Annotated in this window: 352 protein-coding genes, 6 tRNA genes and 3 pseudogenes (1 of these 361 only partly in view); 170 read left to right on the top strand and 191 right to left on the bottom strand. The window is 72.7% G+C overall.

What is annotated here, in order from left to right; all coding sequences use genetic code 11:
* The 5 genes from WME89_RS24150 to WME89_RS24130 all read right to left on the bottom strand — a co-directional run.
* Nucleotides 1–1,275: the 5' portion of a hypothetical protein gene (locus WME89_RS24150; RefSeq protein ID WP_438011443.1), read on the bottom strand. Its footprint begins 207 nt before the window's first position; 1,275 of the gene's 1,482 nt are visible here — the first part of the coding sequence; the start codon lies at nucleotides 1,273–1,275; its stop codon lies beyond the left edge, outside the window.
* Between the two features lie 61 nt (nucleotides 1,276–1,336).
* Nucleotides 1,337–1,552 carry a hypothetical protein gene (locus WME89_RS24145; RefSeq protein ID WP_436618804.1) on the bottom strand — a complete coding sequence of 72 codons (216 nt, stop codon included), beginning with the start codon at nucleotides 1,550–1,552 and terminating at the stop codon, nucleotides 1,337–1,339.
* Nucleotides 1,553–1,602: 50 nt separating this feature from the next.
* Nucleotides 1,603–2,691 (bottom strand): hypothetical protein, encoded by a 1,089-nt coding sequence (locus WME89_RS24140; protein ID WP_438011442.1) that lies wholly within the window; start codon nucleotides 2,689–2,691, stop codon nucleotides 1,603–1,605.
* Nucleotides 2,692–2,750: 59 nt separating this feature from the next.
* Nucleotides 2,751–3,767: a tetratricopeptide repeat protein gene (locus WME89_RS24135; RefSeq protein ID WP_438011441.1), complete on the bottom strand. Its 1,017-nt coding sequence runs from the start codon at nucleotides 3,765–3,767 to the stop codon at nucleotides 2,751–2,753.
* 235 nt (nucleotides 3,768–4,002) lie between these two features.
* Nucleotides 4,003–4,470 (bottom strand): hypothetical protein, encoded by a 468-nt coding sequence (locus WME89_RS24130; RefSeq protein ID WP_438011440.1) that lies wholly within the window; start codon nucleotides 4,468–4,470, stop codon nucleotides 4,003–4,005.
* A 190-nt stretch (nucleotides 4,471–4,660) separates the two neighbouring features.
* On the opposite strand from WME89_RS24130, the gene WME89_RS24125 reads away from it, so the two are divergent.
* Entirely contained in the window at nucleotides 4,661–4,993 is a 333-nt protein-coding gene (locus WME89_RS24125; RefSeq protein WP_437663882.1) for a hypothetical protein, read from the top strand.
* A 97-nt stretch (nucleotides 4,994–5,090) separates the two neighbouring features.
* Here WME89_RS24125 and moeB read toward each other — a convergent pair whose 3' ends face one another.
* Together moeB and WME89_RS24115 are read right to left on the bottom strand one after the other, a co-directional pair.
* On the bottom strand, nucleotides 5,091–6,254 hold the full coding sequence (moeB, locus tag WME89_RS24120; protein ID WP_438011439.1) for a molybdopterin-synthase adenylyltransferase MoeB: 1,164 nt from the start codon (nucleotides 6,252–6,254) through the stop codon (nucleotides 5,091–5,093).
* A gap of 87 nt (nucleotides 6,255–6,341) precedes the next feature.
* The gene (locus WME89_RS24115; RefSeq protein WP_438011438.1) at nucleotides 6,342–7,898 is read right to left on the bottom strand and encodes a hypothetical protein; all 1,557 of its coding nucleotides are present in this window, start codon (nucleotides 7,896–7,898) and stop codon (nucleotides 6,342–6,344) included.
* A 99-nt stretch (nucleotides 7,899–7,997) separates the two neighbouring features.
* On the opposite strand from WME89_RS24115, the gene WME89_RS24110 reads away from it, so the two are divergent.
* Nucleotides 7,998–8,711, top strand: a complete 714-nt coding sequence (locus WME89_RS24110) for a cob(I)yrinic acid a,c-diamide adenosyltransferase (RefSeq protein ID WP_438011437.1) — start codon at nucleotides 7,998–8,000, stop codon at nucleotides 8,709–8,711.
* A gap of 47 nt (nucleotides 8,712–8,758) precedes the next feature.
* Here WME89_RS24110 and WME89_RS24105 read toward each other — a convergent pair.
* From WME89_RS24105 to WME89_RS24090, 4 genes and pseudogenes are all read right to left on the bottom strand, one after another.
* Nucleotides 8,759–9,391: pseudogene (locus WME89_RS24105) on the bottom strand (phosphatase PAP2 family protein); the annotation flags it as partial.
* Between the two features lie 221 nt (nucleotides 9,392–9,612).
* Nucleotides 9,613–10,416 carry a CDP-alcohol phosphatidyltransferase family protein gene (locus tag WME89_RS24100; protein WP_438011436.1) on the bottom strand — a complete coding sequence of 268 codons (804 nt, stop codon included), beginning with the start codon at nucleotides 10,414–10,416 and terminating at the stop codon, nucleotides 9,613–9,615.
* Between the two features lie 325 nt (nucleotides 10,417–10,741).
* Nucleotides 10,742–11,866 carry a hypothetical protein gene (locus WME89_RS24095; protein WP_438011435.1) on the bottom strand — a complete coding sequence of 375 codons (1,125 nt, stop codon included), beginning with the start codon at nucleotides 11,864–11,866 and terminating at the stop codon, nucleotides 10,742–10,744.
* Nucleotides 11,867–12,220: 354 nt separating this feature from the next.
* Nucleotides 12,221–12,703: a MarR family winged helix-turn-helix transcriptional regulator gene (locus tag WME89_RS24090; protein ID WP_438011434.1), complete on the bottom strand. Its 483-nt coding sequence runs from the start codon at nucleotides 12,701–12,703 to the stop codon at nucleotides 12,221–12,223.
* A gap of 302 nt (nucleotides 12,704–13,005) precedes the next feature.
* Here WME89_RS24090 and WME89_RS24085 point away from each other — a divergent pair, with 302 nt between their 5' ends.
* Nucleotides 13,006–15,783 (top strand): transglycosylase SLT domain-containing protein, encoded by a 2,778-nt coding sequence (locus tag WME89_RS24085; RefSeq protein WP_438011433.1) that lies wholly within the window; start codon nucleotides 13,006–13,008, stop codon nucleotides 15,781–15,783.
* 285 nt (nucleotides 15,784–16,068) lie between these two features.
* On the top strand, nucleotides 16,069–17,328 hold the full coding sequence (locus WME89_RS24080) for a hypothetical protein (RefSeq protein WP_438011432.1): 1,260 nt from the start codon (nucleotides 16,069–16,071) through the stop codon (nucleotides 17,326–17,328).
* A gap of 187 nt (nucleotides 17,329–17,515) precedes the next feature.
* On the opposite strand, the gene WME89_RS24075 is transcribed toward WME89_RS24080, so the two are convergent.
* Nucleotides 17,516–21,940 (bottom strand): protein kinase domain-containing protein, encoded by a 4,425-nt coding sequence (locus WME89_RS24075; RefSeq protein ID WP_438011431.1) that lies wholly within the window; start codon nucleotides 21,938–21,940, stop codon nucleotides 17,516–17,518.
* Between the two features lie 293 nt (nucleotides 21,941–22,233).
* Here WME89_RS24075 and WME89_RS24070 point away from each other — a divergent pair, with 293 nt between their 5' ends.
* Nucleotides 22,234–22,653, top strand: a complete 420-nt coding sequence (locus WME89_RS24070; RefSeq protein WP_436618790.1) for a response regulator — start codon at nucleotides 22,234–22,236, stop codon at nucleotides 22,651–22,653.
* Between the two features lie 110 nt (nucleotides 22,654–22,763).
* Complete coding sequence (locus WME89_RS24065) at nucleotides 22,764–23,531, top strand: carbon-nitrogen hydrolase family protein (RefSeq protein ID WP_438011430.1); 768 nt, start codon at nucleotides 22,764–22,766, stop codon at nucleotides 23,529–23,531.
* Nucleotides 23,532–23,628: 97 nt separating this feature from the next.
* On the opposite strand, the gene WME89_RS24060 is transcribed toward WME89_RS24065, so the two are convergent.
* The gene (locus tag WME89_RS24060; RefSeq protein WP_438011429.1) at nucleotides 23,629–24,570 is read right to left on the bottom strand and encodes a pyridoxal-phosphate dependent enzyme; all 942 of its coding nucleotides are present in this window, start codon (nucleotides 24,568–24,570) and stop codon (nucleotides 23,629–23,631) included.
* Nucleotides 24,571–24,644: 74 nt separating this feature from the next.
* A complete protein-coding gene (hemW, locus tag WME89_RS24055; protein ID WP_438011428.1) occupies nucleotides 24,645–25,880 on the bottom strand; it encodes a radical SAM family heme chaperone HemW in 1,236 nt (411 codons plus the stop codon).
* A gap of 178 nt (nucleotides 25,881–26,058) precedes the next feature.
* Here hemW and WME89_RS24050 point away from each other — a divergent pair, with 178 nt between their 5' ends.
* Nucleotides 26,059–28,233: a RelA/SpoT family protein gene (locus WME89_RS24050; RefSeq protein WP_438011427.1), complete on the top strand. Its 2,175-nt coding sequence runs from the start codon at nucleotides 26,059–26,061 to the stop codon at nucleotides 28,231–28,233.
* Nucleotides 28,234–28,242: 9 nt separating this feature from the next.
* On the opposite strand, the gene WME89_RS24045 is transcribed toward WME89_RS24050, so the two are convergent.
* Nucleotides 28,243–28,833, bottom strand: coding sequence for a YkgJ family cysteine cluster protein (locus WME89_RS24045; protein ID WP_438011426.1), 591 nt, complete (start codon nucleotides 28,831–28,833; stop codon nucleotides 28,243–28,245).
* 265 nt (nucleotides 28,834–29,098) lie between these two features.
* Here WME89_RS24045 and amrB point away from each other — a divergent pair, with 265 nt between their 5' ends.
* Nucleotides 29,099–30,364: an AmmeMemoRadiSam system protein B gene (gene amrB, locus WME89_RS24040; RefSeq protein ID WP_438011425.1), complete on the top strand. Its 1,266-nt coding sequence runs from the start codon at nucleotides 29,099–29,101 to the stop codon at nucleotides 30,362–30,364.
* Between the two features lie 103 nt (nucleotides 30,365–30,467).
* On the opposite strand, the gene WME89_RS24035 is transcribed toward amrB, so the two are convergent.
* Nucleotides 30,468–31,697 carry an FHA domain-containing protein gene (locus tag WME89_RS24035; RefSeq protein ID WP_438011424.1) on the bottom strand — a complete coding sequence of 410 codons (1,230 nt, stop codon included), beginning with the start codon at nucleotides 31,695–31,697 and terminating at the stop codon, nucleotides 30,468–30,470.
* 488 nt (nucleotides 31,698–32,185) lie between these two features.
* On the opposite strand from WME89_RS24035, the gene WME89_RS24030 reads away from it, so the two are divergent.
* Together WME89_RS24030 and WME89_RS24025 are read left to right on the top strand one after the other, a co-directional pair.
* Nucleotides 32,186–32,257: transfer RNA gene (locus WME89_RS24030), tRNA-Gly, on the top strand.
* A gap of 173 nt (nucleotides 32,258–32,430) precedes the next feature.
* Entirely contained in the window at nucleotides 32,431–33,594 is a 1,164-nt protein-coding gene (locus WME89_RS24025) for an AAA family ATPase (RefSeq protein WP_061614937.1), read from the top strand.
* Here WME89_RS24025 and WME89_RS24020 read toward each other — a convergent pair.
* From WME89_RS24020 to WME89_RS24010, 3 genes are all read right to left on the bottom strand, one after another.
* Nucleotides 33,506–34,837, bottom strand: a complete 1,332-nt coding sequence (locus WME89_RS24020; RefSeq protein WP_438011423.1) for a pseudouridine synthase — start codon at nucleotides 34,835–34,837, stop codon at nucleotides 33,506–33,508. The genes WME89_RS24025 and WME89_RS24020 overlap by 89 nt on opposite strands.
* A gap of 222 nt (nucleotides 34,838–35,059) precedes the next feature.
* On the bottom strand, nucleotides 35,060–35,836 hold the full coding sequence (locus tag WME89_RS24015) for a hypothetical protein (protein WP_438011422.1): 777 nt from the start codon (nucleotides 35,834–35,836) through the stop codon (nucleotides 35,060–35,062).
* Nucleotide 35,837: 1 nt separating this feature from the next.
* Nucleotides 35,838–36,728 carry a hypothetical protein gene (locus WME89_RS24010; RefSeq protein ID WP_438011421.1) on the bottom strand — a complete coding sequence of 297 codons (891 nt, stop codon included), beginning with the start codon at nucleotides 36,726–36,728 and terminating at the stop codon, nucleotides 35,838–35,840.
* Nucleotides 36,729–37,111: 383 nt separating this feature from the next.
* Here WME89_RS24010 and WME89_RS24005 point away from each other — a divergent pair, with 383 nt between their 5' ends.
* The 11 genes from WME89_RS24005 to WME89_RS23955 all read left to right on the top strand — a co-directional run bounded on the left by WME89_RS24005 (nucleotide 37,112) and on the right by WME89_RS23955 (nucleotide 50,462).
* Nucleotides 37,112–37,321, top strand: a complete 210-nt coding sequence (locus WME89_RS24005; protein ID WP_437663918.1) for a ribbon-helix-helix domain-containing protein — start codon at nucleotides 37,112–37,114, stop codon at nucleotides 37,319–37,321.
* A gap of 295 nt (nucleotides 37,322–37,616) precedes the next feature.
* Nucleotides 37,617–39,419: a translation elongation factor 4 gene (gene lepA / locus WME89_RS24000; RefSeq protein ID WP_437663920.1), complete on the top strand. Its 1,803-nt coding sequence runs from the start codon at nucleotides 37,617–37,619 to the stop codon at nucleotides 39,417–39,419.
* Between the two features lie 92 nt (nucleotides 39,420–39,511).
* The gene (locus WME89_RS23995) at nucleotides 39,512–40,159 is read left to right on the top strand and encodes a hypothetical protein (protein ID WP_437627561.1); all 648 of its coding nucleotides are present in this window, start codon (nucleotides 39,512–39,514) and stop codon (nucleotides 40,157–40,159) included.
* 23 nt (nucleotides 40,160–40,182) lie between these two features.
* On the top strand, nucleotides 40,183–41,628 hold the full coding sequence (locus tag WME89_RS23990; protein ID WP_438011420.1) for a M16 family metallopeptidase: 1,446 nt from the start codon (nucleotides 40,183–40,185) through the stop codon (nucleotides 41,626–41,628).
* Nucleotides 41,625–42,989, top strand: coding sequence for a M16 family metallopeptidase (locus WME89_RS23985; protein WP_438011419.1), 1,365 nt, complete (start codon nucleotides 41,625–41,627; stop codon nucleotides 42,987–42,989). Before WME89_RS23990 ends, WME89_RS23985 begins: the two co-directional genes overlap by 4 nt.
* A 341-nt stretch (nucleotides 42,990–43,330) precedes the next feature.
* Nucleotides 43,331–44,317, top strand: a complete 987-nt coding sequence (locus WME89_RS23980) for a collagen-like protein (RefSeq protein ID WP_438011418.1) — start codon at nucleotides 43,331–43,333, stop codon at nucleotides 44,315–44,317.
* Nucleotides 44,318–44,384: 67 nt separating this feature from the next.
* Nucleotides 44,385–44,921, top strand: coding sequence for a hypothetical protein (locus tag WME89_RS23975; protein WP_438011417.1), 537 nt, complete (start codon nucleotides 44,385–44,387; stop codon nucleotides 44,919–44,921).
* Nucleotides 44,922–44,992: 71 nt separating this feature from the next.
* Complete coding sequence (locus WME89_RS23970; protein ID WP_438011416.1) at nucleotides 44,993–46,375, top strand: tetratricopeptide repeat protein; 1,383 nt, start codon at nucleotides 44,993–44,995, stop codon at nucleotides 46,373–46,375.
* Between the two features lie 257 nt (nucleotides 46,376–46,632).
* Nucleotides 46,633–48,234, top strand: a complete 1,602-nt coding sequence (locus tag WME89_RS23965) for a serine/threonine-protein kinase (RefSeq protein WP_438011415.1) — start codon at nucleotides 46,633–46,635, stop codon at nucleotides 48,232–48,234.
* A gap of 36 nt (nucleotides 48,235–48,270) precedes the next feature.
* On the top strand, nucleotides 48,271–49,254 hold the full coding sequence (locus WME89_RS23960; protein WP_438011414.1) for a hypothetical protein: 984 nt from the start codon (nucleotides 48,271–48,273) through the stop codon (nucleotides 49,252–49,254).
* A gap of 26 nt (nucleotides 49,255–49,280) precedes the next feature.
* On the top strand, nucleotides 49,281–50,462 hold the full coding sequence (locus WME89_RS23955) for a lipoprotein receptor (protein WP_438011413.1): 1,182 nt from the start codon (nucleotides 49,281–49,283) through the stop codon (nucleotides 50,460–50,462).
* Nucleotides 50,463–50,508: 46 nt separating this feature from the next.
* On the opposite strand, the gene asnB is transcribed toward WME89_RS23955, so the two are convergent.
* The 7 genes from asnB to WME89_RS23920 form a co-directional block, all read right to left on the bottom strand.
* Entirely contained in the window at nucleotides 50,509–52,524 is a 2,016-nt protein-coding gene (gene asnB / locus WME89_RS23950; RefSeq protein WP_438011412.1) for an asparagine synthase (glutamine-hydrolyzing), read from the bottom strand.
* Nucleotide 52,525: 1 nt separating this feature from the next.
* Nucleotides 52,526–54,115, bottom strand: a complete 1,590-nt coding sequence (locus WME89_RS23945; protein ID WP_438011411.1) for a class I adenylate-forming enzyme family protein — start codon at nucleotides 54,113–54,115, stop codon at nucleotides 52,526–52,528.
* Nucleotides 54,116–54,134: 19 nt separating this feature from the next.
* Nucleotides 54,135–54,395: an acyl carrier protein gene (locus WME89_RS23940; RefSeq protein WP_020736522.1), complete on the bottom strand. Its 261-nt coding sequence runs from the start codon at nucleotides 54,393–54,395 to the stop codon at nucleotides 54,135–54,137.
* A gap of 446 nt (nucleotides 54,396–54,841) precedes the next feature.
* Entirely contained in the window at nucleotides 54,842–55,816 is a 975-nt protein-coding gene (nadE, locus tag WME89_RS23935) for an NAD(+) synthase (RefSeq protein ID WP_437627550.1), read from the bottom strand.
* Nucleotides 55,817–56,083: 267 nt separating this feature from the next.
* Nucleotides 56,084–57,049 (bottom strand): aspartate carbamoyltransferase catalytic subunit, encoded by a 966-nt coding sequence (locus WME89_RS23930; RefSeq protein ID WP_437517153.1) that lies wholly within the window; start codon nucleotides 57,047–57,049, stop codon nucleotides 56,084–56,086.
* 8 nt (nucleotides 57,050–57,057) lie between these two features.
* A complete protein-coding gene (gene pyrR, locus WME89_RS23925) occupies nucleotides 57,058–57,621 on the bottom strand; it encodes a bifunctional pyr operon transcriptional regulator/uracil phosphoribosyltransferase PyrR (RefSeq protein ID WP_437627548.1) in 564 nt (187 codons plus the stop codon).
* Between the two features lie 168 nt (nucleotides 57,622–57,789).
* Nucleotides 57,790–59,124 (bottom strand): hypothetical protein, encoded by a 1,335-nt coding sequence (locus WME89_RS23920; RefSeq protein ID WP_438011410.1) that lies wholly within the window; start codon nucleotides 59,122–59,124, stop codon nucleotides 57,790–57,792.
* 243 nt (nucleotides 59,125–59,367) lie between these two features.
* On the opposite strand from WME89_RS23920, the gene WME89_RS23915 reads away from it, so the two are divergent.
* The 9 genes from WME89_RS23915 to ribD all read left to right on the top strand — a co-directional run bounded on the left by WME89_RS23915 (nucleotide 59,368) and on the right by ribD (nucleotide 66,700).
* Nucleotides 59,368–60,129 (top strand): YceD family protein, encoded by a 762-nt coding sequence (locus WME89_RS23915; RefSeq protein WP_438011409.1) that lies wholly within the window; start codon nucleotides 59,368–59,370, stop codon nucleotides 60,127–60,129.
* Nucleotides 60,130–60,133: 4 nt separating this feature from the next.
* Nucleotides 60,134–60,328 (top strand): 50S ribosomal protein L32, encoded by a 195-nt coding sequence (gene rpmF / locus WME89_RS23910; protein ID WP_020736516.1) that lies wholly within the window; start codon nucleotides 60,134–60,136, stop codon nucleotides 60,326–60,328.
* A 94-nt stretch (nucleotides 60,329–60,422) separates the two neighbouring features.
* Nucleotides 60,423–61,418: a beta-ketoacyl-ACP synthase III gene (locus WME89_RS23905; RefSeq protein ID WP_438011408.1), complete on the top strand. Its 996-nt coding sequence runs from the start codon at nucleotides 60,423–60,425 to the stop codon at nucleotides 61,416–61,418.
* Between the two features lie 163 nt (nucleotides 61,419–61,581).
* Complete coding sequence (fabD, locus tag WME89_RS23900; RefSeq protein WP_438011407.1) at nucleotides 61,582–62,523, top strand: ACP S-malonyltransferase; 942 nt, start codon at nucleotides 61,582–61,584, stop codon at nucleotides 62,521–62,523.
* Between the two features lie 6 nt (nucleotides 62,524–62,529).
* Complete coding sequence (locus WME89_RS23895; RefSeq protein WP_437311641.1) at nucleotides 62,530–63,276, top strand: 3-oxoacyl-ACP reductase family protein; 747 nt, start codon at nucleotides 62,530–62,532, stop codon at nucleotides 63,274–63,276.
* 152 nt (nucleotides 63,277–63,428) lie between these two features.
* Entirely contained in the window at nucleotides 63,429–63,677 is a 249-nt protein-coding gene (gene acpP, locus WME89_RS23890) for an acyl carrier protein (RefSeq protein ID WP_437311640.1), read from the top strand.
* A gap of 127 nt (nucleotides 63,678–63,804) precedes the next feature.
* Nucleotides 63,805–65,052 carry a beta-ketoacyl-ACP synthase II gene (fabF, locus tag WME89_RS23885; RefSeq protein WP_438011406.1) on the top strand — a complete coding sequence of 416 codons (1,248 nt, stop codon included), beginning with the start codon at nucleotides 63,805–63,807 and terminating at the stop codon, nucleotides 65,050–65,052.
* Between the two features lie 24 nt (nucleotides 65,053–65,076).
* A complete protein-coding gene (gene nrdR / locus WME89_RS23880) occupies nucleotides 65,077–65,538 on the top strand; it encodes a transcriptional regulator NrdR (protein ID WP_438011405.1) in 462 nt (153 codons plus the stop codon).
* Nucleotides 65,539–65,554: 16 nt separating this feature from the next.
* Nucleotides 65,555–66,700, top strand: coding sequence for a bifunctional diaminohydroxyphosphoribosylaminopyrimidine deaminase/5-amino-6-(5-phosphoribosylamino)uracil reductase RibD (gene ribD / locus WME89_RS23875; protein ID WP_438011404.1), 1,146 nt, complete (start codon nucleotides 65,555–65,557; stop codon nucleotides 66,698–66,700).
* A gap of 55 nt (nucleotides 66,701–66,755) precedes the next feature.
* Here the strand turns inward: ribD and def are convergent, their stop codons facing one another.
* Together def and WME89_RS23865 are read right to left on the bottom strand one after the other, a co-directional pair.
* A complete protein-coding gene (gene def / locus WME89_RS23870) occupies nucleotides 66,756–67,268 on the bottom strand; it encodes a peptide deformylase (protein ID WP_437517130.1) in 513 nt (170 codons plus the stop codon).
* Between the two features lie 51 nt (nucleotides 67,269–67,319).
* Complete coding sequence (locus WME89_RS23865; protein ID WP_438011403.1) at nucleotides 67,320–69,398, bottom strand: ATPase, T2SS/T4P/T4SS family; 2,079 nt, start codon at nucleotides 69,396–69,398, stop codon at nucleotides 67,320–67,322.
* Between the two features lie 990 nt (nucleotides 69,399–70,388).
* Here WME89_RS23865 and WME89_RS23860 point away from each other — a divergent pair.
* Entirely contained in the window at nucleotides 70,389–70,595 is a 207-nt protein-coding gene (locus tag WME89_RS23860) for a cold-shock protein (RefSeq protein WP_436618753.1), read from the top strand.
* Between the two features lie 252 nt (nucleotides 70,596–70,847).
* Here WME89_RS23860 and WME89_RS23855 read toward each other — a convergent pair whose 3' ends face one another.
* Nucleotides 70,848–71,780: a metallophosphoesterase family protein gene (locus WME89_RS23855; protein WP_438011402.1), complete on the bottom strand. Its 933-nt coding sequence runs from the start codon at nucleotides 71,778–71,780 to the stop codon at nucleotides 70,848–70,850.
* A gap of 69 nt (nucleotides 71,781–71,849) precedes the next feature.
* A complete protein-coding gene (locus tag WME89_RS23850) occupies nucleotides 71,850–72,812 on the bottom strand; it encodes a formylglycine-generating enzyme family protein (protein ID WP_438011401.1) in 963 nt (320 codons plus the stop codon).
* A gap of 241 nt (nucleotides 72,813–73,053) precedes the next feature.
* On the opposite strand from WME89_RS23850, the gene WME89_RS23845 reads away from it, so the two are divergent.
* The 3 genes from WME89_RS23845 to fxsT all read left to right on the top strand — a co-directional run bounded on the left by WME89_RS23845 (nucleotide 73,054) and on the right by fxsT (nucleotide 78,667).
* Nucleotides 73,054–74,547 (top strand): SIR2 family protein, encoded by a 1,494-nt coding sequence (locus tag WME89_RS23845; protein ID WP_438011400.1) that lies wholly within the window; start codon nucleotides 73,054–73,056, stop codon nucleotides 74,545–74,547.
* Nucleotides 74,548–74,573: 26 nt separating this feature from the next.
* A complete protein-coding gene (locus tag WME89_RS23840; RefSeq protein WP_438011399.1) occupies nucleotides 74,574–75,650 on the top strand; it encodes an ATP/GTP-binding protein in 1,077 nt (358 codons plus the stop codon).
* 146 nt (nucleotides 75,651–75,796) lie between these two features.
* Entirely contained in the window at nucleotides 75,797–78,667 is a 2,871-nt protein-coding gene (gene fxsT, locus WME89_RS23835) for an FxSxx-COOH system tetratricopeptide repeat protein (protein ID WP_438011398.1), read from the top strand.
* A gap of 196 nt (nucleotides 78,668–78,863) precedes the next feature.
* On the opposite strand, the gene WME89_RS23830 is transcribed toward fxsT, so the two are convergent.
* The 4 genes from WME89_RS23830 to WME89_RS23815 all read right to left on the bottom strand — a co-directional run bounded on the left by WME89_RS23830 (nucleotide 78,864) and on the right by WME89_RS23815 (nucleotide 83,835).
* Nucleotides 78,864–80,201: a pyruvate dehydrogenase complex dihydrolipoamide acetyltransferase gene (locus WME89_RS23830; protein WP_438011397.1), complete on the bottom strand. Its 1,338-nt coding sequence runs from the start codon at nucleotides 80,199–80,201 to the stop codon at nucleotides 78,864–78,866.
* A 39-nt stretch (nucleotides 80,202–80,240) separates the two neighbouring features.
* A complete protein-coding gene (locus WME89_RS23825; protein ID WP_438011396.1) occupies nucleotides 80,241–81,224 on the bottom strand; it encodes a pyruvate dehydrogenase complex E1 component subunit beta in 984 nt (327 codons plus the stop codon).
* Nucleotides 81,221–82,198: a pyruvate dehydrogenase (acetyl-transferring) E1 component subunit alpha gene (gene pdhA, locus WME89_RS23820; RefSeq protein ID WP_437663968.1), complete on the bottom strand. Its 978-nt coding sequence runs from the start codon at nucleotides 82,196–82,198 to the stop codon at nucleotides 81,221–81,223. The genes WME89_RS23825 and pdhA overlap by 4 nt, the downstream gene beginning before the upstream one ends.
* A 197-nt stretch (nucleotides 82,199–82,395) precedes the next feature.
* On the bottom strand, nucleotides 82,396–83,835 hold the full coding sequence (locus WME89_RS23815) for a protein kinase domain-containing protein (RefSeq protein WP_438011395.1): 1,440 nt from the start codon (nucleotides 83,833–83,835) through the stop codon (nucleotides 82,396–82,398).
* 174 nt (nucleotides 83,836–84,009) lie between these two features.
* Here WME89_RS23815 and WME89_RS23810 point away from each other — a divergent pair, with 174 nt between their 5' ends.
* Nucleotides 84,010–85,065 (top strand): hypothetical protein, encoded by a 1,056-nt coding sequence (locus WME89_RS23810; protein WP_438011394.1) that lies wholly within the window; start codon nucleotides 84,010–84,012, stop codon nucleotides 85,063–85,065.
* Nucleotides 85,066–85,194: 129 nt separating this feature from the next.
* Here WME89_RS23810 and WME89_RS23805 read toward each other — a convergent pair whose 3' ends face one another.
* Complete coding sequence (locus WME89_RS23805; protein ID WP_438011393.1) at nucleotides 85,195–85,779, bottom strand: hypothetical protein; 585 nt, start codon at nucleotides 85,777–85,779, stop codon at nucleotides 85,195–85,197.
* A gap of 133 nt (nucleotides 85,780–85,912) precedes the next feature.
* On the opposite strand from WME89_RS23805, the gene WME89_RS23800 reads away from it, so the two are divergent.
* Together WME89_RS23800 and WME89_RS23795 are read left to right on the top strand one after the other, a co-directional pair.
* Nucleotides 85,913–87,028: a M48 family metalloprotease gene (locus WME89_RS23800; protein WP_438011392.1), complete on the top strand. Its 1,116-nt coding sequence runs from the start codon at nucleotides 85,913–85,915 to the stop codon at nucleotides 87,026–87,028.
* Between the two features lie 116 nt (nucleotides 87,029–87,144).
* Nucleotides 87,145–87,474, top strand: a complete 330-nt coding sequence (locus tag WME89_RS23795; protein ID WP_438011391.1) for an FKBP-type peptidyl-prolyl cis-trans isomerase — start codon at nucleotides 87,145–87,147, stop codon at nucleotides 87,472–87,474.
* A gap of 107 nt (nucleotides 87,475–87,581) precedes the next feature.
* On the opposite strand, the gene WME89_RS23790 is transcribed toward WME89_RS23795, so the two are convergent.
* Both WME89_RS23790 and WME89_RS23785 read right to left on the bottom strand, forming a co-directional pair.
* Entirely contained in the window at nucleotides 87,582–88,799 is a 1,218-nt protein-coding gene (locus WME89_RS23790; RefSeq protein ID WP_438011390.1) for a Stp1/IreP family PP2C-type Ser/Thr phosphatase, read from the bottom strand.
* Between the two features lie 101 nt (nucleotides 88,800–88,900).
* The gene (locus WME89_RS23785; protein WP_438011389.1) at nucleotides 88,901–89,719 is read right to left on the bottom strand and encodes a hypothetical protein; all 819 of its coding nucleotides are present in this window, start codon (nucleotides 89,717–89,719) and stop codon (nucleotides 88,901–88,903) included.
* Between the two features lie 128 nt (nucleotides 89,720–89,847).
* Here WME89_RS23785 and WME89_RS23780 point away from each other — a divergent pair, with 128 nt between their 5' ends.
* The gene (locus WME89_RS23780; protein WP_438011388.1) at nucleotides 89,848–91,251 is read left to right on the top strand and encodes a sigma 54-interacting transcriptional regulator; all 1,404 of its coding nucleotides are present in this window, start codon (nucleotides 89,848–89,850) and stop codon (nucleotides 91,249–91,251) included.
* Nucleotides 91,252–91,594: 343 nt separating this feature from the next.
* Entirely contained in the window at nucleotides 91,595–92,185 is a 591-nt protein-coding gene (locus WME89_RS23775) for a Uma2 family endonuclease (protein WP_438011387.1), read from the top strand.
* Nucleotides 92,186–92,289: 104 nt separating this feature from the next.
* Here WME89_RS23775 and WME89_RS23770 read toward each other — a convergent pair whose 3' ends face one another.
* The 3 genes from WME89_RS23770 to WME89_RS23760 all read right to left on the bottom strand — a co-directional run bounded on the left by WME89_RS23770 (nucleotide 92,290) and on the right by WME89_RS23760 (nucleotide 95,642).
* Nucleotides 92,290–93,666 (bottom strand): hypothetical protein, encoded by a 1,377-nt coding sequence (locus WME89_RS23770; RefSeq protein ID WP_438011386.1) that lies wholly within the window; start codon nucleotides 93,664–93,666, stop codon nucleotides 92,290–92,292.
* Nucleotides 93,667–93,756: 90 nt separating this feature from the next.
* Nucleotides 93,757–95,100, bottom strand: a complete 1,344-nt coding sequence (locus WME89_RS23765) for a hypothetical protein (RefSeq protein WP_438011385.1) — start codon at nucleotides 95,098–95,100, stop codon at nucleotides 93,757–93,759.
* 125 nt (nucleotides 95,101–95,225) lie between these two features.
* A complete protein-coding gene (locus WME89_RS23760; RefSeq protein WP_438011384.1) occupies nucleotides 95,226–95,642 on the bottom strand; it encodes a YbjN domain-containing protein in 417 nt (138 codons plus the stop codon).
* 219 nt (nucleotides 95,643–95,861) lie between these two features.
* Between WME89_RS23760 and WME89_RS23755 the strand changes: the two genes are divergently transcribed.
* A complete protein-coding gene (locus WME89_RS23755; protein ID WP_438011383.1) occupies nucleotides 95,862–97,676 on the top strand; it encodes an N-acetylmuramoyl-L-alanine amidase in 1,815 nt (604 codons plus the stop codon).
* 51 nt (nucleotides 97,677–97,727) lie between these two features.
* On the opposite strand, the gene WME89_RS23750 is transcribed toward WME89_RS23755, so the two are convergent.
* Entirely contained in the window at nucleotides 97,728–98,147 is a 420-nt protein-coding gene (locus WME89_RS23750; RefSeq protein WP_438011382.1) for a response regulator, read from the bottom strand.
* Nucleotides 98,148–98,330: 183 nt separating this feature from the next.
* The gene (locus WME89_RS23745) at nucleotides 98,331–99,311 is read right to left on the bottom strand and encodes an NUDIX hydrolase (RefSeq protein WP_438011381.1); all 981 of its coding nucleotides are present in this window, start codon (nucleotides 99,309–99,311) and stop codon (nucleotides 98,331–98,333) included.
* 424 nt (nucleotides 99,312–99,735) lie between these two features.
* On the opposite strand from WME89_RS23745, the gene WME89_RS23740 reads away from it, so the two are divergent.
* Complete coding sequence (locus tag WME89_RS23740; RefSeq protein ID WP_437627512.1) at nucleotides 99,736–100,098, top strand: TraR/DksA family transcriptional regulator; 363 nt, start codon at nucleotides 99,736–99,738, stop codon at nucleotides 100,096–100,098.
* A gap of 123 nt (nucleotides 100,099–100,221) precedes the next feature.
* Here the strand turns inward: WME89_RS23740 and uvrA are convergent, their stop codons facing one another.
* Complete coding sequence (gene uvrA, locus WME89_RS23735) at nucleotides 100,222–103,185, bottom strand: excinuclease ABC subunit UvrA (protein WP_438011380.1); 2,964 nt, start codon at nucleotides 103,183–103,185, stop codon at nucleotides 100,222–100,224.
* A 232-nt stretch (nucleotides 103,186–103,417) separates the two neighbouring features.
* On the opposite strand from uvrA, the gene WME89_RS23730 reads away from it, so the two are divergent.
* The 10 genes from WME89_RS23730 (at nucleotide 103,418) to WME89_RS23685 (ending at nucleotide 113,465) form a co-directional block, all read left to right on the top strand.
* The gene (locus WME89_RS23730; RefSeq protein WP_438011379.1) at nucleotides 103,418–104,470 is read left to right on the top strand and encodes a formylglycine-generating enzyme family protein; all 1,053 of its coding nucleotides are present in this window, start codon (nucleotides 103,418–103,420) and stop codon (nucleotides 104,468–104,470) included.
* Between the two features lies 1 nt (nucleotide 104,471).
* Entirely contained in the window at nucleotides 104,472–105,461 is a 990-nt protein-coding gene (locus WME89_RS23725) for a formylglycine-generating enzyme family protein (protein ID WP_438011378.1), read from the top strand.
* A gap of 267 nt (nucleotides 105,462–105,728) precedes the next feature.
* Nucleotides 105,729–105,802, top strand: a tRNA-Ile gene (locus tag WME89_RS23720).
* 35 nt (nucleotides 105,803–105,837) lie between these two features.
* On the top strand, nucleotides 105,838–106,593 hold the full coding sequence (locus WME89_RS23715; protein ID WP_438011377.1) for a zinc ribbon domain-containing protein: 756 nt from the start codon (nucleotides 105,838–105,840) through the stop codon (nucleotides 106,591–106,593).
* A gap of 13 nt (nucleotides 106,594–106,606) precedes the next feature.
* Nucleotides 106,607–107,878 (top strand): serine/threonine-protein kinase, encoded by a 1,272-nt coding sequence (locus WME89_RS23710; protein WP_438011376.1) that lies wholly within the window; start codon nucleotides 106,607–106,609, stop codon nucleotides 107,876–107,878.
* Between the two features lie 230 nt (nucleotides 107,879–108,108).
* Nucleotides 108,109–108,582 (top strand): hypothetical protein, encoded by a 474-nt coding sequence (locus WME89_RS23705; RefSeq protein ID WP_437627506.1) that lies wholly within the window; start codon nucleotides 108,109–108,111, stop codon nucleotides 108,580–108,582.
* A 24-nt stretch (nucleotides 108,583–108,606) separates the two neighbouring features.
* Nucleotides 108,607–111,018: a PrkA family serine protein kinase gene (locus tag WME89_RS23700; RefSeq protein ID WP_438011375.1), complete on the top strand. Its 2,412-nt coding sequence runs from the start codon at nucleotides 108,607–108,609 to the stop codon at nucleotides 111,016–111,018.
* A gap of 8 nt (nucleotides 111,019–111,026) precedes the next feature.
* Nucleotides 111,027–111,836, top strand: a complete 810-nt coding sequence (locus WME89_RS23695; protein WP_437664018.1) for a TatD family hydrolase — start codon at nucleotides 111,027–111,029, stop codon at nucleotides 111,834–111,836.
* Nucleotides 111,837–111,903: 67 nt separating this feature from the next.
* Complete coding sequence (locus WME89_RS23690; protein WP_438011374.1) at nucleotides 111,904–113,295, top strand: energy transducer TonB; 1,392 nt, start codon at nucleotides 111,904–111,906, stop codon at nucleotides 113,293–113,295.
* Nucleotides 113,296–113,388: 93 nt separating this feature from the next.
* Nucleotides 113,389–113,465, top strand: a tRNA-Met gene (locus WME89_RS23685).
* A gap of 59 nt (nucleotides 113,466–113,524) precedes the next feature.
* On the opposite strand, the gene WME89_RS23680 is transcribed toward WME89_RS23685, so the two are convergent.
* Nucleotides 113,525–115,087: a L,D-transpeptidase gene (locus WME89_RS23680; RefSeq protein ID WP_438011373.1), complete on the bottom strand. Its 1,563-nt coding sequence runs from the start codon at nucleotides 115,085–115,087 to the stop codon at nucleotides 113,525–113,527.
* Between the two features lie 263 nt (nucleotides 115,088–115,350).
* Between WME89_RS23680 and WME89_RS23675 the strand changes: the two genes are divergently transcribed.
* The gene (locus tag WME89_RS23675) at nucleotides 115,351–115,965 is read left to right on the top strand and encodes a protein-tyrosine phosphatase family protein (protein ID WP_438011372.1); all 615 of its coding nucleotides are present in this window, start codon (nucleotides 115,351–115,353) and stop codon (nucleotides 115,963–115,965) included.
* Here the strand turns inward: WME89_RS23675 and murJ are convergent.
* Together murJ and WME89_RS23665 are read right to left on the bottom strand one after the other, a co-directional pair.
* On the bottom strand, nucleotides 115,934–117,589 hold the full coding sequence (gene murJ, locus WME89_RS23670; protein WP_438011371.1) for a murein biosynthesis integral membrane protein MurJ: 1,656 nt from the start codon (nucleotides 117,587–117,589) through the stop codon (nucleotides 115,934–115,936). The two genes, WME89_RS23675 and murJ, sit on opposite strands and share 32 nt — an antisense overlap.
* A 66-nt stretch (nucleotides 117,590–117,655) precedes the next feature.
* Nucleotides 117,656–119,140, bottom strand: a complete 1,485-nt coding sequence (locus WME89_RS23665) for an alkaline phosphatase family protein (protein ID WP_438011370.1) — start codon at nucleotides 119,138–119,140, stop codon at nucleotides 117,656–117,658.
* 326 nt (nucleotides 119,141–119,466) lie between these two features.
* Here WME89_RS23665 and WME89_RS23660 point away from each other — a divergent pair, with 326 nt between their 5' ends.
* Nucleotides 119,467–120,402: a hypothetical protein gene (locus tag WME89_RS23660; RefSeq protein ID WP_438011369.1), complete on the top strand. Its 936-nt coding sequence runs from the start codon at nucleotides 119,467–119,469 to the stop codon at nucleotides 120,400–120,402.
* Between the two features lie 323 nt (nucleotides 120,403–120,725).
* A complete protein-coding gene (locus WME89_RS23655) occupies nucleotides 120,726–122,423 on the top strand; it encodes a sigma 54-interacting transcriptional regulator (RefSeq protein ID WP_438011368.1) in 1,698 nt (565 codons plus the stop codon).
* Between the two features lie 102 nt (nucleotides 122,424–122,525).
* Here WME89_RS23655 and WME89_RS23650 read toward each other — a convergent pair whose 3' ends face one another.
* Nucleotides 122,526–124,040 carry a phytoene desaturase family protein gene (locus WME89_RS23650; RefSeq protein ID WP_438011367.1) on the bottom strand — a complete coding sequence of 505 codons (1,515 nt, stop codon included), beginning with the start codon at nucleotides 124,038–124,040 and terminating at the stop codon, nucleotides 122,526–122,528.
* Nucleotides 124,041–124,055: 15 nt separating this feature from the next.
* The gene (locus WME89_RS23645) at nucleotides 124,056–124,952 is read right to left on the bottom strand and encodes an isoaspartyl peptidase/L-asparaginase (protein WP_437627495.1); all 897 of its coding nucleotides are present in this window, start codon (nucleotides 124,950–124,952) and stop codon (nucleotides 124,056–124,058) included.
* A 262-nt stretch (nucleotides 124,953–125,214) separates the two neighbouring features.
* Between WME89_RS23645 and proS the strand changes: the two genes are divergently transcribed.
* Nucleotides 125,215–126,771: a proline--tRNA ligase gene (gene proS, locus WME89_RS23640; RefSeq protein WP_437664038.1), complete on the top strand. Its 1,557-nt coding sequence runs from the start codon at nucleotides 125,215–125,217 to the stop codon at nucleotides 126,769–126,771.
* Between the two features lie 15 nt (nucleotides 126,772–126,786).
* Here the strand turns inward: proS and WME89_RS23635 are convergent, their stop codons facing one another.
* The 10 genes from WME89_RS23635 to WME89_RS23590 all read right to left on the bottom strand — a co-directional run bounded on the left by WME89_RS23635 (nucleotide 126,787) and on the right by WME89_RS23590 (nucleotide 135,968).
* Complete coding sequence (locus tag WME89_RS23635; protein WP_438011366.1) at nucleotides 126,787–127,854, bottom strand: hypothetical protein; 1,068 nt, start codon at nucleotides 127,852–127,854, stop codon at nucleotides 126,787–126,789.
* Nucleotides 127,821–129,476, bottom strand: a complete 1,656-nt coding sequence (locus tag WME89_RS23630; protein ID WP_438011365.1) for a serine/threonine protein kinase — start codon at nucleotides 129,474–129,476, stop codon at nucleotides 127,821–127,823. The genes WME89_RS23635 and WME89_RS23630 overlap by 34 nt, the downstream gene beginning before the upstream one ends.
* Before the next feature lie 140 nt (nucleotides 129,477–129,616).
* Nucleotides 129,617–130,282 carry a hypothetical protein gene (locus WME89_RS23625; protein WP_438011364.1) on the bottom strand — a complete coding sequence of 222 codons (666 nt, stop codon included), beginning with the start codon at nucleotides 130,280–130,282 and terminating at the stop codon, nucleotides 129,617–129,619.
* Nucleotides 130,283–130,361: 79 nt separating this feature from the next.
* On the bottom strand, nucleotides 130,362–131,288 hold the full coding sequence (locus WME89_RS23620) for a PfkB family carbohydrate kinase (protein WP_437627490.1): 927 nt from the start codon (nucleotides 131,286–131,288) through the stop codon (nucleotides 130,362–130,364).
* Nucleotides 131,289–131,429: 141 nt separating this feature from the next.
* Nucleotides 131,430–132,317 carry an S-methyl-5'-thioadenosine phosphorylase gene (mtnP, locus tag WME89_RS23615; RefSeq protein ID WP_438011363.1) on the bottom strand — a complete coding sequence of 296 codons (888 nt, stop codon included), beginning with the start codon at nucleotides 132,315–132,317 and terminating at the stop codon, nucleotides 131,430–131,432.
* Entirely contained in the window at nucleotides 132,314–132,952 is a 639-nt protein-coding gene (gene gmk / locus WME89_RS23610) for a guanylate kinase (RefSeq protein WP_436618700.1), read from the bottom strand. Before gmk ends, mtnP begins: the two co-directional genes overlap by 4 nt.
* A gap of 9 nt (nucleotides 132,953–132,961) precedes the next feature.
* On the bottom strand, nucleotides 132,962–133,831 hold the full coding sequence (locus WME89_RS23605; RefSeq protein ID WP_438011362.1) for a YicC/YloC family endoribonuclease: 870 nt from the start codon (nucleotides 133,829–133,831) through the stop codon (nucleotides 132,962–132,964).
* A 26-nt stretch (nucleotides 133,832–133,857) separates the two neighbouring features.
* Complete coding sequence (locus WME89_RS23600; protein WP_438011361.1) at nucleotides 133,858–134,904, bottom strand: SDR family oxidoreductase; 1,047 nt, start codon at nucleotides 134,902–134,904, stop codon at nucleotides 133,858–133,860.
* A gap of 22 nt (nucleotides 134,905–134,926) precedes the next feature.
* Nucleotides 134,927–135,244 carry a hypothetical protein gene (locus tag WME89_RS23595; RefSeq protein WP_436618698.1) on the bottom strand — a complete coding sequence of 106 codons (318 nt, stop codon included), beginning with the start codon at nucleotides 135,242–135,244 and terminating at the stop codon, nucleotides 134,927–134,929.
* Nucleotides 135,245–135,455: 211 nt separating this feature from the next.
* Nucleotides 135,456–135,968 (bottom strand): DUF507 family protein, encoded by a 513-nt coding sequence (locus WME89_RS23590; protein ID WP_438011360.1) that lies wholly within the window; start codon nucleotides 135,966–135,968, stop codon nucleotides 135,456–135,458.
* Between the two features lie 64 nt (nucleotides 135,969–136,032).
* Here WME89_RS23590 and WME89_RS23585 point away from each other — a divergent pair, with 64 nt between their 5' ends.
* Nucleotides 136,033–136,941: a Crp/Fnr family transcriptional regulator gene (locus WME89_RS23585; protein WP_438011359.1), complete on the top strand. Its 909-nt coding sequence runs from the start codon at nucleotides 136,033–136,035 to the stop codon at nucleotides 136,939–136,941.
* 225 nt (nucleotides 136,942–137,166) lie between these two features.
* Here WME89_RS23585 and WME89_RS23580 read toward each other — a convergent pair whose 3' ends face one another.
* The 6 genes from WME89_RS23580 to WME89_RS23555 form a co-directional block, all read right to left on the bottom strand.
* A complete protein-coding gene (locus WME89_RS23580) occupies nucleotides 137,167–138,258 on the bottom strand; it encodes a TIGR04552 family protein (RefSeq protein ID WP_437516986.1) in 1,092 nt (363 codons plus the stop codon).
* A 93-nt stretch (nucleotides 138,259–138,351) separates the two neighbouring features.
* Nucleotides 138,352–138,531, bottom strand: coding sequence for a hypothetical protein (locus WME89_RS23575; protein WP_436618694.1), 180 nt, complete (start codon nucleotides 138,529–138,531; stop codon nucleotides 138,352–138,354).
* Between the two features lie 462 nt (nucleotides 138,532–138,993).
* Complete coding sequence (locus WME89_RS23570; protein ID WP_438011358.1) at nucleotides 138,994–139,446, bottom strand: hypothetical protein; 453 nt, start codon at nucleotides 139,444–139,446, stop codon at nucleotides 138,994–138,996.
* 6 nt (nucleotides 139,447–139,452) lie between these two features.
* Complete coding sequence (locus tag WME89_RS23565) at nucleotides 139,453–139,896, bottom strand: c-type cytochrome (RefSeq protein ID WP_438011357.1); 444 nt, start codon at nucleotides 139,894–139,896, stop codon at nucleotides 139,453–139,455.
* A gap of 195 nt (nucleotides 139,897–140,091) precedes the next feature.
* Complete coding sequence (locus tag WME89_RS23560) at nucleotides 140,092–140,715, bottom strand: OmpA family protein (RefSeq protein WP_437627481.1); 624 nt, start codon at nucleotides 140,713–140,715, stop codon at nucleotides 140,092–140,094.
* A gap of 471 nt (nucleotides 140,716–141,186) precedes the next feature.
* Entirely contained in the window at nucleotides 141,187–142,272 is a 1,086-nt protein-coding gene (locus WME89_RS23555) for a hypothetical protein (RefSeq protein WP_438011356.1), read from the bottom strand.
* 233 nt (nucleotides 142,273–142,505) lie between these two features.
* On the opposite strand from WME89_RS23555, the gene dnaE reads away from it, so the two are divergent.
* Entirely contained in the window at nucleotides 142,506–146,144 is a 3,639-nt protein-coding gene (dnaE, locus tag WME89_RS23550; RefSeq protein ID WP_438011355.1) for a DNA polymerase III subunit alpha, read from the top strand.
* On the opposite strand, the gene WME89_RS23545 is transcribed toward dnaE, so the two are convergent.
* Entirely contained in the window at nucleotides 146,137–147,153 is a 1,017-nt protein-coding gene (locus tag WME89_RS23545; protein ID WP_438011354.1) for an AAA family ATPase, read from the bottom strand. The two genes, dnaE and WME89_RS23545, sit on opposite strands and share 8 nt — an antisense overlap.
* 107 nt (nucleotides 147,154–147,260) lie before the next feature.
* Between WME89_RS23545 and WME89_RS23540 the strand changes: the two genes are divergently transcribed.
* A complete protein-coding gene (locus WME89_RS23540) occupies nucleotides 147,261–148,634 on the top strand; it encodes a DUF4388 domain-containing protein (protein WP_438011353.1) in 1,374 nt (457 codons plus the stop codon).
* Between the two features lie 7 nt (nucleotides 148,635–148,641).
* Here WME89_RS23540 and WME89_RS23535 read toward each other — a convergent pair whose 3' ends face one another.
* From WME89_RS23535 to WME89_RS23520, 4 genes are all read right to left on the bottom strand, one after another.
* Complete coding sequence (locus WME89_RS23535) at nucleotides 148,642–149,253, bottom strand: D-glycero-alpha-D-manno-heptose-1,7-bisphosphate 7-phosphatase (protein WP_438011352.1); 612 nt, start codon at nucleotides 149,251–149,253, stop codon at nucleotides 148,642–148,644.
* A 7-nt stretch (nucleotides 149,254–149,260) separates the two neighbouring features.
* Nucleotides 149,261–149,881: a D-sedoheptulose-7-phosphate isomerase gene (locus WME89_RS23530; protein WP_438011351.1), complete on the bottom strand. Its 621-nt coding sequence runs from the start codon at nucleotides 149,879–149,881 to the stop codon at nucleotides 149,261–149,263.
* A 61-nt stretch (nucleotides 149,882–149,942) separates the two neighbouring features.
* A complete protein-coding gene (locus tag WME89_RS23525; RefSeq protein ID WP_438011350.1) occupies nucleotides 149,943–150,938 on the bottom strand; it encodes a GHMP family kinase ATP-binding protein in 996 nt (331 codons plus the stop codon).
* Nucleotides 150,935–151,675, bottom strand: coding sequence for a nucleotidyltransferase family protein (locus WME89_RS23520; protein ID WP_438011349.1), 741 nt, complete (start codon nucleotides 151,673–151,675; stop codon nucleotides 150,935–150,937). Before WME89_RS23520 ends, WME89_RS23525 begins: the two co-directional genes overlap by 4 nt.
* Before the next feature lie 119 nt (nucleotides 151,676–151,794).
* Here WME89_RS23520 and WME89_RS23515 point away from each other — a divergent pair, with 119 nt between their 5' ends.
* The 6 genes from WME89_RS23515 to WME89_RS23490 all read left to right on the top strand — a co-directional run bounded on the left by WME89_RS23515 (nucleotide 151,795) and on the right by WME89_RS23490 (nucleotide 156,886).
* A complete protein-coding gene (locus WME89_RS23515; protein WP_437516961.1) occupies nucleotides 151,795–152,067 on the top strand; it encodes a hypothetical protein in 273 nt (90 codons plus the stop codon).
* A gap of 336 nt (nucleotides 152,068–152,403) precedes the next feature.
* Complete coding sequence (locus WME89_RS23510) at nucleotides 152,404–153,033, top strand: hypothetical protein (protein ID WP_438011348.1); 630 nt, start codon at nucleotides 152,404–152,406, stop codon at nucleotides 153,031–153,033.
* Nucleotides 153,034–153,452: 419 nt separating this feature from the next.
* Nucleotides 153,453–154,082 (top strand): ATP-binding protein, encoded by a 630-nt coding sequence (locus WME89_RS23505; RefSeq protein WP_438011347.1) that lies wholly within the window; start codon nucleotides 153,453–153,455, stop codon nucleotides 154,080–154,082.
* An 8-nt stretch (nucleotides 154,083–154,090) separates the two neighbouring features.
* Nucleotides 154,091–154,645 carry a SpoIIE family protein phosphatase gene (locus WME89_RS23500; RefSeq protein ID WP_438011346.1) on the top strand — a complete coding sequence of 185 codons (555 nt, stop codon included), beginning with the start codon at nucleotides 154,091–154,093 and terminating at the stop codon, nucleotides 154,643–154,645.
* Nucleotides 154,646–154,652: 7 nt separating this feature from the next.
* Complete coding sequence (locus WME89_RS23495; protein ID WP_438011345.1) at nucleotides 154,653–155,216, top strand: STAS domain-containing protein; 564 nt, start codon at nucleotides 154,653–154,655, stop codon at nucleotides 155,214–155,216.
* A gap of 164 nt (nucleotides 155,217–155,380) precedes the next feature.
* Nucleotides 155,381–156,886: an HAD-IG family 5'-nucleotidase gene (locus WME89_RS23490; protein ID WP_438011344.1), complete on the top strand. Its 1,506-nt coding sequence runs from the start codon at nucleotides 155,381–155,383 to the stop codon at nucleotides 156,884–156,886.
* A 24-nt stretch (nucleotides 156,887–156,910) separates the two neighbouring features.
* Here the strand turns inward: WME89_RS23490 and dusB are convergent, their stop codons facing one another.
* Nucleotides 156,911–157,897, bottom strand: coding sequence for a tRNA dihydrouridine synthase DusB (gene dusB, locus WME89_RS23485; RefSeq protein ID WP_437627466.1), 987 nt, complete (start codon nucleotides 157,895–157,897; stop codon nucleotides 156,911–156,913).
* A 542-nt stretch (nucleotides 157,898–158,439) separates the two neighbouring features.
* Here dusB and WME89_RS23480 point away from each other — a divergent pair.
* Both WME89_RS23480 and WME89_RS23475 read left to right on the top strand, forming a co-directional pair.
* Nucleotides 158,440–160,038, top strand: a complete 1,599-nt coding sequence (locus tag WME89_RS23480; protein ID WP_438011343.1) for a serine/threonine-protein kinase — start codon at nucleotides 158,440–158,442, stop codon at nucleotides 160,036–160,038.
* Nucleotides 160,039–160,335: 297 nt separating this feature from the next.
* A complete protein-coding gene (locus WME89_RS23475; RefSeq protein ID WP_438011342.1) occupies nucleotides 160,336–161,712 on the top strand; it encodes an MFS transporter in 1,377 nt (458 codons plus the stop codon).
* Nucleotides 161,713–161,954: 242 nt separating this feature from the next.
* Here the strand turns inward: WME89_RS23475 and WME89_RS23470 are convergent, their stop codons facing one another.
* The 9 genes from WME89_RS23470 to WME89_RS23430 all read right to left on the bottom strand — a co-directional run bounded on the left by WME89_RS23470 (nucleotide 161,955) and on the right by WME89_RS23430 (nucleotide 172,338).
* Complete coding sequence (locus tag WME89_RS23470) at nucleotides 161,955–162,467, bottom strand: hypothetical protein (RefSeq protein ID WP_438011341.1); 513 nt, start codon at nucleotides 162,465–162,467, stop codon at nucleotides 161,955–161,957.
* An 896-nt stretch (nucleotides 162,468–163,363) separates the two neighbouring features.
* A complete protein-coding gene (locus WME89_RS23465; RefSeq protein WP_437664079.1) occupies nucleotides 163,364–163,651 on the bottom strand; it encodes an antibiotic biosynthesis monooxygenase family protein in 288 nt (95 codons plus the stop codon).
* A gap of 180 nt (nucleotides 163,652–163,831) precedes the next feature.
* On the bottom strand, nucleotides 163,832–164,896 hold the full coding sequence (gene leuB / locus WME89_RS23460; RefSeq protein WP_436618671.1) for a 3-isopropylmalate dehydrogenase: 1,065 nt from the start codon (nucleotides 164,894–164,896) through the stop codon (nucleotides 163,832–163,834).
* Nucleotides 164,893–166,539 carry a citramalate synthase gene (gene cimA, locus WME89_RS23455; protein WP_438011340.1) on the bottom strand — a complete coding sequence of 549 codons (1,647 nt, stop codon included), beginning with the start codon at nucleotides 166,537–166,539 and terminating at the stop codon, nucleotides 164,893–164,895. The genes leuB and cimA overlap by 4 nt, the downstream gene beginning before the upstream one ends.
* A gap of 84 nt (nucleotides 166,540–166,623) precedes the next feature.
* The gene (locus WME89_RS23450) at nucleotides 166,624–168,318 is read right to left on the bottom strand and encodes a 2-isopropylmalate synthase (RefSeq protein ID WP_438011339.1); all 1,695 of its coding nucleotides are present in this window, start codon (nucleotides 168,316–168,318) and stop codon (nucleotides 166,624–166,626) included.
* Between the two features lie 34 nt (nucleotides 168,319–168,352).
* The gene (ilvC, locus tag WME89_RS23445; protein WP_438011338.1) at nucleotides 168,353–169,366 is read right to left on the bottom strand and encodes a ketol-acid reductoisomerase; all 1,014 of its coding nucleotides are present in this window, start codon (nucleotides 169,364–169,366) and stop codon (nucleotides 168,353–168,355) included.
* 54 nt (nucleotides 169,367–169,420) lie between these two features.
* A complete protein-coding gene (ilvN, locus tag WME89_RS23440; RefSeq protein WP_438011337.1) occupies nucleotides 169,421–169,972 on the bottom strand; it encodes an acetolactate synthase small subunit in 552 nt (183 codons plus the stop codon).
* Nucleotides 169,973–170,109: 137 nt separating this feature from the next.
* A complete protein-coding gene (gene ilvB, locus WME89_RS23435; protein ID WP_438011336.1) occupies nucleotides 170,110–171,819 on the bottom strand; it encodes a biosynthetic-type acetolactate synthase large subunit in 1,710 nt (569 codons plus the stop codon).
* Between the two features lie 99 nt (nucleotides 171,820–171,918).
* Nucleotides 171,919–172,338: a hypothetical protein gene (locus WME89_RS23430; RefSeq protein WP_438011335.1), complete on the bottom strand. Its 420-nt coding sequence runs from the start codon at nucleotides 172,336–172,338 to the stop codon at nucleotides 171,919–171,921.
* 805 nt (nucleotides 172,339–173,143) lie between these two features.
* Here WME89_RS23430 and WME89_RS23425 point away from each other — a divergent pair.
* The 3 genes from WME89_RS23425 (at nucleotide 173,144) to WME89_RS23415 (ending at nucleotide 177,042) form a co-directional block, all read left to right on the top strand.
* Nucleotides 173,144–174,154 carry a hypothetical protein gene (locus tag WME89_RS23425; RefSeq protein ID WP_438011334.1) on the top strand — a complete coding sequence of 337 codons (1,011 nt, stop codon included), beginning with the start codon at nucleotides 173,144–173,146 and terminating at the stop codon, nucleotides 174,152–174,154.
* 181 nt (nucleotides 174,155–174,335) lie between these two features.
* On the top strand, nucleotides 174,336–175,796 hold the full coding sequence (locus WME89_RS23420) for an amidase (RefSeq protein WP_438011333.1): 1,461 nt from the start codon (nucleotides 174,336–174,338) through the stop codon (nucleotides 175,794–175,796).
* 37 nt (nucleotides 175,797–175,833) lie between these two features.
* Nucleotides 175,834–177,042 (top strand): saccharopine dehydrogenase family protein, encoded by a 1,209-nt coding sequence (locus tag WME89_RS23415; protein WP_438011332.1) that lies wholly within the window; start codon nucleotides 175,834–175,836, stop codon nucleotides 177,040–177,042.
* Between the two features lie 206 nt (nucleotides 177,043–177,248).
* Here WME89_RS23415 and WME89_RS23410 read toward each other — a convergent pair whose 3' ends face one another.
* Nucleotides 177,249–177,821 (bottom strand): hypothetical protein, encoded by a 573-nt coding sequence (locus WME89_RS23410; protein WP_438011331.1) that lies wholly within the window; start codon nucleotides 177,819–177,821, stop codon nucleotides 177,249–177,251.
* 377 nt (nucleotides 177,822–178,198) lie between these two features.
* Here WME89_RS23410 and WME89_RS23405 point away from each other — a divergent pair, with 377 nt between their 5' ends.
* From WME89_RS23405 to WME89_RS23395, 3 genes are all read left to right on the top strand, one after another.
* Nucleotides 178,199–181,006, top strand: a complete 2,808-nt coding sequence (locus WME89_RS23405; protein WP_438011959.1) for a serine/threonine-protein kinase — start codon at nucleotides 178,199–178,201, stop codon at nucleotides 181,004–181,006.
* Nucleotides 181,007–181,020: 14 nt separating this feature from the next.
* Complete coding sequence (locus tag WME89_RS23400) at nucleotides 181,021–182,052, top strand: PEGA domain-containing protein (RefSeq protein ID WP_438011330.1); 1,032 nt, start codon at nucleotides 181,021–181,023, stop codon at nucleotides 182,050–182,052.
* A gap of 163 nt (nucleotides 182,053–182,215) precedes the next feature.
* Entirely contained in the window at nucleotides 182,216–182,851 is a 636-nt protein-coding gene (locus WME89_RS23395) for a gamma-glutamylcyclotransferase (protein ID WP_438011329.1), read from the top strand.
* 111 nt (nucleotides 182,852–182,962) lie between these two features.
* Here WME89_RS23395 and gyrA read toward each other — a convergent pair whose 3' ends face one another.
* The 3 genes from gyrA to WME89_RS23380 all read right to left on the bottom strand — a co-directional run bounded on the left by gyrA (nucleotide 182,963) and on the right by WME89_RS23380 (nucleotide 188,451).
* Nucleotides 182,963–185,647, bottom strand: a complete 2,685-nt coding sequence (gene gyrA / locus WME89_RS23390) for a DNA gyrase subunit A (protein WP_438011328.1) — start codon at nucleotides 185,645–185,647, stop codon at nucleotides 182,963–182,965.
* A 420-nt stretch (nucleotides 185,648–186,067) separates the two neighbouring features.
* On the bottom strand, nucleotides 186,068–187,192 hold the full coding sequence (locus WME89_RS23385; RefSeq protein ID WP_438011327.1) for a hypothetical protein: 1,125 nt from the start codon (nucleotides 187,190–187,192) through the stop codon (nucleotides 186,068–186,070).
* Between the two features lie 551 nt (nucleotides 187,193–187,743).
* Entirely contained in the window at nucleotides 187,744–188,451 is a 708-nt protein-coding gene (locus tag WME89_RS23380) for a hypothetical protein (protein WP_438011326.1), read from the bottom strand.
* A gap of 322 nt (nucleotides 188,452–188,773) precedes the next feature.
* Between WME89_RS23380 and WME89_RS23375 the strand changes: the two genes are divergently transcribed.
* The 3 genes from WME89_RS23375 to WME89_RS23365 all read left to right on the top strand — a co-directional run bounded on the left by WME89_RS23375 (nucleotide 188,774) and on the right by WME89_RS23365 (nucleotide 192,004).
* Entirely contained in the window at nucleotides 188,774–190,375 is a 1,602-nt protein-coding gene (locus WME89_RS23375; RefSeq protein ID WP_438011325.1) for a protein kinase domain-containing protein, read from the top strand.
* Between the two features lie 103 nt (nucleotides 190,376–190,478).
* Nucleotides 190,479–191,405 carry a sugar phosphate nucleotidyltransferase gene (locus tag WME89_RS23370; RefSeq protein WP_438011324.1) on the top strand — a complete coding sequence of 309 codons (927 nt, stop codon included), beginning with the start codon at nucleotides 190,479–190,481 and terminating at the stop codon, nucleotides 191,403–191,405.
* Between the two features lie 185 nt (nucleotides 191,406–191,590).
* Nucleotides 191,591–192,004: a hypothetical protein gene (locus WME89_RS23365; RefSeq protein ID WP_438011323.1), complete on the top strand. Its 414-nt coding sequence runs from the start codon at nucleotides 191,591–191,593 to the stop codon at nucleotides 192,002–192,004.
* Between the two features lie 127 nt (nucleotides 192,005–192,131).
* On the opposite strand, the gene WME89_RS23360 is transcribed toward WME89_RS23365, so the two are convergent.
* A complete protein-coding gene (locus WME89_RS23360) occupies nucleotides 192,132–193,697 on the bottom strand; it encodes a phytoene desaturase family protein (protein WP_438011322.1) in 1,566 nt (521 codons plus the stop codon).
* Between the two features lie 238 nt (nucleotides 193,698–193,935).
* On the bottom strand, nucleotides 193,936–195,027 hold the full coding sequence (locus WME89_RS23355; protein WP_438011321.1) for a DUF72 domain-containing protein: 1,092 nt from the start codon (nucleotides 195,025–195,027) through the stop codon (nucleotides 193,936–193,938).
* 774 nt (nucleotides 195,028–195,801) lie between these two features.
* On the opposite strand from WME89_RS23355, the gene WME89_RS23350 reads away from it, so the two are divergent.
* From WME89_RS23350 to WME89_RS23340, 3 genes are all read left to right on the top strand, one after another.
* Nucleotides 195,802–198,876, top strand: a complete 3,075-nt coding sequence (locus tag WME89_RS23350) for a hypothetical protein (RefSeq protein WP_438011320.1) — start codon at nucleotides 195,802–195,804, stop codon at nucleotides 198,874–198,876.
* A gap of 185 nt (nucleotides 198,877–199,061) precedes the next feature.
* Complete coding sequence (locus WME89_RS23345; RefSeq protein WP_438011319.1) at nucleotides 199,062–200,363, top strand: hypothetical protein; 1,302 nt, start codon at nucleotides 199,062–199,064, stop codon at nucleotides 200,361–200,363.
* 11 nt (nucleotides 200,364–200,374) lie between these two features.
* Nucleotides 200,375–201,019 carry an ABC transporter ATP-binding protein gene (locus tag WME89_RS23340; protein WP_438011318.1) on the top strand — a complete coding sequence of 215 codons (645 nt, stop codon included), beginning with the start codon at nucleotides 200,375–200,377 and terminating at the stop codon, nucleotides 201,017–201,019.
* 91 nt (nucleotides 201,020–201,110) lie between these two features.
* Here the strand turns inward: WME89_RS23340 and WME89_RS23335 are convergent, their stop codons facing one another.
* The 4 genes from WME89_RS23335 to folD form a co-directional block, all read right to left on the bottom strand.
* The gene (locus WME89_RS23335) at nucleotides 201,111–201,530 is read right to left on the bottom strand and encodes a hypothetical protein (RefSeq protein WP_438011317.1); all 420 of its coding nucleotides are present in this window, start codon (nucleotides 201,528–201,530) and stop codon (nucleotides 201,111–201,113) included.
* A gap of 333 nt (nucleotides 201,531–201,863) precedes the next feature.
* Nucleotides 201,864–202,616 carry a class I SAM-dependent methyltransferase gene (locus tag WME89_RS23330; protein ID WP_438011316.1) on the bottom strand — a complete coding sequence of 251 codons (753 nt, stop codon included), beginning with the start codon at nucleotides 202,614–202,616 and terminating at the stop codon, nucleotides 201,864–201,866.
* Complete coding sequence (locus tag WME89_RS23325; RefSeq protein WP_438011315.1) at nucleotides 202,613–203,911, bottom strand: alpha/beta hydrolase; 1,299 nt, start codon at nucleotides 203,909–203,911, stop codon at nucleotides 202,613–202,615. Before WME89_RS23325 ends, WME89_RS23330 begins: the two co-directional genes overlap by 4 nt.
* Nucleotides 203,912–203,913: 2 nt before the next feature.
* Entirely contained in the window at nucleotides 203,914–204,777 is an 864-nt protein-coding gene (gene folD / locus WME89_RS23320) for a bifunctional methylenetetrahydrofolate dehydrogenase/methenyltetrahydrofolate cyclohydrolase FolD (protein ID WP_438011314.1), read from the bottom strand.
* 206 nt (nucleotides 204,778–204,983) lie between these two features.
* Here folD and WME89_RS23315 point away from each other — a divergent pair, with 206 nt between their 5' ends.
* A complete protein-coding gene (locus WME89_RS23315) occupies nucleotides 204,984–206,360 on the top strand; it encodes a nicotinate phosphoribosyltransferase (RefSeq protein WP_438011313.1) in 1,377 nt (458 codons plus the stop codon).
* An 80-nt stretch (nucleotides 206,361–206,440) separates the two neighbouring features.
* Nucleotides 206,441–207,124 carry a cysteine hydrolase family protein gene (locus WME89_RS23310; RefSeq protein ID WP_438011312.1) on the top strand — a complete coding sequence of 228 codons (684 nt, stop codon included), beginning with the start codon at nucleotides 206,441–206,443 and terminating at the stop codon, nucleotides 207,122–207,124.
* An 80-nt stretch (nucleotides 207,125–207,204) separates the two neighbouring features.
* Here WME89_RS23310 and WME89_RS23305 read toward each other — a convergent pair whose 3' ends face one another.
* A complete protein-coding gene (locus tag WME89_RS23305) occupies nucleotides 207,205–209,199 on the bottom strand; it encodes a putative bifunctional diguanylate cyclase/phosphodiesterase (protein ID WP_438011311.1) in 1,995 nt (664 codons plus the stop codon).
* Nucleotides 209,200–209,518: 319 nt separating this feature from the next.
* Here WME89_RS23305 and coaE point away from each other — a divergent pair, with 319 nt between their 5' ends.
* From coaE to WME89_RS23290, 3 genes are all read left to right on the top strand, one after another.
* Nucleotides 209,519–210,154: a dephospho-CoA kinase gene (gene coaE, locus WME89_RS23300; RefSeq protein WP_438011310.1), complete on the top strand. Its 636-nt coding sequence runs from the start codon at nucleotides 209,519–209,521 to the stop codon at nucleotides 210,152–210,154.
* 42 nt (nucleotides 210,155–210,196) lie between these two features.
* Nucleotides 210,197–211,762, top strand: a complete 1,566-nt coding sequence (locus WME89_RS23295) for a ribonuclease H-like domain-containing protein (protein ID WP_438011309.1) — start codon at nucleotides 210,197–210,199, stop codon at nucleotides 211,760–211,762.
* 268 nt (nucleotides 211,763–212,030) lie between these two features.
* Entirely contained in the window at nucleotides 212,031–212,681 is a 651-nt protein-coding gene (locus tag WME89_RS23290; RefSeq protein ID WP_438011308.1) for a DUF72 domain-containing protein, read from the top strand.
* Nucleotides 212,682–212,805: 124 nt separating this feature from the next.
* Here WME89_RS23290 and lnt read toward each other — a convergent pair whose 3' ends face one another.
* Complete coding sequence (gene lnt, locus WME89_RS23285) at nucleotides 212,806–214,536, bottom strand: apolipoprotein N-acyltransferase (protein ID WP_438011307.1); 1,731 nt, start codon at nucleotides 214,534–214,536, stop codon at nucleotides 212,806–212,808.
* 548 nt (nucleotides 214,537–215,084) lie between these two features.
* Between lnt and WME89_RS23280 the strand changes: the two genes are divergently transcribed.
* Nucleotides 215,085–216,356 carry a hybrid sensor histidine kinase/response regulator gene (locus WME89_RS23280; RefSeq protein WP_438011306.1) on the top strand — a complete coding sequence of 424 codons (1,272 nt, stop codon included), beginning with the start codon at nucleotides 215,085–215,087 and terminating at the stop codon, nucleotides 216,354–216,356.
* Nucleotides 216,356–217,603 carry a cysteine desulfurase family protein gene (locus WME89_RS23275; RefSeq protein WP_438011305.1) on the top strand — a complete coding sequence of 416 codons (1,248 nt, stop codon included), beginning with the start codon at nucleotides 216,356–216,358 and terminating at the stop codon, nucleotides 217,601–217,603. The genes WME89_RS23280 and WME89_RS23275 overlap by 1 nt, the downstream gene beginning before the upstream one ends.
* Before the next feature lie 471 nt (nucleotides 217,604–218,074).
* On the opposite strand, the gene WME89_RS23270 is transcribed toward WME89_RS23275, so the two are convergent.
* The 3 genes from WME89_RS23270 to WME89_RS23260 are packed head-to-tail and all read right to left on the bottom strand — an operon-like array spanning nucleotide 218,075 to nucleotide 220,387.
* Nucleotides 218,075–218,821, bottom strand: a complete 747-nt coding sequence (locus tag WME89_RS23270) for a TrmH family RNA methyltransferase (RefSeq protein ID WP_438011304.1) — start codon at nucleotides 218,819–218,821, stop codon at nucleotides 218,075–218,077.
* A 1-nt stretch (nucleotide 218,822) separates the two neighbouring features.
* Nucleotides 218,823–219,602, bottom strand: coding sequence for an orotidine-5'-phosphate decarboxylase (pyrF, locus tag WME89_RS23265; protein WP_438011303.1), 780 nt, complete (start codon nucleotides 219,600–219,602; stop codon nucleotides 218,823–218,825).
* 20 nt (nucleotides 219,603–219,622) lie between these two features.
* A complete protein-coding gene (locus WME89_RS23260) occupies nucleotides 219,623–220,387 on the bottom strand; it encodes a hypothetical protein (RefSeq protein WP_437627422.1) in 765 nt (254 codons plus the stop codon).
* Nucleotides 220,388–220,872: 485 nt separating this feature from the next.
* On the opposite strand from WME89_RS23260, the gene WME89_RS23255 reads away from it, so the two are divergent.
* A complete protein-coding gene (locus WME89_RS23255) occupies nucleotides 220,873–221,088 on the top strand; it encodes a biotin/lipoyl-binding carrier protein (protein WP_438011302.1) in 216 nt (71 codons plus the stop codon).
* 70 nt (nucleotides 221,089–221,158) lie between these two features.
* On the opposite strand, the gene WME89_RS23250 is transcribed toward WME89_RS23255, so the two are convergent.
* Nucleotides 221,159–222,181, bottom strand: coding sequence for an MlaD family protein (locus WME89_RS23250; RefSeq protein WP_438011301.1), 1,023 nt, complete (start codon nucleotides 222,179–222,181; stop codon nucleotides 221,159–221,161).
* Nucleotides 222,182–222,328: 147 nt separating this feature from the next.
* On the opposite strand from WME89_RS23250, the gene WME89_RS23245 reads away from it, so the two are divergent.
* Complete coding sequence (locus WME89_RS23245; RefSeq protein ID WP_438011300.1) at nucleotides 222,329–223,069, top strand: ABC transporter ATP-binding protein; 741 nt, start codon at nucleotides 222,329–222,331, stop codon at nucleotides 223,067–223,069.
* A gap of 162 nt (nucleotides 223,070–223,231) precedes the next feature.
* Here WME89_RS23245 and WME89_RS23240 read toward each other — a convergent pair whose 3' ends face one another.
* Both WME89_RS23240 and WME89_RS23235 read right to left on the bottom strand, forming a co-directional pair.
* Nucleotides 223,232–224,089 (bottom strand): MlaE family ABC transporter permease, encoded by an 858-nt coding sequence (locus WME89_RS23240; RefSeq protein ID WP_438011299.1) that lies wholly within the window; start codon nucleotides 224,087–224,089, stop codon nucleotides 223,232–223,234.
* 21 nt (nucleotides 224,090–224,110) lie between these two features.
* Nucleotides 224,111–224,986: an MlaE family ABC transporter permease gene (locus WME89_RS23235; protein WP_437664153.1), complete on the bottom strand. Its 876-nt coding sequence runs from the start codon at nucleotides 224,984–224,986 to the stop codon at nucleotides 224,111–224,113.
* Between the two features lie 289 nt (nucleotides 224,987–225,275).
* Here WME89_RS23235 and WME89_RS23230 point away from each other — a divergent pair, with 289 nt between their 5' ends.
* Nucleotides 225,276–226,214 (top strand): DMT family transporter, encoded by a 939-nt coding sequence (locus tag WME89_RS23230; protein ID WP_438011298.1) that lies wholly within the window; start codon nucleotides 225,276–225,278, stop codon nucleotides 226,212–226,214.
* Nucleotides 226,215–226,248: 34 nt separating this feature from the next.
* Here WME89_RS23230 and WME89_RS23225 read toward each other — a convergent pair whose 3' ends face one another.
* The 4 genes from WME89_RS23225 to WME89_RS23210 form a co-directional block, all read right to left on the bottom strand.
* Nucleotides 226,249–227,973, bottom strand: coding sequence for a cation:proton antiporter (locus WME89_RS23225; RefSeq protein ID WP_438011297.1), 1,725 nt, complete (start codon nucleotides 227,971–227,973; stop codon nucleotides 226,249–226,251).
* A gap of 63 nt (nucleotides 227,974–228,036) precedes the next feature.
* The gene (locus WME89_RS23220) at nucleotides 228,037–228,711 is read right to left on the bottom strand and encodes a glutathione S-transferase N-terminal domain-containing protein (RefSeq protein WP_438011296.1); all 675 of its coding nucleotides are present in this window, start codon (nucleotides 228,709–228,711) and stop codon (nucleotides 228,037–228,039) included.
* Nucleotides 228,712–228,760: 49 nt separating this feature from the next.
* Nucleotides 228,761–229,723: an NAD-dependent epimerase/dehydratase family protein gene (locus WME89_RS23215; protein ID WP_437627413.1), complete on the bottom strand. Its 963-nt coding sequence runs from the start codon at nucleotides 229,721–229,723 to the stop codon at nucleotides 228,761–228,763.
* A complete protein-coding gene (locus tag WME89_RS23210; protein ID WP_438011295.1) occupies nucleotides 229,720–230,352 on the bottom strand; it encodes a class I SAM-dependent methyltransferase in 633 nt (210 codons plus the stop codon). The genes WME89_RS23215 and WME89_RS23210 overlap by 4 nt, the downstream gene beginning before the upstream one ends.
* A 629-nt stretch (nucleotides 230,353–230,981) precedes the next feature.
* Here WME89_RS23210 and WME89_RS23205 point away from each other — a divergent pair.
* A complete protein-coding gene (locus WME89_RS23205; RefSeq protein WP_438011294.1) occupies nucleotides 230,982–233,516 on the top strand; it encodes a S8 family serine peptidase in 2,535 nt (844 codons plus the stop codon).
* 280 nt (nucleotides 233,517–233,796) lie between these two features.
* On the opposite strand, the gene WME89_RS23200 is transcribed toward WME89_RS23205, so the two are convergent.
* From WME89_RS23200 to WME89_RS23150, 11 genes are all read right to left on the bottom strand, one after another.
* On the bottom strand, nucleotides 233,797–234,504 hold the full coding sequence (locus WME89_RS23200) for a hypothetical protein (RefSeq protein ID WP_438011293.1): 708 nt from the start codon (nucleotides 234,502–234,504) through the stop codon (nucleotides 233,797–233,799).
* A 307-nt stretch (nucleotides 234,505–234,811) separates the two neighbouring features.
* The gene (locus WME89_RS23195; protein ID WP_438011292.1) at nucleotides 234,812–236,185 is read right to left on the bottom strand and encodes a 3-deoxy-7-phosphoheptulonate synthase class II; all 1,374 of its coding nucleotides are present in this window, start codon (nucleotides 236,183–236,185) and stop codon (nucleotides 234,812–234,814) included.
* Nucleotides 236,186–236,257: 72 nt separating this feature from the next.
* On the bottom strand, nucleotides 236,258–237,241 hold the full coding sequence (locus WME89_RS23190) for a hypothetical protein (protein WP_438011291.1): 984 nt from the start codon (nucleotides 237,239–237,241) through the stop codon (nucleotides 236,258–236,260).
* 67 nt (nucleotides 237,242–237,308) lie between these two features.
* Nucleotides 237,309–238,937 (bottom strand): serine/threonine-protein kinase, encoded by a 1,629-nt coding sequence (locus tag WME89_RS23185; protein WP_438011290.1) that lies wholly within the window; start codon nucleotides 238,935–238,937, stop codon nucleotides 237,309–237,311.
* A gap of 373 nt (nucleotides 238,938–239,310) precedes the next feature.
* Nucleotides 239,311–239,481 carry a hypothetical protein gene (locus WME89_RS23180; protein WP_437593914.1) on the bottom strand — a complete coding sequence of 57 codons (171 nt, stop codon included), beginning with the start codon at nucleotides 239,479–239,481 and terminating at the stop codon, nucleotides 239,311–239,313.
* 264 nt (nucleotides 239,482–239,745) lie between these two features.
* A complete protein-coding gene (locus WME89_RS23175; RefSeq protein ID WP_438011289.1) occupies nucleotides 239,746–240,573 on the bottom strand; it encodes an RNA polymerase sigma factor in 828 nt (275 codons plus the stop codon).
* A complete protein-coding gene (locus WME89_RS23170; protein ID WP_438011288.1) occupies nucleotides 240,570–240,992 on the bottom strand; it encodes a hypothetical protein in 423 nt (140 codons plus the stop codon). Before WME89_RS23170 ends, WME89_RS23175 begins: the two co-directional genes overlap by 4 nt.
* 201 nt (nucleotides 240,993–241,193) lie before the next feature.
* Nucleotides 241,194–241,511, bottom strand: coding sequence for a PEGA domain-containing protein (locus WME89_RS23165; protein ID WP_437627402.1), 318 nt, complete (start codon nucleotides 241,509–241,511; stop codon nucleotides 241,194–241,196).
* Nucleotides 241,512–241,513: 2 nt separating this feature from the next.
* Complete coding sequence (gene guaA, locus WME89_RS23160) at nucleotides 241,514–243,088, bottom strand: glutamine-hydrolyzing GMP synthase (protein ID WP_438011287.1); 1,575 nt, start codon at nucleotides 243,086–243,088, stop codon at nucleotides 241,514–241,516.
* 82 nt (nucleotides 243,089–243,170) lie between these two features.
* A complete protein-coding gene (locus tag WME89_RS23155; RefSeq protein WP_438011286.1) occupies nucleotides 243,171–243,488 on the bottom strand; it encodes a hypothetical protein in 318 nt (105 codons plus the stop codon).
* Nucleotides 243,485–243,850 carry a hypothetical protein gene (locus tag WME89_RS23150; RefSeq protein WP_438011285.1) on the bottom strand — a complete coding sequence of 122 codons (366 nt, stop codon included), beginning with the start codon at nucleotides 243,848–243,850 and terminating at the stop codon, nucleotides 243,485–243,487. Before WME89_RS23150 ends, WME89_RS23155 begins: the two co-directional genes overlap by 4 nt.
* Before the next feature lie 112 nt (nucleotides 243,851–243,962).
* On the opposite strand from WME89_RS23150, the pseudogene WME89_RS23145 reads away from it, so the two are divergent.
* The 3 genes and pseudogenes from WME89_RS23145 to WME89_RS23135 all read left to right on the top strand — a co-directional run.
* Nucleotides 243,963–244,121: pseudogene (locus WME89_RS23145) on the top strand (glutamate-5-semialdehyde dehydrogenase); the annotation flags it as partial.
* A gap of 59 nt (nucleotides 244,122–244,180) precedes the next feature.
* Entirely contained in the window at nucleotides 244,181–245,071 is an 891-nt protein-coding gene (rsfS, locus tag WME89_RS23140) for a ribosome silencing factor (protein WP_438011284.1), read from the top strand.
* Nucleotides 245,072–245,078: 7 nt separating this feature from the next.
* Entirely contained in the window at nucleotides 245,079–245,516 is a 438-nt protein-coding gene (locus WME89_RS23135) for a 23S rRNA (pseudouridine(1915)-N(3))-methyltransferase RlmH (RefSeq protein WP_437516816.1), read from the top strand.
* Between the two features lie 18 nt (nucleotides 245,517–245,534).
* On the opposite strand, the gene WME89_RS23130 is transcribed toward WME89_RS23135, so the two are convergent.
* A complete protein-coding gene (locus WME89_RS23130; RefSeq protein ID WP_438011283.1) occupies nucleotides 245,535–246,488 on the bottom strand; it encodes an SDR family oxidoreductase in 954 nt (317 codons plus the stop codon).
* A gap of 213 nt (nucleotides 246,489–246,701) precedes the next feature.
* Between WME89_RS23130 and WME89_RS23125 the strand changes: the two genes are divergently transcribed.
* Entirely contained in the window at nucleotides 246,702–247,790 is a 1,089-nt protein-coding gene (locus WME89_RS23125; protein ID WP_438011282.1) for a helix-turn-helix transcriptional regulator, read from the top strand.
* A gap of 38 nt (nucleotides 247,791–247,828) precedes the next feature.
* Nucleotides 247,829–248,056 (top strand): hypothetical protein, encoded by a 228-nt coding sequence (locus WME89_RS23120; RefSeq protein ID WP_438011281.1) that lies wholly within the window; start codon nucleotides 247,829–247,831, stop codon nucleotides 248,054–248,056.
* A gap of 802 nt (nucleotides 248,057–248,858) precedes the next feature.
* Here WME89_RS23120 and WME89_RS23115 read toward each other — a convergent pair.
* Both WME89_RS23115 and WME89_RS23110 read right to left on the bottom strand, forming a co-directional pair.
* On the bottom strand, nucleotides 248,859–250,256 hold the full coding sequence (locus tag WME89_RS23115; protein ID WP_438011280.1) for a hypothetical protein: 1,398 nt from the start codon (nucleotides 250,254–250,256) through the stop codon (nucleotides 248,859–248,861).
* 157 nt (nucleotides 250,257–250,413) lie between these two features.
* Nucleotides 250,414–252,414, bottom strand: coding sequence for a potassium transporter Kup (locus tag WME89_RS23110; protein WP_438011279.1), 2,001 nt, complete (start codon nucleotides 252,412–252,414; stop codon nucleotides 250,414–250,416).
* 123 nt (nucleotides 252,415–252,537) lie between these two features.
* Between WME89_RS23110 and WME89_RS23105 the strand changes: the two genes are divergently transcribed.
* Both WME89_RS23105 and WME89_RS23100 read left to right on the top strand, forming a co-directional pair.
* Entirely contained in the window at nucleotides 252,538–253,353 is an 816-nt protein-coding gene (locus tag WME89_RS23105) for a hypothetical protein (RefSeq protein ID WP_438011278.1), read from the top strand.
* A 210-nt stretch (nucleotides 253,354–253,563) separates the two neighbouring features.
* Nucleotides 253,564–254,409 (top strand): SPOR domain-containing protein, encoded by an 846-nt coding sequence (locus tag WME89_RS23100; protein ID WP_438011277.1) that lies wholly within the window; start codon nucleotides 253,564–253,566, stop codon nucleotides 254,407–254,409.
* A gap of 29 nt (nucleotides 254,410–254,438) precedes the next feature.
* Here WME89_RS23100 and nikR read toward each other — a convergent pair whose 3' ends face one another.
* Together nikR and WME89_RS23090 are read right to left on the bottom strand one after the other, a co-directional pair.
* Nucleotides 254,439–254,882, bottom strand: a complete 444-nt coding sequence (nikR, locus tag WME89_RS23095) for a nickel-responsive transcriptional regulator NikR (protein ID WP_437664198.1) — start codon at nucleotides 254,880–254,882, stop codon at nucleotides 254,439–254,441.
* A 174-nt stretch (nucleotides 254,883–255,056) separates the two neighbouring features.
* The gene (locus tag WME89_RS23090; RefSeq protein WP_438011276.1) at nucleotides 255,057–256,175 is read right to left on the bottom strand and encodes a hypothetical protein; all 1,119 of its coding nucleotides are present in this window, start codon (nucleotides 256,173–256,175) and stop codon (nucleotides 255,057–255,059) included.
* Between the two features lie 366 nt (nucleotides 256,176–256,541).
* Here WME89_RS23090 and WME89_RS23085 point away from each other — a divergent pair, with 366 nt between their 5' ends.
* From WME89_RS23085 to WME89_RS23075, 3 genes are all read left to right on the top strand, one after another.
* Complete coding sequence (locus WME89_RS23085) at nucleotides 256,542–257,789, top strand: SPFH domain-containing protein (RefSeq protein ID WP_438011275.1); 1,248 nt, start codon at nucleotides 256,542–256,544, stop codon at nucleotides 257,787–257,789.
* A gap of 142 nt (nucleotides 257,790–257,931) precedes the next feature.
* Nucleotides 257,932–259,722 carry a serine/threonine-protein kinase gene (locus tag WME89_RS23080; protein ID WP_438011274.1) on the top strand — a complete coding sequence of 597 codons (1,791 nt, stop codon included), beginning with the start codon at nucleotides 257,932–257,934 and terminating at the stop codon, nucleotides 259,720–259,722.
* Nucleotides 259,723–259,903: 181 nt separating this feature from the next.
* Nucleotides 259,904–262,870, top strand: coding sequence for a response regulator (locus WME89_RS23075; RefSeq protein ID WP_438011273.1), 2,967 nt, complete (start codon nucleotides 259,904–259,906; stop codon nucleotides 262,868–262,870).
* Nucleotides 262,871–262,894: 24 nt separating this feature from the next.
* On the opposite strand, the gene WME89_RS23070 is transcribed toward WME89_RS23075, so the two are convergent.
* The 3 genes from WME89_RS23070 to WME89_RS23060 all read right to left on the bottom strand — a co-directional run bounded on the left by WME89_RS23070 (nucleotide 262,895) and on the right by WME89_RS23060 (nucleotide 267,530).
* Nucleotides 262,895–264,028, bottom strand: a complete 1,134-nt coding sequence (locus WME89_RS23070) for an ABC transporter permease (RefSeq protein WP_438011272.1) — start codon at nucleotides 264,026–264,028, stop codon at nucleotides 262,895–262,897.
* A complete protein-coding gene (locus WME89_RS23065) occupies nucleotides 264,025–266,673 on the bottom strand; it encodes an ABC transporter substrate-binding protein (RefSeq protein WP_438011271.1) in 2,649 nt (882 codons plus the stop codon). Before WME89_RS23065 ends, WME89_RS23070 begins: the two co-directional genes overlap by 4 nt.
* 65 nt (nucleotides 266,674–266,738) lie before the next feature.
* The gene (locus WME89_RS23060) at nucleotides 266,739–267,530 is read right to left on the bottom strand and encodes an alpha/beta fold hydrolase (protein WP_437516786.1); all 792 of its coding nucleotides are present in this window, start codon (nucleotides 267,528–267,530) and stop codon (nucleotides 266,739–266,741) included.
* 476 nt (nucleotides 267,531–268,006) lie between these two features.
* Between WME89_RS23060 and WME89_RS23055 the strand changes: the two genes are divergently transcribed.
* Nucleotides 268,007–268,504, top strand: coding sequence for a MerR family transcriptional regulator (locus WME89_RS23055; RefSeq protein ID WP_437627381.1), 498 nt, complete (start codon nucleotides 268,007–268,009; stop codon nucleotides 268,502–268,504).
* Nucleotides 268,505–268,743: 239 nt separating this feature from the next.
* On the top strand, nucleotides 268,744–269,520 hold the full coding sequence (locus tag WME89_RS23050) for a sigma factor-like helix-turn-helix DNA-binding protein (protein WP_438011270.1): 777 nt from the start codon (nucleotides 268,744–268,746) through the stop codon (nucleotides 269,518–269,520).
* On the opposite strand, the gene WME89_RS23045 is transcribed toward WME89_RS23050, so the two are convergent.
* The 3 genes from WME89_RS23045 to WME89_RS23035 form a co-directional block, all read right to left on the bottom strand.
* A complete protein-coding gene (locus WME89_RS23045) occupies nucleotides 269,521–272,004 on the bottom strand; it encodes a hypothetical protein (protein ID WP_438011269.1) in 2,484 nt (827 codons plus the stop codon).
* Nucleotides 271,992–272,870 carry a hypothetical protein gene (locus tag WME89_RS23040; protein ID WP_438011268.1) on the bottom strand — a complete coding sequence of 293 codons (879 nt, stop codon included), beginning with the start codon at nucleotides 272,868–272,870 and terminating at the stop codon, nucleotides 271,992–271,994. Before WME89_RS23040 ends, WME89_RS23045 begins: the two co-directional genes overlap by 13 nt.
* A gap of 64 nt (nucleotides 272,871–272,934) precedes the next feature.
* The gene (locus WME89_RS23035) at nucleotides 272,935–273,576 is read right to left on the bottom strand and encodes an RNA polymerase sigma factor (RefSeq protein ID WP_437627375.1); all 642 of its coding nucleotides are present in this window, start codon (nucleotides 273,574–273,576) and stop codon (nucleotides 272,935–272,937) included.
* A gap of 345 nt (nucleotides 273,577–273,921) precedes the next feature.
* On the opposite strand from WME89_RS23035, the gene WME89_RS23030 reads away from it, so the two are divergent.
* On the top strand, nucleotides 273,922–274,467 hold the full coding sequence (locus tag WME89_RS23030; RefSeq protein ID WP_438011267.1) for a hypothetical protein: 546 nt from the start codon (nucleotides 273,922–273,924) through the stop codon (nucleotides 274,465–274,467).
* Complete coding sequence (locus WME89_RS23025) at nucleotides 274,464–275,030, top strand: septal ring lytic transglycosylase RlpA family protein (RefSeq protein WP_438011266.1); 567 nt, start codon at nucleotides 274,464–274,466, stop codon at nucleotides 275,028–275,030. Before WME89_RS23030 ends, WME89_RS23025 begins: the two co-directional genes overlap by 4 nt.
* 39 nt (nucleotides 275,031–275,069) lie before the next feature.
* Here the strand turns inward: WME89_RS23025 and WME89_RS23020 are convergent, their stop codons facing one another.
* Nucleotides 275,070–275,996 carry an FHA domain-containing protein gene (locus WME89_RS23020; RefSeq protein ID WP_438011265.1) on the bottom strand — a complete coding sequence of 309 codons (927 nt, stop codon included), beginning with the start codon at nucleotides 275,994–275,996 and terminating at the stop codon, nucleotides 275,070–275,072.
* A gap of 132 nt (nucleotides 275,997–276,128) precedes the next feature.
* On the opposite strand from WME89_RS23020, the gene WME89_RS23015 reads away from it, so the two are divergent.
* Complete coding sequence (locus WME89_RS23015) at nucleotides 276,129–277,481, top strand: hypothetical protein (RefSeq protein ID WP_438011264.1); 1,353 nt, start codon at nucleotides 276,129–276,131, stop codon at nucleotides 277,479–277,481.
* 9 nt (nucleotides 277,482–277,490) lie between these two features.
* Here the strand turns inward: WME89_RS23015 and WME89_RS23010 are convergent, their stop codons facing one another.
* Both WME89_RS23010 and WME89_RS23005 read right to left on the bottom strand, forming a co-directional pair.
* Nucleotides 277,491–280,049, bottom strand: a complete 2,559-nt coding sequence (locus tag WME89_RS23010; protein ID WP_438011263.1) for a protein kinase domain-containing protein — start codon at nucleotides 280,047–280,049, stop codon at nucleotides 277,491–277,493.
* 191 nt (nucleotides 280,050–280,240) lie between these two features.
* Complete coding sequence (locus tag WME89_RS23005; RefSeq protein WP_438011262.1) at nucleotides 280,241–282,670, bottom strand: PQQ-binding-like beta-propeller repeat protein; 2,430 nt, start codon at nucleotides 282,668–282,670, stop codon at nucleotides 280,241–280,243.
* A gap of 296 nt (nucleotides 282,671–282,966) precedes the next feature.
* On the opposite strand from WME89_RS23005, the gene WME89_RS23000 reads away from it, so the two are divergent.
* The 3 genes from WME89_RS23000 (at nucleotide 282,967) to WME89_RS22990 (ending at nucleotide 285,683) form a co-directional block, all read left to right on the top strand.
* Complete coding sequence (locus WME89_RS23000; protein ID WP_437627368.1) at nucleotides 282,967–283,593, top strand: CDP-alcohol phosphatidyltransferase family protein; 627 nt, start codon at nucleotides 282,967–282,969, stop codon at nucleotides 283,591–283,593.
* A 67-nt stretch (nucleotides 283,594–283,660) separates the two neighbouring features.
* The gene (locus tag WME89_RS22995) at nucleotides 283,661–284,251 is read left to right on the top strand and encodes a Uma2 family endonuclease (RefSeq protein WP_438011261.1); all 591 of its coding nucleotides are present in this window, start codon (nucleotides 283,661–283,663) and stop codon (nucleotides 284,249–284,251) included.
* Nucleotides 284,252–284,717: 466 nt separating this feature from the next.
* Nucleotides 284,718–285,683: an outer membrane protein assembly factor BamB family protein gene (locus WME89_RS22990; protein ID WP_438011260.1), complete on the top strand. Its 966-nt coding sequence runs from the start codon at nucleotides 284,718–284,720 to the stop codon at nucleotides 285,681–285,683.
* A 22-nt stretch (nucleotides 285,684–285,705) separates the two neighbouring features.
* Here WME89_RS22990 and WME89_RS22985 read toward each other — a convergent pair whose 3' ends face one another.
* Nucleotides 285,706–286,449: a hypothetical protein gene (locus tag WME89_RS22985; protein ID WP_438011259.1), complete on the bottom strand. Its 744-nt coding sequence runs from the start codon at nucleotides 286,447–286,449 to the stop codon at nucleotides 285,706–285,708.
* Nucleotides 286,450–286,832: 383 nt separating this feature from the next.
* On the opposite strand from WME89_RS22985, the gene WME89_RS22980 reads away from it, so the two are divergent.
* The 3 genes from WME89_RS22980 to WME89_RS22970 all read left to right on the top strand — a co-directional run bounded on the left by WME89_RS22980 (nucleotide 286,833) and on the right by WME89_RS22970 (nucleotide 293,587).
* Entirely contained in the window at nucleotides 286,833–288,314 is a 1,482-nt protein-coding gene (locus WME89_RS22980; protein WP_438011258.1) for a hypothetical protein, read from the top strand.
* A gap of 178 nt (nucleotides 288,315–288,492) precedes the next feature.
* The gene (locus WME89_RS22975; protein ID WP_438011257.1) at nucleotides 288,493–292,398 is read left to right on the top strand and encodes a serine/threonine-protein kinase; all 3,906 of its coding nucleotides are present in this window, start codon (nucleotides 288,493–288,495) and stop codon (nucleotides 292,396–292,398) included.
* A gap of 166 nt (nucleotides 292,399–292,564) precedes the next feature.
* Nucleotides 292,565–293,587 carry a hypothetical protein gene (locus WME89_RS22970; protein ID WP_438011256.1) on the top strand — a complete coding sequence of 341 codons (1,023 nt, stop codon included), beginning with the start codon at nucleotides 292,565–292,567 and terminating at the stop codon, nucleotides 293,585–293,587.
* A gap of 97 nt (nucleotides 293,588–293,684) precedes the next feature.
* Here the strand turns inward: WME89_RS22970 and WME89_RS22965 are convergent, their stop codons facing one another.
* Both WME89_RS22965 and WME89_RS22960 read right to left on the bottom strand, forming a co-directional pair.
* Nucleotides 293,685–297,563 (bottom strand): beta-propeller domain-containing protein, encoded by a 3,879-nt coding sequence (locus WME89_RS22965; protein WP_438011255.1) that lies wholly within the window; start codon nucleotides 297,561–297,563, stop codon nucleotides 293,685–293,687.
* A gap of 9 nt (nucleotides 297,564–297,572) precedes the next feature.
* Entirely contained in the window at nucleotides 297,573–298,406 is an 834-nt protein-coding gene (locus WME89_RS22960; RefSeq protein ID WP_438011254.1) for a hypothetical protein, read from the bottom strand.
* Here WME89_RS22960 and WME89_RS22955 point away from each other — a divergent pair.
* A complete protein-coding gene (locus tag WME89_RS22955; protein ID WP_438011253.1) occupies nucleotides 298,387–300,153 on the top strand; it encodes a hypothetical protein in 1,767 nt (588 codons plus the stop codon). The two genes, WME89_RS22960 and WME89_RS22955, sit on opposite strands and share 20 nt — an antisense overlap.
* A 25-nt stretch (nucleotides 300,154–300,178) precedes the next feature.
* On the opposite strand, the gene WME89_RS22950 is transcribed toward WME89_RS22955, so the two are convergent.
* Nucleotides 300,179–300,643, bottom strand: coding sequence for a DoxX family protein (locus WME89_RS22950; RefSeq protein ID WP_438011252.1), 465 nt, complete (start codon nucleotides 300,641–300,643; stop codon nucleotides 300,179–300,181).
* Between the two features lie 24 nt (nucleotides 300,644–300,667).
* A complete protein-coding gene (locus WME89_RS22945; RefSeq protein ID WP_438011251.1) occupies nucleotides 300,668–301,465 on the bottom strand; it encodes a helix-turn-helix domain-containing protein in 798 nt (265 codons plus the stop codon).
* A 323-nt stretch (nucleotides 301,466–301,788) separates the two neighbouring features.
* On the opposite strand from WME89_RS22945, the gene WME89_RS22940 reads away from it, so the two are divergent.
* Nucleotides 301,789–302,415, top strand: coding sequence for a recombinase family protein (locus WME89_RS22940; RefSeq protein WP_438011250.1), 627 nt, complete (start codon nucleotides 301,789–301,791; stop codon nucleotides 302,413–302,415).
* A gap of 50 nt (nucleotides 302,416–302,465) precedes the next feature.
* Here WME89_RS22940 and WME89_RS22935 read toward each other — a convergent pair whose 3' ends face one another.
* On the bottom strand, nucleotides 302,466–303,053 hold the full coding sequence (locus WME89_RS22935; RefSeq protein ID WP_438011249.1) for a Uma2 family endonuclease: 588 nt from the start codon (nucleotides 303,051–303,053) through the stop codon (nucleotides 302,466–302,468).
* 170 nt (nucleotides 303,054–303,223) lie between these two features.
* Entirely contained in the window at nucleotides 303,224–308,398 is a 5,175-nt protein-coding gene (locus WME89_RS22930; RefSeq protein WP_438011248.1) for a pentapeptide repeat-containing protein, read from the bottom strand.
* Between the two features lie 106 nt (nucleotides 308,399–308,504).
* Between WME89_RS22930 and WME89_RS22925 the strand changes: the two genes are divergently transcribed.
* The gene (locus WME89_RS22925) at nucleotides 308,505–311,192 is read left to right on the top strand and encodes a dynamin family protein (protein ID WP_438011247.1); all 2,688 of its coding nucleotides are present in this window, start codon (nucleotides 308,505–308,507) and stop codon (nucleotides 311,190–311,192) included.
* Between the two features lie 125 nt (nucleotides 311,193–311,317).
* Here the strand turns inward: WME89_RS22925 and WME89_RS22920 are convergent, their stop codons facing one another.
* From WME89_RS22920 to WME89_RS22910, 3 genes are all read right to left on the bottom strand, one after another.
* Complete coding sequence (locus WME89_RS22920) at nucleotides 311,318–312,856, bottom strand: protein kinase domain-containing protein (RefSeq protein ID WP_438011246.1); 1,539 nt, start codon at nucleotides 312,854–312,856, stop codon at nucleotides 311,318–311,320.
* Between the two features lie 58 nt (nucleotides 312,857–312,914).
* Nucleotides 312,915–314,504, bottom strand: coding sequence for a 3,4-dehydroadipyl-CoA semialdehyde dehydrogenase (locus WME89_RS22915; RefSeq protein WP_438011245.1), 1,590 nt, complete (start codon nucleotides 314,502–314,504; stop codon nucleotides 312,915–312,917).
* A gap of 145 nt (nucleotides 314,505–314,649) precedes the next feature.
* Nucleotides 314,650–316,128 carry a TolC family protein gene (locus tag WME89_RS22910; RefSeq protein WP_438011244.1) on the bottom strand — a complete coding sequence of 493 codons (1,479 nt, stop codon included), beginning with the start codon at nucleotides 316,126–316,128 and terminating at the stop codon, nucleotides 314,650–314,652.
* Between the two features lie 279 nt (nucleotides 316,129–316,407).
* On the opposite strand from WME89_RS22910, the gene WME89_RS22905 reads away from it, so the two are divergent.
* On the top strand, nucleotides 316,408–317,346 hold the full coding sequence (locus WME89_RS22905; protein ID WP_438011243.1) for a hypothetical protein: 939 nt from the start codon (nucleotides 316,408–316,410) through the stop codon (nucleotides 317,344–317,346).
* 15 nt (nucleotides 317,347–317,361) lie between these two features.
* On the opposite strand, the gene WME89_RS22900 is transcribed toward WME89_RS22905, so the two are convergent.
* Entirely contained in the window at nucleotides 317,362–318,846 is a 1,485-nt protein-coding gene (locus tag WME89_RS22900; protein WP_438011242.1) for a hypothetical protein, read from the bottom strand.
* A 197-nt stretch (nucleotides 318,847–319,043) separates the two neighbouring features.
* Here WME89_RS22900 and WME89_RS22895 point away from each other — a divergent pair, with 197 nt between their 5' ends.
* The 8 genes from WME89_RS22895 (at nucleotide 319,044) to WME89_RS22860 (ending at nucleotide 327,254) form a co-directional block, all read left to right on the top strand.
* The gene (locus tag WME89_RS22895) at nucleotides 319,044–319,583 is read left to right on the top strand and encodes a hypothetical protein (RefSeq protein ID WP_437627348.1); all 540 of its coding nucleotides are present in this window, start codon (nucleotides 319,044–319,046) and stop codon (nucleotides 319,581–319,583) included.
* Nucleotides 319,584–319,622: 39 nt separating this feature from the next.
* A complete protein-coding gene (locus WME89_RS22890) occupies nucleotides 319,623–322,130 on the top strand; it encodes a DEAD/DEAH box helicase (protein WP_438011241.1) in 2,508 nt (835 codons plus the stop codon).
* A 254-nt stretch (nucleotides 322,131–322,384) separates the two neighbouring features.
* Nucleotides 322,385–323,074 (top strand): hypothetical protein, encoded by a 690-nt coding sequence (locus tag WME89_RS22885; protein WP_437627346.1) that lies wholly within the window; start codon nucleotides 322,385–322,387, stop codon nucleotides 323,072–323,074.
* 585 nt (nucleotides 323,075–323,659) lie between these two features.
* Entirely contained in the window at nucleotides 323,660–325,012 is a 1,353-nt protein-coding gene (locus WME89_RS22880; protein WP_438011240.1) for an STAS domain-containing protein, read from the top strand.
* A 23-nt stretch (nucleotides 325,013–325,035) separates the two neighbouring features.
* Nucleotides 325,036–325,431 carry an STAS domain-containing protein gene (locus WME89_RS22875; RefSeq protein ID WP_436618553.1) on the top strand — a complete coding sequence of 132 codons (396 nt, stop codon included), beginning with the start codon at nucleotides 325,036–325,038 and terminating at the stop codon, nucleotides 325,429–325,431.
* Complete coding sequence (locus WME89_RS22870) at nucleotides 325,412–326,197, top strand: anti-sigma regulatory factor (RefSeq protein WP_436618552.1); 786 nt, start codon at nucleotides 325,412–325,414, stop codon at nucleotides 326,195–326,197. Before WME89_RS22875 ends, WME89_RS22870 begins: the two co-directional genes overlap by 20 nt.
* Entirely contained in the window at nucleotides 326,194–326,778 is a 585-nt protein-coding gene (locus WME89_RS22865) for a SpoIIE family protein phosphatase (RefSeq protein ID WP_436618551.1), read from the top strand. The genes WME89_RS22870 and WME89_RS22865 overlap by 4 nt, the downstream gene beginning before the upstream one ends.
* Complete coding sequence (locus WME89_RS22860; protein WP_438011239.1) at nucleotides 326,775–327,254, top strand: ATP-binding protein; 480 nt, start codon at nucleotides 326,775–326,777, stop codon at nucleotides 327,252–327,254. Before WME89_RS22865 ends, WME89_RS22860 begins: the two co-directional genes overlap by 4 nt.
* Nucleotides 327,255–327,635: 381 nt before the next feature.
* Here WME89_RS22860 and WME89_RS22855 read toward each other — a convergent pair whose 3' ends face one another.
* Both WME89_RS22855 and WME89_RS22850 read right to left on the bottom strand, forming a co-directional pair.
* Nucleotides 327,636–328,661 carry a tetratricopeptide repeat protein gene (locus tag WME89_RS22855; protein ID WP_437627342.1) on the bottom strand — a complete coding sequence of 342 codons (1,026 nt, stop codon included), beginning with the start codon at nucleotides 328,659–328,661 and terminating at the stop codon, nucleotides 327,636–327,638.
* A gap of 212 nt (nucleotides 328,662–328,873) precedes the next feature.
* A complete protein-coding gene (locus tag WME89_RS22850; protein ID WP_438011238.1) occupies nucleotides 328,874–330,802 on the bottom strand; it encodes a L,D-transpeptidase family protein in 1,929 nt (642 codons plus the stop codon).
* 279 nt (nucleotides 330,803–331,081) lie between these two features.
* On the opposite strand from WME89_RS22850, the gene WME89_RS22845 reads away from it, so the two are divergent.
* From WME89_RS22845 to WME89_RS22835, 3 genes are all read left to right on the top strand, one after another.
* Nucleotides 331,082–332,440, top strand: coding sequence for a hypothetical protein (locus WME89_RS22845; protein ID WP_438011237.1), 1,359 nt, complete (start codon nucleotides 331,082–331,084; stop codon nucleotides 332,438–332,440).
* 137 nt (nucleotides 332,441–332,577) lie between these two features.
* Entirely contained in the window at nucleotides 332,578–333,858 is a 1,281-nt protein-coding gene (locus WME89_RS22840; protein WP_438011236.1) for a hypothetical protein, read from the top strand.
* 53 nt (nucleotides 333,859–333,911) lie between these two features.
* Nucleotides 333,912–334,160: a hypothetical protein gene (locus tag WME89_RS22835; protein WP_438011235.1), complete on the top strand. Its 249-nt coding sequence runs from the start codon at nucleotides 333,912–333,914 to the stop codon at nucleotides 334,158–334,160.
* A gap of 17 nt (nucleotides 334,161–334,177) precedes the next feature.
* On the opposite strand, the gene WME89_RS22830 is transcribed toward WME89_RS22835, so the two are convergent.
* The 5 genes from WME89_RS22830 to WME89_RS22810 form a co-directional block, all read right to left on the bottom strand.
* A complete protein-coding gene (locus WME89_RS22830) occupies nucleotides 334,178–335,908 on the bottom strand; it encodes a hypothetical protein (RefSeq protein WP_438011234.1) in 1,731 nt (576 codons plus the stop codon).
* Nucleotides 335,909–336,118: 210 nt separating this feature from the next.
* Entirely contained in the window at nucleotides 336,119–340,228 is a 4,110-nt protein-coding gene (locus WME89_RS22825) for a hypothetical protein (protein ID WP_438011233.1), read from the bottom strand.
* 197 nt (nucleotides 340,229–340,425) lie between these two features.
* Nucleotides 340,426–341,427 (bottom strand): hypothetical protein, encoded by a 1,002-nt coding sequence (locus tag WME89_RS22820; RefSeq protein WP_438011232.1) that lies wholly within the window; start codon nucleotides 341,425–341,427, stop codon nucleotides 340,426–340,428.
* A gap of 185 nt (nucleotides 341,428–341,612) precedes the next feature.
* Nucleotides 341,613–343,100: a methyltransferase domain-containing protein gene (locus WME89_RS22815; RefSeq protein WP_438011231.1), complete on the bottom strand. Its 1,488-nt coding sequence runs from the start codon at nucleotides 343,098–343,100 to the stop codon at nucleotides 341,613–341,615.
* An 81-nt stretch (nucleotides 343,101–343,181) separates the two neighbouring features.
* Nucleotides 343,182–343,832 (bottom strand): transaldolase family protein, encoded by a 651-nt coding sequence (locus WME89_RS22810; RefSeq protein ID WP_437627333.1) that lies wholly within the window; start codon nucleotides 343,830–343,832, stop codon nucleotides 343,182–343,184.
* A gap of 250 nt (nucleotides 343,833–344,082) precedes the next feature.
* Here WME89_RS22810 and WME89_RS22805 point away from each other — a divergent pair, with 250 nt between their 5' ends.
* A complete protein-coding gene (locus WME89_RS22805) occupies nucleotides 344,083–345,627 on the top strand; it encodes an ATP-binding protein (RefSeq protein WP_438011230.1) in 1,545 nt (514 codons plus the stop codon).
* A gap of 84 nt (nucleotides 345,628–345,711) precedes the next feature.
* On the opposite strand, the gene WME89_RS22800 is transcribed toward WME89_RS22805, so the two are convergent.
* Complete coding sequence (locus tag WME89_RS22800; protein ID WP_438011229.1) at nucleotides 345,712–347,232, bottom strand: sigma-54-dependent transcriptional regulator; 1,521 nt, start codon at nucleotides 347,230–347,232, stop codon at nucleotides 345,712–345,714.
* 121 nt (nucleotides 347,233–347,353) lie between these two features.
* Between WME89_RS22800 and WME89_RS22795 the strand changes: the two genes are divergently transcribed.
* The 6 genes from WME89_RS22795 (at nucleotide 347,354) to WME89_RS22770 (ending at nucleotide 355,221) form a co-directional block, all read left to right on the top strand.
* On the top strand, nucleotides 347,354–348,214 hold the full coding sequence (locus WME89_RS22795; RefSeq protein WP_438011228.1) for an outer membrane protein assembly factor BamD: 861 nt from the start codon (nucleotides 347,354–347,356) through the stop codon (nucleotides 348,212–348,214).
* The gene (locus WME89_RS22790; RefSeq protein ID WP_438011227.1) at nucleotides 348,211–348,525 is read left to right on the top strand and encodes a hypothetical protein; all 315 of its coding nucleotides are present in this window, start codon (nucleotides 348,211–348,213) and stop codon (nucleotides 348,523–348,525) included. Before WME89_RS22795 ends, WME89_RS22790 begins: the two co-directional genes overlap by 4 nt.
* A gap of 110 nt (nucleotides 348,526–348,635) precedes the next feature.
* The gene (gene greA, locus WME89_RS22785) at nucleotides 348,636–349,115 is read left to right on the top strand and encodes a transcription elongation factor GreA (protein WP_437627328.1); all 480 of its coding nucleotides are present in this window, start codon (nucleotides 348,636–348,638) and stop codon (nucleotides 349,113–349,115) included.
* 110 nt (nucleotides 349,116–349,225) lie between these two features.
* Entirely contained in the window at nucleotides 349,226–352,639 is a 3,414-nt protein-coding gene (locus WME89_RS22780) for a sulfatase-like hydrolase/transferase (protein ID WP_438011226.1), read from the top strand.
* Nucleotides 352,640–352,802: 163 nt separating this feature from the next.
* Nucleotides 352,803–353,963 carry a tetratricopeptide repeat protein gene (locus tag WME89_RS22775; protein WP_438011225.1) on the top strand — a complete coding sequence of 387 codons (1,161 nt, stop codon included), beginning with the start codon at nucleotides 352,803–352,805 and terminating at the stop codon, nucleotides 353,961–353,963.
* A complete protein-coding gene (locus tag WME89_RS22770) occupies nucleotides 353,950–355,221 on the top strand; it encodes an outer membrane protein assembly factor BamB family protein (RefSeq protein ID WP_437664293.1) in 1,272 nt (423 codons plus the stop codon). The genes WME89_RS22775 and WME89_RS22770 overlap by 14 nt, the downstream gene beginning before the upstream one ends.
* A gap of 1,085 nt (nucleotides 355,222–356,306) precedes the next feature.
* Here WME89_RS22770 and WME89_RS22765 read toward each other — a convergent pair.
* On the bottom strand, nucleotides 356,307–356,903 hold the full coding sequence (locus WME89_RS22765) for a GNAT family N-acetyltransferase (protein ID WP_438011224.1): 597 nt from the start codon (nucleotides 356,901–356,903) through the stop codon (nucleotides 356,307–356,309).
* A 70-nt stretch (nucleotides 356,904–356,973) separates the two neighbouring features.
* Nucleotides 356,974–358,662: a hypothetical protein gene (locus WME89_RS22760; protein WP_438011223.1), complete on the bottom strand. Its 1,689-nt coding sequence runs from the start codon at nucleotides 358,660–358,662 to the stop codon at nucleotides 356,974–356,976.
* Between the two features lie 725 nt (nucleotides 358,663–359,387).
* Here WME89_RS22760 and WME89_RS22755 point away from each other — a divergent pair.
* Nucleotides 359,388–360,815: a serine/threonine protein kinase gene (locus tag WME89_RS22755; RefSeq protein WP_438011222.1), complete on the top strand. Its 1,428-nt coding sequence runs from the start codon at nucleotides 359,388–359,390 to the stop codon at nucleotides 360,813–360,815.
* A gap of 103 nt (nucleotides 360,816–360,918) precedes the next feature.
* On the opposite strand, the gene WME89_RS22750 is transcribed toward WME89_RS22755, so the two are convergent.
* From WME89_RS22750 to WME89_RS22740, 3 genes are all read right to left on the bottom strand, one after another.
* Complete coding sequence (locus tag WME89_RS22750) at nucleotides 360,919–361,713, bottom strand: hypothetical protein (protein WP_438011221.1); 795 nt, start codon at nucleotides 361,711–361,713, stop codon at nucleotides 360,919–360,921.
* Nucleotides 361,714–361,901: 188 nt separating this feature from the next.
* Complete coding sequence (locus tag WME89_RS22745) at nucleotides 361,902–363,029, bottom strand: carboxylate-amine ligase (RefSeq protein ID WP_437627320.1); 1,128 nt, start codon at nucleotides 363,027–363,029, stop codon at nucleotides 361,902–361,904.
* Nucleotides 363,026–364,009, bottom strand: coding sequence for an ATP-grasp domain-containing protein (locus tag WME89_RS22740; protein ID WP_438011220.1), 984 nt, complete (start codon nucleotides 364,007–364,009; stop codon nucleotides 363,026–363,028). The genes WME89_RS22745 and WME89_RS22740 overlap by 4 nt, the downstream gene beginning before the upstream one ends.
* A 349-nt stretch (nucleotides 364,010–364,358) precedes the next feature.
* On the opposite strand from WME89_RS22740, the gene WME89_RS22735 reads away from it, so the two are divergent.
* The 4 genes from WME89_RS22735 (at nucleotide 364,359) to WME89_RS22720 (ending at nucleotide 365,611) form a co-directional block, all read left to right on the top strand.
* Nucleotides 364,359–364,430, top strand: a tRNA-Val gene (locus WME89_RS22735).
* A gap of 42 nt (nucleotides 364,431–364,472) precedes the next feature.
* Nucleotides 364,473–364,549, top strand: a tRNA-Asp gene (locus WME89_RS22730).
* Nucleotides 364,550–364,638: 89 nt separating this feature from the next.
* A tRNA-Asp gene (locus WME89_RS22725) sits at nucleotides 364,639–364,715 on the top strand.
* 107 nt (nucleotides 364,716–364,822) lie between these two features.
* Entirely contained in the window at nucleotides 364,823–365,611 is a 789-nt protein-coding gene (locus WME89_RS22720) for a Uma2 family endonuclease (protein WP_438011219.1), read from the top strand.
* Nucleotides 365,612–365,627: 16 nt separating this feature from the next.
* On the opposite strand, the gene WME89_RS22715 is transcribed toward WME89_RS22720, so the two are convergent.
* Nucleotides 365,628–370,043 (bottom strand): PAS domain S-box protein, encoded by a 4,416-nt coding sequence (locus tag WME89_RS22715; RefSeq protein WP_438011218.1) that lies wholly within the window; start codon nucleotides 370,041–370,043, stop codon nucleotides 365,628–365,630.
* 256 nt (nucleotides 370,044–370,299) lie between these two features.
* On the opposite strand from WME89_RS22715, the gene WME89_RS22710 reads away from it, so the two are divergent.
* A complete protein-coding gene (locus tag WME89_RS22710; RefSeq protein WP_438011217.1) occupies nucleotides 370,300–371,001 on the top strand; it encodes a PA14 domain-containing protein in 702 nt (233 codons plus the stop codon).
* Between the two features lie 18 nt (nucleotides 371,002–371,019).
* On the opposite strand, the gene WME89_RS22705 is transcribed toward WME89_RS22710, so the two are convergent.
* From WME89_RS22705 to WME89_RS22685, 5 genes are all read right to left on the bottom strand, one after another.
* Entirely contained in the window at nucleotides 371,020–372,558 is a 1,539-nt protein-coding gene (locus tag WME89_RS22705; RefSeq protein WP_438011216.1) for a hypothetical protein, read from the bottom strand.
* 256 nt (nucleotides 372,559–372,814) lie between these two features.
* Nucleotides 372,815–373,423: a hypothetical protein gene (locus tag WME89_RS22700; RefSeq protein ID WP_438011215.1), complete on the bottom strand. Its 609-nt coding sequence runs from the start codon at nucleotides 373,421–373,423 to the stop codon at nucleotides 372,815–372,817.
* Nucleotides 373,420–374,178, bottom strand: a complete 759-nt coding sequence (locus tag WME89_RS22695) for an RNA polymerase sigma factor (protein WP_438011214.1) — start codon at nucleotides 374,176–374,178, stop codon at nucleotides 373,420–373,422. Before WME89_RS22695 ends, WME89_RS22700 begins: the two co-directional genes overlap by 4 nt.
* A 227-nt stretch (nucleotides 374,179–374,405) precedes the next feature.
* Complete coding sequence (locus tag WME89_RS22690; RefSeq protein WP_438011213.1) at nucleotides 374,406–375,770, bottom strand: TIGR03013 family XrtA/PEP-CTERM system glycosyltransferase; 1,365 nt, start codon at nucleotides 375,768–375,770, stop codon at nucleotides 374,406–374,408.
* A 362-nt stretch (nucleotides 375,771–376,132) separates the two neighbouring features.
* On the bottom strand, nucleotides 376,133–377,599 hold the full coding sequence (locus WME89_RS22685; RefSeq protein WP_438011212.1) for a hypothetical protein: 1,467 nt from the start codon (nucleotides 377,597–377,599) through the stop codon (nucleotides 376,133–376,135).
* Nucleotides 377,600–377,910: 311 nt separating this feature from the next.
* On the opposite strand from WME89_RS22685, the gene WME89_RS22680 reads away from it, so the two are divergent.
* Entirely contained in the window at nucleotides 377,911–379,194 is a 1,284-nt protein-coding gene (locus WME89_RS22680; protein ID WP_438011211.1) for a glycosyltransferase family 4 protein, read from the top strand.
* Nucleotides 379,195–379,570: 376 nt separating this feature from the next.
* Complete coding sequence (locus tag WME89_RS22675) at nucleotides 379,571–379,930, top strand: VOC family protein (RefSeq protein ID WP_438011210.1); 360 nt, start codon at nucleotides 379,571–379,573, stop codon at nucleotides 379,928–379,930.
* A gap of 184 nt (nucleotides 379,931–380,114) precedes the next feature.
* On the opposite strand, the gene WME89_RS22670 is transcribed toward WME89_RS22675, so the two are convergent.
* The gene (locus WME89_RS22670) at nucleotides 380,115–380,723 is read right to left on the bottom strand and encodes a hypothetical protein (RefSeq protein ID WP_438011209.1); all 609 of its coding nucleotides are present in this window, start codon (nucleotides 380,721–380,723) and stop codon (nucleotides 380,115–380,117) included.
* 459 nt (nucleotides 380,724–381,182) lie between these two features.
* Here WME89_RS22670 and WME89_RS22665 point away from each other — a divergent pair, with 459 nt between their 5' ends.
* Nucleotides 381,183–383,717 (top strand): hypothetical protein, encoded by a 2,535-nt coding sequence (locus tag WME89_RS22665; RefSeq protein ID WP_438011208.1) that lies wholly within the window; start codon nucleotides 381,183–381,185, stop codon nucleotides 383,715–383,717.
* Nucleotides 383,718–383,820: 103 nt separating this feature from the next.
* On the opposite strand, the gene WME89_RS22660 is transcribed toward WME89_RS22665, so the two are convergent.
* Complete coding sequence (locus tag WME89_RS22660) at nucleotides 383,821–384,129, bottom strand: YciI family protein (RefSeq protein WP_438011207.1); 309 nt, start codon at nucleotides 384,127–384,129, stop codon at nucleotides 383,821–383,823.
* Nucleotides 384,130–384,445: 316 nt separating this feature from the next.
* Between WME89_RS22660 and WME89_RS22655 the strand changes: the two genes are divergently transcribed.
* Nucleotides 384,446–385,363 carry a hypothetical protein gene (locus tag WME89_RS22655; protein ID WP_438011206.1) on the top strand — a complete coding sequence of 306 codons (918 nt, stop codon included), beginning with the start codon at nucleotides 384,446–384,448 and terminating at the stop codon, nucleotides 385,361–385,363.
* Nucleotides 385,364–385,446: 83 nt separating this feature from the next.
* On the opposite strand, the gene gloA is transcribed toward WME89_RS22655, so the two are convergent.
* Together gloA and greB are read right to left on the bottom strand one after the other, a co-directional pair.
* Complete coding sequence (gene gloA, locus WME89_RS22650) at nucleotides 385,447–385,842, bottom strand: lactoylglutathione lyase (protein ID WP_438011205.1); 396 nt, start codon at nucleotides 385,840–385,842, stop codon at nucleotides 385,447–385,449.
* A 42-nt stretch (nucleotides 385,843–385,884) separates the two neighbouring features.
* Complete coding sequence (gene greB, locus WME89_RS22645; RefSeq protein WP_438011204.1) at nucleotides 385,885–386,358, bottom strand: transcription elongation factor GreB; 474 nt, start codon at nucleotides 386,356–386,358, stop codon at nucleotides 385,885–385,887.
* Between the two features lie 259 nt (nucleotides 386,359–386,617).
* On the opposite strand from greB, the gene WME89_RS22640 reads away from it, so the two are divergent.
* Entirely contained in the window at nucleotides 386,618–388,477 is a 1,860-nt protein-coding gene (locus tag WME89_RS22640; RefSeq protein WP_438011203.1) for an acyl-CoA dehydrogenase, read from the top strand.
* Between the two features lie 81 nt (nucleotides 388,478–388,558).
* Here WME89_RS22640 and WME89_RS22635 read toward each other — a convergent pair whose 3' ends face one another.
* Entirely contained in the window at nucleotides 388,559–389,059 is a 501-nt protein-coding gene (locus tag WME89_RS22635) for a hypothetical protein (protein WP_438011202.1), read from the bottom strand.
* A 299-nt stretch (nucleotides 389,060–389,358) separates the two neighbouring features.
* On the opposite strand from WME89_RS22635, the gene WME89_RS22630 reads away from it, so the two are divergent.
* On the top strand, nucleotides 389,359–390,870 hold the full coding sequence (locus WME89_RS22630) for a PGRS family protein (protein ID WP_438011201.1): 1,512 nt from the start codon (nucleotides 389,359–389,361) through the stop codon (nucleotides 390,868–390,870).
* 44 nt (nucleotides 390,871–390,914) lie between these two features.
* On the opposite strand, the gene WME89_RS22625 is transcribed toward WME89_RS22630, so the two are convergent.
* Entirely contained in the window at nucleotides 390,915–391,703 is a 789-nt protein-coding gene (locus WME89_RS22625) for a hypothetical protein (RefSeq protein WP_438011200.1), read from the bottom strand.
* Nucleotides 391,704–391,917: 214 nt separating this feature from the next.
* Here WME89_RS22625 and WME89_RS22620 point away from each other — a divergent pair, with 214 nt between their 5' ends.
* The gene (locus WME89_RS22620) at nucleotides 391,918–393,120 is read left to right on the top strand and encodes a di-heme oxidoredictase family protein (protein WP_438011199.1); all 1,203 of its coding nucleotides are present in this window, start codon (nucleotides 391,918–391,920) and stop codon (nucleotides 393,118–393,120) included.
* A 98-nt stretch (nucleotides 393,121–393,218) separates the two neighbouring features.
* The gene (locus WME89_RS22615; RefSeq protein ID WP_438011198.1) at nucleotides 393,219–394,280 is read left to right on the top strand and encodes an imelysin family protein; all 1,062 of its coding nucleotides are present in this window, start codon (nucleotides 393,219–393,221) and stop codon (nucleotides 394,278–394,280) included.
* A 250-nt stretch (nucleotides 394,281–394,530) separates the two neighbouring features.
* Here the strand turns inward: WME89_RS22615 and WME89_RS22610 are convergent, their stop codons facing one another.
* The 5 genes from WME89_RS22610 to WME89_RS22590 all read right to left on the bottom strand — a co-directional run bounded on the left by WME89_RS22610 (nucleotide 394,531) and on the right by WME89_RS22590 (nucleotide 402,245).
* Nucleotides 394,531–395,304: a PP2C family protein-serine/threonine phosphatase gene (locus tag WME89_RS22610; RefSeq protein WP_438011197.1), complete on the bottom strand. Its 774-nt coding sequence runs from the start codon at nucleotides 395,302–395,304 to the stop codon at nucleotides 394,531–394,533.
* 137 nt (nucleotides 395,305–395,441) lie between these two features.
* Nucleotides 395,442–396,890, bottom strand: coding sequence for a hypothetical protein (locus tag WME89_RS22605; RefSeq protein WP_438011196.1), 1,449 nt, complete (start codon nucleotides 396,888–396,890; stop codon nucleotides 395,442–395,444).
* 625 nt (nucleotides 396,891–397,515) lie between these two features.
* Nucleotides 397,516–398,118: a hypothetical protein gene (locus tag WME89_RS22600; RefSeq protein WP_438011195.1), complete on the bottom strand. Its 603-nt coding sequence runs from the start codon at nucleotides 398,116–398,118 to the stop codon at nucleotides 397,516–397,518.
* Between the two features lie 1,356 nt (nucleotides 398,119–399,474).
* Nucleotides 399,475–400,101 carry a hypothetical protein gene (locus tag WME89_RS22595; protein ID WP_438011194.1) on the bottom strand — a complete coding sequence of 209 codons (627 nt, stop codon included), beginning with the start codon at nucleotides 400,099–400,101 and terminating at the stop codon, nucleotides 399,475–399,477.
* Between the two features lie 1,310 nt (nucleotides 400,102–401,411).
* On the bottom strand, nucleotides 401,412–402,245 hold the full coding sequence (locus WME89_RS22590; RefSeq protein ID WP_438011193.1) for a hypothetical protein: 834 nt from the start codon (nucleotides 402,243–402,245) through the stop codon (nucleotides 401,412–401,414).
* Between the two features lie 738 nt (nucleotides 402,246–402,983).
* On the opposite strand from WME89_RS22590, the gene WME89_RS22585 reads away from it, so the two are divergent.
* Complete coding sequence (locus tag WME89_RS22585; protein ID WP_438011192.1) at nucleotides 402,984–403,973, top strand: aldo/keto reductase; 990 nt, start codon at nucleotides 402,984–402,986, stop codon at nucleotides 403,971–403,973.
* A 69-nt stretch (nucleotides 403,974–404,042) separates the two neighbouring features.
* On the opposite strand, the gene WME89_RS22580 is transcribed toward WME89_RS22585, so the two are convergent.
* A complete protein-coding gene (locus tag WME89_RS22580; protein WP_438011191.1) occupies nucleotides 404,043–405,143 on the bottom strand; it encodes an SUMF1/EgtB/PvdO family nonheme iron enzyme in 1,101 nt (366 codons plus the stop codon).
* A 252-nt stretch (nucleotides 405,144–405,395) separates the two neighbouring features.
* Here WME89_RS22580 and WME89_RS22575 point away from each other — a divergent pair, with 252 nt between their 5' ends.
* Nucleotides 405,396–406,994 (top strand): metallophosphoesterase family protein, encoded by a 1,599-nt coding sequence (locus WME89_RS22575; RefSeq protein ID WP_438011190.1) that lies wholly within the window; start codon nucleotides 405,396–405,398, stop codon nucleotides 406,992–406,994.
* Here the strand turns inward: WME89_RS22575 and WME89_RS22570 are convergent, their stop codons facing one another.
* Nucleotides 406,995–408,287 (bottom strand): amidohydrolase/deacetylase family metallohydrolase, encoded by a 1,293-nt coding sequence (locus WME89_RS22570; protein WP_438011189.1) that lies wholly within the window; start codon nucleotides 408,285–408,287, stop codon nucleotides 406,995–406,997.
* A 485-nt stretch (nucleotides 408,288–408,772) separates the two neighbouring features.
* Between WME89_RS22570 and WME89_RS22565 the strand changes: the two genes are divergently transcribed.
* The 6 genes and pseudogenes from WME89_RS22565 (at nucleotide 408,773) to WME89_RS22540 (ending at nucleotide 415,035) form a co-directional block, all read left to right on the top strand.
* Complete coding sequence (locus tag WME89_RS22565) at nucleotides 408,773–410,005, top strand: vWA domain-containing protein (RefSeq protein WP_438011188.1); 1,233 nt, start codon at nucleotides 408,773–408,775, stop codon at nucleotides 410,003–410,005.
* Nucleotides 410,006–410,101: 96 nt separating this feature from the next.
* The gene (locus tag WME89_RS22560; protein WP_438011187.1) at nucleotides 410,102–411,391 is read left to right on the top strand and encodes a BMP family lipoprotein; all 1,290 of its coding nucleotides are present in this window, start codon (nucleotides 410,102–410,104) and stop codon (nucleotides 411,389–411,391) included.
* 88 nt (nucleotides 411,392–411,479) lie between these two features.
* A pseudogene (locus tag WME89_RS22555) lies at nucleotides 411,480–411,911 on the top strand (ATP-binding cassette domain-containing protein); the annotation flags it as partial.
* A gap of 174 nt (nucleotides 411,912–412,085) precedes the next feature.
* The gene (locus WME89_RS22550) at nucleotides 412,086–412,943 is read left to right on the top strand and encodes an ATP-binding cassette domain-containing protein (RefSeq protein ID WP_438011958.1); all 858 of its coding nucleotides are present in this window, start codon (nucleotides 412,086–412,088) and stop codon (nucleotides 412,941–412,943) included.
* Entirely contained in the window at nucleotides 412,940–414,016 is a 1,077-nt protein-coding gene (locus tag WME89_RS22545) for an ABC transporter permease (protein WP_438011186.1), read from the top strand. Before WME89_RS22550 ends, WME89_RS22545 begins: the two co-directional genes overlap by 4 nt.
* Nucleotides 414,016–415,035, top strand: coding sequence for an ABC transporter permease (locus tag WME89_RS22540; RefSeq protein ID WP_438011185.1), 1,020 nt, complete (start codon nucleotides 414,016–414,018; stop codon nucleotides 415,033–415,035). The genes WME89_RS22545 and WME89_RS22540 overlap by 1 nt, the downstream gene beginning before the upstream one ends.
* On the opposite strand, the gene WME89_RS22535 is transcribed toward WME89_RS22540, so the two are convergent.
* The 4 genes from WME89_RS22535 to WME89_RS22520 all read right to left on the bottom strand — a co-directional run bounded on the left by WME89_RS22535 (nucleotide 415,020) and on the right by WME89_RS22520 (nucleotide 418,665).
* Nucleotides 415,020–416,417 (bottom strand): DNRLRE domain-containing protein, encoded by a 1,398-nt coding sequence (locus WME89_RS22535; RefSeq protein ID WP_438011184.1) that lies wholly within the window; start codon nucleotides 416,415–416,417, stop codon nucleotides 415,020–415,022. The two genes, WME89_RS22540 and WME89_RS22535, sit on opposite strands and share 16 nt — an antisense overlap.
* A 251-nt stretch (nucleotides 416,418–416,668) precedes the next feature.
* Nucleotides 416,669–417,511 carry a hypothetical protein gene (locus WME89_RS22530; protein ID WP_438011183.1) on the bottom strand — a complete coding sequence of 281 codons (843 nt, stop codon included), beginning with the start codon at nucleotides 417,509–417,511 and terminating at the stop codon, nucleotides 416,669–416,671.
* Nucleotides 417,512–417,845: 334 nt separating this feature from the next.
* Nucleotides 417,846–418,013 (bottom strand): hypothetical protein, encoded by a 168-nt coding sequence (locus WME89_RS22525; RefSeq protein ID WP_438011182.1) that lies wholly within the window; start codon nucleotides 418,011–418,013, stop codon nucleotides 417,846–417,848.
* A 430-nt stretch (nucleotides 418,014–418,443) separates the two neighbouring features.
* Nucleotides 418,444–418,665, bottom strand: a complete 222-nt coding sequence (locus tag WME89_RS22520) for a hypothetical protein (RefSeq protein WP_061614183.1) — start codon at nucleotides 418,663–418,665, stop codon at nucleotides 418,444–418,446.
* A 401-nt stretch (nucleotides 418,666–419,066) separates the two neighbouring features.
* Between WME89_RS22520 and WME89_RS22515 the strand changes: the two genes are divergently transcribed.
* Together WME89_RS22515 and gnd are read left to right on the top strand one after the other, a co-directional pair.
* Nucleotides 419,067–420,098, top strand: coding sequence for an STAS domain-containing protein (locus tag WME89_RS22515; protein WP_438011181.1), 1,032 nt, complete (start codon nucleotides 419,067–419,069; stop codon nucleotides 420,096–420,098).
* A gap of 77 nt (nucleotides 420,099–420,175) precedes the next feature.
* The gene (gnd, locus tag WME89_RS22510; RefSeq protein ID WP_437627279.1) at nucleotides 420,176–421,159 is read left to right on the top strand and encodes a phosphogluconate dehydrogenase (NAD(+)-dependent, decarboxylating); all 984 of its coding nucleotides are present in this window, start codon (nucleotides 420,176–420,178) and stop codon (nucleotides 421,157–421,159) included.
* 137 nt (nucleotides 421,160–421,296) lie between these two features.
* Here the strand turns inward: gnd and WME89_RS22505 are convergent, their stop codons facing one another.
* Nucleotides 421,297–423,195 (bottom strand): inositol monophosphatase family protein, encoded by a 1,899-nt coding sequence (locus tag WME89_RS22505; protein ID WP_438011180.1) that lies wholly within the window; start codon nucleotides 423,193–423,195, stop codon nucleotides 421,297–421,299.
* A 38-nt stretch (nucleotides 423,196–423,233) separates the two neighbouring features.
* Complete coding sequence (locus WME89_RS22500) at nucleotides 423,234–423,551, bottom strand: LysR family transcriptional regulator (RefSeq protein WP_437664376.1); 318 nt, start codon at nucleotides 423,549–423,551, stop codon at nucleotides 423,234–423,236.
* 104 nt (nucleotides 423,552–423,655) lie between these two features.
* Here WME89_RS22500 and map point away from each other — a divergent pair, with 104 nt between their 5' ends.
* Nucleotides 423,656–424,405: a type I methionyl aminopeptidase gene (map, locus tag WME89_RS22495; RefSeq protein WP_438011179.1), complete on the top strand. Its 750-nt coding sequence runs from the start codon at nucleotides 423,656–423,658 to the stop codon at nucleotides 424,403–424,405.
* A 59-nt stretch (nucleotides 424,406–424,464) separates the two neighbouring features.
* Here the strand turns inward: map and WME89_RS22490 are convergent, their stop codons facing one another.
* Entirely contained in the window at nucleotides 424,465–424,956 is a 492-nt protein-coding gene (locus WME89_RS22490; RefSeq protein ID WP_438011178.1) for a hotdog fold domain-containing protein, read from the bottom strand.
* Nucleotides 424,957–425,076: 120 nt separating this feature from the next.
* Complete coding sequence (locus tag WME89_RS22485) at nucleotides 425,077–426,687, bottom strand: protein kinase domain-containing protein (RefSeq protein ID WP_438011177.1); 1,611 nt, start codon at nucleotides 426,685–426,687, stop codon at nucleotides 425,077–425,079.
* A gap of 192 nt (nucleotides 426,688–426,879) precedes the next feature.
* On the opposite strand from WME89_RS22485, the gene WME89_RS22480 reads away from it, so the two are divergent.
* Nucleotides 426,880–428,139, top strand: a complete 1,260-nt coding sequence (locus WME89_RS22480) for a dicarboxylate/amino acid:cation symporter (RefSeq protein ID WP_437664381.1) — start codon at nucleotides 426,880–426,882, stop codon at nucleotides 428,137–428,139.
* Nucleotides 428,140–428,272: 133 nt separating this feature from the next.
* Nucleotides 428,273–428,629: a nuclear transport factor 2 family protein gene (locus WME89_RS22475; protein WP_438011176.1), complete on the top strand. Its 357-nt coding sequence runs from the start codon at nucleotides 428,273–428,275 to the stop codon at nucleotides 428,627–428,629.
* Here WME89_RS22475 and WME89_RS22470 read toward each other — a convergent pair.
* The 7 genes from WME89_RS22470 to WME89_RS22440 all read right to left on the bottom strand — a co-directional run bounded on the left by WME89_RS22470 (nucleotide 428,620) and on the right by WME89_RS22440 (nucleotide 434,918).
* Nucleotides 428,620–428,742 (bottom strand): hypothetical protein, encoded by a 123-nt coding sequence (locus tag WME89_RS22470; RefSeq protein WP_438011175.1) that lies wholly within the window; start codon nucleotides 428,740–428,742, stop codon nucleotides 428,620–428,622. The two genes, WME89_RS22475 and WME89_RS22470, sit on opposite strands and share 10 nt — an antisense overlap.
* Nucleotides 428,743–428,861: 119 nt before the next feature.
* Entirely contained in the window at nucleotides 428,862–429,257 is a 396-nt protein-coding gene (locus tag WME89_RS22465; protein WP_438011174.1) for a hypothetical protein, read from the bottom strand.
* Nucleotides 429,258–429,766: 509 nt separating this feature from the next.
* Nucleotides 429,767–430,081, bottom strand: coding sequence for a hypothetical protein (locus tag WME89_RS22460; RefSeq protein ID WP_438011173.1), 315 nt, complete (start codon nucleotides 430,079–430,081; stop codon nucleotides 429,767–429,769).
* A gap of 224 nt (nucleotides 430,082–430,305) precedes the next feature.
* Nucleotides 430,306–430,833, bottom strand: a complete 528-nt coding sequence (locus WME89_RS22455) for an SPW repeat domain-containing protein (RefSeq protein WP_438011172.1) — start codon at nucleotides 430,831–430,833, stop codon at nucleotides 430,306–430,308.
* Nucleotides 430,834–431,135: 302 nt separating this feature from the next.
* A complete protein-coding gene (locus tag WME89_RS22450) occupies nucleotides 431,136–432,242 on the bottom strand; it encodes an alpha/beta fold hydrolase (RefSeq protein WP_438011171.1) in 1,107 nt (368 codons plus the stop codon).
* Between the two features lie 56 nt (nucleotides 432,243–432,298).
* A complete protein-coding gene (locus tag WME89_RS22445) occupies nucleotides 432,299–433,363 on the bottom strand; it encodes a M23 family metallopeptidase (RefSeq protein WP_438011170.1) in 1,065 nt (354 codons plus the stop codon).
* A gap of 172 nt (nucleotides 433,364–433,535) precedes the next feature.
* Complete coding sequence (locus WME89_RS22440; protein ID WP_438011169.1) at nucleotides 433,536–434,918, bottom strand: DEAD/DEAH box helicase; 1,383 nt, start codon at nucleotides 434,916–434,918, stop codon at nucleotides 433,536–433,538.
* Between the two features lie 465 nt (nucleotides 434,919–435,383).
* Here WME89_RS22440 and WME89_RS22435 point away from each other — a divergent pair, with 465 nt between their 5' ends.
* Complete coding sequence (locus WME89_RS22435) at nucleotides 435,384–436,589, top strand: hypothetical protein (protein WP_438011168.1); 1,206 nt, start codon at nucleotides 435,384–435,386, stop codon at nucleotides 436,587–436,589.
* 484 nt (nucleotides 436,590–437,073) lie between these two features.
* Nucleotides 437,074–440,517, top strand: a complete 3,444-nt coding sequence (locus tag WME89_RS22430) for a UvrD-helicase domain-containing protein (RefSeq protein WP_438011167.1) — start codon at nucleotides 437,074–437,076, stop codon at nucleotides 440,515–440,517.
* A 121-nt stretch (nucleotides 440,518–440,638) separates the two neighbouring features.
* Here the strand turns inward: WME89_RS22430 and WME89_RS22425 are convergent, their stop codons facing one another.
* Together WME89_RS22425 and WME89_RS22420 are read right to left on the bottom strand one after the other, a co-directional pair.
* Nucleotides 440,639–442,012 (bottom strand): hybrid sensor histidine kinase/response regulator, encoded by a 1,374-nt coding sequence (locus WME89_RS22425; protein ID WP_438011166.1) that lies wholly within the window; start codon nucleotides 442,010–442,012, stop codon nucleotides 440,639–440,641.
* Nucleotides 442,013–442,451: 439 nt separating this feature from the next.
* On the bottom strand, nucleotides 442,452–444,437 hold the full coding sequence (locus WME89_RS22420) for an SEL1-like repeat protein (RefSeq protein ID WP_438011165.1): 1,986 nt from the start codon (nucleotides 444,435–444,437) through the stop codon (nucleotides 442,452–442,454).
* Nucleotides 444,438–444,561: 124 nt separating this feature from the next.
* Between WME89_RS22420 and mgtE the strand changes: the two genes are divergently transcribed.
* Together mgtE and WME89_RS22410 are read left to right on the top strand one after the other, a co-directional pair.
* On the top strand, nucleotides 444,562–445,995 hold the full coding sequence (gene mgtE, locus WME89_RS22415) for a magnesium transporter (protein ID WP_438011164.1): 1,434 nt from the start codon (nucleotides 444,562–444,564) through the stop codon (nucleotides 445,993–445,995).
* 39 nt (nucleotides 445,996–446,034) lie between these two features.
* Nucleotides 446,035–446,325 (top strand): SelT/SelW/SelH family protein, encoded by a 291-nt coding sequence (locus WME89_RS22410; protein WP_438011163.1) that lies wholly within the window; start codon nucleotides 446,035–446,037, stop codon nucleotides 446,323–446,325.
* A gap of 184 nt (nucleotides 446,326–446,509) precedes the next feature.
* Here the strand turns inward: WME89_RS22410 and WME89_RS22405 are convergent, their stop codons facing one another.
* Nucleotides 446,510–447,499, bottom strand: coding sequence for a serine O-acetyltransferase (locus WME89_RS22405; RefSeq protein ID WP_438011162.1), 990 nt, complete (start codon nucleotides 447,497–447,499; stop codon nucleotides 446,510–446,512).
* Between the two features lie 7 nt (nucleotides 447,500–447,506).
* Nucleotides 447,507–448,499 carry a cysteine synthase A gene (gene cysK / locus WME89_RS22400; RefSeq protein ID WP_437627252.1) on the bottom strand — a complete coding sequence of 331 codons (993 nt, stop codon included), beginning with the start codon at nucleotides 448,497–448,499 and terminating at the stop codon, nucleotides 447,507–447,509.
* Between the two features lie 825 nt (nucleotides 448,500–449,324).
* Here cysK and WME89_RS22395 point away from each other — a divergent pair.
* The 6 genes from WME89_RS22395 (at nucleotide 449,325) to WME89_RS22370 (ending at nucleotide 455,880) form a co-directional block, all read left to right on the top strand.
* Nucleotides 449,325–450,626, top strand: coding sequence for a hypothetical protein (locus tag WME89_RS22395; RefSeq protein ID WP_438011161.1), 1,302 nt, complete (start codon nucleotides 449,325–449,327; stop codon nucleotides 450,624–450,626).
* 109 nt (nucleotides 450,627–450,735) lie between these two features.
* Nucleotides 450,736–451,056, top strand: a complete 321-nt coding sequence (locus WME89_RS22390; RefSeq protein ID WP_438011160.1) for a hypothetical protein — start codon at nucleotides 450,736–450,738, stop codon at nucleotides 451,054–451,056.
* Nucleotides 451,057–451,566: 510 nt separating this feature from the next.
* Nucleotides 451,567–453,699, top strand: coding sequence for a DNA ligase D (gene ligD, locus WME89_RS22385; protein WP_438011159.1), 2,133 nt, complete (start codon nucleotides 451,567–451,569; stop codon nucleotides 453,697–453,699).
* 185 nt (nucleotides 453,700–453,884) lie between these two features.
* Nucleotides 453,885–454,517: a hypothetical protein gene (locus WME89_RS22380; RefSeq protein ID WP_438011158.1), complete on the top strand. Its 633-nt coding sequence runs from the start codon at nucleotides 453,885–453,887 to the stop codon at nucleotides 454,515–454,517.
* 152 nt (nucleotides 454,518–454,669) lie between these two features.
* Nucleotides 454,670–455,269 carry an RES family NAD+ phosphorylase gene (locus tag WME89_RS22375; protein ID WP_438011157.1) on the top strand — a complete coding sequence of 200 codons (600 nt, stop codon included), beginning with the start codon at nucleotides 454,670–454,672 and terminating at the stop codon, nucleotides 455,267–455,269.
* Between the two features lie 185 nt (nucleotides 455,270–455,454).
* Nucleotides 455,455–455,880, top strand: coding sequence for a hypothetical protein (locus WME89_RS22370; protein WP_438011156.1), 426 nt, complete (start codon nucleotides 455,455–455,457; stop codon nucleotides 455,878–455,880).
* Between the two features lie 57 nt (nucleotides 455,881–455,937).
* On the opposite strand, the gene WME89_RS22365 is transcribed toward WME89_RS22370, so the two are convergent.
* The 3 genes from WME89_RS22365 to WME89_RS22355 all read right to left on the bottom strand — a co-directional run bounded on the left by WME89_RS22365 (nucleotide 455,938) and on the right by WME89_RS22355 (nucleotide 459,929).
* Nucleotides 455,938–457,035 carry a hypothetical protein gene (locus WME89_RS22365; RefSeq protein ID WP_438011155.1) on the bottom strand — a complete coding sequence of 366 codons (1,098 nt, stop codon included), beginning with the start codon at nucleotides 457,033–457,035 and terminating at the stop codon, nucleotides 455,938–455,940.
* Nucleotides 457,036–457,138: 103 nt separating this feature from the next.
* Nucleotides 457,139–457,747 carry a DUF4360 domain-containing protein gene (locus WME89_RS22360; RefSeq protein WP_438011154.1) on the bottom strand — a complete coding sequence of 203 codons (609 nt, stop codon included), beginning with the start codon at nucleotides 457,745–457,747 and terminating at the stop codon, nucleotides 457,139–457,141.
* Nucleotides 457,748–458,084: 337 nt separating this feature from the next.
* Nucleotides 458,085–459,929 (bottom strand): M14 family zinc carboxypeptidase, encoded by a 1,845-nt coding sequence (locus tag WME89_RS22355; protein WP_438011153.1) that lies wholly within the window; start codon nucleotides 459,927–459,929, stop codon nucleotides 458,085–458,087.
* A gap of 77 nt (nucleotides 459,930–460,006) precedes the next feature.
* Here WME89_RS22355 and WME89_RS22350 point away from each other — a divergent pair, with 77 nt between their 5' ends.
* Entirely contained in the window at nucleotides 460,007–461,026 is a 1,020-nt protein-coding gene (locus WME89_RS22350; RefSeq protein WP_438011152.1) for an extensin family protein, read from the top strand.
* Nucleotides 461,027–461,373: the final 347 nt, after the last annotated feature.

Genomic DNA, 461,373 nt, shown 5'->3' with positions numbered 1-461,373 from the left:
CGCCGCCCTGGGCTTGCTCGCCGCCGGCCGCTCCGCCGCCAGCTCGGCTGGCCTGCGCGACTTCGCCGGCGCGGCGGGCTTCCTGGCGGGCGCATCGTCCTCGCCCTCGTCGAGGTCGCCCTCCTCCTCGTCGAGGTCGTCGTCCTCGTCCTCGTCGAGATCGTCCTCGTCCTCGTCGAGGTCGTCGCCCTCGTCCTCGTCGAGATCGTCCTCGTCCTCGTCGAGGTCGTCGTCCTCATCCTCGTCGAGGCCGTCGTCCTCGTCCTCGTCGAGATCGTCCTCGTCGCCCGCCGCCACCGGCTCCGGAGGGGACTCGCGGCGTCGCGACGCCGGGGCGTCGGTGCGCAGCGGCGCGGCGGCCGGCTTGATCGCCGCGCCGAGCTCGTCCAGCGGCTCGCCGAGCAGCGCGGCGATCTCGCGCGTGAACTCCGTCATGTGGCTGTCGACCTCGAGCGCATCCTGCTCGGACAGCGGGGTGAGCTTCAGCCGGAGGACGCGGTCGCCCACGAGCTCCCACGACGCGGCGCAGCCGCCCTCGCGCAGCATCCTCGACGCGAGCGCGTCGATCCGCTGGCGCAGGCCGGCGCGCGCTCCGGCCTCGATCCGGCGCTGCAGCTCGAAGCGGCGCTCCATCATCGGGAGCGTCACCACCTTCGCCTCGACCAGGTCGGAGAGCTCGTCGGCCACGGCCTCCTCGAGCTCGAGCCGCGCGTCGGGGTCGCTGCCCTCGACCGAGAACGTCGCCTCGCGGAGCTCAGCGTCGTAGGCCGTCAGCTTGCCGCCGGCGGCCTCGGCCGCGCGCGCCAGCACCTCGTGCAGCACCTGCGCCGGCGCGCGCTTGCCGACCGTCGAGGCGACGTACCCGAGCATGTCCAGCCGCACCTGCACCGGGCCGTCGTCCTCGAGGGCGAGCTCGGGGCGCGGCCCGAGCAGCGCGTCGCGCATCACCCGGAAGACGTCGCGCTGGATGACGTTGTCCTCCGTGAAGATGTCCTCGACGTGCTCGGACTCCATCAGCGTGCTCGTGAGGCTCGCGACGAGCTCCTCGACCTGATCGTCGAGCTCGTCGCTGCCGAACGTGCTCGTCACCTCTCCGTCGACGATGGCCCACGGCTCCAGCCGGGGGGCGATGGCCGTGATGACCGCGGCCATCCGGTCCTCGAGCTCGCGCGCCAGCGCGGTCGCGCCGCCCCTGGCCACGAGGATGTGCCCGTGCGCCTTCAGCGCATCAACGATGCTCGTGGAAAGTCGGCGGGAGAGATTGCGCTCGTTCACGAGGCGCGCAGCTTACACGGTTTGCGCGGGCTGGCGATACGAGACCGCGGGTCAGACGTGCTCAGGGGTCGTTCTCGATCACCTTGATCAGGACGCCGCCGATCCGCTCCGGGATCGCTGCGCGCGCCGCGTCGGCCCCTCCAGACCGGACGCTGACGCGCACGATGAACCCGACCCCGTCCTCTCGCTCGACCCCGATGCCGACACACCACGGCTCGCCGCTGATCTTGGCCTTGAGCTCGTCCTTGGCCCGCCGGGCCGATCCCACGTCGCTCATCTCGTTCACCTCTCTCCTGGGTTCTCGCGCGCGGCCAGAGCCTCGCGCGCTCACTCGCTGTACCCGACCGCCAACACCTGCCACGTCGCGGGCGCGTCGGCGACATCGACGATGCTCGCCTCGAACGACCCGCTCGCCAGCGGCGCGAGATCCCCGGCGCCCACGCGGATCTGGCTCACGCCGACGATCTTCGCGTCGGCGCCGTAGAGCGAGACGATCGCGAGCACCGACCGCGCCGTGAAGGTCGACTCGTTCGTGATCCTGCCCGACACCTGGTACGGGCTCTGCCCGCGCGTCGGCGTGAACTTCGTGTCCGCGATGCTGAGCTTGGCGAGCTTGCCCCGGAAGGAAGGGGCCGCGGTGGCGACCTCGGCCCTGAACGCGGCCAGCGCCGCGGGCCTCTGCGTCGTGAACAAGCACGGGACCTTCTCGCCTGGCGGCAAAAAGCGCACCTGGGTTGCGCAGTCGCCGCTCTCGAGGGCGACGTCGCGACCGTCATAGAGCGTCACCCGCGCGCTCGGGGCGCCGATCGGGAGCGCCCCGACGTTGTGGATCTCGCCGATGAAATGGTGGAGCTTCCCGGCGCGCGACGGGAAGGACCGCAGGTCGCGGATCTCCGCGCGGAGCACGCCCTGGTCAGCGGATGCGTCGGGCGCGTCGACGGGGCCGTCGAGCACCGGCACCGGGGGGCGCGACGTCGGCCGCGTGGCGAGCTCGCGGGCCGCGACGCCCGTGGAGACGTAGATGGCCACCGCGCCCGCGAGGATGCACAGCAGGAACACCGCGCCGCAGCCGATCCCGAGGAAGAGCGCGACGTTCGACCGCTTCGGCGGCGGCCTGACCGGCGCGCCGCCGAAGTACCCCGTGGCTGCCCCGAACGGCGGCGGAGGCTGGCCGTAACCGGGAGGGCCGTGGCCGCCGGGAGGGCCGTGACCGCCGGGAGGGCCGTGGCCGCCGGGAGGGCCGTGACCGCCGGGAGGGCCGTAGCCGCCGGGCGGGCCGTAGCCGCCGGGAGGGCCGTAGCCGCCGGGAGGGCCGTAGCCGCCGGGAGGGCCGTAGCCGCCGGGCGGGGGGCCGCCCGGAGGATGGCCTCCAGGGGGGTGGTTCGCCGCGCCGAGCGGTGCGCCCTGCTGGTCCATGACGGCCGCAGTATGCAGGAAAAGAGGCCCGCCCGATCAACCCCGCGGCGCCCCGCGGCTCACAGGTGCTTGCGCGCGATCTCGGCCCACGTGCCCGTCGGCTCGAGCTCGAGGTACCGGCGCCAGCAAGGGCGCGCCTGCGTTGGATCGCCGATCTGCTCGTACGCCATCGCCAGGTTGTAATAGGCGTCCGCGAAGCGCGGATCGCTCGCGATGGCGCCGCGGAAGTAGCGGATGGCCTCGGCCGCTTGGCCGCGCTCGAGCATCACGTAGCCGAGGTTGTACTGCGCCTCCGGCTGGGCCGCGTCGAGCTCGAGCGCCTTCATGTAGAGCGCCTCGGCCTGCTCCTCGGCGTTGCGCCGGAAGCAGATGTTGCCGAGGTTCGTGTAGGCGATCGCCAGCCACGGGTCGATCTCGAGCGCGCGCCGGTAGAGCGCCTCGGCCTCGTCCATGGTCGCCGGGTCCTCGTCGAGCTGGCTGGCCTGCATGTAGACCTCGTAGGCGGTGCGCGCGCGCTCCCTGCCCACCTTCGGGCGGAGCACGCGGACGACGTCGTCGCGCAGGTCCTTCACCTCGAAGTCGAGCACCATCTGCCCGGTGAGCGGCTCGAACGCGCCCAGGGCGCTCCGGACCACGACGGCCTTGCCGTCGAAGGCGACGCGGAGCTCGGCGAGGGGGCGCGTCACCTTGGGGAGCGCGGCGCGGATGTTGTCGATCGCCCGCGCTACCTCGCGCAGGCGCACCTTGCGGGCGATGAGGTCGCGCGCGGCGCGCAGGGCGATCAGATCCGAGAAGGTGTACGCGCGCCGCCCGCGCCGGCGGCCGCTCGGCGCCGCGATGCCGGCGCGATCGAGCGAGCGCAGCCGCCCGGGCGAGATGCCGAGCAGCCGCGCGACCTCGGTGCCGGTGAACATGTCCGTGACCGGCTCGCGCGCCCCCGGCGCGGGGAGCGGCGCGTCGGGCGCGCCGGCCCGCGGCGAGGGCGGGGGCTCCGACACCCGCCCTCCACCAGGGCCGAACACGACGTGGATCACCTTGTCGGAATCGCCGGAGGCGGAACGGTCCTTCTTGCTCATCGCAGCGTCGCCAGCTCCGCGTGAAGGATCGGCGGAGGCAGAGCGCGTCGTGTGGAGCGTACCTCGCCTCGAGCCGCATGGCTCCCGTTCTCCACGTGGGCACGCGCGTCAAGAGGGCAGGGCGCTCGATCGGCGCGACCGCGATCTCGCCTTTGCCTCGCGGGGAACGCGGGCGCAAAAAATCGCGGAGGTTGCGCGCCGGCGAGCGGTCTTCGGGGGGAATTTCGCATGGCGATCACGCGCGCGTCGGGCGCGCCGTCTTCGTCGTCGTCGTGGTCAGCAGCACGCGCGCCGTGACGTCCACGGTCAGCGCGAACGAGGTCGTCGCCGCGCGCGGCGCGAGCCCGCAGCGGATCTCGGCGTGCATCGGCCCGAGCGGGCCCCCCGCGCGCGCGGTGGCCTCGCGCTGGGCGACGCGGAGCGCTCGCAGCCTGAGGTGGGGGTCGAGCGCGAGCGCCCGGTCGAGCGCCTGATCGAGCGGCGCGTCCGGCGGCAGCGCCACGTGCAGGCTGGTCGACCCGTAGTACACGAGCCCGCCCTCCTCGCTGCGCGTGCTGCCCTCGCTCAGCACGTCGGCATGATCGAACAGCGCGTGGAGGCGCCCCGTCGAGCAGGTCACGAGCTCGACGCGCCGTCGCTGGAAGAGCGGCGGGCTCTGGACCTTGGCCAGACCGGGACCGGGTAGACGCTCGCTGCGCTGCATTGCGATCGCGATCGTGGCATCGCAGCGCGACGCGTTCCCAGAAGCGCGCGGAGATTCGCACAAAGTTGCGGCGACACCCGCTTCTGTGCCGGACGCAGGCGCCGCGCGGCAGCGACGAATTTGGCCCCGCGCGGCGCGCCTTGCCACGATGCGCGTCGCGCGGAAGGGCGCGAAGGAGCGACGAGCGAGCATGAGCTACACGGGGTCGGAGCGCCGCAGGCACCGGGTCTTCATCACCCGCAACACCGAGTATCACGTCCGCGACGAGATCTGCGTCGCCGTCCGCGATCGGGCCGCGAGGAAGTTCAGGCCGGCCCACCTGGCGCTGCACCTGAAGCTGCAGGGCGCGGTCCGGATCAACCCGAACGGCGTCGTGATCCCGGAGCCGCAGCACGCGCGCGTCGGCTCCCCCATCTACTTCACCCAGGTGGACCCCGACGGGCTGGAGCGGCAGATCGTGACGAGCCGCGTGGAGCGCATCGACCGGCCCGAGAAGAGCACCGTGCTCGAGTACCCCGCGTGACGTCGCGGGGCGCGCCCCTCCGCGCCGCGCGGGACGCGGCGCGGGTCGCGAGCGCGGCGCCGCACGGGAAGCGGCGCCGGCCGCGCGCGACGCTCGATCAGCCGATCGAGCAGAAGCCTTCGTAGTCGATGTAGCTCGTGATGGTCGGCGACTCGCCGCAAGCCGGGCAGTTCTTGTCGCGGCGCAGCTTGAGCTCGCCGAACTTCATGCGCAGCGAGTCGTAGGTGAGGAGCCGGCCGATGAGCGGCGTCCCCTTGTCGAGGATCAGCTTCACCGCCTCGGTCGCCTGGACGATGCCGACGATGCCGGGGAGGATCCCGAGCACGCCTGCCTCCTGGCAGCTCGGCGCGAGGTGCGCGGGCGGCGGCTCGGGGTAGAGGCACCGGTAGCAGGGCCCGACGCCCGGCACGAACGTCGTCACCTGGCCCTCGAAGCGGAAGATCGAGCCGTGGATGACCGGCTTCTTCTTGAAGACCGAGGCGTCGTTCACGAGGTAGCGCGTCGGGAAGTTGTCGCACCCGTCGATGACGATGTCGAACTGGTCGAAGATGCGGTCGACGTTGCCGCTGTCGAGCCGCTCCTGGAACTTCACGACCTTCACGTCGGGGTTCAGGTCGCGGATGGCCACCTCGGCGCTGTCGACCTTGGGCATGCCCACGCGCGAGGTCGCGTGGAGGATCTGCCGCTGGAGGTTCGAGGTGTCGACGACGTCGGCGTCGACGAGGCCGAGCGTCCCCACGCCGGCGGCGGCCAGGTACAGGGCCGCCGGGCTGCCGAGGCCGCCGGCGCCGAGCAGGAGGACCCTGGAGGCGAGCAGCCTGGCCTGGCCGGCCTCGCCGACCTCCGGCAGGAGCAGGTGACGGGAGTACCGGTCGCGCTGCGCGTCGGTGAGGTTGGGGGGCAGCTCGACCGGGAAGCTCATGTCCTTCCAGCGGGAGAAGCCAGGGTTCACGCTCTCCACGTTGGTGTAGCCGAGCTCCTGGAGCGTCTTCGCGGCGAGCGCCGAGCGCGTGCCGCCGGCGCAATAGGCGACGATGTGCGCGGACTTGTCGGGGAGCTTCTGCTCGACTTGCATCTCCAGAAAGCCCCTGGGGATCGAGATGGCGCCCGGGATGAAGCCGGCGCGGTACTCCTCCTTCTCGCGCACATCCAGGAGCAGCATCGGGACCTTGTCGTCGAGGCGGCGCTTGAGCTCGGCGATCGAGAGCTCGCGGATGGATTTGCGGACGTCGGAGATGAGGTCGCTATAGGTCGTAGGCATCGTGGCTCCTCAAGAGACTGGGAGACTTAGGTGCGCGGCGCTACGTGTCAACGACGGACGACCGTCGCGGGTCGCTGGCGGGCGCCGCTAGCGGCTCCCGGGCAGCAGATCGGGCCTTGACCGGAGGGAGGCGAGCGGCTCCTCCTTCTGCGCGCCCCCCTCGCACTGGATGCGCGCCACCCGGCCGGCGGGCGGCACGTCGACGATCGTCGCCGGCTCGTTCTCCGACTTGCAGAGGGCGAGCACCCGGGTGCCCGGGGCGAGGCGCCCGCTGCGGAGCTGCTTGCGCGACACCTTGACCTCCGCGTCGTCGGCGAGCCGCTGGACGATGATGTCGGCGCCCCGGACGTCGCTCACCACGCCGAGCTCCAGCGTGGGCTGCTTCTCCCGGAGCGGGCCCCACACGCGCTCGCCCTTCAGCTGGTCGTTCGGCGGCAGCCAGTCGGCGGTCGGCTCGGGCGCGAGGCGCGGGAGCGGCGCCCACCCGATCGCGAGGTCGAGGGCCGTGGCGAGCACGGCCGAGCCGGGGTCGACCGCGGTCACCAGGGCGCGCTGCTTGGCCTGGCCGATGATCCAGACGGGCGTCGAGGGCGCGAGGCTCTGCTTCGCCTCGCCCTCGATGTCCGCGGCGGGCGCGAGCGCGACGGCGCCGTGGGACCAGCGCTTCTCCGGCTTCTTCATGGGCTTCATCTGGACCCGCATCGCCTCGACCCACGCGGCGAGGGCGGCGCGCTTCCGGGCGAGCGCCTCGGGCAGCGCGCTGCTGCCCGGCAGCTCTTCGGCGCCGGGCGCGAGCGCCTCCCAGCGCAGGAGCGCGATGGTCGCGTCGAGCTCCTTCAGCGCGGCCGCCGCGCCCTGCGTGCCGACCGCCTTGCCGGCGGCGTCGGTGAGCCTCGGTGTCGCGGCGGCGCGGACGCGCCCGAGCAGCGCGCGCCCCTGGTCCTCGGAGGCGTCGCCGCGCTTGACGGCGGCGTCGAGCTTCTCGACCGCGCTCGCCCAGCGCCCGGCCGCGACGTCGGGCTCGACCTGCGCGTAGAGGGCCTCGGCGACCGTGGCGTCGAGCTCCGCGGCGAGCCGCTCCGAGGCCGCGTCGCCGAGGGCGTTCCGCGTCGGCGCCGCCGCGAGGAAGGCGCGCGCCTCCGCGAATTTGCCGGCGGTGGTCGCCGCGTCGACCTTCCCGCTCGCGCACGCGACGGCCTCCGACGCCACGAGCCGCCGGGCCTCCTGGGTGAACGCCTCGCTCTTCAGCTGGTCGATCCGCGCCGACAGCTTGCCGAACGCGGCATCGCATTCCCGCTGCTCGAGCAGCTCGGCGGCCTCGCTGGCCCACAGCCTCGCCTCGCGCCGGTCGAGCTTCTCGCGCAGCTCGCCGATCTCGTAGCGGTGCGAGTCGACGCCCAGGCCGCTCGCCCTGTCGAGCAGCGCGCGGGCCTCGGCGTACCGCTTGTCCGACAGCGCGCGGCTGGCCTCGTCGATGCGCCTCCGGCTCTCGCCGATGCGCGCCATCTCCGCCGTGACGGCCGGCCGCGGCTCGGGCCGCGCGGCGGGCTCGGCGGCGCAGCCGGCCGCGACAGGGAGCGCGGCGAGGGCGAGGGTGAGCCAGACAGGACGACGGAGCAGCGGCGCCGGGGAACGCGAAAGCATAGGGACAGGACTGTTCCACCGCAGCCGGAGGATCGCCAATCCGGCCTTGTCACGGGCGTTCCTTGACCCTGATGTCCTCACGCTTTACGTGGGATCCCTGTGAGCGACGACGATACGCGCGGGACGGGTGCCCTCGGGGCAAAGGCCGAGGATCAGAGCGGCGGGCGCGTGTTCAGCGCGCCGAAGATCACGATCAGCCGCGTCTACACGCGGCAGGGGGACGGAGGGAAGACCCGGCTCGTCGGCGGGCAGCTCGTGTCGAAGGACGACGCGCGGCTCGAGACGTACGGCACGGTCGACGAGCTCAACGCGCTGGTCGGGGCCGCGCGGCAGACGCTGATCGAGCTCCTGCCGGGGGCGCCCGCCGGGAGCGCCGAGCGGCTGAGCGACCTCGGGCGCACGCTGCTCCGCGTGCAGCACGAGCTCTTCAACCTCGGGTCGATCCTCGCGACGCTCCCGGAGGACGTCCACCCGAAGCAGCCCCGCGTGACGCAGGCGGAGATCGAGCTGCTCGAGGCCGAGATGGACCGCTGCCAGGCCGATCTGGCGCCGCTGCGCTCGTTCGTGCTCCCCGGCGGCTCGCGGCTCAACACGGATCTCCACGTGGCGCGGACGGTCTGCCGCCGGGCCGAGCGCTGCTGTGTGCGCCTCGCGCAGGCGGGCCACGCCGATCCGCTGGCGGTCGGCTACCTGAACCGCCTGAGCGACGCGCTCTTCGTCTGGAGCCGCTGGGCGGCCGCGCTCCTCGGGACGCCGGAGATCCTCTGGGAGCCCGACGCCTCGGCGAGCGGCGCAAAGACGCCGCCCGCCTGATCCGGGCCGCCCTCGCCGGGGAGGGTCCGGAGGACGAGCGCCCACGCGACAGCGACGTAGGCGTAGCCGAGCAGCGCGTCGATCAGCCAGTGGTGGTGGAGGTAGATCGCCGCGAACAGCATGAGCGCGGCGTAGGCGAGCTGGACGGCGACGGACGGCGCGCGCGCCTTGTGGAGCGTCGCGAGCAGCCCGTAGAGCGGGTACGTCACGTGGAGCGACGGCAGCGCGCCATAGACGGTGGCGCCGCGGCTGTACAGGTCGCGGAAGTAGGTGATCCCGAGCATCGCGTCGACGCGCAGCAGCGCGGCGGGGGAGCTCTGGGCGGCCGGATCGATCGCGCACCCGTGGGCCTGCACGTACCAGGGGGGCGCGGCGGGCAGCAGGCGGTAGGTGATGAAGCCGAGCAGGTGCGTCGTGAACGCGAGCCAGGCGAACCGGCGCGCCGCGGTCGCGTCGCTCCGGTAGAGGTGGAGCCAGTGCGCCACCATCACGAGCACGTAGCCGCCGTAAGGGATGGCGCAGAGGAGGTCGAGCGCGGGGCGCTGCAGCCGCGCGAGCAGCTCGCCCGGCGTGAGCCGCCGCCCGCCGATCTCCACGCCGAAGAGCGCGAGCTCGGCCGCGCGCAGCTCGCAGCCGAGGACGTGGCCCGGCGCGGCGAGCCCGCCGCCGAGCTGCCTCATGGCGTCGTACACGAGGAACAGGAGCAGGAAGGGCAGGGCGTTCAGGAAGAAGCGCCGCGAGCGCTGGCTCGCGTAGACGCTCGCCGCGACGAGGGCGGCCACCGCGGCGTGGTCCCAGCGCGCGGCGCCGCGCCTCTCGAGGAGCGCGAGGTAGGCGAGCCACGGCAGCGCGGGCAGCCACCACAGGCGGCCCCACAGGGCGCGCGCGTGCCGGAGCAGCATCACAGCGGCGCGCTCGTGGCCTTGCCGCTGCCGAGGAGGCGCCGGCGCTCTCCCTCGTCCGGGCCGCGCGCCGTCGCCCGCGTCCCGAGCAGATCCGCCGCGTCGGCCGCGGCGAGGGCGGCGCGCGTCCGCTGCACGAGGCGCAGGCCCGCGGCGAGCCCGACGCCCGCGACGAGGGCGAGGCACGCGAGCGTGATCGGGAAGGGGAGCGCGCCCGTGAGCCGCGCTGTCGGCACGGCCGGGCCGAAGACGAGCGCCGCGACGACGTAGGCGAGCCGCTCGTGGCGGCGCATCAGCCCGTTCGGCAGCGAGATCCGGTAGACGTCGGCCTTGGCGCGCGCGTAGCTCACGAGCGACGAGGCGGCCATGGCGGCCAGCGGGATCGCGAGCGCGGCGGCGTGCCCGCGGTAGAAGACGGCGAGGCCGATGAGCGGCGCGGCGTCGGACAGGCGATCGAGGCACGAGTCGAGCACCGCGCCGGCGCGCGACGCCCTGCCGCCCTCGCGCGCCACCATTCCGTCGAGCGCGTCGAGGATCGCGCTGGCCACGAGCAGCGCGGCGCCAGCCCGGAAGCGGCCGGTCGCGAGGAGCGGGGCGCACGCGAGCGACAGCGCGAGCGAGAGGTAGGTGAGGGCGTCCGGCGAGACGCCGAGGCGCACGAGCGCGCGGGCAGGGGCGTGGAACGACCAGTAGAAGGCCTCGACGACCGAGCCGGGTAGCAGCGCGCTCCCCGGGGAGTCGCCGAGCCGCGGCATCGTCGGCCGGCCGTGGCGCGCGACGCGCAGGGCGTAGGCGCCGAGCACGGCTGTGCAGATTAGGATCGCAAGGGCGCAGGGGAGAGCGGCCACGGCGAGGGAGATTGCAGGGTTCGAGCCGCGACCGCGGCGAGGGGCAGGCAGCACCGCCGCGGGCGGCCAGGCTGCGCCGGTGCGCGGTCGCGCGCGTGCAGAGAGAGGGAGCAGAGGGCGAGGCTGCGCGCGTGCAGAGGGCGAGGCTGCGCGCGTGCAGAGGGCGGGGCTGCGCGCGTGCAGAGGGCGAGGCTGCGCGCGTGGAGGGGCGCGATCGCGCGTGTGTACGTGGCGCCACCTAGCGCGGGCGCCCGGGGCGAGCGCGCACGTGCGGCGCTGGCTAACGGCAGCTGACGCGCGAGAGGCGGATGCCCCGATCCTTCTCCGCGTAGGCGATCCCGAGCTCCTGCCCTGTCCAGGCCAGCGACGGGTACCGCGCGGGCGCGTCGCCGCTCACCTCGAGCTCGACGCCCGTCGGCGTGAGATCCCGGCGCAGCAGCGTCACGAAGACGGCCGGGTACCGCTCGCGGAACTGGTAGTACGCGACGGCCAGGCTGCTGCCGGTCCACGCGAGCGCCGGCCAGTTCGCGCTGCCTTCGCCCCGCGAGACCTCCGCCTCGCGGGACACCTCGTTCTGCGCGGAGATCCGGAGCGCGAGGATCCGCTCCGCGCCGCCACGGGTGTCTTCCCAGGCGACGAAGGCGTCGCCCCCGCCGAGCGCGACGCGCGTCAGCTTCGCGGCGACGCCCTGGTGAGCGATCGGCTCGAGAGGCGCGCTCCCCTGGCTCGTCCTGGCGAAGCGGATCGTGTCGCCCTGGGCCCAGGCCAGCGCGGTCGCGTCGCCGTCGGTCGCCACCGACGGGAACTGCGCAGCGTCCAGCGGCGTCGAGCTGCCCAACGCGCCGCGGTCGAGCGACCCGAGCAGCGACCCGCCGGCGTCCATCCACGCGAGGAGCACCCTGTCCCGGCTCGCCGCGGCGATGGGCCACGACTCGGCCGCGCCGCTCTTGACCAGATCGAAGGCGTCGCCCGCGGCGACCCCCGTCAGCGTGGCGCGGCGGCCGCGCACGACGCTCCCCGCGCCGTCTTCATCCTGCCAGAGGACGAGCAGGCCCTCCCCGTCGCGGTAGACGCTCGGGTGGCTGGAGACCCCCGGACCCCCCTCGATCACCTCGTCCCGGAGCTCGTTGCCGTCCGCGTCGAGCACGGCGAGGTGGATGTCGCCCTCGTCGGCCCCGCGCTCCTGCCAGGCGACGGCGAAGCCCGCCCCGGTCCAGGCGATCGAGGGCGTGGCCCCGTCGCCGCTGCTCACTTCCAGCCCCTGCGCCGTCAGCGTGCAGGCGGCGGCCTGGCTCCCGCTCTCTCCGCCGCCGGTGGTGGCTCCGCCGCCACCCCCGCCAGAGCCGCAGCCCCACGTGGCGGCGATGATCGCCGCGCCGATCGCGCCAGGAATCGAGTGCTTCATGGTTCCCCCGTTGCGTTGTGTTGAGAGTCCCTCGGCGCGGCGCGCGCCGGGCGGCGGCCGCGCCGAGGGCGTCGTCTGCGGGTCCGGCGCGGCGGCTCCTCCTCCGTCTCCGGGACGGTGGGAAACGGCTGCCGTGCGGGGCGACCGCTGCTCCTCCGTTCGATGTCCGGGGGGCCGGCCGGTCGCGGCAGGGCCGCGCGTTTCGCGCAGATGGCGCGGCGCTCAGGGCGCGAAGCCTCGCTCGCTCAGCGCCGGGCGGCGCCGGCGCCTCGCGCGCCTGCCGCGCCATCCGGGCGCCGACCTACCTGCGTTGCCCTGACTGAAACGCGCGCGCCGCGCGCCGATCCGACGCGGTTACTCGTCGTCTTCCTGCGGCCGCAGCGCCTCGGCGACGGCCGCGAGCACGTCCTGCGCCGCCTCGAGCTTGCGCCGGGGCACCGCCTTCAGGGCCTGTCGCACGGCCGCCTCCACCGTCCCGGTGCGGAGGCTGTCGAGCTCTCGCCCGCGCGCGGTGAGGCCCAGGAGCGCGCGGCGACCGTCGTTCGGATCGACCCGGCGCTCGATGATGCCGCGCTCCTGCAGCCGCTTGAGCACGCCCGTCAGGGTGCTCGGGTGCAGTTGCATGATCTCGGCCAGCTGCCCGGCGGAGATCCCGGGGTAGCGGCCGACGATGCGGATGACGAGCCGCTGCGGACCCGTCACGCCCATCTTCGCCTCCATGCGCTTCGAGGTCGACTGGAGGCCGTGATCGACGGCCCACAGGAGCTTCATGAAGTCGAGCACCTCGCCCAGCCGCGAGCTCTTCTCGGAAGGTGGGGAGGCATGAGACGAGCGCATCGTCGACGCTTGCTAGCTCGCCCGGGCGCAGGCGGCTAGTGCTTGGCCGCACGAGGCAAGGCGAGCGCCAGGTCGGCGAGGCAGACGCGTCACGCGGAGCGCAGCCACGGGCAGACGGGACAGGGCGGGGGAGGAGGGGGCAGGCGGGGAGGGGAAGCCCCGCCGGAGAGGGAGAGGAGCCGCGCGGCGGCGGCAGGACAGACGCGGAGGCGGCGCGCGGCGTCGAGCAGCGCACATGACGGCCGCTGTCTCCGCGCTTTGCCGTAGCGCTGGCGGACCGTTTCGGAGCAAGATCGGCGCTGATGAGCTGGGCACGGCGAGCCGCTCTGTGGACCGGGCTCGGCGCGCTGATCTGTGGCACCGGCGCGGTCGTCGGCCAGGCGCCGTCGGTGCGCGCGTCCTTCTCGGCGGCGTACCGCGCCTTCCGCGATCCCGGCCTGCTCGAGCGCGCGCCGGTGGACTCTCCCGTGGCCGACGCGTGCCTTCCGCCCGTCGGCGACGCGCCGCCCGCGCTCACGGCGCTGGTCGTGCGCGAGTTCCAGCCCGCGACGGACGAGGATCTCGAGGACCCCGAAGGGGCGACGCTCGCCACGCTGGCGATGCCGGACCTCGACGTCCCCCTCACGCGGCGCACGATGCGGTTCGTCCGCTTCTTCGCGCAGTCGGACGAGGGCCGGGCCGTGTTCCAGCGGCGCTTCCGGCGCGCCGGCGCGTACCGCGAGATCGTCGAGCGTTCGCTCCGCGAGGCGGGCCTGCCGGAGGATCTCCTCTGGGTCGCGGCGGTGGAGAGCGGCTTCGATCCGCGGGCGGTCTCGCCGGCTGGCGCGGCCGGGCTCTGGCAGTTCATGCCGAGGACGGGCGAGGCCTACGGCCTGGAGCAATCCGAGTGGATCGACGGGCGCATGAGCCTCGCGCGCGCCACGGACGCAGCGACGGCGCACCTGCGCGACCTCTACGAGCGCTTCGGCCGGTGGGATCTCGCGCTCGCGGCGTACAACCTCGGCCACGAGGGCGTCCTCCGGGCGCTGTCGAAGGTCGCGGCGACGCGCGATCTCGAGGCCCGCGGGCCGATCGGGCTCGCCGAGCTCGCGCAGGCCGGCGTCGTCCCCCGGGAGACGGCGGACTACGTGCCGCAGATCGTGGCGTTCGCCATCGTCGCGGCGAACCGCGCCCGCTTCGGGCTGGATCTGCCCGACGTCGCGCCGCTCCCGCCGCTCGATCTCGGCGAGGTGGCGGTGCCGCCGGGGACGCGGCTCCGCACCATCGCGCGCGCGGCGGGCATCTCGACGGCGGTGCTGCGCGAGCACAACCCCGAGCTCCTGCGCGACCGCGTCCCGCCGGGCCGCGTCGACCACCTGGTCTCGCTGCCCGCCGATCGCGTCGCGCGCGCCATGGCCCTCTTCCCCGCCTACCTCGAGCACGAGGAGCTCGACGAGGGCGAGGCCGACGCGCCGTCCAGCGCCAGCGCGGCCGCCGCGCTGGGCGCCGCGCCGTCGCCGGGCGGCGCGCTGGCGCTGGACGGCGCGTCGCTGCCGCCCCGCCCCGTGTCGCTCGGCCGGAACCGGCTCCCGCTCTTCACCCCGCCCGGCCAGGCGCCTGCGCCGATGCCGCTCCTCGGCAACCCGGAGGCGCTGGAGGCGAAGCTCCCGATCGTGATGATCGGCGGCGGCGTCGGCTGGCGCCCAGCGTTCGAGGACGATCCGCTCGGCATCCGGAGCGGCCGCCTCGTCGCGGCGTCGCCGTTCGACGGCGCCGACCTCGCCGCGCGCCGCGCCCTCAAGGGGCGAGAGGCGGAGATCGAGAAGCAGATCAGCCTCCTCGCGGGGCTCGGCCGGGAGCAGGTGCAGCGCTTCCGCCTCCCGAACGGCATCTCGGTCGACCTGAGGGAGGATCCCGCGGCGCCGCTCGTCTCGATCAGCGCGGCCGTCGCGGTCCCGGCGCCGTCCGCGGGCGAGGGGTGGGCGGCCGGGCCCGCGCTGGCCAGCGAGGCGCGCGTCGCGATCACGGTCCCTCCGCGCGAGCTCGAGGTCGGGATCGACCTCGTCGCGGCGCGGCTCCGGATGCTGCTCGGCGAGGCGAGCTCGGCGCGCGTGGCCGAGCTCCGGAGGCAAGCCAGCGAGGCCTCGCGGCGCGCGCTCGAGCGGACGCCCTACGGCCCGTCGTGGCTCGCGCTCGGGGAGGCGCTGTTCCCCGCCGGGCACCCGCTCGAGGGCACGCTGATCGGGGCGCGCGGTGACGCGAGCGCGGCGAGCGAGCTCCTGCTCACCGAGTCGCTCCGGCGCGAGCGCGGCGCGGCCCAGGCGACGATCGCGCTCTCGGGCGACGTGTCCCGCGCGGCGGTCGAGCCGGCGCTCGCGCGCGCGCTCCAGCGCGTCGCGGCGGAGCCCGAGCGGCCAGTCGGGCCGCACCCCCGCGAGGAGCGGCTCGTCGTCGAGGACGCGGTGCCGGCGCCGCGCCTGCTCTACGGCTGGCTCGCGCCGCCGGAGGGCGGCGCGGACGAGGCGTCGCTCCGGGTGGCGATGGAGATCCTCACCGGCGTGCGCGTCGCGCGGCTCGCGAAGGCCCTCGCGACCGAGGGGCAGCTCGCGACCGAGGTGACGGGGCGGCTGTCGCTCGGCGCGCACGCGAGCGTGGCGGCGGTGGAGCTCACGCCTGCCCCGTCGCGCAGCGCCGCCGAGCTGGAGCAGCGCCTCGACGCCGAGCTCGCGTCGCTGGCGGCGTCCGGACCGACCTGGAAGGAGCTGTCCCTCGCGAAGGCCCTGCTCAGGCTCGACCTCGAGAAGGAGCTCGCGCGGCGCTCCGCCGTCGCCCCGCCGCCCGCGTCCGCCCGGCCGATCACGGATCTGCGGCTGCGCGCCGCGCTCGATCCGGGCAGCGTGCCGCGGCTGCTGCGCGCGCTGGAGGAGGTCGATCTGGCCGACGTGCGCGCCGTCGTCGCGCGGACCTTCCGCCGCGAGCACCGGGTGATCGTCACGACCTGGCCGCGCGGCGCGGCGGCAGGGAGCGGCCTCGTGACCGCTGCCCCCGCCTCGCCCGTGCCATCCGCGCCTTCCGCGTTCCCCGCGCCGTCAGCGCCCTGACCCCGGCGCGGCGCTGGGCGCCGCTCCGCCCTTGCCGAAATCAAGGGGAACCGCGCGTTCAGGAGACTCACAAGCACGCTACATGCCATTCCGGCTTTCTTGCCATGGACTTATGGACAGGTATGGACAGCTGGTATCAGTTGGAGATAGCAAGGGAGAATGACGACCCCTGCAAAGCCGCTGATGTCTGCGGCACCAGCGAGCGAACACGCCGCACATTTCCAGGACACCGCCTATCGGACCTCCCGCTCGTTGCCGTCGGAGGGCGCGAAGCCGGCGACTCCCATGACGCGAAGCGGCGTCGTGGACCGCTCGGCGCGGGCCACCTCGAGGGCGACTCCCGCCGAGGTGCTCTTCGAGACATCCGAGCTGCCTTCGCTGCTCGACCAGGTGCACGCGGTCATCGCGCTGCAGGATCAGCCGGTGCTGCGCAACCTGCTCATCACGCAGTGCTACCACGATCTCTCTGCGGAGCTCGTGCGGCTGCTCGGCGGGCGCAACGCCCACTGGTGCACCTTCGCCACGTGGGCGTCCAAGACTGCAGGGCGTTTCATCCGCAACGAGGAGGTGCCGGCCGTGCTCCGGCGCGTGATCCTCGCGGACGAGGAAGAGCGGGAGAGCTTCCCGCCGCGCGTCAGCGGCGTGAGGCTGCGCGGCCAGGGCGAGCCCGAGCGGGAGAGCGCGCCGCGCATCAGCGCGCTCGACGCGCTCGCGCCGTGGTGGGGCCACGGGCTCGGGCTCATGGACATTCCGGAGCGGATCCTGGGCGAGCTGAGCGCGGACATCGCCCTCGGCAACCTCAAGGTGTTCGCGGAGCTCGGGCCGCTGTTCGCCCGCATGATCCAGCTATACCGGGACTGCCCGCGGCCGGGCGAGGCGCAGCTCGCGGCCCTGATCGAGGGCCTGCAGCCGGGGCCGTCGCCGGAGGGCGGGCAGGGGCTGCTCCGCAGCGCCATGGCCCAGTACCACGAGGCGATGCTCACGGAGGATCGCGACAAGAAGGCCGAGCTGATCCTCCTCGCCAACGCGCGCGTCGGGCTCCACGAGCAGGTGCGGCTCCAGCCGTACATCGCGCGATCGCTCAACGCGCCCCTCCGCTGCATGCTCGACACGGTCGGCTCGCCCGGGCGGCGCCTGCCCGAGGCGCTGCGATCGATGATCCAGGACAAGATCGAGAAGGTGCATGCCCTCTGGCGGCTCGTGGCGACGAAGGAGATGATGACCATGCGCCTCCCGGACGAGCTCCTCGAGCTCGGCCACGATCTGCCGGCGCCCCCCGGGTCGCCGCTCCACTGCGCGGAGCTCGCGAACATCGAGGACCGCGAGCTCTACGAGCTGCTGCGCGAGTACGACGCGCACGACCACACGACGTCCGGGTGCGGCGCCGAGGACTGGGCGTCGCTGCGCGAGCGCATGAGCTACATCCTCGAGCTGTTCCGCTCGCGGCAGTGCTGCCCGCGGCTCCTCGAGCGGCCCTTCAACCGCGCTCAGCACGTCGAGATCGTGGCCTGGCGCGTGCCGGCGCCGCTCCACGGCGATCTCTAGCCCCGCGCGCCGGAGACCCTGCGCGTCCCTGGTCGCCGCCGCGCGTCGCTCACGCGCGTTGCCCCTTCTCTTCCAGCGCGCCGCTCACGCGCGTTGCCCCTTCTCTTCCAGCGCGCCGCTCACGCGCGTTGCCCCTTCTCTTCCAGCGCGCCGCGAGCCGCCCCGCTTCCAGCGCGTCGCGCGCCCCCTACGCGCCCGCTCCGCGGCGCTCCGAGAGCTGCGCCACGAGGCCGAGCGCGCCCTGCCGCTCGGCGATCTCGCGCCCCTTCCGGAACGCCGCCTCGGCCTGCGCGCGCGCCTCCGCGGCGGTCGGCGCGCCGCGCGCGAGGGCGAGCTCGCCTTCGAGCCGGTAGAGCTCGGGCTCGAAGTAGCGCTCGTCGCTCCGGTCGACGAAGGCCAGCGTGTCGGCGAGCAGCGCGCTCGCCTCGTCGACGTTGCCCGCGCCGAGCTCCGCCTCGATGAGCGCTGAACGCCAGTAGGTCAGCGACACGCGGCTGCCGATGCTCATCAGCATGGTGAGGCCCCCGCGGATGCGCGCGGCGCCCTCCGCGTAGCGCGCGCGCGCCGCCTCGCCGGCCGGCCCCTGTGCGGCGCGCGCCGCCGCCGCCCAGCCGAGGTCGATCTGGCTGAGCGCCGCCCAGTGCGGCATCCCCACCTCCTCGGAGAGCTTGCTGAGCACGAGCGCGTGCGCCTCCGCGCCCGCGACGTCGCCGAGCAGGCAGCACAGCACCGCCGTGAAGTGCTCGACGAAGCCGCGGCTCACGGGCTGGTTCAGCTCCTCGCAGAGGGCGATCGCCTCGTCCACCGAGGCCTTGGCGCGCTCCGGCTCGCCGAGGTGGAACGCGATCCAGGCGAGGTGGGACAGCGAGAACGCCGCGGCGTCGTGGCCGAACAGGAAGGCGAGCGGCAGGTGGTGCGCGGGGTCGTAGATCGAGAGCACCTTGTTGAAGTGCTCGCGCGCCTCGCCGAGGCGCCCTCGCAGGAAGCGCGTGGCGCCGAGCGCCTGGTGAGCGCCCAGCGCGATGCCGGCGTCGCCCGTGCTCTCGGCGAGCGCGAGCAGCTGCTCGCCGTGCTGCTCCGCCAGCGCATAGTCGCCGCGGACGTGGAAGAAGATCCAGAGCCCCCACAGCGCGGGGAAGAGCTGCGGCGAGGAGCCCGCCTCGCGGCAGAGCGCGTGCGCGCGCGCGTACGTCGCCTCGACCTCCGGGGCGGCGTAGCCGCGCGTGATCATCAGCGGGACGCCGAGCGTCGTCTGCAGCGTGATCTCGTCGCGCGCCCGCTCCTTCGTGTCCGGGAGCTGCTTGAGGAGCTCGAGCCCGCGGCGGAGCTGGCTGATCGCCTCGGCGTGCGCGGAGGAGATGAGCGACGCCTCCCCCGCGCGCTGCCAGGCGGCGATGGCCGGGCCGACCAGCGCGGCCTCGGTGTAGTGGCGCGCGAGCAGCTCGGGCGGGGTCTCGGGGAAGCGCTCGGCGAGGACGGCGGCGATGCGCGCGTGGTAGACCTGCCGCGTGCTGCGGAGCAGCGACTGGTAGGCGGCGTCCTGCACCAGCGCGTGCTTGAACGTGTACGTCGCGCGCGGGGGGCGCCCCCGCTGGAAGAGCAGCTCGGCGTCGACGAGCTGCGCGAGCGCCTCGCGCAGCGACGCGGGGCTCGACGCCATGAGGAGCGGCTCGCCGAGCGCGCCGCCGGCGCAGAGCTCGAGCGCCTCGTAGCCGAACGAGCGGCCGAAGACGGCGCCGAGCTGCGCGACCTCCTTGGCCGGGCCGAGGCGGTCGAGGCGCGACGTCAGCGAGTGCTGGAGCGTGGTCGGGATCTCGAGCGCGCCCACCCACGCGGGCGAGGCGCTCGGCGAGCCGGCCGGCTCCCCTGCGGCCACTTTGGCGGCGGCCGATTCGAGGACCATGCGCGTGAGCTCCTCGGCGAACAGCGGGACGCCGTCGCTGCGCTCGGCGAGCGTCCGGATCACCTCCTTCGGCAGCGGGGCCTGCACGGCCGGGGCGCCGCTCGTCGCGTAGGCGCCGGCCAGCTGCTGGACGAGCGCCTCCATGCGCTCGGCGCTGAGCGGGGCGAGGTAGATCTGCGTGAAGTGCGAGCGCACCGGCCACGGCGGCGCGAACGTGGGGCGGCCGGTCAGGAGCAGCAGCAGCGGCGACGGACGCCCCTCGTCGATGAGCCGGCCGAGCAGCTCCAGGGTCGACGGGTCGGCCCAGTGCAGGTCCTCGGCCGTGAGCACGAGCGGCTGCCGATCGGCGAGCCCGAGGAAGAGCTGGAGGAGCGAGGCGATGGTCTCCTGCCGCTGGCGCTGCGGGCTGAGCGCCGGCGCCGCATGGCGCCCCTCGATCGGGATCGACAGCAGCGCGGCGAGCAGCGGCACGGCGAGCGGCCCCGCCTCCGCCTCGGCGAGCAGCTGCTCCAGCCGATCGAGCCGATCTTCGACGTTCTCCAGCGCCGCGCCGCGCTCGATCGGCGCCGCCATGCCGCTCAGCGTGCTCGCGCGCTCGCGATCGCCCGCGAGCAGCGCGTTGAGCAGCTCGATCACCGGATAGAAGGCGCTGTTCTGGAGCTGCGGCGAGCAGCGCGCCTCGAGCCAGCGGTGCGGCGTCCCGGCCAGCCGGCCGCGGAACGCGCGCACGCTCCGCGACTTCCCGATGCCGGCCTCGCCCGTCATCAGCACGACCTGCCCGGCGCCGCCCGCGGCCAGCGCCCACCGGGCCGAGAGCTGGTCGAGCTCGCTCTCCCGTCCGATCAGCGGGGTGAGCCCCTGCTGCATCCGCGCGTCGAGCCGGTCCCGCGCGGTCGTGCGCCCCTGCACCGCGAAGACCTCGATCGGCTGGCGCGCGCCCTTCGGGCTGATCTCGCCGAGCGTGTCCACGTAGTAATAGCCATCGATGAGCTTCTGCGTGGCGCGGCTGACGAGCACCGTGCCCGGCTCGGCGTGCGCCTTCAGCTGCGTCGCGGCGTTCAACGTCGGTCCGGCGAGCGAGGGCACGGCGTCGCTGTCCGCGACGACGACGATCCCGGTGTGCACGCCGACCTGCACGGACAGCGGCAAGGACGTGATCTCCCGCGCGTTCATGCGAGACATGTGCTCGACCAGATCGAGCGCCGCCTGCACGGCGCGGAGCGCGTCGTCCTCCCGCGCCACGGGGTGGCCGAAGTAGGCGACCGTCTCCTCGCCGGGGGAGCGGAGGAACACCCCCTCCTGCTCCCCGATCACCTGGGCGCACGCGGCCTGGTACATCTGGACGAGCTCGTGGAACGCCTCGCCGTCGACCGTGTCCGCGATGCGCTCGGCGCTGGCGAGCCCGCAGACCAGCACGGTGAGCTGGCGGCGCTCGCCGCGGCCAGTGGCGGCCAGCTGGCGCGACCCCGGCGGGGTGCTCGGGCGGGACGTGAGCTTCGTGGCCACCGGCGTCTGCTGCCCGTCGGCAGGACCGGGGTGGATGGACACGTTGCGCATCGGCCTCGCCGGCGGCTCGGCCTGCGCGATGTTGCGGCCCGCCATCGCGAGCGTCGGCGCCGCGCCGAGCCGCGCGTCCTGCTGCTGCTGCTCGATCGATCTCGGCTCCGGGGGCTGCGGCGGACCGAACTCCTCGGACGGCACGAGCACGGTCTCCTGGTTCACCTCGGCCTGCTGCGCCGGCCGCGTCACGATGGCCCGCTGCTCCAGCCAGTTGCCGCGCTCCTTCGCGGCGGCGGCGCTGTCCGAGTCGCGGGGCAAGGGCCACGGGATCGCGGTCACGTCGCACGCCTCCAGCAGCTCGTAGGCATCGCGGGCGGACCGGAAGCGGTGCGCCGGCGACTTGGCGGTCGCCTGCGCCAGCAGCGCGCCGAGGGGGTGGCCGCGGAGGGCGCGGGGGATGGGCACCGGCTCGGGGCTCAGCTGGCGGAAGATGACCTCGGCGACCGTCGCCTCGTGCATGACGGGCGCGCCCATCAGGCACTCGAGGAAGGTGAGCCCCCATGCGTAGATGTCCGCCGCTGTGGTCGGCGTGGACTGCACGAGCTGCTCCGGGGCCATGTAGGCCGGGGTCCCGTTGAACTCCCCGGTGGGCGTGAGCGCGCGGTAGTCGGACGCGCGCGCGTCGCCGATGAGCGCGGCGATGCCGAAGTCGAGCACCTTGGCGTGCGTCCGCTTGCCGGACGCGGCGACCATGATGTTGTGCGGCTTGAGATCGCGGTGGATGACGCCGCGCTCGTGGGCGAAGCCGATGGCGTCGAGCACATGCAGCATCAGCCGCTTCGCCTCGTTCGGCTCGATCCCCCGCGTGCGCTGGCAGCGCGCGGTCAGCGTCTCGCCGTCGACGTACTCCAGAGCCAGGTAGAGCTCGCCATCGGGCAGGCGCCCGGCGTCGAGCAGCCGCACGATGTGCGGGTGGCTCAGCTGGGCGATGACCTGCATCTCCCGCTCGAAGCGCGCCTCTTGCGAGCCGCTCTCGCGGGAGCGCCGCAGCGCCTCGGGCCGCAGCAGCTTCAGCGCCACGCGCTGCGTGGTCACGATCTGGCGCGCCTCGTAGACGACGCCATGACCGCCGCTGCCGAGGTGGCCGAGCACCTGATACCGGCCGTCCACGAGCGCGCCGACCTCGAGCAATCCATCGCGAGCGGACATCTCCTTGATCTCTTACCGCCGAACGCCGCCGGAGTGGTCCGCGAACTCCGCGGCCGGCCCAGGTTGATCGCTCGCGGCGACCGAGGGCTTGTCAGGAGCGACAGCGGCGCCAGCGGACCCCGACCGGCTCACGAGGCGCCCACCTCCGCTCTGCCGCGGCGTGGCGTGGTCCGCGCTTGCTGCGCTGGCTTCCGGCTCAGGCGACCGGGATTACTTCGGCTGGAGCGCGTGGTACGCGAGGAAGAGGTCTGATACCCTCGCGCTCGATGGGCAATGCCCCGCATTCCGGCAGCATGCCGCCACCTTCGAGTGGTCGGGGCCAAGGGACGCTCCTCTACGCCGTCGACGACGAGGAGAGCAACCTGGACCTCATGGAGCGGGCGCTCCGCTCCGGCTACCAGGTCCGCACCTTCGGCGATCCGCGCCGCGCGCTGGCGGCGGCGGTGAAGGAGCCGCCCGCCGTGGTCGTCGCGGACTACCGGATGCCTCACTTCAGCGGGCTCGCGCTGCTGCGCGAGCTGCGCCGGCAGGGGTTGAGCTACGTGCCGGTGCTCGTCTGCGCGCCGACGGACGTGGAGCAGATCCAGAAGATCTCCCGGGAGAGCGCGACCTTCCGGATCATCACGAAGCCCTGGATCGCCTCGGATCTGCGCCGCCAGGTCGACCTGGCGGTGAGCCTGCACCAGCTGCAGGCGGCCCGGAACCTCCGCTGAGCCGGGGGCGCTCGGCGGCCTCGCGGCGCGCTGTCCGCGGGGCGACGCGCCGGATCGCCGTCGAGCAGAGCGGGCTCATGGTTGCGGCGCGGATGCGCTAAGCAGTCCTGGTGATCGCCCGCTCCCTCGACGTTGTCGCGCTCGAGCTGCCGCAGCGCTTCGGCGACCCGCGTGGCTCGCTCGCCGAGATCGATCGCCTCCTCGGCTCGCCCGCGGTGCAGGGCGCCGCGCTCGCGCTGCTGCCCGAGCTCATCGTCACGGGCTATGTCTCGCCGCGGGGCGACAGCGACCTGCGCCGCTTCGCGGAGCCCCTCGATGGAGAGTCGGCCCAGCGGCTCGCCGAGCTCGCGCGCGCGCACGGGCTCGCCCTGGCAGGCCCGCTCGTCGAGGAGGACCAGGGCCGCTTCTACAACAGCCTGCTCGTCTTCGACCGCGAAGGGCGGCGCGTCGGCCATTACCGCAAGCGTCATCCGTGGTTCCCGGAGCGCTGGGCGGCGCCGGGCGATCTCGGGACCCCGGTCCTCGGTCTGCTCGGCGTCAAGGTGACCGCCGCGATCTGCTTCGACGTCCACTTCGTCTCCGCGGACGCGGGCGGAGCGCTCGACGAGGCCGACCTGCTGCTCTTTCCGACGGCCTGGGTCGATCCGCCCGGAGAGGGCGACGCGCGCGCCGACCTGCTGCCAGCGCTGGCCCGGCGCCACCGCGTCGCGATCGTGAACGCGAACTGGGGGCCGTCCAGCCCCGCGCTCCACGGCCAGGGTGGCTCGCGCATCCTCGACGCGCGCGGGCGCACGGTCGCGGCGGCGTCGGCGGGCCCGGGCCCGCGCGTGGTGCGCGCCGCCTTGCACCTCGAGAAGGACCAGCCGCGCGGCGCCTGAGGGAGCTCGTGCGCGGAGTGGAAGGTGCATGCGCGCCCGCGCGCATCGATCGCGCGCGCTCAGGGAAGGGGAGCGCGCTCAGGGAGGGGGAGCGCGCTCACGCGAAGGGGAGCGCGCTCAGGTCGACGTTTCCGCCGCTCAGGATGACGCCGATCCGCGCTCCCTGGACCTTGCGCAGGAGGACCGCCGCCACGGACACTGCCGCGCTCGGCTCGATGAGGATCTTCATCCGCTCCCAGACGAGGCGCATCGCCTCGACGGTGTTCTCCTCGCTCACGGTGACGATCTCGACCCCGCGCTCGCGCAGGACGGCGAAGGTGAGCTCGCACAGCGAGGCGCGGAGGCCGTCCGCGATCGTCTGCGGGTCGTTCGACGGGAGGATCTTGCCCTCGCGCAGCGATCGCGCGGCGTCGTCCGCCGCCTCGGGCTCGACGCCGACCGTCCGCGCGCGCGACAGCGCGCTGGTCGCGATGGCGGTGCCGGAGATCAGCCCGCCGCCGCTCACGGGCGCGACGACGGCGTCGAGGTCCTCCACCTGGCTGGCGAGCTCCAGCGCGGCCGTGCCCTGGCCGGCGATGACGTGCGCGTTGTCGTACGGATGGACGAGGATCGCGCCCGTCTCGGCGAGCACGCCGGCGATCGTCTCCTCGCGTGAGCGGAGCGTGGGGGCGCAGGTCACGACGCGGCCGCCATAGCCCTCCACGGCGGCGCGCTTCACGGCGGGCGCGTTCGAGGGCATGACGATGTGCGCGGGGATGCCGCGGATGCGGGCGGCGAGCGCGAGCGCGGCGGCGTGGTTGCCCGACGAGTGGGTCGCGACGCCGCGCCGCGCCTCCTCGTCCGGGAGGGCCAGGACCGCGTTGCACGCCCCGCGGAACTTGAACGCCCCGCCTCGCTGCAGGTTCTCGCACTTGAAGAAGACGCGCGCCCCCGCCATGCCGTCGATCGTCCGGCTGGTCAGGACGGGGGTCACGTGGGCGTGGGGCGCGATGCGCGCGGCGGCGCGGCGGATGTCCTCGATGCTGGGCAGAGCGCTCATGGCAAGCGCATCGGAGCGCGGTCTGCGCCCGACGTCCACTGCGAGCGCGCCGCGGGCCAGGGCGCGACGGCGCCTCAGAAGAGTTCGGCCGCGATGCCGTCGGCGAAGATCCAGGAGGCCCGCGGGACGCTGAGCCGCCCGCCGTCCATCGCCAGGCGGCCGGCGCGCTCGAGCCGCTCCGCGGCCCTCCGCCGCGCGGGGCTCCACGCGGGCACCCCGAGCGCCGCCGCGGCGGCCTCGAGATCGAACCCCTCGCGCAGCCTGAGCCCGAGCATGATGCGCTCGGACAGCCGTGTCTCCGGGGCGAGCCGCTCCTCGCTCTCCACGGGGATCGCCGAGCCGCCCTCGGCCATGGCGGCCATGTACCGCTCCGGGCTCGCGATGTTCCGGTACCGGACCGCGAACGCCTCGCCGCCGTCCTCCGCGCCGGCCGACCTGAGCCCCCAGCGCGGATCCGGGCGCGACACGGTCCCGAAGGCGGCGCAGCCGAGCCCGACGTAATCGACGCCTTGCCAGTAGCCGAGGTTATGGCGCGCCTCGTGGCCTGGCCTCGCGTAGTTCGAGACCTCGTAATGGGCGAGCCCCTCGGCCTCGAGCGCCTCGTCGATCGCGAAGAACGTGTCCGCCACCCCGTCGTCCGCGGCGAGCGGCAGGCGCCCGCGCCGCGCGAGCTCTCCGAACGACGTCCCGGGCTCCACGGTGAGGCTGTACGCGGAGATATGGCTGACGCCGGTCGCTGCCACCGCCCGCGCCTCGGCGGCGGCGTGCTCGGGGCGCTGCTCCCGCGCCTCATCGGCTGTCCCCACCGCGACCCCATAGATGAGATCGCCGCTCACGCGCGGCATCCCGGACCGGAGGGCCGCCGCGAGGGCGCCGAGCCCGCCGTCTGGGTCGTGCAGGCGGCCGAGGAACCGGAGGCGCTCGGCGTCGAGCCCCTGCACGCCGACGCTCAGCCGGTTGACGCCGATCGCTTGAAAGGCGCGGGCGCGCTGCTCATCGAGCGAGGTGGGGTTGCACTCGACGGTCACCTCGAGGTCCGGCGACAGCCGGCCGGCGGCCGAGGTGATCGCCGCGAGCACCCTGCCCAGCTCCTCCGGCTCCCACAGGGACGGCGTCCCGCCCCCGAAGAACACGCTCCGGAGCTCGCGCTCGCCCAGCGCATCCGCTCGCCTCCGGAGCTCGGCCAGCACGGCGTCGGCATAACCGCGGTGATCGATCGCTTCCCGCGCTTTCGCGAACGAAACGAAGTCGCAGTAGGGACACTTCTTGAGGCACCACGGGAAGTGGACGTAGACGGTGATCGGCTCCATGGAATTCTTGAAAACGGACAAAACCAGGCACAAAATCAGGCAAAAACCACGCACGAAAACGGAGACGGCGGAGCGCGCGCCCGGCGCCGGGCACGCGCATGGTGACACAATTGCGGGGTCTAGATCGCGGTGTTAGCGTGCAAAAGGGAGGGGGCGCATTGCGCCCGCCGAACTCTTCATGCTGACGTTGACGGAGCTTGTCGATCGCGTTCGGACCTACCAGCCGGCTGCAGACGTCGATCTCATCGCCCGGGCTTACGCCTATAGCTCTGACGCTCACCGGGGGCAGACCCGCAAGAGCGGCGACCCGTACTTCTCCCACCCGGCGAGCGTCGCCGCGATCATCACCGAGCTCAAGCTGGACACGGCGAGCGTCTGCGCCGGTCTCCTGCACGACGTCGTGGAGGACACCCTCGCGACGACCACCGACATCGAGAACAGCTTCGGCCAGGAGGTGGCGTTCCTCGTCGACGGCGTGACGAAGCTCTCGAAGATCAACTTCGCTTCCAAGGAAGATCGGCAGGCCGAGAACTTCCGCAAGATGCTGGTGGCGATGGCGCGCGACATCCGCGTGCTCCTCGTGAAGCTGTGCGACCGCCTCGACAACATGCGGACGCTCGAGTTCATGAAGCCCGATTCGCAGGACCGGATCGCGCGGGAGACGATGGAGATCTACGCCCCGCTCGCGAACCGCCTCGGCATCGCGCGCTTCAAGAGCGAGCTCGAGGACCTGTCGTTCCGGTACATCGAGCCGGAGGCGTGGTCGGATCTCTCGCAGAAGGTCAAGACGACCGCGAAGGAGCGGGACAGGTACATCCACGACGTCTCGAAGGTGCTCGCGGCCAAGCTCGCCGAGCAGGGCTTCGCGGTCGACGTCACCGGCCGCGCGAAGCACCTCTACTCGATCTGGCGCAAGATGCAGGCGCAGCAGTGCGACTTCGATCAGGTCTACGACGTCATCGCGTTCCGCGTGCTCGTCGAGTCGGTCGCGGACTGCTACGCGACGCTCGGCGTCATCCACTCGCAGTGGACCCCGGTCCCGGGCCGCTTCAAGGACTACGTCGCGCTGCCCAAGCCCAACATGTACCAGTCGCTGCACACGACGGTCATCGGGCCCGGGCGCGAGCGGATCGAGATCCAGATCCGCACCAACGAGATGCACCGCGTGGCGGAGCAGGGCATCGCAGCGCACTGGAAGTACAAGGAGAGGAACTCCGGCGGCATCGACCCGAAGGACGCGGCGCGGTTCGGCTGGCTCCGCCAGCTGATGGAGTTCCAGAAGGAGCTCAAGGACCCGGCCGAGTTCCTGGAGAGCGTCAAGGTCGACCTGTTCCAGGACGAGGTGTACGTCTTCACGCCAAAGGGCGACGTGCGCGTCTTCCCCCGCGGCTCGACGCCGATCGACTTCGCGTACGCGATCCACACGAAGGTCGGCGAGCACTGCTCGGGGGCGCGGGTCAACGGGGCCATCGTTCCGCTCCGCTCGAAGCTCCGGAACGGCGACGTTGTCGAGGTGATGACCAACCCGAGCCAAAACCCCTCGAAGGACTGGCTCGATTACGTCACCACCAGCCGCGCGCGCGCGAAGATCCGCAATTACCTGCGCACGGAGCAGCGGGAGAAGTCGCTCAAGCTCGGCCGTGAGCTCCTCGAGAAGGAGATGCACCAGCGGAGCATGAGCCTGAGCCGCCTCACCAAGAACGAGGCCGAGCTGCGCAAGGTCATGGAGCGCTTCGGCGTGACCTCGGCCGACGAGCTGTTCATCGCGGTCGGCTACGGCAAGGTGAGCGTCCGCGCGGTGTGCGAGTTCCTCGCGCCCACCCCGAAGGAGAACGAGAAGGGCACGCCGACGCCGCCGCCCGAGTCGATCAAGGAAGGGCGCATCGAGTCGCTCGTCCGCAAGGTCACAGGGCGCGACAGCCACGGCATCCGGCTGAACGGCATCGACGATGTCCTCGTTCGCTACACGAAGTGCTGTAACCCGCTCCCCGGCGACGAGATCGTCGGCTTCATCACGCGCGGCCGCGGCATCACGGTCCACCGCCGCAACTGCGCCAAGGCGTTCGACACGGATCCCGAGCGCCGCGTGGAGATCTCGTGGGACTCGCGCGCGAAGATCAACCGCCCGGTGCAGATCAAGGTGATGACCGCGAACCGTCCGGGCATCCTCGCGACGGTGGGGCATACGTTCCACGAGCAGGGCATCAACATCAGCGAGGCGACCTGTCGGGCGGGCGACGACGGCCGGGCGATGAACACGTTCACCTTCCTCTGCTCGGACCTCGCGCAGCTGAAGAGCGTCATCCGGCACCTCCAGCGGATCCCTGGCGTCATGGCCGTCGAGCGGACCTGAGCCGGGCGCTCAGCGCCCGCGGCGAGCGCGCGCCCTGGACGGCGCACCGGCGACGCCGGGGCTGGCGTCCGCCAGGGCGCGGGTGAGCGGACGGCCGAGGTCGCCGCCCGGCTCGTGGCGCGCCGCGACCTCCTGCACCTTGCGGACGAGCCGCGTCACGTCGTGGTGGCGCACCGGGGAGCCGGCGGAGGCGCGGTCGCAGAAGAACGTGCGGCACCCGAGCGGCCTCGCGGCGTAGATCGCGCAGCGGCCGGCGTCGGTGAGCATCGGGCACCGCCGCTCCGAGGCCTGCGGCAACGCGCGCCGCCGGCTCGAGTCGCCGGCGGACGCCGCCGGCTCGGGCGCCCCGGTCCCGCCGGCTCGCACGATGCCCTCGAGCGCGCGGGGACCCCCCCGGGACGCGACCGCGCGCCGGATGGCAGCGAGCTCGATGGAGGTGACGTATGGCTCGCGGCCCGTGATGCCGAACCGACAGCATTCGGTCGAGGCCTGGCAGGTCCAGCCGTGAAAAGCGTCTTCCGCCTCGCGGTAAACGGCCGAGAGCTCGGCGAGCAGCTCGGCTTCGCGGACGGGTGGTTGAGGGGTAGCGGTTCGGCGCATTCGTCGAGAGTCTCTCGTGCTGATTGCACGAGCTGCGGCCGGCACGAGGCGGCGGCAGCGAAGGGGTGTGGTCCGGGGCGAGCAGCCTAGTGCCGCGCGCCTCCGCCGCGAAGCGGCGAGGAGGATCTTGTCAGGAGCTCTGACGCGCGGCACAAGCCCCGTCCGTTCTGGAGCGAGCTGCCCCTGCGACCGCGGAGTACGTCGGCGCCGCCGTGAACCCGCGCAGCGCTGGGCGGCGAGCGCGCACGCGCTATCCTCGCGATGGATGTCGGTTTTGCGCCCGAAGCTCCGAGCTCTAGACGTCGTCGTCATCCAGGATGAGCGCCACGGCCGCGCGCTGATGCTGCGCGACACCGAGGGCATCGCGCCGTCCGCCATCATCGTGCCGGCCGCGAGCTCCGCGGTGCTGGCGCGCTTCGACGGGAGGCGCTCCGTCGACGAGATCGCGCGAGACGCCTCCCGCGCGACAGGCCAGCACGTGGACGCCGCCCACGTGACGCAGCTGGCAGACGAGCTGGAACGCGCGTGGATGCTCGACAGCCCGCGGTTCCACGCGCGCCGGCGGACCGTGGTGCAGTCGTTCGACGCGGCGCCGATCCGGATGGCTGCCCACGCGGGCGGCGCGTACCACGGCGATCGATCGAGGCTCGCGGACTTCATCGAGCGCCAGTGCCTCCAGGCCGCGCGGCCGCAGGGCGGAGAGGCGCGCGCCGCGTCGCAAGGCGCGCCGAAGCGCATGGTCGGCCTCTGCGCGCCGCACATGGACCTCTGGCGCGCCGCCGTCGGCTACGGGTACGCCTACGCCGCGCTGGAGCAGGCGCTGGCCGCCCCGGGGCTGGAGAAGGTCGACACGTTCGTTCTGCTCGGGACGTCGCACGCCGCGATGCGCCGCCCGTACGCCGTCTGCGAGAAGACGTTCGCCACGCCGCTCGGCCCGCTCGATCCGGACCGCGAGATGATCGCGGAGCTCGCGGCGGCGAGCCGGTTCGACGTGCGCGAGGATCAGTACCTGCACAAGAACGAGCACTCGATCGAGTTCCAGGCCGTGTTCGTGCGGCACCTGCTCGGCGACCGCGCGGCGTCGATCGTGCCCATCCTCTGCGGTCTGTCGGAGTGCCAGGCGCGGCGCCGCGACCCGGCGCAGGACGACGGCGCCGAGTCGTTCCTGAAGGCGCTCGGCTACGCCCTGGCGAAGCGCCGCGATCGCGTCCTCGTGATCGCAGGAGCGGATCTCGCCCACGTCGGCCCGCGCTTCGGCGACCCTGCGCCGCTCGATCAGCGCCAGCGGAGGGCGCTGCGCGACCGCGATCTCGCCTCGATCGAGCGGGCGACGTCGATCGACCCGTCGGGCTTCTTCGCCGACGTCGCGCAGGACCTCGGCACGCGCCGCGTCTGCGGTCTCGGCCCCATCTACACGCTGCTCCGCGCGCTCCCGCCGTCGTCGCGGGGAGAGCTGCTGAACTACGAGCAGTGCGTCGACCCCGAGGAGGGGTCGATCGTCAGCCACACGTCTCTCGGATTTTACGGCTGAAGATCCGCGCCCGGCGCGTGCTCCCGCCTCGCGGGGAGGCGCGTCGAGAGCCCCTCGACGCTGGCGCGCCGCGAGGCTCCCGGGAGCATGGCGTGGGGTCGGCTCAGCCGCGCGGGACCCTGCGGCGCGCGATGTCGAGGCCGAGCCGGTCGGCCTCCCGGTAGATCGCCTGCCGCGACATGCCGAGGGCGCGCGCCGCCGAGGCGACGGAGCCGTTGGCCCGGGCGAGGGCATCCTCGAGGCGGGCGCGCGCGAGCGACGGATCCGTCGCCGGCGGGAGGTTCGGCTTCACGCGCTGCCCGCGCGAGAGCGAACCCGCGATCGGCGTCACGGAGAGCGGCCCCTCCGGCGAGGCCTGGGCCGCGGTCACGATGGCCGACTCGAGCTGCGGAACGCCGCCCGGCCAGCCGGAGCGGACGAGCGCCTCGAGGAGCTGCGGGGTGAAGCGATCGAGGCCGATCGCGTTGCGCTCCGCGATGTCGCGCACGATGAGCGGCACGTCCTCCCGCCGCAGCTCGAGCGTCGGGATCGTGACCCGCTTGCCGGAGAAGAGCGACGCGAACCACGGCGCCACGCGGCCGTCCCCTGCGGCGCGATCGAGCGGCTGCCCGGTCGTGGCGATGATGCTCACGCCGTTCGAGCGGCCGACCGAGTGCGCGATCTCCAGCTGCTGCGGGCGCGGGAGGCGATCGGCGTCGAGCACGAGCCACGTCGTCGGCCGCGCGCCGGGCGGGATGGCCGGCTTTGTCTCGGCGCCGCCGTCGACGATCAGCGTCTCGCCCAGCCCCTCGCGCACCGCGGCGGCGAGGCGAGCCAGCGTGCGCTTGCCGACCCCAGGCGCGCCCTCGATGCACACGCTGGAGCCCGACTGCACGAGCTTCATCACCGGGTCGATCCAGTCCTTGCGCTGCTTCGAGCCGAACACGAGCGACCCGAGCCGCGAGGGCGCGCCGTCGTAGAGCGCGAGGTGACGCTCGACGAAGACCGCGAGCTGCTGGCCGAGGCGGACCACGTCGCCGTGCATCACGCCGATGCGCCGGGCGCGGACGCCGTTCACCCACGTGCCGTCGTGGGTATCCATGTCCTCGATGTAACATCCGTCCGAGCGGACGCTGATCTTGGCGTGCTCCGGCGCGATCCCGTGCCCCTCGATGCGCCCGTCGCGCGCGGCGCTGCCGATCACGGCGCCGTCCATGAGGCTCACGATCCGCGGCGGAGCGTCGAGCCCGATCAGAACGAGCCCCCAGCCGCCATCATCGTCCTGTCGCTTGGCGTGGACTCCGGACCGGTACTCCTTCTGAAGAACCGGCGCCGCCGTTTCTACAACGTCCACTCGCAAAGCAGTCTGTTCGTTCATGCTCCCCCCAAGTCCAAAAGACCTGCCTGGTCGACCCAGGCCAACCAAGAGCGCGCCGGGCGGCGGGCACCCTTATGATGTAAGAGCCCGCCCCCCGGTGCCGCTGTCACGAACGCGAAGGCTTTTGTGAGCCGCACCGAGAGCGGTGCTGCTTGGCGAGCCCCCTCGCTCGCAATGGCCACACAATACTCGACCAGAGCGGCCGTGCAACCTGCCGGCGACGGAAGATTCAAGGTTTTGTTTCTGAGTGCTTGACTCTGGTCACGCCGATTGGTACTCATCCGCCACGCATCGACGGAGCCGCCCTCCGGTGATGACCTGGCGCGAATCAGGAATTCTCTGACAAGCGCCTTGAGAAGGAGTTTCCCGATTGATTTCTGGTTCGAGGCAGGTTCGAGATGTCTTCGAAACAGCCTCGATACAGCTTCGAGATAGCTGCTTCCTGGTTTGAGTGGCTGACGTCTGCGGGAGTAACTCAGTGGTAGAGTGCAACCTTGCCAAGGTTGACGTCGCGGGTTCAAATCCCGTCTCCCGCTCCGCAACATAGGCTCTGCAACAGCGAGCAAACCTCTGAGGCCGGTGTGACCCACCGGCCTCTGGTGTTTTGTTCCACCGCCTGGTGCGCGGCCGCGGGACCGCTGAAGAACGCACGGGGCGCTGCGGCGATCGATGCGCCGGGCGGCGGGCCTGTGATACGAGGATTCGCCTCATGTCGGCTCCGCTCCACGAGCGCCTGCGCCTGCTTGCCCACAGCCTCGAGCGGCAGTTCCTGGGCAAGGACGAGATCATCCGCCTGCTCATGATCGCGGTCGTCGCGGGCGAGCACTGCGTGCTCCTCGGCCCGCCCGGGACCGCGAAGAGCGCGCTCATCCGCACGCTCGCCGAGCTGATGCAGGCCCAGTACTTCGAGTACCTGCTCACGCGCTTCACCGAGCCGAACGAGATCTTCGGTCCCGTCGACATCGGCGCCTTCCGCGAGGGTGTCTACCGCCGGAACACCGCGGGGATGCTCCCCGAGGCGGAGATCGTCTTCCTCGACGAGGTCTTCAAGTCGAACAGCGCCATCCTGAACGCGCTGCTCACGCTGCTGAACGAGCGCAAGTTCTCGAGCGGCGGCCAGGTGATCCGCTGCCCGCTCATCAGCGTCTTCGCGGCGTCGAACGAGGTGCCGGGCGACGAGACGCTGACGGCGATCTTCGATCGCTTCCTGCTGCGGGTGCAGTCCGACAACCTCGACGCTTATCACTTCAGCGAGCTGCTCCAGCGCGGCATCCAGCAGGAGATCCGGCACATGGCCGGCGAGCCGCTCCGCCCGCTCGTGGCGGCCCGCGAGCTCGCGGAGCTCGGCCGGGGGTTCGGCGCGCGGATGAACTTCGGCGACGCGTTCCTGTCGGCCTACAAGGGGCTGGTGTTCCAGATCCGCGCCGAGGGGATCTCGCTCTCGGATCGCCGGGTCGTGAAGATGCTCAAGCTCTTCGCCGCGAGCGCGTACCTCGACGGACGGCAGGTGACGGACGCGAGCGACTTCTTCGTGCTCAAGCACATCTGGAACAACCAGGATCAGGCCGCGATCCTCGAGGGCATCGTGCAGCCGGTGCTCGAGGCGTTCTTCCGCGAGCACCCGGATCGCCGCCGCGTCGGCGCGCTCGGCGTCGGCGTGGAGGCGCTCGCCGCGGAGATCGATCGCATCCGACAGATCCTCACGGGCGGCGCCGCGCTCGGCGACGTCCAGCTGTTCAGTCAGCTCAAGGCGCTCGGCGAGATCAAGCAGGCGCTCGCCGGCATCAACGACGCCCGGGCCCGCGAGCTCGAGGCCCGCGTGTCTCAGCTGCTCGAGGCGTCGTTTCGGAGCGGGCGTTTCGCGCAGATCTAGCCGGGCCGTGGCCGGGCGCGTTCGTCGGGGCGATGTTGGCCCTGGAGCGCGACCTCGGCTGGGCCGGGCCGTGGCCGGGCGCGTTCGTCGGGGCGATGTTGGCCCTGGAGCGCGACCTCGGCTGGGCCGGGCCGGGGCGGGGCGCGTCGGTCGGGGCGATGTTGGCCCTGGAGCGCGACCTCGGCTGGGCCGGGCCGTGGCCGGGCGCGTCGGTCGGGGCGACGTTGGCCCTGGAGCGCGACCTCGGCTGGGCCGGGCCGGGGCGGGGCGCGTTCGCCGGGGCCACGTCGGCCCTGGAGCGCGACCTCGGCTGGGCCGGGCCGGCGCCAGGTGCGTCCGGGCCCTCGACGTCGGTCCTGGTGCGAGCCCTCGACGGCGCGGGCGCCCGGTTGCGCGCGGACGGACCGGCCGCCTCTGGCGCGGGCCGATGTGACGCCTTCGCGCTCGACCGGACGGTTCCGGCGGCGCGGCGATGATCGACCGGTCCAGACGACGCGCCCATCATCGCGCCGCGGATCCGCTTGGGAACGCCGAACGCCTCGCGGATGTGGAGGAGCTCGTCCACCGTCAGCGCGCGCCACTCCCCGGGCCGGAGCCCCTCCGAGGTGACGCCGGCGAACGTCGTCCGGGCCAGGCGCATGACGGGCCAGCCGCTCGCCTCGCCCATGCGCCGGATCTGCTGGTTGCGGCCCTCGCGGAGGGTCACCTCGAGCCACGTCTTGTCCCCCTCGCGGCGGAGCACCCGCGCTTCCGCGGGCAGGGTGACGCCGTCCTCGAGGCGGATCCCCTCGCGCCACGGCGCGAGGTCGTCGTCGCTCATGACGCCCTGCACCTTCAGCACGTACGTCTTCGGCACGCCTCCGCGCGGGTGGAGCAGCGCGTTGGCGAAGTCGCCGTCGTTCGTCATGAGGAGGATTCCGCTCGTCGCGAAATCGAGCCGACCCACGGGGTAGAGCCGCGCGCCCGTGCCTCGTACGTAGTCGGCGACCGTCGGGCGGCCCTCGGGATCGCGCAAGGTCGAGACGACGTTCCGCGGCTTGTGCAGGGCCAGGTAGACCGGGACCTCGGAGACAAGGCGCTTGCCGTCCACCTCGATCCGGTCCTTCTGCCGGTCGGCCTTCAAGCCGAGCTCGGTGACGACCTGGCCGTTCACGCGCACCCGCCCGGCCAGGATGAGCTCCTCGGAGGCCCGGCGTGAAGCGACCCCGGCGCGCGCGATGATCTTCTGGAGACGTTCTTCCATTGTGTTTTCAGGACCTGCGCGGACGCTGCGCTGCCGGTCGACGGCTCTGATAAGCACGCCCCTCGCGCGGCGTCGACCGACCTGGACAGCGCGCTCCTCGGGGCCGAGGCCGACCTCGACGCCGGCGCGCCGGCCGGCCCCTGGCGAGCGCCCGCCCCGGCAGGAGCACCAGCGCGCGCGACGCCGCGAGACCGGGCGGGCGCGACGGGCCCGGAGCCGGCGTTATTTCTTGCTGCCGGGCGGCTGCGCGCCCCCGCCGCCGTCCGCGGCCTCATTCGCCCTGTCCGCGGCGCTCTGGTCCTCCGCGGCCTTCTTCGCGGCCGCTGCAGCGGCCTCCTCTTCCTTCTTGCGCTCGTCGTCCTCGACGCGGCGGCGCACCTCGCTGTCGTGATCCCACCGGTCGACCCGCTCGTCGGCGTCGATGTCCACGCCCATCCGCTCGAGCCGGCCCATGCGGTAGATCTCCCAGACGTCCGGCTTGCCGTCGCGGTTCGTGTCCCGCTTGATGCGGGCGAGCTTGCCGCCGCTGTAGTACTTCCACTCGTCGGGGTTGCCGTCGCGATCGGAGTCGATCCGCACCTCCGCGAGCCTTCCGCTGGCGAAGGTGAGCCAGGTGTCGATCCGGCCGTCGTAGTTCGCGTCCGACTCCTCGTGCAGGCTCTCGCCCTTGTCGTTGTACCGGCGGACGACGTCCTTCACGCCGTCGAAGTTCGTGTCGATCTCGCGGCAGACGAGCGCCTTGTGGCGATCCTCGCCCGTGCCCACGATCTGCCAGACGCGTCGCACGTTGGGCTGGATGGCCCCCGGCCCCGCGGTCTCGCTCGCCTCGCGATCGCCTCTGCCCTTCCATTCGCACATCGAGCGATCGTCGATGCTGCCGTCGGGGTTGCGAGCCGCCTCGACCTTCGGCGCCTTCGTGCCTTCGAACCCTGGATCCGAGCCGCAGGCGGCGACGAGCAGGCCGAGCGCGGCCAGCGCGATGAGCGCTTCTCTCCTCATGTCATGGTCCCTTCCTGGCGGCCGGCTGGCTCGCGGGGGTCGCGGGCGCGGAGCCCGCCGGCGCGGCGTTCGCGGGCGCGGCGCTCGTCGCCGGGGCCGCGCCGGCGGGGGCCGAGGCGGACGCGGCGTTCGCGGGCGCGGCGCTCGCCGCCGGGGCCCCGCCGGTTGCGGCGCCCTGCGGCGCGCCGTCCGCAGGCTGCCCGGCGGCGCTCGCGCTGCCCGCGGGAGGCGCCGCGCTGCCCGGCGGAGGCGCGATCGGCCTGGGCGCGCCGTACGACTCGGCGCAGAGATCCACCACGCTGCCGGGATCGGGCTTGCCGTCGGCGTTCTGATCGGTGGTCACGACCGCGCATTTCGCGTCGTTCGGGTTGTTGAACTGCCACCACTGGTCGACGATCTGATCGCCGTCGGAGTCGCGCTCGCGGCGGACGAGGCGCGCCCCCTCGTAGTAGTCCCAGGTGTCGAGCTTGTCGTCGAAGTTGGTCTCGCGCTCCTTCAGCACGACGGCGCCGCGCTCGAGGTGAGCGATCTCGTCGGCGCGCCCGTCGCGATCGAAGTCCGACTCGCGGCGGCGCTCAGCCCCCTTGGCGTCGTAGTAGATGAAGGCGTCGATCGCGCCGTCCAGGTTCAGATCGACGACCCGGCAGACCTCCCGGCCGTCCTTCTTCACGTGGATGATGTCGGGCATCCGGTCGCCGTTCACATCGACCTTCTGCGCAGCGGCGGAGTCCTTCTCGCAGGGCTCGTGGACGATCGCCGTGTCCCGCTCGCCGGTCGCGCTCTTCGCGCCGGTCGGCGCCGGCGTCGATGAGGCGCAGGAGGCCACGAAGACGGTCATCAAGGCCACGAGCGAGCACCTGGGCGACGGCCAGGTGAGCGGGAATCGCGTCATCAAGAGATTCCTCCGGCGGGCCCTGGACTTTCGGGACGGAAGCTCGTCGCGCCGGGCGAGCCGTCCCGACGCGGACCAGCTTCGGGCGCAGTCTAGACCGCGGTTCATCCGCACATCAAGAAGCCCAGGGGAGGCGGCGCTCTCGACAGGCTTCCCACGCGCGGCACCCGACCCCATGCAACGAGCGAGGGAGCGAGGCAGCCGGGGGGAGGCGTGGAGGGGGCGGGGGGAGGCGTGGAGGCGGAAGGCGTGGAGGGGGAAGGCGTGGAGAGGCGTGGAGACCGACAGCGCCATTCCGATTGACAACACACGTACCGGCATCTAGGGTAACGTCTTGTCAGTCGTACCTTTCGAGACTGGCGGGTTACCCTCCCGGGCGTGACATGTCGCGGAAGAAAGTCTCGACGACCATCTACATCACGCCCGAGCAGGCCGAGCGGCTGAAGATGCTGCACGAACGCACCAAGGTCCCGATCGCCGTCTACATCCGCGAGGGGATAGACCTGGTCCTCAAGCACTACGAGCACGTGCTGCCGGGGCAGATGTCGCTGGAGAGCACACCGGCCCCGCCGCCGCCGACCCCGAAGAAGTGACCCGGTGCCGGCGGCCGCGACGGCGGGCCGCGAGCTCCCGGGGAGAGCGCGAGCGCCAGGGGGCCGGAGCGCCTGGACGCCGTGCGCTGTCCGGGCGAATAGCTTCGCGGCGCGGGTCGCGCTAGGAGCAAGCGCGCCGCGGTCCACCACGTCCCCGCGGCGCTCGCAGAGCCGCGCGCTGCGGTTCGTTCCCCAGAGGGGGCGCGGACGTGTGGTCCGCTCCTTCGCAATCTCGGTCGAGGCCGCGCGCTGCGGCCGTTAACGGTGGTCAGGGCGCCGCGCCCCGAAGCTCGCTATGCCTGTTGATTCCAAGCTCATCCGCAACTTCTCGATCATCGCCCACATCGACCACGGCAAGTCCACGCTCGCCGACCGCATCCTCGACGTGACCGGGGCGCTCACCGCCCGCGAGCAGAAGGAGCAGTTCCTCGACAAGATGGACATCGAGCGCGAGCGGGGGATCACGATCAAGGCCCAGACCGTGCGGCTCGACTACACCGCGAAGGACGGGCAGACATACCGGCTGCACCTCATCGATACGCCCGGGCACGTCGACTTCAACTACGAGGTCTCGCGCAGCCTCCAGGCGTGCGAGGGCGCGCTGCTCGTGGTCGACGCGACCCAGGGCGTGGAGGCGCAGACCCTCGCGAACGTCTTCCTCGCGCTCGACAACAACCTCGCGATCGTCCCGGTCCTCAACAAGATCGACCTCCCCTCGGCCGACGTCGACCGGACGACGCGCGAGATCGAGGACGTCATCGGCCTGGACTGCTCCGGCGCCATCCCGGCCAGCGCCAAGACCGGGATCGGCATCGCGGAGATCCTCGAGGCGGTGGTCTCGCGCGTCCCGGCGCCGAAGGGCGATCTGAACGCGGCGCCCCGCGCGCTCATCTTCGACAGCTGGTACGACAGCTACCGCGGCGCGGTCGTGATGGTGCGCGTCGTCGACGGCGTCCTCAGGAAGGGGCAGAAGGTCCGCTTCATGGCGACCGGCCGCGACTACGAGCTCACGGAGATGGGCGTGTTCACGCCCCACGCGACCGCCATCACCGAGCTCGGGCCAGGGGAGGTCGGCTTCCTCGTCGGCAACATCAAGAGCGTTGTCGACACGAAGATCGGCGACACGGTGACGGACGCCGTCCACCCAGCGACGACGCCGCTGCCCGGCTTCAAGGAGGTCAAGCCGATGGTCTTCGCCGGGATCTTCCCGACGGACTCGGCCCAGTACGAGGACCTCCGCGACGCCCTGTCGAAGCTCCACATGAACGACGCCGCGTTCGTCTTCGAGCCCGACACGTCCGAGGCGCTCGGGTTCGGCTTCCGGTGCGGCTTCCTCGGCTTGCTCCACATGGAGATCATCCAGGAGCGGCTCGAGCGCGAGTACAACCTCGACCTCATCACGACGGCGCCGAGCGTCGTTTACCACTGCTTCCTGAACGACGGCTCGATGAAGTCGATCGAGAACCCGGCGAAGCTCCCGCCGCCGAACCTCATCGATCGCATCGAGGAGCCGATCTTCCGGATGACCGTCCACGTGCCGTCGACGTACGTCGGCGCGGTCCTCGCCCTGTGCCAGGAGCGGCGCGGGGAGCAGAAGTCGATCCAGTACGCCTCGTCCGACCGCGTGATCATCACCTACGACATGCCCCTCAGCGAGGTGCTCTTCGACTTCCACGACAAGCTGAAGAGCGTGTCGCGCGGCTACGCGTCGATGGACTACGAGCTCGTCGGGTACCGCGCCGACGAGCTCATCAAGCTGGACATGATGGTGAACGGCGACCCGCTCGACGCCCTGAGCGTCATCGTGCACCGGGACAAGGCGTACGCCCGGGGCCGGGACCTCGCCGTGAAGCTCAAGGACATCGTGCCGCGTCAGCAGTACGAGGTCGCCATCCAGGCGGCGATCGGGTCGAAGATCATCGCGCGGACGACCGTGAAGGCGATGCGCAAGGACGTGACCGCCAAGTGCTACGGCGGCGACATCAGCCGCAAGCGCAAGCTCCTCGAGAAGCAGAAAGAGGGCAAGAAGCGGATGAAGATGGTCGGCAGCGTCGAGATCCCGCAGGAGGCGTTCCTCGCCATCCTGAAGATCGACTGAGGCGCGGCGGCGCTGTTTGCCGCGCGCCGCCCCTCGCGCCGGGCGGGCACGCGAGCGTGGCGGCGCGCGTCCGCCGCCCGTATAAGCCGGCCATGGAGCCCGCCCCCGTCCGCCCGCGCGTCCGCCGCGCGGCGCCCCCTGTCCTCGCCCTTGCCCTCGGCCTCGCCGTCCTCGCCTGCGACGACGCGCGCGCCCCGGCGCCGGGAGCGTCCCCCTCGGCTCCCGCGCCGCCGGCCGCGGAGAGCGCCGCGCCGGCGCCGAGCGCCGCGCCGGCCCCCGCGGCCCCGTCGGCCGCCAGGCGGGAGATGCCGCCGCGGCCCGTCCCGATCGGGTCGAGCGGGCCGATCCAGCCGAGCGCCCCGCCGGAGCAGCAGATGATGGCGATCCAGTACACGCTCGCCATGGTGTCGCCGCAGCCGACCGACCCGCTGGTCGACAAGGCCTACCTCGACGCCATCGTGCCGAAGCTCGCCGTGGCGGTGCGCACCGCGGACAAGGGCAAGACCCCGCCCAACCCCGCGAAGGCGACCAAGGGGAACCGCAAGATCGAGGTCGACATGGGCAAGGGCTGCAACGAGCGCACCCCGTCGAACCTGCTCGCGCAGCGGGCAGGCTCTTCGCTCCGGGAGGCGTACGACGCGGGCGTCCTCGTCGTCTCCTGCCACGACGACCTGTGGGAGTGCCACCAGTCGACGCGGGATCCGTCCGACGTCCTGTGCCACGCAGCGCCGCGGCGCTGAGCGTGGTATGGGCTGCGTCTGCCATGCAGGAGACGCTTGCCTACTCGCTCCCCGGCGCCACCAACGCGCTCCCTCGAACCGACCCGCTCGCCGAGATGCTCGTCGAGCTGAACAGCGGACGCCCGCCGCTCGCCAGGCTGCGCCACGACGCCACCATCGCGTTCGGCCCCGCCATGCGCGTCGAGCGCTTCGTCCTCGGCAACGGGCTCAAGGTGCTCGTGCTCGTCGACGGCTCGGCCCCCGTGGTCTGCCTGCAGACCTGGTTCGGCGTCGGATCGCGCCACGAGCGCATTGGCAAGACCGGCATCGCCCACCTCTTCGAGCACCTCATGTTCGGCGAGACGGAGAGCGTCGCCCACGGCGCGTTCGACAGGATGCTCGAGGAGGCCGGCGCCGAGACGAACGCGGCGACGTTCCTCGACTGGACCTACTACCACACGAACCTCCCGAAGGACGCGCTCGAGCTGACCCTCCGCCTCGAGGCGGAGCGCATGGCGCGGCTCGTCCTCCGCGACCCTCAGGTGTCGAGCGAGAAGGAGGTCGTCGCCAACGAGCGGCGGCAGCGGGTCGACGACGACGTCGACGGGTCGGTGAGCGAGCTGCTCTACAAGGAGGCGTTCCGCAAGCACGCCTACGGGTGGCCGACCATCGGCTGGATGGAGGACATCAAGGGCTTCACGACCGAGGACTGCGTCGAGTTCTACCGGACGTACTACGCCCCCAACAACGCGGCGCTCGTCCTCGTGGGCGACGTCGCGCTCGATCAGGCGCTGCGGGGGGTGCAGGACCATTACGGCGCCCAGGAGCCGTCGAAGATCCCGGTCGAGGACGTGTCCCCCGAGCCGCCGCAGACGGAGGAGCGCCGCGCCGAGGTGGCGAAGCCGACTGCCACGCACAAGGTCGCGATCGGCTATCGCTCGCCGGCGCTCGGGGACTTCGACCACGCGCCGCTGGTGCTGCTGAACGAGATCCTCTTCGGCGGACGGTCGTCGCGCGTGCACCGCGCGCTCGTGCAGGAGCAGGAGATCGCGAGCGAGGTCCGCGGCTGGGTCGGCTCGTTCCGCGACCCCGCGCTCTACGACGTCTACCTCTCGGCCCGCGGCGAGCACAACGGCCAGGCGCTCCTCGACGCGCTCGAGCCGCTCCTGGAGGCGGTGCGTCGCGCTCCTGTCACCGAGGCGGAGCTCGACCGCGCGAAGGCGCGCATCGAGCTCTCCGTCCTGCAGGGGCTCGAGACGGTCGCCGGCAAGGCCGAGCAGATCGGCTTCTACGAGACGGTGCTCGGCGACCCCGCGGCCCTGTTCGAGCGGCTCGCCGCGTACCGGCGGGTGACCGTGGGGGACCTGCTGCGCGCGGCGCGGCGGTACCTCGTGAGCTCGGCGCGGACCGTGATCCACGTGACCCCGGACGGGTCGAGCGCCGAGGACGACGCGGAAGAGACAGACGCGGAGAGCGAGGAGGCATCGTGAGCCAGAGCGTGAAGAGCGGCCTCGCCTGGGGCGCCGAGGGGCAGGGCAGGGGGGCGCCGGGCGGGCGCGTGGCGCCGCGGGAGGGCGCGGTGCTCGTGGAGACGAGCCACGCGCTCCCCATCGTCAGCATCATCGTCGCGTTCCGCTCCGGCTCGGCGTACGACCCGGTCGCGCGCGAAGGGCTCGCCCGGATCACGGCGCGCATGCTCCGCCGCGGCGCCGAGGGCTACAGCGCGAACGAGATCGAGGAGACGATCGACGCGCTCGGCGGGGAGTTCGGCGCCGACGTGGCGACGAGCGCGACGATGGTGCACTTCGAGGTGATCAAGCGATCGCTCGACCGGTTCATCGAGCTCGGGGCCACGCTGCTCGCGCGCCCGACGTTCTCGCCGTCCGAGCTCGCGCGGCTCCTGCGCGAGGCCGAGGCCGAGCTCATCGAGGCGCGCGACAGCGATCGGTCGCTCTGCAGCCGCGCCTTCCGGCGGACGCTGTTCGCCGGGCACCCCTACGGCCGCCGCATCGCGGGCACCATCCCGACGCTGCGGGAGATCACGCGCGACGACGTCGCGGCCTTCTACGCGCGGCACTACACCCGGCGCAACGCGATCGTGGCCATCTCGGGCGACATCGAGGCCGCCGAGGCGCACGCGATCGCGGAGCGGCTCCTGGCCGGCTTGCCCGAGGGCGAGCCGGTCCCCGATCCGGTGCCTGATCCCGAGGCCCGGCGGGGGCGGTGCCTCGTGTTCGTCGACAAGCCCGAGCGGACACAGACGCAGATGGTCATCGGCGGGCTCGGCACCGACGCCCACGACCCCGATCACATGGCGCTCGTCGTCGCGAACACCGCCTTCGGCGGCACCTTCTCGTCGCGGCTGATGCAGGAGGTGCGCGCCAAGCGCGGCTGGTCCTACGGCGCCTCGTCGCGGGCGGGCTTCGACAGGCACCGCGACGCCTTCACTATGTGGACCGCGCCCGCGGCGTCGGACGCCGCCGCCTGCCTCTCCCTGCAGCTCGGGCTGCTGGAGGCGCTGCGGCGCGACGGGATCACGGAGGACGAGCTCACGTTCGTGAAGCGCTACCTCGTCCGCTCCCACGCGTTCGAGATCGACACCGCGCGGAAGCGCGTGCACCAGCGGCTCGAGGAGATCCTGTACGACCTGCCCGAGGGCTACCACGACGGCTACCTGCAGCGGGTCGAGGCGGTGACGCTCGACGAGGCGAACGCCGCCGTGCGCCGCCGGATCTCGGAGGACGATCTCGTGATCGGCGTCGTCGGGACGCACGAGGAGATCGGCGAGGTGGTCGCCGCGGCCGTCCCGAAGCTCGCCGAGGTGAAGGTCGAGCCGTACGACCTCGAGTAACCCGGGCGCGGCGCTGGAGGGCCAAGGGCGCGCGCGCGGGGCGAGAGCGTCCACGACGCCGGAAGCGAGCCCGTCGTGGACGCTCTCGCCCCGCGGACGAGCGACCCCGGGGCTGTCCGCGAGGCCGAGCCGCCTGCCCGCGCCGCGGGGCAGCGCCGCGATCGCAACGCCCTTCGGGGGCTGGCATCGAAGGCGCTGCTTCTTCGCGAGATCGAGGCAGGGCACGCGCTGCGCCTCTGGACCTCCGGCGCCATCGGCCGCGATCGCTCCGCAGGCGACGTACGGCCTCGCCCCGGCGCTCCCCGGCGCTGGCTCGCGAGGGCGAACCACGGGAGCTTGCGATGAAGGCACGAATTCTCCACGCGCCGGTCCTTGCGGCGGTGACCGCGCTCGCCGGTCCCGCTGCTGCAGCGGTCCCCCTCACGATCACCCATCAGGGGCGCCTGTTCAACGCGGCAGGTCAGCCCATCGACGACACGCTCGACGTGGTGTTCGCGCTCTACGACGCGCTCGACGCGCCCGTGCCCATCTGGAGCGAGGTCCACACGATCACATTCGACGACGGCTATTTCTCGGTCGATCTCGGCGAGCTCGCGCCCGTCGACAAGCCCGTCCGCGACGGCACGGCGCGCTACCTGGGGATCACCGTGGGGAACGACCCCGAGATGAGCCCGCGCGCCAGGGTGGCGAGCGTCCCGTATGCGCTCCAGGCCAGCAATGTCGCCGGTGACATCACGCCGAACTCCGTGTCCATCGCCGGACGTCTCGTCATCGACAGCAGCGGGCTGTGGGTCGGCGAGCCGGTCGGGCTGCAGGGCGCGCCGGGGCCGTCCGGCCCGCCGGGGCCGTCCGGCCCGATCGGTCCCGCCGGGCCGCCCGGCGCAGCGGGGCCGCCCGGTGCGCAGGGGACCGCCGGTCCACCAGGACCGCCCGGCGTCGTCTCGAGCACCTCCGTCTCCGGCGCCGGCGCCGATCCGCGGCCATCGCTGCAGTTCCTCGCGGCGCCCGCCACAGTGAGCGTGACCGCGCTCGGGCAGCGCGTCGTCGTCGTGTCCAACAAGGTGCTCGGCGCCGAGGAGTCCCCTGCGGACGGGCTCTTTCTCTGGATCTGCTCCCAGCAGATCGCGCCGCTCGGGGACATCAGCAGCGCCGGGACTGGCATCTACGCGCTGCGGGTCCCGGCGAACACAAGCATCGTCATGGGGCTGAACGCCGTGCTCTCGCTGCCCCCGGGCCAGTACAACGTCGGTCTCTGCGGAAAGTCGGAGAGCCGCTACTGGACCAACAACGACTATTCCTACACGTCCGCGGTCGTCACCATGGAGTAAGGTCGGGCTGGGCGGACATGCGCGCGCGTTGTTGAAGATGCGCGGCGCCTGCCACAGCGATGCCACCATGCAGAAGGAGCTGATGACCCCGGCGGCGATCCTGCTCGGCAGCCTCATCATCGCCGCGGGTCTCTACTTCGGTCTCCAGCAGCCGGTGCCCTCCGCGCCCCCTCCGGCCAGCGCGGAGGCCCGGGCTGCGTCGGCGCGGGCGCCGGCAGCACCGGCGGAGGCGCCGGCATCGGCAGGGACGCCGTCGCAGCCGATACCTCGCCCCGCGGCGGCAGCGCCGTCGTCCGCCCTGCCGAGCGAGCTCTACGAACGCGTCGCGGCGGACGCCGCCAGCGCGCTCGAGGCGCGGCGGCCGCTCTTCGTGAAGCAGTGCTGGGAACCCTCGCTCAAGAAGAACCCAACGCCCGCGCGCGCCAGGTACCTCTTCAACATGACCTTCGACGAGTCCGGGAAGGAGATCGCCCGCGGTATCAGCGAGGTGCGAGGGATGGACCGCCCCGACGCCGCGCACTGCCTCCGGATGATCCCGCTCGGGATCGGCGTGCCGCCGCCCGGAGCGCGCGTCGCCGTCGAGGTCGAGCTGACCCTGCCGTGAGCGCGCCCTCGCCGCAGCTGCGTTCTGACGCCACCGTTTGTCCGCGATGGGCGCTGGGCTAAGGTCACCCCGTGCCTTGGCTTGCTGAGCTCGCCCTGCACCTGATCCGCGCGCTGCACCTCGTCGTCCTCACGGTCGCGCCGACGTGGCTCTCGCCCGAGCCGCTGCCGCCGCGCGCGCTCGCCCTCTGGGGCTCGCTCTCGGCGGCCGCGCTCGCCGCGGCGCTCGGCCTCTCCGCGTGGTTCGCGGCGCGGCTGGAGACGCGCCTCGCCAGGAACGGGGCGGCGCTGCTGTGGGTCGCGATCGCCACGGCGCTCGCGGCCACGCTCTACTACCGCGGGCCCCGCGCGCCGCTCGCGCAGGGCGTCTTCGTCGTCGCGGTGCCGCTGTGGGCGGCGCTCGCGACGCTCGCCGCGGCCGCCGCGGAGCACTGGCTCGGCTCGAGCTTCAAGCACCGGCGGATGGGGGCCGCGATCCTCATGATCGGCCTCGGCTCCGTCCAGGTGCTCGGGGCGTCGTCCCTGCTCGGCTCGCGCGAGCCGATGTGGTGGGCGGCGCTGCGCCGCGACGGAGCGCACCTGCGCGCGGTCGACGAGCTCACGACGCCGCTCCTGGCGCAGCGCAAGCTGGACGAGCTCGACGGCGTCGCCGCGCGCTGCCTGAAGATGCACCCGCTCGCCCCCGAGCCCGCCGGTTCCGCCGCGCCCGCCACGTGCGCGTGCCTGGCGCTGCGCGCCGAGGCGAGGCTCCACGCCCGCAACGCCGGCGCTGCGCTCCGCGACGCGGAGGCAGCGCTCGAGCGATGCCCGGAGCAGAAGGGCGCGCGCGCCGTCCTGGCCGAGGCGCTCGCCGTCGCCGGCCGCACCGAGCGCGCGGAGGCGGAGGCGCGGGCCGCGCTGGAGCAGGGCGGCGAGCCGTCGCGGCTCCTCTACGCGCTCGCGCTCGCGCACCAGCGCGCGGGTCGCCTGGCGGAGGCCAGGGCCGAGGCAGAGCGCGCGATCGAGGCCGGCGCCGGCCGGAAGGCGCAGCTCCTCGCGGGGGCGCTCGCGATCCTGGCCGGGGATCTCGACGGGGCGCAGGCGCGCCTCACGCCGCTCGCCCAGCAGGACCCCTCCGACGCCGAGGTGCTCTACAACCTCGCGCTCATCGCCGACAAACGCGGCGACTACAACGGCGCGCGCCAGGGCTACCTCGCCGCCCTGAAGGCCGACCCGAGGAACGCGGAGGCGCGCTACAACCTGGCGCTCCTGACGTTCCGCGCCGGCATCGTCGAAGAGTCGCGCCACCACGCGCGCAAGTTCCTCGAGACCTTCCCGGACGATCCGCGCGGCAGCCAGCTCGCGCGCACGACGGGCACGCCGCTCGGCGCCGCGAGCAACGGCGGCTCGCCCCCGGCCCGGTCCGGCGCGCGGCGGCCTGCGCAGGAGCCCGGCGCGAGCTCGGGCGCTCGCTAGGTCCGCGCGTCAGCGAGCCCCGCCAGGGATTCGTGATGCGCGAAACCATCGGCGCGCGAGCCGCGCGCGGGCAGCCATCGGCGCGCGTCTCGCGCGCCGGCAGGCCGGCGCGCGTCTCGCGCGCCGGCAGGCCGACGCGCGTCTCGCGCGCCGGCAGGCCGACGCGCGTCTCGCGCGCGGGCAGCCCTACGCGCTGATGACGCTGATGACGCCGACGAACTGCGTCAGCCGGCCGTTCACTTTTGCCAGGCGCGAACGTGACCCTGGACGGCGACCTGTGGTATTCCGGAGGTCTGGGAGGCTGCGTGACACCCGCTGCGGGGACCACCGTTGCCGATCGCTTTCGCCTGGTGCGTCCGCTGAGGCAAGGCGGGATGGGTTCGGTGTGGCTCGCCCAGCACATCGGCCTCGACATCCCGTGCGCGATCAAGTTCATGCACGCGCAGGGCGTCTCGAAGGAGGTGCGGCACCGCTTCGAGCGAGAGGCGAAGGTCGCGGCGCAGATCCGTAGCCCGCACGTCGTGCAGATCCTCGACCACGGTGTGTGGAAGGGTACGCCTTACATCGCGATGGAGTACCTCGAGGGGGAGGACCTCGACCATCGCATCCAGCGCGTCGGGCGGCTCGACCCGCACGACACGATGGCGATCACCGCGCAGGTGGCGCGCGCCCTCACGAAGGCGCACGCGGCGGGCCTGGTCCACCGCGACCTCAAGCCGGCCAACATCTTCCTCGTCCGGGACGACGACCGGGAGATCGCCAAGGTCCTCGACTTCGGCATCGCCAAGGACAGCACGCCGAAGGTCACCTCCAACACGAAGACCGGCTCGCTGCTCGGGACGCCCGCGTACATGAGCCCTGAGCAGGCGCAGGGGACCAAGAGCATCGATCACCGCTCGGACCTCTGGTCGCTCGCCGTCGTCGTGTTCGAGTGCCTGACCGGCAAGCTCCCGTTCGACAGCCAGGCCTTCGGCGATCTGCTCCTCAAGATCATGGTCAAGCCGCTGCCCGTGCCGTCGCAGCTCGCCCCGGTGCCGCCCGGCTTCGACGGCTGGTGGGCCCGCGCCGCGTCGCGCGAGCCGGAGGCCCGCTTCCAGAGCGCGAAGGAGTTCTGCGACGCGCTCGCGCTCGCCCTCGACATCGCGAGCGACAGCATCGAGCCGAGGACGAGCCTCACCGGCATGTTCCGCGCGCCCGGCGACCGCGTCTCCGTGGAGCTCGGGTTCACCCCGCGGTCGCAGGAGGGCGCGACGCTCCTCGACACGGGGCCGGACAGCGCGGTGCCGTCGCTCGGCGACGCGGCCACGCTGGTCGCTTCGTCGGACGCCGGGGGCGAGCGGCTCTCGCCGAGCCCCGGCCGCACGGTGGCCTCGCCCGGCGACGCGGCGGGCGCGTCGGCGCTGTCGGGCGCGTTGGGTCGACAGATGCGATCGCATACTGCCAGCGCCCTCGTCTCGGTCGTGTCTCCTCCGACCAGGCGACCCTTCGTCGGGCGCGCGGTTGCTGCGGCGGCTGCCGCGGCCGTCCTCGTCGCCGCCGGGGTCTTCCTCCTGCGCGGCACCGGGTCTGGCGTCCCGGCTCAGCCGCTCGCGCAGCCGGAGGCCACGGCGTCGGCGTCCGACGCGCCGCGGGCGCCCGAGCCCGTTGTGTCGGCCGCCGCGCCGGCGAGCGAGCCCGCGCCGTCGGCTTCCGCGGGGCCCTCGGCCGCGCCGGCGTCGTCGCCAGCGGCCTCGGCCGTGACGGCCCCGGGCGGCCCTCGCGCGCCGTCGGCGCAGCCCGCGCATCAGGTGAGGCCGCGTTCCACCGCGCCATCGGGTACCGTGCGCCGCAAGCCGAAGCCGACCGACTTCGGCATCTGACGTTCACCCGCAGCACCTCGCTCGGATCTCGCTCGTATGGCTCGTCGACTCGGAATCGCTTCCTTGCTGCTCGCGCTGACGTGCGCGCCCGCCGCCCTCGCCCAGGTCTCCGACGCCGATCGCGCCACCGCGCGCTCGCTCGCCGTGGAGGGGCAAGAGGCCCTCGACCGGAAGGATTTCTCCGCCGCGCTCGACCGGTTCGGGCGCGCCGACGCCATCATCCACGCGCCGACGCTGCTGCTCGGCGTCGCCCGCGCCCAGGTGGGCATGGGCCGGTGGATCGCGGCCCAGGAGTCCTACAACCGCATCCTCCGCGAGGGGGCGCCGGAGCGCTCGCCAGAGCCGTTCTTCGAGGCGATCGCGGCCGCTCAGCGGGAGCTCGACGCGCTCGCGCCGCGGATCCCGCAGGTGCTGATCTCGGTGCGCGGGACGGACATCGCCGACGTCACGATCGACGGCGAGCCCGTGCCGCGCGCCGCGCTCGGCGTCAGGCGCCCGGTCGATCCGGGCGAGCACACCTTCCGCGCGTCGGCCGCGGGGTTCGCTCCGGTCGAGGTGAAGCTCACCCTCGCGGAGCGCGCCAGCGAGACCGTCGCGCTGGTGCTCAAGCCGATCGCGCCGCCGCCCTCGAGCGCGTCGCCTGCGCCGCCAGCGCCGGCGCCCGACAGGAGCCCTGTCGCTCCGAGCGGCAGCAGCCGCACGGTGCTGGGGATCGCCGCGCTGGGGCTCGGAGGCGTCGGCCTCGCGGCCGGCGCCGTGGGCGGGGTGCTCGCGATGGGCAAGCACAGCGACCTCTCGGAGCGCTGCCCGGGCGGCCGGTGCGACGCCTCGCTGCAGGGCGACGTCGACCGCTACCACGCGATGGGCACCCTCTCGACGATCGGGTTCGTTGTCGGCGCGGTGGGCGTCGGCGCGGGGGCGTTCCTCATCCTCACCGCGCCGAGGTCACCGCAGCGCGCCGGGATCTCGATCACGCCCGTGATCGGGCTCGGCTCCGCGGGAGCAAAGGGGAGTTTCTGATGCGCCAGGCGTTCGGAGTCGTCTTGATGCTGAGCGTTGCCCTGACCAGCGCTGCATGCACCACCGTGCTCGGGGACTTCACGGTGGGCGAGGCCGGCGCGGGCTCGTCGGGCGGGGCCTCCGGGTGCCAGCCCGGCACGGCCGACTGCGACGGCGACGGGATGGGCTGCGAGGTGGACCTGACCAGCGACGCACAGCACTGCGGCGCGTGCGGCGCGGTGTGCGTGGACGGCGGTACCTGCGACGCGAGGGTCTGCAGCGGGCCCACCGAGATTGCGCGGGGGTATCCGATGCCGCCGCGGTCGCCGAACGCGCAGTTCCTCGCCATCTACGAGGACGAGGTCTACTGGACGGCCGGCGAGGGCGAGGGCGGCAGCGTGCAGAAGGTGTCGATCCTCGGCGGGCCGGTCACGCCGCTCGCCGTCGAGCAGAACGCGCCGTACGGGATCGCCGTCAACAAGTACGGCGTCTTCTGGGCCAACCTCAACGACACGAACATCATGCGGGTGGATCGCGACGGCGCAGCGCCGCCGAGGTTGGTCTTCGACGCGGACAACGACCCCCTTGGCGTGGCGGCGGACGAGAAAGATGTGTTCTGGGCGCAGCGCGCCGGCGGCATCGGCATTTCAGGTGACGGGAGCTCCATTGGCCGGATCACGATGCCCGACGGTCGGCCGGACGACGAGTTCCACGAGGACAACGGCGCGTCGCCGCACCTCATCGCGCTCGACGAGCAGTTCGTGTACTGGGTCGATCGGAGCGAACGCGGCACGGTGAACAAGACGTCGCGGGACACCGGCGGCTCGGACCGGCTGGCGGACGATCAACGCTTTCCGTACGCGATCGCCGTCGACCGGGACTTCGTCTACTGGACCAACAGCCCGCGCACGGCAGCGAGCAACGAGCAGGCCGCCGTGATGAGGGCGTCGAAGACCGGCCCGCGGAACCCGATGCGCCTGTGGACGCCCGCCGAGGACGATGAGGTGAGGAACCCGTCCCCCGACTGCATCGCCGTGGACGACAACGACACCTACGTCTACTGGACCGATCAGGGGTCGAGCCGCGTCCTGCGCAAGCGCAAGGACGGCACCGAGCGGCAAGAGGTGCTCTACGAAGGCGGGACGCCGCGCGGGATCGCGCTGCACGGCGAGTACGTGTACTGGGTCGACGAGAAGAACGACGGCGCGGTGCGCAAGCTGCGCCGCTGACCGGCGGCGCCCCCGGCGCTCCCGCGCAGCGTGGTCGAGCGCGCGCTCAGCCCGCGGCGGCGTCGCGCAGCCGATCGACGTCGACGCCGAGCCGGCCCGAGGCGTCGTCGGCGGCCGAGACGACCCGCGCCCCCTGGATGATGTCGCGCGCGATGAGCTGCGTGGAGAGGATCGCGCAGAACGCCATGTCGTCGGTGTTGCTCATCGATTTGCCGCCGGTCCTGCGGCACTTCGCGATGAGCCCCGCGACGGGCTGCGCCTGCCAGATGCCCGCGTCCTTGATGGCGTCCGGCGACAGGCAAGCCTCCACGTAGTCCGGCGTCCCGCTCCCGAAGAACGGCTGCACCACGGGGGCGCGGTACGGCTGCTTCTTGCGCTCGAGCACCCCCGGCGGCAGGAGATCGCCCATCGCGCGCTTCAGCACGTGCTTCTCGTCGAGGGTGCGCAGCTTGAGCGCGTCTGGCAGCGCGTCCGCCACGTCCATCACGTTGGGATCGAGGAACGGGAAGCGGCCCTCGACCGAGTTCGCCATCATCATGCGCTCGCCCTGCGAGGAGAGCAGGTAGCCGGAGAGCAGCGTCGTGATCTCCAGGTACTGCGCGCGCGCGAGCGGCGTCCAGCGCATGAAGTCGCCGGGCAGCTGCTCCCTCAGGCGATCGGCGGCCGCTGTCTCGCCGACGCCCTCGCGCATCGCGGGGTCGAGCATCAGCTTGATGCGGCTGGTCGCGTCCCACCGCGGGCGGTGGGAGTAGAACGGATCGTCGGTGTTCGCGAGGTTCCGCCCGAAGAAGGCCTTCGCCATCTCGACCTGCGCGACAGGCGACCGCTGAAGGTAGGGGTAGAGCCGGAGGAGGAGCTGGGGCCGGAGCTTGCTTTCCGGGTGGCGGGCCCAGAAGCGGCGGACCCGGTCCTCGCGGAAGATGTCGTAGCCGGCGAAGAACTCGTCGGCGCCCTCGCCGGTCAGCACCACGCGGTAGCCGCTCTGCCGCACGAGGCGCGCCAGGATGAAGAGCGGCGCCGGGGCGGTGCGCAGGAGCGGGGCCTCGGCGTGATAGACGACATCCGGGAAGACGCCGGCGATGTCGGCGTCGGCGCACTGGATCGAGGCGTGGGACGTGCCGAGGTGCGCGACGGCGGCGCGCTGGTACTGCGCCTCATCGAACTCGCGGTCGGCGAACTCGACCGAGAACGTGCGCAGCGGGACGTCGCGGTTCGAGGCGATCAGCGCCGCGACGATCGTGGAGTCGAGCCCGCCGCTCAGGTAGCTGCCGACGGGGACGTCGGCGCGCAGGCGGATCGTCGAGCCGCCGCGGACCGCCTCGCGCACGCTGGAGACGAGCGGCGCCTCGTCGCCGGCCGGCGCGCGCTCGACCGGGAACTCGGGGCGGAAGCGCACCGAGACGCGCGGCGCCACGTCGCGATCGAGGTCGAGCGTCGCCACCGCGCCCGGCGGGATCTGCTGGATGGCCTCGTACGGCGTCAGCGGGGCGACCGGCGCCCAGAAGGTCAGGGCCTCGTCGAGGCCGTCGCGGGAGATCGCGCGCGGGATCGTCGGGTCCTGGAAGAGCGACTTCACCTCGCTGGCGAACCGGAGGACGCCGCGGTGGACCGTCCAGAAGAGCGGGTTGATGCCGACGCGGTCGCGCGAGAAGAACGCGCGCCTCCGCTTGACGTCCCAGAGGACGAACGCCCACTGGCCGTTCAGCCGGTCGACCATGGCCTCGCCGTACTCGGCGTAGGCGTGGATCAGCGCCTCGGTGTCGCTCTTCGTCCGGAAGTGGTGGCCCTTCGCCGTGAGCTCCTCGCGGAGCTCGATGTAGTTGAAGATCTCGCCGTTGAAGCAGACCCAGAGCGTCTCCTCGGCGTTGGCCATCGGCTGCCAGCCGCCGTCGAGGTCGATGATCGACAGGCGGGCATGGGCGAGCGCGACGTGGCGATCGCGGTAGATGCCGAAGCCGTCAGGGCCCCGGTGGCGCAGCGCCCGCGCCATCCGGAGGGCGAGCTCGCGATCGGGGTTCGGCGCGTCGGTGCGTAGGTTGATCAGGCCGGCGATACCGCACATATCAGATGAGCTCGCTCTTCTTGACTTTGCCGCTCGCCGTCTTGGGGAGCGCATCCATGAACTCGACGAACTTGGGCACGGCGACCTCGTCGAGCTCGGACCGCACCTTCTTGCGGACGTCGTCGGCGGTCACCGCGGCGTCGGGGGCCTTCACGATGGCGGCCTTCACCGCGACGCCGAGCACCTGATCCGGCACGCCGACGACCGCCGCCTCGACGACGCCGGGCACCTTGCAGATCACGGACTCGACCTCGAGGGGGCTCACCTTCTCGCCGCGGGTCTTGATGATGTCGTCCTTGCGCGCGACGAAGTAGAGGTACCGATCCTCATCCATCTTGAAGAGGTCCCCGGTGTGGAGCACCACCTCGCCGGGGAGGGGCCCGGGCCGGAGCGCGCGCGCGGTGGCGTCGGGGTTCTTCCAGTAGCCGCGCATCACGTTCGGCCCGCGCACGACGAGCTCGCCCACCTCGCCCGGCTCGGCCCGCGTGCCGTCCTCTCGCTCGATCCAGAGCTCCTCGTTCGGCATCGCGATGCCCACGGAGGACGGCCGCTCGAACGCCAGGGAGGGCGGCAGGTAGCAGACGCGCGTGCACTCGGTCTGGCCGTACATCGCGAAGAAGGCGACGTTGGGCAGGAGCTCGCGCAGGCGCAGGAGCTGCGGCGCCGGGAGCCCGTAGGCGGCGTTCGTCATGTACCGGAGGGCCGAGAGATCGGCCTTCGCGAAGTTCTTGAGCGAGAGCATCGAGGCGAAGATCGTCGGCACGCCGGCGAAGCCGGTGGCGCGCTCGTCGGCCAGCTTCTGGACGATGGGCCAGGGCATGGAGAAGCCCTTCTCGAGCACGACGGTCCCGCCGAACGTGTGCGTCACGAGCAGCTGGAAGAGCCCGTAGGTGTGCGACAGGGGCAGCACGCAGAGGATCACGTCGTCCGCCGTGTGCTCGAGGTACGCGCCGATCGCCGCGGTGCTGTTGCGGAGGTTCTGGTGGGTCAGCATGACCCCCTTCGACTCGCCCGTGCTGCCGCTCGTCCAGCAGAGCGTCGCCAGATCCAGCTCGATCGCGCGGCGCTCGGGGGCCTCTCCGGGCGCGCTGGCCAGCGACTCGTGGAAGTCGCGCCCGTCGGGCGGGGCGCCCGTCGCGGCCGGGGGCGCGGCGCCGCTCAGGAACGTCGCCGCCGGCCTCGCGCCGGGCGGGAGCTCGGCCACGGCGGCGAGGCCGTCGCGCATGCCGCGCGCCGCCACGAGCACGCGGGGCTCGGCGAGCTCCATGACCTGGCCGAGGCGCCGCGCTCGCATCGCGGTGCCGAGCAGCGACGGCACGCCGTCGGCCCGGAGCGTGCCGTAGTAGGCGACGACCGCGTCGACGCCGTTGTCGAGCGCGATCATCACGCGGTCGCCGCGGTGCACGCCCGCCTCGCGGAAGAGCGCGGCGCAGCGGTCGGCGAGCGCGTCGAGCTCGCGGTACGTGAGCCGCCGCCCTTCCGAGACCAGCGCGACGTGGTCGGGGCGCGAAGCGGCGAACGATCGCAGCCCCGAGTCGATGAGGAAGCGATCCGAGCGCGGATCGCGACGAGCGGTGTGCTGCGTGCTCATGCGCCCCCCGGTGTCCGGGCTAGTTGCTGCTCTTCTTGCCGTTGACGTAGGTCACGAGCCGGGCGATCGAGCCGAAATTCTCCGGCACCATCTCCTCGTCGGCGACCTGGATGCCAAGGTCCTGCTCGAGGAACTGGACGATCTCGAGGACGGCCGTCGAATCCAGGATTCCCTGATCGAGCAAAGGGACCTCGGCCCCGAGATCGGCGGTGGCGCCCCTGTATCCGAACGAGGTGACCAGGAAGTTGCGAATCGTCGATTCGATGCTGGAAGTGCTCATGGAGTTAATTCCTACGTCTATCACCCCCCAGGCTTTCCTGTCGAGGGTGCTCGGCGGAGCGATCTGCGCTGTTGTTCTGCGGCGTTCTGCGGCGTTCCGCGGCGTTCCGCGCGCGGAACGCCGCAGAGCGCCGTCCGTCGTGTCGCTCGCGCCGCTCGCGTCACGCACGACGCGCGGGCGGCGCGCCGTGGAGGGGAAGTCCGCGACTCGCGATCTTCCCCTCCGCGCGGTCTTCACCGCTCGGCGCGAGCTCCTTCCGAGTCCGTCGTGGTCGTGATGCGCTCTCGCGGAAGCGCTTCCTTCCCATCGCGTCATCATCGCCGCTTCGCCGATGGCGCGAGGACGTAAAGGAAGCTGCGCTGTTTCCGCTCGGTTTCGCACGGGGAGAGGCAGCGTCGACGGCTGTCGCTACCGCTGCCGTCGACGGCGGCTCCCCGCGCGGCGCCTCAGGCGTGGCCCTGGTCGCGGACGAGCAGCGGCTGGGCGTGGAGGTACTGCGCCACCCGGCGCTTTGCCTCGATGTCCTTGAACACGCGCTCGACCTGCGCCGGCGTGATGCCGACGGCGGACGCCGCCTCCGCGGCCGGGACCTTGTTGTTGTAGGCGTAGAGGCAGAGGTCCATCTTGTCGTAGGGGAGCGCGAAGTAGAACTCGTCCTGCCCCTGCGGCAGCGAGAACGTGTCGGTCGTCGGCGCGCGCCCGCGGATGTCGGCGGGGACGCCGATGTACTCGGCGAGCGCGTAGACCTGGCTCTTGTACAGGTGCGCGATCGGCTTGAAGTCCGCGGCGCCGTCGCCCTGCTTCACGAAGAAGCCCTGATCGTACTCGAGCAGGTTCGGCGTGCCGGCGACGGCGTAGTTGAGCCTGTCCGCGTGGTAGTACTCCATCATCTTGCGGATGCGCTGCTTGAAGTTCGTCGCGGCGACGAGCTGCAGGTAGGCGTTCAGGGGCATCCGCTTCACGCGCGGCTCCTCGCCGGGCGGCTGCGCGGTCAGCTGCGAGACGTTGAGCCTGTCGCTCTCGAGGATCGAGGGCAGCGTGATCTTGAACTTCCAGCTCTCGTTGTAGTCCGGGTAGACCATCCGGATCGCCTCGTCCTGCCGCTCGTAGCAGCGGAGGCCGGTCAACGCGGGCTTGATGTTCTCGATGACCGCCTCGATGCCGAGCCCCTCGGCGAGCAGCTTGCCGAGCCGGAGCGCGTCGTCCGAGGTGTCGCGCTCGGGCATGAACAGGCCGAGCACCTTGTCCTTGCCGAGCGCGCGGACGCACAGCGTCGAGACAACGGAGCTGTCGATCCCGCCCGAGATCCCGACCACGGCCCCGCGCCGCCGCAGCGCGCCGAACACCTGATCCCGGATGGCCTGCTCGATCTCTTGCGCTACTGCCGGGGCATCGATCCTGAGGACGTCTCGCGAAAACATGGTTGGCATCCACCCTTTCAAGAAGATGGACCAGCCTATTAAAACCGAGCGCGTCAGGGAACCCCGTTCGCTGCGAGCCGTCGCGGACCGGGCGCGACGTCTGGCGATGTGCGGCGTGAAGCCCCGAGGAAACAAGCTGTTACGCGGAAGCTGCGCCTCGCTTGGTCAGCGGCGGAGGCAGCGGCGGAGGCCCGCGCGGGCCGTCCTCCACCCCGCGCGAGTGGGTCGTCTAGCCTAGCCGCGCGCGGCGGCGCCAGCGCGGCCGCGTCAGGGCGCGGGGCGCGGCTCGCCGGTGGCGGAGAACTCGTTGGCCTCCGCGGCGAGCACCCAGAGCACGGCCATCCGGACCGCGACGCCGGCCTCGACCTGGTCGAGGATCACGCTCTGCTTGCCGTCCGCGATGCGCGGATCGATCTCCACCCCGCGGTTCATCGGCCCCGGGTGCATCACGATCGCGTCCGGCTTGGCGAGCGCGAGCCGGGCCGGGTTGAGCCCGAAGGTGCGGCTGTACTCGCGCGTGCTGGGGAGGAAGCTGCCGCTCAGCCGCTCGCGCTGGACCCGCAGCATCATCACCACGTCGGCCCCCTCGAGGGCGGGCTCGATCCGGTCGTAGAGGGTCGCGCCGAGCGACTCGCCCGCGACCGGCAGGAGCGTGCGCGGGCCGGCGAAGCGCACCCGCGCGCCCATCGTCGTGAGCAGGTGCGCGTTCGACCGCGCCACGCGGCTGTGGACGATGTCGCCGCAGATCGCGACCTCCAGCCCCTCCAGCCGGCCCTTGGCGCGCCGGATCGTGAACGCGTCGAGCAGCGCCTGCGTCGGGTGCTCGTGCGTGCCGTCCCCCGCGTTGACCACCGCGGCGCGCGTGCGCGCGGCGACGTGGTGCGGCGCGCCCGACGCGCTGTGCCGGATCACGAGGACGTCCGGCTGCATCGCCTGGAGGTTCTGCACCGTGTCGAGGAGCGACTCCCCCTTCACGGCGCTCGACGTGGAGACGCTGATGTTGATGACGTCGGCGCTGAGCCGCTTGCCGGCGAGCTCGAACGACGTCCGCGTGCGCGTCGAGGGCTCGTAGAACAGGTTCACGACCGTCTTGCCGCGGAGCGTGGGCACCTTGCGCACGCTCCGCCGCGAGACGTCGAAGAGCGACTCGGCCGCGTCCAGGAGCGCCACGATCTCGGGTCGAGAGAGCCCCTCGATGCCGAGCAGGTGTCGGTGCGGGTAGATCCTCCTCATGCGCTGCCTTACGTCCCTTCCGGGGGAGAGGGTGGCTCCGAGATCTTCGCGCCGGCGGGGGTGACGAGAGCCCAGAGCTCTCCCGCGCGCTCCACGACGTCGACGCGCTGCCCAGGGGCGAGCTCGACCGCGCGGACGACGTAATCAGGGTGGATCGGCAGCTCCCTGCCGCCGCGATCGACCAGCGCGACAAGCTCGATCCGCTGCGGTCGCCCGTAATCGAGCACCGCGTCGAACGCCGCGCGGATGGTGCGGCCGGTGTATATCACGTCGTCGATCAGCACGATGCGCCGACCGTCGACGGGGAACGAGATGTGGCTGGGGCCGATGCGCGGGTTCGGCAGGGCGGTCGCGGCGTCGTCGCGGTACAGCGTGATGTCGACGGCGCCGACCGGCGGCGCGTGCCCCTCGATCTCGAGGAGCAGCGCCGCGAGCCGCCGGGCCAGCGGCTCGCCGCCCCGCCGGATCCCGATGAGCGCCAGATCGTCCACGCCGCGGCCGCGCTCGGCGATCTGGAGAGCGACGCGCCGCAGGCCGCGCCCGATGGCGGCCGGGTCGAGCAGAGCTTCCATGGCGCGGCGAGGGCTAGCACGGCGGGCGCCCTGCGCCCAAGGGCCGCGTGCGTCGCCCGCCGGATCACCCGTCTGCCGGCGGGAGAGCGCCGCGCTTCCGCTCGCCGCGCGCCGCGGCGGAGGGAGCGCGGCCGGCGCCGCGGCGGCCGCGCGGCGGCGCCGGCGCGCTCAGTCGGGCTGGTGGAGGACGCGCTGGGTGCGCTCGAGGAAATAGAACCGCTCGAGGCCCGCGCGCTGGAACGTGAGCGCGCCGAAGCCGTTCACGGCGATCGCGGCCGCGCCGAGGGCGTAGAACGGCACGCCGAAGCGGCGGCTCCCGACGGCGATCATGGCGAAGAGGAACGGGGCGAAGTCGTTGGAGAAGCGGTAGCCGAACTGGATCCAGCCGCTGTTCTGGTAGAAGAGGCTCGGCAGCGCGACAGCGGCCGCCGTGGCGGCGAGCGCCCAGAACACGGGCGGCGTGCGGCGGGGCCACAGCGCCCACGCGTAGATCGGCGTCGTCACCCAGAGCGCGAGCCCGTGGGCGTTGATCTGGAAAGGCGCGCCCTGCACGTGGGTGTACGGCAAGCTCGTGAGCACCACCGCGAGGTTGCGCGGCAGGTAGTGGTACGAGAAGAGCCCCCACTTCTCGATCCGCGCGCGCCAGGCGATGTGGAGGTAGCGGTGCCCGAACTCGGCCGCGTCGCCGAACCGCGCGTGGTTGTGCCAGAGGAGCGCCGACAGCACGAGCGCGGCAGGCGCGGCGAACAGCGCGAGCCGGCGCAGCAGGGAGCGCGCGTCCGGGCGGCCCGCGCGGAGCGCCTCGTAGAGGAACAGCGGCGCGGCGAAGCCGAGCGGCGTGCGCGTCGCGAAGCCGAGGCCGAGGGCCAGGCCCGCCGCGATCGGGTGGGCGGCGTCGAGCGCGCAGTAGAGATAGATGCACGCGAGCGCGACGCCGACGACGTGCGCGGCGAACCACACCGTCCCTTGCACCGCGCTGAACCAGTAGACGCTCCCGAGCGCGAAGAGCAGCGCGAGCGCGACGTTCTCGGCCTCCGTGCGGCGGCTGCGCCGCGATGCCGAGAGCTTCTCCAGGGCGAGGAAGAGGACGGCCGGGCCGACGCCGGCGAACGCGAGGAAGAACTGCCCATCGCGCACGCGCTCGGCGCTGCCGGCGAGCTTCACGAGCGGCGCGATGAGGACCGCGGGGAAGGGGGGGAAGCTGACGTAGTAGCGATCGCCGAGCACGGCGAAGTCGTTGCCGCCGGCGTACGCAGGCGGCGGCCCGCCGAGATCGAGGCGGCCGTGGAGCCACGCCTCGGCGAGCAGCGCGTAGTGGTTGTAGGGCGTGTGGGCGGAGAAGATCTCGCGGGAGGAGCTGAGCGCGTAGACGAGCGTCACGAGCGCGTAGAGGGCGAGCGCGATCCTCGCGCGCCGGCTCGCTCGCGGTGCTTCTCCCGACGACTCCTGCCGCCGTTCGGCGGCGCCCGCGGCCGGGGCCCCGGGCGTGGCGCTGCGGTCCATGCACCGGCGACGCTACCACGCAGCCCCGAGCCGACGTCGCCCCGGAGCGCGGCGACCCGGCCCCGAGGCCCAGCCGCTCCGGCCGCGAGCGGCCGAGCAGCGGAGTCCGCCGTCCCCAGCGCCGCGCGCCAGCGACGACCAATGACGCGCGCCGAGGAGAAAAGCGGTCGCCGCCGTCGTCGCTCGGTCTTGCGAGCCAACGCACCCCGCGCTAAACGGTCCGCTTTCACTGGCCCGGAACCCATGTCCCAGTTTGCCGTCTCTGCCAATGACATCGACATCTCCGGCATCTCGCTGGACGTGTCGGTCCCGACCGACTGGCTGAACGCAGAGCTCGCTGACGCCGACGTCACCGGGCGCGCGCCAGGCCATCTCTCCGCCCGCCTCTCGCGGACGGGGAACGAGATCGTCGTGCGCGGCCGCGTCAAGGCGCCTGTCGCCACGCCGTGCGCGCGGTGCCTCTCGCCCGCGCCGCTGGACGTCGACGCCGAGCTCTCGCTCTTCCTGCGCCCGGCCCCCAAGGCCGAGACCCACGGCCCGGGGCACCGGCACCGGCGCGACGACGGGGGGCGAAACGGGGCGGTGAAGGACGGGGGGCGCAACGGGGCGGTGAAGACAGAGCCCAAGGTCAAGGAGGCCGAGTACGAGTTCACGGCCGAGGAGGCCGACGTCGACACGTACGACGGCGAGACGGTGGTGCTCGATCCCTTCATCCGGGAGGCCATTCTCCTCGAGATGCCGAACTTCCCCTTGTGCTCGGAAGCTTGCCCGGGTATCGGTCCTGCCGCGTCCCGAGAGGACCGCGAAGGCGGCTCCTCGACCCTCGTCAGCGGGGCGGTGGAGGAGGACGAGGCCGCTCCCGGCCTCGACCCGCGGCTCGCGCCGCTCAGCGCGCTCCGAGAGAAGCTCGGACAGAAGCCCAGCGCCTCTGACAAGCGCGAGCAACCTGCCTCAGCCTCCCCGGCCAACGCCGGGACATCGAAGAAGAAGACCAAGAAGGAGTAGCTCCGTGGCCGTCCCCAAGAGGAAAACCACCCCCAGCAAGCGCGACATGCGGCGCGCCAACCACGACAAGGTGACCCCCGTCCAGCTCGTCTCCTGCGAGAACTGCGGGGAAGCCCGGCTCCCGCACCGCGCCTGTGGCGCCTGCGGGCACTACAACGGGCGCAAGGCGAAGGCGACCAAGGCGACCGCGGCCACATGACCGGGACGGGTGCGCGGACGCCGACGCGGGCGAACGCTGCGCCCGCGCACCCGGGCGCGACGCCCGCGCGCGCTGTCGCGCGAGGGCCCGTCGCATGATCACCGCGCGGCCGCGGAGCCGCATCCTCGGGACGGGCAGCTACGCACCCGCCCGCGTCCTGCACAACACCGATCTCGAGAAGATCGTCGACACCTCCGACAGCTGGATCAGCGAGCGGACGGGGATCCGCCGCCGTCATGTCGCCGCCGAGGGGGAGCTCACGAGCGACATGGCGTCCGCCGCCGGCCGCTCGGCGCTCGAGGCCGCGGGGCTCTCCGCGGCTGACCTCGACATGATCATCGTCGGGACGATCAGCGGCGACACCCCGATGCCCGCGTGCGCGGTGCACGTGCAGCGGAAGCTCGGCGCCGAGGAGATCCCCTCGTTCGACATCTCGGCGGCCTGCGCCGGCTTCGTCTACGGGCTCACGATCGCCGATCAGTTCATCTCCAACGGCGTCGCCCGGCACGTCCTCGTGATCGGCGTCGAGCTGCTCTCCCGCATCCTGAACTGGAAGGATCGCACGACGTGCGTCCTGTTCGGCGACGGCGCGGGCGCGGTCGTGCTCGGGCCTGCGTCCGGCGACGGCAGGGGCATCATCTCGACGCGGATCTTCAGCGACGGCGGGCTCGCGAACTCGCTTGTCATCCCGGGCGGCGGCACGGCCGAGCCGCTCACCGCCGAGGGCCTCGAGCAGAACCGCAACAAGGTCCACATGGTGGGGCAGGACATCTTCAAGGTCGCCGTGAAGAACCTCTCCAGCGCCTCGCTGATCGCGCTCGACACGGCGGGCATGACGGCCGCCGATCTCGACTGGGTCGTCGCTCACCAGGCGAACCTGCGGATCATCAGCCAGGTCGCCGGGCGGCTCAACCTCCCCCTGGAGAGGTTCGTGCTCAACATCGAGGAGTACGGCAACACCTCGAGCGCCTCCATCCCCATCGCCCTCGACGAGGCGGTCCGCGACGGGCGCATCAAGCCGGGTCACAACGTCCTGTTCTGCGCGCTCGGCGCCGGCATCTCCTGGGGCGCGTCCGTCGTCCGGATGTGAGCGGGCCATGCGGTCGCGTCGGCGTTGGGTCGAGATCTGCGCGTCGCGGCGGCTGAGCTCGCCGGGCGCTCCAGCAGGGGCGAGGCTCGGCGGCGCGCCCGCCTCGTGACGTAGCTCGAGGACGGACGGCGTCCGCTTCCTCCGCTTGGAAGTGAGGGCAAACGTGAAAATCGCTTGGCTGTTTCCAGGGCAAGGGGCGCAAGAGGTGGGGATGGGCAAGTCCCTCGCGGAGGTCTCGCCGGCGGCGCGCGGCGCGTTCGCGCGAGCGGACGCCGCGCTCGGCGAGCCGATCTCCCGGCTCTGCTTCGAGGGGCCGATCGAGGAGCTGACGCGCACGAGCAACACCCAGCCGGCCCTCGTCGCCACGAGCTGTGCCGTGGCCGCGGCGCTCATCGAGCAGCTGCCCAACCTCGAGCCGCCGCTCTACGCGGCCGGCCACTCGCTCGGCGAGTACAGCGCGCTCGTCGCTGCCGGGGCGCTCGAGATCGAAGAGGCGGTGAAGCTCTGCCGGATCCGCGGCGCCGCGATGCAGGAGGCCGTGCCGGCGGGCGAGGGGGCCATGGCGGCGATCGTCGCGCTCGATCAGGACGTGGTGCTCGCGATCTGCGCGGAGGCGGCGCAGGGCGAGGTGGTCGCGCCGGCGAACTTCAATGGTCCGGGGCAGACCGTGATCGCCGGCCACAGCCGCGCGGTCGCGCGGGCGGGCGAGCTCGCCGTCGCCCGCGGGGGCAAGGCCATCCCCCTCAAGGTGAGCGCTCCCTTCCACTGCGCGCTGATGCGGCCGGCGGCCGAGCGCCTGCGCCCCGAGCTCGAGCGCACACAGCTGAGGCCGCTCGCCTTCCCGGTGATCGCGAACGTCGACGCCGCGCCGAACTCCGATCCGGAGCGGGCGCGCTCGCTCCTCCTGCGGCAGGTCGACGGGACCGTCCAGTGGATGCGCACGATCGAGCGCATGGCGGAGGACGGCGTCACGCACGCCCTGGAGATCGGGCCTGGCAAGGTGCTCGCCGGGCTGGTCAAGCGGATCACGAAGCAGATCAAGGTGCTCAGCGTGAGCGACATGGCGGGGATAGAGCGCGTGAGCGCGTTCCTTTCGGAGGCATAGGCATCGATGTTCGACCTTACGGGCAAAGTCGCGATCGTCACGGGCGGATCGCGAGGGATCGGGCGGGCTGCGTCGGAGGCCCTGGCGGCGCAGGGCGCGCACGTCGTCGTCAACTACGTGCGCGGAGAGGCCGAGGCGCGCTCGCTCGTCGAGGCGATCACCGCGCGCGGCGGCAAGGCCGAGGCGCTCGGCTTCGACGTCGCCGACATGCAGGCGACCGAGGGCGCCATCGCCGACGTCGCCAAGCGGCTCGGTCGGCTCGACATCCTGGTCGCGAACGCGGGGATCGCGATCGACGGCCTGCTCCTGCGGATCAAGGAGGAGGACCTCGATCGCCTCTTCGCCGTGAACGTGAAGGGCTCGCTCGCGTGCGCCCGGGCGGCGACCAAGGTCATGATGCGCGCGCGCACGGGCCGTATCGTCTTCCTCTCCAGCGTCGTGGGGGAGATGGGCAACGTGGGCCAGGCGGCGTACGCCGCGACGAAGGCGGCCCTGCTCGGCGTGACGAAGACGCTCGCCCGCGAGTACGCGGGGCGGGGCATCACCGTCAACGCCGTGGCGCCCGGCTTCATCGACACCGACATGACCACGACGATCAGCGCTGAGATGAAAGAGGGGCTGACCAAGATGGTCCCGCTCGGGCGTACGGGACGACCGGAGGAGGTCGCTTCGGCGATCGCATTCCTATGCTCCGACGAGGCGGGCTACGTGACGGGCCAGACGCTGCGCGTCAACGGCGGCATGTACGTCTGAGCGCGCTGGCCCGCGCACCCCGGCATCCGGGCGTCGGCGGCAAACGTGACGCCAAACGCGGCGCTCACGAAAAAAGCGGCCGCTGGTAATTCGATGATGCAACGCTGATGGCGATGGGCTACTAGGGGGTCCGTTTTCCCGGGAGGAATACCATGGCTGAAGGTCGCGACATCACGGCCGAAGTAAAGCGAATCATCAAGGAGCAGCTCGACGTCGACGAGAAGGACATCAAGCCTGAAGCGACGTTCATCGACGATCTGGGCGCCGATTCGCTGGGCCTGGTGGAGCTTGTCCTCGCGTTCGAGGAGGCGTTCGAGATCGACATTCCGGACGAGGACACGGAGAAGATCCGGTCTGTCCAGGATGCGATCAGCTACATCGAAGGACATACCAAGAAGTAGCGTCCCTACCGCCCTACCGGACGCGGCGTCACCATGGAGGTGTGATGGCGCGTGGGCCAGCGAAGGGCCTGCTCTTCGTTGAAACACGTGTTGTCACCTCTGTGGTGGCGCTAGGGCAAAAAGAGCCATGGAACGCGTTGTCATTACCGGCATCGGGCTCGTCACGCCCAACGGCATCGGGACGCAGGCCACCTGGCAATCTTTGCTGGATGGCCAGTCCGGTATCGGACCGATTACCCTCTTCGACGCGAGCACCTTTCCCACCCGCTTCGCCGGCGAGGTGAAGGGCTTCGCGGCGGAGGACTACATCGCCAAGAAGAGGGTGAAGGAGATGGGCCGCTTCGCCCATCTGTCTGTCGCCGCTTCGCAGATGTGCATCAAGGACGCGGGGATCGAGCTCACCGAGGAGGACCGCGATCAGTGCGGCACGTTCATCGGCGTCGGCCTCGGCGGCCTCGAGTTCCTGTACCAGCACTCGATCACGCTGGCCGAGAAGGGCCCCCACAAGGTCAGCCCCTACTTCATCCCGACGGTCATCGCCAACCTCGCCGCGGGGCAGGTGGCGCTGTCGCTCGACCTGCGGGGCCCGAGCTACTGCAACACGAGCGCATGCTCGTCGAGCGCGCACTCGCTCGGCGAGGCGTTCGAGTGGATCCGCCGTGGACGCTCGCAGATCATGCTCACGGGCGGCGCGGAGGCGACGATCACCGGCCTCGGCATCGGCGGGTTCTGCGCGATGTTCGCGCTCTCGCGGCGCAACGAGGAGCCGCAGCGGGCGAGCCGCCCCTGGGACAAGGGGCGAGACGGCTTCGTCTGCTCCGAGGGCGCCGGGTCGCTGCTGCTCGAGTCGCTCTCCCACGCGAGGAAGCGCGGCGCGAAGATCTACGCCGAGGTCGTGGGGTACGGCGCCTCGTGCGACGCGTACCACATCACGAAGCCGGCGCCTGAGGGCGCCGGGGCGCAGCGCGCGATGAAGATGGCGCTCGATGACGCGAGGCTCGCGCCGGATGCGATCGACTACATCAACGCGCACGGCACCTCGACGCCGCAGGGCGACATCGAGGAGACCCGCGCGATCCTCAAGATCTTCGGCGACCACGCGGCGTCGAAGCGCCTCTGGGTGAGCTCCACCAAGTCGGCGATGGGCCACCTGCTCGGGGGCGCTGGCGGCGTCGAGGCGGCGATCTGCGCCCTCGCGCTGCGCGACGGCGCGGTGCCGCCGACGCTCAACCTGGACGATCCCGATCCCGAGTGCACGACCCTCGACTACGTGCCGTTCACCTCGCGCAAGCGCCCCTTGAAGCACGTGATGTCGAACTCCTTCGGCTTCGGCGGGACGAACGTGTCGCTCGTGCTCTCCCAGTTCGAGGGCTGATCGCGCGCCGCGCCGGATGGCTCGATGAAGTGCCCATTTTGCGGTCACCTTGAAGACCGGGTCATCGACTCCCGCGCTGGCGGCGCAGGCGAGGTGATCCGGCGCCGGCGCGAGTGCGCCTCGTGCGAGCGGAGGTTCACGACCTACGAGCGCGTCGAGGACATCCTGCCGACCGTCGTCAAGAAGGACGGCCGGCGCGAGCCTTTCGATCGCCAGAAGCTCGTGCGGGGGCTCCGGATCGCCTGCAACAAGCGGCCCGTGTCCATCGACCAGATCGAGGGTATCGCCGACGCGATCGAGCGGGAGGCGCAGGAGTCCGAGCGGCGGGAGATCTTGTCGACCGAGCTCGGCGAGCGGGTGATGAACCACCTGCGCAGCCTCGATGAGGTCGCCTATGTCCGGTTCGCCAGCGTCTATCGCTCCTTTCGGGATATCGACCAGTTCATGGCCGAGCTTGGCAAGCTTGTGAAGGCCAAGGCGCCCTAGTAGATCCGGCACTTCGATGTCCGCGAAGCTCCCTAACCCCGATCCCGAGTTCGACGCCGCGATGATGCGCCTCGCCATCGAGGAGGCGCACAAGGCGATGCCGTCGCCGAACCCCCCGGTCGGCGCGGTGGTCGTGAACACCGCGGGCGAGGTCGTCGCCGTCGCGCACCACGCGCGCGCGGGCGAGGAGCACGCCGAGGGGCTGGCGCTCGCGATGGCAGGGGACGTGGCGCGCGGCGGGACGCTCTACGTGACGCTCGAGCCCTGCAACCACGAGGGGCGCACGCCGCCCTGCGTGGACGCGGTGCTGAGCGCCGGCATCAAGCGGGTCGTCATCGGCGCGCCCGATCCGAACCCGTCCGTGGTCGGCGGCGGGGCGCAGCGCCTCAGCGACGCCGGGCTCGCCGTCGAGATCGGCGTCGCCGGCGCCGACGCGCGCGCGCTGATCGGGCCCTGGACCAAGTTCGTCACGACGGGCATCCCCCACATCGCGCTCAAGCTCGCCCTGTCGCTCGACGGCCGCATCGCGACCCGCACGGGTGCATCGAAGTGGGTCACCGGCCCGGAGGCGCGCGCGAAGGTGCAGGAGCTGCGCTCGCGGCACGACGCGGTGGCGATCGGCATCGGCACCGCGCTCGCCGACGATCCCCGGCTCACGCTGCGCGAGCCCGGGCTCACGCCGGGGGGGCGGACGCCCATCCGGCTCGTCTTCGACACGCGGCTCCGGCTGCCGCTCCACACGCGCCTGGCGCAGACAGCGCGGGAGGTGCCGACCTGGGTGCTCACGGGCGCCGACGCGCCCGAGGCGGCAGAGCAGGTGCTCGTCGACGCCGGCTGCGTCGTCCTGCGCGCGCCGACCTCCGCGGAGGGGCGGGTCGACGTGACCGCCGCGATGCGCCTCTGCGCCTCCCAGGGGATCGTTTCCATCCTCGTCGAGGGCGGCGCCGAGCTCGCCGGCAGCCTGCTCGCGTCGCGGCTGCCCGACGAGCTGCACGCCTTCGTCGCCCCCATCCTGCTCGGCCCCCGCGGCCGACCGGGCGCGGTCGACTGGGCCGGCCCGGACACGCCGGGCGACGCGCCCCGGATCGTCGATCCGCGCTGGGAGCTCTGCGGCCGCGACGCGTACGTCAGCGGCTCGCTCGCCTTCCCGGCGCGCAGCTGACCGGTCTGCCCACGCGGACCGCGACCCGCGCGGAGCGGGCCGGGACCTGCGTGGCTCAGCCCGCCGCCTCGGCGCCGCGCTTCTGCATCTTCCGCTGGACGATGCGCTTCTTCAGCGTGCCCATCCGGTCGATCATCAGCACGCCGTCGAGGTGATCGAGCTCGTGCTGGATGGCCACGGCGAGCAGGCCGTCGGCCGCGATCTCGAACGTCGCGCCGTCTCGCCCGCGGGCGCGGACGTTGACGTGCCCGGCGCGCTTGATGTCCTCGCTGATGCCGGGGAACGACAGGCACCCTTCGGGGCCGGTCTGCTGCCCCTCTTGCCGCACGATCTCCGGGTTGATGAACACGAGGAGGTTGCTCGGCTCGTTGTCGGCGGCGATGTCAACGAGGAAGATGCGGTGTGGCTCCCCGATCTGCGTGGCCGCCAGGCCGACGCCGGGCGCGGCGTACATGGTCTCGGCCATGTCGTCGATAAGCTTCACGATCTCGGGCGTGATGTCCCCGACCGGCTGCGCCTTCTGCCGCAGGCGCGGATCGGGATAGTGGAGGATGGTGCGGATGGCCATGGCTGCTCAACAGCATAACCTCCGTTCCAGGCCGGCGCCCGTCAAGATGTGCTAGCGGTTGCGCCGGAACGAGGTCGAGGTGTCGACGGTGACCCCGCGGGACTGAAGATCTTCCACGATGTCCGGCACCAGCCCGGAGGCGTGGAAGGTCCCCTCGAGCGCGCCGCCCGCGGCTGTCCGCTCGACCACGAACGTGAAGACGTCGCGAATGGCGATCTGCCCGTTCTCGACGGCGAGCTCCGCGATGCGGAGCACCCGGTGGCGGCCGTCGCGGAGCAGCGCGATCTCGATCGCCAGGTCGAACGATGACGCCAGCCACTCGCGCGCGGTCTCCGGCGTGATGCCCGGGCGGGTCGCGGCGATGTCGGCGGGGAGCCGCGTCACGGCCTGCCGCAGCGTCGGCGCCCGCGCGGCCGCGAGCACGCCGTCCATGCCGCCGCCGATGGCGTCCACCACCTCGGCCGCGACGTGGCCAGCGAACGAGCTCACCACGAGCCGCTCCGGCCGGATGCGGGCGGCCGACTGCACCGCCCGCGTCCGCTCGGCCGTCGTGCTGCCGAGCGCGATGGACAGGGCGTTGGGCTGATCGAGGACCAGCTCGTCCTCGTCCTGGAGCACGACGAACCGGTCGTCGGGCTGCGCCGCGGCCGCGAGCGCCCCGAGCAGCCAGCTCGTCCCCGCGTCGCGCGTCCCCGTGACGAGGAGGTTGCCGCGCCCGAGCACGCACTGGGTGAGAAGGCCGGCCATCGCGCGCGAGATCGTCCCGTTGCGCACCAGGTCTTCCAGCGTGACGTCGGGGCGCTGCGGCTTGCGGATCACCAGCGTGGAGGTCGCGGCCGGCGGCAGCACGGCGAAGAGCCGCCGGCCCCTCGGCAGGAGCCGCTCGACGAAGCTCGCGCCCTCCTCGAGCGGCTGCCCGGCCATCCTGCACAGCCGGCGGATCACCCGGTCTACCGCCCGCTCGCTGCTGAACCCGACCTCCGCGATGACGCGACGGCGCCCGTGCATCGCGATCACGTGGTCGTGGCGGAACACCTGGATCTCGCTCACCTCGGTGTCGTCGAGCAGGCGATCGAGCGGACCCAGCGTGAAGAGCTCCCGCTGCGCGTCGGCGACGAGCGCCTCGGCGTCCACCTCGGGGGGAAGCTCGCCCGCTGCCCGCGTCGCCTCCGCGCTCTCGGCGAGGGCGTGCTCGATCCGCTGGGCGAGCGCGGCGTCCGGCGGCGCGCCGCTGTCGAGCGGCGTGAGGTCGACCTTGTCGGCGAGCCGCTCCAGGACGCGCCCGAGCGCCCTGCGGTGCGCCACGGCCTGCGCCGAGTCGCCCTGTCCGCGGTCGACCCGATCCGAGACGGGCGGGATCGCTCGCCGGCTGGGGATCGGGACCACGCTCGGGTGGACCCCCGGCAGCGGGGTCGCGGTCGGCGACGGGCGCACCATCTGCGTGGTCGGGTTGCCCGGGGGAGCGCCGCGACCATCGCGCGGCGGCGGCGCGTTGGGCGTCGCCGGCGGCGAGACCGGCAGCGGTGGGACGAGCGCGCCGCTCGCCCCCGGCGCGACGGGCGGGCGAGGCGAGGGGATGCGCGGCGGACCGGGGACCAGCGCGCCCGCGTCGACGGACTCGTCCGGATCGTTCTCGAGCGGGAAGTGGCTGATCACGCCCTGGCTGGTGCGCGACGGCTCGCCCTTCTCGTTGATCAGCGGCAGCGGCGCTGACCGGTGCAGCCCCTTCTCGGCGGACGGCGGGGCCCGATCGGGCAGGTGCGCCGGGTCGCCGCCGGTGGGCATGTCCTCCGCCGCGCGCACCGGGGGAGCGGTGCTGTCCGGGGGCGCTGTCCCGGCCGCGGCCGTCTCGATCCGCAGCACGAAGTCGCCGATGTAGATCTTGTCGCCCTCGCGGACGATCGTCGCCTGCGCGATCTTCCGGCCGTTGACGTACGTGCCGTTCGTGCTCTTGAGATCGGTGACGATGAAGCGCCCATCGCGGAAGAGCAGCCGTGCGTGCCGCTTCGAGACGTTGCCCTTCGGCAGCATCAGGTCGTTGCCCTGCACGCGACCGACGTTGATCTCTGTCCGGTCGAAGGTTTCGCGGCGCTCCGCGCCCCCTTTCTCGCTGATGATCACCGAGAACATCTCGTCGCCTCGCGGGGCCAGGGCGGAGGTGAGACCCGATGCCCTCGCCACGCCATACGAGCAAGCTCGAACAGACATGTCAACGAGATGCCTTCGTTTCTGCTGCCGGGCGGCGAGCGGGCCGAGCCAACGCCTGCGCCGGCCGCGCTCAGGAGGCGCGGCGCACGACGAGCGCGCCGCGTCGATCCCGGAGATCGAGCCGCCGAGCTGTGACGCTGGCGGCACCTCGGCGCACGTCGGCGCGCGTTCGCGGGTCGTGCGTCGCCGGGCCAGCCGGGCGCCTCCCGCAGGGGCACGGCGTCCCGGACTGGCCGCCCGCTCTGCTGCAGCCTGCTGCAGCGCTCGACGCAGGCGGTCGCCGAGCTCCCGGAGCGCACCGCGCCGATCGACGCTCCGACGCGCCGCGCGCGGCGCGTGATGAGCAGCGCGCGAGTCATGCGCGCTGTCGTGGTGGCCGCGACGGCGTCGCCGCCCGAGGCGCGGGGCCCGCAGCGTGAGGTGACGAGACCACCATGGAGAGCGCGGCGTCAGGCGCGGACCGACGCACAGGGCTCTTCGATAAGAGCGCAAATCTTGACGTCTGCGCGAATTGTGCTTCGCGGCGCGCCCTTCAACGATGGTCCTCGCGTGCTCGCCGTCAGGAGCTTCTGTACGGCGGCGCCAGTCGCGTCGGGAGCTGCTCCAAGGCGGGACTGCCGGTGAGGCGGGTACTGCCTCGAGCAAGCTCCGATCGAACCATCATCGCTTGACCTTGGCGCGTCGGGCCGTTTACGTTGGCGCCCGCTCGGACCGGGGAGAATCGTCGAAGTTACCGCGCACGCACATCAACCAGCGGCTGAGCAGCCGCCCGGCGCAAGTCGGATTTGTCCACGAGGGGGGTTTGCTGGAAGCAGCGAAGCCCGCATCGGAATGAGGGACCGCAGCGGCGGTCTCCTCCCGAATCCCAGCCTGCGCGCCTCGGGTATCGACGAGCTCTGAAGTGGAGGAAATATGGCAGTTGGCAAGGTAAAGTGGTTCAACGATGAGAAGGGTTGGGGCTTCATCAAGCAGGAGACTGGCCCTGACGTCTTCGTGCACTATTCGCAAATCAGCGGGGAGGGTCGCCGCCGTCTGTTCGAGGACGAGACCGTTGAATTTGAGATCAAAGAAGGTCCCAAAGGTCTCCAGGCGGTCAACGTGATGCGCGCCACCGCCTGATTCTCCTCCTGACCAGCGCCCCACCGGACTGCCCGCGCAGCGCTCCCGCTGCGCTCGATCCACCTCACTTCCGAGCTCGATCTCACCGCGTGCCCGCGAGGCGGGTCCTGCGTGTGACGGATTGTCTGCGCGCCGCTCCGGTGGGGCGCTCGGCGCTCCGCCGTGCGTCCCTCTTCCGGGAGGGCGCTCCGCAGAGGCCGAGCGTCCCTCTTCCGGTAGAGCGCTCGGCAGAGGCCCGACGCCCGGGCCGGCTCACCGCTCGGGGACCGGCACCTCGCGAAACGCCTCTTGACCCGGGACGAAGCGGTGGGAGGTGATGCCCTTGATCGCCCCCGCGTCGTCGATCTCGTAGACGTTGAACCCGGCCATCCGCTCGTCGCTGTCGTGAAGGAGCGAGGCGCTGGCGGCGCCCACGGCGTCGATGTGACCGCGCTCGGTGTGCAGCTTCCGGTGGATGCGCCGGTGCAGATGCCCGTGCAGCAGCAGGCCGCGGCTGACCTGCCGGAGCAGCCGCCCCTCCGCGGCCGCGTCCCCGAGGCCCTCCAGCAAGGTCTTCGCCCGGCTCGCCGGGTTGTGGAAGGGGTGGTGCTGGAGCACGACCGGCGTCCGCCGCTGCACCTCCGGGTGCGCGAGCACACGCTCCAGCGCGCGCAGCTGCGCCGGGCCGATCCGCCCCGAGGCCACCAGCGGCGGACGCGGCCACGCGGTCGAGAGGCCGATGAACGCCACCGGCCCGCGCAGGTGCACGAAGGGGAAGGCCGAGCTCCCGGCGCCGCCTCGGTCGCTCTTCTCCGGCGCTTCGAGGGGGAGGTCGGAGCGCAGGTAGGCCGCGAAGTACTGAGAGAACCGCTGCGAGCGGTGCGCGCCCTTGGTGTACGCGTCGTGGTTCCCCGGGACGACGCTCACCCGGTCGGGAGGAAGCCCGAGGTCGCGCTGCAAGAAGTTGCGGACGAGGACGAACTCCCGCTCGAGCGCGAGGTTCGAGACATCGCCGGTGATCACGACGTGGTCCACGCCGAGCCGCCGGATCTCCTTCGCCGCCGCGTGCACCGCGTACGGCTTGTGGATGGCGCGGCGCCGGAAGCGGAGGTTGATGTAGCCCGTGAGCCGCTTGTTCAGCAGCCGGAACGGGATGGCCCCCTCGAGGGACAGGAGGTGCAAGTCAGAGAGGTGCGCGATCCTCACGGGCGCCAGTATGGGCTCTTCCCGCGCCGCGGCCAACCGCCGCGCGGGCTCGACGCCCCGCGGCTCCGCTCAGCCGTCGCGCGCGCAGCGGAAGCCGCGCCACGCGCGGCGGCTCGTCGGAAGGTCGTGCCCCCGCGCCGCGCCGCGCAGCCAGGGCCGACCCTGGATGTAGCTCCCGCCGCGCAGCACGCGCTCCTCGCCCATGTCGGGACCCCGCGGGTTCATCGCGCTGCCGCCTGGATACTCGGGATGGTAGTAATCAGCGACCCACTCCTCGACGTTGCCGGAGAGGTCGTCGATGCCATCGGGGGTCCGCCCGGCGACGAGCGAGCCCACGGGCGCGAGCTCGAGGAAGCCGTCGCCGCCGTCGAGCTCGTCGAACGACAGCCGCCCGTGGTTCGCATGGAAGGGGTTGTAGACATGACCCCACGGGTAACGACGCCCGGCGAGGCCGCGCGCCGCCCGCTCCCACTCGGCCTCGGTTGGAAGGCGAACGCCGGCCCAGGCGCAGTAGCGCTGCGCGTCGCTCCACGAGACGAGCACCACCGGGTAGTCCGGCCGGTCGAAGCGCTGCCCGCCGGAGGCGTACGGCGGCTCTGCGCAGAGTCCGGCCGAGACGCACCGGCGGTAGCTGGCCACGGTCACCTCGGTGCGGTCGATCCAGAAATCCGACAGGTACACCTCGTGCGGCACGAGCTCGTTCGCGAAGCTCGCCTCGGTCTCGTCGACGCACAGCTCACCGGCCGGCTCGAGCTTGCAGAGCGTCACCGCGTGCGCGATCTCCACCTCGCTCGAGCCCATCGTGAAGCTGCCCGCGCGCACGAGGACAGCGGAGGGGCCGGGCGCGCGCAGCGAGACGACGCTCGCCGGCGAGCGCCCGCGCTGGCCACCGGCGCCCGCCGGGAGCGCGGCCTCCGCGGCCCCCGGCAGGCGAGGGGCGCGCCGCGAGCGCGGAGGGGCAGCCACGCCGACCATGGAGACCGCGAAAAGCGAGGTCAGCGTGGCCAGCGTGAGGAGAGCCGCCGGACGCATGTCGGAGGCGTAGCATGCTCCAGGCTTGCGGAGTGTTTCTGCCTCTTCCGACCTCGACCGAGGCGGCGAAGGCCAGTCGTCTGGGACGTCGTGAGCGCGGGCTGCCGTCGAGCGCTGGGCCTGGCGTCGCGTCGCGCGCCGCGCGACGCCCTCCAATCGCCGCGTGACGGCGCGCGACGCGCCGCAAAAGTGCGCCGGGCGCCGAGGAGCGATAGACTCGAGGGGCTCGATGTCAACCCTTATGGATAACGCGAACACGATGAGCGCGGAGGTCGACGCCGCGGTGATCGAAGAGCTGCATGAGGCGCTCGAGAGCGGAGAGCTCGTCCTCTTCGTGGGGGGAGGCATCTCGGCCGCGGTCGGGCTGCCGACGTGGCGCCAGCTCGTCGACCTGCTCGTCGAGAGGGTGCGCGAGCAGGTCGGCGACGAGGTCGTGGTCGCCGAGGTCGCGTCGCTCGCGCGATCGCAGCGCTACAGCGAGGCGCTCGCCGCGGCGGAGCTCGCGCTCGGCGCGGCGGAGTTCAACGCGTTCGTCGAGGGTGCGCTCGACGACGAGGGGCTGGATCCGCCGCGGATCGCGATCGCGATCGCGGCGCTGCGGGACAAGCTGCGCGCGGTGCTCACCACGAACCTCAACCACCTGCTCGAGCGCGCCTTCGCCTTCGAGTGGGAGACGATGTCGCGCGTCACCGACGAGGTCGCGTGGCGCCGTCGGTTCATCCTCAAGCTGCACGGCACGCTGAAGGAGCCGGCCAGCTGGGTGTTCGCGCGCGAGCGCTTCCTCGCGTCGATCGCGGCCCCCGACGTCCGCAGGTCGCTCACGGCCGTGCTCTCGAAGTGCCCCGTGCTCCTCATCGGCTTCGGGCGCGCCGACAGCAACTTCGACGAGATGCTGTCGGACATCCACGCGCTGTCGGGCAGCTCGCCGCCGCCCCGCTTCTTGCTCGTCCCGAGCGCGAGCCTGACGCCGTACCGGCGCACGATGCTCGTGGGCATGGGCTTCCGCCTCATCCCCTACGACACGCCCGACGGCAGCCACGACAGGGCGCTCGCGATCCTCGAGCGCATGAGCGCGCCCCGCACGCGCGCGACGGCGTCGCGCGCGTCGCGCTCGATCGTGCCGCCCCCGATCCCCGACCTGGAGCTCCCGCCCTCGTCGTCGCCGCTCGGCTTCCCGTCGTACGATCTCCCGTCCGACCTGGCCGCCTACGACGACACGGTCACGATGCCCGGGGCGATCGAGGCGCCGCGGCGCGAGCGGGCCTCCGAGCCGCCGGCGAGCCCGATCGAGGTGTTCTTCTCGTACTCCGAGAGCAACCGCGAGCTGCGCGACAAGCTCGAGACGCACCTCGCCATCCTCAAGCACAAGGGCGTGATCCGCGGCTGGCACGACGGCGAGATCGGCGCGGGCGAGGAGCGCGACAGGGCGATCGCCGAGCACCTCGAGGCGGCGAAGATCATCCTCCTGCTCATCAGCGCGGACTTCCTGGCGTCGGACTTCTGTTACGACGTCGAGGTGCGGAAGGCGATCGAGCGCCACGAGCGGCGGGAGGCGCGCGTCATCCCGGTCATCCTCGACGCCTGCGACTGGGAGGGCGCGCCCTTCGGCAGGCTGACGAGCCTGCCGAAGGGCGGTCGACCCGTGACGAGCTGGGTCAACCAGAGCGAGGCCTTCACCGACATCGCCAAGGGCATCCGAGAGCAGGTCGAGCAGCTCAGCCAAAACCCCTCCTAGGCTCACCGACCGCCGGCGCCCAGCCGGTGAGCCACTCAGAGGTGCCGCCGCCCCCCGGGATCTGGAGCGTCCCGGCGTGGACGGGCCGGAATCTGGCCGCGCGCGACGCGCTGCTCGCCGAGAGCGGCGCCACGCTCGCGAAGCGCGGGATGGCGCCGCTCTGCGGGCTCGGCGGCACCGGCAAGACCAAGCTGGCGATCGAGTACGCGTACCGCAACGCCAGCGCCTACGACATCGTCTTCATGATCGACGGCCAGAGCCCCGCGACGATGGACGCCGCCTTCGTCGCGCTCGCCGCCGAGATGCGGCTGCCCGACCACGAGCAGCTCGACGCGTCGCGCGCTGTCGCGGCGGTGCGCAACAGGCTCGGGCGCCGCGGGCGCTGGCTCCTCCTCTTCGACGGGGTGCGCGATCCCGTCGAGGTCGAGCCATACGTCCCGAGCGTCTCGCACGGCGGTCACATCCTCGCGACGTCACAGAACCCCATCTGGCGCGGGCTCACCACGGTGAACGTGCGAGGCATCGAGCGTGCCGAGTCGGTGAACTTCCTGCTCCGGCGCACGGGGGAGACCGACGCGGAGGCGGCCGACGCGCTCGCGGAAGAGCTCGGCGATCTGCCGCTCGCCCTGGCGCAGGCCGGCGCGTACATCGAGGAGACGGGGCGCCCGCTCGCGGAGTACCTCGCGCTGTTCCGCCAGCGGCCGGCCGCGCTGCTGGAGCGTCCGGTCAGCTTCCCGGTCACCGTCGCGACAGCGTGGGAGAGCGCGCTCGCCGCGGTGTTCAGCCACCAGGCTGCCGCGGAGCTCCTCAGCCTGTGCTCGTTCCTGCCGATGGACGCGATCCCGCGGCGGGCGCTCAGCGAGTACGATCCGCTCGCGCTCGACGACGCGATCGCGATGCTGCGGCTGCACTCGCTGATCGAGGTGCGACCGCACGCGCTCAGCGTCCACCGCCTCGTGAAGATCGTCGTCCGCAACCAGCTGCGGCGGGACGACCGGCGTCAGTGGATGGAAGCGGCGCGCCGCATCGTCCAGGCTTCCGGCAGGTTCTTCCCCGGCACGGAAGAGGAACGCGAAGGTAGGACGGAGCCGGATTCGCCGTAAGGCACACCCCCTGAAGAAGATGGAGGTCCGACCCACATGTATCCGCCGAGAGCGTCACATACCGTCTCTTCCTGGGTCTTTCCCGACCGCGTATTCTCGTTGCGCTTCAGGTCCGTCGTGAGACCTTAAGGCCCGCGAGAGGAACTATGGTTGCCTTGGCGACGAGCCCCGCCGACGTGTTCTTCTCCTACTCCCCCAGGGACGAGGACCTGCGGCCCAAGCTCGAGACGCACCTCGACGCGCTCAAGCGGCAAGGGGTCATCCGGACGTACCAGAGCTTCGCGCTCGGCGGAGCGAAGGAGCGGCGGGAGGTGATCGCGGCGAGGCTGCGCGAAGCCCGCGTCGTGCTGCTGCTCGTGAGCGCGGATTTCCTCAACACCGAGGCGTGGCTCTCTCCCGAGATCCGCGAGGCGATCGCCCGGCACGACGCGGGCGAGTGCCGGGTCATCCCCGTCATCCTGCGCCCCTGCGCCTGGGAGAAGACGCCGCTCGGCAAGCTGGAGCCGCTGCCGAACCGCGCGCGGCCCGTGACGAGCTACCCCAACCAGAGCGAGGCGTTCACCGAGATCGCGAAGGGGATCCGGAGCGCCGTCCGCGAGACGGAGCCGCCCACGCAGAGGCCGGTCGTCCGGCGGCCGTCGAGCTCGCCCGACGCGGAGCCGCACATCAAGAAGCTGCCGCCGCGCAACCCGAGCTTCACCGGGCGCGACCAGCTGCTGAACGAGCTGCGGAGCGCGCTCACCACCGGGGGGCCCGCGGCGCTCACGCAGGCGATCAGCGGCCTCGGCGGGATCGGCAAGACGCAGGTCGCCGCGGAGTACGCGCACCGGTACGCGAACCAGTACAACGTCGTCTGGTGGGTCCGCGCCGAGGAGCCGGCGACGACGGCCGAGGACTTCGCCCGCCTCGCCGCGGCGCTCGACCTGCCTGAGCAGAACGAGGCCGACCAGCGGATCGCGATCGAGGCGGTCCGCTCGTGGCTGAGCCGCAACGACAGGTGGCTCCTCATCTTCGACAACGTCAACGACCCGAGGGACGTCGCCTCGTACCTCCCGCACCCGCGCACCGGGCACATCCTGATCACGTCGCGCAACCCGAGCTTCCGCGGCATCGCCACGCCGCTCACCGTGCCGGCGCTGGATCGCGCCGACTCGGTGAAGTTCCTGCTCGGCCGGACCGGGCAGAGCGACGAGCGGGCCGCGGAGAAGCTCGCCGAGACGCTCGGCGACCTGCCGCTCGCGCTGGTGCAGGCGGCGGCGACCATCAAGGAGACGAGGTCGTCGATCGCGACCTACCACGCTGTCTTCGGCGACCATCAGCGCGAGCTGCTGCTCCGCGGCGTCCCGATGGATTACCCGACGCCTGTCGCCACGACGTGGGGCCTCGCGTTCCAGGAGGCGCAGCGCTTCTCGCCCGTCGCCGTCGATCTCCTGAGCCTGTGCGCGTTCCTCGCGCCCGACGACATCCCGCGCGAGGGCCTCGCCGACGCCGCGCCGCACCTGCCGCCGGCGCTCGCGGAGGCGCTGAGCGATCCGCTGATGTTCGACGAGGCGGTCGCCGCGCTGCGCCGCTACTCGTTCATCGACGTGCACGAGGGCGCGCTCTCGGTGCACCGGCTCGTCCAGGCGGTCGTCCGCGATCGCCTCCCGCCCGAGGACCGGCGGATGTGGGCCGAGGCCGCGGTTCGCCTCGTCGACCACGCGTTCCCGGAGAGCAGCGAGGACGTGGAGACGTGGCCCTTCTGCGCCCGCTGGCTGCCGCACGCGCTCGCCGCGGCGAGCCAGGCCGAGGCCCACGACGTCGCGAAGGAGGTGCGCGGGCGGCTCCTCGCCCGGTTCGCGGTCTACCTGCAGGGACGGGCCGCGTTCGCGGAGGCGAAAGGGTACCTGGAGCGGGCCCTCGCGCTGCACGAGGCGGTGTTCGGCCCCGACGACCCGAAGGTCGCGGCCGTGCTGCGCAGCGTGGGCAGCGTCCTGCACGACCTCGGCGATCTCGGCGGCGCGCGGGCGCACCTGGAGCGCGCGCTCGCGATCGACATCGCGAGCTTCGGCCCCGACCACCCGGAAGTGGCCCGCGACGTGAACGACCTCGGCAGCGTCCTCATGGATCAGGGCGACCTGCCGGGCGCGCGCAAGCACCTGGAGCGCGCGCTCGCGATCGACGAGGCGACGTACGGCCCCGACGACCCGAGCGTCGCGATACGGCTCAACAACCTGGGCGTGCTCTTCCGCGATCTTGGCGACTTTGCGGGCGCGCGCGTGCATCTGGAGCGCGCGCTCGCGATCGACATCCGCGCTTACGGGCCGGAGCACCCGACGGTCGCGATCGGGCGCACGAACCTCGGCCGGCTGCTCCACGACCTCGGCGATCTGAAGGGCGCGCGCGAGCAGTTCGAGGAGGCGCTCAAGATCGATGAGCACAGCTACGGCCTCTACCATCCGCGCTTCGCGCAGGCGTTGAACAACCGCGGGCGCGTGCTGCGCGATCTCGGCGACCTCGCCGGGGCGCGCGCCGACTTCGAGCGCGCGCTCGCGATCGTCGAGGACACCTACGGCCCGGATCACCCGGACGTCGCGCGGGACATCAACAACCTCGGCAGCGTGCTGCGCGATCTCGGCGACCTCGAGGGGGCGCGGGCGAACTTCGCGCGCGTGCTGAAGATCGCCGAGGCGACCTACGGCCCGGATCACCCGGCGGTGGCGATCGGCTGCAACAACCTCGGCAGCGTGCTTCAGGCGCTCGGGGAGCTGCCCGGGGCGCGCGAGCAGCTGGAGCGGGCGCTCGGCATCGCGCAGGCGACCTACGGGCCGGATCACCCGGTCGTGGCGAGCATCGTGAACAACCTCGGCCGCGTGCTGCAGGCGCTGGGCGATTTATCGGGCGCCTGGCAGCAGATCGAGCGCGCCGTCGCCATCGCCACGAAGGCGCTCGGGCCGACGCACCCGTCCGTGCAGATCTTCTCGCGGAACCTGGCGCGCCTCGGAGACGCGCTCGGGAGCAGCGCCGAAGCGACGTGAGCCCCCGCGGGGCGAGCGCACGCCGCTGACGGCGTCGCGACGCGCATCGCCGGCGGCGCCGCGACGCGCATGGCTGACGGCGCAGCGGCGCGCATCGTCGGCGGCGCAGCGGCGGGCCGTCGCGCGAAGCAGAGGGCGCCAGGGGAGGGGCCCCGGCGTCCTCTGCGTCTCGGATGTCCTGGCGTGGGGCGGAGCGCTAGCCGATCAGGATCTGCGTCGGGTGCTCGAGGAGCTGGCGCAGCACCTTGAGGAAGGTCGCGCCGACCGCGCCGTCGACGACGCGGTGGTCGCAGGAGAGCGTCATGCTCAGGCGCCGGCCCGGCACGATCTGCTCGCCGCGCACGACGGGCTCCCGGCGGACCTGGCCCACGGCGAGGATCGCGCCCTCGGGGGGGTTGATGACGGCGCCGAAGTTGTCGATGCCGTACATGCCGAGGTTCGAGATCGAGAACGTCCCGTTCGCCATCTCCTCGGGCCGCAGCTTCTTCGCCTTGGCGCGCCCCGCGAGCTCGCGCACCTCGGCGGCGATGTCGAGCACCTGCTTGCGATCGACGTTGCGCACGACCGGCGTGACGAGGCCCTCGGGGACGGCGACCGCCACCGAGATGTCGACGCGCCGGTGAACGAGGATCGCGTCCGCGGTGAACTGCGCGTTGCATTCAGGCACGCGCACGAGCGCGATGGCGCACGCCTTGACCAGGAGGTCGTTGAAGCTGACCTTGGCCGCCTTCTCGCCCTCGCCGGCGGTCGCCGCGAGATCCGCGTTGATCTGCTCGCGCAGCGCGTTCAGCGGATCGGCGTCGACGTCGATCGAGAGATAGAAGTGCGGGACCGTCTGCTTGGACTCGGTGAGGCGCCGCGCGATCGCCTTGCGCATCATGCTGAGCGGTCGCACCTCCGGCGCGGCGAGCTCGCCCGGCGCGGTCGCCGCGGGCGCGGCCGCCGCGGCCGGCGCCGGCTGCAGCCCATCGAGGTCGCGCGCGACGATGCGCCCGCCGGGCCCCGTGCCAGCGACGCCGCTGAGGTCGAGCCCGCGCTCGCGGCCGAGCTTGCGCACGTAGGGCGACGCCTTCACGCGGCCCCCGGAGGACGGCTGCGGCGCAGCCGGCTGCGTGGGCGGCGAGACAGCGTCGCCGCGCGCCGCGGGCGGCGCGGTCGTCGCGGGGACGTCGCCGCTCGGCGCGGCGCCGCCTGCAGGCTGCGCCGGGCGATCCCCCTTGGGCTGAGGCTCCGCTGCGCTCTGCTTCTGCGCCGCAGCGCCGCCGCTCCCCCCGGCGAGGGCGCTTATGTCCTCGCCCGGGGCGCCGATGATCGCGACAGGCTGGCCGAGCTGAACCACGCTGCCCGCAGGCACGAGGATCTTGAGCAATGTCCCTCGATCGAAGGACTTGTACTCCATGGTCGCCTTGTCGGTCTCGACCTCTGCGAGCAGATCGTCGATGTCGATCGCGTCGCCTTCCTTCTTGTGCCAGGCACTGATCTGCCCCTCCTCCATGGTTGGGGACAGCTTCGGCAGTTCCAGAACCTTCGCCATGGGTCTATCAACCTTGATCGGGGATGTGCGTCCGCTCAGTCAGCTTTTGTAGAGAACGCGGTGAACGTTTTCGATGATCCGCGCGGCCTGCGGGATCACGTACTGCTCCAGCCGAGCGTTGTAAGGCATCGGAACGTCGAGCGTCGTCGCGCGTAGCACGGGCGCGTCCAGGTCGTCGAACGCGAGCCGCTGGATGCGATCGGCGATCTCCGCGCCGACGCCGCCGTACGGCCAGCCTTCGTGCGCCACGACCGCGCGGTGGGTCTTCGTCACGCTCCGCACGATCGTCTCCTCGTCGAGCGGGCGCAGCGATCGCAGATCCACGACCTCCGCGCTGATCCCCTCCTTCTCGAGCTCGGTGGCCGCCTCGAGCGCCACGTGCACCATCCGGCTCCACGCGATGATCGAGACGTCCGTCCCCTCGCGCACGACGGAGGCGACCCCGAGCGGCACGAGGAAGTCGGGGTCGTCGGGCACCTCGCCCTTCACGCCGTAGAGCGTCTCGCTCTCCATGAAGAGCACCGGGTTGTCGTCCCGGATCGCCGACTTCAGGAGCCCCTTCGCGTCCGCCGGCATCGCGGGCGCGAGCACCTTGAGGCCAGGGACGTGCGCGTAGAAGTGCTCCATCGAGTGCGAGTGCTGCGAGCCGACCTGCCGCGCCGAGCCGTTGGGCGCCCGCAGCACGAGCGGGATGGTGAGCTGCCCGCCCGACATCTGCCGGAGCTTCGCCGCGTTGTTGAGGATCTGGTCGAACGCGACGGCGGAGAAGTTCCACGTCATGTACTCGACGATCGGCCGGAGCCCGACCATCGCGGCGCCGATCGAGATGCCGGTGAACCCGCTCTCGGTGATCGGCGCGTCGATCACGCGCTTCGGTCCGAACTTGTCGAGCATGCCCTCGGTCACCTTGTAGGCGCCCTGGTAGTGCCCGACCTCCTCGCCGACGAGATACACGCTCTCGTCGCGCTGCATCTCCTCGATCATGGCGGCGCGAACCGCCTCTCGGTATCTAAGGACGGTCATCGCGCAAAAGGTCCTGCATAGGTTGTGGGCTCGAGCACCTCGGGCCCGGGTTCGGGGCTCTCCTCGGCGAAGCGGACCGCGTCGGCGATCTCCTCTTCCACCTCTTTCTCGATCGTCTCGAGGGCCGCCTTGTGCCCCTTCTCCTCGAGCTCGATGCGCGAGCGCAGGAGCACGTCTTTCTTCTTCCGCTCCTCGAGCTCCTCCTTCGTCCGGTACTTGCCGGGATCGCTCATGGAGTGGCCGCGGAAGCGGTACGTCCTGATCTCGACCAGCGTCGGCTCCGAGTGCGTGCGCGCCCGCGCGATGGCCTCGCCGAGGCGATCGCGCACCTGGAGGACGTGCTCGGAGTTGAAGCGGTCGCGCTCCATCCCGTAGGCGAGCGCCTTCAGCGAGACGTCCTCGACCGAGAGCGTCCGGGAGAGCGGCGTCCCCATCGCGTACTCGTTGTTCTCGCAGACGAACACGATCGGCAGCTTCCAGAGCGCCGCGAGCGACATCCCTTCGTGGAAGTCGCCGATGCTCACCGCGCCCTCGCCGAAGAACACCATCGAGACGCGGTCCTCGCCGCGGTACTTCGACGCGAACGCGGTCCCGACGGCGATCGGGATGTGGCCGCCGACGATGCCGTAGCCGCCGAGCATGTTGTGCTCTTTGTCGAAGAAGTGCATCGAGCCGCCGAGCCCCTTCGAGCACCCGGTGACCTTGCCGTAGAGCTCTGCCATCGCGGCGCGCGAGCTCATGCCGCGAGCGAGCGCGAGGCCGTGATCGCGGTAGGTCGTCATCACGTAGTCGTCGGGGCGGAGCGCCGCGGACGCGCCGACGGCGATGGGCTCCTGACCGATGTAGAGATGAAGGAACCCACCGATCTTGCTCTGCGCGTAAGCGCGGGCCGCTTCTTCCTCGAAGCGGCGTATCTGGAACATCTTTCGGTAGAGCGACAGATGGAGATCGTCGCCGTTGGTCTGGGTAGTCATCGCGGAGATCTCAGGGGGCAAGACAGCAATTCAGACAGTCGCCAGCGCGGCGATCGGCGTGATGGGTGTGCGCCGCCGGGCCCGCGAGGGTCCCGGCGAGGCGATTGACATCGGCCGTTCCGGACAGCGACGCCGCTTACCCGGGGTCCTTTAGGGGAGTTTTTCCGCCGTGACAACGCATCTGCGCTCTCTGCCGTTCAACGCGCGGCAGCATCGGCCGCGCCGGCGTCCGGTGCGCCCGGCTCGTTGGTCTCCGGCGCGCCGATGTCGGTGGCCTCCGGCGCCCCCGCGTCCTCCTCGTGCTCGTCGTCCTCGGGGATGCCGACCGACGCGGGCCGGCTCGGGGCGCTGCCCGTCGGGCTCGCGCTCGGCTCCGCGCTGCCCGTCGCGCGCGGCGCGGGCGCGGCGGTGTCCCCCGGCTCGTGCTTCGGCCGCGCAGGCCGCGCCGACGGGGCGACGCGCGGCCGCGGCGGCTCGGCCTCGGCCGCGGCAGCGGCCGAGGACGACGCGGCCGGCGCCGTCTCCGCGGGGGGCGCCTCGACCGGCGCGTCCGTCGAGCGCATCGCCGTACGGACGAGCAGCATCGCCGTCGCCACGACCACGGCCGCGCCGAGCACGATCTGCCCCGTCTTGCGCTCGCGGGGAGGGAAGTCGTCGTCGAGCGGATCGGGGCGCAGCGCGCCCGGCTCCGTGGCCAGCGCCGCGGTCGCGGCGGCGGAGGACTCGAGCACGCGCCTCGGCATCTGGCTGGAGGCGGCCCACTCGAGGCTGTCGGCGAACGCGGCGCCGAACGCCTCGCAGCTCGGGAACCTCTCCTCGGGCCGCTTCGACAGGCCGCGCGCGAGCACCTGGTCGAGCGACGGCGGCACGCCGAGCTCGCGCGCGACCGGCGGCGGCACGTCGCTCGCGATCTTCGACGCGACGGAGACCGCGTCGTCGCCCGGGAACGCGCGCTGGCCGGAGATCGCCTCGTACATGACGGCGGCGAGCGAGAACTGATCGCTCTCGGGCGAGAACTTCCCCGCGCGGAACGTCTCCGGCGCGCTGTACGCGGGCGTCCCCATGAGCCCTCCCTGGTGCGTCAGCGTCGAGTCCGGGATGCGGGCGATGCCGAAGTCGGCGATCTTGCCGCCCTTCGCGGACAGGATGATGTTCTCCGGCTTGATGTCGCGGTGGACGATGCCTGCCCGGTGCGCGATCGTGAGCGCCTCGCCGAGCTCGCGCGCGAGGCGCGCCGCCTGCGCGGCCGAGAGCGGGCGCTCGAGGAGGTGTTGCTTCAGCGTCGGCCCCTCGACGTACTCGAAGACGAGGTAGAGCCCGAAGTCCGGGTCCTCGCCGACGTCGTGGAGCGTGACGAGGTTCGGGTGCGTCACGCGGGCGGCGGCGCGCGCCTCGTGGCGCATCCTCACGATGAGCTGCTCGCGGACGTCGCGCGGGATGCGGAGGTCGTCGCGCAGGTGCTTCAGCGCGACGTCGCGATCGAGGACCGGATCGTGCGCGAGCAGCACGCGCCCCATCGCCCCCTCGCCGAGCAGGCGCTGCACGTGGTAGCGGCCGAGGGCGGCGGGCAGCACGGCGCAGTCGCTCGGCTGTGCGAGCGCGCCGCGGCCGCCATCGGGGGACGAGGATCCAGGCACGTCGCGTCGTTTCTATCCGTCCGGCGGCCCCGGCGGAAGGCCTGGCCGGCGTCCGGCTTCCGGTTATTCTCTGCCGCAGCGCGCTCCGGGTTGATGCGCGGCACCCGGGCTCTGCGGAGGCCGGGTCCGCGACCCGGGCGGCGCGCGAATCCAGAGAGGTCGCAGCGAGCACAGATGAGCACCGAGAGCGCGTCAAAGCCGGCCCAGGTCGCCGGACCTACCAGGAAGCGAGGCAAGGCCAAGTACATCGTCCTCCTCGGCCTCGTGGTCTCCATCGTTCTCGCCCAGCAGACGGGGCTCCTCGGCTTTGGCCTGGCGCACCTCCGCGCCGCCACGTTCCCGAAAGACGAGTCGCTGCTCGAGTATGTCCACGGCAGCGCGCCCGGCGTCGTGATCATCGACCCCCACCAGCTCGACCTGAAGGCGCTCGGCCCGGAGGGCAGCTCGGTGCGGCAGCACATCGAGCGCACCCGCGACGACATCAAGAAGGCGACGGGCATCGACCTCGGCTTCGACGTCGACAAGCTGATCCTCTCCCCGTCGATCGTCGTCGCGCGCGGGCGCTTCGACGAGCAGAAGCTCGCCGAGCGGCTCGCGGAGCACAGCTACGTCCAGGCGGAGCACAAGGGCGTGAAGTACCTGGTCCGCGCCGGCGAGGATGCGATCGCCGTGCGCGGCGGGTCGATCCTCCTGTACGGCGCCGAGCCCGAGCTCCGGGCGAGCATCGACGCCGAGGAGGCCGGGACGTCGCTGGCGAGCCGGGAGGAGGCCACGTCGCGCCTCGCGCACATCGGCTGGGATCGCCCCGTCCTCGGCGTCGTCCTGCTCTCCGAGAGCAAGCCGAGCCTCCGCGCGATCCTCACCGGCTCCACCGGCCCGCGCGCGGTCACCGTCGGCATCTCGACGAAGGGCGGGCTCTCGGCGACCGTCGCGATCGACGCCGCGTCGGCCGACGCGGCGGAGGAGATCCGGAAGCTGCTCGAGGAGAAGCGCGCGAACCTCGATGCGCTCAAGTCGCTCGCCGGTCCGGAGGCCGGCGCAGGGCTCGCCGAGATCGCGAAGCGCGCGGCGCTCACCGTCGACGCGGGGGCGGGCCGGCTCATGGTGCAGGTGGACGTGCGCCCGGAAGAGCTCGACGTGCTGGCGAAGGCCGGCGCGAAGGCGGCCGGCTCGCTCGGGGATGTGTACAAGAACGTGCGGCTGCTCCAGCTCCTCACGCCGGGCCCCTGACGTCGTCGTCTCCGCGCGCGGCGCGCCTGGCTAGCTTCGCGCTCCAGAAATCCCGTCAGGGTTTCCTGAAGCGCGAAACCAGGGCGGCCGCGAAGCGGACGCCGGGGTCCGGGGCGGAGCCCGAGAGAACTAAGGCGCCGCGCAGCGCGGGCACTGCGCCTCGACCCTGTCGGTCGCGCTCTTCACCCGGGTGCGCGCCGCGTCGCACCGCTGGTCCGCGTCGCCGGCGAGCCCGCAGAGGTGCTGCGTCGCGCGGCTCATCGAGGCGAGCGCGCGGCACGCGGTCTCGCACGGCGCCGCGGACACCTGCTCGGCCTCGGCCTTCTTACTCGGGCGCTCGCCGCCGGCCGTCGTGGCTCGCGGCGCGCTATCCGCTGCCGCCGGAGGTGCCGGCGCCGGGGGTGGCGCGACCGGCGATGGCGCCGCCGGCGACCTGTCCCCGGGCTGCGCCGACTGCGCCACGCTTCGGTCCTCGCTTCCACCCGCTGGCGCGCCGAGGACCCGGTCGAGCTCGCCTTCCGCGCGTTCCAGCTCCGCGAGCGCGTCCTCTGCCGTCCGGGGGGAGCCCTCCTCCGGGGCCGACATGACGGTCGCACCGGCGGGCTCCGGCGCCGCGGGCGCGTGCGCGACCGCGGCGCCGCCGCAGCCCGAGAGCGCGACGGCGGCGATCCACAGGGGGGCGGCTGCGGCAGACCAAGCTCGGTGTCGGTTCATCGGTCCTCCTGCGCCTGACGCCCGGCGCCCGGCTTTCGGCTCATCGCCGCGTCGCGCCGCGCGCCGCGCGCTGAGGGCCTGCTCGTGGCGGGGCGCAGGTTGACTCCCGCTCCGTGCGCTATGCTCCGCGGCGATGAATCTGCTTCGACCGATCGGCGCACTCGTTCTGGCTCTCGGACTGATCGCAGGCTGTCAGCGGAGCAGCTCGCGCCGGCCTCCGTCACAGCCGTCGTACGGCCAGGGCTACCCGCCGTACGGCGCGCCTCCGCAGGGCTACCCGCAGCAGCAGCCCGGCTACCCGCAGCAGCAGCCCGGCTACCCGCAGCAGCCCGGTTACCCGCAGCAGCCCGGCTACCCGCAGCAGCCAGGGCCCGCGCCGGCGCCCACCTTCTCCGTGCCGACGGTGCCTGGGCTGCCGGTGCTGGGCGATCCCATCAACGACATCAACATCGGCTGGCTCCAGTCCGAGGCCGGCGTCGTGATGGGCGCGCTGATCGGCGCGCTGGCGTCGTCCGCGCAGCAGAAGGTGAGGGGCATCCCGTTCATCGCCGATCCGACGGTGGGCGAGGTGAACGCGTTCGCCGGCTGCGACGATCAGCGGATGCCGTTCATGGCGATCACGGACGGGCTGCTCGAGATCCAGGCGCAGATCGCGCAGTTCAAGGCGACCGACGAGATCTTCGGGACGAAGAAGCTCGACGAGTTCCTGCGGATGCTCGCGCAGAGGCAGCGGCCCGGGCAGCCGATCCTCCGCCCGCCGGCGGGCTTCATCGATCCGGTGCAGCACACGGACGCGCGCAAGGTCGCGCGGCAGCGCCAGCTCTACGACGAGCAGCTCGCGTTCGTGCTCGGCCACGAGCTCGGCCACCATCACCTCGGGCACACAGGCTGCGCGAACGGGCAGGGCGGGAGCCGCGGCGTCACGCCCGCCGACCTCGGGCGGATGCTGTCGCGCGCGCTCCCCGTCTTCAACCAGCCGAACGAGATCGCGGCGGACGTGGCCGGCGTGAACAACCTGCTCAGCGCCGGCGCGCGGCAGCAGGGCTACCGGTGGACCGAGGGGGGCGCGATGCTCACGCTCGGCTTCTTCGCGTCGCTCGATCAGCTCACGCCCGCCGCGATCCTGTTCGCCTTCGAGCAGACGCACCCGCACCCGCTGCTGCGCCAGCCCGTCGTTCAGCAGACCGCGAACACATGGCGGCTGACCGGGGGCGCGACAGCGTTTCCGTTCCCTGGCTTCGGCGGCTGAACCGCGGGTTTTTGCGCCGACGCGCCTTCGCGAGCGCCCGGCCGGAGGGCCCGCGCGCTGCTTCGGCTTGACGCGACCGCGCAGCGCTCCTCCCATCGCGCCGAAAGGAATCCACCATGACAGCACAGCTCGGGATCGAGGACGTCAAGGAAGGCACGGGCGCCGAGGCGAAGCCTGGCCACACAGTGACCGTGCACTACGTCGGCACGTTGACCAACGGCAACAAGTTCGACAGCTCGCGCGACCGCAACCAGGGCTTCTCGTTCCAGCTGGGCGCGGGGCAGGTGATCAAGGGGTGGGATCAGGGGGTCGCCGGCATGAAGATCGGCGGCGTCCGCAAGCTGACCATCCCGCCGGAGCTCGGCTACGGCGCGCGCGGGTTCCCGCCCGTGATCCCGCCGAACTCGACCCTCCTCTTCGAGGTCGAGCTGCTCTCGGTCAAGTGATGCGCTGCGTCGCCCCCGCGCCGAAGGCGCCCGCTCGCCGCGCGTGACGGCGCGGGCGCTGCCGGCGGGGGCGGCGCTCGCGTCGTCACGCGCGCCCGCGCCGCGGCTCACGGCTTGATGGGGGCGCCACACTCCACGCAGAAGCGGTTGCCGATGAACAGCTCGTGCTTGCAGTGCGCGCACCGCGCGACCCGCACCTCGGTCGGGCGCTTCGCGGGCTTCGCCGGCGGAGCCTCCTTCACCGGGGCCCTCGGTGCGGCCGCGACAGCGACGTAGCGGCCCGAGCCGGTGGCTGCGCGAGAGCGCCGGTCCGAGACCGGCACGGCGGCCATGCGCGCCGCCCTGCCGGAGGCGCCCTGGGCCTGGCTGCGCAGGCCGCTGTCCGCGATGGAGTGGACCTGCTGCGCCGCGATGCGCTCATCGTCCGACGACACGGCCGCCTCGAGATCGACCTCCTCGACGAGCGACTGCGTCTCCTCGACCGCCGCCGCCGGCGGCATCGTCGCGCCGAACTCGTCGATGCGATGGGGCCGGGTGTCCTCGAGCTCCGCGCTGTCGGGCTGCCGCTCGTCGAGCGCTTCGGGCTGGATGCCGACGATCAGCGCCGAGATGTTGTCGGTCCCGCCTGCCTCGTTCGCCATCGCGATGAGGAGCTCGCAGGCCTCGTGCGGCTCCTGGGTGATCTCGAACACATCGAGGATCTGCTGCTCCGACACCATCCCGCTGAGCCCATCGGAGCAGAGCAGGAAAACGTCGCCGGGCAGGATGCGCTCCGAGCGGATGTCGACCTTCACCGCGTCCTTCATGCCGAGCGCGCGCGTGATGATGTTCTTCGGGAGCCTCGCGATCTCGTCCTGGCTCAGGTCGGGCTTGAGGGCGAGCGCGTCGTTGATGAGCGAGTGATCCTTGGTGAGCTGCTCGATCTCGCCCTGCCGGATCCGGTAGCAGCGGCTATCGCCGACGTGCCCGACGTGGATCTGCTCCGTTTCGGAGCAGACGTAGGCGGCGACCACCGTCGAGCCCATGCCCTGGTGCTGGGTATAAGTGTTCGAGATGACGAACACATCGTGGTTCGCCTTGCGGATGGCGGCGACGATGCGTCGTGCTCCCGGGTCGAGCTCCTGTTCGTCGGCCGGGACGGGGCCGGGCAGGATGCCGGCCCGGGTCGCCTCGAAGAAGTTGTCGAGCGACCGGGTCGCGAGCGCGCTGGCGACGTTGCCCGCGTTGTGCCCGCCCATGCCGTCGGCCACGACGAACAGGCCGAGCTCGGACTTCACGAGGACGTTGTCCTCGTTGTGCTTTCGCTGGCGTCCAACGTCGGTCACGGCAGCCGCGACGGGTCGGGTGCGGCTGCTCGTCCTGAACTCGCCCATTCGCGGCTGATTATACCTGCCCAGCCCTCCGGACCGCCCAGATTCCGGCTGCTTTACCGGCGGGGTTTTTCCCGGGGGCCCTCGGCCTGGAGGGCGATCCTCCGAGACGTACCGGCCGAGGCGGACGGCGTACGTGTCCCCCGGGGCATCGGATCGAGCGCGAGACGCAGGCCGAACTGGAAGAATCCGTAGGCCGCGGCCCTGGAGCCCTCGCCCGGGCGCGAGAGGTAGGTGCCGGCGTCGAGCTCGGCGAACACCCCGAGGCCAAAGGTCGATACCGGGTAGAAATCGGCACCCAGGGCGATGCGGGCGACATCGAGCCCGTGGAACACATCGTCGGGGGCTGTCTGGCCAGTTGCCGAGTCCTCCGACCACGTGAGGACGGCCCTCCGGTATCCCACGCCGTAGCTGATCCAGGGATCGACAGCGAGGCCCTGGGCGAGGTGGTAGACGAACCCGAGGCCCAGGTCGAGGCTCTGGCCGGAGCAGCCCCTGCAGCCTCCCGCGGCGGAGAGCAGGGCGTAGGAGCCGCTTGCTTCCAGGACGGTCACGCGGCTCAGGCCGACGCCGATGTTGCCGCCGAACGCGAGCCCGCCCGACACCCTGTCGCTGACCGGTTGATCGACGGCCAGGCTGCCGAACGGCTGGCTGTAGCCGGCCCGCGCCTGGAGCAGGAGGTGCCCGGCCCTTTCGTCGGGCGCGGCGGGGCGCTTGGTGCCGGCTTCCGGCCCGAGCTCCTCTTCTTCTTCGTCGGCAGCGGTCGCCGTGTCTCGACCTGCCGGCTGGGCCAGAGCCTGGCTGGCCGAGAGCACCCAGCCTGCTGCCGCCACGCCGAGCGCCGGCGCGGTCCACCTTGTTGAGCGCGATCTCACGGACGGCCTCTAGAACAGCGCGGTCCCGAGCGCAAAGGGGGCGACGGGTTCAGGGGGCAGGAATGTGTCGGCCGGGCGGCGCGAGCGACGCAACTGCGCCCCGCGTGGGGACGACAGAGATCCTGGATATGGAAAACGCACCGTTCTACTGCGAAGAGGACCTCTCCCCGGGACCGGCCACGTCTGCTCACTGCGCATCCGCGCTACCCCCGAGGGAGCTCGCCGGCGCGGGCATGGATCGGGCGGGCCCTGCTGCTCACGGCGGCCTGCCGATCCGGGACATCACGCACGAGCTGGCGGACGATCGCGAAGAGCTCACCACGGTGTGGCTCCGCTGCGAGGGCACCGGCGGCGGCGCTCCAGCGCACATCGCCGTCGCGCCGGGCGCCGAGCTCACCCTGGGCAGCGGGCCGGCGGCGGGCGTGAGGATCGACGATACCGCGGTGAGCGCCCGCCACTGCCGCGTCGCGCACCGCGGCACCGCGATCGAGGTGACCGATCTCGACTCGCGCAACGGCGTCCGCGTCGGCGGCGTGCGGGTACGGCAGGCGAGGCTCGTCCCTGGCGGCTGCTTCGAGATCGGCCGCACCGCGCTGTGGGTCGAGGCGGCGCGGAAGGTGCCGTCGATCGAGGAGGCGCCGCCGCTGCCGTCGCTCATCGGCCGCTCGCCGCCGATGCGGCAGCTCGCCGCGGCGGTGCGGCGGGTGGCGCCGCTCCAGCTGCCCGTGCTCCTGCGCGGCGAGTCGGGCACGGGCAAGGATCTGGTCGCGCGGGCGATCCACGCGGAGAGCACCCGGGCCGGCCGGCCGTTCGTGGTCCTGAACGCCGCCACGATCTTGCGCGAGCTCGCCGAGTCCGAGCTGTTCGGGCACCGGCGGGGCGCGTTCACCGGCGCGCACCGGGATCGGCGGGGCGCGTTCGTCGAGGCGCACGAGGGCACGCTCTTCCTCGACGAGATCGCGTCGCTCTCGCTGGAGGTCCAGGCGAAGCTGCTGCGCGTCGTGGAGGAGGGGGTGGTGCGCCCGCTCGGGTCGGAGGGGCCGAACACGGTGAACGTGCGGCTCATCGTCGCGACCTGCGAGCCGCTGGAGACCCTCGTCCTCGAGCGCCGCTTCCGCGCGGATCTCTATGAGCGCCTCGCGGTGTGCCGCATCCAGCTGCCCGCGCTGCGCGATCGGCCCGACGACATCCCGCTCCTGGCCGAGCACCTGCTGGCGAGCTCGGAGCTCGGTCCGCGCCAGCTGTCCCCCGGGGCGCTCGTCGCGCTGAGGGCGCACCGATGGCAGGGCAACGTGCGGGAGCTGCGGAATGTGCTCATCCAGGCCGCGCTCCGCTCGAATGGCCGTGTGCTCCCGGAGCACGTCGCGGCCGTCCTCGCCGATCGCGAGCCGCCGCCCCGCCGGAAGGTCACGCCTGCCGAGGCGCTGCGCGCGTTCGAGGAGGTGGGCGGCAACGTCAGCGCGGCGGCGCGGCTCGCGGATATCCCGCGCACGACGATGCGGGATCTGCTGCGCGCCGCGAAGGAGAGGTGAGGGCGGCGCTCTGGGGTGGGGCGCTTTCCTGGGAGCACGCGCCGAGGGGGTGGGCGTGGGGTCGGCGGGGCCCCATGCCGCGATCGACCACGGGCACCTTCACGCCACTGCGCGGGCCGCGGCGCGCCCTGGTGGACTGTTCGAACTGTTTTTTTGACATCATCACGCGGTATGCCGCTCAACCCAGCGGTGCATCTTCTGCCGCGTCCAGGACCAGCTGAACGGGTGCGCGCAGAGGTTGCCTGCGTCGTCACGCGCCGAGGAGCGGCCTGGCCCCGGCGCGCCGCTCCGGCCTGCTCCTCACCGCCTTGTCTCGCCTCGCTTTCCCGGGCAGGCTTGGCACATGGGCCAGCTCGCCGAGAAGCAGCGCCGCGCCACGTACGCCGACCTCGAAGCCGTCCCGCCGAACAAGGTGGCGGAGCTCGTCCGCGGTACTTTGCACGTGTTCCCCCGGCCGGCACCGAAGCACGCTTGGGCGTCGTCCAGGCTAGGCGTCAAGCTGGGCGGGCCCTTCGACCTAGGCGACGGCGGACCCGGTGGCTGGCACATCCTGGACGAGCCCGAGCTCCACTTCCCCGATCCGAGCGCGCCCGGCGAGATCGACGCGCTCGTGCCCGACCTCGCGGGCTGGCGCGTCGAGCGCATGCCGGAGCTGCCCGACACGGCCTACTTCGAGCTCGCCCCGGACTGGATCTGCGAGGTGCTGAGCCCTTCGACGGAGGACGTCGACCGCGACGAGAAGATGCCGATCTATGCGCGCGAGGGCGTGCGGTGCGCGTGGCTGGTCGACCCGATCGCGCGCACGCTCGAGGTCTTCTCGCTCGCGTCCGGGCGCGCCTGGACCCCGGTCGCGACCCACCGCGACGCCGCGCGCGTCCGCGTCGAGCCCTTCGATGCCATCGAGCTCGACCCCTCGGTGCTCTGGGCGAAGTAGCAGGCCGCCGCGCTGGCGAGGGCAGCGGCGACGATCTGTGCCTCGCGGCCTCCTGTCGAGGCGAAGGTGGTCCGGATCCCTCGCCGTATGCCTGGTGGGCGGGACTAGAAGGTGCCCGCGACGCTGAGGGACGCCTGGCCTGGCGCCACGAGGGGCGCGATCCGGGTGACGCGCGGACCCGCCGCGGCGGCGGGCCGTTCGTTGGGGTACCAATCGATCATGGCGTACGTCGCCGTGCCGACGACCCCGACGCCGAGGAGGACCCAGCCTGTGATCGCCCAGGGGAGCGCGCCGTCATAGCTGTCGAGCTCCTCCCGGAGGCTCCCGCACGCATTCTCGAAGCCGCGGAGGTCTCCCGAGGGATCTTCGCGCCGGCCGCAGGGCTGAGCCCTGCGGTTGGCGGGGATCGTGCTCTCGTTCTTCGCGACGAACGCCTTGATCTCGGTCCCGATGTCGTCGGCGTTGCCGCTGGCGTTGGCGGTGATGGCCGTGCCGACGATCCCCATGACCAGGCCGACCCCCGCGACGCCGGTCCCCACCCAGGCGAGCGGCTTGCGCGCGTACCAGTGGAAGAACGGCTCACGGCCGCTGGCGGTCTGGTCCGGGCTCATCGAGCCCATCGTGTTGCTCGTCGAGAGGGTGAATCCGCCGGAGCTCGTCGGGGCCGCGGGCGCCGTCGCGCCGGGTGTCGTCGTACCGGGCGCCGTCGCGCCGGGTGTCGTCGTACCGGGCGCCGTCGTGCCGGGCGCCGGTTGCGTGGTGCCCGCCGGGGGCTGCGCCGGCAACGGCGTCGTCGCTGCGGGCGAGGTCGACGTCGGCGCAGCCGGCGTGGCCGGCCCGGGCGTCGGCGCGCCGGCGACCGGCGTGGGGGGAGCCCCGGTTGTTCCCAGGGTGAGCGTCGCCGGCGTGGCCACGCCGATCTTCGCGTCCACCTGGGTGGTCGCCGACCTGTCCTGGTACGTCGCGAACAGGGTGTGCTTGCCCGGGGTCACGAACACCGGATCGGGCAGGGGCGCCTTGCCGACGAGGACGCCGTCCACGCTGATGTCCGCGCCGTTCGCGTCGGCGACGACGGCGATGAAGCCCGTCCTCCGCTTCACGTCGGCGATCGCCTTCTCCGCGGCGGCGCGCTGCTCCGGGGTCGCGCTGGTGTGCTCGCGCAGGAACTGCTGGAAGTGCTTGCCGGCGTCCTCCAGGTGATTGGAGCGAAGCTCGCTCTGTCCCAGGTTGAGCAGCACGGCCGGGTGTCGCTTGAGCGTGTAGACCTGGAGGAACGCGGTCCGCGCGTCCTCGAAACGACCGGCGTCGTACGCCTTGACGCCGTCCTCGTAACGCTGCCGCGCGACCTCGGTGATGGGATCGGACCCCTGCGCGAAGCTCAGCGGCTCGCCGAGAGGAAACGAGGTGAGCCCGGCCTCGGTGAGCACAGCAGGAGCGATGAGGGAGAGCAGGAGGACGGGGGCGCAGGCGCGTATTTTCATGGCTCCTCAGGTCGGGCTTCGCCTCGTCGGCGTCCGCGGAAGGTGACGGCTGCAGCAGGCCTCGCTGCCGAGGCAGGAAACCGGGCCGCTTCAGAACGGCGCATCGCGGATGATGCCGCCGCCCTTGTTGCCCCCGGTCGAGCTTGTTCCGGGCTGCGTCGGCGCCGGAGGCGCAGGCTTCTTTGCGGAGGGCGCCGCCTTCGGCTCGGGCGGCGGCGCCGCGGGGGTCGCCTTGGCGGGCGAGGACGCCGCGGCGGCCGGAGGCGGCGTCGCCGCGGGAGCTGACGAGCTCGCTGGCGCGGAGGCGCTCGGCGGCGGCGCCGTCGTGGCGCCGCCTTCCGTGACCGAGGCGGCGGGCGAGGCGCTGGCGGTCGCTGGCGAGGTGGCGACGGGGGTCGCAGCGGGCACGGTGGGCGGCGCCTCTGCCGCTGGCGAGGCCGACGTGGGCGCGGGCTCGGGGCCGGCGTCGTCGCGGCCCGGGGCGAGCAAGGCGCGGCCGACGAAGAACAGGAAGGCCGCGCCCACGATCGCGATGCCGAGCCGCAGCGCCGTCTTGTTCGGGCTGGACACGGGGATCTCGATCGGATCGTGGTCGTCCGTGCGCGCGGCGGTCGCTGCCGCGGCGTCGGCCTTCCCCGGCGCCGGGTGCGCAGCGCGAGAGCGCGTGCGCGCAGCGCGCGCCGATCGCGGTTCATCGTCGGCAAGCGGCGAGGCCGCAGGCGCCGGTCGCGCCTGCGGCTCGGCCGCGCGCGCGCTGGTCGGCGCGTCGGGCTCGGCCGCGCGCGCGCTGGCCGGCGCGTCCGGCTCGGTCGCGTGCGCGCTGGGCATGGCGTCCAGGTCACCCATTCCCACGCGCGTTTTCCCGGCGGGCGCGGGATACTCGCCCCTCTTCCCCGGGCCGCCCTCGGGCGCGCTCGCGCCGGCAGCCCCGCCGGCCGCCTGGGTGTCCGTGGGCGGCAGAGCTGACGCCTGGCTGGGCTGCTCACCGCCGGCCGCTGCACCCGTGTGGCGGGGCGCGGCCTCGGCAGCAGGAGCTCCCTTCGGCTCGTCTCCGACGGCAATCGTCGGCACACCGTCGATCACGGTGTCCGATACGCCGGACGCACCGGCCGGCGGCGCCTGGAGCACGCCTGCAGCAGGCGCCCCCGGCGCTGCGCCGGTCGCCGCCGGCGCAGCAGCGAAGGAGGCGACCGCGGGCTCGCGCCTCGCGTCGGACACGCCAACGATGGGCACCCCCTGGATCTTCGCCTGCTCCGCCGCAGGGGCGCCGGTCTCCGGTCCGGGGGCGCTGCCGCGCGCTTCACCCCGGGGGTTCGACAGCTCGTCGAACCCCTCCCAGGATGGCCGGATCGACGCCGCGATCCGGTCCGCTTCCTCGGCAGAGAGGGAGCGCTCTTCAGGTTCCGCGGTCGTTGGTCGCTCCCCCGCAGTCATCGCGGGGAGGAACTTATCACCCGCGTCTACCGCACCGCAATCTCGCGACCGATCCGCGCGCTACGAGCGCGCCGCGCGACGGCGGGGAGCGCGCCCCGGGGCGCTCCGAGGTGGCCTCGAGCAGCTCAGCCGCCGCCGACCTCCCGCAGCAACGCATCGTCCCAGGTATCGGCGACCTGGCTCACCGTCGTGATGATATCCTCGAACTCTTCGTACTCGAGCGCGCTGAGCCGCCGGAGGCAGCGTACCACCACCTCGTTGCGGGACCTGTCGATCGCGAAGGCCGCGTCGGAGGTGGCGATGAAGCTGAGCTCCAGGAGCCGCCGGTAGAACGCCTCGCGCCCGCTCAGGGGGACGGCCATGATGGGCGAGAAGACCATCATGACGCCTTGCGCTTCCAGCACGTTGACGCCGATCGTCGCGCTCCCGTGCTGGAGCTGCGCGTACCCCGTCTCATCGAGCGTGTTCGTGCCCGCTCCGCCCGCCGAGCCGCCCCCGCCTCGAGAGCTCGCGGCGTACCGGGCGAGATACGCGTTGACCATGCTCGTCGCGTCGGCAAACCTCTCCCCCGACGCACGGTCCGCGTACAGGGGTGTTGTGGATGAAGTGGGCGTGAGGTCGGGCACGTGAAACCTCCGGGACGTATCGCCGTTCTCTCGTCGCGCAGGGCTTACAGGGCCGACCCGGCGAGGCGACGGCACACAAGCCCAGCGCAGCTCCATCGTAACGCCCCGGCGTTCGCGGCGATCACGCTTTTTGCGGTGGCAGCGCACGCGCTCGGGTGCAGCGCCGAGGGCGGGGCACCGGCCGCGCCCGCCGCCCTCTCCGACGAGCAGCGCGCTGCCGCGCTGCTCGATCCGGGCGCGCGGCTCCCGCCCCGCGCCGAGACGGTCGCCCTCGCCGATGCCGTCGCCATCGCGTCGTCGCGGGCCGGTGTGCCGGCGCAGGCGGCCTCGCTCGCGGAGCTCGCCGGCGATCTGCGCGTGCGGCTCTTCCGCCTCGATCGAGCGGTCACCGACGCGCGCGAGGCGATGGAGCTCTACGCCGCGTCCGCGACCGCCTTCCGCGCCACGGCCGAGCCGGCGCACGTCGAGCGCGCGTGCCAGGCCGAGCGCCGCCGCGCGCTGCTCGCCGGCGAGCTCGCCCACGACGCCGCCGCCGCGTACCGCGAGCTCTACCTGGTCTCGCGGCGCTACGCGGCCCTCGCGCCGCCCGCGCCGTCGGGCGGCGCGCCGCCGTCTCGCTCGCCGTGCCTCGGCGCGATCGCGGTCGCGCTGGCGCAGGCGGCCGCGTACCGGCCCAGCGGGGAAGCGCTGCGCGCCCTGGAGCAGGAGGGACACCGCGTCGAGGGCGTCGCGCTCGCCCTCGCGCCGGGGCCCGCGCCCGCCTCCTCCGCCGCGCCCGTGAGCGCCGCGAGCGAGGCGCCGGTGCAGGTGACGACCGCCGACGCCGGCGGCGACCTCGTCGTCGCCCCGCGGGCTGTCGTGCCCTCCGGACCGGTGAAGATCACCGGGATCGAGCGGCACGGCTCGGACAAGGGGGCGCGCGTCGTGGTCGAGCTCTCCGCGCCGACGACGTTCGACGTCGGCACGCTCCCCGCGGACGAGAACGCCGGCAAGGACGCCCGCGTCTTCGTCGACATCTCGGGCGCGACGTCGCGCGGCGTCGCGCGGGAGATCGAGGTCGGCGGCGTCCTGCGGCGGGTGCGCGTCGGCGTGCAGCCGAAGGGCACGCGCGTCGTCCTCGATCTCGCGGCCAACCTGTACCGCCGGGTCTTCTACCTGCCCGAGCCGTTCCGGATCGTCGTCGACGTGAGCACCCGCCCTCCGGTGCGCGACGACAAGAGCAAGCCCGGCGGTGTCCGGGAGGTCCGGCGCGTCGTGATCGACCCGGGGCACGGCGGCAACGACACCGGCGCGGTCGGCCCCACCGGGCTCCGGGAGAAGGATGTGACGCTCGACGTCGCCCACCGCGTCGCGCCGCTGCTCGCGCGCGAGCTCAAGATCGAGACGCTCCTCACGCGCGACAGCGACGTCTACGTCCCGCTGGAGCTCCGCACCGCGCGCGCGAACGCGTTCCACGCCGACCTGTTCGTCTCGATCCACTGCAACGCGAGCGACAACGGCCGCGCCCGCGGCGTCCAGACCTTCTCGCTCGCCGCTTCCCACGACGCCGAGGCGACGTCGGCGCAGCTCGCGGCGCGTGAGAACGCCGCGCGCGCCGCCAGGGGAGGGCAGGGCGTGGATCCAGGCGATGCCGACGCCCGCCTCGAGGTGGAGGCGATCCTGTCGAACCTCAACGTCGGCGACATGGCGGCCCGGTCGCGCCACTTCGCCGAGCTGCTCCAGCGGTCGTCGCTCGCCTCGCTCGCGCCCCGCTACCCCGACACGAAGGATCAGGGCGTCAAGGGCGCGGGCTTCTTCGTCCTCGCCGGCGCCGACATGCCGGCCGCCCTGTTCGAGACGGCGTTCATCTCGAACCCCGAGGACGAGGCCCGCCTCGCCACCGCTGATTTCCGGCAGAAGATGGCGGACGCCATCGTGAACGCGATCCGCGCCTACCGCGAGGGCAAGTGAGGGGCGCCGCCGGCCTGCGCAGGCGACGCCCGCGCCCGGCTCACCCTCGGTTCACCCTCGCTCGAGGCCCATGAGCCGCTCGAGCGAGTCGCGCAGCTCGCCGGCCTCGCCCTTCTTGATGAAGTCGTAGGCGCCGGCCTCGGTCGCGTTCTTCTTCATCTCTTCGTGGTTCGAGTACACGATACAGCGGATGTGCGAGGTCGCGTCGATCGACCGGAGGCGCTCCAGGCAGCGGACGCCGTCGAGGCCCGGCATCATGACGTCCAGGATGAGCGCGTCGGGCTGCAGGTTGCCCACCGCGACGAGGGCGTCGAACGGATCCTGGAACGTCGTCAGGTCGAACCGCCGCGAGAGGGTCTTGCGGAGCGCGGCGAGGACGGCGGGGTCGTCATCGACCACGACGACCTTCGGCTTGCCCATCCGCAGGATCTCCGGGATCGGGTAGCCGTACTTTCGGAGGAAATCGAGCACGTCCAGCCGTCGGAAGCGGAGGTGCCGTCCGGGCGTGCGGAAGTGGCGGATTTCCCCTTGTCCGCCCAGTTGTGGATGGTCTTGAGGTCCACCTGGCAAAAGCGCGCGACGTCGCTCGCGGTGAACAGCTCGGGCTGGGTCGTGTTCTCTTTCGGGTTCGTTTCCATGGCTCACTCCTCGAGATCAGGCGTCGCCGGCACGGAGGGGGCATTCGTCCGGGGGGCTTCGAGACTGGTCGGAACGGGTGGATCCGGGCTCTCGTTCCTGTTTGATGTGGATCGGGGATCCATGCGCGCAGCGCTCTTCGGCGACGAAGCGTCCGTTGCGCAGGACATAACGGGTCGACCCCTCGGCCCGCCGCTCGCGGGTCTCGTGCGAGGGGTCCCCCGGCAGCGCCAGATAGGGCGGCTCGTCCCCGTCGCCCGGGACGAAGCGCGGGCAGATCGGCAAGAGCGACTGGCGCTCCGCCAGCGCCACGGCGCTGCCCACGTCCGCGGCCGCAGAGAGGAGCTCGAGCGTGCGTGAAGTCGGCGGGGCGAGAAAGATCTCGCCACGCTCGGCGCGCTCCAGGACCTCTCGCGGCGCGGCCCAGAAGCTCGTCGTCGTCTCGTGCCCGTCGTGTCGCCCGACCTGGCCGCGCGGCAGCGGCAGCAGGAAGAAACGCGCGTCGAAGCGGCGCGGCTCGGCGAGGGGCGTGATCCATCGTGCCCATGGGACCAGCGCCCCGAGGGCGAGCTTCAGGCCACGCCGCTCGAGCACCGCGTCGAGCAGTGTCCCGGCGGCAAGCTCCCGTAAGGCGACGTCGATCGCGTCGTCGGACAGCGGCATGTCGGTCGGGACAATGGCCCCTTCCTCCAGCGTCTCGCGGCATGCCGCCACGCACAGCGCGCGCGCCGTCGCCCCCTCCGTCGCGAACACGGCGGCGCGCGCCGGCGGCTCGGTCGCCCGATCCCCCCAGACTTCCGCGCCGTCCTGTGCGTCCACCTTCCCACCAGGGAACACAACGGCGCCGCCCATGAAGCTCGAGCTCGCGTGGCGGCGAACGCAGAACACCTCGAGCCCAGCGCGACCGTCACGGAGGACGATCACCGTGGCGGCGTCGCGAGGTCGTACCGGGTTTCGGTTCTGATCAAAATCCAGCAATCTAGGATAAATTTGTTCCACGTGAGCTGTCTTTCGTCAAACCGTCCTCTGCGTCTCTTTTCTGGCGTGCTCTGCGGTGAGCATGCCTGTTCGGGGCCAATGCCGCCGCCCTTTCCGGCTGCTCGGGGCTTCCCCGTAGACGCTTTCCACTCTCTCCTGACACTGATGCCGCAACGCGCAGGCGGTCGCGGCCGCTTCATCGAAACCTCGGTATTTGCCGGACGATACGAACGAACTCTGCCTTTGACGGAGGCGTCGTTGACGGGCTCGGCGCTCACGCTTAGAATCCCGCGCCTCGCAGTTTCGGGGGCTGTCTGGCCTCTCCGGATATGTCGCGGAGCCGTAAGCCCCGTTTCGGCAGCCGGGGGGGCAGCGCCCCGCCGCTTGCATGCGCCAGGGAGCTCACACAGCAGCGCCGAACGGCGCATTCGACGCGAGAGGACCTATGAACAAGGCCCAGCTGAAAAAGTTCAAGACCCTGCTTGAGACGAAGCGCGACGAGATCATCAAGAAGGCCAAGCAAACGCTGACCGAGGAGATGATGCTCGACGCGAACGATCTCCCGGACGAGATGGACCTCGCGTCGAGCGAGTACCTGCAGTCGTTCACGTTCCGGCTGCGGGGCCGCGAGAAGTCGTTCCTCGACAAGATCCAGAAGGCGCTGGTGAAGATCGAGGACGGCTCGTTCGGCAAGTGCGAGGAGTGCGAGGAGGAGATCTCGGCGAAGCGCCTCGAGGCGCGCCCCGAGACGAGCCTCTGCATCCGCTGCAAAGAGGACCAGGAGAGGGTCGAGAAGGATTACGGCTGACGCTGCGCCGCGCGAGGGCCTCCGGCTCGGCGGCCTCCGCGCGGCGCCGTCTCCGCGTCGTCGGGCGTGCGCTCCCGGCTCCGGTCCACGTCGTGGGGACCGGGCGGGGCCACGCCCGTCTTGCTATTTGCGCGCGGCCGCGCGGCCGCGCGGCGCCTGCGGGCCGCGGCGCTTGGCCGCCGCGAGCACCTCGCGCAGGTACGCGCCGGTGAACGACGCCTCCTCCAGCGTCACGTCCTCCGGCGTGCCCGCCGCCACGATGGTCCCGCCGCGCTCGCCGCCCTCGGGGCCGAGGTCGATCACCCAGTCGCTGCAGGCGATGACATCGAGGTTGTGCTCGATCACGAGGACGGTGTTCCCGGCGTCGCGCAGGCTCATGAGGCTCGCGGTGAGCACCTCGATGTCCGAGAAGTGCAGGCCCGTCGTCGGCTCGTCGAGCACGTAGAGCGTGCGGCCGGTGGCCTTGCGAGCGAGCTCGCGCGCGAGCTTCACGCGCTGCGCCTCGCCGCCCGAGAGCGTCGTCGCGGGCTGGCCCAGCGTGATGTAGCCGAGGCCGACCCGCGCGAGCGCGGCGAGCCGCTCCCGGACGCGCGGGAGCGCCTCGAACTGCTCGATCGCCTGCTCGACCGTGAGGTCGAGCGCGTCGGCGATCGACATCCCGCGGTAGAGCACCTCGAGCGTCTCGCGGTTGTACCTGCGGCCCCCGCACGTCTCGCACGTCACGAAGATGTCGGGCAGGAAGTGCATCTCGATCCGGAGCACGCCGTCGCCCTGGCAGGCCTCGCAGCGGCCGCCCTTCACGTTGAACGAGAAGCGGCCCGCCTTGTACCCGCGCGTCCTCGCGTCCGGGAGGCCGGCGTAGAGCTCGCGAAGCAGGCCGAAGACCCCCGTGTACGTCGCCGGGTTGGAGCGCGGCGTGCGCCCGATGGGGGCCTGGTCGATCGAGATCACCTTGTCGATGTGCGAGAGGCCCTCGATCCCGTCGCACGCGCCGATCGGCGCCGAGCTCCGGTACAGCTCGTTCTTCGCGGCGGGCAGCAGCGTGTCGACGATGAGGCTCGACTTGCCCGAGCCGGACACGCCGGTGACCGTGCAGAAGAGGCCGACGGGGATGTCGGCCGTCACGTTGCGGAGGTTGTGCGCCCGCGCGCCGGCCACGCGGATGAAGCGCCCGTCGGGGCGCCGGCGCTTCGTCGGGATCGCCAGCTGCTTCTTGCCGCTGAGGTAGGGGCCCGTGATCGACGCGGGATCGGCGCTCAGCTCCTCCGGCGTGCCCTGCGCCACCACGTTGCCGCCGTGCACGCCCGCGCCCGGGCCCATGTCCACGACGTGGTCGGCCGCGAGGATGGCGTCGCGGTCGTGCTCGACGACGACCACGGTGTTGCCGAGGTCCACGAGCCGCCGGAGCGCCTCGAGCAGGCGCGTGTTGTCGCGCGCGTGCAGGCCCACCGACGGCTCGTCGAGCACGTAGAGCACGCCGACGAGCGCGGCCCCGATCTGCGTCGCGAGGCGGATGCGCTGGCCCTCGCCGCCGGAGAGCGTCTGCGCGGAGCGGTCGAGCGTGAGGTAGTCGAGCCCGACGTCGATGAGGAACCCGAGGCGGGCGATCACCGCCCGGAGCAGCGGCTCCGCGATCGCGCGCTCGCGCGGCGCGAGCCCGATGTCGACCGGGGCATCGCCCGTCCCCGAGCCGTCGCCGGAGGCCCGCGGCGCCCCGTCCCTGGGCGGCATGAGCCCCTCGAGGAAGACACGCAGCGTGCGCAGCGGCAGGGTGCCGACGTCGGCGATGTTGCGATCGCCGAGCCGGACGGCGAGCGCCTCGGGGCGCAGGCGCCTGCCGTCGCAGGCGTCACACACCCGCGTGATGACGAAGCGGCCGATCTCGTCGGAGAGCACGGCGCTGTCCTCGTCGGGATCGGCGTCCTCCTCGTCGGTCAAGGCGGGCTCGCCGCTGCTGAGCAGGCGCTCGAGCCGCGGGATGATCCCCTCGTAAGCTGCCTTCTTCTTCCCCCGGCCGCCGCCGGGCTCGCCCCCCTCGAGGATCGCCTGCCGCACGGCCGCCGGCAGCTTGGCCCACGGGACGTCCGGATCGCAGCCGAGCGCCTGGACGGCCCGGTCGGTCTCCGTGGCGAGCGCGAGCGACCCGCGGCGGCCCCAGGCCACGACGGCGCCCTCGCGGAGCGTCCGCCGCGGGTCGGGGACGACGCGGTCCGGATCGATGCGGGTCCTCGCGCCGATGCCGTCGCAGGCCGGGCACGCGCCGTGGGGGCCGTTGAAGGAGAACATCCGCGGCTCGATCGGCGGCAGCGAGATGCCGCAATCGATGCAGGCGAAGCGCTCGCTCATCCAGAGCGGCTCGATCTTCATGCCCTCGCTGGAGATGTCGACGAGCAGCCTGCCTTCGCCCAGCTTGAGGGCGAGCTCGACCGAGTCGGTGAGCCGGCCCTTGATGCCCTCCTTGACCACGATCCGATCCACGACCACGTCGAGGTCGTGCGCGCGCGTTCGATCGAGGACGATCTCGTCGCCGAGGTCGACGACCTCGCCGTCGATGCGCGCGCGCACGAAGCCCTCGCGGCGCAGCCGCTCGATGTCGAGCTTCAGCTCTCCACGGCGGCCTCGCGCGATCGGCGCCATGATCGTGACCCGCGTCTTGTCCCCGAAATCGAGGATCCGGTCGACGATCTGCTGCACTGTCTGGGCCTCGATCCGCTTGCCGCACGCGGGGCAGTGCGGGGTGCCGACCCGCGCGAAGAGCAGCCGGAGGTAGTCCGAGATCTCGGTCACCGTGCCGACGGTGGAGCGCGGGCTCTTCGCCAGCGCGCGCTGCTCGATCGCGATCGCGGGCGAGAGGCCCTCGATCGACTCCACGTCGGGCTTGGACAGCTGCTCGAGGAACTGACGCGCATACGCGGAGAGCGACTCCACGTACCGGCGCTGCCCCTCCGCGTAGATGGTGTCGAACGCCAGGGACGATTTGCCCGAGCCGCTGGGGCCGGTGATCACCACCAGGCGGTCGCGCGGAAGCGACACGCTGACGTTCTTGAGGTTGTGCTGCCGAGCGCCTCGAACGACCAGTCGATCCATAGGGGGAACCGGAGAGCTATCACACACGGACGCGGGCGTGGCGCCGCTCCTGCGCGCGGCGCCACGCGCTCCCGCCCGCGCGCGGCGCGCGGCGCGTCGAAAACCGCCGGCGCGCGGCGCGCAGGGCAAGGCCTTCCGGATGTCTTGGAATTCTTCTCACGTCGCTGCGCTGCGAGCTGGACTATGAGGGGGCGCGCGGGGTGACGTGGAAGCGCGCTCAAGAAGTGTCCTGATGGCGGTCGGCGCCGGCGCTGCGCTGGGCGCTGTCGCGCTCATGGCGCGCTACGCCCCCGAGCTGGACGCGCTGCTCCTGATGCCGTCCCCTCCGCCCGGGCGGCTCGATGCCCGCCCTGCCGCGACGCGTCTCCCAGAGCCCGCGGCGCCGTCGCCCCCGCCGCAGGCGCCTCTCTCGCCGTCGTCCACTCCACCAGCGCCCGGCACGGCCGCTCGCGCGGACGAGCCAGCCGCGCCGGCTCCGGGCTCGCCCGCCGACGTCCCGGCCCCGCTCGTCGACCGCTTCGCCGCGGACCCGGCGGCGCGCGCCGCGTGCCCGGACGACATGACCCTCGTGGAGGGCGATTTCTGCCCGGACCTCCCGTACGTGTGCGCTCGCGCCGGCGACGGGGCCGGCCACGGCTGCCCCGAGTACGCGCGCGGCGCCCGGTGCCGTGCGGCCGTGGATCCCCGGCGCTTCTGCATCGACCGCCACGAGTGGCCGAACCGGGTCGGCGAGCTCCCGCGCGTCTACGTCGACTGGTACGAGGCGAAGTCGCTCTGCGCTTCGATCGGCAAGCGGCTCTGCCGGCGCTCCGAGTGGATCCTCGCTTGCGAAGGACCGAAGCGCTTGCCCTATCCTTGGGGCTTCGTGCGCACGCCCAGCCCCTGCAACATCGACCGCGCCGCGATCGCGTTCGACATCGGCGCGATCGTGGACGAGGCGACCCGCGAGGACGAGATCGCCCGGCTGTGGCAGGCCGACCCGATCGGATCGCACCCGAACTGCATCAGCGCGTACGGCGCGTACGACCTCTCCGGCAACGTCGACGAGTGGACCGACAACCTCGCCGACGATCCGAGCACGGCGCGCCCGGCCACGCTCAACGGCGGCTACTGGGGGCCGGTCCGGAACACCTGCCGCCTCACGACGGGGGGGCACGGGCCTACCTTCAAGTTCTACCAGGCCGGCTTCCGTTGCTGCGCCGACACGGTCGACGGCATCGTCACGCCGCCGCCGCGGCCGTTCATCGAGCAGCGCGACGGCGAGAAGGACGACGTGTACGACTGACATGCGCGAGCGCATCGCCTTCATCGCCGCCCTCGTCGTCGCCGCCCTGGTGAGCGCGCTCCTCTTCGCCCCCCGCTTCCAGAGTCCGCGGGAGCCGCTCGAGGCGGCGAGCGCCGCGCCGCCGACGAGCTTCGCCCCGCCGGAGCCGGCGCCGCCCGTTGCCGCGCTCGCCCCGCCGGCGCCCCCGCCGCTGCCCGCGTACGTGCGCGTCAACCCGGCGAGCGCCACGGCGTGCCTCTCGGGGATGGTGCTCGTCGACGGCATCTACTGCCCCTACGTCGGGCACCACTGCGCCGCCTACATCGACGAGGAGAAGGACGTGTGCGCGCGGTTCGAGCCCGAGGTCCTCTGCGAGGGGCGCCTCCAGCACCGGCGCTTCTGCATCGACGTCTTCGAGTACCCGAACATCGAGGGCGTCCGCCCGGCGGTGATGGTCAACTGGCTGGACGCGCAGCGCGCGTGCGAGGTCGAGGGCAAGCGGCTCTGCTCCGTCGAGGAGTGGGAGTTCGCGTGCGAGGGCCCGCAGATGTGGCCGTACCCCTACGGCATCGCGCGAGATCCCGAGGCCTGCAACATCGACAGGAAGATCTCGATGCCCGTGCTCGAGACGTTCTCCGACCCGTGGAAGATCTCCGCGGAGGTCGAGCGGCTCGACCGCCGGGTCGCGTCCGGGGAGATGCACCGGTGCGTGAGCCCCTTCGGCGTGCGCGACATGACCGGCAACGTCGACGAGTGGGTGAACAACTCGCTCGGCAAGATGGACGAAAAGCCGTTCCGATCGACGCTGAAGGGGGGCTACTGGGGGCCGATCCGGTCGAGGTGCCGCCCGGTCACGTCGACGCACAACCGGTGGTTCCGCTTCTACCAGGTCGGCTTCCGGTGCTGCGCCGACGCGCTCGACGGGGGCAAGGCCGTGACCCCCGCCGACAAGGCAGCCCGCATCCCGCGCCGCAGCCCGATGGCCGATCCGGGCGGGCGGCAGGGGCCTTGAGCGAGGTCCGCGGCGCGCGGGGCTGCGGCGGGGGACGCGGGCGGCTGCGCGCCGGCGAGGTGCCCGGGCGGCGAGCGCGCCGCCTGCGACCGGCTCCTCACGCGGCCGAGGCGCCGCGGACCGCCGTGGAACGCGGTCGATCTCCGGTCCGCCGAGGTCAATCCGGGCCCGCCGAAACCGCTCCCCTTCCAACGGCGCGCCGCTTGGACTACGTTGTCCGCCGGTGCTTCAACAGGCGGGCCCGCTCAGGGCTTCGCTCTTGCACCAGGGCCTATAGCTCAATCGGTCAGAGCCCCCGGCTCATAACCGGGCTGTTCCTGGTTCGAGTCCAGGTGGGCCCACGAAAGCCACGAAACAGAAGGAGACAAGGAAGCACGTGAGCATCCGCGAGCAGATCGCATTCCTCGAAGAGCTGTCGGTCATCGACAGCGAGATCCGCCGCATCGATGAGCAGCTCGACAAGCAGCGCGGCAGCCTGGAAGGGATGCGGTCCGAGCTGAAGCGGCTAGAGGAGCGGCTGAAGGGCGATCGAGAGACCCTGGCGACCATGGAGAAGACTCGGTCCGAGCTCGTCATCGAGTTCCGCCAGATGTCGAACCAGATCGAGCGCTCGCGGGAGAAGCTGCAGCGCTCCCGCAACGAGCGCGAGTCGAACGCCGCGCAGCGCGAGATCGAGGAGCTGCGCAAGCTGCACCGCGACCGTGAGGAAGAGATCGAGCGGCTGAACTCGGCCGCCGAGGGCGCGCGCACCGCGATCGATCAGGCGGAGGCGAAGCGCGTCGAGCTGTCGGGGGCGATCGACGGCAGCGCGCCGGGGACGCAGGCATCGCTGGCCTCGCTCGAGGCCGAGCGCGCCCAGCGCGCCGAGGTGCGCCAGCAGGTGGTCAGCAGGCTGCCGGTCGTCCTGTACCGCCGCTACGAGTCGATCCGCACGCGCAGGCCCGTCGCGATCGCCCGCACGTACGACGGCACGTGCCTCGGCTGCCACCTCTCGGTACCGCCGATGATGTTCCAGAAGATGCGCCGCCAGGAGGAGTTCGAGCGGTGCCCGCACTGCGCCCGGATCCTCTACTACATGCCGCCAGAGCCCGCGCCGGGCAGCTCGCCGGCCGCGGACCCCTCCCGCGCCTGACCCGGGTTGCGGCTTGAAGACCTGCTCCGCCTGCTTCAGGCTCTTTTCGCACGACAGCGGCTTCTGCCCGGTCGACGGCCAGCGCCTCATCCCGGTCAACGAAGCCTCCCCGCCCAGGCACCCGGACGACAGGCGCGTCGGCGCGACCCTCTGCGGCGGGCGCTATCAGGTCTGGCGGATCGTCGCGGACGGGGGCATGGGGCGCGTCTACCAGGCGCTCGACCTCCGGGCCGGCCGGAGCGTCGCCCTGAAGATCCTCCACCCCGAGGTCGCGCTCGACGAGGTGAGCGTCGAGCGGTTTCACCGCGAGTTCGAGGTCAGCGCGTCGCTGCCGCACGAGCACATCGTCGAGGTGCTCGCCTTCGAGAAGACGGAGGACCACAGCTTCGCGCTGGTCATGGAGTACCTCGAGGGCGAGGAGCTGCGGACGCTCCTGAAGCGCGACAAGGTGCTGCGCCCCGAGCGCCTCGTGCGGATGCTGTCGCAGCTCGCGCTCGGCCTCGTGGAGGCGCACGAGCGCAAGGTCGTGCACCGCGATCTCAAGCCGGACAACATCTTCCTCGTCGGCACGCGCGACGGCGACAAGGTGAAGATCCTCGACTTCGGCAGCGTGCGCGACAACAGCGAGGGCGCGAAGAAGCTGACGGTCGTCGGCACGACGATCGGCTCCCCGTTCTACATGTCGCCCGAGCAGGCGCAGGGGCTGCTCGCGCTCGACCATCGCGCCGACGTCTGGTCGGTCGCGGCGATCGTCTTCGAGTGCGTCACGGGGCGGGTCCCGTTCCACGCGTCGACCGGCCCGATGATCCTCGTGACCATCATGGGCAGCAACCCGCTGCCCCCGAGCGAGGCGGGCAAGGCCTACGGGGTCCCGGCGTCGCTCGATCCGGTGATGGAAAAGGCGTTCATGAAGAGCCCGGAAGCGCGCCTCTCCTCCGTCGGCCTGCTGGCCGACGGCGTCGGTCATGCGTACGGCCTCGCGGGGTCTCACCGCGACTGGGCGTACATGCCGCAGGAGGAGCTCGCGGCGCGCATCCGCACCGCGCTGCCGGCCGTCCTGGCCCGCCACCAGAAGGCCGTCGAGGGCGCGAGCATGGGCCACGCCGGCGCGGACAGCCGGGCTGTCGCCGCCGCGCTCGCTGTTCCCTCGGCGGGCGCTGCCGACGCGTTCGCCGAGGATATGGTCATGGGAGTGCCCCAGCGTTTGCCGCGCTGGGTCGTGCCCGCTGTGGTCGGCGCGGCGGTGCTGCTCTGCGCGCTCGTCGCCATGCTGATCTCGCGCTGACGACGCGATGACGACGCACTGAGCCGTGCCCCATCCGGCGCGGCCTGCCGGTCCTCCGGGAAGCCTCCGGGAAGCCTCCGGGAAGCCTCCGGGAAGCCTCCGGGAAGCCTCCGGGAAGCCTCCGGGAAGGCCGACGGCCCCAGGTTCGCGCGGACGCCCCCGCTGTGTTATTTGTGTTGACCATGAGCACTCATCCTTCAACTCGGACCCCCAAGCCCCTCTCCGCCGCGATGTGCCTGATTGCACTCTCCGGGCTCACCGCCCTCGGCTCGGGCTGTAACCAGAGCGAAGCGGCGACCTCTCGCGCAGCCGAGGCGCCCGCCGCCGCGCCGCAGGGCGGAAAGTCGAAGGTCGAGGATGCGGTCTACACCCTCGAGATGAAGCCGACTGGGACGTACAAGGCCGGCCAGGAGGGCCTCGTGGAGGTGTCGCTCCTGTCGAAGGGCGACTACCACATCAACGACAAGTACCCCATCAAGTTCAAGGTCGCCGAGGCGGCCGCCGAGGGCGTTTCGTACCCGAAGCCCCTGCTCAAGCGCGAAGACGGCTCGTTCGAGGAGAACAAGGGCCTCCTCAAGGTTCCGTTCGTCGCGGCCAAGAAGGGCAAGACCAAGGTGGCGGGCGTGCTCTCCTTCAGCATCTGTAGCGCCGCGAACTGCTTGATGCAGAAGCAGGAGCTCGAGGCGGTCATCGACGTGCAGTAAGCACAGCGGTAAACTCGGCCCCACGTGAACAACGACACCTCCGGTAGCCGGGAGGGCCAGCCCGGCGCGGTTGGCCCCAGCCAGACAGTCCAGGGCAGCGCAGCGGAGCGGGCCCGGAAGGCGCTCTCCGAGCTCGACTCCATCGCCTCCTCGATGGCCCGGCGCTTCAGCGAGGAGCAGCGGGTCCTCTCCTTCCAGCAGTTCCTGGAGCTCTTCGCCTCGAATCCGGTCCGCTTCGGGCGTGACGCGGCCCGCTACGTCCGCGACATGTTCGATCATTTCGGCACGCGGACCATCAAGAAGCCCTGGGGAGAGCTGACCCGCTTCCAGCTGTTCGATCTGCCGTGGGAGCTCCCTGCGGACGAGGCGGCGCAGCAGAGCGCGACGGCGTCGGGGGCCTACCACGGCCGGGATTTCGCGCTGATCGGCCACGAGGAGCTCCAGGCCGAGGTGTACCGGGTGCTGTGCAATTTCGTGCGCGAGGGCAGGGCCAACCGGCTCGTCCTGATGCACGGGCCGAACGGCTCGGCGAAGAGCACGCTCGCGGGCTGCATCCTGCGCGCCTTGGAGCACTACTCGACGCTCGACGAGGGCGCCGTCTACCGCTTCCACTGGGTGTTCCCGAGCCGCAAGACGATGCGCGGCTCGATCGGGTTCGGCGGCGACGTGAAGGCGAGCGCCGCGGACGGGACGAGCTACGCGCACCTCACCGACGATCAGATCGACGCCCGGCTCGTGATCGAGCTCAGGGATCACCCGCTGTTCCTGCTCCCTGTGCGCGAGCGACGGGCGCTCATCCTGAAGCTCTACGAGGACGCCGGCGCGACGGAGCCGCCGCCCGAGTGGCTGATGAGCGGCAAGCTGTCCCACAAGAACCAGCAGGTCTTCGAGGCGCTGCTCGTGGCGAGCGGCGGCTCGCTGGTCGAGACGCTGCGGCACGTCCAGGTCGAGCGGTACTTCATCTCGCGGCGCTACCGCGTCGGCGCCGTCACGATCGGCCCGGAGCTCTCGGTGGACGCCGGTGAGCGGCAGATCACGGCGGATCGCTCGCTCGCCTCGCTCCCGACCTCCCTCCAAGCGACGACGCTCTTCGAGGCGCACGGCGAGCTCATCGAGGCCGCCGGCGGCGTGCTCGAGTTCAGCGACCTGCTGAAGCGCCCGCTCGACGCGTTCCGTTACCTGCAGCTCACGCTGGAGACGGGCGAGGTCAGCCTGCCGCAGCAGACGCTGCAGACGAACGTCGTCATGCTCGGCAGCGCCAACGACGTGCACCTCAACGCCTTCCGCGAGCACCCGGAGTTCCCGAGCTTCCGCGGGCGCTTCGAGCTCCTGCGCGCGCCGTACCTCCGGAGCTACGTCGACGAGCAGACGATCTACGACATGCAGATCGTCCCGTTCGTGACCCGCCACGTCGCCCCGCACGCGACGCGCGTCGCCGCGCAGTTCGCCGTGCTCACCCGCATGCGGCAGCCGGAGGCGAAGCGGTACCCCGACGCGCTCGCGCCGCTCGTCTCGAGCCTCACCGCCGTCGAGAAGATGGAGCTGTTCGCGACGGGCACGGCGCCGGAGCGGTTCGACGCCGAGGCGCAGAAGGTCCTGCGCGCCGGCATCGAGGCCATCTACCACGAGAGCGACGCGTCGGTGGACTTCGAGGGGCGGCTCGGCGTCTCGCCGCGCGAGGTGCGGACGCTCCTGCTCGACGCGGCGCAGAGCGCGGACCACGCGTGCCTCTCGCCGTTCGCCGTGCTGTCGGAGCTCGACGCGCTCTGCAAGCGGCAGGCGGAGTACGACTGGCTCAAGGAGAAGCAGCTCGCGGGCGGCTACCACGACCACCGGCTCTTCCGCGAGGTCGTGCGCACGCGCCTGCTCGACACGATCGAGGAGGAGATGCGGACCGCCAGCGGCCTCGTCGACGAGACCCGCTACGCCGAGCTGTTCGATCGCTACATCTCCCACGTCGGCGTCTGGGTGAAGGGCGAGAAGATCAGGAACCCGCACACGGGCGACTTCGAGAGCCCGGACGAGCGCATGATGCGCGAGGTGGAGGCGCTGCTCGGGATCCGCACGAAGCACGACGACCACCGGCGCGGTCTCATCTCGGCGATCGCGGCGTGGGCCATCGACCACCCGGGCCAGAAGATCGTGAACGCGGTCGTGTTCCCGCAGCAGATCCGCAAGGTGCGAGAGGCGGTGTTCACCGAGCGGCGCAAGGGCGTCGCGCTGCTCGTGCGCGACCTCGTCGCCCTGCTCCGCGACGCGCAGGGCGCCCAGGGCGACGGCAGGCCCGACAAGGGCTGGGGCGAGCTGCGCGAGGAGGAGCGCCGGAACGCGACGCGCGCGCTGGAGCGGCTGCACGGCATGGGCTACTGCGATCGCTGCGCGCTCGACGCCGCGAGCGCGCTGCTCCGCGCGCGCTTCGCGGAGCTCGTGACCTGAAGCGAAGCATGATCATCGACTCGCACTGCCACGTCGATCCGCACCACTTCCGCGAGGGAGCGGACGCCGTCCTCGACCGCGCGCGGGCCGCCGGCGTGGACGCGTTCGTCGTCGTCGGCGTCGACGCCGACCTCTCCGCGGCGCGCTTCGCCGCGGACCTCGCGGCGCGGCGCGCCGACGTGCACGCCGCGGTCGGCGTCCATCCGCACGACGCCTCCGCCCTCGACGACAGGATGCTCGCCGAGCTCGAGGTGCTCGCGCGCCGCCCCGAGGTGGTCGCCGTCGGCGAGATCGGCCTCGATTACCACTACATGCACTCGACGAGGGACACACAGCAGCGTGTGTTCGCCGACCTCGTCGCCCTCGCGCGCAAGGTCGAGAAGCCGATCGTCATCCACACGCGCGAGGCGGCCGAGGACACGCTCGCGATCCTGGAGCGCGCAGGGGCGAGCGAGGTGGGGGGCATCATCCACTGCTTCTCCGAGGACCGAGCCTTCGCCGAGCGGGCGCTCGCGCTCGATTTCGACCTCTCGTTCTCGGGCATCGTGACCTTCAAGAGCGCGCGCGCGATCCAGGAGGTCGCCGCGTGGGCGCCCGGGGACCGGATCCTGGTCGAGACAGACAGCCCTTACCTCGCGCCCGTCCCTTTCCGGGGGAAGCGGTGCGAGCCAGGCCATGTGCTGCACACGGCCCGCTTCGTCGCGGAGCTCCGGGGCGAGCCCTTCGAGGCGCTGGCCGCGCGCACCGCAGAGAACACCCGCAGGCGGCTTCGGCTGCGCTCGCCCGAGGCCGCCTCGTCCGCCGCGCTCACCGGCTGAACCGGCCCCGCGCGGTCCGCGCCTCCGGGCTCGCTTCACGCGCATTTCGGGGCATAGTGAAAGGACGATGGCGCAGAGGTCTCGCGACGACGGCCGCCGGATCGCCTCCGCGTGGGCGCTCTCCGTCGCGGCGCACGCGGGGCTCCTCGGGGCAGGCGCGCTGATCGTCGCGGGCTCGCTCTCGGCGCGCGAGGTGACGCTCGCGCGAACGGTCGGCTCGCCGGCCGCGATGCGCGCGCCGATCGAGATCGACCTGCCTGTGGTCTCGGACGGCACGCTCGACAGCGCGGCCGCGATCGCGCCGGAGCGACCCGCGAGCCTGGCTCGCGGAGGAGGCGAAGGCGCAGCGCGGCCAGACACGGGCGCGCGCGGCCGCGGCGGTACGGACGCGGCCGCGCTGCCCGCGCTGAACCTCGCCGACAGGGACGACGCCACCTTCCTGTCTCCCGAGGTCCGATCGCGCCTCGACAGGAGCCAGATCCAGCGCGTCCGCTCGTCGTCTCAGCGCGTCTCGCGCGAGGACTGGCGCGCGAGCCGGGAGCCCATGGAGCTCACGTTCCTCGCCGGTGGTCGCGCCGGCAGCCGGGTCGAGCGGCGCGCCTCGGCCGAGCGCGATCCCTCGACGGGGGCGCGCGACCGCGGCGCGCCCGAGCGCCGGGGCAGCACGCGCGGCGCTGCAGCCACGCCCGCAGGCGTCGAGAGCGCGGCCGATGCGCTCGGCGCGCCCGGCGCGACGCTGCCGGTGGGAGCGAGCCCGCGCGCCGCTGGCGGGGCCGTGGAAGGCGGCGAGCGCGCGTCCGCGGGGCTGGGCGTGCGCGACGGCCGGCCTGGCGAGGATCACCGCGACAGCGCGGCGGTCCCGCTGGCGCGGCCGATGGTCGCCGTGGGGACGCCCTCGGTCCCCGCCGACGTCGCGGGGCGACCGAACGACACGCTCGACAGCGAACAGGAGGTGGCGACGGCGATCCAGTCGCTCGTTCATGCCAGCTCGGCCGGAGGCGCGCGCGGGCTCGGCCCGGGCGGCGAGGCAGGGCCTGGCGCGACCGGCTCGGGCGGCGTGGCGGGAGCCGGCGCGCGCTCCAGCGCGCTCGGCTCAGGGCGCGGCCGCCTGCTCGACAACGACCCGCTCGATCGCCGGCGCAGCCTCTACATGCGGCAGGTCATGGCCAAGCTCGACCCGCTCTGGGCCGACGCCTTCCCCAGGTGGGCAGCGGGCGAGGGGCTTCAGGGGACCGTGATCGTGACCTTCGTGATCCGCGCGGACGGGAACGTGGGGAGCGCCTCGGTGACACGACCGAGCGGCATTCCCGAGTTCGACGAGAACTGCCGGCGCGCGGTGCTGCGCGGCGCGCCGTACCCGCCGGTGCCCCCCGAGCTCGGCGAGACCTTCCGGTGGTCGATGCCCTTCGAGGCGAGGAACCCCGCGGTCCTGCCGAAGCGGCCCGGGCGCGCTCGGTGATCCCCGGCCGATGCGCGTCGGCTGCCCGTCGCGGCGCGCAAAACATCGCTTGACAGTGTGTGGACGGAGCGGTACTAGTCCGACCTCACTTTAGCCGAAGTAGCTCAGCTGGCCAGAGCAGGCGTTTCATACGCGCCGGGTCGGGGGTTCGATTCCCTCCTTCGGCACCAGAAATGGTGACAGTCGGCCGCTGGTCTTCCGCAAGGGACCAGTGATTGCGACTAGCGAATCAGGGGCGAACGTGAACGAGGGTGCCTTCCTCGTCGCCGTTGTACACGGCGTGCCAGCCGTCGGGGACCTCCGGCTCGGCCCACAGGAAGAGCCGCCGCGCGTCGACGGGCGTCAGGGCGATGTCGTGGAAGCCTTGCGCTTCACCGACGCCGGCGCCCCAGTACATGCCGGTCAAGGCATGGCCCGGCGCGAAGTCCATCACCCACGGCGCGTCGGCGACGTCGAAGCTGTCGGCGACCTCGCGCGGGTCGATGTTGCGCGTCACGTGCTTGCTCCGCACGCGGAAGGTGCCGCGCGCCGTGGACGCGCTCGACGCAGGGTCGCGGAGCTGATCGCGTCCGGAAGAGATCAGCGTCGCGTAGATCGGCTTCTGGCCCTCGTAGGCGGTCAGCGTCTGGTTGGCCAGGCTGACGTCGATCCAGCGCTGTGAGCCCCTGGCGAACTCGGGGAACCTGGTGCGACGCACGACGACGACGAGGTCTTGCGCCCGCAGCCAGAAGCCGTCGCGCGCCTCCTCGAAGCGCACGCCGTCCACCGTCCTGAACTTGCCCGTGAGCGGCACGCCCGTGTGCCGCTCGAGCTCCTCCTCGTTAGGGCTCGCCTTGCCCCGGCCGAGCGACCACGTGCTCACGTCATGGCGATGGACGAACGCCACCGGCAGCCCGAGCTTCTCTACATCCAGGCCATGCCAGGGTGATCCGAGCGCGGCCTGCAGCCGATCGGTCGGGATGAGCCGGCCATCCGGCGTCGCGCCCAGCCTGCGTCCGTCGGCCTCTCCCGCCGTGAAGGTGCGGGAGATCGCGACGCCGCTGCCCTTGCGCAGCGCCACCGTCTTCAGGGAGGAGCGCAGATCGACGCGCTCGTTGCTCTGCGCGCTGAGCTCGATGCCGAGCGCGGGGAGGGGAGGCAGCGGAGCGATGGTATCGGCGACCGGGAAGAGGAAGTATCCGGCCTCGGTCCTCCGCCCGTCCTCGCCGATGCCGTCTCCTCCCGGCAGCAGCACCGGCGGCCCCGAGGCGACGCCGCGCGCGTCCAGCGGGACGTCGTTGGCCGACGCGCCGAGCTGAGCGTCGCTGCGCTGCACGCGCTCGAGGTGGCGCTCGAGATCCGGCTCGGCGTGCTGCAGCTCCTCGCGGCTCGGCACCGCGAAGTACGCCGGGGTTCCCTGCGTTCGCGCGCGCCCGTAGCGGTAGGGGAGGGGTCGCGACAGGTCGGGCGGGGCCGGCAAGACCGAGAGCACCTCGGTGTCCAGCGTGGCGCCGTCGCCTGCGCAGACGAAGCCGCGCGGGCGGATCGCGTACCATCCGCCGCTGCACCCCGCGCGTCCGTACGGCTCCGAGGATCGCACGACCGCGCCGCCCGGATAGAGCTCTCCCAGCTTCCGCCCACCTGGCTGCGGTCGCGCGAGCACGGGCGTCCCGGCGCGCAGCGCGACGAGCCTGGGGCCGTCCGCAGGCAGCGCGGGGACCTGAAGCGCGCCGTCGTCGCGCGCCGCCTCCTTCGAAAGCTCCATCGCCGCGTCCGCCGCCTTGCATCCGGACAGCGCCAGCGCGACGGTCATTCCTGCCAGCCGCCCGCGCAGGACGCGCGGCCGGGCAAGGCCGCCGGGGCAGGGTTGCCCGCAGGGCAGCGGCGCCGAGCGGATCTGCAGGGAAAGCGGCCGGGAGACGGCGGTCGGCCTGGCGGCGAGCGGCATCCGCCGACGCATGCCCGACCTGTGCGTCGCGGGCCAAGTTCGACGGCGTTGCCCGCATGCGCGATGTCCGTCGCGCGCCGCCCGGCCGGCCGCTGGCGCCGCGCGCGCATCGACGCCATGAGAGGCTCGTGCGCCTTCGCCCCGCGTTGGTGTTGCTCCTGCTCGCGCCGTACGCCGTGATTTTCTATGGTTTCCTGGCGCTGCGCCGCGCTACCGCGTCGTTCCGACCGCGGCACCCCTGGCGTACGTGGGTGAGCCAGGAGCTCCTCGTGGGTGGGTTCCTGCTCCCCGGCGACGTCGCCGAGCTGCGCCGCCTCGGCGTCCGCGCGGTGATCAATGTGTCCCGTGAGCTCTACGATCCGGTGTTCGCGCTGCGCGCGGCCGGCGTGGAGTACCTGCGCGTCCCCTGCTGGGACATGTGCGCCCCCACGATCGAGGAGGCCGCGCGCGGCGTGGCGTTCATCGAGCGCCATGTCGGCGCTGGCCACCGCGTCCACGTCCACTGCGCGAGCGGCGTGGGCAGGAGCGTCACGCTCGCGCTCTGCTACCTCGCGACCCGCGGCGGCCTCGAGGTGGGCGAGGCGATCGCGCTGATCGAGCGGCGGCGCCCGCGCGTCGCGCTGCGCGCGGTGCAGCGGGAGTTCGTCGAGCGCTACGTCGCCTGGCACCGCGCGCACGCGGGAGGGCCCGCGGGCGCGGAGCCGATCGCGATCACCTCCGGCGCAGGAGGGACCGCAGGCTGAAGAGCCCGAGCGCGGGCGCCGCGACGGCGAAGGCGCCGCCGCACGACGCGAGGATGAGCGCCGCGCCCCACGGCGTGGCGGCGAGCGCATCTGGCAGCGCCGCCCGGAGCGCCACGCCGCTGCCGACCGAGATCGCCGTGAGCGCGGCGACGCGGCCGATCCGGATCTGAACCAGCCCGAGCCCGCCGATCTCGCGCCGCACGCGCCGCGCGAGGGCGATCGCCTCGACCCAGCCGGCGACGACGGCGCCGAGCACCACGCCGAGCACATCGAGCCGCTGCATCAGGAGCAGCGCGAGCGCCGTGCTGACGAGCACCCGGTAGAGCGCGTAGCGCGCCGGCGTCCTCGTGTCTCCCAGCGCGAACGAGGCCGTGATCAGCACGCGCCCCGCGGCGTTCCCGAGCAGCGCGAGGCCGTACGCGCACACGAGCGGCTCGACCCTCGCCGTCGACGTCCGATCGAACGTCCCGGTCTGGAGCAGCAGCGTGATGAGCTCCCGCCCGAGCAGCATGAAGACGGCCGTCGTCGGCAAGGTCAGCACCGTGATCCGCGCGAGCGACGCCCCGAGGCGGCGCGACAGCGCCTCGTTGCGACGCGCGACGTCGGCCTCGGCCGTGTCGCGCGCCATCTCGGGCAACGCCACCGCCGCCTCGCCGACGCCGAGGATGCTCATCGGCAGGAGGTAGACCGTCTGCGCGTAGTTGAAGGCCGCGTTCGCGCCGGCGCCGAGGAAGCTGACGAGGAGCGTGTCGACGAGCCCGGAGACCTGGATGATCCCGCGCCCCAGCAGCGCCGCGGGCAGCTTCCCGCCGGCCTCCCGGATGCTCGGGTCGCCCGCGTCGAGGCGCGGCGTCAGCCCGCCGAGCAGCGCGCGCGCCGCGGGGAGCAGCAGCGCGAGCTGCAGCGCGGCGCCGGCGAAAGCGCTCCACGCGAGCGCCTCGGCGAGCGGCTCTCCGCGCATCCCGAGCCACGCACCGCACGCGAGCAGCCCGACGATCTGCGCGGCGCTCCACGCGACGGGCGCGGCATAGGGGAGGAAGAACCGCCGGTGCGCGTTCAGCACGCCGAGGCCCCACGCCGACAGCACGAGCAGCCCGGTCATCGGGAAGACGATCCGGACGATCCGGGTCGTGCTGGCGAGCTTCTCCTCGCTGAAGCCCGCCGCGACCAGGAAGGACAGCCACGGCGCCGCGAGCACGCCGAGGGCCGACGCGGCCGCGGCGGCGACGAGCAGGAGCCCCAGCGCCGAGAGCGCGAAGTGCGCGGCGCGGCGCGCGTCGCCGGCCGCGCGGAGGCGCGCGTAGACGGGGATGAAGGTCGCGGAGAGCGTCCCCTCGCCGAGGAGGTTCTGCGTGATGTTCCCCGCGCGGAACGCCGCCGCGATCACGTCCGCGAGCTCGGATGTCCCGAAGAAGTGCGCCGTCACCCGCTGGCGGAGGAGCCCGATGAGCCGCGAGAGGATGATCCCGGCGGTGACCATCGCCGACGATCGCGCCGCGCTGAGCGCGGCCCCCTGTCCGGCGGCCGGCGGCGTCGCGCCGGTCGCCGCGGGCGCCCCCGGGGCTGCGTTCGCCGGCGTGGTCCCCGCCGGTGCGGCGGCGGGCGGATCGGGATCGGGCGGCACGGCGGCGCTTCTATCAGACCTCCCGGCCCCGGGCGACTCGGCGTCGGCGATCCGGCGGCCGGCAGCTCAGTCGCGGATCCTCGCCGCGCCGAGCCGCTCGGCGCTGGCCAGCACCCGTCGCGCGATGTCGGGACCCTCTCGCCGGCGATCCAGGTGCCGCGGGATGAGCCCGCGCTCCGCCGCCTCCCACAGCTCCGGCTGGGAGATCCCGGTCTCGGTCCGCCGGCGCAGCTGCGACAGGGAGATCTCGACCTCGGGCAGGACGATCGGCCGCTGGGGATCGCGGAGGAGCGTCGGGTCGATGCAGCACGACAGATCGCTCGACGCGCCCGAGCGTGCGTTCAGCGAGGGGATGCCGAAGCGCGTCTCCAGCGTGCGGATGATCGACGCGTGATCGAGCACCGTGCTCACCGCGCAGCCCCTCCGGACGAACGGGCCCGCGACGATCGACGGAACCCGGAACCCGAGCTGAGCGAACAGCGGATCGTCGTCCATCGTCGTGGGCGGCGCGACGTGGTCGAAGAAGCCTCCGTGCTCGTCGTAGGTGATCACGAAGAGGCACTGGCCCCACTGCGGGCTCCTCGCCAGCGCGTTGTAGATGCTGGCCATGAGCACCTGCCCGAGCTGGACATCGTGGTCGGGGTGATCGTCGTTCGCGGTGGCGCCGAAGAACTGGGGGTCGATGATCGAGAACGAGGGGAGGAGCCCCGCGGCCGCGTCCTCGAAGAAGCGCTCGATCCCGGAGACGCCCTTGAACCTGAAGTACGCGCCCGAGCACCACGGCACGTCGTGGTAGTAGTTCCTGCTCGAGATCCCGGCGTCGCTCAGCAGCTCGAGCACGCTCGTGAACCCCGTGACCGGCACGTTCCTGGAGACGCCCCTCGACGTCGCGCCGTGCAGGAAGAACCGGTTTGGCCAGGTCGGGCCGAGCACCGAGCAGAACCAGCGATCGCAGACCGCCGACGCGTCCGCGAGCGCGTAGAGGATCGGCAGTTGCTCCCGCACGTGATACCCCATCACGTCGCGCTGATGGGGCCCTGCGTGAGCGACGACGAACCCGTCGTTGCTCCCCTGGTTCCACTGCGCGTGGGCCGCGTCCCAGCTGTGCGGCGGGTCAGCGGGCGTGAAGTTGTCGAGCTCGAAGGGCGAGACCAGCGTTCCATCCGGCGCCAGGTTCGACTCCCTCCCTGTCAGGCCGTCGATCTGCCTTCCTTCCTTCAGCAGCAGCGAGCCGAGGTAGTGGTCGAACGAGCGGTTCTCCATACAGAGGACGACGATCGTGCTGATGGGCGCCAGCAGCTCTGCGGGGCTCAGGCCGAGCGTCTCCACGCACCGATCCACAGGCGCGCCGCCCCCGACGTCTCCCGCCTCCACCGAGCCGCCCGCTCCTCCGGATCCGCCCGCTCCTCCGGATCCGCCCGCGCCGCCAGATCCGCTGCTCCCGCCCGAGTGACCCGCGCTCGACGCGTCGTTCTCGTGCACCGCCGCGCTCTCCGCCGCGCTACACCCGAACGTCGCGGCGCCGAGGGCCGCGCCGAGCCCTGTCAGCACATGGCGGCGAGTCAGAGGATCACGCGGCGAAACGTTCCGTTTTTTCATCACACACAGGATCCTCAGGAACGCGGAGCCGCGGAAGGACTTTTGGTGAGCTCCTGGTCTGTTCGTCCACCGCAGGGTCCGGTAGGTGACGGTAGGTGACCAGGAAAACCTTTCTTTTCGCGGGGTCTGCCGGGTGGTATGGGTAGAAATCACGGGGGCCTACGTCTGCATTCCGTCACCATCCGATGAGCTCAAATCCACTCCCACCTACGCCCGCCGGGATAGACACCGTTGCGAACGGCCGGACGCTACGGTCGCTGCGTCTGTGCATCGTGGACATGAACAATGGCCACGCGAACCAGGCGATGCGCTGCCTGCACGGGCTTGCCTCGGCGTTCTTCGAACGTGTCCAGACGCACAATCCGGGCGTGGCCTGCGAGGTCGTCGAGGTGTCTCCCCGTGACACCAACGCGCCCATCCCCACGGACTGCGATCTCTACCTCTCGTCGGGGGGGCCCGGCTCTCCGTTTGATGGAGAGGGCGAGCCGTGGATGCTCGACTTCGGTCGCCTGGTGGACGGCGTGGTCGAGTCGGCGATCCGCGGGGGCGCGGACCGGCGAGCCCTCTTCGCGATCTGCTACTCGTTCGAGCTCGTCGTCCATCATTACCGGCTGGCCGACGTCGTGCCGCGCGCCGACCGCAAATTCGGCGTCATGCCCATCTACACCACCCCCGTGGGACAGCAGCATCCGCTGCTGTCCCCGTTCGGTGAGCGCCTCTTCGCCTTCGAGCACCGCAACTGGGAGGCCGTGAATCTCGACGAGCGCCAGCTGGGCTCCCTCGGGGGCCAGCTCCTCGCCCGCGAGAGCCGTGACGGCGTCTCCAAGGGCCGGGCGATCCTCGGGCTGCAGGTCGCGCCGGGCGTCGAGGCGGTCCAGTTCCATCCGGAGGCGGATCGCGCGGGTGTCATGAGCTGGGTGGCGCGTCCCGAGCAGGCGGCCGCCTTCAAGGCGAATTACGGCGAGGTCACCTATCAGGCGATGCTGCGCACCCTGGACGATCCCAGGCGGCTCGCGCGCACCTACGCGCTCGTCATCCCGGGCTGGCTCGGGCGGTGCTTCAACGAGATCGCCGGTCCGCGCGGCTACGCGGAGCTCCCGCCGCTCGAGGACGCCCCGTGCTCGCGCTTCGACGCGCACTGCCGCGCCCAGGAGCTGGCCGCGGCCTCGGCGCGGTCGCCCAGCTCTGGCGAGCAGGTCACGCGCGGTGCGTGAGGTGGGTAAACAGCGCGCCGCGCGGCGCGCAGCGTGTCGCTGCGCGCAGTCGCCACGTTCCTGAAATGGACGAGAAGCGGCAGCGAGAGCGCGAAGCGACAGAAGCAGCGCAAACGGCGGCGGAGGGCAGGGACGGCCGAGACGTGGACGGGGTGTGAACGAGGCGTGGTCGAGGGAGCTGCCCGCCGCCGACCGGGTGCTCGCGCCTTGCGCGGTGGCCTACCTGCGGCTTATGGTCATAAGATAAAGGATGAGCGCGAGCAGGGCTCGCGGGCCAGCATCCCGGCGCCGGGGACTCCTCGGGCACGCATGAGAGAGAACGTATGAATCACTCGCGTCCGGCCGCTCCGTGGAGTTTCCCATCGCCGGACGATAGCGGGCCGGGCGCGCCCGAGGACGGGCGTGCGGAGGGCGACTCGCCCCTGGAAGCCGCGGCCCCGCAGCCGTGCGCGTCGACCGAGGACCCCGCCGCGCAGGAGGTCCACGCCGAGTCGCAGCTCGGTGTGACAGACCCGATCGCCATGTCGCAGGTACGCGACGCGCTGACGCAGCTGAGCCGCGATCGCGGGACGCAGCCGCACGTGCTGCTCATCATCTACCACCGGCAGGGCGCCGAGACGGTGCGGCTCACCGAGGGCGTCGGCGTCGTCGTGGGCCGCGATCCGACCGCCGACGTCGCCATCCCCGAGCGCAGCCTGTCGCGGCGTCACGCGCGCTTCACCTTCCAGCGCGGCGACGTGCTCATCGAGGATCTCGGCTCCACGAACGGCACCTTCCTGAGCGGGCAGCGCATCGAGCAGGGCAGCCTGAAGCCTGGTGACGAGGTGGTGCTCGGGGAGATCACGGCGTCGCTGCGCATCATCGCGAGCGCCGAGCTGCCGGTGCTCAACATCGACGCGCTGGACGCGCGGCGCGGCATCTCGGAGCGGAGGAAGCTGCCAAGCCTCGACAACCTGATGGGCGGGCCGACGCCGGCGGGCGGCGTGCGCACGGTCAACGACGAGGGGCTCGTGATGCGCAGCCCCGCGATGCGGCCGGTGCTCGAGACGGCCATGCGCCTCGCGCGCTCGTCTGCGCCGGTGCTCGTGCAGGGCGAGACGGGGACGGGCAAGGACGTGCTCGCGCGGCTGATCCACGAGGCCGGCCCGCGTCACAAGAAGCAGATGATCCGGGTCGGGTGCAGCGGTGTTCCCGCGCAGCTCCTGGAGAGCACGCTCTTCGGTCACGAGGCCAACGCCTATCCCGGCGCGACCCAGCCGCAGGAGGGGGTCTTCGAGACGTGCTCGGGCGGCACCGTGGTGCTCGACGAGGTGGGCGACCTCCCGCCCTCCTCGCAGGCCGCGCTGCTGCGCCTCCTGGAGACCGGCCGCATGGTCCGCATCGGATCGACCAGGGAGATCGAGGTCGATGTGCGGATCGTCGCGACCACGTACCGCGATCTCGAGGCGATGTGCGAGGCGGGCGCGTTCCGCTCGGATCTCCTGTACCGGCTCAACGCGGTGCCGCTGCGCATCCCCCCGCTCTGCGAGCGGCGCGAGGACATCACGCCGCTGGCGCAGCGCTTCCTCCGGCAGGCGAACGAGGTTCACCGACGGAACGTGCGGTCGCTCGATCCGGAGACGCTCGCGCTGCTGGAGCAGTACCCCTGGCCGGGCAACGTGCGCGAGCTGCGCAGCGCCATCGAGCGCGCCGTCGTCATCGCGAGGGGCAACGTGATCACGCAGCTCGATCTGCCGGAGAGCATCCAGACCCTCTCGGCGCGCAAGCGCTCCACGCCGCCGCCGTCCCGGCCGCTCGTGGAGGTGGCGACGCCCGGTCCCGCGCCGACGATCGGGCTCAAGGCGCAGATGGACCGTCTCGAAGCCGAGATCATCCTCGACGCCCTCCGCGCGACCAACGGCAACCTGGCGATGGCGGCGCGGCGGCTCAGGATGCCGCTGCGCACGCTGCAGGAGAAGATCGCCAGCCACGGCCTGAAGCGCTCCGACTACCGGGACGGCCCCCCGTCGCGATCGAAGTGAGCCTTTGAGCGGAGGCGGCGGGCGGAAGGCGGAAGAGACGACCCCTGGCGCCTCAGCCTCGGCCCTCGTCCTGCGGCACCTCCGGGCGGCGCTCCTGACGCCTCAGCCCTCGTCCTGCAGCACCGCCAGGGCGGCGTTGCGCCCGCACGCTCCGTGGACCCCGGCGCCGGGATGCGCATACGACGAGCCGAGGTACAGTCCGCGGACCGGCGTTCGATAGCGGAAGTAGGGGAACACCGGCCGGAAGAAGATCTGATGTCGGATATCGGCAGAGCCTCCGCCGAGATCGCCGCCGATGAGGTTTGCGTCCATCGCCTCCAGATCGTCCGGTGCCCAGATCGCCCGGGCGAGGATCCGCTGCCGGAAGCCGGGGGCGAGCTCCTCGATCCGCGCCTCGATGCGATCGGCGAACCGCTCGCGCGAGGCCGCCCAGCCGCCGTCGACGGAGGAGGGGACGCGCGAGTAGGCATAGAGCGTGTGGCGCCCGGCCGGCGCGCGGGTCGGATCGGCCAGCGACTGCTGTCCGATCACGAGGTAGGGGTGCTCGGGGAGCGCGCCGGCGCGCACCTGCCGCGTGAACTCGGCGAGATCGTCGAGGCTGTCGCCCGCGTGCACGACCGCCGCGCGCGCGGCGTCCTCGTGCGACCACGGCGCCGGGCCGTCGAGCGCCCAGTCCATCTTGAACGTGCCGAACCCCTGGCGGAACCGGCGCATCGCGCGCTGCACCCGGGCCGGCACGAGCTCTGGCGCGAGCAGGCGGAGGTAGAGCGTCGGCGCCGCGACGTCGGCGACGATCGCGCGACGGGCGCTGATCTCCTCGCCGCCGGCGAGCCGGACGGCGGCGGCACGGCCCTGCCTGGCGATGATCTGCTCCACCCGGGCGCCGCAGCGGAGGCTGCCTCCACGCTCCTCGACGCGCCGGAGCAACGCGGCCGTGACCGCGCCGGCGCCGCCCTCGGGCACGGCGAACCCGCCGCTCGAGGCGAGCAGCGTGAGCATGAAGCCGACGATCGCCCCGCAGGGATCTTCCGGGCCCACGTCGGTGTGAAGGGCGAGGCCGGGGATCACGCGCCGGGCGGCCTCGGTCCTGAAGGTGCGCGTCGAGAAGCCACGGCCGCTGGAGAGCGCCACCTGCGCGAGGCGGAGCAGGTTGAGCGGCCCGAAGCGCAGCATCGACCCGAGCGCGGGCGGGGTCGACAGGAGCGCGTTCAGCATCCGCTCGCGCGTCGCCGCGTGCCAGCCGGCGATCCGGCGCCACGCGGGGCCGTCCTCGCCGAGCGATCGCGCGGTCGCCTCCACGTCGCGCGCAATCGCGGCGCAGGTCCCGTCGGGCGCCGGGTGGGCGCTGTCGACCGGCGCATGCCGCCAGACGAGGCCGGCTCCGGGGAGATCGAGCGGCAGCAGCGCGGGGCTCGTCTGACCGAACGGGAAGAACGCCGCGCCGAGGTCGTGGCGGAACCCCGGGAGCGTCACCTCGCGCGTGCGCACGGCGCCCCCCGGCTCCTGCTCGGCCTCGAGCACGAGCACCGAGAAGCCCGCGCGGGCGAGGTACGCCGCCGCCGTCAGGCCGTTCGGTCCCGCTCCCACCACGATCGCATCAGGATCTCGGCTTTGCATCGTCGTCTGGGGTCCTCAGCCCACGAGCTGCGCGCTCGGCATGTTGCGGTTCGAGGCGATCGCCTGGCCGCTCCTCCCCACGACCAGCACGCCGATCGCGAGCACCTCGGGGAACATCGCGACGCCGCGCTGCGCGGCGCGGGCCGGGGCGACGCCGTCGGCGAGCCAGTCATAGATCGCGCGCGCGAGGAGGCGCCGCGCGATCTCCTCGCCGACCCCGGTCGCCGCCACGGCGCCGTGCGGGCCGGCGTAGATCCCGGCGCCCATCAGCGGCACGTCTCCCACGCGGCCACGGAGCGAGTAGCTCGATCCGCCGGTCGACGCCGCGGCGGCGAAGCGGCCGTGCGCGTCGCGCACGACGGCCCCCACGGTGTCGCACTCGATCGGCTCGGCGTCGAAGTTCCAGAACCGCTTCGCGGTGAGCGCATGGAACCGCGCCGCGTCGTCCGTCTGGTCGCCGTCTCCGCCGCCGTCACGCAGCGCGGCGACGGCGCGGGCGTGCCTCTCGCGCGCCTCGTCGGTGGCCGGATCGTGGTCGGCGAACCCGAGCCGGCGCGCGAAGGCGGTCGCACCGGCGCCGGCGAGCAGCAGGTGCGGCGTCTCCAGCACCTTCGCCGCGACGAGGACGGGGTTCTTCACCCGCTCGATGCACGCGACGGCGCCGAACCGGCCATCGCTGGCCATCACGGCGGCGTCCATCTCGATGGTCCGCCCGTCGAGGCGGAGGTTCGAGCCCGTCCCGGCGTTGAGGCGCGGATCATCTTCGAGCCGGGCGGTCGCCGCGATCGCCGCCGCGAGCGCCTCTCCGCCCGCGTCGAGCGCGCCCAGCGCGTCGTCGGCGGCCCTGGTGCAGCTCTCCGCCCCGCTCTGAGGCGCGGTCACCCCGCCGTGCGTGAGGATGACGTACTTCACTCGTTCCCCTGCGCGTACCATGGCCGCGCCCCGCCGCGAAGCTGGCCGGACGACGCGCGGCGCGCGGGCCAGGGGCGGGGTGGGTCGCGCCTCGTCGGGCGGGGAGGCCGCGAGGCGCCGGGCGGGACCGCTGCGCTCGACACCCTGCCGCGCTCCTGATACGTCGCGCGTCCAGTCCCGGAGCGGGGCCGGCGCCAGCCGCCCGCCCGCTGCGGGCGAGCGCGGCCGGGTCGAAGGCCGCCCATCGAGGAGAGCAGAGACCGTGGCCAAGAACGAAGCGCCGAAGACCGCCATCACGCCCACGCGGAACGAGGACTACCCCGAGTGGTACCAGCAGGTCGTGCGCGCGGCCGACCTCGCGGAGAACTCCCCGGTCCGCGGCTGCATGGTGATCAAGCCGTGGGGCTACGCGATCTGGGAGAACATCCAGCGCGAGCTGGACACCATGTTCAAGGCGACCGGGCACAAGAACGCCTACTTCCCGCTGTTCATCCCGAAGTCGTTCCTCGAGAAGGAAGCGGAGCACGTCGAGGGGTTCGCGAAGGAGTGCGCCGTGGTCACCCACCACCGGCTCGTGCCCGGACCCGGCGGCGGGCTCATCCCCGACCCCCAGGCCCGGCTGGAGGAGCCGCTCATCGTGCGCCCCACGTCCGAGACGATCATCGGCGCGGCGTTCGCGAGCTGGGTCCAGAGCTACCGGGACCTGCCCTTGCTGATCAACCAGTGGGCGAACGTCGTGCGCTGGGAGCTGCGCACGCGCCTGTTCCTGCGGACGACGGAGTTCCTCTGGCAGGAGGGGCACACAGCGCACGCGAGCGAGGCCGAGGCGCGCGAGGAGACGCTGCGCATGCTCGGCGTCTACGCGACGTTCGCGCGCGACTTCCTGGCGATGCCCGTCCTCGAGGGGCCGAAGACGGCCAGCGAGCGCTTCCCCGGCGCGGTCGACACCTATGCGATCGAGGCGATGATGCAGGACCGCAAGGCCCTGCAGGCCGGGACGAGCCACTTCCTCGGGCAGAACTTCGCGAAGGCGAGCGGCATCAAGTTCCAGACCAAGGAGGAGACCGAGGAGTACGCCTGGACGACGTCCTGGGGCGTGTCGACGCGCCTCGTCGGCGGGCTCATCATGACCCACAGCGACGACGACGGCCTGGTGCTCCCGCCGCGCCTCGCGCCCGCGCACGTCGTGATCCTGCCCGTTTACCGGGGCGACGACACGCGCGCCAAGGTCGACGAGTACATCGACGGGTTCGCGAAGGAGCTCCGGGCGCAGCGCTTCGGGGAGCGGCCCGTCGAGGTCGAGATCGACCGGAGAGACATCCGCGGCGGCGACAAGCAGTGGGAGTGGGTGAAGAAGGGCGTCCCGCTCCGGATCGAGATCGGGCCGCGCGACGTCGACGGCGGCGTCGCCATGGTCGCGCGCAGGGATCGCTCGCCGAAGGAGAAGTCGAGCATGGCGCGCGCGGAGATCACGGGGCGCATCGCGGAGCTCCTCGGCGACATCCAGGCGACGCTCTACGCGCGCGCGCTCGCGACGCGCGACGCGAACACGCACGTGATCAACAGCCGCGCCGACTTCGACGCCTTCTTCGGGTCGAAGGGGGACAAGGAGGCGCAAGGCGGGTTCGCGCTCGCGCACTGGTCGGGCGATCCCGAGATCGAGGCGGCGGTGAAGGACGCGCACAAGGTGACCATCCGCTGCATCCCGACCGGCGGGTTCGAGGGCGCGCCGTGGGCCGACGCGCTGAGCGGCGAGGGGCAGTGCATCTTCACCGGCAAGCCGAGCCCGCGGCGGGTGGTGTTCGCGAAGTCGTACTGAGCGACAGAGCGCCCCTCAGCGGCCGAGCGCGGGCAGCACGTGCTCGGCCAAGATCGCGGGCAAGAGCCGCAGCTGCGCGCAGTGCCCGCCGGGGCCCGTGCTGGCGTAGCCGCGCACGTAGAGGCTGCCGCCGTCGTACATCCGGGTGAGCCGCAGCGCGTCTCCCGCGTCATCGGCGCCGCGTGCCTGCGCGCTGGAGAGGGCTTCATCGCCGCTGGAGGCCACCGCGATGGGGCTCGCCCCGAGCTCGCGCAACAGGAAGGTCGCCGCCTCCTTCGTCGACGCATAGCCGCTCGTCGGGATCTCGGTATGCGTGAGGTAGAAGACCGGTGCGCCGCGCGCGGCGGCGCTGGCCAGGGCGACGTAAGGGGCGAGCTGTCCCTGCACGAGCGATGTCTGCCCGGGCATGTAGGAGCCATAGAGGGAGTCGAGCAGGATCAGCGCATCGAGCTGCCCGCTCCCGCGCTCGATGATCCTCCCGACCGCGCCGGACCCGGCGCTCCACGACGACAACACCAGGCGGCGCGCGCGCGCGCCCGCGACCCCCGCGGCGCTGGCGACCTCGCGGTCGATCGCCTGGAGCAGCGCGTCCCAGCCGCCGCCCTCCAGGGCGCGCGCGTAGTCGCTCGAGCGGGTGCCCAGGTCGACCCCGGCGATGACCAGCCCGAGGTCCCTGGGCGCCAGCTGCTTCCGGACAGGCTCCGCGCCGTGGAAGTGGACGAGGAGGTCGTAGCCGCCGTCCGCGCCGATCGCGCGTGCTGGCGGGACGAGGAGCCTGCCGATCGGGAGCGGGCGCCAGCCTTCGTAGACGCCGAAGCCGTTGTCCGCGAAATCGCACCCCGCTTGCGCCTCGTGCTCGTCGAGCGCCACGCGCTCGATCGCCCCGCCCCTGGGCAGCGGCGACGGTTCCGCGGACGTGGTCGCCGCCGCCTGGACGACGAGCGATGCGCTGGGCTCCTTGCTCCGACGGAGCAGCAGGGCGCCGCTGACGACGCCCAGGCTCGCTGCCAGGAGGAGCGCGTCACGGAGCTGCCGCGCCCTGCGGCCGCTCAGAACCCGGGGTTGGTCACGGTCGGGACCCACTGCCTCGAGGGAGGTTTGCTCGGGGTTGCTCTGCGCGCGCTCGGCGCGCTCGGGCCGGGTGTGGTCGCGCTGCGCGCGGCGGCGCTCGGCCTCGCCGAGGCAGGCGCGCCATCGGCCGCGCGCGGCTGAGCGCTCGCCCCGCGCTCCTCGGGACCGGCGTTCTCGCTCGCGTCGGGCGCCGGTGAAGCGCCGGCGTCAGCGCTGTTCCCCAGGCTCGCGACGGTGCCGGACGATCTCGCCGGCACGTCCGCCGTGGTGGCGGCTGACACCGCGCCCGCGCTGCGGGCGAGCATCCTCAGCTGCTCGGACGAGGCCTGCTGCGGCGAGGGCCGCCGGAGCCACATGAGCCCCGCGCCGGCGGCCGTGATCAGCGCGAGCGCCACGGCGGCCACCAGGGTCCCCGAGCGACGCCGCGTCGCCGGGACCTCGATCGGACCGAGCGGCGTCTGCTGGCCGGGTGAGCTCTGCGGCAGCATCTCCGGCAGCGACTGCCGCGCGAGCGAGGGCGCGCTCGCGCGAACCGTGGGGGCCTGGTCGGCCGGGTGGCCGGGTGGGAGCTGCGTGAAGAAGAGCTCGCTGATGCTGTCGCGAACGAGCATCACCTCGGGCGGGCGGGAGGCGCGCTCGTCGAGCGTGCGGACCGTGTCGCGGAGCGCGGCGCGCCGGCGCTGGTTGCGCTCTCCCAGCAGCCCGCGCACGAACGCACCGATGTCGCGGTCCGTCACCGGCGGCTCCTTGGCCAGCACGGACTCCAGCGCGCCTTCCAGCTCGAGCATCGTCTGGTAGCGGCGGTCCGGGTCCTTCTGCAGGCACGTCATCAGCACCTGCTCCAGCTCGGCGGGGAAGTCCGGGTTCTTGAGGCGAGGCGCCAGCGCGGGCCGGGAGATGATGTGCTTCAGCGTGAGGAGGTCGTTCTCCGCGGTGAACGGGTGCTCTCCCGTCGTCATCTTGTAGAGCACGATCCCCATCGCGAAGATGTCGGTGCGCCGATCGATCCGGTCGCCCCCCGCCTGCTCCGGGGACATGTACGGCACCTTGCCCTTGATCTGTCCCGCGGTCGTGTCGTTGTGCGCCCGGTTGGTCGCCTTGGCGACGCCGAAGTCCACGAGCTTCACGTGACCGTCGTACGTCACGAGGATGTTCTGGGGCGACACGTCGCGGTGCACGAGCCCGAGCAGCTGATCGTCGTTCTGTGGGTCGCGGAGCTCGTGCGCGGCGTGCAGGCCGAGGCAAGCGCGGCTGAGGATGCGGAGCGCGATGCGCAGCGGGATGGCGACGCCGCCCTTGCTCGCCGCCCTCGCGATGACCGACAGCGCTTCGCCGTCGACCCACTCCATCACGATGTAGAGGACATCGTCCTGCTCGCCGAGGTCGAGGATCTCGGCGACGTTCGGGTGATGGATCCCCGAGGCGAGCCGCGCCTCCTCGAGGAACATCTTCTCGAACTGCGCGTCGTCCGAGAGCGACGGCAGCATCGTCTTGATGGCCACCGTCTTCTGGAAGCCGCGAAGTCCCTTGCGGCGCGCGGCCCACACCGTGGCCATTCCCCCCTGCGCGATGGGCAGGAGGAGCTCGTAATGCCCGAGCTCCTTTCCCGGCAACAGCTGGGGTTCGGGGATCATGGCTTCGTGCGGCGCGCTCCTGACCGATACGGGGGGAACCCGGAAAGCTCGATTGATTCTAGCATCCGGATCCCGCAGCAGCGCTATGTGCGGTGAATTACAAAGAGCGCCGCGGGGCCTCTTCTCCCCGCGGCAGGCGCTCAGGCGCCGGGCGGGACCGACTGCCCCCAGAGCTGCTGGTAGATCTCGCTGAGCTTCTGGTGCGTCTCGGCCGAGAAGCCGTTGGCCGCGTAGGGCCAGCGGAAGCCGTCTCCCATGGCCTGGTTGCACGAGAAGGAGACGAGCAGGTCAACCGGCGTGGGGTTGTTCGGCCGGATCATGGAGATGCCGAGCCCGGGATAGAAGCAGTTGCCGCGGTCCGCGGTGAAGCTGTCCTCGTCGCCGAAGACGTCCAGGATCTGCTCCTTGAGCTCCTCGTCGCTGTCGCTGGTCGTCAGCTGGCGCTGCTGGAGGATGACGAAGTTCTTGAACCGGGGCTGAGCCGGCAGCACCGGCGCGGCCGCCGTCTGCCCGGGGATGAGGTTGGGCGGGATGAGACCGGGGAGCGCCTGCTGCAGCCCCTGGAGCGCGGCCTGACCCATCTGCTGAAGCTCGGGCGGGATCCCCGGGATGAGGGCGGGGCCCTGGGTCGTCGCGGCCGGCGTCGGGGCCAGCTCCTGCCCCTGGAGGCGGAGCACCGTGATCTGCGCCTTGTCCATCTCGTCGAACGGCGCCGTGCGGGCCGCGCAGCCGAAGACAAGGGGGGCCAGCAAGGCGATGCCTGCGAATGTACGGGTGGTGAGGTTCATGTTCACTTTGACGTTCATCTAGCACGGCTATGCGGTGGAAGGTGAACAGCGACCGCACACGGCGGGCCCTGGCGCTCGACCTGCCCCCGGCCGAGATTCACATCGTGCTCGCGCCGAAGTCGTAAAGCGCCCGGATCTCGCTCAGGCGCGCCGTGATGTCGGCCCGGGTCACCGTCGCGATCCGCCGCGTGCCCACGGCCTCGACGCAGAACGAGGCGGTCGCCGTCGCGTGGAGCATGGCGCGCCGGAGCGCGAGCGCCGTGATCTCCGGCTGGCACGCGAGGTAACCGATGAGCCCGCCGGCAAAGGCGTCGCCGGCGCCCGTGGGATCGATGACGTCCTCGAGCGGGAAGCCGGGCGCGGCGAACACGCCATCCTCGTCGAAGAGGAGCGCGCCGTGCTCGCCGCGCTTGATGATCAGCCGGCGCGGACCGCGGGACAGGATCTCCTTCGCGGCGCGGCGGATGTTGTACTTGCCCGAGAGCTGGCGCGCCTCCTCGTCGTTGACCACGAGCGTGTCGATTCGGCGCAGCATCGCCGCGACCGTCTTCGGCTCGCCCTCGATCCAGAAGTTCATCGTGTCGGCGAGGACGAAGCGCGGCGAGCGGACCTGCTCGAGGACGTCGAGCTGGAGCGCGGGGTGGATGTTGCCGAGCAGCACGAAGGGCGTGTCGCGGTACGCCTCCGGCAGCTTCGGCGCGAACGATGCGAACACGTTGAGCTGCGTGTCCAGCGTCGTGCGGTGGATGAGATCCACGTCGTAGCGCCCGGCCCAGCGGAAGGTCTTACCCGGGACGCGCTCGACGCCCTCGACGGCGATGCCGCGGGCGCGCATCGACCCGAGCGTCTCCTCGGGGAAGTCGTCGCCGACCACGGCGACGGTGCGCACCGGAGCGAAGCAAGAGGCAGCGAACGACGCGTAGGTGGCTGAGCCACCCACGACGTCCTTGGCGTTGCCGGACGGGAGCTCGAGGTCATCGAACGCCATCGAGCCGATGATGAGAATCGCGGAGGAGGTCGTCACAGGGGGGCCTCTTAGCCAGGTTTATGCGCAGCGGCTAGCCGCGCGTTTCGTTTCGGCGACGCTGTCGCGACCCCGGGAGGCCGCGCGCGGTGCGCGCTTGACGCTGGTCGCGCAGCGGGGGCGCGGCCCCGGGGGCGGCGCTCAGTCGGCCTTCTGCCGGGGGCCGATGAGCCACTCGAGCCGCGCCTGCGCGTCGGGCGACGTCGCGGCGGCCGAGGTCATGATGGATTTCTCCAGCGCGTTGCGGGCGGGGCTCTGCGACACGTCGGGGAGGCTGTGGGCGAGGGCCTTCGCGACGTTCCGCGCGTGCCCGATGTTGCGGTTCAGCACGGCGATGACCGCCTCGACGCTCACCGCCTCCTCGGTCACGTGCCAGCAGTCGAAGTCGGTCGTGAGCGCGAGCGTGGCGTAGGGGAGCTCGGCCTCGCGCGCGAGCTTCGCCTCGGGCAAGTTGGTCATTCCGATGACGTGCGCGCCGAAGGACCGGAACATGTGGCTCTCGGCCCGCGTCGAGAACTGCGGGCCCTCGATGCAGACGTAGGTGCCGCCACGGTGGACGCGCGCCGCCGTGGCGCGCGCGGCGTCGTGGACGGCGGCCGCCATGATCGGGCACACCGGATCCGCGAACGGCACGTGCGCCACCATGCCTTCGTCGAAGAACGTCGAGGTCCGCCGCTTCGTGAAATCGATGAACTGGTCGACCACGACGAGGTCGCCGGGCGCGATCTCCTCGCGCAGCGACCCCACGGCGCTCACGCTGAGCACGTGCGTGGCGCCGAGCATCTTCAGCGCGCAGATGTTCGCGCGGTAGTTGATCGTCGACGGCGAGAAGCGGTGCCCGCGGCCGTGGCGCGGCAGGAAGAGGACGGTCGCGTCGCCGCCCTTGACCTTCCCGCGGAGCACCACGTCGCTCGGCAGCCCGAACGGCGTGGACACCGAGACCTCCTCGACGTCCTCCAGCCACCCCATCTCGTAGAGCCCGCTGCCGCCGATGACGGCGAGCACGTCGTGATTTGCGCTGGCGCTCATCTCTCGAACCTCCGTTCCGCGAGCAGCCGCTCGCAGAGGGCCGCGCGCCGTTGACGGCGGCACCGCTCGGCGAATACGAGCGACCGCAGCTGCTCGTAGGCGCGGTTGATCTCGTCGTTCACGATCACGTAGTCGAAGAAGCCGTAGTGCTCGATCTCCCCCTTCGCGTTGCGGAGGCGGCGGAGCGTCGTGGGCTCGTCCTCGGTGCCGCGCCCGCGCAGCCGCCGCTCGAGCTCGGCGAGCGACGGGGGCAGGATGAACACGGCGACCGCCTCGGGGAGGCTCGCCTTGATCTGCCTCGCGCCCTGGTGATCGATGTCGAACAGGACGCCGCGCGCGGTGGCGCGGGCGATCTCGATCTCCTTCAGGCTCGTGCCGTAGAGGTGATCGTGGACCCGGGCCCACTCGGCGAAGGCGCCGATGCGGATCATCTGCTCGAACGTGCTCGGGTCGACGAAGTGGTACTCGCGGCCGTCGACCTCGTTCGGGCGCGGGCGCCGCGTCGTGTGGGAGACCGAGAAGCGCAGGTCGGGGAACTCGCTGCGCAGCCTCCCGCAGAGCGTCGTCTTCCCCGCGCCGGACGGGGAAGACACGATGAGGAGGAGGAAGTCGTCACTGAGTGCTTCGGTCGACATGCTCTCCTGTCACTCGATGTTCTGGACCTGCTCCCGCAGGCGTTCGAGCTCCACCTTCATCGCCACGACGTGATGGGAGATGGCGGCGTCCTGCGCCTTGGAGCCCAGCGTGTTCGCCTCGCGTACCATCTCCTGAAGCAGGAAGTCGAGCCTCCTTCCGCACGGGTCGCCGCCCGGCGCCGTGAGCGCCCCGCCGAACTGGTCGAGGTGGCTCCTGAGGCGGGTGATCTCCTCGGTGATGTCGCTGCGCTCGGCGAGCAGCATCACCTCCGCCTCGATCCGCGTCGCCTCGAAGCCGGCCTCCACGCCCTGAAGCAGGCGCTCGACGCGCTCGCGCAGCCGCCGCCTGAGCGCCTCGCGCGCGTCGTCCGCGCGCGCCACGACCTCGGAGGCGAGCGCGCGCAGCGTCGCCACGCGCCCGCGCATGTCGCAGGCGAGCGCCTCTCCCTCGCGGTGGCACATGCCCTCCATCGCGTCGATCGCGCGCTCGATCGCGAGCTTGAGCGCGCCGCGGACAGCGGCGATCTCGTGGCCGCCGGCGGGCGCGAAGAGGTCCGGCACGGCGCAGAGCAGCGAGAGCGGCACTTCCGCGCCCGGCGCGAGCTCGTCGCGCAGCTCGGCGAGCGCGTGGAACGCCGCGCGCGCCTTCGATTTGTCGAGCGTGCTCGGGGCCAGCACCGCCCCCTCGGTGCGCACGATGATCTCGATGCGACCGCGGCGCAGGCGCTCGCGCGCCACCTGCTCGGCGAACATCGTCAGATCGACGAGCTCGCGCGGGAGCCGCGCACGCACATCGAGGAAGCGCTGGTTCACCGATCGGATCTCGGCGACGACGCGTCCTTCGGTGAGCGAAGCGTCACCGAGCCCAAAGCCGGTCATGCTCCGCACGAGGCGCCCCGCTCTACCTAGCTCGCCCGGTGCCCGGTGTCCGCGGCCCCCTGGGCCTTGGGCAGCGGGACGTTGCCGCACGTGACCGTCGCCGACGCGGCCGCGGGGCCCTTCTCGCGGAGCGTGCGCAGGTACGTGACCGTCGGCTCGATGCCGTCCTCCCACCGCACGCGGGGCGCGTAGCCGATGAGCTCTGCCGCGCGCGAGATGTCGGCCAGCGAGTGGCGGATGTCCCCCGCGCGCGGGGGCAGGTGCTCGACCGCGATGTCCCGACCGAGCACCCGTGAGATCTCCTTGCAGAGCTCGTTCAGTCCGATCCGGCGCCCGCCGGCGATGTTGATGATCTCGCCCTTGAATTTCTTCGGCGACGTCGCGCCGAGCAGGTTCGCGGAGACGGTGTTCTCGATGAAGCAGAAATCGCGCGTCTGCTCCCCGTCGCCGTAGATGGGGATCGGCCGGTTCTGGAGCGCGGCGTCGATGAACCGCGGGATCGCCGCCGCGTAGGCGCCGTCCGGCGTCTGGTTCGGCCCGAAGACGTTGAAGTAGCGGAGGCTCAACGTCTCGATGCCGTAGATGCCGGCGAAGACCTTCATGTAGTGCTCGCACGCGAGCTTCGTGACCGCGTACGGCGACAGCGGCATCGGCTCCATGGCCTCGTGCTTCGGGAGGACCGGCGTCTCGCCGTACGCGCTGGACGACGCGGCGAAGAGCACGCGGCGCACGCCCTGACGGCGCGCCACGTCGAGCACCGTGACCGTGCCGCCGACGTTGACTGCGTTCGACTCGACGGGCGTCTCGACGCTGCGCGGGACCGAGCCGAGCGCGGCCTGATGGAGCACGACCTCGACCCCCTTCGCCGCGGCCGCGACCGCCGCCGCGTCGCGGATATCCCCGGTGATGCGCTCGATCAGCGACTGGTGCGGCAGCCCGTCGAGGTTCTCCCACCGGCCCGTCGCGAGGTTATCGAGGACGCGGACCCGCTCCCCCGCGGCGGTCAGCGCCGCGACGAGGTTGCTTCCGATGAAACCGGCACCGCCGGTGACCAAGTAGCGAGGCGTGGACATGTGCGTGCTCCCCGGCGGGCGCCTACTTCTTCTTGAAAAGGTTGTCGAGCTTGCTGCGCGAGTCGGCGATCCGCTTCGAGTTATCCTCCGGTACGCCGTTCTTGAACGTGAAGAAAGTACAATAGTTCGCGCTTTCCCGGTCCGGGATGTACTCGGCGATGTGCTCTTTGCACTGGTTGTGCGCGGCCGGGTCCCAGTTCTCGCAGTTCTTGCAGCAGTGGAGGTCGACACCGCAGTGGGGGCAGGTGTCCGCGCGCTGGAGCTTCACCTCGAAGATGAGCTCGTTCTTGCATTTATGACAGAAGTGCCGCTTCGCCTCGACCTTCGGAATCCAGCTCATGATGTCCTCCGGTACCACGACGACGCCCGCTCTGGCAGGCAGAACGTTCCATAGGGGGCCCAGTCGGGGCCAGTGTGCGCTTGTCCCACACTGGCTCCCCTGAAGAGCGAGCTCGATTGGCGCGGACCGGGTGGGGGTCTTGCCCGACGAGGCAGGCGTCGCAGCCGCGCACGCCGGACCTCGTGGCGCTCGTCCGCCCGGCGTGGAGGGCTTACACGAGCCCCTTGCGCCGCTGGATCTCGCCCATGACCCGCTGGTACTCGATCTCCCAGGTGCGGGAGCCTTCCTGCATGTGGCGGAGCTTGCCGCGCACCTCCGTGTCGAGCGCCTCGTCCATATCGAGGTACTTCCGGAGGACGGGCCTTATCCGGCGCCGCAGGTCGTGGTCCTCGACGAACACCTCCTCGACGTTGTTCGAGTGCATCAGCATCTCGAGCAGCTGGTCGAGGAGATAATCCATCGTTTCCTCGCCTGTCTTGATCCCCTTCTGCTCCGCGGCCAGGCGCTTGACCCGGTTGAACTCGCCCTGGGGGAGCCCGCGTGCCTGGAGGATCTCTTTCGCCCGCTCGGTCGCTTCGCGATCGGCGTTCAGGTAGCTCGTGAACACCGACTCGACGTCGAGCGCGACCTCTTTCTTGGACGTGCACTCGATATCACGGTTGTCCACGAGCGCGCGGACGATTTCTTCTGTGAGAGGAGTAATTTTGCCGCTAAAGAGGCGCATCCAACGTCCGTAGCTGGAGGAGCGGTCGAACTGGCTCCCCCGTGCAGGGGTTCATTCACGGGGCGTGCCCGGCTCAAACCGAAAGGTACGGGCCGCGTCTCCGGGATGTCAACGCAAGTGGGAGGTTCCGGCACAAGTCGGAGCCGCCCGGCCGGTGGGGCCCCCCGGAAACAGCAGGACCGCGACACCGCAAACCGCAGGAGCAGCCGCGATGATGATGGGTAAGGATGCGATGGCACGGAGCGTCAGGGTCCAGCCTGGCGCGCTCGGGAACGACGGTGGACTGGACCTGGATTCGCGCAAACGACGGGTTGTCCGCCGCGGCGCGATCGGCAATGCGGCCTCCCCGGCCACGCAGGCGGCGCTGGCCGACGGAGGGACGATTCAACGCGTCGCGAAAGGGCGTCACCTCGTGACGCAGGGCGACGCCGCGACAGCCCTCGCCATGCTCAGCCTCGGACGGGTCCGGCTGGTGCGGGGGATGAGCGACGGGCGCAGCCTGTCGCTCGGCTACCGAGGGGCCGGCGACGTGCTCGGCGAGGCGGCGCTCGGCGGCGTCACGGCCCACCGGGAGAGCGCGATCGCCACGGAGGATGTCGAGGCGCTCATCGTCCCTCTGACCACGGTGCGGAACCTGATGGCCAGCGACGCCAACTTCGCGGCCGCGATCGTCACGACGCTGGTCGAGCGCCACACCGACACCGAGGAGCGCCTGGCCTCGATGCTCTTCCGCAACGTGGAGGCCCGCCTCTGTGAGTTCCTGCTCAAGGCAGCGACGCGCTGGGGCATCCCCGATCCGCGCGGGGTGCTCATCTCGGCGCCCTTCACCCATCAGGAGATGGCGAGCATGATCGGCTCCACGCGCGAGACCGTCACGCTCACCCTCGGCGACCTCCGTCGCAAGGGGGTGATCGAGATCGATCGCCGCCGGATCGTCGTCCTCGATCGCGACGCGCTCAAGGGCCGCATCTGAGATCCCTCGCCCGGCGGCGTCGTTGAGGGGACACGCCTCCTCATCAACGCGCCGCCCGCCGCCGCCCAGGCGGCTCGCTCCGCGGTACCCGCCCCGATCGCCCGCCTGCTCCCGGCGTCGCGGCGGCGTCCGCTTCCCTGCTCCAAACGCTGCTCCCACCATGGACCCGCTCCAGAGCTCCTGCGGGGAGCTCTGGTCGTGCTCGCTTCCGCTGCGCCCGCGCGCCTAGCGGTCCCGCTTGGGTCCGCCGCTCACCGGGTCGCGGGTGGAGCGCACCCCGAGCTTGAGCCGGCGCATGACGGCGTGCTTCTGTCGCTCCTTGTACCTGGCGTGGCTCGCGTCGCCGACCTCGTTCGCCGCCTCGGTCTCGCGGTCGATCAGCTGGAACTCGCAGAGCACGAAGATGATCGGCCCGAGCGCCCAGGCCGCGGGCGGCGCCATGTCGAGGATCTCGGCGGGGAGGCGCACCGGCAGATCGACGACGAAGTGGATCACGCGGTAGCTCCGGTCGCTGAAGCTGTTGTCGCCAGCCGTCAGCCCGTCGTCGACGTCGGTCTGCAGCGCCTCGAGCATCGGCAGCAGGAAGGGGCGCGTCTCGCAGTAGCTCCGGAACCGCAGGATCGTGTTGGTGCTCTCGCCAGGCACCACGTAGTTGAACGGGAACAGGCGCTCGGAGAGGTACAGCAGGACAGGCAGCAGATCGTCCACGGTGCGGCAGACGATACGGAAGCGGAGCTTGTCGTAGATGGCCGCCGCGGTCGTGTCCGTCTTCGACAGGAGCTTCGTGTAGAGCGAGTCCTTGTTCTTCCGACCGCCGATGAACTCGGTGATCGGGAAGCCCGCCGCGAGCATGCCGCCGATCACCCGGTACACCTTCTCCTCGACGAGGTGGAAGACGTCCTGGTCAGACATCGGGATCGAGAAGAGGAGCTCGCGCCCGGCCAGGTGATGGATGATGTGCATCGCCTTGAGGATCGTGCAGGCGCAGAGCTGACGGTGGCCCTTGGCCGAGGCGAGCATCAAGATCTCCTCGACCGACGCGCGCGCGACAGGGCTCGGGATCGGGAACTCGAAGTGGCGGCGCAGGTACGCGATCGCCTCGTTCTTGACGCTCTCGAGGTGCGCGCGATCCCCCGGCTCGTCAGGCCGGAACTCCTGCGCGAGGAGGAGAGCGCGCGCGTCCTGCTCGCTCTGGAGGTTGAGCCTCCGCCAGTCGATGACCGAGTCGCCGCGCAGGATGAGGTGCACGGACTCCAGGTCCATCAGCGTGAACTCTTCGAGCCGTTTGAGCCGACCGACGGAGGCGTCGTGCGTCATGACCTCACGCTCCCCGAGCGTAAGCGCCAGGGCAGTCGAGCGCTTGGGAAACCGTCGCGTCGAGGTGCAGCGGGCGGCAGCTGGGCGAGAAAGTCAGGAGACAGGGGCGTTCGGCGGGGCAGGGCGAGAGCTCGGGGTGCGACCGAGCGAAAGGGTCCCGAGGAAGATGCCGACCGTCAACGCCACCACCGTGGCGTGACCGAGGTAGGCGCCACTGCAACCAATGGCAGCGAACGGGGCGAGCGCAGCCAGATACCACGGGGTGATCCTCATCGGTTCTCCTTCTCCGCTTCCAGCGGCACTGTAAAGGCCGCATGGTCGCTCCCTCCGGGGGGGCACCACGGTGCATCACCATCGTCCCGGCCAGAGCGTGTAAGTTGTTGTAGGATAAGGTGCCACGCCCTGCTGCTGCGGGCCAAGAAGTAGCGGCTTCGGGGGGAACGCATCAAGGGAATTCGTTCTCACTTTCCATTCCCACTCGAACCGACGTCGCTCGATACCGGGAAAGTTGAACGAAAACAACATGTTGCTGCTGAAATCGAAGCCCCTGCATCACGGGTTGGGCGCGGCCTGCTGGACGCGAGGTGGTGCCTCAGGGACACGCCTCCAACTCACGGCACTGCCTGGCTTGTCAGTTTCCGGGCGTCAACGGTCTCGTGCGCGGGCCGACGCCGGCCGACGCAGGGCGCCGAGGTCGGCGCCGCGCCGGGGGCGGTCGCGCTCGTCCGGGGCTGTTCAGCGTACGGGGAACGTGATCCGGGACGCGTCGCCGAGCGTGACGGACCGGCTGGTGACGTCGCGCCCGCCCGTTCTGGCCACCGCGATTTCGAGGCGGTAGAGGCCGTCCGGGAGCCGCACCTTCGTGAGGACCGCCTTCGGCGCCGTGCCCGCGGCGAAGTGCCATGAGCTGCCATGGACCGGCGCGTCGCCGGTCGCGCTGTCGCCCGACGATGGATCCGTCCACGTCATGTCGAGCTGCACGACGGTCGCCGCGTCGTCGAGCCGCAGCTCGATCTCCCGTTCCTCGGGCAGCCCCTTGAAGAGGACGCTGCCCGCGAACAGCGCGCCCGCGACGAGGATCATCGGGGCGAGGCGCCTGGTCCAGGAGGGCCGCCGCGCCGGCTCGTCCGGCTGCTCGTCCGGCTCGTCCTGCTCGTGATCCAGCGCTTCCTGGTCGCTCGCGCTCATCGGGCTTCAGCGGGCTCGGCTGGTGCGGATCCGCTTCACCAGGCCGTCGATCACCGGCTGCGGCAGATCGAAGGCGGGCATCTTGTTCTTGCCCTTCCTGATCGTCTCCGCCATCTGGGCGTCGGTCACGCGCTCCTGCCACGCCGCGTCGGTGAGATCGGGGGCGCGGACCATCGGGCCTTGGGGGCCATCGCCGCGGCCGGCCCTGCCGTGACAGGTCGAGCAGTTCCGCTGCCAGGCGAGCTCGATGAGCCCCGGATCGGTCTCGTTCGAGGCGACCGGCCGAGCGGCTACCTTGCCGCCCTGGCCCTCGTTGGGGCTCGGCGGATCGTGATCGGCCGCCGTCCACTCGCGGACGTCGCCCGGCCCGGGATCGCAGCCAAAGAGGCCGAAAGAGAGGACGGCCGCGCGAAGGAGGCGACCCAGGGGCTTGTCGTGGCGTCTCCGCATGGGGTGGACGAGTACGGATACTGAAGATGATGGGGGAGGCAAGCGAAGAAGGCCAAGTCGACGGAACCGGCCGCCGGCGCGCCAGGAAAGAGGCCGTGCGCCGGCGGGGTCCGCGTCAGCTGTCAGCGCGCTCCGACGGCGCGGGACGGCGCGCGATCGAGGCGCGCCGTCCGGAGGGCGCCCCGGTGGAGCGCGTCACTTGCAGGAATCGCCGGCGACCTTGCCGCCGCCGTCCACCGGCTGCTTGTCGACGGCCTTGCCCTCGATGGCCGCGATGAAGAACCCGGTGCGCCGGTTCTGGGCCTTGCCGTCGGGGGTGTTGTTGTCGGCGACCGGCTTGGTCTCGCCGAAGCCGACGGCGATGAAGCGCTTGCAGTCGTGGCCCTTCGCGACGAGCCAGCGAGCGACCGACATCGCGCGCTTCTCCGACAGCGTCTGGTTCAGGGCGTCGTCGCCGTCCGAGTCGGTGTGGCCCTCGATGCGGAGCAGGCTCACGTCCTTCCGCTGCTTCAGGAAGTCGTCGACGATGTTGAGCACCTCGTCGCTCTCGGGCAGGAGCTTGTCGCTGTTCGTCTCGAAGACCACCGGGCCGGGCAGCTCGACCTGGTTGCCCTTCAGCTTGAACGTGAGCTTGAAGCGCGGGCGGGGCTTCTTCTCCTCCTTCGGCTCGGGCTTCGGCTCCGGCGGCGGCGGCGGCGGCGGGGTGGCCGCCGGCTCCTTGCCGGAGCCGAACGAGGCGCTGGCCGTGCAACCCGCCGTCACGACGGCAGTGCCAACCATCATCACGGCGCACAGAACGGAAGCGACGTATCTACGCATGGACGTTGTTCTCCTCTGAGGGGCACGAGCCGGGGCTCGCATCGGCAACCCGCCGGGCTGACGCGCTTGGACGGCAGCTCGCCATGAATCTTCACCGCCGTCGGGTATTTGCGTGGTGGGCGCATCGAAGCGACGCCGCCTTCTAGCGAAAAGTCAGGACGAACGAAACCGGGAAGAGGGCGCCGCCGCAGACCCCGCGCACGCGGGCGGACCGACACAACCAGCCGCCGAGGCCGCTTTCGCGGTGCGCGGACCCTGGACGGGCGGGGTTGCTCCTAGAGACGCTCGCAGGGCACGCGACGGCTCATGCGCGAGAACGATCTTCGCGGACGGCCTGAGCAGGCCGAGCGGGTCGCGCGTCGCAGGCTGGCAGGATCGCTCGGGAAGCAAGCACCGGGGAGGTGCCCGTGGAGCTCTGGACGAGGGCTCCCGGTGTTCATCGCCGCAGGGGGGAGCGACGTCGCGCGGCGCTCAGCCTTCGTCGGCGGGGGCATCCCCGCAGGGCACGCCGGTCGTCTCGGCAGGGGGCGCGATCTCGCCCAGCTGGACCTGCTTCGCCGTGAACCCGATGCCGATGGAGATGGCATCGCACTCCTGGCTCGGATCCTGGCTGCCGTCCTTCATGATGTCCGAGGCGCGGCGGACCTGGTCGAGGGTGGCGTCGAGCCCGGAGCCCTCGCAGAAGCCCGGCTGGACGGCGCCGATGACGCTGCGCAGCTCCTCGACGAGGACGGCCGTCTCGAGCACGCCCGCGATGGTGCCATTGACCACCGATCTGTGATCGGGCGCGAGATCCATCGCGATCCGCACGTTGCGGATCGTGAGGCCGATCGTGGTGCCCGAGATCGTCAGGTTCAGCTTGAAGGTGACCTGGGATTCCGGGCCCGACACCCAGGTGTCGTCGACGACGTAGCTGTTCGGGAACACGACCTTGGCGCTCTCGATGTCCTCGGCGTCGCTGAGCAGCTCCGGGACGACGGGCCACTTGTCGCTGCCATCCCAGACGGGCGCCGCGCCCAGCGTGGCGCCGCCGTAGAGCTTCGCGGTGAGGGGGTTGTACGACGACTGCGCGCCGAGGCCGTCGAGCTTCAGGATCACGGTGAAATCGCCGTTGGCGATCGCCTCGGTGACCCGGGTCGACGGCTCGCTCAGGAGGCTGGCGATGAGGCCGACGAGCTTGTTGCCGAAGGAGTTGTCGATGCCGCCGACGCCGTCCGGGTAGACGTCGGAAGGGGGAGTGTCGTCGACCGGCTTGCAGAGGTCCTGCGATACGGTGCTGGACACCTTGCCGTCGAGGTTGAAGCCGTACTGCTTCCAGCTGCCGGCCACCTTCTTCCCTTCACGATCGGTGTCGCCGAGGAAGAGCCTGTCGATCGCGAACGCGGCGCCCTCGCCGTCACCGGCCTGCGCCGGACCAGGCGGCGGCGGCTGACCGGGGTCGGCGCCTGTGTCGTCACCAGGATCAGCAGGAGCCGCGGGGTCCGAGCCACAACCGGCGACCGACAGGAGCGCCGTCGCCAGATAGACCGCGACGGCGATACGGGAATGACGCATCATCGACCTCACTTTCTGGAAACCCCACCCCACATCAGGCAAGTGCTCTCAAGCGGGCGCTTATGCTAGCGCCGGCCTGCGCGCCTCATCAAGGGCGATCCCCGCTGCGCAATGCGCTATATGTGAGCTCGACGGCAAGCGCAGGTCGCTCGCCCAGATGCCTTCGGAATCCGCTCTCCCTGATTGCCTGCCTTTCCCGAGTCGCCACGCCATGAGAAGCCACCTGGAAGCCTGCTGTGACCGCTGAGTTCATCCACCTCCACGTGCATTCGCAGTACTCGCTCCTCGACGGCGCGCTGCGCATCAAGGATCTGGCGTCGCGCGCCAAGTCGCTGGGGATGCGGGCCGTCGCCCTGACCGACCACGCGAACATGTTCGGGACGATTCAGCACTACAAGGCCTGCAAGGAGCAGGGCATCGGCGCGATCATCGGCTGCGAGGTGAACGTGGCGCGCAGCTGGGGCGCGTCCGCGGGGCAGGTGTCGCGCTCGGGCGCGGACGAGACGCCGGTCGATCACCTGGTGCTGCTCGCGGCGTCCGAGGAGGGCTACAAGAACCTCGTCCGCATCGTCTCCAAGGGGCACGTCGACCCCGCGAGCGGGCTCGGTCCGAGCGTCCGGCTCGACATGGTCGCGCAGCACAGCGCGGGGCTCATCGGGCTGACCGGCTGCATGGGCGGCGTGGTCGCCCAGCGGATCCTCGAGCAAGGCGAGGACGAGGGGCGCGAGGCGCTCAGCCGGCTCAGGGACTGCTTCGAGCCGGGCAGCCTCTATGTCGAGCTGCAGGACCACGGGCTGGTCGAGCAGTCGGTGCTCAACGGCATCCTGGCGCGCGCGGCGGGGGACCTGGGGCTGCCGCTGGTCGCGACGAACGACGCGCACTTCGGCGCGCGCGAGGACGGCGAGGGGCAGCTCTACCTCTCCTGCATCGCGGCCAACCGGACGTTCGCGGAGGCGAGCGACGCGCACCACGGCAGCTTCGAGATGTTCCTCAAGCCGGCCGACGAGATGACGCACCTCTTCCGCGACTACCCGGCGGCGGTCCGCTCGACGCTCGAGATCGCCGAGCGGTGCTCGGCGCTCAAGCTCAAGCTCGGCAAGCCGATGCTCCCGACGTTCCCGCTGCCGAGCGGGTTCGCCGACTCGGCGTCGTACTTCCGGCACGTGGCGCGCGAGGGGCTCGCGGCGCGGCTCGCCCAGATCGCGCGGACCGGCCGGTCGGTGGACGAGGCGACCTACCGGGCGAGGCTCGAGGTCGAGCTCGACGTCATCGTGCAGATGGACTTCCCGGGCTACTTCCTCATCGTCTGGGACTTCATCAAGTACGCCAAGGACCACGGCATCCCGGTCGGGCCGGGCCGCGGGTCGGGCGCCGGCTCGCTCGTCGCCTACTCGATGGGGATCACCGATCTCGACCCGCTCCCGTACAACCTGCTGTTCGAGCGCTTCCTGAACCCGGAGCGCGTCAGCATGCCCGACTTCGACGTCGACTTCTGCATGGACAGGCGCGACGAGGTCATATCGTACGTCACGAAGAAGTACAGCAAGGAGGCGGACAAGCCCTCCGTCGGGCAGATCGCGACGTTCCACGAGCTCAAGGCGCGGAGCGTGATCAAGGACGTCGCCAGGGCGATGGCGTTCCCCGCGATGGAGGCGCAGAAGATCGCGAGCCTCATCCCGCAGAAGAGCCCGGGGATCATGTACACGATCCCCGAGGCGCTCGAGATCGAGCCGAAGCTCAAGGCGCTCAAGGAGAGCGACCCCACGGTCGCGGAGCTCCTGAAGCAGGCGCAGAAGCTCGAGGGCCTGACGCGGCACGCCGGCATGCACGCCGCCGGCGTCGTGATCAGCGAGGGGCCGCTCTGGGATCACGTGCCGTGCTTCAAGAACGGCGAGCAGCTCGTCACGCAGTACTACAAGGACGACGCCGAGCTGGCCGGCCTCGTCAAGTTCGACTTCCTCGGGCTGAAGACGCTCACCGTCATCGACATCGCGGTCAAGCTCGTGAACGCGCGGCCGGACATCGCCGCGAGGGAGGGCGCGCGCTTCGACGTGAACACGGTGCCGCTCGACGACACCGCCACGTACGCGCTCCTCCAGTCCGGCGAGACCACCGGCGTGTTCCAGCTCGAGTCGAGCGGCATGCAGCAGCTCTTCAAGGACCTGAAGCCGGACGCCTTCGAGGACATCGTCGCCGCCGTGGCGCTCTACCGGCCCGGCCCGCTCGGCACCGGCATGGTGAAGGACTTCGTCGACTGCAAGCACGGCCGGAAGCCCATCGAGAAGATGCACCCGCTCGTCGACGAGCTCCTCAAGCCGACGTACGGCGTCATCGTCTACCAGGAGCAGGTCATGCAGATCGCGCAGCAGCTCGCGGGCTACACGCTCGGCGGCGCCGACCTGCTCCGGCGCGCCATGGGCAAGAAGAAGCCCGAGGAGATGGCGAAGCAGAAGGCGACGTTCGTCGACGGGTCGCTCAAGAACGGGGTGAAGGCGGAGGACGCCGAGCGCATCTTCGGGCTCCTCGAGTACTTCGCGGGATACGGCTTCAACAAGAGCCACTCGGCCGCGTACGCGCTGCTCACCTACCAGACCGCGTACCTCAAGGCGCACTACCCGGTCGAGTTCCTCTGCGCGCTCATGACCGCCGACCGCGACAAGATCGAGAAGGTCGTTCGGATCATCGCGGAGGGGCGCGCGTGGGGGGTCGATATCCTGCCGCCCGAGATCAACGAGTCCAAGACGGACTTCACCGTCGTCTACAGCGCAAAGCCGGTGACGAACGGCAAGCGCGTGACCGGCACCCGGCGCGGAGGCTCCCGGGTGAGGGACCCGTACGATCCGAAGATCCGCTTCGGAATGGGGGCGATCCGCGGCGTCGGCGAGTCGGCGCTCGAGGCGATCCTCGAGGCGCGCGAGGCGGGCGGCGCGTTCTCGGATCTGTTCGACTTCGCCGAGCGCGTCGATCCGCGGCGGGTCAACAAGGGAGTGTTCGAGGCGCTCGTGCAGTGCGGCGCGTTCGACGCGAGCCTCCAGGCGCGGGGCATCTCGCGGGCGCGGGCGTTCGCCGGGATCGACAGGGCGCTCGAGCGCTCGCGCAGCGCGAACAAGGAGCGGAACAGCGCGCAGATCGGCCTGTTCGCGGCCGTCGCGTCCAAGAGCGAGGTGCGGCTCGATGATTACCCGATGGCCGAGGACTGGGACCTGCGCGAGACGCTCTCGCGCGAGAAGCAGTCGCTCGGGTTCTACGTCTCGGGTCACCCGCTCGATCGCTACGGCGTGGATTTGAACCGCTTCGACGTCACGGCCGTGAGCGCGCTCGCCGGCATGGACCCCTGGAGCCGGGTGCGCGTCGGCGGGATGGTCGAGGGCTACCGCGAGCGCATCTTCAAGGGGGGCGGCGGCAAGATCGCGTTCTTCGTGCTCGAGGACACGGCGGGCCGCGTCGAGGTCAAGGTGCGCGAGAAGCAGATCGAGAACTACGGGGAGCTCCTGAACCGGGGGGAGCCGGTCCTGATCTCGGGGAAGGTCAGCTTCCCCATGGTGGAAGAGGGGGCCGAGGAGACCGAGTCCGCGCCGCGCGAGCCGACACTCCTGCTCGACGAGGTGCAGCCGCTCTCCGACGCGATCCTCGCGCAGACCCGGAGCGTGGCGATCACGCTGAAGTCGCGCAGCGCCAGGCGCGAGCACATCGACCGGCTCGGCGCGCTGCTGCGGGCGAGCCCCGGGGTGTGCCCGGTGCAGCTCGTGATCCAGCTCGACGACGGGGCGGAGGCGGTGCTGGCGCTGGGGCGCGATCTCCGCGTCGAGCCGAACGACGCGATGCTCGGGCGGCTCGAGAAGCTGTTCGGCGAGAAGGTGGCCGAGCTCAGGTAGCCGGCTCGCTCGCCCCCGCGTGCTCGGCGGCCCGCGTGAGGGCGCCGAGCTTCGCCTCCGCGTCGCTGCGGTCGCCCTGGTGCTTGAGCAGGACGCCGAGGGTGTCGCGGGCGACCTCCTGGGTGATCGCGCGCTTGCCGAGCAGGAGCAGCGCGCGGGCCCAGTCGATGGTCTCGCTGATGGCGGGAGATTTCCGCAGATCCATCGCCCGCAGGGCGCCGATGAACGCCACGATCTGCGCGGCGAGGCGGGGCTCGATCCCGGGGAGCGCGACCTTCAGGATGGCGACCTCGCGCGACGGCGGCGGGTAGTCGAGGAACGCGTGCAGACAGCGGCGGCGCAGCGCCTCGGTCATCTCGCGCGTCGCGTTCGTCGTCAGCAGCACGAGCGGCGGGTGCGCGGCGCGGATCGTGCCGAGCTCGGGGATCGTGACCTGCATCTCGGAGAGCACCTCGAGCAGGAACGCCTCGAACTCCGGATCGGCGCGGTCGACCTCGTCGATGAGGAGGACGACCGGCGCGGCGCTCCGCAGCGCCGCGAGGAGCGGGCGCGCGATCAGGAAATGCTCGCTGAAGAACGACGCCTCGCTCCCCGCGATGGCGCGCGCGGCGGCAGAGAGGCTCGTCGCGCCGGCGATCTCCTTCGCCACGGCGTCGCGCAGGAGCTGCGTGTAGAGCATCTGCTTCGCGTAGTCCCACTCGTACAGCGCCTTCGCCTCGTCGAGCCCCTCGTAGCATTGGAGCCGGATGAGCCCGCGGCCGAGCGCCTCGGCGGTGGCGCGGGCGAGATCGGTCTTGCCGACGCCCGCCGGCCCCTCGAGCAGGACCGGCCGGTCCATCCGGAGGGCGAGCCAGAGCGCGAGCGACGTCGCCGGGTCGGAGATGTAGCGGGCCGCGGCGAGGCGCGCGCCGAGCTCGTCCGCGGAGGCCGGGACGTCGTCGCGAGCGCGCTGGTCGCCGAGCGAGCCGCCGCCGGGCGCGCCGCCGTCGTGATCCGGGGGGAGCGTCACCGCCAGACGGTAGCACGCCGCGCGCGAGCCTCGGGCGTATGGCGCGGCGTGGCGCGCCATACGCGGGTCGTGGCCCGCGCCTGGATGCTGGGTTAGAAATCGCGACGATGACGGATGAACACCATTCCCTCGTGCGCATCGATGCGACCGGCACCGCTCACCCGGTCGATCTGGAGGCGAGCAAGCGCCTGCGCGCCCGGCAGGGGGTGTTCGAGCTGCTGCCGGCACCCGATCACCTCGTCGTGATGCGCCACGTGGGAAACGAGGCGCCGCGCGACGTCGGGACCGGCGCGGCGCTCCGGCTCGCCGGGCAGGTGACGGGGCCGGGCGCGCTCTGCGACGTCGTGTCCCTCATCGGGCAGGCAGGGTGGTCCGGCGAGCTCGTCGTGGTCGACGAGGGGGCGAGCCGGTCCCTGTTCTTCGAGCCCGGTCACGCCGTGGCGGCGCGCTCCAGCGCCGAGGGCGACCGCATCGGCGAGGTGCTCTACCGCTACGGCGCGCTCTCCCGCGAGCAGGTCGACGCGACGCTCGCCGCGGCCGCGCCGGACGCGCGCTTCGGCGAGGTGGCGGTGAAGCTCGGCTTCGTGTCCCGCGAGCGGCTGTACCAGCTGCTCAGCACCCAGGCGGAGGAGATCGCGTACCGGCTGCTCCTCGCCGGCGAGGGGATGTTCTACTTCCTCGCGGGCTTCGACGAGGAGCAGCTCGCGAGCCGCCAGAACCTCCCCGTCCACGCGCTGCTGCTGGAGGCGGTGCGCCGCATGGACGAGATGCGCTATTTCCGCGAGCGGATCCCGTCGGACCAGCACGTGCCCGCGCGCGTGCCGGACCGGGGCCCGCCGCCCGAAGAGCTGCGCGCCGTGTACGACGCCATCGACGGCCAGAGCTCGGTCGCGGACGTGGCGCGCGCGCTCGGGCTCGGGGAGTTCGAGACCACCAGGGCGCTCTTCCAGCTCGCGCAGTCCGGGCGGGTCGCGGTGCGAGCGCCGGGGCCGACGGGCGCCGCCGCCGGCATCGCGCTCTTCAACGAGGCGATCGCGTCGATCCTCTCGGCCGTCGACGCGGCCCAGCGGGGCGACGAGGTGCGGTGGCAGCTCGCCGCGTTCGTCGCGGGCGCCGGGATCTACGACGCCCTCTTCCGCGGCGCGGGGCCGGCGGCGGACGGGACGTTCGAGCCCGCGCGGCTCGTCGAGAACGCGACGCTCATCGCTGGCCCCGAGCAGGCCGAGGCGATGCTGTCGCAGTGGATGTACGAGTACATCTCGTTCGCGATGTTCGTCGCGGAGCCCTGCCTGCGCCTCTCGCCCGACGGCATCCCGCTCTCGAAGCGCAGCGACAACCAGCCCCCGCTGTCGAGGCGCGTCGCCGAGCTCGTGGGCCCGCTCGCGCCCAGGGAGGGCATCCCGCTCTCGAAGCGCAGCGACAACCAGCCCCCGCTGTCGAGGCGCGTCGCCGAGCTCATGGGCCCGCTCGCGCCCAAGTAGCCGGCGTCTAGCCCGGCGGCGCGGCGAGGATCTCCGCGGCCAGGAGATCGAGGCGCGGCGCGGCGCGATCGGGGCAGGGGAGAGCGGCCTCGCCTCGCAGCGGGCAGAGCTCGCAGCGGCGGCCGTCGAGGAGCAGGCCCGCCCGCATGCCGGCGGCGCGCGCGGCCGCCACGTCGCTCGGCGCGTCGCCGATCATCCAGCTCGCCGCGGCGTCGAGATCGAGATCGCGCGCGAGCTCCGTGAGCATGCCCGGCCTCGGCTTCCTGCAATCGCAGGGGCCGATGAGCGACGGATCGCCGCCCGGGCCGCCCTCGGGGTGGTGCGGGCAGACAGCGAGCGCCGCGATCGGGATGCCCGCCGCGCGCAGCCCGTCGACGAGCGCGCGGTTCGTGCGCTCGATCGCGCTCCAGGGGACCTGCCCCTTCGCCGCGCCCGGCTGGTTGGTCGCGATCGCGAGCAGGAACCCAGCGTCCGAGAGGCGCCGCAGGCCCTCGAGCGCGCCGGGCAGGAGGCGGATCTGATCCGGGTGAAACGCCGTCACGACGACGCCGAGCTCGGGATCGCGCACCACGTCGATGAGCGTGCCGTCGCGGTCGAGCAGGATCCCGCGCCTCGCCACGGGGCGCTCAGCTCTCGGCGACGAGCTGGAGGAGCCGCTCGCAGATCAGGTGGTGGTAGACTTCGTGGAACCCCTCCACGTGCGGCGTCGACGTGTAGCCGGCCCGCGTCCTCGGCACGATCACGCTGGCGTCGGCCATCTGGCGCAGAGCGCCGCCGTCGTAGCCGACGAGCGCGACGACCTTGGCCCCGGACCGCTTCGCAAAATCCGCGGCGGCCACGAGGTTCTGCGACCAGGGGCCGGCCCGGTCCGCGCCCGAGCCGCCGTGCACGCTGAGGCACACGAGGACGTCGCCCGCGACGATGCGGCCGTCGAGCTGCTCGAGGAAGATCCGGTTGAAGCCGACGTCGTTGGTGAGGGCGCTGAGGAGCGCCGCGTTGTCGCAGAGGGAGGTGCACTTGAAGCGCCGCTTGCCCTCGACCCACGTGAACTTGGCGATGTCGCAAGCGAGGTGGCTCGCGTTGGCGGCCGAGCCGCCGTTGCCGCACGTGTAGATGGTGCGATCGTTCCGGTACGCCTCGAAGAGGATCTCGATGACGCGAGCCATGTCGTCCGGGCTCGTCGAGAGGGCGATCTCGGACGTCTCGCGAAGGTACTTTTCCACGAAGTCGTGCGTGCTCTGAGGCATGGTCGATCTATAGCCAGAGTCGCGTGCAAATGCCCAGCGGGAGGCGCGGCCGCGCGCCCGCTCACGATCGGTGCAGGTTCGCGACGATGCGCGCGCCGTCGAGATCGAAGCGGAAGCGCAGCACGCGCAGGCCCTTCGCGGCGAGCGCCTCCAGCACCTGGCGCTTCTCCGCCGGCCGGACGTAGAACATGAAGAAGCCGCCGCCGCCGGCCCCCATCAGCTTGCCGCCGAGCGCCCCGGCGCCCCGCGCGAGCTCGTAGATCTCGTCGAGGACCTCGTCGGTCATCCTGGAGGCGAGCTTACGCTTCTGGGTCCAGTGGGCGTGCAGGAGCTCGCCGTAGTCGTCGAGCCTGCCCGAGACGAGGATGCGGTACACGTCGCGGCCGATGTCCTTGATGCGGTGCATCCGCTCGACCACGTCGGGCTCGAGGTCGTGCAGCCGCCGACCCTGCTCCGAGAGGACGATCCTGGCCGGCCGCTCGATGCCGCTCCACACGATGAGCAGGTTGCTCTCGAGCTCGTCCAGCACCTCATCGCGGACCGGCACGGGCTCGACGTGCACCGAGCCGTCCGGCGAGAACGTGAACGCCGTGACGTTGCCGTACGCGGCGATGTACTGGTCCTGCTTGCCGATCGGCTCCCCGAGGCGCTCGATCTCGATGGCGCAGGCCTCGCGGGCGAGCTGCTCGGACGACACGAAGTCGCGTTTGTACGTGTGCAGGGCGTTGAGCAGCGCGACGGTGAACGAGCTCGACGAGCCCAGGCCCGAGTTCGCGGGCAGGTCCGCGACGCTCGTGAGCTCGATCGAGTGCTCGATTCCCATCATCCGGAGCGCCTCCCGGAAGATGGGGTGCTCGATCCGGTCGACCGAGGGGACGATCTCGGTCTTGGAGTAGGCGAGGCGGATGTCGCGGTGGAATCGCTTGTTGGCCGTGACGTAGATGTACTTGTCGATGGCCGCCGAGACGAGGTAGCCGCCGAAGCGGTCGGAGTAAGCCGGCAGGTCGGTCCCGCCGCCGCCGAGCGAGAAGCGCACCGGGGCGCGAGAGACGATCATCGCCGCCCCTCGCCCGCGGCCGAGAGGGCAGCCTCGAGATCGCGGTGGCCCTGCTCGGAGCCGATCTCGTAGAAGCGCTCCGCGACCGGGAGGGCCCGCAGGCGGCCGCGGGCCGCGAGGTCGCGCTGCACCGCGTCGAAGCCGAGCGGCATATCCGCCGGCAGCGCGGCGACGACCTCGCGGCGGAGCGCTGTCGCTCCGTAATCGATGTGGTCGAGGGCAGGGTCGGGCGGGGCGCCCGTGCGCCGCTTCTCGTAACGCGCCACGAGATCGCCCGAGACCGCGGTGTTCGACGCGTCGAGCCGGCCCTCGTTCCGGTACACGGCCATCGTGCCGAGCGCGTCGAGGTGCGCGCAGAGGTCCCGGAGCGGGGCCATGTAGTCGAAGGGGAGATAGGAGTCGCCGTAGGTCATGAGGAATACAGGGGCCAGGTGAGGCAGCGCGCGGCGCAGCGCGCCGGCCGTGCCCAGGAGAGCGGGGCCGTCGTCGGCGTAATGGACCGGCAGCCCCGCGAACCGGTCGCCCATCGCCCCTCGAACCGCGTCGCCGAGGTGACCCACGCAGAGGACCACCTCGCCGAAGCCCGCCCTGGCGAGCCGCTCGAGGAGCCACGCCCCGAACGGCCTGCCGGCCACGGGCAGGAGGAACTTCGGCGTGCGCTCCGTGCGCGGGCGCATCCGGGTGCCGAGCCCGCCGGCGAGGATCACGGCTTGAGGAGGCGAGGCGTCGGCGCGCACGAGCGGGACGTACCACAGACGAAGGCCGCTTTCGGCGCGTCCGGGCCCTCCGCGAGGGTCCAAAGAAATCGTCGCCACAAACTGTACGACCGTTCAGCTACTGAACTAGCTTCGGTGCCATGACCAACAAGGACATCGCTCCGCATCTTCTCCGGACGCTGGCCGCCCTCCAGAGCGAGGGCAAGACGGTGACCCTGGACACATTGACCGCGGCCCTGGCGGTGCGTCGGACCGACGTTCGTCGGGCGATCACCGCCCTGCACCGCGAGGGCTATCTCGACGCCCTCCGGATGCGGCTGACGTTCCGCGGGCTCGCGCTCGGCGCGGCGTTCGCGGCGGCGCCGCTCCGCCCGCTGCGCCGCGCGCCGCAGCGCGCGGTCAAGGCGGCTTGAGCGCCGCTGGGCGCACCCCGGCCGGCGCGGGGCGCGAGCGGCAAGTCAACCTCTGCCAAGCGCCTGGACGGCCCGAGATGATTTGTCGATGAGTTTCAGATCTTGCCAGCATTTCATCTGGTAGAGCGGCAAATTCACACCGCGCGTGCATCCGGTGAGGGGCGCCGGCAGGGATCAGGCGCCGGGGTCGCGGGCGCCGACCGGTGCGCAAAATGTCCGGGTTTCTCCGGCCTGCGCGCGCCTCCTCGCGTGGAAGACGTTGACATTCCGGGGGATTCGTGAGACGGCGGCAGCGTGATATCCGATGTCGAGATCGAGAATGAGATTCGGGCTTTGGTGGCCAAGTTCCTGGAGGGCATGAGAGCGCTGGTCCGTAAGGACGTCTTCCAGAACGCTGCGCAGTACCTGGAAGTCGACATCAAGGCCGCAGGGATATCGACCGGGCCCGCCGCGACTCCCATGAAGCCTGGCCGCAAGGCCGAGCGCGCGCCGACGCCAGCCCCGACGAAGAGCCGCACGGCCGCGTCGGCCCGCAGCGCGCCGTCGCGCAAGGCCCCGTCGCGTCCGGCTCCGTCGCGCCCTGCTCCGTCGCGCCAGGCCCCGCGCAAAAAGACGGCCGCGCCCCGGGCAGCCGGGGGCGCCGCGCGTCCAGCGGTCGCGCCGGCGAAGGGTCGCGCCAAGAGCGCCGGGAAGGCCCAGGCGCCCGCCGTCGGGGCGGGCGACAAGGGGACCCAGCCGGCCAGCTCGGCGAGCCCGGAGAACGCGCCGTCCGGGATCCCCGAGAACGAGATCGCCGAGGCGCTGCTCGCCCATGTGGAGATCGAGCCAGGGCAGGGGATCGACGACCTTGCGCTGGCGATGGGGACCCCTGCAGCGGATCTCCAGGAGCCGATCAAGAAGCTTCTCGAGGAAAACAAGATCACCGAGGAGCTGCGCCAGGGTCAGGCGTCGTACTACCCGACGTGAGCGGCGACATCGACGCGCCGGTCCTGCGGGCATGAGCGTTGCTCGGCCACGGCGTGCGGCCGGGGCGGGAACAGGTGGAAGCGGGCGCAGCGTCCGGGGCGAAGCCCTGGGCGATCTGGCGAGCGCTGCGCCCATCCCGCCGCGACGCGATGAGCAGGGGCCCGGCGGAGACTCCGGACGGGTCGCGGAAGGCTGGAGCTGAAGACGAACGACCCGATGGCGAAGGCTCGCGGGCGGCGCCAGGTGGTCACGACCCGACCCAGGGACGCGGACCGCTGGCGCCGAGCGAGCCTCGCGACCTACATCCGGGCGGGCACAGGCGTGTGCCGCGTGTCGGCCGACGAACCCAGCGACGCCGTCGCCGCGGACTCGACGCGGGGGCGGGGCCCCGGTAACCTGCCCTTCCAGGCTCTTCCCGGATGACTCCCGCGCACGAACAGATTCTCAACGTCCTGCTCGGCTATCTCTCGGCGATGAATGCAGAGGGAGTCCTGCTCCGGGCCATGCGGGAGGCGGAGATCCAGCCGGAGAAGTTCTCGCTCGAGGATCTCCCCGACATCATTCCGAGCATCGAGCGCCGGGCCCGCCTCTACGTCGATCCGGGGCGGCTCGGGCGGCTCAAGTCGGAGATCGCCTCGATCGGCGGCGATCGACCTTCGCGGCGCTCGAAGGTCATGGTCATCAGCGTGGAGGCCGACATCAGCGAGGCGCGCCTGAGCGCGAAGGCCGTTTGCGACGCGGCCGGCGCAAAGAGCTTCACCTCGCACAAGGTCGCGACCATCGTCAGCGAGCTCGCCCGGAACATCGTCCACTATACCCCCGGCGGGACGATCGAGATCGCGGTGCAGCGCGACAGCCCGGTCCGCTTCGTCATCGTCGCTGTGGACGAAGGCAGCGGGATCCAGAACCTGCAAGAAATTCTGGCTGGACGTTACAAAAGCAAGACCGGGATGGGTCGCGGCCTCATCGGGGTCAAGCGGCTGGCCGATCGCTTCCAGATTGACTCGGGGCCGAAGGGCACGCGGGTGGAGATCGAGGTCCACCTGTGAAGGTCGCCGTGGAGTACACCATTCTGCCGAAGGACGGCGAGCGCGTCAGCGGCGACGCCGCGTTCGTCCGCGCCGGCGAGGACGGGTGTATCTTCGCTGTGATCGACGCCCTGGGCCACGGCGAGCACGCGGCGGCCGCCGCGGACGTCGCGCTCAAGGCGCTCGCTGACGCCCCGCCGGGCGACGACGTCCGCGCCCTCGTCGACCGCCTCCACGCGCGGCTCCGCGGGACCCGCGGCGCCGCCGGGATGATCTGCCGCTTCCGGGACGGGCGGCTCCAGGGCTGCGCCATCGGTAACGTCGAGCTGATGTCCCACGGCACGCGCGTGCAGTGGCTCCAGAGCCCGGGGATCCTCGGCGCGTCGCTCGGAAAGGTTCGCATCTTCGACGCGCAGCTCGCGCCGGGCGACCGCCTCGCCGTCTTCTCCGACGGGATCTCGCCCCGCTTCGACCTCTCGCTGTTTCGTGGAATGAAGGCCGCGGAGGCGTGCCGCGCCCTCATGAGCCGACACCGGCGCTCGCACGACGATTCAACCGTCTTGATCGCCGACATCGAACCTTAGGATGACCATGGAGCTCAAGCGCCTTCCGATCATCAACCTGTGGGACCGGATCCTGGTGCCCATCCAGGGGGACGTGACCGACGATCTCGCGGAGCAGCTGAACACCGAGGTGCTGCGGGCGATCCACGAGAGCGGGGCGAAGGGGCTGGTCATCGATCTCACGGCCGTCTGGATCATGGATAGCCACCTGTGCGCCGTGCTCTCGAACCTCGCCTCCGCCGCGCGGCTCATGGGCACGCCGACCATCCTGTCCGGGCTGAGCCCGGAGATCGCGATGACGCTCCAGGCCATGGGGGTCGAGCTCGCGGCCGTGAAGACGGCCCTGACGCTGGAGCAGGCGCTCACGATGCTCGGGCTCGAGGTGCGCCGGGCCGAGGCGCGCGATGAGGACGACGACGAGGACGACGACGACCTCTTCGACGACGAGGACGACGAGGACGACGACGAGGACGGATGGGAGGCGGACGACCGCGGCGACTCGAGGCGAGCGTCGCCGGGCGCGCGGCCCTCGCGAGCGACCTCGAGCGCCGATCGCCGGCAGAGCGCGAAGAGCCGGCTCCGGCGCCGCTGAGCTCGCGGGCGTGAGGCGGGCGCTCGCTGCGGGAGCGTCGACGAGCACGCCCGCTCGACACGCGCTCGCTGGCGATCCAGAGACGGCGGGGTGACGGCGTTGGTCCTGGTGGGCAACGTCGTGGGTCCCTGGTATGCCTCACGACCGCTCTCCGGGCGATCACCATGGACAAGCTGGATTGCCTCTCCGCTCCGCCGCCCAAGCAGCGGGGGATCTTCTGCAACCGGACGCTGAATCTGCGCTCGATCAAGGCGATCGGGTACGACATGGATTACACGCTGATCCACTACCGCGTGGAGGCGTGGGAGCGCCGGGCGTATGAGCACCTCCGCCATCTGCTGGAGAGCGAGGGCTGGCCGGTCGGGGATCTGACGTTCGAGCCGGATCTCGTGAGCCGGGGGCTCATCCTGGACACCGAGCTCGGCAACCTGCTCAAGGTGAACCGCTTTGGCTACGTGAAGCGGGCCTACCACGGCACGAAGCCGATCGACTTCGAGACCCAGCGCTCGACGTACGCGCGGACGATCGTCGACCTGTCGGACGGACGCTACGTGTTCCTGAACACGCTCTTCTCGCTCTCGGAAGGGTGCATGTACGCGAAGCTCGTCGACCTCCTCGATCAGCGCCGCCTGCCCGAGGTGCTCGGCTACAGCGACCTCTACGGCCGCGTGAAGGACCGCCTCGACGCGACGCACATGGAAGGGCAGCTGAAGGCCGAGATCATCGCGGACCCGGACCGGTTCGTGCTGCTCGACCCGGAGACCCCGCTCACGCTGCTCGACCAGAAGGAGGCGGGCAAGAAGCTCGTCCTGATCACGAACTCGGAGTGGGTCTACACGCGCGCGATGATGAGCTACGCCTTCGATCGCTTCCTGCCGGACGGCATGACGTGGCGCGAGCTGTTCGACGTCGTCATCGTGTCCGCGCGGAAGCCGGAGTTCTTCTCGAGCCGCAGCCCGCTCTTCGAGGTGGTCACGGAAGACGGCCTGTTGCGCCCGGCGGGCAGGCTGCGCGAGGGCGGGCACTACCTCGGCGGCAACGCGGGGCTCGTCGAGCACCACCTCCGGCTGTCCGGCGACGAGATCCTCTATATCGGCGATCACATCTATGGAGATGTGCACGTGTCGAAGAGCGTCTTGCGCTGGCGCACGGCGCTCATCATCCGCGAGCTCGAGGAGGAGATCCTCGCGATCGAGGAGGCGCGAGGCGCCGAGGCGCGCCTCGATCTGTGGATGCGAGAGAAGGAGGACATGGAGCGCATCTACGCCAGGCTGCGCCTCGAGCTCCAGCGGATGCGCGGCGGCTACGGGCCGGTCATCGGGGCGACGGAGGCCGAGGTCCAGGCGAAGATGAACGAGCTCAAGACGCGCCTCGCGGCGCTCGACGCGCGGATCGCCCCGCTCGCGAAGGCGTCGGCGGAGACGCTGAACCCGCGCTGGGGGCTGCTCCTCCGCACGGGGAACGACAAGAGCCACCTGGCCCGGCAGATCGAGCGCTCGGCGGACATCTACACGTCGCGCGTCTCGAACTTCCTCCTGGCGACGCCCCACGTGCTGCTCCGCTCGCACCGCGGGAGCCTGCCGCACGATCCCATGGGGGCGCCGCCGGGCGCGGACCGGCAGAACGGCGAGCCCGCCCCGGTCGACGACGCGACGCCCGTGGGGATGTAGGCCGCCCGCGCGGCCGCGACGGCGTCAGGCCGCGAGCTTCTGCGCGGCGCTGTCGAGGATGTCGAGGCACCCCGCCAGGCTGTCGCAGAAGAGCAGCTCGCGCCGGAGGGCGGACGCGCCGGGGAGGCCGCGGAGATAGCCGGTGAGGTGGCGGCGGGTCACGCGCACGCCGTGCGGCTCGCCGCGGGCCTCGGTGTTCGCGATGAGGTGCGCGCGGCAGAGGGCGAGGCGCTCCTCCGCGGTCGGCCCCGGGAGCCGCGCGCCGTGGTCGAGCAGGGCCCGGGCCTCGCGGAAGATCCAGGGGTGGTCGATCGCGGCCCGGCCGACCATCACGCCGGCGCAGCCGGTCTCGCCGAGGGCGCGGGCGGCGTCGTCGGCGGTCTTGATGTCGCCGTTCACGACGACAGGGATCGACACGACCTCGCGCGCACGAGCGGCCCAGGTCCAGTCGGCCGCGCCGCTGTGCCCCATCTGGGCCGTGCGGCAGTGGATCGTGAGCGCGGCGACGCCGGCGTCCTCGAGGCGGCGCGCGAGGTCGATGATCGGCATGTGCGACTCGGGCCCCCAGCCGATGCGCGTCTTCACCGTGAGCGGCAGCGCGACCGTGCGCGCCACGAGGCGGGCCATCGCCACCATGGCCTCCGGGTCGCGCAGCCAGCCCGCGCCCGCGCCGCGGCCGGCGATCTTCGGCACCCAGCAGCCACAGTTGATGTCGAGGAACGCCGGCCCCGCCTGCTCGGCGACGCGCGCGGCCTCGGCGAGGCGCTCCGGGTTGGCGCCGTAGATCTGGATCGCGGTCGGCTGGTCGGCCTCGGACAGGGTGAGCTTGCGCCGCGCCGTCTTGCACCCGCGCAGCAGCCCCTCGACGTTCACGAACTCCGTCACGCACAGCTCGGCGCCGAGCTCACGGCAGATGCGGCGGAAGACGGCGTCGGTCACGTCCTCCATGGGCGCGAGGACGACGGGGCGGCTGGCGAACAGCCGGCGGAAGCTTTCAGGCGAGAGCGGCACGATGGCGAGCTTTCAAGCATGGATCCGGCCGGTTGACCAGGGAGACCGCCCCGGCCTCGGCGCGCCGCGCCCGTGGACTCGGCTGGACCGGCGCGGCGGCGCCGGGAGGCCCGCTGAGCTCGAGCCCGCGGCGCAGGGCGACCCACCCGGCGGCGTCTGACCCTTGCAGCCTCGCGGTCGGCGCGGTCGCCAGACGCCGAGGAGACCCGAGAGACCTGCTCCAGGGTCGCGAGCGCCGCGTCGCGGCGCGGCGCACCGCGGACCTGCAGCGGGGATTCACCATCTCGCCGACGTGTATGCGCGCAGCGCACGAACACGGCAGGTGGAGCGGCGAGTGGCCTTGTCGGTAGTTACAACCTGGGTGGTGGGAGAGGGCTACCGGCGCGGCGGCGCGTCCCGCCGTCGTGATCGAGGAAACCAGCCGCGCCGAAGTCAGCAACGCTCGCTTGACGTTCGGCGTGGCTCTGGCGACCCTCGAGAGTGCCATGACGCGTGCGCCGCTCAGAGATGCTCTTCGCGCTGAGCGCTCGGCGTCGTCGCGCATGCTGAGGGAGCGCGAGACCCGCCAGATCGGGCCGCGGCGCAGCGCGCTGACCGCCCACGACACGGAGAGCGTCCGCCGCGCGGTCCGCCGTGCTTTCCGCGTCGCGCTCTGGATCTGGCCTGCGTTCACGCTCGTCGACGTGTTCATGGCGACCGTGCTGTACCCGGCGGCGCCGGTGTGGCGCTGCATCGTCCTGCGCGTCGTCGAGCAGGGGCTCGCCCTCCTCGTTTACCGGCTCTCGGGGCGCCCGACGCTCTCCGGCCGCGTCGTGCTCCTCGGGTATGACGCCGCGTTCCTCGCCGCCGCGCTCTTCATCTCGCTCATGGCGGTCGACTTCGGCGGCCTGACGAGCGCGTACATGCACGGGCTATCCATCGTCGTGCTGCTCCGCACGGCGCTCGTGCCGGCGCCGTTCCGCAAGGCGCTCGTCGCCTCCGCGCCGATGTTCCTCGCCTTCCCGGCCACCATGGGCATCGCGGCGTTCTTCTCGCCGTCGATCGAGGCGGCGTGGCTCGACCCGACGACGCTGCTCACGGCCGCTAGCCATTACATCTTCGTCCCGGCCTCGGGCGTGATCGGCGCCCTGTCGAGCCACGTCGTGTGGGCCGCGCAGCAGCAGGTGTATCAGGCGCGCAAGCTGGGCAGGTACCGGCTCGAGGCGCCGATCGGCAAAGGGGGGATGAGCGAGGTGTGGCTCGCCTGGGACGAGACGCTCCAGCGCGATGTCGCCCTCAAGCTCCTGAGGACGCGGGACGCGCCGGATCCGGCGGTGCTGCGGCGCTTCGAGCAGGAGGCGCACGCAGCCAGCAAGCTCAGCGATCCGCACACCATCCGGATCTTCGACTTCGGCGCGAGCGACGACGGCATCTACTACATCGCGATGGAGCACCTGCGCGGGGCCGATCTCGCCGCGATCGTGCGCAGCTACGGCCCCATGCCCGTGGCGCGCGCCCTGCGCTTCGCCCTGCAGGCGTGCCGCTCGCTCATCGAGGCGCACGAGGCCGGGATCATCCACCGCGACATCAAGCCGCAGAACCTGTTCGTCACGCGCGTGGGCGACGACCACGACTTCCTGAAGCTGCTCGACTTCGGCGTCGCGCGGATGGTCGAGGGCGGCCGGGACGCCGAGCTGACGAACAGCGGCATGCTCTGCGGGACGCCCGCGTACATGGCGCCCGAGGTCTGCCGCGGCGATCGCGCGGACGCGCGCAGCGACATCTACTCGCTCGGGGGCACGCTCTATTTCCTGCTCACCGGGGAGCTGCCGTTCGAGGGCTCGTCGTCGGGGCAGCTCTTCGCCGCGCACATGACGAAGGCGCCCCTCGCGCCGTCGGTGCGTCGCGGCGCGGCCGTCCCTCGCGCGGTCGATCGCCTCGTGCTGCGGTGCCTCGCCAAGGACCCGCGCCATCGCTTCCAGAGCGCGCGCACGCTGTTCGACGCGCTCCTCCCGCTGCTCGACGAGTCCGCCTGGAGCGCGGCGGACGCGGAGCGCTTCTGGGTGGTGAGCCGCGCAGAGAAGCTCGGCCAGCTCGAGGCGCCGCCCGAGCGCGTCGCCCCGACGCGCGGCGGCTCGACCCGCTCGGCCACGGCGCGATAGGCGCCGCGACACGGCGCGATGGGCGTCGCGACACGGCGCGATGGGCGTCGCGACACGGCGCGATGGGCGTCGCGACACGGCGCCTCCGCGCGCGCGGGTCACCCTGCCGGCGCCCCTACATGGGGTCGTCGCGAGGGAAAAGTACGTCGAAACGGATCAGAAACACGAGAGAAACTCGGATGTTGGCTCCTCACCTGTAAGACGCAGAGGCCGATGAAGAGCGTCCATTGATCGGACATGGCTACTTCGAATCGCCATGTTGCGTCGCGGCAGCGCCCGATCTGACGAGGAGGACAGATGTCGACTTTGATCACCGAGTGGAATCCCGACGATGACGTGTTTTGGGAGAAGACGGGGAAGCGTATCGCCCGTCGGAACCTCATCTGGTCGATCGTCGCCGAGAACATCGGCTTTTCCGTCTGGCTGCTCTGGAGCGTGACGGCCACCCGGCTCCCCAAGGTCGGCTTCAACTACACCACGGACCAGCTGTTCCTGCTCGTCGCGATCCCGGGCCTCGTCGGCGCGCTGATCCGGTTCCCCTACACATTCGCGGTCCCGAAGTTCGGCGGGCGCAACTGGACCGTCGTCAGCGCGCTCTTGCTGCTCATTCCCACGATCTTGCTCTCGGTGCTCGTGACGAAGCCCGACACGCCGTTCTGGCTGATGGCGCTCGCGGCGGCGACCGCGGGGCTCGGCGGGGGCAACTTCGCCTCCAGCATGGCGAACATCTCGTTCTTCTATCCGGACAAGAAGAAGGGGCTGGCGCTCGGCCTCAACGCCGCCGGCGGCAACGTCGGCGTCAGCAACGTGCAGCTCCTCGTGCCCATCCTCATCGGGCCCGGCGCGGTGGCGACGGCGATCGGCGGGTATCACACCGAGTCGGGGATCTACCTGCAGAACGCAGGGCTGATGTGGATCCCGCTCATCCTCATCGCGGCGGCCGGCGCTTACTTCTTCATGAACAACCTGGCGTCGGCGAAATCGAACTTCAAGGACCAGATGGCCGCCACCAGGAACAAGCACACCTGGATCATCGCCTGGCTGTACATCGGGACGTTCGGCTCGTTCATCGGCTACTCGGCGGCGCTGCCGCTCCTGCTCAAGATGCAGTTCCCCGCCGTGACCCTCGAGCTCACGTTCATGGGCGCGCTCATCGGCTCGGTGGCCCGGCCGCTGGGCGGCTACCTCGCCGACAAGATCGGCGGCGCGCGCATCACGTTCTGTAACTTCGTGGTGATGGGGCTCGCGTCGCTCGGGATCATCCACTTCCTCGACGAGAAGAGCTACGCCGGGGTCGTCACGATGTTCATGCTCATGTTCATCACGGCCGGCATCGGCAACGGCTCGACATTCCGGATGGTCCCGGTCCTGTTCCGGCGCGACCACCTCCGCGCCGCGCAGGGCAGGGGCGAGGCGGCGCGCGTCGAGGCGCTCAACATGGCGCGCCGCCAGAGCGCGGCCGTCCTCGGCTTCACCTCGGCGATCGGCGCGCTCGGCGGCTTCTTCATCCCGCGGAGCTTCGGCGCCTCGATCAAGGCGACGGGCGGGGCCACGACGGCGCTCACGTATTTCTTCGTCTTCTATGTCACCTGCATGGCGCTCACGTGGTGGTGTTACCTGAGGACCCGCTTCCTCGTGAACCGCATCCCGAGCCTCGCCGAGGCCGACGCCTGAGCCGCGCTGGCCTGGCGCACCGTCGGGCGCGCCGGCGGCCCTCGGGCCCTCCTGACGCCGAGGCTCCCGCCGCGCGCTGCGCGAGGGAGCCTCGGCCTGCCAAGCTGCCGCGAGTGTCCTGAGAGCGGATCGCGATGCCCTGACAAGCGTGGAGCGCCGCGGCGAGGACCGTGCCGCGGCGCTGCGCCGCTGATCGAGGGCCGCGCTGCCGCTTCATCGCGCCGCGCGGTCGTCAGCGCTGGCTACCACCCGCCGCCGCAGAAGCCGACGCCGCAGCCGCCGCCCCAACCGCCCCAGGGCCGGAAGCCGCCGCCCCAGCCCCAGGGCCGGAAGCCGCCGCCCCAGCCCCAGGGCCGGAAGCCGCCGCCCCAGCCCCAGGGCCGGAAGCCGCCGCCCCAGAAGTGGTGGTGGTGGCCCCAGCCCCAGGGCCGGAAGCCGCCGCCCCAGCCCCAGCCGCCGCCCCAGAAGCGCGAAGCGTCGGGCTGCTCGCCGGCGCTCTCCTCCTCACCCGCGCTCGTCGACCCGGCGTCCGCCGAGCCGGGGTCTGCCGAGCTCGCGTCCTCCGAGCTCACGCCCATCGCCGGCAGCGCGCTCGACTCCTGATCCGCCGAATCCATCTCCTCGGTCTGAGATGCCTGCTTCGCCTCGTCGAGCGGGGCTCCCGTGTCCTCCGACGCTGTCGCGGCCATGCAACCGGCCGCGGACAGAGCCGTCGAGAGAACGACGAGCGATGCGAACTTCGTCAATTGGCTCATGTTCCCATTCTCCTGTGCACATCAATCCATGTGGAATGGAGTCATCGCCCGTCGTGGCCGCGGGCTCTGACACGCGGGGATCTGAGCTTCCCCGTCGCAGGGACATGTGTGGTGTCGGGGCGGTGATGTCGATTAGCGCAGAAAGGACACCTGAGACACCATGGACGCTTTCAGCGCGGCCCGCGCGAAGCTGTTGTGGAGCGGGGCGGCGCAAGGGGGCGCGGCGGGCGAAGCGTCATGTGCGCTGTCCGCGGGGCGGGTCGATCCGGCCGCGCGCCGGCCCCCCGGGACGCGTGGTGCGCGCTCTCCCAGGTTCCGCGCGCCTTGGAGGCCAGCCCGCGCCCACGGTCCGGCCAGGTCAGCGCGCGCCGACGAGCAGGAGCGCGCTGGAGGGCGAGGGAGCGCGACGCCACGGACAACCTGGCCTGAAAAAGCCTGTCCTTGCAAGGCTGCCGCGATGGTGACCTGGAGTGCAAGCGGCTCGATCAGCGGAGATGGCGCGACGCGCCAGCGGGCTCGGATCCGTGAGCGAACGCTGTGCTGCACAGGGGTCGTCGCCCAGCCGAGGATGCACCACGAAGGCTCGCGAGTTCGTGACGTCTGCCCAGATACTCCGGCTCGAAGACGATGGGATCATCCGCGCGACTGCGTTTGCCGTGCACATGAGCGTGGCCTTCGCGCAGGAGGTGGTCAGGGCGACCATCGAGCTCGCCGACGGCACGCCGCGCCCCGTCCTGGTCGATACAAGGGCGCAGAAGGCGGTGGACCGGGTGGCGCCGGAGTACCTCGCAGAAGCCGCTCAAGGGGAGGGCGTCGGCGCGGCCCGCCGAGCTGACCGACGTCGCGCTCGCGGTACCAGGCGCTGCGCGCTGGCCGCCTGGTGGCTCAGGGACCGCTCACGCCATGACCTCGGCCTCGTAGAACGTGATGTGCGCCGCCCGGAGCGCCTGCTCCCCGCCCATGCCGCGGTGATGCCGCCGGAACACCTCGGACTTCGGGTACTCCTGGAAAGCCTCCCGGCTCGCCCACCGCGAGACCGCCTTGAGGCTGCCGTCATCCAGCCAGATCTCGAGGCCGAGGAAGCCGGAGAACTGCCGCATCTCCGGCGCTGCCCGCCGGAAGCTCTCCACCATGGCCTGAAGCGCCGGACCCGAGGCGGTGATGGTGTTGACGACGATGAACATGGCGGGTTTCTAGCGGCACGCCGGATGGCGGCAATGCGGGGCGCGCGAGCCGGCGCTGAACCCGGCCCCCGGCGAGGCATCGAGGCGGGGCTCGGCGCCTCCCTGTCGAGGCTGCCACAGGTGCTCGGAGGAACGGCGCGCCCCCGGGCGGGGGCTACCGTGGTCGCCTGGAGCGAGCGCTCAGCCCGCGAGCTTCGCGCGCACGGCGTCGCCCATCCCCTGGGTCGACAACTTGCCGCCGAGGTCGGCGGTCCTGGCGCCGCCGGCGATGGCCTGCGCCACGGCGCGCTCGAGCGCGGCCGCCTCCTTGTCGAGCCGCAGCGAGTGCCGGAGCAGCATGGCGGCGCTGAGGATCGTGCCGATCGGGTTCGCGATCCCCTTGCCAGCGATGTCGGGCGCTGAGCCGTGGATCGGCTCGTACACCCCGCGCGTGCCGTCGCCCAGCGACGCGCTCGGCAGCACGCCCAGCGAGCCGGCCAGCACGGCGGCCTCGTCGGTCAGGATGTCGCCGAACATGTTCTCGGTGACGATGACGTCGAACGCCGCCGCCGACGTGATGAGCCGCATCGCGCACGAGTCGACGAGCTGGTGCTCGATGCGGATGTCGGGGTGGCGGCCCGCGACCTCGGTCGCGACCGTGCGCCAGAGCCGCGACGACTCGAGGACGTTCGCCTTGTCGACCGACGTGACGAGCCGCCGGCGCGACGCGGCGAGGCGGAAGGCGAGCTCGACGACGCGCTGGATCTCCTCGTCCGTGTACTCGAGCGTGTCGACCGCGCGACGCCGCCCGTTCACCTCCTCGCGGAGCCGCGGCTTGCCGAAGTAGAGCCCGCCCGTGAGCTCCCGGACGACCATGATGTCGACGTCCGCGAGCCGCTCCGGCTTGAGCGGGGAGGCCTGGACGAGCTCGGGGAACAGCCGGATCGGCCGCAGGTTCGCGTACAGGCCGAGCCCCTGGCGCAGCGCGAGCAGCCCCTGCTCGGGGCGGACGCTCGCGTTCGGGTTGTCCCACTTGGGGCCGCCGACCGCGCCGAGCAGGACGGCGTCCGCCGCGCGGCACGCGTCGAGCGTCTCCGGCGTGAGCGCGGTGCCGGCCGCGTCGATCGCGCAACCGCCGATCAGGTGCTCCGTGTACGTGAAGCTGTGGCCGAACTGGGCGGCGACGGCGTCGAGGGTAACGCGGGTTTCCGCGACGATTTCGACGCCGATGCCGTCGCCGGGCAAAAGAACGATATTGGCCTTCATGCGACCTCGCTGGCAGGCAACGTGGATGTGAACTGCTCTGGCTCTCTCGCTGCGAGCGTGAGCCCATACTCGATCCCGTCCGCGAGCGCATGCCAGGACGCGTCGATGATGTTCGTCGACGCGCCGACGGTGCTCCACTGGCGCTGCGCGTCGCGGCTGTCGATGAGCACGCGCGTCGTCGCCGAGGTGCCGTCGCGCCCGTCGAGGATGCGGACCTTGTAGTCGACGAGCTGGATGTCGCGCACGGCCGGGAACACGGGCGCGAGCGCCTTGCGGAGCGCGCCGTCGAGCGCGTTGACGGGGCCGGACCCCTCGGCCGCCGTGATCACCACCTCGTCGCCGACCGCGATCTTGATCATGGCCTCGGCGAAGGTGCCGACGCCCTCGCGCTGCCCCGCGATGACCTTGAAATCGAGCAGCCGGAAGGGGGGCTGGTAGCCGGGCGAGCTCCGGCGGAGCAGCAGGGCGACGGACGCCTCGGCCGCCTCGAACGAGGAGCCGCGCGCCTCGCGCTCCTTGATCTGCTCGAGCACCTCGACCTCGGCGCCGGCCTTCACCTCGAGCCCGAACTCCTCGGCCTTGCTGAGGAGGTTGCCGCGCCCCGACAGCTCGCTGACCACCGTCCGCATCGCGTTGCCGACAAGCGCGGGGTCGATGTGCTGGTAGGACGCGGGCTCGCGCCGCATCGCCGCGACGTGCACGCCGCCCTTGTGCGCGAAGGCGCTCCGGCCGACGTAGGCCATGTGATCGTCGGGGGCGAGGTTCGCCAGCTCGGCGACGTAGTGGGACAGCTCGGTGATCCCGCGGAGCGCCCCGTCCGGCAGCGCGGCGAGGCCGAGCTTCAGCTCGAGGTTCGGGATGATCGCGCAGAGGTTCGCGTTCCCGCAGCGCTCGCCGTAGCCGTTGATCGTGCCCTGGACGTGGCGGGCGCCCGCGCGCACCGCGGCGAGCGAGTTGGCGACCGCGCACTCGCCGTCGTTGTGGGCGTGGATGCCGAGCGGGTGGTCGAGCTTCGCCTTCACCTCGGCGACCACGGCCTCGATCTGCCACGGCAGCGAGCCGCCGTTCGTGTCGCAGAGCGTGACCACCTCGGCGCCGCCGCGCACCGCGGCGCGCAGCGTCTCGGTCGCGTACGACCGGTCGAGCGCGAACCCGTCGAAGAAGTGCTCGGCGTCGTAGACCACCCGGCGGCCGTGCGCCCGCAGGAAGGCGATGGTCTCCTCGATCATCCGGAGGTTCTCGTCGAGCGTCGTGCGCAGCACCGCCGTCACGTGCTGGGTCGAGCTCTTGCCGAAGATCGTGCAGACGCTCGTCCCGGCGGCGAGGAGCGCGCGCAGCCCGGGGTCGTCCTCGGGCGCGAGCGCGGCACGGCGCGTCGAGCCGAACGCGGCGATCTTCGCGTGCTTCCACTCGATGTCCCTCGCCCGCTCGAAGAACTGCGCGTCCTTCGGGTTCGAGCCGGGCCAGCCGCCCTCGATGAAGGTGAGGCCGAACGCGTCGAGGTGCCGCGCGATCTGCAGCTTGTCCTCGCAGGCGAGCGAGATGCCCTCACGCTGGGTGCCGTCCCGGAGGGTGGTGTCGTAGATGTCGACGCGGTTCGCGGGGAGGGGGCCCTGCTCCGCGCCGTTGAGAGGCGGATTCATAAGGTTCGACTTCCTTGTGCGGCGAGGCGAGGCCGCGGAGCTCGCCGGCCCGCGACGGGGGCCCTCTGCGCTCCGCTCATCGGCCTATCTCGCGGTCTCGACGGCGGCGCCATGGCCGCCCTGGTTGCTCTCTGACGCCGCCGCTTCTTCCTTGGCATCGACGCCGTAGGTCGCGAGGAGCCGGTTCAAGGCGGTGAGGTACGCCTTCGCGCTGGCGACGAGGATGTCGGTGTCAGCGCCGTGGCCGTGGAAGACGCGCGCCGACGCGTCGTGCTGCGGGTGTCGCTTGCTCGACGTCACGTCCGCCCGGACGCGGACGCTCACCTCGCCGAGCGCGTCGATGCCCTCGGTCACCGCGTGCACCGAGAACTCGAGCAGGCTGCTCGGCACGCGGACGATCTCGTCGATCGCCCGGTAGGCGGCGTCCACCGGCCCGGTGCCGATCGCGGCGCGGACGTGCAGCGACCCGTCCGGCCCGCGGAGGCGGACCGTGGCCGTGGGCATCCCGGTGGTGCCGCAGGCGACCTGGAGCGCGTCGAGCGTGTAGACCTCGGGGCCCTGCGCCCGCGTCGTCGAGACGATCGCCTCGATGTCGGGATCGGTGACGTGCTTCCGCTTGTCCGCGAGCGCCTTGAAGCTCGCGAACGCCGCCGCGAGCTGGGCCTCGTCGAGGTGGTAGCCGAGCTCCTCGAGCCGGTTCCGGAGCGCGTGCCTGCCCGAGTGCTTGCCGAGGACGAGCCGCGTCTGCGTGACGCCGACCATCTCGGGCCGCATGATCTCGTACGTCTCCTGGTGCTTCAGCATCCCGTCCTGGTGGATGCCCGACTCGTGCGCGAAGGCGTTGGCGCCGACGATCGCCTTGTTCGGCTGGACGTTGAAGCCCGTGGCCGCGCTGACGAGGCGGCTCACGGTGGCGATCTGGGTCGTGTCGATCCCGGTGCGCAGCCCGAAGACCGCCCGGCGCGTCGCGAGCGCCATGACGACCTCCTCGAGCGCGGTGTTGCCGGCGCGCTCGCCGATGCCGTTGATGGTCACCTCGGCCTGGCGCGCGCCCGCGCGGATGCCCTCCAGCGCGTTGGCCGTCGCGAGCCCGAGGTCGTTGTGGCAGTGGACCGAGATGATGACGCGGTCGATCCCCGGGACGCTCTTGCGGATCCCGGCGATGAGCGCGCCGAACTCGCTCGGCATGGTGTACCCGACCGTGTCCGGGATGTTGAGCGTGGTGGCCCCGGCCGCGATCGCGGCCTCGAGCACCTGGTAGAGGAACTCCGGCTCGCTCCGGCCGGCGTCCTCGGGGCTGAACTCCACGTCCGCGCACAGGTCACGCGCGTAGGCGACCATGGCCCGGACGCGATCGAGCACCTCGGCGCGGCTCATCCGGAGCTTGTGCTTCAGGTGGATGTCGCTCGTGGCGAGGAAGGTGTGGATCCGCGGGTGCGCGGCCCGCGAGACGCCCTCCCACGCCTTGTCGATGTCGACCTTCGTGGCGCGGGCGAGGGCGCAGATGATCGGCGGGGTCGCCGCGGGGCGGCCGGGGAGCGAGGCCCCGCCCACGCGGTCGGCGATCGTCTGGACGGCGAGCAGGTCGTCGGGGGAAGCGGCGGGGAAGCCTGTCTCGATGACGTCGACGCCGAGCTTCGCCAGCGCGAGCGCGATCTCGAGCTTCTCCGAGGACGTCATCGTCGCGCCCGGCGACTGCTCGCCATCGCGCAGCGTGGTGTCGAAGATGCGGACGTAATCGGACGGGGGCATCGCTTGATTCGCAATCATCTCAGGCATGGTGTTCTCCGCCGCCTCCCACGAGTGGAGACGCTCAGTCGCCGGGCTTGATGGTGACGGGGTCGATGAACGGCATCATCTTGCGCAGGTTGGCGCCGACGACCTCGAGCCGCTGCTCCCGCTCCTTGGCCCGCGTCGCCTCGAAATTCGGCCGGCCCTGCTCGTTCTCGGCGATCCACTTGCGGGCGAACTCGCCGCTCTGGATGTCGCCGAGGATGCGCTTCATCTCCGCGCGCGTCTGGTCTGTGATGACGCGCGGGCCCGACACGTAGTCGCCTTGCTCGGCGGTGTCGCTGATGGAGTACCGCATGTAGTTGAGGCCGCCGCGGTACATCAGGTCGACGATGAGCTTGAGCTCGTGCAGACACTCGAAGTACGCGATCTCCGGCTGGTAGCCGGCGTTCACGAGCGTCTCGAACCCGGCCTTCACGAGTTCGCTGGCGCCGCCGCAGAGCACGGCCTGCTCGCCGAACAGGTCGGTCTCCGTCTCCTCCGCGAACGTCGTGGTGAGCACCCCGGCGCGCGTCGCGCCGATGCCCTTCGCGTACGCGAGCGCCTGCGCCTCGGCCTTGCCGCTCGCGTCCTGGTGGACGGCGAGGAGCGCCGGGACGCCGCCGCCCGCCTCGTACGTCTCGCGCACGCGGTGGCCGGGGCCCTTCGGCGCGATCATCGAGACGTCGACCGACGGCGGGGGCGTGATCGTGTTGAAGCGGATGTTGAACCCGTGCGCGAACATGAGCGTCTTGCCCTGGCCGAGGTGCGGCGCGATCTGCTCGTTGTAGATGCGCGGCTGCGACGTGTCGGGGGCGAGGATCATGATCACGTCCGCGGCCTTCGCGGCCTCGGACACCGTGGCCACCTGGAGCCCCGCGGCCTGCGCCTTGGGCCGGCTCTTGCTGCCCTCGGGCAGGGCGACGATCACCGTCGCGCCGCTGTCGCGCAGGTTGAGCGCGTGCGCGTGCCCCTGGGAGCCATAGCCTACGATCGCGATCTTCTTGCTCTGGATGAGCGACAGATCCGCGTCGTTATCATAGAAAATTTTCGCCATCTCACTCTCCTTCAACAGGGATCCGCACCTCGCGGCTTCCCTTCCTTCACGTCATCAGGCGGCGCTGTTCTCGGCCGAGCGCGCAGGCAGCATCGTGTCCAGCCTGGCCTCGGCCTCCTCGGCGCCGCGGGTCATCACGATCATCCCCGTCCGCACCATCTCGATGATCCCGAACGGGCGGAGCACGTCGAGCAGGCCCTCGATCTTGTCGCCGGTCCCGGTGATCTCGATGGTGAGCGCCTCCGGGGCGACGTCGACCGCGCGCGCGCGGAACACCTCACAGAGCTGGAGCACCTGCGCCCGGGTCGTCGCGTCCGCCTTCACCTTGATCAGCGCGAGGTCGCGCGCGACCGAGGCCGTGTGGGTGACATCCTGGACCCAGAGCGTGTTGACCAGCTTGTACAGGTTCGCCTCCAGGCGGCGCGCCCCGTCCTCGTCGGCCTCCAGGACCAGGGTCAGCCGCGAGACCCCGGAGATGTGGGTGCGCCCGACGCTCAGCGACTCGATGTTGTAGGCGCGACGCCGGAAGAGGGACGCGACTCGGTTGAGCACGCCGGGGCGGTCTTCGACGTAGGCGATGAAGGTGCGCAGGATGGGTCGATCCATGGATGCCTCTTGAAAGTCCCTCTTGTCTGTGGTGCGCCCGGCGCTGGCCGTGACGCGTTCGGACGCGCCCCGCTCGTCCGACGAGCGCGCGCTCGCGTTGGATCGAGCGCGCGGGGCGCGTGCCTCAACGGGTGCGTTCACGGGTCCTCCCCGGTCTCCACGATGGGGCTCGGGCGTCGGATCATGTCCTTCAGGTCGGCGCCCGCGGGGACCATCGGATAGACGCTGTCCTCCTGCTCGACGCGGAAGTCGACGACCACGGTGCCCGGCGTCGCGCGGGCGCGCTCCACCGCCTCCGCGATCTCCTCGCGCTTCGTGACCCGGATGCCGGTCAGGCCGTGGGCCTCGGCGAGCTTCACGAAGTCCGGGCTGCGCATCGGGGTCGCCGAGTAGCGCCGGTTGTAGAAGAACTCCTGCCACTGGCGCACCATGCCGAGGTAGCCGTTGTTGATGATGGCCACGTGGACCTTGATGCCCTCCTGCGCACAGGTCGACAGCTCGCACGCGGTCATCTGGAAGCCGCCGTCGCCGACGACGACCCAGACCTCCTCCTCCGGCTTCGCGAAGCGCGCGCCGATCGCCGCCGGCAGGGCGAAGCCCATCGTGCCAAGCCCGCCGGAGGTGATGAGCTTCCGCGGGTGATCGTGCTTGTAGTACTGCGCTTCCCACATCTGGTGCTGGCCGACGTCGGTTACCACAAGCGCCTTGCCGTCGGTGAGCCGCCAGAGGTCGTGCATCACGTGCGCGGCGTACAATTTCTCGTTGTACGGCAATTGTTGAATGTCACGGACCGCCGAGTCGCCCTTCAGCGCGCTGATGCGCTCGATCCAGTTGCCCCGGTTGCGCTGCTTGACCCCGGGGATGAGGGACAGGAGGGTGTCCCGGGCGTCCCCCACGAGGCCCACGTCGACCTTGACATTCTTGTTGATCTCGGAACGGTCGATCTCGACGTGGATCTTCTTCGCCTTGACGGCGTAGGTCTTGAGGTTGCCGGTCACGCGGTCGTCGAAGCGCATGCCGAGCGCGATGAGGAGGTCGGCCTCCTGGATGGCGTGGTTCACCCACGCCTCGCCGTGCATGCCCATCATGCCGAGGCTGAGCGGGTGGGTCGCCGGGAAGCCGCCGAGGCCGAGGAGCGTGGAAGCGACGGGGATGCCCGTCTTCTCCACGAAGGCGAGGAGCTCGCGCGTCGCCTCCGCCCTGACGATGCCCTGACCGGCCAGGATGAGCGGCCGCTCGGCGTCGTCGATGAGCTCGATCGCCTTCTCGATGTCCGTCTGGACGGCGGGGTACGAGGGGCGGTAGCCAGGCAAGCGGACCTCGCCCGTCAGCGGCTCGTAGTCCATCGACGCCTGCTGGGCGTCCTTGGTGATGTCCACCAGCACGGGGCCCGGGCGGCCCGAGCGCGCGATGTAGAACGCCTCGCGGATGGCGGGGGCGATGTCCTGGACCTCGGTGACGAGGTAGTTGTGCTTGGTGATGGGCAGGGTGACGCCCGTGATGTCGGTCTCCTGGAAGGCGTCGGTCCCGAGCAGCTTGGAGGGGACCTGCCCGGTGATACAGACGATCGGCGATGAGTCGAGCATCGCCGTCGCGATCCCGGTGACGAGGTTCGTCGCGCCCGGTCCCGAGGTGGCGATCGCGACGCCGACCTTGCCCGAGGCGCGGGCGTACCCGTCCGCCATGTGCGCCGCGCCCTGCTCGTGCCGGACGAGGACGTGGCGGATCGGGTAGCCGAGGATCGTGTCGTAGGCGGGCATGATCGCGCCGCCCGGATAGCCAAAGACCACGTCCACGCCTTCGCTGACGAGGACTTCCCAGATAATCTGTGCGCCGGTTCGTTTCATATTCCTGACTCCATCGAGTCGCGCTGGTGAAGCTGGTGAAGGTGGCGCCCTCGGGCGCCCTGGCCGCTGGGTTCCGCCGTCTCCTGGGGGCTCATCTCGCTAGGCGATCGCGCGCTGCAGGTCCTCCCGCGGACCGCCGCCGCTGCTCTCCTCGCGGCGGAGCGCCTCGAGCACCCGGCGCGCGTCGTCGAGCGACACGACGCGCGAGTGGGCCTGCGGGTCCGATCCGGCGCGCGCGGAGGGCGGGTCGGAGTGGAACTCGAACGAGGCCTCGGCCGCGTCGCCGCCGGAGCGCGCGCCCTTCAGGTGCGTCGAGGAGCGCTCGGGCGCGCGGACGACGCCCTCGCTGACGCGCGCGCGGATCTCGTGGACGAGCGCCTCGAACTCCTCCCGCACAGCGCTCGACGCGACGGGCACGCCACAGCCCGCGGCGACGAGCTCCGCGAGCTCCGCGATGCGCTGATCGACGGCCTCGCTAGAGGCGTCCTCGCGGTTCTTCCTCGAATGTTCCTTGCTCACCTGATCCTCCTTGGACGACGGCTGCTCTTCGTGAACCCTCAGGCCGAAAAAAACGAAAGCCCCCGGACCTTCTCGGTGCGGGGGCCTATCTCCATAGCTGCTTCAGCTCAGAGCGGCGGCCCGCAACCGATTCCAACGCGAATCAGCCCGACGACGACTAGGCTGACGAGCGCAGGAATGGCTAGGCCCGCTAGGAGCCCGACGGACACGCCGCCCTCGACGACGAGCGAGCGCGTCGCCGAGAACGCCGACGAAGCGCGGTGCACCAGCTTCACAGCGGGGGTCCCATCGCCAGAGGCGTGGGCGCTGGAGGTGCTGGGCGACTTCTGCATAGCGTACGTGGCATCACCTTACAGAAGCGCTGCGTCGCGTCAAGCTGTTTGTTTACAGATCGCTTGTTTCTGCGCTGTTTCGTGAGGTTTTTGTGAGTGAGGCATGAGCACAAACAGCGCGTGACGTCCTGAATGAACGTGCGCTGTTCGAGGCGCTCGGCGGCTCGCATGGCCGCGCGCGGCGTTGCGGTGCGGTGAGGCCTGTCGATGCGATCGACGCGCGCACGCACGCGCGACGTACACGGACGACGTGCACGGAAGGCGCCGACGATGCGCGCGGGAGGCGTCGATCGAGCTCGACGCCAGGCGAACACGGCGCGCGGCGCGGCGCGGAGGTGAGCGGGGACGGCGAAGATCCGGAGCGCCGGAGGTGATGTGCGCAAGCGCCGGACGCCGGCTCGTGCGCGCCCGAGGTCCGGAGTGCTGCCCTGAACCGACTGCGCCGGGCCGAGCCGCGCCTCCATGGATCCGGCATGCAAGCGCATCGCGTGGCGCAGGCGCGCCCTGCCGTCCGTCGGATCGTATCGCCCTGGCGTCGCCGGCGCAGCCGCGCGGCCGCTCTCGCCGCGACCGGGCTCGTCGCGCTCGGCACCGCGACGACCGTCGCCGCGGCGGCTCCTCTCGGACCCGCGCGTCCCGCGGCGCTCGCGCGCGCCCAGCCCGCGCGGCCGGCGCCGATCGCGCGGCCGCCGGCGACGCCGCGCCGCGGGGAGGAGCGGCGCGACGCCGCGGCGCCCCGGACGCAGGCGACGGCGGCAGCCAACCTCGGCACGTTCGTCGAGCTGCGGAACGATTACGTCTCGCGCGGCAGGAACGGCTTCTTCAACGCCGCGGTGATCCGGGGGGACTACGCCTTCGACCGGAGCTTCTCGCTGCGCGCGGACGTGCCGCTCGCCTACGCGGGCGCGCTCGAGGGAGAGCGCAACGCGGGGCTCGGCGACGTGCTGATCCGGCCGCTCGTCCGCGCCGTCGGCACGCCGCGGTTCGCGCTCCTCGTCGGCTCGGATCTCGTCCTCGACTCGGCGACGAACCGCGCGCTCGGCTCGGGGAAGAACCAGCTCGCGCCGCTCGTCGTCGGGTACGTCCGCGTGGCCCGGCCCGCGCGGCTCGGGCTGCAGCTGCAGCACGCGGTGTCGTTCGGCGGCGACCCGCGGCGGGACGACATCCAGACGTCGCTGATACGGCCCTTCGCGATCGTCGAGCTGCCGCGCGGGTTCTGGGTGGGGCCGGACCAGAGCTTCCAGATCAACCACCGCGGCGCGCCCCGCGTCGTGTCGACCAGCGTGCTGGAGGTCGGCGCGGAGCTCAGCGACCGCGTGCAGGTGTACGTGGATCCAGGGATCCAGGTCGGCAGCCAGGGGGCGGTCGACTGGCTGGTGACCGGGGCCGTGCGCTGGGCCTTCCCGCAGCGGGCGCGCGGGCGCACGGTCGCCGCCGCGCCGCCGGCGCGACGCGCGGCCGCCGAGCGCGCCGCGGGCGAGTAGGGAGCGGACCTCCCACCGCGCCCGCCCCGGCGTCCGGCCGCGCTCAGCGAGCGCGCGCGCCGGTCGCGCCCTGGACGCCGGAGGGCCGCGCCCGGCATGCGCGGGGGCGCGATTGTCCGGCTCGGGCGGCGAATCCTTGACCCGGGTCGTCGTCCCGAGCCTGATCCCTTATCGCACACTCATGCTTTCACGAGATCCGCTGCTCCTGCTCTCTGCCACGCGGCTCGCTGCGCTGATCCGCGCCCGGGCCGTGACGTCGGCCGAGGTCGTGGAGGCCCACATCCGGCGCATCGAGCGCGTGAACCCGACGCTCAACGCGATGGTGGCGAACCGGTTCGACGCCGCCCGCGCCGAGGCGCGCGCGGCCGACGCGCGCCTCGAGCGGGGCGACGCCGCGAGCGCGCCGCCGTTCCTCGGGGTCCCGTGCTCCATCAAGGAGAGCTTCGCCGTCGCGGGCATGCCGAACTCCGCGGGGCTCGTCGCCCGCGCCGACGTGCGCGCGGCGGAGGACGCGGTGACGGTCGCCCGCCTGCGCGCCGCCGGCTTCATCCCGCTCGGCGTCACCAACGTGTCGGAGCTCTGCATGTGGATGGAGACGAACAACCGGCTCTACGGCCGGACGAACAACCCCTACGACCCGGCGCGCACCGCGGGCGGCAGCTCGGGCGGGGAGGCCGCCGTGGTCGGCGCCGGCGGCGCGCCGATCGGGCTCGGCTCGGACATCGGCGGCTCGATCCGGATGCCCGCGTTCTTCAACGGCGTCTTCGGGCACAAGCCGACCGGCGGGCTCGTGCCGACCTCGGGGCAGTTCCCGCTGCCCGGCGAGCGAGGGCTCCGCTTCATGACCACGGGGCCGATCGCGCGGCGCGCCGAGGACCTCATGCCGGTGCTCCGCATCCTCGCCGGCCCGGACGCGCGCGACCCGAGCTGCGCGGCGCTGCCCCTCGGCGACCCCGCCGCGGTCGATCTCGCCGGGCTGACGGTGCTCTCGGTCGAGCACGACGGCGTGCTCCGGGTGAGGGGCGATCTCCTCGCCGCGCAGCGGAGGGCGGCGGCGGCGCTCGCCGCGCGCGGGGCGACGGTCCGCGTGGCGCGGATCGATCTGCTCGCGCGGGCGCTCGACATCTGGACGGCGATGCTGGGCGTGGCAGGCGGCGTCACGTTCCGGTCGATGCTCGGGGGTGGCCGTCCGGTCAGCCTGCCGCGCGAGCTCGCCCGCTGGTCGCTCCGCCGCTCGGCGCACACGCTGCCCGCGCTCGGGCTCGTGCTGCTCGAGGATCTCGGCCGGCGGTTCCCGGCGCGCGTGGCGCGCGCCCTCGAGCTCGGCGCGGCGCTCCGGGACGAGCTCGTGTCGCGCATCGGCGAGCGCGGCGTGATGCTCTACCCGTCGTACCCGAGCCCCGCGCCCCGGCACTACGCGCCGCTCCTGCCGCCCTTCCAGTGGACGTACACCGCCGTGCTCAACGTGATGGAGATGCCGGCGACGCAGGTCCCGCTCGGCCTCGACGGCGAGGGGCTGCCGCTCGGCGTCCAGGTGGCCGCGATCCACGGCAACGATCACGTGACGATCGCCGTGGCGCAGCACCTGGAGCGCTCGTTCGGCGGCTGGATCCCGCCGCCCTTGTCGTGGTGCCGACGCTGACGTTCTCGCCCGCGGTCGTGGTATCAAGGCTGCCCCCATGAGCAGAAGCGACATCAGCGACCGCACGTACGATGTGATCGTCTTCGGCGCGACCGGCTTCACCGGTCGCCTCGTCGCCGAGTATCTCGCCACCAAGGGCAAGGACGCCGCCGCCCAGGGTGCTGCAGAGCGGCCGATCCGCTGGGCGATCGCTGGCCGTAACGCGGGGCGCCTCGCGGAGGTGAAGGCGGCGATGGAGGCGATCGACCCGGCCTGCGCGCCTCTGGGCGTCATCGAGGCGGCGTCGGAGGACGCGGCGTCGCTCGAGCGCATGGCCGGCCAGGCGCGCGTCGTGCTCACGACCGTCGGCCCTTACGTGACGCGCGGCGAGCCGCTGGTCGAGGCGTGCATCCGCGCGGGCACCGACTATGCGGACCTCACCGGCGAGCCCGAGTTCGTCGACCGCCTCCTCGAGCGCCACCACGAGGCCGCCCGCGGGCGCGGCGTGCGGATCGTCAACTGCTGCGGCTTCGACAGCGTCCCCCACGACCTCGGGGTGCTCTTCACCGTGACGAAGCTCCCCGCGGGCGAGCCGATCGCGGTGGAGGGCATCGTGCGCGCGCACGGCAGCTTCTCGGGCGGCACGTGGCAGTCGCTGCTCGAGATCATGGCGCGTCCGGGCCGCAAGAAGCGCGAGGCGCGCTCCGACGAGGCGCACGGCGCGCGGAAGGTGCAGGGGGTCAAGGCGCGCGTCCGCTACGAGAAGGGGCTGCGCGCCTGGGTCTGTCCGATGCCCAGCATCGACCCGCAGATCGTGCTGCGGAGCGCGCGGGAGCTCGACGTCTACGGCCCCGACTTCCAGTACGGCCACTACGTGCAGGTCAAGTCCGGGCTGCAGCTCGTCGCCGGGATCGCCGGCTTCGGCGCCGTGGCGGTGCTCGCCAAGGTGGGGCCGACGCGGGAGCTGCTCCGGAAGGTGCGCAGCCCGGGGGAGGGGCCGAGCGCGGAGGAGCGGGCGCGCAGCTGGTTCCAGGTGACCTTCCAGGGGAAGAGCGCGTCGCGCAAGGTGGTGGCGCGGGTGAGCGGCGGCGATCCGGGCTACTCGGAGACGGCGAAGATGGTGGCCGAGTCCGCGCTCTGCATGGCGCTCGACCGGGACCGGCTGCCGGCGCGCGCCGGGGTCCTCACGCCGGCTGTCGCGATGGGGGAGCGGCTCATCGAGCGGCTGCAGGCGGCCGGGATCCGGTTCGAGCTGCTGGAGGGGTGAGCGGCGCGCCGCGCGTCCGCACCTTCAGGCCCCGGCGCCCCGCGAGCCCTGCGGCGCGCGCGCTCAGCGAACTGGCGCCGTCTGCAGGAGCTCATGGGTAAGGCCGCCTTCACCGGCGAAGAGCACGTCGCCGGGGGACGCGCCCCACACCGAGGAGAGCTGCCCGCGGTCCCAGCGCAGGGGCGACCAGGACTCGCCGTCATGGTTCAGGACGGTGCCGCGGTCCCCGACGACGAAGACGTCGTTGCGCCCGGTGCCCAGACGCCGTGGGGATCGGCGTCGGTGGGCAGGGGCATCCTTGCCCAGGAGGCGCCGTCGTAGCGCAGCAACGTGCCTCCGGCGCCGACGGCGAAGACATCGACGTACGCGGTGCCCCACACATCGCGGAGATCTACCTCTCTCGGCAGGGGCATCTGTGTCCACGTGGTGCCGTCGCAGTGCAGCACGCCGATGTCTCCGACAGCGAAGATATGGAGGACACCGTCATGCTTGATGCCCCGGATGGCCCGGAGGAGCGCGCCAGGTTGCGAGTACGGCTCTGTCCAGGAGGCGCCGTCGTGGTGCAGCACGACGCCGCCGTACCCGATGGCGAAGACATCGTCGTGCCCTGTGCACCAGATGCCATGGAGACGGGAGGTGACGCGCCGATAACCCGAAAGGCAGTAGCCGTCGCCGCACGAGACGGACGTGCCGCTCATGCAGGCCGTCACCGCCGCGGCGAGCGCCGCCGCGAGCGGGATGACACCAAGCACGAACCTGTCTTCATCGAAGAGCCACACGCCTCATCGCGCAACGCGCGTCGTCGAACCGGCGCCGGGCTGGACAGCGGGAGCGGGGGACCCGCGGCGTTCGACTGAGCACTGCTCGATATTATTCATGCGACCACGCGCGTTGCGGGGAACGACCCCAGCGGATTCCAGACGTCGCGTCGGATCGCGAGATTGTGAACAACCGGGCGCGTGGGCTACGCTTCGTCGACGTGATCGGCGCGGACGAGGAACGGCTCGGCGGGGAGGCTGCGATTGCCGTGTCGCCTGGCCGGGCGACAAGCCAGCTCCTCGCGGGAAGCGCCGGCCTGACGAGCACCCTCCTGGCCGGGCAAGAGGTCGCGACGCGGGCCACCCGCGAGCCGCTCGCACCGGCGCCCGGCACGGAGATGGCCGCGCTGTCGCGGCGGGGACAGGTCGAGGAGGCAACCGCGCTGCCGCTCGCCGCCGGCAGCACCATCGGGCATTACGAGCTCATCCGCGAGCTCGGCCGGGGCGGCATGGGCACCGTCTTCCTGGCCCGCGACGTCCGGCTGGGCCGCCTCGTCGGCATCAAGGTCGTCACCAGCCTGAGCGGCGTCCGGTTGCAGCGGTTCCTCGTCGAGGCCCGCGCGACAGCGCTCTGCAAACACGAGAACATCGTGACCATCCACGACGTGAACGAGCACGAGGGATACCCCTACATGGTGCTCGAGTACATCGACGGGCAGAGCCTCCGCGCCTGGATGGAGCAGCGCAAGCCGGCGGGCGCCGGTGAAGGCGCCGCGGCGGCGCCGGTGTCCGCGAGCGCGGCGGTGGAGATGATGGTGCCGGTGGTGCGCGCCCTCTCGTGCGCCCACAAGCTCGGCATCGTGCACCGCGATCTCAAGCCCGAGAACATCATGCTGGAGGCGTCCGGCGCCATCAAGGTGCTCGACTTCGGCATCGCCAAGCTGCTCGACACCGACGTCGCCGGCTCGGTCGAGCGCCCTCCCGTCTCGATCAGGACGACCCTCACGCGCGAGGGCGCGATGATGGGAACGATACCGTACATGTCCCCGGAGCAGTGGCTCGGGGAGGGGATCGACCACGCCAGCGACATATGGGCCGTGGGCATCATGCTTTACGAGCTCGTCACCGGCGCGCACCCGCTCGCGCCGGTGACGGTCCACAGCCTCATGCAGGTCGCCGTGCTCGACCAGCCCATGCCCGAGCTCGACAGCGAGCGCCCCGAGCTCGGCGCGCTCGGCGCGATCGTCGACCGCTGCCTGCGCAAGCGGAAGGCCGAGCGCACCGCCTCGGCGCAGCAGCTCCTCGCCGAGCTCCTGCCGCTCCTGCCGGGTCGCCACGAGATCGTCCTCGGGGCCGACGAGAGCCCCTTCGCCGGCCTGTCGGCGTTCCAGGAGGCCGACGCGGACCGCTTCTTCGGCCGCGCGGAGGACGTCGCCAGCATGGTGACGCGCCTGCGGAGCCAGCCGCTGCTCGCCATCGTGGGCGCGTCCGGCGTGGGCAAGTCGTCGCTCGTGAGGGCGGGCATCGTCCCGGCGCTCAAGCGCTCCGGAGGAGGGTGGGAGTCGCTCATCCTGCGGCCAGGGCGCGAGCCGCTGGCGGCGCTCGCCGATCTGCTCGCGCACCCCGCCTTGACGTTGAAGGGGGGCTCGGAGCGACCCGAGCCGCTCGACGGCGACGCCTCGCGCGGGCGCCTGCGCGAGCGGCTGCGCGCCGAGCCGGGCTACCTCGGGGCCGAGCTGCGCGCGTGGTCCGCCCGCAAGCAGCGCCGCGTGGTGCTCTTCGTCGACCAGTTCGAGGAGCTCTACACGCTCTCCTGCGACGCCGCGGAGCGCGCCGCGTTCCTCTCGTGCCTCGGGGGCGTCGCGGACGACGCCTCGTCGCCCCTGCGCGTGATCCTGTCGATGCGATCGGACTTCATCGAGCGGGTGGCCGAGGACAGGCACTTCATGGCGGCGGTGACGCGCGGGCTCGTGGTCCTGCCGCCCATCGGCCGCGCGGGGCTGCGCGAGGCGCTGACGAGGCCTGTCCACGCGGCGCGGTACGAGATCGAGGACCCGGCGCTGATCGACGGCATCCTCGACGTGCTGGAGACGACCCGCGGCGCGCTGCCGCTCTTGCAGTTCATGGCGGCGCGGTGGTGGGACCTGCGCGATCGCGCGCGACGGCTGCTGACGCGGGAGAGCTACGAGGCCATCGGCGGCGTGGCCGGCACGCTCGCGAGCCACGCCGACACGGTGCTGGCCGGGATGAGCGGCCGCCAGGCGAAGCTCTGCCGGGCCGTCTTCGAGCGCCTCGTCACGCCCGAGCGCACGAGCGCCATCGCGAGCCTGAGGGAGCTCCGCGAGCTGCCGGGCGACCCGGACGAGCTCGAGGGCGTCGTCCACGTCCTCGCGGACGCGCGGCTCCTGGCCGTCGAGCCGGGGCGCGACGACGCCGGCAGCACCGTGGAGATCGTGCACGAGTCGCTGATCGAGCGCTGGCCGACCCTGCTGCGCTGGCTCGACGAGCACCAGAAGGACGCGGCGTTCCTCGACAAGCTGCGCGTGGCGGCGAGGCAGTGGGAGTCGAGCGGCGCTGGCGACGATACCGTCTGGCGCGGCAAGATCGCCGAGGAGGCGCGCCGCTTCCGCGAGGACTATTATCACCAGGGTCGGCTGTCCGAGCGGGAGCAGCGCTATCTGGACGCCGTGCTCAGGCTGGCGAGCCAGGCGCAGCGCCGGAAGCGCATGCTGATCGTCGGGACCATGGGCGGCCTCGCCCTGCTGGTCGCGGGGGCGACGCTGGGGATCATCAAGGTCGTCCGCCAGAACCGGGTCATCACCGCGCAGCTCGAGGAGATCCGCCAGACCGAGTTCAACCTCGAGCAGGCGCTCGCCAGCGAGACGGCGGCGCGCGAGGCGGCCGAGCGGGCCCGGCAGAACACCGAGGACCAGCGGCGGCGCGCCGAGCTCTTGCAGAAGGAGGCCGAGGACGCCCGGTACAGGGCCGAGGCTGCGGCCGAGAAGGCGCGCGCGGCGGCCCATGAGGCCCGGGCGGCGCGGGACATGGCGCGCGCGTCCGAGACAGGCGCGCGCGACGCGGAGGCCAGGGCCAGCGCCGAGGAGCGGCGGGCCAGGGAGGCGGCCGAGCACGAGCGTCGCAGCAAGGAGGCGCTGGAGCAGCTCATCCGGCGATCCGTGGGCAACATCCGGGAGGGGCTCCGGTAGCGGGCGTTCGTCCTATGGTCATCCGTGCTTTGCCCACGTGGGAGGCGCCGAGGCGGGCGCGCGCCGCCCTCTCTGCCGGGCTGACGCTCGCGCTCCTCTCGTCGCTTGCCGCGCCGGCGCCGGCGCAAGCTCAGGCCCAGGCCAGTGGAGCGCCGCGTCGCTGGCATGAGGGCGTCTCCGAGGAGCGCAAGCGGCGGGCGATCGAGCTCTTCGCGCAGGCGCGCGAGCTGCACCGGCAGATGATGCTCGGCGAGGCGAGGGCGAAGTACGAGGAGGCGCTCGCGCAGTGGGAGCACCCGGATCTCCGGTTCTATCTTGGGAGGGTGCTCAAGACGATGGGGCTGTCGCTGCTCGCGCACGAGAGCTTGCGCCTCTCGATGCGGTGGGGGCCAGGCTCGCTCGAGCCGGAGGACTACGTGGAGGCGCGCGCGCTGATGCAGGAGCTCGTCGCGCGCGAGCTCGCCGTCATGGAGCTCCGCTGTGACGAGCCGGGCGCCGCGGTGTTGCTCGACGGCAAGCCATGGTTCGTCGGTCCGGGCGTCGCCGAGCGGTTCCTGATGCCCGGGGAGCATGTCATCACCGTGAAGAAGGAAGGGTATACCCCCCTCACCGCGACGGTCGTCACGTATGCCGGGGCGCGGGCCTCTCGCGTGCTGAGCGTCGACCGCATCGTCACCGAGCGCCCGTGGGCGGCGTGGGTGCCGTGGTCCGTCATCGGGGCGGGCGCGGGGCTCGGCGTGGCTGGCGGGGTGCTGCAGTGGCAGGCCGGGGAGCACATGGACCACGCGGAGCAGCAGTTCGAGGCCTCCTGTGGCCTGCGCTGTGGTCCCGGCCGATCAGGCGAGTACAGCCGCAGCAGGACGGAGAGCCATGTCGCCGTCGGCCTCTTCATCGCCGCTGGAGCGACCCTCGCGACGGGCGCGGCCCTGGTTTACCTCAACAGGCCCCGTTCCTACCGTGTCGACGACCAGAGCGGCGTGAAGATCGAGATGGTTCCGGGGGCGTCCGACGCCGAGGTCGGGCTGTCCACCCGGCTCTTCTTCTGAGCGGTCGGGCCCAGTCCACGTGGCCAGCCCACCTGGCGTGACGAAGGCGCGTGGCACGCCGGAACACGAGAAGAATACGAGAAGAATACGAGAAGAACACGAGAAGAACACGAGAGGGCACACAGCGGCCCCGGCCGGCGGCGCGGTTTGGTAGGATGGCCCTGTGCATCGTGAGGCCTGGATCTTCGGTTATGGCTCGCTGATCTGGCGGCCGGCTTTTCGCTTCGAGCAGATGGCGCCTGGGTACATCACCGGGTGGGCGCGCCGTTTCTGGCAGGGGTCCACCGATCACCGGGGCGTCCCCGGGGCGCCGGGCCGCGTCGTCACGCTGGTCCCGGAGCCCGGCGCGCGCTGCTGGGGGATGGCCTACCGGGTCGCCGACGCCGAGCTCGACGAGGTCCTCCGCGCGCTGGATCACCGCGAGAAGGGGGGCTATGCGCGCCACGACGTGCCGTTCCACGTCGCGCGCGCGGAGGACGCGGCCCGGACAGCCATCGTGTACATGGCCACGCCGGACAACCCGGACTACCTCGGTGAGGCGCCGCTCGCCGCGATCGCCGCGCAGGTGCTCGCGTCGCACGGCCCGAGCGGCTCGAACGTCGAGTACGTCATGCGTCTCGCCGAGGCGCTCGCGGCCATGGGCGCGGACGACGAGCACGTGACCGAGCTGGCGCGCCTCGTCCGTGGCAGTGAACAAGCCCTCAGCGCCGGGCCGGACCGACCCACCGACGGACGAAGCGCGCACCGACCGCCGCGCATCGAGAGCCCCAGCGCGGAGCTCCTTCAGGCAGGCGATTGACGTCCTCCCCCGTCACGGCGGCGCCCCCGATCGCAGGGCCGAGTCCATGAATATCCGTGGGCCCCGAGCGAGGGTGTCGCGCGCGCGACACCCTCGCTCGGGGCCGGGCCTCTAGTTCACGTCGCCGCCGCCGTCCGCGCCGCCGCCGTCCGCGCCGCCGCCATCCACGCCGCCGCCGTCCGCCCCCGCGTGGTCCCCGCCCGCGTGATCCGCGACCCCGTTGGTCCCGTCCGCCCCCGCCACCGGCGGCGTCGAGCCCCCGCTCTCCGCGACCTCCGCGGCCTCCGCCGCGAACGCCTCGACCGCGACGACGCGCTCGTCCTGCCCGACGTGCATGATCCGCACGCCCTGCGCGTTGCGCCCCGTCTCGCGGATCTCGCTCGCCTTCGTGCGGATCATCTGGCCGCGGTCGGTCACGATCAGCACCTCGTCGCTCGGGCTCACCATGGCCACCCCGACGACCGGCCCGTTGCGCTCGCTCGCGTCGATGAGGATCACGCCCTTGCCGCCGCGGCTCTGGAGCCGGAACTCCTCGAGCGGCGTCTGCTTGCCGTAGCCGCGCTCGCACACGGCGAGCACCCTGTCGCGCCCGTCGTTGCTCACGCCGAGGCCCACCACCACGTCGCCCTCATCGAGCTCGATGCCCTTCACGCCCATCGTCGCGCGGCCCGTCGGGCGCACCTGGTCCTCGGGGAAGCGGATGCTCATCCCGCTCCGCGTCGCGATCACGAACTCGCGCTTGCCGTCGGTGAGCGCCGCCGTGAAGAGCTGATCGCCCTCCTCGATCCGCACGCCGATGATCCCCTTGTCCCGGTAGTTCTCGTACTCGTTGAGCGCCGTCTTCTTGATCTGCCCGCGCCGGGTCAACGTCACCACGAACGTCTCGCCGTCGAAGCTCGGCACCGGCGTGATCGCCGCGACCTTCTCCCCCGGCTCCATCCCGACGAAGTTCACGATCGCGCGGCCCTTCGCGTTCCGCGGGGCCTGCGGGATCTCGTAGACCTTCTTGACGAAGACCTTGCCCTTGTCGCTGAAGAAGAAGACGTACGAGTGCGTCGACGCCACGAAGAGCTGGCTCACCCAGTCCTCCTCGCGCGCCTCCATCCCCACCATCCCCTTGCCGCCGCGGCGCTGCGCCCGGTAGGTCGAGGTCGGCGTCCGCTTCAGGTAGCCGGCGTGCGAGATGGTCACGACCATGTCCTCTTCCTGGATCAGGTCCTCCATCTGGATCTCGGCCTCCGCCGGCACGATCTCGGTGCGCCGCTTGTCGCCGAAGCGCGCCTTGATCTCCTCGAGCTCCATCACGATCACGTTCATGAGCAGCCCCATGTCCGCGAGGATCGCCCGGAGCCGCTCGATCGTCTGCGACAGCTCGCCGTACTCCTTCGCGAGCTTCTCCCGCTCGAGGCCGGTCAGGCGCGAGAGCCGCATCTCGAGGATCGCCTTGGCCTGGCGCTCCGACAGGAAGTAGTCGCCGCGCCCGTCGGCCTCGGCGCACTCGGGCTCCGGCCGGCCGGCGCGCCGGAGGAACTCGCCGAGCCCACGGAGCGGCAGCTGCTGCAGGTTCTCCCGCGCCTCCTCCGGATCGCTCGAGGCCCGGATCGTCGCGACCACGCGATCGATGTCGCTCGTCGCCATCCCGAGCCCCTCGACGAGCTCGCGCTGCGCCTCGGCCTGCCGGAGCTCGAAGCGACAGCGCCGCGTCACGACCTCGCGCCGGTGCTCGATGAAGTGCGAGAGGGTGTCCTTCAGGCTCAGCACCGCGGGGCGCCCGTTCGCGATCGACAGGTTGATGACGCCGAACGTCGCCTGGAGGTCCGTCAGCCGGTAGAGCTGGTTGACGACCACCTGCGGGAAGATGTCCTTCTTGAGCTCGACCACGATCCGCATCCCCTCGCGGTCGCTCTCGTCGCGCACCTCGCTGATCCCCTCGATGCGCTTCTCCTTCATGCACTCGGCGATCTTCGCGACCAGCCGGGCCTTGTTCACCTGGTAGGGGATCTCGGTGATGATGATAGCCTCGCGGTCGCCCTTGATCGTCTTCTCGACCTGGTGGCGCCCGCGCATCGTGATCGAGCCGCGGCCGGTCGTGTACGCCTGCACGATCCCGCTCTTGCCGTAGATGAGGCCGCCGGTCGGGAAATCAGGGCCCGGGACCAGGAGCAGCAGCTCCTCCAGCGTGATGTCTGGGTTGCGGATGATGGCGATCGTCGCGTCGATGATCTCGCCGAGGTTGTGCGGCGGGATGTTCGTCGCCATGCCGACGGCGATGCCGCCGGAGCCGTTGATGAGCAGCTGCGGGAACTTCGCCGGCAGGACGCTCGGCTCGAGCTCGGAGTCGTCGTAGTTCGGGACGAAGTCGACCGTGTCCTTGTCGAGGTCGGCGAGCAGCTCGACGGCCATCCGCGACAGGCGCGACTCCGTGTACCGCATGGCCGCGGGCGAGTCGCCGTCGACCGAGCCGTAGTTGCCCTGCCCGTCGATGAGCGGGTAGCGCAGGCTGAAGGTCTGCCCCATGCGGACGAGCGCGTCGTAGACCGCGAGATCGCCGTGCGGGTGGTACTTGCCGAGGACGTCTCCGACCACGCGCGCGCACTTCTTGTGCGCGCCGCCGGGGCCGATCTTCTGCTCGTTCATCGAGTAGAGGATCCGGCGGTGCACCGGCTTCAGGCCGTCGCGCACGTCCGGGATCGCGCGGCCGATGATCACGCTCATCGCGTAGTCGAGGTAGCTCGTCCGGAGCTCGTCCTGGATGCTGACCGGGACCTTCTGCTGGATGTTCGACGTCTCTTCCATGGGATCTGCACCCGAGGCACGGGGGCGGGCGCGGCGCGCACGGCCCCGTCGTAGAGGCCCATTCCAGCGCGGCTCGAGCGTCGAGCAGATCGGCGGAGGCGTCGCTGGCCTCCATCGACGAGCGATGAGGTCGAATCCGGCCTCCGCCGCCCGCCCTTGACCCGCGCTGTTCAGGGGATGCGACGGATGCGTTCAGGTACTCCAAGGGGCAGGCCGGCGCAAAGGGTTTGCCGGCCTGAGGCGTCGCTCTGTCAGCCTCGCCCCGGGCGCGGATCGAGGCCCGGCGCCGGCGCTTCGGGGAGGCGTCGCTCCGGGCCCGCGAGGGGGTTCAGCGGGGACGCCGGAGGTCGTCCGTGGGAGCGCTCTGGGCGGGCGTGCGGGGAGGGCGCGGGACAGCGCCGGGAGGGCGCGGCGACGGGGTCAGCGGGGCGCGCGCGCGCACGCGGCGCGGGTGGTCGCGCCGGGGCGGACCTCTCCGCTGCAGTCGACGGGGAGCACCGACGTTCCTGTCGCGTCGAGCACCTCGACCGAGGTCTTGTACATGCCCGGGGCGAGGGCCGACAGGAGCACGCGGTCGCCGCAGGGCACGGGGCCGACGTAGGGCAGCTCCGACTCGGCCGCCTCGCCGTCGAGCAGCGGCTCGGTCGCCGTGTAGCTCGAAGCGCCCGCCCCGCAGGCGAGGTCCTCGTCGGCGAGGAGCCCGGCGAGGTCGAGCTCCAGCGCGCCCGTCGCGGACAGCGGATCGCAGGTCGCGGTCACCGTGAGGCCCGCGCTCGCCGTGGCGAAGCAGCTCGACCCGAACAGCAGCTCGCCCGCGGCGTCCTTCGCCTCCAGACGGAAGAAATAGGCCGGCGCCGGGGCGGCCCCGAGGTCGTAGACGACAGGCTCCTCCGGCGGGCAGGCGACCCCGAGCAGCGGCGCAAGCGCGCTGTCCTGGGGGACGACATCGAACGACGCGATCGCGCCGTCGTCCGCCTCGCAGCGCAGCGCGCCGAGCGCGCTCGCCGGGTCGAGCACGATGGCCGCGCTCGCCGGGTCGGCGGGCCCGGCGAGCGGGGCGCAGCCCTGGACGACGACGTTGACGCCCGTCGTCGCCACGAGTTTGTCGGCGTCCTCCGCGGCCTCGGGGCCGGGGCAGGCCCACGTCCAGCGCGGCGCGACCGGGGCCCCGTCGAGGAGCATGTGGCGGCTGCCAGACGTCTCGTCGCCGATCGGCGTGAGCTCCTCGGCGTACTGCTCGTAACCGTCGATCCTCGCCGTGTACTCGTGCCCCTCGACGACGTACGTGAACGACACGCGCGACGAGCACGGGATCGGCGGGGACGACGCGAGCGTGAACGGCCCTCCGGCCGCGCTCTCGTCCGTGAGCGTCGCGACGTAGCTGCGGATGGCCCCCGGCTCGTTCGAGCACCGCACGTCGCCCAGGAAGGCGAGCGGGTCGATGGTGAGCGACGTCTGGATCTCCTGCTCGTCGTCGCTGCCGCTGGCCTCGTTGCAGGCCGCGAGCGCGGCGAGCGCGAGCGCGACGGCGCGCCGGCCGGGCAAGGCGCGACAGAGGAGGGAGGCGTCTCGGCGACCCGCGCCGGACAAGGTTTCGAAAGCAGCACGAGCTCGGCCCATCGGCAGGGGGCACTAGTCCAAGCCGGGGAACGGCGCCACCTGAAACGCGGCGCCGGGCGCGCCGCGACGCTGAAGGCGCGCAGGCGGCCTACCGGCAGCCGGGGAGCGCGCGGCGGCCGGGGACGACAGGGGCCGCGCGCTCGCGTCGCTCGTGCTCGGGACCTCGCGCAGAGCGTGGCCGTGGCCGGGCCTGGAGCGGGAGCACTGGCCGTTGCAAGGCTTGAAGCAAGCGTTGAGACGGGCGACTCGGGAAGCGAGCGGGCCGCTGCAACGCCCGAGGTGGCCCACTGGGAGGCCGAGCAGGCGATCGCAAGCCTCGAGAGCGCCGGCTCGGGTGGCCAGGAGGGCGTCGCAAGCGTTGAAACGGGCGACTCGGGGGGCGAGCGGCCCGTTTCAAGCGTTGAAACAGGCGCGTCGAGGTCAAGGTCGTCCAGCGCGACGCGCGATGCGGGCTGATGCTCCGGAGAACAGGTGCTCTAGGGATCAGCGCTGCCGCCCGCGCCGCCGCTGCCGCCCGCGCCGCCGCTGCCGCCCGCGTCGCTGCCGCCCGCGCCGCCGCTGCCCGCGGTGGTGCTGCCGCCGCCGCCCGCGCCGCCGCTGCCGCTGCCGCTGCCGCCTGAGCCGCCGCTGCCGCTGCCGCTGCCGCTGCCGCCTGAGCCGCCGCTGCCGCCGGCGCCGGTCGGGTCGACTACGAACGCGCAGGCCTTGAGCACGTGAGCCCGCTGGGTGATCACGACGCAGGGGCTGACCGAGGCATCCTCGCCCGGTGCGAGGAGCTCGACGGAGCACTCCGTCATGGTGGCGACCTTGTCGCTGGCGCACTTGCGTGTCGCGCCGACGGCATCGACGCAGGCCTGGACATCATCGCTCGTCGGCTCCACCGCATGCTGAGCGCCGCCGCCGGTGCCGTCGTTCTCGATGCCATGCAGGCAGTGGTCCCAGTAGAACTCGACGCAGGTCTTCACCTGCTCGTCGGCGGCGGCTGTGCCGACCCACTCCGGGCACACGGCGGCGGCCTCGCACCGGGCCCGCTCGATCTGCCGGCAGGCGTCGACGCCCACGGCGTCGTTGCCGCAGCTCTGCGCGGCGAGGATCACGGCCCCGAGGCCGAGCAACGCGGCCGCGGCCCAGGGCGCGGAGCTCCGCCTCGCGGCGGAGAGGACGGCGAGCGCATGAGAACCCACCCGGCGGAGCTACCACGCGACCGCCGGGGGAGTCGAGTTTTCGCCGCCCACCGCGCCCGCAGGCAGCGCCGCGGACGCGCCCGCGGCGGAGCAGCCGTCCCCGCCCCGATCGTGTCCTCGATGCAACCGGGCCGACGCAGCCGCGCCACCCAATCCCCGCGCGCGCTCGCGCCGACGCGACGCTCTCCGCGCCGGCGCCGCGCGCTGGCGGCGGCGCGCCGTGCTCCGGCGCCCACCCTTGCGTCGGCGCGCCGCGCCCCGGCGGCGAACGCTGAACGGCCCGGGGCTGTCCGATCTATGCTCCTATGGCCCCGATCACCCGATGGATCCGCCGAGCCTCGCGCAGCTCAAGCCCGACACGACCTTCCACGGGCGATACCGCGTCATCCGCTCCGTCAAGGCGGGCGGAATGGGCGCGGTGTACGAGGTCGTCGACGAGGTCACCGACCGCCGCCGCGCGCTCAAGGTGATGCTCCCGGGATCCATCCAGGACCCGGCCATGCGCGCCCGGTTCGCCCAGGAGGCCAGGATCACCGGCGGGATCGAGAGCGATCACATCGTCCCGATCTCCGACGCCGGCATCGACGCCGACTCCGGGATGCCCTTCCTGGTCATGGACCTCCTCCAGGGCGAGGAGCTCGCGACCCTCTCGGCGCGCCGCGGCCCGCTGCCGCCGGCGGAGGTGGTGCTCTACCTGGCCCAGGTCGCGCGCGCGCTCGACAAGATGCACGCGGCGGCGATCGTCCACCGGGACCTCAAGCCCGCGAACCTCTTCCTGACGCGGCGGGACGACGGCTCGCCGTGCGTCAAGGTCCTCGACTTCGGCCTCGCGAAGGTCGCGGCGCAGAGCAGCATGGCGGACCGCACCGCGATGGTCGGGACGCCCCTCTACATGGCGCCCGAGCAGATCCGCGGCGACGGCACCGTCGGGCCGCGGGCGGACATCCACGCGCTCGCCCACGTCGCCTTCACGCTGCTCGTCGGCAGCCCCTACTGGCTGACCGAGGCCAACGTCATGCCGTCGATCTATGCGCTCCTGCAGCGGATGGCGGCGGGGCTGCCCGAGCCGCCGAGCGTCCGCGCCGCGCGGCGCCGCAGCATCCGGCTGCCGCCCGCCTTCGACGCCTGGTTCCTGCAGGCGACCGCGATCGATCCGAGGGACCGGTTCGACCGCGCGACGACGGCCATCGCCCTGATGGCGGAGGCCCTCGGCGCGCCGGCCCCGTCGACCCCGCCGCCCTCGCCCGTCCCCCCCACGAACCCCCCGCCGTCATCCCGCCGGGGGATCGAGCTCGACGAGCGACGCGCGGCCGCGCCGCCCGACCCCGCGCCGAAGCCTCCGGACCCCGCGCCGAAATCCCGCCGGGGGATCGAGCTCGACGAGCGACGCGCGGCCGCGCCGCCCGACCCCGCGCCGAAGCCTCCGGACCCCGCGCCGAAGCCCGCCGACACGCGGCAGCGCGACGAGGACCTCGCCGCGGTCGTCCACGAGGAGCGGCTCCGGGCCTTCCTGAAGAAGGAGGTCCAGCGCGCCAGGGAGCAGCGGACCAGGCGGCTCTCCTTGCTGCTGCTCGGCGTGGAGGGCCTCCAGGAGATCGAGGAGAAGCACGGCCGGGCGGGGGTCGACCGCATCCTCGGCGACCTCGCGCGCGTGGTCGGGATCTACGTGCCGGAAGGCGGGCTGCTCGGGCGCTACCGCCGCGACATCCTCGCGATCGTCTGCCCCGGGATCGGCCGGACGCGGGCCTCGGCGTTCGCGAAGGTCCTCGGCGAGAAGGTGCGCCAGCACCGCTTCCGGCGGATCCCGTCGATGCCCTTCCGGATGGTCATCCGCATCGGCGTCGCCCACCTTGAGGAGGGCGACGTGAGCGGCCACGATCTGCTCGATCGCGCGACGCGGGAGCTCCTCGAGCGGGGAGAGTGACGAGAGGGGAGAGTGAGCGCGCGGCGGCGGCCCGCCGGCCGCGATCTCCCGTCGCGCCCTCGATTTCTTTGACGTTTCCCGCGGAGGGGCGATCCTCGCGCGCATGGCCTCTGCCATGATCCTGGCCGCGGGGCTCGGGACCCGGCTCCGCCCGCTCACGGACGAGCTGCCGAAGCCGCTGCTGTGGCTCGGCGATCGCCCGCTCATCGCGCACATCGCCGAGCAGCTCGCCGCGGGCGGCGTCCGGCGCGCCGCGCTGAACAAGTCCCACCTCGCGGAGCGCTTCTCGCGCGACCTGATCGCGGCGTTCCCGGTCCCGGTCGAGGTGCTGCACGAGCCGGAGCCGTTCGGCACCGCCGGGGGCCTCGCGAACGCGGCCGGCGCGCTCGGCGGCGGCGACGTGGTCCTCTGGAACGGCGACATCCTGATCGACCTCGACGTGGCGGCGCTCTGCGCGGCGCATGGTGAGGCGCGCGGCGAGGCGTACGGCGAGGATGGAGCGGCCGCGACGCTCGCCGTCGCGCCGCGGCCGGCCGGGGAGGGGACGGTGGGCGTCGGCGCGCATGGCGAGGTGGTCCGGCTGCGCGGCGAGCGCTTCGGCGAGGAGGCTGCCGGCGGCGACTTCGTGGGCGTGCACGTGGTCGGCGAGGCGCTCCGGCGGCGGCTGCCGCCGCGCGGCTGCATGGTCGGCGACGTGTACCTGCCGTGGCTGCGCGAGGGGCGCGCCCTCGCGACGTTCGCGGCGCCCGGCGTGTGGCACGACATTGGCACGCTCGCCGCGTACCTCGACGCGAGCGCGCGCTGGCTCGCGCAGCGCGGCCTGCGGAGCCACGTGGGCCCGGGCGCGTCCGTGGCCGGGGGCGTGGACGTGAGCGGCAGCGTGGTCGGCGCGGGGGCGCGGGTCGAGGGGGCCGGAGCGCTCCGCGGGTGCGTCGTGTGGCCGGGCGCGCGGGTGGACGTGGACGCCGGCGCGCCCCTCGAGCGCGCCGTCGTGACGACGCAGGGACGGCTCGTGCGCGCGGCCGTTTGATCGCGCGGCCAGCGCCGGACGGCGAGGCGCGGCGCGAGCGGGGAGCGCGACGGGCGCCAGGCGGCCGCCCCCACTGCAGCGATGCCGAGCGCCAGATGCACGCCGCGGCACCCGGGACACTGGGCATGGGGCTGCCTTCGCTCCATGTGTCCCGAAACTGACCAAGAAAGGCACGGTGCAACGTCATGCGTCCCACGTCCTCGATGCCCCTGCGACACCTGCTCCTGCGGCTTCCCTTGATCCTGTCAGCGCTCGCCGGCGCCGCGTGCGTGAGCGAGCCATCGCCGTCCGACCTCCCGCCCCCGAGCCCGCCCTCGGGGCCGCCCACCACGCCTCCTGACGGGCAGAGCAGCGGCGACGGCACCTCGGGCGACCAGGGCACCGGCGGGCGGAGCTCCGGCGACCAGGGCCCTGTCGGCAACGGGGCTGGAGGGCAGGGCGGCGCTGGCGGCCTCGGCGCCGGGCAGGGCGGCGCTGGCGGCCTCGGCGCTGGCGGTGACCTGGGCGCCGGCGGCGGCCTCGGCGCTGGCGGCGACCTGGGCACCGGCGGCGGCCTCGGAACCGGCGGCGACCTGGGAATGGGCGGCGCTGGCGGGTAAGCGCCGGTCGCATCGGGCAGCTGATCTTACGACAGATACCCAGGCGCCACGGCGCTCGCGCGAGGCGGCCGCGGCGCGACGTGCTGGCGACAGCCGTCCCGGAGCGCTCGGGCGCGCGCCGCCCGGGTCACCTGTCCAGGTCGGCGAGCGCGGCCTTCGCGGCGTTGTGCCCCGCCGCGCCGATGACCGACCCGGCCGGGTGCGTGCCGGCGCTGCACGAGTAGAGCCCGGCGAGCCCGAACCGGTAAGGCACGCGATCGGCGAAGCCGAAGCCGTTGTCGATGTGGTGGATGTGCCCGCGCGTGATCCCGAAGTGCCGCTCGATGTCCGGCGGCGCCAGCGTGAACGTGTCCAGCACGAGGTCGGACATCCCCGGCGCGAAGCGGTCGCAGATCGACAGGAGGTGCTTCACGTAGCGCGGCGCGGCCTCGCCCCACGTCTCGCCGCTCGCGAGCGTGTAGGGCACCCACTGCACGAAGAGCGCGGCGTTGTGGTGGCCCTCCGCGTCGCGCAGGCTCGGGTCGATCGGCGTGTGGAAGTACCACTCGATCGCGGGGAACTCGGGGAGGCGGCCGCTCATCGCGTCGCGGTGGGCCTGCCGCAGCGCGTCCATCACGACGCCCTCGTCGGGCAGGAGGTGGATCGTCGGCCCGAACTGCCCGCGATCCTCCGGGAGGCACGTGAACCTGGGCAGGCCGGTCAGGGCCATGTTGACCTTGAGCGTCGAGCCGTCCTTCGCGAGCGCGTCGAGCCGCGCCGACAGCGCCTTCCCGATCGCCGCCTCGCCGGCGAGCGCGCGGGTGCGGAACGGATCGGCGTTCGAGACGACGACCCTGGCCGCGATGCGCGTCCCGTCCTCGAGGAGCACGCCGGAGACCGCGCCGCCGGACGACTCGATCTGCGCGACGCGGGCGCCGGTGACGATCGTCGCGCCCTCGGCCCTCGCCTTCTCGGCGAAGAGGCGGCTGACAGTGCCCATCCCGCCCTCGACGATCATCCAGGTGCCGTCCGCGCCGGGGAGGCGGCACAGGTTGTGGATGAGGAAGTTCATCCCGGTGCCGGGCGTGTCGAAGCCGCCCGCGAGCCCCGAGAAGGCGTCGGTCGCGGCGTACATCGCCTGGAGGAGATCGCTCTTCCAGCCGAACCGGGCGAGGTAGTCGGAGATCGTGCCCCGGCAGAGCTCCACGAATGTCTTCCGGAGGGCGGGCCGCACGCGGCGCTCCGCGGTCTCCTCGATGGAGAGCGGCTCCTCGAGCCAGGTCGGGGCGATGTCGTCCCGGAGCGCGGCGAGCTCGGCCTGGAGCGCGCTGTTCGCGTCCCAGTCCTGCTGGGAGAAGAAGTCCAGGAACTGCCGCTTCATGGCGGCCTGATCCGAGCCGAAGAGCAGGTAACGCCGGTCGGTCGTCGGGAGGAAGTAGTGCGGATCGCGCCGCCGCAGGGGCAGGTCGACGCCGACCTCGCGGAGCAGCTCGGGCGGGGCGAGCCCGAGCAGGTAGGCGCCGCTCGAGACGCCGAGCGCCGGCGCCTTCGCGAAGGGGTGCTCGGTCTTCACCGCGCCGCCCACCGCGTCCTTCTCTTCGAGCACCACCACCTCGAGCCCGCGGCGGGCGAGGAGGACGGCGGCGACCAGACCGTTGTGGCCCGCGCCGACGATGACGACGTCGGCCCGGGCCGGAGCTTCACTGCGTTTCACTGAGCACCTCCAGCGCTGTGCGCGTCCTCGGCTGCGGCCCGGCGCGCCCGGGCCGCGGAGCGCGTGGTGTTGCACGGATGGCGCGGCGGGGAGAGGCTTTTCGCGCCCCGGAACCCTGAGGAGCGCGCCGCGTTGGCCCGGGCGCCGCCGTCACGGGGGACCTTTCCAGTCTGTCCTCCGCGCGAGGTACGGAGCGCGCCGCCCGGCGGGCTGGCGGAGCGCTCTGTCCTGGTCGGGATCACCCTCCCGCGGCCGCCGCGGGCGCCTCCCACGCCGCGGCGACCTCCTCGGCGATCGCGCGCACCGTGAGCGGCGCCGAGCCCTCGGCCTTGTTGTTCACCAGCACGAAGCTCTCGAGGCGCAGCGCCGCGGCCTCGCACGCGATGCGCGCGACCTCCGCGCGCATGGCGGGATCGGGCTCGACCATCCGGTCGAAGGGGTGGAATCGCCGCTGCTCTGCCTCGTAGCGGCGCCCGGGCTTGAGCAGGAGCCGGACGAGCGCGAAGGGGGCGTTCGAGACGGGCACCACCTCGGCCTGGGCGCCGGGAGACGGCATGGTGCGAAAGTAGCTGTAGGTATGGGCGACGCCGTGCGCGCCGAGGATCTCCCGGTACTCGCCGGTGAGGTAGGCGCGCTCCCTGATCTCGACGGCGTAGGAGAGCTCGCGCGGCAGCGCGCCGAGGAAGGCGTCGAGCCGCTCGAAGAACGCGCGCGGCGGGAGCCGGTGGGCCGGGCCGACGGGGGGCAGCTCGAGCAGCACCGGCCCTGCGTGGGCCCGGAATACGCCGAGCAGCGGCGCGGCGACCCGCGAGAGGAAGAGCGGCACCGACAGGAAGTCCGGGTTCGGCTCGGCGGGACCGCGGCCGGCGCCTTGCCCCTCGCCCTCTTCCTGCGGCGCCTGCGACCGGTGCAGCGTCTGGGAGACGACGGCGTGAAGCGTCTTCGACACGCAGCGGAAGCCGTCCGGCAGCTGCGCGCCATAACGACGGAAGTCGCTGTCGGGGATGGGGGCGTAGAAGCTCCGGTCGATGCCGACCGTCGTGAGCAGCGGGTGGCGGGCGTACTCCGCGAGGCCGTCGCGCGCGAGCTCCTCCGTGCTGTGCCGCCGGGCGTAGACGAGGCCCTGCCAGCCGGGGAAGCTCCACGAGCTCGTGCCGAGGTGCAGCCCTCTCGGCAGCCGCGCCGCGACGCGGGCGGCGTCGTCGTAGACCGCAGCCATCGCGTCCGGCTCGCTCGCCGCGGGCGCCTCGGCGGCGGCGGGCGTCGGCGCCGGATCGAACAGCGAGAGCTGCGAGGGGGAGGCGCCACGGCGCCCGGGGGAGCGGCTCACCCGGCGATTCTACGTCTTCCGGAGCTCTCCGCGCACCGCCAGCGCTGCCCGGCCGCGCGGGGCGCGTCGCGGTGCCCGAGCACGGCCGGGCGCGCTGGCGGCGCGCTGCTGCCTCGGTCGAGGCGCCCTCTCGCGGGCTGGGCCCGGTGTCCGTCCTCCAGCATGCGTCGCTGGCGAGCGAGCTGGCAGCGACGCGAGGCGCGGGTTCGTCGCCACCTGCCGCAACATCTTGTGCAAGTACGCAAGCGGCCATCGGGGATATCCGGCCGGCCAGCCGGCCGGCCGGCAAATGGCCAGCTCCACGGAGCCGAGGGACGTTCTTGTTCCGGCTCCAGATCATGACGGCGACGGCGTCCGAGAGCGCGGGATGCCGCTGGTACATCGCGTGCAATCACGAGAGCACGAGAGCACGAGGACGTGAGAGCGCCACAGGGCGAAGGCGCGAACAAGCGTACACGCGGAGGCGCGCAATCGAAGCCGCGGAGACTTGACGACGAGAGCGGAGCTCCGCTGGAGCGACGTTGCTTCCTTCACATGCGCTGACAGACGCGACCGTCGCAGACCGCGGGGGACGGCGTTGCTGGCTCCTTCAGGGCCGGCAGGCTCGCTGACCACTGCATGTATCGCGAGCGCCCGGATGTTCCGGGCGAGCGAATGGCGAACTCACAGGGTGACTTGGCGATGCACCGGATCATCGGTGCCATGGCTTTCTGTGTCCTGATTCGAACCTGATCATCACGATCGGAGGGATAGATGCGTAATCATCGTGGATGGATGACTCTCTTTCTTCTGGGTCTTGGCATGGGGGTAGGGTGCGGCGACGGAGACGACACTCCGGCCGTCTCGCCTCCGGCCACCCATCCTCCTCCTCAGGCGGCGAAGACCTACGGCCGCGAGGTGAGGGGCGGCCGTGTGCATCAGGGCAAGAGGCGCTCGATCGCGCCCGCCCGCTCGATGAACGCGGTCGACGTGCTGCCGGCGCTCAAGGACGAGCTCGGCAGCGCGCTCGGGCCGCTCGCGGCGCGCGACTTCGTGATCGCGAGCCAGCATGTCGAGCGCACGCCGGCCCGGTCGACCCTCAGCCACGTGAGCTACCGTCAGACCCGCGACGGCGTCCCGATCCACGGCACGTACCTGAACCTGACCCTGCGCGCGGACGGCACCGGCGGGAGCACGCTCTCGGCGTCGAGCCACCACCTCTATCAGGAGCCCCTCGTCGACACGCAGGATCGGATCGGCGAGGAGCGCGCCCGCGCGCTCGCCCGGGGGGCTTTGCGCGAGCAGCCCGACGCGCCCGTGGCGAAGTCCGAGAAGGTGATCCGCCCGATCGCCGGCGCGCTCCAGATGGTCTGGGACATCAGCCTCGCTGGCCGCCACGAGCGCGTCCTGGTGATCGCGAACGGCCCGTCCGCCGGCCGGTTCCTCACGCTGGATGACCGCGTGTTCGATGTCATCCCCGGCTCGGTCTCGGGCCTGACCGTGAGCGGCGGCGCCCCGGGCGCGCCCGGCGGCGCTGTCGCGCAGACGAGCCTCCCTCACGCCCGCGTCTCGGGCGCCGGCGCCAGCGTCGACGCCGACGCCGCCGGCGCCTTCAGCATCGATGTGCCGCTGGGCGCGCCCCTCAAGGCCAGCCTGACGGGCCGCGCGTCGACGGTGCAGAACGTGGCCGGGCCCAACCTCGTGGCCACGGGCGCGGCTGTCGCAGGGGTCGGCCTCGTCTTCGCGCCCGGGAGCGCAGGCGAGCAGCAGCTCGCGCAGACAACCGCGTATCGTTACGTGGACGCGACGCGCTCGTTCCTCGAGACGAACGGCCTTGCGCCCGATGCGCTCGGCGAGCCGCTGCCCACCAACGTCAACCTCGACGATATATGCAATGCCTACTACGACCCGGGCGCGGTCAGCGTCAACTTCTTCCTCTCCGGCGGCGGCTGCAACAACTCGGCGATCGACAGCGTGATCGCCCATGAATATGGCCACTTCGTCGACGACCGGTTCGGCGGGATCTTCGATGGTGGCCTCTCGGAGGGGTGGGGCGACACGCTCGCTTGCCTGCTGCTCAAGAGCCCGCTCATCGGCCAGGGCATCACCCCGGACGGCGGCCTGATCCGCACGTGCGACAACGACTACGTGTATCCGCCGGGCGGCTTCGACGAGGAGCACAACCTCGGGCAGTCGTGGGCCGGCTTCGTGTGGCACGCCCGCGCCAACCTGATCGGCGAGCTGGGCGAGGAAGCCGGCGACGCGCTCGCGCGGGCCCTGGTGCTGCCCTCCTTCCCGTCGAACGCCCCTGACATCCCCGCGGCCGTGCGCGAGGTGTTCCTGCGCGACGACGACGACGGCGACCTCGAGAACGGGACGGCCCACTGGGCGTCGCTGTGGGCTGCCGCCGAGATCCACGGCCTCGGCTTCGCGCTCACCTCGGACATGACCCCGCCGGCGCAGGTCACGGATCTCGTGGCGCTCCAGGTCGGCGCCACCTCGGCGTCGGTCCAGTTCACGTCGCCTGGCGACGACGGCTTCGAGGGCACGCCGGCGGGCTACGAGATCCGGTGGTCGCTGGCCCCGCTCGACGACGGCAACTTCGCCGTCGCCAGGCCGGCGTCCGCGCCTCCCGCGCAGCCGGGCGGCCTGCCGGTGCAGGCGGTGATCGAGGGCCTGCCGCCCGCCTCGACCGTGTTCGTCGCGATGCGCGCCGTCGACGAGGCGGGCAACCTCGGGCTCGTGTCGAGCAACCTCGAGATCGCCACCGGGGCCGGCGTCGAGGTGTTCACCGAGGGCTTCGAGAGCGACGCGGGCGCGTGGAGCGCCGACGGCCTGTGGCACATCACCACGCGCCGCGCCTCCGAGGGGGATCGCTCGTTCTGGTACGGTCAGGAGGCGACGGGCAACTACGACACCGGCGCGACGAACGCGGGGGTCCTCACGCTGCCGGTCATCGATCTCAGCGGCGTCCAGAGCCCGTTCCTCGTCGTCGACCAGTTCATCGAGGTCGAGGGCGGCGACATCTTCGACACCGCGTACATCGTCGTGACCGACGTGGACGACCCGGCCAACACGGCGGTCTTCCCGAGGACGACCGCGTGGACCAGCGGCGGATTCGAGCCGCGCCTCGAGTCGCTGGCGCCCTTCGCGGACAGGCGCATCACCATCGCGTTCCGCTTCGACACCGTCGACCCAGCCGTGAACGATCTCGAGGGGTGGTACATCGACAACGTGCGCGTCATCGGCGAGAGCGCGAGCACCTGCGCTCACGCGACGTGCGAGGAGGGCGCCCCGCTCGACCCGGCCTGCGATCCGTGCGTCGCGGCGGTCTGCGCGGTGGACCCGATCTGCTGCGAGGCGAGCTGGGACGACGCCTGCGTGAAGGCAGTCGAGTCGGTGTGCGGCGAGACGTGCCCGGGCCAGGGCTGCGGCGACGGCGTGTGCGCGCCGGGCGAGGACTGCAGCAGCTGCCCGCAGGACTGCGGCTCGTGTCCGACGTGCGAGCAGTCGGTCTGCGAGCCGGGCGCGCCGCTGGATCCGACCTGCGGCGACCCGTGCGTGAGCGCTGTGTGCGCGGCGGATCCGTACTGCTGCACGAACGAGTGGGATCGGGTCTGCGTCGCGGCCGCCGAGCAGACCTGCGGGGTGCAATGCGAGGAGGCGTGCGCGCACGACCTGTGCTCGCCCGGGGCCCCGCTCGACGCCCAGTGCGACCCGTGCGCCCGGTCGGTGTGCGCGGCGGACCCGTACTGCTGCGACAACTCGTGGGACCGCGCGTGCGTCGAGCAGGCGGCGAGCACCTGTGGCCTGACCTGCTCGTTCGACCCCGCGGCGGCCGCGCGCCCGCGCGAGGGGGCCAGGCGGTGAGAGCGCTGGCGAGGCCGCCGCGCGGCCCTGCCGGCTGATCGGCGCCCCGCCCTCGACTCGAGTCCATCCAGACAGATCGTCGTCGCAGCGAGGGGGCACGGGCCCCCTCGCTGCGCTCGTGGCGCGACCATGAAGGGCGTTTCCGGTGCGTCAATCCGGCGCGCCATGCGGTAAAAGCACGTGACGTGCTGCGCCGCTTCGCCCTCGTCCTGCGCGCCCTGGCCTCGACGGCCGGCAAGGACGCCGTCGCGCGCGCCATGCCGCTGTACATGGGGCTCGGCCTCGTCGGGGCGATCGTGTTCGGGGGCAACGGCATGCACCCGTCGCAGCTCACCGGCCTCGCGGCCGAGTCGCTGCCGTTCCGGCTCGCGCTGTGGGCGGTGTGGTTGCTCGTCGGCACGCCGGCGGCGCGGTCGCTGCTCCGCGCGCCGGCGACCTTCTTTCTCCGCGCCCTGCCGGTCCCGCGCGCCCACCTGCTCTCGGCGCACGCGCTGCTCCTCGCCGTGGCCGAGCTCCCCTGGGTGGCGCTCTGGGCCATCGGCGTCGGCGCGCTCGACGGCAGCGCCGCTGGCGCGCTCGCCGGCACCGCCGCCGGCGCTGCGGCCATGGCGGCACATTGCATGCTCCTCGCCCGGCCGCGCGGCGCGCGCGAGCTCGGGTCGCTGTCGCTGCTCGCCGGCGCGATCCTGCTCGGGGCGCCCGCGGCGCTCCTGCTCGCCTGCGCCGCGCCGGCGCTCGTCGTCGGGCTGCGCGCGGCGTTCATGCGTGCGCCGGAGGTCGCTGCCGGCCGCGAGCCCTCGCTGCTCCCGTCGGCTGCGCCCTTCCTCGGCGGCGCGCTCGCCTCGCTCTCGCTCGCTTACCTGGCGGCGCTCCTGCGCGGCCACCGCGCGGTGCTCGTGCGCGCCATGGCGCTCGCGGCGCTCGGCGCGTTCGTCGGGGTGGCCTATGCCCGGAGCATCGGGCCGCTCGCGGACGAGCCGCTCGCCGCGGCGTCGCTCGTCGCGCTCGCGCCGTTCGCGCTCTGCGCGGGCGCCGGCCTCGCCGGCCCGGTGCTGCGCGAGGAGCGGCGGCTCGCGTGGCTCCTCGCCGCCTGCGGCGCCGCGGCGCCGCTCAGGGCGGGCGCCGCCGCGCTCGCGGTCGCCGCGCCGGTGACCGCGCTTGCGCTCGCGCACGGGGCGGCGGTCGGCGCGCTCCACCGCGCGGCGCCCTTCGCGGCGCTGCGCGTCCTCGGCGGCGCGGGGCTCGCGGGGTTGCTCCTGTCCGGGGTTGCGCTCGGCTGCGTCCGCTGGTCGGTCCGGGAGGACGGCCGCGACAGCAGCCGGGTGCTCCTCACCGTCCTCGCCGCCGTCGTGGCGACGACCGCGACCGCGTGGATCCTGCGCGAGCTCGCGCTCGCGGCCTGGTCACCTGCGGCCGCGCTGCTCGCGGGGCCCGCCGGCGCGCGCTGGTCTTCGCGCGGCGAGCGCGGCGTCTCCGTGCGAGAGTGAACGGCGCGGTGATGCTGGAAGCGACGGGGATCCACAAGCGGCTCGCGGGCAGGGACGTGCTCTCCGGCGTCGACCTCCGCTGCGGGCCTTCGGACGTGGCGGTCGTGATGGGCGGCAACGGCGCCGGCAAGTCGACCTTGCTGCGGATCGTCGCCGGGGTGCTGGATCCCGATCGCGGCGCGGTGACGCTCTCGGGCGATCCCATCCACGGCGGTGGGGCCGCGGCGCGGCGCCGCCTCGGCTATGCGCCCGACGCGACCGAGGCGCTGCCCGACCTCCAGGTCTCCGAGCTCTGCGCCCTCGTGAGCGCGCTCAAGCAGGCGCCTCCGCTCGACCGCGCGTGGGTCGAGCGGATCGGCGCGGGCGCCTTCTACCGGCAGCGCCTCTCCGGGCTGTCGTTCGGCCAGCGCAAGCGCGCGCTCCTGCTCGCCGCGCTCGTGGGCGACCCGTGGCTGCTCGTGCTCGATGAGCCCACGAACGGCCTGGACGCCGACGGGGCGCGCATGGTGATCGAGCTCATCGAGCAGCGCCGTGCCGAGGGGAAGGCGACCCTCCTCACGACGAACGACCCGGTGCTCGCCGCGGCGCTCGGGGGGCGGCCGCAGCGGCTGAGCGCGGGCCGCCTCGGCGCGGAAGGCGCGGCGCCCGGCGCCTGAGACGCTGCGGGCGTGGTCCTCGAGGCTGGAGCGGGCAGGGGATTCACGACCCGTGAGGGCGCGGGCCGCCGGGCGTTCGCTACCGGGCGGTCTACTTGGCCGGCTTTGCGCAGAGCAGCTTCTTCAAGTCGTCCATCCCTGCTGCGCCGCTCTTCACCGTCGAGGCGAGACGTTGCACCTTGGGCGCGAAGGAGCAGTCAACAGGCTCATTGGGCGCGTTGTTCAGCAGGGATTCGACCTTGTCGGCGGGGCCCCATACCTCCTTCTTCGTGCAGAGGATCGGGCTGCCCTGGTGATAGTAGAACCTGCGCTGAAGAAGGCGGGTCTCCGTGGCGCCGCCGAAGGGCTCGGCGTCGTTCAGGGCGAAGATGAGCTGGCCGTCGTCATAATAGAAGTGGTACGTGGACCCGCCGTCTCCCGGGGGGATGTCCTTCAGCTCTGCGATCGAGACAGCGTTGTTCTTCTGGTGCAGCCGCACCTCGGCGCTCCCCTCGCGACCAGGGCAGTCCATGCGGAGCTCGCTCTTTTCGAGCCCTCTGTCCGCCTGGATCTCCGCGTATCTCTTCCGGATTCCTTCGATGCGAGGGTCGCCCGGGGCACCCTGGGCGGCCCTGGGGCTCTCCGCGCCAGCCGCTGCGTCGGGGGCCGCCGGGCCCGTCGCGGGCTGAGGGGATGCTGCAGAGGCGGCCGGGTTCGCGGCCGCGGAGGGCTGAGCTCGATTGTCGGTGCCAGGCACCGCGGCTGTCCTCGATGACGAGGAGACTGGAGCCTCGTCGCCGCGCCCGCAGCCGGTGGCGAGCAGAACGCCCGCGAGGACCATCGCAGATCGACTCATGAAGGGACCCTATTCTCCATCGGGGGCTGAAGCCACCCCGGGGTTTGCCGGACTCGGCAGCAGCCGCAAGACGCGCGTCTCGCGCTGCTCGCGACCCTCGAGGTCGAGCGACGTCGGGACCAGATAACGCGCGAGCTCCTCGACGCCTTCCGAGGGGCAGTAGGAGCGCCCCGGGTCCCCGACCAGCACCGCCACCGCGCTTCCGGCCTGGCGCCGCAGCCAGGGGAGCACGCGATCGACCATCGCGCGCTCGTAACAGACATCGCCGGCCACGATGACGTCCCACGCGCCGCGCGCGGCGCTCGCCGTGAGGTCCTCCGCGATCACCTCGACGGCGACGCCGTTCAGGGCCGCGTTCAGCTCCAGCGCCGCCGCGGCGAACGGATCGATGTCGGCGGCGCTCACGCTCGCCGCGCCGGCGCGCGCCGCGGCGATCGCGACGACGCCGCCGCCGGCGGCGAGGTCGAGCACGCGCTTGCCGGAGACCGCGGCGGGGTGATCGAGCAGGTACCGCGCGAGCGCCTGCCCGCCGGCCCACGCGAACGCCCAGTAGGGCGGCGGCACGCCCGCGCGCGCGAGCGCCGCCTCGGTCGCGTGCCAGAGCGGCGTGACCTCGGTCGCGAGGTGGAGCCTCACCTCGGGGACGAACGGCGGGCAAGCGACGGCGGTCTCGCGCGCCACGAACGCCGCGGCGCGCTCGGCGGGGCAGGGGGCCTCCGCCGGCCCCCGGGGCTGCGGCGCGCTCGCGGGCTCCCTCGTCACAGCGCCTCGAAGACCCGCAGCGGCTCGGCCACGCGCGCGGCCCACGCCGCCTCGTCGTGCTCGGCGCCCGCGTGCCAGGCATAGAACGCGCTCGCGCCCTCCACGTACGGCGACTGGGCCCGCGTGAGGACGCCCCACAGCTGCAGGTTCTCGCAGTAGTTGTCGGCCGCCGTCGGATCGTCGTCTTCGATGCCGTCGCCGTCGTCGTCGACGCAGGCCCCGCCGCCGCCCGAATCCAGGTACAGCGTCGCCACCCGCTCGGTGTGCGCCGCGTACCGCTCGATCATCGTCTCGTGGCGCACGTCGGCCCCGATGCTGCCCCAGCCCATCGTGCCGGACAGGCTCGCGGCGAACGCGTACTCGCCCCGGTGGCGCTCGGCGGCGTGGAAGCTGATGAGCCCCCCGAGCGACGAGCCCATGATCCCGACCGGCCCCGGCTCGCCGTAGCGCGCCCTGATGAACGGCCGCACCGTGTCCTTCAGGAAGTCCGCGTACGCGTCGCCCTTCCCGCCGACCAGCGCGCCGCCGTCCTCGATGCGATCCGCGACGTGCGTGTACTCGTCCAGCCGCGCCGGGGTGCTGTCGATGCCGACGAGGAGCACCCCCCGCGGCGCGTGATCCTGCAGGTGCCATCCGCCCGCCGGGCCCGCTGGATCGAAGAGGTTCTGGCCATCGTGAACGTAGAGGACCCGGTCCACGGCCGCTTCCGGCACCCACACGCGGACGGTGCGCGGAGCCATCGCCGCGTCCCCCACGCCGAAGTGGCGATCGAGGTGCGCCTCGCTGGGCGCGACGAGGCTCATCTCGCCGAGCTCGTCGTAGGTCGCTGCGCGCGACCAGGGGTCGGCCGCCCACGCGGTCCGGTCGGTGAACTTGTAGCGATCGCCTGCGGGCACGTTCAGCACGATCCAGTGGAAGCCGGCGTCGCCGGTCATCTCCGCGCCGGCCCAGCCGTCGTGATCCCCCGCGATCAGGTGCAGGCTCTCGCTGGTCGAGACGAAGAGATGGCCGCCGTCCACGGGGACGGGCCAGCCGGTCCGCGCCGCGTGCGCGAGCAGCGCCGCGTCGCGGTCGGCGCGCAGATCGGCGAGGATCGCCTCGACCGGCGCGCCGCTCGCGTCGCCGCCCTGGCCGCCCTGGCCGCCCGCGCCGGCGCTCGCCGCGGCGCCGCCGGACGCGCGCGGCGCGCCGCTGGCCTCCGCGGCGTCGCCGCAACCGGCGAGCGCCACGAGCGCGCCGAGCCCCGCGCCCGCCGCCGTGCGCCGAGCCGCCGCCTCCCAGCCCGGCGCGGCCATGGCTACCGCGCCGCGACCCGCGCTTCCGCCGCGCGCAGCGTGTTCTCGAGCAGCGAGGCGATCGTCATCGGCCCGACGCCGCCCGGCACCGGCGTGATCCAGGCCGCGCGCTCGCTGGCGGCATCGAAATCGACGTCGCCCGCCAGCTTGCCCGCTTCGTTGCGGGTCTGGCCGACGTCGATCACCGTGGCCCCTTCCTTGATGCAGTCGCCGCCGATCAGCTTCGGCTTGCCGGCGGCGGCGACGAGGATGTCCGCCTCGCGGCAGATCGCCTGCAGATCTCGGGTGTGGGAGTGGGCGACGGAGACCGTCGCGTGCTGCGCGAGCAGCAGCTGCGCGATCGGCCTGCCGACGAGGTTGCTCCGCCCGACCACCACCGCGCGGGCGCCGGCGACCTGGACGCCCGCCTCGGCGAGCAGGCGCATGCACCCGACCGGCGTGCACGGCGCGAGGGCGCCCGGGCGGCCCAGCGCGAGCAGGCCTGCGTTCACCGGGTGGAGACCGTCGACGTCCTTCGCGGGATCGACGGCGCCGAGCGCGCGGTGCTCGCGGATGTGGCTCGGCAGCGGCAGCTGGACGAGGATCCCGTCGACGGTCTCGTCCGCGTTGAGCTCCGCGATGAACGCGAGCAGCTCCGCTTCGGTCGTCTCGGCGGGGAGCGCGCGGAGCCGGCCCCGCATGCCGACCTCGTTCGACGTCCGCTCCTTGTTCCGCGTGTGCGTCACGCTGGCCGGATCGTCGCTGACGAGCAGCACGTCGAGCCCCGGCGGCCGGCCGTGGGCGGCCGCGAAGCGGGCCACCCCCTCGCGCACCTCGTCGCGGACCTTCTGGGCGATCGCCTTGCCATCCAGGATCTTCGCTGCCACGACGCGGAGCTTAGACCAGCCGCGGCCGTCGCGGGGACGCCACCCGCGGCGCGCTGCTGCCGGGGCTCCGGCCTCGTCGTCGCGCCAGGCCGAGGCGCACGCGCGCAGCCGCGCACGGCAAGGAGCAGCGTGGAACGGAGCGACCCGTACGTCCGCCGCGCGATCTTCAGGTTGACCCGTACGTCCAGCGTCTCTAGCCATGAGCGGTGGACGCGCTACACACGGACCTCTACCAGTTGACGATGGCGGCGGGCTACTTCCACCGCGGCATGACCTCGCGCGTCGCGACGTGCGAGCTCTTCGTGCGGCGGCTGCCCATGCACCGGCGCTTCCTCGTCGCGATGGGGCTCGATCGGGTCGTGCGCTACCTCGAGGGGCTCCGCTTCACCGACGAGCAGATCGCGTACCTGAGCGCCATCCCCGCCCTCGCGGACGCGATGACGCCGGCGTTCTGCGACTACCTGCGGAGCTTCCGCTTCCACGGCGACGTCTGGGCCGTCCCCGAGGGGACGGTGTTCTTCCCGAACGAGCCGCTCCTGCGCGTCACGGCGCCGCTCATCGAGGCGCAGCTCATCGAGACGTTCGCCCTGTCCGCCATCAACCACGCGACAGCGATCGCCTCGAAGGCCGCGCGCGTGGTCCTCGCCGCCGGTGACGCGGGGGTCATGGAGTTCGGCACCCGGAGGACGCACCCGGACGCGGCGGTCGACGCGGCGCGGGCCGCCTACGCGGTCGGCTGCGTTGGCACCTCGAACGTCGAGGCCGGTATGCGCTTCGGCATCCCGGTGCACGGGACGGCCGCGCACATGTGGACCATGGCCCACCCGACGGAGGAAGCGGCGTTCGAGGGCTACGTCGCCGTCTTCCCGAACGCGGCGATCCTGCTCATCGACACGTACGACACGCTCATCGGCGCCGCGCGCGCGGCCGCGATCGCGCGCGACAAGCTGAAGGGGGTGCGGCTCGACTCGGGCGACCTCGGCGCGCTCAGCGTGGCCGTGCGGAGGATCCTCGACGCCGCCGGGTGCGCGTCGGCCAAGATCGTCGCCTCGGGCGATCTCAACGAGCACCGCATCGCCGAGCTCAGGCGCGCCGGGGCGCCGATCGATCTCTACGGCGTCGGGACGGACCTCGTGACCTCGATCGACGCCCCCTCGCTGGGCGGCGTGTACAAGCTCGTGGAGATCGGCGGCGCCGATCCGGCCGCCGCGGGGGAGCGCACGCCGATCGCGAAGTTCTCGGAGGGGAAGGCGACCCTGCCCGGCGCGCACCAGGTGCACCGCTTCCGTGACAAGGCCGGCAAGCTCGCGCGCGACATCATCGCGCTCGACAGCGAGCCCATGGGCCCGGGGGCCGAGCCGCTGCTCGCGCCCGTGATGAAGCGCGGCGCCCGCGTCGCGCCGCCCCAGGGGCTCGACGCCATCCGGGCGCGCGTGCGCGAGCAGCTCGGCGGGCTGCCAGAGGCGCTGCGGCGCATCGACGACGACCCCGCGCCGGGCGCGCCGTTCGCGGTCGAGGTGTCTGCCGAGCTCGGCGCGCTCGTCGAGACGGTGCGCGCCCGCGTCGTCGCCGGCGCAGGATAGCGCGGGCCAGCGAGGTCGCGCCGCGCGCCGCCGCGAGGTTGCGCGTCGCCGGGCGAGAGGTACGCGAGAGGAGAGATGACATGGCGAGTGGCAACGTGACCCGGCAATCTTCGCCCCCCAGGGTGTTCGTCGACGTCGACGTGCAGCGCGACTTCTGCGAGGAGACCGGCGCGCTCCACGTGAAGGGCTCGCCGAACGCGCTGTTCCGCAGGCTCACCGAGCACGCCGTCGCGCACGGGATCCCGATCGTCGGCTCGGTCGACTCGCACGCGTGGGACGCGTGGGAGTTCGGGTCGAACGACACGCCGGCGCCCGAGGGCGGCAAGCCGGGCTTCCCTGATCACTGCGTGAAGGGGACGCCGGGCTGGCTGAAGGTCGAGGGGACGCTGCCGCCGCGCTTCCGCTTCATCCCCAACGTCCCGCGCGCGCCCATCGACGCGGCGGTGCGCGAGCTCGCGATGGGCCAGACCCACGGCGTCTACTTCGAGAAGGAGGTCTACAGCCTGTTCGCGAACCCCCTCGCCGAGGGCTTCCTGCGCGAGCTCGTGGCGGCGCTCGGCGTCGCGCCGGAGTTCGTCGTCTACGGCGTCGCGACCGACTACTGCGTCCGCGCCGCCGCCCTCGGCCTGGCGCAGCGCGGCTACCGCACGACGCTCCTCACCGACGCCGTCGCCGGCATCACCGAGGCCGGCGTCGCCGCCGCGCTCGCCGAGATGCAGGCCGCCGGCGTCACCCTCGGCACGTCCGCGGCCGTGCTCGGCTGAAGGTCGCCTCGCGCGGCGGCGCCCGCGCGGCAGCGCCCCCGCGGCGGCGCCCGCGTGGCGGCGCCCCCGCGACGGCGTCGTCAGCGGCCCGCCGGGGAGCCCGTCGGGTCGGGGTCGCTCGGGTCGCCCTGCGCGCGCAGCGACGCGCAGAGGTCGACGAGCGGCTGCGGCTTGTCGAAGTGCCACCCCTGCGCGTAGTGGATGCCCATCGTCGTGAGCAGGTCGGCGATCTCCTGGTTCTCCACCTGCTCGGCGACGGTCTTGATGCCGAGCGTGTCGCCGATGCGGTGCACCGACTCGACGATCGCGCGGTGGAGCGTGTTGTCCTGGAGATCGCGCACGAACATGCCGTCGATCTTCACGTAGTCGACCGGCAGGCTCTCCAGGTAGCCGTACGACGCGTGGCCGCTGCCGAAGTCGTCGATCGCGAACCGGCACCCCATGGCGCCGAGCTCCTGCATGAACCACAGCACCTCGCCGAGGTTGGCGAGCGCCGCCGTCTCGGTGATCTCGAAGCAGATCTTGCTCGGCGGCACCTGCGCCCGGTGCAGCTGCTCGACCAGGAAGTCGAGCAGGCCCTCGCGCAGCAGCGACACGCCCGACAGGTTGATCGAGCACGTGTCGAGGCGCCTCAGCGCGTGCTGCGGCATCGCGCCGATCAGCCGGAACGCCTGCCGCGCGACGTAGCGATCGATGACGTGGATCAGGCCGCTCTGCTCCGCCGCCTGGATGATGCCGACCGGCGAGTACAGCCGACCGTCCTCGCCGAGCTGCCGCACGAGCACCTCGAAGTGCGCGCCGTGGGGCGCGTGCGCCGCGCCCGGCATCACGAGCGGGTGGATCCCCTGGGAGTAGAGCCTGAGCCGCCCCTCGGCGAGGTGGCGCTGCAGGCTCGCCACCCACTGCATCGAGCGCCGGCTCGTCGTCATCTGCTGGTCGTCGAGGTAGACCTGCAGCCTCCCGCGCCCGTTCTCCTTCGCGATGCGGCACGCGTGATCCGCCGCGCCGAGCACGTCGACCGCCCGCTCGAAGTGGGGGTTCAGCACCACGAGCCCGATGCTCGCGCCGATCGAGAACGTCTTCTCCGCCCACCCGAACCGGAACTCGAGCAGGCAGATCTGCAGGTCGCGCGCGATGCGCTCCGCCTCGCGCTCGCTCTTGTCCGCGAGCAGGAGGACGAACTCGTCGCCGCCGATCCGCCCGGCCGCGTCCTTCGGGCCGACGATCTCGTGCACGCGCGTCGCGACCCACTGGAGCAGATCGTCGCCCGCCTCGTGCCCGCACGTCGCGTTCACGAGCCGGAACCGATCCAGATCGATGTAGCAGAGCGCGTAGGGCGTCCCCGCCTTCCTGCAGTCGTTCAGCGCCTCCTCGATGCGATCGATGATCGCGTACCGATCGAGGAGGCGCGTGAGCGCGTCGTAGCGCGGCTTGGCCGGGTGGATCGGCAGCGGACCCGGCGCGCCGAGCTCGCGGAAGAGGATGAGCTGCCCGGGGGCGGGCGGCGGCTTCGAGTCGCGCTGGCCCTCGCGCGTGGGCCGCCCGGTGAGCGCGCCGATCGTGTGGAGGATCGGGATGACGGACCCGTCGCGACGCTCGAGCAGTGCTGTGTAGCGCCCCGGCGGCCTCCCCGAAGTGCCCGCGTCGGGCGCGGCGAGCGGCGCGCCCGGCGTGCGCAGCGCGCCCTCGTCGATGATCACCGGGGCGAGCGGCGCCACGGGCTCGCGCCGCGGCGTGAGCGCGGGCGCTGCCTTCGCTGGCGCGGCCTCGTCGAACAGCTCGTTCATCTCGCCGACGTCGATGTCCGGCTCTCCGCTCGTCGTGCCCGCCGCGGGGATCAGGCGGAGCACGCGATCGAGCAGCGCGCCGCGCGCCTCGACGATCGACCACCCGGTCAGCCGCTCTGCCGCGCCGTTGAAGCGCACCACGCGCTGCTCGGCGTCGATCTCGATCACGCCGACGTCGACCTCGGACAACCACGCCGCGAGCTGTTTGTCCGGCGAGCCGCGGTGCGCGTCCGAGCGATCGAACGCGGCGTGCAAGCCCGACTCCGGCCGGTCATCGATCTTTGCCACCACCCCGTTATGGTAGTTGCATTCCCGGAGAAGCGGACTTGTTAAGCGCCGACGGCGCGGAAACTCGACGGCCGCGACCCCCCGCTGGGGTAGGCTCGGGCCATGGGTGGTCACGAGGAGAACAGGCACCCCCGGACAGCGCCCAGCGCCGTCGCTGCCGCACTTTCACGGACGTCGCGGCGTTTTCACGACCTCCGCCGGGCCGCTGTCGGGCGCACGGCAGGCGAGCCGAAGTACGACGCGTTGCGTCATCAGGGCGCGTCGGGGTCGGACGGCGGCGCGGGGACGTGGGTTGCCCTCCTCCGGGGGGGCTGAGGCGATGGGGCTCGTCCTGTTCGGTCTCACCGGCGGCCTCGGATCCGGCAAGAGCACGGTGGCCGCTCGGTTTCGCGCGCAGGGGCTTCCGGTCATCGACGCCGACGCGCTCGCCCGCGAGGTGGTGGCGAAGGGAACCGAGGGGCTCGACGAGGTGGTCCGCGCCTTCGGTCCGGAGGTGCTGCTGCCGGACGGCTCGCTCGACCGCGCGCGCGTCGCCGCGGCGGTGTTCGCGGATCCGGGCAAGCGCCGGCAGCTCAACGCGATCGTGCACCCGCGCATCACGGCGCTCACGCTCGAGCGCGCCGCCGCGCTCGAGGCGCAGGGCGAGCCCCTGGCCTGCTACGAGGCGGCGCTCCTCGTCGAGAACCGGGTCGTCGACGTGTTTCGGCCGCTGGTGGTGGTCGCGGTGCCCGAGGCGGTGCAGATCGCCCGCGCGATGGCGCGCGACGGCGCGACCGAGGACGAGGTGCGCGCCCGGCTCGCCGCGCAGCTCCCGCTCTCCAGCAAGGTCGCCGTCGCCGATTACGTCATCGAGAACTCCGGCGATCGCGCCGCGACCGAGCGGCAGGCCGACGAGGTGCTCGCCTCGATCCGGGCGAGGTTCGCGCCCTCCGGCGCCGCCCGCCTGGACCACTGACTTGATGCGCAGTGCCCGGCGTGGAAGTCTCGCGGCCAGCCGATGACGTCGTTCAAGTCGAAGCTCGCGCGGCTCGGGCCGCTCCCGGCGGAGCGGCGCAGCGGCGCGCCGCTCGCCCCCGCGCCGGCGTCGCGCGCCCGCGGCGTCGCGGCGGACGAGGCTCAGCTGCCCGCCGCGCTGACGCCGTCGGCGCCGGACGCGGGCGAAGCGGCGCCGGACGCGGGCGAAGCGGCGCTGGCTGCAGGCGGGGCGGCTCGGCCCGCGGCCGCGGCGGGTCGGCCAGCCGCCGCGCCGCCCGTCGGGGCGGGCGCTCGACCCTCGCTCGATGAGCTGCGCGAGCGCATCTCCCGCATCGTCGCCCGGGGCGCGCCGCCCACGCCCAGGGCCGACCCCGCGCGCGGCGAGCTCCCCTTCCATGTCGAGCAGACGCCCGGGGGGCTTCTCTACGTGAGCCGCACGCGCTCGCTCGCGGCGGCGCGCGTCGGCCGCGCGCCGCTCGTCGCCGCGCGCGACGCCGACCCGGCGATGCTCGCGCTCCTGGCGCTCGACCCGGCGCTCGCCGGCTGCGACGTCCGGAGGGCGCTGTTCCTCGACACGGAGACCACGGGCCTCGCCGGGGGCACGGGCACGGTGCCGTTCCTGATCGGCCTCGCCTGGTTCGACCCCGGGGGGGCCAGCGCGGGGCCGCTCGGCGAGCCGTCGTCCGACGGCTTCGTCATGGAGCAGCTCCTCCTGCGCCGCCTCGGCGAGGAGGAGCCCATCCTGCAGCGCCTCGCCGAGCGCCTCGCCGGCGCCTCGATGATCATCACGTACAACGGCAAGGCGTTCGACATGCCGCTCTTGCGCACGCGCTACGTGATGAACCGCCTCCCGCCGCCGCCGGAGCTGCCGCACCTCGATCTCGTCCACGTCGCGCGCCGCATCCACAAGGCGCGGCTGAAGACGCGCACGCTGATCGCGCTCGAGCACGACGTGCTCGGCCGCGTGCGCGTCGGCGACGTGCCCGGCGGCGAGATCGTCGCGTGCTACGCCCACTTCCTGCGCACCGGCGACGAGGAGGCGCTGCTCGGCGTGGTCGAGCACAACGCGGCCGACGTGCTCGCGATGGTCGCGCTGGTCGGCCTCTACGGCGAGCCGCTCGGCAGCCTCGCCGCCGGCGATCTCGCCGGGGTAGCCGCGACGCTGCGGAGGGCGGGCGCGCTGGAGCGCGCGGCCGAGCTCGCGGACGCCGCCGTCGAGCGCGGCGGCGGCGCGGCGGCGCGGCGCGCGCGCGGCGATATAGCGAAGGCGCGCGGGGACAAGGCGCGGGCGCTCTCGGACTACGAGGCGCTCGCCGCCGAGATCGACGACCCCGCGGTGCGCCTCGAGCTGGCGAAGCTCTACGAGCACCATGTCCGCGCCTTCGCCCGCGCCCTCGAGCTGGCCGACCAGGGCACCGCCGAGCCCGAGCCCGCGCAGGCGCGCCGCCGAGCCCGTCTCCAGCGCAAGATCGACCGCCGCTCGGGCGGCGCCGCCGCGCTCGCGCTGCCGTTCGAGCAGGCCGAGAGCGCGGCCGCGGTCCCGTGCTCCGAGCGCGCTGCCGCGCCACGGCGGGAGGGCGAGGAGTGAGCGGGCGCCCCGCGCCGCGCGGGGGATCCAGGCGCCGCGCGGCGCGCCAGGCCCCGGGAGCGCCGCGCGCCTCGCGCCCGCGCGGCGCGCCAGGCCCGGGGAGCGCCGCGCGCCTGGCTTTCGCGCGGCGTCCCCGGGCCTGGCGCGCCGGCCGGGACCTCGGGGGTCGGCGAGCGGCCGGGCCCTCTCCCGGGCGTCCGGGCGAGCCAGTCGAGAAATCCATCGGTCTGGCTTCTCGCCGAGGCGCGCGTGGGCTAGGGTGCGGACGATGATTACCGTCGGCTGCGCCGGTTTTCCCGTCCCAGCGACGCGCTATTTCCGCGAGTTCATGTTCGTGGAGGTGCAGGAGACCCACGTGTCCCTCCCGGGACCTGGAACGATCCGGCGCTGGCGGCGCGAAGCTCCGGTCGGCTTTCGCTTCGCCCTGCTCGGTCCGCGCGAGATCGGCCAGGAGGGGTTCCGGGACGGCAAGGTCATCGAGACGGCGCTGAAGAGCATCGAGGCCGTCGCGGACGAGCTCGAGGCGAAGAGCGCGGTCTTCGTCGGCCCCCCGGAGTTCACGCCGACGCGCGCGAACAAGGCCATCCTGCGCGACTTCCTGGTCAGCGTGAAGAAGCGCTTCGACCGCGTCGTCTTCGAGCCGCCGCCCGGCTGGGATCCGGACGAGAGCGACGAGCTCACGCAGGAGGTCGGCGCCCTCGCCGCGCGCGACCCGCTGATCGCGGGGCTCTCGCGGCTGAAGGTGGCCTACTACCGCCTGCACGGCCCGGCGGGGCACAAGTCGCGCTACGAGGACCCGGCGATCGAGCGGCTCGCCGAGATCGCGCGCGGCGCGAAGCACGACGACGCGACGTACGTGTTCACGAACGTCGACATGTTCGCCGACGCGAAGCGCTTCAAGAAGGCGATGAAGCTGTAGGGCGCCGCGCGTCAGGACGCCGCGGCCCTCGTCCGAGCCCATGAGCTCGGACGCGGCGCTGCGCGTCAGGACGCCGCGGCCCTCGTCCGAGCCCATGAGCTCGGACGCGGCGCCGCGGCGGCGCTCAGCCCTCGGCGCGCCGGCGCCGCCAGCGCTCCGGCCGCGAGAACAGCGCCATCGCGACGCTCGCGACCGCGGCGGCGTACCACGGGATGTCCTTCACGGTCCCGTAGACGGTCTGCGCGCGCATGAACCGGGCCTCGCCGAGGAGCGACTGCTCCTTGAACGTGTCGCTGTGCACCACGACCCGCCCGACCGGGTCCACGATCGCGGAGACGCCGCTGTTCGTGGCGCGCACCAGGTAACGGCGGTGCTCGATCGCGCGCATCTTCGCGAGCGCGAGGTGGATCCACGGCTCCGTCGTGTTGCCGAACCAGGCGTCGTTCGTGAGGTTGACGAGGAGGTCCGGGTCGCCCGCGGCGACCAGCTTGTTCACGAAGTGCGGCAGGATGTCCTCGTAGCAGATCATCGTCGCGAGCCGGTGGCCGTTCCACTCGAGCGGCGCGAGCGACGTGCCAGGGCTGAAGCGGCCGGAGTTCGGCGACAGCGTGTAGAGGTACGGGACCGCGTCGCCGAGCGGGAGGTACTCGCCGAAAGCGAGCAGGTACTGCTTGTCGTACCGCCCGAGGATCTCGCCGTCCTGGCCGGCCATCAGCGCCGTGTTGAAGCTCACGCCGCGCTCGTGCGTGTTGGGAGGGAGCCGGTGGATGACCGTGCCGACCACCGTGGGCACGCCGAGCCGGCCGGTGAGCGAGCGCTGGACCTCGTTCTTGTAGGCCGACTCGCGGAACGCCTGCGGCACGCCGGCCTCGCTCCACACGACCAGCCCGGCCCCTTGCTTCGCGAGCTCGCGGGTCCGGCCCACGTGGATCTTGAGCGCGTTCCGGCGGTCGAAGAGCGCGAGGTTCGGCTGGACGATCCCGATCTTGATCGGCTCGGCCGCGGCGGCGGCCGCGTCCACCGCGCGCATCCGGATGACGCCGTACACGGCGGCGAGCGCCGGGGCCGCGATGCCCACGGCGAGGACCGCGCGATCGAGCGGGCGGCCGCGGTGCGCGCCGGCGCCGCGGTCGGGGCGGGGCGCGTCCGGCCCGCCCTGCGAAGCGGCGCGCGGCAGCGCGCGATCCAGCCGGAACTTCACGAGCTCGGCGATCGCGAGGTTCGCGGCGACGAGCACCAGGCCGACGAGGTAAGGGCCGCCGAGATCGGCCACCTGACCCATCACCGGCGCGTTGTGGACCGATGCGCCGTAGTACCAGGGGAAGAGCAGCGGATAGACGAGCTCGCTCGTCACGAACGCGAGCGCGAAGACGACGGGGCCCGGCCAGCCGCGCGCCTCGGCCCGCCCGTAGAGCCAGCCGCACAGAGCGATGCGCCCCGCCTGGTAGGCGCAGAGGATCGCCATGAAGAGCGCGCAGAGGATCGTGGGGAATCCGCTGAACACCCGCAGCATCTCGAGCAGCCAGTAGAAGCCGGCCATCGTCATGACGAAGCCGGCGATCCAGCCGAGAAACGCCGCGCGCCTCGGGGTCTGCCCGCGCAGCGCCACGATGAGCGGAACGAGGCCGAAGAACGAGATCGGCCAGAGGTCCATCCCGGGGAACCCGAGGAAGTAGAAGAACCCGCTGAGCGCCGCGAGCCCGTAGGCGAGGCGCGCGGGCAGCGGCCGCACCTCGCGTCCCGCGCTCGCGGCGTTCGCGTCGCGCGGCGCCTCCGGCCGGGGGAGGCTCGCTGCCGCTCCGCCCCCGGGGTCTGCGCTGGCAGCCTCGCTCTCTTGCTGGTGCGCGGTCGTCATCGGGAGCGCCGGGGGAAGGAGAAGCAACGCGCCGTGACGGCGCGGGGGAACATGAGGGGGCCGGGCATGGCGGCCCCCGTATTGAAGGGGCGACGCCGCTACGTCAACCCGCTCGGCGCGGCGTGGCGACCCGCTCGACGCGGCGTGGCGACCCGCTCGGCGCGGCGTGGCGACCCGCTCGGCGCGGCGTGGCGACCCGCTCGGGCGCGGCGTGGCGACCCGCTCGACGCGGCGTGGCGACCCGCTCGGGCGCGGCGTGGCGACCCGCTCGACGCGGCGTGGCGACCCGCTCGACGCGGGATCAATTTGGCTCGACCTGGGCATATCGACCTGCTCGACGCGGCGGTCCCAGCTGCACCCGGCGCGGCGACCGCTCGGCGCGATCACGACCGCGCACGAGCGGCGTGGCGACCCGCTCGACCCGCGGGGACGCCTCGAGCGGACGACCCGGACTTCGCCGCGTCGGCGACCCCTGACCATCCAGCGGAAAGTCGCGCAGAACGTGCCTGGATCGCGTTGATCGTGACTAGTATGCGCACGTAGAGCCCATGTCGAAGATCCTTCATATCGAGGACGATCCCGCGAACCGCCTGCTCGTCCGCAAGCTGCTCCAGAACGCCGGCTACGAGGTCCTCGAGGCCGCCGATGGGCTCGAAGGGGTACGTCTCGCCTGTACCCAGCGCCCCGACCTCGTCCTCGTCGACCTGAACATCCCGGGCCTCGACGGGTTCGAGGTCACGCTGCGGCTGCGCGGCGAGGCGTCGCTCGCCGGCGTCCCCATCGTCGCGATCACCGCGGAGGGCGACCGGGACACGAGCCTCGCCGTCGGCTGCGACGGCTTCCTCCAGAAGCCGATCGACGCGCGCTCCTTCTCGGCGGTCATCGCCCGCTACCTCAGCGGCGCGCGCGAGGAGCTCCCGGCGTCGCAGGGGCCGCTCAGGCTGCGGGAGCAGAGCCAGCGCATCGTCGCCCATCTGGAGCAGAAGGTGGCCGAGCTCTCGCGCGCCAACGCCCGGCTCCGCGAGCTCGACGCCGCGCGCACCGAGTTCTACCGCAACATCTCGCACGAGCTCGCGACCCCGATGACCCCGATCGTCGGGTACGTGAAGCTCCTCGCCGACGAGGAGCTCGGCCCCCTCAACAAGTCCCAGAAGAAGGCGCTGCTCGCGATGGAGGACTGCGTCCGCAGGCTCCGCTCGCTCATCGACAACCTGCTCGACGTGACCGGCATCGAGACGGGCCGGATGCGCTTCATGCACTCCGAGTACGACTTCCTCGACACGACGCGCCGCGCCCTCGCCCAGGTCGCCGACCGCTTCGCCGAGGGGAAGGTGCAGCTCGTCGAGGACCTGCCGCGCGGCCCGCTGCCCGCGTGGGGCGACGCCGGGCGGCTGCAGCGCGCCATGATCCAGCTGCTCGAGAACGCGGCGAAGTTCACGCCGGCCGGCGGCACGGCGGGCGTGCGGGTCACCGTGCTCCAGTCGGGGCACTACGAGCTCTGCGTCGCGGACACGGGGCCCGGGGTCAAAGCGGACCGCCAGCCGCGCATCTTCGAGCCGTTCTACCAGATCGACGGCTCGGCCACGCGCGCCTACGGCGGCGTCGGCGTCGGGCTCGCGATCGCCCGGCGCACCGCCCGAGGGCTCGGCGGCGACGTGCGGGTCCTGTCGCCCAGCAACGAGGTCATCGAGGGCGAGACGCTCACCGGATCGGCGTTCTACCTGACCGTCGCCCGCCGGGCGCCCCTCCAGGACGACCCCAGCTCGCCGGGACGGCTCGGCCCGCCCTCGTCGCCGCCCGCCGATCCGTCGTCCCTCTGATGCGCTCGGCGGCTCGCGTCATCTACCTCGACTGGAACGCCACGACGCCGCCGCACCCCGAGGTCCTCGCGGCGATGCAGGCCGCCGCCGAGGTGGCCTGGGCCAACCCGGCGAGCGTGCACGGACCAGGGCGGCGCGCGCGCGCCTTCATCGAGCAAGCGCGGGAGGCGGTCGCCCGCCTGGTCGGCCTCGACGCGCGCGACGTGACGCTCACGTCGGGCGGGACCGAGGCGAACAACCTCGCGCTCTCGCACGCTTTCGGCGACGAGGCCGCCGGGGCGGGCGCGGCCGGCGCGCCGTCCGCCGGGGCGGGCGCGGCGGGCGCGCCGTCGTGGGGGCGGCTCCACGGCGCGCTCGTCGTCTCGCGGATCGAGCACCCCTCGGTGACCCGCGCGGCGGAGGGGCTCGCGCGCCGCGGCGTCGAGGTCGCCTGGGTCGATCCCGAGCCGTCCGGCCGGGTCGCGCCGGAGGCGCTCGCGGCCGCCCTCGATCGCGCTGCGTCGGTCGCGCCCGTGCGGCTCGTGAGCCTCCAGGCGGTCAACCACGAGACGGGCGTCATCCAGCCGGTCGCCGAAGCGGCGGCGATCGCGCACGCCCGCGGGGCGCGCCTCCATGTGGACGCCGTGCAGGCGGTGGGGCGCCTCCCGCCGGAGGCGTGGGCCGGGGCGGACCTCGTGTCGGTCGCGGCCCACAAGATCCGGGGGCCCAAGGCGATCGGCGCCCTCGCGGTGCGTCCGGGCGTCCGGCTCCGGCCCGTCCTGCTCGGGGGGGCCCAGGAGCGCGGGCTCCGCCCCGGGACGCAGGATCCGCTCGCCGCGGCCGGCTTCGCCGTGGCCGCCCGGCGAGCGCTCGACGCCCCCGCCCGGTACGCGGCCCTGGCGCCGCTCCGCGATCGCCTCGAGGCCGCGCTCATCGAGGCCGGCCGCGCGGCCGGCGACGCGCCGCTCCCCAACGGCGAGGGCATGCGCGCCCCCCACATCACGAACCTGTCGTGGCCCGGCTGGCGCGGCGACGAGCTCTGCGCCGCCCTCGACCTGGAGGGCGTCGCCGTCTCCAGCGGCTCGGCGTGCAGCGCCGGGACCGCCGAGCCGTCCCCGGTCCTCACGGCGATGCTCGGACCCGAGCGAGCGGCGTCCGCCGTCCGGTTCTCGATCGGCGAGGAGACGACCGAGGCCGACGTCGTCGAGGCGGTGCGCCGCGTGGCCCGCGTGCTCGCCCGCCTGCGGTCGCTTCCAGCTGGAAGCTGAGTCGATCCAGCGGCTTACCCCGAACCCATTCGTTCTTGAACCAGTCCTCGAGCCATTCCGGGCAACCGCGGAGAGAAGGATGAGTCCACAGGGGTAACTCCGCGCAGCGACTGACGTTTCTTGGGGGGGTGTGGATTCTTTTTATCGATCCATTGAATGGATCGAATCGGTCGTCTTGCTGGGAGCCTGTTCAGCAATGGATCCCAACCTAGATCTCGCAGGAGAGCTTGAGCATATCTCGTGGAGATCGTTAAATAATTTGCTGGGCTACGGGATCGACCTACGGAGCTTCCGGACGGCGTCGCCGCACGGGATCACGCGGCCGCGGACGCATTGCTCGTGGCAATGCGGCGCAAGTTTTCTGTAGATCACGGGCGCGACCCGCGGCGCTGCGAGAGGATCTCGCCGCGCGCGATCTCCGTCGTCGCAGGAGCGTATCCGCGCGGCAGCGCGGGCCGGCGGCTCTCGGGGCTACGCGCGCTGCGCGCGGCGCTGCCGGACGACCTCGTAGAGCGCGATCGCGCCGGCGACCGAGGCGTTCAGCGAGGCAATGGGGCCGGTCATGGGAAGCCGGGCCACATGCTGGCAGACGCGGCGGACCGAGCGGCGCGTGCCCTTGTCCTCGGCGCCGATGACGATCGCGACCGGGCCGGTCAGGGGCAGATCGCCGAGCTCGACCGGGCCCTGGGCGTCGAGCGCGATCGAGGCCACGCCCCGGGCGGCGAGGGCCTCCAGGGCGTCGGGCAGGGAGCGGACGCGGCAGAGCCTCGCGTGCTCGATGGCGCCCGCCGAGGCCCGGAACGTCGCCGGGGTGAGCGGCGCGGAGCTGTGCTCGGGCCACAGGATCGCCCGGGCACCCAGGGCGACGGCGCTGCGGATCACGGCGCCGAAGTTCTGCGGGTCCATCACGCCGTCGAGCGCCACCGTGATCGTACCGGCGCCTGGCTGGCCCTCCTCGACGACAGGGATCGCCTCGACCCCGACGATCTGGAGCTCCGGTGCGGAGGCGACGGCCCCCTGGTGGCGACCGCCGGCGCTGCGGCGATCGAGCTCGCCGCGCGGGGCGCGCTCGGTCGGGATGCCCTGGCCCTCCGCGAGGCGCGCGAGCGCGTCGAGCTTGGGGCCGCCGTCCCGCTGGACGAGGACCCAGCCGACGCCGGCGCCGTGGGCGCGGATCGCTTCGCGGACCGGCTGGAGACCGTAGACGAGGCGGCTCACGTCAGCGGGGAGGGTGGAGCGTGTGCGCGATTTCCTGGACGATCGAGCGCGCCGCGGCGAGCGGATCGGCCGCCTCGCGGATCGGACGGCCGACCACCAGGAGATCGGCGCCAGCCGAGATGGCGGCCGAGGGAGTGGCGATGCGCTTCTGGTCGTCGACGCGCTCGCCGTCCGGCGCCGGACCGAGGCGGATGCCCGGCGTCACGATCAGCTCGCCCCGCCCGAGCGCCTGCCGCAGCGCCGGCACCTCCTGCGGCGAGGCAACGAACCCGTGGATGCCGGCGCCGCGCGCGAGCTGCGCCATCCGGACCACGTACTCCGACGCGCTCCCCTCGACGCCCTGCGCGGCGAGATCGCCGTCGTCGAGCGACGTGAGCAGGGTGACGGCGAGGAGGATCAGATCCTGGGAGCGCGCTGCCTCCTGGGCCGCGCGCCTCAGCATCTCGGCGCCGCCGGCCGCGTGCACCGTCAGGTAGCGGACCCCGAGCGCGGCGGCGCTCGCCACCGCGCCGGCCACCGTCGCCGGGATGTCGTGCAGCTTCAGATCGAGGAAGACGTCGAGCCCGAGCGACTTGCCGAGCTCGACCGCGCTCGGCCCCTCGCGGACGAACAGCTCCAGGCCGACCTTGAGCACGCCGACCGACGGCGCGACGCGCGTCGCCGCCGCCCGGGCCTCCTCCAGGTTCGGGTAGTCGAGCGGGAAGACGAGCCTGCGGCGCGCCTCGTCGAGCGAGCTGCCGCCGAGGCTCGTCCGCTGCCGGACGGAGCTGGGGTTGACCATGCCGGTGATCCTGGCTCCGATCAGAGGCAGCTGCAGAGCGGATCGCCAGGGGCGCAGTTGCAGGGCGCCTTGGTGCCGCCGCCGCTCGCCGGAGCGCCGCCCGCGGCCGGACGACCGCCGCCGCCGCGGCGCAGCTGCTCCTGCTTCTGCTGCTCCGCCTCGAGCTGCTTCTGGAGCGAGAGGCGCGTCGCCTCGTCCTTGGCGCTCGCGAGCTGATCGCGCAGCCCCGACATCTTGGACTCGGACTCCTTGAACTGCGCCTCGAGGCGCTTGTTCGCCTCCTCGAGCTCGCGGGTCCTCGCGGCCTCGGCCGCGATGCGCGCCTCCTGCTCCTGCGCCGACTTGACGGCGACGACCGTGATGACGCCGACCACCAGCGCGCTGGCGATGGCGCCGCCGATGAGGAGCTTGCGCAGCTTCTTCTTCGACTCGTCCTGCTGCAGCGCCGCGAGCGAGCGCTCGTGGTGCTGCTGCGCGGCCATCGCCTCGAGCCGCGCCCTCTGCTCGGCCTCGACGCGCGCCTTCTCGATCTCGGCCTGCCGGATCGCCTCGAGCCGCGCCGCCTCTTCGCGCGCGCGGCGCTCCTCGCTGCGACGGCGCTCTTCCTCGGTGCGGATGCGCAGCTCCTCGGCCTCGCGCGCGGCGCGCTCCGCCTCGACCCGGGCCTTCTCGGCGGCGGCAGCGGCGGCGGCCTTCTGGGCCTCTTCGGTCTTGATTCGATCCTCCTCGAGGTTCATCAGCTCCTTGAGCGAGAACAGGACCGAGCTTTCCTTCTGTTCCGACATGACCTCGTGGCTCCTTCGATCGAGCGCGTGCGGTTTGGCTACCAAGGGGCGGTGCGGAGAACCTGCGGGTCGCCCTGCGCGGGGCCACCAGGCAGGAGGATTGTGACCCGCAGAGCGGCTTTCACGCAATTATTCGCGACCACCGCGGCGACCCTCGTCGTGCCGGGGGACCGCGAAGCCGCCAGGCACAGATTATCGCCGTGGTGCACCGCAGGTACCAGCGGAAATCGCAGCGCTCCGTCCCTTCCAGCCCCGTGACCTGCAGCGCGGGCAGCGCCGGCCCTGCCACATCGGCCACGTCTGCTACGTCTGCCACGTCCGTTTCCGAGAACCGTCCCGCAGGTCACGCCGGACGACCTGTGCAGTCGGCGAGGGTGACCGGGGCATGCCCGGGCCGGGAGCGCCCGATACGGAGCGGACATCGCAGCGCCGCGCGCGACGGTCCCGTTGGATTCTCGATGGCTCTCCGGTAGCTTCGCGCGCCCATGGCAAACGTCATCAAGGCGCACATCACCGGTACCGTCTGGAAGATCGAGGTCAAGCCGGGCGACAAGGTCGAAGAGGGGACCGTCGTCGTCATCCTCGAGTCCATGAAGATGGAGATGCCCGTCGAGGCGGAAGAAGAGGGCACGGTCGAGGAGGTCCTCGTCACCGAGGGGGCCTCGGTCAGGGAAGGCGACCCGCTGGTCAGGCTGGCCTGACCGGCCAGGCAGCCAGCCCGCCAGCGCGCGGTCTGCTCCCGGACGGACCGCGCCCCCGCTGGCCGGGCGGTCACTCGCGCCAGAAGAACTTCCAGGGGTTGTGCTTGAGGTCGCGCGCGAGCTCCTGCAGGTCGTCGAACAGCTGCTCGTCCATGACGAGCGCGCCGACCGTCCCCTTGCCGCGCTTGACGTGGGCGAGGACCTCCTGGGCGTCGGCGGTCGCGGCCTTCGCCCGGCCCGCGATCTCGGCGATGTCGTCGAGCGTCTTCTTGATCTTTGCCTGCTCCGTCTCGCTGCCCACCGTGGCCGAGAGCCGGCGCGCGTTCGCGAGCGTCTCGCGCGCGTCGTCCAGGAGCGGCGGCAGGTCGCGCGCGGCCGTGCCGCTCACCTGATCGGCGTTCGCGAGGATCCTGTCGATCTGCGGGTTGTTCACGTACTTCTGCCGGGCGTCCTTCACGAGCTCGGTGCCGTCGAGGCTGATCTGCTCGACGTTCTCGGCGATGCGGTCGAGCCGATCCTGGTTCCTGTCCATGAAGTCGCCGGTGCCCTTCAGCGTCTTCCGCAGCCCATCGAACGCCTCGCCGACCTCCTCCCGGTGCTCGCGCATCGCCGAGACGGTCGCGTGCAGGAGCTCGTACCCCTCGGCGAGGAGCATGTCGAGGCGCGGCGGGTCGAGCCCCCGGACGACAGCGTCCTCGGGGAGCACCGGCCGGTCGCCCGAGCCGGGCTCGATCGCGAGGAACTGCTCGCCGAGCACGCCCTGCGTCGTCACGTAGAAGGTGGCGTTGTCGTGGATGCTCTGCTGGTAGCGTTCCTCGATGCGCAGCTGGATCCGCACGAGCGGCTCGCGCCGGCCGTCCTTGCCGAGCTGGCCGCCGCGGAAGTGGATCTCGCTGAGCTTGCCGACCTCCACCCCGGCGATCTTCACCGGCGCCCCGGTCTGGAGGCCTCCCGGGTTGTCGAAGTCGACATAGATGGAGTACTTCGGCTGGAAGTTGACCCCGCCCATCACGAGGATGAACGTGGCCAGGAGCCCGATCGCCGTAAGGATGAGGATCCCGACTTTGACCTCGATCGACCGCGGGCTTGCCATGGGCCTTTCATCTTCTCCGATCTGGCGGCGGGGAGGTGAGGGAAATAGGCCAGGATCTGCGTGCCGCAGCGCGCATTTGCAGACCAGCACCGTGACGCTTCGCGCTGCCTTTGTCGTGACGCAACCGCTCTTGCCTCAGAAGCCGCGATGATTTCGTTCCGAAATGTCAGAAAATCTTTTGGCCCCAAAGAGGTGCTGAAGGACGTCTCGTTCGACGTCGACGACGGCGAGGTGTTCTTCATCATCGGGCAGTCGGGCGTCGGAAAGAGCGTGCTCATCAAGCACCTCGTGGGCCTGCTCTACCCGGACGGCGGGGAGATCTGGCTGGACGGCGAGGACGTGAGCCGCTTCGACGAGGCCCGGATGTACCCGGTGCGGATGAAGTGCGCGATGGTCTTCCAGCACTCGACGCTGTTCGACTCGATGACGTGCGTCGAGAACGTCGCGCTCCCGCTCCGCAAGCACAAGGGGCTCAAGCCGAAGGAGGCGCTCGCGGAGGCGCGGCGGCGCCTCGAGCAGGTGCGCATGCACGAGTTCGCGGACCGGTTCCCGCCGGAGCTCGGCGACGGGATGCGCAAGCGCGTCGCCATCGCGCGCGCGCTCACGCTCGAGCCGCGCTACGTGCTCTTCGACGAGCCGACGACGAGCCTCGACCCGGTGAGCGCGCGCCGCGTCGACAAGCTGATCCGCGAGCTCAGCGACACGCTCGGCGTGACGAGCATCGTCGTGAGCCACGATCTCGTGAGCATCTTCACGATCGCCGACCGGATCGTGATGCTCTATCAAGGGCTCGTCCGCATGCTCGGCGATCGCGGCGCGTTCCAGAGCTCGCCGGACCCGATCGTGCAGCAGTTCATCACCGGGAGCGCCGAGGGGCCGATCGAGTGAGGCGCGCGACGGCGGTCGCGCAGGCGGGGCGGCCGCGAAGCGGACGCCGGGGTGCGGAGCGGGGCGGAGCCCCGAGGAAACAAAGCTAGGGCCGCCCGCGCGAAGCCGCCGCGAAGCGGCGCAGAAGTCCGGCCATCCTGGCCGGACTTCTGGCGGGCGGGACTAGCGGAAGATGAGGAAGGCGGCCGCCGAGATCAGCATGTTCAGCACGATGACCGCGAGCGAGGAGTTCACGACCGCCCGCGTCGTCGCCCAGCCGACGCCCTCGCTGCCGCCGAAGGTCGAGAGGCCGGAGTGGCCGGAGACCACCGGGATCGCGGCGCCGTAGGCGAGGCACTTCGCGAGGCCGGTGGCGAGATCGCCCGCGTCGACGAGGCTCACGTTCATGAACGTCTCGGGGCTCACGTCGAACATGCTGTAGGCGGTGATCATCCCCGTGGTGAAGGCGACCGCGGCGCTCCAGACGAGCAGGCACGTGGTCATGAGCAGGCTCGCGATGAACCGCGGCTTGAGCAGGTAGTCGATGGGATCGGCCGCGCACATGCGGAGCGCGTCGACCTGCTCGGTGACGACCATCGAGCCGATCTCGGCGGCGATGCCCGCGCCGACCCGCGTGGCGAGCATCAGCGCGCCGATCGAGGCGGCGAGATCGCGCACGAGCAGCTCGAGGTAGGTCGCGCCGAGCATGGTCAGATCCGGGATGACCCGCTTCGCCTGCTGGCCGGCCTGGAAGACCATGATCATCCCGATGAAGCCCATCACGACCGTCAGGAAGAAGAGCGACTTGTTCCCGATCTCGTACATCTGCACGAGCACCGCGCCCGGCTCGCGGCGGCCCTTCACGCAGTAGTAAAGCGTCCTTACAAACACGGAGTAGAGCTCGCGCCCCGACCGGAAGAGCGAGAGCGCGGCTCCGCCGAACGCGGCGACGCCGGAGAGCTCCGGCGCGAGGTCCCGGAGCTCGCTCGAGGGGGGGCCCGCGCTCGCGCGGTCAGGGACGCTCTGGTGGGGGGAGGGCATGCGCGGCGGCGTGGTTGATCATCAGTCGAGCGTGAACGAGACGAAGTAGTCGAGGATGAAGATGCCGGCGGCCGAGGCGACCACGGTCGCGTTGACGGCGCGGCCGACGCCGGGGGCGCCGCCGGTCACGCCGAGGCCGTACTGGCAGCTGGAGAGCGCGAGGACGACGCCGAAGACGACGCTCTTGACGAGGCCGCTCGTGACGTCGCCGATGCCGAGGAGCCCGCTCGTGAGGCCGTTGTAGAAGACGGCGGGCGCGACGCCGAGCAGGAGATCGCCGGTGAGCGCGGCGCCGACGAGGGCGAGCGCGTCGGCGAAGATCACCGAGAGCAGCAGCGTGAGGACCATCGCGAGGAAGCGCGGGGCGATGAGGAAGCTCACCGGGTCGATCGCGAGGACGCGGAGGGCGTCGATCTGCTCGGTGACGACCATGGTGCCGAGCTCCGCGGTGTTGTTGGCGCCGACGCGGCCGTTGATCATGAGCGCCGTGAGCAGCGGGGCGATCTCGCGGAGCGTGCCGAAGCCCGCGCCCCAGCCGAGCAGGCCGTGCGCGCCGAACCGCTCGACCAGCGGCGCCGCCTGGATGACCATGATCGCGCCGGTGAAGAGGGCGGTCACGATGACGATGGGCATCGACTTGAAGCCCATCTTGTAGAGGTTGCGCATGAACTCGGCGCCATCGACGCGGAGCGTGGCGACGCGCCTCGCGATCTGGCCCGCGAGCACGGCCATGCCGCCCACCGTGGCGGCGATCTGCAGGAAGGAGCCGCCGAGCTGGTGCACGCCGGAGGGCTCCGGCGCGAGCGGCGCGCGCCTCCGCGCCGGGGGCGGGCCGCCGGAGGAGGCGAGCGCCCCCGGGCCGCGCGCGGCGGTGCCTGGGCCAGCGGGAGACGTCATGAGAGAAGGGAGCTTAGCCCAAGGCTCCCGCGGCGCGCGGCCCGAACCGACGTGATCCGACCAGCGCGGAGGCCGGGACCGCTGGCCAGGGGGGAGATCGTCCTCTACCTGAGAGGCGCCTCCATTTCTCGAGCCCGCCCGGCGCGACGGCAAACGCGTACTTCCACGCGCAATGCCGGCTCGCGCCGCGCGCGTCACGCAGGTGGAGCGCGCCGGCCGTCGCGGCCGGAGTCGATGAAGTCCGGTCTCCGGCGGCTCGAGCGTCGTGAAGAGAAGAGAAGCGGAGCCCATGTCCCAGGAAGCGCGCGTACACACCTCGATCGACGAGCACCGGCCCCACCTCCTCGAGGATGGCCGGACGTTCGCCGTCCTCTCCGCGGCCACGTTCGCGCTGAAGGCGATCTTCGTGAAGCTCGCCTACGCGGCGCACCCCATCGACGCGGTGTCGCTGCTCGCGCTGCGGATGGGCATCGCGCTGCCGTTCTTCCTCTGGCTCGCCCGCCGCGAGCGCGGCGCGGCCGCGGAGCCCCTGACGCCCCGCCTCTGGGGGGGCGTGCTGCTCGTCGGGTTCCTCGGATACTACCTCTCGAGCCTGTTCGACTTCATCGGGCTGACGTACATCAGCACGGGCCTCGAGCGCCTGATCCTGTTCGTGTATCCGACGCTCGTCCTCCTGATCGGCGCGGTGTGGCTGAAGCAGCCGGTGCGCGCGAACGGCTGGGGGGCCCTCGCCGTGTGCTACCTCGGCCTCGCGGCGGCGGTCTGGCACGATCTCGAGCAATCCGGGGACGCGCGGGCGGTCGCCATCGGCGGAGCGTGGGTGTTCGCGAGCTCGGTGACGTACGCGCTCTACTACATCGGCGTCGGCAAGCTCGCGTCCAGGATCGGCTCGACGCGCCTCGCCGCGTACTGCGGGGTGACCTCGTGCGCGATGGTGCTCGCGCACTACGCGGTGACAGGGAACCCCGCCAGGCTGGGTGAGCTCCCGGCCTCGGTGTGGGCGTACGCGGCGGCGATGGCGACGATCAGCACGGTGCTCCCGATCGTCCTGCTCGCGGCCGCGATCCGGCGGCTCGGCGCGGGGCGCGCCGCGACGTTCTCGACGCTCGGGCCGGTGCTCACGATCGCGTTCTCGTGGGTTATCCTGGGCGAGCCGTTCACGTGGCAGCAGGTGCTCGGGCTCGCGCTGGTCGTGGGCGGCGTCTCCTGGCTCGGCAAGAAGCGCTGAGCCGGACCGGCGCGCCGCGCGCGCCGGCGAGCCATCACGCCGGAAGGCGGAACAGCTCGCTCCGGACGCGCTCGCGCTCGCGCTCGACCTGCTCGGCCGTCGCGCCGAGCCGCACGAGCAGGCGCTCGGTCATCGAGAACGCGACCTCCGCCTCGCCCGTGACGACGACGTCGGCGCCCGCCTTCTTCAGCACGGGCACCTCGCGCAGGTAGAAGGCGCGGGCGAGGACGAACAGCTTCGGGTTCACGCCCTTCGCCTGCTCGATCACCCCGTTCCCCGGCGCGCCCGCCGACGTGAACAGCAGGCTGTCCGCCGCCCCGACCCCGGCGCGCTCGAGGATCTCCCGCTGCGTGGCGTCGCCGTAGATCGCGCGGATACCCTGGCCCTGCAGCTCCTTCACCGTGTCGAGGTTCAGCTCGACGACGGTCGGCTCGATGCCGTTCTCCCGGAGCAGCCGCGTGAGCGTCCTGCCAACAGGGCCGTAGCCCACGACGACGGTGCGGTGCGCGAGGTCGTCCGCCGGCGCCGCCTCGCCCTCCGCGCTGTCGGCGCCGGCCGCGGGTCGCCGCCGGAGGAAGAGCGCCGACGTCCACCGCGCGAAGCGGCCCCGGGCGCTGAACAGCAGCGGGTTCAGCGTGATCGACACGATCGACGCGAGGACGAGCACCTGCGTGGCCTCGTCCGGCATCACGCCGAGCTGCCGGCCGAGCGTCGCGAGGATGAACGAGAACTCGCCGATCTGCGCGAGCGAGAGGGCCACGGCGAAGGCGGTCTGCATCGGGCGGCGCAGCAGCAGCACCACGACGAGCGCGGCGAGCGGCTTGCCGATCAGCACCACGGCGAGCGTCGCCACGGCCGCGGGCCAGCTCGCGGCGAGCTGCGAGGGGTCGAGGAGCATGCCCACGGAGACGAAGAAGAGCACCGCGAACGCGTCGCGCATCGGGAGCGCCTCCGAGGCGGCGCGGGAGCTGAAGTCGGACTGGCCGACGACGAGGCCGCCGAGGAAGGCGCCGAGCGCCATCGACGAGCCGAAGAGCTTCGCCGAGCCCACCGCGACGCCGAGCGCGACGACGAGCACCGTCAGCGTGAAGAGCTCCCGCGAGCCCGTCTTCGCCACGTACCCGAGCAACGTCGGGATGACGCGCTGCCCGACGATGAAGGTGAAGGCCACGAGCCCGGCGAGCTTCAGGAGCGCGAGGCCCACGGAGAGCGCGATGCCCGTCGCGCCGCTGTCGCCGCCGCCGACAAGGCCGGGCAGCAGCACCAGCACGAGCACGGTGAAGACGTCCTCGAGCACGAGCCAGCCCACGGCGAGGTGGCCAGCGGGGGTGTGCAGGACGTGGCTGTCGCTCAGGACCCGCGTGAGCACGACGGTGCTCGCCACCGAGATCGCGATGCCGAAGACGACCGACGCGGCCCACGACCAGCCCGCGGCGCGGCCGACGAAGACCCCGAGCGCCGTGGCGACCGCGATCTGGATGAGCGCGCCGGGGATCGCGACCTTCCGCACGGCGAGGAGCTCGCGCACGTGAAACTGCAGGCCGACCCCGAACATCAGCAGGATGACCCCGATCTCGGCGAGCTGGTCCGCGAGCGGCTTGTCCGCGACGAACCCTGGCGTGAAGGGGCCAACGAGGATCCCGGCCAGCAGGTAGCCGACGATGGGCGACAGCCTCATGCGCTGGGTGATGAAGCCGAGCGCAAGGGCCGCGGTGAGGCCGCCCGTGAGCGTGAGGATGAGGTCGAGTTCGTGCGGCATGTCCGGGACTAGTAGCGCTTCCCGTCGTCAGCCGCAGCAGCGTTGGCGGCGACGGAGCCCGATCTACTTGCCCACGACGCCGAGCGCCTCGTACTCCTCGATGATGTGCGGCTCCTCCTTGGCCTTCGCGATCCACTCCTGCATCGCGGGGAGCCCCAGGATCGACGCAACGTAGCGCCGCGAGACGGCGTCGAGCTCGATCCCGTACGTGTCGAACCGCGTCGCGACCGGCGCGTACATCGCGTCCGCGACGCTGAAGCGCCCGAACAGGAACTCGCCCCCCTGGCCGAAGCGCGAGCGGCAATCGCCCCAGATCGACTGGACGCGCGCGACGTCCTGCGAGGCCGCCTCCGTGATCGCCACGCCCTGGATCTTCCGCCGCACGTTCATCGGCAGCGCGGTGCGGAGGGCGGTGAAGCTGCTCGCCATCTCGGCGCTCACCGCCCGCGCGACGGCGCGCGCCTCGCGCGCCTCCGGCCAGAGCTTCGCCTCGGGGAAGAGCTCGGCCACATACTCGCCGATCGCGAGCGACTCCCAGACCGTGAGCGCCCCGTGCTTCAAGGCGGGCACCTTGCCCGAGGGGGAGTGTCGCTGGATCTCCGGCGTGCGCACGCCCGGCGCCCGGAGCGGGATCACCACCTCGTCGAACGTGGCGCCGGCCTGCTTCAGGAGAAGCCAGGGCCGGAGCGACCATGACGAATAGGACCTGTTTCCGATGTAGAGAGTGAGCTCGGCCATGCCGGGAGCCTACATCGTCGCCCGAGCGCGCGACAACGCGCCGGGCGCATCACGCCGCCGGCTCGCCCCCGAACACCTCGCTCGCCAGCGCCTCGACCGCCATGCGCACGGCCTCGTCGCTCGTGTGACGCACCCGGAACCCGAGCGACGCAAGCTTGCCCGGATCCATCCGCGAGCGCGGCACGTCGCCAGGCCAGCCGCGCTCGCCGCCCTGATACCGGATCACCGCGTCCGGGTAGGGCGACGCCGCCACGCACAGCGCCGCGATGCGCGAGACGCTCGTCGCGTCCTCGGGCGCGAGGTTGAAGATGTTCAGCCGCTCTCGGGCGTGGTCGAAGCCGAACAGGATGCCCTCCGCGCAGTCGCGGACATCGAGGTACGGCTTGGACTGACGTCCATCGCCGAGCACCTCGAGCTCGGTCCGTCGATCGCGCAGCTTCTTCAGGAAGTCGAGCGCCGCGCCGTGCGTCCCGCGCGGCCCGACCACGTTGCCGAAGCGGTAGATCCACGCCGTGAGGCCGAAGCACTCGACATAGGCGCTGACGAGCGCCTCGCCCGCGAGCTTGCTCGCGCCGTACAGCGAGATGGGTAAGGCGCCGAGATCGCCCTCCGCGCACGTGCGCGCCGTGTCGCCGTAGACCGTCCCGGAGGACGAGAAGATCAGCCGGCCCACGCCCGCGCGCCGCATCGCCTCGAGCACGTTGTACGTGGCGATCGTGCCCTGATCGAGATCGAGGCGCGTCCGCGCCAGCCCCCAGCGCGCCTCCGGGTTCGCCGCGAGGTGCACGACGAGGTCGTGGCCCGCCATGGCCTCGGCGAGGCGCTCCAGATCCAGGGCGTCCGCCTCGACGAGCGTCGCGCGCCCGGAGGCGAGGTGCGACGCCACGAACGCGCGGCGCCCGACCGAGAGGTTGTCGTACAGCGTCACGGGGCCGCGCTCGACCAGGCGATCGGTGAGGTGGCTCCCGATGAACCCGGCGCCGCCGACCACGAACGACCTGAGCTCCGTCATCGCGCGCTCCCCTCGGCCAGGCGCTCGATCCGCGCCGCGAACTGCAGGCGATCCTGGGTCACGAGGCGGAACGGCAGATCGTGGATCCGCAGCGGCCACTGGAGGCCGGTGATGCGCCCGCCCGCGCCGCGCACGAGCGCGACGAGCTCGCCCGGGGTGAAGTAGGTCCCGCGCACCTCGACGCCCGGCGCCGCGTTCCCGACGAGATCCATCCAGAGCAGCACCTTTTGCGACACCGGGCCGAAGCGGAAATGATCCTTGAGCGCGACGACGCGCGACGCGACCCGCAGCGCCTCGGCGAGGAGCGCGCCAGGGCGGGCGCAGTGGTGCAGCACGTCGGAGAGGAGCACCGCCTCGAAGGCGCCGTCGGGGAAGGGGAGGCGCTCGCCGTCGTACGCGATGACCGGCAGCGCCGCCCCGGGCCGCGCCTTCACGTCCACGCCGACGACGCGCTGGGCGCCCGCGCGGCGCGCGACCTCCAGCGCGATCGTCCCGTCGCCCGCGCCCACGTCGAGCAGCGACGCGGCGCGACCCACCTGCGCGGCCAGCGCCCGCGCGACGCGGTCCACGCGGGGCACGTGGACCAGGCGATGGTGCAACGAGAACAGGGAGCGCTCCAGGACCGTCATGCCACATCCCCCATCCGAGCCCCGGCGCCGCCCGCGCCGGAGAGCCGCGCCACGCTAGTCGAGCGCGCGGGGACCGGCAACGCCCGGGGCCCTCCGCCGCCTCGCGGCGCTCGTCCGGCAGGCGGCCGCTGCCCGCCCGGGCGGCGCGGTCACGTGGAGCGGTCACGTGGAGCGGTCACGTGGAGAGGAAGGTGGGAAACCAGGAAGAGCACGCTGAACGTCGCCCTGTCTTCCACGCCTTCCTGTGAGACCTCGATGGGCAGATGACGGCGCCAAAGCGGTCTCGCGGAACAGCGAAGACACCACGTATAACAGCCACTCTCCAGGACTGCCACCGTGACGTCCAGCGCCCCTGACAGGGCGCCTCGATCCCGGAGCTCATGGAGCCCGACCCGAACGGAGAGCTGCGCTGCGACGAGCGCTCTTCCAGGGTCTACGGCGATGACGGCTCCGGGCTCGGCGCTCGAGCCGTTCTCGGCTCGCTCGCGCTTGACCGATTCGCGACATCGAACATAGCTGAATCCATGCTCGGCACGCGCGGAAAGGGGCTTATGAGACATCGTGTGCGCTGGTTCGCCCTGGGCTCCCTCTACATCGCTCTTTCAGGGTGCAGCGGAGAGCCTGGAGACATGGAGTCAGGCCAGAATACGGCCCCTCCGGAGAGCTCGGCGCCCGGCGAGGCCACGTTCTCGCCGGATGAGCCGACGGAGCTCTGGTTCGTGGAGCTCGAGCGTGCGCCGGCCGCGAGCGGCGGCGCGCGCGCGGCCAGCAAGCGAGGCCTCCTCGACGAGCACCGCGAGCGCTTCCGTCAGGCGGCCGCCGAGCGAGGGCTCCGGTACAAGCAGCGATTCTCGTTCGAGGGGCTCTGGAACGGCCTCTCCGTCCGCGTCGCGCGCGAGGGCGCCGCCGCGCTCGTGGACATGCCCGGCGTCAAGGCCGTCTACCCCGTCCTGCCCGTCGAGCTCGACGTGACGCCCGCCGCGGCCGCGATCGGGCCGGATCTCGCCGTCGCAGGCGAGATGTCGGGCGCGGACCGCGTGCGCCGGGATCTCGGCGTGACCGGCGAGGACATCCGCGTCGGCGTGATCGACAGCGGCATCGACTACCATCACCCCGATCTCGGCGGGTGCTTCGGTCCGGGCTGCCGCGTGGCGTTCGGCCACGATTTCGTCGGCGACGACTTCGTCTCCGGCGACGCGAGCAAGCAGCCCGTCCCCGATAGCGACCCGGACGACTGCCTGGGCCACGGCACGCACGTCGCCGGCATCATCGGGGCGAACGGGATCGTGCAGGGCGTGGCGCCGGACGTGACCTTCGGCGCCTACCGCGTGTTCGGCTGCCGCGGCGGCTCGCGCGCCGACATCATCCTGAAGGCCATGGAGCGGGCCGCCGACGACGGCATGGACGTCGTCAACATCAGCATCGGGACGCCGTTCCAGTGGCCGGACTACCCGACCGCGATCGGCGCGAACGAGCTCGTCGCGCGGGGCGTCGTGGTCGTCGCCTCGATCGGCAACAGCGGCGAGAAGGGGCTCTGGTCCGCGGGCGCGCCCGGCGTGGGCGAGGCGGTCATCGGCGCCGCGTCCGTCGACAGCGCCCGCGTCACCCGCCTGTCGTTCACCATCGCGCCGGGCGACGTCGCGATCGGCTACGCGCGCGCGGTCGGCAGCCCGCCCGCGCCGCTCTCGGGGAGCGCTCCCCTCGCGCGCACGGGGACGCTCACCAGCGCGCGCGACTGCTGCGCGGCGCTCCCGGCGGGGAGCCTCGCGGGCAAGATCGCGCTCGTCCGTCGCGGCGGGTGCCCGTTCCCCGAGAAGGCCGCGCGCGCGCAGGCCGCGGGGGCGGCCGGCGTCGTGATCTACAACGATCGCGCCGGGGAGATGAACCCGTCGGTCGAGGGAGACACCGCGATCACCATCCCGGTCGTGGGGATCGCGCAGGCGGACGGCGAGCTCCTCAACGCGCGCCTCGACGCGGGGGCCGTGACCCACCGCTGGACCAACCAGGCCGTCGCCGCGCAGAACGGCACCGCGGGCCTCGTCTCCCGCTTCAGCTCGCACGGCCTGAGCGCGGCGCTCTCCTTCAAGCCCGACCTCGCCGCGCCCGGCGGGTCGATCTACTCGACGGTGCCGGTCGAGCGCGGCGCGTACGACACGCTCAGCGGCACGTCGATGGCGTCGCCCCACGTGGCCGGGGCGGTCGCGCTCCTGCTCGGCGCGCGCCCGGAGCTCCAGGCGGAGCGCGTGCGCGACGTCCTGCAGAACAGCGCGGTCCCCGCGCCGTGGAGCGGCGATCCCGGCGCCGGCGTGCCGGAGAGCGCGCACCGGCAGGGGGCGGGGATGATCCGCGTCGACCGCGCCATCCGGGCGACCACCGTGATCAGCCCCGGCAAGCTCGCGCTCGGCGAGAGCGAGGCCGGCCCCGTCGCGCGCACGCTGACGCTCGAGAACACGAGCTGGGACGACGTGACCTTCGACCTGTCGCACGCGCCCGCGGCGTGCGCGACAGGCGGCGATCACTGGGCGCCGAGGACCGCGACGGCCGGCGCCGCGAGCGTCGGTTTCAGCGCCGCGAGCGTCACCGTCCCCGCCCGCGGGAGCGCGACCGTCTCCGTCACCGTCCGGGCGAGCGACGCGCTCGCGGACGGCGGCCTGTTCGGCGGCTACGTCGTGTTCACGCCGCGGGGCGGCGCCAGCGACGCCACGCTGCGGGTGCCGTACGCGGGCTTCAAGGGCGATTACCAGAGCGTGCCGGTCCTCAAGCCGTCCGGTCAGGGGGCACCGTGGCTCGGCAAGATGAGCGGGGAGCGCGTGACCCCGCAGCCGGGCGGCGCGACCTTCACCCTGGTGTCGAGCGACATCCCGTACGTGATGGCCCACCTCGATCACGGCGCGGAGCGGCTGACCATGGACATCGTCGAGGCCTCCACCGGCAAGGCGTGGGGGCGCGCGCTGGAGCTCTCGCACGTCGGCCAGAGCTCGTCGGCGACGGCGGTCACGCGGTACGGGTGGAAGGGCACGACGAAGCTCAACGGGAGGTCGGTCGTCGTTCCGGACGGCGACTATCTGATCAAGCTGCGCGCGCTCAGGGCGCTCGGCGACCCGGGCAACGACGCCCACTGGGAGACGTGGACGTCGCCAAAGATCACCGTCGACCGGCCGTGATCGGCGCGCTCATGCCGCCTCGCCGCCCGCTCATGGCGCCGCGCAGCTCCAGCGACACGCGAGATGAGCTCGGGGATGTGAGCCTCGCTGGCGCGCTCAGCGGCGCGTCAGACCGAGGCTCGTCGATGCGATCGGGCGCACGGCGGGCCTCCTTCGCCGCGCCGGGTGCATGAGCGAGGTCAGGCGCGCAAGGCGCGCGCCCGGCGGTCGTCGGTGATCCGCGCGGGCCGCGCGCTTGCCTCCGGGTGGCGCTCCGCTCGGCGAGGACGTTACGAGGACGTCAGCAGGTCGCCTGGCGGTGGCCCTGCGCGGCGCACTGGCGCTCGGCGACCCTCGCCACGTGGCGGAGCATCCGGCTGGTGACCAGCTTCGTCAGGGGCGCCGTCAGGGCGTCCCAGAGGAAGAGCTGCCGCCGCGTCCGCGTGTCGGTCGCGCGGATCCGCGCCTCGTACGAGAGCATCGTCCGGCGCTGGCCATAGGGCGTCACGACGAAGCTCCCCGCCGCCTTGACGTGCCCGGGGCAATCGAACGCCTTGAACTCGGCGGCGGTCCGCCCCGCGAACATGCTCTCGGTGCTCATCAGGCGCGCGATCACGCCGACGGCGATCTCGGAGCCCTCCTTCTCGGCCAGCTTGATCTGCCCGTAGTCCTGGACGTTCTGGAGCGACACGCGCGCGGGCGCGGGCAGCGGCGCGAGGCCGAGCCGGCGCCGGGCGCGCCGCACTTCCGCCACGCGGAGCGCGAGGACAGCGCGCAGCAGGAGGGAGCGGCTCTTCGCGAAATCCACCCTCCGCAGCGCCGCGTACGTCACCTCCGGCGTCGCCATCACCACGATCTCGTGGTTCACGACGATGTCGGCCTCCGGCAGGAAAGACTCGAGCAGCGTAGGGCCCGCGGCGGAGCGCTGCTGTCCCTCGAGCGAGCCCTCCGTCGTGGCCTGTCCCTCTCCGTGCCGGCTTTCACCCTGTTGAGTCGAGATGTTCTGCATGGCGAACTACCCCCCACGAAGATCTGTGGGGACAGGCTCGACGGATCGCCACCAGGCGACTCCTGCTTCTGGAGCGCCAGGGAGGGAGCGCGCCAGGGGCGCCAGATGGGCTGGAATGGCGAGTCCGACAGAGAGCTTGGACCACCGAGGCACAGCGGGCACCGGGCTGAAATGGCGAGTCCGACAGAGAGCGTGGACCACCGAGTCACAGCGGACACCACGGGGATCGCGGACTCTGTGCTCTCTGCATCTCCGCGGCTCATTCCCCGGAGCTCCGGGGTGCCCGCCGCCGCGGACGTCCGGGAGATCAGCCCTTCAGGCGTCGGGAGGACTCCGCCATGCGGTGCGCGATGCGGAAGGCCATCTCGAGCGACTGGCGGTAGTTGAGCCTCGGATCGCACAGGCTCGCGTAGCGCCGGTCGAGATCGGACTCGGTGAGCCCCGCCCCGATGCACTCGGTGACGTCGTCGCCCGTGAGCTCGAAGTGGACGCCGCCGAGGTGGGATCCGAGCGACTCGTGCACCTCGAAGCTGGCCTCGATCTCGGTGAGGATGTCCTCGAAATTCCGTGTCTTGATCCCGCCGGACGTGGTCTGGGTGTTGCCGTGCATCGGATCGGACATCCAGAGCACCTTGCGCCCCGCCGCCCGCACCGCCTCGATGAGCGGCGGGAGCCCCTCGCGCACGCGGCCCGCGCCCATGCGCACGATGAGCACGATCTTGCCCGGCTCGTCCGCCGGGTTCAGCCGGTCGAGGAGGCGGATCGCCTCGCCCGGGACCGTCTTCGGGCCGAGCTTGATGCCCACCGGGTTCTGGACCCCGCTGAAGAACTCGACGTGCGCGCCGTCGGGCTGCCGCGTGCGCTCGCCGATCCAGGGCAGGTGCGTCGTCAGGTCGTAATAGCCGGGGCGGCGCGCGACCTTCCGGGTCTGCGCAGCCTCGTAGTGCAGGTTGAGCCCCTCGTGGCTCGTGAAGAACTCGACCCGCGACAGCTCCCCGACAGGCACCTCGGCGAGCGCCTCCATGAACCGGAGGGCCTCCCCGACCTGCTCGGTCATCCGCTGGTAACGCTCGCGCAGCTCGCCGGGCAGATCCGCCCGCTCGAGGAAGCTCAGGTCCCAGTACTCCGGGTGGTGGAGATCGGCGAAGCCGCCCTCCGACAGCGAACGGATGAAGTTCAGGGTGAGCGCCGCGTGCTGGTAACCCGCGACCATCAGGCCCGGATCGGGGCGGCGGGCGGCGGCCTCGAAGGGAGCCCTGTTGATGAGATCCCCGAAATAGCTGGGCAAGCTCACGCCGTCGCGCGTCTCGATCTGGCTCGATCGCGGCTTGGCGTACTGGCCGGCGAAGCGCCCGAGGCGCACCACCGGCTGGCGGGCGCCGTGCACCAGCACGAGCGACATCTGCAAGAGGATCTTGAGCTTGTTCGTGACGATGTTCGGGCGGCAGTCGTCGAGCGTCTCCGCGCAGTCGCCCCCTTGCAGCACGAACCGGCGGCCGATCTGCGCCTGGGCCAGGTGGCCTTTGAGCCGCTCGACCTCCCACGAGGTCACGAGCGGCGGCAGCGCCCGGAGCTTCTCGACGGCCGCGTCGACGGCCCCGGCGTCGTCGTAGGGGAGGGGCGCGGCGTTGGGACGTTCACGCCATGAATCGGGCGACCAGGATTGAGCAGGAACGTACATGAGTTGAGCCCTGATATGGCAAGGCTCCCACCCGCGCAACCCTCGGTCAACGTCACCGACTCTCGGGCGCGATCATGGGCGCTCGGGCTCGGGGGCCGCCCCGGGCGATGGCCCGGTGCGGGCCTCGATCGCCTGGATTGCCGCCTTGATCTCCTTCGCGATCGAGGCGCAGGGCGCCGCGCAGCGGCTCATGCCGAGAAAGCCGCATCCCTTGCTCTTGCTGACGATGAGCGGCGAGAGGAGATCGATGGAGCGCCGATCGCCGTCGGCCGCCGCGCGTGCCAGCAGGGCCTGCCGCGCCTTGCAGGACGGGGCGACGCGCAGCTCGTGCGCGATGCGCAGCGCGGGCGTCGCCCGCTCCTGGACCGCGGCCTCGGCGAAGCGGCGCGCGGCGCGCTCCTTCAGCGCCGAGCTGCCCACCGCGAGGTCGTAGAGGAGCTCCGCCCCCTGGCTGCCCATGCTGCTCGCCATGAGATCGAGCGCGGCCGCGGCCACCTCGGGCGGTCCGCCGGCGGCGCCCGCGACGACGCGCTTCACGTCGTCGTCGGCGGCCGCCCCCGGATCGAGCTCCAGGAGCCGCTTCGCCGCGGCGAGCGAGGCGGCGTGGTAAGGGGGCGGGAGCGCGTGGCGCAGCATGAGGGCCCGGAAGATCGCGGGATCCTTGGGGTAGCGCGCGGCGAGCGCGTCGAGCGCGAGCACGCCGCCCGCGGTCGCCGCCGCGAGCTCGTTGGCCGGTGCCGCGTCGCTCGGGCGCGGCGCGACAGGGCGGCGGAGCGCGGAGCCCGCCGGCCCCGCGTGCCCGACGCCCGCGGCGGCCTCGAGCCGGGCGAGCGAGTCGCCGTCGCGCAGCAGGGGGGCGGCGAGCACGACGGCCACGGTCGCGGCCGTGCCCACGACCAGCCACCGCGCCGCGGCCGGCGTCCGCGCCAGCATCGACGCGCGCGCGCCCGAGGCGGTGAGGCCGGCGGCCAGGGTGTTGCCTGTCCCGGCGAGCGAGCCCGGTCTGTCGGGGGCGCTGGCCCGGTTGGCGCCCGTTCCAGGTGCCTGCGCTGGCATGGTCCGCTCCCCTAACACGGGCCCGGGCCGCGGCCCATGGCCGGCGTCGCGCCGGCCGGCCGCGGCCTCATCGCCGCTGCTCTCGCCACTGGAACACGGCGGCCGCGAGCGCGGCGCCCACGCTGACCAGGAAGAGCAGCGCGTCCCAGACCGGCCAGGCGATGCCGACGGCCCGCTGCAGGACCACCGCTTCGAGGAGCCGCACGAGCAGCGACGCGACGCCGTAGGCCACGAGGGCGAGCACGATCGGGGTCGTGAGCCTCGGCGCGAGCGCGTTCAACCTGACGTCGTCCCGCCAGATGTGGCGAAAGACGTAGAAGCCGCCGAGCAGCCCGACGCCGAACAAGGCGCACAGGATCCCGAACGTGAGCAGCGCGGCGCCCCGGCCTGACAGCGCGCCGGCGTCGCTCTGCGCGGCGCGCGCGAGGCCGGCGAGGCTGCTGACGAGGCCCGCGCCGAGCCATCCCAGGCCGAGGCTCGCCGAGAGGAAGACCATCTGCCGCGTCAGGTACGCCTCGGACGCGGGCGAGGCGGGCAGGCCGAAGGCATACGAGAGCGCGAAGGGCCTCCCGTAGGTCACGGACTGGCGCGCGAGCGACGCGCGCGCGCTCGACGGGCCCCCGGGCGCGGCCGCCTCCTCGTACGGCGCGAGATCGCTGGCGAGCTCGCCCATCGAGGCGTGGCGGCCCTCCTTCTCCTTCGCCATGGCGCGCTGGAGGACGAGCTCCAGCCCCTGCGGGATCTCCGGGTTGAGCGACCGCGGCGCCGGCGGCTCCTCCGTCATGACGGCGAGGAGCGTCGAGGTCGGGTCGCTGCGCTCGAAGGGGCGCTGCCCGGTAAGCGCGTGGTAGAGGACGGCCCCCACCGCGTAGATGTCGGCCCGGGGATCGGTCTCGTCCCCCTTCGCCTGCTCCGGGGCCATGTAGGCCGGTGTTCCGAGCACCATGCCGGTCCTGGTGAGGGCCGACGGCTCGGAGGTCTTCGAGATGCCGAAATCGAGGACCTTCACGGTCGGACACGCCGGGTCGCCGGTCAGGAAGATGTTCTCCGGCTTGATGTCCCGGTGCACGACCCCCGCGGCGTGCGCGGCCGCGATGCCCTCGCAGACCTCGCGCGCGATCCGCACCGCCGTGCCGACCGGCAGCCGTCCTCCCGACGCGGCGAGGAGCTCGCCGAGCCCCTGGCCGTCCAGGTACTCGGCGATGATGCACGGCCGGCCGTCGTCCAGCCGGTTCACGTCGAAGATCTCGACGACGTGCGGGCTCCGGATCGACGCCGCCGCCTCCGCCTCGCGCTGGAACCGCGCGAGGATGGTGGGCTGCTGAGAGAGCTCGGGGTGGAGCGTCTTCAGCGCGAACCGCTTGCCCGGGATGCGGGTGTGCTGCGTCTCGTAGACGCGGCCCATGCCGCCCTCGCCGAGGAGGCGGGTGATGAGGTACGCGCCCACCACCGTGGTGCCGACGAGCGGGTCCACCTGCGCAGGCTGCTCGCCCGGGGCGCTGTCGACGGGCGGCGCGGGCGGACGGACCGTGTCGGCGGTCGCGTAGACCGCCTCGAGCCCGGCTGGCACCGTGAGCGGGCGAACCGTCTCGGGCGCGAGGTCGTGCGCCGCCGCGCTCCCGCCCGGGGGAGGAGGTGGTGGGCGAACCGTCTCCGCGGTCGTTGACGCGGCGGCGGCTGCCTGGGGCTGAGCCAACGCTCCGCGGACGGCGGCAAGAGCGGCCTGCCGCTCCGTGTCGCTCATGACGCGGGTGGGACCGTCGCCCTCCTCAGGCGCAGTCGAGGGCGCGCCTCCGCCAGAACGGGACGCGGGTACGGCAGGGCTGCCCGAGCGACCGGGCGAAAAGCTCGAATCCGACACGCTCAGGGCCTCGCTCCCATGAATCCTGGTTAGCCCACGCCCGAGGCGGGGGCCGACGATCCGTCGCCGAACCGCAGGCGAACACCGCGAGGCGACGCTACCACGGATCGCGCCGCGCGAGGACGCCGACCTGCCGGACCGTGATCGGCACGCGATGTCGAGGTCTTCGCGCGGCCAGTCCGGCTATCGCCGCACGGTGGTCGGCGGGTCAGCTCGCGGGCTGCTCAGCCTGGACCGGCTTCTGCTTGGCTGCCTTGCGCTGCTCCGCGTCGAGCAGGCCGATCCGCGCCTTCTGGCAGCGCTTCAGGCGCTTCTTCTTGAGCGGGGTGGCGAGCCATTCGTGACGCAGACGGACATTCCACTTCGGAGTATTGGCCATGATCGTAGGACTTTCTCTGCGGGGGCGGCGGAGACTACACAAACGTACGGGGGCGTCAAGCTACCAGTGTGGCTGCTCGCTTCGCTTTTCTTGCGCTCGCGATTCGCATTTGCCTTCTCAGCTCGCAGCTCGCTGTGAGGGGGGCGTCGCGGCGCGCGTACGCGACATATCATGCGCGCCACGTCACGCCATGCCATGCCGCGTGGGGCGGTGAGGATCGTCCGTGTCGTTCTTCTGACGTCTCGGGTGTACGTCCCCTCGCGTTCACGCGATCATGGCGCCGGCAGGGTGGCCGGGGAGCAGCGCGAGGCCGGGGCGCTCGTCGAGCTGCTGGCAGCGCCGTCGCTCGAGGCGGAGCCAGAGCGCGCGCGCCACGGGCGCGGGGACGGGCGGGAACGCGCGCGCCGCCCGTAGCAGGGACGCGGCGGCGGCGTGGAGGGGGCGCTCCAGCGCGGAGAGGGCTCGCAGCGCGCTGCGGCGCTCGCGGGGCTGGCGCGCGACGGCCGCGCGGAAGTCCTCGCGGGCGAGGCGCAGGCGGGAGCGGACGGTGTTCTCGTTGAGCTGGAGCTCGCGGGCGATGTCGGCCACCGCGACGCCGAGCAGGTCGTACATCACGAGGATGACGCGCCGCTCGGGCGCGACCTTCAGGAGCAGCGCGGTCACGAGCTCGGCGCGGTCGGCGCTCGCGAGGGCTTGCTCCGGCGTCGGCGTCGGGGCGCACCCCTCGAACGGCCAGGACGCGCCAGCGCCGGAAGGGATCTCGCGGCGCCGGTGGGCGCGCGCGTGGTAGTGGCTCACCTTCCGCCACGCGATGCCGAAGAGCCACCGGTGCAGCGCCGCCTCGGGCGTGATGCGCAGGGGCGGCGTCCCTGCCGCGGAGAGCCCGCCGCCAGGGGCCGCGTGGTAGCGCCACGGCTCGTAGGCGGCCAGGCCCCGGTAGGCGGCGAGAAAGACCTCCTGGAGCATGTCGTCCAGGTCGTTCGCCGCGACGCCAAGCCACCGGAGCGCCTGGTGGAGGAAGGGAAGGCCCACCGCGTAGACCGTCTCGAACGACGGGCACGCCGGAGCGGAAGGCGGCGTGGGCAGCGTCATCCGGAGCCCCGCGCCCCCGGCAGATCCGCGCCGGCGAAGGTGGGGTAGGGGCGCGGCGTGGGCTGACCAGCGGGCAGCTCGAGCGCCGGCGGCGGCCGGAGCCAGCGCTCGACCGGCTCGAGCTCGACGAGCATGTCCAGCGAGGTCCGGAGAGAGAGGCGGAAGTCGTCTTCCTCCGCAGCGCGAGCGCTGTGGAACGCGACATAGAACAGCACGGTGCCGAGCTGGATCGCCTGTGGATCCCCCCGGCGCTGCAGGAAGCGATCGGCGAGATCGCACAGGGCATGAAACAGGCGGCCTCCCGGACGACGGCTCCCGGGACCGCACACATCGAGCGTGGCGCGCCGGCGCGGGCGCCGGGCCGCTTTCTTGGTGACAGGCGCGCAGGACAGCGCCCTCGGACTGCTCCGGTTCGGCATACTCCGCTCCACCGCCAGGGTTGAGGTTGGGATGGGTGCTGTGGGCACCCATCACCATGGATTACGGAGAGCGCTCGAGGATGATTTCGTCTTGCGCTGTCACGCTCCGGGGGAGCGTCGCAGAACGGTGACGGTCGGTGACGGTCGGTGACGGTCGGTGACGGCGTGAGGTCCGGACGATGGTCAGCCCGGCGCCATCGTTCAATCCGGAACCCGCGTCAGCTGCACCTGGAGGTGGATCGGCGGGTCGCCGCTGTTCGCCTCGACCAGGCGATCCCAGGCGAAGTAGCCCGCCTTTTCCACGGTGATGCGGTGCGCGCCGGGCGGCAGCGCGACGCCGCGGGCGGCGACGAAGGCGAGCGCTCCGACGTACTGGTCGTCGATCGTGACCGACGCGTCGGGCACGTTCCCCTTCACCCGCAGCGACACCGTCGCCGGCGTGCGCGCGGCGCACGCCGAGAGTCCGAGCACCAGGAGCGCCGCTCGGGCGCACGTCCTCTTCGCGCTCGCGCCGGCCATCGTCACTCCCACTCGATGGTCGAGGGCGGCTTCGAGGAGACGTCGAGCACCACGCGGTTCACGCCCCGCACCTCGTTGATGATCCGCGAGCTCACCCGGGCGATGAGGTCGTAGGGCAGCCGCGCCCAGTCGGCGGTCATGCCGTCGGTCGAGTGCACCGCGCGCAGCGCGATCGCCTCGTCGTAGGTGCGCTCGTCGCCCATCACGCCCACGGAGCGGACCGGGAGCAGCACGCAGAAGCTCTGCCAGATCGACTCGTAGAGCCCGGCGGCGCGGATCTCCTGGTCGAAGATGGTGTCGGCCGCCCTGAGCACGCGGAGCTTCTCCGGCGTCACCTCGCCGAGGCACCGCACCGCGAGCCCCGGGCCCGGGAACGGCTGGCGATAGAGGATCTCCCGCGGCATGCCGAGCGCCTCGCCGGCGGCCCGCACCTCGTCCTTGAAGAGCTCCCGCAGCGGCTCGATCAGGCCGAGGTTCATCCGCTCGGGCAGGCCGCCGACGTTGTGGTGGCTCTTGATGACGGCGCTCGGCCCCTTGAACGAGACGCTCTCGATGACGTCGGGGTAGAGCGTGCCCTGGACGAGCCACTTCGCGCCCTGGACCCGCTTCGCCTCCTCCTCGAACACCTCGATGAACAGGCGGCCGATCACCTTGCGCTTCTGCTCGGGGTCGACGACGCCGCGCAGCCCCTCGAGGAACCGCGCCGACGCGTCGACGGCGTCGAGGTTCATGTGGAAGTGATCGCGGAACGTGCGCTCGACGGCCTCGGCCTCGCCCTCGCGCAGGAGGCCGTTGTCGACGAAGATGCACGTCAGCCGGTCGCCGAGCGCGCGCTGGCAGAGGACGGCGGCGACCGAGGAGTCGACGCCGCCCGAGAGGCCCAGGATGACGCGGTCGTGCTGGCCCGCCTTCTTGCGGACCGCGGCGATCGCCTCCTCCACGAACGACGCGGGGGTCCACGTCGGCGAGAGGCCGGCGACGTCGAAGAGGAACGACTGGAGGATCTCCTTGCCGCGCAGGGTATGGACGACCTCGGGGTGGAACTGGAGGCCGTAGAGCTTGTCGCGCTCGCGGGCGACGGCGCAGAGCGGGCTGCCGGGCGTGGTGCCGAGCGCGACGAACCCCTCGGGCAGCGCGACGAGGCGATCGCCGTGGCTCATCCAGACGTCGATGGCGTCGCCCTCGGCGAAGCGGGAGAAGATGCCCGTCGGGCGCTCGATCCGCACCGTCGCCGGGCCGTACTCGCCCCCGGTGTGCGCGCGCTCGACCTTGCCGCCGAGGTGGTGCGCCATGAGCTGGAGCCCGTAGCAGATGCCGAGCGTCGGGACGCCGAGCTCCAGGACCTCGCGGGAGCAGTGGGGCGCGCTGTCGCCGTACACGCTGGCGGGGCCGCCGGACAGGATGAGCGCCCGCGGGGCGAGCCGGCGCAGCTCGGCGACGGGGACGTCGAAGCGGTGGATCTCGCAGTAGACGCCGGACTCGCGCACGCGCCGGGCGATGAGCTGCGTGTACTGAGAGCCGAAATCGAGGATGACGACGAAGTCCCGACGGGGTGAGAGCATGGCTGCCGCTAGCATGGCGGGGCGGGATCCGCCAGAGTCGGGCGGCGCGAGGTACGAAGCGCGAGCGCGGCGCTCGCCGCCCGCTCGGCTCGCCGGGTCACGGCTGCGTGGGAGGTGGCGCCGGCGCCCCCGTCGGCGGCGCGCCCGTCGGTGACGGCGCGCCCGGCGACGGGGCCAGCAGCGGCGCGCCCGGCGCGGCTGCGGCGTCGTCCGGCGGCGCGTCAGGGGCCGCGGGGGCTGCCGGCGCATCGCTACCGGGCGCGCCGCTGCCGGGCGCGCCGCCGTCGAACGCGCGCGGCGGCTCGTACTCGGGCGGCGGACCCGCCGGGAGCGGCTTCGGGGAGGACGAGCACGCCGCGGCGAGGAGCGCGGCGGCGAGCGCGGCGAGCAGCGAGGCGTGGTGAGCTCGTTTCATAGCTGGACTCCGCTCCCGCCGGAGCCCCCGGCGGGAGCCGGATGCGGCGGGATCTCGGGAGGGCCGAACGGATCGGGCGGGATCTGGAGCTCCTCCGGGCCGACGTACGGCGAGGGCGGGATGGACGGGGCCGGCGGCGCTGGCGGCGCTGACTCGAGCGGCGCCCCGCGCGCGTTCGGCGCGGCGAGGGGGATGCCCGTGCTCGGGGGGGCGGGCGCGTCCTCGCCCGCGTCCGCGTCCGCGCCGCCGCACGCCGCGAGGAGCGCCCCCGCGAGCAGCAGCGCCGCGCGCGGCGCGCGCCAGGCCGGGCGGGAGCGGCATGCGAGGAGCGCCTCGCTCGAGCTTCGTAGATCGCCGCGCACGGCCGGTACGCTAGCACGGGCGCGAAGGAGAACGGTTGGCCCGCGCAGGGAGGCGAGCTAGGTTCCCGCCATGGAGCAGAGCGACGTTGATGTTGGTATCGAGCGCACGCCGCTGGCGAGCGCGTCGCCCCGGCTCAACGATGGCGGCGAGCTCGGCCTCGTCGCGGAGGTCGGCATCTCCACGACGAAGCTCCATGCCCATGGCCCCATGGGGCTCGCGCGCCCGACGGCGATCGAGCGGATCGCGCACGGCGAGGGCCAGACCCGCTGACGCGGGCGAGACGAGGGGCGCCCGGTCGAACCGACCGGGCACAAGAAAGCGAGAGAACGTTGGCGACGAAGAAGGACGCAGGCGAAGGGAGCAGCAAGCCGCGGGCGAAGTCGGGGTCGAAGGCGGGCGAGAGCGCGGAGCCTCGCACCCCGGCGCGGAAGAAGGCGACGACGGCGAAGGCGGGCGCGGCGGGGCGGGCGTCGTCCGCGACGAAGACGAAGCGGCCGGCGTCGCCCCGGATCCGCGCTTCCCACGCGGGCGTGGGCGAGCCCGGCACGAAGAGGGCGGCGGGCGCGCGCCGCGCGGCCGGCGCGGGCGACGAGGTGGAGCAGCTGGAGCGCCCGGCGCGGCCGATCCCGGCGGATCGGCCGGCGACGCGGGCGCGGCGTCCGTCGCGGGACGACGTCGACGCGCCGCGCCCCACGCGCGGCGAGGGCGGGGCGAAGGCGATGCTCCCGCTCGCGGGGCGGTCGCCGACGCGGACCAAGTCGCCGCTCGCCGGCCCGAAGCGCGCCGGCGCGCGCCGCAGCACGCCGCCGCCGGTCCCCGAGCCGTCGGCGCCGGCGCGCGAGCTCGCGCTGACGCTGGCCGGGGCGGGGCTCGACAAGAAGGCGATCGGCGTCGAGATCCTGGAGGTGGTGGGGCGCGTCGACTACGCGGACTACCTGGTGATCATGACGGGCCGCTCCGACCGGCACGTCCACGCGATCGCGACGGGCCTGGAGGAGGCGACGCGCAAGCACAACGTCGCCCCGCTCTCGATGGAGGGCCTCGCCGCGGCGACCTGGGTGCTGATCGACTTCGGCGACGTGGTGGTGCACGTGTTCCAGGAGGACACGCGGCGCCTCTACGACATCGAAGGGCTCTGGATCGACGCGGGCCGCGTGCCGGTCCCGCAGGAGGCCCCGCCGCCGGGGGCGCAGCCCGCCCCGCGGTTCGACCCGAGCTGAGCGCGCCGTGCGTCTCGTCGTCGCGGCCGTCGGGCGCGTGAAGGACAAGCCGCTGCGCGCGGCGATCGACGAGTACCTCGGTCGGATCCGCCGCTACGTGGCGTGCGACGAGATCGAGATCCCGGACGGCCCGCCGGCGAAGGTCGGGCCGCTGCTCGCGCGCGCGACGGTGGGGGCGAGCGTCATCGCCATGGAGGTGAACGGCAAGGCGCTCGGCAGCGAGGCGTTCGCGGCCGGCGTGGAGCGGTGGGGCTCGCGCGGCAAGGGGGTGGTCACGTTCCTGATCGGGGGAGCGGACGGGCTGCCGCCGGACGTGTCCGCCGCGGCGGACGACCGGTGGAGCCTGTCGCCGCTCACGTTCCCGCACCGCCTCGCGCGGCTCGTGCTCATCGAGCAGCTCTACCGCGCGATGACGCTGCTGCGGGGCGAGCCGTACGCGCACTGAGGCGTGTGGCGCGCGCGGTCACTCCTTCGGCCAGTCGGGGCAGGCGAGGTCCATCGGGCCGTTGATCCAGCTCGCGTACGCCGCCGCGTCGGCTTTGTTGTACGGGCCGATCGTCCGCGCGAAGTACTCGCCCCAGTGAGGCTGCCGGCCGTCGACGTCGGTGAAGCCGTACTCCCTGGCGAGGTCCCACGAGCTGAAGACGCGGCCTGATCGCGCCGCGACGGCCGGGTCGGCGGCGAGCGCCGCGACGGCGCGGCCCACGTAGAAGGGGGTCTCCGAGGCGATGAAGTGCGGGTCCTTGGCGACCGCGTCTCGCCAGTTCTCCTCCGTGACGCCGAAGCCTTCGAGCATGGCCTCCGAGCGCAGGAAGCCCGGCGTGATCGCGAGCGCCGTCATGGCGGGGTGGCGCCGCAGCTCCCAGGCCATGGCGAAGGCGAGGCGGATGACGGACATCTTCGCCAGGTCGTAGAAGAGGTTGCCGCGGTAGCCGAAGTTGTCGCCGTCGGTGACCTCGACGATGAGGCCCCGGTCGCGCTCGAGCATGATCGGCACCGCGTGGCGGCTGGTGATGATGTGCGAGGTGACCGCGCGCTCGAGCAGGAGCTTCCCTCTGGGCAGGGAGAGCTTCCAGAACGGCTGGCCGAACTCGGTGAGCTCGTCGCCGCCCCAGACGTCGTTGACCAGGACGTCGAGCCGGCCTTGCTCGCGCCGGATCTGCGCGCAGAGCGCCTCGACCTGCTCCTCGACGGTGTGGTCGACCTGCACGGCGACGCCGTGCCCGCCGGCCGCGGTCACCCGCTCCGCGGTCTCCTCGATGGTCTCGGGGCGCTGGCCCGTGGCGGGCCGGCCGCGGACGCTGCGCCCGGTGCAGTAAACCGTCGCGCCGGCCTCGCCGAGCGAGCAGGCGATCGCGCGTCCGGCGCCGCGCGTCGCTCCGGCGACGAGGGCGACCTGTCCTTCAAGCGGTCTCATACGGTGTGTCCTCCTTCGGGACCGGCGCTCGGTCGACGTACGGCGCGTACGGCGCGTACGGCGCCCCAGGCTCGTGCGGTGCGGCGCCGCCGGCTCCGGTCGTCCTGGGACGCTACGGGAGCATTCCTGACATCTCCTGTCATGAATTGCGCGTAGGCTTCGAGGCGGATCGGAGCAGGGGCAGGAACCCGGGGTCAGGAGCCAGGGACGGTCATGCGCGCGGATCGGCTGCTCAGCTTGATGCTGCTCCTCCAGCAGGCGAAGAGCCGGCAGCTGACGGCGGAGGAGCTCGCGCGTCGCCTGCAGGTCTCGGCGCGGACGATCTACCGGGACCTCGACGCGCTGTCGTCGGCGGGCGTGCCTGTCTACGCGCACCGCGGCCCGAACGGCGGGATCGCGCTGCTGGAGGGGTGGCAAACCAGCCTGACCGGGCTGACGCAGCCCGAGGTCCACGCGCTCTCGGCGGTCGCCGCGCCGGGCGCGCTGGCCGACATCGGGCTGTCGGCGGCGCTGGAGAGCGGGCTGATCAAGCTGTCGGCGGCGCTGCCGGTCGTGCAGCGATCCGCGGCCGAGCACGCGCGGCAGCGGCTGCACGTGGACTCGTCGGGGTGGTTCCAGGGCCGGGAGGTGGTGCCGCACCTCGACGTGCTGCGGGAGGGCGTCTGGCAGGACCGCAAGGTGTGGCTCGCGTACCGGGACTTCGACGGGGAGGCGAGCGAGCGGGTGGTGGACCCGTACGGGCTCGTGATCAAGGCCGAGCGCTGGTACCTCGTGGCGGGGGCGGAGCGGGGGCCGAGCGTGTTCCGGGGCGCGCGCGTGGAGGGGGCGCGGCTCCTGGAGGAGCGGTTCGAGCGGCCGGCGGGGTTCGACCTGGCGACCTGCTGGAAGGAGTGGTGCCAGCGGTTCGGGGAGCGCCGGGCGAGCTACGTGGCGACCTTGCGCGTGACCGAGGCGGGGGAAGAGGCGCTCCGGAGGATCCGGCCCCGCGGCGAGCACGAGCGGTGGGGGCAGGGGACGCGCGGGCGCGATGGGGCGAGGACCGTGACGGTCGACTTCGAGCGCGAGTCGATCGCTGTCTCGCAGATCATCGGCCTCGGCAGGGACGCCGAGGCGATCGAGCCGGCGGCGCTGCGGGCGCGGCTCGAGGCGATCGCGAGGGACCTCGGCGCGGTGTACGGGGCGCGCGACGGGGCGCGGGCGGCGGCGAGCGACGGGGTGGCCGCGTCGCCGGCGCCGCGGCGGGGGCGAGGCGGGCGGCGAGAGGTTCCTTCCGGAAAGATGGCTCGCCGCGGGCGAGGTTGAGGCGACAGCGCGGTGCGTGGTGCGCGTCCTCCTCCTCGGTGCAGCCACCACCTGCCGGCAGCCTCGGGCCTGAATTCTTTTTCAACCTGGAGGCTGCCGGCGACCTCGGGCTTGAATTCTTTTTCAACCTGGAGGCTGCCGGCGACCTCGGGCTTGAATTCTTTTTCAACCTGGAGGCTGCCGGCAGCCTCGGGTCTGAATTCTTTTTCAGCCTGGAGGCTGCCGGCGGCTTCGGATTCCAGAGTTGTCGTCGTTCCCGTGGCTGACTCCGCATCCGGACAGGAGCAGGCGAGCTCCCACTCCTGCACCTGAACGCCGCCGGTGCCGGTCACGACTTGCCCGCAGCAAAGGCTCACCGCGCGCAGAAGAGCCCTCCGGATGCGCGGCCGCACACGTCCTGCTTGCCGTCGCCGTTGAGGTCGGGATACGCCCGGAGGAGCGGCGCGCGGCGCTCGCGCACGACAGGGGGTCGCCGCGAGAAAGCTCAATGGATGCAGTATCTTGGCATGAACTGTGCGCGACGCCGCGGCGTACGCAGGGAGTACGGGCGAGGATGCACAGCGCGGCGTGTCAGGGGCTGGTCAGTCGACGACGGGCCGTTGGACGGCCGGAGCCGGCTTGTTCACGGCCGTCCCACGGCCGGCCGTTGGACGGCCGGAGCCCGTCTCGTTCATTGCCGGTCCGTTCAGAACGGGGTCACTCCCTGGGTGCCAGTCCGGGCGCGCGAGGTCCATCGGGCCGTTGAACCACATGGACTCGCGGGGTGGTTCCACGGCCGGGAGGTGGTGCCTTAGCGCTTTGAACCTCTCGGCATCGTGGCGGCCGGATCCATCGTTCGCGGCCGCGGCCATCGATCGAGCGATCTCGAGCTGTTCGTGATCCACGGCGCGCCGTACAAGCAGCGGTTGCAGCGCTGGTTCGGGGACGTCCCCGCGGAGATTTTCGTGAATCCTCCCGCTGCCGTCCGTGACTACTGGGCCGCCGAGCAGCCGCTGCGCCGTCTGTTCGGCTGCGAGCGGCGGCCCGAGGCCGCGGCTCGGCCGGCACCCGAGGCCGCCTGTGGAGCGCTCACTCCGGGAAGAACGTCTCGATCGCGAGCGCCGGCGTCCCGTCCGGGTGGACCCCGCCGAGCAGCGCGAGCGTCCCGTTTGGCGCGGGCACGGCGGTCGCGCCGCGCCGCGGCTCGCGCAGCGGCAGCTCCTCGGCCTGGCCGACGGCGATGTCGACCACGAAGCTCCTCGTCAGCCCGCCCTCGCCGGCCTCGGAGCCCACGGCGACGATGCGCCCGCCGGCCAGCGCGAACGCGGCGACATCCACGATCGCCGCGGGCAGCGCGGCGCCCTCGACCTCCGCGGTGGCGCAGCTCGCCGCGCACCCCGGCGCCAGCCGCCGGGTCGGCGCCGCAGCGCCGCCCTGGACCCCGCCGACGAGCGCGATCTCCCCGGGCCCGATCACCGCGGCGCCCGCGCCGTGAGAGGCGTCCGGCGGGAAGGGCCGCGGCAGGAACGCTGTCGCGCCGTCGCCGAGCACCTCCAGCCCGGCGCCGTCCGCGCTCCCGCCGGCGATCACGAGGCCCAGCCCCTCCAGCCACACGGCCGCGGCGCCGGCCCGCGCGTGGCGGAGCCTCGCCACCGAGAGCGTCAGGTCCGGGCCGATGACGAGCACGGCGTCCGAGGGCTGGCCCGGCGCCCCCGCGGGCTCGCCCCCGCGCGTCGCGCCGACGACGAACGAGCGCCCGTCCGTGGCCTCGACCGTCCTGCCGCCCGCCACCTCCGCGAACGAGCCGAGCCCCGCTGGCAGCGGCGCCTCGGCGCTCTGACCCGCAGCGAGATCGGTCCACGTCGCGCCGTCGTCGTCGAGCGCGAGCAGCAGGTTTTCCCGGACGACGAGCGACCGTGCCGCCCGCGGGAGCGCGCCGCTCGAGGCGCTCCCGACCCACGCCGCGAGGTCGTACGCGTCGAGCCGCGCCGGCTCGACGCCCCCGGCGACGCCCGCCGCGGCGCCGCCGGTGAGGATCATGTAGCGCTCCGCGAGCGTGCCGCCGGGCGCGCCGACGCGCGAGGCCGCGAGCTCGCCGGGCGGACGCGCCCACTGGCCGGTCCGCTGGGCAAAGAGCTGCAGCGCGTCGCCCGCCAGCGAGGCGAGGTAGATGCCGGCAGCGGAGCGCCCTCGCACCACGGTCGCCCCGCCAGCGTCCAGGCCGCTCACCTCGAACGTGTACGCCTTCTCTGCCGGGATCTCGCCGAAGTCGAGCGCCCCGCCCGGCACCCCCGTCGCGGACACGGCGACGTCGCCCTCGATCGCCGTCGCGGTCACCTCGATCCGGGCGACGGGCGGGTCTTCCTGGAAGGCGCTCGCCTCGTGCCCGGGCACGACCTCGATCGTGATGGTCGGCGGGTCGGAGGCGCAGCCGAGGAGCAGCAGGCCGAGCGCAGCGAGCGCGCGCCCCGGGGGCTTGTTCTTCATGAGGGCGCAGTCATAGCGCCTCGGGAGCGCGAACGCCCAGCGGCGGCCGCGCCGCCGGCGGCGCGGCGAGCCGGCCGCAGGTCGGTCGGCTCCACGCGGGGCGCGCCCGGAGCTCGCTCGGAGCGCGCCTGGAGCTCGAGGAGCGGCGGAGAGGCAGCTACAGGTCGACCTGCACGCCGAGCTCCACCACCCGCTCCGGCGGCAGGTTGAAATAGCTCGGCGCCGAGCCCGCGTTCCGCGCCATGAGCGCGAAGATCGTCTCGGTGACCTTGCCCATCCGCCCCTCGTCGGTGGCGAGGATCGTCTCGCGGCCGAGGTAATAGGTCACGTCCGCGAAATCGATGGGCAGCTCGTGCTTCGCCGCCGCCCGCCGCAGGAGGGCTGGCACGTCGGTCGACTGCATGAACCCCGAGCGGATGAGGAGCTGGTGAACCCCCTTGTCGAGGCTCGCCAGCTGGAGGCGATCCCTGTCCGGGACCCGCGGGACGTGCTCCGTGACCACGGTCAGGAGCACCACGGTCTCGTGAAGCACCTTGTTGTGCTTGAGGTGGTGCGCGAGCACGTTCGGCGTCTTGCCCGCGCGCGAGCTCAGGAACACGGCCGTGCCAGGGACGCGCGCGCGGCAAGACGCCTCGAGCCCGCGGACGAACGCCTCGACCGACGGGACCGCCCGCGCGAAGCGCTCGGCGAGGAACCCCCGGCCTCGCTTCCAGATCACCATCAGCGTGAACAGGACCGCCGCGATGACGATCGGCACGTATCCGCCGTCGAGGAACTTGACCAGGTTGGCCCCGAAGAACGGCAGATCGAACGCCAGGAACAGCAGCAGCAGCGGCAGCGCCTTTGCGAGCGGGACACCCCACGTGCTCCGCATCACCACGAAGTAGATGACCGACGTGATCCCCATCGTGCCGGTCACCGCGATGCCGTAGGCGGCGGCGAGCCGGCTCGAGTGCTGGAAGACCAGCACGAGCGCGAGGCAGCCGGCCGCGAGGGCCCAGTTCGTCACGGGGATGTAGATCTGCCCCTCGGCGTGGCTCGATGTGTGGAGCACCCGCGTCCGCGGCAGGTACCCGAGCTGGATCGCCTGGTGCGTGAGCGAGTACGCGCCGGAGATCAGCGCCTGCGACGCGATCACGGTGGCCATGGCGGAGAGCGCGACGAGCGCGTAGGTGAGGGGGCCCTTCGGCACCATCGCGAAGAACGGGCTCTCGGCGGCCTCGGGCGTCTGGAGCAGGAGCGCGCCCTGGCCGAAGTAGTTGAGCGCGAGCGCCGGCAGCGCGAGCCCGTACCAGGCGAGCCGGATCGGGCGGCGCCCGAAGTGCCCCATGTCCGCGTAAAGCGCCTCGCCCCCGGTGATGACGAGGACGACGGACCCGAGGATCGCGACCCCGTGGAGGCCGTGGTCGGCGAAGAAGCGCGCCGCGTGCACGGGGCTCAGCGCGGCGAGCACCGCCGGGTTCCTGGCGATGAAGGCGACGCCGAGCACGGCGAGCGCGGTGAACCAGAGGACCATGATCGGGCCGAACACCTTGCCGACGCGCGCCGTCCCCCAGCGCTGCACGCTGAAGAGCCCCACGAGGATCGCGCAGGTGAGGGGCACGACGGCCGGCCGCAGCGCGGTCGTCGCCACGGCGAGCCCCTCCATGGCGCTCAGCACCGAGATCGCGGGCGTGATGACCCCGTCGCCGTACAGGAGCGCGGCGCCGAGCAGCACGAGCCCGGCGATCCAGCCGACGCCCTTCGTCCCCCTGTTGCGCAGCCGCTCCGGCACCAGCGCGAGCAGCGCGAGGATGCCGCCCTCGCCGTCGTTGTCGGCGCGCGTGATGAAGGTGACGTACTTGACCGTGACAACCAGGATGAGCGACCAGAAGATCAGCGAGAGCAGCCCGAGGACGTTCCCGGGCGTGGGCGCCACGCCGTGCTCCCCGCCGACGCATTCCTTGAGCGCGTAGAGCGGGCTCGTGCCGATGTCGCCGAAGACGACCCCGAGCGCGGCCAGCGCGAGCGAGGCGGCGCTGCCGCGGTGGCCGTGCGCCTGCGCCGCGTCCTGCCCAGGTGCGCCGCCTGGCGCCGTTCCGCCGCCTTCGTGCGCCGCCTGTCGCTCGGTCGCGGAAGGAGCGCCGGGCACGCCGGGAAGGCGTCGTGGGTCGTTCATGGGGCGCAGTCATAGCGCCTCATCGCCGCGAAAGCAGCGGCGCACGCGCGCCCGGCCCCGCGGCGAGCTATCCTGCGATGGCGGGCGATCCTCCGCAGGGCGCGACAGCCTGCTGGGACCCACATGAAGAACACGACCGTGCCGACCGGCGATCAAGCGAGGGCCCCCGACGGAACCGACGCCGACGGCAAGGAGGCCGAGCGCGTCGGCGCCGCGCCCGACGGGCGCCCCAGGGCGTCGCTCGTCGCGACGATGGCCGCGGTGCTCGCGGCCGCCTTCGCCGTGGCGCTCGCGGCCGAGTGGTGCGGCGTCGGGGCTCCTGCAGCGGACGCCGCGCGCCGGTGGACCTTCGTCGACGAGGTGAAGAGCCCCGAGACCCTCGGCTTCCGGACGCACGACGCGCGGGGCGGAGCGTGGGTCCTCGACGAGCACGCCGCGGCGACCGGCGCGCGCGCCCTCGTGAACCTCGCCGGCGCGCCCGGCGAGCCCCCGGCCATCGCGGTGCTCGACAGGCCCTCTGCGCGGGACCTGGAGGTCGATACGCGGTGCATGGTCTCCCCGGATCTGCCGGAGCAGGCCTGCGGCGTCGTGTTCCGGTACGTCGACGCGAAGAACTACTACCTCTCGCGCGTCGATGCGGTCGCGGGCGACGTCTCGCTGAGCGTGGTGGTCCGCGGGAGGGAGCAGCTGCTCGTCAGGGCGCGGGCGACGGTGCGCCCGTCGGTGTGGCAGGACCTCCGCGTCCGGGCCGTCGCCGATCGCTTCGTCGTCGAGTGGAACGGCCGGCGCGTCATCGACGTCCCCGATGTCACGCTCGGCGCCGCCGGCGGCGTCGGTCTGTGGGCCCGCGCGAGCTGCGTCGCCTACTTCGACGAGCTCGAGGTGCGGCCGCTCGCGGCGCGGCTGCACCCGGACGATCTGCTGCCCTCCCTGCTGTGATCGGCCTGAGGGCGGCGGCTCTCGGGCGGCAGCCGAGAACTTTCACCGCGCGCTCGCCGCGTGCGAGGCTGCCCGGCCCGAGCCGAAGCGCGGGCTCGCCGTCGAGCGCTCCACCGAGCGCCCGGGCCCCCTCCGGCGAATGTAGGATAAAGTAAGACACGAAAGTTGTCGTGTCCCGGCCGGGCAGGGTAGACGGGTCGTGGAGGCATCATGAGGCGCAGCAAAGGCGAGAGCATGGACACCGGGGCGGTGCGCAACCTGGAGGAGATCCAGGAAGAGGATCCCGGGGCTCGCCCATCGCGCGCGGGCGCGCTGGTGCTTGCCTCGCTTGGCGGGGCCTGCATCGTCTTCGCGGCCGTGGCGCTCCTGCGCGCCCCGCAGCGCGAGCGGCCGATCAGCGCCGATCCGCTCGGCGATCTCGTCGCGCGCGCCCACCCGGCCGGCGTGAAGCCGGCGCCGCGCCCCGCCACGATCGGGGAAGAGGTGACCTTTCCCGCGGTCCTGTCGGACGCGGAGCACCCGACGACAGCGCTCGAAGCCGTGCGCGATTCGCGGGCGGCCAGGGCGGCCGCCTCCGGCCAGCCCGGTGAGCCCGGCCAGCCGCCGGTCGTGGACGCCGGCCCGCCGTTCGCCGCGGACCGGCTCCCCATCGTCCCGCTGCCGGCGCAGCACGTCCTCGGGCCCGCGGCGGGCGAGGTCGCCCCGAACGACACGCTCACGGCGATGGCCCGCCACGTGTCGCGCGAGGAGGGGCCGGAGACCGAGCGGGGCGGGCCGGGCGGCTACCAGCTGCAGGTGAGCTCGTTCAAGGAGCCCGCCGACGCCGAGGGCTTCGCGGCGGCCCTGCGACGCCGTGGGCACAAGGCGTACGTCGAGCCGGCGTACGTCAAGGGGCGCGGCCTCTGGCACCGCGTCCGCATCGGCCCCTTCAAGTACAAGCGCTCGGCCGTCATCTACCGGCAGGAGTTCGAGGCCAAGGAGCGCCTCGTGACGTTCATCGTCGATCCGCCCAAGACGACGGTCAAAGTGGCTGAAAGCCCCGGCGACGACGCGTAGACCGAGAAGCTCGGGAGAGGCTCGCCGCGTCAGCCCCGCGGCCGGCGCGCCCCCTCGGGGGCCGCCTCCGAGAGCGCCGCCGCCGGCGTGAGCGCGCAGGACAGCACCCCCTTGGCCCCGGCGAGCTGCCCTGCGAGCTCGGTCAGCGCCGCGCCGCGGCCCTTCAGCGCCATGACCTGCAGCAGCCGGTCCTCGTCGAGGCGGACCAGCAGGCTGGAGATCACCGACCGCGCGTGCTGCTCCTCCAGCGCGGAGATCCGCTGCACGAGCTCCCGCACCTCGGGCGCGTAGACGACGGTCAGCGTGGCCGCCACCTCGGCCCCCTCGTCCCACGCGGCGCGCGTCAGGTCAGCGCGGACCAGATCCCGCAGCGCCTCCGAGCGGTTCTCGTATCCCTGCGCGGTGATGCGCCGATCGAACTCGGCCAGCAGCGCTCGATCCATCGCCACGCCGAAGCGGACCAGGTCGCTCATCGTGGGGCGCAGGCTAGCGGGGCAGGGGTGCAGGCGGGAAGGGGATCGCCGCCCGGAAGCTAGCGGGGCAGGGGTGCAGGCGGGAAGGGGATCGCCGCCCTGGAGCGAGCCGCACCGCGATCCGGGAGCGGGCCGCGCCGGGCGGCCGCGGCAGCGAGCGGCTCGTCGGCCTGCTCAGCTCTTGCGCCGCTCGAGGTGCCGCCGCGCGGCGTCCTTCACCGGCGAGGTGACGTTCTTGCTCTTCGCGATGCCCCGGAGGTCCGACTCGCGCAGGTGCTGGACCAGGCGCGTCGCCACGAGCACCGGCGTCCTCGGGTTCTCCACGAGGTGCCTCTTCACCGTGTAGCTCTTCAGCCACTCCGGCGTCGTCGAGATGATCCGCAGCACCTCGTCCGAGATGTTCCGGTTGCGGCTGATGAGGACGACCTCCTCCTCCTGCATCTGCGGGCTGCGCACGGCGGCGCTGGCCACGAGGCGGTTCGAGTCGCGCACGAGCAGCATCCGCTCCTCGCGCGTGCCGAGCATCGCCCGCCGGATCCGCTGCGACATGGTCATGTCGGCGAGCCGCTTGTACAGCGGGACGTACTGCTCCTTGAGCTCCTCCTTGCCCTCCTCGTCCTCGACGTGGGTGTCCACGGCCTCGTCGGCCGCGAGCGCCTCCGCGAGCGCCTGCGTCTCGGCGAACAGCACGTCGTCCGGCGTGGGCTCCGGCGATGGCTCGGCGATGAGCTCGCCCTTGATCGCGAGGCTGACCTCGCGCCACGCCGGGATGCCCGAGAGCTCGACCTCGTTGCGGGACGCGAGGTCCACGAGGCGGTCGGCCGTCGACATCCGCGTGTGCTTGTTGAGGTAGAGCTTCTCGATGACGCGCGGGTTCCTGAGCAGCCGCTCCTCGTTGACGGCGATGATCTCGGTCACCGCCTCGTTGCCGGTCCGCGCGAGCTCCTCGAGCGTCTCCGCGGCCATGGTCGGCATCGCGCAGAGCCGCTCGACCACCGGGAGGCGATCCGCGTAGAGGCGGGCCAGCCGATCGACGACCTCGGGCTGCAGGTCACCCCCGAGCGCGCCCTGGAGGAGCGGTTCGGGGAGCGCGGAGAGCGTCTTCGCCGCGGCCTCGCGGGCTGGCTCGTCCTCGCGCGACGCGAGCAGCACGAGCAGCGTCACCACCTCGCCCGGCTTGAGCCCGGGGGCGATGCCGCGGGCGGCCATCTCCCGCATCTTCTGCGGCGCTCCCGGCTGCGCCATCCTCTGCGCGGGCGCCGAGAGGGCGCCGACGTCGATCGGCGCGATCATCGGCCGCTCCTCCTCGGCCCGGCCGCGCGCCGGGAGGACGAGCGCGTCGTCGGCCGAGCGGCGGAGCTCGAAAGCGAACGCGAAGGACGTGACGGGCGTAACGAGCGTAACGAGCGTAAAGAGCGCAACGAGCGTGGCGGAGGTGGCGCGAGCGAGGCGACGGGCATGCGATCCTCCCCGGCGGGGGCATTGCTGCCCCGCGATCTGCGGATTATCCTGAGGTCGCTGTGTGCCTGAAAGGCGCGGCGATCGTCAACGGATAACCGACAGCGCAGGTGGAGCGCGCCATGTGCCGAGATGAGCCCGAGGTCCGGGGGCGCGGCGCTGGTACGTTCGTCAAATCCAGCACCGGCAGAGGAGCGCGACATGGGGATTTTCGATTTCGTGAAGAGCGGCGTCCGCGAGATGATGATCGCGCGCCCGGACGCAGCGAAGCATCTCATCGTCTACAAGCACCCGGACCAGAACGTCCCCTTCTGGTCGCAGCTGACCGTCGACAGCGATGAGTGTGCCCTCTTCTTCAAGGACGGCAGGTACGTCGGTTACCTGCCGACGGGGCGCCACACCCTGCAGACGCAGAACATCCCGTTCCTGAACAACCTGGTCAACAAGTTCACGGGCGGGGACGTCTTCATCGCCGAGATCTTCTTCGTCAAGACGCAGCCGGTCCGCGGCGTGCCCTTCGGCGGGCCGCTGGAGTCGATGGAGGACCCCATCCTCTACGAGTTCGTGACGCCGCGCATCTTCGGCGAGTTCTCGCTGGTCGTGGTCGACCCGGTGCGGTTCGTCGTCGGCTACCACGGGCAGTGCGGCGGCAGCGGCGACAACGACGTCGTCCTGAGCTGGATCAAGGGCAAGTTCTTCATGAGCGTGAAGACCGTGATCGGCCAGGTCTGCGCGCAGCAGCAGAAGAGCCTGCTCAACCTCGGCGGCATGAGCATGGAGCTCGGCGCCCGCATCGTACAATCGGCGCCGAACCTCGAGGAGATCGGCTGCAAGATCCTCGAGATAGGCAACTTCAACATCAACTTCTCGGCCGAGGACCAGAAGCTCCTCCGCGAGGCGAACAAGGCGCGCGGCGAGGCGCGCCGGGGCATCGGCGTCGCGCAGGACAGCGCCCGCGCGAAGCAGTTCGAGCTCGACCAGCGGTTCCAGCAGGACGCGCGGTACGTGCAGCAGCTGGCGGGCAACTGGCAGAACTACGCCGCCGGCCAGGCGATGATCGGGGCCGGCGAGGGCATGGCGCAGGGCGGCGACGGCAGCGGCGTCGCGGGGCTCGGGGCCCAGGTGGCGATCGGCGCCGGCCTGGCGCAGGCGATGAACCCCGCGATGGCGGCGCAGGGCCAGCCCCACTTCGTGCCGCCGCACCTGCAGCAGCCTGGCGCGCCGCAGCAGGGCTACCCGGGCGCGCCGCAGCAGGGCTACCCGGGCGCGCCGCAGCAGGGCTACCCGGGCGCGCCGCAGCAGGGCTACCCGGGCGCGCCGCAGGCCGCTCCCGCCGCAGGGCCTTCGATCGAGCAGCGCCTGGAGCGCCTCGCGGATCTCAAGAACAAGGGCCTCATCACGGACGAGGAGTTCCAGGCCCGCAAGGCGAAGATTCTGGAGGAGATCTGAGCCCTTCTGGGCACGTTGCCCGCCGCGCCCAGCGACGGGTCGCGGGGGGGCGCGCTCACCGCGGTCGCCATCTGTTGCCATCTGATCCGAAACACTGCGCGCGCTTTCGGCTAGACTCGCCGGGGTGCCAGTAACGCTCCGCATGGCCGGGGATGCTCAGCCCGAGATGACCGCCGGCGAGTCCGATGCTGCCGAGCTGTTCCATCGGGAGGAGATCCCTCGGCCGCACGGGGACAAGGTGAGCTCGCCGCCGCCGGCGCGCAGCGATGCGCCCCCGCGCGGCGACGCGCGCCCGCGCAGCGACGCGCCGGGCCTTCACGGCGACACGCTCCCGGTGGTCCCGGTGCACCCGAGCCGCGGCGACGCGCTCCCCGTCATGCCGGTGCTGCCGACGCGCGGCGACGCGCTCCCGGTGGTGCCGGCGCTGCCGACGCGCGGTGACCTGCTCCAGGCGCGCCGGGGGAAGGTGAAGCAGGTCCCGCGCGCGCGGCGCTGCCCGACCTGCAAGCTGACCTTCTCCGGGGACTCCAGGTTCTGCCCGTTCGACGGCGATCCGCTGGCCGACGCGCCCGACTGGAACCCGGCCGCCGATCCGCTGCTCGGGCGCACGATCGACGGCCGCTACGAGGTGCAGGCGGTCGTGGGCGAAGGGGGGATGGGGACCGTCTACGAGGTGCGCCACAAATCCCTCGGCCGCCTCTTCGCCCTGAAGGTGCTCCGGCGCGACATCGCGCAGGACGCCGAGCTGGTCGCCCGCTTCATCCAGGAGGCCAAGGCGGCGGCGGCGATCGGCCACCCCAACATCGTCGCGGTGAGCGACTTCGGCGCGATCGAGGTCGAGCCGGCGCAGCCGGAGCTGCCCTTCTTCGTCATGGAGTTCCTCACGGGGGCCTCCCTCGCGGCGCTGCTCCGCACCGAGAGGACGCTGCCGGCCGACCGGGTCGGGCAGATCATGCTGCAGTGCGCCGCGGCGCTCGGGGCCGCGCACGCCGCCGGCGTCATCCACCGCGACCTCAAGCCCGACAACGTGTACCTGGTCCGCAACGGCGACCAGGAGTTCGTCAAGCTGCTCGACTTCGGCGTCGCGAAGGTCGCCGGCGGCAAACGGCTCACCCGCATCGGCATGGTGTTCGGGACGCCGCACTACATGAGCCCGGAGCAGGCGGAGGGGAAGCGCATCGACGCCCGGGCGGACATCTACGCGCTCGGCGTCCTCATGTACGAGTGCTTCGCGGGGCGCGTCCCGTTCGAGGCGGACACCTACATGGGCGTGCTGACCAAGCACATGTACATGTCGCCCGAGCCGCTCGAGCAGGTGATGCCCGACGCGTCCGCGCTCGGCGCGTTCGGTCCGATCGTCATGCGCTGCCTCGCGAAGAACCCCGAGGAGCGCTTCGCGTCGATGGCCGACCTCGCCGCGGCCATCGAGCTCGCGCTCGAGGCGCCGACCCGCGCGGCCGCCGCCATGCTCCAGGACGACCACGCGCGCCGCGATCCGCTGAAGCTGCGCGAGCGCGACGAGATGCTCGGCCCGGTCCAGGTGCCCCAAGAGCCGGCCGAGCCGCTCTCGATGGGCACGCGCGTGGCGATCGCGCTCGCGGCGATCCTCGTGCCCATCGCGATCGCCCTCGGGTTCCGGGCCCTGCGCGCCTCGGCGCGCGAGGCGGCGCCCGAGGCGGCGGCCCCGGGCGCCCTCCATGCGACGACGGCGCCCGACGACAGGGCGCACCACGAGCCGCCGCCGGCGACGGCGACCGCGAGCGCGTCGGCCGCGCCGCTCGCGCAGGAGCCGACTCGCCCGCCGGGGACGGCCAACGTGAGCCCGGCGAGGCCGCCGGTCCCGGCGGCTCGACCGTCGGCGACCGCCGCGCCCAGCGCGCCCAGCATGAGGCCGCAGTCCACCGGCGATATCGTCGATCCCTGGAAGCGCTGATCGCGCCCGCGGCCCACGACGAAACCTGGCCTTCCCAGGCGTCCTGTGCGCACGATGGGCGCCGTCGAGCACCGGGCCCGTGGCGGCGGGACAGGCGGTCGACGGCAGCGGCGACGCGCAGGGCGGAGCGCTTGACAGCGTCCGCTCGGGCTCGCCATCCTTCGCGAGGCGGAAACCTCTAGTGGCCAAGCAACAGCTCCTCCTGGTCGACGCGGATCCACGCAGCGTTCGGGTCCTCGAGGTCAGCCTGAAGAAGGCCGGTTACAGCGTGACCACCGCGAAGGACGGAGCGGACGCCCTCGCGAAGCTCGAGGTCTCCACGCCGGACCTCGTCCTCAGCGACACCCGCCTGCCCAACGTGGACGGCTACGCGCTCGTCCGCAAGATGAAGGAGCACGCGGACTGGGCCGCCATCCCGGTCGTCTTCCTCACGAGCCAGCGGTCGATCGAGGACAAGATCCGCGGGCTGGAGCTCGGCGTCGAGGACTACCTGACGAAGCCGATCTTCGTGCGCGAGCTCATCGCGCGGGTGACGCTGCTCCTCGCGCGGCGGACGCGCGAGGGGATCACGACGCGTCACTTCTCGACCACCGGACGCACCCGGTTCTCGGGATCGATCCTCGACATGAACGTCGTCGATCTCCTGCAGACGTTCGAGGTGAGCCGGAAGAGCGGGATCGTCCACCTGTCGCACGGGGACAACGAGGTGCAGGTCTACTTCCGCGAGGGCAAGGTGGTCGACGCGACGCTCGGCCGGCTCTGCGGCGAGGAGGCCGTCTACCGCGCGCTCCTGTGGAACGAGGGGACGTTCGAGGTCGAGTTCTGCAAGGTCGACAACCCCGACGTGATCGAGACGTCGACGCAGGGCCTCCTGATGGAGGGAATGCGCCGGGTCGACGAGTGGGGCCGGCTCCTCGAGGCGCTGCCGTCGCTCTCCACCGTGTTCGAGGTCGACAGCGAGGAGCTGCTCGAGCGGCTGAACGAGATCCCCGACGAGCTGAACGGGATCCTGCGCCTCTTCGACGGCAAGCGGACGCTGATGCAGGTGGTCGACGCGTCCCCGTTCGAGGATCTCTCGACGCTCTCCACCATCTCGAAGCTCTATTTCGAGGGGCTGCTGGTCCCCGCCGCCGCGCTCCCGCCGGACGACGTGGTGCCGAGCGAGCCGGAGGCGGCGTTCCATGACGAGTTCTCGCCGCTCTCGTCGCCGTCGGGCGCGCGGCGCTCCCACTACCCCGACGGGGGACCGGGGAACGCCGGCGCCGACGACCTCGAGGACGCCGCCGTGGTGCCAGCGCCGCTCTCGACCCGGCTGTCGCCCGCGATGCTCCCGCGCTCCCGGTCCGGGCAGGAGCTGCTCGCGCAGGCGGTGGACCCCGCCGTGGAGTCCTCCGGGCGCCCCGTGACGGCCCGCAGCGCGGTCCACGGGGCGGGCGGACAGACGGCTGGCGCGAGCGCCGCGGCGCGGCCGGGCGGTGCGGCGGGGAGCCGGTCGCCGTCGGAGCCACCGTGGAGCGCGGCGCTGGGGCGGCCGGGTGGGGCGGGGAGCCGGTCGCCGTCGGAGCCACCGTGGAGCGCGGCGCTGGGGCGGCCGGGTGGGGCGGGGAGCCGGTCGCCGTCGGATCCGCCGCGGAGCGCGGCGCCGGGGCGGTTGGGTGGGGCGGGGAGCCGGTCGCCGTCGGATCCGCCGCGGAGCGCGGCGTCGGCGGTGCCGGGGCGGCCGGGCGGTGCGGGGAGCCGGTCGCCGTCGGATCCGCCGCGGAGCGCTGCGGCCGCCGCCGTCGCCGCCGCGGCTGTCCGGATCGCGCGCGCCGAGGCGCAAGTGGACCGGGATCAAACGCTCGCCAGCAGCGATGAGGCCCCGCTCACGCGGCCGCTGGTCACGCCCCGCAGCTTCGCGCAGAAGCAGGGCGCCGCGAGGACCGAGAGTCCCCCGGCCTCGAGCGCTCCAGTCAGCGTTCCCATCGAGAAGCGCTTTCGATCCTGGCCTCCCGAGGCAGCCTCGGCGCCGCTGTCGCGCCCGCCGCCGCCGTCGCGCCCGCCGCCGCTGCTCGAGGCGCCCGCGCCAGAGCCGGCCGCCGACGAGGGCGAGCGCGCCGCGGCCGCTGCGTCGACGACCCCCACGCTGCGTCCCCGCCCGCCGAGCGACGCGCCGCCGGCCATCTCCATCCCGCGCGACGCGCCGCGAGTCCAGGCGCCGCAGCCCGGCGAGGCGGCGGTCGCGGAGGCGCGCTTGCTCGAGCTCGCCGCGGCGGTGCCGGACGACGCGCCGGCTGACGTGGCCCCGGCGGCGAGCCTCCCGGCGGCGCCGGACGACGCGCCCCCGAGCGACGCCGCGCCGCTCAGCGAGAGCGAGCGCTTCTTCCTCCGCGCAGAGGAGCACGCGGCGGCGAGGCTCGGGGCGCACGGGCTCCCGTCGGCCGCCGAGGATGCCGACACCACCGCCGGCGCGCTCGAGGCCACGCTCTGGAGACCCGGCCAGGAGGCGCGCCGGGCCCGCCTCGCCCGGATCGGCGCCGGCCTGGTCACGGCGGTCGCGATCGGGGCCGCCGGCGTGTGGCTGTTCAGCCAGACGCGGCGCCCCGCGCCCTCCGCTCCGGTCGAGGCGCCACTGGAAGGCGCGTGGCAGAGCGCGCCCCCGTCGCCTCCCGCCGCGCCGGAGGGCGAGCCGACCGGCGCTGCCGCGCCAGGGCTCTCCACGGCGAGCCCCGCCGCCGCGCCGGCCGGGACGAGCCCCGCCGCGCCGGCCGGGACGAGCTCCGCCGGCGCGGCCGGGACGAGCCCCGCCGCGCCGGCCCCCGCGGCGCAGCCGAGCGCGCCGTCGACGGCGGCGCCTGCTGGCCCTCCGCCCCGATCGGCGCCGCCGGCGCCCGCTTCCGCCGCGCCCGCTGCGCCGGACGAGGAGGGCGGGTCCCTCTCGTCGCGCGTGATGCGCGCGCTCGAGGCGGGGCAGGCCGGCAAGGCGGTCCAGCTCGCGCAGCAGCTCACGGCCGCCTCCCCGGGGAGCGCCAGCGCGTGGCACCTCCGCGGCGCCGCGGAGCAATCCGCCGGGCGCGGCGGGCAGGCCTCGTTCCGCAAGTGCGCCGAGCTCTCCTCGCCCGACTCTCCGCTCGGCGCCGAGTGCCGCGCGCTCGCCGGCATGCCGTGATCGCGCGCGGCGCGCGCGCAGCGCTCAGCGCGACCGCGACCTGAGCCGGGGATCGAGGGCCAGGGACGCCAGATCGAGCGCCACGGTGGCGAGCACGATGGCGGACGCGGCGAAGAGCACCGTGCCCACGATGAGCGGGCCGTCCCGGTTCTGCAGCGCCTCGACGGCCATGCTCCCGACGCCGGGCCAGCGGAAGAGCTTCTCCGTGACCATCGCGCCGCCCGCCATCGCGCCGAAGTCGAGGGCGGCGAGCGTGGCGAGCGGCAGCAGCGCGTTGCGCAGCGCGTGGACGACGAGCGCGCGCAGGCGAGAGGCGCCCTTGGCCCGCGCGGTCCGGATGAAGTCCTGGCGGAGCAGCGCCCGGAGCTCCTCGCGGACGATGCGCGCGCAGAGGGCGCTGCCGAAGATGCCGAGGGTCAGCGCCGGCAGGACCAGCGAGCGCAGGTGCTCGCCCGCCGTGGCGCCGTACCCGTCGTAGGGCAGGAGCCGGAGCTCGTAGGCGAGCACGTACTGCAGGGCGGGACCGATCACGAAGGTCGGGGCGCTCGCGCCGAGCAGGGCGGCGCCGAGCGCCGCGTCTTCCCATGCCGTCCCGCGGCGAGCCGCCGCGACGACCCCGAGCGCGAGGCCGAGCACGAGCTGCACCAGGAGGGCGGCGAGCGCGAGCTCCACGGAGCGCGGCGCCTTCGCCTCCAGCAGATCCACGACCGGCTTGCGGTAGTGGAAGCTGTAGCCGAGGTCGACGTGCAGGCCGAGCGGCCCTTCCGCGCAGCTCCGGTGCTCGGGATGGCCGCGCGCGCCCGCGCGCGTGGCCTCGACGCCGGCGTCGCCGCCCCGCGCCGGGCCGATGTGGACGAGCCGGCGGACGAACCGCGCGAACTGCACGGGGACCGGGCGATCCAGCCCGTAGATCGTCCGGACGCGCTCGAGGTCCGCGGCCGAGGCCTGCGGCCCGACGAGCATCCGCGCCGCGTCTCCGGGCAGCAGGTACGCGATACCGAAGGACACGGCCGTGACCCCGGCGATCAGGATCGCCGCCCACGCGAGGCGCCGCAGGACGTGCGCGAGCGCGGCGCGCACCGCGGAGGCGCGGCCGGCGCGCATCGCGGAGGCGCGGGGGCGGGAAGCGGAGCCGGGGCGCGCGGGCGTCGTGCTCATCGCGAGAGGGCGGCGCGCGCGAGCAGCGCGCGGAGCGGCCCGCCGGATATCGACCTGCTCGCGCGCGTCCCTGCGCCGCCCGCGCGCCGCGCGGACGGGTCGAGCCAGACCTCGTGGAAGCGCGACGGGACCAGGGCGGAGGGCTCGTAGCCGCGCACATAGGGGTGCCAGAGCTCGAGCTGGCGCAGGGTGTACGTGGGCACCCAGGGCGCCAGATCGCGGACGATGCGCTCGGCGCGAGCGTAGAGCGCGAGGCGCCGCCCCCGATCCTGCTCCGCGTGGGCGGCGTCGAGCGTGCGATCGAGCTCCTCGCTGCTGAAGAACGCGTAGTTCTGCGAGCCCTCGTCGCGGATGGCGCGCGTCGAGAGGGTCGGCTCGAAGATGCCCGCCGGATCGGGGAAATCGGCCTGCCACCCGACCCAGCCCATGGGGACGGCGCGGCGCCGCGACGCCTCGGCGAGGTAGGTCGCCCAGCTGACGAGCCGCAGGCGCACGCGGAGGCCCACCCGCGCGAGCTGCTGCTGGACGACCTCGCCGATCGCCTGCTCCATGGTGTCCGGGACCGCGATGTAGTCGATCTCGTGCGGGTAGCCGCCCTCGCCGGTCGCCGGGTCGTACGGGTAGCCGGCCGCGGCCATCTGCGCGAGCGCGCGCGGGAGGTCGTGCCGCCGCATCGGCTCGTCGCGCGCGGGCCCCGGGATCGACGGCGGCAGCACCCGGTCGATGGCGACGAGATCGGAGCGCACCTTCTCGAGCACGGAGGGGTCGAGCGCGAAGGAGACCGCGCGCCGGACGGCGAGCTGATCGAACGGGGCGACCTCGGTGTTGAGGAAGACGGCGTTGGTCCTGTTCCGCGTCACCCAGCGCATGCGCCCCTCCCACGCGGGGTCGGCGCGGTAGGTCGCCGCGTCGATCGCCGTCAGCTCGCGCAGGGTGTCGAGCTCGCCCTCCTCGAACTTGTAGCGCTGCGTCGTCGCGCGCACCCCGGTCTGCCACGCGATCCCGTCGAGGTACGGCAGGCCCGGGCGGAAGTACCCGTCGTGCCGGGCGAGCCCGATGCTGCCGTCCTGGTCCCACCGCTCGACGCGGAACGGGCCAGCGCCGCACGGCGGGGGAGGGCTCGCCGCGTCGACCACGGCGCCGGACGAGGGGCACACCGGCGCCATGAACGCGAGCGTCATGCGCGGCAGGAAGGTCGCGTCCGGCGCGCGCAGGTCGATGGCGACGGCGTGGTCGCCGAGCACCCGCACGCCGGCGAGGTGCGGCGCCGCGCCCGCCCGGTACGCGGCGAAGCCCTCGATCATGTCGTACTCGCTCGCGCCCGGGCTCGGCGTCCTCGGGTGGAGCGTCCGCTCGATCGAGCGCTTCACGTCCGCGGCGCGGAGCTCCGCGCCGTCGTGGAACCGCACCCCCTCGCGCAGCGCGAAGACGTACGTCCGCCCGTCCCGCTCGACAGCGATGGAGCGCGCGAGATCCGGCGTGAGCTGGCCGCCCCGGTCCCAGGTGACGAGGCGGGAGAAGACGAGCTCCGCGACGGAGCTCGCGAGCTCGTCGTAGGCGAGCGCCGGGTCGAGCGTGCGGGCGTTGACGGTGGTCGCGAGGCGCAGCGTCCCGCCCCGCACGGGCGCGTCGGGGGCGCCGGGCGCAGGGAGCGCCGCCTCCAGGCCGAGCGGCGGGCGCACGCGGCCCGGCGAGCCGAAAGAGAGAAGGAGCAGCGCCGCGCCCGCGAGGAGCAGGTCGACCGGCAGGCGCCGGCCGCGCGGCAGCTCGGCGCCGGCTGGATCGAGCGCGTCGCGGAGCCCCTCGCTCGCGCGGTGGAAGCCGAGCACGGTGAGCAGGATGGCGAAGCCCGGCGCCGCGACGAGGAGCGGCTTCACCCCGAGGTACGGCTCGGCCTCGTGCAGCATGCGGCCCCAGGTCGCGGTCGGCGGCTGCACGCCGACGCCGAGGTAGCCGAGGGCGGCCTCGGCGAGGAGCATCTGCGCGGCGCTGACGGTCGCGAGGGCGAGCAGCGTCCCGCCGACGTTCGGCAGGACGTGCCGCCGGACGATGTGCAGCGGCCCGGCGCCGAGCGCGCGCGCGGAGGCCACGAAGTCGCGCTGCGCGAGCTCCAGGGTCTTGGCCCTGACGACCCGCGCCGCCCCGGTCCACCCCGTCAGGCCGAGCACGAGCAGGATCGTGCCCACGTCCGCGCGCCCCACGGCGACGCCGATCGCGGTCACGAACAGGAGGTAGGGAAGGGCGAGGATCACGTCGACGAGCCGCATGAGCGCGCTGTCGAGGGCGTCGAGCCGCGTGCCGCTGGCCATGCCGGCGGCGACGCCGACGAGCGCGCCGAGCCCCGTGGCCAGGGCCGTGGACGAGATCGCGATGGCGAGCGAGAGCCGCGCGCCGTGCGCGAGGCGCGCGAGGAGGTCGCGGAAGAGCGGGTCCGTGCCGAGCCAGTGGTCGGCCGACGGCCCGGGCGGCGCGCCGAAGGCGTCGCGGGACAGGCTGAAGTCGCTCGCGTTCGGGTCGACGCCGATGACGGCCGGCCCCGCCGCGGCGAAGAGCGCGAGGAGCGCGACGATCCCGAAGCCGAGCAGCGCCGAGCGGTCCTGCAGCAGGCGCCGCGCCGCCTCGTCGCCGAGGAGGGCCTGGGCCACGCGCCGGCCTGCTCGCGCCGCCCGCGCCGCCCCGCCGCCGGGCGCGCGCCGCGCCCAGCGCCTCATCACCGCTTCCCTTCGAGGAACTGCGTCACGAGCGCGACGAACTCCTCCGGCCGCTCCTCGTGCGGCGAGTGCCCCGCGTCCATGATCTCGAGCATCGCGCCGGAGATCTCGCGGGCCAGCCGCTGCGCGCCCGAGGCCGGGAAGATGCGGTCGTCGCGCCCCCACACGACGAGGGTCGGCGCCGTGACCCGGGTGAGGCGCGCGACGACGGGGCGCGCGTCGAGCACCGCGCGCATCACCGCGTGGGCGCTCTCGCGCGCCGAGGGGGCGTTGAAGAGGTCGTAGTGCCGGTCGACGCGCGACAGCGGCACCGTCGCGTCGGCCCGGAAGACGTCCTCGCGGAAGAACGACCGGAACATGCCGCGGCCGTGGAGCTGCTTGAAGACGATGCCGCCCACGACCGGCAGGAGCGGGAGCTTCATCCTGAAGCTCATCGGGAACGGGTAACAGAGCGCGTCCTCCAGGACGAGCCGCTGGACGAGCTCCGGGTGCTCGGCCGCGAGGGTGATCGCGACGGCGGCGCCCATCGCGTGGCCGACGAGGTGCGCCCGGCCGACGCCGAAGGCGGCGATGAGGTCGGCGATGGCCTCGGCGAACGTCTCGATCCCGTAGGCGTACCGCGCCGGGCTCGGCTTCTCGCTCTCCCCGAACCCCGGGAGGTCCGGGGCGATGACGTGGAAGCGCTGGGCCAGCGCGTCGATCACGTCGTCGAACTCCAGGTGGCTGACGAGGAAGCTGTGGATCAGCAGGAGCGCCGGGCCGTTGCCGGCCCCGGCGACCAGGACCCGCATCCTGACACCCCGGGCGGTGACGTCCCTGATGACGCGTTCGACCGGTCGGGGGGCGGCGGGCGAGGCCGCGCCCCGACCCTCGCTGGCAAGGACCTTGGCCATGGTGGCGACGAGACTATCAGCCCTTTTGTCTGAATTGACCGATGTGTGTCACGGTAGGCGCGATGTCGCTGCACGAGCCTCCCCGCGCGCCATGTGCCTCCTGGCGCGCACCCATTGCCCCAGGCGCCGCGCTTCTCCCGCCCGGACCCCAACTTCGTGACGTGCGGAGCGGATCGAGCCTCCGGCCCGACGGACGAAAAATGTCCGAGGCGTGTCTAGAACCCCGGGAAAGCACCGCGTCCCGCGACAGCCACACAATAATCGTAGTCGCGTCAATTGACTGTATTCCATTCAGTGGAATAGAGTCGCCCGCGTCGGTTGGGTAGGGCCTCCGGCAATCGATGGGAGGACCGGTGCAGAGGATCCCCGAGGACGTGCTGGATCGCATTGAGCGGGAGCACGCCCAGGGGATCACCTCGAGCGATATCCTGGAGCTGTTCGCAGCGCATAACATCAAGTTCAGCGAGGCGACGCTCCGGAAGTACGTGCAGCTCGGCCTGCTCCCGCGCAGCGTGCGCGTGGGGCGCAAGGGCAAGCACCAGGGTTCGCAGGGGATGTATCCGGCCACGGTAGTCCGCCAGGTTCAGCGCATCAAAGAGATGATGGCCCAGGACTACACCATCGAAGAGATCCAGCGTGAATTCCTGTTCGTGAGAGGTGATATCGAGGAGCTCGAGCGCACGATGACCAAGGTCTTCAATGCGCTCAGGGACGCCGCCAAGGAGAGGCGGAGCGAGACGAGCGGGAGGGCGATAGCCCAGGACCTCGCGAGCGCGGAGACGCTCGCGCGGGAGCTCGTCGCGAAGCTGTCGTTGATAGAAGAGCGCTTGATGGCGCAAGCGCGGCTCACGAAACAGGCGGCCTCTTCCTGAGGGGCCGAGTCACTGGGGTCTTCGTCTTCGTGAAGTGAATGGGGCGGCGCGCGCGGCCCCTCCTGGGTTTGATGCGATCGACGGGGCGAGCACCGGCTCGTTTCGTCGCGATTTTTTCAGGGACGGCATCCGGCGTTACGTCGGGCAATGAGCGGGTGCTCTTTGCGCTCGAGCTGGGACTCGGGCGTGGGGGGAAACGCGAGCTTGAGAGCGGAGACGCTACCAAACGGAGGCAGCGCATGACGACGGTGTCTGAGAGCGAGCTCGAGATCTTCGGCCTGGACGGCGCGGATGCGGTGGGCGGTGAGTGCGACCCGGCGGGCTCGAACGAGCCTGTCGTCGATGGGGCCCTCGCGCTCCAGGTCGACCCCGCGGCGCCCGGGAACCCCATCACGCGCGAGCAGCGCAGGTCCCGGCGCAAGCGCGAGATCCGGGCGCGGACGATCAGCGTCAAGCGCATGACCAAGCGCGAGCTGGAAATCGGCCGGATGCTGTACCCCGAGACCGATTACTACAAGCCGCGGACCCGCGCCGAGTGCGTCGACGGCCCGCGGCCGTGCCCGTACGTCTCGTGCCAGCACCACCTCTATCTCGACGTGTCGGCCAGGACCGGCGCGATCAAGCTGAACTTCCCCGACCTCGAGGTCTGGGACATGAACGAGACGTGCGCGCTCGACGTCGCCGATCGCGGCGGCACGACGCTGGAGGACGTGGGCGCGATCATGAACCTGACCCGCGAGCGGATCCGCCAGGTCGAGGTCAAGGCGCTCGCGAAGCTCGAGGCGCTGAAGGACATGTCGGCGTTGCGCGACTACGTCGACGAGGGTCCGGTCGGCAAGCGCCGGCTCCCCGTGCTGGCCCAGCCCGAAGAGGACGAGGACGAAGACGAGGTCGACGAGGACGAGGAGGAGGGCGCGAGCGCCGAGGACGACGCGGAGGACGAGGGCCTCGAGGCGGCGCCCGTCGGGCGCCCGGCCGAGATCGAGGACGCCGGCGACTTCGACGGCGGGGAGTGATCAGTCGGGCCGCGCTTCCACGGTCACGATCGCGTCCGCGCCGAGCGCGCCCGCCAGGAAGGCGCGCCACGCGGCCAGCGTGGCCTTCGCTGGAGGCGTGCGGGAGGCGCGGCCGCTGAAGAGGTTGACGAGCCGGCGCCGGGGCTCCGCGAGCGCGTCGCGCTCGCTCCGGGCGACGTGGGCCTCGGCGCGGCCGAGATCGGCGTCGGTCACCCGCTGCGCGAGGCCGGCGAGGAGCTCCCTCACGCGGGACGAGGCCTCGGCGAGCTCCGCGCTCGGCGCCCGGATCTCCACGGCGAGCGCCGCCGCGCGCGTGCCGCCGAGGACGCGGGCGCTCGCGCGCGCCGCGAGCTGCCGCCTCGGGGCCGCCGTGGGAGGAGCGGCAGCGCTTACAGAGAGCGCCGCCGCGAGCAGGCCGCCTTCGCCGTTCAGGGCGGCGACCGTGAGCTCGGCGAGCTCGCGCGCCGCATTCGTGGCGTCGCGCGCGGCCGGGAGCCGCGCGCCGACGACGGCCTGCGAGAGGGGCGTCCCGGCCGGCAGGCGGGCGTCGTGGTGACCGGGCCGGGGCACCACCGCGCCGTCCGGTGAGCCGCAGCTCCGCGGCGCGAGCCGCGGCGCGAGCCAGCGCTCGGCGGCCTCCGCCGCGGCGGCCGCCTGCGAAGGGTCGGCGTTCGCGAGGACGGCGAGCCGGAGCGGGCCGGTCGCGAGCGCCTGCCAGCGGAGCTGCACGGTCTCGAGGGCGCCGCTCGCCACCCGGTCCCAGACGCCGAACGGCTCGATCCACGAAGGGTGGTCGGGCGCGATCGCGGAGGCGAACGCCTCGAGCGCCGCGGCCCGCCCACCGGAGAGGCGCTCCAGGTGCTGGAGCGCCGCGGCGCGCGCGAGCGTGAGCGCCTCGGGCCCCAGGGTCGTCGCGGCGACCGTGCGCGCGGCGGCGCTCGCGACGCGGCGCCCGAGCTCGGCCGGCGTCTCGCGGTCGTCGCGGAACGGCGCGTGCGCGATGACCCCGACGGCATCCGCCGTGACCCACGGCTCGATCGCCACGTCGAGCTCGCGCCGGCGGGTCTGCACGGCCGCGAGCGCGGCGAGCGCCGTCGCGCCGGCGTCGTACACCCCCTCCTCGGCGACGCCGCACGGGCTCGCGAGCAGCACCCAGACCTCGCCCTGCCCGCGCTCGACGAGGGCGCGCCGCTCCAGCGTCGGCTGAGCGCCCGCGGCGAGCGCGCGCCCGAGCTCGGCCTCGAAGAGCCGCGCGCCGGCCTCGCCCGGCGCCGCGGGCCTCGGCGGCTCGGCGCTCGGGGGCACGCCGAGCGCCGTCGCCCACCGCTCCGGCGGCGCGCTCGGGGCGTCCCCCGAGAGCGCCCACCAGGAGGCGCGCGCGCCCGCGTCGCGCGGGTCCTGCGCGGTGAGGATCTGCCGCGTGGCGACGGCGGCGCCCGCCGGGGCCGCGAGCCCGCGGCGGATCTCCTGCCGCACCACCGCGGCCGCGAGCGCCGCCGAGGTCTCGGCCGGCGGCGCCGCGGGCAGACCGGACGCCTCGATGGTCACGCTCACGCAGCCGCCGCGCGGGCGGGCGACCCCGAGCACCTCGACGGTGCGGAACGGGGAGGAGAGCGCCGAGAGCCGCGCGCGGAGCGGCGACCCGGGCGCGCCGAGCCGCTCCGCCGCGGCGACCGCCGCCTGCGGGCTCGCGACGCGCGCGGCCACGGTGACGCGGGCGGCGCGCCGCTCGATCTGGTTCGTCGTGTACACGCCGATCGTGTCCGCCGCCGGCCACGCGTCCGCGGGCGGCCCGCCCGCGGGCCAGCGGTCGACGCCCTCGGCCGCGCGCGCCGCCGCCGCGCAGAAGGCGGCGGGGCCGACCGCGGCGATCGAGGTGCGCCCGGCGTGCAGCGCCGCGGCCCGCCACCCCTCGAGCTCCCGCACGCCCGCGGGGGTCGCGAGGTCGACCACGGGCTCGGCGCCCGCGAGCCCCAGCCGGCCGGTGCACGCCGCGACAGGCGCGAGCTCCGGCGCGTCGAGCGGGCTCGACCTGAGGGCCTGCACGCGCTCCATCGCGCGAGCGACCTCCGGGCTGCCGGCGGCGATGGGCTGCGCGAACGCCGCCGCGAGCGCGCGCAGGAACGGCTCGACGCGCGCCGCGTCCCTGGCGAGCAGGCGCACGCGGAAGGCGCTGCGGTCGATGCGCGCGTCGACGTCGAAGCCGGCGGCGAGCAGGCGCGCCTCGACCACGCTGGCGAGCGCCGTCGTGGCGACGGAGCCGAGATCGGTCGCGACCGAGGCGACGATCGCGGGCGCGGGGTCGCCGTCGCGCGAGACGAGCGTGAGCCGCGGCCGGGCCTCGAGGTGGCGCACCTCGATGCGGCCGACGCTGCCCTCGGGCGTCGAGACGAGGGCGTGCCCCGGCGCCGGCGCGGCGCCGGGCGCCGGGCCGCGGCAGGCCGCGAGCAGGACGAGCGGCAGCGCGGGCCTCAGGGAGCGCATGCGTCGTCGACCGGGAGCGGCGCGTCTTCCAGCTGGAAGTCGGCCGGGCAACGCGGGGCGATCTTGAAGCCGTAGAAGTAGGTGAGCACGCCGGTGACCGAGCGGAAGGTCGCGCCTGCCGAGAGGGGCGGCCCCTGGGCCTGGAGGTCGTAGAGCTCGTTCGACAGGCGCGGGACGTCGGAGACGGGCACGCCGGCGCCGACGTTGATCGACGCCGTGTAGCGGCCGCCGCTGCTCGACGGGTCGCCGGCGATCTTGATGCCCTCGACCCGGACGAGCATGCCGATGTACCTGCGCGCCGACGCGTAGCTCTTCAGGTCCCCGAGCGGCACGCGCGCCGGCCGGGCGGGGCGATCCTCGAAGCGGAAGCTCATGGTCCCGCCGATCTCGGGCAGGGTGCGGCAGTCGCCGAACCGGCCGGAGGAGGGGCCGAGGAACTCGGTCAGCACGCCCTGCAGATCGACCACGTCGCCGGGGACGAGCCGCAGGTCCGGGGGGCTGAACGCGGGCTGGAACACCGTGATGCCCGAGTAGGCGACCGGCTCGTCGGCGCTGTCTTGCACGTAGTGGTTGCCGTGCGCTCCCTCGCCGGTCTCGTCGAACCGATCGATCGCGACGAGGGCGGCGCCGGTCACGTGGGCGCGGCGGTCGGGCGGCACGGCGCAGCGCTCGCTGTCCTCGTCGTCCGGGTCGAGCCACTCGGCCTCGCCGACGAGCTCCGCGATGCGGGCGCCGCTGCCGCGCTCGTCGGCGAGGGGGATCCAGGGGGCGTCTCCGTTGCCGCCGCCGCACGCGGCGAGCAGCGCGGCGGCGGCGACGCCGACCAGGAGCGGGAGGGCGGAGGAGGTGCGGGGCGAGCGAGCCATCCTCCCCGGCTCATACCACAGGCCCGACGGCCGCCGAGCCCCCTTCGGGCGCTCCGGTCGCGCCTCACGCCGCGATGCGCGCGTCGGACAGCATCGCCTCGAGGCGGCTCTGGATCTTGTGCCGCTTCGAGTAGACCGTCTTCACGCTGATCTGCATCCGCGCCGCGATCTGATCCGGGGGCAGGCCCTCGCCGAAGTAGAGCGCAACGAACTCGCGATCCTTGTCGGAGAAATCGTGGAGCACCTGCCCCACGAGCGCGGCGCGCTCGCGGCGCTCCGCGTGCTCCTGCGGGGAGGGGCGCTCGCAGGGGAGCTCGACCGCGGCGTCGTCGAGCGGGGCGCAGCGCGGCGCGCGCCTCGCCCCGCGCAGGTGGTCGTAGGCGCAGTGGACGGCGAGCGTGCCGATCCAGGAGCTCAGCCGGGTGCCCCGCTCGGCGTCGAAGGTCCTCAGCTTGCGCATGTCGTTCGAGAGCAGCTGCATGAGCAGCGTCGCGTGGATGTCGCGGATGTCGTCCTGCGCCACCACGGCGGAGAAGCGCGCGATCACGCCGCTGATACAGCGGTGGACGAGCCGATCGTACCGGGCGTGGAAGGCGCGCCAGGCGCGCTCGTTCCCCGCGATCATCTCCTTCACGAGCGCCCCTTCGGCGACATCGCCGAGGTCTTCCGAGCATCCCTTCCCGCAGAGAAGCAAGTCGTTGTTCATGCCGCGAGCGAGTGCACCCGACGTGCCAGCTCGGCCGCGGCGCGAGGACGCCGCGCTGGAGCGCGGGCGCTACGCACTTCGGCGCGGCGTCCTCGCGGCGCGCGCGGCGCGAGCGCTCGAATCGCCGCGGGCGGGCGCCACGGCCCGCGGGGGGCCAGCGCGGCCGGCAGGAGCGGCCCGCGGCAGCGGCGCCTGGATGGGCCTGCGTGTGCCCGCGGAGCTGTTAACGAAGGTTCACGGTGTGGCGCGGTGCGCACGCGTCGGCCGGGCCCTCGGCGCGGCGCCGTTCGGGCGACCCCGCGTATCGGCTCTGCGCGCGGGCCTGTTTCGGGCTATGGACCGATCGTGCTTTCCGGTCGAGCTCTGGCCCTTGCGGTCCTCGCGTGGTCGTTCCTCAAGGTCGTGGTGCGCCGTCTCTTCGACGGTCCGAGCGGGCTTGCGCTCTTCCACGAGAACTACGACGCCGATCGCCTGCCGTCGCTCTCACCCGCCGAACGCGCGGCCCTGCCCGGCTTCTCCCGCTGCATCGCGTGCGGGCGCTGCGATCTCGGGGAGGCCGAGCGCATCGCCGCCTCCAGGGGGGCCTACCCCGGCCTCATGACCTTGGTGCTCGCTTCGTCGCGGAGCATGCCGGACTTCGACGCCGCCGCGCTCGCGCTGGCGCACGTGCCGGAGGAGGTCCTCGCCGAGAAGGAGCGGATCTGCCCGACCGGCGTGCCGTTCCGCGAGCTGGCCAGGTTCGTGCGGTCGAAGGCCAGGGCCCAGGCGGCGCTGTCCGCGGACGGGGAGGGGAGCGAGCCCGCCGCCCTGGCCCTCGTCGCCGCGGTGACCCGGCCCCCGGCCGACCTCGACCCCTCGTCGGCCGATCGCGCCGCGCCCGAGGCGACGTGATCGCGCTCGCGGCGCGCCGTGCCGCGGCGAGGACGCTCGCCTTTCTCTTCCTCTTCTGCACCCCCGCCTGCTCCGCTCACCAGCCGGTCGCGCCCCGGACGAGCGACGACGCGCCGATCTCGCGCACCGTCGCGCCGAGCGCCGCGCCGGCGCCCCCGCCGAGCCGCGCCGAGGACGACGACGCGGGCGAGGACGACGGCCGCATCTCCACGCCGCTCGCGCCCGCGAGCGCCCGGGGCGCGAAGAAGGGGACCCTGATCCAGCGCGGGCGCGCCACGTACTACGCCGACAAGTTCAGGGGCCGCGCCACCGCGAGCGGGGAGCCCTACAACCCGCGCGCGCTCACGGCCGCGCACCGGACGCTCCCCTTCGGCGCGCTCGTCGATGTGGTCCGCCGGGACGGCCGCCGCGTGCGCGTGCGGATCAACGACCGCGGCCCGTTCAAGCGCGGCAGGATCATCGACCTGTCGCGCCGGGCCGCCGAGCGGATCGGGCTGGTCGAGGACGGCGTCACCGACGTGACGCTCGAGCTCATCTGGAAGCCGGCGCGGCGCCCGCGCTGATCGCCCGCCGCGGCGCCCGGGGGGCCGCTGCCGGCCCGCTCAGCCCATCACGTCGATCGCCACCTGCGCCGTGCCGAGGCGCACCTGGCGGCTGCCGCGGCGGCGCTCGACCACGCCCGTCGCGTCGCGCAGGCCGAGCGCCGCGAAATCCTGCCGGATGCGGTAGATCTCGACGTTGAGCCGGCTCTCCTCCATCGCCAGCGAGCGGCAGAGCTCATCGACGAAGCGCCAGCCGCGCTGAGGCTCGGCCAGGCTGGGCGCGACCTTGTCGCGGAGGCGCGCGCGGGCGAGGGTGAGGAGCGTGTAGTGGTGCGCGCGCGGCGGCAGCACGTGGGGGCCTCGAGGCAGGGCGACCGACACCTCGACGTGGTCCTCGTCGCGGCTCACCCGCAGCGCCAGCGCGACCTCGTCGAGCCCGGGTCGCGCGGCGTTCGCGTCGAGCGTCGCGACCTGGGCCACGGGCAGGTGGAGAATGAACGGCTCGCCCGCGACGTGGAGCACCTCGCCGTCGTGCACAGGCCGAGCCTCGCCGTCCACCTCGGCGATCCAGGCGCCGCCACGGCCCTCGAAGACGCAGGCGGCGAGCGTGGCCGGCGAGGGGAGCGCGAGCATGACGCCGTCCGCCGCGGCGAGGACCGCGCCGGTCGCGAGCCGCCGCGCCATGGCCACGGGCGGCGACGCGTCGGCGAGGCTCCAGGCCGCGGCCAGGTTGCCGAAAGCGAGGCGATCGCCGGCCGAGAGCGGCCTCGTCGCGCCGGGGTCGAGCCGCTCGTCGTTCCGCCAGGTGCCGTTGCGGCTGCCGAGGTCGCGGACGCTCCAGGCGCCGCCGGCGAAGGAGAGCCGCGCGTGCTCCGCGGACGCGAGCGGATCGTCGAGCCGCAGCGTGCACGCGGAGGAGCGCCCGACCAGGCAGTGCGCGGCGAGCGCCACGCCGCGGGAGCCGCCGGCCTGGATCAGGAGAGCCATGGCGGCCCGAGGATATTCCGGCGCGGCGAGCGCAGTAAGATTCCCGTCATGGTGCCGCCCCTCGGGGGGCGTTATGGCAGCACGCACATCGCTCGGCCGCCAGCGCAGGGACGATGGACGCGGGAGGAATCCATGTTCAACAACCATGCTCTCATCATCGCTGTCGAGGACTACAGCACCTATGACCGCGCGACCGGTAGACCGAAGGGCACGAGCGACGTCCCCGGCGCGCTGAACGACGCCAGGGCCATGTTCCGCCAGTGCCTCGCGATGGGCTTCTCGCCCGAGCGGATCCGCGTGCTCACGTCGCCGAGGCTGTCTCCTGCCGACCTCGGCCCCGGGGCCACGGAGGACACCGTGGGGGAGGCGACGCACGCCGCCATCGACGCAGGGGTCGAGCGGCTAGCCCAGGCGCTCTCGGGCACCGCGGTGGCCGCCGGGCTGCTCACGTTCTCGGGGCACGGCCTCGAGGACCACGGCGTCGCGCTCTGTCCTGCCGACGTCGACGGCTCGCTCGACAACCTCGTCCACGTCGCCGAGGTGCGCCGCAGGGTGGGCGTCGGCCAGGCCGCCGACAACCTGACGATGCTGCTCGACTGCTGCCATGCGCAGGTCGGCGTGGACGCGGGAGGGAGCCTGCGCGCGCGGCTCAGGGGCAAGGTGGAGGCGAAGGGCCTCTCGGGGCAGGGCCTGCGCGAGCGGGTGATCGCGGCCTCCCGGCGCGACGAGCCGGCGCAGTGGAGCACCTTCGGCGGCCTCGTGCACGGCGCGTTCACGTGGGCGATCACCTCGGCGCTCGGGCAGTGGAAGACGACCGAGGAGCGGGGCGTCTCGCGGCTCGACGCGTCCTACGGCGAGCTTGTCGCGGTGACGAAGGCGCTGCTGGGGGCGCTGGCGTTCAAGCAGGAGCCGGTGGTCTCGGGGCCGGGCGGGGTGGAGGCGCTCGCGTTCCTGCACCCGGGTCTCGAAGGCCACAGCGGCGAGGTGAAGGCGGCGCCGGACGGGCTACGCGGCGTGATGGAGATCGACCCCGGGTACTACAAGCTCGAGTACCTGAGGAGCGGCACGTGGAAGCTCCTCGCCTACGCGCACAGCAACGGAACGACGACGTCCTTCAAGATCGACGCCTCCGGCGTCAAGAACCTCTCCTCCCAGTACCCCATGAAGCTCAAGGTCTCGAGCCAGAGCTCGTACGACGGATCGAGCCTCCCGGAGACGACGCCGACCTGGACGGGGTGGGGCAGCCAGGTCAGCTCTCCGACGTACCCCACGGGGTCCGGATACCTCACGTTTGCCGGGCCCTACGGGGCACAGCAGACCCTGGCCATCACCCTCAATACCTCCGGATCGAGCATCGTCTCGATGAAGTGGTACAACCCCACGAACCAGCTCATCTCCGTGTCGGCCAACGACCCGATCGAGCTCGAGTCGGCGACCGGAAGTTACTCTGGCAATTGCTACATCGGGACGGACAGCTTCACCTGAAGCGGTCGCTCACGGGTACGGCCGCGCCACCCTGAGCCCGGCCGTGCTCCGGGGCTGATCGGGGCGCCCCGCGAAGCGCGCGGCGGCGCGGCAGTGGTTCTCGACGCTGCTCCACGCGCCGCCGCGGCAGGAGCGGAACGCGTCCCCGTCCGCCGGAGCGGCCTCGATGACGAGCCGCCCGCCGCCCTCGACGCGCGGCCCGCTCCGGGCCCAGAGGTTCAGGCACCAGTCGCGGCTGTTCCCCGCCCCGCCTCGCAGCCCATAAGGGCTCTCGTCCAGCGGATACTCGTCGACATCCACCCTCGACGGCTGCCCGGCGCTGTGGCTGTTCGGCGTGCGCGCCCAGGTGGAATCGAAGTGGTCGCCCCACGGGTAGAAGCGCCCGTCGACGCCCCGTGTGGCCTTCTCCCGCTCGAGCTCGTGGAGCAGGCGATGGGGAAGCCCGGTGCGCGCGGCGAGCCAGCGCGCATAGGCCATGGCGCCGTGCCAGGTCATCAGCACCGCGGGGCCTCGCGGGCGCCAGACCTCGGGGAGATCGTGCGCCTTGAGCCCGAACCGCCCGTCTGGCAACCGCTCGTAGGCGAGCTTCTCGTCGGCGCCGGCGACGACCCCTTGCGGCGCCCGCGGGCACGCGGCGAGCGCCTCCTCGTGGCGCCCCGAGGCGACCAGATCGTTGAGGAACGCGAGGTACTCCTCGTTCGTCACCGGGAAGCGCCCGACGATGAAGCCGTCGATCCACACGAGGCGCCGCGGCAAGCTGTCGGGCGCCTCCCGGTCGCCGCCGACCCACGTCCACCCGGCAGGCACATAGATCTCGTCGGGACCGACCTCCGCGACGGCCGGCAGCGCGACCGGAAACGGCCCCGCGCTCCCCGGCGGGCGCCCGTCCCACCGCTCGCCCCGCGCGACCAGGACCGGATACGACACCTCCGCGCGCCCCGGGGCGGCGATGCGGAGCAGGTAGCTCCCCTGCGAGAGCGGCCGGTCGACGAGCGGCGTCGGCCCGATCTCCCCGACGAGCTCCGGGACCAGCCGGCGCTGAAACGTCGCGTACCGGTAGAGCGTCACCCGCGCGCCCGCCGGCTCCGTCACGAGCGTCAGCGCCCCCATGCCGCTCAGGAAGGCCGCGTGCCTCCCCCGGTCGTGCGCGCGCAGCAGCACCTCCAGGCGCGCCGCCTCGGCGGGCCGCCGCGCCCGCTCGGCGTCGTCGAGCCTGTCCCGGTAATGGTCAGCGAGCGCCGCGTGCGCCTCCGGCAGGTCGGGGTCGATGGCGAGCGCCCCGTGCACCTCCTGCTCCCAGCGCGTCTCGCCGAGCGCCGCCTCGCCGAGGAGGCGCTCGGACTCGTCCTCGCGCTCCCAGCCCGGCAGCTTGGCGTCCACCGGATCGAACGGCCGCACCGGATCGAGCAGCTGCTTCGCCTCCGCGCGCAGCGCCTCCGCCCGCGCGTGCAGGCGCGAGATCTCCGGCCTGCGCGCGGCGGCCTTCGCCAGCTCGGCGAGCGCGCGCTCGCGCCGCTGCGCGCCCCCCAGGAACGCCTCGATGTCCGCGGCGAGCGCGCCCGCGTCCGCGTGGCGCCGCTCTGGCTCGCGCGCCATGGCCTTGCTGCAGATCGCCACGAGGTCCGGCGGCGCGTCGGCCGCGGCGAGCGGCTCGGGCGTGCCTTCGAGCACCTGCCGGAAGCCCGCGGCCCCGTGGACCGTGTACGGCGGACGGCCGGAGAGCACGTGATAGAGGATCGCGCCGAGCGCGTAGACGTCGGTGGTCGGCCCGTGGCGGCCGACGTCGCCGCGGGCCTGCTCGGGCGCCATGTACGCGGGAGTCCCCAGGATATCGCCGTGCCGGGTCAGGCCGTCGACGCGGTGCTCGAAGCGGCCCGGGGACGGCGACCCTCCATCGTCGTCCGGCCGGGCGTCGAGGCGCCGGGCGATGCCCCAGTCCATCACGAGCACGCGGCCGAAGTCGCCGACCATGATGTTGTCGGGCTTGAGGTCGCGGTGGATGACGCCGCGGCTGTGGGCGTAGGCGACCGCGTCGCAGACGCGGGCGAACACGTCCAGCAGGCGGCGCCGGGCCACGCTGGAGGCGCCGCCCGGGGCGGCGAAGGCCTCGTCGAGGACGGCGCGCAGGGTGCGGCCGTGCACCTCGGCCATGGTGAACCAGAGGCGGCCGTCCGGCAGGTCGCCGAAGTCGTGGACGGACACGATGCCGGGGTGGTCGAGCCCGGCGGTGAGCTTGATCTCGGCGAGGAAGCGGGCGCGGAGCGCCGGGGCGACGACGTCGGGGCGGAGGATCTTCATCGCGACGGTGCGCTCGAGCCGGACGTCGAAGACGAGGCGCACCTCGCCGAAGCCGCCGCTGCCGAGCAGGCGAATGTCCTCGTAGCGCTCCGTGAGGGCGAGGCGCCGCGCCGGCTGCGCCGCGTCACCCGTGAGAGACAGGGTCCGCTCCGTCGCGCTCGGCGGCTGGACAGCCGCGCCCTGCGCCGCGCTCGGGAGCTTCTTCACGGTCTTCAGCTCGCCCCCGGAGAGCGGAGCGCCCGTGACTCTCGGCGGATCATCGTCGGGCATCGGGACGCCAGCGAAGGTATGTGTGGGGGCGCGGCGCAGCAAGCGCGTACACCGGCGACACCGGGGCCCGCGGCCGCGAAAGCGACCGCCGCCGGGACAGGCGCCGCTCGCGGGCGAGGCGCCTGCCGCGGCGGCGCCAGCAGCTCGGCGCCGCCGCGGCAGGCGTCGAGCTGCTGGCTGCTGGCGTCGAGCTACTGGACGAGGCTGAGCCGCGGGGCCGCGGCGAAGGAGGCGAGGTGGCCGCTCTCCTCGGCGACGTAGACGTCGCACCGCTCGTCCACCCGCAGGAGATCCGGGATGAGATCGGTCGGCACCTTGCCGAGCAGCGCGCCGTCGCGCGGCCGGACCACGTGCACCTCGCTCTGCGGCACGAACAGCGCCCCCGAGCGGAGCACCGGCTCCAGGCGCCGCGGCCTGTCCCCCTCGGCGCCGCCCGCGATGACGTGGCGGTACCGGACCGCGCCGTCGTGCGCGCCGACCCCGATGATCTCGCCCGCCTCGCTGTTCACGACGACAACGTCGTCGACCATCAGGCACGAGGCCATCGCCGCGCACGCGGTCAGGTCGAAGCGCGTCGCCCCGGTGCGGCGATCGAGCCCCACGAGCCCCGTCCCGCGCCGCCCGTGGGTCACCACGCACACCGTCTCGGGCCCGAGCAGCGGCGCGCCGACCGGCGCCACGTGCTTCGGCAGATCGACCGTCCACCGCGCCTCGCCGGACCACGTGTCGAGGTGGTGCAGCCGCGCCCCGCCGCGGCCGACGAAGGCGCCGTCGCCCGCCACCGCGAAGAGCGCGTCGTGGTCGACCGCGACCGGCGACGCGAACGGGAGCCGGTCGCAGAAGCGCCAGACGACCTCGCCGCTCAGCACGTCGAGCGCCGCGAGCGCCGGCTCGCCGCTGCCCACGACGACGAGCTTGCCCGCGCGGCGCAGCCGGAAGTTCTCGCCGCGGCGCGCGGCGTAGCGCCAGCGCACCTCGCCGGAGTAGAGGTCCACGGCCGCGAGGTGGCGCGTCCCCTCGCTCACGATGAGCATCCGGGGCAGCCCGGGGGCGCTCACCACCGCGCCCGACGCGTTCGCGCCGACGCGCGGGGAGAGCCGCGTCGACCAGGCGACCTCGCCGCTCGACAGCTCGTGCAGCTGCAGCGTGCCGTCGGGCAGGAGCCGGCCGAGGCCGACCGGCGTCATCACCGAGACAGCGCGCGGCGCCTGCTTGCGCCACAGGCACTCGCCGGTGCGCCGGTCGATGCACGTGAGCTCGCGCGTCGAGCCCACCACGAGCACGTCGCCGCAGAGGAACGTGGCGCGCAGGTCGAGCGACGGGATGGCCGCGACCCACCGGGCCGTGAAGCGCAGCCGCGTCCGGCCGAACGTGTCCTCGGCCGCGACCTGCGGGCGCGCCGCCGCCGCCGCGAAGGCGCGGTACGTCTCCGGGGCCACGTTGATCTTCGCGTCGTTGCGCGTCAGCTCGCGGAGCCGCTCGGCGAGCTCGCGCACGCGCGCCCGGAACTCGAACAGGCGCAGGTTCGACGCCTGCCCGCGGTCGCGGCGCACGAGGCTGCGCGCGAGCGCCCGCCCGAACGCGACGACGCCCTGGGCGAGCGCCGCCACGTCGACGGCCGGGAAGGTCCAGGTCTGCGCCCGGTCCTCGGCGGCCGAGAAGGCCGAGCTGCGGCCCGGGCCGAGCGCGCGGGGATCCGCGGGCGGGACGCGGCCCACGCGGGGCACGCCGAGCGTGAGCGACAGCGCCCCCTCGCTGTGCAGCCGCACGCCGAGGATCGCGCCGCCGACGGTGAGCCGCCGGTGGTACGGCTGGCGCCGCGCCCACGCGTCGAGCGACTCGAGCGAGAGCGACGCGAGCTGCTCGGCGAACGGGAAGATGAAGACGTCGGGCAGCTCCCGCGCCTCCTCGCCCACGAGCACGCGGACCTTGCCCCGGAAGAGGAGCGAGAAGAGGTCGGCCCGCAGGACGGCCGGCTGCGCGACGGCCGTGCCCTGCGACGTGCGCAGGAGCGCCTCGGCCGCGATGACGATCGGGATCTCGCCGGTCGGCTCGACGCCCACGATCGCGGGCTCTCCCCCCGGCTCGTCGGACGAGAACGGGAGGGCGGCGGCGAGGGCCCGCCGCGCGGCGGGGAGCCGGTGCTCGCCGAGCCCGCCGTGCTCCGCGTCGTTGTCGGAGAGGGCTCCGTCGCGGCGCAGGGCCGCGCTCCTCGGCGGGGCGAGCCGGTCCATGGCCGCGAGCAGGCGCGCGCAGAGCGCGTGGCCCTCGAAGCGCCGCTCGTGCAGGGCGATCTCGGGCACGTCGCCGCCCTGGAAGACGGTGACGAGGAGATCGCGGCCCACGCGCTCCAGCCCGAGCTCCCAGGGATCGGGCTCGAGGCACAGGCGCACGACGGCGCGCGCGCGGCGTCCAGAGGCGAGCTCCGCCGCGGCCTCGGCGAGGTCGCAGAGCAGCGGGAGCGCCTCGGTCTCGGCGCGTAGCGGCAGCGCCGCTTCATCGAGCGGAGGAGGCGCGTTGCGCGCCCCCTCCAGGACGAAGTCGAGCAGCTCGTGCAGCGACGTGCGCTCGGGCTCCGGTGAGCATCGGGTGGTGTCGGCGACAAGAGACAGTCCGGGCATCCGTTGCTGGATGCTAGGCAGAGTGCAGCCAGGTCCTAAGTTTTGTGCGCGGATAGCCGCGGAGTGGACAAGCACGCGGCACCTGACTAGACAGCGCCGCCGCCGGGGGGCCGCCGCCGCTGCCGTCGTCGAGGCGGGAGCTCTGTATCGAGCCGCGCCGATGAAGGCCGAGCGGCTCGCCACGCGGCACGCGGAATGAGCGCTGCGGCGGGAGGGCGGCTCGAGTACGCTGACGCGCGCCGCGCGGATTGGTTGGCAATCCAACCGGACGTGCGACAATCCGCACCTCGAGCGCCATGCCTCCCGAAAGACCGCCCCATTTCTCGATGCTCCGGTCGTTCGCGCTGGCCGATTTCGTCACGCTGGCGAACGCGGCGAGCGGCACGTTGAGCATCCTGCTCTGCCTGAACTACGTGGCCGAGCGCGAGCGCATCTACATCTGGGTCGCCTTCGGGCTCCTGCCGCTCGCGCTCGCGTGCGACGTGCTCGACGGCACGATCGCGCGCTGGCGCCGCAAGCACTCGCCGCTCGGGGCCGATCTCGATTCGCTGGCCGACGTCGTCTCGTTCGGCGTCGCGCCGGCGGTGCTCGGCTACGCGCTCGGCCTGCGCGGGCCGTGGGACGCGGCCGCCCTGGTGTACTTCGTCGCCTGCGGGATCAGCCGCCTCGCCCGGTACAACGTGACGGCGGCCGAGCTGTCCGACGAGCGCGGCAAGGTCCGTTATTACGAGGGTACGCCGATCCCCACGAGCCTGCTGATCGTGCTGCTCTTCGGGGTGCTCTTCGCCCAGGAGCGCGTGCACGAGCAGCTCTGGCTCGGCTCCATCGCGCTCGGCCCCTGGGCGTTCCACCCGCTCAGCCTGGTCTACGCCGTGAGCGGCAGCGCCATGGTGAGCGGCACGCTGCGCATCCCGAAGCCGTAGCGGCGGGCCGCCGTGGGCCTTGCCTCACCGCCTTGCCTCATCGCGCGTGCCCGGGCAGGCTCCGGTCATGGGCCAGCCCGCCGAGAAGCCCCGCCGCGCCACGTACGCCGACCTGGAGGCTGTCCCGCCGAACATGGTGGCGGAGCTCGTCCGCGGCACCCTGCACGTGTTCCCCCGGCCGGCGCCGCGGCACGCGAACGCCGAGGGGGCCCTGCAGGGCGAGCTATTCGGCCCCTTCCACCGCGGTCGGGGTGGTCCGGGCGGATGGTGGATCCTCCCCGAGCCCGAGCTGCACTTCCCCGACCCAGACGCGCCGGGCGAGATCGACGCGCTCGTGCCCGACCTCGCCGGCTGGCGCCGCGAGCGCATGCCCGAGCTGCCCGAGACCGCCTATTTCTCGCTCGCTCCGGACTGGATCTGCGAGGTGCTGAGCCCCTCCACGGAGGGCGTCGATCGCAGCGAGAAGATGCCCGTGTACGCGCGCGAGGGCGTGCGGCATGCGTGGCTGGTCGACCCGATCGCGCGGACGCTCGAGGTCCACGTGCTCGACGCGGCTCGTCGCTGGGGGCCAGCGGTCGTCCACCGCGACGCCGCGCGCGTCCGCGTCGAGCCCTTCGAGGCACTCGAGCTCGATCTCTCGGTGCTCGGGGCGAAGTAGCGGAGGGGGGCCGCGCCGGCCGGGGCGACGAACAGCGCCGCCGGCATCCCTGCTCGCCCGAAGCGTGGCGGCGAGGGGCTGCCCACCCACCCGCGACGCGGCGCGGGTCCGGGTCGAGCCCTTCGACGCCATCGAGCTCGATCTCTCCCTGCTGTGGGCGAAGTAGCGGGCGGCGCGCGGCCTGTCGCTGTGCCCCCCTTGCCCTTCGCCCCTCGATCCTGACCGCTTCGTACGGCGGGCGAAGTCGCGCCGCTCACGGTCGCCCTCGATCGCGGGCAGCCCGCGGCGATAGACTGTCGCGATGCGGCTCTGCAGGAACTGTGGCGCCTCGATCGAGGCAGGTGATCATGGGGTCACATGTCCGCGCTGCGGCGCCGAGGACCCCGGCGTCCGAGGCGCGGCCGCGCAGCCGGTAGCGCGTCCCGTCGCGCAGCCGGCCGCACCCGCGTCGGGGCCGCCGAGGGCGGTGAAGGTGATCCTCGCCGTGGCGATGGCGGCCGTGGGGGTCGGCTTCGCGGTGATGTTCTTCGCGCAGGTCGACCCGCCGCAGGAGCCGGCGCCGCGCGCCCGCCAGCTCTCGACGCAGCTCGACGCGCTCTGCTTCGTGGACGCGAACGGAGACGACGCGCCCGACCCGGTCCTGTGGCAGGACGGCAAGACGCGCGGGCGGGTGGTGGCCGTCGACGGGCGGAGCGGGCAGGGGATCTGGTCCTCGCAGGTGATCGAGAAGCCGGACGCGCTCGCCTGCCCGGACCGGAGCACGGTGCTCGCGGGCGGCGGCGAGGCCAACCGGCTGCACGCGCTCGACGCCCGCACGGGCAAGGAGCGCTGGGCGGCGGAGCTGCCCGGGGTGCCCGACGAGGTCGCGGGCGGCGACGGCTGCGCGACCGTGGTGATGAAGGACGGCGCGGCGATGGGGATCTCGCTCGCAGCGGGGGCGGCGGCGGACTGCCCGACAGCGCCGGAGCCGGCGGCGATCACGGGGCAGTTCTGGGAGCGCAAGAAGAACCCCCGCGTGGTCCAGGTCGGCGACGTGGAGGTCGCGCTCACGGTGCAGGCCGAGGGGCCGCCGCGGCTCATCGCCGAGGGGCGGCGCGGCGGCGCGTCGCTGTGGAAGAAGGACCTCCCGGCGCGCGCGCCCGTCTCCGGCGGGCGGCCGGACCTGTTCCTCGTCGCGAGCGGCGGCGCCGCCCTCGTGCTCGGCGTCGACGTGGTGGGCGGCACGGAGCCGCGGATCATCGCGCTCGACCCCGCGTCCGGGGCGAGCCGGTACGAGGTCCCCGCGGGCTACCTCGGCGAGCGGCTCGCGGTGGCGAAGGCGTCGGGCCCCTACGTGTACATCGTCAGCGGGGCCGCGGTGAGCGGCGCCGCGCTGCGCGCGATCGACCCGGCGACCGGAGGCACCGTGTGGCGCGCGACCCCGCCCCCGTGATCCGGCCAGGCGCGCGCTTCGGTCAGCAGAGACAGCCGACGAACGTGCCCGAGAACAGCGGCCGCTCCATGACCGCGGCGCCGCAGGTCGGGCACGTGTCGCCGGGCTTGAGCTCGCGTGGCGGAGCCGCCGACTTCGCCGGCTTCGCCGGCGGCGCGCTCGCGGAGGGGGCGGCGACGGCGAGCGGCTGGAACTCCACGATCGACACGCGCGAGAACCCCTGTCGCGGGGTGGCGCTGCGCTGCGGGGAGGCCAGCAGATCCTGCTTGTTGCGGACCGGCAGGATCGGCCGCGACATGTTGACGTACGCGAGCTCGGACGTGTAGAGCGCCGGATCGAGCATGCGCGGGTCGTCGGGCTGGACGATCCCGTGCTGGAAGGCCTCGATCAGCATGTCGACGTCCGTGCGCGCGTTGCGGTTGCGCGCGGCGTCGACGAGGAAGAGGCCGTTGCCGTAGTAGGCGGCGTTGAGCCAGAAGCCGGTGCCCGCGGTGTGGTACCCGCCGGTCGCCCACTTGTAGCCGCGCAGCGAGCGGACGTGCACCGTCAGCGCGTTCGCCAGCGCGTACGACGTCATGCCGAGCGGCAACAGGCTCACGAGCGCTGCCGGGTGGAAGTTCAGGCAGTCGCTGCAACAGACAGGCACAGTCGGCACGAGCGCCTGCGCCGGATCGATGCAGACCTGGACTTCCGATTCGCTGCGATAGCAGCCGGTAAAACACGAGTGCCGCTCGACGGCGGTCAGGAGCGCGGCGGGAAGTGCCATGCGAGCAACTATACCGTTCACGAGGGCGCATGGCTGCCGCCGCGACGCGCAGCGGAGCAGTCGCCGTTCGCTGTCACCGTTCACTGTCGCCGTCCGCTGTCGACCGCGCGCGACGCAACGCCGGGCCCGGGCGTTCGCGACGTCCGCGCGCGTCGCGCGGATCGCGCGCAATTGCAGGCAAGCGAGCGCAATTGCGTCCTTCGTGCGCCTGTCACAGGATCGCCACGCGTGGCGAAGTCCGTACAACCCGAACGCATGTTCCTCTGCTGGTTCGTCCTCGATGGAGCGTGGCCGGCGGAGCGCGCGGGGGCGCGGGGGGTGGCCGTCGGCGCTCGCTGCCCGCTGGAGCGCTGCGTCGATGTACGGGCAGGCGCACGGGCGGCGTGACGGGGCGGAAGCGCGCGCTGCTCGTCGCGCTCGTGGGCGCCCTCTCGGCGCTGCTCCCGGCGCTCGCGCTCTCCGGGTTCACGGTCGACGACGCGCTGATCACGGCGCGCTACGCGCACCACCTCGCGCGGGGGCTGGGCTACCGCTTCAACGCGGCCGGGCCGGTGACCGACGGCGTGACGCCGCTCGGGTGGGCGTTCGTGCTCGCGCCGTTCGCGTCCGGAGGCCCGCTCGCCGCGCTCGCGGCGGCGAAGGCGCTCGGCGTCCTCGCGTGGACGCTCGCCGCCGGGGCGCTGGCGGTCGCTGTCGATCGGACCTCCGGGCGGCGTGCGCGCTTCGCGGCGCTCCTGCTCCTGCCGGCGTCGGCCCCGCTCGGCGCCTGGAGCGCGGCGGGCATGGAGACGGGCGTCGTCGCGGCGCTCGGCGCGCTCGCCGTCGCGCTGCCCGCGCTCGGCAGGGCCCTCGCCGGCGCCGCCTGCGCCGGGGTCGCGGCGGCGCTCCGGCCTGAGCTGCTGCCGTTCGCGCTCGTGGTGGCGCTCTCGACCCAGGCGGCGCCGCGGCGCGAGCGCGAAGGCGGAGGCGAGGCGCCGCCGCGTCCGGCACGGCCGGCGTGGGGCCGCGCGCTCGCCGCGCTCGCCCTCGCGGGCTTACCGTTCGTCGCCGTGGCCGCGGCGCGGCTCGCGGTCTTCGGGCGGGCGGCGCCGCTCGCCGCGCTGGCGAAGGCGCCCGACGCGGCGCTCGGGGCCCGGTACGCGCTCGCGTGCTTCCTCCTGACCGGGCCGGCGGCGCTCGTCGCGCCGCTCGCGTGGCGAGCGCTCCCGGCGTGGCCGCGCGGGTTGCTCGCGGCGGTGGCGGTGCACTTCCTCGCCGTCGCGGCGGCGGGCGGCGACTGGATGCCGCTGTCGCGGCTCGTCGTGCCGGCGCTTCCCGCCGTTGTGCTCGCGGCGGCCCACGTCGCCTCCGTGGCGGACGCGCGCGCGACGGCGCTGCGGATCGCGCTCGCGCTCGCGGGAGAGCTCTTCGTGATGGTCCGGGTCGGGCCCACCGCCGCGCGGGTGGGCGGCGAGCGGCTGCGCGTCGTCGAGGAGCTCCGCGGCGCGCTCGTCGGGGCAGAGGTCGTCGCCGCGCTCGACATCGGCTGGCTCGGGGCCGCGACGGGCGCGACCCTCGTCGATCTCGCGGGGGTCACGGACCCGGCCATCGCCGCGCTGCCCGGCGGGCACACGACGAAGCGGATCCCCGGAGCGCTGCTGGACGCGCGCAAGGTAGACGCGCTCGTGCTGCTGCTCGCCGAGGGACAGGCGCTCGCGTCCCCGTGGACCGCGTCGCGGTTCGCGCGCGGGGTGGAGCAGCACCTCGCGCGCCTGCCCGGCGCCGGCGAGGCGTTCGCTCCGGTGGCGGTGAGCGGCGTGACCCACCTCCGGTACGTGGTGCTGCGGCGCACAGGCGACGCGGGCGCCGGCGCCGCGCCGCGCTGACGTGTGCGCCGGCGAGGCGCGCGTCGTGTGCGCCGCGCTGCTGCGGGCGCCGGCGAGGTGGGGCGCCGTGCGCGCCCGCGCCGCGCGGCGTCGGAGCAGGCGACAGTGGACGCCGGATGCGCGCAGCTGGCACGCTGTGTAGAAGCGGCAGAGCGCCCGCCAGGAGCGCGTCAGCTCGATGCAGTCAGGAGAGGTCGTCGACGACCGGTTCGAGATCGAGGAGCACGCCGCCTCGGGCGCGACGGCGCGCGTGTACCGCGCGCGCGATCGGCGCTCCGGCGGGCTCGTGGCGCTCAAGCTCCTGCAGACGGCCGCGACGCCGGCGCTGAGCGCCCTCGCGCGCGAGGCGCTCGCCCTCGCGACGCTCGAGATCCCGGGCACCGCGCGCTACATCGCGCACGGCGCGACCGCGGGAGGCCGGCTCTACCTCGCGACGGAGTGGCTCGCCGGCGAGACCCTCTCGGAGCGGCTCGACCGCGCGCCGTTCACGATCGCCGAGAGCGTGACGTTCGCCGCGTGCCTGGCCGAGACGCTCGCTGCCGTCCACCGGCTCGGGTTCGTGCACTGCGACGTGAAGCCGGGGAACCTCATCCTCGAGGGCGGCGAGGTCCATCGCGTCAGGCTCATCGACTTCGGCGTCGCGCGCCTCTCCGGGGACGAGGAGGAGTTCCCGCCGCTCGGCGAGATCCACGGCACGCCGCAGTACATGTCCCCGGAGCAGGCCCGCGGCGAGCCCCAGATCGACGCGCGCGCCGACGTGTTCGCGCTCGGCAGCGTGCTCTTCGAGTGCCTGACCGGGCGCCCCGCGTTCACCGGCGGCGACCCGCTCTCGGTGCTCATGAAGGTCCTCCTCGAGGAGCCGCCGCGGCTCAGGGAGCTCCGCGGCGACGTCCCCGCCGGGCTCGATCGGCTCGTCGCGCGGATGCTGTCGAAGGCGCGGGAGGCTCGGCCGCGCGACGGCGGCGCGGTCGCGGCGGCGCTCGCCTCCGAGGCGCTCGATCCGCGCCTCGACGCGGGCCCGCCGCCGCTGTCGCAGCCCTCGTCGTCCCACCCGCCGTCGCACCGCGCGCGCGAGATCACGACCAGCGAGCGGAAGGTGATGTGCCTCCTCCTCGCCCGCGAGGGCCACGCCGACGCCGAGGCGACCCTCTCCGCGATGGAGGACGAGGGCCGGTCGCGGGCGATCCGCGAGATCGTCGAGCGCCACCGCGGACGCGTCGAGCTCGTGGATGCGCGCTGGCTGCTCGTCACGCTCTCGGGCTCCGCCGCGCCCACCGATCTCGCGGCCCAGGCGGCCCGCTGCGCGCTCGCGCTCCGGGAGCTGCTCGGCGGCGCGCGCCTGTCCCTCGTCACCGGCCGCGCCGAGGTCGCGGCGCGGATGCCTGTCGGCGCGGTGATCGACCGGCTGGTGCAGCTCGTCCAGGGCTGCCGGGAGCCGCTGCGCCCGTCGGCGATCCGCATCGACGACACGACCGCGGGCCTGCTCGGCGCGCGCTTCGACGCGACCCGGGACGCGTCGGGGTGCTGGCTCCACGGCGCGCGCGAGGAGCCCGAGACGCCGCCCCCGCTCCTCGGCCGGCCGACGCCGTACGTCGGGCGCGAGCGCGAGCTCGCGCTGATCGGGGCCGAGATCGACGCCTGCCTCCGCGCCAAGGCCCCGGGCGCCGTGCTCGTGACCGGCGCGGTCGGCTCAGGCAAGTCGCGCCTCTGCTACGAGCTCGTCCGCGCGCTCCGGGGGCGGGGCGAGCCCGTCGAGGTGTGGATCGGCCAGGCCGACCCCATCAGCGCGGGCTCCGCCTTCGGCCTGCTCCAGCGCGCGCTCCGCCGCGGGCTCGGCCTGCGCGACGGCGAGCCGATCGCGTCGCGGTGGCGCAAGATCCGGGCGCGCGTCGAGCGCCGCTGCGTCGCCGCGGCGGCCGCGCGCGTCGCGCCCTTCCTCGGCGAGCTCGCGGGCGCGCCGTTCCCGGACGACGACGACGTGCAGCTCAGGGCGGCGCGGCGGCGCCCGATGCTGATGAGCGACCAGCTCCGCCTCGCGTGGGAGGACTTCCTCGACGCCGAGTGCGCCGCGCAGCCGGTGCTCCTCGTGCTCGACGACCTGCACTGGGGCGATCTGCCGACCGTGACGCTGGTCGAGGCGGCGCTGCGCAACCTGAAGGGCAGGCCGTTCGCGGTGCTCGCGCTGGCCCGGCCCGGCGTGCACGACCTCTTCCCGGGGCTCTGGGGGTCGCACCTCCTGAAGGAGCTCCGCCTCTCGCCGCTGCCGCCCGCGGGCGGCGAGCGGCTCGTGCGGGAGGCGCTCGGCGACAGGGTGAGCGCGGAGCTCGTGAAGGCGCTCGTCGAGCGCGCCGACGGCAACGCGCTCTACCTGGAGGAGCAGATCCGCGCCGCGGCCCGCGGCAGGACCGCGGCGCCGCCGGAGACGGTGCTCGCGATGGTGCAGGCCGGGCTCGACGCGCTCGACCCGGAGGCGCGCCGGGTGCTCCGCGCCGCGAGCGTCTTCGGCGAGGCGTTCTCCGAGGCGGGGATCGTCGCGCTCGTGGGCCGGGCCGAGATCGCGCGCGAGCTCGACGAGCTCGCGCGGCGCGAGATGATCTTGCGGCTCACGCCGCCGGGGGCCGACGGCGGCGCCGCGTACCGCTTCCGCCACACGCTCATCCGGGAGGCCGCCTACGGCATGCTGACCGAGGGCGACCGGCGGCTCGGCCACGCGCTCGCCGGCGGCTTCCTCGCGCAGCGCGGCGAGGCCGATCCCATGGCGCTCGCCGAGCACTTCGAGCGCGGCGGCGAGCCCGCGCGCGCGGCCACGGCGTACCTCGCGGCGGCGCGGCAGGCGCTCCGGGGCAACGACCTCGGCGCGGTGCTCGCCCGGGCGGCGCGCGGCGTCGCCTGCGATCCGGCGCCCGCGACCGTCGGCGAGCTGCGCCTGCTCGAGAGCCAGGCGCACTTCTGGCGCGGCGATCTCGCGCTCGCCGAGGCGCGCGCGGCGGCCTCGGCGGAGGACCTCGCGCCGGGCTCCGCCGCCTGGTTCTCCGCGCTGACCCAGATCCTCATCGCCGCGGGCGCCACGGGCGGCCACGAGCGCGTCGAGCGCTGGGCGGGCGTCGCGCGCGACACGCCCGCGTCCATCGAGGAGGGGAGCTCGGCGAAGAGCGTCTGCCTGAGCTCGGCGGCGCTCATGCTGGTCTTTGGCGGGCGCTACGCGCTGGCCGACGCGCTGCTCGAGGGCGCGGAGAGCGCGATCGAGGGCGCCGCGTCGCCGGATCTCGACGCGGTGGCGAACCTGCACGAGGCGCGGGCGATCCGCGCGCACGCGGGCGGCGATCCCGGCGCGAGCCTCGTGGGCATCGAGGCGGCGCTCGCGGCGTTCGAGCGGGCTGGCGACGTGCGGCGTGCCTGCCTGGCGCGGATGAACCTGGGCTACTCCTACGGCCAGGCGGGGCAGCTCGAGGAGGCCGAGGCGGCGCTGCGCCAGGCGCTCGCGGAGTCGGAGCGGATGGAGCTGCGCGGCACCACGGCCTACGTGCTCCAGAACCTCGGCCTGGTCCTCGCGTACCGTGGCCGGCTCGACGAGGCGAGGGCGGTCGAGGAGACCGCGTGCGAGATGCTGGAGCGCCACGGCGACGCGCGCATGGAGGGCTGCGCGCGCATCTACCTCGCGAGCATCCTGGTGCTCGCGGGCGAGCCCGAGGCGGCGGCGCGCGAGGCGCGGGCCGCGGAGGCGATCCTCGAGCGCGCCCCGCCGCTGCGCGCCTACGCCGTCGCGGTGCTCGGGCGCGCGCTGCTCCACCTCGGCCGCGCCGGCGACGCGCTCGCCGCGGCGCAGCGGGCCCGCGCGCTGCTCGACGAGGTGGGCGTGGAGGAGGGCGAGTCCGTGGTGCGCCTCGTCCACGCCGAGGCGCTCTGGGCCTGCGGGCACGGCGCCGAGGCCGCGCAGGCGATCGCCGCCGCGCGCGCGCGGCTGCTCGAGCGCGCCGCCAAGATCCGCGACGCCGTGTTCCGGGAGCACTTCCTCGAGCGCGCGGCCGACAACGCGCGCACGCTCGAGCTCGCGCGCGAGTGGCTGGGCGAGGCGGCGGGCTAGGAGCGCTCGCGCGTCCTTCCCGACGAGGCGCGGCTGGCGAGGCGCGGTCGAGCGAGACGTTCGGTGGCTCACGCCGGTCGGCAAAACGGCGCCTGTCGACGCAAGGCGCGCGGGCGTGCATCGCTCGAGGTAGGGTCGGCGTGCCGGCGCGGAGCCCGATCTCGAGATGCGACAGCTCTCTCTCTTTGAAGGCCGCAAGCTCACCGCGGAGCAGGTCCCGCTCGACGGGGCCGCCGGGCTCTCGCCTGGCGACGGCGCGCCGGCAGGGCAGCTCGACCTGTTCGCCCGGCGCACGCTGCGGCTGTCGCTCGCTGCCGAGGCGATCGCCGCGGGGGAGCTCGGCGAGGCGCGGCGGGTGCTTGCGGAGCTCGCGGCGCTGCACCCGGCCGACGCCGACATCCGCCGCCAGTCCGAGCGGGTCGCCGCGCTAGGAGAGAGGCTCGAGCGGGCGCGGGGCTCCGCCGCCCCGGCGGCCGCGCTGCTCGCGATCGCGCGGGGCCTGGAGCCGGCGAGCGGCGCCTTCGCGTCTCTGCACCGCGCGCTGCTGCGCCAGACGGCGGAGGCGCTCCGCGAGGCGGAGGGGGACGACGGCCGGCTCGAGGGGCAGCCCCCCGGTTACTACTGGCTGGCGGCGGGTGACGCGGCCGAGGCCCACGCGTCGCTCGCGGTCGCGGCGCAGGCGCGACGGAGCGCGCGCACGCTGTTCCTGTTCGCCGACGCCGCGACGGCGCTCGGGGAGCCCGCGGCCCGGCGGCTCTACCTGGAGGCGCTCCTGCGCGATCCGTTCGACGGCGCGCTCGCGTCGGCGCGCGATGAGGCGGTGCGCGGGTTGCCGGATGTCGCGCGCTATGAGCTCGAGATCGAGGACGAGCCGGCGGCGTGGTCGGCGCCCGCGGGGATCGTGACGGGGGTGCTGCCGCTGCCCGTGGGGATCGCGCTCGACGAGGTGAGCTCCGGGGGGGCCGACGAGCCGGGGGGAGCTGTCGCGGAACGCTCGGGCTCGTCCGAGCAGCAGGAGGCGCTCGCACGCTCGCGGCGCTTCGTCGCGGCGCTCGCGACGGCGTCGTCGCGCGAGGCGCGCCGGTCCGGCGAGGCGGTGATCGAGGCCCGGCGCGCGATGAAGCGGCTCGCGCCGACGCTGTTCGCGGCGTACATGGCGCGCGGGGTAGGGGCGCTGCAGGGCGGGTAGGCCGTGCGCGTCGTGACATGGCCGGGGCTGGTCGGCGCAGCAGGCGGGCATGGCGCGACAGGGCCATGGGCGTGCAAGCCAGGGACGTGGCCGGGAGCTACCCGGAGCGCCTTCGGAACTCGTCGACGGCGCGCCGGATGCCTTTCACCACGTCGGTCCAGGCCTCGTCGCCGTTCTGCCAGCTGGTGACCGGTTTACCATCCATGGGCAGCGCCTGGAGCCTGGCAAAGGGCGCGCTCTGCCAGTCGGTCTTCCGAAGGATGACCGGGATGACGCGGGCCTGGCCGGCGTAGTGGCGCTCGAGGGCGCGCGTCATCTGTTTGTCGCAGTAGTCTGAGTCAAGGAAGTCAGCGCTGACGAGGAGGAGGATCACATCGGCCTCCTCGAGGTTCCTGCCGATGTGGTCGGCCCGGGCATCGCCGGCGGCGACGTGGCGATCATGCCAGCTCTGGAGGAGGCCCTCGCGTTTGAGAAGGGTGAGGTGGGTCTCCAGCTCGTCGCGGAGAACCTTGTCCTTGTCGGAGTAGCTGAAGAAGATGCGGATGGCCTTCTTCGTCGGGAAGCCTTTTTCATGAGGCGCGAGGGGCGTGAAATGGAGATACCAGAGGTTGCCGTTCACGTCGCCTGCGCAGAGGAGCTGTTGCGATATAGCCACGCTAAAGAATGGGCTGGTTCCACGCACAGTACCCAGGCATTCCCCTGTCGACGTTTCCCATACCTTGAGCGTCCAGTTCCTGGAGGCCGAGACGATGCGCTGGCCATCCGGGCTGATCGCGCAGGCACTGACCGAAGCGGAGTGGCCTTTGAGGGTGGAGAGGAGCTGCCCGGTCGCAACGTCCCATACCTTGAGCGTCCTGTCGGAGGAGGCTGAGACGATGCGCTGTCCATCCGGGCTGACCGCGCAGGCATTGACCGAAGTGGCGTGGCATTCGAGGGTGGAGAGGAACTGCCCGGTCGCAACGTCCCATATCTTGAGCGTCTCGTCCCTGGAGCCCGAGACGATGCGCTGGCCATCCGGGCTGATCGCGCAGGCATTGACCGAAGCGGGGTGGCCTTTGAGGGTGGAGAGGAGCTGCCCGGTCGCAACGTCCCATACCTTGAGCGTGTCGTCCAAGGAGGCCGAGACGATGCGCTGGCCATCCGAAGTGATCGCGCAGGACTCGATTGAGTCGGAGTGGCCTTTGAGGGTGGAGAGGAGCTGCCCGGTCGCAACATCCCACACCTTGAGCGTCTTGTCCCTGGAGGCCGAGACGATGCGCTGGCCATCCGGGCTGATCGCGCAGGTATTGACCGAATTGGAGTGGCCTTTGAGGGTGGAGAGGAGCTGCCCGGTCACAACATCCCATACCTTGAGCGTCTCGTCCCTGGAGGCCGAGACGATGCGCTGGCCATCCGGGCTGATCGCGCAGGCCTCGACCGACGCGGAGTGGCCTTCGAGGGTGGAGAGGAGCTGTCCGGTCGCAACATCCCATACCTTGAGCGTCTTGTCCCTGGAGGCCGAGACGATGCGCTGGCCATCCGGGCTGACTGCGCAGGCATTGACCGAATTGGAGTGGCCTTTGAGGGTCGAGAGGAGCTGCCCGGTTGCAACCCCCCATACCTTGAGCGTTCTGTCCCAGGAGGCGGAGACGATGCGCTGGCCATCCGGGGTGATCGCGCAGGCATTGACCGAGTCGGAGTGGTCTTTGAGGGTGGAGAGGAGCTGCCCGGTTGCAACCCCCCATACCTTGAGCGTTCTGTCCCAGGAGGCGGAGACGATGCGCTGGCCATCCGGGGTGATCGCGCAGGCATTGACCGAGTCGGAGTGGCCTTTGAGGGTGGAGAGAAGCTGCCCGGTCACAACATCCCATACCTTGAGCGTCTTGTCCCTGGAGGCCGAGACGATGCGCTGGCCATCCGGGCTGATCGCGCAGGCCTCGATTGAGTCGGAGTGGCCTTTGAGGGTGGAGAGGAGCTGCCCGGTCGCAACATCCCACACCTTGAGCGTCTTGTCCCTGGAGGCCGAGACGATGCGCTGGCCATCCGGGCTGATCGCGCAGGTATTGACCGAATTGGAGTGGCCTTCGAGGGTGGAGAGGAGCTGCCCGGTCGCAACGTTCCATACCTTGAGCGTCTTGTCGGAGGAGGCCGAGACGATGCGCTGGCCATCCGGGCTGACCACGCAGGCATTGACCCGATGGGAGTGGCCTTCGAGGGTGGAGAGGAGCTGCCCGGTCGCAACGTTCCATACCTTGAGCGTTTTGTCGGAGGAGGCCGAGACGATGTGCTGGCCATCCGAGCTGACCGCGCAGGCATTGATTGAGTAGGAGTGGCCTTCGAGGGTAGAGAGGAGCTGCCCGGTTGCAACGTCCCATACCTTGAGCGTCTTGTCCCAGGACGCGGAGACAATGCGCTGGCCATCCGGGCTGATCGCGCAGGCAGTGACCTCACCGGCGTGGCCGTGCAGCGTGCGCTCCTCTCCAGTCCACATCCGTACCGGGTGCCGCAGCCGGATCTTCGGCAAGCCGCGCGGGAACTGCAGCGTCCGCGCGATTCGCTCTGCCTCCCATCCGGCCGAGCGCAGCCGGTTGTAGACCAGCTCCGGCAGCGCCTCCGGCGCCTCGCGGAGCCAGTGCGACTCGGCCCGCACCGCCCGGTGCAGCAGGTCGATCTCGCCGTCCCCGAGCTCCTTCGCGCCGAGGTGCAGCGCGTCCTCGAGCGCAGCCGGCCCACCCTCGCCGGAGAGCGCCTCCAGCAGCCCGATATCCCGGCAGAACCCCCGCACCTCCTCCCGCTCGCCCGCCGCGAGCGCATGCGCGATCGCGTGGCGTGCAGCATAACGCCTCCGGAATCCGCTCTCCTCCTCGGCCACCGGCCACCGCGCCGTCGTTTCCAGGAGCCGCCGGTGCAGCTCGGCCATGCGCTTCGGCCCGAGCTTCTCCGCGATGAACGCGCGAAACGCCTCGTGGTACGGCCGGTATGCCCGCGCGCCGCGCCACGATGCCGGTTCCTCGAGGAGCAGCGCCCGCGCTGCGCGGAGGAAGTCCTCCCCGGCCACCACGTCGTTCCACCCCCACGCGGCCTCGATCTCTTCGAGCGGCAGCGCCTCCCGCGCCGCGCAGATCAGCCCGAGCCCGTTCGCGACGAGCCCGAACTGCTCGCGCGGCAGGCTCCGGAGCTGCTGCCAGATCTGCTCCAGAAACCCGCTCAGCCCCCGCGGCAGGCGCTCCACACGCCGCTGCGTGACCGGCTGCTCCTCGAGCCATTCCCGCAGCTTCACCGCATAGAGCAGGTTCCCGTCCGCCCGCGCGACCGCCTCCTCGACGAGCTTTGCGTCGAGCCGCGGCGTGAACCGCGGCGCCTGGTCGGCCCAGAACGCGCGGCAAGCCTGCTCGTTCGAGCCGGCCCACTCGGGCGCGTCGAGGTCGATGCGCCGCACGTTCCCGCGGCTCTCCAGCCACGCGAGGTGCGGGTACTGCGGGCGCGAGGCGCAGAGCGCGTGCACGCGCGGCGGCAGCGCGTAGGGCAAAAAGCCCGGCAGCGGGTTCTGCCCGGCGCCATCGCTCCGCGCCTCGTCGAGGCCGTCCACGACGAGCACCAGGCGCTCTCCGCGGGGGGCGAGCTCGTGCTTCGAGACCTTCGCCAGGAGCTCGATCAGCCGGCTCTCCGGCCGCGCCTCGGGGTCCTTCTGCGCCGGGTAGAGCGCCTCGATCTGCGCCGACAGGGAGCGCACGACCGCCTCGGGGCGATCCCAGTCCAGCACGTCGCGCCGGAGGAAGTGGTGCGGCGCCCTGTGACCGCGCTGCTCCTGCACGTCGAGCCATCGCGAGAGGATCGCGCTCTTGCCCATGCCGGGCCCGCCCGTGACGAGCACCCATCGGCCCGACGCCCCCGCGCCGTCGAGGTGGTGATCGATGGCCGAGAGCACGTCCTCTCGACCGAAGAAGTGCTCGTGGCGGCTGCGCTCGATGCCGAAGTCGATGAGGTCTGCCGCCACGGCGCCAGTCTAACAGACGACCTCCTCGCGCCGCCGCCTGGCCTCCCGAGCCGCGTGACGCCGCGGGCGCTCCCGCCGCTGCCGCCCGACGCGCGCGCGGATGGCGGCGCGCGTCTCCGCCGAGAGCGTCTCGAGGTAGGCGTCGGACAGCGCGCGCAGCGCCTCGTCCGGCAATGTGAGCAGCACTTGCTCCGGCGGCAGCCCCGCAACCCGCTGCTCGGGGGTGTAGGCCGCGAGCACCTGCTCGGGGGTGTAGGCCGCGAGCACCTGCTCGGGGGGGAGGGTCGCCAAGAGCTTCCGGACGACCTCGTCGAAGCCTTCCAGATCCTGCATCTCCATGGTCATCTCCTCGGCGCCAAGCTGCTGAGCCAGCCACCGGCGGGCCTCGCGCGTCCGGGCCTCGCCGTGACCGAACAAGCGTGGCAGATTGTCGTCCTCGGCCTCTGCCACCGGGTCGATCTCGGCGACGACGAGCGCGAAGGCCGCGCCCCTGAGCCGCCAGTAGCCGTCGCCGAGGTCGTCCCATTCCAGGCCGAGCGCCGCCACGTCCGCGTCGAGCGACCGCGTGCGCGACGGAACGAGCCGCGCCCCGCACAGGTCGCTCCGCTGCTCGATCCGCTCCGGCGTGTCCGCGAAGTACAGGTGCAGGCAACGGCACAGCCGGTCGAGGTTACGGCGGTAGGGACGGCCGATGCTAAGCCGGCCGCGCCGGCTTCGAGCGAGGTAGAAGCGCGCGCTGAGGGCGAGCGCGCGCTGCGGGCAGCGGGGCGGCCGCGGACAGTGGGAGCGCGCCCGCGGCGGCCGTCGGTTACTCTCCGGGCCAGTGAGGAGCCGCCCCTTCATTGCGCTGCGCCTGCCCGAGGTCGCGCACCCGGGCGAGACGTTCGACGTCGAGCTCTCGCTCGACAGCGCCTCGGAGACGCCGATCGACTTCGTGCGCGTGATCTTGCAGTCCACGCAGACGCTCTGGTCGATGGGCCGCGGGGAGATCCTCGCGGTTCGCGAGCGGCTCCTCGTCAGCGAGGAGGTGGCCGGGCGGGGACGGCTCGGGGAGGGCGTGCACCGCTACCGGGCCTCGTTCGCGCTGCCCGACGACATCCCGCCGACGCACATGGGGCTCGTCGCCGAGCTCCGGTGCGGGGTCCGCGCGCTCGTGTCGATCCCGTGGTGGCTCGACGCCGAGGAGAGCGGGGACATCGTCGTGCGGCCGGCGATCGGGCCGCGGCCGAGGAGCGAGCCGTTCACCGGCGCGAGCGCGCGGGAGAGCGGCGTGTTCGTCGAGGTGTCGCTGCCGGATCGCACCTTCGCCCCCGGCGACACGCTGACCGGGGCCATCGCCTTCGGCGGGCTCCACGGGCGCCGCGCCAGCGCCCTCGAGGTGGCGCTGGTCGGCGTCGAGCGGGTCCATGTGGCGGGTCAGAGCGCGTCGAGCGAGGTCCACCGGCTGTCGTTCTTCCGGGATCTCGCGGGAACCCACGAGGGGCGGGAGGTGCCGTTCCGCATCGAGGTGCCGGGCGATCTCGCGCCTGCCTTCAGCACCGCGCAGGTCTCCCTGGAGTACGCGCTCGAGGCGGTGCTGGAGCACTCGGACGGCCGGGTGGTGCACCGCGTGCCCGTGGTCATCGGGCCGTTCGCGCCGCGGAGCGGGGGCGAGGGGAAGCGTCCCCGTGTGGGCGTGGCCCGATGGCGGGGGGTCTGGGCGCGCGCTGGGCAGAGGGCTGGTCTCTCGGTGCGCGAGGGGGCGGGCGGGCTGGGGCTCCGCGGCGTCCAGGATGGCTGCGTCGTGGAGGTGGCTCCTGCCGAGGAGGGCTCGACGCAGCGCTCGGCGCCGGGCCTGTGCGCGACGGTGCATTTCGCAGAGCCCTGGGGGCTAGATCTTCACGTGCGGCCGAGGCGCGCGCTCGATCGCATCGGCATCGTCACCGGCGATGCCCCGTTCGACAGGCACCTGCGTGCATCGGGGCGGGAGGACGCGCAGGTGCTGGGGGCGCTCACGCTTGCCTTGCGGGCGGCGCTGGTGGCGTTCCCCGAGGTGGACCTCGACGACGCGCGGGCGCAGGTGCGGAGCGCCGTCGGGGCGTTCGACGAGTCGGTGCTCGACGTGTTCCTGGGTCAGGTCACGGCGCTCGCGCGGGCCGTCGCGGAGGCCGGCGCGTCGCTGCCGCCCCCGGCGGCGATGGTGGCGTGGCTGCCCGCGTGGCGCCGCTTCGCGGAGGACAGCGACGGGGCGCTGCAGGTCGGGCCGATGCGGCTCACGGGGACCTTCGAGGGGGCGCAGTTCGAGCTGACGACGCGGTTCGAGCGGGCCACGCCGGCCGGCGCGCGGCTCGCGCTGCACCTCGATCCGCCGATCGGGGGCGCTGGTGGACCGATGAAGGCGGCGGGAGAGGCGATCGCGGCGGCGATCCTGGCGCAGGTGTCGCGGCTCGGGGAGGTCGCGGAGGAGGCGGTCTCGGTGAAGCCGGGGGAGATCGCCGTGACGATCATGACGCCGCTCGCGGATCCGGCGGCGGTGCGGGAGGTGCTGCGGTCGATGCTGGCGCTCGCGCACGAGCTGCGGGGGGAGCGGCGGGGCGGGCCGTACCGGTGATCGCGCGCCCAGAGTGAGCGCCGCGCTACTGATCCCGGTTCCGGCGGCGCGCGCCGATCGCCACGGCGACCGTCGCGGCGATGAAGACGATCTGCATCAGCGTCCGCGGCACGAGCGGCGTCACCGGGCTGCCTCCGAGCGTGAGCCCCGCGCGAGCGGCGTGGACGTTCGCCGGGAACATCGCCACGAGCAGGAGCGTCAGCCCCATGGCGGCCCAGGGCGCGAGCCTCGGAACCAGGAGCGCCGCCGCGCCCGCGATCTCCAGGACCCCGGTGGCTGTCACGAGGAACTCGGGATGGGGCAGCGCCGGTGGCACCATGGCCACGAGCTCTGCGCGCCGGCTCCCCCAGTGCGCCGATGCGGTCAGCAGGAACATGGCAGCGAGGGCGTACCGCGAGCACGTCACCCAGCTCGCGAGGTGTTTGACGCCGAGGCGTCCGAGGACGAGGAGCAGCGCGAACGAGATCGAGAGGACGAGGAGAGGTGCCATGCCCGCACGATGGCAATCAGACCTTCACGCGTCTTGAACCAGCTGGCTACGACGTCGCAGGTCGGAGGGGCTCACCCCGAACATCCGGCGGAAGGTCCGGGTCATGTGCGCCGCGTCTGCGAAGCCGGCGGCGCTCGCGGCCGCGGCGAGCGTCGCGCCGCCGGCGATCGCCGCCCCGGCACGCTCCAGCTTGAGCCACAGGAGGTACGGCCGCAGCGGCACGCCGGTGCTCTCCGTGAAGGCGTGCATGAACCGCCCCGGCGAGAGGCGTGCGACGCGCGCCAGCGCTTCGAGCGAGGTGTCCGCGCTCCCGGCGTTTACCCGCAGGTGGCGCAACACCCGCTGGACCCCCGGGTGTCTCGGCCTCGGAGAGGACGGCGGGGCGGCGATCCCCAGCGCTTCGAGCACGCCGGGCAGCGCCGCCGCGAGCTCGACCTCGCCGTGCGCGGCGGCGACGCGCGACCGCAGCCGGTCCGCCGTCTCGCTGTCCATCACCTCGATTTCGGACGCCCCGAGCGCCTGGGCGAGCCCGTCGCCGACGTCGCTCTCCGGCTCGACGAACACGATGAGCACACGCCTTCCGGACGCCTCGATCGCGTGCGCGACGTCCGGGGCCGTGAGGATCGCGCCGCCCGGCGGAAGCGGGCTCTCGTCGGCTGTCCGGACCTGGAGCTCCCCGTCGAGCGCCAGCACGAGGTGCCAGCAGTGGTGGGCGTGCAGCGTGCTCCGCTCCCCGGGGCCCCACGTCGCCAGCACGGAGGGCCACGGTCGCGCGACGCCCGCGGACGCGGCGACGCTGGTCGCTTTCGGCGGGAGGAGCATCGGTTCGGAGTCTAATCGGACCGGGCGGAGTCGGCCTCCGCCCGGGCTCACCGACACGATCCTGCCCCGGGTGCGCGCGGAGGAGTGCGTACCCGGGGCCAGCAGGAGCTGCCGCGCTACCGTCCGATGCGCGCGCGGATCGCGGCGCGCGTCCCCTCCGGGAGCGTGTCGAGGTAGGAATCGGAGAAGGGACCCGGGAGCGCGCCTGGGCGCGTCGACTGGCCCGCCCCGCCGCGTGAACCCCTCGACGCGGCGCTCGGCGGCGCTCCACGCGCGACTCGCGGCGCTGGACAACCCGCGCTGCCTGCGATCATTTCTCCCGGATGACAGCTCGTCTGTTCAAGCGCGGCAGCCCCGAGCGGGCGGTGGCCTACGTTCGCGTCTCAACGGACGCCGCGTGCGCCTCGGCCGCGCAGCAGCGCGCGGCCATCGAGGCGTGGGCCAGGCGGGAGGGCGTCGAGGTAGCGGCCTGGCATGACGATCGCGGGGAAGAGGCCGGCGACCGGCCCGGATTCGCGGCGGCGCTCGAGCGGCTCACCCTCATCGGCGCCGGCGTGCTCGCTGTCGCGAGCGAGGACCGCGCCAGCATCGAGGGGATGAGCGGCCCGTTCCGGTTCGCCGTGGGCCAGCGCGGCGCGCGCCTCGTGACCGCCGACGGGAGCGGGATGCCGGACGGAGCGCACCGTTGCCCGACCTGCGGCGATCCCGTGGAGCCGTGGCCGCGCTACCCGCGCGCGGTGTGCGGGATCTGCCAGCACGAGGCCACGGACGAGGGCGGGCGGCCTCTCGAGTTCTTCAACACGTCCATCGGCGGCGGCTTCGGAGCACGCTACGCCGATACCGGCGAGCTCCGGGACAGCCACGCCTGCGTCATCCGCGGCGTGATGTGCCGCGCGGACGAGGCGCGGTTCGGCGGGATCGTGATCGAGGCGCTCGACGAGACGATGTAGCGGTTCCGCCGTCCTCGATATCCAGGCCGAAATCGAAGGGAACGATGTGGTCAATCGCCTTCGAGATCGAGGTCTTCCCACCAGATGGAGAGCTCGATCTCCAACTCCTCGAAGGGCTCGGCGCGCACCCGTTCCGTCGGGCCGTGAACGCCGAGCTCGAGCCACCTGCCGTCGACGAGACGGCTGACCGCGAGCGATCTCGCCTCGGGGTCCACGTACCAGAGGTGGCTCACCCCGATCTCGGCGTAGAAGCGCCGCTTGACGATGAGGTCATAAGCGCGCGTCCGGGGAGACAGGACCTCGCAGACCCAGTCCGGCACGACGCGGATGGGCTCCTTCACGGGCAGGCGAGGCAGCCGCTCGCGCCGCCACCCCGCGACGTCCGGCGAGATCTCCGGGGCGCGAGGGAGCTCGACGCCCGGCTCGGCGAGGATCCACCAGCCACCTGGACCGTTGCGCCGCTTCTGAAATGGGCCGTGAAGGTCGGAGGCGATGCTGGTCTCAAGGCTTCCGTGGGGGGCGCGCGGGCGGGGGAAGGCGTAGAGCTCGCCGTCGATGATCTCGCCGCGCATCGTGTCGGGCAGCGCTTCGAGGTCCGCCCTCGTGGCGGGGTGATCCAGCTTCCGGGCAAGGCTCATCGGGATGCTCCAGGTGCCACGGAGCTTACCCCAGCCCGGGCGCGGCGCGCGAACACCAGCGCGGCTGCGGCCGGCCAACACGCGACGCCCCTGGTCGACGAGCAGCCGGACGGCGTACGCGGATCGATCGGGACTGGCCGGGAGCGGCAGACCTCTCGACGGCCCGGCGCTCAATCTCTTCGAAGCGTAGGCCACTCGGGGAGCAGCGGCTCGTCGTCCGGGATGCGCAGGCCGGGAACGAGCGCGTCGAGCTCGCCCGGCTCGAATCGGCAGAGGTTTGAAGCTTGCCAGAAGCCGCCCGCGATGTTGCCGCCGACCTTGTAGCGGCCGTCGGGGCGGATGGCGACCCAGCCCTCGGGGAGCTTGAGGAGCACGGCGAGGCACGCGCCTGTGCGCGTGTCCCAGAAACGAACGGTGCCGTCGCTGGAGCTGGAGACGACAGCAGCGCCGTCAGGGGTGAAGGCCACGCTGACGACCGCATCGGAGTGCCCTGGCAGCACGCGGGTGAGGTTACCTGTCGCTGTTTGCCAGATGTGAACGCTGGAATCGTCCGACCCCGACGCGATCAATGTCCCGTCAGGGCTGAATGTAACGCTCCTCACCCGACTGGCATGGCCGCGCAACGGGCGTGGCTCGCGTCCCTCCGCAGCGAGCGGCCAGAGCCGCACGACTGTGTCATCGGATCCCGAAGCCAGCGTCTCGCCATCAGGGCTGAACGCCACGCATCTCACGACATCGTCGTGGCCTTCCAGCACGCGTGCTGATCCTCCGTCGCCCACACTCCAGAGTCGAACTGTTCGATCGATCGATCCTGAGGCCAGCGTCCCGCCATCAGGGCTGAACGCCACGCATCTCACGACATCGTCGTGGCCTTCCAGCACGCGAAACGGGGCCGCGGTGTCGGTGCGCCAGAGCCGCACTGTCCTGTCGAACGAGGCTGACGCGAGCGTCCCCCCGTCAGAGCTGAATCCCACGTCCGTGATATGATCGGAGTGTCCCTCCAGCACGCGCCCGGCGCGATCTGGCTCGAGCTTCCATAGCCGGACCGTGTAGTCATAGGCAGCGAAAGCCAGCATCGCGCCGTCGACGCTGAACGTCAGCTTCGCCGAACAGATGCCGCCCTGCTTTAACGGCGGGAGTGCAGTCCACGTCGACATCCGCCAGAAATGAACTCCGGAGTCCTCGCAGGCGAGCGCGAGCGTGGAGCCATCGCCGCTCAAGGCTACTGCGATGGCCGCCCTCGGCTTTCCCTCCAGCACACGCAGGAGGGCGCCGGTCGACGCTTGCCAGAGTCGCACGGTTCTGTCTTTCGAGCCGGAGGCGAGCGTCGTGCCGTCGTGACTGAACGCAACGCTCGTCACGCCGGAGGAATGGCCATCGAGCAGGTGCGACACGACCCCGGACTGGTGCCACAGCCGCACCGACCCATCTCCCGAGCCAGCGGCGAGCGTCTCGCCGTCTGGGCTGAACGCGACGCTTCTCACGTGTCGCGAGTGGCCCATCAGCATGTGCAGCGCCTCGCCTGTTGACACCTGCCAGAGGCCAATGTCGTAGTCCAGTGAGCCGGAGGCGAGCGTCTCGCCGCCAGGGCTGAAGACGACGCTGAGAACGCCACCCCGGTGGCCGCTCAAAACGTGGAGAATGTCGCCTGTTGAGACCTTCCAGAGCCGGACGGTGGCGTCGCAGGCCCCGGAGGCCAGCAGCTCGCCGTCAGGACTGAAGGTCACGGCCATGACGCCGTCCAGATGACCTTCGAGCACGCAGCGCTGACTGAAGCTGGTCACGTCCCAGAGCCGCACGGCGCCGTCATGACCGCCGGACGCGAGGGTCGCGCCGTCAGGGCTGAATGCCACGCTCGTGACGTGGCGCGAGTGCCCTTCGAGCACGCAGAGCACGTTGCCGGTCGATACGTCCCAGAGCCGAACGGTGCAGTCGTCCGAGCCAGATGCGAGGGTGTCGCCTTCAGGGCCGAAGGCGACGCTCGTGACCCAGTCGGAATGGCCGTTCAGCCTGCGCAGCGCGGTGCCGGTCGCCATGTCCCACAGCACGATCCAGCCGGCGTGCGCCGAGGCGAGCAGCGCCCCGTCGGGGCTGATCACCACGGCGTTGCACCGGCTCTCTTGCACCCAGGTCGGCTCGAACCTCGCCGCCTCCGGCATCGCCGCGCCGAACGTGTCGCACCCGTCGAACCGCGCGCCCCGCGCGCCCACGAGCTTCGCCCCGCGCAGCCTCACCGATTCGAGCCTCGCTCCGGTCAGATCCGCGCCCACCATCCGCGCTCGCACCGCCGTCACCCCCGTCAGATCCGCCCCGCAGAGCACCGCCCCCGAGAGGTCCGCCCCGTCGAGCAGCGCCCCCTCCATCCGCGCCCCGCTCAGGTTGGCCCCCACGAGCTTCGCCTCCCGCAGGTCCGCCCCCCGCAGGTCGCACCCGCTGAGGTCCTTCCCCGAGAGGTCCTGCCCCCGCAGATCCGCCCCCGCGAGGTTCATCCGCTCGCTCACCCCGAGCCCCATCCGCCCGTCGATCCGCAGCGCGTTCGCCGCCGCCACCGTGCCCCACGCCCCGCCGAGCGCCGCCCGCGCCCACGCCGCCGCCGCGTCGCGCCCCGCGAGCGCCCCGAAGAAATCGGCCATCAGGTCGCTCACCTCGCGCTGCGCGAGCGCCGCCGCCTCCCCGGCGCGCTGCACCTCCTCGGCCGCCTCCCGCGCCACCAGCCACTCGAGCACCGACTGGTGGATGAACCGGAAGTTCTCCTGGTCGTCCCACACGAGCAGCGTCCCCGACCCGATCTGGTGCGTCGCCACCGCCACGTCGAGCTCGTGCCGCCCGAGCGCCTGCAGCGCCGCGATGAGCTCCGGCGGCAGCTCGCGGATGCTCACGCTCTGCTCCGTCCGCTGCCACAGCCGCGTCGCGAGCTCCGTCACCGCCCGCCACCGCTGCGCGACCGACAGCCCCGGCTGCGCGCCCTTCGGGTGCGCGCGCTCGTACTCCCAGACGAGCCACCGGTCCAGCAGGAGCCGGTACAGCCCCGCCGAGGTGATCTCCCCGTCGCCCGCCTTCGCCTGCCGGAGCTGCGCCTCCTCGATCTCCGCGATGAACCCCAGCATCCGCGGGTTCGCCGACAGGCCGAGCAGATCCCTCACGTCCGCGAGCAGCCGCATGCGCGCGTCGGCGGCCTCCTCGCCGCCGAGCCGGTTCACGAGGAACCTGCGGATCTGCGCTTCCGAGAACGGCAAGAGGCGCGCGAGCCGGTAGCCGGGCAACAAGGCGGCCCTCTCCGCGAGCGCCGACCGCACCTGCTGCTCCGAGATGAAGTGCTGGCTCCGGCTCGTGACCACCACCTTCGCCGCCTTGCCCTGCGCCGCCTGGATCAGCGTGTCGAAGTGCTCGACCGCGCGGTCGTACGTGACGCGGAAGGCGAGCTCGTCGAAGCCGTCGAACAGGAGCGCGATCCGCCCCTCGGCGAGCATGTGACGGAACGCGGGCAGGTCGATCTTGCCGAGCCCCGCGAGCGCGAGGTGCTGCGCGATGAGCGCGTTCAGGTCGCGCGCCTTCTCCAGCGCGCGCATCTCGATGAGCACCGGCGTCAGCGGGCCGCCCGCCTTGCCCATCCGCCGCGCGAGCTCGTGCAGGAGGAACGTCTTGCCCGTGCCGAAGTCGCCGAGCACCAGCACGAACCGGCTGTGCTCCGAGTCGAGCAGCTCGGTGAGCGCGTCGAGCGCGCGCTCGCGCAGCGACTCCGCCTGGCCCGCCGTGAGCGCGGCGCGCTGGTCGACGTAGAGCGCCGGCGGATAGGTGGGGTCCCGCTCGAGGTTCGCGCTCTGCCACCCGAGGTAGCCGCGGAAGTCGATGAGCCCCTGGTACTCGAGGAACCGCACGAGGCGCACCCGCCGGGCGCTCGCGTACCGCACGAGCTCCTCCGGCGCGGGCTCGCCGCCGTAGACGAGCGTGGACACGAGGCCGGGATCGTCGCGCCGGTACGAGGCGTCGATGCTCTCCAGGAAGGCGGAGACCGCCTCGGTCGAGATGCCGCTCTCGAGCGCCGCGAGCGGCGCGAGCCGGACGATGCCGCCCTCGTTGACCGAGACGCGCAGGTAGCAGCCGAAGGGCAGGGGCGCGTCGAACCACTCGATCTCCACGCCCTCGGGCTCGCGCAGCCTGCACACGCGCTCGACGCGCGAGAGGAAGTCGTCGCTGCGCCCCTCGCCCGGCAGGAGGATGTCGTCGCCGTGCGGCTCCGCGCGGCCGCCCCGCGCGCGCGCCGGGAAGCGGCGCAGCGGCCGGCCTCGCCCGGCGCGACCCGCGAGATCGGGCGAGAGGTAGCGCCGCAGGAACGCGAACAGGAACTCCGCCGACGCGCGGCACGCGAACGCGCGGAAGCTGTCGTCCTTCTCGTGGTCGCCGTGGTCCGAGGCCGCCTTCGCGATGATCGACCGCCGCCCGAGGCGCTCCGCGACGTAGCCGATCGCCGCGGCCTCCATCTCGACGCCGAGCACCCTCCGCCCGATCGGCTTCAGCCGCTCGAACAGCCCGGCGTCCTCCTGCACCGCCTTGCCCGTGGCGATCGGGCCGATGTGCACGCGGAACGGCCGGGCCGGCGGCGGGCCGTCCGGGTGGACGACGCGGTCACGGCGGACCTGCGCCACGCCCGCTTCCGTGAGCTCGAGGCCGCCGTCGCCGATGCGGAGCACCCCCTGCGCCTCCAGCTCGCCGATGCGCTCGGCCCAGCCCGGGCACCGCGCGGCGCGCTCCGGCAGCGCGACCGGCGGCGGTCCGCCCTCGACCTGGCTCGCGTAGAGGGCGTGCCGGAGCCACCACGCCTGCGACGCCCTCGACGGGGGCCGCTCGCGCGCGAGCGGCGCCTGCCGCTCGAACTCGCGCGCGAAGAGCGCGGCGTCCATGTTCCACGTGCGCTCGAGGTTGTATGTCTCGATGTCGTGGAAGAACTCGCCGTCGCTGTCGCCGCCGGGCGCGACGCGCTTGCCCTCGTCGTAGCTGTAGACCCGATCCGCGACGATCACGTCGCCGAGCGACACCTCGCCGCGCCTGCCGGCGCAGATGCCGCACATCGCGAGGCACCCCGGGTCGAGCTCCTCGATGAGCCCCTGCGCCCGCGCCGCGGCCGCGCTCTCGCCCATCCGCCCCGACCACGCCGCGGCGACGCGGAGCGGCTGGCCGCGGTCGTTCGGTAGCTCGCGGACGTAGTACGGAAACCCGGCCGGATCCCGCGCTTCCCGCCAGCCGTCCCGGCCGCCCTCGCCGAGCGCGAGCACCGCCTCGAGCTCGTCCTGCAGCGCGGTCACGACCAGCGCGTCGACGCGCCCAGTGAGGATGTCCGCCGGCACCGGGCCACTCTAACAAACCGAGCCCCGGCCTCCAGGTCCCCGTCCGGGCGGCGACCTGGCCGATTTTCTTGGACGACCGCCCTCCGCCGGGGCTTTCATCCGGCCCATGGCGAGGCTCGTCGAGGCGCTGAACCGGTTCTTCGGGAGGGTCGAGATCCTCGCGCTCGGCCTCGAGAACGAGCGCAGCGCCGCCGAGGTCGCGCTGGCGAAGGGCATGCCGCTCGAGGCCCGCGAGCACGCGCGCTCCATCCTCTCGGTCCTGCCCGACTCGGCCGTCGGGCTCGCGCTCTGGGCCGACGCCGCGGAGGATGCCTGGCTCGACGAGGAGGTGGTCACCGCGCTCGCGGACCTCACGAAGCGCGTGCCGTGGCGCGCCGACGTGTGGCTCCGCCTCGGGCGCGCGGGGCAGCGCATCGGCTGGGACGGCGCGCGCAACGCGCTCGAGCGGGCCGCGTCGGCGCCGGAGGAGCGCGACGCCGCGCGCCTGGCGCTGCTCGACCTGTGCGACCTCGACCTCGCCGCCGGCGACCCGGCCCGCGCGCAGCGCTGGCTCGACCGCATCCCGGCGCCGCTCTCGACCGCGCCCGATCGCGACGCCGCCCTCCGGCGCGCCGCGTGCGCGCTCGCGCGCGGCGATCTCGACGGCGCGCGCGCCGCCGCGGAGACCCTGGGCGAGCCCGCCGCCATCGAGGGGCGCGCCGCGCTCGTCCTCGCCCGGCTCGCGCTGGCCGAGGCGAGCGCCGCGGCGGGCGCCTCCGCGGCGGCGCTGCCGCCCGCCGTGGTGACGCGCGCGCTCGACCTCGGGCTCCGGGCCCTCGTGCTCGACGTCCCCGGGGCGGCGGAGCTCTGCGCCTCGCTCGTCGCCGCCTCCCGCGACGTGCTCGTCGTCGACCGCGTGCGCCGCGTCGTCCGCGCCGCGGGCGCGCTCGATGAGCCGACCTGGGCCGCCGCGTTCGCGTTCGCCGAGGGGCGGCGCGACGACGCGCGGCAGGCGCTCGCGCGCGGGCTCTCCGCCGGCGACCCCGCGGCCGCGACGGCGCTGCTCAGCATGGCCGTCGAGACGCGCGACCTCGGCGCGCTCGACACGCTCGCCGCGCGCGCGAAGGAGCGCGGCCCGGCGGCGCCGCTGCTCTCGCCCGACCTCCTCCGGCTGCGCGACGCCGCGGCGCTGGCGGCCGAGGGGCAGGGGAGCAAGGCGCTCGACGCGCTCGACGCCGTGACGGGCGAGGGCGCGGCGTGGGCCGAGGACATCCGCCGCTCGATCGCGCGCGGGTGGCTCCCCGCCGCGGAGGGCGGCGCCGCGCCGCGCCCCGCCGCCTGGAGCGACGTGCTGCGCGAGCTCGCGCGCACGGCCAAGCTCCTCGATCGGCTCGACCTGCTCGCCGCGACCGAGGCCCTCGCCGTGGAGCGGGAGCGCCCGCTCCGGGCCGCCGTCGTCGGCGAGTTCAACGCGGGCAAGAGCACGTTCCTGAACGCGCTGCTCGGCGAGGACGTGGCGCCGACCGGCGTCCTGCCGACGACCGCGACGCTCCACTGGGTCGCCTGGGCGCCCGACCCGTTCGCGCGCATCGTCGTGCGCGGCGGCCAGGACCGCGTCGTGCCGCACGCGGCGCTGAAGGAGACGCTGCGCGCGCTCGCGGCCGACGGCAGCAAGGTCTCGCGGGTCTTCATCTACGCGCCCATCGAGCGGCTCAAGCGCGTCGAGATCCTCGACACGCCTGGCTTCAACGCGCCGGACCCCGACCACATCGCGGAGGCGCGGCGGGCGTTCGACGAGGCCCACGTCGCCATCTGGCTGCTCGACGCGCCCCAGGCGATGAAGGAGTCGGAGCGCCGGGTGCTCTCCGAGATCAGCGCCCTCGGCGTGCCGGTGCAGATCCTCGCGAACAAGGCCGATCGGCTCAAGCCCGACGCCCTGGAGACGGTGCTCGCGCACGTGCGCGACAGCCTCGCGGCGAGCGCCATCACGTCGTTGACGCCGCCGATCGCCTTCTCCGCGCGGCTCTCGCTCCGGGGGCGGCTCGGCGACGAGGCGGCGCTCGCGGCCTCGGGGTGGGTCGAGGTCGAGGCGCTCTTCGCCGAGCAGATCGTCGACGCGAGCGACGCGCTCCGCGAGCGCGCGCTCCGGCGCAAGGCGGGCCGCATCGCGGCCGAGCTCGCCCAGACGGCCTCCGCGCGCGCCGCGGAGGACCGCGAGGCAGGGCGCCGGGCGCGCGCCGAGGCCGATCGTCTCCGCGCGAGCGCGGCGTACCTGCGGCGCGAGCGGCGGACGATCGCCGCGGCGATCGACAAGGCGCTCGAGCCCGCGCGCCGGGAGCTCGCGGCCGACCTGCGCCCGATCGCGGCGCTGCCCGAGGAGCGCAAGCGCACCGACGCCGGCGTCCGCGCCTACGTGCAGGAGCGGCTCGTGACGCGGCTGAGCTGGCCGCTCTCGGTCGAGATCGCGAGGGCGGCCCGCGCCGGCGGCGAGACGGGCGCTCGCGGCGCGCGCGGGGCCGAAGGCGCCGAGGAAGCGAGCGCCGCGCGCGGGGCCGAAGGCGCCGAGCCGTCGCCGCGGGCGGCGACCCACGTGCGCGCGGTGCTGATGGGCATGGTGGCGGTGCACGACGCCCCCGACGAGCTCGCGGCGCGCTCGATCGAGGGCGTGGTCGAGGCCGCGATCGACGCCTTCGCGATGGCGCTGTCGGCCGAGGCGGAGGTGCCGGTGCCGCCGCCCGCCTCGGCGGCGGTCGAGCAGCGCGCGCAGGCGCTCCGGGCCGCGCTCGCGACGCCCGCGGCGCCCGCCGGCGCCTGAGCGCCCCGCGGGACCTCACCGATCTTCGGGATCGCGACGACCGGCGTTCCGGCTGGCCGGTCCTTCGGCCTCGCTGGTGATCTCGCGCGCCCACGGGCGCAGCGCGGAGGCCGAGACCGCGCGGATCAGCGGCTCAGGAAGAACGCGAGCACGCCGAGCGCCAGCCCGATCAGGAGCGCCAGCGGCACGACGAGCCGGACGATCCACATGTCCGTGGTGCGCGCGGGGGGCCGGCGGTCCCGCCGGACCCGGAACGACGCACCGGTGATCTCGCCGACGACCGTGGGCAGCCCCGGCGGCCGCGGCAGCGCGGCGGCGCCTTGCGGCGCGGCGGCGTGCGTCGCCGCCGGTCGGGGGGACGGCGCGCGCGCGCCCGTGGGGGAGAAGAGCGGCGCGAAGTCCTTGCGATCGTGGATCACGATGTCGCTCGACGGCGGGTCGCTGGACGGCATGCTGATCCGCGCCTGCGGGAGCGTGCGCGAGAAGTCCTCGGACGTGGGCCCGGCGAGCGCGCCGCCGGGCAGCGTCGCGGCGCGCGACGAGATCGCGCTCGACGGCGGCCCCTCCGTGAGCACGCCCTCGCGGAACATCGCCTTCGCCAGCACCTCGCCGCGCTGCGCCGGCGGCGGCATGTCGACCTCGCGCAGCGGCGGCGCGGCCGTCATCGTGCTCCGGATCGACACCGGCATCGCCGACTCGATGGTCGGCGCGTCCTCGGGCACGCTCGTCGACGTGGCCGGGTGCAGCGCCTCAGACAGCTGGGGCAGCAGCCGCTCGAGCTCGTCGCGCAGCTCGCGCGCGCTCTGCTGGCGCTGGGTCGGCCACTTCGCGAGCGCGGTGAGGATCGTCGCCTCGAGGGCCGGGTGGATCTGCGGCAGGAACAGGCTCGGCGCGGGCGGCTGCTTCCGGACGTGATCCATCGCGACCTCCCACACGAGGGACGTGGGCGGGAAGGGGAGCCGGCCCGTGACCAGCAGGAAGAGCAGGACCCCGCACGCGTACACGTCGCTGCGCGCGTCGATGGCGTCGCCCCGGCACTGCTCCGGGGACATGTACGCCGGCGTGCCGACGACGACGCCCACCGTGGTGACCGAGCCCCAGACGCTGATCGGCGCGCTGTTCGGCCCGTCGTCGCCGGCCCGGGTGCCGCCCTCGACCATCTTCGCGATGCCGAAGTCGAGCACCTTCACGCGCTCGACCGACGGATCCGCGGGATCCCGCAGGATCATGACGTTCTCGGGCTTGAGGTCGCGGTGCACGATGCCCCGCTCGTGCGCGGCGGAGAGCGCGTCGGCGATGCCGATCATGATCCGCGCGGCGCGGGCCTCGGAGAGCCGGCGCTCGGCGAGCAGGAGCTCGAACAGGTCCTGCCCGGAGACGAGCTCCATCACGATGTACGGCAGGTGCCCTTCCACGCCGGAGTCGACGATCTGCACCGTGTTCGGGTGGCGGAGGCGAGACGCGGCCTTCGCCTCCCGCTCGAAGCGCGTCACGAACGTCGCGTCGCCGAGGAGCTGCGGGTGCATGATCTTGATCGCGACGTCGCGCGGCTCCGCGTCCTGCACGCCGCGGTAGACCGCCGCCATCGCGCCCTCGCCGATGAAGCCCGTGATCTGGAAGCGCCCCGCGATCGTTCGGCCGATGAGTTGAGGGCCCGCGCTCATGAGCGAGACTTCACCATAGATAGAGTCCTCTGGGAGAGCTACCCCCGGCCTTGGCGATCTACGGCCTCGCCGGCGCGGGCCGTGGCTCCGTCTTCGTCCCGAGGATCGCCTCCAGGATCGGCCGCGACCCCTGCACCGCGGTGCGCTGCGAGTAGAAATGGAGCCCGCGCAGGCCGCCGAGCTCCTCGCCGCCGCCGGCGCGGCCCGGGCCGCCGTGGATCGTCTGCGGGAGCACGGTGCCGGGGCCGGGCGCCTGATCGGCGATCCGCTCGCTGCCGAGCACGACGCGGCCGTGGTACGGCGCGACGCCGAGCAGCACCTCCGCCGCGAAGCCGCGGTCGTCGCTGTAGACCGCGCAGACGAGGCTCCCGCGCCCGCGGCGCAGCAGCGCGACCGCGTGCGCCGCCCCGCCGTCGTAAGGGAAGAGCGTCGCGACCGGGCCGAAGACCTCGTGCTCGTGCGCGGCGGCCGCGCCGTCGGGGCCGCTCGCGACGAGCAGCGTCGGCGGCACGAAGTACCCCTTTCCGTCAGGCACCCCGACCTTCTCGAACTTCCCGGTGCCGCCGAGCGCTACCGCCGCGTCCGCCGCGAGGCGCTCGATGCCCGCGCGCACGCCGCGGAGCTGGTCGGCTGTGGTGAGCGGACCCACGGTGACGCCGTCCTGCGCCGGGTCGCCGACGCGCGCCTCGCGGAGGCGCTCGACGAGGTCGTCGCGCACCGTCTCGACGACCGACGCGGGCACGAAGATGCGCCGGATCGCCGTGCACTTCTGGCCGGCCTTCTGGGTCATGTCGCGGACGACGTCGCGGAGGAACATCGCGTATGTCTCGGAGCCCGGGGCGACGTCGGGGCCGAGGACCGCGCCGTTCAGGCTGTCGGCCTCGACGTTCACGCGGACGCTCTCGCGCGCGAGCGCCGGCAGCAGCCGGAGCGCCGCGCCGGTGGCGCTCGATCCGGTGAAGGCGAGGACGTCCTCGCCGCCGAGGTGGTCGAGGAGATCGCCCGGCGGGCCGGCGACGAACGAGAGCGCGCCGCGCGGCAGCGGGGCGTGCTCCGTGAAGAGCTTCATCAGCCGGAACGCGACGAGCGCCGTGCTCGTCGCGGGCTTCGTGATGGCGGGCATGCCCGCGAGGAGGGCGCACGCGGCCTTCTCGGCGAGCCCCCACGCGGGGAAGTTGAAGGCGTTGATGTGCACCGCGACGCCGGGGCGCGGCACCAGGATGTGCTGGCCGAAGAAGCGAGGCGAGCGCCCGAGCTGGACGCCGTCGCCGTCGGCGAGCAGCCGCGCGTCGCCGAGCTGGGCGCCGAGGTCGGCGTAGTAGGCGAGCGTGCCGATCGCGCCGTCGATGTCGAACTTGGCGTCGCCGCGGGTGTTGCCGCCGTTCTGGATGGCGACCTCGATGAGCGCGTCGCGGTGCGCGTGCGCGGCGCGCGACATCGCGCGGAGCAGCTCGCCGCGCTCCGCGAACGTGAGCGCGCGCAGGGAGGGCCCGCCCTCCGCGCGCGCGAACGCCACGGCGGCCGCGAGGTCGAGCCCGTCCGTGCTCGTCTCGGCGAGCGGCTCCTCCGTCGCGGGGTTGACCAGCGCGTGCGGGGCGCCCTGACCGGCGCTCCATTGCCCTGCGACGTAGCTCTCGAGCCGATCCATGGGCGCGTAGCCTACTCGCGCGGTCGCTCGGCACAACCCCCACGCGGGCGGCGCGCGGCGCTCATCGCTCGCCCGTCCATCGCTCGAGCGTCGCGCGGGTTGCCGCGCGACGCCACGCGACTTGCCGCGCCCGTCAGCGCACGGGTCACTTGCACGAGGCGGACGCGAGCAGCGCCGTGATCTTCGCCCTGACCACCTCGAACTCCCGCACCGCGAGATCGATCTCGGCCTCGCGCTGCCTGCGGCCGGACTCGACAAGATCGAAGCTCGTCACGGTGCCGGCCTCGAACGCGACCTGCGTGAGGCGCGCTGTCTCGCGCGCGAGGTCTCGCGCCTGCTCGGCGACGGCGCGCGACTGCTCGGCGACCGCGACGCCCCGCACCGCCTGCGACGTGTCGAGCTCGGCCGCGCGCTCCGCCACGCCGATGCGCGCCCGCTGCTGCTCGACCAGCGCCCGGTTCACCCGGAGATCGCCGTAGCGCGCGCCGCCGTCCCAGATGGGGACGGTGAGCACGGCGCTGATGGACCAGTCCCACGACCGCGAGCTGGTGCCCTGATCGTTCCCGAACGCGGTCTGCGCCTCCAGCGTGCTCGACAGCTCGGCGTACGGGACGAACGCGAGCTTCGCGTCGGTGAGGTTGCGCTCGGCGATCTCCAGCTCGGCCCGGGCCGCGCGGACGTCGGCGCGCTGATCCGAGCGCCCCTGGGAGCACTGCGACTGCATCTCCGCCGCGATCCCGTTGAGCGAGAAGGTCTGCGGGACGCCGACCTCGCCGCGCTCGCCCAGCACGGTCCCGAGCGCCTCGCGCGACTTGCGCAGCGACTCGTCGCCGGTGACGAGCGTCGCGCGGGCGAGCGCGACGTCCTGCTCCGCGCGCACGACGTCGAGCTTCGTGCCGGTGCCGAGGCGCTCGCGGCGCCGCGTGAGCTCCAGCCGCTCGAGCGCGCTGCGCAGCCCGACTCGGTTGACCTCGCTGACCCGCTCGGCCGTGACGATCGAGACGACGGCGTCCGCGACCGCGCCGATCGTGACGCGGCGGCGATCCTCCAGGCTCAGCTTGGCGACCTCGACCGACAGGTTGGCGGTGCCGATGCCGTACCACGCGCGCGGGGCGAGGATCGGCTGGCTGAGCGTCAGCGACGCCGAGGCGCTGGTCGGATAGACATCGGATCGCAAGACGCCCGGGGTCGTCTGGTCGCCCGCCAGGCGGTGGTTCAGTCTGCCACTCGCGTCGAGGCTCGGCAGCGCCGCGGCGAGCGCCCGCCGCGCGATGCCCTCGGCGCGGGCGACCTCCTGCACGGCGATGACGAGGTCGACCGAGCGCTGGTCGATGATCGCGCGCGCCTCGTTCCAGTTCGTGAGCGTGCGCGCCGGCGGCGGGACGGGCGCGAGCGCCGGGTCGTTCACCTCGATGCGTTGCATCGCCGGCGTCGCGGCGGGGGCCGCGGCCGGCGCCGGGGCTGCTGCCGGGGCCGCCGCGGGGGGCTGCTGCCCGGTCCGCCCCTGAGGCTGCTGCCCCGGCTGCCCCCGGGGAGGGGCCGGCTGGGCGAGGGCGATCCCTTGATGCAGGGCGAGGAAGGCGAGGGTGCGGACAGCGACCATGCGGAGCCGGCGACGAGGCATGCGCGACTCGATGCGCCGTCCGGCGCGCGACGACAAGCCCGAAGCCGATGGGGCACGGTCCGGGCCTGCGCGCGTGTGAGAAACCGTGGGCGGGGCGACGGCGCGGCGGGCCGCGGGGAGGGGCCAAGTGATGGCGACGAGACGCGGATGCGGCACTATTCTGGACCACCGATGCCAAGCCGGTTGCCCCCGAACGACATCTGCCTCGGCTGTGGAAGGCGGCGGCGATGCGGCGCCGCGGATCCCTGCGCGCGCTGCGGCGAGCCCCCTCACCGCGCCGTGTGGCGCCGGTCCGAGCAGCACGGGGCGTCGCCGAAGATCGAGCTGTTCCTGAGCGCGATCACGAGCGGCCTGCTGCTCGCGTACACGGCGCTCTACGCGCTGCTCCTGACAGGCCTGGCCGAGTCCGCGGACAGCTCCTTCGGGGGCGCGGCGCTGTTCGCCGTGATCCTGGCGCTCGGCGCGCGCCTCTCGCGGTGGATCGTGCGCTCGCTGTTCGAGCTCTGGGGCACCACGTGGGCGTACTGCTCCGCGGACGGCGCGCGCTGGGGCACCGTGAGCACGCTCTTCGGGTGGTACGGCGCCGGCGAGGGCGTGAGCCTCACGGAGTTCCACCCCACGAGCGCGGGCTCGACGCTCTTCTGCTCCGCGGACGCGATCGACGCCGGGCTCCCCGTCGTCGCCGCGAACCTCTCGCGCATCGTGGGCGCGAGGGGCAGCGACGCGTTCTCGCCCTTCGAGGTGCTGATGCTCAGCGCCTTCACGGGCCTCGTCGCGCGCGGCGAGGCGACCATCAGCAGGGCCACGGCGGTGCGGTGGCGCAAGGACTGGCTTGGCGGCGCGCGGCGCGGCGCGCCGCACACGGCCTTCACGATCGAGCGCGCGAGCGATCGCGAGGAGGGCAGCGCGATCGAGCGCGAGCTCCTCTCGGCGCTGCAGGCCAAGGCGGACGGCCTCGCGCCCCTCGCGGAGCCCGCGCGGCCAGGAGGCTACCGCGACACCGCGTGGCGGCCGCCGCCCGTGCGGCTGCGCATCGAGGAGGTGCTGCGCCCGCGCGCGCTCGCGCTGGCGGCCAGGGCGCTCCGGAAGGAGCCCCGCGGCGGCGCGCCCGTCGCGGTCGCCGCGGCGCTCGATGAGTTCGGCAAGCGCGATCCTGCGCGGATGAGCCACCTCCGCGCGCTCCTCGCGGAGCACCGCCGCGGCGCGCTCTCGGCGTGAGCGGCGGCGCGCCGCTCAGTGCCAGACGCCGATGCCAGCGCTCACGCTGTCGTAGCGGGGCGCGAAGTCCATGGACGCCTGCAGCGTGTACGCGACCTCGGGGAGCAGGCCCCAGAAGGTCGACGACAGCACGCGGATGTCCGCGCCGAACGTGAAGTGCTGCCGACCCACGCGCCCGCTCCCCAGCCGTCCGAAGCGGTTCGGCTCGTAGTAGCTGCCGAACCGCGTGTGCACGCGGCCGGGGATCGGCTCTGTCTCGATCCCGAACCGCGGCGAGAAGCTCACGTGCGCGCCCGAGGTGCCCACCGCGGAGGCGCCTTGATCGCTTCCGGGCTGGTTCTGCGCCAGGAACCGCTCCAGGCTCACGCCGTTCGACACGGCGCCCGTGACGAGGAGCTCCGCGGTGATGAGCAGGTGCTCGCGCGGCCAGTTCCAGTAGCGGGCGCGCCGCTCCCGCTCGAGGACGGCCGGGCCCGCCGCGAGCTCGCGCTCGTCGGCGGCGCGCTCGCGCGCCCGCTCCAGCGCGAAGGCGCGCTCGCGCTCGGCCCGCGCCGCCGGCTCCTCGATCGCGCCGAGCTCGATCTCCCGCCGCGCCTCCCGCTCGGCGCGCCGGCGCGCGATCATCGCGCGGAGCTCGCGCTCCTGCTCGTGCGGGTTGATCCACGCCGGGTTGAGCGGGCGCGGGCCGACCTGCACCGCGAGCCCGACCTCGAGCTCCCAGGGGAGGACGACCTCGTTGGGGAGGATCAGTCCGCCGGCGCGCCGGACGCGTCCATCCGTGATCGCGCCCTCGCCGAGCAGCCTCCCTCCGTTCACCGGCAGCCGGAGCGTGGCGCCGAGCCGGTACGACGCCCAGTCGGGGCGGATGAGCAGCCCGAGCTCCGGAGAGATGCCCGCGATCGTCAGGTTGGTCTGCTCGGCGCCGAGCCCGAGCGTCACCGCGCGGGCGCCGGCGCCCAGCACGAGCGTGTCGCCGAGCAGGCGGACTCCGCCGAGGAAGTGGTACTTGCCGATCACGACCGTTGTCTCGGCGCCGGCGGCGTCCGTGAGCAGGTACTGCTGCAGCTCGGCGTTGACCCCGACGCCGAAGTCGCCCGCCTGCAGCTGGCCGCCGAGCGTCAGGTAAACGAAATTCGAGTAGTCGAGGTCGATGTCGCCGCTGTTGTCGAAGTCGTTGTTCTCGAAGAGCTCGATGGGTATCGAGATCGACGCGGCGACGTCCCACTCAAGCCAGCGAAAGCTGAAGGGCTCGCGGACCGCGGGCGCCGCGGCGTTGACCACCATGCCGGCGATCCCCTCGGCGTACCCGGCGTACGCGCCGGCGATCCCGGTGACACGGAGCGGCGCGAGGATGGGCCCCTGGAAGAGGTCGATCGCGTAGGCGTTGTCCTGGAGCGGCTGGGCCGACGCGGCAGGCGGCAGGCCGGCGGCGAGCGCCAGCGCGGCGAGCGCGGCGGCGGAGCGGCGGGCGGCGTGGAGGGCCGCGGTTCTCTCGCTCACCTCGCGCTGCTCCGGTCCAACAGCATCTCGTCGCGCCCGCGGCGAGGTGATAGCACTGCCCCGCACGGAAGGGACCGCGGAAGCGGAGCCCCGACCCGCGGCGGCTGGGCCCACGGCTTCAGGGCTCCCCGGCTCACGAGAAAGAAGAGGGGCCCGCCCGCCGCGCACCACCGCCCGCCCAAGGAATCGCCGCGCTCATGCCTGCCCACGCCCCCGCGCCCATCGCCCCTGCCTCGGCCTCGCCAGGGACCGACGCGCGAGCGCGCCGCCCGGCGACGGCGCGGCGCCCCGGCGGGCCCCGCGCGCGCGGCCGCCGCATCGCCCTGGTCGTCTATTACAGCGTCGCCGCGCTCATCATCGTCGCGTGCACCCTCCAGCTGATCCGGCAGGTCTTCTTCCTGCCGGCGGCGCCGTCGCCCTACGGGAGCTGCCAGGAGGGCCTGCTGGCCCTCGTCCGGGCCGTCGACCGCGCCAGGGACGCCGCCCCCGGGACCGACGGGGAGGACGCCGCCCTCGCCCGGTTCCGGAGCAAGCTCGCCCCGGAGTGGACGTACCGGGACGGGGTCGCCGCGTCCTGCCTGGGCTCCGCCGAGGACGAGCGCGCTCTCGACGCCATCGAGCGGCTCCGCTATGCGGAGGAGCACGCAGCGCGGCGCGAGGCAGGCGATCTGGCTCCGCTACGGCGCCGGGTCCGGGCGATTGTCGATGGCCAGCTTGGGCCCGCATCCCCGAGATAATCCCCCGACGCGGCGATCACGCAGGACGATATGACCGACATGACCGTTCCTTCTCCCCCTGCCGCAGTGGCGGGTGAAGCGCAGACCGGCGAAAAGCCCCAGCCGCCGCCCACCTTCGATGTGCTGCCCCTGTCGTCCGAGCTGCGCGAGACGCTCGCGGAGATTGGCTACGTCCACCCGACGCCGGTGCAGCTCGCCGTGTGGGAGCCGGTCACGCGCGGGCGCGACGCGGTGGTGCAGGCGCGCACCGGCACCGGCAAGACGGCGGCCTTCGGGCTGCCGATCGTCGACCACGCCGTGAAGCGCTCGCTCGCGCAGGCGCAGGTGCTCGCGCTGTGCCCGACGCGAGAGCTCGCGCTCCAGGTCTCTGCGGAGGTCGAGCGCCTCGGCAAGCGCAAGGGCGTCAAGGTCGTCGCCGTGTACGGCGGAGCGCCGATGCAGCGGCAGATCGACGCGCTCGCCGCGGGGGCGCAGGTCATCGTCGGCACGCCGGGCCGCGTGCTCGACCACCTGCGCCGCGGGACGATCGTCGCCAAGCACATCCGGCTGCTCGTGCTCGACGAGTGCGACGAGATGCTCTCGATGGGCTTCGAGCGCGAGCTCACCGCGATCCTCGCCGAGCTCCCGCCGGAGCGGCAGACGCTCCTGTTCTCGGCGACGCTCCCGCCCGACATCGAGCGCATCGCGCGCAGCAAGCTGCGCTCCCCCGAGTTCATCACCCTCTCGGGCGACGCGGTCGGCGCCCTCCAGATCCAGCACTTCGTCTACCTCGTCACGGGCGACAAGCACGCCGCGCTCATCCGCATCATCGAGGTCGAGAACCCCGAGAACGCGGTCGTCTTCTGCAACACCAAGGACGAGACGGAGGCGGTCGCCGCGGCGCTGAAGCGCCAGGGCTACGACGCCGACTGGCTGAACGGCGATCTGCCGCAGTCCGATCGCGAGAAGGTGATGAGCGCGACGCGCGAGGGGCGCCTGCGCTTCCTCGTCGCCACCGACGTCGCCGCGCGCGGGATCGACATCTCGCACCTCACGCACGTCATCAACTACGATTTCCCGCAGGACGCCGAGGCGTACGTGCACCGCACCGGCCGCACCGGCCGCGCGGGGCGCACCGGCACGGCGATCGCGCTGATCACCCCGCAGGACGTCGGCCCGCTCTACATCCTCCGGCTGACGTACAAGATCCGGCCGCTGGAGAAGCAGCTCCCCTCGGAGGGGGAGCTCAAGACGCGCGCCGAGGCGGATCTCGTCGCGTTGCTCGCCGAGGCGTTCCTGCCGAAGGGCACGCACCCCGACGATCTCTCGCTCGCGCGCCGGCTGCTCACGCACGACCAGGCCGAGGCGATCGTGGCGGGCCTCCTGCGCGACCACCTCGGCGCGCGGCCGACGGCGCAAGAGGAGGCGAGCGCCGCGCGGCGCGCCCAGCAGCCGCAGCGCGTGCCGCGCGAGGGCGCCGAGCGCCCCGCGGGCCCGTCGACCAGGCCCGAGCCCGCCGCGCGCGGAGGGAGCGAGCGCGGCGAGCGTGGTGAGCGTGGTGAGCGCGGCGAGGGTCGCGCCTCGCGCGGAGGGAGCGAGCGGGAAGCGATCCCGCGCGCGGCCGACTCCGCCGATCCGCGCTCGCCGGAGACGGAGCGCAGCAGCGAGCGCGAGATCGCGCGCGAGGCTGATCGGGACCGCGGGCGGGAGCGCGATCGGCGATCGCTGCGCCTCCGGCGGGATGATGGGCGGCGCGCGCCTCGCGGCGCGGACGCGCCGCCGGGCGACGAGCTGCGGGTCGAGCCGCGCGTCCGGGGCGGTGGCCACGCGCGCGACGAGGGGCCCGTCTCCGTCGAGCCGCTCACGCGCCCGGAGCCGCTGATGCGGATCGAGCCGCCGCGCGGCGAGGGCCTGACCGGCCGCGGCCCGGCGGAGCGCCTGCGCGAGCGGCCGGGCGCCGCGACGCTGCTGTCGGCGCGCCGCGGCCCTGCCGTCGCCGGCGTCGCCGGCGCGCCGGCGACGCCGGGCAGGCCTCAGGGCGGCGCGCCGGGACAGCCGTTCTCGCGCCACGCGGACTTCACCATGTGGCAGCCGCCGGAGGAAGAGGGCGACGACGAGCCGATCCTCGGCGAGCCGCCGTCTCCGCCGCCCGGCTCGCCCGTGTCGCGCGGCGGCGATCGCGAGCGCGTGAGCAGCGCGGCCCCGTCGATCCCCGGCGAGCCCGCGGTCGAGATCGAGAGCGTCGAGCCGGGCGAGGCGCCGCGCGCCGAGCCCTCGCGCGACGAGCCCGAGGGCGAGTTCGTCGAGGTCTTCATCAACCTCGGGCGGCGCGACGGCGCGCGCGCGGCCGATTTCCAGCGCGTGCTCGTGGAGCGGGCGGGGATGGCCAAGGGCGATATCCGGCGCATCCGGGTGCGCGAGCGCAACGCGTTCGTCAGCGTCCCGAAGGCCGAGCTCGCGCGGGTCGTGTCGGTGCTGAACGGCGCGACGATCGCGGGCAAGGAGGCGCGCGCGGAGCAGGCTCGGGAGCGCACGTCAAGCGCCGAAGAGGTGACCGAGGACGCCTGACCGCGGGGCGCTCCGCCGGAGCGCCCGGCCTGCCGCCGGTCAGCGCCGGCCTGCCCCAGGGCAGCGCCGGCATGCCACCGGATAACAGGTAACGACAGAGCGGGCTCCGCGTGGACGTTCGATGCTGCCCGCGCGCGCCAGACACCGCCCGCCGGCGTACGTCGGTGGGCGCTCGCGTACGACGCCGTCCAGGCGGCGCCTCCCGGCGCGCAACGCGCTAGCCAAGCCAGCCCACTGGTCGTATCACGGAAGGGATGGCGCGCAGTGGAGCGGAGGATATCGACCGGCTTCGACGGGACATCGATCGAGCGCTTGCTGACAAGCTCGACGCAGAGCGGGTTCTCCCGCTGCTCGCGCGCCTGGCCCGCGCGACGGCGCCGGGCACCGAGCCGTGGCTCTATGCGCACCGGCACCTCGCGGAGATGGGCGTCGAGCACGACCCGTGGCGCGCCGCGCTCTTCGCGCGCCGCGTGCTGCAGTTCCACGAGGAAGACGACGGCGCCTGGGCGGTGCTCGGCCTGGCGCAGTCGCTGCTCGGCAACTACCGCTACGCCGCGCGCGCGTACGAGCGCGCGCTGGCCATCGCGCCCGACAACCCGTGGTACGCCCATAACCTGGGTCATCTCTACGACGTCGCCCTGAACCGCCCGCAGGACGCCTTGCCGCTCCTCGCGCAGGCCACCGAGGCGCAGACGGGCGAGGCCGACATCGCCGCGAGCTACGCCCACGCGCTCGCCCGCTGCGGCAAGCTGGTGCTCGCCAAGAAGATCTTGAAGCGCGCCATCCGCCACGGGGCCACGGCCGACCAGATGGCGCTGTGGCGCTGGCTCGACGCGGGCGCGCCGACGACCGGCGAGAGCGGGCCAGACCCTCAGCGGCCGGCCGACTCGAAGCGCAAGACCAAGCGACGGCGCGCCCGCGAGCGCCAGAGTCTCGGCGACTGATCGATCCGCTCGCTCGCTCGATCGCGTCGAGAACGCTCGCTCGCACCCACTCAGAGCGCCCCAGACGAGGAGCCCACGCGCGCTCGGGCCGCCCCTCCGCAGGTCCCTGTCCGACGAGAGCGGCGGCCCGGCCGGACGGGCTCAACCGCGATGCGGCGCGGCAGCGCGGGAGTCGTCGCTCGTGACGCAAAGCACAGGCGAGGTTGTACGGACACGGGCTACCTCGGCTGGGCGCCTGCGGATGCTGGCGCCACAAGCGACATGCACGACCGACGCGAAGCTTGACGGTGGGTTGCCCGGTTGGCGATAAGCTGTGTTTCTCGACTGGTGCTGGACACGGTCCCCGTCGTCGGGACAGGGCACCCCGCGAGGAGAAAACATGAGCGTCACGAGCGTGCAAAAGACGGACAGGACGGCGGAGCGCGAGGCGCTCTCCGCGGCCGTCTCGCGCGGCTCGCGCGTCTCATCCTCCCGGCGCGCAGAGCTCGGAGGAGCTGCCAGGGTGGCTCGCCGCGCCGCGCGCCGGAGAGACGTGCTGCCCGGCGCTCCGCGGCGCGAGCGCGGGCCTACGACGGAGAGTTCGCGATGAGCGAAGAAGCTCTGCGGCAAGAGATAGCGAGGCTCACGGAGCGCGTCGCGACGCTCGAGCAGCAGATCGAGGAGCACGAGCGCGCGGCGAAGGAGCAGGCCGCGCAGCTCGACCGCGCGACGAGCGAGGCGCGCGAGCGCAGCGAGCAGCTGGCCCGCTCGGAGGAAGAGCTGCGTCGCCAGGCGGGCATCTTCAAGCTCGTGCTCGACAGCATGGCGGACGGCGTCGCCGTCGTGGACGACAGGGGCGAGCTCCTGATGCGCAACCCGGCCGCCGAGCACATGCTCGGCCGCGCGCCGCTCGACCTCGCCTCGGGCAATGGCGCCGGGACCGGGGACGCGACGCTGTTCTTCCCGGATCAGGCGACGCCGTGGCCCGCCTCCGAGCACCCCCTGGCGCGCGCGCTGCGGGGCGAGACGGTCGATCAGGTGGAGCTCTTCGCGAGGAAATCGGCCGAGCAGGACGCACGAATCGCCGCCCGCCGGGCTCAGGGCGCAGCGGGCAACGCCATGCCGACGCTCGCCCCCGCCTCGGGGACGCAGGGCGACGATGTCGAGCCGCGGTCGGTCCGCGTGCCGTCCGTGTTCGCCGACGGGCGCATCGACCCTGGCCCTGCGTCAGGTCTGTTCCTGACGGTCAGCGCCAGCCCGATGCGGGGCAAGGACGGGTCGATCTCGGGCGCCGTCGCGGTCTTCCGCGACGCGACCGAGAAGAAGCGCCTCATCGAGGATCTCGAGGCGAAGAACCGCGACCTCGTGGAGAGCGAGAGCGCGAAGAGCGAGCTCGTCGAGCGGCTCCGCTACGCCATCGACGAGATCTCGACGCCCATCCTCGAGCTCTGGGACGACGTCCTCGCGCTGCCGATCATCGGCGTCGTCGACTCGCGCCGGAGCGCGCAGATCATGGAGCGGCTGCTCGACGAGATCGTCCGCCGCCAGTCGCGCTACGTCATCATCGATGTGACGGGTGTCGAGGTGATCGACACGCGCACGGCCGACCATTTCATGAAGCTGATGAAGGCGGTCGAGCTGCTCGGGGCGCGGTGTCGCATCACCGGTGTCCGCCCGGCGGTCGCGCAGACGATGGTGGAGCTCGGCATCAACCTCGGCACCGTGCGCGCCTCGCGCAACCTCAAGCACGCCCTTCGCGAGAGCCTGGCGTTCGCCGGGCAGAAGCCGACGCTCACGTCGCTCATGGGCGCCCGCCGCGGCGCGACCAAGGGCAACGACAAGCAGGCAGGGCAGCCATTCACCCCTGGCGGCCCAGAGGCCGCTTTCGACCCGTCGAGCAGCGGTCCCATGCTCACGACACAGCTGCAGCTCAGCGCGAGGAAGGAGACGTCCACTTGATGCAAGCGGGTAGGGTCCCCATTGTGGGCCTCTTCGGGAATTTAATCGTCTCGGTGCAGGGCGGGCTCACCGACGGACAGGTCGAGCAGCTGCGCGACGACGTGACGGGGTCGATCGAAGCGCGCTCGCCCCGCGGTCTCATCGTCGACCTCTCCGGTGTCGAGATTCTCGACAGCTATCTCACCCGCGCCATCCGTGACATCGCGCTCACGGCCCGGCTGATGGGCGTCCGGACGGCGGTGTGTGGCTTGCGCCCCGCGGTCGCGATCGCCCTCGTCGAGATGGACCTCGAGATCCCTGGCGTCGTGACGGCGCTCAACCTGGAGCGCGCGGTCGAGATGCTCGCGCCGTCCGCAGATGACGACATGATGCCGCCGGAGCTCACGAACGAGGTGTCGCATGAAGATCCCTCCTCGTGACGGACCGCCCTCCAGTGGCGGCGCCACGGGGCCGCCGTCGAGCCGGTCCGGCGGACCGGTGTCGACGCGCATGCCTGGCTCGCCGCAGTCGGCGCGCGGCCCTGTGCCGTCGTCTCCGCAGATCGTCGGCCGCTCGATCACCGATCAGATCGAGACGGTGCTGGCGCAGTTCCTCTCGCCTGCGGTGAGGAAGAGCGTCATCGACTGCGGCATTCGGCAGGCGAAGGTCGACCCGCTCTACGCGCGCGAGGGTGATCTCCGGCGCTTGCTCGTCGAGGTCAAGCGCGGCGTGAAGCTGTTCGTGCGCGACCAGGCGCAGCTCGATCGGTGCATCACCGAGCTCGGCGAGCTCGATCACGCCGCGCCTGCGCCGCGCGAGATCACGATCGAGGTGCGCAACGAGGAGGACGTGCTGCGCGCGCGGTCTGCGGGCCGCGAGCTCTGCATCGAGCACCTCGTCAGCGACGTCCTGCAGACGAAGATCGTCACGGCGATCTCCGAGCTCGGGCGCAACATCGTGAGGTACGCGGGCAACGGGCAGATCATCGTCCGATCGCTCACCTCGCCGATGCGGGCGATCGAGATCATCGCGACGGACCACGGGCCGGGGATCTCGAACCTGCAGGAGATCCTGAGCGGGAAGTACCGCTCGCGGCACGGCATGGGCGCGGGCCTCCGCGGTACCAAGGCGCTCATGGATGCGTTTGATGTCAAGACGGCGCCCGGGGCAGGGACGACCGTGACGGTCAGGAAATATCTCGGATGACAGTCGCGATCGGGACTGCGTGCTGCGTCGCTGCCGGCGAGGAGGTTGCCGGCGACGAGGTGGTGGTGGTCCGGCATTCTCCCTGGGTGCTGATCGGCCTCGCGGACGGGCTCGGGCACGGCCCTCACGCAGCGCAGGCAGCTTCGGCCTTCTGTCGCTACGTGGAGGACCACGCATCGATGCCGCTCGAGGACCTCCTGACCGGAGCGGGAGAGCACATCGCGTCGACGCGCGGGGCGGCCGCGGCGCTCCTGCGCATCGACGAGAGCGCGGGGGAGCTCGAGTTCTCCGGTGTCGGCAACATCGCGATGAAGGCGATCACGCGGACGGCGATGCCGATCTTCTGCTCCGCCGGGATCCTCGGGCGGCGCGTGCGGCGGCTCCGGAGCTTCCGCTTCCCCATCTCGCCTGGCGATGTCGTCATGCTGCACTCCGACGGCATCTCCAGCGGCTTCGATCTCGCGGCGTTCCGCGATCTCGATCCCGAGGAGATGGCGCGCCGGATCGTCGACGCCCACAAGAAGTCGTTCGACGACGCGACGTGCGTCGTCGCCGTGCTCCGCGACAGGGTCCTGGCGTGACGCAGCGGACCCCGCCTGCCTTCAACATCCCCGTCACGCGCGAGGAAGATCGCTTCGCCTGCGCTGCGGAGGGCGCGCAGATCGCGCGCTGGGCGGGGCTCTCGGACCGCGCGCAGCACGAGCTCGCGATCGCGATCGCCGAGCTCGTGTCGAACGCCGTCCGCCACGGCGGCGGCGGCAGCATCAGCATCCGCGCGATCCACGACGGCGCGCAGGCGGGGAGCGGCCGGTGGGGCGTCGAGGTGATCGTGCGCGACTCCGGCCCCGGCCTGGATCCGAGGCTGGTGATGGCGGAGGAGATCGGCCCGAAGAGCGATCGCAGCCCGTCGTCGTCGAGCTCCCCGCGCCTCACCCCGAGGATGCCCGGGCAGGGGCTCGGCGTCGGGCTCGGCGCCGTGCACCGGCTGATGAGCTCCGTGGTCATCCGCTCGTCGCCCGGCGTCAGCACCGAGATCACCGCCATCAAGTGGAAGTAGGCAGCCCCTCGCGCGCGCGCCTGGCGCTCGCTGCCCACCGCGCACGCTGAGGTCGCGTCTCTCCAGTCGGCGCGAGGTCGCGTCTCTCCGGTCGGCGCGAGGTCGCGTCTCTCCGGTCGGCGCGAGGTCGCGCTGGCGAGCGCGCGTCCGTCAGTCGGCGTCAGCTGGCCTTAGGTCGGCGTCAGCTGGCCTTAGGTCGGCGTCAGCTGGCCTTAGGTCGGCGTCAGCTGGCCGTAGGTCGGCGTCCGCTGGCCGTAGGTCGGCGTCCGCTGGCCGTAGGTCGGCGTCCGCTGGCCGTAGGTCGGCGTCCGCTGGCCGTAGGTCGGCGTCCGCTGGCCGTAGGTCGGCGTCCGCTGGCCGTAGGTCGGCGTCCGTTGGCCGTCAGTTCAGCTCTTTCTCGGTCCGCTCGTTCTGCTCGGCCTCGAGGAACGTCGCGGTGATCTCGCGCTCCAGCGCGAGGTTGATCTCGCGATCGAGCGCCTCGATGCTGCCCGCGAGGCGCGCGACGTTGAGCGCGTAGACGAAGACCCGCGCGCACGGGTGGACCTCGGCGTTGCCGCGGAGCCCCCGCTCGCGATCGTCGGCGTTGAGGCCGTCCAGCAGCACCAGCGCGCGGGGATCGACCCCCTCGGCCACGAGCTCCATGCCGGGCACGTCGGAGATGTAGAGCTCCGCCCCCTCGACGTACCGCCTGAGCACGTGGTTCAGCGCGGCGACCGTCTTCTGGGCGAGCGTCATGAAGCCGTCCCGGCTCGGCGCCCAGGGCGGCATGCCGAGCTCGACGTCGAGCTCGCGTGAGCGCAGGAAGGCCTGCGTCGCGCCGCGGACGTCGCCCCGCTCGTCGCGGATGAGCCCGAGGTAGTAGTGGGCCTCGGCGTGCCGCGGGTCCTTGAGCGCCGCCTCCTCGATGAGCGCCGCGGCCTTGTCGGCCTGGCCGATCTCGTAGAAGGCGCGGCCGACGAGGAAGGTGTGGTTCGGGTTGTCGTAGGGACCCTCGGGGATCCTGGCGGCGACCTGCGCGGCCTCGTCGAGATCGCCTTTGCCGAGGAGCGCGTCGAACTTGAGGAGGAGCGCGTCGATGATCTCCTCGTCGACCTCGGCCAGATCGAGCGCCTGGTCGCACATCTCGATCGCCTGGTCGAAGTCGCCGAGCGGGTGGATGTACACCTCGGCGGCGTTGAGCATCGCCTCCAGGTACGTGTCGTCGAGGGCGATCGCCTGGCGGTACGCCTCGATGGCCTCCTCGCCCTCGCCCTCGAGCGCCGCGACGAAGCCGAGCAGGTTGTGAGCCTCCGGCGAGTTCGGGTCGAGCTCGAGGGCCCGCCGGGCCGACGCCTCTGCTCCGCGCGTGTCCCCGCGCTGGACAAGATCCCACCCGCGATCGAGGTGCGCCGAGAACTGGTCCATGGCGGCTCCACAAGTGTGCGAAGGGGGGCTCCGAGTCAAGAGGGAGCCCTGTCAAAGCGACCATTCAAGCTGTTCTGAACACGACCGGCCCGAATTTCCATCGCTCGCCGCGCGCCTTCCGTGGTCGCGTCGCGTCGCGTCGCGTCGCGTCGGGGCGGCAGGCGGCCGGGCGGCCTCCAGAGCAGCCGGGCGGGGCGACCGGCCGCCCTCGCTCACTCGTGGATGGACACGAGCGTGCCTCGGTTCTCCGGCGTGGCCCAGACCCCGTGCCAGCCGCGGGGCAGCCGGGGCTCGCTCCAGAAGAAGACCTTCTTCGCGTCGAGCGGCGAGAGGTTCACGCAGCCGTGGCTCATCTCCCGGCCGAAGTTCGAGTGCCAGAAGGCGCCGTGGAGCGCGTACGACCCGTCGTAGTACGCGACGAACGGCACGTCCTCGATGCTGTACGGGAGGTCGCCCGCGACCGTCCCGTCGCCGTCCATCGTGGTCGCGATGTGCTTCTCGCGGATGCGGAACACCCCTGTATGCGTCGGGTGATCCTTCTTCTTGTCCTTCGAGCGCCTGCCCGGCGAGATGAGCGTCGCGAACACGGGCCTGTCGCCCTCGATCGCGACCAGCGTCTTGCGCGTCAGGTTCACGTCGATCCACTTCTCGCCCGGCGCGACGTCCGGCGGCGGGGAGCCGATATCGGTGTACGTGCCGTCGGCGCCCTTCATCCACCAGCCCTCGGTGGTCCGGCGGTAGACGGTCGATTTGTGGGTGTGCGCCTCGCCCGTGAGGCCGAACGCCGCGAAGCGCTCGAGCGAGCCGGCCACGGAGACGGACTTCAGCTCGGCGTCGAACTGGTACTTGTTCGCCGTCTTCGCGAGGATGAAGCCGACCGATTTGGCGCCCTCGGGGAAGTCGATGCCCTGCGAGGCCGGCGGCTTGATGATGTACATGCGGTCGCTCGGCGCGACGAGGCCCGCGGTCGTCTTGTACCAGCTGCGGCCGTTCCAGCCGAAGGTCTTGTCGACCGCGACGAAGAAGCCCTTCACCATCCGCTTCGCGACCGTCGCGTCGGCGTCCTTGTCGAGATCGGCGAGCGTGACGTTGAGCGGCCTGCCCTTGTCGTCGACGTTCTCCCACCAGGGCTTCTCGGGCTCCTCCTCGACGGGCGCCGCGGTGGTGATGCCGAGCGACGCGGCCGCGGCGACGGCCGCCGCCTTGTCCTCGGCCGCGGAGCCCTCCGCGGCGACCGCGGTCACGGCCGGCGCAGGGCTCCCCTCCGTCTCGGTGCTCGCCGAGGGGCGCGGGGCGGCGGCCGCGGCGGCGACCTCCTTCTCGGTCTCCTCGTAGAGCTCCTCGGCGCGCTGCCGCTCCTCTTCCTTCTTCTTGCGCTTCGAGGACTCGAGGTACGGCTCGTAGCGCGCCATCTCGTCCTTCGACGGGACGGAGCGGTAGAGCGGCGTGCCGTGCGTCGTGTTGAAGGCGTACTTGTACGGGAGGACGTCGTCGAGGTTCGGCGGCGTGATGCCGAGGCGGACCTGCGGGTTCGACATGTCCGTCGTCGCCGACCGCCCGCAGACGTAGCCGCCGTCGAGGAGCCGGTACCAGCCCTTGGCGCAGCTCCCGCCCTTGATCGGCTTCGGATCGACAGGCACCTTGCCGCCGAGCCGGATGTAGCCGAGCCGCTGCTTGGAGAACTCCATCGTCGGGTAGACCGCGGCCTGCGGCACGATCGAGCCGAGCAGCGGCCCCGTGTACGGCTTGTCGGGCGCGGGCGGCTCCGGGGCGTCGGAGGGCGCGGCGCTCGGGGCCGCCTTGGGGCCCTCGGCGGGGGCGTTCGCGCGCGCCGACGACGTCGGCGCCGGGCGGGGGAGGGACGTCGTCCGCTCGTGCGGCGGGTGGCCCTCGGTGGAGGGGCCCGGGGGCGCCTCGCCCTGGCAGCCGCTCGCCCACGCCGCGGCGCCGGCGAAGGCGGCCGCGGCGACGAACCCGAGCGCGCTGGAGACCAGCGAGGTGCGCGCGACGCTGCCCTCGGGGCGTCCAGCGTCCGGCGCCGGTTGCGGCTTTCGCGCGTCGCGGGTGCGGACGTTTCCGCTGCCCTGCGGTCGTGCGAGGTCCTTCTGCCCGCGGGGGCGGGGGGCCTGAGAGCGGTTCATCGCATCCACAGCGTTGGGCGAGGACCGGCCTTCCTGATCCTCGCGGTCTGATGATCGACCCGTAGGGTCGGGTCGGCTCGGCGGTCTTAGTACCTGGTCGCTCACGTGTCGATCCACTTCTCTGCGGAGCGCGCGCCCCCCGGGCTCGCGAGGGCGGTCGCTGCAGCAGCCACGTCGCCTCGCTACAAGAGCGAAGGACATGCCACGCAGCCGCGCGACGCGGCGCGGCCGCGCCTGCGGCGCGGATGCCGTTCGGACGGCTGCTGCTAGGGTACCGCCGTGGCGGAACGGACCCCGGGGCGTGGCTCGAACAACACGACGTCGGCCCGGCGCGCGGGCCGGGGCGCTGTGGTCGCCCCGTTCATCCGCGCGGCCTCGCGGCGCGCGCTGGCGACCGCGGCGGCGGTCGCGCTGCTCCTGCACCTGCCCCTCCTGCCGACCCCACTGTTCTCGTGGCTCGAGGCGATGTTCTCGGTGCGCGGCGAGCTGGCCGACTACGACGCGGGCGAGACGATCGTCCCGATCGACCTCGATCTGCTCGCGGACGACCCCAGCGCTGTCGCGGCGGCGCCCTCCGCGACCGGGGGCGAGGGGCAACCCTCCGGGGCAGGCGCCGCGGCGCCCGCCACGCCGCCGCCCGCGCCGCCCCCTCCCGCCGCGTCGGCGAGCGCCGCGCCCGACGCGGGCGCGCCCGCGCCGCCGCGCCGCAAGCCGCCGGGCGACGCGGGGCCGGACGCGGCAGGCGACGGGGGCACGGAGGACGAGGGCGATCACCCGAACCTGCGCACCCCGCTCAGCGCCGCGGGCGCGCCGGGCAAGCTCGCGTCGAAGGACCCGAACGTGCAGGTGCTCATCGCCGGCGACCGGCTGCGCAGCCACGTGCTCGGCGAGTGGTTCGGCCGGATCCTGACGACCATCCCCCAGTGGCAGTCCTTCTTCAGCGACACCTCCGTCGACCCGATCCGGGACATCGACCACCTCCTCATCGCCGGGCCGCAGCTGCGCGACTCCAGCAAGGTCGTCGCCGTCATGGACTACCGCGCGCCCGAGCAGGTCATGCGCGCCGCGATCGACGTCATCGTGCAGCGGTCGAACGGCGCGTGGATCGAGGACGCCCCCGTCCCCGCGGCCCGCGCCACGGCCGAGCGCAGCGAGCGCATCTTCGCGATGATCCCGGACAAGCGGCTGCTCGTGGTCCTTCCTGCTGAGGAAGAGGATCAACTATCCAAGTTGAAGTCCATGAAAGGCTTCAACAAATCGTCGGCGGCTGGCATCGTCATCTCGATGCTCACGCCCGCGAACGCCTTCCGCGGGGTCCAGGCGCTGCCGCGCAGCCTCGCGTGGATGCGGCTCACCGTCACGCCGACGAAGGACGGCGGCGCCGACCTGGCGCTCACCGCGGGGGACGAATCCGCTGAAGAAGCGCTGGCTCACGCGCGAGAGCTCACGAGGACCTTGAACGCGCTCCGGACCATCAACCTCGGGATCACCCGCATCGACGTGGTAGACGAGGTCACCTTCAACACCGACGGGAAGGTCATCTGGTCGAAGCTCCACGTCACGAACCGGCAGCTCAAGCTGATCATGGGCTTCGTGGAGCAGGCGCTGCGGGACCAGGCCGCCGCCCGGAAGAAGTAGCGCGAGAGCGCGCGCGGGTGGGGACGGGGAGCGCTCGGGGAGGCCGAGTGCGGCCCCGGCGACGGCGGAGCGCCGCCGGGCCGCTCGGAACACTAGCCAAAGGGGCGGCGTTCAGTTAATCCGACCAGCCCGCGCCGATGACGCCCGAACACTCTCCGCACGCCGTGCTCGATGAGCTTGCCGGTCACCCTCATGGCGACGACCTCGCGCGGGTGGTGCACACGGCCGCCTTTGCCGCCGCGGACGAGCGGCGGACGACCCTGGAGGGCGGCCTCGCGGAGCTCGTGGACCGGGCGGGCCTGTCGGCCGCCGACGCGGAGACCCGGTTCGGCAACGTGATCCGGGCGCTCGAGCGCGGCACCAGCGAGGGCGCGGGGAGCGCGACCCGGGTGCTCCTCGCCACGCTCCTGGCGCGCGGGGTGGCGCTCTCGCCGCCCGAGGGGCCGGAGGCCGAGGGGCGCGTCGCCGAGGCGCTCGTCTGGCTGGCCACGTACACGTCCGTCGACGCGCTGACCGCGCTGGACGCGGCGCTGGGCGAGCGCGCCGCGGGGCTCTGGCGCTCGGTCGCCGCGCTGGTCCGGCGCGCCGACCAGGGCGCGCTGCCGCAGCTCGGGCGGGCGGGCGCGATCATCGCCGCGGCGGCGCTGCGCGGGAGCGCCTCGCCGGCCGCGCGCGCCGAGGCCGCGGCGCTCGTGGACGAGGTGCGCGATCCGATCGTGCGCTCGCTGCTGCGCGACGCGCTGTCGCCCGGCCGGCGGCCGAGCCGCGCGCCGGGCGCCCCGGCCGGGGACGGCGAGGCGGCGCGGGACGGCGTGGACGAGGCCTGGGCGGCCGGCGCGCCGGAGCTCGAGGGCCGGGCTCCGGCGCGGCTCGCGGGCGAGCTCTCGCCGCCGCCGCGCGGGCCGGTGGCGCTCGTGCTGCTGGCGGCGACCGGGATCTTGCTGCTGATGCACGCGGGCCGGCTCGCGGGGCGGTTCCTGCTGCGGTACCGCCGGCCCGCGGCGCTGGAGGTCAGCCCGAGGGGCGTGACCGTCCGGAGCCGGACCGAGCTGTTCGGCCGGGCGGTGCGGGAGCAGGAGACGTACATCCCGGTCGAGGCGCTGCTCCGGGCGACGCGCGAGGTGCGCTACCCGCGGCTCGGCCTCTACGCGGGGCTGGTCGCGCTGGGGCTCGGGACGTACCTCGGCGTGTCGCTGCTCGTCGACGGCGCGCGGGCCGGCTCCCCGGAGCTGCTCGGCATGGGCGCGCTCGTCTTCGCCGTCGGCGCGGCGCTCGATTTCGGGCTGTCGCACGTGGAGACGGCGACCCGCGGCCGCTGCCGCGTGGTGCTCGTCCCGCGGAAGGGCCCCGCCGTCGCGCTCGCGGGCATCGAGCGCGCGGCGGCCGACCTCGCGCTGGGCAGGCTGCCGCGCGCCTGAAACTTGGCCGGGTAGCGCCGCCTCCGCTAGGCCGATCGGGCGAGGTGATGGCGATGCGCTCGAAGACCGAGAGGATGGCGGGGCTCAGGCGGATGCTGCACGACCTGCTGATCGCGCGAGAGAGCGGGGAGAGCGCTCCCCGCCTGGCGCGCGCGCAGTGGCACGTGGACGGCACCATGCGCGCGCTGCTCGACAGCGGGCAGGCGACCCGGCAGGAGCTCCTGGAGCTCGTGGCCGCCGAGCGCGCGCGCGTGAGCGGCCCGGCGACGGCGGAGATCGGCGCGGCGTCCCTGGTTGCCTGACGGCGCCGCGGCGCCGCTCACTGCTGCGGGCAGCTCGCGTTCGCGCTGAAGTCCCAGCACGCGCCGCTCAGGCCCGCCGCGCCATTGCTCTCGGCGGGGCCGCCGAGGCCGGCGGGGCCGCCGTCGCCGGCCGTGCCTTCTCCCACGACGCTCAGCGCCGGCGCCTGGCTCGGCGTGGCCGCGTAGGCGATGCCCAGCGCGTGGCCGCCTCGGCCGCCACCGCCGGGGCCGCCGTCGCCGCCCGCGCCGCCGGTGCCGCCGGTGCAGCCCTGCTTGGAGCCCACCTTGCCAGAGGGCTCGCCGCCGGCAGCGCCCATGCCCCCGAGGCCACCGGGCTTGCCGTCCCCGCCCATGCCCCCGCTACCGGCCTTGCCCACGGTGACGGTCACGTCGGTCAGCGCCAGCTTGTTCCCCAGGCTGACGATCCCGATGCTCGACCCACCTGCCTTGCCGCCGGTCCCTGCTCTCCCGCCGCAGCCACCGGCCCCGCCGCCGCCGCCGCTGGCGCCCACGCCCTCCACCGTGTTCGCCCCGGCCGGGCAGAAGAGCCCTCCCTTCGTGCCGCCGCCGCCGCCGCCGCCCTGACCTCGCGTCCCGCTCGTGCCGCTGCGGCCGTTGCCGCCGACAGGGCCCGCCAGCGTCAGCGCTGTGTCGCTGTCGTTGCCGGGCAAGCCGGGGGAGCCCGCCGCGCCGGACGCGCCGTCCTCACCGCGCGCGCAGTTGGACTGCGAGGCCAGCTGCCCGGCGCCGCCGAGCCCGGTGCCGTCGGGGTTCTCTGCCGGGAGCGGCGTGCCGTCCTGGCCGTTCTGCCCATTGCCCTCTTCCATCCCCGGTGTCCCGCCGAGCCCGCCGAGCCCGCCGCGCGACTCCCCGTCGTCGCACTCCGTCACGCCCGCCTCGCCGGGGAAGACCGCCGCGGGGCCGACGCACGCGTTCGAGACCACCGCCGGCGCGCTCGTCCCGCCGAGCGCCGCCTCCGGCGTCTCGCCCGTCGCGCCGGCCATCCCGTTGCCCGCGGTGACGGCGACCTTCGTGAGCGCCGCCTCGATGTCCGCGACCGCCACGCCGATCGACGACCCGCCCGACTCCGTCGCGTCCACCGCGCGGATCGCGAAGCCCTGCACCCGTGTTCCGCCCGCGTCCTCCGTCAGCGTGAGCGCCACCCGGTCCGCGGGGGCCTCGATCATGCTCCGCGCTTCAGCGCTCCACGACCACCCCGCGTTGCAGTCGAAGCCGCCGAGCACCTCGGCGGCGACCCCGATCGTCACGCTCTCCTTGAACGTGCCTCTCGAGTCGAACGCGTCGCTCGAGCACGCCAGCACCGGCTTCTTGCCGGCGGCCTTCTCGATCGCCTCCGCCAGCGACGCGTACGGCCTCGCCTTGGTCCCGTCTCCTCCGGACGGCACGCTCGCGCTCGCGAACACGACGCACCGGTCCGTCACGATGTTCGCGTCCTGGGTCGGATCCCCCGAGCACTCGGGTCCAGGGTCGACGGTGCCGCCGGCGGTCCCCCCGGAGGGGCAATACCTGACGTCGTCCTCGCATCGCTCGGAGTACGACAGCGGCCAGCACCCGGCGAGGTGCAGCGCCGCCACAGCCGACGCGGCGGGGATCACCCACGATGAGAGCTGGATACAGGCCCGCCGCCGGCGCGCGGTGCCCCGCGCCCGCGCGCCGCCCGCGCCTCCCTCATCCCGCGCCCCACCGATGAGGAGAGGGGATGCTTTGCCCTCCGCCTTGCTGCTCATTCGTCCCGTCGCTTTCATGGTCTGGTCCCAAGCCTTTCCTGTGACGCTTCGCTCTCCCTGCAGACCGCTGCAGAAGGCGCACACGCGCGGCGCGTCGCCCCGAGCATACTCAGCCGATCGATCACCCGATCAAGGGCGATTCACCGACCGCACGGGTCCGGCGGGGCGCCGCCGCGCGGCGCCCCTCTTCCACGCGCGTCCGTCCGGAGCTCAGGGGGCGACGAGCGCCACGTCGCCCTTCGTGGTCTGCCCGCCGACGCGCCACCAGTTCGCGATGAGCAGCCGCCCGTCCACCTCGACGATGCGCGAGAAGGCGCCCGCGAACCCCTGCTGATCGATCGCCCGCACGAACCAGCTGTGGCCGTCGCCGCTCTTCGTCCCGATCGCGAGCCGCAGCGTCCCGCTCGTCGCGTCCTGGTAGCTGATGCGCACCTCCCCGGCCGCGGTGACGAACACGTTCGCGTCGTCGCCGACGAGGTGCTGCCCGTCCTCGAAGGGGACGCCCTCGATCCCGAGCCCGTCGTCCGCCACCTCGGAGGGCTCGACCTCGGTGCCGCCCTTCACCCGCGCGTACCGCAGCCCCTCCGAGCGGCCGTCGGCGTACGCGAGGTGCCAGTCCCCCGCGCGGTCGATGAACAGCGACGTCCCCATGCCCACGTCGCCCGTGTCGGTCCCGTCCGGCGCCGCCCCGTCCACGATCCGGGTCTCCCACGCGCCCATCGACCGCGACGCGATCACCACGTTGCCGTGGATGCGATCGTAGAACGCGAGGCCGAACCCGCCCGCCGCGTCCGGCGCCATCGCGATGTAGTCGCCGATCGCCTCGGGGTACGTCTCCGTGCGGCTCCCGTCGGAGATCGCGGCGCACACCGGCGAGCCGCCCTCGTCGATGCACGCCTCCCCGGAGCCGCACGCCGGGTCGCAGTCGTCCTTCGCGAGGGGCTTCGCGCAGCGCCCCGTGGTCCGGATGCACTTCATCCCCCCGCCGCAGAGGAACTCGCGGCACGGCGTCGCCTCGTCCCTGGCCACGTCCTCGAACCGCCATGCGCCCTCCTCGGGCGTGGCGCTCTCGCCGGTCGCGAGCCGGACGCTCGACGTGACCGCGCCGTCCTCGTCTTCGCCCGGCTCCATCGCCAGGTAGGCGATGACCGGCAGCCCCTTCACGAAGAGGAGCTTCGCGTAGCGCCCGATGTCGCTGTTCGACGCTTGCTGCACGGAGCTCACGGCCCACGTGTCGCCCTGCTTCTGCGCGAACTTGAGCCCGCGGTTCGTCCGGTCGTAGTAGGCCACCGCCGGCTCGCCGTCCGGACCGACGGCGATCGAGGTCCACAGGCCGACGTCCTCGCCGGGGTCGGTCTGGCCCGCGCGGAACCCGCGCACGTCGAACCGCTGCGGATCGACCGGGGGCTCCGCGGGCACCCCGTCGATCGCTTCCCACGCGACCGCCTCGCCGTCCCACGTGCCGACGACGAGGTCACCCCACTGGAAGGCGTTCTGCCAGTCGGCCTCCGCGTAGCCCGCGACCCAGACCGTGCGCTTGTCCGCGGCGACCGCGACCGACGTGTAGGCCCCGACCAGCCCGGGCTGGAGCGTCATGCAGTCGGGCGCGACGCACTCGTCCTTCGCCTCCACGGACGGCTCCTCGCTGCACGAGCACCCCGCGTGCGAGCCGAGGAGCGCGGTGACGGCGACGCCGGCCAGCGCGGCCCGCGCGCCCCGCAGGCCGCGCGCGCGCCGCGCGTGCTGCCCGGCGCCGCGCGGGGCCGACGCGCGTCGTTCAGCGTTGCGCGCGCTCGACGCGCTCGACGCGCTCGACGCGCCGCCGCGCCGCGCGAGCCGCACGGCCGCCGCGGCGACGGCGAGGCCGAGCCAGAGGCCGCCGGACGGACCCTCGCCGGGGCCGCCGGCCACGACGCAGCCGCAGCCGGCGGTCGGATCGATGGGCATGCGGCCGCGGAGGATCGGCTGCCGCGCCGTGCCGAGGTTGCCCTCCTCGTCGACCGCCTCGACCTCGATGTCCGCGGCGTCGCCGACGTCGACCGTCCTCATCTCCGCCGCCGCCGCCCAGGGCGACCAGACCCCGTCGTCGAGCCGCACGCGCACCTTCGCGCGCTCCGCGTCCGAGACCATGTCGCGCACCTCGAGCGGCACGTGGCCGTCCACCGCCGCGCCTACCGAGATGACCGGCGGCTCGACGTCGACCACCATCTCCACGGTCGCCGGCGTGGGATCGAGCGACAGCGGATCGCCCGCGATCCGCGACCGCACCGAGATCACGTGCCGCCCCGGGAGCCGCAGCCAGTCGTCGCGCAGGTCGACGATGCGGTCGCGCGTGAACGGCCGCCACACGCCGCTGTCGATCCGGTACGAGTACTCGACGGTCCGGGTGCCGTCGTCGAGCGGCGAGCTCATCACGAGCCGGGCGGTGGGCCCGTTGTCGCGGGTCATCGTCGGCAGGCGGAGCCCCTCGGCCCGCACCTCTTTGCGGCTGAGCTCGGCCTGCGTCTCGCTCCTCATCGCGCGCTGCTGCGCCGGCATGCCGAACGCCGCGAAGATGCCGAGGTAGCTGTCCTGCCCCTTCGTGAGCTTCCGCAGGCCGGGGGAGCCGGCGCCGTCGACCGACTCCGGGAGCACCAGCGAGAGCCCGAGCCCCGAGAGCGGCCCGTTGAGGTCGATCGCCGGCAGGCCGCCGCCGATGAGCTGGCCGACCTGGCTGCTGAGGAGCCCGCCGAGCGACTCGGCGATGGACTCGGGATCTTCCCGAAGCAGCCCGTTGTTCGTCACCTTGCCATTCTCGACCCCGATCGTCTCGATCACCGGCGTGAGCCCCTCGGGCGTGACCGCGAGGTTCATGGGCACGTCGAGATCGAACGTCGCCGTCATGAACCGGACGAACCGGTCGAGCGACCAGATATAGAAATCGAAGCTCGCCCGCTCGAGCTTGATGCGGATCAGCGGGTCGTCGCTGAAGCTCGTGCCGTTGCCGAACGTGACGCGCGGCGGCACCTGGGGGCGAATGACGAGCGCGACCTGCTGCGACTCGCGCTGCAGCGCGAGGTCCTTGGCCGACGCGGCCAGAAGCCCCAGCGTGCCGGAGTTGAGGAGAGGCACCGTCTCCGTGGAGATCCCGAGACAGAGCAGCCCACTGTTGTAGAGACCGTTCAAGGCGTAATTCGCGAATCGCTCGGAGATCGCGAGACCGAGGTGCGGGCCGGGGAGATCGGCGGGCCAGCCGGAGACTGTGTTGGCGACGAGCTCATCGGGAATCGGGATGCCCGTGGGCAGCGCCATGTCCGACAGCGGCACACACTTCGAGATCGGCAGCGGCTCGGCGCCGCCGTAGAGGCCGAGGGAGAGCCCGTTGCCGACGGGGTTGAGGTCGCCCCAGGCGAGATCGGAGCTGTCGTCGCGCTCGCTCGTGCCGCCGCCGGCGAGCAGGAGGTCGAACCCGCCCTGCGTGCCGGGGGAGATCCCGGCGAGCAGGCGGCCGAGGTCGAGGTGGCCCTCGACGCCGAGGAGGATCGAGGCGCACTCGTCGGTCGCCTGCGTCCCGTAGCGGCAGACGCCGTTGATGTCGTTCGTGCCGTCAGGGCAGGCCGGGTCGAGCGCCGGATCGGCCTTCAGACAGAGCTGCTGGTCGAGCTGGGTCTTCAGCGCATCGGACATGGATCCCATGAAGCTCGTGATGATCGGCTTCACGAAATCCAGGGCATCGCCGACCCACGTGCCGCCGCAGTCGAGGTGCAGGCTCGACTCGAGCTGATCTTGGTCGATCGAGAGCCGGGTGACCTTGACGCGCGAGTACCCCTGGCGCGAGTGCTGCGGGTTGACGTCGATCTCGATCGAGAGATCGACCTCGACATCGATGTTCGTGAAGGTCTGCTCGTCGGGCGGGCATGCGTCGTTGCCGTTGAGGGTGACGTACTGGGTGCTCTCGCCGAGAACGCCGCCGTCCAGGAAGATGGGCAGGCTCTGCATTCGCACCGGCAGCGGTCCCCGGATGACGAGGTTGTGCGGCGCCCTGGGCTGGATCTGCAGCGCCGCGCGCCCCACGTCGATCTCGGCCGTGCACGTCGGGGGCGTCGCCCCCGGATCGGCCCCGTCGGGACAGAGCGTGTAATCGATGATGCCGCCGAGGACCGACCCCGGGGACCTGGGGACCGAGAAGGTGATCACGCCGCTATCCCCGCCGCCGAGCAGCGCGCGCCCGAGGACGCCCAGGTTCTGCTCGAGGAACTCGAGGCCCGACTGCGTGAGCCGGGCCGAGCCGGCGTTCTCGATGCGGTCCGCGGGCTTGAAGCCGGCGGGGAGGGGGGTCATTCCACAGCCGGCGCATCCGCCGCCCGAAGCGGCACATCCGGCGATGACAAGCAGGACAAGGATGGAAGAGAGATGCTTGATGACGCGGGGCATAAGGAACCCTCCGGGGAGCACGACCCGCAGCGCCGGGCCCGCTGGGCGCGGGCCTCAGGACGCCACGACAGATCGTACGCTCCCGGGAGAGGCACCCGCAAGCGCTACTGTGGACAGAGCCCCGTGATCTTGACGGCGCTCGCGGCGTACTCGGCGCCGAGCGCATAGGCGTCTGCGCAGTCGTCCGTCGCCGCCGAGTTTGTCGCGCTGCACCAATCCCCCTTGAGCACGATCTGGCCGCTCTCATCGCGCTTGCAGGTATTGGGCGTCTCACCCGTGCCGTATTCTCCGATGTCGCCCGAGAGCACGACACAGAGGCTCTGGTTGACCTCGGGGACGATCACCCGGTCGACCTCCTCCAGCGTGATGAAGGCGGAGAGCTTGCCGTCGTTGATGAACGCGGGCGGGTCGCCGTCCTGGCCGGGGAGGCAGGCGTTGAGCGGGTCGAGCGCCTCGCTGTTGCGCCGCCCGATGCAGTTGTTGTCCGCGGACACCTGCGCGTCGGTGAGCTTCACCTGGTGCAGGGGCAAGATGATCGGGTCCGAGCTCGTTTCCAGGAAGATCGGGACGTTGAGGGTCTCGGCCTCGCCGCTCCAGGCGCCGTCGGTCAGGGGGGCGTCGATCTCCGTCGGCGCGATCTCGAACTCGCCGGCGGTCATGTTGGCGAAGCAGTAGCCGTCGAGCGGGTCCTCCGTGGGCATCGCGCCGCCGGTGCGCAGCTTGCCGGTCATCGTGTTGAACTCGAGGAGCCAGGAGAAGGTGCCCGTGCCGTTCAGGTAACACAGGGGCAAATTCATCGTTAACCCCTGGGCGACGAGGCGGGCGATATAGCCGGTCGCGAGCACGTCGGGCTTCGTGATCGTGAGCTGCGCCATGCGCAGCCCGAACGTCGTCGCCCCTTGGTTGTCGTGGACGGCGATGCAGTCCGACTCGACAGCGGTGCAGACCGGGTGGCGCAGCGTGCAGTCGCCGGTGGACCCGCCGCCGGTCCCCCCGGCTGAATTCGAACTCGACCCGCCGGCGTCGTCGCCCCCGCACCCCGCCACCGCGGCCGCGCCCGCCAGCGCGGACACACCTAGTACATAAACCACCTTCAAAAAACGCATCTCTTGCCTCCTCTGGAGTCCAAAGGTGCCGAGTATAGGCGACCGCAATGCGATGACCACGGAGGGGGAGGCGACGGCGCACCGCGTCGCCGCGGCGTCCCGCGGCGCACCGGGGAGGCGACGTCTGTGGACGCGCGATGGAGCGCGCGCGAGGTCCAGGCGGCGCGCGATGGAGCGCGCGCGGTCTAGCGGCGCTCGTAGCGGTCGCCGAGGCGGTCGCCCACGGGGAGCGCGCGCAGGAGGCGAACCATCGTCCACACGGTGCCGGCCAGCTTGCGCAGCTTCGAGGTGCCGACGCGCTCGTTGTAGTCGATGGGCATCTCCACCACGCGATAGCCACACTTGGCCGGGAAGAGCAGCGTGTCGATGGGCAACGCGTCGCCCTCACCATCGAAGTCGAACGCGCGAATCACCGAGCAGCGGTAGGCGCGCATACCGCTGTGGACGTCCGAGGTGGGGATGCCGTGCATCGCGTGCGCCATGGCCGCGAAGGCGCGGTTGGCGAGGTAGTTCGGGACCGGCATGGCCGCGGGCCGCGTGCGGGTGCGGGCGCAGTTCACCACGTCGGCGCCCTCCTCCTCGACGAGCCGCCGGAGCACCGGGATGTTCTCGGCGGGGTAGGTGAAGTCGCAGTCGAGGTAGATGAGCAGCTCGCTCCGCGCGGCGGCGCTGTACATGAGGAGCTCCATGGCCGGGCCGTGCCCGCGCGGCGGCACCTGCCGGAGCACGCGCGCCCCGAGGCCGGCCGCGATCTCCGGGGTGCGGTCCCTCGTGGAGCTGTCGACGCAGAGGATCTCCGCGTCGGGCGCGGCCTTCCTGATCTCGCCGATCATGGCGCCGACGCTCTCCTCTTCGTCCATCGTGAGCATGCCGACCGTGAGCCGCATCCGGCGCGGGCGCGGCGGCTTCCTGGCGACGATCACGTGCTGGAACGCGAGGAGGCCGGGCGCGCGGTCGGCGACGACGTCCTCCAGCGGGCGGACGAGCGCCTGGTAGGCCTGGTAAGGGAGCGAGCGGGCGAGATCGGTCGGGTCCTCGCCCGCGCCGAGGCCGCTCAGGATGAGCCCCTTGGCGGCGCGGACGAGCATCGGGTTCTGCTCGACGCGCAGCACCTCGAGCCCGGCGCGCTCGACGAGCCGGATCGCCGAGGCGCGGGTGAAGAAGCGCAGGTGCGAGTCGTCCAGGATGCCGCTCGGCTCGTAGTCGAAGCGCCCGGCGAGCAGGCCGAGGCGCACCGGCCACGCCGCGACGTTGGGCAGCGAGACGATGACCTGACCGTCCTCCTCGAGGTGCGGCAGGAAGCGGCAGAGCACCGCGAGCGGGTCCGCGGTGTGCTCGAGGACGTCGGCGAACAGGAGCAGGTCGAAGCGCCGATCGCCGAGCGCCTCGCGCACGGCGGCGTCGCTCGTGATGTCGGCGGCGAGGACCTCGTCGAGCACCGCCCCGGCGCGCGCGAGCGACCCGGGCGCGATCTCGACGCCGGTAACGCGCGCGCCCGTGCGCTTGATGGCGGCGCCGTTGACGCCGATCCCGCAGCCGACGTCGAGCACCGTCCGCGGCCGGCCGGCGGCGGCGACGAGGGCGCGGTTCACCTCCTCGACCACGTACTTGTGCCCGGCGGGGGCCTCGGGCGCGGCCTCGGGCGCGGGGAGCGGCGGCGAGCGGCGGGCCATTTCGCCCTCGTCCTCGGGAGGGCGCGGCCCTCGAGCTTCCCCTTCTCCTCGCGCGCGGCCGGGCTCGGCGTTCACGCGCGGCTACTTAGCACGCTTCTCCCAGGCGGCGTTGAATTCGCGGATCGTCTCCTCGGTCTTCGGGTTGTGGAGCATCTTCCGCAAGATGGCGGGCGGCACGGTCACGATGTGCGCGCCGGCGTCGAGCGCCTCGTTCACATCCATGAGGTGGCGGATCGAGCCGACGATGATCTCGGCGGGCAGCCGCTCGCGCTCGAGCCTCGCGCGCGTGCGCTCGATGACCGGGGTCGCGGCGTAGCCCATGTCGCGGATGCGCCCGCTGAAGATCGACACGTACGCGCCGCCGGCGAGCGCCGCGAGGTACGCCTGGTTGAAGCTCATCACGCACGTGACGTTGGTGAGCACGCCGCGCCGCGCGAGCGCGTGCGTCACCTTGAGGCCGACGTCGCTGAACGGCACCTTGATGCAGATCCGCTCGGGCGCCCACGCGTGGTAGGCGCGCGCCTCGTCGAGCATCTCCGCCTCGGTCTCGCGCGTGAGCTCGACCGACACGGGCCCCGCCGACGCCGCGAGCACCTCGCGGATGCGCCGCTCGAGATCGACGCAGTCCGCGTCGCGCGAGAGGATGAGGGGGTTCGTGGTGACGCCGGCGAGGACGCCCCAGGAGAACATCTCCTTGATCTCGGCCGGGTTCGAGCTGTCGAGGAAGAACATGGCGCTCCTCGGGGCCCGCCCGAGCCCCGGCGGCGAGGGTCTAGGCCAGTTCGAGGGGACGGAGAAGGAGAAAACCGTCCGCGCTGCGCGGCGGATCGGGCGGCCAGCCGCCAGGGCTTCGCTGCCGCCTGTGTGAACGGCATTGCAGGAGAGGTGAGTCCGCGCTTCAGTTCTGGTTGTCGGGGATATCCCTTCGACCGAACGGTTTTGCACGGACGGTGCGCCGATGAGCAGCGGACGATCGTCGACGATGACGGCGAGAGACTCGGTGGACCCCAGCCCGCTGCTCGCGGCCGGCTCGCCCGCGGGCCTTTACGTCGCCTCGCCGGACGGCCGCCTCGTCGACTGCAATGACGAGCTCGCCCGGCTGCTCGGCTACGGCTCGCGGGAGGAGGCGCTCGCGTCGGCCGAGCTCCTCCTCGGCGGGTGCCTGGCGAGCGGGGCGGGCGGCGCGGCGGGCGCGAAGGTCCCATCGACCAGCGCGAACGAGGGCTTCCTCACGCGCCGTGACGGCTCGGCGGTCCGGGTGATGAGGACCGAGACCCTCACCGAGGCGCACGGGGAGCGGCTCGTTGTCGGGGCCATCGTCGACCTCTCCTCGTCGCGCTGCACCGAGGACCGCCGGCGCGAGCTCTCGGAAGAGCTGCGCCAGGCGCAGAAGATGGAGGCGGTGGGGCGGCTCGCGGGCGGGATCGCGCACGACTACAACAACCTGCTCGCGATCATCCTGAACTACACGAGCCTCGTCATGGAGGAGCTCGACGAGCGGAGCCCTGTGCAGAAGGATCTCGCCGAGATCAAGGGCGCCGCGCAGCGGGCGGCGTCGCTGACGCGGCAGCTGCTCACCGTCAGCCGGCGGGGGCTCGCGCAGCCGGTCGTGCTCGACCTCCGGGACGTCGTGCGGGGGATGGACGGCGCGCTCCGCGCCGCTGTCGGCGGCGCGGTCGAGCTCGCGATCGCGCTCGGCCCCTCGGGCTGCCGGGTCATGGCGGACGCGGGGCAGCTCGAGCAGGTGGTCATGAACCTCGCGCTCAACGCGCGCGACGCGATGCAGGACGGCGGCCGTCTGTCGATCGAGGCGCGCGCGGTCCGCGTCGGCGCCGCGGGGGGCCTGCACGACGCGCACCCCGCGATCCCGCCCGGCAGGTACGCGCGCCTCGTCGTGAGCGACACGGGCAGCGGGATGAGCGACGACGTGCGGACGCGCGCCTTCGAGCCGTTCTTCACGACGAAGCCGCGAGGGAAGGGGACGGGCCTCGGGCTCGCCACCGTGTACGGGATCGTCAAGCAGTGGCGCGGCTACATCGAGCTCGCCTCGCAGCCCGGGGAGGGCACGCGCGTCGAGATCTACCTGCCGCTCGCGGCGCGGCCGGCGGCCTCGCGGCGCGGGCGCGCGGCCCACGCCGCGCCGCGCCTGGGCGAGGGCGGGACGGTGCTCGTCACCGACGACGAGGAAGCGGTGGTCACGCTCGCGAGCCGGCTCCTCGCGCAGAGCGGCTACACCACGCTGACGGCGCGCGGGCCGCTCGAGGCCGTGCGCGTCTGCGAGGCGCAGCGCGGGCGCATCGACCTCCTGCTCACCGACGTGCTGATGCCCGAGATGTCCGGCTGCGAGCTCGCCGAGCGCCTCGTGAAGCTCCGGCCGGACATGAAGGTGCTCTTCATGTCCGGCTACACGGGGGACGCGCTCGACGGTAAGCTCGCGGCCCGGCCGGGCGCCGCGCTGCTGGGCAAGCCGTTCACGGCCGAGTCGCTCCTCCGCGCCGTCCGCAAGTCGCTGGAGGGCGCCGCGTGAGCGGCGCGCCGGCCTCGGTGACGGCGCCCGCGCGGGCGGCGCGCCGGCTCGCTGGCAGGGCGCCCGCGCCGGTCCTCGCGCGCGCTACGGCGCCTCGCCCCGCTTGATGCCGTAGCCGCGGATCTTCTTGTGGAGGTTCGTGCGCTCGACGCCGAGCACCACGGCCGCGCGCGAGATGTTCCAGTCCAGGCTGGCCAGCACCTCGATGATGTACGCGCGCTCGGCGCGGTCGCGGAACTCGCGCAGCGTGAGGCGAGGGCGCCCCGGCTCGTGGCGGGCCGCGCCCGCGGGCGGCTCGGCCGCGCCGGGCGGAGGCGGCGCGATCGAGCCCTCCCCGGCGGCGCCCTGCGCGTCGTCCTCGAACGGGTTCTCGTGCGGATCCTCCGGGAGATCGGCGATGGTGACGATGTCGCTCGAGAGGATCGCGGCGCGCTCGATCACGTTCTTGAGCTCGCGGACGTTGCCCGGCCAGCTCCGGCGCTCGAGCGCGGCGTAGACGACCGGGTCGATGGCCTTCTGCTTGAGGCCGTTCTCGTTGCAGAAGGCCGCCATGAACGCGTCGGCGAGCGCGCGCAGGTCGTCCATGCGGTCGCGCAGCGCCGGGCTCTTGATCGGGAACACCGCGAGGCGGAAGAAGAGGTCCTCGCGGAAGCGGAGCGCGGCGACCTCGCGCGAGAGGTCCTTGTTCGTCGCGGCGAGCACGCGGACGTCGACGTGCCGGCTGTGCTCGCTGCCGACGCGGCAGATCTCGCCCGACTGGAGGGCGCGCAGCACCTTCGCCTGGGCGGCGAGGTCCATGTCGCCGATCTCGTCGAGGAACAGCGTGCCGCCGTGGGCCTGCTCGAAGAAGCCCCGCTTCGGCCCGCTCGCCCCGGTGAACGCGCCGCGCTCGTGGCCGAAGAGCTCGCTCTCGATGAGCTCGCGCGGGATCGCGGCGCAGTTGACCCGGACGAAGGGGCCCCGCGCGCGCGGCGAGAGCCGGTGGATCGCGCGGCTGATGAGCTCCTTGCCCGTGCCGCTCTCGCCGGTGATGAGCACGCTCGCCTTCGTCGGCGCGACGCGATCGATCTCCTTGAACAGCCGCTGCATCGCGGCGCTCTGGCCGATCATCTCGTAGCGCGACTGCACCTGCGCCTTCAGGTCCTCGACCTCGCGCGCGAGCCGCGAGTTCTGCAGCGCGTTCTTGACGCCCACGAGGACGCGCTCGCGGTTCAGCGGCTTCTCGAAGAAGTCGGAGGCGCCGAGCTTGATGGCCTTCACGGCGTCGTTCACCGTCGCGTGGCCGCTGATGACGATCACCGGCAGCTCGCGGGTGGCGTCGTCCTGGCGCACGCGCTGGAGGAGGTCGAGGCCGTTCATCCCGGGCAGGAGCAGGTCGAAGAGGGCGAGGTCGACGGGGCTGTCGCCGTGCGCGAGCAGCTCCAGCGCCGCCTCGGCGCTCGGGGCCTCCGCGACCTGGTACCCCTCGCCCTGGAGCACGAGCGCGAGGGTGCGGCGGATGTTGCGCTCGTCGTCCACGACGAGGACCGTCGGCGCGGCGGCGCCGCCCGGGTGCAGCGTCGGGGGTGGGGCCGCTGGGGAGGGCGCGGGAGAGGGGGCAGGCATGGGGTCGACCATACCCCAGCTCCGCCGCGCGCCACGATGCGGGAGCAAAGGCGCGGAGGGCCGGGCCCCGCGGCGGGAAGCCCTGGCGCGCCGGCGCCGGATTGGGTACGAGGCCTGCTCGATGAGACCCTCCGCCGCTGTCCTCGCCCTCGCCGGGTGCCTCGCTGCCCTGGGCGGGCTCGTGGGCTGCGACTTCGAATTCAACGACGGCCGCACGGCCACCCTGACGTACACCGAGGACGCGCACGCCGCGTACAACGAGGCGATGGCCGCGTTCGACGCCAAGGACTGGGAGGACGCGCGCGCCCTCTTCACCGAGCTGAAGCGGCGCTTCGCGTACAGCCGCTACGCCCGGCTGGCCGATCTCAGGATCGCCGACCTCGATTTCGAGCAAGGGAAGTACCCCGAGGCGATCTCGGAGTACCGCGCGTTTATCCAGGAGCACCGGACGGATCCGAACGTCGAGTACGCGAAATACAGGATGGCGAAGGCGCTGTACCTGGACATCGATGACACGGTGTTCCTGCCGCCGGCCGAGGAGCGCGACCAGGCGACAACGATCGAGGCCCACAAGGAGATCCGGACGTTCCTCCGGCAGTTCCCGCGCAGCCGCTACCGCGAGGACGCGGCGTACATGCTCGAGGTGGTGACGGGGCGGCTCGTGCGCCACGAGCTCTACGTGGCGCGCTACTACCTCAAGGAAGACGCGTTCGACGCGGCCCTCGCGCGGATCGACTACGCGCTGCGGACCTTCCCGGGCTCCGGGCTCGACCCGGAGGCGCTCGTCCTCAAGGGCGAGACGCTGCTCAAGATGAAGAAGCCGGCCGAGGCGCGCGCGGTGTTCGAGTCGGTCATCCGGGACTGGGGCGGGCCTTTCGCGGTGGCCGCGCGCCGCTTCCTCGACGAGATGGGCGCCGCCGGCAAGGGCCGCGCGCCCGCCAAGGCGGCGTCGGGCCCCGCCCGGTCGGGGCCGCGGCTGTGACGCAGGCCGCCGGGCGGCCGTCCTCCGGCGCTCGCTACGTGCTGGAGCAGGCCGAGGTCGAGGGCTCGCCGGGCGAGTTCGTCTACCGCGGGCTCGTGCGGCTCCCGGACGCGGACGTCCCGGTCGAGGTGCGGCTCGCCGAGGCGACCGGCGCGGCCACCGCGACGCTGGATGCGGCGGCCGTGCCGCCCGGCGGGCCGCGGCCGGAGGACCTCTCCCGGACCGCGGCGGCCCTCGTCCGCAGCGCGACGAGGTCAGCGGACGCCCATGCGCGGCGGCCGCCGCGGAAGATCGTGCGCTGGCGGGGGTAGGGGGCGGCGTCCCCCGCCGGGGGGGCCGGCGCGCCCCCATCGTCCTTCCGCGTTCACGGAGGCTGGGGCCGTCGTCTCCCGGCCTCGGGCCATGCTAAAAGCGTCCCACCATGTCCTCCGAGAAAGTACCGATGACGCCCGAGGGGCAAGCACGGCTCCGCGAAGAGATGCGACGGCTGAAAGAGGTCGACCTGCCGCAGGTCGTCAAGGACATCGGAACAGCCAGAGAGCACGGAGATCTCTCCGAGAACGCCGAGTACCACGCCGCCAAGGAGCGGCAGGGTATGATCGTCGCCCGCATCAGCTACCTCGAGCAGACGCTCTCGCGCGCCGAGGTGATCGATCCGTCGAAGCTGAGCGGCAGCAAGGTCCAGTTCGGCGCCAAGGTGAAGCTCGCGAACGTGGACACCGACGAGGAGCAGAGCTTCCGGATCGTCGGGCCCGACGAGGCCGATCTCAAGATCGGCCGCATCTCCATCGCCTCGCCGCTCGCGCGCGCGCTGCTGGGCCATGAGGTGGGCGAGGAGGTCCGCGTGATGATGCCGGCGGGCCCGCGCACCTACGAGATCCTCGAAGTCTCCTACGCATGACCGATCGCAACGGGGCCGCTCCGATGCGCCCGCGGGGCCATGGGGGCGCCGGCCGTCATCCGGGCGGGCCCGTGGCCTCCGGTCGAGGCCCCCTGGGGAGCCGGCCCGACATGATGGCGGCAGCGGAGTCGCTCGCGGGCGCTGCCGCGCAGGGAGCGCCCGGCCACCGGGCTCCGGCGGCGCCGCGCCCGCAGGCCGGGCCGGCGCGGCCGTCCACGCCCGCGCCGGCGCCGAGCCGCGCCACGTTCCCCAGCGGCAACTCCGAGGCGCCCCCGCGCAAGCTGGAGACCGAGATCGGGTGGCGCATGGCGGACGCCTACCTCGCGCTCGCGGCGCTCGCGCTGGCCGAGCTCGTGGTCGTCGGCGCGCTGCGGTGGCGAGAGCTCGTCGGGCCCTACGAGCTGAGCCGCGCCGTGCGCGATCTCCTGCCGCTCGCGCTCGCGGCCGCGGCGCCGTGCGCCGCGCTCCTCGGCGCGGTGCTCGAGATCGTCATGCGCGCCGAGCGCAAGGGGTTCCGCGCCGCGGCGGCGCTGGTCGCCGGCGCGTTCGGCGGCGCCGTGGCCTTCGGCGTGTCGGCCGGGCGCATGCTCGAGGGGGGCCGGCGGGCGCCCTTCGTCGTGGCGCTGGCGCTCCTCGCGGCCGGGGCGACGTTCGCGGCGGCGCCGCGCGTCGCCCGCGGCCTGAAGCGGGCGCGCGCCGTGGCCTCGGGCCGGTGGCTCGTCCTCGGGGCGATCGCCGCGGTCGTCCTGCTCGAGATCGCGAACGTGCGCATCTTGCCGCGCCTCTACCTCGCGTTCCACCTCGGGCTCGCGGCGCTTACGCTCGCGGCGGCGACGTTCGCGACCCCGGCGCTCCCCGTGCGGGCGGCGCGCGACGGCGATCAACGTGAGCGCCGCGAGCGGCGCTCGCCCAGGCTGGTGCGCGCGGCGCTCGCGCTCGTCCTCTTCGCGTTCGGCGCGGCGCTCGCGCCCGGCGCGGCGGACCGGCTCGCCCTCGCGGACAACATCCGGCTCATCTACGCGACGCACGGCCCGCTGCTCGGCCACGTGGTCGAGCTCGCCGCCGTGCTCTCGCCGCCCGAGCCGCTCGACGCCGCCCCGCTCGACGAGCGCGCGAGCGGCCACGCGATCGATCTGCGGGGCCGCGACGTCGTGCTGATCAGCATCGACGCCCTGCGCGCCGATCACGTGGGGGCGTACGGCTACAGCAGGAAGATCACGCCGAACCTCGATCGCCTGGCGGCCGAGGGCGTGCGCTTCGAGGCGGCGTACACGCCGACGCCGCACACGTCGTACGCGGTGTCGTCGCTCATGACGGGCAAGTACATCCGCCCGCTGGTGCTGCAGGGGCTCGGCGAGGACTCCGAGACGTTCGCGCAGCACCTGCGCCGCTACGGCTACAAGACGGCGGGCTTCTATCCGCCGGCGGTGTTCTTCATCGACGGCGAGCGCTTCGGCGCGCTGCGCGACAGGGCGCTCGATTTCGAGTACCGGAAGATCGAGTTCGCGAGCGCGCAGCTCAGGGTCGAGCAGGTGCGGGGCTACCTCGCCGGGCTCGGGCCGGAGCAGCGCGCGTTCCTGTGGGTGCACCTCTTCGAGCCGCACGAGCCGTACGAGGCGCACCCGGAGCACCCGCTCGGCGACCGCGACGTCGACCGCTACGACGCCGAGATCGCCGTCGCGGACGCGGGCGTGGGCGCGATCGTCGACCAGATCCGCAAGGGCCGGCCGAACGCGGTCGTGATCGTCACGGCCGATCATGGCGAGGAGTTCGGCGAGCACGGCGGGCGCTACCACGGCACGACCGTGTACGAGGAGCAGGCGCGCGTCCCGCTCATCGTGAGCGCGCCCGGCCTGCTCTCGCCGCGCGCGGTGCGGGCGCCGGTGCAGCTCGTCGATCTCCTGCCGACGGTGCTCGCGGGGCTCGGCATCCCGCGGCCAGCGCGCGTGCGCGGCGCCGATCTCGGCCCGCTGCTCGCGGGCGGCGACGAGGCGGCGGAGCAGGGCAGGGCGACGCCGCCCGGCGGGCCCCCTTCGCTCCCGGGCTTCGCGTTCGCCGAGACCGACACGCAGACGCTGCTCGCCAAGGGCACGCTGCGGCTCGTCTGCGCGCGCAAGATCGGCGCGTGCGCGCTCTACGACGTCGCGACCGACCCGCGCCAGGCCCAGGACATCTCCGCGCTGCGCCCTGCGGAGCTCGGCGCGATGCGCTCGGAGCTGCGCGCGATCGAGGCGTCGCACGGGCGCTACGAGGTCCGCGGCCTCCGCAAGGAGGGCAAGGGCTGGCCCGACGCGCTCCGCCGCGGCATCGCGGGCGACGCCGACGCGGTGGTGGAGGTCGCGGCGCTGCTCGACGACGCGGACGTGGCGATCCGCCGCAAGGCGGGCGAGGTGCTCTTCGATCTGCGCCGCTCCGAGGCGGCGCCGTCGCTGCGGCTCGCGCTCGTGCGCGACGAGGACGACGAGGTGCGGCGCTGGGCGGCGCTCGCGCTCACGCGGCTCGGCGAGGGCGCGCCGCTCACCCGCGACCTCGTGGTCGATCCCGACCGCAAGTGGCGCCGCCTCGCGGCGCTCGCGCTGGCGGAGTCGGGCGATCGCCGCGGCGACGACGTGCTCGTGGCGTGGCTCCGGCAGGTGGTCCGGGGCGCCGAGGCGCCGGACGGCGGCGCCGAGCCGGTCGAGGCGACGCCGTTCGAGCGGGCGCGCGAGATCGTCGACGCGCTCGCGAAGATCCGGGTGAAGGCCGCGCTGCCGCCGCTCATCGCGGCGCTCGGCGACGTGCGGCTCCGCCCGTACGCCGCCGCCGCGCTCGCGGCGATCGGCGAGGACGCCGCGCGGCCGGCGCTCGCCGAGCGGCTCAGCCAGGAGCCGTACCAGACCGCGCGCGTGGCGATCGCGGAGGCGCTGGTGAAGCTCGGCGCCGGCCCGGAGCTCCGGGCGCCGCTCCTGCGCATGCTGGGCACGCCCGATCCGCTGCCGGGGGGGCTCGGGCTCGCGCTCCGGGCCGACATCCTCGACCTGCTCGGCGGGCCGCGCGAGCGCGATCTCGGCCGCCTGCGCCGCTTCGCGAAGAGCGGCGTCGGGCTCGGCGTCGTGATCCCGAAGGCGGGCAACGGCAAGGGCGTGCGCGTCCTCTGCCGCGCCCGGACCGACGACGGCCGCCCCGGCGAGGTGCGCTTCGGCAGCCCCAGGCGCGGGGCGCGCCCGCCGAAGCGGGACGGCGAGTCGATCGTCCCGGCCAGCGCGCCGGAGCTCGATCCGGACCGCGCGGTCACGCTCGCCGTCCCGCCGGGGAGCGAGCCGACCGAGGCGTTCGCGACCCTGCCGCCGGCGACGGGCGCCCAGCCGGGCAGCTACGCCGATTTCGTGGTGTACGCGACGCAGAACGTCGAGGTCTTCGCGTGTGCGGTCGTCCCGCTGAGCGACGAGATCCCGCCCCCTCCGCCGGCGCCCTGGTCGCCCGACGCCTCCGGCGCGCCGCCGCGCTCGGACGACGGAGCGCCCGCCGCTCACCGCGCAGATTGACGCCGCAGGCCGCGAGACTAGAGTCCGCCGCGTGTCGGACAAGGACCGAGAGAAGGCCGAAGAGAATCCCGCGCGGAGTGATGAGGACGCTGCCACGCGGCGCGATGGCGACGACGAAGGGGCTGCGGAGGCGGCCCCGGCGCGGCCACCTCGCGGCGCTCCGGTGAAGGACGCCGACGACGAGAGCGGCGGCGAGGCCGCCCAGCGCGTCGCCGAGGCGCTCGGCGTCGCCGAGGGGGACGAGGTTCCCGCGCCGGACGCGGCGGGCGACGAGGCGGTGGAGGCGGCGCCGAACCGCGCGATCCGCCGCCGCGAGGAGGCCACCGCGCGCCGCCGCAAGAAGAAAGCGACCGGCGAGGAGCTGCCCAGGGACAAGAACGCGCGCGCCAAGGAGCTGCTCGCGCGCCGCAGGGAGCAGGCCGCGGGGCGCCGCCCGGTCCAGCTCTTGCCGGGCGAGATGGTCGAGGACGCGCTGAGCCGCATGACCAGCGGCGCCGGCCGGTGGATCAAGCAGAACTTCCACGTGCTCCAGTGGGGCGCGCTGGCGGCGCTCGTCGCGGTCGGCGGCGTGCTGTTCTACATGTCGCGGACCGACAAGAAGGACGCGGTGTCGTCGTCGGCGCTCGCGGGCGCGGTGGCCGCGGATCGGGGCAGGGTGCTCGCCGAGGACACGCGCACCGACGAGGAGAAGGAGCTCGACGTCACGAGGACCTTCAAGACCTCGGACGAGCGGTCGGACACGGCGCTCGCCGCGTACAACAAGGTCATCGACGAGCACGGCGGCACCGGCGCGGCGATGCTGGCGAAGCTCGGGCAGGCCGGGGTCTTGCTCGACAAGAAGGACTACGCGCACGCGATCGAGGCGTACAGCGCCGTGGTCTCGTCGCCGCTCGCCGGGGCCGATCCCGACGTGAAGGGGCGCGCCATCGAGGGCATCGGCTTCGCCAAGGAGGGCAAGGGCGATCTCGACGGTGCGCTCGCGTCCTTCAAGGAGCTCGAGGGGATCGACATGAAGGGCTTCAAGGAGCTCGCGCAGTACCACCAGGCGCGGATCCACCTGGCCAAGGGCGAGACCGACAAGGCGAAGGAGCTGCTCAAGAGCGCGCACGAGAAGCTCCAGGCGCCGTCGGCCGAGGGCCGCTCCTTCCAGTTCCTCGAGGCCGTCGTCGAGGAGATGCTGCGCAAGATCGATCCGGCCGCCGCGCCGCCCCGCGCCGCGTTCGGCGGCCCGAAGGGCCAGACGATGACGCCGGAGGAGATCGAGCAGCTCATCCGCCGGGCGCGTGAGAACGCGGAGAAGAAGGGTGGCGATGCGCCGCACTAGTCGCGCCGCGGGCGCCGCGCTCGTCGGGCTGGGTCTCGCGTCGCTCGCTGGCTGCGGCAACCTCGGCGTCGCCGCGGCGCCCGACGCGCCGCTCTGGCTGCACCATCCGGGGAGCGCGCTGGGCATCACGACGCGCCGCGCGCTCACCGCCGAGACGCGCAAGGTCGGCGAGGCCTACGAGCGCGGCCGTCCCGAGATCGACGCGGCGCACCGGCGCATCTTCGTCGGGTCGAGCGACAACGGCCTGTACGCGGTGCGGGCCGACACGAGCGACGTCCTCTGGCGCTTCGAGACGCTCGGCCCGGTGCAGAGCGAGCCGCTCTACGACGGCGCGTCGGACTCGGTCTACTTCGGCTCGAACGACGGCGCGCTCTACAAGGTGCGCGCCTCGGACGGCAAGCTGCTCTACCGCTTCATGACCAACGCCGAGGTCACGCGGCGTCCGGTGCTGCGCGACGGCGTGCTCTACGTGACGAACTCGAACGACACGCTGATCGCGCTCGACGCGGAGACGGGCGCGACGCGCTGGCTCCAGCACCGGACGCCGGCGTTCGGGATGGAGATCGCCGGGTACGCCGGCCCGGCGCTCGGGCGGGACAAGGTCTACACCGCGTTCTCCGACGGGGTCGTGATGGCGTACGACCTCAAGAACGGGTCCGAGCAGTGGGCGCTCGTCGATCTGGCGGCCGAGGCCGAGCAGAGCGCGGGCGGTCAGACGCCGAAGTACCTCGACACGGACACCACGCCGGTCTTCGGGCGCATCGCCTCGGGCGATGTGGTCTTCGTGGCGGGCTACGCGGGCGGCGTCTTCGCGCTGGACGCCGAGAACGGCACGCGGGCCTGGGTGAACGAGGCGGCGGTCGGCGTGACCGAGCTCGTGCTGTGGCAGCAGCCGGCGCACCAGCCCCGGAGCGGGGGCGGTCCGGTCGTGCCGGAGCGGCGGGTGCTCCTCGCGTCCTCGGGCATGACCGGCCTGTGGGCCATCGATCCCGAGGATGGCCGCACGATCTGGCGCCGGGAGCTGCCCGACGGTGGCATCTCGGCCCCGGTGCCGTTCGCGGGGGCGCTGCTGGTGACGACCACGCGCTACGGGATCTTCCTTTTCTCGCCGCTGGACGGGGCCGTGATCGATGGCATCGAGACCGGCGGCGGCATCGCGATGACGCCGGCTGCCTACGGCCGGCGCGCGTTCGTCATGACCAACGGCGGCGCGCTGCTCAGCCTCGACGTCGAGACGCCGCCGGTTCCGAAGGGCTGAACACACGTTCGGTAGCTCAGGCCGTGGGCTGAGGTCGGCGGGCTGAGGCCGGCGGATCGAGGCGCGCAGGGCGATCCTGACGCCCGGGCGCGGGTCTGGAGAAGACCGGCGGGCCGGGGGCATGGAGGACGGGCCGGGAAGCCAGGCCCGGAGGCCGCATAGCGGCGTTCTCGAAGGCGACGAGCCGGGGCTGCGTGTCCGGGGGGCACGGGGCATGGAGGACGGGCCGGGAAGCCAGGCCCGGAGGCCGCGTAGCGGCGTTCTCGAAGGCGACGAGCCGGGGCTGCGTGTCCGGGGGGCACGGGTCTCGTCGGGGAGCGGGGGCGACCCGGGTTGCGGTACGCGACGCGTACCCGGGTTGCGCCGTGCGCGAAACGACCCGGGTTGCGGCGCCTGGCTCGGAGCCCGGCGGGACGGCGCCATGTTCGCGGATTTGCTCCAGAAAGCGGGGGTACGGCCCCCTGCCCCTGGACCTGCCTTGGATCGCATAAGAAACATTATGTCAACTCGCGCCCCGGGGCGGCTTTCCGGGGGATCTCCGGCCAGGCTCACCTCGGTTGGCGGACGCCGGCGGACGCAACAAAGCCGGTCGGCGGACCTCCGTCCGGCGGGCCAACCGCGGTCAGCGAGCCCAACCTCGGTCGGAGCGAACCAACCCCCGGTCAGCCGAACCTCGGTCGGCGTGCGAACCTCGGTCGGCGCGCGCGGTCGGCGCGCGAACCTCGGTCAGCGCGGGTGCAGCGAGCCCAACCTCGGTCGGCGCGCGCGGTCGGCGCGCGAACCTCGGTCAGCGCGGGTGCGACGAACCCCGACGAACCCAACCTCGGTCGGAGCGAACCACCCCGGTCAGCCGAACCTCGGTCGGCGCGTCCCGTCAGTGGACGCGCGGCGCCGGTAGCCCGCCCCGCCGGACCGTTCCGCGTCTACACCTCGACCAGCCCTCGCCCCCGTCCCTGGCCAGCGCGCCCCCTCGTCGGCGGTCGCCGCGAACCGCAACCTCCGCAGCTGGCGCGCCGCCTCACCGCTGCCCCCCAACCTGCGCCGCCCTGGCCCTGCCAGCGCCCGCCCGCCAACCTGCGCCGATCTCAGCCCTCGCCGCTGATCTCGCCGTCTCCGTCGTCCTCCGGCTCCTCGGAGGCCCTCGGCGGCACCGCCGCCCAGAGGATGACCTCGCCCGGCCGGGTCAGCGGCCTCCCGGACGCCTCCTGCTCGCCGCGCCACGCGCGGACCTTTTCGGGCGCGTCGTCGCCGAGCGCCGCGAAGCCCGCCTTCCTGTAGAACCCCTGCGCCCAGCTCGCGTTCTCCCAGGATCGCAGCACGACCTGCTCCAGGCCGAGCTCCCGCGCCCTCTCGTGGAGCTCCTCGAGCAGCCGCGTGGCGATGCCGCGCCCCTGGTGGTCCGGGTGCACCGAGAGCTCCTCCAGGTACGCGACCCCGGGCGCCTCGTCGCGCCACGCCATGTACCCGGCCACCTCGTCGTCCGCCTCCGCGACGCGCACGTCGTGCTGACGCGTCAGCGCGATGATGTCGGAGAACGCCCGTGCCGGGACCTCCGCCGCGTCGAAGCCGCGCTCGTGGTACATCGCCGTGCAGGCCTGCTCCAGCGCGACGAGCGCTGGCAGCTGGGCCTCCTGCAGGCCGGTCACGCGGAGGCGCTTCGGGGCTGTCCTTTCGTCATGCATCCCCCGAGGCTACCGCCGATGCGCGGGATGCCCCACTTCTTGCCGATCCTGCGCCACGGCGCGCCGCGGCTCAGCCGCGCAGCTGGAGCAGCCGCGCGATCGTCTCGCCATCCCCGGGGCTCAGCGGAACGAGGATCCCGAGCGCCGCCCCCCGCGGCGGAGCGTTCCTCCCGTCCATCGGGACCAGCCGGAGCTCCCCGGTGCTGGAGATGCCGATCACCGCGACCCGCAGCGCCGGCAGCGGCTCGATCTGAGACGCGGGCAGCCTCGGCGGCGGCGCCTGCCATTCCCCTTCGTACGGCGGATCGCTCCACGACGAGTCCACCGCGGCGCCCCCACGGTCGTCCCCGGTCCCAGCGCGCGCCCAGGACGCCGCCCCCTCGGCGCCCTGCGCCGAGCGCTCCCTCGTCGGGGCTGCGTCTCGCTGCTGCGCCGCCGGCGCGCTGCCGGCGCCTTCGTCGTCATCCGGCTCGGCCTCGGTCCAGCCGCCGCGATCGTCGGACGCGTTGGCCTCCTCCGGTGCACCCGGCGGAGCGTCGGCGGACGGCTCGCCGTCGCCCGCCATCTGCTCCAGGCCGAGCATCGGCGTCTCCTCGTCCAGGTCCTCGATCCGGTGCTCCATGAGCACCCGCTGCTCCTGCGCCGTCAGCGGGCGGCGCGTGGTGCCCTCGTCGTCGCTCTCGGGCCAGGGCCGCTGGCTCCGCTCGGTCGCCTCCTGCGACGAGCTCGCGCCGACGAGCGGGCTCCCGTGCAGCCGGCCGGACGTCAAGGCGATGTTCGTCGGCACGGTCTCGCGCTGGTCGGCCGGCGGTTCCCCGTCGGCCGCGTGGTGCTCCTCGGTCGTGCCCTTGAGCGCCGCGCCCGACGCGCCCCCGCCCCGCCCCGGCCCGCGGCCCGCGAGCGCGCCCCCCGCCGGGAGCTTGACCGCGGGCACCTCCTCGGTGACCGCGGTGGTGGACGACACCCTCGTGTGGTTCGACGCCGCGAAGCCCGTGATCGAGCGCGCCTTGGCCGGGACAGGACGACCGGGCGTGCTGCCGGTCGGGCCGGCCCCCGCCGGGGCGGCGGCGGGACGGGCCGGGAGCGCCGGCGCGGGGCCGGGAGAGCGCGCGGCGGGCGACTGCTGCGTTGGCGTCGGCGTCCGCGTGGCCGCTGCCATGACCGGCGCCGGCGCCGGGGTGCGCTCGGGGGTGACGGGCGCCGGGCGGCCCAGCCCCGCCGTGGGCCGCGGCGCGCCGGCGTCGCGCGAGGCGCCGGTCGCCGAGGCCGTCGGCGCTGGCGGCGGGTTGCCCGCGGGCGCGCGCACCGAGGGCGCCCGCTTCACGCCCGATGGCGATGGCGAGCTCGGGCCGCCGCGCTCGCCCCGGTCCGCGCCGGCGGCAGGTGGCCACGACGGCATCGCTCCCGGACCTGGCGCGCCCGGCTTGGGCGGCGGCGCGCTCGCCCCGGCAGCGGGAGCGCCGGGCGCCGGCGGAGGTGCGCTCGCCGGCGCGCTCGCGGCGTCGGGCGACGCGGCCGCACCCGGATCCGCCTCGCTCCCCGAGATCTTCTGCGCGACCTCCGCGGCGGCCTTGAAGAGCTCGAGGGCGCGCAGATCGGCGTTGGCATCGGAGGCCTGCTCCGCGGCGCGGCGCAGCCACCTCAGCGCTTCTTCGCGTTCGCCGCGCCCCCACAGCGCGGTCGCGGTCGACAGCGCCCAGTGCACGTCCTCGTTGTCTTCGTCGTGCGGCGGCGGGATCGGGCGCAAATTGGCTTCCATGAGGCCTCGTCGAGCAGGTCGCTCCCCCTGTACCACGACTCCATCGCCCGCGTCTCCAGCGCGAGCTGGCGCACTCTTCGCACGTTCCATTACCTTTCACCGCGCTTCATTCTCTCCTCGCGCTGCTCGCGCTGATCGCCTCGCCGCGAAGATCGCTCCATTCCCCTGCCCGACCGCGCTCGCGTACCATCCGCCGCGATGAGCCGCTCCCACGCCGCGCGCCTGCATCGCCGTCCTGCGTGGCCGCCTCGCTGCTCGCTGCTCGCTGCGCGCGAGGTCCAGCGGCGGCCCGGCCCCGACGCGCGGCGCACGCACGACGTCGTCATCGTCTGCATCTGCGCGCTTCGTGCCGCTTCCGATGTCAAGCCCCATCGGGTGCCGCGCGTCTTCGCCGCGAGCACGCGCGCCATCGTCGCGCTCCACGGCCGCAGCGGCCCGGGTCGTCGGGGCCATCGACGCATCGACGGCGCAGCCAGGCCCGGATCCCGTACGAGAGCTTCGGCCCGGAAGCCGACGAGATCATTCCCCTCGGCGCCTGCGCCCGCGAACTTGAGGTCCGTGTCCGCTTCGTGGCACCCTAGCTTCGCGGGACCTCCTTCGTGACGTGCGAGCGCGACGGCGATGCGTCGCTCCGGCAGACGTCGAGGCAACGTGCCTCCACGAACGTAACGGCGGCACTCGAGCCCCACCCCTCTTAACTCCGCCTCCCCATCCAGGACCACCGCGTGCAGATCTTGTCGGACCTCAAGCCTGGAGACACGCTGGGCCGCTACGAGATCCTCATGCCTGTCGCCCGCGGAGGGATGGCGGCCGTCTGGGCGGCGCGCCTCGTGGGGTCCCGCGGCTTCCAGAAGATCGTCGCCATCAAGACGATGCTGCCGGAGTTCGGCAACGATCCGGCGTTCGAGGCGATGTTCCTCGACGAGGCCCGCCTCGCGTCCCGCATCCGGCACCCCCACGCGGTCGAGATCGTCGAGCTCGGCGACGAGAACGGCGTGCTCTACATCGTGATGGAGTGGGTCGACGGCGACACCATCTCCACGCTGAACAAGCAGGTGAAATCGGCCGGCGGCATCCCCCTGCCGATCCTCCTGCGCATCGCCTCGGCCATCTGCGCCGGCCTGCACGCCGCGCACGAGCTCCGCGACGACGACGGGAAGCTCGTCGACCTCGTGCACCGCGACATCTCGCCGCAGAACGTGATGGTGTCGTTCGACGGCATCGTGAAGATCGTCGACTTCGGCGTCGCCAAGGCCACGGGCCGGCTGCACGAGACGCGCGTCGTCGGCCAGCTCAAGGGCAAGATCCCGTACCTCTCGCCCGAGCAGCTCACGTCGGGCAAGGTCGACCGGCGCTCCGACATCTTCTCGCTCGGCGTCCTCCTCTACACGACGCTCAGCGGGTACCACCCCTTCCGCGGCCGGACGGACGCCAAGACCATGGAGAACATCCTGCGGTTCGCCCCGGTCCCCCTCCGCGAGCTCATGCCGGACGTCCCGTTCGACCTCGCGGTGGCGATCGAGCGCGCGCTGGCCAAGGACCCGTCGGACCGCTGGAACGACTGCGCCTCGTTCCAGCGCACGCTCGACCAGATCGCGATCTCGCTCGGCACGCCGGTCAACGACGGCGACGTCGGCCGCTTCGTCCGCGAGACGCTCGGGGACATCGTGGCGGAGCGCCGGAAGAAGCTCGCGACGGCGATCCAGCACGCGGACGGCCGCACGTCGTCGCGGAGCGAGGCCCGCACCGCGTCCTCGGTGCGGGGCGAGCGGCGCAGCAAGCAGGCGTCCCCCGGGAGCACGCCGCTCCCCGCCACCTTCGCCGGCATCCTCCCCGTCTCCCTCGACGACGGGCCTCCGAAATCGTCCGTGCAGGGGTCGGCCTCCAGCCTCGCGCTGCCGGTCGCGTCCGCGCCGCCGGCGCTGGTCACCCCGGCGCCGCGCCCCCGGCGGCGGTGGCGCCGCCGCATCTTCCTGTTCCTGCTCGTGGTCCTGCTGCTCTTCTCGGGCGCGGCGCTCGCCGCCCGCGCGGGCATCCTGCCCGTGCCCGGCGCGGTGCACGAGCTCGTGCGCGACGGGCGCCACCACATGCGCGGCGCGCGCGAGGCGCTGCGCGGCGTGCTGGATCGGCTGAGCGCCCTCCTCGCCGACTAGCCCCCTCGGGCCTCCGCCCCGCTCCCCGGCGCCCCTGCCGCATCCCCCGCCCCGCCGGCCGCGCCGCGCGATCAGCGCCGCCCCGCGGCCGGCCCCGCGGGCGTCATTTGACGCCGGAGGACGGCTCCGGGAGGCAGACGCCGAGCGTGCAGAGCAGGAGGTTGACGTCGCCTGCCGCGCAGTACACCTGCCGCGCGCAGTAGTCGTCGTAGCCGCAGAGCTGGTGGCAGGACGCCTCGTTCCCGAGCGCGCCGGTGAACGTCATGCAGGACCAGCCGCTCGAGAGCCACAGCCCTTCGGGCCGCTTCGCGTCGAACAGGCACGCGTCGGCGCGCGTCTCCGGGTCGAACACCTCCGCGGTGCAGGCGTCGCCCCCGGACAGCTTGCTCCGCGCGGCGGACATCGTGTTGAGCAGGTAGGTCACGTCGCACGTCTGATCGGAGGCCGACTCCCGCACGATCCGCGCGCGCAGCTCGTCCTTCCTCGCCGCGTAGGACCGCACGGCGCGGATCGCGCTCATGACCTGGTTGTTGCCGTCCTCGGGCTTCGTCCCCTCGGCGAGCGCCGCGAGCACCCGCTCGACCAGCTGCTCCGCCTCCGGATCGGCGCCCGCCGCGCCGTCCTTGGCGTAGCCGAGCCGGATGTACGAGGGCGGCGTGCGCGGCGTGCACGGCTTCGTGTGCGCCCAGAGCTCCTCGCTCACGATGGGCGGCCGCTTCGTGAGCGGCTGCTTGCAGACGCCCACCGAGCCAGGGGGCAGCGATCCCGAGGCCCGCGGCGTCGGCTGCCCCGGACCTTCGTTGACGTACTCGGTCGACGCGCAGCCTGCGGAGGCGGAGAGCGAGAGCAGGCAGCTCACCGAGAGGGCAGCGACGCAGCGGAGCGGAGCGATTCCCACGGCCGCACGGTAGCAGAGCCGGCGCGCGAGCAGAAATTCTCGCACCAGGACCGCGCTCGCGCGCGGGGGCAGGGGCCGCGCCGGGCCGGCGGCTCCGCGCCGCGGCGAGGCCCCTGCCCCCCCCGCGCGCGCCGGGCGGCGCCGGCCCCCTCACCCCGGCGCGCGCTCTCCGCGGGTCGATCGGGGCGCTAGAGCCCCAGGCTGGACTGCTCGATCAGGTCGTCGACGACGGCCTCGAAGCTCTTCGTCCGGGCGTAGACCGCGAGCTGGCGATCCGCGCTCGTCCCCTCGTCGAGGATCGCCCGGATCCGCTCGAGCTCCCGCTGCGACCCGAAGATCTCCGCCGACTCCTGCACGAACTCGAGCAGCTCGCCGACGAGGAGGCGGACGGGGACCTGCTCCTGCTTGCCGAAGTCGATGAGCTGCCCGTCGATGCCGTAGCGCACGGCGCGCCACTTGTTCTCCTCGATGAGCTCCTGCCGGTACTCGCGGAACCCGAGGTTGCGCCGGTAGAGCAGGTAGAGCTTGCCCATGACGGCCTGGACGAGCGCCGCCAGCGCCACCGTGTCGTCGAGGCGCGTCGTCATGTCGCAGATCCGGATCTCGACCGTGTCGAAGAACGGGTGGGGGCGAACGTCCCACCAGATCTTCTTCGCGTTGTCGATGCAGCCCGTCTTCACGAGGAGGTCGACGAACCGCTGGAAGTGGCCGTAGGACTCGAACAGCCCCGGGATCCCGGTGCGCGGGAAGCGCTTGAAGATCTCGCTGCGCGTGCTCTTCAGGCCCGAGGAGCGGCCGAGCCAGAACGGCGAGCTCGTCGAGAGCGCGAGGATGTGCGGCAGGAAGTACCGGACCTGGTTCGCGAGGGCCATCGCGACCTCGCGGTCCTTGACGCCGACGTGCACGTGCAGCCCGAAGATGAGGTTGGCGCGCGCGACGTCCTGGAGGTCCTCGACGATGCCCCGGTAGCGCTCGCCGTCGGTGATCTCCTGCTTCTTCCAGTCGCTGAACGGGTGCGTCCCGGCCGCGACGATGCGCATCCCCCCTTGCTGCGCGAGCGCCCGCAGGCTGCTGCGCAGCTCGGCGAGCTCCTCCCGCGCCTGCCGGATGTCCCGGCAGATGCCGGTGCCCGTCTCGACGACCGACTGGTGCATCTCCGGGCGGACCCGCTCGCGCAGGAGCTTGTGCCCCTGCCCCCCCTCGAGCAGCTGGCTCACGTACGACCGGAGCTCGCGCGTCTCCGCGTCGACGATCTGGAACTCCTCCTCGATGCCGAGCGTGAACTGGCCGTCGAGGAGCCCCTCGACGGCGCTCATGAGGAGGCCCCGGGCCGCGCCTTCTCCACGGAGGGGCGGACGAGCTTCGACCACGCGTAGCTGTCGCGCGTCCGCCGCTCGCCGCGCGCGCACTCCACGGCGAACGCGACCATCCAGTCGACGGCGATGTTGAAGTAGCGCTCCCGCAGGTGCTCGATGTGCATGTCGGGCGCCGGGTTCGTGAAGTCGATCGCGTACGGGACGCCGTCGCGGATCGCGAACTCGACCGAGTTCATGTCGTAGCCGAGCGCCCTGTTGATCTTGATCGCGTCCTCGATGACGCGGTCGTGCAGCGCCTTCGGGAGCCACCGCTCGTCGTCGTGCTGCACGTAGCAGCCGCGGAGGCCGGTGGGGCCGATCGCCTTCGGGTCGTACTGGATCGGGAGGATGCGATCCTTGCCGATACAGATGCAGCGTACGTAGTCGTCGAAGTCGATGAACTCCTGCAGGGTCATGACGTTCTGCCCCGAGGCGTTGTAGGCGGCGAGCAGCTCCTCCTGGCTCCGCACCACCGACACGTCCTTCCAGCCGCCGCCGTCCGCGGGCTTGAGGATCGCCGGGAAGCGCACGTAGTCGATGATCGCCTCCCAGTTGAGCGGGTACTCGAGGTTGCGGAGGCTGCGCTCCTTGACGATCGCCGGGATGTAATCGTGCTGGGGCAGCATGACGGTGCGCGGCGTCGCGATGCCGATCTGCGACGCGAGCGAGTACCCGAAGAACTTGTCGTCCGCGCTCCACCAGAACGGGTCGTTGATCACGAACGCCCCGCCGAGCGCGGCGGCCTTCAGGTGGAAGCGGTAGTGCTTCACCTCCTGGCTGATCCGGTCGATGAGCACCCGATACGGGCTCTCGAAGCGCTCGGGCGTCCCGCCGATCTTCGCGATCTCCGCCCTGACGCCCGGCACCTTGTTGCACCTCTCGAGAAAGGCCTGAGGGAACGACTGCTCCCAGCCCACGAGGAGGCCGATCTTGTCCGCCATACTTGCTGTCTCCTCCCACCACGCGTGTTTGCGGCCACTGCCGCTGACGCATAGCGTAGCGCGGACACCCAGGAATTTTACGCTAGAAGTGTAGGATGAGCTGGCTCCGCTTGCGGGCGGGTGGCGCATGCGGACGAGCAGCCGGGTCCGCTCGGCTCCGTCGGGACTGCGCACGGCGCTCGCTCGAGACAGCGTGAACGGAGGAGACGGCGGGACCGAGGAGCCCGAGGGAGCGCGCGCGTGATGAAATCACGTGAAAATCCGGCCAGATCGACCTGGGACGGAGCTCTCTCGAAAATAGATGTTGACGGACTCCGTTCGGCGAGTAGAGTCGCGCACCTCTCCGACGGGGCGGGTAGCTCAGCGGCAGAGCGTCGGCCTTACAAGCCGATGGTCGCAGGTTCGACCCCTGTCCCGCCCACTCCTGGGTCAGGGCCTGGGTAAGCTGTCTGGATGTGTGTTTGGGGTGGTAGTTAAGTTGGTTATAACGCCGGCCTGTCACGCCGGAGGCCGCGGGTTCGAGTCCCGTCCACCCCGCCAACTTTCCTTCCCTGTCTCCGAGTCGCCTTTCCTCTGAGCCTCCTCTGCAGGGCAGCATCGATGATGCGGCCCTGTGAGGAAGTCGGACTGGGGTGGTAGTTAAGTTGGTTATAACGCCGGCCTGTCACGCCGGAGGCCGCGGGTTCGAGTCCCGTCCACCCCGCCAACTTTCCTTCCCTGTCTTCGAGTCGCTGTTCACTGGAGCCTCCCTCTGCAGGGCTGCGTCGCTGGCGCGGTCGCGTGAGGCAGTCGGGCCCGTGAGACGCTGACTCGTTGCTGGGCTTCGCGCTCGAGGCGCAGCGCGGGCTGCGGGGCGTCTCGACGGGCCTGCTTGCTTCCCGCGGGACGTCAGCGCACGCTGCGCCCATGGGCTTCCCCGCCGAGAAGCGCCAGCGCGCCACGCTCGCCGACCTCGAGGCCGTCCCGCCCAACATGGTCGGTGAGCTCATCCGCGGGACGCTGTACGTCTTCCCTCGCCCCGCGCCGCCCCACGCCCACGCATCGTCGATGCTTGGCGCTGATCTCGTCGGCCCTTTCCAGCGCGGCCGCGGCGGACCAGGCGGGTGGCGCATCCTTGACGAGCCGGAGCTGCTCCTCGGGCCTCCGGGTGACGAGGACGACATGGTCCCGGATCTCGCCAGCTGGCGGATCGAGCGCATGCCGCGGCTCCCGAAGACCACGAAGTTCGCGCTCGTGCCGGACTGGGTGTGCGAGGTCCTGAGCCCGAGCACCTTGATCACCGATCGCGCGGAGAAGATGCCCGCGTACGCGCGCCACGGCGTCCGGCACCTCTGGCTGCTCGACCCCCTCGCGCGGACGCTCGAGGTGTTCGCGCTCAAGGCGGGGCGATGGATGGTCGTCGGCGTCCACCACGGGAGCGCCCGCGTCCGGGCCGAGCCCTTCGACGCTATCGAGCTCGAGCTGTCCGCGCTCTGGGACGAGGCAGAGGAAGCGCCGCAGGAAGGCGCCCCGGCCGCCGCCGCGGACAAGCCGGCGCCGCCCCCGCAGAAGGCCCCGCGCGCCGCGAGCAAGGGCCCACGGAGAGGCCGCACGCGGACGTAGCGGGCCTCCGAGGCCCTCACCGCGCCGTCATCACGCGCTGGATCGCCGCCTCGAGGTCGCGGAAGCTCACCGGCTTGATGAGGTGCTCCAGGAAGCCGACGCGCGTCGTCTTGCGGCGGTCCTCCTCCATGCCGTAGCCGCTCAGCGCGATCGCCCTGACCGCGTTGCCGGCGGACCGGAGCGACTCGAGCAGGTCCGTGCCGCTGCCGTCGGGCAGCCCGAGATCGCTCACGAGCAGATCGAACGTCTCCGCACCGGCCAGGTCGAGCGCGGCGCGGACGCTCCGGGCGATGCGCACCGTGTGGCCGGTCAGCGTGAGCAGCTCGCTCATCATCTCCGCCGTGTCCTCGTGGTCCTCCACGAGCAGGATGCGCAGCGCGCGCCTCGGCGCGCCCGCCGCGGCGGCCCTCGCCTGCGCCGGCGTCGCGGCGACCGGCGGCTTCGCGGCGGGAAGGGAGACGCGGAAGGTCGCGCCGGCCCCCCGCCCCTGGCTCGACGCCGTGATCGTGCCGCCGTGGAGCTGCACGATCGCCCGCGAGATCGCGAGCCCGAGGCCGAGCCCGCCGACGTGCCGCGTCGTGGTCGCGTTGCCCTGCTCGAAGGCGTCGAAGATCCGCGGCAGCACCTCGGGCTCGATGCCGACGCCCTCGTCCCCGACCTCGATGACGACCTGCCCGCCCTGCTGGTAGCAGCGCAGCGCGATCTGCGACCCGGGATAGCTGAACTTCACCGCGTTCTTGAGCAGGTTCCAGACCACCTGCTCCAGCCGCGCGACGTCGGCCGAGACCCAGTGCTCGCCCGGCGCGACGTCGAGCGTCAGGCGGATGCTCTTCGCGTCGATCTCGTCGGCGCAGATCTCCATGGCGTGCTCGAGCACCGTGCGCGCCGTGACCGTCTGCGTGACGAGCTCGAGCTTTCCCCGGACCACGCGCGTCAGGTCGAGGAGGTCGTCGATGAGGCGCGCCTCGAGCTCGGCGTTGCGCTGGATCATCTCGACCCCTCGGCGGACCTCATCGGCCAGATCGTCGCGGCGCAGCAGCCGCGACGCGGCGGTGACGACCGGCGTGAGCGGCGTCCTGAGCTCGTGCGAGAGGACCGCGAGGAACTGATCCTTCGTGCGGTTCGCGTGCTCCGCGGCCTCGCGCGCCATGATGAGATCCGACTCCGCCTGCTTGCGGCGCGTGATGTCCTGCACCACCGCCATCGTGCGGACGATGCGGCCGCCCCCGTCCCGCATCGCCGTCACCGTGGTGCTCGCCCACAGGCGCTTCCCGTCCCTCGTCGCGTAGCGATTCTCGAGCGCGAAGTCGCCGATCTCGCCGCGCAGCAGCCGGTCGTACAGCTCGGCGGCGCTGCTCAGGTCCTCCGGGGCCACGACCTCGTGGAACGTCTTCCCGAGGAGCTCGGGCACGTCGTAGCCCAGCATGCTGGCGAGCCTCCTGTTCACCCGCACGAAGCGGCCCGCCTCGGGCTCGCACTGGGCCTTGCCCACCACGGCGCTCTCGAAGATCGTGCGGAACTCCTCCTCGCTCGCCCGGAGCGCCTCCTCCGCGCGCTTGCGCCGCGTGATGTCCTCGATCATCGCGGACGCCCCGATGATCTTGCCGCCGGCGTTGCGGATGGGCGCGAGGTTGATCGATACGTCGATGCGGCCGCCGCCGCGCGCGGCGCCCACCGTCTCCAGGGGATCGAGGCGGTCGCCGCCGATCACCCGATCGAGCACGGCGCGCAGCTCGTCGGCGTGCTCGGGCGGGACGATGATGTGGATGGGGCGGTCGGCCGCCTCGCCCTCGCTGTAGCCGAACATCCGCTCCGCGGCGGCGTTCCAGCTCGTGATCGACCCGCTCACCGTCGCGCCGATGATCGCCTGCTCGGCCGACTCGACGATCGCCGCGAGCCGGCCGCGCTGCACCTCGGCCTCCTTCACGCTCGTCACGTCCACGAGCGTGACCACCACGCCCGAGATGACGTTCGCCAGCGTGCGGTACGGGAGGAGCCGCATCATGTAGCAGCACTTGCCGTCCTCCAGCTGCACCTCCCGCTCCCTCGGGGCGAGCGTCCGCAGGACGTCGCGGGCGTCGGCCACGAGCGAGGAGGCGTCGAAGCGCGCCGCGATGTCGAGGATGGGCCTGCCGACGTCGCTCTCGATCAGCCGGAACACCTCCGTCGCGGCGGGCGTGAACCGCCGGATCCTGAGCTCCTCGTCGAGGAACACCGTCGGGATCTGGGTGCTGAGCAGGAGGTTCTGGAGGTCGTTGTTCGCCGCGTCGAGCGCCTCGATCTTCACCTTGAGCTCGCTGTTCAGCGTCTCGAACTCCTGGTTCAGGCTCTGGAGCTCCTCGTTCATGCTGAGGAGCTCCTCGTTCGAGCTCTTGAGCTCCTCGTTCGAGGTCTCCAGCTCCTCGATCGTCGTCTGGAGGTGCTCCCGCGTCGCCTTGAGCTCGTGCTCGAGCTGCTCGAGGAGCGACGCGCTCTCCCGCCGCGGCCCGAGCGGCGGCGCCTCGCCCCGCGCGGCCGGCCGCAGCTCGTCGAACAGGACGACGAAGAGGCCGAGGTCGTCCTCGAGGTCGCCGAGGGGCCGCACGACCAGATTGAGGCGCTGCGTCCCCGCGATGGTCTCGACCGCGATGTTCTCGTGGACCACCTGCTCGCGCATCCTGACCGCGCGGTGCACGGCCGACCTCACCTCGGGGCGCAGCGCCCGCAGCACCATGTTCGAGACGTTGACGTCGAGCGCCCCCGTCGACGGCGCGAGGTACTTCCCCGTCTCGCCGGACAGGTACACGATGTCGCCCTGCTCGTTCACGACGACGCACGGCGGCCCGTAGCAATCGAGCAGGCGCCGCTCGATGGTGCGCTCGATGCTCTGCTCGGGCGCGCCGGCGCCGTGGTACAGCTCCCTCGCGCGCCGGTCCGCCCCCGTCCGCTCGCCGAGCGGGAGCCGCGGCAGCGCGTGCCCGACGACGCGCTTCCTCTGGAAGATCCGCCGCTTGCCGTCCACCACGCGGAAGAGATCGCTCCGCTGCGACACGCTCTCCGAGGGGCCGAGCACGAGGTAGCCGTTCTCCGCGAGCGCGTAGTGGAAGACCCCGAGCACGCGCTTCTGGAGCTCGCCTTCGAGGTAGATGAGCACGTTGCGGCACGAGATCAGGTCGAGCCGAGAGAACGGCGGGTCCTTGATGAGGTCGTGCCGGGAGAAGACGCAGAGATCGCGGATCGCCTTGGTCACCGAGCTGGTCCCGGCCTCCTCCGCGACGAAGAAGCGCGCGAGCCGCTCGGACGAGACGTGCCGCGTCGCCTCCCTGGTGTAGCGGCCTTGCCGGGCGACCTCGATGGCCTGCTCGTCCACGTCGGTGCCGAAGATCTGGACGCGCGGGGGCGCGGGCAGCGGCGCGACGTGCTCCATGAGGAGCATGGCGATCGTGTAGACCTCTTCCCCGGTGGCGCAGCCTGGCACCCAGATGCGGACCTGGCTGTCCGTCCCGCGGTCCGCGAGGAGCGCCGGCAGGAGCTCCTGCCGCACCACCTCGAAGGTGTCCGGGTCGCGGAAGAAGTCGGTCACGCCGATGAGGAGGTCGCGGACGAGCTGCGTGGGCTCGTCCGCCTCCCGCCGGAGCAGCGCCATGTAGTCCACGGTGGACGTCGCCCGCAGCACGCGCGCCCGGTGCTGCACCCGCCGGAGCAGCGTGGTGCGCTTGTACTGGCGGAAGTCGTGCCCGGTGCGCTCGAGGAGCAGGGCGCAGATCTCCGGCAGGCGCTCGGCGATCTCCTCCTCGACGAGGCGCGAGCGATCCCCCTCCAGGAGCAGGCGCCGCGCGTGCTCGAGCAGCGCGGCCGGCATGTCGCGGAGCGCGAGCACGTAGTTCACGAGCCCCGTCGCGATCGCGTGCTGCGGCATCTCCGGGTGGTGGGCCGTCGCCGGGTGCTGCGCGATCGTGAGCCCGCCGTGCTCCCTGACGGCCTTGAGGCCGATCAAGCCGTCGTGCCCCGACCCGGAGAGCACCACCGCCACGGCGCGCTGCTTGGCGTGCTCTGCGAGCGAGCGGAACAGCGCGTCGATCGCCGTGCGGTGCCCCCGCGGCTCCGCGGGCTTGCTCACGCGGAAGACGCCGTCCTCGATCGTCATCGCGACGTTCGACGGGGTGACGTAGACGCGGTCGGCCTCGATCGGGAGCCCGTCCACGGCCTCCTGAACGCGCATGGCCGTGTGGGCGCCGAGCAGCTGCGGCATCACGCTCGCGTAGTGCGGCTCGAGGTGCACGAGCACGAAGGCGAAGCCGCTGTCGGGCGGCATCGCCGACAGGAAGGCCCTGAAGGCCTCCAGGCCGCCGGACGACGCGCCGAACGCGACGATGAGGCTCTCGACCACACGCCCCGCCTGGGGCGACGCGTCGCCCGTCGCATCATCGCGGCTCTCACCGTCACTTCGCATCAAAGCGCCTCGACGCTTAGTACACGTCTGGGACAGCAGCCAGCGGACGTCGGCGCGAAGCACGTCCGGGGAGCGTCTTAAGGAGCTACCCGACCGCGATCTCATGCGTAGCCGCCTGGCGGCTGCGCCCCTGTGGCCCTTGCTCGCCCTCCCATTGTCGAGAGCGCGTATGTGACGCTTCCCCTTGACAACTTGCCCGATCTCCGCGTGCATAGCCGCCGAGCGGTCGAGCCGACCGCGGAACAGCGAGCACAGAATGAGTAGATTTCTTATCTTCTGGAAGGCGACGCCCGTGGCCGTGAAGGTCATGGCGGCGTGCCTTGTCGTGGTCACTGTCGGAGCCGTGGTGCTGGTCGGGCGCTGCGCCGTGACGCAGGCGCAGCGGGCCGAGCCGGCGCTCGTCAGCGGCGCGGTGATCACGATCGACACGGTGCCTGCCGCGCCGCCGGGGGTCGTCGTGGTCGGGCAGGCGACCGACTTCGGCGGGCCGCAGACCGCGGGGGTGAACGCGCTGCGCGGCCTCGTGTACTTCGTGCCGAGCGGCACGTCGCACCTCCTCAACACAGCGTCGCTGAGCCCGGTCGCGGTCCTCTATACGTCGCGGCTCGACATCGCGCCGCGCTCCTGGCAGAGCGGCTTTCCGGGCGTGCCCGGCGGCCGCTTCGAGTGGTTTCAGATCTCGTATGAGGGAGAGCTCGTGACCTCGCGCGCCGGAGCGCACCAGTTCGAGCTGCTCTCCGACGACGGCTCCAGGCTCTTCATCGACGATCAGCCGGTGATCGAGAACGACGGCCGGCACGAGCCAGCGAGCGCGCAGGGCTCGGTGATGCTCCAGCCAGGGAGGCACCGGATCCGGGTCGGCTACTTCCAGGGGCCGCGCTTCGAGATCGCGCTGCAGCTGTTCGTGACGCCCCCGCAGGGCGCGCGGCAGATCCTCGACGTCTCCCGGGTGCTGTGAGCGCGGCGCCGCGCCGCCTCAGCCGCCGCGCTGCGCGAGCTTGAGCAGCGCCTTGACCTTCGCGTACGAGATATGGGGGTTGTCCTCGGAGCCCCCGAGATCGTCTTCGTCCTCGCCCGCGCCCTGGGCCCGGACCGGCATCCACACGTAATCGGGGTGGAGCTCCTTGCCGTTGACCCCGTTCACGATCGAGGGGTTCTTGATCCACTCGCCGCCGAGGATCGTGAGGTTGTCGTCGAGCTCGAGCAGGTAATGCAGCTCCGACACGGAGAGCGGGACGTTGCGCTGATCGGGCGGGAGGAGGAGCGTGTCGCCGGTGACAGAGTCGGAGATCATCCAGAAGCGCGCCGCGACGCGGGCGAACCGCCTCGCGTTCGGGTTGAACCTGTAGTTGTAGCAGTCGGCGCCCTGGTACGCGCCGCCGCACAGGAGCCGCGCGGCCTCCATCGCGTTCACCTCCTCGATCACGTCGATCGAGAACTGCTTCACGGGGAAGCTCCACACCTCCACATCCCAGGTGTGGTCGACGACGAACATGAGCCGCTGCCGCTCGGTCGAGGAGTCGTTGAGCGGCTTCGCGCCGACCCCGAGCAGCCCGGTCATGGCGACGTGCATCGTGGCGGGGTTGAGGTCGCGGCAGGCCGGGTCGATGGGCCTGCCGTAGACGTCGCGCATCGTCCGATCCGCCCGCGTCTCGCAGCGGCGCCCCGCGAAGGTCACCGAGTCGCTGAAGTAGAGCTCGCTCATGAGCGCCTCGATGTCCGCCATGCGAAAGAGCACGCAGCCGGCCTCCCCCGCGGCGCACTCCTTGACGTTGTCCCCGGCGAGCTTCACGCGGACGTCGCGGCGCGGTCCGGCGCCCTCCGCCGCGACGTAGGCTGACCACCCGTTGCAGTGCCCCCACCAGTACTCCGGGTAGACCCCCTGGTAGAGCCCGTGGTGCTGTAGCTCCCAGCGCGTCGCCGGGCCGGCCACGACGACCGCGGGCTGGACGTACGGCGGGTTGCGCAGGTACGGGGGCCTCCGGAGGTCGTCGGTGCTCCACGTCGCGATGCTCCCGAGCGACTCGGGCTGCCCTGGATGGACGAGGAGATCATATTTCTCGACGGGAGAGAGGTTGTCCGGGTCGGAGGTCCGATCGGAGTAGTTCTTGTTGGTCGAATTCCAGCGATCGGCGATGCCGTTCTGTCGCTGCGGCCACCAGTTCGAGGCGAACGCGCTCGTCTGCGCCTCGCCTTGCAGGATCGTTCGGTTGAGCTGGAGCAGCGAGCCCCGGAGATCGGGGTGCAGGTACGAGGGCGAGTTGGCGCCGTCGATCGCCTCGCGGCCGAGGATCGAGGGGATGAGGAGCTGGTGGCTACCGCCGAGGATCTGGCCGGTCTCCGGCGAGAATCCGAGCACGTAGGGCACGGGCCCGCCTTCGATGAACCGGAAGGTCGAGCCGTTCACGCTGCTCTCCGCGACAGCGACGCTCTCTTTCGGCGCGTGGTCGAGCTCCGCGCAGCCCAGGACCAGAAACACCGAGCTCACGATGCCCGCCTTCATCCGCGTCTTCATCGCTGATCCCCCCGGGAGACCGACGCCCGTCGATCCCCGGGGCGCTCTCTGCAGACGCCGCGCCACCGGGCTCGGCAGCAAAGAGCGCAGCCATTGCACGCGGGCGGCGAGCTCCCTGCGTCCCGCGCCGGCCGCGCTCGCGCCATAGACGTTCCCGCGGCCGAGGAGGGCGCGGCGCCGCCCGCGGAGCGAGGCGGCGCGACGCAGGCGTTCTGCGGAAGGCGGGAAGTGCGATGAATCGAGGAGAGCGCGGCGGCTACCGGGTGGCGAGGACGACGAATCGCTCGTGGTAGCGCTGGTCGGTGGAGGCGTGGATCACGCTGAACTCGTACCTGCCCGGCTCGCTGATCCGGACGCGCGGTGGGCGGGCGTCCTCCGAGCGCGGGGTCGTCTCCCACCGGTGCACGCACAGGTGGCCCTCGCATTCCCGCTCGTAGTCGTCGGGCGCCTCGTCCTCCATGTGCAGCGCCACCGACGCGGGCGCGTGGAACAGCACCTGGATCCGCTCGTCGTCGTGCCGGCCCGTGTCGACGGGCAGGTCCACCACGACGTGCCCCGTGTCCGGCAGCCGGACCGCGAGATCCCGCGCCTCGCGCTCCCCGAGCTCGACCGGCTCGCTCCGGCCGAGGAGGCAGACCGAGAGCGCGGCGGCGGCCGCCATGCCGCCACAGGCCGCGAGCGCGAGCGGGATGGACAGCCGGCCCGGCGCGCGCCGCCCCGGCGCGCTGCCCGTCTTCTCCACGGCATCGAGCGCGCCGAAGACGCGCCGCGCGAGCGCGGGGCTCGGCTCCACGCGCCGGGCAGCCCGGATGGCGCGCTGGAGCTCCTGCGGGAAGTCCGGGAGTTCGGGATCTCGTTCGTTCATCGCTCCTCCTTCGCGGTCGTCCCACGCTCCGACTTCAAGAAGGCTTCCCTGAGCCGCGCGCGGCCGCGCGCATGCCTGCTCTTCACGGTTCCGATCGGGATTTCCAGGATCTCCGACACCCGCTCGTAACTGAACTCCTCTACGTCGCAGAGGAGCACGACCATCCGATGGTCCTCCGGCAGCGAGCGCATGCAGACGAGCAGCGTGTCCCACTGCTCGCTGTGGATCGCCCGCTCTTCCGGGCTCGGCTCCTCCGAGCCGCCGGTGAAGAGCGTCCCCAGCACCGACGCGCACCCGTCCAGGACCGCGTCGAGCAGCGAGAAGCGGCGCAGCCGCGTCCGGACCGTCTCCAGGTGCTCGTTCCGGACGATGCCGCAGATCCAGGCGAACGGGTCGCTGCGCCCCTGGAAAGATTCAGCGTGGATGTACGCCTTGACGAGGCTGTTCTGGAGGAGGTCCTCCGCCTCGTCGGCGTCGCGGCAGAGCGCGAGGCAGACGCGGTAGATCTGCGGAAGGTAGGGCCGGACCGTGGCCTCGAAGACCTCCCTGTCGGCGAGGTTGGGCCGGTCCTCGGCGCGCGCTGCCGGGCCCTCGGCGGCGCCGCCGACCGTCCAGGCGGCCCCGGTCTCGCGCTTCCTGGGGAGCTCGTGGAAGCGCCCCGGGACGAAGCCGTCATGACCTGCGCCGAGCACGTCGGGGCAGGTGCGCGGAAGGGGGATGAGGTCGCACAGCGAACGGCGGTGAGATCGCTCCACTCTGGTCACACACGTCCTCCGCCGCAGCCGAGACATCTCTGCCGCGTCGCTCGTCGTACACGTTTTCCATGACGGAACCAGTCCGGATCGGGTTCCCGGCCAACACCGCGCTCGCGCTCCTCGCCCGGCGACGCTCCCCCGCCGGCATGGTCGCTCCTGACGAGCGCGCCCGCCGGCGCGGGCGAGCGGGCACGGCGAGGCGGCGAGGGGCGCGAGCGCGGCCGCGTTCACCGCGCGCCGATGCGCCAGAGCACGACCTTCACCGTGTCGATGAGGATGGAGAGATCGAACCAGAGCGAGAAGCTCTTCATGTAGTAGAGATCGTACTGGAGCTTCTCCAGCGCGTCCTCGGCGGACGCGCCGTAGCGACAGCGCACCTGCGCGTGCCCGGTCACCCCCGGCTTCACGCAGAGCCGCTGCCGGAAGAAGGGTATCTGCCGCTCCAGCGCCTCGATGAACTCGGGGCGCTCGGGCCGCGGGCCCACCATGCTCATCTCGCCCACGAGCACATTCCAGAGCTGCGGCAGCTCGTCGAGCCGCGTCTTCCGGATGAAGCGCCCCACCCGGGTCACGCGCGGATCGTTCTCGACCGCCCACGCGGCCCCGTTCTTCTCGGCGTCGGTCCCCATCGACCGGAATTTATGGATCCTGAACGGCTTGCCGAGGGCGCCTGTCCGGATCTGCGAGTAGAGCGCCGGACCCCTGGAGTCGAGCTTCACCGCGGCGGCGGTGAGCGCCATCAGCGGCAGCGCGAGGAGGAGCCCGGCGGTCGCGCACGCGACGTCGAAGATCCGCTTCGCGACGAGCGTCCGCCGCCGGACGCTGAACCCGTGAGAGAAGATGATCTGGCTCGGCTTCAGCTCGCGCACGAAGATCTTGCCGGTCACGCGCTCGTAGAAATCCATCCCCTCCTCGATCTCGACGCCGCGGAACTTCAGATCGAGCAGCGCCTCGAGCGGGAAGGCGGCGCGGCGATCGGAGGTCGCCACGATCACCGTCGCGACGCCGCGCTGCTCGACGAGGCGCCGGAGATCTCGATATCTCCCCGCGACCTCGGGGTCGTCGACCGGCTCCTCGTCCCGGACGAGCCGGCCCGCGAGGCGCAGCCCGAGGACCTCGCCATCTTTCTTGATGAGCCCCGCGCACGAGCGGGCGAGCTCGCCGGAGCCGAGCACGATCGCGAGCTTGCAGAAGCTCTCGCTCCTGAGCACCCGATTGCACGCCGCGCGCCACGCCGGGAGCACGAGCGCCGCGGCGCCGAGCGACATCAGGAGCACCCGGTCGCCCATCTCCGCGTCCGGCACGAGGCAGAACGCGAGCCACAGCACCGCCGCCGCCACGCCGAGCGCCCGGAACATGGTCAGGAACAGCGCGCGTGCCCCGAGCGTCTCGGGCCCGTAAACGCCGTGATAGTAAAGCGACGTCAGCGCAACCAACGCGATGCTCAGCGTCCGTCCGAAGCGCTCTCCGTCGAGCGCGTGCTCCCAGCCCACGAGCACGCCCGGCGCGCAGCACACCAGCAATGAGAGCAGGCTGGCCTCGACAAACCACACCATCGCCCGGCGTGGCGACCGGAACAGCTCCAGCATCATCCCTCCACTCGTCGGCCCCAGGCGGTCGCGCGTCACAGCGCATCGCCGCTGACGGGGCACACACGGTTGTAGTTGAGCCCACACTAGGGCAGACCGGGGCAGAACGCCAGATGCGGCCAGCGAATCTCGCGATCGTGTCGGCGGACTGAACCGCAGCGCGCGGCGCCGGACGCGGCGAAATCGGCAGGAGCGCCGCCGATTGTGCTGATGGTGTGCAGGCTGTCGTGGGGAGTCGCGGCGCGAGGATGCTGGCGACGGACTGCGTGCGTCGATTCCGCAGCGCGCTCGGGAGTGCGGTGGAGCGACGTGCGGCGGGCGCGTCGATCGCGGCCGGGAGCGCGCTTTTCGCGGGGCGTTGTGGGTTATCGCGCGGCGCGGGGCGCGGGCGCCGTGGCTTGCTCGGAGCGGGCGGGCGGCGGGGCGTCCGAGGGCTCGCCGGGGGCGCCGCCGGGGTCGTCGCGATCGCGGTCCGGCTCGGGTGGCTGCCAGCGGCCGGACGGCATGCCGTGGATCATCGCGTTGCGGCGCTCGTCATCCCACGCGGTGTCGGGATCGCGGCGCAGCGTCCGGTGCCGGTCCGTCGACAGCGTCCCCGAGATCCCGGCGCTGACGATGCTCCGCAGCGAGCCGCCGATCTCGCCTGCTCGCGGCGCCGGGTCGAGCGCGGCGCGCACGTACTCCAGATCGACGCCGCCGCGCAGCGCGACCCCGCGCGCCAGCGGATAGGCGATCTCCGCGCCGGCGAGCGCCGTGATCGTGGACAGCGATCCTTCCCTGGACGGCGCCGGCGCGCCGGGCGCGAGGTGGAGCGGCGGATTCGCGGCGACGGGCGCGCTGCCGGACGAGAAGCGGGCGAGGCCGGTCACGACGAGATCGCGGGTCGCGCCCCCCCGAACGGGCCGGAAGCTCGCCTCGAGGGACGCCTCGTGCTCGTGTCCGAACCCGATCCTCGGCCCGAGCGACGTGTAGGCATAGCCATACTCTGCCGTCAGCCGGTAGCGCTCTGCCACGTAGGTGAGCCCGGCCCGCGCCGCGGGCGCGATCACCGCGTCGCGCGACGACAGCATGGGCGGCGGGCTCGCGACGGTGACGCCGCCGGAGACGCGCGTCGAGGCGTTCCGCGTGAGCTCGTGGGACTCGGAGAGGAGCGCGGCGCCCGCGTGGACGCGCGCCGCGCCGCGGGTGAGCTCGGTGTCGAGCAGCGCGTGGTGGTACTGGGTGACCTCGTAGCGGAGCTCGGGCGTCAGCGTGTCGAGGGCGCCGAGATCGATCGAGGTGCTCACCTCGGCGCGCCCCGTGTGCGCGTCGACCCCGACGGCGGCGGGGTCGTCGGCCGAGAGGGCGCCGGCCTGCTCGTACCCGGCCCCGAGGCGCACCGCGGAGCGCCGCGACGGGGTGATGGACAGGGCCGGTCCGCCGGAGAGCGTGTATTGAAGGCGATCGCCGGACAGGAACGGATCGCGCGCGGCGAGCGCGTCGGCCGCGCGCACGCCGAGGCGGGTTGCGAGGTAGCCGGCTGCGGACATCGAGAACTCCGTGGCTGGCGCGAGCGCCCAGCCCGCTCCGCCGCCGAGGCGCGCCGAGACGCTGTCGGACGGCGCGGTTCGAGCGGCCGAGCCGAGCGAGACCTGGAAGACGCGCTCGTAGCTCCCATCGAGGCCGAATCCATAGCGCGACGTCGCGCCGCGGAGAGCGCCCTCGACCGAGCCCTCGACGCCCGCCATCAGCGCGCCCGTGCCCATGTCCGCGACGTTCGACGCCACGCTCTGCTCCACCGCTGCCTGCGCCGTCACGTCGGAGTCCCACATCAGCAAGACGAACGAGAACACACGCCCCCTCGCTGCCGAGCGGCGCGCCCGCGGCGCGGAGCGGCCCGGATCGGTCGCCCTCCCCTCCCCGGCAAGCACGCCCGGCGGTCGGAGCCTCCCACGCGCCGTGATGTTTGCAACATCACAAATTTGACGCCGACAGGGTGTGGGGCGACCGGCGCGTCGGCGGGGCGCCGCGCGCGGCGAGCGTGCGCGGTGTGGACGTGCTCAGGCAGGGCGGAACGTACCCCGGAGTCCTCCCCTGCCCCGCTGAGGTCAAAGGAGCGATTTGTAACATATATCACATCATGAAGGGTGGCGTAGGGTTGGGTATGGACGACGGGGCAGGCCGATCGCGGCCGCTGCGCGTTCTCTGCGTGACGCGCATCTTCCCGAACCGGGTCGAGCCGCTGTCGTGCGCGTTCCAGCGGCAGCAGCTCGCGGCGCTCTCGCGTTGCTGCGAGGTGGAGGTGCTCGCGGCGATCCCGTATCACGTGGGTGTGTCGCTCCTCGGCGAGCGCACGCGCCCGGGCCGCCTGACCGCGGTGCCCGCGCGCGACGAGATCGACGGCGTCCCGGTGGTCCACCCGCGCGCGCCGTACCTCCCGGGCGCGGGCCGCGTGCTGGCGCCCGTGAACGCGCCGCTCTATCTGGCGGGGCTCCTGCCGCACGTCCCGCGGCTGCGCGGGCGGTTCGACGTCGTGCTGGGGGCTTGGCTCTACCCCGACGCGTGCGCCGCGGCGCTGCTCGCCCGGATGCTCGGCCTGCCGTACGCGGTGAAGGCCCACGGGACGGACGTGAACGTCGTCGCCCGCTGGCGCTCGGTGCGCCCGCTCGTGGGCAGCGCGCTCCGGTCCGCCGCGTACGCGATCGGCGTGAGCCGGCCGATGGTCGAGGCGCTCGTGGCGCTCGGCGCCCCACAGGAGCGCGCTGTCCTCGTCCGGAACGGGGTCGACCGCGCGCTCTTCCACCCGGGCGACCGGCGCGCCGCCCGGATCGAGCTCGGGCTCCCGGAGCGCGGGCGCATCGTGACGTTCGTCGGGAACGTCCTCCGGGAGAAGGGCATCCACGAGCTCCTGGGCGCATTCGAGGCGCTCGGCAAGGAGGGCGGCGAGGGCGGCGAGCCGGTCCACCTGGTGGTCGTCGGCGACGGTCCCGAGCGGGGCGCGGTCGAGGAGGCCGCTCTGCGGCGCGAGGGCGAGCGAGAGCGCAGGGCGAGGGGGCAGCGCGAGGGGCGCGGGCGGATCATCGTGGCCGGGGCGCGGCCGCTCGCCGAGGTTGCCCGCCACCTCGCCGCGACCGACCTGCTGGCGCTCCCGAGCTGGGCGGAGGGCACCCCGAACGTGGTGCTCGAGGCGCTCGCCGCCGCGCGGCCGGTGGTGGCCACGCGCGTGGGGGGCATCCCGGATGTGGTGGAGTCCGGCCGCACCGGCCTGCTCGTGCCGCCGCGGGACGCCAGGGCGCTCGGCCGGGCGCTCGCCGAGGCGCTCGCGCGGTCCTGGGACGAGCGCGCGTTCGCCGAGGCGGCGCCGCCGTCATGGGAGGAGAGCGCGGAGGCGCTGCGGTGGGTGCTCGCGCGGGCGGCGTTCGGGGACGGAAGGCGGGCCGCCGCCTAGGCCTGGGCGCGAAGCGAGGCGAGGCTGGGCGCGAAGCGAGGCACCGTGAGGGCAGCCGCCAGGCGGCGATGGCGTCCGGGCGGGGGATCCGCTTCTATCCGTCGACCGCGGTGCTCGCCGTGGTCTCGACGCCAGCGATCGACATGCACGGCAGGTGCTCGATACGAGCGAAGGAGAGACAGCGAATGCATTCCTTTCCGCGCGCCCTCCACGGAGCCATGGAGTTCTCATCGGTTCTCGCGATCCGTCGCCGGCTCGCTCCGGCGGCGCTCGAGCGCGCTGCGGGACGAGCGCTGTCGGCCTGCGCCGCGCCGGCGCTCTTGGTCGGCGCCGGGAGCGCGCGACGGTGAGCGGCGCGGTACGGCGCCTGTTTCCGATGCTGTCCACCGAGGACATGGACCGAGCGGTCGGCTTTTACCGGGACCTGCTCGGCGGCACGGAGACGTACCGCTTCCCGGAGGGTGAGCCGCCGGTGTTCCTCGCGCTGCGGCTGGGTGAGTCCGAGGTCGGCCTGGGCGCGATCGGCGCGTCTGCGCCGCTCCATGGGCAGCCGCAGCGCCCGGCCCAGGGGCACCGCATCGAGCTTTGCGTCTATGTCGATGACGTGGATGCGACGGTCGAGCGGCTCCGGGCAGCGGGCGTTCCGATCCTCGTGGAGCCGGTCGACCAGGCCTGGGGCGAACGTGTGGCCTACGTGGCCGACCCGGATGGCAACCTGCTGATGCTGACCCGGTAACTCCGGAAGTCGCTCATATCGCTCCTATCGTGGATCCGGATCCGCCTGCGCCAGCCGCGGCCCGCCGGGGAGCGCGCCTGACGCTTCTCGCCAAGATCACCAGGAGAGGACGTCACGCGCAGAGCTATCCCGCGGTCGATCCGGCCACGTCTGGGCGAGGCGACCCCCCCTTCCTCGCGCCCGCTCATCCCCAGGAGATCGACCAGATACACCGCGTCGCCCCGCGGTGCCTGCAGGCCGTGTGCTCGACCGCGATGCGCCGGCTGCCCACGACAGCGAGGCCCGCCTCGATCCAGCCCGAGACACCCTGGCTGCACATGTAGAGCGGCAGGCCGCCGCCCGAGAGCGTGGCCGTCCCGGCGACGTCGCTGACGGTCTTCACGGCGAAGTCGCCGTACTTGAAGTAGGTCCGGTAGACGAGGCCGAAGCGCTTGAGCAACGACGCCGCCCCGCCCATCGCCATCGTCTTGTAGACCGTCGTCAGGTCGTTCCGGGCGACATCTGCGCCGAAGTGGCGCATCTTGTCCATCCTGCCAGCAAAGACCCCGTGCAGGAGCACGCAGTCGATCTCGATGAGGGGCGCCAGCTCGTACCAGGAGGAAGGCATCGGCGGCTCGGCGAGATGGCGCGCGGCCTGTGGCGAGAGCTGGCGGCCCAGATCCGCCACGAACCGCTCGCCGTAGCTCTGGCGCAGGGCCTGCGCACGGGAGCTGATCAGGGTGCCTTTCACGAGGTTTCCCTCGCCGACGATCCGGGGATCGCCGAGGAACGGGGCGAAGTCTGGCGCCAACATACTGCGGAGCGCTCCCATCTTCTCGGAGTATAGCGGCAGGTTCGCGTCAATGTGTGACAGATTCGCGTCGCCCCCTCCGTTGGAACAGTGCCGCATGGAGGCCCCCGGGCCTGGACACGGGCGCGGTCAGACCTCGTTGTGTTCATGGTGCCCGCGCGTTGGGTGCCCGCGCGTTGGGTGCCCGCGCGTTCGCGCGCATCCCATGTTTCGCCAGCACCACCATCCGGTTTCGCGAAGGAGAGCGCCGCCTCTTCCGAGCTCGAGATGGCTCCTCGGTCGCCGGTAGGCCGGAACACCACCGGGGCGCGCGCCGCGGCCCGGGGCGTGCGCCGCGGACGACCGGCGCTTTTCGGGGTGACGCGCGGCGCGCACGCATGTACTCGGCACGACGCGTGCTGACGGACGTCGGTCGACGCTGGCCGGCGCGGCAGTTCGCGCCGAGCGACACCGAGAGACAGCATGCGACCGATTCAATACATCCTCACCACCGCGGTGCTCTCTTTGTGCCTTGTCGGAGCGTCGGCGCGCGCCGACGCGGCGCCCGTCGCAGGTCACCCGCGACTCTGGCTCACGAAAGACCACCTCCCCAGGCTGCGCGGCTGGGCGGCGGACAGCCGCAACCGCATGTACAAGGAGGCCATGCTCCCCGCGCTCCAGGGCGCGATCGCCTGTTACGAGAGCCGGTTCTACCCGAACGGCAGGCCGAATCCGACCTGGCCGGACGGCGGCACCAACGCCTACGTGCAGTATCCGACCGAGGCGTACGCCGAGTTCTTCGCCTTCATGTCGCTCATCGACCCGGACGCCGCGGCGCGTCCGACGCACGCCGTCAGGGCGCGCAACCTGCTGATGTACGCGATCGAGGAGGCCAGCAAGGGGCGCTCCGACGGCAAGCCGTTCCGCGCCCCCGGGTTCGCGACCGGCGACCGCTCGCGCTGGTGGGGTGAAGGGTTCCCGCTGACGGTGGACTGGATCTACGGCGCGACGGACGCAAGCGGCCGTCCCGTGCTCTCCGCCGCCGACAAGGCCAAGATCCGGCAGGTTTTTCTCAGGTGGGTCGACGACAACCTCCACGCCGCCACGGCGGGCAACGAGCACCCTCACCCGGTCGGCGTCATGAACGATCCGGCGCTGCTCCGCGATCCGCTCCAGCTGCGGTGGGCGGCGAACAACTTCTATCTCGGGCACCTGCGCCAGGTCACGCTGATGTCGCTCGCGATGGACGACGCGGACGACCGCCCGGTCGACCCGAACACCCCGCCAGAGGCGCTCGGCAACACGCTGCGCAGCTACCGCGCCGACGCGACCGGCGCCTGGCTCTACCAGGCCTTCGCCATCTTCGAGTCCCCCGAGATCGCGGCCAAGCAGCTCGGGGTCCCGCTCGACGGGCTCGGCGTGGCCAGCGGCGGGCTGCCCGTCGAGGGCTTCCTCTACGGCGGCGGCCTCGCGAGCCTCCACCAGGCGCTCCTCGGGCTCCACACGGCCGGCTACGGCACCCACGCCCTCTCGGGGCCTCAGATCGGGCTCCTGAGCAGCGCGTACTGGGACCGGTTCACGGACGGGTTCCTGCACTCGATCGCGCCGAGCCCGGTCACGTACCCGTCGCGGCGCGATCTCGGGCCGGTCTACGAGGCGGCGAACTACGGCGACACCCTGCGCCTCTGGGTCGAGCCGCGGTTCACCGAGGTGTTCGGCTCGCTGGGCGCCTACGACCTCCTCACGGGCAACACAGCGCGCCTGCAGCGGTCGCGCTGGATCGTGGCCAACGCGTTCGAGGGCGGCGCGCCCGAGCTCTACGCGCGCACCTCGAAGGTCTGGGGCTCCCCCACCCCGAGCCGGGCCATCCTGAGCTTCATGCTCTTCGACCCGGCCGCGCCGCTCCCGGCGGACCCTCGCCCGGCGATGCCCACCGTCTTCTTCGAGCGCGCGCCTGGCCGCGGCGGCGTCCTCGCGCGCACGGACTGGACGAAGAGCGCGACGTGGTTCACGTGGCGGTGCGGCTGGGTCACCATCAACCACCAGCTCGGCGACTGCAACCAATTCGAGCTCTACCGGAAGGGAGAGTGGCTGACCAAGGAGCACACGAGTTACTCGAACAACCTCATCGGGACCACGGTCGACTACCACAACACCCTCTCTCTGCAGAACGACAAGCCGTCGCAGGTGCGCTGGTTCGAGAAGGAGCTCGCCGCGCGAGGTGGCCAGTGGCGCGAGGGGCGCGCCGCCGGCGACCCCACCGCGCGCATGAGCCGGGGCGCGGGCTACGTGTTCGCCGAGGGCATCGCGACCGATCTCTACAACACCCGACCGAACGCGTGGGTGCCGTCGGACGTCGCCCGGGACATCGTGCACGCGAGCCGATCCATCGTGTGGCTGGAGCCCGATCACGTCGTCGTCTACGACCGCGCCGCCTCGGGCACCGCCGGCAGGTTCAAGCGCTTCAACCTGATGACGACCTCGGCGCCGCAGCTCTCGGGCCGGACGGCCAGCGCCGTGACCCCGCGCGGGCAGAAGCTGTTCGTCCAGAGCCTCTTGCCGCGGAACGCCAGCATGAGGGCGATGCCGGTCGAGGACGTCGACGACCCGGCGCAGATGGAGCCGACGACCCACCGCCTCGTCGTCGAGGACCCCGCCGGCCCCGCGGACGTGCGCTTCCTGCACGTGCTGCAAGGCGCGGACGCGGGCGCGACGATGGATGCGGCCGTGCGGATCGAGAGCGCCCCGGGCGCCGGCTTCGAGGGCGCGCTGGTGGCGGGCACGGTCGTCCTCTTCCGCTCGGCGCCGCCCGCAGGCCCGGCGCAGCAGGGGAGCCCGGTGTCGCTGTCTTATCAGGTGCCCGCCACGACGCGCAGGCACTTGATCACCGGCCTTTCACCGAAGGCCGCCTACGACGTGGCCGTCGTCAGCCGGGGCGCGCAGCTGGAGATCCGCGTCACGCCAGGCAGGGTCCACACGACGGACGACGCGGGCGTGCTCGCGTTCGGCGCGCCGTAGCGCGGCCGCGCGCCGCGCGCTGACGACCGGCCCGGGGCGAGCGTCGGCGCGCCGCGCGCCGACGACGAGCTCGGGGCGAGCGTCGGCGCGCCCGGCGGCGCCTTCAGGGCGTCCTGGAGAAGACCTTGTCGAGCTCCTCCTTCCCGAGCACCGGCGCCCAGGGCAGGAGCTCGTACTGCGCGACCCCCTTCCGGATGAAGGGATCGTCGTCCCGGATCTGATCCAGCGTCGCCGCGACCGCCTCGTCCGGCACCCGGAGCAGGAGCGCCCCGCCATGGCGCGGATCGAACGGCCCTGACGCGAGCAGCAGCCCCTGATCGAGGAGCCGCTTCAGATAAGCGCGGTGCTCGTCGACGACCTTCAGCACCTCATCGAGCGGCCGCCGGTAACGGATGATCGCAATCGCGTACATGATTCCTCCGCGCGCGAGCTTACCTCCTCTGCGCCATGACAACGATGCCGCGCACCGCCTCCGGACGCGCCCGGCGCTCGAAGCCGCGCGAACACCCCGGGCCACGCGCCGCCAGCCGCGGTGAGCTGCGAGATGCGAAAAAAACGCGGCGGCAAAAGCGAACGGGCTTGCGCAATGTCGCTCGAAGCGGCACCGGCGCCCGCGGAGCGCGGCGCCGCCGGACGGGGAGGCTCGTCGACCGACCGCCGGTGCACGCGCCCCTTTCCCTTCGCCCTTCCGTCTGGCAGTGTGCGCGCCCTCCGCTGGAGACACCTGTATGGCGCGACCCCCGAAAGCAGCACCTGCTCCCATTCTCCCGTCCTCGCCGGCCGCCGCGCTCGCGGCGTACGGCCGCGTTGAGCCGAAGCTCCTCGAGCTCGGCCCCGACGACCTCGTGACCGTCTACGTCGAGGTCCCCAGGGCCGTGAGCTCCGTGCTCTCCGCCCTGCCCCACCTGCGCGAGCTCCGCGACGAGATCGTCCGCGATCTCCCGAACCACCCGATCGAGATGCTGGACGAGCTCGAGGACTACGCCCTCGCCGCCTGGTACGCCGACCTCCTCTACAGCACGCCCGCGAGCGAGCTCGACGCGAAGAAGCTCACCGAGGACGCCGCCGCGCTGCGCGAAGGGCTCCTCGTCGCGGCCGAGGCCCTCGCCTACCGCAACCTGATCGACAAGCAGCGCGTCGCCGACATCCGCAAAGGCAAGGGCCACACGGATCTCGCGAGCGATCTCATCGCCCTCGCCGAGCTCTTCCGCGGCTCCTGGGACAAGGTCCGCGCGAAGACGGCGGTCGAGGACGAGGAGCTCGAGCGGGCCGCGGACCTCGGCGTGCGCCTGCTCGCCGCGCTCGCCGCGAAGCCCGGCAAGGGCTCGTCCGCCGCGCCGAAGATCACCGACGCCGGCGATCGCCGCGCCCGCTCGATCTCCCTTGTCGCCAAGGCCTACGAGGAGTGCCGCCGCGCCGTCGCTTACCTGCGCTGGCACGAGGGCGGCGACGGCGACCTGGCCCCGTCGCTGCTGCAGAAGCCGCGCGGCCGCCGCCCGAACGCCGAGAAGGCCGCCGCGGCCGCGAGCGGCGCGTCGTCCGAGGCGCCGGCGAAGCTGCCCGCCGACGAGGCGTCCGCGGCCGCCGACGGCGCCCTCTCCTCCGCCGAGCCGGCGAACGACGCCGAGCCGGTCGCCAACGCCTGATCGCCCGCGCGCGCGAGGCCTGGGCGAGCGCTCGACGCGCTCGACCAGGCCTCCGCCGCCCTCGAGGCGACCGATCTGCCGGGCTACCGGTTGCGGCTCGACTCCTCGATGAGCTCTACCTTGTAGCCGTCCGGATCCTCGACGAACGCGATCACGGTCTTGCCGTGCTTCATCGGGCCCGGCTCGCGCGTGATCTTCCCGCCCGCCGCGCGGATGCGGTCGCAGGCCCCGTGAATGTCGTCCACGCCGAGCGCGACGTGGCCGTACGCCGTGCCGAGCTCGTACTTCTCGACGCCCCAGTTGTGCGTGAGCTCGAGCTCCGCGTGCTCCGGGTTCCTCCCGTAGCCGAGGAAGCACAGCGTGAACTTGCCCTCGGGGTAGTCCTGCCGCGACAGGAGCTGCATCCCGAGCACGTCCCTGTAGAAGCCGATCGAGCGCTCGAGATCGCCGACCCGCAGCATCGTGTGCAAGATCCTCATGCCGTCTCTGTCTCCTCCTCCGGGTGAGCGCCCGCGCGGCGCTCAGCCGTAACGCACCGAGATGATCTCCATCTCCGTCTCGCCCGCCGGGCGGCGCACCGTGATCACGTCGCCCGCGCGCTTGCCGAGGAGCGAGCGGCCGACCGGCGAGCGCCAGCTGATGCGCCCGACCCCGCTGTCGATCTCGTCCTCGCCCACGATCTGGTAGGTGTGGCGCGCGCCGTCCTCGTCCTCGATCTCGACCGTCGCGCCGAAGAAGACCTTGTCGCCGCGCTGCTCCGCCGGATCGACCACCACGGCCTTCTCCAGCCGCTTGGTCAGGAAGTGCATCCGCCGGTCGATCTCGCGCAGCTTCTTCTTGCCGTAGATGTACTCGGCGTTCTCGGACCGGTCGCCCTGCGCCGCCGCGTCGGCGACCTCCTGGACGATGCGCGGCCGCTCCACGGAGCGGAGCCGCGCGAGCTCCTCGGACAGCTTCCTGGCCCCGCTGGGCGTGATGTAAGCCGGGTCGGACATGGTTCGATCGCGACGGAGCCTACGCCGCGCCGCCCGCCAGATCCACCGCCGTCGAGCCCGGACCCGGGGGCGCCCCGACCCCCCCGGCGAACGCCCCGATCCCCTCTGATCTCCAGGACATAGCCCCCGCGTCGCGGACGCATGTTGACGCGACGCGGCGACATGCTAGGCGAATGAAGAACTATGCCGCGGCTGCGCGGAAGACCGGGAGGAGACCCGGCTACCAGCGTCCATCGCCGCGGCAACGAGGAGGTCTCCCATGTCGAATGCCCAAACCCACCAGAACCGCTACAAGGCTGACCTCCGCGAGATCCGCTTCCTCCTGTTCGAGCAATTCCGCCTGGACGAGCTGCTCGGCAGCGGGCCGTTCGAGGCGTGGGGGCGCGACGAGGTCTCGATGGTCCTCGACGAAGCGTACAAGTTCGCGTGCGAGGTCTGCGGTCCCCTCAACGTGGTCGGCGACCGGGTCGGGTGTCGGATCGAGGGCGGCCAGGTGAAGGCGCCGCCCGGCTTCAAGGAAGCGTGGGACAAGCTGTACGAGGCCGGGTGGAAGTCGATCGCCGTCTCGCCGACCTACGACGGCCAGGGCGGGCCGTTCACGCTCTACACGATGGTCGAGGAGTTCCTCTGCGGCTCGAACACGGCATTCAACATGTACGCCGGGCTGACGTACGGCGCCGGTGAGGTGATCGAGTACTTCGGGACGCCGAGGCAGCGCGACATCTACATGAAGCGGATGTACGGCGGGCAGTGGGGCGGGACGATGTGCCTGACCGAGCCGCACGCGGGCTCCGACGTCGGTTCGTCGCGGACGGTCGCGGTGAAGCAGAAGGACGGCAAGTACCTCATCCGCGGCACGAAGATCTTCATCTCCAGCGGCGACCACGACCTCACCGAGAACATCGTCCACCTCGTGCTCGCCCGCATCGAGGGCGCGCCCCCCGGCACGAAGGGGCTCAGCCTCTTCATCGTGCCGAAGGTCCGGGTGAACGACGACGGCTCGCTCGGCGAGCCGAACGACGTCCTCGTCGGCAACATCGAGCACAAGATGGGCATCAACGGGTCGTCGACCTGCGTGCTCAACTTCGGCGAGAACGACGGCTGTCTCGGGGAGCTCGTCGGCACCGTCGAGCACCAGGGGATGCCGCAGATGTTCCGCATGATGAACGGCGCGCGCATCTCCGTCGGCCTGCAGGGCGTGTCGGTCGCGTCGTCGGCGTACCTGAACGCGCTCGAGTACGCGAAGGACCGCAAGCAGGGCCCGTCGATCGTCCAGTGGAAGGACGCGACCGCGCCGCGCGTGCCGATCATCGAGCACCCGGACGTGCGGCGGATGCTGCTCGACATGAAGAGCCGCGTGGAGGGCATCCGCGCGCTCATCGTCAAGCTCACGCGCCACCAGGACGCTGTCGCCGTCTACCAGGGCAAGGACGACCGCGCGGCCGCCTACAACCAGGGGCAGGTCGACCTGCTCGTGCCGCTCGTGAAGGCCTACGCGTCCGATCAGGCGTTCCGCGTCTGCGAGACGGCGATCCAGACCTTCGGCGGCGCCGGGTACACGAAGGACTACCCGGTCGAGCAGTACTGCCGCGACGCGAAGGTCTTCTCGATCTACGAGGGCACGAACCACATCCAGGCGATGGACCTCGTCGGGCGCAAGCTCGGCCAGGCCGGCGGGGCCAACCTGCAGGCCTTCCTGAACGACGTGGCCGAGTTCGTGAAGGCGAACGAGAAGCACCCCGTCCTCGCGGCGAGCGTCAAGGAGCTGCGCGAGGCGCACGAGGCCGTCGCCGGCACCGCCATGCGGCTGCTCTCGTGGTTCCAGATGGGCAAGATGCCGATGGTGCCGCTCGCCGCGAACCGCTTCCTCGAGATGATGAGCGAGCTCGCGATCGGCTGGCTCCTGCTCGACGGCGCGGCCATCGCGCTCAAGGCGCTGGAGGGCCTCCCGGCCGGCGACGCCGGCGCGAAGGACCGCGCCTTCTACGAGGGCAAGAAGCACGCGGCCCTCTACTTCGCCGCCAACGTGCTGCCGCACGCGAAGTTCTCCGCCGAGCTCCTCGGCCGCGAGGACTCGTCCGCCCTCGACATCCCGGTCGAGGCGTTCGCGACCCTCTGAGCTGCCTCTCCCCGTAGCTCGCGCGCGCCGCGCCGGCCCCGCTTCAGGGCGGGGCGCCGGCGCGAGCGGGCGGGCGCTCGTTCATTCGGGGACCGTGAGCCGCTCGGCCAGGTCCCGGATGGGCACCGGCATGGTCGGGTCGCGCGAGACGGCCATGATGTCGGCGCGGAGCGCGCGCGCCTCGGTCAGCCGGAGCCACGCGAGCGCGAGCCGCATCATGCTCGGCAGGCCGCGCGCGAGCACCGCCCGGACCACGTCGGCCGCGGGGAACGAGAACGCGACCTCCTCGGGGGGCAAGCCCGCCGCCTTCGCGGCCGCCTCGATGCTCGCGTCGAAGTCGTCGCGCTTCGACTCCACCACCTCGAAGAAGATCCGCCCGCGCTCGGGCGCGAAGGCCTGAGCCGCCCCGCCGCCCTCGGGCGCGAAGACCCAGGTCGCCGCGCTGTCGAGCCCCACCCGCGCGCCCGACTCGAGCGTGACGAGCGGCAGGAAGCGGCCGCCCTCGATCGGCTCCCCGCCGCCGGCCTCGAGCAGCTCGCGCACGAGGTCCCTCACGTTCGCGCTCATCGCATTCGCGCTCATGGGCCGATGTTCTCACGAAAGACCCCGCGATGGGCAACTCAACTCGGCAGACGCGCTTCGCGCGCGTACACACGCGCGCGCGCATGTGTACGCGCGATATGCCGAGAGCCCGGGGCGAGCGCGGCCGTGATGAGGGAATCAGGCGTGGCGCGCGTGGAGCGCGTGGCGCGCGTGGAGCGCGTGGAGCGCGGGGAGATCGCGTCGCGCGGGGCGCGCCACGTCGGTTTGCCTGGAAAAGGCGCGGCGTTGGCCGGAATAAGAATAGTATGGGATTTCAATTCAAACCTGATGCGCTGGTATTGGTAGGCTTCATTGCGGCTGCGGGCGGGACGAGCGGTTGCATCGTCGACGACGCGAGCAACAGCACCCTGGGCGGGTACCCCGAAGGTGGTTTGTCCGACGACGCTTGTACGCCGAGCAAGAACGCGGAGCCTGTGAGCCGGGAGTGCGGGAGATGGGTCGCCTCGAGGCTCGGAAAGGACGGCAACGCCGGGCTCCCGGGGGCGCCGTTGAAGACGATCGCGAAGGCGCTCCAGGTCGTGGGGCAAAAGGGAGGGCGTATCTACCTCTGCGCCGAGACGTTCGAAGAGCCGCTGCTCGTGCCCGGCGGATACACGATCTACGGCGGGCTCGATTGCGAGCATGACTGGCGCTGGATAGGCGACAAGGAGAAGACCACGCTCACCGCGCCCGAGGGCGAGACGCCGCTCTCGTTCCACGGCGGCAACGGCGTCGCGGTGCTCGAGGACGTCCACGTCATCGCGCGCTCGATCCCGCCGAGCCGCACGGAGCTGGCGGGCCGTTCGTCGATCGCCGCGAACACCTCGGGGATCCCGCTCTACTTCCGGCGGAGCACGATCGAGGCAGGCGACGGGGCGCCGGGCGCGCCAGGGGATTCGTTCGTGAACGACCCTGCGGAGTCGGGCAAGGTAGGCAACTTCGGCAACGCCGCGTGCACGTCATCGACCGTCGTCGGCGGCGTCCCGGTGAACAACACCTGCGGTACGCCCGACGATCGCTCGGACGACTCGCGCGGCGGCTCCGGCGGGACGGGGCGGATCTCGTCGGGCGACGACGGGAAGGACGGGGTCCCAGGCGAAGGGGCGAACGGCGGGAACGGCGAGACAGGGACGAGCACCTGCACGGCGGGCAGGAACGGCGAGGACGGGGTGGACGGCGCGCCGGGCGCGGGGGCGACGGGCTTCGGCTGGCTGTTCCTGGAGGGGTACACAGGTCCCCTCGCCAGCAACGGCACGCCGGGGAAGCCCGGCCAAGGCGGCGGTGGCGGAGGCGCCGGAAAGGGCGGGACGGGCACGCTGATGTGCCCCTTCGCGACCTCGGCGGGCGGCGCAGGCGGCGGCTCGGGCGGCGCGGGCGGCTGCGGCGGGCTCGGTGGCATCGCCGGAGGCGCCGGCGGGGCGAGCATCGCCGTGTTCGCCGGGAGCGCGACGGCCCACTTCGAGGACGTGGTGCTGAAGACCGGCCGCGGCGGCAAGGGCGGCGACGGGGGCAAGGGCCAGGAGGGCGGCGAGGGCGGCCTGGGCGGCTCAGGCGGCATCCTGGGCAAGGCCACCGCGCTGAACTCCGCCTGCGGCGGGGGCAAGGGCGGCAGGGGTGGCAAGGGAGGCCAGGGCGGCGGCGGGCTCGGCGGTCACTCGATCGCCGTGGCGTTCGCGGTCAGGGAGCCCGACCTCACGCGGACTACCATCGAGCTCGGCGAGGCCGGCGCTGGCGGGCTCGGGGCCGCGCCGGAGCACAAGGGGGCGGACGGCGTGGCGGCCGAGATCCACGACGTAGAGCAGCAGCGGTAGCGCGGTTGGCCGCCGCGGCCGCCGCCGGGCCGTCGGAAGGGCGTCTAGTCGGGCGCGGGCGGCACGGGCCAGCTCCGGTCTTCCTGCATGCAGCGGAGCTGCGTCACGCGGCGCCCTCCCGCGGTGGTCGCCGCGATCTCCTTGATGGGCGCCTCGCGACGCGCGCGCCGGCTCAGCTTCTCGACCACGAGGAAGCCCTCCTGCTCGCCAGCGAGGCGGAGGAACTCGTCGAACAGCGCCACGTGCTCGCCGCGCGCCCCGTCCTCGGTCGTCGCGATGCGCCGCTGGGTGGCGACGCCGATCGCCAGCGTCTCGCCCCGCGCGCGCACGACCATCGCTGGCTCGAGCCCGCGCTGGCTCTCGTCAGGCACCGTCCAGACCTGCGCGAGCCCCGCCTCGGAGAGGCGCCGCTTCATGTAGTAAAAGGCGGACTCCAGCGTGCTGTTCCGGTACGGGACCGCCCTCGACTCCATGGGATCGACGTGGTTCCGCCAGAACGCGATCAGCGCGTGCGCCCAGCGCCTGCCGTCGAGCCGGCGGTCCCCGAACGGCCACTCGTCCGCCATCGCCCGCGCGCAGGCGCGGAGCAGCGCCTGCTCGTGGATCCCGCGCGTCGCCAGGCACGACGCGCAGTGCATGTACGCGGTGCCCCGCTCGAGGAGGGCGCCGCACATCGAGCAGATGTCGTTGCCGTAGCCAGGGCCCATGTACCGGAGCCAGCCAGCGCTCAGCGCCCGGTGAGCGGCGCGGCGCTCCTCGTTCCGATCGAGCTCCCGCAGCCCATCCCGGAGGGCCCTCGATGCCGCGCGCCGCTCGTCGTCTCGCTGCTTCATCCGCTGTCCTCCAGCGTGAGCCCTGTCCGCGCCGGCTCCACCCAGTCTAACGCCGGAGCCTCCGCCGCGCTTCGCGAGGAGGCCCGCGCTTCCGCGCGCGAGCCGTCGCCCCGCGCGCCAGGCCCACACCCACCGAGGTTGTTGACATTGACTTTCATTTACGCTACGCGTCGCTGACATGTCGCGATTTGCGTTGTTTCTCGCGGTTCCGTTGGTGTTCAACGCAGGCTGCGGGGCGGAGTCCCCTTCCGACGATCCGGATCCGCTGGCGGGCATCCAGCTGATCGGCGACGATCTCAGCGACATCCCCCTGCACGGCTCCTCCAGGGAGCAGGTGGCTCGGTTCAAGGACGGCGACGCGCTCTTCGACTTCGTCTTTCGCGAGCGCGACGGGCTCGGGCCGCTGTACATCCGCGCCTCGTGCGCCGGGTGCCACGAGGGGGCCGCGCGCGGCCCGGGCGCCGTCCAGAAGATGGTGCTCATGGAGGCCGACGGGCTGACGCCGGCGGTGGATCAGGCGGGGCTCCCCTACGGCCATACGATGCGGCCTTACGGCGTCGCTGGGGCGACGACCCTCTCGCTGCCCGGGGCCGACGTGACCATCAAGCTCTCGCAGCGCCTCGGTCCGCCCGTGTTCGGGCGCGGCTACATGGAGGCGGTCGACGACGCCGAGATCGAGCGGGTCGCGGCCGAGCAGGCGGCGCGCGGCGACGCCATCCGCGGGCGCATCAACCGCGTGGTGTTCCACTCGAAGAAGAACGGGGACGAGACGTTCCACACCTTCGCCGAGGGCGACGAGAACCTCATCGGCCGCTTCGGGTTCAAGGCGCGGGTCGCCACGCTCGACGACTTCACGGCCGACGCCTACCAGGGCGACATGGGCATCACCTCGCCGCTCCGCCCCCAGGAGCTGCCGAACCCCGACGGGCTCACGGACGACGCCAAGCCGGGCGAGGACGTCGTCCTCGACACGGTGAACGCCGTCGCGGACTACATGCGCCTGCTCGAGATCCCGAGGCGCGCGCCCGCCGACGCGCGCGGCGAGGCGCTGTTCGAGGAGGCCGACTGCGCCGCCTGCCACGTCCCCTCGCTGCGGACGCGCGCCGACTACCCGATCGAGCAACTCGCGGACATCGACGCCCCCGTCTACACCGATTTCCTCCTGCACGACCTCGGCCCCGACCTCGCCGACGGGCTGGCCGACGAGTCGGCGAGCTCCGTCTCCTGGCGGACGGCGCCGCTCATCGGCATGCGCCACAGCACCGCGTACCTCCACGACGGCCGCGCCAGGACGATCGAGCAGGCGATCCTGCTCCACGACGGCGAGGGGTCCGAGGCCGCCGCCTCGGTCGCCGCGTTCCGCGCGCTCTCCCGTGAGGATCGCGAGGCCCTCATCGACTTCGTACGCTCGCTCTGATCGACGCGGGCGCGCCCGCCGTGATCGACGCGCGCGCTCGCGAAATTGCACTTCGTGCGCTCGCTGGAGGCGAGCCGCGACAAGGAGCTCGGACATTCATGTACATCCCTGCCTGCCTGCGGTCCGGTCTGGCCATCGCCGCCGCCGCCCTCTCGCTCCCCGCCTGTGGAAGCGACAACGAGGCGCTGCTCTCCGACGCGGAGTACGAGCGGAACGCCGTGCTCGACGTGAAGGCCTACATCCAGGACAACCTCGATGAGTTCGCCGCCGCGACGGCCGCGCTCCAGGCGGCCGCGCCCGAGCCAGACGCGGACGGGTGGAGCGCGACGAGCGACGAGGAGGCCGTCGCCGCCATGAAGGCCGAGTGGAAGCGGGCGCGGCAGTCGTACGAGCGCGTCGAGGGGGCCATCGCGGTCGTCTTTCCGGAGTTCGACTACTCGACCGACGCCCGCTACGACGCGTTCATCGAGGTCGCGGCCGACGACGACCTGTTCGATGAAGAGGGGGTGACCGGCGTGCACGCCGTCGAGCGCATCCTCTGGGCGGACCGGGTCCCGGAGCCGGTGCTCGCGTTCGAGTCGGCGCTCCCGAACTACAAGGCCGCCGCCTTCCCCGCCGCCGAGGCCGAGGCGGCGGCGTTCAAGGACGAGCTCTGCGCGCGCCTCGCAGCCGAAGCGGAGGCGATGAAGACCGAGTTCCGCGGCCTCGCGCTCGACGCGCCGTCCGCGTACCGCGGGGTCATCAACTCCATCCTGGAGCAGGTCGAGAAGACCAGCAAGGCGGCGACTGGAGAGGAGGAGTCGCGCTACGCCCAGTACACGCTGGCCGACATGCGCGCGAACGTCGCGGCCGGCGAGGCGACGTACGAGGCCTTCCAGCCGTGGCTCCTCACGAAGGGCGCCGAGGGCGCGGAGGTCGACAAGGCGGTCCTCGCCGGCTTCGACCGGCTGTCGAGCGCGTACGACGCCATCGAGGGCGACGCGCTGCCGCCGCTGCCCGAGGGGTGGAGCGAGGAGGCGCCCACGGAGGAGCAACTCGCGACCCCGTTCGGAGAGCTGTTCTCGCTGGTGAAGCGCGAGAGCGACGACGCGACCCCGGGCTCGCTCGCCCACGACATGACCCGGTCGGCAGATCTCCTCGGCATCGACCAGCTTCCCTGAGGCGGGCACCCGCTTCGGAGACGGGCCCACCTCGACGTTTTCGGTGCTCGGCGTACAGGAGTACGCCTCCGCGCCGAAAACGCCGATCTGGGCCCGTCTCCTGTGCGGGTGACCGCCGCATACGGTCGGGAGATGGGCGCTGCCGGGCCGGAGACGGGCGCTGCCGGGCCGGAGACGGGCGCTGCCGGGCCGGAGACGGGCGCTGCCGGGCCAGAGACGGGCGCTGCCGGGCGCGGGCGTCAGGGGGCGGTCAGGGGGCCGGGGTCCATCGGACCAGTACGCACGTCACGTTGTCGGGGCCGCCGTGCAGGTTGGCGAGATCGATCAGCGAGCGCGCCGTGGCGGCGAGATCGTCGCTGCGCGCCAGCGCGTGGGCGATCTCCGTGTCGGGGACCGGGCCGGAGAGGCCGTCCGAGCAGATCAGCAGGAGATCTCCGGGCTGCGGCTGCTCGATGCGCGTCGCCACGTCGACCGTCTTTCCCATCCCGAGCGCGCGCGTCACGACGTTGCGGGCGAGCAGCGGATCCACGTCGTCGGGTAGCTGCTCGCCGCTGCGCAGGTGCTCGTTCCAGAGCGAGTGGTCCTCCGTGAGCCGCTCGAGCCGGCGCTCGCGGTAACGGTACACCCGGCTGTCGCCGACGTGCGCGATGCACGCGGAGGTCGCGTCGGCATAGACGCCCGCGAACGTGGTCCCCATGCCGTAGAAGCGCGGGTCGCGCTGGCCCACCTCGAAGATGCGCTCGTTCGCGCGCCAGATGGACGAGACCAGGCGCACCTCGAGAGGCCCCGCCAGCTCGTCGTACCCCGTGGGCTGGGTGATCTCGCTCTCGCTGTCCCGGCAGAACGACTGGACGATGTCGACCGCCATCCGCGACGCGATCTCCCCGCCGGCAGCGCCGCCGATGCCGTCCGCGACGACGAAGAGGCCCAGATCGAGGTCGACAGCGAAGCTGTCCTCGTTGTGCTCGCGCTGGCGGCCAACGTGGCTGTCACCGGCGGCTTCGATACGGAGCTGGGAGTTCACGGAGCTTCCTCGTCGGCGGAACGCATGTCGATACCCCGGCAGCATCCAGCGACCGGACGCCCCGCGCAAGTCAGGAAGGGCGCGATCCGGACGGGGAGCGCCGGCGCGCTCGGGCGCGGACGCTTTTTTCGTACGGATTACGTACGCAGCGCTGCGGTCGCCGGCGACTGGAGCGACGGGCAGGGTGAGCCCTGCGGCTCGGCGCGCTGCCCGGCCGGCGGCGGGACGCTCGCGGTGAGAGCCTCGAACCGGCCGCTCTTCCACGTCACGAGCCCGCCCGCGAGGCGCGCAGAGCTGCCCGCCCCCGGGTCGGACCGGAGCCACACCAGAGGGCGCGCGGCGAAGACCGGCTTGGTGCACGCGACGTCCTGGAAGGCAGCAGACCACGAGCCGGTGTTGCCGAAGAACAGCCCGCCCTCCCAGACCCCCTCGGGCGTGTGCGTGTGGCCGAAGATCACCGCGCGGGCGCGGTGGGCGCGGGCGACCTGGCGCGCGGCGCGGCTGACCCGCTGCCACGTCGCGTCGAGCGGGAGCTTCGGCACGAGGCGCTCGTAGACGACGAGCCCGGCCGGCGCGACCAGCGCCGCGGGCGCGAGCCAGCCCGGGACGAGCAGCAGCCACACGAGCGCCAGAGTGACCGTGAGCAGCGCCAGGAGCGCCCGGTCGAGCCAGAGCTCGCGCGCGACGAGCCGCAGGCGGTCCTCGGCCGGGGGCGCGAAGAGGCGGGCGTGGCGGGCCACGGCGCGGAGCGGGGCGCCCGTCTCCTGCGCCGCGGCGGTGAGGCACTCGCGCAGGCGAGCGCGCCGCTCCGGCTCGCGCCGGCGCACGAGCTCGACCACCGTGCGGAGCGCGCCGAGCGCCCAGGCCCCCGCGAGCGACTGGCGCGAGAACATGTAGTACCGGGCCCAGTGCGCGAGGTAACCGAACGCGGACAGCATGAACGAGGAGTCCACGTGCGGGTTGAAGTAGCCCATCCTGGAGACGAGCAACCGGCACACGAGCGAGCCCATGGTCGGCTGGATCTCGCCCGGCTTCCGCCCGAACGGGACCATCGGGTAGCGGTAGCTGCAATAGGCGTCGTACTGGTTGCCGTGCTCCACGATGATGCCGTCCGGCGTCTTGTGGAACCAGGCGCGGAAGACGACGCGCTCGCCGAGCGCCGACGCGCTCGCGTCGGCGCGCGACGTGTCGCCCAGCGCGGCGAGCGCCGCCTCGACGACGCGGGCCCGGATCGTGTCGCGCACCTCGGGCAACGTGAGCTGGACGTCGTGGTTGCCGGAGATGAACACGACGGTGTGTCCATCCGCGACGACCCGGCCCAGCGCCTCGATGAACACCGGGTGGTCCGCGAGGATCGCGGCCATGGCCGGGACCGCATGCTCGGCGCTGCGGGGTAGGTCGTGAAAGACGCTCTTCTGGTCGATGACGCGCGGCGCATCAAAATCGAACACATCACCGTTGAGCACCAGCGTGAGCTCATGGCGCCCCGCGCCGCGCGCGGTGCCCTGCGTCATCTCGTCCCGGAGCGCGTCCAGCATCGCCGCGACCTCGCTATCGGGAGAGTAAGGAGCCTGACGGTAGCGCATCCACAGACCGTCACCCGGCTCGAGCTCACAAAGATGGATATCTGAGATTGCCACCGTATGGAGCATCTAACCAAGGTGACACACGCGCCTGTCCACGATTGTCAGGGAACGGTCACGATCCGATGTCGGGGAGGAGGGGGCGCCGGGGGCAAGGGGCCGAGCGAGCGGTCGATCGACCCGCGCGATACGCTCGACATGGGCGCCACGACGATCGCCCTGGACTGTGAGCGCTGGGCGCCTGTCGTCCGCCGTGGCGTCGGGTGCGAGGCCCTGCGCAGGCGAGAGATAGCGAGCGCGCGAGGCCTCGCAGCTTGCGGGGCGGGGCCCGCCGGGCGCCAGGCGGCACGGCGAGGGCGAGCGCGGGTGTCGGGGAGAGGCGCCGTCGTCACGTCCGCGGCGTCGCCGGCCCGCCTGGGGGGAGGCCCGGGCGGCTGCGGAGAAGCGCTGCGGAGCGCCGCCGGAGCGGCGGTGTCAGGGTGGATGCCTGATCGGCCATCGCGTGCCGCGCGTCAGAGCCCCTGCGGGAGCCCCGCCGCCTGTCCGCGGCGGGGTACGCGCGGCACTGGCCGTGTTTCATCGGGGCCTCGCCCCGGCCCTGTCGCCCCCTTCGCGGCCGGCGTCAGCCTCAGGGCCAGTCGTCGCCCCAGGACCCGCAGTGGTGGTGCGGGCGGTGGTTCCTGTTGAAGAGCTCTTCCAGGATCGTGATGACGTTGATGTTGTTGTTGTTGTTGATGTTGAAGGGGGTGCCGAAGCCACCGCCGAAGCCGCAGCCGAGGCCGCCGCCGAGGCCGAGGCCGCCGCCGAGGCCACCGCAGCAGCCGCCGGGGAAGAACCGAGCGCCCGCGGGCTCCTGGCCCGACGGCGCCTGGCCGAGCTCACCAAGGGGGGCCTGGCCGAGCTGACCAACGGGCCCCTGGCCGAGCTGCTGACCAATGGGCGCCTGGCCGAGCTGACCAACGGGCGCCTTGCTCGGCCCCTGCATCCCCTTGCTCGGCCCGAGCATCCCCTTGCTCGGCCCGAACATGTCCTTGGTGGGCGCCTGGGCCTGGTACCCGCCCCGCTCCTCGTCCGCGCCTTGCTCGAGGGCAGCGGAGGTCGTGTCGAGCGCCTCGGCCTCGTCGAGGTCCGCCTGATCGAGATCCACGTCTGCCGCATCGACGGCGCAGCCCGTGCCCAGCGCCGCCATCACCATCGCGAGCCCCATCACCTTGCCATGAATCGAGATCATGTTGTCCTCCTTAATGTGTCATGATGGCCCGAAGCCCCGAGCCATCTTGAGCTCATCGAAGAGCAGGTTGTGTGCCTCAACCCTCATGTGCAGACACTGCCGCACCGAGCTCCTGGCTCCGGCCTCGCCGCGCGCGAGAAGAGGCAATCTCTGGAGCTGCGCAGGCGTTGGTTTTCCGATATCCCAACGCGAACACCGGCGGGACGGCCCCCGCGTGGAGGGCGTCTCGCTCGCGGGCCGGGCGCGTCATGTCGGAGATGACGAACTCGCCACCATGGCGGCCGGAGCCCCCGCGCCGCGCGCGGCGCTCCTGTCGCGCATTCGCGCAGATGACCGGCGTCGCGGCCGCCGCGACCGAGGCGGGACGGCGCCTGTCCGGGCTCGCACACGGACGGCTCGCCGCGCCGCGCCGCGCCGCCGGTCCTATGACCCCGCCGCACCGCGCCTGAGCCGTCCTGGAGATACCGAGCCTCCTGCGCCTGACCTGCTCAGGCTGCGCCGTTTGTGCATCAATGAAGGCGAGACACGGGTCGATCGACTCGGGCCGTAACCGTCCGCCTGCATCACCGCAGCTGCGCGGCGGGCGATTTCGACGAGCCATGCGGACATCGCCGTTGAGGACCAGCGTGAGCTCAGGGCGCGCCGCGCGCGGCGCCCTGCGCCATCTCGTCCCGGAGCGCTTTCACCAGGGCCGCGACCTCGCTGTCGGGAGAGAACGAGCCAGACGGCATCGCATCCACAGACCGTCACCCGGCTCTAGCTCACAAGGATGGATGTCTGAGATTGCCACCTTATGGAGCATTCAACCAAGGTGACGCACGCTCCTGTCGACGATCGCCGGGGAGCGGTCACGAGGATGTCGGGGGATGATGCGGCGCGGTGAAAGGGCGCGGGGCGAGCGATCGACATCCACGTCGGCACGGGCGCCACGAAGATCGACCTGGATCGTGAGCGCTGGGCGCCTGTCGTCCGCCGTCCGTCGTGGCGTCGGGTGCGAGGCCCTGCGCAGGCGAGAGATAGCGAGCGCGCGAGGCCTCGCAGCTTGCGGGGCGGGGCCCGCCGGGCGCCAGGCGGCACGGCGAGGGCGAGGGCGGGTGTCGGGGAGAGGCGCCGTCGTCACGTCCGCGGCGTCGCCGGCCCGCCTGGGGGGAGGCCCAGGCGGCTGCGGAGAAGCGCTGCGGAGCGCCGCCGGAGCGGCGGTGTCAGGGTGGATGCCTGATCGGCCATCGCGTGCCGCGCGTCAGAGCCCCTGCGGGAGCCCCGCCGCCTGTCCGCGGCGGGGTACGCGCGGCACTGGCCGTGTTTCATCGGGGCCTCGCCCCGGCCCTGTCGCCCCCTTCGCGGCCGGCGTCAGCCTCAGGGCCAGTCGTCGCCCCAGGACCCGCAGTGGTGGTGCGGGCGGTGGTTCCTGTTGAAGAGCTCTTCCAGGATCGTGATGACGTTGATGTTGTTGTTGTTGTTGATGTTGAAGGGGGTGCCGAAGCCACCGCCGAAGCCACCGCCGAAGCCGCAGCCGAGGCCGCCGCCGAGGCCGCCGCCGAGGCCGAGGCCGCCGCCGAGGCCACCGCAGCAGCCGCCGGGGAAGAACCGAGCGCCCGCGGGCTCCTGGCCCGACGGCGCCTGGCCGAGCTCGCCAAGGGGGGCCTGGCCGAGCTGACCAACGGGCCCCTGGCCGAGCTGCTGACCAATGGGCGCCTGGCCGAGCTGACCAACGGGCGCCTTGCTCGGCCCCTGCATCCCCTTGCTCGGTCCGAGCATCCCCTTGCTCGGCCCGAACATGTCCTTGGTGGGCGCCTGGGCCTGGTACCCGCCCCGCTCCTCGTCCGCGCCTTGCTCGAGGGCAGCGGAGGTCGTGTCGAGCGCCTCGGCCTCGTCGAGGTCCGCCTGATCGAGATCCACGTCTGCCGCATCGACGGCGCAGCCCGTGCCCAGCGCCGCCATCACCATCGCGAGCCCCATCACCTTGCCATGAATCGAGATCATGTTGTCCTCCTTAATGTGTCATGATGGCCCGAAGCCCCGAGCCATCTTGAGCTCATCGAAGAGCAGGTTGTGTGCCTCAACCCTCATGTGCAGACACTGCCGCACCGAGCTCCTGGCTCCGGCCTCGCCGCGCGCGAGAAGAGGCAATCTCTGGAGCTGCGCAGGCGTTGGTTTTCCGATATCCCAACGCGAACACCGGCGGGACGGCCCCCGCGTGGAGGGCGTCTCGCTCGCGGGCCGGGCGCGTCATGTCGGAGATGACGAACTCGCCACCATGGCGGCCGGAGCCCCCGCGCCGCGCGCGGCGCTCCTGTCGCGCATTCGCGCAGATGACCGGCGTCGCGGCCGCCGCGACCGAGGCGGGACGGCGCCTGTCCGGGCTCGCACACGGACGGCTCGCCGCGCCGCGCCGCGCCGCCGGTCCTATGACCCCGCCGCACCGCGCCTGAGCCGTCCTGGAGATACCGAGCCTCCTGCGCCTGACCTGCTCAGGCTGCGCCGTTTGTGCATCAATGAAGGCGAGACACGGGTCGATCGACTCGGGCCGTAACCGTCCGCCTGCATCACTGCAGCTCCGCGGCGGGCGATTTCTACGAGCCATGCGGACATCGCCGTTGAGGACCAGCGTGAGCTCAGGGCGCGCCGCGCGCGGCGCCCTGCGCCATCTCGTCCCGGAGCGCTTTCACCAGGGCCGCGACCTCGCTGTCGGGAGAGAACGAGCCAGACGGCATCGCATCCACGGACCGTCACCGGGCTCGAGCTCACGACGTTCGATATCTGAGATTGTCACTTTATGGAGCATTCAAAACAGGTGACACACGCACCTGTCCCCTATCGCCTGGGAACGGTTACGTGCATGGCGGGGGATGGATGCGGGGGAAGGGCGCGGGGCGAGCGAGCGCTGGGCGCCTGTCGTCCGTCGTGGCGTCCGGGGCGACGCCCTGCGCAGGCGACAGATGGCGAGCGCGCGAGGCCTCGCCGGCTTGCGCGGCGGGGCCCGCCGGGCGCCGGGCGGCGCGACGAAGGGGCCCGCCGGGCGTCAGGCGGCTCGGCGAAGGCGAGCGCGGCTGTCGGGGAGAGGTGCCGTCGTCATCGTCCGCGGCGTCGCCGGCCGCCTGGGGGGAGGCCCAGGCGGCTGCGGAGCGCCGCAGGGAGCGGCGGTGTCGGGGCCGATGCCTGATCGGCCATCGCGTGCCGCGCGTCAGAGCCCCTGCGGGAGCCCCGCCGCCTGTCCGCGGCAGGGGGCGCGCGGCACTGGCTGTGTTTCATCGGGGCCTCGCCCCGGCCCTGCGCCCCCTTCGTCGCCGACGTCAGCCGCCGGGCCAGCCGAAGGCGCTCGAGCCCCCACAGCAGCGGTGCGGGGGGCAGGAGAGAAAGTTGCTCGGAGCCCAGGTGGGGGCGCTGAAGCGGTTGCAATCGAAGCGGTCTTGCGGGCCGAAGTTATCGAAGTGGTGATGCGGGCAGCAGGGGCGCGGGACGCGGTGCGGGAACCCGAACTCGTCAACGATCGTGATGATGTTGATGTTGTTGTTGTTGTTGATGGTGGTAGGGCAGCAGCCGAAGCCGTTGAAGCCGAAGAACCGAGAGCCCACGCCTACCCCACCGAACCCGCCCAGGCCCGGCACGCCGCCGAACCCACCCAGGCCCGGCACGCCGCCGAACCCACCCAGGCCCGGCACGCCGCCCACGCCCGGCACGCCCCCAATGGGCGCCTGCCCCACCTGGCCGATGGGCGCCTGCCCCACCTGGCCGATGGGCGCCTGCCCCACCTGGCCGATGGGCGCCTGCCCCACCTGATCGATCGGCGCCTGGCCGCCGGGAAGCAGCGGCCCCTGCGCGCCGACCGGCGCCTGTCCGAGATCCGTGGGTAGCTGCTGGCCGACACCGAGAGGCGCCTGCGCCCCGAACGACCCCTTGCTCGGCAAGCCCTTGCTCGGCCCGAGCACATCCTTGCCAGGCGCCTGGAACCCGCCCCTCGCCTCCTCCGCGCCCTCCTCGAGCGCAGCGGTGGTCGAGTCGACCTGCTCGGCCTCGTCGAGGCTCGCCCGATCGAGATCTGCATCCGCCGCATCGACGGCGCAGCCCGTGCCCAGCGCCGCCATCACCATCGCGAGTCCCAGCACCTTGCCATGAATCGAGAGCATGTGTCTTCCTCCTCAATGTCCCATGATGGCCGGAAGCCCCGAGCCATCCTGGGCTCATCGAAGAGCAGGCTGTGTGCCTCAGCCCTCTGTGCAGACACTGCCGCTCCGCGGTCGCACCGCCGGCCTCGCCGCATCGACGAAAAGGCATTCTCTGGATCTGCGCCGGCGTTGGTTTTCCGATATCTCAACGCGGAGACCAGCAGGACGGCCCGCGGGGCGAGGTCATATCTCTCGCGCGCCGCGCGCATCACGCTGGAGATGACGAACTCACCACCATGACGATCCGAGCCCCCCGCAGGGCGCGCAGCGCTCCTGTCCCGCTTTCGAGCAGATCACCCGCGCCGAGGCCGTCATGAACGAGGCGACGCGGCCTCCCTCGCGCCTCGCACAGGGACGGCGCGCGGCGCGGCGCCGCCGGTCATCTGACCCGGCCGCACCCGACCTGCGCCGTCCTGGAGATACCGAGGCCCCTGCGCCTGACCTGCTCAGGCTGCGCCGTTTGTGCATCAACGAAGGTAAGAGGCCAATCGATCGACTCGGGCCATAACCGTCCGCCGCCGTCACCGCAACTTCGCGTCGGGCGCCCGAAACGAGCCAGGTTGGGGTGATCCTGCGCCAGGTGGCGCCAGAAGCGCACAACGGAGCTCATGTAGGCAAACGTGCGTTCGTGGAGCCTCCCCGTCCTGCGTACGTTTACTCGCGGCCGGTGGGTTGATAGAAGATTCGCCTGGAGGACGCATGAGCGAGCCGAGCGAGACGGAAGCGACCGACACTGGACGCCACGGTGTGTTGGGAGCGGTCGCCACGACCAAGGCGGCCATCGGGGCCGGGGCTGTCGGGTGCGCGGCGCCCGCGCCGCCCACGGCGCCCGCAGCTCCCCACGACGCCGCGGCGGCGCCGCCGCGCACGCTCGGGCGGACCGGCGCCCGGGTTGAGCCGGTGTCGCTCGGCGGAGAGGGGATCTTGCGGACGACCAACCGTCACCGCGAGGCCGTGCCGGTAATCCTGGAGGCGCTGCGCCTCGGGGTCAGGTACTGCGATACAGCGCCTGCGTACCAGCAGAGCCAGGACTACTATGGTGAGGCGTTCCGCGCGGCCGGCCCGAAGGCGCGCGAGCAGGTCTTCCTCGCCTCCAAGACGCACGCGCGCGACCGCGACGGCGCGCTCCGGTTGCTCGACGACAGCCTGCGCCGCCTCGGGACAGACCACCTCGACCTGTGGCAGCTGCACGACCTGCGCGAGCTCGACGAGCTCGACGCGATCTTCGGCAAGCGGGGCGCGATCGAGGCCGTGGAGCAGGCCAGGGCTGACGGCCGCGTGCGCCACGTGGGGATCACCGGGCACCACGACCCGCAGATCCTCGTCGAGGCGATGCGGCGATATCCGGTCGACACCGTGCTCTGCGCGATCAACCCCTCGGATCCCGCGCGGCTGCCCTTCCTGACGACGGTGGTCGCGGAGGCGCGGCGGCGCGGCGTCGGCGTCATCGGTATGAAGATCATGGCCGCAGGCCGCCTGCTCCAGGATCGCGCCGCGAGCCCGGGCGAGCTCATTCGCTACGCCGCGAGCCATGCCGATACGGTGGTCATCGGCTGCTCCTCGATCGCCGAGGTGCGCGAGAACCTCGGCGCGCGGTCCCTCCCCTTCCCCATGCCGCCCGCCGAGCGCGCCGCGCTGGAGGCGCGGGTCGCGCCGCGCGCCGGCCGCTACGACACATTCAAGGCCTGATCGCCGCCCCGGGCGTCCGCGGCGGCGCGCCGCTCTGCGAGGGGCGAGCCACGGTGAGCGCCAGCGCTCCTAGGGCGGCTTGACGTCCTTGCAGCAGCGGAATCCCAGGTGGTAGTTCGCGTGGCTGGACTTGCTCATGAGCCGCGTCCCGTGCCAGTCGGGCGCGCGCCAGCGGCAGTCGTCGGCGTGGACATCCATCGACGAGAACGCGAACCAGCTGCCCTTCATCTCGGTGAAGCCCCTATCGCCGCTCCGCGCGAGCTCGCCTGGCAGGATGGGCAGGCTCATGTGCTCGGCCACGTTGCCGTGCAGATCGAAGACGCCCAGGCTGCTGCGGCACGCCGGGAAGGCGCCGGAAGGATAGGTGTTGGAGCCGCAGCGGTCCCACCCGCCGCCTGGACAGCCGGGCGTGCGCGAGCTCTCGGTGCCGCAGAGGGCGTGGTTCTTCTCGGGACCATAGCTCCACACCCGCTCACGCAGGAGGTTATGGTGCCAGCTCGCCTCGTTCCGGGGCCGCTCCCACTCGTACTCGACGTCGGGCTCCCTGAGCGCGCCGGCGCACGCGCCCTCCCACTCGTGCGCATCGCAGATCCGCTTCCCGGTCGCCCTGCACAGGAGCGCCGCCTCGCGCGCCCGGACGTGCACCACGGGGTACTCGCAGGGGATGTTCGGGAACTCGAGCTGATCGATGCAGACACGGGCGCTCTCCGCGGTCTGCCCGCGCGTCGGGTCGAAGAGGGGCACCATCCCCGGCGCGCCGCATGCCGGCTCGCGCGCGGGCTCGATGCCGGAGAGCGTCCGGACGCGGCGGCACTCGGACCGCGACATCGGATGGCGCGAGAGCGCGGGGTTGCCCTGGCCCAGCACGGCCGAGGCCGCGAAGATCGCCTCCACGTCCCGCATCGCCTCGTCGGAGAGCGAAAGCTCGCGCCGCATCCGTCCGAAGAGCCGGCGGCGCTGCTCGTCCAGCGTGCCTGGCTCGACGTCCTCGTCGTCCACCGTCAGCGTCACGCGCTCCGGCGCCGGCTGCGGCGCGCGCTCCCGCAGCGCGCCCGCGACGAGCGGCGCCGCGCCGCGCGCCGCCGGCATCGGCGCGAGCGCGCCAGTCCATGCGGCGACGGCCGCCCCGAGCGCGCCCGCGCCCGCGGCGACGGCGGCCGCTGTCTTCACACGCCCGCGGCCTCGCGCGAGCGCTGGCGCCGCGCGCACGCCGGTCGAGAGCGCCGGCAGCGAATCGCTCGGCGCGGGCGGTCGCGGCGTGGAGGCCGGCTCTCTCGGCGTCTCGGGGCAGGACATCGGCGCGCGATCTCGCGCTTACTGCTACGGGCATCCGTCGATTCCGGCAAATTTGATGACGCGCGCGGCCGCCTGCCCGCCCGAGCGGCGGCTTGACGGTCCTGCCCGGGGCACGTCAAATGGGCCATGGTGCGAAGGACGGCCCTCCGAGCCCTCTACCTGGCGCTCCTGCCGGTGCTTGTCCTTTTCGCGCTGCTCCTCGTCCCCGCCGTGGTCGTCGCGCGCCTCGGGAGCAGCGGCCGCGTGTGGCGGCCGGAGACATGGAAGAAGGTCTCCTACGGGAGTCGCTACTTCCGCTCGTCGTTCCGCGGGAGGCTCGGTGAGGTCGTCGACGTCATCGACATCGTCCGCGACGGCCTGATCCTGCTGTTCGGCGCCGTCGCCGTGGTGTGCGTCGCCGGCGGGCTGCTCGCGCTCGTCTTCGAGATCGGGGTGCCGGGCTGGCTCTCTGCGTGGATGGAGGGGTCGCTCGTCTCGTTCCTCGCGTCCGATCTCGCGTGGTTCCCCGCGGGCGGCAGGCTCTCCTTCGGGGGCGGCGCCGCGCTCGCGCTCGTCGCGTGCGTCGCGCTCGTCCTGCTCGCCCTCGGGCTCTCGCTCTATGGCTGGCTCGCGTTCGCCCTCGGCGAGGCGACGCGCGTGATCCTGACGTACGGCGGCGCGGCGACGCTCTTCCCCGACCCAGGCGACGCGATCCCCGGCGGGCGGCTCGTGCTGTGCCAGATCTCCGATCTCCACATCACGGCGAGCGGCCGCGAGCCGTACGAGATCGAGGAGGGCTCGTCCGCGTGGCCCGAGGGGGTCCCTCGCCCCGACACGGCCGAGCTGACAGGCCGTCTCCGGCGGCTCGTCGGGGAGATCGCCGCCATGAATCCTCCGCTCGTCGCGCTGACGGGCGACATGACGGATCTCGGGGAAGAGGCGCAGTGGGACGAGCTCGAGGCGGCGCTCTCGGGGATACCGGCCTCCTCGCGGGTGCTCATGGTGCCTGGCAACCACGATGTCGCCATCAACGTCGGCACGTCGCCCGATCCGTACCTCAAGAAGCGCGCGGAGCGCGAGCAGCGCTTCATCGACGTGCTCACCCGGGTGGAGCGCGGCCCCTTCCAGCCTCCCTTGCATACCCCGGCCCGCAAGCGGGCGCGGCGGCGGCTGCGCGCGATCGCCGGCCTGTACCCGCGGCGGCTCGAGCTCGAGGGCGGGATCCGGATCTTCGGGCTCAACTCCAACCGTTACCGGTCGCGGTTCGTGGGGTCGAACGCGATCGGGCAGATCGGCGGCGGCCAGCTCCGGCGGCTGGCGCGCGCGCTCCGGCGGGGATCCGGCCCCGTCGTCGTGCTCCTGCACCACCACGTGGCGCGCCTCGCGGGGCCGATCTCGCTGAACGACACGTTCATGATCGCCATGGATGGCCCGCGCCTGCTCGAGATGCTCGCGGCGTACCAGCAGAAGAACCCGAAGAAGAACAGCGCCCTCGTGCTGCACGGGCACAAGCACCTCGCTTTCTTCGGCCACTACCGCTCGAAGAGCGGCGGTCGCGTCAGCGTCTACGCTCACCCGTCGTCGACGCTTGGCCACGAGACGGACGGCCACCTCGACGGGGTCGCGCGGTTCGCGGCCATCCGGCTGACGGACGAGGGGATCTGGCGCGTCGAGACGCACCCGCTCCGCCCGGCGCGCGCCGCCGCCGAGGCGCCGCCGGCCGCCGCCGAGGCGCCGGTGTCCTGATCACCGTTGCAGGTACGGCCTGGCGCTGAGCCCGTCGCGGTCCCAGAGCACCTGCCCGGCGCGCACGGTGAGCGCGCACTCGAGCCGCCGGTCGCCGTCGATGCGCGCGCCCCTCGTGTCGACATAGCCGTACCGCCCCGTCTCGAGGCGCAGCACCGCGATGTCGGCCGCCGCGCCCTCGCCGAGGGTGCCGAGCTCGGGTCTGCCGATGATCGCCGCGGGGGCCGCCGTGCTGCGGCGGATGAGATCGGGGAGCGACATGCCGAGATTCAGCAGCTTGGACACGACGTTGACCATGTCCCCCATCGCTCCGTTCAGGCTCTGGAGGTGCATGTCGGTGCTGATCGAGCCCGGAAGGAAGCCCTGCGCGAGCGCCGGCACGGCCTGATCGAACACGAAGCTGCCGCCCCCGTGGCCGAGATCGAAGACGATGCCGCGCCGCTCTGCCTCGAGCACGTACGAGCGCACGCGGCCGCTGGTGTCGACGACCGGCGTTCGCCCCGGGATGTCTGCGTAGACATGCGTGAAGATGTCGCCCGGTCGGAGGTGCGTCAGCAGGAGCTCACGCAGCGAGAGCTCGGGCACGTGCCTGCCGAAATCGACCATCACCCGCCCCCCTGACGCCCGCGCGGCCTCGACCGCCCGCAGCACGGGATCCCACGCGGGCCCGGCGTAGTGCGCGACCTTGACGCCGACGATCTCGTCGCTGTGCGCCCGCGCCGCCGCCGCCGTTGTGGCTGCATCCATGTCGCGGAGATCCTGCTCGGCGCGCCCGCCCCGCATGCCGCCGCCGACGATGTTGAGGAACGCCAGCACCCGGGTCTTCGAGTGCGCGATCGTCTGCGCCTTGAAGAGGGCGAAGTCGCGCCAGCCGGAGCTGCCCGCGTCCACCACGGTCGTCGTGCAGCTGCGCGGCGCGAAGCTGTCCGGCGCGACGGCCTGGTAGCTGTTGTGGAGGTAGGTGCCGTCCGTCGTCCCGAAGAACACGTGCGTGTGGATGTCGACCAGCCCGGGCACGACGACGAGGCCCGCCGCGTCGACCACGGCGTCCGCGCGCGCCGGGTCGATGTCCACACCCACCCTGGCGATGCGCCCGTGGCTCACGGCGAGGTCCAGGACCCCGTCGCGGCCGTTCGCCGGGTCGATGACCCTCCCTCCCCTGATCAGCAGATCGTACTCCCGCGCTTGCGCGGGCGGAGCGGCGATGACTGCCCCGGCGACGACGAGCACGGCGAGCGCGGGTGCGCCCCGTGACCCGAAACAGCGCAGGCACGGCGGCGGACCCCGGCGCATTCCGTTCACCTCCGCTCCGATCATGGTAGCTCGGCCGCCGGCCACACAGTGGCAAGGGTCGATTTCTGTCAGCCAGAGTTTGCGGTCTGTCTGTGTTCCTGCTGATCGCCGAAGGAACGGAGACTCGATGGACGAACGGGAAAGGCCAGCGATGGGCCTCTGCCTGACCGGAACGCGGCGCTCCCGACCCCTCCGCCCGCGCCCTGGGCCGCGCACGAACGGCGGTGAGACAAGGGGCTACACTCGACGCCTTGCTGGGGCAACGCGACCACATCACGCCTTGCTGGGGCAACGCGACCACATCGCCCGGCAGCATCATTTCCGGACCAGACGTGGGCCAGCGGGCGGCTCCGTCGGCTATGCTACCCGGTCCACGGGATCGTGAAGCGAGCTTCGCGGCCGCGTTTACTTTGAGTGTCTCACGCACCATCGACGGCTCCGGCGCGCCACACTGCGCCGGACCGCGCTCATGGAGGATCCAGCTGATGAAATTACCCACGATGACCATTGTGTTGCTGACAGTGGGTGCGATCGGTGTCGCATGTGGGGGCAATGGGGCCAGCGACGGTGGCGGGAGCTCGCAGGCCGGCTCCGGGAACGGGAGCGCGAGCACGAGCACGAACGGCGGCACGGGCGAAGGCGGCGCGGGCGAAGGGGGCGCGGGCTTCGGGGGCTTGCCGGACATCGGCGGCGATCCCAGCTCGGGCGGCACGAGCAACGGTGGCTCCTCGGGCGAAGGCGGGGCGTGCGCCACCGAGACGGCCGAGGCCGACCTCGAGCCCGTCTACCTGGCCTTCGCGTTCGACGTGTCCGGCAGCATGGGCATGGGCGACGACCCCTGGCACGACAAGTCGCTCAAGTGGGATCCCGTCGTCGCGGCGACGAAGCAGTTCTTCGCGGATCCCCTGTCCCAGGGGCTCAACGCCTCGCTCAGGTTCTTTCCGAGCGAGGGCGACAACGACATCAAGTGCGACGCGGACACCTACTTGACGCCGGAGGTCCCGATGACGCCGCTGCCCTCGCCGGACTTCGCCGAGGCGATCGACGCCGTCACGCCGGAGACCGCCGACGACTGGCGCGGCGGCACGCCCACGTTGTTCGTGATGCAAGGGACAATCTCGTACGCCACGGCGCAGCGGCAGGCCACGCCCGGGAGATACGCCATCGTCCTGGTCACCGACGGATATCCGCAGGGCTGCGGCTCGCGGTACAACCAGGTCTCGCTCGTGGCGGACCAGGCCTCGACCGCGCTCGCGGACGGGATCCCGACGTACGTCATCGGGGTCGCCAACCCGCCCATCGAGGGCGCGCCGGAGACCGTCGAGGACATGAACGATGTCGCCGTGGCGGGCGGGACCGAGCACGCCTACCTGATCGACACCGGCAACCCCGCGGCGACCGCGGCGGCCTTCAAGGCCGCCGTCGATGCGATCCGCGGCGCGGCCGTCTCCTGCACGGTCGCGATCCCGCCCGCGCCCGACGGGAGGACCTTCGACGCGCAGAAGGTCCGCGTGACGTACACGAGCGGCGACGACGAGGCGATCGCGCTCACCTACGATCAGGACTGCGAGACCGAGGAGGCCTGGCGGTATGACAGCGCCGAGAACCCGACGCAGATCGTGCTCTGCGACAGCACCTGCGCCGCGATCCAGGCGGACCCGGCGGCGGCCCTCGGGGTCGATTTCACCTGCGAGGACGTGATCACGATTCCACGCTGATCTCAGGGCGAACGCCGGACGCCGCCGCCGGGTCGGCCCGGCCGACGCCGCCGCAGTTTCTTGACACCCTGCGACATTCCCGCCCACGATGACGGGGTGATCCCTCGCCCGCTGAAATTGCCCGCGGCACACGCTGTCCCCCGCCCCGCCCCCGCCTCCGTCCTCGCCATTGCCCTGTCGCTGCTCGGCGGCGCCTGCAATCGCTCGTCGACGGGCTCCAGCCCGGCCGCCGACAGGTCCGCCGCCCCCAGCGCCCTGGCCCCGACGGCCGAGGCCGCCCCGACCGCGGGGTACAAGGTCGGGATGGTGCTGGTCGGCCCCTACAACGACAAGGGGTGGAATCAGGCGCATTACGACGGCATTCGCGCGGTCCTCACCAAGATGCCAGACGTCAGCTTCGAGTACGTCGACAAGGTGAACCCGGCCGACCGCCCGAACGTGAAGGGATCCCAGGTCGCGGACGACCTCATCTCCCGCGGCGCCAGGCTCGTCGTCTACAACTCCGACGATTACAAGGACGACGCCCTCGAGACAGCGCGCAAGCACCCGCTGGTCACTGTCCTGCATGTCTCCGGCGATACAGCGTGGAAGGATGGGAAGAACTACAAGTCCCAGCCGAACCTGGGCAACATCATGGGCCGCATCGAGACCGCCAAGCACATCTCGGGGTGCGCGGCGGCGCTCGGCACCGAGACGGGCAAGATCGGGTATCTCGGCCCCCTCGTGAACGACGAGACCCGCCGGCTCGTCACGGCGGCATACCTCGGCGCGCGGCACTGCTGGGAAACCTACCGGAAAAAGAAGCCGGAGGAGCTCACCTTCAAGGTCACCTGGATCGGCTTCTGGTTCAACATCCCGGGCGTCACCCTCGACCCCACCAAGGTGGCCGACGACTTCTACAGCAGCGGCTTCGACGTGCTCCTGACCGGGCTCGATACGCCAGAGGCCGCGCTGCAGGCGAAGAAGGCGAGCGGGGCCGGCAAGCAGGTCAAGTACGTCCACTACGACCACAAGGCCGGCTGCGATCTGGCGCCGGAGATCTGCCTCGGCGTCGCCTACTACAACTGGGCGCCGCTCTACCGCGACGCCATCGAGAAGTCGCGCGCTGGCAAGTACACGAGCGAGTTCGTCTGGCAAGGGCCGGACTTCCGCGACCTGAACGGCGAGGCGTCGGTCGTCGGCTTCGTGCCCGGCAACGCGCTGGGAGAGCGGAAGGCGCAGATCGGCGCGTTCGTCATCGCGCTCGCCAACGGGCTCGAGCTCTTCAAGGGACCGCTCAAGTTCCAGGACGGCACCGAGTTCCTGAAAGACGGCGAGGCCGCGACGCCCCAGCAGATCTGGTATCTGCCGCAGCTCGTCAAGGGGATCACCGGGCCGAGCAAGTAGGCCCGCCGTCCCCGGGCGGAGCTCCATGCGGATCGAGATCGAGCGCATCACGAAGCGGTTCGGCCAGGTCACGGCCAACGACGACGTGTCGCTGACGATCCAGGCGGGCGCCGTGCACGGGCTGCTCGGCGAGAACGGCGCCGGCAAGAGCACCCTGCTCCGCGTCCTGGGCGGGCTCCTCCGCCCCGACGCAGGCCGCCTGCTCTTCGACGGCCGCCCGGTCGCGCTCGCGAGCCCTGCCGACGCCCTCGCCGCGGGCGTCGGCGTGCTCCACCAGGAGCCGCTCGACTTCCCGCCCCTCACCGTCCTGGAGAGCTTCCTCGTCGCGAGGCCCCGCGCGCGCGCCGCGGGCGTCTTCCTCTCCCGTCGTGCCGCGCGCGAGGAGCTGCTGGCCCTCGCGGCGCGCTTCGGCTTCTCCGTGGACCCGGACGAGCAGGTCGGCCGGCTGACCCTGGGGGAGCGCCAGCAGATCGAGCTCCTGCGGCTCCTCTCGCTGGGCGTCCGCGCGCTCCTCCTCGACGAGCCCACGACGGGGATCTCCGCCGCGCAGCAGGAGGCCCTGTTCTCCGCGCTGCGGCGGCTCAAGCAGGAAGGCAGGGCGATCGTCCTCGTGTCGCACAAGCTCTCGGACGTCGAGGCGCTCTGCGACCGCGTGACGGTGCTGCGGCAGGGCCAGGTGGCCGGCGAGGCGGAGATGCCGGCCGGGGCCGATCGGCTCGTCGCGCTGATGTTCGGCAAGGCGCTCGCGCCGCCGGAGCGGCCCCCGACGGCGGGCGACGGCGTCGCGCTCTCGCTCGAGGACGCCGGGGTCGGCGACCACCGGCTCGACCTCCGCGTCCCGCGCCTTGCCGTCCGCCGCGGCGAGGTGCTGGGGCTCGCGGGCCTCGAGGGGAGCGGCCAGCGCCTGCTGCTCCGCGCCTGCGCGGGGCTGCTCCGGCCGCGGCGGGGCCTCGTCGCGATCGGCGGGGCCGACCTGACCGGCCGCCCCTACCCGGCCTTCCTGCGCGCCGGCGTGGGCTACCTGCCCGCAGACCGCCGCCGCGAGGGCCTCATCGCGGGCCTCTCCATCGCGGAGCACGTCGCGCTGCGCGCGCCCCGGCCGAGGCTCGTCCTGCGCGCGCGCGAGATGCGCCGCGCCGCCGAGCGGGCCATCGAGGCGTTCCGGATCCGAGGGCGACCGGAGACCCCGGTGGAGCTGCTCTCGGGCGGCAACCAGCAGCGCACCCAGCTCGCGCTCCTCCCCGCCGATCTCACGCTGCTCCTCCTGGAGCACCCGACCCGCGGGCTCGACATCGAGTCCGCCCGCTGGGTGTGGGAGCAGCTCCTCGCGCGGTGCCGGGCCGGCACGGCGCTCGTGTTCGCGTCGTCCGAGCTCGATGAGCTCATGCGCTACAGCGACCGGATCCTCGTGTTCAGCGGCGGGCGCGTCTCGCGGCCGATCAGCGTGGCCGAGCTGACGCTGGACCGGCTCGGGCGGATGATCGGCGGCGAGCTCGACGAGGCCGCGCCCGCCCCGGCGGAGCCCGCGGCGACCGCGGGGCCCGGCCGATGAGCCGCGAGCCGGCCGGTCGAGCGGGGGCCAGCGCGCGCGCGGCGTGGCTCGGCGCGGCCGTCTCGCGCGCGGCGCCGCTCGCGCTGTCGCTCGTGCTCGTGGCGGGCCTCTGCGCCATCCTGGGCGCCTCGCCGGCGTCGGTCGCCGCGAGCTTGTGGGAGGGCGCGTTCGGCTCGATGGAGCAGGCGGCGCGCGTGCTGGCCACGCTGGCGCCGCTGCTGCTCTGCGGCAGCGGCCTGCTCTTCACGTTCCGCGCCGGGTTGTACCACCTCGGCGTCGAGGGGCAGCTCGTCATCGGGGCCGTTTGCGCCACAGGCGCGGCGCGCGCGCTGTGGCCGGGCCTCCCTGCGGGGGCCGCGGTCGCGCTCTGCATCGCCGCGGGGGCGCTCGGCGGGGCGCTCTGGGGCGCCCTCACCGGCGCGCTGCACACGCGCGGCCGGGTGAGCGAGATCTTCGCGGGCCTGGGCATGAACTTCGTGGCGCAGGGGGCGGTGCTCTACCTCGTCTTCGGGCCGTGGAAGCGCCCCGGGGTCGCGTCGATGGCCGGCACCGAGCCGCTGGACAGCGCGCTCTGGCTGTCCACGCTCGGCGGCACCGAGCTGAGCCCGGCCGCGCTCCTGCTCGCGGCCCTCGCGCTTGTCGGGACCGCGGTGGTGCTCGGGCGGACGCACTTCGGGCTCCGGCTGCGGGCGGTGGGGCTGAGCCCGCAGGCGGCGGAGGTGCTCGGCGTCCCCGCGGCGCGGGAGATGCTCCTCGCGTTCGCGATCTCGGGCGCGCTCGCCGGCGTGGCCGGCGCGGTGCAGGTGCTCGGGACCTTCCACCGGCTCATCCCGAACGTCTCGAGCAACCTCGGCTTCCTGGCGCTGCTCGTGGTGATGCTCGCCGGCCGGCGCGCCGCGCTCGTCGCGCCGATCGCCCTGTTCTTCAGCGCGCTCAACGTCGGCAGCCTGAAGCTCCCGATGACGCTCGGCCTGGAGTCCTCGCTCTCGGGCGTGCTCCAGGGCGTGCTCGTGCTGCTCGCGCTCCTGTCCCCGTGGAAGGCGCGCGGCGGCGCCCGGCCGGAGGAGGCGTGATGGACGGGGAGATCCTCTCGCTGCTCGCGACGGCCCTCGCGGCGTCGACCCCGCTCGTGTACGCGGCGGTCGGCGAGACCCTGGCCGAGCGGGCCGGGGTCATCAACCTCTCGGCCGAGGGCGCGATGATGCTCTCGGCCATGGTGGGCTTCGCGGCCGCCCTGTCGACCGGGAGCGTCCTCGCCGGCTTCGCCGCCGCGGCCGCGACCGGGGCGCTTGTCGCGCTCGTCGTGGCGATCGGCGGCGTCCACCTGCGCCGGTCGCAGATCGCGATCGGCTTCGTGCTGGCGATGCTCTGCGCGGATCTCTCGTCGGTGCTCGGCGGCCCGTTCGTGCGCGTGCCCGGGCCGACGGTGCCGGCGGTGTCGATCCCGGTGCTGCGGGACGTGCCGGTCCTGGGGCCGCTGTTCTTCCAGAGCGATCCGGTGGTGTACGCGAGCTACGCCCTCGTCGCCGGCGCGTGGCTCTTCCTTTACCGCACGCGCGCGGGGCTCCTGCTCCGGGCCGTGGGCGAGCAGCCGGCGGCGGCGCACGCTCGCGGGGCGCACGTGGCGCGGGTGCGCACGGCGGCGACCCTGGTGGGCGGGGCGCTCGTGGGCGTCGGCGGCGCGGCGTACTCGCTCGACTTCAAGGCCGGCTGGAGCCACCGGCACACCGCGGGCTACGGCTGGATCGCGCTCGCGATCGTGATCTTCGGCGGCTTCCACCCGGTGCGGGCGGCGCTCGGCGCGTACCTCTTCGGCGTGCTCTCGTCGATGGCGAGCCTCGGCCAGAGCGCGCTGCCGTCGGTGCCGACGCAGGTCTTCAGCGTGGCGCCGTTCGCGCTGATGATCGTGGTCCTCGTGCTGACCTCGAGCGGGCTGCTGGAGCGCCTCGGCGCGCTGCTGCCGGACGCGGCGCGCCGCCCGCTCTTGCGCGCGTTCGACGCGACGCCGCCGGCGGCGCTCGGCAAGCCCTACCCGGCGGCCGCCGAGGGGGCGGAGGAGAAGCCGCGGGGCGCGGATCAGGGAGCGAGGTAGCAGACCTCGAGCCAGGGGCGGTCGCGCTGGAGGGGGTGGTCGCTCGAGCGGTAGGACGTGCGCCCGATCGGGTCCTGCTCGACGAGGAAGCCGTGGTTCGGCGTCGCGCCGTCGACCCACGCCTGCACGAGCTCGGTCAGGTCCGCCGCCATGGCGTACGGCCCGACCCAGAGCAGCTCGGCCTCGACAGCCTCGTCGTAGCTCGCGGCGAAGCTGTGCCAGGTGACGGCGTCCTCGCGCCACGGCGCGGCGATCCGGTGGACGCGGACGCTCTGATCGCCGGGGCCATAGGCGACGACGCCGAACTCGGCCGACGTGACGGTGGCCCCGGCCGGGATGCCGCCGAGCCCGAACCGGTAAAGCGCCTGCTTGCGGAAGCCGTGAGACAGGCCCGAGTCGTTGTAGGGGACGTGGCCGTCGTTGTAGTCGGGGAAAGCCTCCCAGATGTCCGCGTCCGCGACCTCGCCGGCGGTGCCTCGCTGCAAGGTGACGCACCCGCCCACGCAGGCGTCGCCGAGGCCGTCGCCGTCGCTGTCGAGCTGGTCTGCGTTCGCGACGGCCGGGCAGTTGTCGCAGGCGTCGCCGAGGCCGTCGCCGTCGCTGTCGGCCTGGTCCGGGTTCCTGGCGTCACGACAGTTGTCGGCCTCGTCGCAGACGGCATCGCCGTCGTGGTCGCCGCGCGGACAGGCGGCGTCGCAGGCGTCGCCGAGGCCGTCGCCGTCGCTGTCGGCCTGGTCCGGGTTCCTGGCGTCACGGCAGTTGTCCGCCTCGTCGCAGACGGCATCGCCGTCGTGGTCGCCGCGCGGACAGGGGTCGCAGACGTCGCCGACCCCATTGTCGTCCTGGTCGGCCTGGTCCGGGTTGTCCTCACCGGGGCAGTTGTCGCAGCCGAGGCCCGGGCCCTCCGGGATGCCGTCGCCGTCCCCATCGGGACTCCCGACCGAAGTGAGCCCGACGTGGTACCCGTCGCAGAGATCGCGATCCGCGCACGGGATCGGGCCCGAGGCGGCATCGAACAGGCACGTCTGCGACGAGCCCTCGTCGGTTTGAACGTCGACGCGTACGAAGCCGATGAACAGCGTGAAGCCGTTGATTAGATCGACCCGGACATCATTGCACGCATCGGGATCGTAGAGGGCGAGCACCTCGGGCTCGGTGAACGTCCGCTGGAGCGGCGCTTCATTGCATTCGCAGCCGCTTGTGCTCGCGACCGTGTCGAGGCGAGCCCCGTTCAGGTACAGCGAGAGCTCGCCGGTGCCGCAATCGGCGTGGTTGATGGTAAACGTGATCGCGGTGGTAGCCCCGAACGCCGTCCCGGGGAGCGCTGCGAGCACGAGGAGCAGAGAGCAGACGCGAGCAGCGCCTGTCCGGAGGTATCGCATGGTACGACATATATTCCTGCTCCTCCTGACGCACAACGCTCCTCATTGAATTTCGGGGCGCGCGATTGCGTCGTACGCCGATGGATTCCACGTTTCGGACGTGATCTGCATGCCGGATCCTCCGCTGCGAGCTCAGGAGCGGAAGCTCTGATCCGGGCGGGCGATCGGGTCAGCCCGATCGATGCTTTACCATCGCGCTGCCCGGCGACCTGCGCCTCACGCCCGCAGCGCGCCGCCTGGAGACCTACGCCTCACGCCGCCGCCTTCGTCCTCCGCGCGGCGCGGCGGAGCGGCGCGAGCGCGGCCAGGAGCAGCATGACGAGCGCCGCCTTCGGCGTGGAGCTCCGCGCGAACGCGCAGCCCGACGCCTCGTGCTCGACCTGCAACACCTCGCTGCGCTCGCTCTCGTTGCCGGCCTCGTCGATCGCCGAGACCGCGATGTACACGTCGCGACCGACGTGGTCCTCGTCCACGTAGAGGAACATCGAGTCGCTCTCCAGCCAGGCGTCCGGCTGCACCTTGGAGCGCGCTTGCTCCGGGGTGAAGCCCACGTACACGGCGTAGACCAGCGCCTCGGCGGGCGAGTGATCGTCCTCGCCGAGCGTCTCCAGGTCGAACGTCAGCGTGGTCATGTCCCCGCAGCTGCTGGCGCCGCACGCGGGCTCGTTGGCGTGGAACTCGACGTCTCCGCTCGCGAGCACCGGCGCGCTCGGCGCGGAGTCGTCGATGACATCCGAGGTCCGGACGATGCGCTCGACGCCGGGCCTCAGGCGCAATCGGTACGTCGTATCGGGCGCCAGCGTCTCGGCAGGCCGAATCACGCTGTACCCCGGCGGGGCGACAGGAACGTCGGAGCCAGCGCCAGCGACGGAGGCGCCGGTAACCTCTTCGACCAGCAGGTGCGAGAGCTCCGGGAGGTCGCCCCAGATCACGATCGCCACATTGCGTGGCACCGTGGCGAGCTCCCCCTGAGCGCCGGCGCGCAGGAATCCCTCCGAGACGCTGGTATCCACAGGGTCGCAGGCGCTCGCGCGCCCGCCGGCAGTCAGCACGCCGAGCCCGATCGCGAGCGAGAGGCACGTTCCGAGGTTCATGCCGGAACAGGAGAGCAAGCGGCACGCCACGCGAGCGCGTGCCGTCATCCGGCCGGCGACGCGCCATCGGGTCTGATCGCAGCGTCGCGTCCCGCCCGCGTCGACCCCGCTGCGCCCGGGAGAAGCGCGCCCCATCGACCTCCGCGAGCGACCTCGGTGGGAGCGCGCCGGCTTCGATCACGAAGGCCAGGAAGGCTGCGGCGTCGCATGCGAGCCCCCTCGAACCGGGCAGGTCATGAAATCCCACCGAAACCTACCCGTGCCCTACATCCGGCGCTGCGCATGCGCGCGCCGCTTCCGCCGCGGCGCACCGAGCGCCCTCACGGCCGGGTGGTCAGCGTGAAGGCCGTCCGATGCAGTGCCGGATCGCGTCCTGCACCTCGGCCGGGAGCGAGCGCAGGTACTCGTCCGTGAAACCGCGCAGCGCGTCGTCGGACAGCGCCAGGAGCTGATGCGCAGGCGGCAGTCCGACCAGCCGCTCCTCAGGCCTGAGCCCGAGCAACCGCTCCTCAGGCCTCCCGCGCGCTGCGGCTCGACGGCGAGCCACGCCTCGGGCTGGACGGAGATGTTCGCGGGGGCGCGAGCGCGAACCAGGTTCACGAAGCCCAGGTGCCACAGGTTCCGGGATGTCGTTGCCATGACAGACCATGCAGAGGACGCCGGAGCGCGGCGAGCGGGAGTGCGCGCAGCTTCCGCTGCAGTGCAACGGATCGACGTCATTCATGGGTTCCGGGCAGGCCTGCGGCGCCGTCTCGGAAACGGCCGGCGCGGCCAGGCGCTTGCGAGGGCACGACAGACGACCTCAACCGGGCCGCGCGGCGAGCCGCCGTTACCCGTGTGCGGGCGAGTTCGTCACGGTGCGCCTGGAGCTCGCTGCAGCCGGCGCGCCGATGAACCGGATCCCACGCACCCGCGCAGCGCTCCGCCCTGGATCAGCTGATCCCCATGGGCGCCCCGCCCTCGGCGACGAACCGATCGGCGATGTCCACGAGGAGCGCGTCGGTGGCGGGCTTGCTCTTCACGGTGACCTGCGTCTCGTCGGGCAGGAGCACGAACGAGCCGACCACCTTGCCGTCGAGCCGCACCTCGTGGCTACCGCCGGGCGGAGCGGAGGCGACCTCATAGACCTTGCCGTCACGTGCCTTGATCTTCATGCCCTAGCGGTAGCATGCAGCGCTGCCGAGCGCGGTCCCCCGCGGCCGCGAGCGCGGCGGCGCGCCGGCCGGAGGCCGGGGCGAGCGCGCCTCGGCAGCCGGGCCGCCGCGGCGCGGGAGGCGACCCGGGCAACGACGACGCGACGCGACGCCGCGGAGCCGGCGCCGGCGGGCGGAGAGACCTCCCACCGCGAGCGGGTTGCGGGGTAAGATGCGGCCGCGCCGAGCGCGAGGAGTGTACACCGTGCCGAGATTCGATCTGGTCGTGAGCCCGTCGCGTGCATCGACGAGCCAGGGCTCTGCGAGGAAGCGACCCGGGAGACCGTCATGAAGCCGGCCTCCTCGCAGATCATCGAACCACGGACCGACGCCGCGGGCCCCCCGCTCGACGCCGATTGCTGATGTCGATGCCAGACTCTGGCCAGCCCTCCGAGAGCGGCGGCGGTGGGTGGATCGTCCTCGGCGTCCTGAACGAGATCCTCCTCAAGCTCGCGAGCCAGCCGGACCTGCGCTCGCTCTGGGAAGAGGTCTGCTCCAGCGCGCGCTGGATCGTCCCGTCCCAGCGGCTCTGCGTCGTGCTCGGCAACGAGGGCGGCGGCGCCCGGATCGCGGCGAGGTACGAGCGCGGCACCTTCGAGTACGGCGCGCCCGAGGGCGGCGGCGTCGTCGTGGACGCCTGGATGGTCGCGGCGCTGGAGGCGCAGCGCGCCGCGTGGTTCAAGGGGCCCTGGACCGAGGCGCGGGAGTCGGACCTCGCGCGCGCCTGGCTCCTCGCCGAGGACCCCGACGTCGTCTTCCACGTGCCGATCCAGGTCTACAAGAAGACCATCGGCACGATGCTCTTCGCGCTAGAAGACCAGCGCCAGATCGACCGGAAGGCGCTGGCGAGCGCGACGACGTACGCGCTCTACGTCGGCGCCACCTACACGATGCTCAAGAACGCGCTCGACCTCGCCGCCGCGAGCGCGCGGCTGCGCGAGCAGAACGAGGCGCTCGAGCGCGTGCAGATCGAGCTGCGCCTGCAGCTCGATCGGGCCCGCGCGCAGCACGAGGCGATGCTCGAGATGTCGACGCCGATCATCCAGGTGTGGGACAGCGTGCTCACCATGCCCGTGATCGGCACGGTCGACGGCGCGAGGGCGACGCGCATGATGGACGAGGTGCTCGGCGCCATCGTCAAGCACAGCGCCCGCTTCATGATCGTGGACCTCACGGGCGCGCAGGCGACCGACGCCTCCACCGTCGAGCACCTCCTCCGGCTGTTCGCGGCGACGCGGCTGCTCGGCAGCCAGTGCATCATCACCGGCGTCCCGGCGGGGATGGTCGCGAGCATCCTGGAAGCCGGCGGCAGCCTCGAGGGGATCCCGGTGTTCAGCACGCTGAAGAGCGCGCTCGAGCACGCGATGGGCGCCATCCGGCCAAAGCCGCGGTGACCGCCTCCGGGAGGGGCGCCCCGGACCCGTGGCGGCGCCCCGTGGTACGCCCGCGATCGTAGACAGGAGCGTGAGAGATGAAGCTCGCAATGATCGGACTCGGGAGGATGGGCGCCAACATGGCGCGCCGGCTGATGCGCGGCGGCCACGAGGTCGTGGCGTTCGATCTGAACCAGGACAGCGTGAAGCAGCTCGGCGAGGAGGGCGCAGAGACGGCCTTCTCCCTCGGTGAGGCGGTGGAGAAGCTCGCGTCGCCGCGCGTGGTCTGGGTCATGCTCCCCGCGGGCGCCCCGACCGAGCACGTGGTCCAGGAGCTCGGCGAGAAGCTCGGCCCTGGCGACGTGATCATCGACGGGGGCAACACGTACTTCAAGGACGACGTGCGCCGCGCCAGGGCGCTCGCCCCGAAGGGCATCCGCTACGTGGACGTGGGGACGAGCGGCGGCGTGTGGGGGCTCGATCGCGGCTACTGCCTCATGGTCGGCGGCGCGCCCGAGGCGTTCTCCCTCGTGCAGCCCATCCTGCGGACGCTCGCGCCGGGCCAGGGCGACATCCCGCGCACGCCGGGCCGGAGCGCGGCGCAGGGCACGTCCGAAGAGGGCTTCCTCCACTGCGGCCCGGTCGGCGCCGGCCACTTCGTGAAGATGGTCCACAACGGCATCGAGTACGGCCTCATGCAGGCCTACGCCGAGGGGTTCGACATCCTGAAGAACGCGGCCACCCCGCGCCTGCCCGAGGAGCACCGGTACGACCTCGACCTCGGCGAGATCGCCGAGGTGTGGCGGCGCGGCAGCGTCGTCGGGTCGTGGCTGCTCGACCTCACCGCGATCGCCCTCACCGAGAGCCCCGACCTCGGCGGGTACAGCGGCTTCGTGCAGGACTCCGGCGAGGGCCGCTGGACCGTGATGGCCGCGATCGAGGAGGCGGTGCCCGCGGAGGTGCTCTCCTCGGCGCTCTACGCGCGCTTCCGCTCCCGCCACGATCACACCTTCGCCGAGAAGGTCCTGTCGGCGATGCGCCACAAATTCGGCGGGCACCTGGAGCGCCCGACCGGCGGCTGAGCGACGCCCTCACCGGCCGCCCTGGACATAGTCCGTGACCGCGCCCCGGCGCGCCGGGTGCGTCGCTCCGCCGGGGCACCCTCATCCTCTTCAAGAGGGTTACAAAATGCCGGTAAGTTACCGATAATATTGTTGTTTTAGCTGATGTCCCCGGTCCGGAAGCTCTCCGGTGGGTCGCACTCCTCGGGCTGCGCTCGCTGCCCCGCGGCGAGGAGCGCCTCGGCCAGGAGCATCGCATCGACCGGCCAGAGCTCGGGCGGGCGCCGGTGCTTCGCCCCTGCCTCGGGGAGCGGCCGGCAGGAGAGCACGAGGCGGCGAAAGCGATCCGGGACCGCGTCCCGGCCGTGCGCCGACCCCAGCAGCGCGCCGGCGATCGCGGCGTTCGTGTCCGTGTCGCCGCCGGCCATCACCGTCTCGACGAGCCCCTGCTCGAGCGAGGACGCGTGGAGGAGCTGGTAGAAGGCGTTCTGCAGGGCGATGATGACCCAGCCTGCCTGGTGCGAGAAGCTCCGGGGCGGCGCGCGGCGCGCAGCTTCCAGCGCGGCGAGGACCGCGCGCTCGCCGCTCCGCTCCGCCTCGGCGCGGGCGGCCTCCCAGGCGCCCTCGACCCCGGCCCCGCCCACGGCGGCGGCGATCGCCGCGACGAACGCGGCGGAGGCGGCGCAGCAGACCGGGTGGGGGTGCGTGAGCGCGCTGTCGTCGCGCGCCCAGGCCGCGGCCTCCTGCGGGCGGCCCGCGCCGAGGACGCCGAGCGGCGCGGCGCGCATCACCGAGCCGTTCGCCTCGCTGGTCGGGCTCGCGGCCGCCCGCGCGCGGGCGCGGCGCGCGTCCGGCGAGGGGGCGCCCGCGGCGGCGGAGAGCGCTGCCGCCGTGGTGTTGCCGATGTCGAACGGGCGGGAGCCGTACCAGTGCACGTACGCGTCGAGCGCGGCCTCGGCGACGAAGCCGCGCTTGCGGACGATCGACCGCGCCAGCATGAGCGCCATCTCGGAGTCGTCGGTCGGCTGCCCGGCGAGGGTGTTCCACGTCCCGCCGTCGGCGAGGTCGCGGACCCCGCCCGGGTACATGATCTCGATCTGCTCCGCGTTCCGGAACTCGACGAGCGCGCCGAGCGCGTCGCCCGCGAGCTGGCCGAGCAGGCAGCCCTGGGCCCGGGAGAGCGCGCCGGCGCCCTCGAAGAGCAGGCTGCGGGACGGGCGCAGGAGCCCGTACGTCCCCTGCGGCGCCGGGATGCGGCCGTGGATGACGGCGCTCCACGGGCGCCGCGCGAGCTCCCGGACGACCGCGGGGGCGCCGCCGAACAGGCGGCAGATCTCGCCCTCGCGCTGCGCGGTGTACGCGATGGGCGCGCCGTCGTCGTCGACGAGCTCGCCGCCGGCGGCGCGCACGAGGGCGTGCCCGGCCGCGTAATCCCAGCTCTGCGGCCGGCTGAGCGAGACAGCGGCGACGCCCTCGCCGACCGCCGCCAGCGCGAGCCGGTAGGCGAGGCTCGGGAGCGAGAGGAACCGCGCCGGGGCGACGCACCGGGCGTTGCGGGCCGGGAGGAAGTCGGCCGACTGCGAGAGCAGCACGACGGCGTAGCGATCGAGCGCGCCGCCGGCGAGCGAGGCCGAGACGGGGGCGCCGTTGCGCCGGATCGGCCCGGTGCCCTCCGCCCAGGCGATGAGATCGCCGTCGTCGTCGGGGTAGGCGTACGCGAAGACGACGCCGAGCACCGGCGTGCCCTCCCGCAGGAGGCCGATCGAGACCGAGGCGCCGCGGTAGCCGTGCAGGAAGGACGCGGTGCCGTCGTTCGGATCCACCACCCAGCGGTGCGACGGGTCCGCGCCGAAGGCGGCGCCGGTCTCCTCCCCGAGGAACGCGTAGGGCGTGGCGCGGGTCAGCGCCTCGCGCAGCAGGAGCTCGGCCTCCACGTCGACGTCGGCGTGCGTCCCGGCGCCGCGCGGGCCGCCGGGGCGATGGAACTCCGCGCGGAGGAGCGACCCCGCGCGGCGCGCCGCCTCGACGGCCAACGCGAGCTCAGCGTCGTAGCCCATGCCGCTCCTCTGGCACCACGCGCTCCACGCGAGGCAGCCTAGCCCAGGTCGGCGCGCCGGCAGCGGCCAGGGTCGAGGTCCCCGCAAGGAGGCGCGGCGCCGTAGCTGCGGAGGTCGGCGACGGCCTCGTCGACCTTCGCGACGATCGTGCGGGCGTGGTCGAGGAACGCGGCGCCGGCCGGCAGGAGGCGCATGCCGCGCGCGGTGCGCTCGAACAGCTGCGCGCCGAGCTCGTCCTCCAGGCCGCGGATCTGCCGGCTGAGGGGCGGCTGCGCGATGTGGAGCCGGCGCGCGGCGCGGCCGACGTGGCCCTCCTCGGCGACGGCGATGAAGTAACGGATCTGCGACAGGCTCACGCGCCCGATTCTACCGCGAACGCCGCTCGGGTGAGGAGCCGCGCGCGCGCCCCGAGATCAAAACAGTATTGGATGGCCGCGCGCGGCGCCCGCATATGCCTCGCATGAACGTGGACATCCTCGGGCCTCGCGCGTGCGAGGCGATGCGGCGCGCCGGGCGCGCGGCCGCGGCGACCCTCGCCGCCGTCGGGGCGCGGCTCCAGCCCTTCATGACGACCGCGGACATCGACCGGTGGGTGCGCGAGGACACGGCGCAGCGGGGCGGCCGCCCGAGTCAGCTGGGATACAAGGGCTTCCCGGCGGCGGTGTGCACGAGCCGGAACCACGTCGTGTGCCACGGGATCCCGCGGCGCGACGAGGTGCTCGCGCCGGGCGACATCCTCAACGTCGACGTGACGACGGAGCTCGACGGCTACCACGGCGACACGTCGGCGATGTTCTTCATCGGAGAGCCGAGCGCCGAGGCGAGGCACGTGGTGGACGTCGCCCGGCGCTGCCGGGACGCAGGGGTCGCGGTCGTGCGCGACGGGGCGCGGCTCGGCGATATAGGCGCGGCGATCGACGAGCTCGCGCGGGCCGAGGGGTGCAGCGTGGTCCGCGAGGTAGGCGGGCACGGCATCGGGCGGAGGATGCACCTGCCGCCGCACGTCGCCCACACGGGCGTGCGCGGCGCGGGCATGCGGCTCCGCGCCGGGATGGCGATCACGATCGAGCCGATGGTGAACCTGGGCTCGAACCGCATCCGCACGCTCGACGACGGGTGGACCATCGTCACGGAGGACGGCAGCCTCTCGGCGCAGTTCGAGCACACCGTGCTCGTCACGCGGGACGGCTGCGAGATCCTGACGCTCTGAGGCCGCGCGGGACGCGGTCAGGGCGCCCGCGGCGGCGCGGCGGCGCGGCGTTCACTGGGTCACCTCCCCTTGGTCACCCACGCCCACACGAACTCGCACTCCATCGGCGTCGCGCCGCTCTCGTCCGTCACCGTGACGGCGACGGCCACGTCCCCCTTCGGCTGGTCCTCGAACGACCGGCGCTGCTCGGGCGTGAGCGTCGCGACAGCGCGCAGGCCGCCCTGGGCGCGGCGCTTGTAGTCGACCTTCATGCTGCGCAGGAGCGGCAGCTTGTCGTCGGGCAGGTTGACGGCGACGACGAAGCCGGTCGCCGTCTCGGCCAGGAGCCCCGCCGCGGCGGCGTGCACGCCGCCGATGTGGTTGTGCACCTTGCGCCCGTTGGCGAGCCGCAGCGCCACGCGCTCCGAGGTCACCTCGTCGAACTGGATCCCGGCGGTCCCCGTGAACGGCACCATGCGCTGGAACAGCACCGTCTGCGCGCGGGAGCGCAGGAAGGACGGGAGGACCTGGAGCGGCGCGAGCGAGCGGGCGATGAGGTTCGGCTTGGACATGACGGTCTCCGAGGGGCGCGGCGAGCGTGGGAAGCGCGGCGAGCTTAGCGCATGCGGGCCCGGCGCCGCGCTCGGGGCGGGCCGCGGAAGCTCGGGACAGCGCTGCCGCCGCTGCGTCGTTCAGCGCCGCCGCCGCTGCGACTTGCTCACCGCGGCGGCGGCCTCTTCCTCGGCCTGCTCCCCCTCGGCGCGCGCCGTGTCCGTCTCGACGCGCAGCCCGCCCCACCGGTCCGCGCGCGCCGTCTCGATGCGCTGGCGCACGGCCGCAGCGGGCGGCAGGCCCCGGCCGGCCACCTTCGCCATGGCGAGCTCATGCCTGCGGCGATGGTGCTCGTGCCACCACCGCATGCCCTCGACCTCCTGCGCCCAGTCGTCCTCGTTCGCGGTGAACGTGACGAGGGCGTGGATGCCGAGGCCGATGGCCCAGAGCAGCGGGACCAGCGACACCCAGAAGGCGACGCCGAGCACGGCGCCGATCACGAGAAGCACCGAGTTGACGATGAGGTAGACGCCGAGGTGCCGGTAGAAGTCGCGGCGCTGGCGCCGGAGCCACGCGGCGCGCTCGGCGGCGGTGGCGAGCCCGGTCTTCTGCTCGGCGTCGCGCGCGCGCAACGCCCGGCTCGCCTCGCGCACTGCCTCCGGGTCCACGCCCACCTCCTGCGCCGCGGCGAGCAGGTCGTCGAAGCCGAGGCGCGCGTCGCCCCGCGGCGCGCCCCCGTCCGCCGAGGCCTGGCGCTCGATCGCCCGCGCGAGGACGTCGCGCACCTGGTCGGTCGAGAACCGCTGCGCCGCGGTCTCCCCTCCCCGAAGCGCCTCGCTCGCCCTCGACGCGGGCGCCTGCGCGGGCGGCAGGTTCGCGGGCGCCGCGGGCGCCTCGCCTCGCCCGGCCGCCTCGAGCGCGCGCACGAGGTCGTCCATCGACGCGAACCTTTCCTCGGGGCGCTTCGAGAGGGCGCGCAGCACGACCGCGCTCACCGCCGGCGGCACGGAGGCGGCGTCGAGCAGGGTGCGATCGGCCTCGTCCGTGAGGATCGAGGCGACGACCGCGAGCATGTCGCCGGCGCCGCGCCAGGGCAGCCTGCCCGTGAGGAGCTCGAACGCGAGCACGCCCCACGCGAACTGGTCCGCGCGCCCGTCGAGCTCCCCGCCGCGGATCTGCTCCGGGGCCATGTACACCGGCGTCCCGAGCTTGACGCCCAGGGCGGTCAGCGTCGGCAGCGCGGGCGCCTCGGTCGAGGCGCTCGGATCGGCCTCGCCGGCGGCGCGGCGGGCGATGCCGAAGTCGAGCACCTTGATCACGCCGTCGTCGCGGACCATCACGTTCTCCGGCTTGATGTCCCGGTGGACGAGCCCGCGCCGGTGCGCCGCGGCGAGCGCGCGGCCGACGTCGGCGAGCCAGGCGACCCGGATCGAGGCCGGCATCTCGGGGCCGCCGATCGCGCTGCGCAGGGTGCGGCCGGCGACGAGCTCCATCACGATGAACGGCGTCCCATCGAGCTCGCCGACGTCGAAGATCGAGACCGCGTTCGGGTGATCGAGCGCGGCGGCCGCGCGCGCCTCGCGCAGCAGGCGCGCGGCGGCGTCGGGGTCCACGGAGCCGCCCGCGATGACCTTGACGGCGACGCGCCGGCCGAGCCGCGCGTCGTGGGCCCGGTAGACGCAGCCCATCCCCCCCTGCCCGATGGCGGCCTCGATCGTGTAGCGCTCGAACGAATCGCCCGGCTTCAGCATGGCCGGCGCCGAGCGTAATGGATCCGCGCGGGCTTGGACAGGCAGCCAGGGCCACGGTCGACCCGGGGGCGCGCGTCGCCGACGGCGGAGGGGGTGAGCCGGTCGAAGCGGCGCGCGCCGGCCGAGGAGGGCGCGAGCGGCGGGGCGAGAACTCGGCGGCTCACGGCGCCGCGGCTTGTGTAAGGTGGCGCCATGTCATCGCATCGAACGATGCTGCTCGGGGTCGCGGTCGGGGCAGCGAGCGGTCTGACGGCGAACGCGGTCGCAGCGGGCTCTCCGGTGCTCGTCTGGATCGTCGATCACATCACCTACCCGGTGGGCCAGATCTTCCTGCGCCTGCTGTTCATGCTCGTGCTCCCGATCCTGTTCTCGGCGCTCGTCATGGGCATCTGCGAGCTCGATCTGAAGCACGTCGGCCGGCTCGGCCTGCGGACGCTGGGCTACACGGCCGTCGTCTCCACCATCGCGGTGCTGATCGGCCTCGTCTTGGTGAACCTGATCCGCCCCGGCGACGGCCTGCCCGACGCGGTCCGGAGCCTCGCGCAGGGCGGCGGCATCAAGGCGGCGACCGCGCCGGTCGACACCTCGCCGGTGGGGATGATCATCGCGATGGTGCCCGACAACGTGATCAAGGCCGCGGCGGCGGGCGACGTGCTCGCCGTCATCACCTTTTCGCTGCTCTTCGGTCTCGCCCTGTCGCTCACCCAGACCGAGGCGGCGGCGCGGCTCCGCGACGGCATCCAGGGGCTGTTCGACGTCTCGATGCGGCTCATCGAGGGGGTGCTCCGGTTCGCGTGGATCGGCGTGGGCGCGCTGCTCTTCACCATCACCTCCCGCATGGGCATCGGCATCATGCAGCAGCTGGCGGCGTACGTCCTCACGGTGCTGCTCGGCCTCGGGCTGCACATGTTCGTGGTCTATTCGCTCTCGGTGCGCTTCCTCGGCGGGATGTCGCCGGTGGCCTTTTTTCGCGGGAGCCGGACGGCGATCGTGACGGCGTTCTCGACCGCCTCGTCGAACGCGACCCTGCCGACCTCGCTGAAGGTGGCCGAGGAGGAGCTGCGGCTCCCGCCGTCCGTGGCGCGCTTCGTCCTGACCGCCGGGGCCGCGATGAACCAGAACGGGACGGCCCTGTTCGAAGGGGTGACCGTGCTCTTTCTGGCGCAGGTCTACGGCGTCACGCTGACGCTCGGGCAGCAGGCGATCGTGATGCTCATCTCGGTGCTGGGGGGCATCGGCACGGCGGGCATCCCTGCCGGCTCGCTCCCCGTGATCGCGATGATCCTGGGGATGCTGGGCATCCCGCCCGAGGGGCTCGGCCTGGTCCTCGGGGTGGATCGGTTCCTCGACATGTGTCGGACCGTGATCAACGTGGTGGGGGATCTGGCAGCGGCCGTGTACGTATCGCGGGATGCGCCGCGGCCGAGCCCGCAGGGAGAGTCCGCGAGCTGAGCCACCCGAGGGCGTACCGGCCGGCGCGATGGTCGCCGCGCCGTGCTGCGTGGATCTCGCTCGCGCGGGCACGCCGCTGTCGCGAAGCTTCCGCCGAGGTAATGTCCACGAGCTGTGCTGCTGGAGGTTGGAGATGCAGGATCCTGGATTTGCTCGACGTTTTGCGCAGGAGTGGATCGCCGCATGGAACTCTCACGACCTGGAGCGGATCCTCTCTCATTACACCGATGACTTCGAGATGAGCTCGCCGTTCATCGTGGAACGGATGCACGAGCCTTCCGGGACGTTGAAGGGGAAAGCGGCGATCCGGCCCTACTGGGAGAAGGGGCTGGCCGCGGATCCGTCGCTCCGCTTTGATCTGGAGGCGGCGCTGCCCGGCGTCGATAGCCTCACGATCCTCTACCGGACGGCGTCCGGTCGGAGGGTGGCGGAAGTCGTGGTGTTCAACGAGCAGCGGCAGGTCATCAAGGGGCTGGCGCACTACGAGTAGGCGAAGGCCGCCTCCGCCGGGAGCTCCTCCTCGCCGCGGGGCGCCATCGGCGGCGGCAGGTCGTTCGACGGGCCTGCCGCGAGCGCGAGCAGGGCGACGATCTCACGGAACAAAAGAAAGCGAGCTGGCCCTTGCGGACCAGCTCGCCACCGGCGCGAGCGCCGCGCATCGCGATGCCGGGGTACCACCCTCGACATCCAGCGTGGCGCCGATCATGCCGGCGATGGCGCTATCAGGCCGCCATCTTCATGTTCGGCATCATGCCCATCATGTTCGGCATCATGCCCATCATGTTCGGCATCATGCCCATCATGTTCGGCATCATGCCCATCATGTTCGGCATCATGCCCATCATGTTCGGCATCATGCCCATCATGCCCGGCATCATGCCGCCCATCATGCCCGGCATCATACCCATCATGTTCGGCATCATGCCGCCCATCATGCCCGGCATCATACCCATCATGTTGGGCATCATCGGCATCATGCCATTCATCATCGGCATCATGCCCATCATGCCCATCATGTTGGGCATCATCGGCATCATGCCGCTCATCGGCATCATGCCGTTCATCATCGGCATCATGTTCCCCATCATCGGCATCGAGCTCATTGGCATGTTCATCATGGCTTTATTCTCCCGTCAGTCGTTTCGAGTGTTTGAATAACTCCCTGCTCGGATCGGAGCAACATCGAACCCCTGAGGCGCGGCGCTTTCCTCCAGGGGAGCGGATGGGTGTTCGGACGGAGCGGATGCCCTGTCGAGCCAAGCGGAGGAGCATCCAAAATAACGGCAGCTCCTGCAGCCGCCTCAGCCGGACAACGTCCGGAGCGGGCAGAACCCGGACGTCGAGCGCTGGCCGCGACGGCGAGCGCGTGGGCGCCGCGAGCGCGTGTCGCGATATATCAACGACACCTCAACGAAACATAGAGGCGCAACGTGACAGCCGAGCTCATCCGCATTCGGCCTTCTCACCCTGAAGCCGGCGCCGCGATTCCCGGACAAGCTGTTCGATGATCGGCTCGGCTCTTCGGTCGCCGCGGAGTCGCGCAGCTCTCGGCCGAGCTCGCCTGGAGGCGCGAGGCGCCGGGCGCAGACGTGGGCCGCCGGTGCCGGGCGGATGGCGCCATTTTCCTTCACGAGTGCTCGATCGTGGCTCCCGTCACGGGATCGTGCAGCAGGATCGGCACGTCCTCTCCGCTCCCGAGGCGCGCTCGTGCCTCCTGGAGCGACGCGTCCACGGCGGCCTCGGCCTCCTCCGGCGCGGGCTCCCCTGCCCCCTCGATGCTGCGGCCGAACTGGGCCGCCCGCTTGTCCTCGTCGAGCCTCCGCGCCCGCTCGCGGTTGGCCTCCGTATCGAGAGCGTCGCTCGTCTCGACGACGGGCACCGCCGCGACCTGGAAATCGCCCACCTGAAGGCCCATCAGGTCCGTCTTCTTCGAGTCGCTCATCGCGCCCGTCCTCCCGCCCTGCATGAGCGTGCCGTAGATCCGCGCGCTCGACCACCCTGTCGCCGTCGACCGTCACGGTCCGGCATCGACGACCTGGCGCCGCGCTCACCCGAAGCAGGCCGGAAGGTGCATCCGCGCCGATTCTCCATCGCACAAAAAGCGCGCGGCCGAGGCTGTGCCCCGGCCGCCGCGCCGATTCGCGAGGATCGCTCACGCAGTCATCATCACGAGAACGACCGGTGCTCCGGCCGGACGCCGGTTGCCGTCGTCGCGTACGCCGAGCGGTAGTCGGTGACCAGCCAGACCAGGCCGACAGCCACGCCCGACACCAGATAGAAGTTCCTCGCGGCGGACGCCTCATCGAAGTTGAACAGCCACGGCGCCGCGACGAGGAAGACGGCGACCGCCGCCTCGAGCCCGCCGTGAACCGGGAACGGGATGACCTTGGCGGCGCCCAGCGGGAACGCGGTGAGCAGCGTCATGGCAGCGTGCACAGCGCCCAGGATATAGCAGAGCGTCTCGGGCAGCCCGCTGAAGCCAAACAGCGAAGGCGCCAGCAGGAACAGGGCCACGACAGCATAGTCAATATATCCATGAACTCGAGGCGACAGGATCTTCATGACCGACTCCTTGAAATCAATATTTTGATTTGATCGATTGCCTTCGTCGGCCAGGGAGGCTGCAAGGCGCATGCCGCAGACTGGCTCGGCGGTGACGATCCGTCCGCCCGGCGAGCTCAGCGAGCGCGTCACTCCTCCGTCGAGGAGGCATCGCGAGGAGGCGTCGTCAGACGGCCGGCGCTGGCCCGGCGCGCCGGCGCTGCGCGCCTCGACAGCAGCGCTCCGGCGCCCCTGAGCGCCGCGTCGAGCCAGCTGGCCCCCGGCCGCGACATCTCTTCATGTGGCACATTGCCCCGAGAGCGCTCACCCGCCCCATGACATCGTCGCTCGGCGCTCCCGGAGCTCCTGAGAGGGCGTGTTGTCCTGAATGTCCAGCGCGCTCGCCCGGCATTTCGGCCTGAGTCGCCGCGGTAGCGCCGGCGTGGGGAGCGCCCTCAGGGCGCTTGCTCGAGGAACTTCACCAGCGCATCCCGGTACTTCTCGAACGCCTCGACCTGCGGCAGGTGGCCCACGCCGGGGAGCTCGACGAGCCTGGCGCCGGGGATCGCCTGCGCGGCCTTCTTGCCCAGCGTCGTGTAGTCGCCGAGCGCGTCCGCGGCCTCCTTCGGGGCCCACGCCCGGCCGAGCGCCGTCCGGTCCCGCAGCCCGATGACGAGCAGCGTGGGCGTACGGATGCGCGGCAGCTCGTAGACGACAGGCTGGGTGAAGATCATGTCGTACGTGAGCGCCGAGCACCAGGCGACGCGCGGGTACTCGGGGTGCTCTGTCCAGCCCGCCTGGACCTCGATCTGGCGCTCGTACTCGGGCTTCCAGGCGCCGTCGTAGTAACTCTTGCGCTGGTAGTCGCGGATGCTGTCGCGCGTCGCCTCGAGCTCCTGCTTGTACCAGGCGTCGATGGGGCGGTAGGGGACCACCGTCTTCCAGTCCTCGAGGCCGATGGGATTGACCAGGATGAGGCGCTCGGTGCGCTCGGCGAACATGAGGGCAAAGCGCGCGGCGAGCATCCCTCCCATCGAGTGGCCGACGACGGCCGCGCGCTGCACGCCGAGGGAGTCGAGCAGCGCGCGCGTCGTCTCGGCCAGGCCGTGGAAGCTGAACTGGTAAGCCGCGGGCTTCGTCGACTTGCCGAACCCGATCTGATCGGGCGCGATCACCCGGAAGCCCCGCTCGGTCAGCGCGCGGATCGTCGGCTCCCAGTAGGAAGCGGAGAAGTTCTTGCCGTGGAGCAGCAGCACCGCGCGCCCGTTCGGCTTCTCGGGCTGCACGTCCATGTACGCCATGCGGAGCTTCTGGCGCTGCGACTCGACCTCGAGGTACCGGACCGGATAAGGGTACGCGTACGACGTGAGCTCCGGATCGAGGCCCGCGGCGGGCGGCGCCGACGGACGCGCTTCAGGCGGCGTCGCAGGCGGGCCGCTCGGCGGCGCCGCCGGGCGCGCGGCGGGCGGCGCCGCGGCGCGGGACGCCGGCGCGCACCCGGATGCGGGCACCAGCGAGAGGAGGAGCGACGCGAGGACCGGGGTGAGCGAGGGCGTTCTCAAGGGGAGACCTCCATGGGTGGCTGGCCGCGCTGCAGAGGCAGAGAGCGCGGCGGCCGTCACTTCGCGGGGGCGGAGACCAGGAGCTCGGGATCGACGCGCGTATCGAAGAGGTTCATGCGCCAGTCGAGGTGCGCTCCGTTCGTGCGGCCGGTCATCCCGACGGTCGCGATGACCTGACCCTGCTTGACCTCGTCATTCACCTTCGCGGCGAACCCGTGGAGATGGATGAACGTGGAGGTCAGGCCATGACCGTGATCGATGATCATGGTGTGACCGCTCAGCGGGAGGTTCTTCTCGACGAGCACCACCTTGCCGCAGGCGGGCGCGCGCACCGCCGTCCCGACAGGCACCGCGATGTCCACGCCCCAGTGGATCCCGCCGTCGGTGCCGTTCAGCACGCGCGGCTGGCCGTAGCGCGAGGAGATCGGGCCCTTCGAGGGCCAGATGAAGCCGTCCTTGTAACAGTTCTTCTTCGTGTACTTGCTCCGGATCGCGTCGAGCTTCTTCTCGGCCTGCGTGAGCTTCACGCGCGTCGCCATGTCGAGCTTGACCATGTTCTCCGGAAGGTTATCGACCTTGTCGACCTCGAACGTGCGCTGCTCCACGTCGAAGAGCTTCTCGAGGACCTGCCCGTCGTCGAACGTGATGGTCAGCTTCTCCTGCGCCGGCGCGTTGCGCGAGAAGGCGATCAGGAACTCCCCCTCATCGCTGACGGTCACGCGGTGGCCCGGGAACGCCATGCGGCGCAGCTTGCCGTTCAGCTTGGCGCGGAGGAGCCCTCCCTGGACGGCGCGCCCTTCGAGGGAGAGCCGGCTGGCGTCGGCCGGGGGGGCCCCGGCGTCGGCCGAGGCCGCGCTCGCCGCAGGGGCGCTGGCGTCGGCCGCCGCGCCCGCGTCGGCGGCTCCGCCGGGGTCGACCGCCGCTGCCGCGCTCGCCGAGGCCGGCGCGCTGGCCGATGCGGGCGGCGCCGGGGAGGCATCCGGCGCCGGATCGGCGGAGGCCTGGACGCTCGCGTCGGGGGAGCCCGAGGGGGCACCGCGATCACACGCAGCTACAGTTAGCAGGCTTACAAGGATGGCGGAGACGCGCATGGCCGCGATCGTGCCAGAATTCGCGTACATCGACGAAAATAATGTGAATGTGCGAGATGCTGGCGTGCGCCGATGCAATGACCGGCGCGCTGCAGCGCGACGGCTCGCCCTCGTCAGCGAGGGTGATCAGCCGTGCGAGCGACGGGCTCGCCACGCCAGCTCGAGGCGAGCGTGGCGTGGCGGGCTGGCGGGGGTGCCGGGCTCAGTTCTCCACGCGCGGGGTGTCGTGCCGCGGCTGCGGGCGCGCCTGAGGCATCGCCTGCCCCTGAGGCCGACCTTGCCCCTGGGGCCGACCTTGCCCCTGAGGCCGACCTTGCCCCTGCGCCTGCGGCCGGCCCTGCCCCTGCGCCTGGGGCCGCCCCTGCGGCCGGCCCTGCCCCTGCGCCTGCGGCCGGCCCTGCGGCCGGCCCTGCGCTTGACCCTGCGGCTGCGACGCGGGCCTTGGGTCGGCCTGCACGCCGGCGAACCCAGGGCTGGCGAGGATGGGGAGGCGCTTCTGGATGAGGCGCTCGATGTCGGCGAGGTACGCCCGCTCCTCGCTGTCGCAGAACGAGAGCGCTACCCCCGACGCCCCGGCGCGCGCCGTGCGGCCGATGCGGTGCACGTAGCTCTCCGGGATGTTCGGCAGGTCGTAGTTGATCACGTGCGAGATGTCGTCGATGTCGATGCCGCGCGCGGCGATGTCGGTCGCGACCAGCACGCTCGTCGTCCCCTGCTTGAAGCTCGCCAGGGCCCGCTCGCGGGCGCCCTGGGACTTGTTCCCGTGGATGGCGACGGCCTCGATGCGCGCCCGGCTGAGCTGCTGGACCACGCGGTTGGCGCCGTGCTTGGTCCGGGTGAACACGATCGCCCGGCTGAGGGCGGGATCCTTGAGCACGTGCTCCAGCATCGCGCGCTTGTCGGACCGCTCGACGAAGACCACCCGCTGGTCGATGTTCTCGGCCGTGGTGGCGACCCGCGCGACCTCGACCTTCACCGGGCGGCGCAGGATGCTGTTCGCGAGCTTCTGGATGTCCGGCGGCATCGTGGCCGAGAACAGCAGCGTCTGGCGGCGCTCGGGCAGCATGGCGAGCACACGCCGGATGTCGTGGATGAACCCCATGTCGAGCATCCGATCGGCCTCGTCGAGCACGAGCGTCTCGAGCCGCCCGAACGGGGCGACGCCCTGCGAGCAGAGGTCGAGCAGCCGGCCCGGCGTCGCCACGAGCACGTCGACCCCGCGGCGCAGCGCCTCCATCTGGGGGCGCTGCCCGACCCCTCCGAAGATGACCGCGGTCCGCAGCCCGAGGTTCTTTCCGTACGTGATGAAGCTCTCGCCGACCTGCGCCGCGAGCTCGCGCGTCGGCGTGAGCACGAGGACGCGGAGCCCGCGCTGGCCCGGCGCGCCCCCCTGCGCGAGCCGCTGCAGGATCGGCAGCGCGAACGCGGCGGTCTTGCCGGTCCCCGTCTGCGCGCACCCGAGGACGTCGTTGCCCTCGAGGATCGGGGGGATGGCTTGCTCCTGGATGGGCGTTGGGGCGCTGTACCCCTCGGCTTCGATGGCGCGGAGCAACGGTTCGATGAGCTTGAGATCGGCAAATTGCATGGACACTGGGCTCGCCAGGAGCCCCTCCTGAGCAGGGAAAGAGGCGCCGCGGGCACCGCGCCCTCAACGCAGAGGGCTCGATCACGGAGAGCTGCCGCCCTGCGCCTCCTTGCGTGGAGACTGCGAGGCCCACTTGACAGCGACCGAGCACCGCGACCCGTGCCAGGTCAGTCCGAGGCCGCGACTCTAGTACGAGGTGGTCAGGAAGTCGAGCCGCGACCGCCAGACGAGCCGCGCGCGAGCGGGTTCCGTGCGCTCCGCGCCTCGTGCTACACCCTCGCCCGCGCCGGGGGCTCGCGCGCGTCATCTGGCGCCGAGTCGCTTCGCCTTCCCGCTCTGTCGATTCTTCCGCAGCTCTTTCGCAGCTCTTTCGCAGCACCGCAGCACGCCATGGCCGAAACCGCCGAAGCCTCGAAACCGCCGGCCCAGGCCGGGCACTCCGCTCCGAAGCACGCTGGCCCGCCGGTGCCCCGCTCGCGACGGCGGCGCTGGATCCTCGGCGCCGTCGCCGTCCCGGTGCTCGCCGGCGCGGGGCTGTGGACGGCGGTGCACCGGATCCCGTGGATGGGCCCGCTCGTCGCGAACGGCCTGCGCTCGGTGATCGGGGCCGAGAACGTGACCGCGCTCGAGGAGACCGCCTACGCGGTAGAGGATCGCGTCCACCGGCTGTGGCGCGGGAGCGAGCCGCCGAAGACGTACTGGGAGGTGCCCGAGCCGGCGCCGGAGCCCGCCGCGCCCGCCGCCGGGGCGGACGCCGCGGCGGCCCCGGCGGTCGTGGCGGCGGTGTTCCGGCCGAAGGACGTCGGCCCCTCGCACGCGGCCTGGCCCGCTCCCGGCGATGGGCGGTGGGTGCCGATCGTCGACCGCGCGCGCCCCGGCGACCCGCCGCGCCTCTACAAGACGCTGATCCACCCGGATCCCCACCGTTCCTGGGCGGAGCTGTTCGTCGTGGCGGTGGATCTCTCGGGGGTCGACGTCCACCTGATGGCCGGCTCGCGGGAGCCGGCGGCGACCACCGAGGAGGGCAAGACCTACGAGCGGCGCGCGAAGGTCCCGGAGGCGCACCAGGCGCAGCTGCTCGCCGCGTTCAACGGCGGCTTCATGACCGAGCACGGCCAGTGGGGGATGCGGGTCGACGACGTGACCCTGGTGCGCGCCCGGGAGCAGGGCTGCACCCTCGCGCTCCACCGCGACGGGCGGGTGCAGATCGGGCCGTGGAGCAGGCTGGCCGCCGACGAGGGCAGCATGCGGTGGTGGCGGCAGACGCCGAGCTGCATGGTCGACGAGGGCGAGCTCCACCCGCTGCTCCGCGCGTCGGAGGTGCGCAACTGGGGCGCGACGCTCGACGGCAACACGGTGATCCGCCGCTCCGCGGTGGGGCTCGACCGCGAGGGCAAGGTCCTCTTCGTCGGCATCAGCAACCACACGACGGCGGCCGCGATCGGGCTCGGGCTTCGCCACGCCGGCGCCGCGGCCGTGGCGCAGCTCGACGTGAACTGGTCGTACCCGAAGTTCCTGCTCTACGAGCCCGGCGAGGGCGGCGCCCTCACGCCGGTCGCGCTGGCGAGCGGCTTCGAGTTCTCGGAAGACGAGTACATCCGCAAGCGCTCTCTGCGCGATTTCTTCTACCTGACCCGCAAGGCCCCGGCGCCCTCCGCCGCGACGCCGTGACCCCCTCGCGGCGCGCGCCGCGGCCCTCCCTGGGCCGGGCGCCGCGCTGACGGACGAGGGGGCAGATCCCCCAACCCAGCGCCGACGAGGGCCTCGCGGCCGCGCCTCAGCCCTGTCGACGCGCGCCGCTGCGCCGCGCGCCGGGCGGCCCTTGCCTTGTCGCGTCCTCAACGACCCCAGGGGAACAGCCGGCGTGAGCCGCACGCCGGGAGCAACCTGCATGTGCCGCTCGTCCAGGCAAGCTCGTCGGATCGCTTTGCGAATAGGCGACATCATTTTCCAAACAAAGATCCATCTCAGAACGATCGAATCTGATTACGAAAACACACGATTGTTTTCCAGATTAAATGCATCCTTCGCATCGCGGCGGCCTTTGCGTTTGCCGTCGCGAATTTTCCGGCCATTTTTTCGGCAGAAACGTCGTGATCCGTGATTGACAGCGTGAGGAAGTCCGATAGGTAACGACTCCTCACGACGGTCTACCATGCGTTTCTATGCCGACCTCCACGTGCACTCGAAATACTCCCGGGCGACGAGCGGCGATTGCGATCTTGCGCACCTGAGCTACTGGGCTCAGCGCAAGGGTATCGCGGTGATCGGCACCGGCGACTTCACCCATCCGGTGTGGATGGCCGAGCTCCGCGAGGGCCTCGTGCCCGCCGAGCCTGGGCTCTTTCGCCTGCGAGAGGACCGCGAGCGCGCGGTCTCGGAGCGGCTCCCGGGCGCGTGCCGCGCGTCGACCCGCTTCATGCTCTCGGTGGAAATCTCGACGATCTACAAGAAGGGAGATCGGACACGGAAGATCCATCATCTCCTCTACGCGCCCGATTTCGACTCGGCGGATCGGATCGTCCGCGCGCTCGGCAAGGTCGGCAACCTGACCGCCGACGGGCGGCCCATCCTCGGGCTCGACTCGCGCCACCTGCTCGAGATCGTCCTGGAGTCGGGCGAGGGCTCCTACCTCGTGCCGGCGCACATCTGGACTCCGTGGTTCTCGGTGCTCGGCTCGAAGGCCGGCTTCGACGCTGTGGAGGAGTGCTATGGCGATCTCGCGCCGCACATCTTCGCGCTCGAGACGGGGCTCTCGTCGGACCCCGCCATGAACTGGCGCATCTCCGGGCTCGACCGGTACCGGCTCGTCTCCAGCTCGGACGCGCACTCGCCAGCGAAGCTCGGCCGCGAGGCCACGTCCTTCGACACACCGGTCGACTACTTCGCGATCCGGCGCGCCCTGGAGACCGGCGAGGGCTTCTGCGGCACGGTGGAGTTCTTCCCGGAAGAGGGCAAGTATCACCTCGACGGCCACCGGAAGTGCAATGTCGTGCTCTCGCCGGCGGAGACGCGGGCGCTCTCCGAGGCGTGCCCCGTGTGCGGGCACCCGGTGACCGTGGGCGTGCTGCACCGGGTCGAGGAGCTCGCCGACCGCGAGGAAGGGGCGCGGCCCGAGGGCGCGAGCGAGTTCCGCAACCTGGTGCCCCTGCCCGAGGTGCTGGCCGAGCTCCACGGCCTCGGCGCCTCCAGCAAGGCGGTGCAGCGGAGCTACGACGCGGTGCTGTCGCGGGTCGGCCCCGAGCTGTTCCTCCTCGGCGACGCCCCGCTCGAGGACATCGAGCGCGCCGGGACGCCCCTCCTCTCCGAGGCGATCGCGCGGATGCGGGAGGGGCGCGTGATCCGCGACGCGGGCTATGACGGCGAGTACGGCGCGATCCGGGTCTTCCAGCCGGACGAGCTGAAGCAGCGCCGCGGGGGCGGGCTCCTCTTCCAGGAGGAGCCAGCGACCCCCGAGCCGGCGGCGGCACCGCGTCCGCCCGCGGGCGAGCGCCCGCCGGAGGGGGCGCGCTCGGCGCGCTCACCCGCCGCGGGAGACCGCCCTCCGGCGCGCCGCGGCCGGGCGCGGGCGGACGATGGGCCGCGCCTGGCGTCCTCCAGCGAGGCGTCGTCGTCCTCTGGCGGGGCGCTGCCGTCCTCGGGCGGGGCACTGCCGCCCTCGGGCGGAACGCCGCCATCCTCCGGAGCGCCGCCGCCCTCCGGCGGGGCGCCACCGGGCGACCCGCCGCCGCCGGACGGCGAGGGGCTGCTCGCGGCGCTCGATCCCGAGCAGCGGGCCGCGGCGGAGGTCACCGAGGGCGCGCTGCTCCTCCTGGCGGGGCCGGGCACCGGCAAGACCCGCACGCTCACCCACCGGATCGCGCACCTCGTCGTCGACCTCGGCGTGCCGCCGGAGCAGTGCCTCGCGATCACCTTCACCCGCCGCGCCGCCGACGAGCTGCGGGAGCGCCTCGACGCGCTGCTCGGCGAGGCTGCGGGCCGGGTGCCCGCCATGACCTTCCACGCGCTCGGCCTGTCGCTGCTCCGCCAGCACGCGGCCGGCGGCGTCGCGCCCAAGATCGCCGGCGACCAGGAGCGGACGGCGCTGCTCGCCGCGGCGCTCAGCGTCCCGGAGCGGCGGGCGGCCAGGCTGCTCGCCGACATCGCGGCGCTGAAGCGGACCTATCCGCGCCACGCCGACGCGAACGCGCTGCGGGAGGGCGCCTCGAGCGCCGGCGGCGAGCTCGACCGCCATGTCGATCGCGCGTGGAAGGTATACGAGGACGAGCTCGCCGCGCGCGGGCTCCTCGACCTCGACGACCTCATCGGCCACGCGATCCTCCTGCTGGAGGAGCGGAGCGACGCGCTCGCCGCAGCGCGCGCGCAGGCCCGGTACCTGTCCATCGACGAGTACCAGGACATCGACGAGCGCCAGTACCGGCTCGTGCGCGCGCTGGTCCCCCCCGGCGGGAACGTCTGCGCCATCGGGGACCCGGATCAGGCGATCTACGGGTTCCGCGGCGCCGACGTGGGCTTCTTCTTCCGCTTCCAGCAGGACTTTCCAGCAGCACGCGTTGTCCGTCTGAGGCGGAATTACCGATCGTCACGCCCCATCGTCGAGGCAGCGCTCCAGGTGATCGCGCCCTCGCCGACGCTCGGCGCGCGGGAGCTCCTGCCGGACGGGCGGAACGCCGGGAGCATGGAGCTCGTGGCGGTCCACGAGGCCCCCACGGAGCGCGCTGAGGCGGAGCACGTGGTGCACACGGTCGAGCGGATGCTCGGCGGCTCCACGTTCTTCTCGATGGATAGCGGGCGGGTGTCGGCGCCGCACGGCGGTGGGGAGTACGCCTTCTCGGACTTCGCTGTGCTCTACCGGACCGAGGCGCAGTCCGAGGCGCTGCGGGAGGCGTTCGCGCGCTCCGGCATGCCGTTCCAGCGGCGGTCCGAGCGCCGCGTGGCCGAGCGGGCGGCCTCGGAGGCGCTCGCGCGGGCGCTCGCCGGCACCGCGCCGGGGCCGCTCGCGGCGCGCCTCAAGGCGGCAGCGGCCCGGCTGCGGGAGGAGGTGGCGCAGCCGCCTGCGCAGCCCGGGCCGGACCTCGCCGCGCCCGCGGAGGGCGCGGCTCCGGAGGGGGACGCGGCGCGCCTCGGTGAGGCCGAGGTGGACGCGGCGCTGGAGCTCTTGCTCGCCCTCGCGGCGCGCTGCGGAGGGGACCTCGATCGGTTCCTTGTCGAGGTAGCGGTGAGCGCCGAGGTCGACGCGTGGGATCCGCGGGCCGAGCGCATCTCGCTCCTCACGTTGCACGCGGCCAAGGGGCTCGAGTTCCGGGTGGTCTTCCTGGTCGGGTGCGAGGACGGCCTGCTCCCGCTGCGGTTCCCCGGCAGGGGCGAGACCGACATCGCCGAGGAGCGCCGGCTCTTCTACGTCGGCATGACGCGGGCGCGAGAGCGGCTGTTCCTCACCCGCGCCTTGCAGCGCGCGCGGCACGGCAAGGTGGTGGAGGCCGAGGTCTCGCCGTTCGTGCGCGAGGTCGAGGAGCGGCTGCTCCTGCGGGTCGGCCCGTCGCCGGAGGCGCAGCGGAGATCGCGCCCGGGCGCCGACCGACAGATGAAGCTGTTCTAGCGCGGTGCTCGGTCGGGAAGGAGAGGATGAGCTGGCAGGACGCCAGGGACGCCAGGCGAGACAAAGACAAGAGAGCTCTCTCTTCTCTCGCCTGGCGTCCCTGGCGCCCTGACCGTCCTCTTCACCCCACTCCCCCGTGCCCGCGTCCCGGGTGACCGATCAGCCGCGCGATCTTCGCCGCGAAGCGACCTGGATCCAGGGGCTTCGCGACATACTCGTCGTATCCGCCGTCGATGGCCCGGGCGCGGTAGTGGTCCCCCGCATAGGAGGTCACGGCGACCGCGCGAATGCCGTGCACTCTCGGGTCGGCATGGCGGCGGATCGCGTCGATCAGCACGTAGCCGTCCCGCCCCGGCATCCCGATGTCGCTGATCAGCACGTGGAGCTCTCGCGAGGAGAGCAGCTCGAGCGCCTCCTCGACGGACGCCGCGCTCTCGACCGTCGCCTCTGCCCGGGTGAGCATGCGGGTGAACAGCTCCCGCGTGTCGTCGTCGTCGTCGACGAGGAGCACGCGCACGTGGCGCAGCGAGACCTGCTGCTCCGGGGCCGCGAGCCTCGCGGAGTCCGTCCCGGATTCGCGGAGCGGCAGCGTCACCGTGAACGTCGCGCCGCGCCCCTCGCCTGCGCTCTCTGCCGCGACCGTGCCCCCGTGCGCCTCCACGAGGTACCGCACCACCGCGAGCCCTAGCCCCAGCCCGCCGTCCTTGCGCGCGGTGTCCGTGTCCTCCTGCCGGAACCGCTCGAAGACGTGCGGCAAGAACCCGCGCGCGATCCCGACGCCCGTATCCCGGACGACGATCTGCGCTCGCGCGCCGGCGCGCTCGAGGCGCACGTCGACCCTGCCCTCCGCGGGCGTGAACTTCACGGCGTTCGACAGGAGGTTCCACACGACCTGCTGCAAGCGCGCGGCGTCCCCTGTCGCGCCGCGCGCGGGGTCGTCGACGTGGAGCGCGATCTCGACCCGCCTCGCCTCCGCGGCGAGGCGGACGCTGTCGATCGCGGACGCGACGACCTCGCCGAGATCGATGTCGTCCGCGCTGATCCGCATCTTTCCGGTCACGCACCGGGACACGTCGAGGAGATCCTCGATGACCCTCAGCTGCACCGCGGCGTTCCGCCGGATGACCTCCAGCGCATGCTGGACCGTCGCCGCGTCCTCGCGAGGATCGCTGACGATGTGCGTCCACCCGAGGATCGCGTTGAGCGGCGTCCGCAGCTCGTGGGAGAGGACCGCGAGGAACTCGTCCTTCGAGCGACTCGCCGTCTCCGCGTCAGCGCGGGCCGCTCGCTCGAGCGAGAGGAGCCGCTCGCGCTCGGCCTCGGCGAGCTCGCGATCCGCCAGCGCCTGCCGCAGCGCGCCCTCGAGCTCCTTGCGGTACTCGAGCTCTTCCTCCAGCGCTCGCGCCCGCTGCTGCAGCTCGCTGACCTCGAACGGCGCGACAGGCGGGGTGGAGATCGCGCTGCCGCTGGACGAGGGATCCCTGAACGTCTGCATCGTCGCCCTCCACACCGGGATCTACCGAGCACGATCCCAGGACGCCGGCAGAAGGAGCCAGGCGTGTCTTGACGGCTCGTACGGTACGTTAACCCATCCTGCGTGACAACCCTCTATGAGCTCCAACGATGGTCAAAGGTGGATGATCAAAGATCAACACCGATCCGTGCCCGGCATCGCGCTCGACGGACGTGGCGAACGGACCGGAGCAGGTCAATCTCGCGTCCTGTCGATGACGTACGCGCGGCTCTCCGACTCGCCAGCTGGGGCGCTGGCGTCTCCTGGCCGCCAGCGGCTCACCGGCAGGATGTGACTGGGACGAAAGGGCACGCTTCGAGGCGTTGTTGGACAGGCCACCTCGCCGGCGAGCGGGGCGCGTCTCGACCCGCCGGCGGGCGGGAACACAGGGCTCGGAGCTGAGGGGGGCCGCCGCGCTCGCCTACTTCGTCGCGCCGCCGAGCCGCTTCTGGCTCGCGCACGCCGCCTTGTCCTGCGTCCGCGTGCACTGCTCCGTGTAGAAGGCGCGCGCGCGCTCCTTGTCCTTGGTCTCCAGGAGCGGACCGAACGCGTCGCACGCCTTCTTTTCCCGCCACTGCATGCAGGCCTTCTCGTAAAGCGAGAACGCCCTCGCCGGGTCGGCCGGCACCCCGTCGCCCCGCTGCCAGATCTCCGCGGCGCGCAGGCAGCCGCCCGTGCCGCACACCTTTTCGTAGAGCGCCGCGGCGCGCGCCATGTCCTTCGGGATGCCGGTCCCCTTCTCGTACATCGCCGCGAGGCTCATGCACGCCTCGGCGCCGAACCCCTTCTCCGGACACCCCTTCTCGAAGAACGCATAGGCCTTGGCGACGTCCCTCGGGACGCCGTCCCCCTCCCCGTACACCGAGCCAGCGGCGTTGCAGGCGCGCATGTCCCCGAGGGTGCAGCCGCGCCGGTACGCGGCGATCGCCTTCACGCCGTCCTTCGGGGCGCCCTGCCCCTTGCGAAGGATGTCCCCGAGCTCGACGCAATCCTCCGCCTGGCCCCCTTCGCACGCGCGCTGGAGCACGCCCACGGCCACCGCCACGTCCTTCGCCGCGAGCTTCCCCTCGACCAGCATGTTGCCCAGCGAGCTGCAGCTCGGCCCGTACCCGAGATCGCAGCCGCGCCGCAGGAGCGCGACAGCGCGCGTCGCGTCCTTGGGGATGGCCGCCTGCGGGCCCTCCCGGAGGTACCACTCGGCCGCGCTCCAGCACGCCCAGCCGTCGCCCAGCTCGCACGCCTTGTCGGCGAACTCCCGCACCTTCGCCCGCCCGGCCGCGTCCGGCGGCACCTTGGCGCTCAGGATGTCGCGCAGCTGCTGCTTCCCCCGGGCGTAGCAGGCCTGCGCCACGCCGGCGCTGCACGCCTTCTCGAACAGCTCCGCCGCCCGCGCGTCGTCGCGCGGCAGGTCCTTGCCGCTCAGGTAGTGGATCCCGAGGTGATAGCAGCTCCCGACATCGCCCTTCCCGCACTGCGCCGCGCACGCCCGGGAGTCCGCGGGATCGCACAGGTGCGTGGGCGCGAACGAGGGCGGCGAGCACTTCGCCCCGCTCAGCACCGTCCCGGCCGGGCAAGAGCTCGAGATCGCCGGCAATTCCTCCTCCGCCTGCTTCGCCGCCGGCTCGGCGGGCGCCGCCTTCTTCGCGAGCAGCGGGACGAGCTCCAGGCGCAGCGGCGCGTGGCAGCGCTCCGTGGGCGCCTGCGCGTCGGGCCTCGCGGCCCGGCACGCCTCGAGCTCCCCTTCCTTGCTCGTGGTGCCGCCCTGGCTCGACGACGCCGCGGCCGCCCCGACCGCCGCGAACACCTGATCGACCGACCGCGCCACGCCGCGGCCGCCCGGCGTCATCGCGAACGCCCCGAGCACCGCGGACCGCACGAAGTGCGTCGCGCCGTCACAGCTGCCCGAAAGATCCTGCGAGGAGACGGAGGTGACGGTCGTCGCCATCTTCCCCGTGGGCACGAGCGCCACGTCGATCGCGTTCGCGCTCGCGCCGGCGCCCTCGATCGCGGTGCTCAGCGCCACGGCGCCGAAGGGGGCATTCGCCTGCATCTCCGCAGGGTTCGTAAGCTGGATTACGCTTTCTCTCCGTGTCACGCCGGCGAAGGAGTAGGAGCCTGCGAGCTTGCACTGCGCGAGGAGCTTCAGCGTCGTGCAGTCGTAGGAGACGACCGCGACGCCCTCTTTCATCGCGAGCCCGAGGTCGGAGCGGCGGGTCGTGAGCCAGTCGACGATGAGCGGCTCGGTGTGGCCGATGGCCGGGCACCCGCCGCTGCTCGCGCTGGCGCTGGTCGCCGGCGAGGCGGTAGGCCGGGGAGGATGCACCACCACCTCGGGATCCAGGCCCGGTCCGCAGGCCGTCGCTGCGAACGAGAGCCCTACCACGCACATGTCGAAGGCGCGTTTCATTGCGCCGACAGAACCATGAGCCATGGGGTCCGGTCAATATGGCGAGCGCGGCCGAGCGCAGCGTCGACCAGCCAGGCCGGCCGCGACGGGCTATGCTCGCGCGCGCCCCCCGCCCGGAGCCGTCATGAGCACGTCCAGGTCCCAGGAGAGACTACAAGAGAGCCTGAGCCTGGTAACTACCCTGCTCGAAAAGCAACGCGTCATCGAGACCCTGACCCACAAGCAGGAAAGCAAGAACAAAGAGCTCGTCGAGTCGCTGGTACACCGTCAAAATCTCGCCCTGCTGCAGAGGAAGCTCAGGGATCTGCACCCGGCGGACCTCGCGCACATCATCGAGGTGTTGCCCCAGGCAGACCGCCTTGTGGTCTGGGCTGAGCTCGAGCCCTACCGCGCCGCACAGGTGCTTCTCGAGGCGTCGCGCTCGGTCCGCGACTCGCTGGTGGAGGCGACGGAGCGTCGCCGCCAGGTCGAGGTGCTCGGCCAGCTCGACCCTGACGAGCTGGCCTATGTCCGCGAGTCGATCGATCCGGATATCGTGGCGGAGGTCTACCACTCGCTGGACGCCCGGGAGCAGTCGCTCTTCCGGTCGACGGTGGCGTATCCGGAGGACTCGGTGGGCCGCCTGATGAGCCCGGAGCTCGTCTGGGTGCGCGACACCTGGGACATCGGCGGCGCGCTGGAGGAGGTGCGCCGGCGGGCCGAGCTGCCGCCGCGCACCGAGACGCTGTTCGTCGTCGACGCGCGCCATGTGCTGCGCGGCGCGCTGTCGCTCAAGGATCTCTTGCTCCGGCCTCCGGGCGCGTCCGTGAGCGCCGTCATGTCGACGGACGTCGTGAGCTTCACGCCGCAGGACCACGCGAGCGACGCGGCCAAGGCGTTCGAGCGTTACGACCTCATCGCGGCGCCGGTGGTGGACGAGCGCGGCAAGCTGGTCGGGCGGCTGACCGTGGATGTGGTGATGGACTTCCTCCAGCGGCAGGCCCAGAGCGAGGCGCTGCGGCGCGCGGGCCTCTCGGGCGAGGAGGACTATTTCGCGCCCGCGTGGACCAGCGCGAAGAACCGCTGGCTCTGGCTCTTCGTCAACCTGCTCACGGCGTTCATGGCGTCGCGGGTCATCGGTCTCTTCGAGAGCACGATTCAGCATCTCGTGGCGCTGGCCGCGCTCATGCCGATCGTGGCCAGCGTCGGCGGCAACACGGGCAATCAGACCGTGGCGCTCATGATCCGCGGCATCGCGCTCGACCGGATCACCCGGGCGAACACGCGCCATCTCCTCCAGAAGGAGCTCTTCGTCGGCCTGATGAACGGCGCGGTCTGGGGCACGGTCGTGGGCCTCGTCGCCGCGGTGCTCTACGGCAGCGTGCCGCTCGGCCTCGTGATGGCCGCGGCGATCCTGCTCAATCTGGTCGTCGCGGCGATGGTCGGCTGCGCGGTGCCGCTCGTGCTCCACCGCCTCGGCCGCGATCCGGCCCAGGGGGCGAGCGTCCTGCTCACGTTCAGCACCGACAGCATGGGGTTCTTCATCTTCCTCGGGCTCGCCAGGGCGTTCCTGGTCTGAGCCGCCCCGCGCCTCGCCCGCCCGCGCTACGCTGGGGTCATGGACACCGCCCCTGCGCCGCCGCGTCCGCTCGTGGCCATCCGTTATTGTCCCAAGTGCCGCTGGCTCACCCGTGCCGCCTGGCTCGCCCAGGAGCTGCTCATCACCTTTCCCGACGAGATCGACGTGCTCCTGTCCCCCGCCGAGAGCGGCGTCTTCGACGTCCTCCTCGACGGCGCCCTGCTCTTCTCGCGCGCCGCCGCCGAGCGCTTCCCCGAGCCGAAGGAGCTGAAGCAATCGATCCGCGACCGCATCGCCCCCGCCCGCTCCCTCGGCCACTCCGACCGCTGACGAGCTATCCAGCCCCCGGCCCGGAGCAGCCCCTTCCCTCTCCCCTGCTCCCCGCCCGCAGAGAGGTGGGCGCCCGCACAGGAGACGGGCCCAGATCGGCGTCTTCGGCGCGCAGGCGTACGAAAGGACGCCGAGCACCGAAGACGTCGAGATGGGCCCGTCTCCGAAGCGGGCGCCCACCTCTCTAGATGTCGAAGTCGAGGATGCCGGGGTCCAGCTCGGCGCCGCCTCCCGGCGGGCCCTGCGAGGGCGAGGCGACGCGCAGCCGCGGCGCCTCGATCGCCACGCGCTGGCCGTCGGCGACGCTCTTCGTCAGGAACACCGAGCCGCCCACCACGCTCCCCTGCCCCAGCACCGTCTTGCCGCCGAGCACGGTGGCGTTCGCGTAGATGGTGACGTCGTCCTGGACCGTCGGGTGGCGCTTGATCCCGCGCGCGCCGCGCGAGTGCTGGGGCAACGACACGGCGCCGAGCGTCACGCCCTGGTAGAGCTTGACGTGCGCCCCGATGTCGGTGGTCTCGCCGACGACGACGCCGGTGGCGTGATCGATGAAGAAGCTGTCCCCGATGTTGGCGCCCGGGTGGATGTCGGCGCCCGTCTTCGTGTGCGCCCACTCGCTCATGATCCGGGGCATGAGCGGCACGCCGAGCAGGTACAGCTCGTGCGCCACCCGGTGCACCGTCACGGCGAGCAGCCCTGGATAGGCCAGGATGACCTCGTCCATCGAGGCCGCCGCGGGGTCGCCGTCGAATGCCGCCTGCACGTCGAGCAGGAGGCGCCGCCGGACGTCCGGCAGCCTGCCCACGAACACCCGCGCCACGTCGCGCCCGCGCTGCCGGCACTTCGGGACGTCGAGGCGGCCCGCGTCCACGGTCTCGTCCTGGAAGCACAGGCAGCGCTCGATCTGCCGCTCCAGCTTGGCTTGCAGCGTCGAGACAAGCGTGCCCACGTGGTAGAGCAGGTCCGCGTCCGAGAGGTCCTGTCGCCCGTGGTAGCCCGGGTAGAAGATCTGCAGGAGGAGATCGATGATCTCCGTGATCTCCTGGGGCGATGGGGTGAAGCGCTTGTTGATGTGGTGGCCGCGGGGGTCCTCCCGGTAGCCCGCGATCAGCGCCTCGACGATGCCATGCAGATCGCCCGCTGTGACAGGGGCGTCACCACATTTGTTGCTCACATCGACCTCACGAGGCCTTCATGCTCTCGACCTCGGCGAACATGCCTTCGAAGAGGGGCCCCGAGAGGTAGCGCTCGCCGGCGTCCGGCAGGACGACCGCGATGGTCTTGCCGGCCCACTTCGGATCGCGCGCGAGCCTGGCCGCCGCGACCATGGCCGCGCCGCACGAGACGCCGCAGAGGATGCCCTCCTCGCGGGCGAGGCGCCGCGACATCGCGATCGACTCCTCGTTGGAGACGGCCTCGACCTGGTCCACGAAGGAGAGGTCGAGGTTCTTGGGGACGAAGCCCGCGCCGACGCCCTGGATCTTGTGCGGCGACGGGGTGAGCGGCTGGCCGGCGAGCGTCTGCGCGATGACCGGCGAGTTGACCGGCTCGACGGCGACGGAGTGGAGGGCGCGGCCCCGGACGCGCTCGAAGTAGCGGCTGACGCCGGTGAGCGTGCCGCCGGTGCCGACGCCCGCGACGAAGACGTCGACGTTGCCGCCGGTGTCCTCCCAGATCTCGGGGCCGGTCGTGGTCTCGTGGATCGCGGGGTTCGCGGGGTTCTCGAACTGCCGCATCAGGACGTAGCGGCCCGGGTCGGAGGCGGCCAGCGCCTCGGCCCTGGCGATGGCGCCGTTCATCCCCTGGGGGCCGGGGGTCAGGAGCAGCTTGGCCCCGAGGGCCACGAGCACCTTGCGGCGCTCCATGCTCATCGTCTCGGGCATGCTGAGCACGCACTCGATGCCGCGCGAGGCGGCGGCGAAGGCGAGCGCGATGCCGGTGTTGCCGCTGGTGGCCTCGACGATCGCCTTGCCGGGGCCGAGCTGCCCGCGCTTCTCGGCGTCCCAGACCATGGCCGCGCCGATGCGGCACTTGACCGAGTACGCCGGGTTCCGCCCCTCGATCTTCGCCAGCACGGTGGCGGGCGCGCCATCGGTCACGCGGCGGATGCGAACGAGCGGCGTGCGGCCGATGCTCTGGGTGTTGTCGTCGTAGACGTGGGGGTAGTTGGTCATGGGGGTCGTGCCGGTGAGAGGGAGGAATGAGGAGACCCAGAGGCGCCCCGCGCTGTCAAGGCCCACGTGCGCTGCCCCTCCGTCGCGCCGCATTTCCAGAGCGCGGCGCCGCATCCCGACGCGACGTCGAGCGCGCCGGTCGCGCCTCCGCGCCTGCTCGCCTGCTCGCCGCGCGAGCGCCTGCTCGCCGGGCAGGCGCTCGCGCGGCGAGCGATCGGCCGGCGGCGCTGCGGGCGGGCGGCGCGCCATGCTCGCGCGTGGCGGCCTCGCGCGTGGCGGCGGCCATGCCCCCGCTTCTCCTCATCCGCGCTGGCCGCTACCCCATGGTGCCGTGGCGACCCGTTGGACCTGCAACGGCCCGCGCCGGGAAGCCAGATGCAGGGACGCGTGGTGGTCAGTCTGCCCATGAGCCGATCTTTGCCGTGATCTTGTACTGGAAGACGCGAAGTCACTTACGCGCGAAGAACAGGAGTCATCCCTGAAGTCATATGAAAGGGACCGGACTGAGGGGCAGGCATCGCTCCAGCGCCACGGCGCGCGTCCGTCTCTGCCAAGGCATTTGGCTTCTCAGATGCTATGACGCGATGCGGCCAGATCGCCCCCAGCTCGCAGGAAAAAAGCTTGCCGAGGTGCGTCATTGGCGACGCGCTGACGTCTGGAGGAACACATATGCCCACAGCGGGCCGCGGCGGGCTCACGGGCGCTCGCGAGACCCCGTGGGCGCCGGAGCAAGTAAGGTGATTTCCTGAGGAATCCGCGAACCATGTCCATGGGACTACGTCAGACCATGTCCACCTTCTTGACGTGCGTGGATGTGAGCTTATCTTGCTGAATTTGACGCTTGCCCTGCGTGGCATACGCCTCGCATCATGGCTGAGCATGTTCCCCGCTGAGCCCAACCGCGCGGAGGTCCAACTGCCCCACGAGGATGATGAGCCTACTTTAATTTTCCGTCGTGTACCCGCGCCGCCCGCGTCGCTCGCGGGCCTCGCGATGCCCGTCGAGGCGCCCGCGCCGGTCATGGCAGCTCCGACGCGGCGCTCCACATCGCGGCTCATCGCGCTGAGCGCGGGTGCTGGCCTGAGCTTCGCCGCGGTGCTGGGCGCGCTCGTCTCGGTGCAGCTCGGGGCGGCGGGGTTCGATCTCCGCGCGAGCTCGGTGCTCCAGCCGGCCGCGGCCGCGGCGGCCGTCCTGCGCACCAGGGGAGTGGCAGAGCCGGTCGAGGTGAAGGCAGAGCCGGCTGCGCCGGTCAAGGCAAAGGTCGAAGCGGCCGCGCCGGCCATCGCGCTCGAGGATCGCGCCGACGCGACGCTCGATCGCGCGGCCGTGATCCCCATCCCCGACGGGATCATCACCATCCCCGCGTCGTTCTCCTCGCCCGACGGGGCTTACGATCTGGTGGTCCATTTCCACGGGGTCAACGATGTCGTCCAGGCGGGGTTCGATCGCGCGGGGCTCAACGCGGTCGTGATGATCATCAACATGGGCATCAGCTCGGCCGCGTACGAGACCCGGTTCTCGATCCGCTCCTATCTGCCGGTGCTCCTCGCGAAGGCGCAGACGGCGCTCGAGGCGCGGGGGCTGCGCGACGCCCGGCTCAGGCGCGTCGCCCTCTCGGCGTTCAGCGCGGGGTACGCCGCGGTTCGCGGGCTCCTGAACCAGCCCGGGTTCTCTGACAAGGTGGACGCCGTGCTCCTGCTCGACGGCATCCATACCGGCTACATGCCGCTCGACCACAGCCTGGACATGGAGCGTCTCAAGCCGTTCGGGCGCTTCGCCGAGCTGGCGGCTTCCGGCAAGAAGCTCATGTCGATCACGCATTCGGAGATCATCCCGAACGGCGACTACGCCGGCACCCACGAGAGCACGGACGCCCTCCTCAGGCTCACGGGCGCGCAGCGCGCTCCGGGCGAGGGCGCCGACGCGCAGGCGGTCTATGAGCTGACAGGAGGGGCGAGCGAGGCGCGTCCTCGCTTCTTGCCGCTCTCCGAGGCGCACAAGGGCGCATTTCACGTCCGCGGCTATCCGGGCACGCAGAAGCCAGATCACGTGAGGCATCTGACGCGCATGGCCGAGACGGCCTTACCTGATCTGGTCCGCCACTGGAGCGAGACCCCCGCGCGGTGACCTGTGGCGGGGGCGACTCGCGGGGGGCGCGAGCCGTCGAGCGGACGGTGTATCACGGAGACGGCGGCGTCTTCGTTCGAGATCTCGTCGTGATGCCGTTGCTGAGCGCGTGAATCGCGACCGCCGCTACCGGCGGCGGGGAGCGGGCTTCTCTGCCCTCTCCTTGGCGCTGGCTCCGGTGAGCGTCCTCGCGCCCGGCTGTTACCGGGTGGAGCCGCTGTGGCATTGCTTCGTGCGGGTCGCAGCGAACGAGCTCCCGCTGCGGGACGAACCGGTGGCGTTCCTGGTCGCCCGCTCCGGTCGAGCCCTCGACGAGTTCGGCCGGTGGGTCGCTGGACGTCGACCTATCGAGTTCCCCGTCGTCGCGCGCCACGATCCGACCGCTTCTTGCAGCGACGATGAGGCGCGCCCCTCAGCGCTGAAGCGCTGAACGCTCTTCCGGATGTTCTCGAGTCCGTCCTGACCCGAGGCGACACCGTCCGTGCAGCCCTGCACAGGGGTTCATTCCACGTTCCGTGACGAGCCTGGGAACCACGCTGCAGCGCGAGAACCTGTGCGCCGGAAGGCAGGGAGTCGAGCGCGAAAGCGGCAAAGCATCAGCCAGAGCCCGCCTGCAATGACGTGAGCGTGGCAGAACGCATCACGCTGGGGCGCTCATGCCGGACTGAGCAGGAGGCGCCGTGAAGCGAGAAGGACCAGAGCGCCGGCAAAGCAGAGATGCCATTACGGTATCGAATTTGCTTTTCCACCAAAAAAAGGTGGTGGTGCGACGATGGTCGGACAAAGACAGGCGCGAAGCGCGGCGCGGCGCACCCAGGACGAGCGGCCCGCGCCCCTTACATCCCGCCGGGGGCGCGGCGCGGGCGCGGCAGACGCGGACAGCCCGCGCTCGACTGCCGCGAAGGGACAGGCGGACGGCGCCGCAGCGCCGCGCCAGACCTTGACCTACGCGGATGCGCTCGAGGGCGCCCGGAAGGGTCCGTTCCCGGGCGAGGTCGAGCCCCAGCTCGCGACGCTGGTCACCGGGCCGCCCCAGGGCGAAGGGTGGCTGTACGAGGTGAAATTCGACGGCTACCGCATGCTCGCGAAGCTCCGCGGCGGCCGCGTGACGCTCCTGACCCGCCGGGGTCAGGACTGGACCGAGCGGTTCCCGAACGTGCGCGACGACCTCGCCCGCCTGCCCGCACGAGAGGCGGTGCTGGACGGCGAGATGGTCGTGGTCGGCCGAGATGGCGTGACGGATTTTCAGGCGCTCCAGAACGCGCTGAGCGACGGGAATGACGGGCGCGAAGGACGCCTGATGTACTTCGCGTTCGACCTGCTGTACCTGGACGGACGCGATCTCCGCGGCTGCGCGCAGGTCAGCCGCAAACGGGCGCTCCAGGCGCTCCTCGCGGAAGTCCCGGAGGAAGGGACCCTGCGCTACACGGAGCACCTCGAGGAGGACGGCGCCGCCGTCTTCCAGCACGCTTGCAAGCTCGGGATCGAAGGCGTCATCGCGAAGCGGCCGGAGGCTCCCTACCGCAGCGGGCGCGGGAACAGCTGGCTCAAGGTGAAGTGTGGGCGACGCCAGGAGTTCGTGATCGTCGGCTTCACCGAGCCGACCGGATCCCGCCAGGGCCTCGGGGCGATCCTCGTCGGCGTGAACACGTCAGGCAAGCTCGTCTACGCAGGAAAGGTCGGCACGGGCTTCACGAGCAAGACGCTGACGACCCTGCGCAGCCAGCTGGAGGCCCTCGAGCGCGCGCAGCCTGCCTTTGCAGGGGCGCCGCGCATGCGCGGCGTGCACTGGGTGGAGCCCAGGCTCATCGCAGAGGTCCACTTCGCGGCGTGGACCCGCGACGGGCGGCTGCGGCATCCCTCGTTCGAGGGGCTCCGCGAGGACCGCACCCCGGAGTCGGTCACCGTCGAGCGCGAGCAGCCGCCGCCCGAGCTTCCCCCGAAGAAGGCGGGCGGCCCGTCGAGCAAGGCGCCGGGCAAGGCAGCCGGCGCGTCGAGCAGGGCCGCAGGTACGGTGTCCGGCAAGACAGCAGGCGCGCCGAGCAAGGCAGCAAGCGCGGCGTCGGCCAAGGCAGCAAGCGCAGCGCCAGACACGTCGGCGGGCGTGTCGAACAAGGCGATCAGCAAGACGACGAGCGCAGCGCCGAGCCGGGCGTCGCGCGGCGGCCGGAGCGGCGGCGCGGAGAGGGTCGAGGTCGCCGGGGCGCGGCTGACGAACCCCGACAAGGTGCTCTACCCGGCTCAGGGGATCACGAAGCTCGCGCTCGCCAACTATTACGCCCAGATCGCCGATCACATGCTGCCCTATGTCGCAAACCGGCTGCTCACCCTCGTGCGCTGCCCCGAGGGCCAGGGCAAACCGTGCTTCTTCCAGCGACACGAGGCCGAGGGGCTCTCCGAGGCGATCCGGCGGACCACCGTCGAGGAGGACGACGGAAAGCGCACCTACCTCTACGTCGAGACGTCGGAAGGGCTCGTGTCCCTCGTGCAGATGGGGGCGCTCGAGCTGCATATCTGGGGAAGCCGCGCTGACCGGATCGAGCAGCCGGACATGATGGTCTTCGACCTCGACCCCGCGCCGGAGCTGCCGTGGGAGCGCGTGGCGGACGCCGCGAGGACGGTGCGGCGCCTCCTGGAGACGCTGGGGCTGCGGAGCTTCGTCAAGACGACCGGCGGCAAGGGGCTCCACGTCGTCGTCCCGATCGAGGCGCGCAGAGGCTGGGACGAGGTGAAGCCGTTCACGAAGGCCGTGGCCGACGCGCTCGTGCGCTTCGATCCGTCGCGGTACATCGCGACGCTGTCCAAGGCCAAGCGCACCGGCAAGGTCTTCGTCGATTATCTGCGGAACGGACGCGGGGCGACCGCCGTGGCCCCCTACTCGACGCGGGCTCGCCCCGGCGCCGCCGTCGCGACCCCGCTCTCGTGGGACGAGCTCGATGCGCCGCTCGATCCAGCCTCGTTCACGATCGACGCCCTGCCGCAGCGGATCGCGACGATCCCCGATCCATGGGCGGAGCTCACCAGCGTGCGCCAGTCCATCACGAGCGCGATGATGAAGCAGGTCGGGCTCTGATCTCCCCGTCGATCCGTGCCCCCGGCGAACCCAGGCGCCGGTGAGCACACCGAAGAAGAGAGAGTCCAGCGACACAGGGAATGCACTCACTGACGTTCCGTTCAGCATGATCGGATGACGCAACATGGCGGCGAGCGCTTGGTTGACGGCGCCGCACCCGCGCTGCATCGTCCCACGGGTCACCCATGGCCAAGGACCGGAGCTCCAGCGCGCTGGCGGAAATTGCGGAGCGACTCCACCAGTTCGACGGTGAGCCGCTGCGGGTCGCGTTCCTGGCGCGAGGCATCGACGCGCTCACGCAGGTCGCCGAGCGGCTCGATCAGAGCGAGCTTGGCGCGGTCGTCGCCTCGCCCAGCAATGCGGACGCCCTGGTGACGGCGCTCACGCAGCCGAGCGCCGTCGGCCTCTTCTCCGCGGCGGATCCGCTCACGCCGGCCCGCCTCCGCGGCCTTCAGGCGCGCGACGCGCTCCTCGCGGCCGAGGGAGGGACGCTCACCGCGGACGAAGTCGGCGAGGTGCTCCACCTCTCGACCCAGGCCGTCGAGACGCGGCGCGCGGCCGGGAGGCTCCTCGTCGTGGACGTCGGCCGTCGCGGCCACCTCTACCCTGCATGGCAGTTCGCGGACGACGGCGTGCTGCCCGGGCTGGAAGAGATCCTGGCGCTCCTCGAGGAGCATCCGCCGCTGGCGAAGATCCGGTTCTTCCTTTCCGGCAACCACCGCCTCGATGGCGAGCGGCCGCTCGACCGGGTTCGCCGCGGCGACCTCGACCCCGTGCGGCGCGCCGCGCGCACCTTCGGCGAGCACGGCGCGGCCTGAGAGCGCCCGGCGATGACGAGGCCGCCGCGCTCGCCAGGGTTTCCGGCGAGCGCGCTCCGTCCACCGCGCGACGGCAACGAAGGCTCAGGGCGTGAGCCGGACGCCGCGCGCACAAGCCATCCTGTCGTCCGTTCGTGCGGGGCAGAATCGATATGAAGACAACGCTCGGGCCTCACCCGGAGCCGCCGCTCGATCTCGCGGCGAGGCCGCTTCCGGTCACCGTCTTCCGGCGGTGCTGGTTCCGGATTCATCGGCTCCCGCACGACCCGCTCTTCTTCGGGCGCTCGGGCGACAACCGCTTCGACGCGCCCGCGGGAGAGTTCGGGGTGCTGTACGCCGGCAAGGACGAGCGCTGCGCCTTCATCGAGGTGTTCGGCCACGCGACGGGCGTGCGCTTCGTGGAGCAGGGGGAGCTCGCCGCGCGCGGGCTCGCGCGCATCGCGCCGAGGCGGCCGCTCCGGCTCGTGAACCTCGCGGGAGAGGGGCTCGCGCGGCTCGGCGCCGATGCCCGCCTCACCTCGGGGGAGTCGTACGCGGCCGCTCACCTCTGGTCGCTCGCGCTCCATGAGCACCCGAGGAGGCCTGACGGGATCGTCTACGCCGCGCGGCACGACCCGAGCCGCCTTTGCGCCGCGCTCTTCGAGCGCGCCAGCGCGGAGCTGGAGGTCACCGAGCTCGGCTCCCTCGCGGATCCGGCGCACGCGGCGCTCCTCGCCAGGCTCCTGGATATGTACAGGTTCGGGCTCGTCTGAGCGCCGGCGAGCGCGCGGGGTCGCGGCGCCTGCGGGGCGCTCGCCGGGCACGACGCGGCGGCGCGCGCGAGCCCCGCGCTCGAGCGCGCCGGCACAACCGGTGCTTCCCATGAAAGGAGGCGCGCGGCGGCGGCGGCGCGACGGGCGGCGTCGCGGCGCGCGTGGCCGAGCGGCCCGGGGGGGCGATGAAAATCAAGAATCTGCGGCTGGAAACAGGCTATCTCGTGGAGCCCATTCCGCTCCAGAGAGGGATCTCGATTCACCAGATCCAGATCGAGACGATCGGCGGAGAGGGGACATGCCGCGTCCAGCTCTCGCTCGATCCCAACCGCTGCACGGTCGACAGCTTCGGCGAGGCCAAGGTGTGCACGAAGGTGGCGCCGGTCCGCCTGGAGGCGGACGTGGAGATCCTCGAGGAGTGCGATGAGAAGCAGCTGCTCGCCCTCAAGTTCGTCGGGGGCAATGGTCCCGCGCTCCGGCTCGCGCTCCTGCCGCTCTGCGGCGCGGGCAAGGAGGCGATCCTCGCGCGGCTCCTGATCTTCGGTGAGGGCGGTGAGCTCAAGGCCATCCTGCCGATGCAGGGCTGGTCGGCGGGCTGCGTGGTGGCGTGAGCGCGGCAGCGCGGCACCGCCGCGCGCGCGTTGCCTGAGCCCGGAGACGGGCGCCGTTCAGGCGCCCTGCGGGCCGCTGCCGCCGGGCCCGAATGGACCAGGCGTCCCGCCGGCCACACCGGCAGGACCCGGGCCGTGGGCGCCAGGAGCGCCAGGCGGCGCGCCATGCCCGGGAGCGGCGCCGTAAGCACCGGCGGGCGCGCCATACGCGGCGCCAGGAGGCGCGCCGTAGGCGCCGTAAGCGGCGCCGGGGGCTCCAGGAGGCGCGCCGTAGGCTCCAGGGGGCGCGCCGTAGGCGGCGCCGGGGGCTCCAGGGGGCGCGCCGTAGGCTCCAGGAGGCGCGCCGTAAGCGGCGCCGGGGGCTCCAGGGGGCGCGCCGTAGGCTCCAGGAGGCGCGCCGTAGGCGGCGCCGGGGGCTCCAGGGGGCGCGCCGTAAGCGGCGCCGGGGGCTCCAGGAGGCGCGCCGTAGGCGGCGCCGGGGGCTCCAGGGGGCGCGCCGGAGGCGGCGCCTGGAGCGCCGTAGGCTCCAGGGGGCGCGCCGTAGGCGGCGCCTGGAGCGCCGGGCGGCGCGCCGTAGGCGCCAGCGGGGACGCCCTGGCCATGGGGGGCACCGGGCTGGAGCCCGGGGGGCGCGCCGTAGGCGCCAGGCTGGGCCCCCGGGAACGCACCGCCGTAGACGCCAGGCTGGGCCCCTGGCGGCGCGCCGTACGCCGCCGGCGGCGGATAGCCGCCGAGCGGCGCTGCGGCGGCGGGACCCTGCCCGGGCGGATAGGCCGTCTCCATGGCGACACGGCGGGGATTGGCCGGATCGTAGCGCACCGTGACGATGCACCCCGGCTGGATACGAGGGGCCGCCAGCACCGACACGAGCGCGACCGTCTCCACCTGATAGGGCGGCATGCCCGGCGGCATCACCTCGAGGAGCAGCTTGAGGCTGTAAGAGTCCTGAGCGCCCATGGACACCTTCATGCCCGTCTCCTGGTACTGCAGCACGCGGGCCGCGCAGGAGACGCCGATCCGGAGGAGCTGCTGCTGCTCCTGCTGCTGTGCCCTGAGCGGGCCGAGGACCTTCTTCCAGACCCCCCAGAGGATCGCCGCGGTGATCCCGAGCGGCACGAGGACGCTCAGCACAATGATCAGCAGGGTGGACGTCATCGTGTCAGCGTACCAGGCCGGCCGCCGGGAGCACCAGCGCATCGGCGCCCCGACAACGCGCGGCGCCACGCGGCGCCGCGGTCACGAGGCGCCGTGACGATCCTCAAGGGCCAGGGCAGCGGCGGTACGTGAGGCCATACTCGATCCGGACCTGGACGTCGGTGGTGTCGTTCGTCAACACCCCGGAGCGCGCCGGCGCCAGGCGGTTGGTCACGTACAGGTTCGTCTTGATGTTGAGCGGCCGCACGGTGCCGCACTCCGACCAGACCGTTGTCGCGAAGCTGTCCGTGCGCGAGAAGTTGTTCGTGAAAGGCCCGATCATGCTCCAGGTCACCGGACCGGAGGTGAGCGGCGATCCCGAGAAATAATACGATGTCTCGTGGAGCCCCTGGACGCTCGGCTCCAGGTCGGCGAACCCCCGGTAGGTGGCGTCGAAGATGGCCACCTGCCACCCCGGATCGAACCGCAGATCCACCGCCAGCTGGCAGAAAGAGCGGTTCGCGCCGCGGGCGGCGCCCGGGCCGGCCTGAGCCTCGAACTGATCGAAGATGACCGTCAACGCCTTCTGATCAGGGGAAATCACCCCCGCAGCGGAGCCGACGGGACATCCGCTGCCGGCATACGTGAACGACTCGATCCGCGCGTTCTGCGCCAGCGCGGGGAAGGCGAAGAAGAATACCGAAGAAAAGACGAACGCCCATCGCAGCAACATACTCGCCCCCTTTCATAGACTGACGACATCGCGTCGTCGTCGTGCGTCGGCGCCAGCGCGCGTATCGCGCTATCGCAGGTCAGCCGACATGTCCTGATGAGGATGCGATGGCGGCGCGCGCCGCGCAACCTGCGCGGCGCACTCTCACCCTGGTCCGGTATCGGCGCCCGCCGAGGGCCGGGAACCGCGGAGCGAAGCGGCGCCCGCGGGACTCACGGACTTTCGACCAGAACCCGGAGCGCGACGAAAGGGGAAGACACGGCTCCTCGGGCCACGGCGCCCCCGGCGCGTGCACCGCTCTCGAGGCGCGCACGCTGCCTGACGCGGTGGACCGCGATCACGGGAGCGGCGAGGCGGCGACCCGGAACACCGGCACCAGATTCACACGCTCGTCCCAGGACGGGTGGCGCCTGTAGAAGAAGTCGAGCCGAGCCCTCGAGTCCTTCGCGAACGCAGGGTCGCGCAGGCGCGCCTCGAACTCGGCGCGCAGCGCCGGATCGGCGGCGAGCATCGTGCGGGCCTCCTCCTCGGCGACGTAGGCCTCCATGTACTCCTTGCGCTCGAAGGCGGCGTTGAAGAAGCCCCAGGCCACGAGGGAGTCGGGCGCGAGCGGCTCGAGGAGGTGCAGGACGAGCGGCGCCCGCGGCTGCGCGATCGGGACGAAGAGCGAGCCGCTCGGCAGGTCGAGCCGCTCCGGCCGGAAGGCGCCCTGGAGCTTCGCGGGCGTCCGGCCCTCGAAGGACGGCTCGAACGACACGGCGTCGGCCCGGAACGCCTCGACGGCGAAGCCGGGGCGCGCCCCGGGCAGGAGCTGGTAGCGCACCCCGTGCAGGCGCAGTTTGTCGGCCACCCAGGCCGCGTGCGCCGCCGGGACGACATAGCCGGCGGCGGGCGCGGTGACGGTCAGGCCCGGCTCGATCTGGTCGAACAGGGGCACGCGCCAGACCTCCGGGCGAGCCTCGTCGTAACGCGTCCACGTGCCGCCGGAGATCTCCGAAGGGCGCTTCTCGTACGCGAACCCGCGGAACGGGAAGACGCGCGAGGCCGGCGACGCGCGGTGCGTGAGGGCGAAGGGGGCGCCGGCGAGGCGCGCGCCGGCGGCGTCCGCGCGGTCGGCGGCGGCGCGGAGGGCGCCCGCGCCGACGGCGACGCGCTCGAACAGCGCCGCGAGGAGGTCGTGGACCGCGCGGACCCGCGCGGGGTGGGTGGCCCAGCTGTGCGTCTCGACGAGCACGCCGATGCGGTTGCGGGCGGCGCCGTAGGACTGCGAGTAGCGTGGCGACCCGGGCGTGGCGGAGATCCCGGACGCGGGGTCGTCGTCCTCGCGGAACGACGGGTAGAACGGGAGCGGGAGGTGGCCGAGCGCCGAGAGGCGCGCCTGGAGCGCCTCGGAGAGGCCGCGCGCCTCGGCGTCGAGGCCGCCGGGGTGCGGCGTCGATGGCTCGACGATGACAGCGACGTCGTGCTGGAACTTCGCGCCGTCGGTCGTGTGCAGGTCGACCTGGACCACCGGGTCCCAGGCGTCGAGGAGCGCCAGCATCGCCTGCATCTCGGGCGCCTCGGCCTTCATGTAATCGCGGTTCAGGTTGAGGTTCTGCGCGGTGGTGCGGAAGCCCATCTCCTCGGGCCCGCGCTGGTTGGGCCGCTGGTTCCGGCGGAACCGCTCGTGGCCGTCGACGTTGAACACCGGCACGAAGATCGCCGTGGCCGCGGAGAGCGCGCCCGGCGCCATGACGCCGTCGAGCAGCTCGCGGAGCGCCCAGAAGCCGCCGTCCTTGCCGTCGATCTCGCCAGCGTGGATGCCGCCCTGGAACAGGATCACCGGGCGCCGCTTCGCCCGGGTCGCGGCCGGGTCGAGCAGGCCGTCGGCGGAGGCGGCGATCGCGAGCATGGGCCTGCCCTCGGGCGTGGTGCCGAAGCGGACACAGCGGGCGCGGCCCGGGTAGGCCTGCTCGAAGCCGTGGCACAGCTGCTCGACCTCGGCGTAGCGGCCGGTGCGCTGGAAGCCGGTCCGCTCCGCCTCGGTGACGAGCGACGGCGGCGGCGCCGGCGGCGCGGGCGCCCTCCCTGAAGCGCCGGCCGGCGTTCCGGGCGCAGGCGCCTGGCAGGCCGCGACCAGCGAGATCAGCGCGGTTCCGCGGCGAAGGACGCGGCCAGGGAGCGCGGCGCGGGGGCGAATCATCGCGGGAGTCGACCAAATTCCGCGCTCAACGGCAAGGCGTGCTCCCTCGGTCCGGCGCGAGGTAAGCTCCGCCGAGGATGAGCGCGCTCCCTCCCCGCCGTGCGCTGGCCCTCGGCGCGGCCTTGATCGGCGGCGCGGCGCTCCTCACGCCGCTCGGGATCGCGTCGCTGCGCCGCAGCGGGGCGGAGCGGGTCGAGCCCCCGGCGGCGGGCCCGGTCGCGCCGGCCAGCGCGGCGGCGGCGCTCGCGGACGGCGGGGAGCTCCTGGCGGACGGCGGGGCCAGCTTGGTGGCCGACGCCGGCCTGCTGGACGGCGGCGGCGACGCGGGGGCCGCGCCGTTCGAGAAGCCCGTGTGGTCCGCCGCGTCGCGCGCGGCCACCTACGGAGGGCTCTCGAGCGAGGCTTGCGACAGGGAGATGAAGCGCCGCGGGATCCCCCACGCCCCGGCGGCGCGCGGCGCCCCGCTGGTCGACCTGCCGGTCCGGCTCACGGGCGCGCTGCACGGGGTGACCTTCCGCGGCGACGGCGTGGCGAAGCCCAGGTCGACGTCCCCGTTCGACATCGCCGACTGCCGGCTGGTCCTCGCGCTCGACGACCTCGCCGCCTTCCTGGCGACGCGCGGGATCGCCGAGGTGGTGCACGTCAGCATGCACCGGCCCGCGCCCGCCGGCGCCGTCGCGCCGAAGAAGAAGAAGAAGGCGCAAGCGAAGCCGCAGGCGACCAAGAAGGCCCCGAAGGGCGCTGGCAAGGCGGCGAAGCCGGGCGGGCGCCCCCCGAAGAAGCCGGCGCCGGCGCCCGCGCGGCCCAGCCAGCACGCCCTCGGGCTCGCCATCGACGTGGCCGCCCTGGTGAAGGCCGACGGCACGCGGCTCGAGGTGAAGGCCGACTGGCACGGCGCCATCGGCGCGCCGCCGTGCGGCCCCGGGTCGGAGCCGAAGGAGCCCACCCCTCAGGCCATCGAGCTGCGAGAGATCATCTGCGCCGTCCACGCGAGCGGGCTTTTCAACGTCGTCCTCACGCCCAATGCGAACGAGGCGCACGCGGACCACTTCCACCTCGATATCAAGCGCGACGCGCACTACTTCCTGCTGGAATGAGCGGGGCCTCGCCGGGGGAGGCCGCTCCGCTGCACTGGCCGGCTGGCGCGTGACAGGTGCGGAGAGAGAGAGAGGAGAAACCGCCAGGAAAGCCAGGAGAGCAGCTCCGGGAGAAAGAAGATGAAGAGAGGCACAGTCGCCTGCGTTCGCGCCAGTGGGCCGACCGCGCCATCGCGCGCGGCCACACAGCCTCACCGCAATCGCGCCGTACCCGCACAAATCCCATGACAGCGTTGTTCGGCGCGCATCCCAGCGTGGCGCACGCTGGCGTCCGCTGACCTACACCGAATGCGAAACACGCTTCGCGGCACGAGATGTAGCCGCCTGCAGTGCAGACGTGATGGGTG

The sequence above is a fragment of the Sorangium sp. So ce321 genome, assembly GCF_051530195.1.
GTDB lineage: Bacteria > Myxococcota_A > Polyangia > Polyangiales > Polyangiaceae > Sorangium.
This window is presented reverse-complemented; position numbering and strand designations above follow the sequence as displayed.

Coding starts and splice junctions, on each gene's coding strand:
- WME89_RS24145 (WP_436618804.1), bottom strand. CDS start 1,552: ATGAGCGACGTGGGATCGGCCCGGCGGGCCAAGGACGAGCTCAAGGCC.
- WME89_RS24140 (WP_438011442.1), bottom strand. CDS start 2,691: ATGGACCAGCAGGGCGCACCGCTCGGCGCGGCGAACCACCCCCCTGGA.
- WME89_RS24135 (WP_438011441.1), bottom strand. CDS start 3,767: ATGAGCAAGAAGGACCGTTCCGCCTCCGGCGATTCCGACAAGGTGATC.
- WME89_RS24130 (WP_438011440.1), bottom strand. CDS start 4,470: ATGCAGCGCAGCGAGCGTCTACCCGGTCCCGGTCTGGCCAAGGTCCAG.
- WME89_RS24125 (WP_437663882.1), top strand. CDS start 4,661: ATGAGCTACACGGGGTCGGAGCGCCGCAGGCACCGGGTCTTCATCACC.
- moeB (WP_438011439.1), bottom strand. CDS start 6,254: ATGCCTACGACCTATAGCGACCTCATCTCCGACGTCCGCAAATCCATC.
- WME89_RS24115 (WP_438011438.1), bottom strand. CDS start 7,898: ATGCTTTCGCGTTCCCCGGCGCCGCTGCTCCGTCGTCCTGTCTGGCTC.
- WME89_RS24095 (WP_438011435.1), bottom strand. CDS start 11,866: ATGAAGCACTCGATTCCTGGCGCGATCGGCGCGGCGATCATCGCCGCC.
- WME89_RS24090 (WP_438011434.1), bottom strand. CDS start 12,703: ATGCGCTCGTCTCATGCCTCCCCACCTTCCGAGAAGAGCTCGCGGCTG.
- WME89_RS24085 (WP_438011433.1), top strand. CDS start 13,006: ATGAGCTGGGCACGGCGAGCCGCTCTGTGGACCGGGCTCGGCGCGCTG.
- WME89_RS24080 (WP_438011432.1), top strand. CDS start 16,069: ATGACGCGAAGCGGCGTCGTGGACCGCTCGGCGCGGGCCACCTCGAGG.
- WME89_RS24075 (WP_438011431.1), bottom strand. CDS start 21,940: ATGTCCGCTCGCGATGGATTGCTCGAGGTCGGCGCGCTCGTGGACGGC.
- WME89_RS24070 (WP_436618790.1), top strand. CDS start 22,234: ATGCCGCCACCTTCGAGTGGTCGGGGCCAAGGGACGCTCCTCTACGCC.
- WME89_RS24060 (WP_438011429.1), bottom strand. CDS start 24,570: ATGAGCGCTCTGCCCAGCATCGAGGACATCCGCCGCGCCGCCGCGCGC.
- hemW (WP_438011428.1), bottom strand. CDS start 25,880: ATGGAGCCGATCACCGTCTACGTCCACTTCCCGTGGTGCCTCAAGAAG.
- WME89_RS24050 (WP_438011427.1), top strand. CDS start 26,059: ATGCTGACGTTGACGGAGCTTGTCGATCGCGTTCGGACCTACCAGCCG.
- WME89_RS24045 (WP_438011426.1), bottom strand. CDS start 28,833: ATGCGCCGAACCGCTACCCCTCAACCACCCGTCCGCGAAGCCGAGCTG.
- amrB (WP_438011425.1), top strand. CDS start 29,099: ATGTCGGTTTTGCGCCCGAAGCTCCGAGCTCTAGACGTCGTCGTCATC.
- WME89_RS24025 (WP_061614937.1), top strand. CDS start 32,431: ATGTCGGCTCCGCTCCACGAGCGCCTGCGCCTGCTTGCCCACAGCCTC.
- WME89_RS24020 (WP_438011423.1), bottom strand. CDS start 34,837: ATGGAAGAACGTCTCCAGAAGATCATCGCGCGCGCCGGGGTCGCTTCA.
- WME89_RS24015 (WP_438011422.1), bottom strand. CDS start 35,836: ATGAGGAGAGAAGCGCTCATCGCGCTGGCCGCGCTCGGCCTGCTCGTC.
- WME89_RS24010 (WP_438011421.1), bottom strand. CDS start 36,728: ATGACGCGATTCCCGCTCACCTGGCCGTCGCCCAGGTGCTCGCTCGTG.
- WME89_RS24005 (WP_437663918.1), top strand. CDS start 37,112: ATGTCGCGGAAGAAAGTCTCGACGACCATCTACATCACGCCCGAGCAG.
- lepA (WP_437663920.1), top strand. CDS start 37,617: ATGCCTGTTGATTCCAAGCTCATCCGCAACTTCTCGATCATCGCCCAC.
- WME89_RS23995 (WP_437627561.1), top strand. CDS start 39,512: ATGGAGCCCGCCCCCGTCCGCCCGCGCGTCCGCCGCGCGGCGCCCCCT.
- WME89_RS23990 (WP_438011420.1), top strand. CDS start 40,183: ATGCAGGAGACGCTTGCCTACTCGCTCCCCGGCGCCACCAACGCGCTC.
- WME89_RS23980 (WP_438011418.1), top strand. CDS start 43,331: ATGAAGGCACGAATTCTCCACGCGCCGGTCCTTGCGGCGGTGACCGCG.
- WME89_RS23975 (WP_438011417.1), top strand. CDS start 44,385: ATGCAGAAGGAGCTGATGACCCCGGCGGCGATCCTGCTCGGCAGCCTC.
- WME89_RS23960 (WP_438011414.1), top strand. CDS start 48,271: ATGGCTCGTCGACTCGGAATCGCTTCCTTGCTGCTCGCGCTGACGTGC.
- WME89_RS23955 (WP_438011413.1), top strand. CDS start 49,281: ATGCTGAGCGTTGCCCTGACCAGCGCTGCATGCACCACCGTGCTCGGG.
- asnB (WP_438011412.1), bottom strand. CDS start 52,524: ATGTGCGGTATCGCCGGCCTGATCAACCTACGCACCGACGCGCCGAAC.
- WME89_RS23945 (WP_438011411.1), bottom strand. CDS start 54,115: ATGAGCACGCAGCACACCGCTCGTCGCGATCCGCGCTCGGATCGCTTC.
- WME89_RS23940 (WP_020736522.1), bottom strand. CDS start 54,395: ATGAGCACTTCCAGCATCGAATCGACGATTCGCAACTTCCTGGTCACC.
- nadE (WP_437627550.1), bottom strand. CDS start 55,816: ATGTTTTCGCGAGACGTCCTCAGGATCGATGCCCCGGCAGTAGCGCAA.
- WME89_RS23930 (WP_437517153.1), bottom strand. CDS start 57,049: ATGAGGAGGATCTACCCGCACCGACACCTGCTCGGCATCGAGGGGCTC.
- pyrR (WP_437627548.1), bottom strand. CDS start 57,621: ATGGAAGCTCTGCTCGACCCGGCCGCCATCGGGCGCGGCCTGCGGCGC.
- WME89_RS23920 (WP_438011410.1), bottom strand. CDS start 59,124: ATGGACCGCAGCGCCACGCCCGGGGCCCCGGCCGCGGGCGCCGCCGAA.
- WME89_RS23915 (WP_438011409.1), top strand. CDS start 59,368: ATGTCCCAGTTTGCCGTCTCTGCCAATGACATCGACATCTCCGGCATC.
- WME89_RS23905 (WP_438011408.1), top strand. CDS start 60,423: ATGATCACCGCGCGGCCGCGGAGCCGCATCCTCGGGACGGGCAGCTAC.
- WME89_RS23895 (WP_437311641.1), top strand. CDS start 62,530: ATGTTCGACCTTACGGGCAAAGTCGCGATCGTCACGGGCGGATCGCGA.
- acpP (WP_437311640.1), top strand. CDS start 63,429: ATGGCTGAAGGTCGCGACATCACGGCCGAAGTAAAGCGAATCATCAAG.
- fabF (WP_438011406.1), top strand. CDS start 63,805: ATGGAACGCGTTGTCATTACCGGCATCGGGCTCGTCACGCCCAACGGC.
- nrdR (WP_438011405.1), top strand. CDS start 65,077: ATGAAGTGCCCATTTTGCGGTCACCTTGAAGACCGGGTCATCGACTCC.
- ribD (WP_438011404.1), top strand. CDS start 65,555: ATGTCCGCGAAGCTCCCTAACCCCGATCCCGAGTTCGACGCCGCGATG.
- def (WP_437517130.1), bottom strand. CDS start 67,268: ATGGCCATCCGCACCATCCTCCACTATCCCGATCCGCGCCTGCGGCAG.
- WME89_RS23865 (WP_438011403.1), bottom strand. CDS start 69,398: ATGTTCTCGGTGATCATCAGCGAGAAAGGGGGCGCGGAGCGCCGCGAA.
- WME89_RS23860 (WP_436618753.1), top strand. CDS start 70,389: ATGGCAGTTGGCAAGGTAAAGTGGTTCAACGATGAGAAGGGTTGGGGC.
- WME89_RS23850 (WP_438011401.1), bottom strand. CDS start 72,812: ATGCGTCCGGCGGCTCTCCTCACGCTGGCCACGCTGACCTCGCTTTTC.
- WME89_RS23845 (WP_438011400.1), top strand. CDS start 73,054: ATGGATAACGCGAACACGATGAGCGCGGAGGTCGACGCCGCGGTGATC.
- fxsT (WP_438011398.1), top strand. CDS start 75,797: ATGGTTGCCTTGGCGACGAGCCCCGCCGACGTGTTCTTCTCCTACTCC.
- WME89_RS23830 (WP_438011397.1), bottom strand. CDS start 80,201: ATGGCGAAGGTTCTGGAACTGCCGAAGCTGTCCCCAACCATGGAGGAG.
- WME89_RS23825 (WP_438011396.1), bottom strand. CDS start 81,224: ATGACCGTCCTTAGATACCGAGAGGCGGTTCGCGCCGCCATGATCGAG.
- pdhA (WP_437663968.1), bottom strand. CDS start 82,198: ATGACTACCCAGACCAACGGCGACGATCTCCATCTGTCGCTCTACCGA.
- WME89_RS23810 (WP_438011394.1), top strand. CDS start 84,010: ATGAGCACCGAGAGCGCGTCAAAGCCGGCCCAGGTCGCCGGACCTACC.
- WME89_RS23805 (WP_438011393.1), bottom strand. CDS start 85,779: ATGAACCGACACCGAGCTTGGTCTGCCGCAGCCGCCCCCCTGTGGATC.
- WME89_RS23800 (WP_438011392.1), top strand. CDS start 85,913: ATGAATCTGCTTCGACCGATCGGCGCACTCGTTCTGGCTCTCGGACTG.
- WME89_RS23795 (WP_438011391.1), top strand. CDS start 87,145: ATGACAGCACAGCTCGGGATCGAGGACGTCAAGGAAGGCACGGGCGCC.
- WME89_RS23780 (WP_438011388.1), top strand. CDS start 89,848: ATGGAAAACGCACCGTTCTACTGCGAAGAGGACCTCTCCCCGGGACCG.
- WME89_RS23775 (WP_438011387.1), top strand. CDS start 91,595: ATGGGCCAGCTCGCCGAGAAGCAGCGCCGCGCCACGTACGCCGACCTC.
- WME89_RS23770 (WP_438011386.1), bottom strand. CDS start 93,666: ATGAAAATACGCGCCTGCGCCCCCGTCCTCCTGCTCTCCCTCATCGCT.
- WME89_RS23765 (WP_438011385.1), bottom strand. CDS start 95,100: ATGACTGCGGGGGAGCGACCAACGACCGCGGAACCTGAAGAGCGCTCC.
- WME89_RS23760 (WP_438011384.1), bottom strand. CDS start 95,642: ATGGTCAACGCGTATCTCGCCCGGTACGCCGCGAGCTCTCGAGGCGGG.
- WME89_RS23740 (WP_437627512.1), top strand. CDS start 99,736: ATGAACAAGGCCCAGCTGAAAAAGTTCAAGACCCTGCTTGAGACGAAG.
- uvrA (WP_438011380.1), bottom strand. CDS start 103,185: ATGGATCGACTGGTCGTTCGAGGCGCTCGGCAGCACAACCTCAAGAAC.
- WME89_RS23730 (WP_438011379.1), top strand. CDS start 103,418: ATGGCGGTCGGCGCCGGCGCTGCGCTGGGCGCTGTCGCGCTCATGGCG.
- WME89_RS23725 (WP_438011378.1), top strand. CDS start 104,472: ATGCGCGAGCGCATCGCCTTCATCGCCGCCCTCGTCGTCGCCGCCCTG.
- WME89_RS23705 (WP_437627506.1), top strand. CDS start 108,109: ATGTGCCTGATTGCACTCTCCGGGCTCACCGCCCTCGGCTCGGGCTGT.
- WME89_RS23695 (WP_437664018.1), top strand. CDS start 111,027: ATGATCATCGACTCGCACTGCCACGTCGATCCGCACCACTTCCGCGAG.
- WME89_RS23690 (WP_438011374.1), top strand. CDS start 111,904: ATGGCGCAGAGGTCTCGCGACGACGGCCGCCGGATCGCCTCCGCGTGG.
- WME89_RS23680 (WP_438011373.1), bottom strand. CDS start 115,087: ATGACCGTCGCGCTGGCGCTGTCCGGATGCAAGGCGGCGGACGCGGCG.
- WME89_RS23660 (WP_438011369.1), top strand. CDS start 119,467: ATGAACAATGGCCACGCGAACCAGGCGATGCGCTGCCTGCACGGGCTT.
- WME89_RS23655 (WP_438011368.1), top strand. CDS start 120,726: ATGAATCACTCGCGTCCGGCCGCTCCGTGGAGTTTCCCATCGCCGGAC.
- WME89_RS23650 (WP_438011367.1), bottom strand. CDS start 124,040: ATGCAAAGCCGAGATCCTGATGCGATCGTGGTGGGAGCGGGACCGAAC.
- WME89_RS23630 (WP_438011365.1), bottom strand. CDS start 129,476: ATGATCCCCGAACCCCAGCTGTTGCCGGGAAAGGAGCTCGGGCATTAC.
- WME89_RS23625 (WP_438011364.1), bottom strand. CDS start 130,282: ATGAACGTCAAAGTGAACATGAACCTCACCACCCGTACATTCGCAGGC.
- mtnP (WP_438011363.1), bottom strand. CDS start 132,317: ATGAGCGCCAGCGCAAATCACGACGTGCTCGCCGTCATCGGCGGCAGC.
- gmk (WP_436618700.1), bottom strand. CDS start 132,952: ATGTCGACCGAAGCACTCAGTGACGACTTCCTCCTCCTCATCGTGTCT.
- WME89_RS23605 (WP_438011362.1), bottom strand. CDS start 133,831: ATGACCGGCTTTGGGCTCGGTGACGCTTCGCTCACCGAAGGACGCGTC.
- WME89_RS23600 (WP_438011361.1), bottom strand. CDS start 134,904: ATGTCCACGCCTCGCTACTTGGTCACCGGCGGTGCCGGTTTCATCGGA.
- WME89_RS23595 (WP_436618698.1), bottom strand. CDS start 135,244: ATGAGCTGGATTCCGAAGGTCGAGGCGAAGCGGCACTTCTGTCATAAA.
- WME89_RS23590 (WP_438011360.1), bottom strand. CDS start 135,968: ATGCGCCTCTTTAGCGGCAAAATTACTCCTCTCACAGAAGAAATCGTC.
- WME89_RS23580 (WP_437516986.1), bottom strand. CDS start 138,258: ATGACGCACGACGCCTCCGTCGGTCGGCTCAAACGGCTCGAAGAGTTC.
- WME89_RS23575 (WP_436618694.1), bottom strand. CDS start 138,531: ATGAGGATCACCCCGTGGTATCTGGCTGCGCTCGCCCCGTTCGCTGCC.
- WME89_RS23570 (WP_438011358.1), bottom strand. CDS start 139,446: ATGAGCGCGAGCGACCAGGAAGCGCTGGATCACGAGCAGGACGAGCCG.
- WME89_RS23565 (WP_438011357.1), bottom strand. CDS start 139,896: ATGCGGAGACGCCACGACAAGCCCCTGGGTCGCCTCCTTCGCGCGGCC.
- WME89_RS23560 (WP_437627481.1), bottom strand. CDS start 140,715: ATGCGTAGATACGTCGCTTCCGTTCTGTGCGCCGTGATGATGGTTGGC.
- WME89_RS23555 (WP_438011356.1), bottom strand. CDS start 142,272: ATGATGCGTCATTCCCGTATCGCCGTCGCGGTCTATCTGGCGACGGCG.
- WME89_RS23540 (WP_438011353.1), top strand. CDS start 147,261: ATGACGGATGAACACCATTCCCTCGTGCGCATCGATGCGACCGGCACC.
- WME89_RS23530 (WP_438011351.1), bottom strand. CDS start 149,881: ATGCCTCAGAGCACGCACGACTTCGTGGAAAAGTACCTTCGCGAGACG.
- WME89_RS23525 (WP_438011350.1), bottom strand. CDS start 150,938: ATGATCGTCTCTCGCGCCCCGGTGCGCTTCTCGCTCGGCGGCGGCGGG.
- WME89_RS23515 (WP_437516961.1), top strand. CDS start 151,795: ATGACCAACAAGGACATCGCTCCGCATCTTCTCCGGACGCTGGCCGCC.
- WME89_RS23505 (WP_438011347.1), top strand. CDS start 153,453: ATGACTCCCGCGCACGAACAGATTCTCAACGTCCTGCTCGGCTATCTC.
- WME89_RS23495 (WP_438011345.1), top strand. CDS start 154,653: ATGGAGCTCAAGCGCCTTCCGATCATCAACCTGTGGGACCGGATCCTG.
- WME89_RS23490 (WP_438011344.1), top strand. CDS start 155,381: ATGGACAAGCTGGATTGCCTCTCCGCTCCGCCGCCCAAGCAGCGGGGG.
- WME89_RS23480 (WP_438011343.1), top strand. CDS start 158,440: ATGCTGAGGGAGCGCGAGACCCGCCAGATCGGGCCGCGGCGCAGCGCG.
- WME89_RS23475 (WP_438011342.1), top strand. CDS start 160,336: ATGTCGACTTTGATCACCGAGTGGAATCCCGACGATGACGTGTTTTGG.
- WME89_RS23470 (WP_438011341.1), bottom strand. CDS start 162,467: ATGAGCCAATTGACGAAGTTCGCATCGCTCGTCGTTCTCTCGACGGCT.
- WME89_RS23465 (WP_437664079.1), bottom strand. CDS start 163,651: ATGTTCATCGTCGTCAACACCATCACCGCCTCGGGTCCGGCGCTTCAG.
- leuB (WP_436618671.1), bottom strand. CDS start 164,896: ATGAAGGCCAATATCGTTCTTTTGCCCGGCGACGGCATCGGCGTCGAA.
- cimA (WP_438011340.1), bottom strand. CDS start 166,539: ATGAATCCGCCTCTCAACGGCGCGGAGCAGGGCCCCCTCCCCGCGAAC.
- WME89_RS23450 (WP_438011339.1), bottom strand. CDS start 168,318: ATGCCTGAGATGATTGCGAATCAAGCGATGCCCCCGTCCGATTACGTC.
- ilvC (WP_438011338.1), bottom strand. CDS start 169,366: ATGGCGAAAATTTTCTATGATAACGACGCGGATCTGTCGCTCATCCAG.
- ilvN (WP_438011337.1), bottom strand. CDS start 169,972: ATGGATCGACCCATCCTGCGCACCTTCATCGCCTACGTCGAAGACCGC.
- ilvB (WP_438011336.1), bottom strand. CDS start 171,819: ATGAAACGAACCGGCGCACAGATTATCTGGGAAGTCCTCGTCAGCGAA.
- WME89_RS23425 (WP_438011334.1), top strand. CDS start 173,144: ATGCAAGCGCATCGCGTGGCGCAGGCGCGCCCTGCCGTCCGTCGGATC.
- WME89_RS23420 (WP_438011333.1), top strand. CDS start 174,336: ATGCTTTCACGAGATCCGCTGCTCCTGCTCTCTGCCACGCGGCTCGCT.
- WME89_RS23415 (WP_438011332.1), top strand. CDS start 175,834: ATGAGCAGAAGCGACATCAGCGACCGCACGTACGATGTGATCGTCTTC.
- WME89_RS23405 (WP_438011959.1), top strand. CDS start 178,199: ATGGCCGCGCTGTCGCGGCGGGGACAGGTCGAGGAGGCAACCGCGCTG.
- WME89_RS23400 (WP_438011330.1), top strand. CDS start 181,021: ATGGTCATCCGTGCTTTGCCCACGTGGGAGGCGCCGAGGCGGGCGCGC.
- gyrA (WP_438011328.1), bottom strand. CDS start 185,647: ATGGAAGAGACGTCGAACATCCAGCAGAAGGTCCCGGTCAGCATCCAG.
- WME89_RS23375 (WP_438011325.1), top strand. CDS start 188,774: ATGGATCCGCCGAGCCTCGCGCAGCTCAAGCCCGACACGACCTTCCAC.
- WME89_RS23370 (WP_438011324.1), top strand. CDS start 190,479: ATGGCCTCTGCCATGATCCTGGCCGCGGGGCTCGGGACCCGGCTCCGC.
- WME89_RS23365 (WP_438011323.1), top strand. CDS start 191,591: ATGCGTCCCACGTCCTCGATGCCCCTGCGACACCTGCTCCTGCGGCTT.
- WME89_RS23350 (WP_438011320.1), top strand. CDS start 195,802: ATGACTCTCTTTCTTCTGGGTCTTGGCATGGGGGTAGGGTGCGGCGAC.
- WME89_RS23340 (WP_438011318.1), top strand. CDS start 200,375: ATGCTGGAAGCGACGGGGATCCACAAGCGGCTCGCGGGCAGGGACGTG.
- WME89_RS23335 (WP_438011317.1), bottom strand. CDS start 201,530: ATGGACTGCCCTGGTCGCGAGGGGAGCGCCGAGGTGCGGCTGCACCAG.
- WME89_RS23325 (WP_438011315.1), bottom strand. CDS start 203,911: ATGGCCGCGCCGGGCTGGGAGGCGGCGGCTCGGCGCACGGCGGCGGGC.
- WME89_RS23310 (WP_438011312.1), top strand. CDS start 206,441: ATGGCGAGTGGCAACGTGACCCGGCAATCTTCGCCCCCCAGGGTGTTC.
- coaE (WP_438011310.1), top strand. CDS start 209,519: ATGGGGCTCGTCCTGTTCGGTCTCACCGGCGGCCTCGGATCCGGCAAG.
- WME89_RS23295 (WP_438011309.1), top strand. CDS start 210,197: ATGACGTCGTTCAAGTCGAAGCTCGCGCGGCTCGGGCCGCTCCCGGCG.
- WME89_RS23290 (WP_438011308.1), top strand. CDS start 212,031: ATGATTACCGTCGGCTGCGCCGGTTTTCCCGTCCCAGCGACGCGCTAT.
- lnt (WP_438011307.1), bottom strand. CDS start 214,536: ATGACGACCGCGCACCAGCAAGAGAGCGAGGCTGCCAGCGCAGACCCC.
- WME89_RS23280 (WP_438011306.1), top strand. CDS start 215,085: ATGTCGAAGATCCTTCATATCGAGGACGATCCCGCGAACCGCCTGCTC.
- WME89_RS23275 (WP_438011305.1), top strand. CDS start 216,356: ATGCGCTCGGCGGCTCGCGTCATCTACCTCGACTGGAACGCCACGACG.
- pyrF (WP_438011303.1), bottom strand. CDS start 219,602: ATGGTCAACCCCAGCTCCGTCCGGCAGCGGACGAGCCTCGGCGGCAGC.
- WME89_RS23260 (WP_437627422.1), bottom strand. CDS start 220,387: ATGTCGGAACAGAAGGAAAGCTCGGTCCTGTTCTCGCTCAAGGAGCTG.
- WME89_RS23255 (WP_438011302.1), top strand. CDS start 220,873: ATGGCAAACGTCATCAAGGCGCACATCACCGGTACCGTCTGGAAGATC.
- WME89_RS23250 (WP_438011301.1), bottom strand. CDS start 222,181: ATGGCAAGCCCGCGGTCGATCGAGGTCAAAGTCGGGATCCTCATCCTT.
- WME89_RS23245 (WP_438011300.1), top strand. CDS start 222,329: ATGATTTCGTTCCGAAATGTCAGAAAATCTTTTGGCCCCAAAGAGGTG.
- WME89_RS23240 (WP_438011299.1), bottom strand. CDS start 224,089: ATGCCCTCCCCCCACCAGAGCGTCCCTGACCGCGCGAGCGCGGGCCCC.
- WME89_RS23235 (WP_437664153.1), bottom strand. CDS start 224,986: ATGACGTCTCCCGCTGGCCCAGGCACCGCCGCGCGCGGCCCGGGGGCG.
- WME89_RS23230 (WP_438011298.1), top strand. CDS start 225,276: ATGTCCCAGGAAGCGCGCGTACACACCTCGATCGACGAGCACCGGCCC.
- WME89_RS23225 (WP_438011297.1), bottom strand. CDS start 227,973: ATGCCGCACGAACTCGACCTCATCCTCACGCTCACGGGCGGCCTCACC.
- WME89_RS23220 (WP_438011296.1), bottom strand. CDS start 228,711: ATGGCCGAGCTCACTCTCTACATCGGAAACAGGTCCTATTCGTCATGG.
- WME89_RS23215 (WP_437627413.1), bottom strand. CDS start 229,723: ATGACGGAGCTCAGGTCGTTCGTGGTCGGCGGCGCCGGGTTCATCGGG.
- WME89_RS23210 (WP_438011295.1), bottom strand. CDS start 230,352: ATGACGGTCCTGGAGCGCTCCCTGTTCTCGTTGCACCATCGCCTGGTC.
- WME89_RS23205 (WP_438011294.1), top strand. CDS start 230,982: ATGGAGTCAGGCCAGAATACGGCCCCTCCGGAGAGCTCGGCGCCCGGC.
- WME89_RS23200 (WP_438011293.1), bottom strand. CDS start 234,504: ATGCAGAACATCTCGACTCAACAGGGTGAAAGCCGGCACGGAGAGGGA.
- WME89_RS23195 (WP_438011292.1), bottom strand. CDS start 236,185: ATGTACGTTCCTGCTCAATCCTGGTCGCCCGATTCATGGCGTGAACGT.
- WME89_RS23190 (WP_438011291.1), bottom strand. CDS start 237,241: ATGCCAGCGCAGGCACCTGGAACGGGCGCCAACCGGGCCAGCGCCCCC.
- WME89_RS23180 (WP_437593914.1), bottom strand. CDS start 239,481: ATGGCCAATACTCCGAAGTGGAATGTCCGTCTGCGTCACGAATGGCTC.
- WME89_RS23175 (WP_438011289.1), bottom strand. CDS start 240,573: ATGACGCTGCCCACGCCGCCTTCCGCTCCGGCGTGCCCGTCGTTCGAG.
- WME89_RS23170 (WP_438011288.1), bottom strand. CDS start 240,992: ATGCCGAACCGGAGCAGTCCGAGGGCGCTGTCCTGCGCGCCTGTCACC.
- WME89_RS23165 (WP_437627402.1), bottom strand. CDS start 241,511: ATGGCCGGCGCGAGCGCGAAGAGGACGTGCGCCCGAGCGGCGCTCCTG.
- guaA (WP_438011287.1), bottom strand. CDS start 243,088: ATGCTAGCGGCAGCCATGCTCTCACCCCGTCGGGACTTCGTCGTCATC.
- WME89_RS23155 (WP_438011286.1), bottom strand. CDS start 243,488: ATGAAACGAGCTCACCACGCCTCGCTGCTCGCCGCGCTCGCCGCCGCG.
- WME89_RS23130 (WP_438011283.1), bottom strand. CDS start 246,488: ATGAGACCGCTTGAAGGACAGGTCGCCCTCGTCGCCGGAGCGACGCGC.
- WME89_RS23125 (WP_438011282.1), top strand. CDS start 246,702: ATGCGCGCGGATCGGCTGCTCAGCTTGATGCTGCTCCTCCAGCAGGCG.
- WME89_RS23115 (WP_438011280.1), bottom strand. CDS start 250,256: ATGAAGAACAAGCCCCCGGGGCGCGCGCTCGCTGCGCTCGGCCTGCTG.
- WME89_RS23110 (WP_438011279.1), bottom strand. CDS start 252,414: ATGAACGACCCACGACGCCTTCCCGGCGTGCCCGGCGCTCCTTCCGCG.
- WME89_RS23105 (WP_438011278.1), top strand. CDS start 252,538: ATGAAGAACACGACCGTGCCGACCGGCGATCAAGCGAGGGCCCCCGAC.
- WME89_RS23100 (WP_438011277.1), top strand. CDS start 253,564: ATGAGGCGCAGCAAAGGCGAGAGCATGGACACCGGGGCGGTGCGCAAC.
- nikR (WP_437664198.1), bottom strand. CDS start 254,882: ATGAGCGACCTGGTCCGCTTCGGCGTGGCGATGGATCGAGCGCTGCTG.
- WME89_RS23090 (WP_438011276.1), bottom strand. CDS start 256,175: ATGATCGCGCCGATCGACGTCGGCGCCCTCTCGGCGCCCGCGCAGAGG.
- WME89_RS23085 (WP_438011275.1), top strand. CDS start 256,542: ATGGGGATTTTCGATTTCGTGAAGAGCGGCGTCCGCGAGATGATGATC.
- WME89_RS23080 (WP_438011274.1), top strand. CDS start 257,932: ATGGCCGGGGATGCTCAGCCCGAGATGACCGCCGGCGAGTCCGATGCT.
- WME89_RS23070 (WP_438011272.1), bottom strand. CDS start 264,028: ATGAGCACGACGCCCGCGCGCCCCGGCTCCGCTTCCCGCCCCCGCGCC.
- WME89_RS23060 (WP_437516786.1), bottom strand. CDS start 267,530: ATGCGGGTCCTGGTCGCCGGGGCCGGCAACGGCCCGGCGCTCCTGCTG.
- WME89_RS23050 (WP_438011270.1), top strand. CDS start 268,744: ATGACGACGGTGTCTGAGAGCGAGCTCGAGATCTTCGGCCTGGACGGC.
- WME89_RS23045 (WP_438011269.1), bottom strand. CDS start 272,004: ATGCGCTCCCTGAGGCCCGCGCTGCCGCTCGTCCTGCTCGCGGCCTGC.
- WME89_RS23040 (WP_438011268.1), bottom strand. CDS start 272,870: ATGGCTCGCTCGCCCCGCACCTCCTCCGCCCTCCCGCTCCTGGTCGGC.
- WME89_RS23035 (WP_437627375.1), bottom strand. CDS start 273,576: ATGAACAACGACTTGCTTCTCTGCGGGAAGGGATGCTCGGAAGACCTC.
- WME89_RS23020 (WP_438011265.1), bottom strand. CDS start 275,996: ATGGCTCTCCTGATCCAGGCCGGCGGCTCCCGCGGCGTGGCGCTCGCC.
- WME89_RS23015 (WP_438011264.1), top strand. CDS start 276,129: ATGTTCAACAACCATGCTCTCATCATCGCTGTCGAGGACTACAGCACC.
- WME89_RS23010 (WP_438011263.1), bottom strand. CDS start 280,049: ATGCCCGACGATGATCCGCCGAGAGTCACGGGCGCTCCGCTCTCCGGG.
- WME89_RS23005 (WP_438011262.1), bottom strand. CDS start 282,670: ATGCCCGGACTGTCTCTTGTCGCCGACACCACCCGATGCTCACCGGAG.
- WME89_RS23000 (WP_437627368.1), top strand. CDS start 282,967: ATGCCTCCCGAAAGACCGCCCCATTTCTCGATGCTCCGGTCGTTCGCG.
- WME89_RS22995 (WP_438011261.1), top strand. CDS start 283,661: ATGGGCCAGCCCGCCGAGAAGCCCCGCCGCGCCACGTACGCCGACCTG.
- WME89_RS22985 (WP_438011259.1), bottom strand. CDS start 286,449: ATGGCACTTCCCGCCGCGCTCCTGACCGCCGTCGAGCGGCACTCGTGT.
- WME89_RS22975 (WP_438011257.1), top strand. CDS start 288,493: ATGCAGTCAGGAGAGGTCGTCGACGACCGGTTCGAGATCGAGGAGCAC.
- WME89_RS22970 (WP_438011256.1), top strand. CDS start 292,565: ATGCGACAGCTCTCTCTCTTTGAAGGCCGCAAGCTCACCGCGGAGCAG.
- WME89_RS22960 (WP_438011254.1), bottom strand. CDS start 298,406: ATGAAGGGGCGGCTCCTCACTGGCCCGGAGAGTAACCGACGGCCGCCG.
- WME89_RS22950 (WP_438011252.1), bottom strand. CDS start 300,643: ATGGCACCTCTCCTCGTCCTCTCGATCTCGTTCGCGCTGCTCCTCGTC.
- WME89_RS22945 (WP_438011251.1), bottom strand. CDS start 301,465: ATGCTCCTCCCGCCGAAAGCGACCAGCGTCGCCGCGTCCGCGGGCGTC.
- WME89_RS22940 (WP_438011250.1), top strand. CDS start 301,789: ATGACAGCTCGTCTGTTCAAGCGCGGCAGCCCCGAGCGGGCGGTGGCC.
- WME89_RS22935 (WP_438011249.1), bottom strand. CDS start 303,053: ATGAGCCTTGCCCGGAAGCTGGATCACCCCGCCACGAGGGCGGACCTC.
- WME89_RS22925 (WP_438011247.1), top strand. CDS start 308,505: ATGGCGAGGCTCGTCGAGGCGCTGAACCGGTTCTTCGGGAGGGTCGAG.
- WME89_RS22920 (WP_438011246.1), bottom strand. CDS start 312,856: ATGAGCGCGGGCCCTCAACTCATCGGCCGAACGATCGCGGGGCGCTTC.
- WME89_RS22915 (WP_438011245.1), bottom strand. CDS start 314,504: ATGGATCGGCTCGAGAGCTACGTCGCAGGGCAATGGAGCGCCGGTCAG.
- WME89_RS22910 (WP_438011244.1), bottom strand. CDS start 316,128: ATGCCTCGTCGCCGGCTCCGCATGGTCGCTGTCCGCACCCTCGCCTTC.
- WME89_RS22895 (WP_437627348.1), top strand. CDS start 319,044: ATGCCTGCCCACGCCCCCGCGCCCATCGCCCCTGCCTCGGCCTCGCCA.
- WME89_RS22890 (WP_438011241.1), top strand. CDS start 319,623: ATGACCGTTCCTTCTCCCCCTGCCGCAGTGGCGGGTGAAGCGCAGACC.
- WME89_RS22885 (WP_437627346.1), top strand. CDS start 322,385: ATGGCGCGCAGTGGAGCGGAGGATATCGACCGGCTTCGACGGGACATC.
- WME89_RS22880 (WP_438011240.1), top strand. CDS start 323,660: ATGAGCGAAGAAGCTCTGCGGCAAGAGATAGCGAGGCTCACGGAGCGC.
- WME89_RS22870 (WP_436618552.1), top strand. CDS start 325,412: ATGAAGATCCCTCCTCGTGACGGACCGCCCTCCAGTGGCGGCGCCACG.
- WME89_RS22865 (WP_436618551.1), top strand. CDS start 326,194: ATGACAGTCGCGATCGGGACTGCGTGCTGCGTCGCTGCCGGCGAGGAG.
- WME89_RS22855 (WP_437627342.1), bottom strand. CDS start 328,661: ATGGACCAGTTCTCGGCGCACCTCGATCGCGGGTGGGATCTTGTCCAG.
- WME89_RS22850 (WP_438011238.1), bottom strand. CDS start 330,802: ATGAACCGCTCTCAGGCCCCCCGCCCCCGCGGGCAGAAGGACCTCGCA.
- WME89_RS22840 (WP_438011236.1), top strand. CDS start 332,578: ATGACGCCCGAACACTCTCCGCACGCCGTGCTCGATGAGCTTGCCGGT.
- WME89_RS22835 (WP_438011235.1), top strand. CDS start 333,912: ATGCGCTCGAAGACCGAGAGGATGGCGGGGCTCAGGCGGATGCTGCAC.
- WME89_RS22830 (WP_438011234.1), bottom strand. CDS start 335,908: ATGAGCAGCAAGGCGGAGGGCAAAGCATCCCCTCTCCTCATCGGTGGG.
- WME89_RS22825 (WP_438011233.1), bottom strand. CDS start 340,228: ATGACCCCCCTCCCCGCCGGCTTCAAGCCCGCGGACCGCATCGAGAAC.
- WME89_RS22820 (WP_438011232.1), bottom strand. CDS start 341,427: ATGCGTTTTTTGAAGGTGGTTTATGTACTAGGTGTGTCCGCGCTGGCG.
- WME89_RS22815 (WP_438011231.1), bottom strand. CDS start 343,100: ATGGCCCGCCGCTCGCCGCCGCTCCCCGCGCCCGAGGCCGCGCCCGAG.
- WME89_RS22810 (WP_437627333.1), bottom strand. CDS start 343,832: ATGTTCTTCCTCGACAGCTCGAACCCGGCCGAGATCAAGGAGATGTTC.
- WME89_RS22805 (WP_438011230.1), top strand. CDS start 344,083: ATGACGGCGAGAGACTCGGTGGACCCCAGCCCGCTGCTCGCGGCCGGC.
- WME89_RS22800 (WP_438011229.1), bottom strand. CDS start 347,232: ATGCCTGCCCCCTCTCCCGCGCCCTCCCCAGCGGCCCCACCCCCGACG.
- WME89_RS22795 (WP_438011228.1), top strand. CDS start 347,354: ATGAGACCCTCCGCCGCTGTCCTCGCCCTCGCCGGGTGCCTCGCTGCC.
- greA (WP_437627328.1), top strand. CDS start 348,636: ATGTCCTCCGAGAAAGTACCGATGACGCCCGAGGGGCAAGCACGGCTC.
- WME89_RS22780 (WP_438011226.1), top strand. CDS start 349,226: ATGATGGCGGCAGCGGAGTCGCTCGCGGGCGCTGCCGCGCAGGGAGCG.
- WME89_RS22770 (WP_437664293.1), top strand. CDS start 353,950: ATGCGCCGCACTAGTCGCGCCGCGGGCGCCGCGCTCGTCGGGCTGGGT.
- WME89_RS22765 (WP_438011224.1), bottom strand. CDS start 356,903: ATGCATGACGAAAGGACAGCCCCGAAGCGCCTCCGCGTGACCGGCCTG.
- WME89_RS22760 (WP_438011223.1), bottom strand. CDS start 358,662: ATGGAAGCCAATTTGCGCCCGATCCCGCCGCCGCACGACGAAGACAAC.
- WME89_RS22745 (WP_437627320.1), bottom strand. CDS start 363,029: ATGAGCGCCGTCGAGGGGCTCCTCGACGGCCAGTTCACGCTCGGCATC.
- WME89_RS22740 (WP_438011220.1), bottom strand. CDS start 364,009: ATGGCGGACAAGATCGGCCTCCTCGTGGGCTGGGAGCAGTCGTTCCCT.
- WME89_RS22715 (WP_438011218.1), bottom strand. CDS start 370,043: ATGCGAAGTGACGGTGAGAGCCGCGATGATGCGACGGGCGACGCGTCG.
- WME89_RS22710 (WP_438011217.1), top strand. CDS start 370,300: ATGAGTAGATTTCTTATCTTCTGGAAGGCGACGCCCGTGGCCGTGAAG.
- WME89_RS22705 (WP_438011216.1), bottom strand. CDS start 372,558: ATGAAGACGCGGATGAAGGCGGGCATCGTGAGCTCGGTGTTTCTGGTC.
- WME89_RS22700 (WP_438011215.1), bottom strand. CDS start 373,423: ATGAACGAACGAGATCCCGAACTCCCGGACTTCCCGCAGGAGCTCCAG.
- WME89_RS22690 (WP_438011213.1), bottom strand. CDS start 375,770: ATGATGCTGGAGCTGTTCCGGTCGCCACGCCGGGCGATGGTGTGGTTT.
- WME89_RS22680 (WP_438011211.1), top strand. CDS start 377,911: ATGGACGACGGGGCAGGCCGATCGCGGCCGCTGCGCGTTCTCTGCGTG.
- WME89_RS22675 (WP_438011210.1), top strand. CDS start 379,571: ATGCTGTCCACCGAGGACATGGACCGAGCGGTCGGCTTTTACCGGGAC.
- WME89_RS22670 (WP_438011209.1), bottom strand. CDS start 380,723: ATGTTGGCGCCAGACTTCGCCCCGTTCCTCGGCGATCCCCGGATCGTC.
- WME89_RS22665 (WP_438011208.1), top strand. CDS start 381,183: ATGCGACCGATTCAATACATCCTCACCACCGCGGTGCTCTCTTTGTGC.
- WME89_RS22660 (WP_438011207.1), bottom strand. CDS start 384,129: ATGTACGCGATTGCGATCATCCGTTACCGGCGGCCGCTCGATGAGGTG.
- WME89_RS22655 (WP_438011206.1), top strand. CDS start 384,446: ATGGCGCGACCCCCGAAAGCAGCACCTGCTCCCATTCTCCCGTCCTCG.
- gloA (WP_438011205.1), bottom strand. CDS start 385,842: ATGAGGATCTTGCACACGATGCTGCGGGTCGGCGATCTCGAGCGCTCG.
- greB (WP_438011204.1), bottom strand. CDS start 386,358: ATGTCCGACCCGGCTTACATCACGCCCAGCGGGGCCAGGAAGCTGTCC.
- WME89_RS22640 (WP_438011203.1), top strand. CDS start 386,618: ATGTCGAATGCCCAAACCCACCAGAACCGCTACAAGGCTGACCTCCGC.
- WME89_RS22635 (WP_438011202.1), bottom strand. CDS start 389,059: ATGAGCGCGAATGCGATGAGCGCGAACGTGAGGGACCTCGTGCGCGAG.
- WME89_RS22625 (WP_438011200.1), bottom strand. CDS start 391,703: ATGAAGCAGCGAGACGACGAGCGGCGCGCGGCATCGAGGGCCCTCCGG.
- WME89_RS22615 (WP_438011198.1), top strand. CDS start 393,219: ATGTACATCCCTGCCTGCCTGCGGTCCGGTCTGGCCATCGCCGCCGCC.
- WME89_RS22605 (WP_438011196.1), bottom strand. CDS start 396,890: ATGCGCTACCGTCAGGCTCCTTACTCTCCCGATAGCGAGGTCGCGGCG.
- WME89_RS22600 (WP_438011195.1), bottom strand. CDS start 398,118: ATGATCTCGATTCATGGCAAGGTGATGGGGCTCGCGATGGTGATGGCG.
- WME89_RS22595 (WP_438011194.1), bottom strand. CDS start 400,101: ATGATCTCGATTCATGGCAAGGTGATGGGGCTCGCGATGGTGATGGCG.
- WME89_RS22590 (WP_438011193.1), bottom strand. CDS start 402,245: ATGCTCTCGATTCATGGCAAGGTGCTGGGACTCGCGATGGTGATGGCG.
- WME89_RS22585 (WP_438011192.1), top strand. CDS start 402,984: ATGAGCGAGCCGAGCGAGACGGAAGCGACCGACACTGGACGCCACGGT.
- WME89_RS22575 (WP_438011190.1), top strand. CDS start 405,396: ATGGTGCGAAGGACGGCCCTCCGAGCCCTCTACCTGGCGCTCCTGCCG.
- WME89_RS22570 (WP_438011189.1), bottom strand. CDS start 408,287: ATGCGCCGGGGTCCGCCGCCGTGCCTGCGCTGTTTCGGGTCACGGGGC.
- WME89_RS22565 (WP_438011188.1), top strand. CDS start 408,773: ATGAAATTACCCACGATGACCATTGTGTTGCTGACAGTGGGTGCGATC.
- WME89_RS22550 (WP_438011958.1), top strand. CDS start 412,086: ATGCCGGCCGGGGCCGATCGGCTCGTCGCGCTGATGTTCGGCAAGGCG.
- WME89_RS22545 (WP_438011186.1), top strand. CDS start 412,940: ATGAGCCGCGAGCCGGCCGGTCGAGCGGGGGCCAGCGCGCGCGCGGCG.
- WME89_RS22540 (WP_438011185.1), top strand. CDS start 414,016: ATGGACGGGGAGATCCTCTCGCTGCTCGCGACGGCCCTCGCGGCGTCG.
- WME89_RS22535 (WP_438011184.1), bottom strand. CDS start 416,417: ATGCGATACCTCCGGACAGGCGCTGCTCGCGTCTGCTCTCTGCTCCTC.
- WME89_RS22530 (WP_438011183.1), bottom strand. CDS start 417,511: ATGAACCTCGGAACGTGCCTCTCGCTCGCGATCGGGCTCGGCGTGCTG.
- WME89_RS22520 (WP_061614183.1), bottom strand. CDS start 418,665: ATGAAGATCAAGGCACGTGACGGCAAGGTCTATGAGGTCGCCTCCGCT.
- WME89_RS22515 (WP_438011181.1), top strand. CDS start 419,067: ATGTCGATGCCAGACTCTGGCCAGCCCTCCGAGAGCGGCGGCGGTGGG.
- gnd (WP_437627279.1), top strand. CDS start 420,176: ATGAAGCTCGCAATGATCGGACTCGGGAGGATGGGCGCCAACATGGCG.
- WME89_RS22505 (WP_438011180.1), bottom strand. CDS start 423,195: ATGGGCTACGACGCTGAGCTCGCGTTGGCCGTCGAGGCGGCGCGCCGC.
- map (WP_438011179.1), top strand. CDS start 423,656: ATGAACGTGGACATCCTCGGGCCTCGCGCGTGCGAGGCGATGCGGCGC.
- WME89_RS22490 (WP_438011178.1), bottom strand. CDS start 424,956: ATGTCCAAGCCGAACCTCATCGCCCGCTCGCTCGCGCCGCTCCAGGTC.
- WME89_RS22485 (WP_438011177.1), bottom strand. CDS start 426,687: ATGCTGAAGCCGGGCGATTCGTTCGAGCGCTACACGATCGAGGCCGCC.
- WME89_RS22480 (WP_437664381.1), top strand. CDS start 426,880: ATGTCATCGCATCGAACGATGCTGCTCGGGGTCGCGGTCGGGGCAGCG.
- WME89_RS22475 (WP_438011176.1), top strand. CDS start 428,273: ATGCAGGATCCTGGATTTGCTCGACGTTTTGCGCAGGAGTGGATCGCC.
- WME89_RS22465 (WP_438011174.1), bottom strand. CDS start 429,257: ATGATGAACATGCCAATGAGCTCGATGCCGATGATGGGGAACATGATG.
- WME89_RS22460 (WP_438011173.1), bottom strand. CDS start 430,081: ATGAGCGACTCGAAGAAGACGGACCTGATGGGCCTTCAGGTGGGCGAT.
- WME89_RS22445 (WP_438011170.1), bottom strand. CDS start 433,363: ATGTACGCGAATTCTGGCACGATCGCGGCCATGCGCGTCTCCGCCATC.
- WME89_RS22440 (WP_438011169.1), bottom strand. CDS start 434,918: ATGCAATTTGCCGATCTCAAGCTCATCGAACCGTTGCTCCGCGCCATC.
- WME89_RS22430 (WP_438011167.1), top strand. CDS start 437,074: ATGCGTTTCTATGCCGACCTCCACGTGCACTCGAAATACTCCCGGGCG.
- WME89_RS22425 (WP_438011166.1), bottom strand. CDS start 442,012: ATGCAGACGTTCAGGGATCCCTCGTCCAGCGGCAGCGCGATCTCCACC.
- WME89_RS22420 (WP_438011165.1), bottom strand. CDS start 444,437: ATGAAACGCGCCTTCGACATGTGCGTGGTAGGGCTCTCGTTCGCAGCG.
- mgtE (WP_438011164.1), top strand. CDS start 444,562: ATGAGCACGTCCAGGTCCCAGGAGAGACTACAAGAGAGCCTGAGCCTG.
- WME89_RS22410 (WP_438011163.1), top strand. CDS start 446,035: ATGGACACCGCCCCTGCGCCGCCGCGTCCGCTCGTGGCCATCCGTTAT.
- cysK (WP_437627252.1), bottom strand. CDS start 448,499: ATGACCAACTACCCCCACGTCTACGACGACAACACCCAGAGCATCGGC.
- WME89_RS22380 (WP_438011158.1), top strand. CDS start 453,885: ATGGCCAAGGACCGGAGCTCCAGCGCGCTGGCGGAAATTGCGGAGCGA.
- WME89_RS22375 (WP_438011157.1), top strand. CDS start 454,670: ATGAAGACAACGCTCGGGCCTCACCCGGAGCCGCCGCTCGATCTCGCG.
- WME89_RS22370 (WP_438011156.1), top strand. CDS start 455,455: ATGAAAATCAAGAATCTGCGGCTGGAAACAGGCTATCTCGTGGAGCCC.
- WME89_RS22365 (WP_438011155.1), bottom strand. CDS start 457,035: ATGACGTCCACCCTGCTGATCATTGTGCTGAGCGTCCTCGTGCCGCTC.
- WME89_RS22360 (WP_438011154.1), bottom strand. CDS start 457,747: ATGTTGCTGCGATGGGCGTTCGTCTTTTCTTCGGTATTCTTCTTCGCC.
- WME89_RS22355 (WP_438011153.1), bottom strand. CDS start 459,929: ATGATTCGCCCCCGCGCCGCGCTCCCTGGCCGCGTCCTTCGCCGCGGA.
- WME89_RS22350 (WP_438011152.1), top strand. CDS start 460,007: ATGAGCGCGCTCCCTCCCCGCCGTGCGCTGGCCCTCGGCGCGGCCTTG.